At 70.2% G+C, this 458,664-nt stretch carries 387 protein-coding genes, 4 tRNA genes, 1 other RNA gene and 12 pseudogenes (2 of these 404 only partly in view); 195 read left to right on the top strand and 209 right to left on the bottom strand.

Annotation, left to right across the window (positions count from 1 at the left end):
- The 3 genes in view from ACZ55A_RS04315 to ACZ55A_RS04305 are tightly spaced (at most 41 nt apart) and all read right to left on the bottom strand, a layout consistent with a single transcriptional unit that may run on beyond the window.
- Positions 1-728 carry the 5' portion of a metal ABC transporter permease gene (locus ACZ55A_RS04315; RefSeq protein ID WP_468833015.1) on the bottom strand. 169 nt of this gene lie to the left of the window's left edge, so only the first 728 of its 897 coding nucleotides appear in the window; its start codon is at positions 726-728; the stop codon falls past the left edge of the window.
- A gap of 12 nt (positions 729-740) precedes the next feature.
- Positions 741-1,520: a metal ABC transporter ATP-binding protein gene (locus ACZ55A_RS04310; protein ID WP_468833012.1), complete on the bottom strand. Its 780-nt coding sequence runs from the start codon at positions 1,518-1,520 to the stop codon at positions 741-743.
- Positions 1,521-1,561: 41 nt separating this feature from the next.
- Positions 1,562-2,524: a metal ABC transporter substrate-binding protein gene (locus ACZ55A_RS04305; protein WP_468833008.1), complete on the bottom strand. Its 963-nt coding sequence runs from the start codon at positions 2,522-2,524 to the stop codon at positions 1,562-1,564.
- Between the two features lie 209 nt (positions 2,525-2,733).
- Between ACZ55A_RS04305 and ACZ55A_RS04300 the strand changes: the two genes are divergently transcribed.
- Positions 2,734-4,116: a glycine--tRNA ligase gene (locus ACZ55A_RS04300; protein ID WP_468833005.1), complete on the top strand. Its 1,383-nt coding sequence runs from the start codon at positions 2,734-2,736 to the stop codon at positions 4,114-4,116.
- 395 nt (positions 4,117-4,511) lie between these two features.
- Here the strand turns inward: ACZ55A_RS04300 and ACZ55A_RS04295 are convergent, their stop codons facing one another.
- Positions 4,512-4,970, bottom strand: coding sequence for a hypothetical protein (locus tag ACZ55A_RS04295; RefSeq protein ID WP_468833001.1), 459 nt, complete (start codon positions 4,968-4,970; stop codon positions 4,512-4,514).
- Between the two features lie 177 nt (positions 4,971-5,147).
- On the opposite strand from ACZ55A_RS04295, the gene ACZ55A_RS04290 reads away from it, so the two are divergent.
- The 4 genes from ACZ55A_RS04290 to ACZ55A_RS04275 all read left to right on the top strand — a co-directional run bounded on the left by ACZ55A_RS04290 (position 5,148) and on the right by ACZ55A_RS04275 (position 8,642).
- The gene (locus ACZ55A_RS04290) at positions 5,148-6,383 is read left to right on the top strand and encodes a sensor histidine kinase (protein WP_468832997.1); all 1,236 of its coding nucleotides are present in this window, start codon (positions 5,148-5,150) and stop codon (positions 6,381-6,383) included.
- Positions 6,384-6,391: 8 nt separating this feature from the next.
- Positions 6,392-7,030, top strand: a complete 639-nt coding sequence (locus ACZ55A_RS04285; RefSeq protein WP_468834647.1) for a response regulator — start codon at positions 6,392-6,394, stop codon at positions 7,028-7,030.
- A gap of 149 nt (positions 7,031-7,179) precedes the next feature.
- On the top strand, positions 7,180-8,028 hold the full coding sequence (locus tag ACZ55A_RS04280; protein WP_468832992.1) for a D-alanyl-D-alanine carboxypeptidase family protein: 849 nt from the start codon (positions 7,180-7,182) through the stop codon (positions 8,026-8,028).
- Between the two features lie 308 nt (positions 8,029-8,336).
- Positions 8,337-8,642 carry a C2 domain-containing protein gene (locus tag ACZ55A_RS04275; RefSeq protein WP_468832988.1) on the top strand — a complete coding sequence of 102 codons (306 nt, stop codon included), beginning with the start codon at positions 8,337-8,339 and terminating at the stop codon, positions 8,640-8,642.
- An 84-nt stretch (positions 8,643-8,726) separates the two neighbouring features.
- On the opposite strand, the gene ACZ55A_RS04270 is transcribed toward ACZ55A_RS04275, so the two are convergent.
- From ACZ55A_RS04270 to ACZ55A_RS04260, 3 genes are all read right to left on the bottom strand, one after another.
- Positions 8,727-9,308, bottom strand: a complete 582-nt coding sequence (locus ACZ55A_RS04270; RefSeq protein ID WP_468832984.1) for a TetR/AcrR family transcriptional regulator — start codon at positions 9,306-9,308, stop codon at positions 8,727-8,729.
- Positions 9,309-9,601: 293 nt separating this feature from the next.
- The gene (locus ACZ55A_RS04265) at positions 9,602-10,606 is read right to left on the bottom strand and encodes an aldo/keto reductase (RefSeq protein ID WP_468832980.1); all 1,005 of its coding nucleotides are present in this window, start codon (positions 10,604-10,606) and stop codon (positions 9,602-9,604) included.
- A 321-nt stretch (positions 10,607-10,927) separates the two neighbouring features.
- Positions 10,928-12,379, bottom strand: coding sequence for an MFS transporter (locus ACZ55A_RS04260; RefSeq protein ID WP_468832976.1), 1,452 nt, complete (start codon positions 12,377-12,379; stop codon positions 10,928-10,930).
- 101 nt (positions 12,380-12,480) lie between these two features.
- Here ACZ55A_RS04260 and ACZ55A_RS04255 point away from each other — a divergent pair, with 101 nt between their 5' ends.
- The gene (locus ACZ55A_RS04255; RefSeq protein ID WP_468832971.1) at positions 12,481-13,509 is read left to right on the top strand and encodes a helix-turn-helix transcriptional regulator; all 1,029 of its coding nucleotides are present in this window, start codon (positions 12,481-12,483) and stop codon (positions 13,507-13,509) included.
- Between the two features lie 104 nt (positions 13,510-13,613).
- Here the strand turns inward: ACZ55A_RS04255 and ACZ55A_RS04250 are convergent, their stop codons facing one another.
- Positions 13,614-15,068, bottom strand: a complete 1,455-nt coding sequence (locus tag ACZ55A_RS04250; RefSeq protein ID WP_468832967.1) for an MFS transporter — start codon at positions 15,066-15,068, stop codon at positions 13,614-13,616.
- Positions 15,069-15,289: 221 nt separating this feature from the next.
- Between ACZ55A_RS04250 and dusB the strand changes: the two genes are divergently transcribed.
- The 4 genes from dusB to ppdK all read left to right on the top strand — a co-directional run bounded on the left by dusB (position 15,290) and on the right by ppdK (position 21,156).
- Positions 15,290-16,441, top strand: coding sequence for a tRNA dihydrouridine synthase DusB (dusB, locus tag ACZ55A_RS04245; RefSeq protein ID WP_468832962.1), 1,152 nt, complete (start codon positions 15,290-15,292; stop codon positions 16,439-16,441).
- 201 nt (positions 16,442-16,642) lie between these two features.
- Positions 16,643-17,284, top strand: a complete 642-nt coding sequence (locus tag ACZ55A_RS04240) for a MarR family winged helix-turn-helix transcriptional regulator (protein WP_468832957.1) — start codon at positions 16,643-16,645, stop codon at positions 17,282-17,284.
- Positions 17,285-17,361: 77 nt separating this feature from the next.
- Positions 17,362-18,054: a type 1 glutamine amidotransferase gene (locus tag ACZ55A_RS04235; RefSeq protein ID WP_468832953.1), complete on the top strand. Its 693-nt coding sequence runs from the start codon at positions 17,362-17,364 to the stop codon at positions 18,052-18,054.
- Between the two features lie 366 nt (positions 18,055-18,420).
- Positions 18,421-21,156 (top strand): pyruvate, phosphate dikinase, encoded by a 2,736-nt coding sequence (ppdK, locus tag ACZ55A_RS04230; RefSeq protein WP_468832949.1) that lies wholly within the window; start codon positions 18,421-18,423, stop codon positions 21,154-21,156.
- Positions 21,157-21,427: 271 nt separating this feature from the next.
- Here ppdK and ACZ55A_RS04225 read toward each other — a convergent pair.
- Positions 21,428-21,703 (bottom strand): annotated as a pseudogene (locus tag ACZ55A_RS04225) (STAS domain-containing protein); the annotation flags it as partial.
- A gap of 115 nt (positions 21,704-21,818) precedes the next feature.
- Positions 21,819-22,040 carry a hypothetical protein gene (locus ACZ55A_RS04220; RefSeq protein ID WP_468832944.1) on the bottom strand — a complete coding sequence of 74 codons (222 nt, stop codon included), beginning with the start codon at positions 22,038-22,040 and terminating at the stop codon, positions 21,819-21,821.
- A gap of 129 nt (positions 22,041-22,169) precedes the next feature.
- Here ACZ55A_RS04220 and ACZ55A_RS04215 point away from each other — a divergent pair, with 129 nt between their 5' ends.
- Both ACZ55A_RS04215 and ACZ55A_RS04210 read left to right on the top strand, forming a co-directional pair.
- The gene (locus ACZ55A_RS04215) at positions 22,170-24,977 is read left to right on the top strand and encodes a tetratricopeptide repeat protein (RefSeq protein WP_468832940.1); all 2,808 of its coding nucleotides are present in this window, start codon (positions 22,170-22,172) and stop codon (positions 24,975-24,977) included.
- Between the two features lie 510 nt (positions 24,978-25,487).
- Positions 25,488-26,330, top strand: a complete 843-nt coding sequence (locus ACZ55A_RS04210) for an ArsR/SmtB family transcription factor (RefSeq protein ID WP_468832935.1) — start codon at positions 25,488-25,490, stop codon at positions 26,328-26,330.
- Positions 26,331-26,763: 433 nt separating this feature from the next.
- Here ACZ55A_RS04210 and ACZ55A_RS04205 read toward each other — a convergent pair whose 3' ends face one another.
- The 15 genes from ACZ55A_RS04205 to nirB all read right to left on the bottom strand — a co-directional run bounded on the left by ACZ55A_RS04205 (position 26,764) and on the right by nirB (position 49,993).
- Complete coding sequence (locus ACZ55A_RS04205; RefSeq protein ID WP_468832931.1) at positions 26,764-27,630, bottom strand: carbohydrate ABC transporter permease; 867 nt, start codon at positions 27,628-27,630, stop codon at positions 26,764-26,766.
- 5 nt (positions 27,631-27,635) lie between these two features.
- Entirely contained in the window at positions 27,636-28,577 is a 942-nt protein-coding gene (locus ACZ55A_RS04200; protein WP_468832927.1) for a carbohydrate ABC transporter permease, read from the bottom strand.
- Entirely contained in the window at positions 28,574-29,884 is a 1,311-nt protein-coding gene (locus ACZ55A_RS04195) for an ABC transporter substrate-binding protein (protein WP_468832923.1), read from the bottom strand. Before ACZ55A_RS04195 ends, ACZ55A_RS04200 begins: the two co-directional genes overlap by 4 nt.
- Before the next feature lie 169 nt (positions 29,885-30,053).
- A complete protein-coding gene (locus ACZ55A_RS04190) occupies positions 30,054-30,428 on the bottom strand; it encodes a hypothetical protein (RefSeq protein ID WP_468832919.1) in 375 nt (124 codons plus the stop codon).
- A 16-nt stretch (positions 30,429-30,444) separates the two neighbouring features.
- Positions 30,445-30,747, bottom strand: a complete 303-nt coding sequence (locus ACZ55A_RS04185; protein WP_468832915.1) for a hypothetical protein — start codon at positions 30,745-30,747, stop codon at positions 30,445-30,447.
- An 86-nt stretch (positions 30,748-30,833) separates the two neighbouring features.
- The gene (locus ACZ55A_RS04180) at positions 30,834-33,059 is read right to left on the bottom strand and encodes an SUKH-4 family immunity protein (protein ID WP_468832911.1); all 2,226 of its coding nucleotides are present in this window, start codon (positions 33,057-33,059) and stop codon (positions 30,834-30,836) included.
- Positions 33,056-41,530 (bottom strand): toxin glutamine deamidase domain-containing protein, encoded by an 8,475-nt coding sequence (locus tag ACZ55A_RS04175; RefSeq protein ID WP_468834644.1) that lies wholly within the window; start codon positions 41,528-41,530, stop codon positions 33,056-33,058. The genes ACZ55A_RS04180 and ACZ55A_RS04175 overlap by 4 nt, the downstream gene beginning before the upstream one ends.
- 190 nt (positions 41,531-41,720) lie before the next feature.
- Entirely contained in the window at positions 41,721-42,227 is a 507-nt protein-coding gene (locus ACZ55A_RS04170; protein ID WP_468832907.1) for a hypothetical protein, read from the bottom strand.
- 107 nt (positions 42,228-42,334) lie between these two features.
- Positions 42,335-42,712 (bottom strand): hypothetical protein, encoded by a 378-nt coding sequence (locus ACZ55A_RS04165; protein ID WP_468832903.1) that lies wholly within the window; start codon positions 42,710-42,712, stop codon positions 42,335-42,337.
- A 172-nt stretch (positions 42,713-42,884) separates the two neighbouring features.
- Positions 42,885-43,700, bottom strand: coding sequence for a maleylpyruvate isomerase family mycothiol-dependent enzyme (locus ACZ55A_RS04160; protein ID WP_468832899.1), 816 nt, complete (start codon positions 43,698-43,700; stop codon positions 42,885-42,887).
- 39 nt (positions 43,701-43,739) lie between these two features.
- On the bottom strand, positions 43,740-45,659 hold the full coding sequence (locus ACZ55A_RS04155) for an APC family permease (RefSeq protein ID WP_468832894.1): 1,920 nt from the start codon (positions 45,657-45,659) through the stop codon (positions 43,740-43,742).
- 270 nt (positions 45,660-45,929) lie between these two features.
- The gene (locus ACZ55A_RS04150) at positions 45,930-46,235 is read right to left on the bottom strand and encodes an ArsR/SmtB family transcription factor (protein WP_468834641.1); all 306 of its coding nucleotides are present in this window, start codon (positions 46,233-46,235) and stop codon (positions 45,930-45,932) included.
- A gap of 92 nt (positions 46,236-46,327) precedes the next feature.
- Positions 46,328-46,822 carry an SRPBCC family protein gene (locus ACZ55A_RS04145; protein WP_468832890.1) on the bottom strand — a complete coding sequence of 165 codons (495 nt, stop codon included), beginning with the start codon at positions 46,820-46,822 and terminating at the stop codon, positions 46,328-46,330.
- 142 nt (positions 46,823-46,964) lie between these two features.
- Positions 46,965-47,390 (bottom strand): nitrite reductase small subunit NirD, encoded by a 426-nt coding sequence (gene nirD, locus ACZ55A_RS04140; RefSeq protein WP_468832886.1) that lies wholly within the window; start codon positions 47,388-47,390, stop codon positions 46,965-46,967.
- Positions 47,390-49,993 carry a nitrite reductase large subunit NirB gene (gene nirB / locus ACZ55A_RS04135; RefSeq protein ID WP_468832881.1) on the bottom strand — a complete coding sequence of 868 codons (2,604 nt, stop codon included), beginning with the start codon at positions 49,991-49,993 and terminating at the stop codon, positions 47,390-47,392. The genes nirD and nirB overlap by 1 nt, the downstream gene beginning before the upstream one ends.
- Before the next feature lie 129 nt (positions 49,994-50,122).
- Between nirB and ACZ55A_RS04130 the strand changes: the two genes are divergently transcribed.
- Both ACZ55A_RS04130 and ACZ55A_RS04125 read left to right on the top strand, forming a co-directional pair.
- Positions 50,123-51,469: a sensor histidine kinase gene (locus ACZ55A_RS04130; RefSeq protein ID WP_468832878.1), complete on the top strand. Its 1,347-nt coding sequence runs from the start codon at positions 50,123-50,125 to the stop codon at positions 51,467-51,469.
- Between the two features lie 19 nt (positions 51,470-51,488).
- Complete coding sequence (locus ACZ55A_RS04125; protein ID WP_468832874.1) at positions 51,489-52,136, top strand: response regulator transcription factor; 648 nt, start codon at positions 51,489-51,491, stop codon at positions 52,134-52,136.
- On the opposite strand, the gene ACZ55A_RS04120 is transcribed toward ACZ55A_RS04125, so the two are convergent.
- Genes ACZ55A_RS04120 through ACZ55A_RS04110 form a run of 3 tightly spaced genes read right to left on the bottom strand, consistent with a single transcriptional unit; the run spans position 52,118 to position 57,783 of the window.
- Positions 52,118-54,145, bottom strand: a complete 2,028-nt coding sequence (locus tag ACZ55A_RS04120; RefSeq protein WP_468832869.1) for a glycoside hydrolase — start codon at positions 54,143-54,145, stop codon at positions 52,118-52,120. The genes ACZ55A_RS04125 and ACZ55A_RS04120 overlap by 19 nt on opposite strands.
- 35 nt (positions 54,146-54,180) lie before the next feature.
- Entirely contained in the window at positions 54,181-56,646 is a 2,466-nt protein-coding gene (locus ACZ55A_RS04115; protein WP_468832866.1) for a SpoIIE family protein phosphatase, read from the bottom strand.
- Between the two features lie 60 nt (positions 56,647-56,706).
- Complete coding sequence (locus tag ACZ55A_RS04110; protein ID WP_468832861.1) at positions 56,707-57,783, bottom strand: alcohol dehydrogenase catalytic domain-containing protein; 1,077 nt, start codon at positions 57,781-57,783, stop codon at positions 56,707-56,709.
- Between the two features lie 209 nt (positions 57,784-57,992).
- Here ACZ55A_RS04110 and ACZ55A_RS04105 point away from each other — a divergent pair, with 209 nt between their 5' ends.
- Complete coding sequence (locus ACZ55A_RS04105) at positions 57,993-58,580, top strand: hypothetical protein (protein ID WP_468832857.1); 588 nt, start codon at positions 57,993-57,995, stop codon at positions 58,578-58,580.
- Positions 58,581-58,929: 349 nt separating this feature from the next.
- Positions 58,930-59,184, top strand: a complete 255-nt coding sequence (locus ACZ55A_RS04100; RefSeq protein ID WP_468832854.1) for a hypothetical protein — start codon at positions 58,930-58,932, stop codon at positions 59,182-59,184.
- A gap of 113 nt (positions 59,185-59,297) precedes the next feature.
- On the opposite strand, the gene ACZ55A_RS04095 is transcribed toward ACZ55A_RS04100, so the two are convergent.
- From ACZ55A_RS04095 to cseB, 7 genes are all read right to left on the bottom strand, one after another.
- Positions 59,298-59,933, bottom strand: coding sequence for a GNAT family N-acetyltransferase (locus ACZ55A_RS04095; RefSeq protein ID WP_468832850.1), 636 nt, complete (start codon positions 59,931-59,933; stop codon positions 59,298-59,300).
- A 455-nt stretch (positions 59,934-60,388) separates the two neighbouring features.
- Entirely contained in the window at positions 60,389-61,339 is a 951-nt protein-coding gene (locus tag ACZ55A_RS04090; RefSeq protein WP_468832846.1) for an NAD-dependent epimerase/dehydratase family protein, read from the bottom strand.
- Between the two features lie 91 nt (positions 61,340-61,430).
- Positions 61,431-63,992, bottom strand: coding sequence for an ABC transporter permease (locus ACZ55A_RS04085; RefSeq protein WP_468832841.1), 2,562 nt, complete (start codon positions 63,990-63,992; stop codon positions 61,431-61,433).
- Positions 63,993-64,061: 69 nt separating this feature from the next.
- Positions 64,062-64,844 (bottom strand): ABC transporter ATP-binding protein, encoded by a 783-nt coding sequence (locus tag ACZ55A_RS04080; protein WP_468832837.1) that lies wholly within the window; start codon positions 64,842-64,844, stop codon positions 64,062-64,064.
- A 267-nt stretch (positions 64,845-65,111) separates the two neighbouring features.
- Complete coding sequence (locus ACZ55A_RS04075) at positions 65,112-65,429, bottom strand: hypothetical protein (protein WP_468832833.1); 318 nt, start codon at positions 65,427-65,429, stop codon at positions 65,112-65,114.
- 161 nt (positions 65,430-65,590) lie between these two features.
- Positions 65,591-66,862 (bottom strand): ATP-binding protein, encoded by a 1,272-nt coding sequence (locus ACZ55A_RS04070; RefSeq protein ID WP_468832829.1) that lies wholly within the window; start codon positions 66,860-66,862, stop codon positions 65,591-65,593.
- 2 nt (positions 66,863-66,864) lie between these two features.
- Positions 66,865-67,602 carry a two-component system response regulator CseB gene (gene cseB, locus ACZ55A_RS04065; protein ID WP_468832825.1) on the bottom strand — a complete coding sequence of 246 codons (738 nt, stop codon included), beginning with the start codon at positions 67,600-67,602 and terminating at the stop codon, positions 66,865-66,867.
- A 667-nt stretch (positions 67,603-68,269) separates the two neighbouring features.
- Between cseB and ACZ55A_RS04060 the strand changes: the two genes are divergently transcribed.
- Positions 68,270-69,565, top strand: coding sequence for a hemopexin repeat-containing protein (locus tag ACZ55A_RS04060; protein WP_468832821.1), 1,296 nt, complete (start codon positions 68,270-68,272; stop codon positions 69,563-69,565).
- 205 nt (positions 69,566-69,770) lie between these two features.
- On the opposite strand, the gene ACZ55A_RS04055 is transcribed toward ACZ55A_RS04060, so the two are convergent.
- Genes ACZ55A_RS04055 through ACZ55A_RS04045 form a run of 3 tightly spaced genes read right to left on the bottom strand, consistent with a single transcriptional unit; the run spans position 69,771 to position 72,096 of the window.
- Positions 69,771-70,961, bottom strand: a complete 1,191-nt coding sequence (locus tag ACZ55A_RS04055; protein WP_468832820.1) for a M20 metallopeptidase family protein — start codon at positions 70,959-70,961, stop codon at positions 69,771-69,773.
- 14 nt (positions 70,962-70,975) lie between these two features.
- Complete coding sequence (locus ACZ55A_RS04050) at positions 70,976-71,263, bottom strand: DUF397 domain-containing protein (RefSeq protein WP_468832816.1); 288 nt, start codon at positions 71,261-71,263, stop codon at positions 70,976-70,978.
- Positions 71,260-72,096 (bottom strand): helix-turn-helix domain-containing protein, encoded by an 837-nt coding sequence (locus tag ACZ55A_RS04045; RefSeq protein ID WP_468832812.1) that lies wholly within the window; start codon positions 72,094-72,096, stop codon positions 71,260-71,262. Before ACZ55A_RS04045 ends, ACZ55A_RS04050 begins: the two co-directional genes overlap by 4 nt.
- 155 nt (positions 72,097-72,251) lie before the next feature.
- On the opposite strand from ACZ55A_RS04045, the gene ACZ55A_RS04040 reads away from it, so the two are divergent.
- From ACZ55A_RS04040 to ACZ55A_RS04030, 3 genes and pseudogenes are all read left to right on the top strand, one after another.
- The gene (locus ACZ55A_RS04040; RefSeq protein WP_468832808.1) at positions 72,252-72,557 is read left to right on the top strand and encodes a hypothetical protein; all 306 of its coding nucleotides are present in this window, start codon (positions 72,252-72,254) and stop codon (positions 72,555-72,557) included.
- A gap of 199 nt (positions 72,558-72,756) precedes the next feature.
- Positions 72,757-72,966, top strand: a pseudogene (locus ACZ55A_RS04035) (hypothetical protein); the annotation flags it as partial.
- 21 nt (positions 72,967-72,987) lie between these two features.
- Positions 72,988-73,641 carry a class I SAM-dependent DNA methyltransferase gene (locus tag ACZ55A_RS04030; protein WP_468834636.1) on the top strand — a complete coding sequence of 218 codons (654 nt, stop codon included), beginning with the start codon at positions 72,988-72,990 and terminating at the stop codon, positions 73,639-73,641.
- A 59-nt stretch (positions 73,642-73,700) separates the two neighbouring features.
- Here the strand turns inward: ACZ55A_RS04030 and ACZ55A_RS04025 are convergent, their stop codons facing one another.
- Positions 73,701-74,600, bottom strand: a complete 900-nt coding sequence (locus ACZ55A_RS04025; protein ID WP_468832805.1) for an alpha/beta hydrolase — start codon at positions 74,598-74,600, stop codon at positions 73,701-73,703.
- Between the two features lie 298 nt (positions 74,601-74,898).
- Between ACZ55A_RS04025 and ACZ55A_RS04020 the strand changes: the two genes are divergently transcribed.
- Entirely contained in the window at positions 74,899-75,759 is an 861-nt protein-coding gene (locus tag ACZ55A_RS04020) for a helix-turn-helix domain-containing protein (RefSeq protein WP_468832802.1), read from the top strand.
- A gap of 15 nt (positions 75,760-75,774) precedes the next feature.
- On the opposite strand, the gene ACZ55A_RS04015 is transcribed toward ACZ55A_RS04020, so the two are convergent.
- The 3 genes from ACZ55A_RS04015 to ACZ55A_RS04005 all read right to left on the bottom strand — a co-directional run bounded on the left by ACZ55A_RS04015 (position 75,775) and on the right by ACZ55A_RS04005 (position 77,881).
- Positions 75,775-76,629 (bottom strand): hypothetical protein, encoded by an 855-nt coding sequence (locus tag ACZ55A_RS04015; RefSeq protein WP_468832798.1) that lies wholly within the window; start codon positions 76,627-76,629, stop codon positions 75,775-75,777.
- A gap of 188 nt (positions 76,630-76,817) precedes the next feature.
- Positions 76,818-77,366, bottom strand: a complete 549-nt coding sequence (locus ACZ55A_RS04010) for a hypothetical protein (RefSeq protein WP_468832794.1) — start codon at positions 77,364-77,366, stop codon at positions 76,818-76,820.
- A 23-nt stretch (positions 77,367-77,389) separates the two neighbouring features.
- Entirely contained in the window at positions 77,390-77,881 is a 492-nt protein-coding gene (locus tag ACZ55A_RS04005; RefSeq protein ID WP_468832790.1) for a cupin domain-containing protein, read from the bottom strand.
- A gap of 222 nt (positions 77,882-78,103) precedes the next feature.
- On the opposite strand from ACZ55A_RS04005, the gene ACZ55A_RS04000 reads away from it, so the two are divergent.
- On the top strand, positions 78,104-78,892 hold the full coding sequence (locus ACZ55A_RS04000) for a sulfite exporter TauE/SafE family protein (RefSeq protein ID WP_468832786.1): 789 nt from the start codon (positions 78,104-78,106) through the stop codon (positions 78,890-78,892).
- Positions 78,893-78,973: 81 nt separating this feature from the next.
- Here the strand turns inward: ACZ55A_RS04000 and ACZ55A_RS03995 are convergent, their stop codons facing one another.
- A complete protein-coding gene (locus ACZ55A_RS03995; RefSeq protein WP_468834630.1) occupies positions 78,974-79,378 on the bottom strand; it encodes a cupin domain-containing protein in 405 nt (134 codons plus the stop codon).
- Between the two features lie 324 nt (positions 79,379-79,702).
- Between ACZ55A_RS03995 and cutA the strand changes: the two genes are divergently transcribed.
- Positions 79,703-80,068, top strand: a complete 366-nt coding sequence (gene cutA, locus ACZ55A_RS03990; RefSeq protein WP_468832782.1) for a divalent-cation tolerance protein CutA — start codon at positions 79,703-79,705, stop codon at positions 80,066-80,068.
- A gap of 1 nt (position 80,069) precedes the next feature.
- Entirely contained in the window at positions 80,070-81,212 is a 1,143-nt protein-coding gene (locus tag ACZ55A_RS03985; RefSeq protein WP_468832778.1) for a trypsin-like serine peptidase, read from the top strand.
- 37 nt (positions 81,213-81,249) lie between these two features.
- On the opposite strand, the gene ACZ55A_RS03980 is transcribed toward ACZ55A_RS03985, so the two are convergent.
- Positions 81,250-81,945: a SanA/YdcF family protein gene (locus ACZ55A_RS03980; protein ID WP_468832774.1), complete on the bottom strand. Its 696-nt coding sequence runs from the start codon at positions 81,943-81,945 to the stop codon at positions 81,250-81,252.
- Positions 81,946-82,178: 233 nt separating this feature from the next.
- On the opposite strand from ACZ55A_RS03980, the gene ACZ55A_RS03975 reads away from it, so the two are divergent.
- The 8 genes from ACZ55A_RS03975 to ACZ55A_RS03940 all read left to right on the top strand — a co-directional run bounded on the left by ACZ55A_RS03975 (position 82,179) and on the right by ACZ55A_RS03940 (position 92,468).
- On the top strand, positions 82,179-82,721 hold the full coding sequence (locus ACZ55A_RS03975; protein ID WP_468832770.1) for a gamma-glutamylcyclotransferase family protein: 543 nt from the start codon (positions 82,179-82,181) through the stop codon (positions 82,719-82,721).
- A 70-nt stretch (positions 82,722-82,791) separates the two neighbouring features.
- Positions 82,792-83,778, top strand: coding sequence for an adenosine deaminase (locus tag ACZ55A_RS03970; RefSeq protein WP_468834625.1), 987 nt, complete (start codon positions 82,792-82,794; stop codon positions 83,776-83,778).
- 108 nt (positions 83,779-83,886) lie between these two features.
- Complete coding sequence (locus tag ACZ55A_RS03965; RefSeq protein ID WP_468832765.1) at positions 83,887-84,894, top strand: sirohydrochlorin chelatase; 1,008 nt, start codon at positions 83,887-83,889, stop codon at positions 84,892-84,894.
- Positions 84,891-86,204 (top strand): deoxyguanosinetriphosphate triphosphohydrolase, encoded by a 1,314-nt coding sequence (locus ACZ55A_RS03960; RefSeq protein ID WP_468832761.1) that lies wholly within the window; start codon positions 84,891-84,893, stop codon positions 86,202-86,204. The genes ACZ55A_RS03965 and ACZ55A_RS03960 overlap by 4 nt, the downstream gene beginning before the upstream one ends.
- Positions 86,205-86,442: 238 nt before the next feature.
- On the top strand, positions 86,443-87,708 hold the full coding sequence (locus tag ACZ55A_RS03955) for an NAD(P)/FAD-dependent oxidoreductase (protein WP_468832757.1): 1,266 nt from the start codon (positions 86,443-86,445) through the stop codon (positions 87,706-87,708).
- Between the two features lie 9 nt (positions 87,709-87,717).
- Positions 87,718-88,734, top strand: a complete 1,017-nt coding sequence (locus tag ACZ55A_RS03950; protein ID WP_468832752.1) for a pyridoxal-phosphate dependent enzyme — start codon at positions 87,718-87,720, stop codon at positions 88,732-88,734.
- Positions 88,735-88,792: 58 nt separating this feature from the next.
- Complete coding sequence (gene dnaG, locus ACZ55A_RS03945) at positions 88,793-90,715, top strand: DNA primase (protein WP_468832748.1); 1,923 nt, start codon at positions 88,793-88,795, stop codon at positions 90,713-90,715.
- 361 nt (positions 90,716-91,076) lie between these two features.
- Positions 91,077-92,468 carry a sigma-70 family RNA polymerase sigma factor gene (locus tag ACZ55A_RS03940; RefSeq protein WP_468832744.1) on the top strand — a complete coding sequence of 464 codons (1,392 nt, stop codon included), beginning with the start codon at positions 91,077-91,079 and terminating at the stop codon, positions 92,466-92,468.
- A gap of 135 nt (positions 92,469-92,603) precedes the next feature.
- Here ACZ55A_RS03940 and ACZ55A_RS03935 read toward each other — a convergent pair whose 3' ends face one another.
- Together ACZ55A_RS03935 and ACZ55A_RS03930 are read right to left on the bottom strand one after the other, a co-directional pair.
- Positions 92,604-94,085 (bottom strand): FGGY family carbohydrate kinase, encoded by a 1,482-nt coding sequence (locus ACZ55A_RS03935; protein ID WP_468832740.1) that lies wholly within the window; start codon positions 94,083-94,085, stop codon positions 92,604-92,606.
- A 101-nt stretch (positions 94,086-94,186) separates the two neighbouring features.
- Entirely contained in the window at positions 94,187-94,486 is a 300-nt protein-coding gene (locus ACZ55A_RS03930) for a YtxH domain-containing protein (RefSeq protein ID WP_468832736.1), read from the bottom strand.
- A gap of 219 nt (positions 94,487-94,705) precedes the next feature.
- Between ACZ55A_RS03930 and ACZ55A_RS03925 the strand changes: the two genes are divergently transcribed.
- From ACZ55A_RS03925 to ACZ55A_RS03915, 3 genes are all read left to right on the top strand, one after another.
- Positions 94,706-94,778, top strand: a tRNA-Asn gene (locus ACZ55A_RS03925).
- 5 nt (positions 94,779-94,783) lie between these two features.
- Positions 94,784-94,856 (top strand) — tRNA-Asn (locus ACZ55A_RS03920).
- A 181-nt stretch (positions 94,857-95,037) separates the two neighbouring features.
- Positions 95,038-95,114, top strand: a tRNA-Ile gene (locus tag ACZ55A_RS03915).
- Between the two features lie 126 nt (positions 95,115-95,240).
- Here ACZ55A_RS03915 and ACZ55A_RS03910 read toward each other — a convergent pair.
- The 3 genes from ACZ55A_RS03910 to ACZ55A_RS03900 form a co-directional block, all read right to left on the bottom strand.
- Positions 95,241-95,810: a hypothetical protein gene (locus tag ACZ55A_RS03910; protein WP_468832733.1), complete on the bottom strand. Its 570-nt coding sequence runs from the start codon at positions 95,808-95,810 to the stop codon at positions 95,241-95,243.
- A 280-nt stretch (positions 95,811-96,090) separates the two neighbouring features.
- Positions 96,091-96,672: a GNAT family N-acetyltransferase gene (locus tag ACZ55A_RS03905; RefSeq protein ID WP_468832729.1), complete on the bottom strand. Its 582-nt coding sequence runs from the start codon at positions 96,670-96,672 to the stop codon at positions 96,091-96,093.
- Between the two features lie 110 nt (positions 96,673-96,782).
- Complete coding sequence (locus tag ACZ55A_RS03900) at positions 96,783-97,658, bottom strand: glycosyltransferase family 2 protein (RefSeq protein ID WP_468832725.1); 876 nt, start codon at positions 97,656-97,658, stop codon at positions 96,783-96,785.
- A gap of 484 nt (positions 97,659-98,142) precedes the next feature.
- Here ACZ55A_RS03900 and ACZ55A_RS03895 point away from each other — a divergent pair, with 484 nt between their 5' ends.
- From ACZ55A_RS03895 to ACZ55A_RS03885, 3 genes are all read left to right on the top strand, one after another.
- Positions 98,143-98,505, top strand: coding sequence for a cupin domain-containing protein (locus tag ACZ55A_RS03895; protein ID WP_468832722.1), 363 nt, complete (start codon positions 98,143-98,145; stop codon positions 98,503-98,505).
- A 369-nt stretch (positions 98,506-98,874) separates the two neighbouring features.
- Complete coding sequence (gene trxA, locus ACZ55A_RS03890; RefSeq protein ID WP_468832718.1) at positions 98,875-99,270, top strand: thioredoxin; 396 nt, start codon at positions 98,875-98,877, stop codon at positions 99,268-99,270.
- Positions 99,271-99,281: 11 nt separating this feature from the next.
- The gene (locus ACZ55A_RS03885; RefSeq protein ID WP_468832714.1) at positions 99,282-99,878 is read left to right on the top strand and encodes a histidine phosphatase family protein; all 597 of its coding nucleotides are present in this window, start codon (positions 99,282-99,284) and stop codon (positions 99,876-99,878) included.
- Positions 99,879-100,075: 197 nt separating this feature from the next.
- Here the strand turns inward: ACZ55A_RS03885 and ACZ55A_RS03880 are convergent, their stop codons facing one another.
- The 11 genes and pseudogenes from ACZ55A_RS03880 to pgfA all read right to left on the bottom strand — a co-directional run bounded on the left by ACZ55A_RS03880 (position 100,076) and on the right by pgfA (position 115,559).
- Positions 100,076-101,107 carry a rod shape-determining protein gene (locus ACZ55A_RS03880; protein WP_468832710.1) on the bottom strand — a complete coding sequence of 344 codons (1,032 nt, stop codon included), beginning with the start codon at positions 101,105-101,107 and terminating at the stop codon, positions 100,076-100,078.
- A 354-nt stretch (positions 101,108-101,461) separates the two neighbouring features.
- A complete protein-coding gene (locus tag ACZ55A_RS03875) occupies positions 101,462-102,070 on the bottom strand; it encodes a hypothetical protein (RefSeq protein ID WP_468832707.1) in 609 nt (202 codons plus the stop codon).
- Positions 102,054-102,899 carry an FkbM family methyltransferase gene (locus ACZ55A_RS03870; RefSeq protein ID WP_468832702.1) on the bottom strand — a complete coding sequence of 282 codons (846 nt, stop codon included), beginning with the start codon at positions 102,897-102,899 and terminating at the stop codon, positions 102,054-102,056. Before ACZ55A_RS03870 ends, ACZ55A_RS03875 begins: the two co-directional genes overlap by 17 nt.
- The gene (locus ACZ55A_RS03865) at positions 102,896-103,162 is read right to left on the bottom strand and encodes a Trm112 family protein (RefSeq protein ID WP_468832698.1); all 267 of its coding nucleotides are present in this window, start codon (positions 103,160-103,162) and stop codon (positions 102,896-102,898) included. The genes ACZ55A_RS03870 and ACZ55A_RS03865 overlap by 4 nt, the downstream gene beginning before the upstream one ends.
- 462 nt (positions 103,163-103,624) lie before the next feature.
- A pseudogene (locus ACZ55A_RS03860) lies at positions 103,625-104,513 on the bottom strand (DMT family transporter); the annotation flags it as partial.
- A gap of 427 nt (positions 104,514-104,940) precedes the next feature.
- Positions 104,941-105,759, bottom strand: coding sequence for a class I SAM-dependent methyltransferase (locus ACZ55A_RS03855; protein WP_468832694.1), 819 nt, complete (start codon positions 105,757-105,759; stop codon positions 104,941-104,943).
- Positions 105,756-107,411, bottom strand: coding sequence for a condensation protein (locus tag ACZ55A_RS03850; RefSeq protein ID WP_468832690.1), 1,656 nt, complete (start codon positions 107,409-107,411; stop codon positions 105,756-105,758). The genes ACZ55A_RS03855 and ACZ55A_RS03850 overlap by 4 nt, the downstream gene beginning before the upstream one ends.
- Positions 107,408-112,171, bottom strand: coding sequence for an alpha-(1->3)-arabinofuranosyltransferase domain-containing protein (locus ACZ55A_RS03845; protein WP_468832687.1), 4,764 nt, complete (start codon positions 112,169-112,171; stop codon positions 107,408-107,410). The genes ACZ55A_RS03850 and ACZ55A_RS03845 overlap by 4 nt, the downstream gene beginning before the upstream one ends.
- Positions 112,168-112,893 carry a class I SAM-dependent methyltransferase gene (locus ACZ55A_RS03840; RefSeq protein ID WP_468832683.1) on the bottom strand — a complete coding sequence of 242 codons (726 nt, stop codon included), beginning with the start codon at positions 112,891-112,893 and terminating at the stop codon, positions 112,168-112,170. The genes ACZ55A_RS03845 and ACZ55A_RS03840 overlap by 4 nt, the downstream gene beginning before the upstream one ends.
- Positions 112,894-112,900: 7 nt before the next feature.
- On the bottom strand, positions 112,901-114,196 hold the full coding sequence (locus ACZ55A_RS03835; protein ID WP_468832679.1) for a glycosyltransferase family 4 protein: 1,296 nt from the start codon (positions 114,194-114,196) through the stop codon (positions 112,901-112,903).
- Positions 114,197-114,539: 343 nt separating this feature from the next.
- Complete coding sequence (gene pgfA / locus ACZ55A_RS03830; protein ID WP_468832675.1) at positions 114,540-115,559, bottom strand: cell envelope lipid trafficking protein PgfA; 1,020 nt, start codon at positions 115,557-115,559, stop codon at positions 114,540-114,542.
- Positions 115,560-115,862: 303 nt separating this feature from the next.
- Here pgfA and ACZ55A_RS03825 point away from each other — a divergent pair, with 303 nt between their 5' ends.
- On the top strand, positions 115,863-116,009 hold the full coding sequence (locus ACZ55A_RS03825) for a hypothetical protein (protein WP_468832670.1): 147 nt from the start codon (positions 115,863-115,865) through the stop codon (positions 116,007-116,009).
- Between the two features lie 30 nt (positions 116,010-116,039).
- The gene (locus tag ACZ55A_RS03820; RefSeq protein ID WP_468832666.1) at positions 116,040-117,284 is read left to right on the top strand and encodes a PucR-like N-terminal domain-containing protein; all 1,245 of its coding nucleotides are present in this window, start codon (positions 116,040-116,042) and stop codon (positions 117,282-117,284) included.
- A 387-nt stretch (positions 117,285-117,671) separates the two neighbouring features.
- Here the strand turns inward: ACZ55A_RS03820 and ACZ55A_RS03815 are convergent, their stop codons facing one another.
- Positions 117,672-118,712 (bottom strand): helix-turn-helix domain-containing protein, encoded by a 1,041-nt coding sequence (locus ACZ55A_RS03815; protein WP_468832662.1) that lies wholly within the window; start codon positions 118,710-118,712, stop codon positions 117,672-117,674.
- 95 nt (positions 118,713-118,807) lie between these two features.
- Here ACZ55A_RS03815 and ACZ55A_RS03810 point away from each other — a divergent pair, with 95 nt between their 5' ends.
- From ACZ55A_RS03810 to ACZ55A_RS03800, 3 genes are all read left to right on the top strand, one after another.
- Positions 118,808-119,740 (top strand): alpha/beta hydrolase, encoded by a 933-nt coding sequence (locus ACZ55A_RS03810; protein WP_468832658.1) that lies wholly within the window; start codon positions 118,808-118,810, stop codon positions 119,738-119,740.
- 301 nt (positions 119,741-120,041) lie between these two features.
- Positions 120,042-121,139 (top strand): serine hydrolase domain-containing protein, encoded by a 1,098-nt coding sequence (locus ACZ55A_RS03805; RefSeq protein WP_468832655.1) that lies wholly within the window; start codon positions 120,042-120,044, stop codon positions 121,137-121,139.
- 187 nt (positions 121,140-121,326) lie between these two features.
- Positions 121,327-121,716 carry a cupin domain-containing protein gene (locus tag ACZ55A_RS03800; protein ID WP_468832651.1) on the top strand — a complete coding sequence of 130 codons (390 nt, stop codon included), beginning with the start codon at positions 121,327-121,329 and terminating at the stop codon, positions 121,714-121,716.
- Positions 121,717-121,938: 222 nt separating this feature from the next.
- Here the strand turns inward: ACZ55A_RS03800 and ACZ55A_RS03795 are convergent, their stop codons facing one another.
- Positions 121,939-122,958, bottom strand: coding sequence for a TetR/AcrR family transcriptional regulator (locus tag ACZ55A_RS03795; RefSeq protein WP_468832647.1), 1,020 nt, complete (start codon positions 122,956-122,958; stop codon positions 121,939-121,941).
- 167 nt (positions 122,959-123,125) lie between these two features.
- Between ACZ55A_RS03795 and ACZ55A_RS03790 the strand changes: the two genes are divergently transcribed.
- Positions 123,126-124,715 carry an MFS transporter gene (locus ACZ55A_RS03790; RefSeq protein ID WP_468832644.1) on the top strand — a complete coding sequence of 530 codons (1,590 nt, stop codon included), beginning with the start codon at positions 123,126-123,128 and terminating at the stop codon, positions 124,713-124,715.
- Positions 124,716-124,824: 109 nt separating this feature from the next.
- On the opposite strand, the gene ACZ55A_RS03785 is transcribed toward ACZ55A_RS03790, so the two are convergent.
- Both ACZ55A_RS03785 and ACZ55A_RS03780 read right to left on the bottom strand, forming a co-directional pair.
- Complete coding sequence (locus ACZ55A_RS03785) at positions 124,825-125,448, bottom strand: mycothiol-dependent nitroreductase Rv2466c family protein (RefSeq protein ID WP_468832640.1); 624 nt, start codon at positions 125,446-125,448, stop codon at positions 124,825-124,827.
- Positions 125,449-125,581: 133 nt separating this feature from the next.
- Positions 125,582-126,013 carry a MarR family winged helix-turn-helix transcriptional regulator gene (locus ACZ55A_RS03780; RefSeq protein WP_468832637.1) on the bottom strand — a complete coding sequence of 144 codons (432 nt, stop codon included), beginning with the start codon at positions 126,011-126,013 and terminating at the stop codon, positions 125,582-125,584.
- A gap of 90 nt (positions 126,014-126,103) precedes the next feature.
- On the opposite strand from ACZ55A_RS03780, the gene ACZ55A_RS03775 reads away from it, so the two are divergent.
- The 11 genes and pseudogenes from ACZ55A_RS03775 to ACZ55A_RS03725 all read left to right on the top strand — a co-directional run bounded on the left by ACZ55A_RS03775 (position 126,104) and on the right by ACZ55A_RS03725 (position 141,202).
- Positions 126,104-127,126: an NADP-dependent oxidoreductase gene (locus ACZ55A_RS03775; protein WP_468832634.1), complete on the top strand. Its 1,023-nt coding sequence runs from the start codon at positions 126,104-126,106 to the stop codon at positions 127,124-127,126.
- Positions 127,127-127,747: 621 nt separating this feature from the next.
- Positions 127,748-128,179: an organic hydroperoxide resistance protein gene (locus ACZ55A_RS03770; RefSeq protein ID WP_468832629.1), complete on the top strand. Its 432-nt coding sequence runs from the start codon at positions 127,748-127,750 to the stop codon at positions 128,177-128,179.
- A gap of 308 nt (positions 128,180-128,487) precedes the next feature.
- Entirely contained in the window at positions 128,488-128,613 is a 126-nt protein-coding gene (locus ACZ55A_RS03765; RefSeq protein ID WP_468832624.1) for a hypothetical protein, read from the top strand.
- Positions 128,614-128,996: 383 nt separating this feature from the next.
- Complete coding sequence (locus ACZ55A_RS03760; protein ID WP_468832620.1) at positions 128,997-129,998, top strand: LacI family DNA-binding transcriptional regulator; 1,002 nt, start codon at positions 128,997-128,999, stop codon at positions 129,996-129,998.
- 265 nt (positions 129,999-130,263) lie between these two features.
- On the top strand, positions 130,264-132,117 hold the full coding sequence (locus tag ACZ55A_RS03755; RefSeq protein WP_468832617.1) for a sugar ABC transporter ATP-binding protein: 1,854 nt from the start codon (positions 130,264-130,266) through the stop codon (positions 132,115-132,117).
- Positions 132,107-134,055, top strand: a pseudogene (locus ACZ55A_RS03750) (ABC transporter permease/substrate-binding protein). The gene ACZ55A_RS03755 and the pseudogene ACZ55A_RS03750 overlap by 11 nt, the downstream one beginning before the upstream one ends.
- Positions 134,056-134,307: 252 nt before the next feature.
- Complete coding sequence (gene rbsK / locus ACZ55A_RS03745; protein WP_468832613.1) at positions 134,308-135,231, top strand: ribokinase; 924 nt, start codon at positions 134,308-134,310, stop codon at positions 135,229-135,231.
- Positions 135,232-135,406: 175 nt separating this feature from the next.
- Positions 135,407-136,948, top strand: a complete 1,542-nt coding sequence (locus tag ACZ55A_RS03740; RefSeq protein WP_468832610.1) for an integrase — start codon at positions 135,407-135,409, stop codon at positions 136,946-136,948.
- A gap of 74 nt (positions 136,949-137,022) precedes the next feature.
- Positions 137,023-138,678, top strand: coding sequence for a hypothetical protein (locus ACZ55A_RS03735; protein WP_468832608.1), 1,656 nt, complete (start codon positions 137,023-137,025; stop codon positions 138,676-138,678).
- Entirely contained in the window at positions 138,675-140,798 is a 2,124-nt protein-coding gene (locus tag ACZ55A_RS03730) for an integrase (RefSeq protein WP_468832605.1), read from the top strand. The genes ACZ55A_RS03735 and ACZ55A_RS03730 overlap by 4 nt, the downstream gene beginning before the upstream one ends.
- On the top strand, positions 140,795-141,202 hold the full coding sequence (locus tag ACZ55A_RS03725) for a hypothetical protein (protein WP_468832603.1): 408 nt from the start codon (positions 140,795-140,797) through the stop codon (positions 141,200-141,202). The genes ACZ55A_RS03730 and ACZ55A_RS03725 overlap by 4 nt, the downstream gene beginning before the upstream one ends.
- Before the next feature lie 34 nt (positions 141,203-141,236).
- Here the strand turns inward: ACZ55A_RS03725 and ACZ55A_RS03720 are convergent, their stop codons facing one another.
- Genes ACZ55A_RS03720 through ACZ55A_RS03710 form a run of 3 tightly spaced genes read right to left on the bottom strand, consistent with a single transcriptional unit; the run spans position 141,237 to position 145,086 of the window.
- A complete protein-coding gene (locus ACZ55A_RS03720) occupies positions 141,237-142,346 on the bottom strand; it encodes a hypothetical protein (RefSeq protein WP_468832600.1) in 1,110 nt (369 codons plus the stop codon).
- Between the two features lie 53 nt (positions 142,347-142,399).
- The gene (locus ACZ55A_RS03715; protein ID WP_468832597.1) at positions 142,400-143,746 is read right to left on the bottom strand and encodes a nitrilase-related carbon-nitrogen hydrolase; all 1,347 of its coding nucleotides are present in this window, start codon (positions 143,744-143,746) and stop codon (positions 142,400-142,402) included.
- Positions 143,743-145,086: a pyroglutamyl peptidase gene (locus ACZ55A_RS03710; protein ID WP_468832593.1), complete on the bottom strand. Its 1,344-nt coding sequence runs from the start codon at positions 145,084-145,086 to the stop codon at positions 143,743-143,745. The genes ACZ55A_RS03715 and ACZ55A_RS03710 overlap by 4 nt, the downstream gene beginning before the upstream one ends.
- A gap of 231 nt (positions 145,087-145,317) precedes the next feature.
- On the opposite strand from ACZ55A_RS03710, the gene ACZ55A_RS03705 reads away from it, so the two are divergent.
- Positions 145,318-146,094: an LppU/SCO3897 family protein gene (locus ACZ55A_RS03705; protein ID WP_468832590.1), complete on the top strand. Its 777-nt coding sequence runs from the start codon at positions 145,318-145,320 to the stop codon at positions 146,092-146,094.
- Between the two features lie 161 nt (positions 146,095-146,255).
- On the opposite strand, the pseudogene ACZ55A_RS03700 reads toward ACZ55A_RS03705, so the two are convergent.
- Positions 146,256-146,879, bottom strand: a pseudogene (locus ACZ55A_RS03700) (TetR family transcriptional regulator); the annotation flags it as partial.
- Positions 146,880-147,016: 137 nt separating this feature from the next.
- On the opposite strand from ACZ55A_RS03700, the gene ACZ55A_RS03695 reads away from it, so the two are divergent.
- A complete protein-coding gene (locus tag ACZ55A_RS03695) occupies positions 147,017-149,605 on the top strand; it encodes a beta-glucosidase (RefSeq protein WP_468832589.1) in 2,589 nt (862 codons plus the stop codon).
- 90 nt (positions 149,606-149,695) lie between these two features.
- Here the strand turns inward: ACZ55A_RS03695 and ACZ55A_RS03690 are convergent, their stop codons facing one another.
- The 3 genes from ACZ55A_RS03690 to ACZ55A_RS03680 all read right to left on the bottom strand — a co-directional run bounded on the left by ACZ55A_RS03690 (position 149,696) and on the right by ACZ55A_RS03680 (position 152,585).
- Positions 149,696-150,394, bottom strand: a complete 699-nt coding sequence (locus tag ACZ55A_RS03690; RefSeq protein WP_468832588.1) for a DUF4097 family beta strand repeat-containing protein — start codon at positions 150,392-150,394, stop codon at positions 149,696-149,698.
- 147 nt (positions 150,395-150,541) lie between these two features.
- Entirely contained in the window at positions 150,542-151,603 is a 1,062-nt protein-coding gene (locus tag ACZ55A_RS03685) for an aldose epimerase family protein (RefSeq protein ID WP_468832587.1), read from the bottom strand.
- Positions 151,604-151,673: 70 nt separating this feature from the next.
- Complete coding sequence (locus ACZ55A_RS03680; protein ID WP_468832583.1) at positions 151,674-152,585, bottom strand: SGNH/GDSL hydrolase family protein; 912 nt, start codon at positions 152,583-152,585, stop codon at positions 151,674-151,676.
- Positions 152,586-152,907: 322 nt separating this feature from the next.
- Here ACZ55A_RS03680 and ACZ55A_RS03675 point away from each other — a divergent pair, with 322 nt between their 5' ends.
- Together ACZ55A_RS03675 and ACZ55A_RS03670 are read left to right on the top strand one after the other, a co-directional pair.
- Positions 152,908-153,402 (top strand): DUF3145 domain-containing protein, encoded by a 495-nt coding sequence (locus ACZ55A_RS03675; RefSeq protein WP_468832579.1) that lies wholly within the window; start codon positions 152,908-152,910, stop codon positions 153,400-153,402.
- Positions 153,403-153,529: 127 nt separating this feature from the next.
- Positions 153,530-154,420 carry an NAD(P)-dependent oxidoreductase gene (locus ACZ55A_RS03670; protein ID WP_468832575.1) on the top strand — a complete coding sequence of 297 codons (891 nt, stop codon included), beginning with the start codon at positions 153,530-153,532 and terminating at the stop codon, positions 154,418-154,420.
- A 75-nt stretch (positions 154,421-154,495) separates the two neighbouring features.
- Here the strand turns inward: ACZ55A_RS03670 and fabF are convergent, their stop codons facing one another.
- From fabF to ACZ55A_RS03645, 5 genes are all read right to left on the bottom strand, one after another.
- A complete protein-coding gene (gene fabF / locus ACZ55A_RS03665; protein ID WP_468832572.1) occupies positions 154,496-155,758 on the bottom strand; it encodes a beta-ketoacyl-ACP synthase II in 1,263 nt (420 codons plus the stop codon).
- 79 nt (positions 155,759-155,837) lie between these two features.
- A complete protein-coding gene (locus ACZ55A_RS03660; protein WP_030991425.1) occupies positions 155,838-156,086 on the bottom strand; it encodes an acyl carrier protein in 249 nt (82 codons plus the stop codon).
- 106 nt (positions 156,087-156,192) lie between these two features.
- Positions 156,193-157,239: a beta-ketoacyl-ACP synthase 3 gene (locus ACZ55A_RS03655; RefSeq protein WP_468832567.1), complete on the bottom strand. Its 1,047-nt coding sequence runs from the start codon at positions 157,237-157,239 to the stop codon at positions 156,193-156,195.
- A gap of 13 nt (positions 157,240-157,252) precedes the next feature.
- Positions 157,253-158,215 carry an ACP S-malonyltransferase gene (locus ACZ55A_RS03650; protein ID WP_468832564.1) on the bottom strand — a complete coding sequence of 321 codons (963 nt, stop codon included), beginning with the start codon at positions 158,213-158,215 and terminating at the stop codon, positions 157,253-157,255.
- A gap of 89 nt (positions 158,216-158,304) precedes the next feature.
- Positions 158,305-159,489, bottom strand: coding sequence for a PucR family transcriptional regulator (locus tag ACZ55A_RS03645; protein WP_468832562.1), 1,185 nt, complete (start codon positions 159,487-159,489; stop codon positions 158,305-158,307).
- A gap of 57 nt (positions 159,490-159,546) precedes the next feature.
- On the opposite strand from ACZ55A_RS03645, the gene ACZ55A_RS03640 reads away from it, so the two are divergent.
- On the top strand, positions 159,547-160,242 hold the full coding sequence (locus tag ACZ55A_RS03640; RefSeq protein ID WP_468832559.1) for a pirin family protein: 696 nt from the start codon (positions 159,547-159,549) through the stop codon (positions 160,240-160,242).
- A 43-nt stretch (positions 160,243-160,285) separates the two neighbouring features.
- Here the strand turns inward: ACZ55A_RS03640 and ACZ55A_RS03635 are convergent, their stop codons facing one another.
- Positions 160,286-161,107 carry a serine hydrolase domain-containing protein gene (locus tag ACZ55A_RS03635; RefSeq protein WP_468832555.1) on the bottom strand — a complete coding sequence of 274 codons (822 nt, stop codon included), beginning with the start codon at positions 161,105-161,107 and terminating at the stop codon, positions 160,286-160,288.
- A gap of 156 nt (positions 161,108-161,263) precedes the next feature.
- Between ACZ55A_RS03635 and ACZ55A_RS03630 the strand changes: the two genes are divergently transcribed.
- Both ACZ55A_RS03630 and ACZ55A_RS03625 read left to right on the top strand, forming a co-directional pair.
- Positions 161,264-161,743 carry a MerR family transcriptional regulator gene (locus tag ACZ55A_RS03630; protein ID WP_468832551.1) on the top strand — a complete coding sequence of 160 codons (480 nt, stop codon included), beginning with the start codon at positions 161,264-161,266 and terminating at the stop codon, positions 161,741-161,743.
- Positions 161,744-161,750: 7 nt separating this feature from the next.
- Positions 161,751-162,776 carry an aldo/keto reductase gene (locus ACZ55A_RS03625; RefSeq protein ID WP_468832548.1) on the top strand — a complete coding sequence of 342 codons (1,026 nt, stop codon included), beginning with the start codon at positions 161,751-161,753 and terminating at the stop codon, positions 162,774-162,776.
- 127 nt (positions 162,777-162,903) lie between these two features.
- Here the strand turns inward: ACZ55A_RS03625 and ACZ55A_RS03620 are convergent, their stop codons facing one another.
- From ACZ55A_RS03620 to ACZ55A_RS03590, 7 genes are all read right to left on the bottom strand, one after another.
- Complete coding sequence (locus ACZ55A_RS03620; RefSeq protein ID WP_468832546.1) at positions 162,904-164,142, bottom strand: acyltransferase family protein; 1,239 nt, start codon at positions 164,140-164,142, stop codon at positions 162,904-162,906.
- A 77-nt stretch (positions 164,143-164,219) separates the two neighbouring features.
- Entirely contained in the window at positions 164,220-165,386 is a 1,167-nt protein-coding gene (locus tag ACZ55A_RS03615) for an alpha/beta hydrolase (protein ID WP_468832543.1), read from the bottom strand.
- Between the two features lie 191 nt (positions 165,387-165,577).
- The gene (locus ACZ55A_RS03610) at positions 165,578-166,258 is read right to left on the bottom strand and encodes a response regulator (RefSeq protein ID WP_468832539.1); all 681 of its coding nucleotides are present in this window, start codon (positions 166,256-166,258) and stop codon (positions 165,578-165,580) included.
- Positions 166,255-167,631 (bottom strand): sensor histidine kinase, encoded by a 1,377-nt coding sequence (locus ACZ55A_RS03605; RefSeq protein WP_468832535.1) that lies wholly within the window; start codon positions 167,629-167,631, stop codon positions 166,255-166,257. The genes ACZ55A_RS03610 and ACZ55A_RS03605 overlap by 4 nt, the downstream gene beginning before the upstream one ends.
- 108 nt (positions 167,632-167,739) lie before the next feature.
- Complete coding sequence (locus ACZ55A_RS03600; RefSeq protein WP_468832531.1) at positions 167,740-168,618, bottom strand: DUF4429 domain-containing protein; 879 nt, start codon at positions 168,616-168,618, stop codon at positions 167,740-167,742.
- 287 nt (positions 168,619-168,905) lie between these two features.
- Positions 168,906-170,120 carry an alpha/beta hydrolase gene (locus ACZ55A_RS03595; protein WP_468832527.1) on the bottom strand — a complete coding sequence of 405 codons (1,215 nt, stop codon included), beginning with the start codon at positions 170,118-170,120 and terminating at the stop codon, positions 168,906-168,908.
- Between the two features lie 227 nt (positions 170,121-170,347).
- Positions 170,348-171,007 carry a TetR/AcrR family transcriptional regulator gene (locus ACZ55A_RS03590; RefSeq protein WP_468832522.1) on the bottom strand — a complete coding sequence of 220 codons (660 nt, stop codon included), beginning with the start codon at positions 171,005-171,007 and terminating at the stop codon, positions 170,348-170,350.
- A 116-nt stretch (positions 171,008-171,123) separates the two neighbouring features.
- Between ACZ55A_RS03590 and ACZ55A_RS03585 the strand changes: the two genes are divergently transcribed.
- Together ACZ55A_RS03585 and ACZ55A_RS03580 are read left to right on the top strand one after the other, a co-directional pair.
- Positions 171,124-172,725, top strand: coding sequence for an MFS transporter (locus ACZ55A_RS03585; protein WP_468832518.1), 1,602 nt, complete (start codon positions 171,124-171,126; stop codon positions 172,723-172,725).
- 510 nt (positions 172,726-173,235) lie between these two features.
- Entirely contained in the window at positions 173,236-173,652 is a 417-nt protein-coding gene (locus tag ACZ55A_RS03580; protein WP_468832514.1) for a peptidase inhibitor family I36 protein, read from the top strand.
- A 71-nt stretch (positions 173,653-173,723) separates the two neighbouring features.
- On the opposite strand, the gene aceE is transcribed toward ACZ55A_RS03580, so the two are convergent.
- Positions 173,724-176,456, bottom strand: a complete 2,733-nt coding sequence (gene aceE / locus ACZ55A_RS03575) for a pyruvate dehydrogenase (acetyl-transferring), homodimeric type (protein ID WP_468832511.1) — start codon at positions 176,454-176,456, stop codon at positions 173,724-173,726.
- A gap of 517 nt (positions 176,457-176,973) precedes the next feature.
- On the opposite strand from aceE, the gene ACZ55A_RS03570 reads away from it, so the two are divergent.
- The 6 genes from ACZ55A_RS03570 (at position 176,974) to ACZ55A_RS03545 (ending at position 181,581) form a co-directional block, all read left to right on the top strand.
- Positions 176,974-177,405 (top strand): DUF3052 domain-containing protein, encoded by a 432-nt coding sequence (locus ACZ55A_RS03570; protein ID WP_468832508.1) that lies wholly within the window; start codon positions 176,974-176,976, stop codon positions 177,403-177,405.
- A gap of 149 nt (positions 177,406-177,554) precedes the next feature.
- Positions 177,555-178,013 (top strand): peroxiredoxin, encoded by a 459-nt coding sequence (locus ACZ55A_RS03565; protein WP_468832506.1) that lies wholly within the window; start codon positions 177,555-177,557, stop codon positions 178,011-178,013.
- A 182-nt stretch (positions 178,014-178,195) separates the two neighbouring features.
- The gene (locus tag ACZ55A_RS03560; RefSeq protein WP_468832503.1) at positions 178,196-178,771 is read left to right on the top strand and encodes a TerD family protein; all 576 of its coding nucleotides are present in this window, start codon (positions 178,196-178,198) and stop codon (positions 178,769-178,771) included.
- Between the two features lie 190 nt (positions 178,772-178,961).
- On the top strand, positions 178,962-179,537 hold the full coding sequence (locus tag ACZ55A_RS03555) for a TerD family protein (RefSeq protein WP_468832500.1): 576 nt from the start codon (positions 178,962-178,964) through the stop codon (positions 179,535-179,537).
- 52 nt (positions 179,538-179,589) lie between these two features.
- Entirely contained in the window at positions 179,590-180,738 is a 1,149-nt protein-coding gene (locus ACZ55A_RS03550) for a DUF475 domain-containing protein (RefSeq protein WP_468832498.1), read from the top strand.
- Positions 180,739-180,855: 117 nt separating this feature from the next.
- Positions 180,856-181,581, top strand: coding sequence for a TerD family protein (locus tag ACZ55A_RS03545; protein ID WP_468834619.1), 726 nt, complete (start codon positions 180,856-180,858; stop codon positions 181,579-181,581).
- Positions 181,582-181,660: 79 nt separating this feature from the next.
- On the opposite strand, the gene ACZ55A_RS03540 is transcribed toward ACZ55A_RS03545, so the two are convergent.
- Positions 181,661-182,869, bottom strand: coding sequence for a TerD family protein (locus ACZ55A_RS03540; RefSeq protein ID WP_468832495.1), 1,209 nt, complete (start codon positions 182,867-182,869; stop codon positions 181,661-181,663).
- A gap of 218 nt (positions 182,870-183,087) precedes the next feature.
- Here ACZ55A_RS03540 and ACZ55A_RS03535 point away from each other — a divergent pair, with 218 nt between their 5' ends.
- The 4 genes from ACZ55A_RS03535 to ACZ55A_RS03520 all read left to right on the top strand — a co-directional run bounded on the left by ACZ55A_RS03535 (position 183,088) and on the right by ACZ55A_RS03520 (position 188,437).
- The gene (locus ACZ55A_RS03535; RefSeq protein ID WP_468832492.1) at positions 183,088-184,260 is read left to right on the top strand and encodes an HpcH/HpaI aldolase/citrate lyase family protein; all 1,173 of its coding nucleotides are present in this window, start codon (positions 183,088-183,090) and stop codon (positions 184,258-184,260) included.
- Between the two features lie 39 nt (positions 184,261-184,299).
- Positions 184,300-186,852 (top strand): phosphoribosyltransferase, encoded by a 2,553-nt coding sequence (locus ACZ55A_RS03530; protein ID WP_468832489.1) that lies wholly within the window; start codon positions 184,300-184,302, stop codon positions 186,850-186,852.
- Positions 186,852-187,649, top strand: coding sequence for an HAD family hydrolase (locus ACZ55A_RS03525; RefSeq protein WP_468832485.1), 798 nt, complete (start codon positions 186,852-186,854; stop codon positions 187,647-187,649). The genes ACZ55A_RS03530 and ACZ55A_RS03525 overlap by 1 nt, the downstream gene beginning before the upstream one ends.
- A 128-nt stretch (positions 187,650-187,777) precedes the next feature.
- Positions 187,778-188,437, top strand: a complete 660-nt coding sequence (locus ACZ55A_RS03520) for an O-methyltransferase (RefSeq protein WP_468832482.1) — start codon at positions 187,778-187,780, stop codon at positions 188,435-188,437.
- 45 nt (positions 188,438-188,482) lie between these two features.
- Here the strand turns inward: ACZ55A_RS03520 and ACZ55A_RS03515 are convergent, their stop codons facing one another.
- The 7 genes from ACZ55A_RS03515 to ACZ55A_RS03485 all read right to left on the bottom strand — a co-directional run bounded on the left by ACZ55A_RS03515 (position 188,483) and on the right by ACZ55A_RS03485 (position 195,567).
- Positions 188,483-188,701, bottom strand: a complete 219-nt coding sequence (locus ACZ55A_RS03515) for an FmdB family zinc ribbon protein (protein WP_468832479.1) — start codon at positions 188,699-188,701, stop codon at positions 188,483-188,485.
- A gap of 25 nt (positions 188,702-188,726) precedes the next feature.
- Positions 188,727-189,956: a sugar kinase gene (locus ACZ55A_RS03510; protein ID WP_468832476.1), complete on the bottom strand. Its 1,230-nt coding sequence runs from the start codon at positions 189,954-189,956 to the stop codon at positions 188,727-188,729.
- Between the two features lie 67 nt (positions 189,957-190,023).
- On the bottom strand, positions 190,024-190,644 hold the full coding sequence (locus ACZ55A_RS03505) for a bifunctional 4-hydroxy-2-oxoglutarate aldolase/2-dehydro-3-deoxy-phosphogluconate aldolase (RefSeq protein WP_468832473.1): 621 nt from the start codon (positions 190,642-190,644) through the stop codon (positions 190,024-190,026).
- Between the two features lie 180 nt (positions 190,645-190,824).
- A complete protein-coding gene (gene dgoD, locus ACZ55A_RS03500) occupies positions 190,825-191,970 on the bottom strand; it encodes a galactonate dehydratase (protein ID WP_468832470.1) in 1,146 nt (381 codons plus the stop codon).
- Positions 191,971-192,161: 191 nt separating this feature from the next.
- Positions 192,162-192,866, bottom strand: coding sequence for a FadR/GntR family transcriptional regulator (locus ACZ55A_RS03495; RefSeq protein ID WP_468832466.1), 705 nt, complete (start codon positions 192,864-192,866; stop codon positions 192,162-192,164).
- A 289-nt stretch (positions 192,867-193,155) separates the two neighbouring features.
- Positions 193,156-193,920: a DUF4383 domain-containing protein gene (locus ACZ55A_RS03490; RefSeq protein WP_468832462.1), complete on the bottom strand. Its 765-nt coding sequence runs from the start codon at positions 193,918-193,920 to the stop codon at positions 193,156-193,158.
- A gap of 351 nt (positions 193,921-194,271) precedes the next feature.
- Positions 194,272-195,567, bottom strand: coding sequence for a hypothetical protein (locus ACZ55A_RS03485; protein ID WP_468832459.1), 1,296 nt, complete (start codon positions 195,565-195,567; stop codon positions 194,272-194,274).
- Positions 195,568-195,793: 226 nt separating this feature from the next.
- Between ACZ55A_RS03485 and ACZ55A_RS03480 the strand changes: the two genes are divergently transcribed.
- Positions 195,794-195,868, top strand: a tRNA-Val gene (locus tag ACZ55A_RS03480).
- A gap of 68 nt (positions 195,869-195,936) precedes the next feature.
- Here ACZ55A_RS03480 and ACZ55A_RS03475 read toward each other — a convergent pair.
- A pseudogene (locus ACZ55A_RS03475) lies at positions 195,937-196,922 on the bottom strand (tyrosine-type recombinase/integrase); the annotation flags it as partial.
- A gap of 2,231 nt (positions 196,923-199,153) precedes the next feature.
- On the opposite strand from ACZ55A_RS03475, the gene ACZ55A_RS03470 reads away from it, so the two are divergent.
- Complete coding sequence (locus ACZ55A_RS03470; protein ID WP_468832456.1) at positions 199,154-199,399, top strand: hypothetical protein; 246 nt, start codon at positions 199,154-199,156, stop codon at positions 199,397-199,399.
- 510 nt (positions 199,400-199,909) lie between these two features.
- Here the strand turns inward: ACZ55A_RS03470 and ACZ55A_RS03465 are convergent.
- The 4 genes from ACZ55A_RS03465 to ACZ55A_RS03450 all read right to left on the bottom strand — a co-directional run bounded on the left by ACZ55A_RS03465 (position 199,910) and on the right by ACZ55A_RS03450 (position 204,702).
- The gene (locus tag ACZ55A_RS03465; RefSeq protein ID WP_468832453.1) at positions 199,910-201,091 is read right to left on the bottom strand and encodes an acyltransferase family protein; all 1,182 of its coding nucleotides are present in this window, start codon (positions 201,089-201,091) and stop codon (positions 199,910-199,912) included.
- A gap of 812 nt (positions 201,092-201,903) precedes the next feature.
- On the bottom strand, positions 201,904-203,049 hold the full coding sequence (locus tag ACZ55A_RS03460) for an RNA polymerase sigma factor (RefSeq protein ID WP_468834612.1): 1,146 nt from the start codon (positions 203,047-203,049) through the stop codon (positions 201,904-201,906).
- 20 nt (positions 203,050-203,069) lie between these two features.
- A complete protein-coding gene (locus tag ACZ55A_RS03455) occupies positions 203,070-203,477 on the bottom strand; it encodes a YciI family protein (protein WP_468832450.1) in 408 nt (135 codons plus the stop codon).
- A 325-nt stretch (positions 203,478-203,802) separates the two neighbouring features.
- On the bottom strand, positions 203,803-204,702 hold the full coding sequence (locus ACZ55A_RS03450; RefSeq protein WP_468832447.1) for a LysR family transcriptional regulator: 900 nt from the start codon (positions 204,700-204,702) through the stop codon (positions 203,803-203,805).
- A gap of 325 nt (positions 204,703-205,027) precedes the next feature.
- On the opposite strand from ACZ55A_RS03450, the gene ACZ55A_RS03445 reads away from it, so the two are divergent.
- The 6 genes and pseudogenes from ACZ55A_RS03445 (at position 205,028) to ACZ55A_RS03420 (ending at position 209,627) form a co-directional block, all read left to right on the top strand.
- Positions 205,028-205,495 (top strand): ATP-binding protein, encoded by a 468-nt coding sequence (locus tag ACZ55A_RS03445; RefSeq protein ID WP_468834607.1) that lies wholly within the window; start codon positions 205,028-205,030, stop codon positions 205,493-205,495.
- Positions 205,496-205,738: 243 nt separating this feature from the next.
- Positions 205,739-207,028: an MFS transporter gene (locus tag ACZ55A_RS03440; RefSeq protein WP_468832444.1), complete on the top strand. Its 1,290-nt coding sequence runs from the start codon at positions 205,739-205,741 to the stop codon at positions 207,026-207,028.
- Positions 207,029-207,107: 79 nt separating this feature from the next.
- A pseudogene (locus tag ACZ55A_RS03435) lies at positions 207,108-207,242 on the top strand (hypothetical protein); the annotation flags it as partial.
- A gap of 61 nt (positions 207,243-207,303) precedes the next feature.
- Positions 207,304-207,522: a hypothetical protein gene (locus ACZ55A_RS03430; protein WP_468834717.1), complete on the top strand. Its 219-nt coding sequence runs from the start codon at positions 207,304-207,306 to the stop codon at positions 207,520-207,522.
- Between the two features lie 51 nt (positions 207,523-207,573).
- Positions 207,574-208,800 carry a CaiB/BaiF CoA transferase family protein gene (locus ACZ55A_RS03425; RefSeq protein ID WP_468832442.1) on the top strand — a complete coding sequence of 409 codons (1,227 nt, stop codon included), beginning with the start codon at positions 207,574-207,576 and terminating at the stop codon, positions 208,798-208,800.
- Between the two features lie 32 nt (positions 208,801-208,832).
- Entirely contained in the window at positions 208,833-209,627 is a 795-nt protein-coding gene (locus ACZ55A_RS03420; RefSeq protein ID WP_468834605.1) for an enoyl-CoA hydratase/isomerase family protein, read from the top strand.
- A gap of 229 nt (positions 209,628-209,856) precedes the next feature.
- Here the strand turns inward: ACZ55A_RS03420 and ACZ55A_RS03415 are convergent.
- The 3 genes and pseudogenes from ACZ55A_RS03415 to ACZ55A_RS03405 form a co-directional block, all read right to left on the bottom strand.
- Positions 209,857-209,997, bottom strand: a pseudogene (locus ACZ55A_RS03415) (HoxN/HupN/NixA family nickel/cobalt transporter); the annotation flags it as partial.
- A gap of 50 nt (positions 209,998-210,047) precedes the next feature.
- Positions 210,048-210,896 carry an alpha/beta fold hydrolase gene (locus ACZ55A_RS03410; protein ID WP_468832440.1) on the bottom strand — a complete coding sequence of 283 codons (849 nt, stop codon included), beginning with the start codon at positions 210,894-210,896 and terminating at the stop codon, positions 210,048-210,050.
- Complete coding sequence (locus ACZ55A_RS03405) at positions 210,893-211,537, bottom strand: MarR family winged helix-turn-helix transcriptional regulator (RefSeq protein WP_468832437.1); 645 nt, start codon at positions 211,535-211,537, stop codon at positions 210,893-210,895. The genes ACZ55A_RS03410 and ACZ55A_RS03405 overlap by 4 nt, the downstream gene beginning before the upstream one ends.
- 165 nt (positions 211,538-211,702) lie before the next feature.
- Here ACZ55A_RS03405 and ACZ55A_RS03400 point away from each other — a divergent pair, with 165 nt between their 5' ends.
- Positions 211,703-212,143 carry a hypothetical protein gene (locus ACZ55A_RS03400; RefSeq protein ID WP_468832435.1) on the top strand — a complete coding sequence of 147 codons (441 nt, stop codon included), beginning with the start codon at positions 211,703-211,705 and terminating at the stop codon, positions 212,141-212,143.
- A gap of 57 nt (positions 212,144-212,200) precedes the next feature.
- On the opposite strand, the gene ACZ55A_RS03395 is transcribed toward ACZ55A_RS03400, so the two are convergent.
- From ACZ55A_RS03395 to ACZ55A_RS03355, 9 genes are all read right to left on the bottom strand, one after another.
- Complete coding sequence (locus ACZ55A_RS03395; protein WP_468832432.1) at positions 212,201-212,857, bottom strand: nucleoside/nucleotide kinase family protein; 657 nt, start codon at positions 212,855-212,857, stop codon at positions 212,201-212,203.
- A gap of 159 nt (positions 212,858-213,016) precedes the next feature.
- Positions 213,017-214,462, bottom strand: a complete 1,446-nt coding sequence (locus ACZ55A_RS03390; protein WP_468832429.1) for a glyceraldehyde-3-phosphate dehydrogenase — start codon at positions 214,460-214,462, stop codon at positions 213,017-213,019.
- Between the two features lie 259 nt (positions 214,463-214,721).
- Positions 214,722-215,930, bottom strand: a complete 1,209-nt coding sequence (locus ACZ55A_RS03385; RefSeq protein WP_468832425.1) for a methyltransferase — start codon at positions 215,928-215,930, stop codon at positions 214,722-214,724.
- Positions 215,931-216,146: 216 nt separating this feature from the next.
- Positions 216,147-216,602: a GNAT family N-acetyltransferase gene (locus ACZ55A_RS03380; RefSeq protein WP_468834601.1), complete on the bottom strand. Its 456-nt coding sequence runs from the start codon at positions 216,600-216,602 to the stop codon at positions 216,147-216,149.
- Positions 216,603-216,930: 328 nt separating this feature from the next.
- Positions 216,931-217,584, bottom strand: coding sequence for a DedA family protein (locus ACZ55A_RS03375; RefSeq protein ID WP_468832422.1), 654 nt, complete (start codon positions 217,582-217,584; stop codon positions 216,931-216,933).
- A gap of 216 nt (positions 217,585-217,800) precedes the next feature.
- Positions 217,801-218,268, bottom strand: a complete 468-nt coding sequence (locus ACZ55A_RS03370) for a DoxX family protein (protein WP_468832419.1) — start codon at positions 218,266-218,268, stop codon at positions 217,801-217,803.
- A gap of 77 nt (positions 218,269-218,345) precedes the next feature.
- Positions 218,346-220,355, bottom strand: coding sequence for an FAD/NAD(P)-binding protein (locus ACZ55A_RS03365; protein ID WP_468832415.1), 2,010 nt, complete (start codon positions 220,353-220,355; stop codon positions 218,346-218,348).
- A gap of 231 nt (positions 220,356-220,586) precedes the next feature.
- Positions 220,587-222,308, bottom strand: a complete 1,722-nt coding sequence (locus ACZ55A_RS03360) for an alkaline phosphatase D family protein (protein ID WP_468832412.1) — start codon at positions 222,306-222,308, stop codon at positions 220,587-220,589.
- Positions 222,309-222,486: 178 nt separating this feature from the next.
- Positions 222,487-223,143: an HNH endonuclease family protein gene (locus tag ACZ55A_RS03355; RefSeq protein ID WP_468832409.1), complete on the bottom strand. Its 657-nt coding sequence runs from the start codon at positions 223,141-223,143 to the stop codon at positions 222,487-222,489.
- 211 nt (positions 223,144-223,354) lie between these two features.
- Here ACZ55A_RS03355 and ACZ55A_RS03350 point away from each other — a divergent pair, with 211 nt between their 5' ends.
- Together ACZ55A_RS03350 and ACZ55A_RS03345 are read left to right on the top strand one after the other, a co-directional pair.
- Positions 223,355-224,113 carry an ABC transporter permease gene (locus ACZ55A_RS03350; protein ID WP_468832407.1) on the top strand — a complete coding sequence of 253 codons (759 nt, stop codon included), beginning with the start codon at positions 223,355-223,357 and terminating at the stop codon, positions 224,111-224,113.
- A gap of 179 nt (positions 224,114-224,292) precedes the next feature.
- Positions 224,293-224,874, top strand: a complete 582-nt coding sequence (locus ACZ55A_RS03345) for a TMEM165/GDT1 family protein (RefSeq protein ID WP_468832404.1) — start codon at positions 224,293-224,295, stop codon at positions 224,872-224,874.
- A 285-nt stretch (positions 224,875-225,159) separates the two neighbouring features.
- Here ACZ55A_RS03345 and ACZ55A_RS03340 read toward each other — a convergent pair whose 3' ends face one another.
- Both ACZ55A_RS03340 and ACZ55A_RS03335 read right to left on the bottom strand, forming a co-directional pair.
- Positions 225,160-225,837, bottom strand: coding sequence for an HAD-IA family hydrolase (locus ACZ55A_RS03340; protein ID WP_468832401.1), 678 nt, complete (start codon positions 225,835-225,837; stop codon positions 225,160-225,162).
- A gap of 243 nt (positions 225,838-226,080) precedes the next feature.
- Positions 226,081-227,250 carry a peptidoglycan-binding domain-containing protein gene (locus ACZ55A_RS03335; protein WP_468832398.1) on the bottom strand — a complete coding sequence of 390 codons (1,170 nt, stop codon included), beginning with the start codon at positions 227,248-227,250 and terminating at the stop codon, positions 226,081-226,083.
- A 266-nt stretch (positions 227,251-227,516) separates the two neighbouring features.
- On the opposite strand from ACZ55A_RS03335, the gene ACZ55A_RS03330 reads away from it, so the two are divergent.
- A complete protein-coding gene (locus ACZ55A_RS03330; protein ID WP_468832394.1) occupies positions 227,517-229,595 on the top strand; it encodes a DHA2 family efflux MFS transporter permease subunit in 2,079 nt (692 codons plus the stop codon).
- 121 nt (positions 229,596-229,716) lie between these two features.
- Here ACZ55A_RS03330 and ACZ55A_RS03325 read toward each other — a convergent pair whose 3' ends face one another.
- The 6 genes from ACZ55A_RS03325 to ACZ55A_RS03300 all read right to left on the bottom strand — a co-directional run bounded on the left by ACZ55A_RS03325 (position 229,717) and on the right by ACZ55A_RS03300 (position 235,720).
- Positions 229,717-230,409, bottom strand: a complete 693-nt coding sequence (locus ACZ55A_RS03325) for a GNAT family N-acetyltransferase (protein WP_468832390.1) — start codon at positions 230,407-230,409, stop codon at positions 229,717-229,719.
- A 122-nt stretch (positions 230,410-230,531) separates the two neighbouring features.
- A complete protein-coding gene (locus ACZ55A_RS03320) occupies positions 230,532-230,864 on the bottom strand; it encodes an antibiotic biosynthesis monooxygenase family protein (protein ID WP_468832387.1) in 333 nt (110 codons plus the stop codon).
- Between the two features lie 64 nt (positions 230,865-230,928).
- Positions 230,929-232,029 carry a DUF2330 domain-containing protein gene (locus tag ACZ55A_RS03315; RefSeq protein ID WP_468834596.1) on the bottom strand — a complete coding sequence of 367 codons (1,101 nt, stop codon included), beginning with the start codon at positions 232,027-232,029 and terminating at the stop codon, positions 230,929-230,931.
- Between the two features lie 139 nt (positions 232,030-232,168).
- A complete protein-coding gene (gene proP / locus ACZ55A_RS03310) occupies positions 232,169-233,680 on the bottom strand; it encodes a glycine betaine/L-proline transporter ProP (protein ID WP_468832385.1) in 1,512 nt (503 codons plus the stop codon).
- 476 nt (positions 233,681-234,156) lie between these two features.
- Positions 234,157-235,173, bottom strand: coding sequence for a CU044_5270 family protein (locus ACZ55A_RS03305; protein WP_468832382.1), 1,017 nt, complete (start codon positions 235,171-235,173; stop codon positions 234,157-234,159).
- Entirely contained in the window at positions 235,166-235,720 is a 555-nt protein-coding gene (locus ACZ55A_RS03300) for an RNA polymerase sigma factor (protein ID WP_468832379.1), read from the bottom strand. The genes ACZ55A_RS03305 and ACZ55A_RS03300 overlap by 8 nt, the downstream gene beginning before the upstream one ends.
- Positions 235,721-235,847: 127 nt before the next feature.
- On the opposite strand from ACZ55A_RS03300, the gene ctaD reads away from it, so the two are divergent.
- On the top strand, positions 235,848-237,494 hold the full coding sequence (gene ctaD, locus ACZ55A_RS03295) for an aa3-type cytochrome oxidase subunit I (protein WP_468832375.1): 1,647 nt from the start codon (positions 235,848-235,850) through the stop codon (positions 237,492-237,494).
- Entirely contained in the window at positions 237,491-237,874 is a 384-nt protein-coding gene (locus tag ACZ55A_RS03290) for a hypothetical protein (protein WP_468832371.1), read from the top strand. The genes ctaD and ACZ55A_RS03290 overlap by 4 nt, the downstream gene beginning before the upstream one ends.
- Positions 237,875-237,890: 16 nt before the next feature.
- Here ACZ55A_RS03290 and ACZ55A_RS03285 read toward each other — a convergent pair whose 3' ends face one another.
- From ACZ55A_RS03285 to ACZ55A_RS03270, 4 genes are all read right to left on the bottom strand, one after another.
- Positions 237,891-238,601: a hypothetical protein gene (locus ACZ55A_RS03285; protein ID WP_468832367.1), complete on the bottom strand. Its 711-nt coding sequence runs from the start codon at positions 238,599-238,601 to the stop codon at positions 237,891-237,893.
- A 131-nt stretch (positions 238,602-238,732) separates the two neighbouring features.
- Entirely contained in the window at positions 238,733-239,083 is a 351-nt protein-coding gene (locus ACZ55A_RS03280; RefSeq protein ID WP_468832363.1) for a DUF6114 domain-containing protein, read from the bottom strand.
- Positions 239,074-239,694 (bottom strand): DUF6230 family protein, encoded by a 621-nt coding sequence (locus ACZ55A_RS03275; protein WP_468832358.1) that lies wholly within the window; start codon positions 239,692-239,694, stop codon positions 239,074-239,076. Before ACZ55A_RS03275 ends, ACZ55A_RS03280 begins: the two co-directional genes overlap by 10 nt.
- A gap of 369 nt (positions 239,695-240,063) precedes the next feature.
- Positions 240,064-241,296 carry a cytochrome P450 gene (locus ACZ55A_RS03270; RefSeq protein WP_468832356.1) on the bottom strand — a complete coding sequence of 411 codons (1,233 nt, stop codon included), beginning with the start codon at positions 241,294-241,296 and terminating at the stop codon, positions 240,064-240,066.
- Between the two features lie 255 nt (positions 241,297-241,551).
- On the opposite strand from ACZ55A_RS03270, the gene ACZ55A_RS03265 reads away from it, so the two are divergent.
- Positions 241,552-242,721: a steroid 3-ketoacyl-CoA thiolase gene (locus ACZ55A_RS03265; RefSeq protein WP_468832354.1), complete on the top strand. Its 1,170-nt coding sequence runs from the start codon at positions 241,552-241,554 to the stop codon at positions 242,719-242,721.
- Here ACZ55A_RS03265 and ACZ55A_RS03260 read toward each other — a convergent pair.
- From ACZ55A_RS03260 to ACZ55A_RS03235, 6 genes are all read right to left on the bottom strand, one after another.
- Positions 242,705-243,568 carry an ECF transporter S component gene (locus ACZ55A_RS03260; protein ID WP_468832350.1) on the bottom strand — a complete coding sequence of 288 codons (864 nt, stop codon included), beginning with the start codon at positions 243,566-243,568 and terminating at the stop codon, positions 242,705-242,707. The genes ACZ55A_RS03265 and ACZ55A_RS03260 overlap by 17 nt on opposite strands.
- 5 nt (positions 243,569-243,573) lie before the next feature.
- Positions 243,574-245,217, bottom strand: coding sequence for an ABC transporter ATP-binding protein (locus tag ACZ55A_RS03255; RefSeq protein ID WP_468832346.1), 1,644 nt, complete (start codon positions 245,215-245,217; stop codon positions 243,574-243,576).
- Positions 245,214-246,425: a CbiQ family ECF transporter T component gene (locus ACZ55A_RS03250; RefSeq protein WP_468832343.1), complete on the bottom strand. Its 1,212-nt coding sequence runs from the start codon at positions 246,423-246,425 to the stop codon at positions 245,214-245,216. Before ACZ55A_RS03250 ends, ACZ55A_RS03255 begins: the two co-directional genes overlap by 4 nt.
- Positions 246,422-247,117 carry an SCO2322 family protein gene (locus ACZ55A_RS03245; RefSeq protein ID WP_468832340.1) on the bottom strand — a complete coding sequence of 232 codons (696 nt, stop codon included), beginning with the start codon at positions 247,115-247,117 and terminating at the stop codon, positions 246,422-246,424. The genes ACZ55A_RS03250 and ACZ55A_RS03245 overlap by 4 nt, the downstream gene beginning before the upstream one ends.
- An 8-nt stretch (positions 247,118-247,125) precedes the next feature.
- On the bottom strand, positions 247,126-248,436 hold the full coding sequence (locus ACZ55A_RS03240; RefSeq protein WP_468832336.1) for a prenyltransferase/squalene oxidase repeat-containing protein: 1,311 nt from the start codon (positions 248,434-248,436) through the stop codon (positions 247,126-247,128).
- A gap of 466 nt (positions 248,437-248,902) precedes the next feature.
- Complete coding sequence (locus tag ACZ55A_RS03235; protein ID WP_468832333.1) at positions 248,903-249,982, bottom strand: MBL fold metallo-hydrolase; 1,080 nt, start codon at positions 249,980-249,982, stop codon at positions 248,903-248,905.
- A gap of 344 nt (positions 249,983-250,326) precedes the next feature.
- Between ACZ55A_RS03235 and ACZ55A_RS03230 the strand changes: the two genes are divergently transcribed.
- Positions 250,327-251,778, top strand: coding sequence for an aldehyde dehydrogenase (locus ACZ55A_RS03230; protein ID WP_468832329.1), 1,452 nt, complete (start codon positions 250,327-250,329; stop codon positions 251,776-251,778).
- Positions 251,778-252,011: a ferredoxin gene (locus ACZ55A_RS03225; RefSeq protein ID WP_468832326.1), complete on the top strand. Its 234-nt coding sequence runs from the start codon at positions 251,778-251,780 to the stop codon at positions 252,009-252,011. The genes ACZ55A_RS03230 and ACZ55A_RS03225 overlap by 1 nt, the downstream gene beginning before the upstream one ends.
- A 513-nt stretch (positions 252,012-252,524) precedes the next feature.
- Here the strand turns inward: ACZ55A_RS03225 and ACZ55A_RS03220 are convergent.
- On the bottom strand, positions 252,525-252,914 hold the full coding sequence (locus ACZ55A_RS03220; RefSeq protein ID WP_468832323.1) for a recombinase family protein: 390 nt from the start codon (positions 252,912-252,914) through the stop codon (positions 252,525-252,527).
- Complete coding sequence (locus ACZ55A_RS03215; protein WP_468832320.1) at positions 252,911-253,492, bottom strand: DUF6415 family natural product biosynthesis protein; 582 nt, start codon at positions 253,490-253,492, stop codon at positions 252,911-252,913. Before ACZ55A_RS03215 ends, ACZ55A_RS03220 begins: the two co-directional genes overlap by 4 nt.
- A 63-nt stretch (positions 253,493-253,555) precedes the next feature.
- Here ACZ55A_RS03215 and ACZ55A_RS03210 point away from each other — a divergent pair, with 63 nt between their 5' ends.
- Together ACZ55A_RS03210 and ACZ55A_RS03205 are read left to right on the top strand one after the other, a co-directional pair.
- Positions 253,556-254,014, top strand: a complete 459-nt coding sequence (locus ACZ55A_RS03210; protein ID WP_468832316.1) for a DNA-processing protein DprA — start codon at positions 253,556-253,558, stop codon at positions 254,012-254,014.
- 25 nt (positions 254,015-254,039) lie between these two features.
- On the top strand, positions 254,040-255,389 hold the full coding sequence (locus ACZ55A_RS03205) for a hypothetical protein (RefSeq protein ID WP_468832312.1): 1,350 nt from the start codon (positions 254,040-254,042) through the stop codon (positions 255,387-255,389).
- Between the two features lie 128 nt (positions 255,390-255,517).
- Here ACZ55A_RS03205 and ACZ55A_RS03200 read toward each other — a convergent pair whose 3' ends face one another.
- On the bottom strand, positions 255,518-256,162 hold the full coding sequence (locus tag ACZ55A_RS03200) for a TetR family transcriptional regulator (RefSeq protein ID WP_468832307.1): 645 nt from the start codon (positions 256,160-256,162) through the stop codon (positions 255,518-255,520).
- A gap of 239 nt (positions 256,163-256,401) precedes the next feature.
- Between ACZ55A_RS03200 and ACZ55A_RS03195 the strand changes: the two genes are divergently transcribed.
- The 4 genes from ACZ55A_RS03195 (at position 256,402) to ACZ55A_RS03180 (ending at position 260,728) form a co-directional block, all read left to right on the top strand.
- On the top strand, positions 256,402-257,757 hold the full coding sequence (locus ACZ55A_RS03195) for a glycosyltransferase family 4 protein (RefSeq protein WP_468832303.1): 1,356 nt from the start codon (positions 256,402-256,404) through the stop codon (positions 257,755-257,757).
- A 91-nt stretch (positions 257,758-257,848) separates the two neighbouring features.
- Entirely contained in the window at positions 257,849-258,748 is a 900-nt protein-coding gene (locus ACZ55A_RS03190; protein WP_468832299.1) for a class I SAM-dependent methyltransferase, read from the top strand.
- Complete coding sequence (locus ACZ55A_RS03185; RefSeq protein WP_468832295.1) at positions 258,745-259,827, top strand: prenyltransferase/squalene oxidase repeat-containing protein; 1,083 nt, start codon at positions 258,745-258,747, stop codon at positions 259,825-259,827. The genes ACZ55A_RS03190 and ACZ55A_RS03185 overlap by 4 nt, the downstream gene beginning before the upstream one ends.
- A gap of 97 nt (positions 259,828-259,924) precedes the next feature.
- Positions 259,925-260,728, top strand: coding sequence for a maleylpyruvate isomerase family mycothiol-dependent enzyme (locus ACZ55A_RS03180; RefSeq protein WP_468832291.1), 804 nt, complete (start codon positions 259,925-259,927; stop codon positions 260,726-260,728).
- Between the two features lie 15 nt (positions 260,729-260,743).
- On the opposite strand, the gene ACZ55A_RS03175 is transcribed toward ACZ55A_RS03180, so the two are convergent.
- The 6 genes from ACZ55A_RS03175 to ACZ55A_RS03150 form a co-directional block, all read right to left on the bottom strand.
- Complete coding sequence (locus ACZ55A_RS03175; RefSeq protein ID WP_468832287.1) at positions 260,744-261,754, bottom strand: LLM class F420-dependent oxidoreductase; 1,011 nt, start codon at positions 261,752-261,754, stop codon at positions 260,744-260,746.
- 158 nt (positions 261,755-261,912) lie between these two features.
- Entirely contained in the window at positions 261,913-262,788 is an 876-nt protein-coding gene (locus tag ACZ55A_RS03170) for a hypothetical protein (protein WP_468832284.1), read from the bottom strand.
- Between the two features lie 211 nt (positions 262,789-262,999).
- Entirely contained in the window at positions 263,000-263,905 is a 906-nt protein-coding gene (locus tag ACZ55A_RS03165; RefSeq protein WP_468832281.1) for an N-acetylmuramoyl-L-alanine amidase, read from the bottom strand.
- A gap of 27 nt (positions 263,906-263,932) precedes the next feature.
- The gene (locus ACZ55A_RS03160; RefSeq protein ID WP_468832278.1) at positions 263,933-264,592 is read right to left on the bottom strand and encodes a class I SAM-dependent methyltransferase; all 660 of its coding nucleotides are present in this window, start codon (positions 264,590-264,592) and stop codon (positions 263,933-263,935) included.
- Between the two features lie 287 nt (positions 264,593-264,879).
- Entirely contained in the window at positions 264,880-265,314 is a 435-nt protein-coding gene (locus ACZ55A_RS03155; protein WP_468832273.1) for a DUF3995 domain-containing protein, read from the bottom strand.
- 71 nt (positions 265,315-265,385) lie between these two features.
- Positions 265,386-265,742, bottom strand: a complete 357-nt coding sequence (locus ACZ55A_RS03150) for a DUF6191 domain-containing protein (RefSeq protein WP_468832267.1) — start codon at positions 265,740-265,742, stop codon at positions 265,386-265,388.
- 237 nt (positions 265,743-265,979) lie between these two features.
- Between ACZ55A_RS03150 and ACZ55A_RS03145 the strand changes: the two genes are divergently transcribed.
- From ACZ55A_RS03145 to ACZ55A_RS03130, 4 genes are all read left to right on the top strand, one after another.
- The gene (locus ACZ55A_RS03145) at positions 265,980-268,292 is read left to right on the top strand and encodes an acyl-CoA dehydrogenase (RefSeq protein ID WP_468832265.1); all 2,313 of its coding nucleotides are present in this window, start codon (positions 265,980-265,982) and stop codon (positions 268,290-268,292) included.
- Between the two features lie 93 nt (positions 268,293-268,385).
- Positions 268,386-269,603: a lipid-transfer protein gene (locus ACZ55A_RS03140; RefSeq protein ID WP_468832262.1), complete on the top strand. Its 1,218-nt coding sequence runs from the start codon at positions 268,386-268,388 to the stop codon at positions 269,601-269,603.
- A gap of 249 nt (positions 269,604-269,852) precedes the next feature.
- Complete coding sequence (locus ACZ55A_RS03135) at positions 269,853-271,298, top strand: MFS transporter (RefSeq protein ID WP_468832260.1); 1,446 nt, start codon at positions 269,853-269,855, stop codon at positions 271,296-271,298.
- Between the two features lie 167 nt (positions 271,299-271,465).
- Entirely contained in the window at positions 271,466-272,035 is a 570-nt protein-coding gene (locus tag ACZ55A_RS03130; RefSeq protein ID WP_468832256.1) for a DinB family protein, read from the top strand.
- A gap of 41 nt (positions 272,036-272,076) precedes the next feature.
- Here the strand turns inward: ACZ55A_RS03130 and ACZ55A_RS03125 are convergent, their stop codons facing one another.
- The 4 genes from ACZ55A_RS03125 to ACZ55A_RS03110 all read right to left on the bottom strand — a co-directional run bounded on the left by ACZ55A_RS03125 (position 272,077) and on the right by ACZ55A_RS03110 (position 275,815).
- Positions 272,077-272,682: a response regulator gene (locus tag ACZ55A_RS03125; protein ID WP_468832252.1), complete on the bottom strand. Its 606-nt coding sequence runs from the start codon at positions 272,680-272,682 to the stop codon at positions 272,077-272,079.
- Positions 272,679-273,911, bottom strand: coding sequence for a histidine kinase (locus ACZ55A_RS03120; protein WP_468834592.1), 1,233 nt, complete (start codon positions 273,909-273,911; stop codon positions 272,679-272,681). The genes ACZ55A_RS03125 and ACZ55A_RS03120 overlap by 4 nt, the downstream gene beginning before the upstream one ends.
- A gap of 153 nt (positions 273,912-274,064) precedes the next feature.
- Complete coding sequence (locus tag ACZ55A_RS03115) at positions 274,065-274,793, bottom strand: ABC transporter permease (protein WP_468834590.1); 729 nt, start codon at positions 274,791-274,793, stop codon at positions 274,065-274,067.
- Positions 274,793-275,815 carry an ABC transporter ATP-binding protein gene (locus tag ACZ55A_RS03110; protein ID WP_468832249.1) on the bottom strand — a complete coding sequence of 341 codons (1,023 nt, stop codon included), beginning with the start codon at positions 275,813-275,815 and terminating at the stop codon, positions 274,793-274,795. Before ACZ55A_RS03110 ends, ACZ55A_RS03115 begins: the two co-directional genes overlap by 1 nt.
- Positions 275,816-276,232: 417 nt before the next feature.
- Here ACZ55A_RS03110 and ACZ55A_RS03105 point away from each other — a divergent pair, with 417 nt between their 5' ends.
- The 3 genes from ACZ55A_RS03105 (at position 276,233) to ACZ55A_RS03095 (ending at position 279,324) form a co-directional block, all read left to right on the top strand.
- Entirely contained in the window at positions 276,233-277,108 is an 876-nt protein-coding gene (locus ACZ55A_RS03105; protein WP_468832246.1) for a MaoC/PaaZ C-terminal domain-containing protein, read from the top strand.
- 61 nt (positions 277,109-277,169) lie between these two features.
- The gene (locus ACZ55A_RS03100; protein WP_468832242.1) at positions 277,170-278,255 is read left to right on the top strand and encodes a Zn-dependent alcohol dehydrogenase; all 1,086 of its coding nucleotides are present in this window, start codon (positions 277,170-277,172) and stop codon (positions 278,253-278,255) included.
- A gap of 127 nt (positions 278,256-278,382) precedes the next feature.
- Positions 278,383-279,324, top strand: coding sequence for a 3-oxoacyl-ACP reductase (locus ACZ55A_RS03095; RefSeq protein ID WP_468832239.1), 942 nt, complete (start codon positions 278,383-278,385; stop codon positions 279,322-279,324).
- Positions 279,325-279,429: 105 nt separating this feature from the next.
- On the opposite strand, the gene ACZ55A_RS03090 is transcribed toward ACZ55A_RS03095, so the two are convergent.
- Both ACZ55A_RS03090 and ACZ55A_RS03085 read right to left on the bottom strand, forming a co-directional pair.
- Positions 279,430-279,597: a hypothetical protein gene (locus ACZ55A_RS03090; RefSeq protein ID WP_450733698.1), complete on the bottom strand. Its 168-nt coding sequence runs from the start codon at positions 279,595-279,597 to the stop codon at positions 279,430-279,432.
- A gap of 162 nt (positions 279,598-279,759) precedes the next feature.
- A complete protein-coding gene (locus tag ACZ55A_RS03085) occupies positions 279,760-281,370 on the bottom strand; it encodes a hypothetical protein (protein ID WP_468832232.1) in 1,611 nt (536 codons plus the stop codon).
- Positions 281,371-281,667: 297 nt separating this feature from the next.
- Here ACZ55A_RS03085 and ACZ55A_RS03080 point away from each other — a divergent pair, with 297 nt between their 5' ends.
- The 3 genes from ACZ55A_RS03080 to ACZ55A_RS03070 are packed head-to-tail and all read left to right on the top strand — an operon-like array spanning position 281,668 to position 284,489.
- On the top strand, positions 281,668-282,543 hold the full coding sequence (locus tag ACZ55A_RS03080) for a Nif3-like dinuclear metal center hexameric protein (RefSeq protein WP_468832227.1): 876 nt from the start codon (positions 281,668-281,670) through the stop codon (positions 282,541-282,543).
- Positions 282,540-283,283, top strand: a complete 744-nt coding sequence (locus ACZ55A_RS03075; RefSeq protein WP_468834587.1) for a zinc ribbon domain-containing protein — start codon at positions 282,540-282,542, stop codon at positions 283,281-283,283. The genes ACZ55A_RS03080 and ACZ55A_RS03075 overlap by 4 nt, the downstream gene beginning before the upstream one ends.
- A 3-nt stretch (positions 283,284-283,286) precedes the next feature.
- Entirely contained in the window at positions 283,287-284,489 is a 1,203-nt protein-coding gene (locus ACZ55A_RS03070) for a bifunctional RNase H/acid phosphatase (RefSeq protein ID WP_468832224.1), read from the top strand.
- Positions 284,490-284,624: 135 nt separating this feature from the next.
- On the opposite strand, the gene eda is transcribed toward ACZ55A_RS03070, so the two are convergent.
- Together eda and yaaA are read right to left on the bottom strand one after the other, a co-directional pair.
- Entirely contained in the window at positions 284,625-285,284 is a 660-nt protein-coding gene (gene eda / locus ACZ55A_RS03065; RefSeq protein ID WP_468832222.1) for a bifunctional 4-hydroxy-2-oxoglutarate aldolase/2-dehydro-3-deoxy-phosphogluconate aldolase, read from the bottom strand.
- Between the two features lie 193 nt (positions 285,285-285,477).
- Positions 285,478-286,275, bottom strand: a complete 798-nt coding sequence (yaaA, locus tag ACZ55A_RS03060; protein ID WP_468834583.1) for a peroxide stress protein YaaA — start codon at positions 286,273-286,275, stop codon at positions 285,478-285,480.
- 220 nt (positions 286,276-286,495) lie between these two features.
- On the opposite strand from yaaA, the gene ACZ55A_RS03055 reads away from it, so the two are divergent.
- Complete coding sequence (locus ACZ55A_RS03055) at positions 286,496-287,980, top strand: RNB domain-containing ribonuclease (protein ID WP_468832218.1); 1,485 nt, start codon at positions 286,496-286,498, stop codon at positions 287,978-287,980.
- Here ACZ55A_RS03055 and ACZ55A_RS03050 read toward each other — a convergent pair.
- On the bottom strand, positions 287,967-288,743 hold the full coding sequence (locus ACZ55A_RS03050) for a hypothetical protein (RefSeq protein WP_468832215.1): 777 nt from the start codon (positions 288,741-288,743) through the stop codon (positions 287,967-287,969). The genes ACZ55A_RS03055 and ACZ55A_RS03050 overlap by 14 nt on opposite strands.
- Complete coding sequence (locus tag ACZ55A_RS03045; RefSeq protein WP_468832213.1) at positions 288,740-289,561, bottom strand: MerR family transcriptional regulator; 822 nt, start codon at positions 289,559-289,561, stop codon at positions 288,740-288,742. The genes ACZ55A_RS03050 and ACZ55A_RS03045 overlap by 4 nt, the downstream gene beginning before the upstream one ends.
- 96 nt (positions 289,562-289,657) lie before the next feature.
- Here ACZ55A_RS03045 and rnpB point away from each other — a divergent pair.
- Positions 289,658-290,060, top strand: an RNA gene (gene rnpB / locus ACZ55A_RS03040) — RNase P RNA component class A.
- 497 nt (positions 290,061-290,557) lie between these two features.
- On the opposite strand, the gene ACZ55A_RS03035 is transcribed toward rnpB, so the two are convergent.
- Positions 290,558-291,376, bottom strand: a complete 819-nt coding sequence (locus tag ACZ55A_RS03035; RefSeq protein WP_468834579.1) for a zinc finger domain-containing protein — start codon at positions 291,374-291,376, stop codon at positions 290,558-290,560.
- A 266-nt stretch (positions 291,377-291,642) separates the two neighbouring features.
- Complete coding sequence (locus ACZ55A_RS03030) at positions 291,643-292,290, bottom strand: double-stranded RNA binding motif domain-containing protein (protein WP_401853924.1); 648 nt, start codon at positions 292,288-292,290, stop codon at positions 291,643-291,645.
- A 261-nt stretch (positions 292,291-292,551) separates the two neighbouring features.
- Here ACZ55A_RS03030 and ACZ55A_RS03025 point away from each other — a divergent pair, with 261 nt between their 5' ends.
- The 3 genes from ACZ55A_RS03025 to ACZ55A_RS03015 are packed head-to-tail and all read left to right on the top strand — an operon-like array spanning position 292,552 to position 297,457.
- Positions 292,552-296,589, top strand: coding sequence for a DEAD/DEAH box helicase (locus ACZ55A_RS03025; protein WP_468832208.1), 4,038 nt, complete (start codon positions 292,552-292,554; stop codon positions 296,587-296,589).
- 23 nt (positions 296,590-296,612) lie between these two features.
- Positions 296,613-297,245 (top strand): hypothetical protein, encoded by a 633-nt coding sequence (locus tag ACZ55A_RS03020; protein ID WP_468832204.1) that lies wholly within the window; start codon positions 296,613-296,615, stop codon positions 297,243-297,245.
- Between the two features lie 56 nt (positions 297,246-297,301).
- The gene (locus tag ACZ55A_RS03015; protein ID WP_401853929.1) at positions 297,302-297,457 is read left to right on the top strand and encodes a hypothetical protein; all 156 of its coding nucleotides are present in this window, start codon (positions 297,302-297,304) and stop codon (positions 297,455-297,457) included.
- 214 nt (positions 297,458-297,671) lie between these two features.
- Here the strand turns inward: ACZ55A_RS03015 and ACZ55A_RS03010 are convergent, their stop codons facing one another.
- Positions 297,672-298,058 (bottom strand): hypothetical protein, encoded by a 387-nt coding sequence (locus tag ACZ55A_RS03010; RefSeq protein WP_159395126.1) that lies wholly within the window; start codon positions 298,056-298,058, stop codon positions 297,672-297,674.
- A 147-nt stretch (positions 298,059-298,205) separates the two neighbouring features.
- Here ACZ55A_RS03010 and ACZ55A_RS03005 point away from each other — a divergent pair, with 147 nt between their 5' ends.
- From ACZ55A_RS03005 to ACZ55A_RS02980, 6 genes and pseudogenes are all read left to right on the top strand, one after another.
- Positions 298,206-299,756, top strand: coding sequence for a trypsin-like peptidase domain-containing protein (locus ACZ55A_RS03005; protein WP_468832196.1), 1,551 nt, complete (start codon positions 298,206-298,208; stop codon positions 299,754-299,756).
- A gap of 223 nt (positions 299,757-299,979) precedes the next feature.
- Entirely contained in the window at positions 299,980-300,102 is a 123-nt protein-coding gene (locus ACZ55A_RS03000; RefSeq protein WP_256331895.1) for a hypothetical protein, read from the top strand.
- A gap of 123 nt (positions 300,103-300,225) precedes the next feature.
- A pseudogene (locus ACZ55A_RS02995) lies at positions 300,226-300,617 on the top strand (transposase); the annotation flags it as partial.
- 32 nt (positions 300,618-300,649) lie between these two features.
- On the top strand, positions 300,650-301,129 hold the full coding sequence (locus ACZ55A_RS02990; RefSeq protein ID WP_468832191.1) for an erythromycin esterase family protein: 480 nt from the start codon (positions 300,650-300,652) through the stop codon (positions 301,127-301,129).
- A gap of 469 nt (positions 301,130-301,598) precedes the next feature.
- The gene (locus ACZ55A_RS02985; RefSeq protein WP_468832186.1) at positions 301,599-302,453 is read left to right on the top strand and encodes an IS5 family transposase; all 855 of its coding nucleotides are present in this window, start codon (positions 301,599-301,601) and stop codon (positions 302,451-302,453) included.
- On the top strand, positions 302,450-302,848 hold the full coding sequence (locus ACZ55A_RS02980) for a type IV toxin-antitoxin system AbiEi family antitoxin domain-containing protein (RefSeq protein WP_468832183.1): 399 nt from the start codon (positions 302,450-302,452) through the stop codon (positions 302,846-302,848). The genes ACZ55A_RS02985 and ACZ55A_RS02980 overlap by 4 nt, the downstream gene beginning before the upstream one ends.
- Positions 302,849-303,192: 344 nt before the next feature.
- On the opposite strand, the gene ACZ55A_RS02975 is transcribed toward ACZ55A_RS02980, so the two are convergent.
- Together ACZ55A_RS02975 and ACZ55A_RS02970 are read right to left on the bottom strand one after the other, a co-directional pair.
- Positions 303,193-304,071 carry an aminoglycoside phosphotransferase family protein gene (locus tag ACZ55A_RS02975; protein WP_468832182.1) on the bottom strand — a complete coding sequence of 293 codons (879 nt, stop codon included), beginning with the start codon at positions 304,069-304,071 and terminating at the stop codon, positions 303,193-303,195.
- Positions 304,068-305,321: a helix-turn-helix domain-containing protein gene (locus ACZ55A_RS02970; RefSeq protein WP_468832181.1), complete on the bottom strand. Its 1,254-nt coding sequence runs from the start codon at positions 305,319-305,321 to the stop codon at positions 304,068-304,070. Before ACZ55A_RS02970 ends, ACZ55A_RS02975 begins: the two co-directional genes overlap by 4 nt.
- Before the next feature lie 377 nt (positions 305,322-305,698).
- Here ACZ55A_RS02970 and ACZ55A_RS02965 point away from each other — a divergent pair, with 377 nt between their 5' ends.
- The 18 genes from ACZ55A_RS02965 (at position 305,699) to ACZ55A_RS02880 (ending at position 321,922) form a co-directional block, all read left to right on the top strand.
- Complete coding sequence (locus ACZ55A_RS02965; protein WP_468832180.1) at positions 305,699-305,887, top strand: hypothetical protein; 189 nt, start codon at positions 305,699-305,701, stop codon at positions 305,885-305,887.
- A gap of 77 nt (positions 305,888-305,964) precedes the next feature.
- Complete coding sequence (locus ACZ55A_RS02960) at positions 305,965-306,423, top strand: ATP-binding protein (protein WP_468832179.1); 459 nt, start codon at positions 305,965-305,967, stop codon at positions 306,421-306,423.
- Between the two features lie 55 nt (positions 306,424-306,478).
- Positions 306,479-306,943, top strand: coding sequence for a LuxR C-terminal-related transcriptional regulator (locus ACZ55A_RS02955; RefSeq protein ID WP_468832178.1), 465 nt, complete (start codon positions 306,479-306,481; stop codon positions 306,941-306,943).
- Complete coding sequence (locus tag ACZ55A_RS02950; protein WP_468832172.1) at positions 306,943-307,608, top strand: HAD family hydrolase; 666 nt, start codon at positions 306,943-306,945, stop codon at positions 307,606-307,608. Before ACZ55A_RS02955 ends, ACZ55A_RS02950 begins: the two co-directional genes overlap by 1 nt.
- Positions 307,605-309,479 carry a hypothetical protein gene (locus ACZ55A_RS02945; protein WP_468832168.1) on the top strand — a complete coding sequence of 625 codons (1,875 nt, stop codon included), beginning with the start codon at positions 307,605-307,607 and terminating at the stop codon, positions 309,477-309,479. Before ACZ55A_RS02950 ends, ACZ55A_RS02945 begins: the two co-directional genes overlap by 4 nt.
- Positions 309,476-310,432: a thymidylate synthase gene (locus ACZ55A_RS02940; protein ID WP_468832165.1), complete on the top strand. Its 957-nt coding sequence runs from the start codon at positions 309,476-309,478 to the stop codon at positions 310,430-310,432. The genes ACZ55A_RS02945 and ACZ55A_RS02940 overlap by 4 nt, the downstream gene beginning before the upstream one ends.
- An 8-nt stretch (positions 310,433-310,440) precedes the next feature.
- Positions 310,441-312,159 (top strand): carbamoyltransferase family protein, encoded by a 1,719-nt coding sequence (locus tag ACZ55A_RS02935; protein ID WP_468832161.1) that lies wholly within the window; start codon positions 310,441-310,443, stop codon positions 312,157-312,159.
- On the top strand, positions 312,156-313,208 hold the full coding sequence (locus tag ACZ55A_RS02930; protein ID WP_468832158.1) for a glycosyltransferase family protein: 1,053 nt from the start codon (positions 312,156-312,158) through the stop codon (positions 313,206-313,208). Before ACZ55A_RS02935 ends, ACZ55A_RS02930 begins: the two co-directional genes overlap by 4 nt.
- A 96-nt stretch (positions 313,209-313,304) precedes the next feature.
- Positions 313,305-313,817, top strand: coding sequence for a P-loop NTPase family protein (locus tag ACZ55A_RS02925; protein ID WP_468832154.1), 513 nt, complete (start codon positions 313,305-313,307; stop codon positions 313,815-313,817).
- Between the two features lie 31 nt (positions 313,818-313,848).
- Complete coding sequence (locus tag ACZ55A_RS02920; protein WP_468832151.1) at positions 313,849-314,694, top strand: class I SAM-dependent methyltransferase; 846 nt, start codon at positions 313,849-313,851, stop codon at positions 314,692-314,694.
- The gene (locus tag ACZ55A_RS02915) at positions 314,691-315,455 is read left to right on the top strand and encodes a phosphotransferase (protein ID WP_468832147.1); all 765 of its coding nucleotides are present in this window, start codon (positions 314,691-314,693) and stop codon (positions 315,453-315,455) included. Before ACZ55A_RS02920 ends, ACZ55A_RS02915 begins: the two co-directional genes overlap by 4 nt.
- On the top strand, positions 315,452-316,108 hold the full coding sequence (locus ACZ55A_RS02910) for a histidine phosphatase family protein (protein WP_467357193.1): 657 nt from the start codon (positions 315,452-315,454) through the stop codon (positions 316,106-316,108). The genes ACZ55A_RS02915 and ACZ55A_RS02910 overlap by 4 nt, the downstream gene beginning before the upstream one ends.
- The gene (locus ACZ55A_RS02905) at positions 316,105-316,941 is read left to right on the top strand and encodes an aminoglycoside phosphotransferase/kinase family protein (protein ID WP_468832140.1); all 837 of its coding nucleotides are present in this window, start codon (positions 316,105-316,107) and stop codon (positions 316,939-316,941) included. Before ACZ55A_RS02910 ends, ACZ55A_RS02905 begins: the two co-directional genes overlap by 4 nt.
- Before the next feature lie 35 nt (positions 316,942-316,976).
- A complete protein-coding gene (locus ACZ55A_RS02900; RefSeq protein WP_468832136.1) occupies positions 316,977-317,972 on the top strand; it encodes an NAD-dependent epimerase/dehydratase family protein in 996 nt (331 codons plus the stop codon).
- 27 nt (positions 317,973-317,999) lie between these two features.
- On the top strand, positions 318,000-319,121 hold the full coding sequence (locus tag ACZ55A_RS02895) for an adenosylhomocysteinase (protein WP_468832133.1): 1,122 nt from the start codon (positions 318,000-318,002) through the stop codon (positions 319,119-319,121).
- 83 nt (positions 319,122-319,204) lie between these two features.
- A complete protein-coding gene (locus tag ACZ55A_RS02890) occupies positions 319,205-319,693 on the top strand; it encodes an NUDIX hydrolase (RefSeq protein ID WP_238572596.1) in 489 nt (162 codons plus the stop codon).
- A 24-nt stretch (positions 319,694-319,717) separates the two neighbouring features.
- Positions 319,718-320,512, top strand: coding sequence for a 3-deoxy-manno-octulosonate cytidylyltransferase (locus tag ACZ55A_RS02885; RefSeq protein WP_468832127.1), 795 nt, complete (start codon positions 319,718-319,720; stop codon positions 320,510-320,512).
- Positions 320,513-320,815: 303 nt separating this feature from the next.
- Positions 320,816-321,922, top strand: coding sequence for a hypothetical protein (locus ACZ55A_RS02880; protein ID WP_468832124.1), 1,107 nt, complete (start codon positions 320,816-320,818; stop codon positions 321,920-321,922).
- Between the two features lie 98 nt (positions 321,923-322,020).
- Here the strand turns inward: ACZ55A_RS02880 and ACZ55A_RS02875 are convergent.
- Positions 322,021-322,122, bottom strand: a pseudogene (locus ACZ55A_RS02875) (transposase); the annotation flags it as partial.
- Between the two features lie 169 nt (positions 322,123-322,291).
- Positions 322,292-322,705, bottom strand: a complete 414-nt coding sequence (locus tag ACZ55A_RS02870; RefSeq protein WP_468832119.1) for a TIGR03618 family F420-dependent PPOX class oxidoreductase — start codon at positions 322,703-322,705, stop codon at positions 322,292-322,294.
- A 348-nt stretch (positions 322,706-323,053) separates the two neighbouring features.
- On the opposite strand from ACZ55A_RS02870, the pseudogene ACZ55A_RS02865 reads away from it, so the two are divergent.
- The 4 genes and pseudogenes from ACZ55A_RS02865 to ACZ55A_RS02850 all read left to right on the top strand — a co-directional run.
- A pseudogene (locus ACZ55A_RS02865) lies at positions 323,054-323,161 on the top strand (IS5/IS1182 family transposase); the annotation flags it as partial.
- A 120-nt stretch (positions 323,162-323,281) separates the two neighbouring features.
- Positions 323,282-324,085: an alpha/beta fold hydrolase gene (locus ACZ55A_RS02860; protein ID WP_468832115.1), complete on the top strand. Its 804-nt coding sequence runs from the start codon at positions 323,282-323,284 to the stop codon at positions 324,083-324,085.
- Positions 324,086-324,090: 5 nt separating this feature from the next.
- Positions 324,091-324,864 (top strand): MerR family transcriptional regulator, encoded by a 774-nt coding sequence (locus ACZ55A_RS02855; protein WP_468832111.1) that lies wholly within the window; start codon positions 324,091-324,093, stop codon positions 324,862-324,864.
- 564 nt (positions 324,865-325,428) lie between these two features.
- On the top strand, positions 325,429-326,196 hold the full coding sequence (locus ACZ55A_RS02850; RefSeq protein WP_468832107.1) for a hypothetical protein: 768 nt from the start codon (positions 325,429-325,431) through the stop codon (positions 326,194-326,196).
- 164 nt (positions 326,197-326,360) lie between these two features.
- Here ACZ55A_RS02850 and ACZ55A_RS02845 read toward each other — a convergent pair whose 3' ends face one another.
- Positions 326,361-327,734, bottom strand: coding sequence for a helix-turn-helix transcriptional regulator (locus tag ACZ55A_RS02845; protein ID WP_468832103.1), 1,374 nt, complete (start codon positions 327,732-327,734; stop codon positions 326,361-326,363).
- Positions 327,735-327,879: 145 nt separating this feature from the next.
- Here ACZ55A_RS02845 and ACZ55A_RS02840 point away from each other — a divergent pair, with 145 nt between their 5' ends.
- From ACZ55A_RS02840 to ACZ55A_RS02765, 16 genes are all read left to right on the top strand, one after another.
- A complete protein-coding gene (locus ACZ55A_RS02840; RefSeq protein WP_468832099.1) occupies positions 327,880-328,074 on the top strand; it encodes a hypothetical protein in 195 nt (64 codons plus the stop codon).
- Between the two features lie 941 nt (positions 328,075-329,015).
- Complete coding sequence (locus ACZ55A_RS02835) at positions 329,016-329,375, top strand: hypothetical protein (protein WP_466859590.1); 360 nt, start codon at positions 329,016-329,018, stop codon at positions 329,373-329,375.
- A gap of 2 nt (positions 329,376-329,377) precedes the next feature.
- Complete coding sequence (locus ACZ55A_RS02830; RefSeq protein ID WP_148590985.1) at positions 329,378-330,328, top strand: hypothetical protein; 951 nt, start codon at positions 329,378-329,380, stop codon at positions 330,326-330,328.
- A complete protein-coding gene (locus tag ACZ55A_RS02825; RefSeq protein WP_148590983.1) occupies positions 330,328-331,113 on the top strand; it encodes an ATP-binding protein in 786 nt (261 codons plus the stop codon). The genes ACZ55A_RS02830 and ACZ55A_RS02825 overlap by 1 nt, the downstream gene beginning before the upstream one ends.
- A gap of 96 nt (positions 331,114-331,209) precedes the next feature.
- Positions 331,210-331,809 (top strand): WhiB family transcriptional regulator, encoded by a 600-nt coding sequence (locus ACZ55A_RS02820; RefSeq protein ID WP_148590981.1) that lies wholly within the window; start codon positions 331,210-331,212, stop codon positions 331,807-331,809.
- The gene (locus ACZ55A_RS02815; protein WP_468832092.1) at positions 331,806-332,828 is read left to right on the top strand and encodes a DUF2637 domain-containing protein; all 1,023 of its coding nucleotides are present in this window, start codon (positions 331,806-331,808) and stop codon (positions 332,826-332,828) included. The genes ACZ55A_RS02820 and ACZ55A_RS02815 overlap by 4 nt, the downstream gene beginning before the upstream one ends.
- 104 nt (positions 332,829-332,932) lie before the next feature.
- Positions 332,933-333,157: a hypothetical protein gene (locus tag ACZ55A_RS02810; protein ID WP_148590977.1), complete on the top strand. Its 225-nt coding sequence runs from the start codon at positions 332,933-332,935 to the stop codon at positions 333,155-333,157.
- Positions 333,158-333,426: 269 nt separating this feature from the next.
- A complete protein-coding gene (locus ACZ55A_RS02805; RefSeq protein ID WP_238572585.1) occupies positions 333,427-333,777 on the top strand; it encodes a plasmid mobilization protein in 351 nt (116 codons plus the stop codon).
- A 3-nt stretch (positions 333,778-333,780) separates the two neighbouring features.
- Positions 333,781-335,529: a relaxase/mobilization nuclease domain-containing protein gene (locus tag ACZ55A_RS02800; RefSeq protein ID WP_468832083.1), complete on the top strand. Its 1,749-nt coding sequence runs from the start codon at positions 333,781-333,783 to the stop codon at positions 335,527-335,529.
- 663 nt (positions 335,530-336,192) lie between these two features.
- The gene (locus ACZ55A_RS02795; protein ID WP_238572583.1) at positions 336,193-336,651 is read left to right on the top strand and encodes a hypothetical protein; all 459 of its coding nucleotides are present in this window, start codon (positions 336,193-336,195) and stop codon (positions 336,649-336,651) included.
- Between the two features lie 2 nt (positions 336,652-336,653).
- Positions 336,654-338,840, top strand: coding sequence for a hypothetical protein (locus ACZ55A_RS02790; protein WP_468832078.1), 2,187 nt, complete (start codon positions 336,654-336,656; stop codon positions 338,838-338,840).
- Entirely contained in the window at positions 338,840-339,955 is a 1,116-nt protein-coding gene (locus ACZ55A_RS02785) for a hypothetical protein (RefSeq protein WP_468832073.1), read from the top strand. Before ACZ55A_RS02790 ends, ACZ55A_RS02785 begins: the two co-directional genes overlap by 1 nt.
- A gap of 274 nt (positions 339,956-340,229) precedes the next feature.
- Complete coding sequence (locus ACZ55A_RS02780) at positions 340,230-340,538, top strand: hypothetical protein (RefSeq protein ID WP_238572580.1); 309 nt, start codon at positions 340,230-340,232, stop codon at positions 340,536-340,538.
- 1,659 nt (positions 340,539-342,197) lie between these two features.
- On the top strand, positions 342,198-343,418 hold the full coding sequence (mycP, locus tag ACZ55A_RS02775; protein ID WP_466502215.1) for a type VII secretion-associated serine protease mycosin: 1,221 nt from the start codon (positions 342,198-342,200) through the stop codon (positions 343,416-343,418).
- Positions 343,381-347,415 (top strand): type VII secretion protein EccCa, encoded by a 4,035-nt coding sequence (gene eccCa, locus ACZ55A_RS02770; RefSeq protein ID WP_468832064.1) that lies wholly within the window; start codon positions 343,381-343,383, stop codon positions 347,413-347,415. Before mycP ends, eccCa begins: the two co-directional genes overlap by 38 nt.
- Before the next feature lie 898 nt (positions 347,416-348,313).
- A complete protein-coding gene (locus ACZ55A_RS02765) occupies positions 348,314-348,703 on the top strand; it encodes a hypothetical protein (RefSeq protein WP_238572577.1) in 390 nt (129 codons plus the stop codon).
- 158 nt (positions 348,704-348,861) lie between these two features.
- Here the strand turns inward: ACZ55A_RS02765 and ACZ55A_RS02760 are convergent, their stop codons facing one another.
- From ACZ55A_RS02760 to ACZ55A_RS02740, 5 genes are all read right to left on the bottom strand, one after another.
- A complete protein-coding gene (locus ACZ55A_RS02760; protein ID WP_238572576.1) occupies positions 348,862-349,806 on the bottom strand; it encodes a hypothetical protein in 945 nt (314 codons plus the stop codon).
- 375 nt (positions 349,807-350,181) lie between these two features.
- A complete protein-coding gene (locus tag ACZ55A_RS02755; RefSeq protein WP_238572575.1) occupies positions 350,182-350,514 on the bottom strand; it encodes a hypothetical protein in 333 nt (110 codons plus the stop codon).
- Positions 350,515-350,597: 83 nt separating this feature from the next.
- The gene (locus ACZ55A_RS02750) at positions 350,598-350,822 is read right to left on the bottom strand and encodes a hypothetical protein (protein WP_238572574.1); all 225 of its coding nucleotides are present in this window, start codon (positions 350,820-350,822) and stop codon (positions 350,598-350,600) included.
- 409 nt (positions 350,823-351,231) lie between these two features.
- Positions 351,232-351,606 (bottom strand): SPDY domain-containing protein, encoded by a 375-nt coding sequence (locus tag ACZ55A_RS02745; RefSeq protein WP_468832052.1) that lies wholly within the window; start codon positions 351,604-351,606, stop codon positions 351,232-351,234.
- A gap of 234 nt (positions 351,607-351,840) precedes the next feature.
- The gene (locus ACZ55A_RS02740) at positions 351,841-352,221 is read right to left on the bottom strand and encodes a hypothetical protein (protein ID WP_468834576.1); all 381 of its coding nucleotides are present in this window, start codon (positions 352,219-352,221) and stop codon (positions 351,841-351,843) included.
- On the opposite strand from ACZ55A_RS02740, the gene ACZ55A_RS02735 reads away from it, so the two are divergent.
- Positions 352,181-352,507: a hypothetical protein gene (locus tag ACZ55A_RS02735; protein WP_468834715.1), complete on the top strand. Its 327-nt coding sequence runs from the start codon at positions 352,181-352,183 to the stop codon at positions 352,505-352,507. The two genes, ACZ55A_RS02740 and ACZ55A_RS02735, sit on opposite strands and share 41 nt — an antisense overlap.
- 10 nt (positions 352,508-352,517) lie before the next feature.
- On the opposite strand, the gene ACZ55A_RS02730 is transcribed toward ACZ55A_RS02735, so the two are convergent.
- The 25 genes from ACZ55A_RS02730 to ACZ55A_RS02610 form a co-directional block, all read right to left on the bottom strand.
- Positions 352,518-353,378 carry an SPDY domain-containing protein gene (locus ACZ55A_RS02730; RefSeq protein WP_468832048.1) on the bottom strand — a complete coding sequence of 287 codons (861 nt, stop codon included), beginning with the start codon at positions 353,376-353,378 and terminating at the stop codon, positions 352,518-352,520.
- A 102-nt stretch (positions 353,379-353,480) separates the two neighbouring features.
- Positions 353,481-354,263, bottom strand: a complete 783-nt coding sequence (locus ACZ55A_RS02725; protein ID WP_468832044.1) for a winged helix-turn-helix transcriptional regulator — start codon at positions 354,261-354,263, stop codon at positions 353,481-353,483.
- Positions 354,264-354,294: 31 nt separating this feature from the next.
- The gene (locus ACZ55A_RS02720) at positions 354,295-354,822 is read right to left on the bottom strand and encodes a hypothetical protein (protein WP_468832040.1); all 528 of its coding nucleotides are present in this window, start codon (positions 354,820-354,822) and stop codon (positions 354,295-354,297) included.
- A 38-nt stretch (positions 354,823-354,860) separates the two neighbouring features.
- Positions 354,861-355,331 carry a type II toxin-antitoxin system RelE family toxin gene (locus ACZ55A_RS02715; protein WP_238572567.1) on the bottom strand — a complete coding sequence of 157 codons (471 nt, stop codon included), beginning with the start codon at positions 355,329-355,331 and terminating at the stop codon, positions 354,861-354,863.
- On the bottom strand, positions 355,328-356,131 hold the full coding sequence (locus ACZ55A_RS02710; protein WP_468832036.1) for a hypothetical protein: 804 nt from the start codon (positions 356,129-356,131) through the stop codon (positions 355,328-355,330). The genes ACZ55A_RS02715 and ACZ55A_RS02710 overlap by 4 nt, the downstream gene beginning before the upstream one ends.
- A 1-nt stretch (position 356,132) precedes the next feature.
- The gene (locus ACZ55A_RS02705) at positions 356,133-356,744 is read right to left on the bottom strand and encodes a DUF4913 domain-containing protein (protein ID WP_401854026.1); all 612 of its coding nucleotides are present in this window, start codon (positions 356,742-356,744) and stop codon (positions 356,133-356,135) included.
- A 327-nt stretch (positions 356,745-357,071) separates the two neighbouring features.
- Positions 357,072-357,398 (bottom strand): helix-turn-helix domain-containing protein, encoded by a 327-nt coding sequence (locus ACZ55A_RS02700; protein ID WP_468834572.1) that lies wholly within the window; start codon positions 357,396-357,398, stop codon positions 357,072-357,074.
- Between the two features lie 248 nt (positions 357,399-357,646).
- Positions 357,647-359,119: a hypothetical protein gene (locus ACZ55A_RS02695; protein WP_468832031.1), complete on the bottom strand. Its 1,473-nt coding sequence runs from the start codon at positions 359,117-359,119 to the stop codon at positions 357,647-357,649.
- A gap of 60 nt (positions 359,120-359,179) precedes the next feature.
- Complete coding sequence (locus tag ACZ55A_RS02690; RefSeq protein ID WP_468832027.1) at positions 359,180-360,457, bottom strand: hypothetical protein; 1,278 nt, start codon at positions 360,455-360,457, stop codon at positions 359,180-359,182.
- Complete coding sequence (locus ACZ55A_RS02685; protein ID WP_238572562.1) at positions 360,454-360,714, bottom strand: hypothetical protein; 261 nt, start codon at positions 360,712-360,714, stop codon at positions 360,454-360,456. Before ACZ55A_RS02685 ends, ACZ55A_RS02690 begins: the two co-directional genes overlap by 4 nt.
- Positions 360,711-363,362, bottom strand: a complete 2,652-nt coding sequence (locus ACZ55A_RS02680; protein WP_468832021.1) for an SUMF1/EgtB/PvdO family nonheme iron enzyme — start codon at positions 363,360-363,362, stop codon at positions 360,711-360,713. Before ACZ55A_RS02680 ends, ACZ55A_RS02685 begins: the two co-directional genes overlap by 4 nt.
- Entirely contained in the window at positions 363,359-364,135 is a 777-nt protein-coding gene (locus ACZ55A_RS02675; RefSeq protein ID WP_468832016.1) for a class I SAM-dependent methyltransferase, read from the bottom strand. The genes ACZ55A_RS02680 and ACZ55A_RS02675 overlap by 4 nt, the downstream gene beginning before the upstream one ends.
- A 73-nt stretch (positions 364,136-364,208) precedes the next feature.
- Positions 364,209-364,496 carry a hypothetical protein gene (locus tag ACZ55A_RS02670; RefSeq protein ID WP_468832012.1) on the bottom strand — a complete coding sequence of 96 codons (288 nt, stop codon included), beginning with the start codon at positions 364,494-364,496 and terminating at the stop codon, positions 364,209-364,211.
- Positions 364,493-365,680: a DnaB-like helicase N-terminal domain-containing protein gene (locus tag ACZ55A_RS02665; protein ID WP_468832009.1), complete on the bottom strand. Its 1,188-nt coding sequence runs from the start codon at positions 365,678-365,680 to the stop codon at positions 364,493-364,495. The genes ACZ55A_RS02670 and ACZ55A_RS02665 overlap by 4 nt, the downstream gene beginning before the upstream one ends.
- Positions 365,677-365,925, bottom strand: a complete 249-nt coding sequence (locus ACZ55A_RS02660; RefSeq protein WP_235445562.1) for a hypothetical protein — start codon at positions 365,923-365,925, stop codon at positions 365,677-365,679. Before ACZ55A_RS02660 ends, ACZ55A_RS02665 begins: the two co-directional genes overlap by 4 nt.
- A 103-nt stretch (positions 365,926-366,028) precedes the next feature.
- Entirely contained in the window at positions 366,029-367,822 is a 1,794-nt protein-coding gene (locus ACZ55A_RS02655) for a type IV secretory system conjugative DNA transfer family protein (protein ID WP_468832006.1), read from the bottom strand.
- A gap of 218 nt (positions 367,823-368,040) precedes the next feature.
- The gene (locus tag ACZ55A_RS02650; RefSeq protein WP_468832004.1) at positions 368,041-368,811 is read right to left on the bottom strand and encodes a hypothetical protein; all 771 of its coding nucleotides are present in this window, start codon (positions 368,809-368,811) and stop codon (positions 368,041-368,043) included.
- A 27-nt stretch (positions 368,812-368,838) separates the two neighbouring features.
- A complete protein-coding gene (locus ACZ55A_RS02645) occupies positions 368,839-369,555 on the bottom strand; it encodes a hypothetical protein (RefSeq protein WP_468832002.1) in 717 nt (238 codons plus the stop codon).
- Positions 369,556-370,011: 456 nt separating this feature from the next.
- Positions 370,012-371,514 (bottom strand): ATP-binding protein, encoded by a 1,503-nt coding sequence (locus ACZ55A_RS02640; protein ID WP_401854051.1) that lies wholly within the window; start codon positions 371,512-371,514, stop codon positions 370,012-370,014.
- 21 nt (positions 371,515-371,535) lie between these two features.
- Entirely contained in the window at positions 371,536-371,991 is a 456-nt protein-coding gene (locus tag ACZ55A_RS02635) for a DUF6238 family protein (protein WP_238572552.1), read from the bottom strand.
- Between the two features lie 42 nt (positions 371,992-372,033).
- The gene (locus tag ACZ55A_RS02630; protein WP_468831995.1) at positions 372,034-373,503 is read right to left on the bottom strand and encodes an SCO6880 family protein; all 1,470 of its coding nucleotides are present in this window, start codon (positions 373,501-373,503) and stop codon (positions 372,034-372,036) included.
- 93 nt (positions 373,504-373,596) lie between these two features.
- Entirely contained in the window at positions 373,597-374,991 is a 1,395-nt protein-coding gene (locus ACZ55A_RS02625; RefSeq protein ID WP_401854060.1) for an SCO6881 family protein, read from the bottom strand.
- A gap of 31 nt (positions 374,992-375,022) precedes the next feature.
- Positions 375,023-375,712 (bottom strand): hypothetical protein, encoded by a 690-nt coding sequence (locus ACZ55A_RS02620; RefSeq protein WP_468831990.1) that lies wholly within the window; start codon positions 375,710-375,712, stop codon positions 375,023-375,025.
- Positions 375,712-376,020, bottom strand: a complete 309-nt coding sequence (locus ACZ55A_RS02615; RefSeq protein ID WP_046929256.1) for a DUF6112 family protein — start codon at positions 376,018-376,020, stop codon at positions 375,712-375,714. The genes ACZ55A_RS02620 and ACZ55A_RS02615 overlap by 1 nt, the downstream gene beginning before the upstream one ends.
- Positions 376,021-376,091: 71 nt before the next feature.
- Complete coding sequence (locus tag ACZ55A_RS02610; RefSeq protein WP_401854065.1) at positions 376,092-377,213, bottom strand: C40 family peptidase; 1,122 nt, start codon at positions 377,211-377,213, stop codon at positions 376,092-376,094.
- A 606-nt stretch (positions 377,214-377,819) separates the two neighbouring features.
- Here ACZ55A_RS02610 and ACZ55A_RS02605 point away from each other — a divergent pair.
- Positions 377,820-378,569: a DNA-methyltransferase gene (locus ACZ55A_RS02605; RefSeq protein ID WP_401854068.1), complete on the top strand. Its 750-nt coding sequence runs from the start codon at positions 377,820-377,822 to the stop codon at positions 378,567-378,569.
- Positions 378,570-378,662: 93 nt separating this feature from the next.
- On the opposite strand, the gene ACZ55A_RS02600 is transcribed toward ACZ55A_RS02605, so the two are convergent.
- The gene (locus ACZ55A_RS02600) at positions 378,663-379,580 is read right to left on the bottom strand and encodes a DUF5655 domain-containing protein (RefSeq protein ID WP_401854071.1); all 918 of its coding nucleotides are present in this window, start codon (positions 379,578-379,580) and stop codon (positions 378,663-378,665) included.
- A 272-nt stretch (positions 379,581-379,852) separates the two neighbouring features.
- On the opposite strand from ACZ55A_RS02600, the gene ACZ55A_RS02595 reads away from it, so the two are divergent.
- The 3 genes from ACZ55A_RS02595 to ACZ55A_RS02585 are packed head-to-tail and all read left to right on the top strand — an operon-like array spanning position 379,853 to position 385,578.
- Positions 379,853-381,355, top strand: a complete 1,503-nt coding sequence (locus tag ACZ55A_RS02595; RefSeq protein ID WP_238572545.1) for a type I restriction-modification system subunit M — start codon at positions 379,853-379,855, stop codon at positions 381,353-381,355.
- Complete coding sequence (locus ACZ55A_RS02590; protein ID WP_238572544.1) at positions 381,345-382,550, top strand: restriction endonuclease subunit S; 1,206 nt, start codon at positions 381,345-381,347, stop codon at positions 382,548-382,550. Before ACZ55A_RS02595 ends, ACZ55A_RS02590 begins: the two co-directional genes overlap by 11 nt.
- A gap of 10 nt (positions 382,551-382,560) precedes the next feature.
- Positions 382,561-385,578, top strand: coding sequence for a type I restriction endonuclease subunit R (locus ACZ55A_RS02585; protein WP_468831982.1), 3,018 nt, complete (start codon positions 382,561-382,563; stop codon positions 385,576-385,578).
- A 559-nt stretch (positions 385,579-386,137) separates the two neighbouring features.
- Here the strand turns inward: ACZ55A_RS02585 and ACZ55A_RS02580 are convergent.
- Positions 386,138-388,477 (bottom strand): nSTAND3 domain-containing NTPase, encoded by a 2,340-nt coding sequence (locus ACZ55A_RS02580; RefSeq protein WP_468831979.1) that lies wholly within the window; start codon positions 388,475-388,477, stop codon positions 386,138-386,140.
- Between the two features lie 1,024 nt (positions 388,478-389,501).
- Here ACZ55A_RS02580 and ACZ55A_RS02575 point away from each other — a divergent pair.
- Positions 389,502-389,780 carry a helix-turn-helix domain-containing protein gene (locus ACZ55A_RS02575; RefSeq protein ID WP_366047089.1) on the top strand — a complete coding sequence of 93 codons (279 nt, stop codon included), beginning with the start codon at positions 389,502-389,504 and terminating at the stop codon, positions 389,778-389,780.
- A gap of 173 nt (positions 389,781-389,953) precedes the next feature.
- Positions 389,954-391,207, top strand: a complete 1,254-nt coding sequence (locus ACZ55A_RS02570) for a tyrosine-type recombinase/integrase (RefSeq protein WP_468831975.1) — start codon at positions 389,954-389,956, stop codon at positions 391,205-391,207.
- A 338-nt stretch (positions 391,208-391,545) separates the two neighbouring features.
- On the opposite strand, the gene ACZ55A_RS02565 is transcribed toward ACZ55A_RS02570, so the two are convergent.
- Positions 391,546-392,520: a LysR family transcriptional regulator gene (locus ACZ55A_RS02565; protein WP_468831973.1), complete on the bottom strand. Its 975-nt coding sequence runs from the start codon at positions 392,518-392,520 to the stop codon at positions 391,546-391,548.
- Positions 392,521-392,655: 135 nt separating this feature from the next.
- Between ACZ55A_RS02565 and ACZ55A_RS02560 the strand changes: the two genes are divergently transcribed.
- Positions 392,656-393,840, top strand: coding sequence for a M6 family metalloprotease domain-containing protein (locus tag ACZ55A_RS02560; protein ID WP_468831971.1), 1,185 nt, complete (start codon positions 392,656-392,658; stop codon positions 393,838-393,840).
- Positions 393,841-393,951: 111 nt separating this feature from the next.
- Here the strand turns inward: ACZ55A_RS02560 and ACZ55A_RS02555 are convergent, their stop codons facing one another.
- On the bottom strand, positions 393,952-394,944 hold the full coding sequence (locus ACZ55A_RS02555) for a GlxA family transcriptional regulator (RefSeq protein WP_468831969.1): 993 nt from the start codon (positions 394,942-394,944) through the stop codon (positions 393,952-393,954).
- Positions 394,945-394,996: 52 nt separating this feature from the next.
- Here ACZ55A_RS02555 and ACZ55A_RS02550 point away from each other — a divergent pair, with 52 nt between their 5' ends.
- From ACZ55A_RS02550 to ACZ55A_RS02530, 5 genes are all read left to right on the top strand, one after another.
- On the top strand, positions 394,997-395,392 hold the full coding sequence (locus tag ACZ55A_RS02550; protein WP_468831967.1) for a cupin domain-containing protein: 396 nt from the start codon (positions 394,997-394,999) through the stop codon (positions 395,390-395,392).
- 529 nt (positions 395,393-395,921) lie between these two features.
- The gene (locus ACZ55A_RS02545; protein WP_468831965.1) at positions 395,922-396,431 is read left to right on the top strand and encodes a hypothetical protein; all 510 of its coding nucleotides are present in this window, start codon (positions 395,922-395,924) and stop codon (positions 396,429-396,431) included.
- Positions 396,428-397,159 carry a hypothetical protein gene (locus ACZ55A_RS02540; protein ID WP_468831963.1) on the top strand — a complete coding sequence of 244 codons (732 nt, stop codon included), beginning with the start codon at positions 396,428-396,430 and terminating at the stop codon, positions 397,157-397,159. The genes ACZ55A_RS02545 and ACZ55A_RS02540 overlap by 4 nt, the downstream gene beginning before the upstream one ends.
- A gap of 207 nt (positions 397,160-397,366) precedes the next feature.
- Entirely contained in the window at positions 397,367-398,212 is an 846-nt protein-coding gene (locus tag ACZ55A_RS02535; protein WP_468831961.1) for a transporter substrate-binding domain-containing protein, read from the top strand.
- A 106-nt stretch (positions 398,213-398,318) separates the two neighbouring features.
- A complete protein-coding gene (locus ACZ55A_RS02530) occupies positions 398,319-399,878 on the top strand; it encodes a S53 family peptidase (RefSeq protein WP_468831959.1) in 1,560 nt (519 codons plus the stop codon).
- Positions 399,879-399,960: 82 nt separating this feature from the next.
- Here the strand turns inward: ACZ55A_RS02530 and ACZ55A_RS02525 are convergent, their stop codons facing one another.
- From ACZ55A_RS02525 to ACZ55A_RS02515, 3 genes are all read right to left on the bottom strand, one after another.
- Positions 399,961-401,010 (bottom strand): trypsin-like serine peptidase, encoded by a 1,050-nt coding sequence (locus ACZ55A_RS02525; protein ID WP_468831957.1) that lies wholly within the window; start codon positions 401,008-401,010, stop codon positions 399,961-399,963.
- 226 nt (positions 401,011-401,236) lie between these two features.
- Positions 401,237-402,172, bottom strand: coding sequence for an SDR family oxidoreductase (locus tag ACZ55A_RS02520; RefSeq protein ID WP_468831955.1), 936 nt, complete (start codon positions 402,170-402,172; stop codon positions 401,237-401,239).
- 41 nt (positions 402,173-402,213) lie between these two features.
- A complete protein-coding gene (locus ACZ55A_RS02515; RefSeq protein ID WP_468831953.1) occupies positions 402,214-403,164 on the bottom strand; it encodes a DUF4429 domain-containing protein in 951 nt (316 codons plus the stop codon).
- A 175-nt stretch (positions 403,165-403,339) separates the two neighbouring features.
- Between ACZ55A_RS02515 and ACZ55A_RS02510 the strand changes: the two genes are divergently transcribed.
- From ACZ55A_RS02510 to ACZ55A_RS02495, 4 genes are all read left to right on the top strand, one after another.
- Positions 403,340-405,004, top strand: a complete 1,665-nt coding sequence (locus tag ACZ55A_RS02510; RefSeq protein ID WP_468831950.1) for an alkaline phosphatase D family protein — start codon at positions 403,340-403,342, stop codon at positions 405,002-405,004.
- A 104-nt stretch (positions 405,005-405,108) separates the two neighbouring features.
- Positions 405,109-406,431: a multidrug effflux MFS transporter gene (locus ACZ55A_RS02505; protein WP_468831948.1), complete on the top strand. Its 1,323-nt coding sequence runs from the start codon at positions 405,109-405,111 to the stop codon at positions 406,429-406,431.
- A 56-nt stretch (positions 406,432-406,487) separates the two neighbouring features.
- Positions 406,488-407,564, top strand: a complete 1,077-nt coding sequence (locus ACZ55A_RS02500) for a serine hydrolase domain-containing protein (protein ID WP_468831946.1) — start codon at positions 406,488-406,490, stop codon at positions 407,562-407,564.
- Between the two features lie 36 nt (positions 407,565-407,600).
- Positions 407,601-408,557, top strand: a complete 957-nt coding sequence (locus ACZ55A_RS02495; protein ID WP_468831944.1) for a small ribosomal subunit Rsm22 family protein — start codon at positions 407,601-407,603, stop codon at positions 408,555-408,557.
- A gap of 40 nt (positions 408,558-408,597) precedes the next feature.
- Here ACZ55A_RS02495 and ddaH read toward each other — a convergent pair.
- Together ddaH and ACZ55A_RS02485 are read right to left on the bottom strand one after the other, a co-directional pair.
- Positions 408,598-409,488, bottom strand: a pseudogene (gene ddaH, locus ACZ55A_RS02490) (dimethylargininase); the annotation flags it as partial.
- An 89-nt stretch (positions 409,489-409,577) separates the two neighbouring features.
- Positions 409,578-409,754, bottom strand: coding sequence for a DUF6243 family protein (locus ACZ55A_RS02485; protein ID WP_468831942.1), 177 nt, complete (start codon positions 409,752-409,754; stop codon positions 409,578-409,580).
- Positions 409,755-409,874: 120 nt separating this feature from the next.
- Between ACZ55A_RS02485 and ACZ55A_RS02480 the strand changes: the two genes are divergently transcribed.
- Both ACZ55A_RS02480 and ACZ55A_RS02475 read left to right on the top strand, forming a co-directional pair.
- Positions 409,875-410,504: a TetR/AcrR family transcriptional regulator gene (locus ACZ55A_RS02480; protein WP_468831940.1), complete on the top strand. Its 630-nt coding sequence runs from the start codon at positions 409,875-409,877 to the stop codon at positions 410,502-410,504.
- 162 nt (positions 410,505-410,666) lie between these two features.
- On the top strand, positions 410,667-411,419 hold the full coding sequence (locus tag ACZ55A_RS02475; RefSeq protein WP_468831938.1) for a bifunctional DNA primase/polymerase: 753 nt from the start codon (positions 410,667-410,669) through the stop codon (positions 411,417-411,419).
- A gap of 66 nt (positions 411,420-411,485) precedes the next feature.
- On the opposite strand, the gene ACZ55A_RS02470 is transcribed toward ACZ55A_RS02475, so the two are convergent.
- The 4 genes from ACZ55A_RS02470 to efeO all read right to left on the bottom strand — a co-directional run bounded on the left by ACZ55A_RS02470 (position 411,486) and on the right by efeO (position 415,968).
- Positions 411,486-412,415, bottom strand: coding sequence for an SCO2278 family lipoprotein (locus ACZ55A_RS02470; RefSeq protein WP_468831936.1), 930 nt, complete (start codon positions 412,413-412,415; stop codon positions 411,486-411,488).
- A complete protein-coding gene (gene efeU, locus ACZ55A_RS02465; protein WP_468831934.1) occupies positions 412,348-413,340 on the bottom strand; it encodes an iron uptake transporter permease EfeU in 993 nt (330 codons plus the stop codon). Before efeU ends, ACZ55A_RS02470 begins: the two co-directional genes overlap by 68 nt.
- Before the next feature lie 117 nt (positions 413,341-413,457).
- Positions 413,458-414,789 carry an iron uptake transporter deferrochelatase/peroxidase subunit gene (gene efeB, locus ACZ55A_RS02460; RefSeq protein WP_468834566.1) on the bottom strand — a complete coding sequence of 444 codons (1,332 nt, stop codon included), beginning with the start codon at positions 414,787-414,789 and terminating at the stop codon, positions 413,458-413,460.
- 24 nt (positions 414,790-414,813) lie between these two features.
- Positions 414,814-415,968, bottom strand: coding sequence for an iron uptake system protein EfeO (efeO, locus tag ACZ55A_RS02455; protein ID WP_468831931.1), 1,155 nt, complete (start codon positions 415,966-415,968; stop codon positions 414,814-414,816).
- 295 nt (positions 415,969-416,263) lie between these two features.
- Here efeO and ACZ55A_RS02450 point away from each other — a divergent pair, with 295 nt between their 5' ends.
- A complete protein-coding gene (locus ACZ55A_RS02450) occupies positions 416,264-416,929 on the top strand; it encodes a PhzF family phenazine biosynthesis protein (protein ID WP_468831928.1) in 666 nt (221 codons plus the stop codon).
- Between the two features lie 60 nt (positions 416,930-416,989).
- Here the strand turns inward: ACZ55A_RS02450 and ACZ55A_RS02445 are convergent, their stop codons facing one another.
- Together ACZ55A_RS02445 and map are read right to left on the bottom strand one after the other, a co-directional pair.
- The gene (locus tag ACZ55A_RS02445) at positions 416,990-417,646 is read right to left on the bottom strand and encodes a biliverdin-producing heme oxygenase (protein WP_468834562.1); all 657 of its coding nucleotides are present in this window, start codon (positions 417,644-417,646) and stop codon (positions 416,990-416,992) included.
- 240 nt (positions 417,647-417,886) lie between these two features.
- The gene (gene map / locus ACZ55A_RS02440; RefSeq protein ID WP_468831926.1) at positions 417,887-418,744 is read right to left on the bottom strand and encodes a type I methionyl aminopeptidase; all 858 of its coding nucleotides are present in this window, start codon (positions 418,742-418,744) and stop codon (positions 417,887-417,889) included.
- 65 nt (positions 418,745-418,809) lie between these two features.
- On the opposite strand from map, the gene ACZ55A_RS02435 reads away from it, so the two are divergent.
- On the top strand, positions 418,810-419,046 hold the full coding sequence (locus ACZ55A_RS02435; protein WP_468831924.1) for a hypothetical protein: 237 nt from the start codon (positions 418,810-418,812) through the stop codon (positions 419,044-419,046).
- A gap of 88 nt (positions 419,047-419,134) precedes the next feature.
- On the opposite strand, the gene ACZ55A_RS02430 is transcribed toward ACZ55A_RS02435, so the two are convergent.
- The 4 genes from ACZ55A_RS02430 to ACZ55A_RS02415 all read right to left on the bottom strand — a co-directional run bounded on the left by ACZ55A_RS02430 (position 419,135) and on the right by ACZ55A_RS02415 (position 422,337).
- Complete coding sequence (locus tag ACZ55A_RS02430; protein ID WP_468831923.1) at positions 419,135-419,608, bottom strand: cupin domain-containing protein; 474 nt, start codon at positions 419,606-419,608, stop codon at positions 419,135-419,137.
- Between the two features lie 131 nt (positions 419,609-419,739).
- Complete coding sequence (locus ACZ55A_RS02425) at positions 419,740-420,369, bottom strand: hypothetical protein (RefSeq protein WP_468831922.1); 630 nt, start codon at positions 420,367-420,369, stop codon at positions 419,740-419,742.
- A gap of 52 nt (positions 420,370-420,421) precedes the next feature.
- A complete protein-coding gene (locus ACZ55A_RS02420) occupies positions 420,422-421,309 on the bottom strand; it encodes a GNAT family N-acetyltransferase (protein WP_468831920.1) in 888 nt (295 codons plus the stop codon).
- A 77-nt stretch (positions 421,310-421,386) separates the two neighbouring features.
- Complete coding sequence (locus tag ACZ55A_RS02415) at positions 421,387-422,337, bottom strand: dihydrodipicolinate synthase family protein (protein WP_468831918.1); 951 nt, start codon at positions 422,335-422,337, stop codon at positions 421,387-421,389.
- Positions 422,338-422,558: 221 nt separating this feature from the next.
- Between ACZ55A_RS02415 and ACZ55A_RS02410 the strand changes: the two genes are divergently transcribed.
- The 7 genes from ACZ55A_RS02410 to ACZ55A_RS02380 all read left to right on the top strand — a co-directional run bounded on the left by ACZ55A_RS02410 (position 422,559) and on the right by ACZ55A_RS02380 (position 429,074).
- Positions 422,559-423,242 carry a FadR/GntR family transcriptional regulator gene (locus ACZ55A_RS02410; RefSeq protein ID WP_468831916.1) on the top strand — a complete coding sequence of 228 codons (684 nt, stop codon included), beginning with the start codon at positions 422,559-422,561 and terminating at the stop codon, positions 423,240-423,242.
- Between the two features lie 335 nt (positions 423,243-423,577).
- Positions 423,578-424,762, top strand: a complete 1,185-nt coding sequence (locus ACZ55A_RS02405; protein ID WP_468831914.1) for a sialidase family protein — start codon at positions 423,578-423,580, stop codon at positions 424,760-424,762.
- Positions 424,759-426,093, top strand: a complete 1,335-nt coding sequence (locus ACZ55A_RS02400; RefSeq protein WP_468831912.1) for an ABC transporter substrate-binding protein — start codon at positions 424,759-424,761, stop codon at positions 426,091-426,093. The genes ACZ55A_RS02405 and ACZ55A_RS02400 overlap by 4 nt, the downstream gene beginning before the upstream one ends.
- Positions 426,090-427,070: a carbohydrate ABC transporter permease gene (locus ACZ55A_RS02395; RefSeq protein ID WP_468831910.1), complete on the top strand. Its 981-nt coding sequence runs from the start codon at positions 426,090-426,092 to the stop codon at positions 427,068-427,070. Before ACZ55A_RS02400 ends, ACZ55A_RS02395 begins: the two co-directional genes overlap by 4 nt.
- A complete protein-coding gene (locus tag ACZ55A_RS02390; RefSeq protein WP_468831908.1) occupies positions 427,067-427,969 on the top strand; it encodes a carbohydrate ABC transporter permease in 903 nt (300 codons plus the stop codon). Before ACZ55A_RS02395 ends, ACZ55A_RS02390 begins: the two co-directional genes overlap by 4 nt.
- Positions 427,970-428,040: 71 nt before the next feature.
- Entirely contained in the window at positions 428,041-428,772 is a 732-nt protein-coding gene (npdG, locus tag ACZ55A_RS02385) for an NADPH-dependent F420 reductase (RefSeq protein WP_468831906.1), read from the top strand.
- A gap of 110 nt (positions 428,773-428,882) precedes the next feature.
- The gene (locus ACZ55A_RS02380; RefSeq protein WP_468831904.1) at positions 428,883-429,074 is read left to right on the top strand and encodes a hypothetical protein; all 192 of its coding nucleotides are present in this window, start codon (positions 428,883-428,885) and stop codon (positions 429,072-429,074) included.
- A gap of 34 nt (positions 429,075-429,108) precedes the next feature.
- Here ACZ55A_RS02380 and ACZ55A_RS02375 read toward each other — a convergent pair whose 3' ends face one another.
- A complete protein-coding gene (locus ACZ55A_RS02375) occupies positions 429,109-429,915 on the bottom strand; it encodes a site-2 protease family protein (RefSeq protein ID WP_468831902.1) in 807 nt (268 codons plus the stop codon).
- A 208-nt stretch (positions 429,916-430,123) separates the two neighbouring features.
- On the opposite strand from ACZ55A_RS02375, the gene ACZ55A_RS02370 reads away from it, so the two are divergent.
- Entirely contained in the window at positions 430,124-433,609 is a 3,486-nt protein-coding gene (locus ACZ55A_RS02370; RefSeq protein WP_468831900.1) for an AfsR/SARP family transcriptional regulator, read from the top strand.
- A gap of 60 nt (positions 433,610-433,669) precedes the next feature.
- On the opposite strand, the gene ACZ55A_RS02365 is transcribed toward ACZ55A_RS02370, so the two are convergent.
- Together ACZ55A_RS02365 and ACZ55A_RS02360 are read right to left on the bottom strand one after the other, a co-directional pair.
- Positions 433,670-434,500: an ABC transporter permease gene (locus ACZ55A_RS02365; protein WP_468831898.1), complete on the bottom strand. Its 831-nt coding sequence runs from the start codon at positions 434,498-434,500 to the stop codon at positions 433,670-433,672.
- Positions 434,497-435,525, bottom strand: a complete 1,029-nt coding sequence (locus ACZ55A_RS02360; RefSeq protein WP_468831896.1) for an ATP-binding cassette domain-containing protein — start codon at positions 435,523-435,525, stop codon at positions 434,497-434,499. Before ACZ55A_RS02360 ends, ACZ55A_RS02365 begins: the two co-directional genes overlap by 4 nt.
- Before the next feature lie 724 nt (positions 435,526-436,249).
- On the opposite strand from ACZ55A_RS02360, the gene ACZ55A_RS02355 reads away from it, so the two are divergent.
- From ACZ55A_RS02355 to ACZ55A_RS02330, 6 genes are read left to right on the top strand one after another with little or no spacing between them, the layout of a single operon-like run.
- On the top strand, positions 436,250-443,008 hold the full coding sequence (locus ACZ55A_RS02355) for an SDR family oxidoreductase (RefSeq protein ID WP_468834558.1): 6,759 nt from the start codon (positions 436,250-436,252) through the stop codon (positions 443,006-443,008).
- A gap of 1 nt (position 443,009) precedes the next feature.
- Positions 443,010-447,536, top strand: a complete 4,527-nt coding sequence (locus ACZ55A_RS02350) for a beta-ketoacyl synthase N-terminal-like domain-containing protein (protein WP_468831894.1) — start codon at positions 443,010-443,012, stop codon at positions 447,534-447,536.
- Positions 447,533-447,856, top strand: a complete 324-nt coding sequence (locus tag ACZ55A_RS02345; protein WP_468831892.1) for an acyl carrier protein — start codon at positions 447,533-447,535, stop codon at positions 447,854-447,856. The genes ACZ55A_RS02350 and ACZ55A_RS02345 overlap by 4 nt, the downstream gene beginning before the upstream one ends.
- 9 nt (positions 447,857-447,865) lie before the next feature.
- Positions 447,866-448,675, top strand: coding sequence for an alpha/beta fold hydrolase (locus tag ACZ55A_RS02340; RefSeq protein ID WP_468831890.1), 810 nt, complete (start codon positions 447,866-447,868; stop codon positions 448,673-448,675).
- Positions 448,672-449,859 carry a glycosyltransferase gene (locus tag ACZ55A_RS02335; RefSeq protein WP_468831888.1) on the top strand — a complete coding sequence of 396 codons (1,188 nt, stop codon included), beginning with the start codon at positions 448,672-448,674 and terminating at the stop codon, positions 449,857-449,859. Before ACZ55A_RS02340 ends, ACZ55A_RS02335 begins: the two co-directional genes overlap by 4 nt.
- Entirely contained in the window at positions 449,856-450,911 is a 1,056-nt protein-coding gene (locus ACZ55A_RS02330; protein WP_468831886.1) for a class I SAM-dependent methyltransferase, read from the top strand. The genes ACZ55A_RS02335 and ACZ55A_RS02330 overlap by 4 nt, the downstream gene beginning before the upstream one ends.
- 61 nt (positions 450,912-450,972) lie before the next feature.
- Here ACZ55A_RS02330 and panB read toward each other — a convergent pair whose 3' ends face one another.
- Positions 450,973-451,833 carry a 3-methyl-2-oxobutanoate hydroxymethyltransferase gene (gene panB, locus ACZ55A_RS02325; protein ID WP_468831884.1) on the bottom strand — a complete coding sequence of 287 codons (861 nt, stop codon included), beginning with the start codon at positions 451,831-451,833 and terminating at the stop codon, positions 450,973-450,975.
- Between the two features lie 243 nt (positions 451,834-452,076).
- Here panB and ACZ55A_RS02320 point away from each other — a divergent pair, with 243 nt between their 5' ends.
- From ACZ55A_RS02320 to ACZ55A_RS02305, 4 genes are all read left to right on the top strand, one after another.
- Positions 452,077-453,702 (top strand): MFS transporter, encoded by a 1,626-nt coding sequence (locus tag ACZ55A_RS02320; protein ID WP_468831882.1) that lies wholly within the window; start codon positions 452,077-452,079, stop codon positions 453,700-453,702.
- A complete protein-coding gene (locus ACZ55A_RS02315) occupies positions 453,699-454,358 on the top strand; it encodes a TetR/AcrR family transcriptional regulator (RefSeq protein WP_468831880.1) in 660 nt (219 codons plus the stop codon). The genes ACZ55A_RS02320 and ACZ55A_RS02315 overlap by 4 nt, the downstream gene beginning before the upstream one ends.
- Before the next feature lie 266 nt (positions 454,359-454,624).
- Complete coding sequence (locus tag ACZ55A_RS02310; protein ID WP_468834553.1) at positions 454,625-455,629, top strand: endonuclease/exonuclease/phosphatase family protein; 1,005 nt, start codon at positions 454,625-454,627, stop codon at positions 455,627-455,629.
- Between the two features lie 145 nt (positions 455,630-455,774).
- A complete protein-coding gene (locus tag ACZ55A_RS02305) occupies positions 455,775-456,992 on the top strand; it encodes an MFS transporter (protein ID WP_468831878.1) in 1,218 nt (405 codons plus the stop codon).
- 31 nt (positions 456,993-457,023) lie between these two features.
- Here ACZ55A_RS02305 and ACZ55A_RS02300 read toward each other — a convergent pair whose 3' ends face one another.
- On the bottom strand, positions 457,024-458,664 hold the 3' portion of the coding sequence (locus ACZ55A_RS02300) for an NAD+ synthase (protein WP_468831875.1). The gene runs 114 nt beyond the window's last position; 1,641 of the gene's 1,755 nt are visible here — the last part of the coding sequence; its start codon lies off the right edge, out of view; it ends in the stop codon at positions 457,024-457,026.

The raw sequence follows: 458,664 nt of genomic DNA, 5'->3' as shown, positions 1-458,664 counted from the left end.
GGGACGTCCACGTAGTACGACGTGGCGGTGCCCGTAAGGGTGACGGCGACGCCGATGGCGACGGCCACCGTGAAGGTGACCGCGAAGCTGCGGCTGATCTGCTGGGCCGCCGCGACCGGGATCACCATCAGGGCGCTGACCAGCAGCAGGCCGACGACGCGCATGGCGACGGTGACGGTGACCGCGGCGGTGACCGCGATCAGCAGGTTGAGCAGCCGGACCGGCAGGCCGGTCACCCGGGCGAACTCCTCGTCCTGGCAGACCGCGAAGAGCTGGCGGCGCAGCCCGACCGTGATCACCAGCACCAGCGCGGCGAGCACATAGATCGTCGTCATGTCCTGCGGCGAGACGGTGGTGATCGAGCCGAAGAGGTAGGTGCCGAGGTTGGCGTTGGAGCCGGCCTCGGAGAGGTTCATCAGCATCACGCCGCCGGCCATACCGCCGTAGAACAGCATGGCCAGCGCGAGATCGCCGCGGGTCTTGCCGTACCAGCGGATCAGCTCCATGACGACGGAGCCGAGGACGGCGACGGCGGTGGCGATCCACACCGGGCTCTGGTTGAGCAGGAAGCCGAGGCCGACGCCGGTGAGGGCGACATGGCCGATGCCGTCGCCCATCAGGGCCTGGCGGCGCTGGACGAGGTAGATGCCGATGGCGGGCGCGGTGATGCCGACGATCAGCGCGGCGATCAGCGCCCGCTGCATGAAGGCGTAGTTGAGGATTTCCATGAGGTGCGGCCCCTAGCTCAGCAGGCCGGTGCGGAGCGGTTCCGCGGCGGCGTCGGCGTGCGGGTGGACGTGGTCGTGGCCGGGCAGGGCGTGCTGGCCCACGGCCTCGGGCGGCGGACCGTCGTGGACGACGCAGCCGTCGCGCAGCACCACCGCCCGGTCGATCAGCGGCTCCAGCGGGCCCAGTTCGTGCAGCACGAGCAGGACGGTCGTGCCCCGGGCGACCTGCTCGCGCAGGGCGGCGGCCAGCACCTCCTGGCTGGCCAGGTCGACGCCGGCCATCGGCTCGTCCATGATCAGCAGTTCCGGTTCGCCGGCCAGCGCGCGGGCGATCAGCACCCGCTGGTGCTGCCCGCCGGAGAGCGCATTGACGGAGTCCCTGGCCCGGTCGGCCATGCCGACGAGTTCCAGCGCCCGGTGGACGGCGGCGCGGTCGGCCTTGCGCAGGATGCCCAGCTTCGTACGGGCCAGCCGGCCGGCCGTGACGACCTCCCGGACGGTGGCGGGGACCCCGCCGGCCGCGGTGGTGCGCTGCGGGACGTAGCCGATCCGGGCCCAGCCCTTGAAGCGGCGGAACTCCGTACCGAAGAGGGACAGCGCGCCGCCGGTGAGCGGGACCTGGCCGATCACCGAGCGTACGGCCGTGGACTTGCCGGAGCCGTTGGCGCCCAGCAGGGCGACCACCTCGCCGCTGCGCACGGTGAGGTCGACGCCGCGCAGCACGGGGCGGGCGCCCAGCGAGGCGGTGGCGCCGCGCAGGTCTATGACCGACTCGGGGAGCGGCTGGTTCATGGTGACCTCCGTGACGTGCCGGGGTGCGGGACCGGACTGGCTCATTTACTGCCGAGCGCCTTCTTGAGGGCGGCGAGGTTGGCGCGCTGCACGCCGAAGTAGTCCTTGCCGCGGGACGTGCCGGTGATCCCCTCGATCGGGTCGAGCACATCGGTCTTCAGGTGCAGATCGCCGGCCAGGGTCCTGGCGGTGGCCGGGTTGGCGATCGTCTCGAAGAAGACCGTGGAGACGTGGTGGTCCTTGGCGAGGGTGTGCAGTTCCTGGATGCGGTGGGCGCTGGGCTCGGACTCGGGGTCGAGGCCGCTGATGGCCTCTTCGGTCAGGCCGTAGCGCTCGGCGAGGTAGCCGAAGGCGGCGTGGGTGGTGAGGAAGGTGTCCGACGACCGCTTCTTCAGCCCGTCCCGGAACTCCTTGTCCAGCCCGTTCAGCTTCTTCACCAGCGCGTCGGTGTTCTTCTGGAAGTCGGCCTTGTGGTCCGGGTCGGCCTTGGCGAGGGTCTTGTTGACGCCCTTGGCGACCTCGGCGTACTTCACCGGGTCGAGCCAGATGTGCGGGTCCTTGCCGCCCTCGGCCTCCGAGTGGGAGTGGTTGTCGCCGGTGGTGTGGTGGTGGCCGTCGACCTCGGTGCCGTGCCCCTCAAGGGAGGTCAGCGCGGCGGCGTCGGCGACGTTCTTGACGCCGGACTGCTTGATCGCGTCGTCCACGGCGGGCTGAAGGCCCTTGAGGTAGACGACCGCGCCGGACTCGCCGAGCTGGGCGGTCTGCTTCGGGGTCAGCTCAAGATCGTGCGGCTCGACGCCGGGCTTGGTGAGGCCGGTCACCTCGACGTGCTTCCCGCCGATCTGCCCGGCGAGGAATTCCATGGGGTAGAAGGACGCTGTCACCTTCAGCTTGCCGTCGTCCGTGCGGCCGCTGCTGGTGGGGGAGCAGGCGGAGAGCGCCAGGAGGCCGAGGGTGGCGGCCCCGGCGACGGCCGCGGTGGATATGTGACGGCGTATGTTCATGACACTCATTTTCAACAAACGTGGAAACGATTGTCAATAAAGCTGCGGGGCGGTGTGAGCGGGCCGACAGTGGCCGGACCGATTTGGTCCGGGGGGTGCGGCCGCCGGTACCCTGAACTATTCGCCCACCCGCCTGCCGACCAGCACCCCCCATCGAGGCGCTAGGGCGCCGCCCATCCATCGTTCGTCGTCGTAATGAAGAGAGCACCGTGGCCGCCGACAAGATCGATACCATCGTCAGCCTGAGCAAGCGCCGTGGCTTCGTATACCCGTGCAGTGAGATCTACGGCGGCTCCCGGGCTGCCTGGGACTACGGTCCGCTGGGCGTCGAGCTCAAGGAGAACATCAAGCGTCAGTGGTGGCGCGCCATGGTCACCTCGCGCGACGACGTCGTCGGTCTCGACTCGTCGGTGATCCTGGCCCCCGAGGTGTGGCAGGCGTCCGGCCACGTCGCCACCTTCACCGACCCGCTCACCGAGTGCACCTCCTGCCACAAGCGCTTCCGCGCGGACCACCTGGAGGAGGCGTACGAGGCCAAGCACGGCAAGCTCCCCGAGAACGGCCTCGCCGACATCAACTGCCCGCACTGCGGCAACAAGGGCGGCTTCACCGAGCCCAAGCAGTTCTCCGGTCTGCTCTCCACCCACCTCGGCCCGTCCCAGGACACCGCCTCGGTCGCCTACCTGCGCCCCGAGACCGCACAGGGCATCTTCACCAACTTCGCCCAGGTCCAGCAGACCTCCCGCAAGAAGCCGCCGTTCGGCATCGCGCAGATGGGCAAGTCCTTCCGGAACGAGATCACTCCGGGCAACTTCATCTTCCGCACCCGTGAGTTCGAGCAGATGGAGATGGAGTTCTTCGTCAAGCCGGGCGAGGACGAGAAGTGGCACGAGTACTGGATGGAGCAGCGCTGGAACTGGTACCGCGACCTCGGTATCCGCGAGGAGAACATCCGCTGGTACGAGCACCCCGCGGAGAAGCTCTCGCACTACTCCAAGCGCACCGCTGACATCGAGTACCGCTTCAACTTCGGCGGCACCGAGTTCTCCGAGCTGGAGGGCGTGGCCAACCGCACCGACTACGACCTGGCTGCGCACTCCAAGGCGTCCGGCCAGGACCTCTCCTACTTCGACCAGGAGGCCGGCGAGCGCTGGACTCCGTACGTCATCGAGCCGGCGGCCGGTGTGAACCGCGCGATGCTCGCCTTCATGCTCGACGCCTACGTCGAGGACGAGGCGCCCAACGCCAAGGGCAAGATGGAGAAGCGCACGGTCATGCAGCTCGACCCGCGCCTGGCGCCGGTCAAGGTCGCGGTGCTGCCGCTCTCCCGCAACCCGCAGCTCTCCCCGAAGGCCAAGGGCCTCGCGGCCGACCTGCGCAAGAACTGGAACATCGAGTTCGACGACGCCGGCGCCATCGGCCGCCGCTACCGCCGTCAGGACGAGATCGGCACCCCGTTCTGCGTCACCGTCGACTTCGACACCCTCGACGACAATGCGGTCACCGTGCGCGAGCGCGACACGATGAAGCAGGAGCGGGTGTCCCTGGACCAGATCCAGGCGTACCTGGGCGGCCGCCTCCTGGGCTGCTGACGCGGCACCGCCGCACAGCTTGCTGACGCAGCACCGCCTCAGGGCCTGCTGACGCAGCACAACCGGACAGCACTGGTGCCGGGCTCCCCCGAGGGGCCCGGCATCACTGCTGTCGGGGTGGGGGAGGGGTGGGGGCGGGGGCGGCTTGGACCGCCGGAGTGCTGGTTTGGGTGCGTCGCGTTGTGGCTCGTCGGAGTGCTGGTTGGGCGCGCCGTGTTGTGGCCCGTTGAGTGCGGGTTTGGGCCGCGTTGGGTTGTGGCCCGTCGAGTGCGGGTTTGGGGCCCGCCAGGTTGTGGCCCGCCGGGTTGTGGCCCGCCGGAATACCCGCTCCGGCGCGCCGTGTTGTGGCCCCGAGGGGGCGCCGGTGTCCCCTACGGGTTCTGTTCGGCCGTACCCTAGGGCGCCGTTGCCCGCCCCGCGCGTACGGCGAGCGTTGCGCACAGGGCCGCCAGGGGGAGCTCGGCCGCCACGGCCATGGCTACGGCGGTGGCGAACTCCGCGCCGGGGGCGGCGGTGGCGAGGTCGATACAGGCGTCGGCGAGCAGGAGGACCGCGGCGGCGGACGCGGGGGCGCGGTGGCGGGGGTCGGCGCGCAGCAGACGGGTGCCGGCGGCGAGGAGGGCGGCGGCCTCCAGTGCGTCGAGGGTGATCCAGGCGGCGGCCTCGGCCGGGGGCAGGGTGCCGGCGAGGTAGCCGAGCCAGGGGAGCAGGGCGAGCCCGGCGCCGGTGAGGAGAAGGCCCTGCCGGCGGCGGGCCGTGCTCAGCACAAGCGTGCCGCGTCCCCCGCGGGAGGCCCGGCTCGCTTTTGCGTAACTGCCGTGGCTGCCAGGGGAGTTGAAGGCAATGAGGGCCATGGATGGGGTCTCTTCCGGTGTCCGTGAACCCGGCCGTCGGGCTCATGATCAAGAATCCGGATTCCGCCCTCCGCGGTCAGTAACGCCGCTGTCCGACCTGGGGTGGCACCAGCTACACCCCCGTTGCGGACCCTGCCGTGATGGTCGTCGCTGACCTGGGGCTTTACCGTCTTCCCCATGAGAATCCTCGCCGTGCCGAAGCACCTGCTGGTCCAGGTACGACAGCAGACCGCCTTCCTCACCACCGGCGTGCTGCTGCACGGCGCCGCCTTCCTGCTGTGGGTCTGGTTCAGCCTGACGCTCGTCTACGCACGCAGCGCCGCACTCGTTCCGCTGACCCTCGCCGCGGCGGGCGCGATGCCGATGACCTGGCTCCAGCGGCGGAGGTTCGCGGCGTTCGCGGACACCGAGATAGCCATGACACCGCCCGTGCAGGGGCGGCACGAGTTCCAGCGGGCCTGGCGCCGACTGTGCAGCGCGCAGTACTGGCGGCAGCTGGGCTACCACCAGCTGGCCGGTCCGGCGGCGTTGGGCGTCCTGGAGGCCACGGTGCTCGTGCTGTGGGTGGGGAGCGTCGCGGGTATCACCTTCTACGCCTGGTACTGGGTGCTGCCGCGATACTGGGCGTTCTCCCAGTGGGCCGATGTCGACGGCTGGATCCTCGCCGTGCCCGGGCTCATGCTGGTCCCGTTCCTGCCCCGGCTCACCCGCGCGCTGATACGGCTGGAGTCGCTGATCGCCCAGCGCCTGCTGGGCCCCAGCCGGGCCGAGGAACTGGCGCGCCGGGTCGAGGACCTGGCCGGCCGGCGGGCCGAGACGATCGCCGCCGCGGACGCCGAACGCCGCCGTATCGAGCGCGATCTGCACGACGGTGCCCAACAGCGGCTGGTCTCGCTGGCGGTCAACCTGGGCCTGGCCCGGGCAACCCTCACCGCGCTGCCGCCCGAGGCCCGTACGGTCATCGACGAGGCGCACCGCGAGGCCAAGGAGGCCCTGGAAGAGCTCAACCAGCTGGTGCGGGGCCTGCATCCGCACGTACTGGACGACCGGGGGCTGGATGCCGCGCTGTCCGGCATCGCGGCCCGTGCCCCGATTCCGGTACGGGTCACCGTCGACGTGGCCGAGCGGGCCGCGCCCGCGGTGGAGGCGGTGGCCTACTTCGTGGTCTCCGAGGCGCTGGCCAACGTCACCAAGCACGCAGGCGCCGGCCGTGCGGAGGTGGTCGCCGAACGGACCGGTGACACGCTGCGGGTGCGGGTGACCGATGATGGCAAGGGCGGGGCCGACCCGTCCGGGGGGACCGGTCTGACCGGGCTCGCACAGCGCGTGGCCTCGGTGGACGGCACGCTCTCGCTCAGCAGCCCTCCAGGGGGCCCGACCGTCATCACCGTGGAGTTGCCGTGCATGCCGTGAAGCGCGCTGTGATCGCCGAGGATTCCGTCCTGCTCAGGATCGGGGTGGTCAAGGTCCTGGAGGTGGCCGGGTTCGAGGTGGTGGCCGAAGTGGGCGACGCCGAGGACCTGTTGCGGGCGGTCGAGGAGCACCGCCCGGACATCGCGGTGGTCGATGTCCGGATGCCGCCCGGCTTCACCGACGAAGGGGTGCGGGCCGCGCTGGTGATCCGGCGGCAGTGGCCGGACACCGCCGTACTGATGCTGTCCCAGTACGTGGAGGAGCGCTACGCCGCCGAGCTGCTGTCCGCCAACACCAGCGGCATCGGCTATCTGCTCAAGCAACGGGTCGCGGATGTCGAGGAGTTCATCGAGGCGCTGCGCAGGGTGGCGGCCGGCGGCACCGCGCTGGACCCGCAGGTCGTCGCCCAGCTGCTGGTGCGGCGGGCGAGCGATCCGCTGGAGCGGCTGACGGCCCGTGAGCGGGAGGTCCTGGCCCTGATGGCCGAGGGGCGCTCCAATGCGGGGATCGCCGCCCAGCTCGTGGTGAGCGAGAGCGCGGTCGCCAAACACATCAACAACATCCTCGCCAAACTGGACCTGCCGAAGGCGAACGCCGACCACCGCCGGGTGCTCGCGGTACTGCACTTCCTGGGCGTCGGAAACTGACCCCTGCCCGGGCGCATCCATCGGCCTCTCCCACGCGTCTCATGAACGAGCGGGTCTCTCATCCGCTCCGCGCCGTACTGCAGCGGTATTTGGAGTAGTCAATTTTGAAAACCAGCATCAAGGGCATTCGTCGCGTCTCTGCGGTTGTCATGACCGCTGGAGCCGTCCTGGCAGCCGGGGCGTTCGCCGCCCCCGCGCAGGCCGCCTCGCTCCCGACGCCCACGATCACCGCCAAGGGCGGTTTCGTGATGAACAACGGCACGGGCAAGTCCCTGTTCACCAAGGCCGCGGACACCCGTCGTTCCACCGGTTCCACCACCAAGATCATGACGGCCCGGGTGGTCCTCGGGCAGCCGAATCTGAACCTGGATTCCAAGGTCACGGTCCAGAAGGCCTACAGCGACTACATCGTCGACAACAACTATGCCTCGTCGGCCCGGTTGATCGTCGGCGACAAGGTCAGCGTCCGGCAGCTGCTCTACGGGCTGATGCTGCCGTCCGGCTGTGACGCCGCGTACGCGCTGGCCGACAAGTTCGGCACCGGGTCCACCCGGGAGGCCCGGGTGAAGTCGTTCATCGGCAAGATGAACGCCACCGCCAAGAGCCTCGGCCTGACGAACACGCACTTCGACTCGTTCGACGGCATCGGGCACGGCGCCAACTACTCGACGCCGCGCGACCTGACCAAGCTCGCGAGCAACGCGATGAAGTACTCCACGTTCCGTACGGTCGTGGGGACGAAGGCGACCAAGCAGAAGGTCACGACGAAGAGCGGCGGCTACCGCTACATGTCGTGGGAGAACACCAACAACCTGCTCGGCAGCTACGCGGGCACCATCGGTGTGAAGACCGGTTCCGGCCCGGAGGCCAAGTACTGCCTGGTCTTCGCCGCCACCCGGAACGGCAAGACCGTCATCGGCACGGTCCTCGCCTCCTCCTCGGTCAATGACCGCACGGCGGACGCCAAGAAGCTGCTGGACTACGGCTTCAAGAAGTAGCACCCGGGCCACGCCCTGGCGGCCCCGGCTCTGGCCCCGGCCGCGAGGGCGTTGCCACAGCCCGGCCCCCGTAGGGGCGGCGCGCCCTCTTCAACGGCTGGTTCCCCCCCCGTGGAACACCGCCCGCCAGCCCATGCCGTCGCCCGCATCGCCGCGTTCGCCCCGCTCACCTGGGCCCTCTTCCGGCACGGCCGACCCTGGCGCAACGGCCCGAACGCGCTTCCGCCACCGCTGTGTGGTGACCGTTGATGTCCGGCGGGAAGGATCAGCCGTACAGGCGCACCTCGGCGACCACGGAGGGAATGCTCATGGGTGTCGTGAAGTTCGGCCGGCTCGAATGCGTCAGGCAGGAAGACTGGAACGGTAAGGACGACATCTACATCACGATCAACGGCGAGCGGGTCTACTCGACCCGGATCGGCGACGGCGGCACCCGCAACATCAACCAGTCCTTCCACTTCAAGGGCGACGTCGCCAAGGTCCGCATGTACGAGAGCGACAGTGTTGATGAGGACGACCTGCTCGGCGAGCAGATCCCGCTGCTCGGCTACGGCGAGATGAAGTTCCGCGAGGACGGTGCCTACTACACCCTCTCCTACCACCTGTCCTCCTGACGGTGGCCGTGGCCGGTTCGCGGCAGCCCGTACGAGAGGAATCCGGGCTGCGGGCACCGGCAACAGGCGGACCGCTGGGGCGTCTCAGCTGCGCAGGCCGCGCAGGATCAGGTCGCGGACGGCTTCGAAGTCGGTGGTGATTTCCGGGCGGGACCACTCGGCGGCGTAACACGGGTCGTGGAAGCGGCCGGTGGCGTCGAAGACGGCGCGGGCGGTGGTGGCGGGGGAGGGGGTGTGGAAGGCCCCCTGGCTGACGCCGGCCTCGATGATGGCGGTGAGCTGGGCCTCCAGGTCGGTGATGTGCCGGTCGACCGCACCGCCGCTCTCGCCGATCAAGGTCATGTATGTGGCGAACAGTTCGGGGTCGTCGCCGGCCTTGTGCCGCTTGGCCTCGAAGAGGGCGGTCAGCCAGCGGTCCAGACGCTCGGCGGCCGGGCCCTCCTCCGCCACGATGGCGGACAGTTCCTGGCTCGTACGCTCCAGCCAGCGCTGGGTCACCGCCTCGCGCAGCGCCGCCTTCGTGCGGAAGTGGCGGTAGACGCTGCCATGGCTGACGCCCAGGGCACGCGCCACGTCCACGACCGTGGCCTTGGCGGGGCCGTAGCGACGCAGCACCTCCTCGGTGGCTTCGAGGATGCGCTCGGGGGTCAACGTCTCGGGGGGCATGGGGCGGGCGGCCTTTCGAGGAGAGCGGGCGGGGCGGAGGACGGCGGTGGCAGCGCTCCGGGCGTCACCACTGGTACGTGCCGGCGCCGGGGCATTCAGCAGGACCGTACGCCGATACGCCGGGCACTCGGGGTGTTCAGCAGGACCGTACGCCGGGCACTCGGGGCGTACACCAGGACCGTACGCCCGTACCTACGGACGGTACCTGGCCGTCCCCCTCGCCCCGTCCCCCGTCTTCCCCCCGGCCCCCGCCCCCTCCCATCCCCCGTCCGACGCCATGGTCAGCGCTCGCTTCAGCGCTCGCTGTCGAGGTGGGCCATCTGTGCCTCCGGGTAGCGGTCGCCGGCGGCGGCGCCGGCCGGGACCGCTTGCTCGATCGCGGCCAGGTCGTCCGCGTCCAGGGTGACGTCCACAGCGCCCAGGGCCTCGGAGAGCCGGTCGCGGCGGCGGGCCCCGACCAGCGGGATGATGTCCTCACCGCGGGAGAGCACCCAGGCGATGGCTGTCTGGGCCACCGAAACGCCTTTCTGCTCGGCCGTCTTGCGCAGTGCGTCCACCAGGTCGAGATTGCGCGCGAGGTTCTCGCCCTGGAAGCGCGGGCTCATACCGCGGAAGTCGTTCGCGGCGAGCTGGCGGTCCCGGCTGAAGTGGCCGCTGATCAGGCCGCGGGACAGCACGCCGTACGCGGTGATGCCGATGCCCAGTTCGCGGGCGGCGGGCAGGATCGCCTCCTCGATGCCGCGGGATATCAGCGAGTACTCGATCTGGAGGTCGGAGATCGGGGCGACGGTCGCCGCCCGGCGCAGGGTCTCCGCACCCACCTCGGAGAGGCCGATGTGCCGCACATGCCCGGCCTCCACCAGCTCGGCCATGGCGCCGACGGTTTCCTCGATCGGGACGTCCGGGTCGAGGCGGGCGATGCGGTAGATGTCGATGTGGTCGGTGCCCAGGCGCTGGAGGGAGTAGGCGGCGAAGTTCTTCACCGCGTTGGGTCTGCCGTCGTAGCCGGTGAAGCCGCCCTCGACGGTGCGCAGGGCACCGAACTTCACGCTGATCTGCGCCTTTTCGCGGGCCGCCGCCGGGGCGGTGTGCAGCGCCTCGTTGATCAGCAGTTCGTTGTGGCCCATGCCGTAGAAGTCGCCGGTGTCGAGCAGGGTGACGCCGGCGTCGAGGGCGGCATGGATGGTGGCGATGGACTCGCTGCGGTCGCTGTCGCCGTAGAGGGCGGACATGCCCATGCAGCCGAGGCCGAGGGCGGAGGTCTGCGGGCCGGTGGTGCCCAGGGTGCGGGTCTGCACGGTGTGCTCCTGGATCAGAGAGATGAGTGAGATGAGTGAGATGAGTGAGGGGTGTCGGAGGGGTGGGAGGGGGCTTCGGCGAACGCGGCAGACGCTCGCTGTCGGTAGGAACCGCCGAGGATCCTTCGGCAGGAACCAGCGACAGGGGCCTTCGGCAGGGACCTTCGGCAGGAACCGTCATCGCTGCCGGAAGGGGCCGGCTGCCTTCGGGAGCCTTCGTGCATCAACCATGACATGACGGCTGACAGATTTCAATATCTGTCAGCCGTCATATGTGACTCCTGTCCCGCCCTCACACCCCTGGGTCCGCCTTTCCGCAGGTCAGCGCACAGATCGGGGTAGCCGCAGGGCGAGGAGCGTCGTCCCCGCGACGATCGCCAGCTGGGTCAGCAAGGCCGCGAGCAGCGCATCGCGGATGCCGACGGTCGGCAGCAGGGCGAGGAAGAGCGTGCCGAGGGTCGCCACGCCCAGGGCGAGGCCGGACTGCTGGGTGGTGACCATCGCCCCGCCGCCCACGCCCGCCTGCGCCACCGGCAGTTCGCTCAGCACGATGCGCATCAGGACCGGCATCACCATGCCCTGGCCGAGGCCCAGCACCGCCATGCTCGGCGCCAGCCCGGCCACCGAGGTGCCGGGCCAGCTCGCGTACACGGTCAGTGCCAGGGCGAGCAGTCCGGTGCCCTGGATCAGCGAACCGGCGAGCACCACCCGCCGCCCGAAGCGCCCCACCAGCCGCGGCCCGGCGAGCGAGGCGAGGAAGAAGGTGGCGCAGAGCGGCACCAGCGACAGTCCGGCCGCGAGCGGGCCGTAGCGCAGACCGTTCTGGAGCGCGACGGCCACCACGAACATGAAGCCGCCGAAGCCCACCGAGAACGGGATGAGCATGGAAAGGCCGCTGTTCACGGACGGGATGCGCAGAAGCGAGGGCGGCACCAGCGGCGTACGGCCGGCGCGTTCGGCCCGGCGCTCGACGACGACGAACGCGGTCCCGACGAAGGGGAAGACGGCCAGCAGGATCCACGACCACAGGGGCCATCCGGCCGCCCGGCCCTCGGTCAGCGGCAGCAGCAGGGTGATCAGTGCGGTGGCGAGGAGAGCGGTGCCGGGCCCGTCGACCCGGGTCGGGTGCGGGGAGCGGGTCTCGGGGACCTTACGGGCGGCCAGCAGCCAGGCCGCCGCGGCGATCGGCACGTTCACCAGGAAGACCGCACGCCAGCCGGTGCCCGCCAGGTTGAGGGAGACCAGCAGTCCGCCGAGCACCTGGCCGAGGGCGCTGGAGATACCTGCGGTGCCGCCGTAGAGGCTGACGGCCTTGGCGCGTCGCCTGCCGGTGGTCGTGGCCTGGATGGTGGCCAGGACCTGCGGCAGCAGCAGTGCGGACGCGGCGCCCTGGGCGACCCGCGCGGCCACCAGCGTGGCGGCGTCCGGGGCGAGGCCGCAGGCAAGCGACGTCAGGCCGAAGGTGGCCAGCCCCCAGAGGAACAGCCGGCGGCGGCCGGCCATGTCGCCGAGCCGGCCGCCGAGGACCAGCAGCGTGGCGTACGCGACGCCGTAGCCGGCCACCACCATCTCCAGCATCGCGGGGCCCGCGTTCAGATCGTGGTCGATGGTCGGCAGCGCGACATTGACGATAAAGAAGTCGATCATGGGCAGGGCGGCGCCCATGAGGACGGTCAGCAGACCGAGAGGGGTCAGTAAGGGCGTGGCGGCGGGCTGTTGTGGGGCGCCTGCCGCGGCTTCAAGAGGGGTGGTCTGTGCTTGGGTATCGCTCACCTGGTCGACGATCGTCGACCGCTCAGACGGGTACCAGAGTGTTCTTATCCTGGTACCAGCGCTACCTGGCAACCGGCTGAGGCCTACGGCACGCTGGGGGCATGACCGTCGACGCGACCATGACGCAGGCTGCCACACCGCGCGGTGCGGCCGCGGCACCGCCGTCCGATGCCGCCTTGCGCCAGGGTTCGGCACCGCCGTCCGGTGCTGCCCCGCGCCAGGGTTCGGCGGCTGTGCGCGAAGAGGCCGCCCCACGGCAGGGCACCGCCCCGCGGCAGGGCATCGCGCCGCGCGAAGGTGCCGCCCGCCGGGCCGAGCTGGCCGCCTTCCTCCGCAGCCGGCGCGAGCGGATCACCCCCGAGCAGGTCGGGCTGCCGCGCGGCGCCCGCAGGCGTACGCCCGGGCTGCGCCGCGAGGAGGTCGCGCAGCTGGGAGCGGTCGGCGTCACCTGGTACACCTGGCTCGAACAGGCCCGGGACATCCATGTGTCACCGCAGGTCCTGGACGCGGTGGCGCGCGCACTGCTGCTCGACCGCGCCGAGCGCAGTCACCTCTTCGCGCTCGCCGGGGAGATCGATCCGCTGCCGGGCAAGGAGTGCACGGGCGTTCCGCGCGCGCTGCGGCAGATCCTGGAGCAGCTGACGCCGTTCCCCGCGGTCGTCCAGAACAGCCGGTTCGACATCCTCGCCTACAACAGCACCTACGGGCGGCTGATGTGCGATCTCGACGCCCTGCCCGAAGAGGACCGCAACTGCATGTGGCTGGCGTTCACCCACCCCGAGTGGCGGGCGAGCGTGGTCGATCTGGACGCCACGATGCGGGTGATGGCCGCCAAGTTCCGGGCGTCGATGGCCGAGCACGTCGCAGAGCCGGCCTGGAAGGCCCTGGTGGCGCGGCTGATGGAGGCCTCGCCCGAATTCCGGGAGATCTGGCCGCAGCACGAGGTCGTCCGCCCGGTGAGCGCGGTGAAGCTCTTCCGGCACTCCCAGGTGGGCGTGCTCCAGCTGACCGCCACCAGCCTGTGGACCGGCCCCAACCCCGGCCCCAAGCTGGTGTCCTACGCCCCCGTGGACGACACGACCCACGAGCGGCTGCGGCAGCTGGAGGAGCTGGCACGCGCCGCGGTCTGACGCCCCGTAAGCGCCCGGGCGGTTACGTCCGCGGGCCCGGCCATGACGCCTGCGAGCCCGGCCGTACCTCCGCGTGCCCGCCATGACACCCGCGTGCCCCCCCGCTACGACCGTGCGTCCGCCGGACACTGACCCCGTCGCTCCTCCTCGAACAGGGCCGCGGTGTGCCGGGCGGTCTCCTTGGCCCACCGGCCCGTCGTCAGGGCGCCGAGCAGCAGGACGGCCGCGCCGCAGCCGGCGATGATCCACCAGGCCGGGCGGGCGGCGGCGAGGAACTCGTCCGCGGTGGCGGCGACATGCGCCCCGCTCGCCAGGACGGCGCCGATCACCGCGACCCCCAGGGTCTGCCCCACCTGCCGGCTGGTGGACGCCACGGCGGCCGCCACCCCGGCCTGTGCGCGCGGCATACCGGACACCGCGGTATTGGTGACCGGCGCGTTGACCAGGCCGAAGCCGATGCCGAAGAGGACATAGCCGGGGAACAGCAGGGCGTTGGCGGACTGCGCGTCGAACGCCGCGAAGAGCAGCCCGCTGGCGCCCATCGCCGTACCGGCGAGCAGCAGCGGGAGCCGTGGTCCGCGGCTGCCGACCAGCCGGCCCGACAGCGGTGCGAAGAACAGCGTCATCCCGGCCATCGGCAGCATGTAGAGCCCGGCCGCCAGGGCGGAGAGCCCGCGGATGTTCTGTAGGTACAGCGTGTTGACGAAGAGGAAGCCGCCGAGCGCGGCGAAGGCGCTGACCGCCACGACGGTGGCGCCGCTGAACGGGGCGCTGTGGAAGAACCGCAGATCGATCAGCGGCTCCGCACGGCGTCGCTCGTAGGCGATCAGCGCCGCCAGCGAGACCAGCGCCACCAGCGCGAACGCCAGGATCTCCGGGGAGGCCCAGCCGGCGTCCGGTGCCTCGATGATCGCGTACGTCAGTGAGCCGAGCAGGGCGATCACCAGCAGCTGGCCCACCGGGTCGACCCGGCGCGGCCTGGGGGCGCGCGATTCGGGGACGTACCGGAGGGTGAGGAAGAGCGCGAGGGCGCCGATCGGGACGTTGATCCAGAAGATCGAGCGCCAGCCGACGCTCTGCACCAGCAGCCCGCCGATCACCGGCCCGGCCGCCATGCTGATGCCGACCACCCCGCCCCACACCCCGATGGCGCGGGCCCGCTCCCTGGGGTCGGTGAAGGTGTTGGTGATGATCGACATCGCGACCGGGTTGAGCATCGAGCCGCCGACCGCCTGCACCATCCGGAAGATCACCAGCCACTGGAGCCCGGGCGCCAGGCTGCACAGCAGCGAGCCGAGCGCGAAGACCACCAGTCCGACCAGGAAGATCCGCCGGCGGCCGAGCCGGTCGGCGGTCGAACCGGCCAGCATCAGCAGCGACGCCAGCACCAGGGTGTAGGCGTCGATGGTCCACTGCATCCCGGCCACCGAGGCGTGCAGCTCACGCTGCATCGACGGCAGGGCCACGTTGAGGACGGTGTTGTCGAGGCTGACGATCAGCAGACTCATACAGCAGATCGCCAGGACGAGCAGTCGTCGCCGGCGGCTCGGTTCAGGCATCCTTGAACGCTACAACGATCCGCCCGGTCCGGCCCCGGCACGGCCACTCGCGCGGTGCGGGACAATAGGAGGTCGCAGCGGCCGGCCCACCCGTACGGCCGCGGTCGGCCCGCCCCGCCGAAGGATTCCGCAGGACTCCGCAGAACGAGGACTCCGAGGGAACGGACTCCGAGGAAAGCGGGCTCCGAAGGCAGTCGAAGGAAGTCGAGGAAAACAGCCCCATGGCTCTGCTCCAGATCGGTCCGCACGCGGTGTCGCCGCCCGTGGTCCTCGCGCCGATGGCCGGGATCACCAATGCCCCGTTCCGGACGCTGTGCCGGGAGTTCTCGGGCGGCAAGGGCCTGTTCGTCAGCGAGATGATCACGACGCGGGCGCTGGTCGAGCGCAATGAGAAGACCATGCAGCTGATCCACTTCGACGAGACCGAGAAGCCCCGCTCGATCCAGCTGTACGGCGTCGACCCGGACACCGTCGGCAAGGCCGCCCGCATGATCGCGGAAGAGGACCTGGCCGACCACATCGATCTGAACTTCGGCTGCCCGGTCCCCAAGGTGACCCGTAAGGGCGGCGGCTCGGCGCTGCCGTACAAGCGCCACCTGCTGCGCTCCATCCTGCGCGAGGCGGTGGCGAACGCGGGCGCGCTGCCGGTGACCATGAAGATGCGCAAGGGCATCGACGACGATCACCTCACCTATCTGGACGCCGGGCGGATCGCGGCCGAGGAGGGCATCACCGCGATCGCGCTGCACGGGCGGACCGCGTCCCAGCACTACGGCGGCACCGCCGACTGGGATGCCATCGCGCGCCTCAAGGAGCACGTCCCCGAGATCCCGGTGCTCGGCAACGGCGACATCTGGTCGGCCGACGACGCCCTGCGGATGATGCGGGAGACCGGCTGCGACGGGGTGGTCGTCGGGCGCGGCTGCCTCGGGCGGCCATGGCTCTTCGGCGATCTGGTGGCCGCCTTCGAGGGCACGGGACCCCAGGCCGGAGGCCGTGATGTCGCTTTCGCGCAGCCGACGCTCAAGGAGGTCGCGGCCGTGATGCTGCGGCACGCCACCCTGCTCGGCGAGTGGATCGGCGACGAGACGCGCGGCGTGATCGACTTCCGTAAGCATGTCGCCTGGTACACCAAGGGGTTCTCGATCGGCTCCGAGATGCGCCGCAGCCTCGCGGTGACCTCCTCGCTCGACGAACTGGACGCCCTGCTGTCGGAGCTGGACCTGGACCAGCCGTGGCCGGCCGGCGCGGACGGCCCGCGCGGCCGCACCTCGGGCCGCAACCGTGTGGTCCTCCCGGACGGCTGGCTGGACGACCCGTACGACTGCCGGGGCGTGGACGCGGACGCGGAGCTGGACACGTCCGGCGGCTGAGCCGGCCCGCCCCGGTTCGGCGGGCCGGGCAGCGAGCGGCACCGGCCCGGCTGCGGGGAGCGGGCGCCCGGGATGCCCGGCGCTTCCGGGCCCGGCGTACGGACGACGGGCGGGGCGGCGGACTCCGCGCTACCGTTCGAGTCCGTACGGGATACGGGCCGAGGGAGAGCTGTGGAGAACGGAGACCCTTCCGCCGGAGCCATGGGAGCCGCCGGAGCCACGGGAGTCACCGGAGCAACGGAAGGCATCAGGGGCCTCGGTGACACCGAGAAGGCCGTACAGGCCAAGGTTGGCGACACCCCGCTCCGCCATGAGCAGCGGGCCGCGGTGGCGCACCTCTACCGCGCCGCGGCCGCCGTGCGCCAGCACTTCGAGAACTCCGTGCTGCGCGGTGCCGAGCTGACCTGGACCTCGTTCGTCGTGCTGTGGGTGGTGTGGGTCGGGGGCGAGCGGGAGACCCGCCGGGTCGCCGAGGAGGCCGGTATCTCCAAGGGCACGCTCACCGGCGTCGCCCGTACCCTCCAGAGCCGGGGCCTGCTGGAACGCAAGGGGCACCCGGCCGACGGACGGCTCGCCCTGCTCTCCCTCACCCCCGAGGGCGAGCGGCTGATGGCCCGGATCGTCCCGGAGTTCAATGCCGAAGAGGTCTTCGTCACCGCGGCGTTGAGCGACGACGAGGCGCTGGACCTGGCGGAGCTGCTGCGCCGGGTCGTGGTGCAGGTCGAGACCCGCGGCGAGGAACGGCGGCTGGAGCTGCTGGACGGCCAGGACCCGCGGCCGCGCCGCAGCGGCCGCCGGGCGGCCCACCACACCGATGGCCCAACTCTTGTCGAGAACAGCTGACTTGAAGCGTGCGCCGGGCCCCGGCCCGCGTCGCGGAGTACCGGAGCGGCTTCCTGGCGCACGGGAGGGGATCACATATGCGCGCACTGGTCATTGCCCACGATCATCTGTCCACGGCGGGCCACGTGGGTGAGCGGCTGGCCCAGCGGGGCCATGAACTCGACGAACTGCTCGTTGTGCCGGCCGACCGGTATACGAACCCGGACGTTGAGGTGGCCTTCCCGCCGGCCGGGAACTATGGCCTGATCCTGACGCTCGGTGCCCCGTGGTCGGTGGCGCGGAAGAACGCCTGGATCGAGGCCGAACTGGCGCTGCTGCGCTCGGCGCACCAGGCCGGCATACCCGTGCTCGGCATCTGTTTCGGCGGGCAGGCGCTGGCCGCGGCGCTCGGCGGGGAGGTCGAGGCCGCGCCGCGCTTCGAGCTGGGCTGGAGCCGTATCACCACCGATGCGCCGGAACTGATCGGGCCCGGCCCGTGGTTCCAGTTCCACGGTGACCGCTGGCTGCTGCCGCCGGGCGCCCGGGAGCTGGCGCGCAATGACACCGCCTCACAGGCCTTCGTCTGCGGCCGTTCGATGGGGGTGCAGTTCCATCCGGAGCTGACGCCGGAGGTGCTCCAGGCCTGGTTCGACCACGGCGGGGCGGAGATCGCGGCCGAGGTGGGCGCCGATCCGGAGCGGCTGGTGGCCGAATTGTGCGCAGATCTGCCGTCCGTACGGGAGCGGGCGCACGCTCTGGTCGATGCATTCCTTGATCACGTAGCCCGATAGGGGGTCCAAATGATGGGACCGGGTCACACATGAGCGCGTGATTCTCGCCACCCCTGATAGGGGTTGCGCTCAGATGAGCGTTAATAGGTGGGCTCCACCTCTCCAATAGTGGCACCGGGTGCCACGCTTCATGTGTTCGACTGATCAACTCGTTCGTCGCAGTGCGTAGCACAATCCGCCTCATCCGGATGCGTAGCGGAGTGATGCATTCAGGTAATGAATGGTCGCCTGATCGCGTGATCACTTTCGATCTGCTGGCGGACGGTTGGTTACGCACGTATGTCGACCAAGTGGACGTACCCATGCGCCTTCGATCTGGGTATGTTCCTCGCCGTCAGGGCAGCCCGTCGGCGAGGAGTCAGTGCCGTGCCGGAAACACAAGATCCCCACGTAACCCAGCCTTCGTCCGTGAAGTTCGTGTACGACTTCACCGAGGGCAACAAGGAGCTCAAGGACCTCCTCGGTGGCAAGGGCGCGAACCTCGCCGAGATGACCAACCTGGGGCTTCCCGTCCCTCCGGGCTTCACGATCACCACCGAGGCCTGCAAGGTCTACCTGGAGAGCGGCAGCGAGCCGGCGGCACTGCGTGCCGAGGTCTCCGAGCACCTCGACGCCCTTGAGCAGAAGATGGGCAAGAAGCTCGGCCAGGCCGACGACCCCCTGCTCGTATCGGTGCGTTCCGGGGCGAAGTTCTCCATGCCCGGCATGATGGACACCGTCCTCAACATCGGCCTCTCCGATGCATCGGTTTCCGGCCTCGCCGCGCAGGCCGGTGACGAGCGGTTCGCCTGGGACTCGTACCGCCGGCTGATCCAGATGTTCGGCAAGACCGTGCTGGGCGTCGACGGCGAGCTCTTCGAAGAGGCGCTGGAGGAGGCCAAGCAGGCCAAGGGCGTCCGCGTCGACGTCGAGCTGGACGCCGCCGACCTCAAGAGCCTGGTCGCGCACTTCAAGGACATCGTCGCCAAGGAGACCGGCCGGGACTTCCCGCAGGACCCGCGCGAGCAGATGGACCTCGCCGTGCGCGCGGTCTTCGACTCGTGGAACACCGACCGCGCCAAGCTCTACCGCCGCCAGGAGCGCATCCCCGGCGACCTCGGCACGGCCGTCAACGTCTGCTCCATGGTCTTCGGCAACCTCGGCCCGGACTCCGGCACCGGCGTCGCCTTCACCCGCGACCCCGCCAGCGGCCACCAGGGCGTCTACGGCGACTACCTCCAGAACGCGCAGGGCGAGGACGTCGTCGCCGGTATCCGCAACACGGTCCCGCTCGCGGACCTGGAGCAGATCGACAAGGCGTCGTACGACGAGCTGATGCAGATCATGGAGACGCTCGAAACGCACTACAAGGACCTGTGCGACATCGAGTTCACCATCGAGCGCGGCAAGCTGTGGATGCTCCAGACCCGGGTCGGCAAGCGCACCGCCGGTGCCGCCTTCCGGATCGCCACCCAGCTCGTCGACCAGGGCCTGATCGACGAGGCCGAGGCCCTCCAGCGGGTCAACGGCGCGCAGCTGGCGCAGCTGATGTTCCCCCGCTTCGACCTCGGCGCGAAGTCCGAGCTGATCGGCCGCGGTATCGCCGCCTCCCCGGGCGCGGCGGTCGGCAAGGCCGTCTTCGACTCGTACACCGCCGTCAAGTGGTCGCGCTCCGGCGAGAAGGTCATCCTGATCCGCCGTGAGACCAACCCCGACGACCTCAACGGCATGATCGCCGCCGAGGGCATCCTCACCTCCCGCGGCGGCAAGACCTCGCACGCCGCCGTCGTCGCCCGCGGCATGGGCAAGACCTGTGTCTGCGGCGCCGAGGAGCTGGAGGTCGACACCAAGTCCCGCAGGATGACGACCCAGGACGGGACCGTCATCGAGGAGGGCGACGTCGTCTCCATCGACGGCTCCACCGGCAAGGTCTACGCCGGTGAGGTGCCGGTCGTGCCGTCCCCGGTCGTGGAGTACTTCGAGGGCCGGATGCACGCCGGCGCCGACGACGCGGACGAGCTGGTCAAGGCCGTCCACCGGATCATGGCGTACGCGGACCGGGTGCGCCGGCTGCGCGTACGGGCCAACGCCGACAACGCCGAGGACGCCGCCCGCGCCCGCCGGTTCGGCGCCCAGGGCATCGGCCTGTGCCGCACCGAGCACATGTTCCTCGGTGAGCGCCGGGAGATGGTCGAGCGCCTGATCCTCGCCGACACCGACGCCGACCGGGAGGCCGCGCTCTCCGAGCTGCTGCCGCTCCAGAAGGCCGACTTCCTCGAGCTGTTCGAGTCGATGGACGGGCTGCCGGTGACCGTACGGCTGCTGGACCCGCCGCTGCACGAGTTCCTGCCCGACATCACCGACCTGTCGGTGCGGGTCGCGCTGGCCGAGGCCCGCCACGAGAAGCACGAGAACGACCTGCGGCTCCTCCAGGCCGTGCACAAGCTGCACGAGCAGAACCCGATGCTGGGTCTGCGCGGTGTACGCCTCGGCCTGGTCATCCCCGGTCTGTTCGCGATGCAGGTGCGGGCGATCGCCGAGGCGGCCGCCGAGCGCAAGAACGCCAAGGGCGACCCGCGTGCGGAGATCATGATTCCGCTGGTGGGCACCGTCCAGGAGCTGGAGATCGTCCGCGAGGAGGCCGAGCGGGTCATCGCCGAGGTCGAGAAGGCCTACGACGTCAGCCTCAAGCTCACCCTCGGCACGATGATCGAGCTGCCCCGCGCCGCCCTCACGGCCGGACAGATCGCCGAGTCCGCCGACTTCTTCTCCTTCGGTACCAACGACCTCACGCAGACCGTCTGGGGCTTCTCCCGCGACGACGTCGAGGCCAGCTTCTTCACCGCGTACCTGGAGAAGGGCATCTTCGGCGTCAGCCCGTTCGAGACCATCGACAAGGACGGTGTGGGCTCGCTGGTCCGCAACGCCGCCGCGGCCGGCCGGGCCACCCGTCCGGACCTCAAGCTGGGCGTCTGCGGTGAGCACGGCGGTGACCCCGAGTCCGTCCACTTCTTCCATGAGGTGGGCCTGGACTACGTCTCCTGCTCCCCGTTCCGCATCCCGGTCGCACGGCTGGAGGCGGGCCGCGCGGCGGCCGAGTCGAAGGGCAGCGACAGCCGCTGACCCATGAAGGCACCGCGGGCGCCGAGCGCGTCCGCGGTGCCCCGAGAACCACCGGAACCCGGCGGTAGGGCACCCCAAAAACCCTCACCGGCCCGGCCGTCGGCTCCGGAACCCCAACGAGGGCGGCACCTGTGCGGAGGTGCCGCCCTCGGTCGTGTGACTCCCTACATGCCCTCGGACACCCTCAGGCGATCTGCCGGGCGGGGGTGGCGTCACCGCCTCGTTGGTTGAGGGCGGCGATGACCCGAGGCAGGAGTTCCTCCCCCTGGGCGACGGAGCTGTACACCGGGAACATCTTGGCCAGCTCGGCAATCCGGAGCCATCTCAGGTGGCGCTGAGGATTGACGATGCCGACCAGGCCTCCGACGGCCCAGGTCCGTTTCAGGGCGCCGACCAGGACACCGATCCCCGTGCTGTCGACGAAGTCCACCTCGCTCACGTCGAGGAGCAGCTGGACGTGCCCGTGGTTGATGAGCTCCACGAGGGCCTCCCGCAGCACCGGGGCCGTATAGACGTCGACCTCGCCGACGACCGTGACCACGGTCATGACGTCGGAGAGGTGCTCGTGGGTGATGCTCCGCCCACCCCGGTCCACGATCGGTTCCATGTATCCCCCGCTTCCTCCCGCTCGGCGCGCGTTCCCGTACCTCAGCGTACGCCGCCTACGCCCTGCCCCGTGCGGCCAACGACCGTGTCCAGGTGATCAGTTGGCGGACGATGCGGTCGGCGCGGCGGCTGCCGTCCGGCAGGAACGGCAGCACCACGAGGGCCGGCACGCTGGCGAGCGTGACCAGCAGGAGGGGGAGGACGAGGAGGGCCGCCGTCAGGGTCCGGTACAGGGCGTTGGCCGTGCCTCGTGTGATGAGGGTGGAGAAGGGGTTCAACTGTGCCTCCGGAGTGAGGAGTTACGCGTCGCCCGCTGGACGCGTTGTCGTCGTCGGGATCAGGATGGCGACGGGCGGAAGGTCGCCGACGGATGGCGACGGGATGCGCCGGAGAGCGGGGGAAGTGCGATGGGAAGCGTCGAAAGCCGTGCTCCGGGGCGCAGGCCGCGGCCGCTGGCCCCGCCGCGGTTGCCGCCGGGGGCGCTGCGGGAGTTCAAGCGCTTTCTGTACCGCCTCTACCTCGCCGCCGGCACCCCCTCCCTGGAGGCGATCGTGGAAGCGATCGGCGAGGACGACGGCCTGCCCGGCGCGCCCGGCAAGGACACCGTCAACCGGATCCTGGGCGGCGCGAAACTGCCCGGGCTGCATGACGCGGAGTCGGTGGCCGCCGTGCTGGCGCGGTCGGGAGGGGCCGGGGACCCGGAGCATGTGGTGGTGCGGACCAAGCAGTTGTGGATCGCGGCCCAGGAGAACCCGGGGCCGCCCCCGCGCACGGCCGAGGACTGGGGCGCCTTTCCGCTCGGGGTGCACCGCGCGGTCGCCGTCGACGGCAGCGGCGTCGACGACCTCACTCCGTATATCGCGCGCAAGCACGACGAGCTGCTGCGCGACCGGCTGCGGCATGCGTCCGAGGGCCGGCAGTCCGTCTTCGCGCTCTTGGTCGGGCAGTCGTCGACCGGCAAGTCACGCGCCGCCTTCGAGGCCGTACGGAGCGAACTCCCGGCCTGGCCCGTGCTGGTGCCGGGCGGCCCGCACGAGCTCGTCGAGTGGGTCTCGACGGACTCCGTCGACGCGCACACCGTCGTCTGGCTGGGCGAGGCGCAGCGTCATCTGACCGAGCCCGCCGGGGAGGAGGCGGCCCGTGCCCTCGCCGAACTCCTCGCCCGTGTCACGCCGGTGGCCGTGATCGGCACCATGTGGCCGGAGTACGCACGGAAGGTGGCGTCGCGCGCGCTGGAGACGGCCGACCGGTACGCCCATGCGCGCGCCCTTCTGGAGACGTACCGGGCCGAGATCCATGTCCCGGACGGTCTGGGGGACTTGCGGCAGGCCAGGAAGATCGCCGCCCGGGATCCTCGGATGCGGGCGGCCGTCGCGGCGGCGCAGTGGTCGGGCGACGGTGAACGGGCCCGGGTGATCCAGCAGCTGACGGGTGGGCCGGAGCTGGTCCGGCGGTACGAGACGGGCCCGGGCAACGCCTTCTCCCAGATCGAGCACGCGGTCGTCACGGCCGCCGTCGACGCGCGGCGCCTCGGTCACGGCAGCGCCCTGCCGGGTGAGCTGCTGGCCGAGGCCGTGGCCGGATATCTGCCGACGACCGCCCGGGTCACGCACGACAGCGGCTGGTTCGCCACCGCCGTGCGGGGTCTGTGCGCCGAGCAGTCCGGGTCGCTGTCCGCCCTGGTGCCGGACCGGGTGGCGCCGGGCCTCGGGGCGGCCGACGGGTACCACCCCGCCGACTATCTGGACCAGGGCGTACGGCGGCTGCGCGCGCACCTGGCCCCGCCCGAGCAGCTGTGGGAGGCAGCGGCGGCCCATGCGCGGACCGTCGACGATCTGTACGCGATGGGGCAGGCGGCGCAGGACCGCCGCCGCCACGACCATGCCGTACGGCTGTACCGGTGTGCGGTGGAGCGGGGCGGTGATGTGGCGCGTCCGGCTCTCGCGCAGCTCCTGGAAGAGGCGGGGGACCGGGAGGGTGCGGAGAGCGCCGCGGCGGACAGTGCGCGCGCCTGGGCCGTGTTGGGGGCGGCGCGCGAAAGCAGCGGGGACAGCGCCGGTGCGTGCCGTGCCTACGGGAAGGCGGCCGGTGCGGGGGAGCGGCAGGCGTGGTCGGCCCTCTGCCGTATCCGGGAAGCGGCCGGGGACCGGGAGGGCGCCGACGAGACCGCTACCAGGGCGGCGGAGGCGGGCTGCCCCCAGGCGTGGCTGACGCTCGCCCGGCTGCGGGAGCGCGCCGGCGACACCGGGGGCGCCGGTGCGGCGTACGCGCGGGCGGCCGGTGCGGGCGACCCCTGGGGGCTGATGGGGCAGGCACGGCTGTCCGAGCGGGCGGGTGAGCGGGCCGCGGCGGAGAGCGCCTATGCCGCGGCCGGCGCCGCCGGGGTCATGACGGCCTTCGTCCACCTGGTGCAGCTGCGCTGGGCCGGTCAGGACGAGGAGGGGGCGGAGCGCGCGGCCGCGCAGGCCGATGAGCGCCAGGACGCGGAGGCCTGGAGCGTGTTGGCCCGGCTCCGCCGGGAGCGGGGCGACACCGAGGGGGCGGCGCACGCCTGGACGAGGGCCGTCGCCGCCGGGTCGGTGGGTGCGCAGGCCCAACTGGCCCGGCTCTGTGAGGAGAACGGCGACCGCGCGGGCGCCGAGCGCGCCGCCCGCAAGGCCGCGTGGCAGGGCGACGCCGAGGCATGGGTGGCTCTCGCCCGGCTGCGGGAGGAGACGGGCGACCAGGCGGCGGCGGACGCCGCGGCCGGAGCGGCCGCCATGGAGGGGGACACCGACGCCTGCACGATGCTCGCCCGGCTCAGAGAGACAGCGGGCGACCGGGCGGGCGCCGAGCGGGCCGCGAACGACGCCGCCGAGAACGGCGACGCGGAAGCCTGGGCCGCGCTCTCCCGCATCCGGGAGCGGGCCGGTGACCGGGACGGCTCGGAGGCGGCGGTGGCCCAGGCGAGGGAGGCCGGCGCCACCGGGGCGTGGACGGCCCTGGGGCGGGTGCGCGAGCAGCGCGGCGACCTCGACGGGGCCGAACGCGCGTATCTCACGGCGACCGTCCTGGGAGACGTGGCCGCGTGGGGTGCGCTCGCCCAGCTCTCCGAGGAGAGAGGCGATCTGCGCCGTGCGGCGGAGCTTTACGGGACGGCGGTGGACGCCGGGGACACCGAGGCGTGGGAGGGGCTGCTGCGGGTGCGCGGCCACGGCGTGCCGCGCGGACGATGACGGCACGGGGCCCGGGTCCGGCCATACAGCCGAACGAGGGCGGCACCTGTGCGGAGGTGCCGCCCTCGCCTTTCTCCGGACTCCCCCCTCGGGAGTTGCCGCCACCCCGGTCGGCGCGGGAAGGCGGCCTTCGGCGGGGCTGTCGAGCGGCCGGTTGTTTGCCCATCACCCCCCACGGGATCGAGCAGTCCGGGCCGGTCGTGCCGCCGTCGAATTGAGTACAAGCATTCCTCTCGCCCGCCGGGTCGCGCGACCACTTTCAAGTCTGGCCAAAAGGGCATGGTGACCGCGCGTGTTGGCGTGCATACTCAGGCGTGCCGGGGGCCGACTGAGGAAACCAGGGGTGGGGGTTCGGTGTTACGCGTCCATTTCAGTGGACTCGATCTGGCCCGTGTGCGCATTGCGGCACGCCCGGACGCACTGTGGGAGACGGTCTTAAGCTTTCACCGGCTGCGCGACCGCCGGGACGATTCGGCGTTCGGCAAATGGCGATCGGAAACGCGCGGAAGGTTGAATGGCGAAGCGCGTCTGCTGGCGCCGCTGGTGCCCACGCGCGGCTATTTCCCCGATTTCCTGACGCCCGCCGAAGGGCTCCTCGGGATGTCCGACGCGCTCGCCGCGCTGCGCGAGACGCCCGCCGCCCGGCTGCACGACGAGCTCTCCCGGCTGTCCTCCGCCACCCGCCCGCTGCCGTCCTGGATACGGGCGATGGCCGACGGCGACAGCCGCGCCCTCGGCCGCCTCGCCGGCATCCTCCAGCGCTACTACGAGGCGGCTGTCGCTCCTTACTGGTCCCGCGTCCAGGGCCGTATCGAGGCAGACCGGGCGGCCCGCGGCCGGGCCCTGCTCGACGGCGGCGCGGACCGGCTGCTCGCCTCGCTGCCACCGATGCTGCGCTGGCGCGCGCCGGTCCTGGAGGCCGATTACCCGGTGGACCGTGACCTCCATCTGAACGGCCGGGGCCTGCTCCTCCTGCCGTCGTACTTCTGCCGCCGCACCCCGGTGACCTTCCACAACCCGGACCTGACGCCCGTCCTGGTCTACCCCGTGGAACACCAGGCACCGAAGCTCACGCCCCATGTGGCGCCGGAACGTTCCCTCGGCCGGCTCGTCGGCCAGACCCGCTCCGCGATACTCCACGGCATCGGCGTCGGCTGCACCACCAGCGAACTCGCCCGCCGTGCCGATGTCTCACTGGCCTCCGCCAGCCAGCACGCCACCGTGCTGCGCGATGCCGGGCTGCTGAACACCCTGCGGCAGGGCAACGCGGTGCTGCACACCCTCACCCCGCTGGGCGCGGCCCTGCTGCGCGGCGCGCGCCCTGCGGAGGAGGCGTACGGGCGCCCGGCGTGACATGATCGGCAAGAACTGCCCCTGGAATGGCGCCAGTTGGGCTTCGAAGGGGCAGCGCGCGAAGCCCGGGGGATAGTCGTGCACCGCCCGCGCCCCCTCGGTCGACGCCCTGATTTTCGAAGGCAAATTGTCGTATGCCGCCGCCATATCGGCCCCCTCGCCTCCCCGCCCGCGGCCGGCAGCTCGCGCAGCCGCAACACCGCACCGAGTGCCGGACGTTCCGGAACGTGACATTCGTGTGTCATACGTTGTCGAACGTGGCGGCCCCACCGGAGGCCTTGTCGAAGCGGAGGACATCCTTCGAATCACCCCGCGCCGACAACGGATTGGTCTCCCGCGCGCCGCAATTACCCGCGAATTCGTGTGGTGACCCGGAAGTAAGAAGCGGCCCGCGGAAGAACAACACCTTCCACTCCCGCACCGCACCCCTCCCTCAGTCATCGATGCCACTGCGCTCCACGCCCGCCACGATGTACCGCTGGAGCACCAGGAAGACGACCACCAGCGGCGCGATCGACACCGCCGCGGCCACGAACAGCTCGTGCAGATTGAGGTTCTGCGCCGTGGTGAACGTGGACAGCGCCACCTGCACCGTCCATGTCTCCTGGTCCTGACCGATCACCAGCGGCCACAGGAACGCGTTCCAGGCCCCGATGAAGACGATGGTGCCGACGGCGGCGAACACCGGCCGGGCGTTCGGGACGACGATGCGCCAGTACGTCCGCCAGTGGCCCAGCCCGTCGACCCGCGCCGCGTCCTCCAGCTCCCTGGGGAAGCCCAGGAAGTACTGCCGGAAGACGAAGCAGGCGAAGGCGCTGAACAGCGTCGGGATGATCAGCCCCCGCAGCGTCGAGATCCACCCCAGCGTCGACACCAGAACGAAGCTCGGCACGAACGTCACGGCCGCCGGCACCATCAGCGTCCCCAGGACCGCGTAGAAGACGGCGTTGGCGTGCCGGTACGGGATCCGGGCCAGTCCGTACCCCGCGAGCGAGGCCGGCACGACCGTGCCGGCCGTCGTCGCCACCGCGATCAGCGTGGAGTTGAGCAGCGCCCGCCCCAGCGGGAGGTTCGGGTCCCGGAAGACCTCGGCCAGATTCGACCACCGGAGCTCGTGCGGGAAGAACGTCCAGTCCGGCGCCGTGATGTCCTGCTCGCTCGCCAGCCCGTTCCGCACCAGCAGATAGAAGGGCACCAGGAAGAGCAGCGCGAGCGAGATCAGCAGCACCACCCGCAGCGCCCGCCCGGCCCTCGTCAGCGCATCCTGCGTCTGCCTCCGCCCCTGGCTTCGGGTATGCATCCCGATCAGTCCTCTCCCTTGCGGCCGAGGCCGAACCACCGGGCCTGCACCACCGTCGCCACCGCGATGATCAGCGCCAGGATCACCGCACCCGCACTCCCCAGCCCGAGGTTCTGATCCCGCCCCAGCGCCGTGTAGTAGAGGTAGACCAACGGCGGCCGGGCATACGGCGGATAGCCGCGCGCATCGCTCAGCAGGTTGTAGAACTCGTCGAACGCCTGGAACGCATTGATCACCAACAGCAGCACCACGGCGACCGAGGTGGCCCGCAACTGCGGAAAGGTGAGGTACCGGAACGTCTGCCAGCCGGGCCGCGCCCCGTCCACCGCGGCCGCCTCGTACAGCTGCGGCGAGATCCGCTGGAGCCCGGCGAGGAACAGGATCATGTAGAACCCGGCCTGGAGCCACAGCCGTACGGTCACGATGACCAGCCAGTACCAGGGCGGATCGGTGGTCGACAGCCAGGCGGTCTGCTCCGCGCCGAACCACCCCAGCACGGTGTTGGCCAGCCCGAACCGCACCCCGTTGAAGATCGACAGCTTCCAGATCAGCGCCGCGACGACATACGAGCAGGCCGTCGGCAGGAAGAACACCGACCGGAAGAACGCCTGGGCGACGCGGAGCCGGTTGACCATCAGCGCCAGCGCGAGGGAGAGCGCGTAGGTGGCGGGCACGATGAAGGCGGTGAACAGCAGGAACGTCCCCAGGCTGCCGAGAAACGCCTCATCGCCCAGCATCGCGCCGTAGTTGCCCAGCCCGACGAAGTCCGACCCCTTCGGGCTCACCGTGTTGTGCGCATCGAAGAAGCTGAGGTAGACGCTCCACACCAACGGCACATAGGTGAACAGCCCCAGCCCAACCGCGAACGGCCCGACGAACACCCAGAACCACAGATTCCGCCGCTGCGGCCCCAGCAGCCTGGCCCCGAACGTCGCAGCTCTGGTCACTTCTTCTTGACCCGCTGAAGCTCGGCGTTCACCTTCCGCACCACGCCCCTCAGCTCGCTCTCCGGGTTGGCGCCGTCCTTGATGATCCGGCTCAGCGCGTCCTGATAGGCCGTACGGTCCGCCGACGTCCACAACAGCGGCTCCGCGTACCCGTACTCCGTCGCGTACCGCACCGCGTCCGCCGCCGCCCCCTCGCGCAGCTCCTCGGCCTTCTTCGCCAACGAGATCCGGGCCGGGATGTGGAACCCGTACGACAGCGCGAAGTCCTGCTGGAAGTCGGTCCGTTCCACCCACAGCCACGTGGCGAACGCCTTCGCCTCCGCCTTGCGCCCGCTGCGTGCGCTCACCGCGGAGGCATACGCGCCCACGGGAACGGAGGGCCGGCCGCCGGAGCCGTCCTGGGGGAACGGCAGCACCCCGAAGTCGTCCCCCAGCGCCTTCTTGATCTGCGGCAGGGCCCACAGCCCCGACCACTGCATCGCGGTCAGCCCCTGGATGAGCGCGGCCGGATCGGACCAGTCCGTAGGAGCCCCCAGCAGCAGCGACTTGTCCGCGTACAACTGCCGGATCTTCCCCAGCGCCCGGGCGGCGGCCGGATCATCGAACCCGACCTTCCCGTCCTCACCGATCAGACTCAGCCCCGCAGCGAACAACGGCGTCCCACCGAGCACCCCCACCCCACCGTCATTGCCCAGAAACAGCCCCTTGGCCTGCTTCTTCTTCCCGCTGACCGCCTTCGCCGCATCCACCAGCTCGTCCAGCGTCCGCGGCGGTTCCACCCCGGCGTCCCGCAGCGCGCTCTTGCGGTAGTAGAGCATCTGCATATCGATGACCTGCGGAATGCCCCAGACCTTCCCCTGCCAGATCTTCGGTGCCAGCACCGCCTGGTTGAAGTCGTCCTTCACCGGCTCGATCTCGGCCGTCAGATCGACGACCTGCCCGCCCTGGATCTGGTCCAGTAACGGCCCGTTGACCTCGAACACATCCGGCCCCGCGTCGGTGAGCAGCGCCGCCGCCGTCTGCCGGTCGTAGTCCCCCGGCCGCCACTCCACCGTGACCTCGGCCTTCTCGTACGCCGCGGCATACCGCTTCACGGCCCGCTCGGTCCCCGGCTCCCCGTACTGGTGGTACCACTGACTGATCCCGGAACCCGAACTCCCGCCCCCACGCCCCGTGTTGGACCCACAGCCGGTTACCAACGCCGCAGCGAGGGCAACCCCACCCCCGGCCGCCAGCACCCGCCGCCTGCCGACGCCCCCGCCCTTGCTGCCGCCTTTGCTCCCGCTCCCGTATCCGCTTCCGCCCATGCGTATGTGCCCCCAGCCGTGTGCGTAGCCCGACGTCTCATCCTTCCCGCTGGCCGTCGGTCACCACACGTACGACTGACGCTCGGGCACCCGCACCCTCACGTCGCACAAGCCCGTTGACTTCATGGGCGGATCGACGACCGATCGATTCCGGCCATCGCCGCCGACGTCACACGGTGCGGGGTGACTGGGGTGGCTTCGCCGTCGGGCCGTGCATCAGGTCCGGCCGGTAGAACCTGCGATAGAGCGCCATCGCGTCCACCGGCGGACGCATCGGCACCCGGCACACCCGCCCGCTCTCCTTGCACACCACCACGCACGTCCCCCCGGGACTCCTCATCCGCGGCCGCCGACGTCCACCCTCCACCGGGGGTACCGGGAGGGGCGGAAGTTTCGCGAACACCAGGTAGCCGATGTCGAATTCCCGCACCCGCAGCGGCGCCGGAGTCCCATCGGGCCACACAGGTGCGTACTGCCGCCGCGCCAGCTCCACGGCGTGCTCGGCGCTCGTGGGTATCTCCGGCCCGCCGCCCTCTCCCGTCACCGCATCCCTCCAGGCCTCAGGGGTTGGGGTGATGGCGCTTGCGGTAGAGGGAGATCGCCGACTTCGGCGGGAAGTTGGGAACGAAGGTCAGCGCCCCGTCCACCTTGGAGATGACGAGATGACTGCCGCCGAACGAACGGGGCTCGGTCGGCGGGAATGTGGCATAGACGAGGTAGCCGATGTCGAACTCTTCGACGTGTACGGATGCCGGTGTGCCATCGTGGCAGAGCGGTTTGAAATTGGTGCTAGCGATTTCCAGCGCTTCTTCGACGGATGACGGCACCCGGTTTCCCGATTCCGGCGGATCGATCTCCGGCACGTGTTTCTCCTTGTTCGCTCGGGCTCGCTGAGGGCCGACGGAGCATGCGCTTGGGCTCCGGTGAACGGCCGCTGTCTGTTCGCCAGTTAGGGACCGTGGAAGGCGTATGCCCAGGCGGGGGCCTCTGCGCCCACCGGGTCGATGCGTTTGTGGGCGTCGAGCACGTAACCGGGCAAGAGGGCGGCCTCGTCATCACCTTCGACGAGCCCCTTGGTGAGGTGGCCGGTGACCCAGAGCGCGACCATGGTGAGGAAGTTCTCCAGGCTGTGCGCGGCGGGCAGGCCCGCGAGGTGCTCCTCGCCCGGCTCCGTCGGTACGCGCAAAACGTGTCCCGTAGGGCCGTCGACGACGAGTTCGCCACCCATCCAGAATCCGATCTGGAAGAACGGGCCGGCTTCCTCGACGGGGGCGATGTCCGACGGCCAGCTGACTTCGTCGAAGACGCTCATGCGGTGATCGCCAAGCGGATAGATGCCCAGCCCGTCTTCGTTCTTCAATTCGGGCAGGCCGAATTCGATGAGAGTACGGCGCGTTGGCTCGTCCGTCAGTCCGTCCGGCAGTGTGGGCGCCGGGAAGGCGTGGATGTGATGTGCTCCGTACAGCTCGATCAAATCTGCCAGGCCGGGCGGCGGAGAATTGAAGGGGGTGATGGCGGTGGTGAAGGCGTAACGTCCAGAGAGGGGTTTCACATTGGGGGAGTTGAGGCCCGAGAAGGGTTCTTCTGCTGTGGGCTCGATGGCGAAAAGCCCACCCGATCCGGCAAGGATCACCTGATTTCCGAGGCGGAGCGGGGGACTGCCGAGCAGAAGCTCGTGAGGGCTTTCCTCGTCGGACATGGCGTCCTCAAGGTCCTCGAATGTCTCCGGACCGGGAAGGTCCTCACCGGACATACCCTCTTCGGACTCTGATTCAGGTGGCCAGGAAAGGTCACAGTGATGCTCTTCCGGGATCTCTTCGTGCCAGGGGCCGCCCAGGTGCTCACCGGTGGCCGCGTCCCAGACATCCACGCGAGAAGTCCCTGTGAAGAGGGCGGCAACGGCGGTGCGCCCTTGCCAGCGCACTTCGGTCAGCCCGTCGACAGGCCCTGGCTCGAGGAATCGCCAGTGGCAGCCGCCCGGTGGGCGCCAGCGTGTCCAATTCGCCTTCCAGGGCAGGTGCACACTGGAGTCGGCGACGGCGGCGGCGAGGCCCCGGTCGCCACGGGCGGTGGCCATGAGCTGCAGCCATGCTGCCCATTCCGGCTGACTGGCCGGGATCACGCCGTAGGACCAGAGCTGGACCGCGGAGCCCGCCGCGGTGTTCCCCGGGACATCACCGGCGAACGCGCAGTCCGCGGCATCCATCAGAGTCGTCTGCGGGATATTGGCGAGCGCGCCGCCGTCGTGAAGCAGATCCTCGAAGAGGGTGCGGTGTTCACCGGCGTCGGCTGATACCGATGCGGCGAAGTCGGCTTGTGCGGCGTGCATGGCAAGCCCCGTGGCGGCGTACAGCCCCTCAGGCCCCGATTTCGCCCATCCTTCCGGATGGCGGAACTCGGGAGAGATGCGCCTCAGCCACTCAACCATGTGTCGGTCGACCCGGTCGATCTCGTCGTTCGCGGTGCCTCGGCGCAACTCTTCCGCCAGGCCCTCATCGGAGAACATCACACCCTGATCGCCGGACACCAGGTGAGCGGAGAATTCCTCCAGCAGACTGTGCAGCCCAGTTTCGGTGATGGATTCCGGGCCGAGTGCTGCAGTGAGTTCGGCCCATACGCGCAAGGGGACGATGCGTGGCTGAGCCAGCGCCAGTGCGCGCAGAGGTGCCGGCCAGTCCGCCTCGGTGGTGTCCCGCTCCGGGAGCTTGAAGACGACCTCGGAGAGGGGGAGCAGTTCGTCAGGGGTGAGGTGGACGAGCATGCCGACCTGGCCTCCGCTGAGGCGGTCGATGGCCCGGGTGAGCAGATGATCCGTCTCGGACGAGCTTCGGGTACGGCCGGCCCGATGAGCGTTCATGATGAGGACGAGCCGATTCCCGCCCAGTCGATCGAGCTTGGAGTGCCAGTCCCATCGTCCGGCCGGGGCAACATCAACCCCGAGCTGCTGCAGCGCCTCAGCCTGTACTTCCTCGGCTGTGCGCCCAGCAGCATCGACAAGGATGCTGCCCTCGATCTGCTGGTGCAGTTGCTTCAGGACGGCAGCGCCGGCGCTGCCAGAGGGATCGACGAGATGAGCCCAGTTGCCGCCCGCGCGCCAGCTGCTCCACCACTCCGACAGCAGAGAAACCGTCTCGTGGTCAGGGGTGTTCGCTGCTGTCCGGTCGCGCTCCGTCATGTCGTTCCCTTTGTTTGCTGCTCTCGCTCGATCCTGATCATATGGGCCCTCGTCTTGCCCCACAGCTCGCCCACCACCGTCAGGTGACGGATAAGTTCCGCGTCGTTCTTTTCCTTGTTGCGATCTTTTCGTTGCTGAACCCGGTCGTTGATGTCCTTGTCGGTCAGCTTGGCCTTCTTCAGTGCGTCCTGCTGCTGATCAGGCGTCAAGTTGCTGATTTGGGACATCAACTCGTTGCGTTTCTTATTGAGGTCCTCTTTGAGGCGAACGGAGTCGTCTCGATATGTGGTGCTGTAGTACACAGGGATCCCCTTCCCGAGGGAGTCCCTGAGTGTCTGGGAGCAGTCGGCATTTCCTGGGTTTGTCGTACGGAGGCCGCAGGGCTCTCGCTCAGTGTAGAGGCCGGCGATGGTGAGCTGGTCATCGGCGCCCCTGGACTTGTTGAGGTGCTTCACCCAGTCCAGGAGGTGTTTTTCGGAGTGTCGTGGGCTGACGCCGTCGGTACCCATCGGAGGGACGGATGAGTCGACGATATAGCTGCTGTTGCCATCCTTGTCGACCAATTCCACTACAGCGTAATTCTTGTCCGTGAAGTCTGGAATATTGGGGAATGACCGTTCGAGTATCGCTTTGATGGTTGCCTTTTGTCCGCTCTGGCGGGACTCGTCCTGAACCTGTTTGAACGCGGCTGCTGAGGGGCTGCCTGCGGGGCGGAACTTGGGCGGGAACTTCGGTTGTGCCTCTGCGCGCCGCCTGGCACCTACCGAATCGTGTTGGTCTTCCGCGGGGTCCCGTTGACCACTGGCCGTCTTGGAGCCCGTATAGGGGCTCTCGCCGTTGGGGGTACGTGTGGGACTGTTGCCGACGGCGTTGTCTGCGTGGAAGGCCATACTCATTCGGGCCACGGTCGCTATCACCACATGACGTTCGCCATCGTTCATGGCGGCGAAATTCTCGCCAAGAATCTGCCTGAGTTCGCTCTCCGTGAAGGCGGTCGGCGGGATCTGATCAATCTTGTCCCTGAGGGCTTCGCTGGCTGCCTTGTGGTTCTGCTCGGCCTTGGCGAATTCTGCCTGGGCATTTTTGACGGCATCCTGCTGGGCCTTGGTCGCCTTGTCTCCGGCGTCGTCAAGGGCCTTCTGAGCCGCGTTCAGCTTCTGCCGGGCCCCGTCAAGGGCCTTTCTGGTCTTGTTGGCAGGCTCGGTGATCGCCTCGGATTCGGCTCGTCGCTCAGCAGCTATCCTCAGCAGCTGTGCCAGCGGCGGCTCAAGGCTGTTGCCGTCCTTGTCCTGGAGCGGATTGCCCTCGTCGTCCGTGGGCGGTTCGCACCACTCCCGGAGCCGGTCGTAGACAGGGGCGAGGGGGTCGATCCGGTAGACCGGCTGGCCGTCGCCCTCCGCGTCGCGCACTGCCTCCTGGGAGGCGTCCGGGGGGATGCTGTTGAGCTCGTGGTCCTTGGGCTCAGGGGTAGGAAGCGTCTCGTTGCGGTGCTCGCGCGTGGCATCGGCTCGCTCGTCCGGCGTGTGCTCGGCATCGGGCATCTCCACGTCCGAGGAATCGTCGGACGCGGGCGGGTCCTGCTTGGTTTTCTTCTTGTCTCCTCCGTCGATGTCCATGTCATCGGGGGACAGCTCGTGCTTCTTCCCGCTGCCGCTGCCGCTGCCGCTGCCGGTCGGTTGCGCGGCCGGGCGCCGGGTGCCCCCGATGTTGCGGTCGGTCCCGCCGGGGCTGGTGGGAATGGGGCGGCGGTTGGGGTCGAGAGGAATGGCGAACACGCCGTGGTCGCCGCTGTGAAGGGGCTTGTCGCTCCGCTGGCCGGTTTGCGGGTCGACGTACGTGATCTTGCCGTTGTGGTTGACCACGTTCCAGGCGTGGGCTCGCCCGTTGGAGTCCTGGGTCACGATGACGGCCTGGGAGCCATGACCGTTGTCGAGAAGGGTCGTCTCCAGGCGGCGGAAGGCGTCCGGGCCGTTGCCGTGATCGGTGAATCGAGCGCCGAGGGTGCTCTCCATCCGGTCACGGCCGTCGCTCTCGCCGCGGTCGGAAGGGGTGCCGTCGGCGTCGTAGTCCGGGGTACGGGCCGCTGCGACTGTTGGGTGCCCGGAGTAGGTGTCGGCGAAGGAGAGCGCTGCATCAGGGCAGTTATTGGTACGGCCGGGCTCGCCGTGGTCCTGTCCGTTGACGTCGTTCACCCAGGAGCCCTCGTTGGGGTCCGGATGGCGCTGCGGAGCACCGTTCTCGCCACGGGGGACGTTGTTTTCCAGGGCTTGCTGGTCGGCCGCGTCCGGACGCACCAGGCCACCCGGATCCCGGTCGTACGGGCGAGTGTCCGAGGCGGGGAAGGTGGGCTCCGTGGGCTCCGTGTGCTCCGGGTCCTGGTGAGAATCGGCCTCTTGTGCGGGGTCGCGGTCTGCCGGTGCGTCCTTGTCCGTGTCCGTATCTGGGCCCGTGTCCGCGTCCGTGTCTGAGGCCGTGGACGAGTCCGAGTCCGACTCCGGGGCATTGTTCGCGCCGGTGTCGTGGTCCGAGTCCGCGCGGTCGCCCGTGTCCGGCTTGGAGTCCGTCTCGGAGTCCGGATCGGTGGCAGAGCGCTGGGGAGTGGTGTCCGGACCGTCCGGGCTCCCCGTCAGGCCCGAGGGGTCGGCCTGCCCTTCGGAGGTCGGCGCGTCGCTCGGATCGGCGTTGTCCTCGGGCTGGTCGTCGTACGACTCGTCGGATCCGTCGGACTCCGACCCCCACGGGAAGATCGGATTGCGATCGGCATCCAGCGGGATGGCTACGACGGAATCGGCATCCAGGTGGAGGGGAGTGTCACTGACCTCACCGGTCTGGCTGTCCACCCAGATGATGTTGCCGTGGTGGTTGACGGCGTTGAACGCGTGGCCGCCGCCTTCGGGCCAGTAGACACCTACCACCGCCGCAGAACCGTGGCCGGCCTGCTCCAGTTCCCAGGCAATCCGGTCGTAGGGGTGGGGAAGGTCATTACCGCAATCGATGAACGGGGCGCCCGCCCAACGCTCCAGATTCCACTCGGAGTCGTTCTCCGGTGACCAGTTGTCGGGTGTGCCGTCGGGGTTGGTGTCCAGGGTGCGGGGGGCCGATACCTGCGGGTTCCCGTACCAGCTCTCCAGGAAGGAACGGGAGCAGTCGGCACAGTTGTTGGACCGCCCCGGCTGTTCGTGGCCACCGTCGTTCTGGAGCTGGCCCCAGGACGCGAAGGGATCGGCAAAACGCTGGGGATTGCCGTCGGGATCGCGCGGGTGCGCCTCCTCGAGCGCCTGCTGGTCGCTGGGGTCGGGCGCGCGCAGACCACCGGGCTCGTGGTCCAGGCTGTCGCGAATGGCGTCGAGGCTCTCGGCCGCGGGCTGCGCTTCCTGGTCGGGCGTCTGCTGCTCGGCGCCGTCCTCCGGAGATGCCTGGTCCTCGGCAACGTCGGATTCATGGGAATCCGAATGCTGCGGGGTGTCCGCATGCGGCATGCCGAAGTCGCCACGAGGCCGGGCGTCGGGCCGCTGGTCCTGCTGAGGGCGGGCGGCGTCCGATCCCGGGGTGCGCGGGGGGCGTTCCGGGGACGGCGAGCTGCCGGCGGTGCCGGGTGCCCCTGCCGGGTGCTGCGGGTTCTGCTGCGGGAAGTGCGGGGCCTGCTGCTGGTAGGGGTTGTGGGGCTGGGGCTGCTGGTAGGGCTGCTGTGGCTGGGCATACGGGCCCGGCTGCTGCTGGGCGTACGGGCCCGGCTGCTGTTGTTGCGGCTGGGTGTACGGGCCCGGCTGCTGCTGTTGGTGGGGTTGCTGGGTGTACGGACCTGGCTGTTGCTGTTGCTGGGGCTGTTGGTACGGCCCGGGCTGCTGCGCGTACGGGTTCGGCTGCTGGTGCGGCTGCTGGGTGTACGGACCCGGCTGCTGCTGCTGTTGTTGCTGCTGCTGGGCGTACGGGTTGGGCTGCTGCTGGGCGTACGGGTTGGGCTGCTGCTGGTGCGGCTGCTGCTGGGCGTACGGCCCCGGCTGTTGGTGTTGTGGCTGGGTGTACGGATTGTGCTGGTTGTGCGGCTGCTGTTGCTGCGGCTGGGCGTAGGGGCCCGGCTGCTGCTGGTGCGGCTGGGCATACGGGTTGGCCTGCTGCTGTGCCTGCGCTTGGGCCTGGGCCTGTTGCTGTGCCTGCTGTTGCGCGTGAGCCTGAGCTTGGGCTTGCTGTTGCGCGTGCGCTTGAGCCTGTGCCTGCTGCTGTGCGTGTGCCTGCGCTTGAGCCTGCTGCTGGGCGTGGGCTTGCGCCTGTTGCTGAGCTTGTTGCTGCGCTTGTGCCTGAGCTTGCTGCTGTGCCTGGGCCTGGGTTTGCTGTTGCGCGTGGGCTTGGGCCTGTTGCTGTGCCTGGGCCTGGGTCTGCTGTTGCGCGTGAGCCTGCTGTTGGGTCTGGGCGTTGTTCTGCTGTTGGGCCTGGGCCTGCTGTTGGGTCTGGGCCTGTTGCTGTGCCTGCTGCTGGCTCTGGTTTTGCTGGGGCTGGTTCTGGGAGGTCTGGTTCTGGCCCTGGTTCTGGGTGGTTTGGGGCTGGTTGGTGGGGTCGAAAGGCTGGCGGTTGGCGTCGGTGACGAGGTGCCAGACGTTCTTGGCCTGGGTGTTGATGGGCTGGTCGCTGATCGTTCCGGTCTGGCTGTCGACCCAGACGACCTTGCCGTTGTGGTTGACCGCGTTGAAGACGTGGGCGCCGCCGTTGGGCCAGGTGACCAGTACCGCGGCCGCTGCGCCGGGGCCGGCCTGGCGGAGGTCGTCGGCGATCTGGGCGTAGCCGTCCTTGGCGTTCTGGCCGGAGCTGCGGAACTTGGCGCCGGTGTACTGCTCGATGTTGGCGGTGCCGTTGTTCTCGCCCGACGCGCGGTCGATGCCGCCCTTGCCGTCCGGGTCGTAGGTGCGTGGCGCGGACACCTGCGGGTTGCCGTACCAGGACTCCATGAAGGAGCGGGTGCAGTCGGCGCAGTTGTTGGAGCGGCCGAGGACGGTGGGGCCGCCGTCGTTCTGGAGCTGGGCCCACGGCTGGAACGGGTCGTTGAACGCCCGCGGGGTGCCGTCCGGGTTCCGCGGGAAGCTGTTCAGCAGTGCTTGCTGGTCGTGCGGGAACGGCGAGTACAGGCCACCGGGCTGGACGTTGAGGCCGAGGCGTACGTCGTTGTGGCTGCGGAGGTTCTGGGGCTGTGCGACCGGTGGCTGGTGCGGTGCTCCCTGCTGTTGGTGCGGGGTGGGCTGGGTCTGCTGAGGGTTCTGGTTTTGCTGGTGCGGCGCGGGCTGCTGGTGGGGGGCCGGCTGTTGGACGTACGGGCCCGGCTGTTGTTGTTGGGGCTGTTGCTGCGGGGTCTGTTGCTGGGGCGTCTGCTGCTGGTGCTGCGGCTGCTGGGTGTACGGGCCCGGCTGCTGGGGCTGCTGCTGCGGGGCCGGCTGCTGGGGAGTTTGCTGCTGGGTGGGGGTGTGGCTCTGGAGGGTGGGTTGCTGCTGGTTTTGCTGCTGCTGCGTCGGCTGTGGCTGGTGCTGTTGCGGCGTCGGCTGCTGTTGTGGCGTGGGCTGCTGTTGTGGCGGCGAAGGCTGCTGGTTCTGGTGCGGGACGTTCGGGTTCGGCGTGTTGGGGGTCGGGGCGCCGGGGCGTGTGGGGGCCTGGGCGGCGGGCTGCGACGGGGCCTGGGCAGGGGCGTCGGTCTGCGGCCGGTCCGTACGGGTGGGGGTGGGCTGGGGCGTGCCGTCGGGACGTGCTGCGTCGGGGCGGGCGCCGTCGGGGCGGGTCGCGTCGGGACGTGTTGCGTCAGGGCGTGCCGTGTCGGGCCGGGTGCTGTCGGGGCGGGTCGCATCCGGTCGAGTGCCGTCGGGCCGCGTGCCGTCGGGCCGGGTGCCGTCCGGACGGGTGTTGTCGGGACGCGTGCCGTCGGGGCGGGTGCCGTCCGGGCGTGGGGTGGAGGCGTCCTGTTGTGGCTGCTGACGGTTGTCCGGGCGGGTGTTGTCCGGGCGGGTGTTGTCGGGCCCGGAGTCGTCGTTGCGTGCGGGGCCGTCGAGGCGGGGGTTGTGCGGGGGGCGCTCGGGGGTCGGCTGTTGGGTGTGGTCCTGGACGATCTGGGAGCCGTCCGCGCGGCGGTTGTTGCCGGGAGGTGTGGTGGGGGTGTCGCGGCGGGGGCCGTCCAGGCGCGGGTTGTAGGCGGGGCGTTCGGGCTGACGTTGCTGGGTGACGTCGCGGATCGCCTGGGAGCCGTCGGGGCGGCGGTTGGTGTCCGGGGACGGGTTGGTGTTGGTGGGGGCGCTGCTGCGGGGCGGGGCGGCGTTCGGGGTTGCGGTGCTGCCGCCCTGGGGTGGTACGGCGCCCATCATCATGGGGCCGTTGGCCTGGGGGTTGTTGGGCTGCTGGGGTGTGGGGGTGGAGGGGGTGCCGGGGGTGTTCGCGGTGGGGTCGGTGGTGGGTTGGGTGGGTGGGGGGAGGGTGGCGGTGCCGGCGGACTGGGTGGAGACGGTGGTGTCGTCGGGGTCGTCCACCGTGGGCATGGGGTCGCCCGGGGCGGGGTCGCGCTGCTGGATGGGCTGACCGGACGACGGCGAGTGCTGGACGGGGGCGCCTTGGGGCGGTGTGCCGACGTGCGGCACGGAGGCGCGGCCGCCACCGCTGCCGTTGTTGGAGTTGTCGCCGTTGCCGCTGCTGTTGCCGTCGTGGGAGTTGTCGTTGTACGAGGGCGGGTTGCCGGCTACCGGGTCCGGGATCGGTGAGGGTGCGGGCTGCGGTGCGTCAGCGCGTGGGGAGCCGCCCTCGTGGGGTGTGGAGTCGGGTGCGGGCTGGGTGCTGACGGGGTCCGGCGTGGGGGTGGGGCGGGCTGCGTCGGGGGTGGTGTCCGGTGCGGGCTGGGTGCTGATCGGGTCCGCGTCCGGGCGATCCGGGCGTGCGAAGTCCGGGGCGTTGTCCCGGGTGGGCTGGGTGCTGATCGGGTCGGCATCGGGGCGGGCCGAGTCCGGGGTGTTGTCCGGTGCCGGTTGGGTGCTGATGGGGTCCGCGTCGGGGCGGGCGGCATCCGGGGTGTTGTCCGGCGCGGGCTGGGTGCTGATCGGGTCCGTGCCCGGGGTGCGGTCGGAGCCGGGGGTGTTGCCCGAGTCCGGGGTGGGGCCGGAGTCGGGGGTGGGGGAGGTGCTGTAGGGGCTGTCGTTGCCGCCTCGGTAGCCCTCGTCGAAGGGGGAGCGCTGGTCCGGGGGCGGCAGGGGCTGGGCGTCGGGGACGTTGCGGGGAGGGGTGGAGCCGGAGTCGTTGGAGGGGGTGTTGGAGGACGGGTTGGTGCCCGTGCCGCCGGAGTTGGCCCCGTCGCGGTCACTGCCACCGGTCGCGCCGGCATTGTCCGAAGCCCGGGGGGTGTGGCTGGTGGAGCCGCCGCCGTCGGAGCCGCTGCGGTTGCCACCGCCCGAGCCGCTGTCGCTGCTGCTGGAGCCGCTGGAGGAGCCGCCGGAACCAGAACCCGAGCCCGAGTCAGAGCCGGAGCCGGAGCCGGAGCCCGAATCCGAACCGGAGCTGGAACCAGAACCAGAACCAGAACCCGAGCCGGAACCGCCGTCGGAGCCGTTCCCCGACCCACTGCCGGAGCCAGAGCCCGAGCCCGAGCCGGACCCACTTCCCGACCCCGACCCCGACCCCGAGTTCGACCCGCTCCCCGAGCCGCTGTCCGACCCGCTGGAGCCCCCGCCGTCGCCGGAGCCACCGCCGTCGCCGCCGTCCCCGCCGTCGCTGCCGTGCCCGGCGGCGCTGTCGAGACCGTGCCGGGCACGTCGGCCCGCCCGGCTGCCGGCACCGTCACGCAGGCCCTCACCGAGGGACTCGCCCATGTTGTCGACGGCGTCCTTGGCGGCCTTCTTGCCCTCCTTGACCGTCCGGTCCAGGTTGTAGCCGTTCTGGGCGCCGAAGTTCTGGTTGACGGTCTGGGCTATGAGGTCGGAGGCCATGGCCTCCAACGCGGAGATCACCGGCTCCTTGGCGGCCTCCATGATCGCGTCCAGGAGCTGCTTGGCCACCTCCTTCAGGATGCGGCGGACCATCTCCCGCGTGGCCAACGTCGCGGCCGCACCGCCGATTTCGGACAGGCCGAGGGTGAAGGGGGCCGCGGCCTGCGCAGCGATGATCTCGGCGGCCAGGATCGCCAGCTGGACGATCACCGCGACCTTCATGCCGATGACCAGCGTGGCCGCGGCCTCCAGCGTGAAGGCGATGACCTCGGCCGCCTGCGCGGCGTCGTTGAAGTAGCCGGAGCCGCCGGAGAACTTCTCCCAGGCCTTGTTGAAGCCCTCGATCCCGTCGCCGGAGTTCTCACCGAGCACATTGCTCGCGTACGTGTTGCCCTGGGCCGCGTGCCCCTGGACCTCCGCCGCGAACGTACGCCACACCTGGGCGCACTCGATCAGCTTGTCTTCATCTGCGTGCGGCCAGTTGAAGCCGAGCATGTCCAGGACCCACTCAAGAGGATCCGGCAGCATGATGGACAAGGTGGAGCTCCCCCGTGAAAAGAATGCGTTCTCGCGTACGACAGACCGGGGCCCTGTGGCAAGGCCCCACGTCAAGTGATCAAGAGATCAAGGGATCGAAACCAGCCGGCCAGCCGCCAGTCGACCGACCAACCAGTCGACCAATCAGCCGACCGACCAACCAGCCCGTTGACCGACCGGCTCAGTGGCTGGGGGATCTGACGAAGTACCCGTGGGCCTGCCCGGACCCCTGCTTCGTCGGGTCCTGCCAGGCCTGCTCGTTGGGGACGTGCTGCTTGATCAGCGCGTCGTTGAAGTCCTCGTTCTCCGCGTGGTTCTTGGACATCGACGTCAGCGCCCTGCCGATTTCCTGGAGCTTCGAGGAGAGGTGGCCCATCGACTCGTACATGCCGTCGCGGACGCCCTCATAGACGACGCCGAACTTCTCGCCGATCTCGTCGTCCCCCCACGGAGGGGCGTCGGCCTTGCTCGCGAACGTCGTCAGACCGCTCATGAACTGCTCGCCGAACGACTTCTTCTCCGGCGGCGGCCCCTCGTCCCCGTTGCTCGGCGGACCCGCCCCCAAGGCGTGCAGACCGTCCATCAGCCGCGCCACCGACGAATAGAAGTCCTGACCGAGGTTGGTGAAGTTCGTGCCCTCGGCCTTGAGGCCTTCCACATTGGTCTGGAACCCACCAGCGCCAGCCACAACGTCCCCCGTGTTCGTAATGGTTACCCAATGAGCTTTTCAAGCCAAAGCTTAACCGGCCGCACTGACGGCTCACCAGACCCCGCCCGGCGCGCAAGACCGCGTGCTCAGGCCTCGCTTGGGCGGTAGAAGCGGTGGTAGAGCTCCACTGCCGACTCCGGAGGGAAATTGGGCAGGAATGTCACATCACCGTTGGATTTGTTGATGGCGACCTGACTCCCACCGGGCTCGGCCGGCACAGCGGTGGGGTCCTCGGGCTGCGGCCAGCTGGCGTACACCAGGTAACCGAGGTCGAATTCGTGGACGAACAGGTCGGTGGGGCCGCCCGGTGAGCCGACCTCGGGGAAGTGCTGCCGACCGATCTCCAGCGCCTCGTCCTCGCTCGTCGGCACGGGCCGGGGTCCGGCGTCCGTCGGCTGCGGAGGCGGCGGGGGAGGGGTGGGCGGCAGGCCGGGAGTGCTGCCTGTCTGGTCGGATTCGGTCATGGTGCTCTCTCCCTGGCGTTCGACTCGGTGGGTGGTGCTCAACCTAACTCACGCTGTGGCGGCCCGATTGGTTCACGTCCGGTGCGGGCAGGGGGCGGCCGCCGGACCGGGCGCAGGTGCGGAGCGGCTGCACCTGGGGTCACCACCGTCCGGTGTGCCCAGGTGCCGGCACTTACCCGAACAGCACCCGTGCCAGCCAGAACTCCAGCAGGTCCGCGTCCCCCGTGACCTCGACGGTTTCGGTGTCGGTCGGGTAGCGGCCGTAGATGAGCAGCAGGAGGTCGGTCAGCGGGGCGCTGACGGAGACGGTGGCCGGTTCGGCGGAGCGGCGCCAGGCGAGGGTGTGGCCGGTGAGGTCGACGAGCCAGTCGGCGGAGGCGTCCGGCGGGGTGTCAGTGGCGTGGAAGTGGAGGGTGCGGCCGGGGCCGAGGAGTTCGCGCCGGTCGGGGTGGTGGTCGAACATCTCGGGGAGCGAGCCCAACTCCATCCACTCGTCGAGGGCGTCGATGGCGACCCGCTGCTCGACGGTGAAGGGCGTGCCGAGGGTCAGGGTCGCGTCGGCACGGTGGATGACCGTTTCGTGGGCCATACGACGGGCGAAGAAGGCGGGGGTGCCGGACGGGAGCGGGGTCCAGATCCGGGCGTCGGGGCCGGCGGTACGCAGGGTGCGGGCGAGGCGTTCGGCGCCTTCGGTGAGCCAGCCGGCGAACTCCTCCGGGACGTGGGCGGGTTCGCGCGGCAGGACGCGGAGCGCGGTGTCGGGCGGGGGCTCGGCCGCCCGGGTCCGGACGATCTCCTCGACCCAGCGATGGGTCTCGCCCAGATGCCGGAGCAGCTGGGCGAGGTTCCAGTCGGGGCAGGAGGGCACGGACGTGGTCAGATCCGTGCCGGCGTCGAGACAGGAGCTCAGCAGTCCGGCCTGAGCGACGATCTCGGCGCAGTGCCCGTCGTAATCCATGGGGGCGTCGTCACCCGTCGTGGCGTCCATGACCTCACGGTAGGGCGCGCCACCGGCAAACAGCCGCTTCTACGTGCGGGGCGCCGCCTCCAGACGGAACCGCAGCCGGCAGATCACCGCGTCCGTGTCCCGGCGGACCGCGTGGGCGACCACCGCACCGCGCTGGTTCTGGAGCAGCCGCTGCCACAGGTGGGCGGGTTCGGCCTCCGGGATCAGGACGGTGATACGGGTCCCGGGGCGGCGGGTGGCCAGCTCGCGTACGTATGCGGCGATCGGGCGGCCGAGGGAGCGGGTCGCGGAGGGGAGTTCGAGGAGTTCCACGCCGGGGTTCCACAGCTCCCAGTCACGGCGCAGGGCCTCGGTGGCCGTCCGGTCCTCGGGGGCGCCATGGGTGACGGTGACCGCCACCACCTCATTGCCCAGGGACACCGCCGCGTTCAGCGCCTCGCAGGTCAGCCGGGACAGATGCGAGACGGGGACGATGACGAGGGAGGGGGCGGGGCGCGGGGCCTCGGGCATCCGGCCCAGGTCCAGGCGCTCGCCGATCCGGCCGTAGGCGCGGTGCACGGCTTCGAAGGTGAGGACCAGCAGCGGCAGCGCGATGACGATGAGCCAGGCGCCCTCGGTGAACTTGGTGGCGGTGACGACGACGGCCGAGACGCCGGTGAGCAGTGCGCCGGAACCGTTCAGCAGGGCCTTGCCGCGCCAGCCCCGCGAGCGTTCCAGGCGCCAGTGCCGGACCATGCCGGTCTGACAGATCGTGAAGCCGACGAAGACACCGATGGCGAAGAGCGGCACGAGGGTGTTGACGTCGCCTCCGGAGAGGACGAGGAGGGCCGCGGCGACGGCGGCGAGGGCCAGCACCCCGTGCCGGTGCACCTGGCGGTCCGCCTTCAGGCCGAAGACGTGCGGCAGGTAGTTGTCCCGGGCGAGCAGGCCCATCAGGACGGGCAGCCCGCCGAAGGAGGTGTTGGCGGCCAGCGCAAGGAGCGTCATGGTGGCGAACTGGACGACGTAGAAAGCCCAGTTGTGGCCGAGTGAGGCGTCCGCCAGCTGGGCGAGGACGGTGACGCCCGCCACCGGCTGGAGGTGGAAGCGGCCGATGAGGACGGACAGTCCGATCAGCATCACCCCGAGGAGCGCGCCGAGCGCCACCTCCGTCCGCTGGGCGCGCCGGGCGGCCGGGGCCCGGAAGGCGGGCACCGCGTTGGCGACCGCCTCGACACCGGTCAGCGCCGAACAGCCGGACGCGAACGCCTTGAGCAGCAGCAGGGCGCCGACGGAGGTGGCGTTGTGGGCGAGGACGGAGGGATGCCCGTCCGCGGTGACGGTGGAGGCGGGGGCGTCGCGGAGGAGGCCGACGACGACCATCGCCAGGATGGCGCCGAGGAAGACCGCGGTGGGGACGATGAAGGCCCTCGCCGAGTCGACGATCCCGCGCAGGTTGAGGGCGGTGATCAGGGCCAGGACCGCGAGGCAGATCCCCGTGCGGTCGTCGTAGAGGCCGGGGAAGGCGGAGGTCAGCGCCGCTACGCCGGCTGTCACCGAGACGGCGACATTGAGGACGTAGTCGAGGAGGAGGGAGGCCGCGGCGACCAGGGCGGTGCGCCGGCCGAGGTGGGTCCTGGCGACCGCGTACGAGCCGCCGCCGTCGGGGAAGACGGCGATCACCTGGCGGTACGAGGCGACCAGGACGGTGAGCAGCGCGGCGATGGCGAGGGTGACGGGGAGCGTGAAGCCGAGGCCGTAGCTGCCGGCGGCGGCCAGGACCAGCACGATCGACTCGGGGCCGTAGGCGACGGAGGCCATGGCGTCCAGGGAGAGGGCGGCCAGGCCTTGGAGGGCGGTGAGCCGGTGCCGGGCGTCGGCCTCCGGGGCGGGCGCGCTCCCGGGGGCGGCGGCGGTTCCGGTGGCGGTATCCGGTGGCTCCTCGGGCCGGCCGTCGTGTCGGGCGCTGGGCCGGCCGTCGGGCTGGGACACCGTCGACATCGTGCGTCGTACCTCCGTACCGCCTTGTGCTGCTGCGCTGGACCAGCCCAGGGTGCGGGGCGCAGCGGCCGCCGGAGGTGGGCCTTGGCGGCCTCTTGGCGGGCGAAGGGGCGTTCTTCACGCGTTGTTGACGGGGTGTGACCTGTGTGACCGGTGTGACCGATCCGCGGCCGGGGCGCCGGTGGGGACGCTGGTGCGCGCGGGGGCGTGGGCGGGGCGTGGGCGCGCACGGGACTGAGCCGAGTTCGGCCTCACTCCCCTTATCGGCCTCTACTCCCCTTCCGCGAGGCGCTTGATGGCCGACAGGCGGCTGTCCCAGGCCGCGGCCACCCGGTCCATCCACCGGGCCGTGACCCCCAGCCGCTCCGGTATGACCCGGTAGCGCGCCTCCCGGCCCTCCCGGTGGCCGGCGACCAGGCCGGCCCGGTCCAGGACGCCCAGGTGTTTGACGATGGCCTGGCGGCTGACCGGGAGTTCGGCCGCCAGGACCGTGGCGGTCGCCTCGCCGTGGGCGGCGAGGGCATCGAGTATGCGGCGGCGGGTCGGGTCGGCCAGCGCGGTGAACACCTCCGCCACGGCGTCCGCGCCCGAGCCCGGGCCCGCCCCGGAGTCCGGTCCCGGTGCCCGGTCGCCCGGTCCCGCCGCTGCCCCCGCCCCTGCGTTCGTCGTCATCCCGCCTGCTGCTCCGTGTACTGCTTGAGCTTCTCCGTCATTTCGGACCAGCCGCCGGAGTGGCTCTCGTATCCGGCGAACTTCTCCCGCTCCTCCGGGATGGCGATCTCCTCGAACCCGGTCTCCACGACGCGCAGCCGGGTGCCGTCGCCCTCCGGAGTGAGGGTGAACTCGACGAGGGTGGAGTTGCCCTCGTCCGCCACCTCGCCGGGGTACGCGCTGGCCCAGCGGTACGAGAAGTGGTGCGGCGGGTCGACCTTCACGATCGTGGTGGGGAACTGGCCGTACTGGCCGTGGTCGAGGTGCATGATGCCGCCCGGCCGCAGGTCGACCGGTGTCGGTTCGCCCTGGCCGAACCAGGAGCCGACGTGCTCGGGCTCGGTCAGCACCGCCCAGACCCGTTCCACGGGCGCGGCGATGCTGATCTCCCGCTCGACGCGGTTGCGGTCCTCACCGCTTCCGCCGGTGCCGCTGGCGCTGTGTGTGCTCATGGGTTGCTCCTCCTGCCGAATGTGCCCCCTTACGTGCTACCCAATGGTTGCACGTAGCGGCAGGAGGTGCAACCCATGGGTTGCACTTAGCGGGGTGTCGGCAGTGGACTCGGCGTCCGCCTGCCCCTTCGCGGCGGTCGACTCAGTGCGCGCCCGCCCCTTCGTGGGCCCGTACCCGCACGCCGTACGTCGGCACCGACACCTCCGGATCGTCCAGGCAGCCCCCCGTCGCCAGGTCGAACCGCTGCTTGAGCAGCGGTGACGCCACGAACGGGCGGCCGTCGGCGGAGCCGGTCAGGCCGCGGGAGAGGACCTGGGCGCCGGTGAACGGGTCGCGGTTGTCGATCGCGTGGAGCTCGCCGGCGCGGTTCAGGAAGAGCGCGGCCTGGGTGCCGTCCGGGAGGAGTGCGGCGACCCCGCGGCCGGGGATCAGCTCCTCCAGTGCGCAGACCGTGAGCCAGCCGCTCTCGGGGCAGCGGACCTCGACCGTGGCGGCCGTACGCGGGGTGGCCGGAGCGACGGCGGCGTCGGTGGCGGAAACAGCGGCAGGGGCAGTGGCGGTGGTCATCAGACGGAAGTCCCTTCCAGGGTGCGAACGGGCAGGGTCGGCCCGGCCAGCAGCGTCAGATCCGGCTTGACCTGGTCGCGCTCCGGTACGAAGCGGACGGACGGATCCGGGGCGTCGGGCGCATTGACGAAGGAGACGAAGCGGGCCAGCCGCTCGGGGTCGGCGAGGGTTTCGGCCCACTCGTCGCGGTAGTGGGTGACATGGGCGGCCATCAGGGACTCCAGCTCGTCGCAGAGTCCGAGGGAGTCATGGACGACGACATCGCGTACGTGGTCGAGCCCGCCCTCGATCCGCTCCAGCCAGGCCGAGGTGCGCTCCAGGCGGTCGGCGGTGCGGATGTAGAACATCAGGAAGCGGTCGATCAGCCGGATCAGTTCGGCGTCGCTCAGGTCCTGGGCGAGCAGATCGGCGTGGCGCGGGGTGGCGCCGCCGTTGCCGCCGATGTAGAGGTTCCAGCCGTTCGCGGTGGCGATCACCCCGAAGTCCTTGGACTGGGCCTCCGCGCATTCGCGCGCACAGCCGGACACCGCGGACTTCAGCTTGTGCGGGGCGCGCAGGCCCCGGTAGCGCAGCTCCAGTTCGATCGCCATACGGACCGAGTCCTGTACGCCGTAGCGGCACCAGGTCTCACCGACGCACGACTTCACGGTCCGCAGTGCCTTGCCGTACGCATGGCCGGACTCGAAGCCGGCGTCCACCAACCGCGACCAGATGACCGGCAGTTGATCGACGCGGGCACCGAAGAGGTCGATCCGCTGACCGCCGGTGATCTTGGTGTAGAGGCCGAAGTCCCTGGCCACCTCGCCGATCACGATCAGCTTCTCCGGGGTGATCTCGCCGCCCGGGATGCGCGGGACGATCGAGTACGAGCCGTTCTTCTGGAGGTTGGCGAGGAAGTGGTCGTTGGTGTCCTGGAGCGCCGCCTGCTCGCCCTGGAGGACATAGCCGTCGGCGCCGACCGCGGGGGCGAGCGAGGCGATCACCGAGCCGATCGCCGGCTTGCAGATCTCGCAGCCCTCGCCGCCGCGCGCCTCCTCCCGGCCGTGCGTGTCGAGCAGCTGGGCGTAGGAGGCGATCCGGCGGACCCGGACGATCTCGTACAGCTCGGCGCGGGTGTGCGGGAAACAGGCGCACAGGCTCTGGTCACCGCTGTCGGGCAGCAGCTTGCCGATCAGCTTGACGCAACTGCCGCAGCCGGTACCGGCCTTGGTGCACTGCTTCACCTCGGGAAGTGTCTCGCAGGCCTGGATGGCGTCCTTGGTGACGTTGTGGCAGCTACAGATCACCGCGTCGCCGGGCAGCGCCTCGGGGCCGAGCGCGGCCGGCGCGCCCGCTCCGGCGGGCAGCACCAGCTGCTCGGGCGCCAGCGGCGGGACGCTGCCGGTCAGCGGCCGCAGCATGCCGTACGACTCTGCGTCGCCGACCAGCACCCCGCCCAGCAGCTCACCGCCGGCGCCGATCACCAGCTTCTTGTAGACACCGCTGCGGGCGTCGGAGTACACCACGTCCATGCAGCCGTCGGTGGCGCCCTGTGCATCGCCGAAGGAGGCCACGTCCACGCCGAGCAGCTTGAGCTTGGTGGACAGATCGGCGCCGGTGAAGCCGTCCGTCGTGCCCTCGCCGTCCTCGCCGAGCCGGGCGACGAGATCACCGGCGGCCACCCGGGCCATGTCGTAGCCCGGTGCGACCAGGCCGTAGACCCGGCCGTCGGCGGCCAGCGCGCACTCGCCGATCGCATACACCGCGGGGTCGTCGGTGCGGCACTGCTCGTCGACGATGATGCCGCCGCGCTCGCCGACCGGCAGCCCGCAGTCCCGGGCGAGCTGATCGCGGGGGCGGACCCCGGCCGAGAAGACGACCAGGTCGGTGTCGATCCGGGAGTCGTCGGAGAGCCCCATGGCGGTCACCGCCCCGGCCTCGTCCGCGACGATCTCCTTGCCGCCGACGCCGGTGTGCACCTCCAGGCCCATCTCCTCGACCGTGCGGCGCAGCGCACGGCCGCCGCCCTCGTCGACCTGGAGCGCCATCAGCCGCGGCGCGAACTCCACGATGTGGGTGCGCAGCCCCAGCCCCTTGAGCGCACCGGCCGCCTCCAGGCCGAGCAGCCCGCCCCCGACCACCACGCCGGTACGCGCGTGCTTGGCGTACTCCTCGATGGCCAGCAGGTCCTCGATGGTGCGGTAGACGAAGCAGCCCGCGCTGTCCTTGCCGGGCACCGGCGGGACGAACGGATACGAGCCGGTGGCCAGCACCAGCGTGTCGTAGCGGACGGTGAGCCCGGAGCGGGCGGTGACCGTACGGGTGGTGCGGTCGATGGCGGTGGCCGGGTCGCCGAGGTGCAGTTCGATACCGTGCCGGGCCATGAAGTCCGGATCGACGAGGCTCAGCTCGTCCGGGGTGCGGCCGGCGAAGTACGAGGTCAGCTGGACCCGGTCATAGGCCGGGCGGGGCTCCTCACACAGGACGACCACCCGTGCCCGCTCGGTGACGCCGCGGTCGGCCAGCTCTTCCAGGAAGCGCTGGCCGACCATGCCGTGGCCTACGAGAGCGATGGTCGGGGTGGTGCCTGCTGCGGCGTCGGGGTGCGGGTGTGTGGTGGTCATGGTCGTCAGCGTGCGACCCGGCTGTTACCCGCCCGCATCTGCTCTGTTTCCCGGGCGGAACGCTGCCCTCAGTGCGCGTGCGGCCACCGTGTGAGGGCGGGACGCGCCGGTCATGTCTATGTTGGCCTCATGCCCCTTACCCACCGGCCGGTGTCCTTACGGGCCGCCGTGGCGGCCCCCTTCGCGCCCCGCAGCCTCGCCGCCGCACTGCATGCGCTGCTCGCCGCTCCGCTCGCGCTGGCCGGGCTGGTGCTGGTGCCGACGGGCCTGGCGGTGGGCGCGGTGCTGTCGTGGACGGCGCTCGGGCCCTGGCTGATCGCGGTGACCGTACGCGGCGCCCTGGCCCTCGGCGGCCTCCAACTCACCCTGGTCCGCGCCCTGTTGGGCGAGGCGATCGAGCCCGCGGAGCGGCGCGCCGGGGCGGGTGCGTTCGGCTGGCGGCGGGCGGTGCTCAGCGACCCGGCCGGCTGGCGGGCGGTCGCCGCCGCCCTGCTCGCGCCGCTGACCGCCGTGCTCCCCCTGTGCGCCGTCCTCGTCTGCTATGTCTACGGCCTGCTGGCGCTCGGCCACCCCGTACTGAAGCGCTGGAACTACCTCACCCTGCGCGGCCCGAACGGCTCGGTACGCCATGTATCGCTCCAGATCCACGGTGTGGAGTTCGACAGCTGGCCGCGCTGGACCGTGGTGGTCGCCGCCGGGGCGCTGCTCGTCCTGCTCGCGCCGTGGCTGCTGCGCCGGGCGGGCGCACCGCACCGGCTGCTGCTGCGCCGGCTGCTCGGCCCGAGCGCCGCGGAGGCCCGGATCCGCACCCTGGAGGAGACCCGCGCCCACGCCGTCGACGACGCGGCCGCCACCCTCCGCCGGATCGAACGCGATCTGCACGACGGCACCCAGGCCCGCCTGGTCGGCCTCGGGATGCACCTCACCCTCATCCGCGAACTGATCGACCAGGACGCCGCCCCGGACCGGCTGCGCGCGGTCGTGGAGACCGCACAGGGCAACGCCACCCAGGCGGTCTCCGACCTGCGCCACCTCGTCCGCGGGATCCACCCGCCCGTACTGGACCAGGGCCTGGACACCGCGCTGGCCGGCCTCGCCGCGGACGTCCCGCTGCCGGTCACCCTCCACGCGCGGATCGACCCGCGCCCCACCCCGGCGCTGGAATCCCTCGCGTACTTCTGCGCCGCCGAGCTGCTCGCCAACGCCGTCAAGCACAGCGGTGCCGGGCAGGTGACGGTCGAGGTGCGCACCGAGGACGGCGACGGCCCCGCGGGCGCGGTCCTGGCGCTGTCGGTACGGGACGACGGGCGCGGCGGCGCGGTGGTCGGCGCGGGCAGCGGACTGACCGGGCTGCTGGGCCGGATCCGTACCGTCGACGGCACGCTGACCTGCGACAGTCCGGAGGGAGGCCCTACCGTGGTCGCGGTCCGGCTCCCGTACCCGGCCCTGCCCGCACCCCGCCCACGACACCGTTGAACGCCCGGAGGCACCCACCATGCGCGTCGTCATCGCCGAGGACTCCGCGATCCTGCGCGAAGGCCTCGTCCAGCTCCTGGAGCTGCGCGGGGTGAAGGTCGCGGCAGCCGTGACGAACGCCGAGGCGCTGCTCACCGCCGTCGCCGAACACCGGCCGGACGCCGCCGTGGTCGACATCCGCCTGCCGCCCGGCCACACCGACGAGGGCCTGCGGGCCGCGGTCACCCTCCGCCGGGACCACCCCGACACCGGCGTCCTGATCTTCTCCCAGTACGTGGAGACCGCCTACGCGGACCGGTTGTTCGGGGCGGGCTTCGCGGGCGTCGGCTACCTCCTCAAGGAACGGGTGGTGGACATCGGGGAGTTCGTCGACGCCCTGGAGCGGATCGCGGCCGGCGGCACCGCGCTCGACCCGGACGTGGTGTCCCGGCTGTTCGGCGCGAGCCGCCGGACCAGTGCCCTGGACTCACTCACCCCGCGCGAGCGCGAAGTGCTGTCCCTGATGGCCCAGGGCCGCACCAACCACTCCATCGCCGCCGCCCTGACCGTCTCCGAGCGGGCGGTGGAGAAGCACATCGCCCATATCTTCGCCAAGTTGGGCCTGCCGCCCTCGGAGACGGACCACCGCCGGGTGCTGGCGGTGCTGCGCTACCTGGAAGCCGGCTGACCGGGGCACAGGCGGCGGGGCTGGCTGTCGGTGCGGAGCTTGGCGTCGACACAGCCGGCCGGCAGGCCCTCGTAGGCCCGGGTGCCGAAGTTGGCGGTGACGGTGAGGGTGCCGTTGCCGAACACCGTGCGCTGGACGGTGCGGTCCTCGGTCAGCCGGCGGAACGAGGTCATCTGCTCGGTACCGGCCGCGCGGTGCAGCGGCGAGAAGTACTTCTGGAGCGTGGCGAGTTCGGGCCCGTTCTTGGTGAGGGACTGGCCATCGAGGGCGTAGTTGAGCGGGGTGTTGTAGAGCATCGCGAGCAGCGCCCGGGTGGTCTTCTGCGCCGGCAGCTTCTCGTACGCCAGCTCCCAGCGCTCGACGTTGACGAGCGAGCCGTGCAGCGCCGTCTCGTACAGCGGTGCGCGGTACTTCGGGTCGTACATCGCGGTGGCCAGCTCGGCGGGCAGCCGGACCGGCTTGAAGAACGCCGTCGGGGCGTTCTCCGGGAAGTAGCCGCCCCAGTTCTTCTTGTCGCGCTCCAGCTTCCACAGGCCGCCCGCGACCGGGGTGCCCGAGCCGTGGTTGAAGGCCAGCACCTCATTGGCCCAGGGCTGGGCGGACTCCGACCCGAGGACCAGGCCCTTCGACAGCCGCTCCATACGGGCGAGCCGGTTCCTGCGGTCACCGGCCTTCGTCATCTGATGGCCCGCGCCGTGGTCGCGGAACACCTCGCCGGTCGCATCGACATCGAGGAAGTAGCTGTCCGCGCCGTTGGCCACCATCGAGCGGGTGCGGTCGGCGAGGTAGTGCTTGGCCGGTTCGGCCTTCTCGAAGGCGCGCGAGCTGAGGTAGCAGCCGCGTCCGCCGAAGCCGGTCTCCGGGGTGCCGTCCGGCTTCCGTACGCAGAAGTCGGGGTAGACCCGGCCGGGCCACGCCGAGGTGGGGCTGTCGGCGGTCTTGGGGTCCTGCCCGTTGGCGAAGGTGTCGTACGGGCCGACGAGGTAGCCCGCCTTCTTGGCGGCCCGCACCGCGGCGGCGTTCATCGGGCCCGGTCCGGCGTCGTAGCCGAGCCACATCCGGTCCACACCGAGCCGCTTGAGCTTGTCGACCCCGGCGGCGGTACGGGCCTCGCCCCACCCGTAGGCGTGGAAGGCGCCGAGCAGCTTGGCGCTGGCCGGGTTCTTCCGGATCTTGGTGCGCAGGCTGCCGAGCCGGCCGTGCTGGGAGAGGTAGGAGCGGTAGTCGGCGGCCGGGGCGACCGGGTTGCCGTCGGTGAGGGCGAACAGGACGTCGTAGGTGCGGGTGCCCTCATCGGCGTCGAAGGCGTGCCCGGCGGTGGCGCGCAGCGCGCCGCCGGTGGAGGTGAAGCGCAGCGTCGTGCCGATGTCGGTGGGGGTGAGGTAGCTGACGCCGTGTCCGCGGCCGGAGCCGCCCGGCCGGTCCAGGGAGTAGCCCCACAGCGGCAGCGACAGTTCGCCGCCCACATCGACGGTGCTGCCTGCCAGTCCGCCCTTCCCGGAGTTCCAGAACGTGTCCCGTACGGGGATGTCCAGGCCCTCACCGCGCGGCAGCTGAACGGCGGAGGCGGCGCGGTCGGTGCCGGTCACCGGCCAGCTGACCTTGCCGTCGCGGTCGGACCGCAGCTTGATCCGCAGCCGGCCGTGCTCCGAACGGGCGCTCACATTCAGCCCCTTGGCGGGGTAGCTCCAGCGCGCCCCGTCGGCCGTACGGGTCACCGGGCCGGGCTTGCCGAGCCCGTCCGCGGCCGCCTCGGACAGCACCAGCTTCCGTCCGTCGTCCGTGTGCGCGGTCACCGCGAGAGAGCTGGTGTCGACGACGGCGGTACCACCGGCGACGGGCAGTTCGAGACGGCTGCCTTCGAGGGTGCCGGCCGCGGCGCTGTCGCATCCGGTGACACCGAGGGTGGTCGCGGTGAGCGCGAGGGACGCGGCGAGGGCGCGGGTGACGGTCCGTCGACGTCCGCTGCTGCGGGGTGAGTTGGGGTTGGGGGTGATCTCGGGGGTCATGGGGACTGGATATCGGGACGGGATAAGAGCCCTTCTCATACCAGCGGGAGCTCGGCCCAGATGGTCTTCCCCTCGTGCCCGTAGCGGGTGCCCCAGCGCTCGGTGAGCCGGGCCACCAGCAGCAGCCCCCGGCCGCCCTCGTCGGTGTGGCGGGCCCGGCGCAGATGCGGGGACGTACTGCTGGTGTCCGAGACCTCGCAGATGAGACTGCGGTCGCGGATGAGCCGCAGGGTGATCTGCCCGCCGGCGTACCGGAAGGCGTTGGTGACCAGCTCGCTCACGACCAGCTCAGCGGTGAAGGCCACCTCCTCCAGTCCCCATGCGGCCAGCTGGTCCATCGTCAGCGAGCGGCCCCGCGCGGCGGCTTCCGGCTCGGTCTCCAGCTGCCAGGTGGCCACCTGCTCCGGCGCCAGTACCCGGGTACGGGCGATGAGCAGCGCGACGTCATCGGCGGGCCGGGCGGGGAGCAAGGCGTCCTCCACGGCCTTGCACGCCTCCTCCACCGAGCCGTTCACGGTGGTCAGTTCGTCGAGCAGGAGCGCCAGCCCCTCGTCGGGGTTCTTTCCGCCGGCCTCGATGAGCCCGTTGGTGTACAGGGCCAGCAGGCTGCCTTCGGCGAGTTCCACCTCGGTGGTCTCGAACGGCAGCCCGCCCAGGCCCAGCGGGGGGCCCGCGCTCAGTTCGAGCACGTTCGCCTGCCCGTCCGGGGTCACCACCGCCGGCGGTGGGTGGCCCGCGCGCGCGAAGGTGCAGTGGCGGGACGCCGGGTCGTACACCGCGTAGAGGCAGGTCGCGCCGACGATCTGCGGGGAGTGCTCGGTGACCGGCTCCTGCTCCGCGGCCAGCCGGTCCACCAGGTCGTCGAGGTTGCACAGCACTTCGTCCGGGGTGAGATCGAGGTTGGCCAGGGTGTGCACCGCGGCGCGCAGCCGCCCCATGGTGGCCGCGGCGTGGATGCCGTGGCCGACCACATCGCCGACCACGAGGGCCACGCGCAGCCCGGAGAGCCCGATGACGTCGAACCAGTCGCCGCCCACTCCGGTGGTGGCATCGGCCGGCAGGTAGCGGTGGGCGACCTCGACCGCCGGGTACTCCGGTACCTCGCGGGGCAGCAGGCTGTGCTGCAAGGTGAGCGCCGCCTGATGCTGCTGGGTGTAGCGGCGTGCGTTGTCGATGGAGAGGGCGGCCCGGGCGGCAAGTTCCTCGGCGAGGGTCAGATCGTCCGCTTCGAAGGGCTCAGGCCGCTGGGCCCGCCACAGACTCAGCAGCCCCAGTACGAGACCGCGCGCGGTGAGCGGCACGGTCATCAGCGAGTGGGCCCCGGGCCCCGGGATGCCCGCCGCCCCGGTCCCGGGCGCGGACCACTCGGCCGAATCCCCGGCGTCCGCTGGGTCTCCGTGGTCCTCCGGCTCCTGGCTCCCCGGCTCCGCCAGGCGCACCCGCAGCGGGCGGACCTCCGCCAGACACCGTGCCTGCACCGTCCCCGGCGCGAAGCGCAGCGTTTCACCCACCCCGGGCACCGACCGCAGCGCCTCCGGCGAGACGCTGCGCGCGGCGGTCCTGCGCACCGCTCCGAGCGCACCGGTGGAAGGCTCCTTGCCGCGGATCACCGGCTCCAGCAGGTCCACGAAGACCCCGTCCGCGAGGTCGGGAACCGCCACATCCGCCAGCTCCCGCGCCGTCTTCGCCACATCCAGCGTCGTCCCGACGGTGGAGCCCGCCTGGTTGAGCAGCGCCAGCCGCCGTTGTGAGCGATAACGGTCGGTGACGTCCTCCACCGTCTGCGTCACTCCGAGGACCCGGCCGGCCGGATCCACCATCCGGAACGCCGAGGCCGACACCCACAGCTCCCGGCCGGGATCACGCCGCAGCCGGCAGGGCTGTTCGCTGAAGACCGCGGACTTGCCCGTCCTGAGCACTTCCCGCAGTTGGGCCTCCGACATCCGGGCGTCCGGAGTGATCAGGAAGTCGCCGGTGCGCCGGCCCCGGTGGTCCTCGACCGGAATGCCGCTGAACCGTGCGATGGCCCGGTTCACCCGCAGGATGCTGAGGTCCGGGGCGTGGACCGAGAGCCCGATCGGGGACCGGCTGAACAGCCCGTCCAGCACCGAACGGTCCGTCTCCCACTGAACGACGTCCGCGGCCGGCGCGGCCACGACGTACCACTCGACGCCCCGGCCGGCGCGTACGACCGCCCGTACCCGGCACCCCAGCTCGACCCGCTGCCCGGTGCGGGTCCGTACGGGCACCACCCCGAACCACCCGCTGGCCTCCCGGCAGACGGTCACCGCGTCCATGACGAGGTCACGGTCCTCGGGGTCGATGAGGACCTCGGCCGCCGCCCGGCCCAGGACCTCTCCCGACGGGTATCCCAACAGCCCCTCGGCCCGCGCGCTCCAGCCGACGATCCGCCCGCGGCCGTCCAGCACCGCCGAGACCGAGCGACGCACCGCGAAGGGGTCCTCCGGCGCTTCGCTGAAGGTCATCGCCGAAACGTCCATCGTTTCCACTCTCGCACCAGCCGAGGGCCGCTGCCAGGCGGTGCCCGGGCACACCCGGCGTCACTGCCGCGCGCCGTCCGCGCCGAAGTGGATCAGCGGCTTGATGATTCCCCCTTCCTTCGACGCCATCATCCAAAAGGCCCGTTCGATCTCGTCGAAGCCGAATTCATGCGTGGTCATCGGCGTGGGATCGACCTTCCCGTTCTCCATCAACCGGAAGATCCGCCGGAGCCACCCGCGGCCTCCGCGGTTGAACCCGGCGTAGACCTGCTTGTCGGACATGCCGTATCCGAACGGCTCCAGGGGGATCCTCAGCGGCTCGGACACCTCCCCGTGGTACCCGACGTTGGAGATCCGCCCTCCTGGCTTCGTGACCCGGAAGGTCGCCTCCCAGGTCCCAGGGCTGCCGAGCGCTTCGATGGCCGCGTCGACGCCCTGGCCGTCCGTCAGCTCCAGGATCCGCTCGACCGGATCGCACCGGGTGTGGTCGACGATCAGATCGGCCCCGAAGCGGCGGGCGAGTTCCTGACGGGCGGGAACCGACTCGACGGCGATGATGAGGCCCGCGCCGCGCAGCCGGCAGCCGATCGTCGCCGACAGGCCCACCGCGCCCTGGGCGAAGACCGCGACGGTCTCGCCGAGTTCGAGCTCCGCGTGTTCGGCGGCGACGAACCCGGTGGAGAGCATGTCGGTCGCGTACAGCGCCCGGTGGTCGCAGAGCCCTTCGGGAATCGGCGCGAGGTTGGCCTGGGCGTTGTTGACGAGGAAGTACTCGGCCAGGTTCCCGTCCCGGTGGGTGGTGAACCGGGCGCCTCCCAGCATCTGCCCGCGGCACTGCGAGGAGAACCCGCGCTGGCAGGAATCGCACTGGAAGCAGGGCGTGATCCCGGCCGCCGCGACGCGCTGGCCTTCGGCCAGGCCCTCGACGGCCGAGCCGAGCGCATGGACGACGCCGACCGCCTCATGGCCCAGCGTCACATCCGGAGCGACCGGCATCGCACCCCGCATGGTGTGCACATCGGTGGTGCACACCATGGCCGCGGTGGTGCGCACGACCGCGTCGTTGGGGCCGGGTTCGGGGACCGGCTTCTCGATGACGCCGACCTCACCGACCTTCCGGAGAACAAAAGCTCTCACGCTTGATCACCTGCTGTTTCGATGCGGGGCACCGCGTACCCGTGCGGCGGAGTCCGGTGGGTGACTCATGCCCTCGCCTTCCCGCGGAGGGGGCCCGGCGACGGTGGCCGCGTCATCTTCCGCCCGTTCGGCCGACGCGACGTCCCTGACACCGCCTGCGTTTACCATGTCCCGGTAAAAGATCAGAGTGGGGGAACGGGGGAGAGCAGATGGCTTTCTTCGCCCTCTCGGCAGCCGATGCACCGTCACATCCGGACGGGCGGCTCGGCTCGAAGCCACAACTGCAAAAGGACGTCATGCGTTTCCAACGAATACTTGCCACGGCCGGCACCCTCGTCGCCCTGGCATCGGTTTCCGCCTGCGGCAGTCTGCCCTCCGGTGGCTCCCCCCAGGGGACCGGAGAGCTTCTCCAGGCGACGCTCCAGTGCGAGAGCATCGACATCGCCACGCCCCCAGAGGTGGCGAAGGTTGAGGCCATGGGCATGAAGGGCATCAACGGCGGCGGCGAGTGCGACGAACCGGCCGGCGACGGCGGTGACGCCGACTTCCTCACCATCGAGGACATGGAGGCGTTCCAGACCGCCGTCAAGGCGGACGAGGACGAGCAGGACGACCTCATGATCGGCGACGACTTCGCCGTCGACCCGGGCAGCGACGACCAGCGGCGCAAGCTCCTCGACGCCGGCCTGCTGTTCCTCAACTGCACCCCGGGCTTCCACGCACCCGAGGGCAAGACCGCCGAGGACGGCGAGGTGGACGGCTGCGCCACCACCGACTACTCGGACGATCTCGACTGACGCCCCGCGTACGGATCCGCGCGGCTCACGGCTGCGCGGATCCGTCGTGTCGGGACCCGTCGTGTCGTCGTGCCCGTCGTGCCGATCGCTTCCTCGGCGAGGGTCTCAGAGCTGATACCGACGGGCACTGACAGTCCGAGCCGGCGGCGGGAGACTGACGGCAACGCCCCATCATCCCAAGGGGATTGAGCGAGTCGCCTGCGTCATCCCAGGTCAAATTCCCCCTGACGTGGCATCGAGCGCAAGAGCGCAAGATCATTTCGCGTACACTTACCTACAAGTAACCACCGTTTTTGACCAGGGGGACCCTATGCGTCGACGCATTTCCGCTTTCGCCGTCACAGCCGCAATGGCCGGAGGTGTACTGTTCGCGGCCCTGCCCGCACACGCCGCCACGACCACCGGCTCGCACGCCGCGGTGGCCCGGGCCGGCGGCATCCACGTCAACATCGACGAGCTGCGCCAGCAGTCCGCCGACCTGAAGGCCAAGGCCAACCGCCTTGACCAGGACGGCGAGCACGAGGCGGCGGACCGCGCCCGCGCTGAGGCAAACGAAATCGACAACCGGATCCAGGCGTACCTCGACTCCGAGAACAACGTCTGATCGCTCCGACAGACAGTTGACGCCCGCCTCGACACCATCGGGGCGGGCGTTGTCGTGCGGCCGTCATCCGGGCCGTAAGCCCTCGGACGGGTCCGGAGCTTCCGCGGGCAGGGCTAGGCGCCGGCCGGGCGGCGCGGCTCGCGCCACATCGCCCACAGCGTCGGCCCGCCGCCCGGCAGCCGTACCTCGTCCCGCACGGTGAACCCGAAGTGCTCGTAGAACGGCAGATTGGCCGGCTTCGACGACTCCAGATAAGCGGGCATCCCCGCCGCATCGGCCTTGGCCAGCCCCGAGCGCAGCAGGGCGGCCCCGTGCCCCTGGCCCTGGGCGGCGGGGTCGGCGCCGATCACCGCCAGGAACCAGTGCGGTTCCTGCGGTGTGTGCTCGGCCGCCGTTTCGACGGCGTCCCGGAACAGCGCAGCCCGGTCGCCGAGTATGTCCTGGAGCTCCTGGATGGTCTCCGCGTCGGGAACGGCCTTGGCCAGTCCCTCCGGCGCCACCCAGAAGGCGGCCGCCGCCTCGGTGCGCTCGCACACCCCGTGCCGGGCGTACTGCCGGGTGAAGAGCGTGGTGAAGTAACGGCCCAGTCCTGCCCGGCGGGAGGCGTCATCGGGGAAGAACCAGCGCATCATCGGGTCGTCGTCGAAGGCGCCGGCGAGGGTGCGGCTGACGACCGGAGCGTCCTCGATCGCTGCCGTCTTCGGGGTGTTTGTGGGGTTGTTCCCGTGCGTTATCGGCATACGGGTCATTCTGCACGTTCGATGATCTTCGGTCGCTACCGGGGCGGTACGGCTTCATGCTTTTCGTGCCGTGCGTCGAGGTGCGGGGCCGCCGATGGGTGCCGGCCGTGTGCCTGCCCGGCAACTGCCGGACAGGCACCCCTCGGACGGAGCCCGGACAACGGGAGTTGGGCGAGGCGGCGACACCTGCGCAGGCCAGCAGGAAGGCCACCAGGAGGGATACTGTCGAGCGTAATCGCCGGGTCCCGCCCCGTTGCCGTCGGTGCCATCGTGTCGGATGACGCGATGAGGACGCATCAACTCGCCTTCCTCTAGAGGCATTTGAGCGATTGAGCCGACTCTTCCCTCTCAGGCATTCAAGATCATCGCGCGGCGGGTCCCTGGCGTACCGATAGCGCCGCGGCACTGTCGGCGCGGCAGCACGGCGTGCGCCGCCGACTCGGCACATGGGGAGCCGTGGGGTTCTACCGCCCGGCCAGCCGGGCCAGCTCCTCCTCAGGGGTGAAGCCCGCCTGGAGCGGCGGCAAGCCGCGCGCACGGTCCCACGCCAGCACATCGGCCGCGGTCACCGCCAGCGGTGTCGCGGGCAGCCCCGCGGCCCGGGCGCGGGCCGGACTGCGCTGCTGGGTGGGCCAGTTGGGCCGCAGCAGCGGGAAGATCGGCGACAGGCCGTCGTCCGGCACCCGCACCAGCTCGACGTCCGTCCCCGCCACCCGCGCACAGGTCTCGATCAGCCCGCCGAGCGTCGTCGGCTCGGCCGGCCCCACCGCGTGGAACGCGCCAGGGCGGTCATCGGCGAGCAACTGGACCACCAGACGCGCCAGATCACGCGAGTCGATGATCTGCACCGGCTGCGCGGGATCGGCGGGCAGCGCCACCCGTCCGCCGCGCGCGGCCCGCCGCACCCAGTACGTGAAGGTGTCCGACGGGTCGTGCGGGCCGGCCACCTTTCCGGGCCGTACGAGCGTCGCCCGCGCGCCGTACCGGGCCAGCACATCGTCCTCGCAGGCCACCTTGCACGGCCCGTACGTCTCGTTGGTCAGCACCTCGGTGTCCCGGACGGGCGGCCGGCGCGGGGTGTCCTCGTCCGAACCCGGTGCCACCCCCGTCTGCCGGTACACCGCATGGCTGGAAATGAACAGATAGCGGCCGACCCGGTCGCCGAGCGCGTCCATCGCCTGCCCGACGTGCCGCGGGACGTACCCGCTGACATCGACGACCGCGTCCCAGCGGCCGCCGGCCAGCGCGCCGTAGTCACCGGTGTCCCGGTCGCCGATCAGCCGGGTCACCCCGGGGAACAGCTCGGTGCCGGTCTTCCCGCGACCGAATAAGGTCACGTCCGCCCCGGTGCGCAGGGCGTCTTCCACGATGGCGCGGCCCACGAAGGAGGTGCCGCCGAGAATGAGAATGCGCATGGTCACCGACCTTAGACGTCGATTCATTTGGTGAGGCGGCGGTGACAGAAGACGGCTGCGGCCATGCGACGAACGGTTCCAAGCTGGTGCGTTACGCCTCCGCCACGGCCTCCAGCGGGCTCAGGGCGGCGGCCCGGCGGGCCGGGACCGCGGCGGCCAGCGCGCCGATCGCGAGAGAGAGCAGGCACACGAGGAGCAGCGTCCCCCAGGGCGGCGCAAGGGAGTACTGCGGTATCGCGCCGTTGGCCAGCGAGCCGACCGCCCAGGCGCCGAACAGGCCGCCCGCCAGGCCGAGGAGCGTGCCGAACGCGGCGACGGTCACGGCCTCCAGGCGGATCATCCGCCGGATGCCGGAGCGGTCCATGCCGACGGCCCGCAGGGCGCCGATCTCTCGGGTGCGTTCGGCGACCGACATGGCCAGGGTGTTCATGATGCCGAGCGCGCCGATGACGATGCCGATGGCGAGCATCCCGTACAGCAGGGTCAGCAGGTTGCCCATGGTGCCGGCGGCCTCGTGGACGAACTGCTCCCGGTCCTGCACCTTCAGCAGCGGGTTGTTGCCCACGGCGGTGCGCAGCCGGTCCTCGGTGGTCTTCGAGACGGCACCGCCGTCGGTGCGGACGAGGATGCGCTGGACGGAGCCGGGCAGGTAGCTGGCGTGCGCCACCTCGGTACGGGCGCCGAGCGCGTCGTGGGCGACGGGGTTGTTCTTGTACACGCCCACCACGGTGTACTTCCTGAACTGCTGGTTCCGGCCGAGGCAGGCGTTGAGGCGGTCGCCCGTGGTCACGCCGTTTCGCCGGGCGATGGTGCTGGAGACGGCAATCCGGCCCGGCCCGAGATCCTTGGCGGAGCCGCTGACGAAGTCGAGCTTCATGACGTCGTTCACGGTGTGGGGGTCGACACCGGAGATCTCCCCGACACGGCCGCCGGTGATCAGGGTGGAGTCCGTGACGGGGCTCGCGGTCTGCACCCCGGAGGTGTCGGCCACCCGCCGTACGGCGGCCGGGTCGACGCCGGTCGTGGAGGTGCGGGAGCCGACCACGTAGTCGGCGCCGAGGCCGGCCGCGGCCTGGCGGTCGAGGGCATCCCTGGTGGAGTTGCCGATGACGGCGAGTCCGGCGACCAGTGCGGTGCTGATCAGCAGGGTGGCGGCGGTGGCGGCGGTGCGCCTCGCGTCGCGGAGCGCGTTCTGCTGTGCGAGATGGCCGGTGATCCCGAAGCGGCCGGTCAGCCGTCCGGTCAGCCGGATCATCGGGGAGGCGAGGATCGGCGCGAGGACGATCAGGGCGGCGACCAGGAGGGCGCAGCCGAACATCGCGAGTTGCAGGTTCTTCTCCGAGGCGTCCTTCGCCCCCGACAGCGACACCAGCACACCGGCGCCGAGGACGAGGAGAGCAAGGCCCGCCACGCCGCGGATCCGGGACCGCTTGGCGGAGGGCGGTTGTTCCGTCGTGCGCATCGCCTCGACGGGTGCGACCTTCGCGGCCCTGCGGGACGGCAGCCACGCGGCGAGCACGGTGACGCCCACGCCCACGCCGAGCGCCGCCACGACCGAGCGCGGGCCGATCACCAGAGGGCCTTGGGGCAGTGTGTTCTCGTCGGTGCCCAGGATGTCGGGCAGCACCGAGGCGATGCCGAGACCGAGCACGAAGCCGGCCGCCGATGCGACGAGGCCGACCAGAAGGGCCTCCAGGAGCACGGAGCGGGACACCTGGCGGCGCGTGGCGCCGATCGCCCGCAGCAGCGCGATCTCACGGGTGCGCCGCGACACGAGCATGGTGAAGGTGTTGATGATGAGGAAGGAGCCGATGAACAGCGAGACCCCGGCGAAGACCAGCGGCAGCTTCTGGTAGCCCCGGGTCAGGGTGTCGACGAGGACAGCCTGCTGGGCGGCCTGGGCAGCGCCGGTGGTGGCCTCGGCCCGGTCGGCCGGGAGCACGCCGGTGACCCGGCGGGAGAGCGCGAACTGGTCGGTGCCGGGGGCGGCGGACAGATCGATCCCGGTGTAGTGGCCCGGGGACGCGAACAGCTTCTGGGCGGTCGCCTTGTCGAACAGGGCGAGGGTGCCGCCGGTGGTCACCCGGGTGTCCTCGGTGGTGACGATGCCGACGAGCCGCTTGGTCATGACGGGGCCGTCGGTGGCCAGCGTGATCGTGTCGCCGAGGCGGAAGTGGCCGGCGGCGACGGTGCCGCGGTCCACGGCGATTTCACCGCTGTTCTTCGGGGCGCGGCCCTCGGCCAGCGGGTAACGGCTGTCCTTGCCGTCCTTGCCCGGTACGTAGCCGGCGGCTGGATTCGCCCCCTGATTGACCCGCAGCGGGGTGCCGTCCGCCGCGTTCAGGGCGGCCGAGCCTTCGGCCGACGGGTGCACGGCGGCGACACCGGGTACGGCGGCCAGTTTCCGTGCGAGCGCGTCGTCGAGCGCGCTGGTCTGCTGGTGTGCGGCGGCCCCCGGCGGGGGTTCCTTCGCGGTCACGGTGACCGCGATGTCGGCAAAGCTCTTCAACGCGGCGGCGCGGTGGGCCTCGGCGGTGGAGTCTGCGAAGACGAGGGTGCCGCTGACGAACGCGACACCCAGACAGACCGCGAGGACGGTCATGAGCTGACGGGCCTTGTGTGCCAGGAAGTTGCGCAGGGCTGTTTTGAGCATGGGGAGCTTTCGAGGCGTGGGCTCGGCGGATGCGAGCGGTCGGCGGGTTCGGTCCTGGGCGAGGCGGGTCTAGCTGGTGTGTGAGAGGGCGCCCAGGCTCTTCATCAGGTCCAGGACCCGGTCCGGGGTGACGTGTGTCATTTCGTCGACCAGACGGCCGTCGGAGAGGAAGACCACGCGGTCGGCGTAGCCGGCGGCGACCGGGTCGTGGGTGACCATCACCACGGTCTGGCCCAGCTCGCGTACGGAGTCGCGCAGGAAGCCGAGGACTTCGGCCCCGGCGCGGGAGTCGAGGTTGCCGGTCGGCTCGTCGCCGAAGACGATCGCGGGCCGCGAGGCCAGGGCGCGGGCGACCGCGACGCGCTGCTGCTGCCCGCCGGACAGCTGTGCGGGCCGGTGACCGAGGCGCTGGGAGAGCCCGACCATGGCGACCACGCGGTCCAGCCACTGCTGGTCGGGGCGGCGTCCGGCGATGGTCAGTGGCAGCGTGATGTTCTCCAGCGCGGTCAGCGTCGGCAGCAGGTTGAACGCCTGAAAGATGAAGCCGATCCGGTCCCGGCGCAGCGCGGTGAGCTGCCGGTCGCCCAGCGTGCTCAGTTCGGTGGTGCCGACGCGCACGGAGCCGGAGCTGGGCGAGTCGAGCCCGGCGGCACAGTGCATCAGCGTGGACTTGCCGCAGCCGGAAGGACCCATGATCGCGGTGAACTCCCCCTCCCGGAAGTCGATGCTGACATGGTCCAGGGCTACGACACGGGTGTCGCCGCTGCCGTAGACCTTCGACAGGTCGAAGGTGGCGGCTGCGATCCCGGGCGCCGCGTGCTGCGCGCGCGGGACGAAGGAGGGAATGGACATCGAGGACTCCTCTTCGGGTGCGGAAGGGTGCACTTCGAAGGGTGTCCGGGGAACGTATCGGGGCCTGAGCTGCTGTGTATCGTCGACCGCGCCGCTTTGTAGCAGTTCTGTAGGGCGTGGCCGGCCGGGCGGAGACGTGCACCACATGACAGGACCTCTCGGTGCGCCTGTGCACGGACAACACAGTTGCTGCCGAGAGGTCCTGGCCCGTCGAGTACGTCTCCCACTTCCCCCCGACCGCTGAGCGATCAGTTCCTTCACGGGCTCCTATCGGTGCTCCGACTTCGCCACGACGAATCGGGCCAGCAAACCGACGATCAAGAGCGTCCCGCCGAAGCACAACGCGATCAGTGCGAGCAGGGCGGCGGGTTGCCCCGTCTCACCCGCCATCGGGTTCGCGGCGAAGGCACCGATGATCAGCAGCACGGCTGTGATGACGGCGAGTGCGCCGACGGCCCACACGCCCCGGAACATGACGATCTGCGCGCGGGACGCGACGCCGCTCCGGCGCGAGGGAACAGGGGATGCGTTGCCAGACATGTTCACGGTTCTCTCCTCAAGATCCGGGTGGACTGCCTCGGTCATGGACAGAGGTGACCGGCCGGCCACAGGGGTTCTCCTTCAGGTGCGGAAAGGCACGCTTCGAAGGATGCCGCGGGAACGTATCGGGGCCTGAGCCGCCGCGTATCGACGTCCCCGCCGCCTCGTAGCAGTTCTGTAGCAGCAGGTCTGTGGGCGCCGGGCCGTCATGCCGACGTGGCGGTTCCGCGGGAGCCGGATGGCGGGAGCGGCAGGCGCAGGGTGGCGACGGCGCCGCCGTCCGGGGCGTTTTCCAGACGCAGCTCGGCGCCGAGGAGCCGGGCCTGGCCCAGGACGATGGTCAGGCCCAGGCCGTGGCCCGTGCCGCGCTCCGTCGCACCCGTCTGGAACCGGCGGGGACCGTGGAGCAGCAAGTCTGCCGGGAAGCCGGGGCCGTGGTCGCGCACGACGACCGTAGGGCCCTCGACGGTGACCTCCACCGGGGGCCCTCCGTGCCGGTGGGCGTTGACGACGAGGTTGCTGACGATCCGCTCCAGGCGGCGCGGGTCGGTCTCCACGGTCTGAGCGGCTTCCGCCTCGGCGACGGTGACGTCGACGCGGAGACCGGTGCGTGCCACGGCCTCGGAGACGACGGCGCCGAGCGGCACCCGGGCGCGGACCGGCCGCTCGGCCCCGGCGTCCAGCCGGGAGATCTCCAGCAGGTCCTCAACCAGGCCGCGCAGATCCCGTACCCGGGCCCGCAGCAGATCCTCCGTCTCACCGGCCGGCAGCAGGTCGACGGCGGCCAGCAGACCGCCGACGGGGGTGCGCAGCTCATGGGCCACGTCCGCGGTGAACTGCCGCTCGGTGCGTAGCAGTTGGCCGAGACTGTCGGCCATACCGTCGACGGTGGCGGCGATCTCGGCCACCTCGTCGCGGCCCTTGGTGGGCCCGGTGCGGGCGTCCAGATCCCCGGCGGAGATCCGGCCTGCGGTCTCGGAGACCTGCCGCAGCCTGCGGGCGAGCAACCCGGCCCCGTAGACCGCCAGTGGCACGGCCGCTGCGAGCGCGACCAGCGAGGCCACCGCCATGGTCATGTCGAGTTGGCGCAGATTGTGTAGCTCCGTGCCCATTTGGTAGTTGACGGCCAGCACCGGGCTGCCCGGACCGCCGGTCCGTTGGGCGGCCCAGCAGACCGGGATGTCGTAGGCCGTGTGCGAGTCGCCGTCGTTCGGGTGGCGCAGGGTGGCGGGCAGGTCGGACGGATCGAGCTCGGCACCCTCGACCAGCGTGCCGGTACGCCGGTAGACGTCCATGGCCGAGTGGAGGCTGTCGGAGGCCTGCGCGTCGGCCCGGTCGCGGATGGCGTCCGCGGTCCACAAGTGCACCAGCACACCCACCGTCGCCACGACCAGGCAGGCCGTGACCGCGGCCAGCGCGGCGATCTTCCAGCGCAGGGACGACAGGTCCGGCCGCAGCCGCCGGAGCACACGCACCACCCTCAGCGCCTGAACTTGTAGCCGAAACCGCGGACCGTTTCGATCCGCTCCCGCCCCAGCTTCCGGCGCAGCCGCTGCACACACAGATCCACCACCCGGCTGTCGCCGTCCCAGCCGTACTCCCAGACATTGCGCAGCAGCGTGTGCCGCTCCAGCACGACGCCCGGGTGGGCGGCGAACTCCAGGAGCAGCTTCAGTTCGGTCGGGGTCAGCGCCACCGGGCTTCCGGAGACGAACACCTCCATGCCTGCGGTGTCGATGCTCAGGTCCCCGAACACCAGCACCTTCCCCTCGGACGGCGGCCCCTCGTCCGCGGGCCGCTCGGCTTCCGGGGCGGGCGCGTAGGTCGCCCGCCGCAGCAGCGAGCGGATGCGCGCCACCAGCACGTACGTGTCCACGGGCTTGACCACGTAGTCGTCCGCCCCGGCCTCCAGACCGGCGACGACATCGAGCCCGTCGCCGCGCGCGGACATCATCAAAACGGGCACCAAGCTGGTCTCCCGGACCCTGCGGCACAGGCCGATCCCGTCCAGACCGGGCAGCATCACGTCCAGGATCAGCAGGTCGAAGCTTTCGTCGCGGAAGAGCTCAAGGCCCGTAAGACCGTCGGCCGCGGCCTTCATCTCGTAGCCGTAACGCTCCAAGGCGAGAGTGAAGGACCGTCGCATCAGGTCGTCGTCCTCCACCAGCAACACACGGACAGGTCGCGAAGAGGCCCCGGTCGGGGCGGACGAGGACATGAGTGGCTAACTCCTGTTCGGACGATTCAGGTGAGGCATCAGTCCGGTATGTACGCGCGCGCAGCCGATGTACGCGCGCAGCCGATGACCTGAAAGAAACGATAAGGCAGACACCGGACGGCTGAGGCCGGGTCCTCCGTGGTGCGAGCGGAAGCGTCTGCAACAGCAGAGGGCGGCTGCCAGTCCGGACAGGCCGGATAGTTGGGCCCGGGCGCCCGCACGCGACCAGATGACAAACCGGCGAGGCACGGTCGGCGTCGGCGCCCCGGAACACGGAGGCAAGGCCGGCACACCGTCCACTCCCCGTGCCCAGGACAGCTGGCAACTGGCCGGGTGGACACGGTCTGCGAGGTCCGCCGACCGGCACTGCCCGACTCGTGGTCGCCCAACCCGGTCTCGTGGTTACCACAGTTTATCTCTGTGAATACCGAAGTGTTTACTGCATGCCGTTGCGATGGGCGTTATTGCATGGCGAAACTTGCCGAACCCTCGATGCGTAACCCTCGATGCGTTGACTCTTCCTGCGGGGTCATCAGTTCATCAGGAGTCCGAATGCGGCTCCCCACCCTGGCTGATTCCAAAGATCGACATCAGGCGACCGCGGCGAGTGCCCCATTGCCGGACTGCTGCGACTCCATGCCATTTTTTCAGAGTGCCAGGCAAACGTATGGGGAACGACGAAAGGAACACGAGGTACATGCGCCCATATCCGAGACGCCTCCGGAGCATAATGCTCGGGCTTGTCGCTCTCATGATCGCGGTTGGCTCACTGGTGGGAACAGCCGAAACTGCTGTTTCGGTCAATGGTTTCCAGCCCGCCCGTACGCTCACAACTGAGGAAGTAAATGAGATGGCCGACCTTGCGGCCGGACACTCGTACCCCAAGCACGTCCACGATCAGAATGAGTGCCAGAACGTCCTTGGACGGCAGTGCAACTTCGATCAGTGGCGGGACATGATACGTGACACCATCAGGAATCCCACGGACTCCTTCGCTCGCCGTAACGGCGGAGACGTCTACTGGCGCACCACCGGCGAGAGCCAGCTCGACGGCATGATCGTGATCCTCAACCCTGCCCACAACGACAGATCCACCGCATTCCTGACGTCCTATGCCTACTACCAGAACCAAGCCACCCAGGGCGGACTGGCCACTGGCGCGGCGGCATGCGGCGTATCTGGCCCAGTGGGCAAACGCAGCGCGGACCCGGCCGGTTCTGCCAGTTCCACATCATCGAACTCGACCTGCCCGGGGATCGATGCCGCGTTCCGGTCGAGCCGCAAGGATGAGGTGTATCTCTTCAGGGGCAACCAGTACGCACTGGTGAAGTCTGCTCCGGGTACCACCGACGACAAGATCATCAACGGCCCCAAGTCCATCGCGGAGGGCTGGCCTTCTCTCAAGGGAAGCGTATTCGAGAGCGGAATCGACGCCGCGTTCCAGTCCCCTGCCAACACGGAAGAGGTATATCTCTTCAAGGGCGACCAGTATGCGCTGGTGAACTATGCTCCCGGGACCACTGGCGACAAGATCATCAATGGACCCAAGTCCATCGCAGAAGGCTGGCCGTCTCTCAAGGGGACCGTATTCGAGAAGGGGATCGACGCCGCATTGCGGTCGAGCCGCAAGGATGAGGTGTATCTCTTCAAGGGCGACCAGTACGCACTGGTGAAGTCTGCTCCGGGTACCACGGATGACAAGATCATCAACGGTCCCAAGTCCATCACGGAGGGCTGGCCGTCCCTCAAGGGGACCGCATTCGAGAGCGGAATCGACGCCGCCGTCCAGTCCCCCGCCAACACGGAAGAGGTGTATCTCTTCTCGGAGGACCAGTACGCACTGGTGAACTACGCTCCGGGTACCACGGATGACAAGATCATCAACGGCCCCAAGGCCATTACAGAGGGCTGGCCATCCCTCAAGGGAACCGTATTCGCAGGCGAATCGGGAAAGAAGGGGTAGAGCTCATCACGTGATCACGCGGTTGGACTCTTCAGCCGTCGTCAGCGGATGAGTTCCCAGCGATTCGGCGGCCGGGGCCCTTTTTGCGGGCCCCGGCCGCATGATGTGAGCGGCCCGATCATGCAGTCCATCGAAACGGCTCGGACCGGCCCGTTCTCGGAGAGCCCCAGACGGCGTTGCGACCACCGCCGTTACCGAGGACCGCTTACGCCGCGCCCAGCCGCCGCGCCGCCAGCTCCGCGTACACCGCCGCACCGTCCGCCAGCACCGCATCGTCGAACTCCGCCAGCGGCGAGTGGTTGTTGGGACTGCGCTCGGGATCAGCCCCGGCCGGCGGCGCACCGAGGAAGAGCATCGCGCCGGGGACCTCGGCCAGTACGCGGGAGAAGTCCTCCGAGCCCTGCAACGGCTGCGGCTGCGGCACAAAACGCTCCTCGCCCAGCACCTCGCGGACCGCGCCCGCCGCGAAGTCCGCCTCCGCGTGGTCATTGACGGTGACCGGATACATCTCCACGAAGTCCGCTTCCACGCCCACCCCGTACGCCGCCGCGATGCCCCGGCACACCTCCACCGTGCCGTCCTTGACCCGCGCCTGGGCGGCGTCCGAGAAGCTGCGGACGGTCGCCTCGAAGACGGCGGTCTCCGGGATGACGTTCTGCTGGGTGCCGGCATGGAAGGTGCCCACCGTCAGAACCACCGGGTCGAAGACGTCGAAGGTGCGGGTGATCCAGGCTTGCAGGGCCGTCACCATCGCGCACGCCGCCTGCACGGGGTCCTTGGCCCGGTGCGGCATCGAACCGTGCCCGCCCTCACCGCGCACCGTCACCCGCAGCACATTGGACGCCGCCATCGCCGTACCGCCACGCGTCCGGAAGGCCCCACCGGCCAGCCCGGCCGACAGCACATGGATCGCATACGCCGCCACGGGACGCTGCCCGGCCACCTCCAGCAGCCCCTCGTCCAGCATGTGACGCGCCCCGTCATGTCCCTCTTCACCCGGCTGGAACATGAACAGCACCTCGCCCGCCAGTTGGTCACGGTGGGCGCAGAGCAGCTTGGCGGCGCCGGTGAGCATGGTGGTGTGCAGATCGTGTCCACAGGCGTGCATCCGCCCGTTGTCGGCGGCGAAGTCCAGCCCGGTGCGCTCGGCGACCGGCAATGCGTCCATGTCGCCGCGCAGCAGCACGGCCGGACCGGGCCGCGCGCCGCGCAACACGGCCGTCACGGAGCTGAGCCCCTGGCCGGTCCTGACCTCCAGCGGCAGCCCGTCCAGTTCGGCCAGCACGGCCTCCTGAGTACGGGGCAGGTCGAGCCCGGTCTCGGGGATACGGTGGAGCGAGCGGCGCATCCGCACGAGATCGTCGGCCAGGGCATGGGCATCGTCGCGCAGATTCATCGGACTCCTCGGATTCAGATGGTGAACTGCCCTTGCTTGACTGCCGAGATGAACGCGGACCAGCCGCCCGCGGGGAAGATGAGCGCCGGGCCGTCCGGGTCCTTGCTGTCACGGACGGGGACGAGGCCGTGGGGGTGGGTGAGGGCGCGGGAGAACTCGATGCACTGCCCGCCGTTGGCGTCGCTGTAGGAGGACTTCACCCAGGCGAAGTCGCGGGTGAACTCGACGCATTCCCCGCCGTTGGCGTCGCTGTAGGACGACTTGACCCACGTGGCGGTGGCGAGTTCCAAGTCGGGGCTCATGCTCGGTACTCCTTAAGCAGAGTCTTGATCAGCGTCAGTGAACCATCCGGGGACAACGCATGCGCCCTGAGCAGATCATAGTCGTCCAGGGCTGCGTCGACCGTTTGTTCGGCGTCGTGCATCTTGCCTCCTACCCGAGTTTCTGTGTAGAGCACCGTGGGGGCGTCCGTGAAGCGCAGCACAGTGAAGGGCTTCGTGGACGCCGCAGGAGCACCCGCAGAGAACGGCATGATCTGAAGCTTGATGTGGGGTGACGCCGCCGCAGTCAGGAGGTACTCAAGCTGCCCGGCCATGACCTCGGCGTTACCTACGGCAGTTCGCAGGCACGCCTCATTGAGGATGGCCCACAGGAGGGGTGGAGTCTCCCTCTCGAACACCTCGCGACGTCGTAGGCGTGCGGCAACTTTGCCCTCGATCGCTTCCGCTTCCTCCAGGGAGAAGTACGCGCGGAAGATGGCCTGCGCATAGTCCTCCGTCTGGAGAAGTCCCATCACGAGGTTCGCCGAGTAGTCCAGGATCCGCGACGCTTTCCGCTCCAAGTTGAGGTACGGAACGAACCAGCTCGGGTGATCCCCCTCCTCGATCCTCTTCAGCAGCCCGGCGAACAACTCACCCGTCCCGAACACCGTGTCGCAGCCCTTGGCGAATTTCTCGCTGGGCCGGGGCAGCAGCGTCCCGGACTCGACCTTGCTGACGTAGCCATCGGTGTAGCCCGTCGCCTTGGCCAGGTGCTTCTGTGTGAGCTTGCGGGCCAGCCGTACCTGTCTGATGTCGCGGCCGAAGCGCTGGAGCGGATTCAAGTGCTCGGGTGGGGTCGTCTCGTCCAACGCCATGACCTCTCGACATGTGTGCGTAGGGCGGCATCCTGGCAGGCCACAGCATTGAATGCCGCCGGTTCAACCACCTCCATTCTATTGCCGGTTGCGTTGCCTCGGTGACCGAATGGCTACATCCGGTTACCCGAGAAGACCCCAAGGAGGTTGACGACATGACAGACGCAACGGACGCCGACGTCGACACCCACACCGGCACCCGAACCGCCCGGCTCCTGCCCTGGACGAGCCCGGACGGCAAGCCGTGCTTCCTGGCGGGCGACGGGACCGGATACGTATCCCGCGTCGCCGACGACATCGAGGCGGCGCAGCTCGGTCTGGCCGCCGATCTGCTCGATGAAGCGCGGCGCGTGCTCCGCGGGCGGAGGTGGACGAGCGGGCAACTGCACCTGCTCACCGTCGAGTTGGCCGAATCACTCGCCGACGTGCACCGGATCGCGTTGAGTCGGGGCGCCCGATGACGCCGCCGCCCGCATCCACCGAGGGAGAGCCGGGCCCCGGCGCCCCCGAGACGCCCCTGCTCGCTCAGCCGTCACCCTCCGTGGTCCGCGTGCCCCCGGGTGCCGCCATAGCGCCGTGCCCGTTCCCGTGCCGGATCTGCCGGCGGGCGGGGCGGCAGGCGGCGCGGGGCCCCGATGACGCCGCTGAAGCGGATGGGGCTTAACAGGTGGCCGTGGGGATACCTGCCGGGCCTTCCCGGGCAAGCGCTACCTCGACTGGAAGCTCGACGACCTGGCCGGCCAAGGCGTTGACGCCGTCCGGCCGGTCCGAGAGGGGATCAGGACGCCGCGGTCGCCCCGCGACGCCCCGGCGGGCAGCCGACAGAAGGGGAGGGCGAGTTGGAGATCACCTCAGTCGGGTGTTGGGTAGCCTGCGGTCGTGGCAAGCGGACTGAACACCGACGGCTGGTTGGAAGACACTCGGACCTCCTACGACACCGTCGCCGCGAGCTATGCGGACCAGGTGCGCAACCTCCTGGACGAAACACCCGAAGAGCGCGCGGTCCTGGCGGTGTTCGCCGATCTGGTGCACACCAGCGGCGGAGGGCCGGTTGCGGACGTGGGATGCGGGCCGGGGAGGATCTCGGCCCACTTGCGTGAACTGGGCGTGGACGCGTTCGGGATCGACCTGTCGCCCGGGATGATCGAGGTGGCTCGGCGTGACCACCCCGGCCTGCGGTTCGACGTCGGCTCCATGACGGACCTCGGTCTCGCCGACGGCTCGATGGCCGGCCTGGTCGCCTGGTACTCCCTGATCCACATCCCCGACGACGAGATCGGCCCGGTCCTCACGCACTTCCAGCGAGTGCTGCGGCCCGGTGCCCCGCTGCTGCTCGGCTTCCACGTCGGCGATGAGTCACACCTGAAGACCCAGGGCTACGGTGGCCACCCGATGAAGGTCTACGTCCATCGCCGCCGGCCCGGCGCAATGATCGCCTTGCTCAACGATGCCGGCTTCACCGTCGAGGCACACAGGACCCTCAGCTCGGCCGAGAGCACGCTCGGGGGAATCCTTCTCGCGCACCGCCGGCCTGATACCCAGTAGGGGCCCTCAGGGCCCTCAACTGGTAAATGGCCGGAAGCGGTTGATACTGCCGATCAGGATCAGGCAGCCAGAAGGGCGCCGAAGAACTCGTACAGCTTCGTGACGGCCCGGGTGACGTACTCGTCCTTGTCGTACAGGTCCACGTGGGTCGCGCCCTTGATGTCGAAGAGCTCCGCCGTCCGGCCGGCCTTGGCGACTGCCTGCTCGCTGAACGGGCGGGTGGCGGCCTCGGTGCCCGCGATCATCAGGAGCGGGCGCGGTGCGATCTTGTCGACCCGGGCGAAGGAGTCGTACTGGTCGAGCTGGTCCGCGCTGCGCGCCACCCACAGATTCGTGGCACGCGGGTGCCGACCGCGCGGTGTCTTGTAGTACTCGACGGACTCCCGGACGAGCGCCGGGGTCGACGCATCGATGTCGTCCACCTCCGGCAGCACACTGACCACAGCGGGCGCCTCGCCGGCCGCCTCCTCGCTGCGTCGGCGGCCGGCCTCCTCGACCATCGTCGCGAAGCCCGCCGGGTCGCCGCTCTTGAAGAAGCCCGCCAGGTCCATGGCGCTGACGGTGGCGACCGCCTTCATACGGTGGTCGGTCTGCGCCGCAAAGGCCACGTACCCGCCGGAGGAGCAGATACCGAGCACGCCGATCCGCTCCGGGGCGACGTCGTCAAGGGTGGTCAGGTAGGAGACCGCGTTGCGGAAGTCGTCCGCCCGCTGGAACGGGTTCTCCAGCCCATGGGGCTCGCCCTCGCTCTCGCCCTGGTAGGCGGCGTCGAAGGTCAGGACAACGAAACCCCGCGCCGCGAGACGCTCGGCGTAGACCGCCGCGGTCTGCTCCTTCACACCGGTGGCCGGGTGTCCGACAACGACGGCAGGCGAGGGACCGGCCGACGGGGTGTCCGGGGTGTACAGGTGTCCGGCGAGAGTGAGGCCGTTGCTGGGGAAGGTGACGTTCGTCTTCATCTACTTTGCTTTCTTTTACGCGCGGTGGGAATAGCGTTACGCACCGAAGAAGCCGAGCGATTCGCCGAGCGATTCGCCGAGCGATCTGCCAAGCGATTCAAGGCATCCGACGAATCCATGCGACGTGTTCACCTTGTGTAACGGCTTGACTTCGGCGGCCGGGTCGCTGCCGGGCCTGGTCATGGAGCCTGGCACCGCGCCACGATCCAGCAAAGAGGAGAATTGCATCCTGGGAGGGAGTTATCCGGGGACAAACTCATCCCCCCATCCAGGTCGCGTCAGCTGCCACACTGGATGTATGAGCACCAGCGCGCAGCGCAACGAGTTGGGCGAATTCCTCAAGGCCCGCCGGGCCGAACTCAGTCCCCGCGCAGTGGGCCTGCCCGACAGCGGGGCCCCGCGACGGGTCAAGGGCCTGCGCCGCGAGGAAGTCGCCCAGCTCGCGGCCATCAGCACCGACTACTACACCCGCCTCGAACAGGGCCGCATGCAGGCATCGGTTTCGGTTCTGGGCGTCCTGGCGCGTGTTCTGCACCTGGATGACGACCAGCGCGACTACCTGTATGAACTCGCCGGCAAGGACCACGCCCGCCCGCGCCGCCGCGCGCGCCAGCGGGTCCAGCCGCAGGTGCAGCGTTTGCTGGACGACCTCACCTCGACGCCCGCGATGGTCCTGGGCCGCCGGGGGGACATTCTTGCCTGGAACGCGCTGGCAGCGGCTCTCGTCACGGACTTCGCGGCCATTCCCGAGAAGCGACGCAATTACGTCAGGCTCATCTTCACCGACCCGGCGATGAAGCAACTCTATGCGGACTGGGAAACCGTCGCCCGTACCTGCGTCGCACAGCTGCGCATGGAAGCGGCGAAGCACCCCGGCGATCCCCGTCTGGCCGAATTGGTCAACGAACTGTCGGTCCAGAACCAGCAGTTCCGCCAGTGGTGGGGCGAGCGCCACGTCGCTACCCGCAGCCTCGGTACCAAAACATTCCATCATCCCGTCGCCGGTGACCTCACCCTTGACTGGGACACCCTCACCGTCAGCACCGACCCCGACCAGCAACTGGTCATCTGGACCGCAGCGGCAGGCACTGCCAGCCACGACGGACTCCGCGTCCTCGCCTCCTTGGCCACCGATCAGTCGGGCAGTGCCCTGAACTAGGTTCGTGAGGGGACGCTACTGCGAGTGCTGGAAGTAGTAGTCGACCTCGCCATGAGAGCCGCTGTTGTCGACCACCTTCATGCCGCCCACCGGATCCCAGTTGATCGACGACGGCGTGAGGTATCCCGGTTGCTTCTTGAGGTTGATCTGCGTGAAGTCAACCCTCTGGTCGGGCGGCTGGGCCGAGGCGTCCGCGGTGTCGAAGTACGGCTCGTAGCACAGGATGACGCCGTCCGCCGGGCCTTGTGCGGGCGGGCGTACGACCGTGAAATCGGCATCGGGGAAGCCGACGAATCCCAGCGTGTACTTATAGCCCGAGCTGATCTGCGAACGGAATTGGATGGCGCCGGTGAGGGGCGTTCCCGGGTCGACATAGAGATGGGAACCGTGCACGTATTTCCCGGCAATATAGGCCCAGTTCGCGATGCCGTAGCTCGCTTCACCGGAGGTGTTGTTGTGCCAGTCCAGCACCGGTTGCAGCGCGCCGCCGGACAGGCCGTTCCAGAGGAAGAAGACGTGCGGACTGGACGGGTTCCTGGGCTTGGACGGCACGGTCCACGTTGTCCGGAACGACTGGATGTCCGTCTGGGAGGTGTCCAACGCCAGGTGCTCGTCCCCCTTTTGTCCGTCGACGGATTTCCGCGCCGCGGGCGACGGGGCGCCCCGAAGACGTGCGGCGTAGGCGTACGGATCGGCGGTCAGCGCCTCGTCCGCCACCGGGCCCAGGTCGTCCAGCAGGTTGTCGGTATGGACGTCGAATTTCTTCAGGCGCCCCTCGACCACTTTGACGGTCTCTTCCCGGTTGATCTGCATCACTTCGGAGCGAGGAACGAGACCGTAGGGTGTCTGCACGAGGTCATCCGTACTCATGACTTCTCCTCTCGCGCTGTGCACCCCCCCGCGAGGCATGAAGGAATTCGCGGTAAGCCCCTGGGGTCCGCGAATCTGCACATTTATCCCAAGTAGAGCACCGCCACTGGAATGGCGCATCCCGGCATGTCCATGGGGCCGGAGCCCAAGGGCTGTCCCGTAAGTGTTCGCGGGTGCGGGCCGGGCGGTCAGGCCCTCTCCATCAGTGTCGAGTAGGCCCGCTCGATGCCCTGCGTGAAGCCGGTCCCCAACTCGACGTAGACGTGCCCGCTGGCCGCACACGCTTCACGCAGGGCAGTGCTCTGCTCCCTGACCCACGCGGCGATCTCCCGGTAGGTGGTGTCGTCGGCTCCTTCGAGCCAGTCCGGGGCTATCCGCAGGTGTTCGGGGGTCAGCTTCGTATTTCCAAGGAAGACAGAGGTCAGTGGTATCCCGAGACCAGCGGCGGCCGTGGCCGTCGCCGGTGTGACGATGTCCCCCTCGATCGCGTAGCCGTCCTCGGGATCGGAGTCATCGAGAGCCTCCGCAGATGCACGGATGAACTCGATGAGGAACGGCTGGGCGAGCACTGCCTTGTCCGGATGCGTACCGTGCCGCACACCGTGCTCGGGTGCAGCGCGCTGAAGCATCGACACCAGGGCGTCGGTCGGGCATCCCGGGATGCCCTCTCTTTCCAGCAGCATCCACGCGAGGGTGCTCTTGCCCACCCGTGGCGGGCCGCCTATCAGGTAGATCACGTCCAGGCTTTACGGGACAGCCCTTAGCCCTGCGACTCCGTAGGAGTGCGGTAGGAGCTGGTCCGGTAGCGGCTGCGGAATTCGGCCAGCAGCTCCTCGGTCGCCTCGGTGCCGGCGCTGACGGCGGCATGGACGTCGCGGAAGTAGTTTTCGTAGCCGGCGGGGGTGTAGAGGCACAGGGCGCGTGCGGTGGTCGGGCCGGCGTTGCGGAAGCCGTGCGGGGTGCCGCGGGTGGCGGCGAGCAGATGCCCGGGGCCGGCCGTCACCTCGCCGTCCCCGTTGTGGAGCGTCAGCTCGCCCTCAAGGACGTAGAAGTACTCGTCGTGTCCGTCGTGCACATGTGGTCTGGCGCCTATGGTGCCGGGCGCGAGGCGGAACTCCTCGAAGGCGAAGCGCCCGCCGGTGTGCTCGGCCGTGAGCCGGAAGAAGTGCTCGACGCCGGCGACGTCGATGAGCTCGCCGTCCTGGGGGGCGCGGAACAGGGCGCGGGCGGGGGTGGATGCTTGTTCGGTCATGACGGCATTGTGGCCCGAGTGTCCCGTGTGACGGGGCGGCGATGCGTCAGTACACCACCAGTGAGGGCGAGTTGACGGCCAAAACGGGTGCGAGGGCGGTCGTCGGGTCGGGTCGTCACCCCGTGGGACGCGGCGCATCCGGACTCGGCCGTGCGCTGACCGCTCACGCCGCGGCACGGTAAAACCGAAGCCTGGTCCGGGCACGGTTCATAAGATCAACCGGTGCCCCCTGACATATCGCTCTTCGCCCTGACCCTGCTCTGCCTGGCCGCACTCGCCGCGGGCTGGATCGATGCCGTGGTGGGCGGCGGCGGACTGCTGCTGCTCCCCGCGCTGCTGGTCGGCCTGCCGCACACCCCCGCCGCCTACGTCCTCGGCACCAACAAGTCCACCGCCATCGTGGGGACCACCGCGGCCGCCGTCACCTACGTCCGCAAGGCCCCGATCGATGTCCGCACCGCACTGCGGATCGGGCTCGCCGCGGTCGCCGGTTCGCTGGCCGGGGCGTTCTTCGCGGCCGGTATCAACAGCGAGGTGCTCCGCCCGCTGATCATGGCCGTGCTGCTGGCGGTGCTCGCGTTCATCCTCTTCCGCCCGGCCTTCGGCACCGCCCCCGCACCCTCGGGCCCGGTTTCCCGGCAGCGGGTGCTGGCGGCCATCCTGGTCGCGGGCCTGGGCATCGGCTTCTACGACGGCCTGATCGGGCCCGGAACCGGTGCGTTCCTGGTCATCGCGCTCGCCGCGGTGCTGCACATGGACCTGGTCACCTCGTCCGCCACCGCCAAGGTCGTCAACGTCTGCACCAACGTCGGTGCGCTGACGATGTTCGCGATCCAGGGCACCGTGCTGTGGCAACTGGGCGCCCTGCTCGCGCTGTTCAACCTCGTCGGCGGGATGGTCGGCGCCAGGATGGCGCTCAAGCGCGGTGCCGGGTTCGTCCGCGGGGTGCTGGTGGTCGTGGTGATCGCGCTGCTGTGCAAGCTGGCGTACGACCAGTGGCTGGCGGCCTGAGCGCCTGTACGGGCTCGGGACCTGCTCCGAAGCCGTACGGAGCCGGTCCCGAGCCCGTAGGGACGCGAAGCTATGCAACTTTCAGAAATGCATGAAGCCCGCTGACGTCCTCCGCGTTACCCGGGCGACCGCCGCCACCAGCTTCCTCTTCGGGCGCACCAGCGCTGTCACCTCCGTGACGGCCGTCAGCAGCACTGCCGAGTCCTCGACGGCCTCCAGTCCGTGCCGTTCGCCCGGCATCATGGCGACCTGACCAGCCGTCAGCTCTTGGCCACCACCGGCCCCGGTCAGCCGGACCCGGCCGTGCAGCACCTGGAGGCTCGCCGCCAGCGGCGCATTGTGTTCGTCCAGTGAGGCGCCCGCGACCAGTGCGATCACGGTCTGCCGCAGCGGGCCGTTGTGCAGAAAGAGGTGGGCGCTGCGCCCGTGGGCGGCGGTCCTGGCCTCGTCGAGCTGGTGGCGGGTGAGCGCGATGAGATCGTCCATGATGCTGGCCTTTCGCATGCGGGACCGGCTGCGGGCTCCCTTTCCATCGTTGCCGTTGCCCGGGCGGACGCAACCGGGGCATCGTCCCCGGGCTCCGGATCCCGGACGCCGGACCCCGGACCCCGTGCGCCGGGGAGGTACGGCGGTCCGCGGCTCGGCGGGGCGGGGCGGAGCTGGGCGGGCCCGGCGTCCGGGTGCTAACCGTTCCCGAGCGGGCCCGTCACTTACGCGATGATCATCTCGGTCCGTACGATGCGGCCCGGGCCGATCCGAGCGAGAAGCCCCAGCGTCCCCTGTCCCCCCCCACACGAAGGATGCGCAACAGTGGCCGACCCCACAGCCCTGAGCGAACAGCCCGGACCGGCCGGGCAGCCGGGCGGGTTTCTGACCGTCATGACGACCACCGACAGCGAGGAGAAGGCCGAGCGGCTGGCGCGCGGTGCGATCGAGGGCAGGCTCGCCGCCTGTGCACAGATCAGCGCGCCGGTGACCTCGGTCTACCGCTGGGACGGTGCGGTGGAGACCACACGGGAGTGGCAGGTGCTGTTCAAGACGGCACAGGCGCGCTACCCGGAGCTGGAGAGCTATCTCCTCCAGGCACACGACTACGACACCCCCGAGATCATCGCCACCCCGGTCACCAAGGGCGGCGCCGGTTATCTGTCGTGGGTCGCAGAGGAGACGAGCTGATATGCAGCGGGATTCCATGCAGCCGGACTCCACGCAGTCGGCCTCCATGCAGCCGGCCTCCGTGCAACGGACCGGCTCGCCGCGGCACGCCCGGCCGCAGCCGCGCCGGCGCCGCGCGGTGACGGCCGTGCTCGGCATGGCGATGTGCCTGGCCACCGCGCCCGCCGGTCATGCGGCCGAGGGCTCCCGGAGCGGCACATCGGGCGCCGGCCGGCCGAGCACCGCCCCGGACGCCTCCTGGACCAGCCAGGACGCCGCCGCCTACTGGACTGCCGAGCGGATGGCGGCCGCCGCACCGGCCGGTGACGAGCCCCCGGCCCCGTCCGCCTCGCCCAGCGGCGCGGCTTCCTCACCCACGGGCGCGTCCGCCTCGCCCACCGCCGCGGCTGCCTCGCCGGCCGCCACCTCCGCCTCGCCGAGCGCCACTCCGGCCAAACCCACCGGCGCCGCGGCCAAAGTCCCCGACACCGCACAGCACTTCGACGGCGTCCCGTCCGTCGGTGTGCTCTTCTCCGTCGACGGGGACGCCCGCGCGCACCACTGCACCGCGAGCGTGGTGCACAGCCCGCACCGCAACCTGATCCTCACCGCCGGGCACTGCAACCCGGGCGCCCGGGCCGCGTTCGTCCCGCAGTACCGTTCCGGCGCCACCACCCAGCCGCACGGGGTGTGGGCGATCGAGAAGTCCTTCGCCTACCCCGACCGCGGCACGACCGGTGACAAGGCCGACCTCGACTTCGCGTTCGCCACCGTCGCCGACGACGACCGCGGCCGCTCCCTCGAAGACGTCACCGGCGGCAACCTCCTGACGCCCACGCCCGGTTACGCCAACGACGTCACCGTCATCGGCTACCCCAAGGTCCGCAACGACCCTGAGGACCGGGCGGTCCGCTGCGCCACCCACACGGCCCGACTGGCCGATACCCACCAAATGCGCCTGGACTGCGCCGGGTTCTACGGCGGCACCTCGGGCAGCCCCTGGCTGACGGACTTCGACGAGGAGGCCGGCACCGGCCGGGTCATCGGCCTGATCGGCGGGCTCAACGGCGGTGGCCCCAAGGGGCCGGACGCCGACCGGACCTCCTACAGCCCGTACTTCGGGGGGAAGGTCCTCAGCCTGTACTCCCGCGCGGCCCAGGCCTGACGGACCCGCGGGACTGACGGAGGGGTGGCGGGGAGCGCTAGCGCAGCGCCTCCGTCACCCCCTTCTCGTGCGGCCCGAGGAAGTGCGGATCGGGCCGCAGCGCCGCCTCCAACGCCGCCTTGCCGGCCGCGAAGATCTCCCGCACGCCGCCGTACGCCCAGGTCACATCGTGCCGGGCGGCGACCCCGACACCGTGCGCCTCCACACCGGCCGCCTCACACAGCGCCAGCGCGCGCCGGATGTGGAACCCCTGGCTGACCAGCACCGCCCGCTCCACACCGAAGATCCGGCGGGCCCGGCTGCACGAGTCCCAGGTGTCGAAGCCCGCATAGTCGCTGACGATCTTCCGGGCCGGGACGCCGTGCCGCACCAGATAGGAACGCATCGCGTCCGGCTCGTCGTAGTCGTGCCGGCTGTTGTCGCCGGTGACCAGGACCGCGCGGACCTTGCCCCGGTCGTAGAGCGCGGCCGCCGCGTCCAGCCGGTGGGCGAGGTACGGGGACGGCTCGCCGTTCCACAGGCCCGCGCCGAAGACGATGGCGACCGGGGCCGAGGGCGCGTCGGCGACGGTGTGCACCCGCGGGCCCGCGGTGGCGTTCATCCAGGTCGCGGGCGCGAGGGCGAGCACCGTCGCGGCCACCACGGCCTGGTAGGCGCGGCGCTGCCCGCGCCGGGTACGGGGCAGCCGTACGCGGCGCACCCCGCTCCACATCCGCTGTATGAGCCCTGGCATCCTCAGCCCCGTCCCTGTCACATCCGGTCATGCCGCCAGCGATCGACAGCGATCGACAGCAATCGGCAGCGACCGACTGCGGTTGATTGCGATCGACTGCGGTTGACGGCGATCGATCTCGTAGCAAGCGACGCCCGGCGGCCGATGATGGTTGCAGGGGCATCCGGCCTCGCGCCCGGCGAGGCACGCGCCCAAGGCCCCCGCCCTGCCGCCCCGGAGAGGAACGCACCAGCATGACCACCGAGCCCGAGCGGCTGCCGTTCTTCGTCTACGGAACGCTGCGCCCCGGTGAGGCGAACCACGCCTGGGCCCTGCGCGGCCGGACCGCGCGCGAGGAGCCGGCCCGGATCGGCGGTGCGCTGCTCTACGACGGCCCCGGATATCCGTACGCCGTCGCCGGGCCCGCGGATGCGGTGGTGCACGGCGCCCTCGTGTGGCCCCGCGAGGCCGACTACGACGAGGTCCTGGCCGCGCTGGACCGGCTGGAGGGCTACACGCCCGGCGACCGCGCGAACCTCTACGAGCGGAGGGTCACCGAGGCCGAGTGCGCGGACGGCGGGACGGACGGCAGCGCGGACGGCAGGACGGTCGCCCGGCCAGGCGGCAGGACCGTACGGGCCTGGGTCTACCTGGCGGCCGAACCGCTCGCCGCCCGGCTGCGGGCCACTGCCACGCCCATCGTGGGCGGCGACTGGCGCGGGGCCCGCGCGGCTAATCTGGATGATCCTTCCCGTGCCGCGGAAGGCGACCCCTCCCGTACCGCAGAACAGGTGTGACCGCGTGGCTCCCTCTCCCGCAGACCCCGCAGACCCGTCCGGCCCCTCCGCCCGCACCGCGCCCCGGCCGCTGCCGAAGGCGGAGCTGCATCTGCACATCGAGGGCACCCTGGAGCCCGGTCTCGCCTTCGCGCTCGCCGCGCGCAACGGCGTCACGCTGCCCTACGCCACCGAGGAGGAGCTGCGCCGTGCCTACTCCTTCACGGATCTCCAGTCGTTCCTGAACCTCTACTACGCGCTGATGGCCGTACTGCGCACCGAGGACGACTTCGCCGACCTCACCCACGCCTATCTGGCCCGCGCCAAGGAGCAGGGCGTACGGCACGCCGAGATCTTCTTCGACCCGCAGGCGCACACCGCGCGCGGCGTCCCGATCGGCACCGTCATCAACGGCCTGGCCCGGGCGCTCGACGCCGCCGAGGAGACCTACGGCATCAGCACCCGCCTGATCATGTCCTTCCTGCGCGACGAGAGCGCCGCATCGGCCCTGGAGACCTTCGAGGCGGCCCGCCCGTACCTCGGCCGGATCACCGCCGTCGGTCTGGACTCGGCCGAGGTCGGGCACCCGCCGTCGAAGTTCCAGGAGGTCTTCGCACGGGCCCGGGAGGCCGGGCTCAAGTGCGTCGCGCACGCGGGGGAGGAGGGCCCCGCCGCGTATGTGTGGGAGGCCCTGGACGTCCTCGGTGTGGACCGGATCGACCACGGCGTGCGCTGCATGGAGGACGAGCGGCTGGTCGCCCGCCTGGTGGCCGAGCAGGTGCCGCTGACTGTCTGCCCGCTGTCGAACGTCCGGCTGCGGGTCATCGACGACCTGGCCGACCACCCGCTGCCCGCGATGCTCGATGCCGGGCTGCTGGTGACCGTCAACTCCGACGACCCGGCGTATTTCGGCGGCTACGTAGAGGACAACTTCACCGCGGTACGCGATGCCCTCGGCCTCGACGCGCCGACGCTGCGCACCCTGGCCCGTAACTCCTTCCGCGCGTCCTTCCTGGATGAGGCGGTGCGCGCCACGTACCTCAAGGAGATCGACGCCCACGAGGCGGACACCCCCTAGCCGGGCGGCCCTGACGCACAGCGCGGGCAGCCGGGGCGGCAGCCGGCCGGAACACGGATTTCGCGGCGGGGAAACGGCACCGCAACGCCCGGCTGCCACGCTCACGTCATGACGGCGCCGATACCGCACCCCCCTTCCTGCCCGGGGCACGACCACCCGTCGCCCGCCCACCCGGGGTCCGCCCGTACGGGGTCCACCCGCACGGGGGCCGACCACCCGTCGCTCCCGCACGCGTCCCTGTCGCACGCCTCGCACCCGCCGCTCGCCCCGCACGCCGCACCCCTCGGCACGGGGGACCTCGCCGCCGAGATCACCGCCCAGCTGAGCACCCAGCTCTGCCAGGTCCGGCTGCACGGCTTCCGCCAGCCGGGGCCCACTGCCCCCACCCTCGTCGCCGTGGCCCACGGCAGCCGCGATCCGCGCGCCCTGCCCACGATCCGCGCGCTCCTCGACCGGGTCCGTGCGCTCCGCCCCGGACTGCCCGTACGGCTCGGACACATCGAGCTCAACCAGCCGCTGCTCGCCGACACCCTCGAAGGGCTGCACGGCGAGGCCGTCCTCGTACCGCTGCTTTTCGGCCATGGGTACCACGTCACCCACGACCTGCCCGCCGCACTGGCCGCCGCACCCCATCTGACCGGCCGGATCGCCGCCCCGCTCGGCCCGCACCCGCTCCTCGCCGAGGCGCTGCACGGCCGGCTGCTGGAGGCCGGCGCCGCCTCCGGACGGGGCTGCACGGCGGTCGTCCTGGCCGCCGCCGGCTCCCGCGCCGCCCGCTCCGCCCAGGACACCGAGCGCACCGCCCGGCTCCTCTCCGACCGGCTCGGCGGCCTCCCCGTCCTGCCCGCCTACGCGTCGGCCGCCGCACCCACCGTCCCCGAAGCCGTCCGGGAGCTGACCGCCCGCGGCCACGAACGGATCGCCGTCGCCTCCTGCTTCACCGCACCCGGCCGCTTCGCCACCCAGTGCGCCGACGCCGCCCCGCAGACCGCCGCCGCACCCCTGGGCGACCACCCGGCACTGGCCCGTCTGGTCCTGCACCGCTACGACCAGGCGCTCCTCGCGCGCACCGGATCCGACTCCGAGAGCTCCAGGGCGGCTACCGTCGCTGTATGACGGGCACACCACCGACCCTCCCCGGTTACACCGCGGCCGACACCGAGCGCTGGGTCCCCGAACCCGACAAACGGCCCGGCCGCACCGCCTTCCAGCGCGACCGCGCCCGGGTGCTGCACTCCGCCGCGCTGCGCAGGCTGGCCGGAAAGACCCAGGTCGTCGCCCCCGGCGCGCTCACCTACGCCTGGGACGCCAGCCCGCGCACCCGGCTGACCCACTCCCTGGAGTGCGCCCAGGTCGGCCGGGAGCTCGGCGCCGCCCTCGGCTGCGACCCGGACCTGGTCGAGACCGCCTGTCTGGCGCACGACCTCGGCCACCCGCCCTTCGGGCACAACGGCGAGCAGGCCCTCAACGAAGTCGCCGCGCCCTGCGGCGGCTTCGAGGGCAACGCCCAGTCGCTGCGGCTGCTGGCCCGTCTGGAGCCCAAACGGTTCGTGCCCGCCCCGGACGGCTCGGCGCACAGCGTCGGCCTCAACCTCTCCCGCGCCGCCCTCGACGCCGCCACCAAGTACCCCTGGCCGCGCGGCGCGCACCCCAGCGACCCGGGCTCCAGGAAGTTCGGGGTCTACGCGGACGACCTGCCGGTGTTCGACTGGTTCCGGCAGGGCACGCCCGACGGGGCGCAGAGCTTCGAGGCACAGGTCATGGACTGGTCCGACGACGTCGCGTACTCGGTGCACGACGTCGAGGACGGACTGCACGCCGGGCACCTCGACCCCAACCTCCTGCTCGCCGACGCCGAACGCGCCGAGATCTTCACGGTCGCCGCCGCACGCTATGCGCCGGGCGCCGGCCCCGAAGAGCTGGCCGCCGCGCTGGACCGCCTCCTGGAACAGGAGTGGTGGCCGCACGGCTACGACGGCTCCGCACTCGCCCAGGCCCGCCTCAAGGACGCCACCAGCCAGTTGATCGGCCGCTTCTGCCTGGCCGCGGAGGGCGCGACCCGCGCGCAGTGGGGGAGCGGGCGGCTCACCCGCTACGGAGCGCAGCTGGTGGTTCCGGACGAAACCCGGCTGGAATGCGCCGTTTTGAAGGCCGTCGCCGACCGCTACGTCATGCAGCGCCCCGACCAGGAAGCGCTCCGCGCCGACCAGCGCATCGTCATCGCCGAACTGGCCGAGGCGTTGCTCGCCCGCGCCCCCGACGGCCTTGATCCGCAGTTCCGTTCACTCTTCGACGCGGCCCCCGACGACACCGCGCGGATGCGCGCCGTCATCGACCAGATCGCGGCCCTGACCGACCTCTCGGCCCGCTCGCTGCATGCCCGTCTCACCCGACGCCCTGGTAACACAGAGCGCAACCGAGGGTGACCCTAGGGGGAAGTCCCTCTTCCCCCCTCACGCTGCGTGCGGGACGCTCAGAGCCGACCGGATGCCAACGGGGCCCCCGCGCACACCGAACGGGAACCCCGACGGCGCCGCACACATCTACCGGAAAAGCACCCGGGGAAACACCGGGGGCACACCAGGGGCACATCGGGGGGAGCACACCGGGGGGCGTCAACGGACGCCGACGCGGACGTACGGCACCGCAACGAGGAGGAAGCAAGTGGTCGACGCACACCAGACGTTCGTCATCGTCGGGGGTGGCCTGGCCGGAGCGAAGGCCGCGGAGACGCTCCGCTCGGAGGGCTTCACCGGACGGGTGATCCTCATCTGCGACGAGCGCGACCACCCCTACGAGCGCCCCCCGCTGTCCAAGGGGTACCTGCTCGGCAAGGAAGAGCGCGACAGCGTCTTCATCCACGAACCCGCCTGGTACGCCAAGGCACAGATCGAGCTCCACCTCGGCCAGCCCGCCGTCCACCTGGACCCCACGGCCAAGACCGTACGCCTCGGGGACGGCACCCTGATCGTCTACGACAAGCTGCTGCTGGCCACCGGCGCCGAACCCCGCCGCCTGAACATCCCCGGCACCGGCCTGGCCGGCGTCCACCACCTGCGCCGCCTCGCCCACGCCGAACGGCTGCGCGGCGTCCTGGCCTCCCTCGGCCGCGAGAACGGGCAGCTGGTCATCGCCGGCGCCGGCTGGATCGGCCTGGAGGTCGCCGCCGCCGCCCGCACCTACGGCGCCGAAGTCACCGTCGTGGAACCGGCCCCCACCCCCCTGCACGGCATCCTCGGCCCCGAACTCGGCGGCCTCTTCACCGAGCTGCACCGCGAACACGGCGTCCGCTTCCACTTCGGCGCCCGCTTCACCGAGATCATCGGCCAGGACGGCATGGTGCTCGCGGTGCGCACCGACGACGGCGAGGAACACCCCGCCCACGACGTGCTCGCCGCGATCGGCGCCGCCCCGCGCACCGCCCTCGCCGAACAGGCCGGACTGGACCTCGTCGACCGCGACGCCGGCGGCGGCATCGCGGTGGACGCCGCGCTGCGCACCTCCGACCCGTACATCTACGCCGCCGGCGACGTCGCCGCCGCCGACCACCCCCTCCTGGACACCCGCCTGCGCGTCGAACACTGGGCCAACGCCCTCAACGGCGGCCCCGCCGCCGCCCGCGCCATGCTCGGCCAGGACATCAGCTACGACCGCATCCCGTACTTCTTCTCCGACCAGTACGACGTCGGCATGGAGTACTCCGGCTACGCCCCGCCCGGCTCCTACGCGCAGGTCGTCTGCCGCGGCGACGTCGCCAAGCGGGAGTTCATCGCCTTCTGGCTCGCCGCCGACGGCCGGCTGCTCGCCGGGATGAACGTCAACGTCTGGGACGTCGCCGAGACCATCCAGCGCCTCATCCGCTCCGGCCGGCCCCTCGACCCCGCCACCCTGGCCGATCCTGAGGTTCCGCTCGCATCACTGCTCCCGTAGCGTGCGCGTATGACGAGCCCCAGCGGAACAGGTGGACCCGGCAGCCCCACCCGACCCGCCGGCCCCGCCCCGGACGCCGTCACCTTCGACGACGTCCGGGACGCCGCCCGGCGGCTGGCGGGCGTGGCCCACCGCACGCCCGTGCTCCGCTCCCGCACCCTCGACGCACTGACCGGCGCCGAGATCCACCTCAAGTGCGAGAACTTCCAGCGCGTCGGCGCCTTCAAGTTCCGCGGCGCCTACAACGCCCTCTCCCGGCTCACGTCCGAGCAGCTGGCCCGCGGCGTCGCCGCGTACTCCTCGGGCAACCACGCCCAGGCCGTCGCCCTGGCAGCACGCGAGCTCGGCAGCCACGCCGTCCTCGTGATGCCCGAGGACTCCCCGCAGTCCAAGCTCGACGCCACCGCCGGATACGGCGCCGAGATCGTCCGCTACGACCGCTACACCGCCGACCGCGCCGCCCTCGCCCACCAGCTCGCCGAAGAACGCGGCCTGACCCTCATCCCGCCCTACGAGCATCCGCACATCATCGCCGGCCAGGGCACCGCCGCCCTCGAACTGCTGGCGGACACCGGCCCGCTCGACGCGCTGCTCGCGCCCCTCGGCGGCGGCGGGCTGATGGCCGGCTCGGCCACCGCCGCCACCGCCCTCGCCCCGGGCATCCGCATGATCGGCGTCGAGCCCGAGACCGGCGACGACACCCTGCGCTCCCTCGCCGCAGGCCACCCCGTCACCATCCCCGTGCCGCACACCATCGCCGACGGCCAGGCCGTCGACACCCCCGGCACCCTCACCTTCTCGATCAACCGGCGGCTGCTCGACTCCGTCGTCCTGGTCAGCGACGACGAGATCCGCGCCGCCATGAAATTCGCCTTCGAACGCCTCAAGATCGTGACCGAACCCAGCGGAGCCAGCGCCCTGGCCGCCCTCCTCACCGGCCGCCTCGCCCCGCTCCCGCCCCGCATCGGCGTGATCATCTCCGGTGGCAACATCGGCCTGGACCGCTTCACGGAACTGATGGCCTGACCCCCGCCGGCACGCCTCGGCGGCCAGGAGTGTCCGACCCCCACCGTAGAATTCACGCGTGGCAGGCAGGATCAACGATGACGATGTGAAGGCGGTACGGGACGCGGTCCCGATCGACGCCGTCGTGTCCGAGTACCTCCAGCTCCGCAACGCCGGCGGCGGCAACCTCAAGGGTCTGTGCCCCTTCCACGACGAGAAGTCCCCGTCCTTCCACGTCAGCCCCGCCAAGGGCCTGTACCACTGCTTCGGCTGCCAGGAGGGCGGCGACACCGTCGACTTCATCATGAAGATCGACCACCTCTCCTTCGCCGAGACCATCGAGCGGCTCGCCTCCCAGGCCGGCATCACCCTGCGCTACGAAGAGGGCGGCTACACCCCCGGCCGCCAGCAGGGCGAGCGCACCCGCCTGGTGGAGGCCCACAAAGCCGCCGCCCAGTTCTACGTCGAGCAGCTGGGCAGCCCCGAGGCCGAGATCGCCCGTAAGTTCCTCGCCGAGCGCGGCTTCGACCAGGCCGCCGCCCAGCACTTCGGCGTCGGCTACAGCCCGGCCGGCTGGGACCACCTCACCCGCTTCCTGCGCGGCCGCGGCTTCAGCGACAAGGAACTGGTCCTCTGCGGCCTCGCCCAGGAGGGCCGCCGCGGCCCCATCGACCGCTTCCGCGGCCGCCTGATGTGGCCCATCCGCGATATCGCCGGCGAGGTCGTCGGCTTCGGCGCCCGCAAGCTCCGCGACGACGACAACGGCCCCAAGTACCTCAACACCCCCGAAACCCCCCTCTACCGCAAGTCCCAGGTCCTCTACGGCATCGACCTCGCCAAGAAGGAGATCGCCAGGACCAACCGCGCCGTCGTCGTCGAGGGCTACACGGACGTCATGGCCTGCCATCTGGCCGGCGTCACCACCGCCATCGCCACCTGCGGCACCTCCTTCGGCGAGGGCCACATCAAGATCCTCCGCCGGCTGCTGATGGACAACTCAGGCTCCGAGGTCGTCTTCACCTTCGACGGCGACGCCGCAGGCCAGAAGGCCGCCCTACGCGCCTTCGAGGACGACCAGAAGTTCGCCGCCGAGACCTCCATCGCCATCACCCCCGGCGGTATGGACCCCTGCGACCTGCGCCTCGCCAAGGGCGATCAGGCCGTCGCCGACCTCGTCGAGTCCCGCACCCCGCTCTTCGAGTTCGCCCTCCGCCACGTCGTCTCGCGCCACAACCTCGACACCACCGTGGGCCGCGCCGCCGCCCTCGACGAAGCGGCGCCCATCGTCGCCCACATCAAGAACAGCTCCATCCAGCACGAATCCGCCGTCCAGCTCGCCGGCATGCTCGGCATCCTGGACACCCAGTTCGTCGTCCGCCGGGTCAGCCAGCTCGCCCGCTGGGCCCGCGAACGCGGCCGCGACGGCGGACCCGACCAGGGCCGCCGACAGCACCGCGGCCCGGCCCCCGCCCCCGAACAGGCCCGCCCCGCCCCCGGCCCCGGCCCCAGCGGCCCGGCCCTCAACCTCCGCAGCCCCGCCCACCGGGTCGAACGCGAACTGCTCAAGCTCGCCCTACAGCGCCCCGACCTGGTCTCCCCGGCCTTCGACGCCTACGGCGCCGATGAGTTCACCGCCCCGCCCTACGCCGTCGTCCGCCAGTGCATCGAGGACGCCGGCGGCGCAGCGGCCGGCGCCGCCGACAACACCTACGTCCCCCGGGTCCGCGACGCCGCCCCCGACGACACGGTCCGCGCCATGGTCACCGAGCTCGCCGTGGAGCCCCTGCACACCCGCCGCGACCCCGACGAGGCCTACGCCGGCGTCCAGTTGGTCGCCGTCCGCCTCGCCGCCGTCAACCGCCGCGTCACGGAGATCCGCGGCACCCTCCAGCGCCTCGGCCCACGCGCCGACCCCGAGCACCTGACCGCCGTACAGAACGAACTCTGGGTCCTCCAGCAGTACGGCCAGTCCCTGCGCGAACGGGGCTACGCCGCGCTGTAGGAGGCGTATCCCGATCAGCGGTACACGCGTAGGACGTGGTTCCCCGATCAGCGATACACGCGGCAGGAAGTGTCTCCCTTCTCCCCGATCGGCCTCGATCAGCGATGCACCACCTGCGGCCCCCGCTGGAGCAACCCCCTGCTGGAGCAACCCTCCTGCTGGAGAACCCCCGCTGGAATAACCCCCGCCCCACCCCTGTTGTGGCCCCGCAGGGGGCCCTCGTGTCCCCTACGGGATCTGTTCCCCCTCCCCCTAGGCCCCGGGAAGCACCCCCCGGTAGCCGTCCGGTCACGGACCGGACTCAAAAAGTGCTCGCACGCCCCTCGTGGCAGGCCTGTGTCGTACTCCACACTGAGAAGCGGTGCCTGAGTCCTCGGAGCGCGGCGGGCCCGGGCGTACGCCCCCGGAAACCCCCGCGGTACCCCTCTTGACGTACGGGACGGACGGCGGCTCGGCCGCATCCGTACCCGGCCTTTCTGCCGCTTCCGCAGCGATCACCCTGGAGGTCGCCCCCGTGCAGACCCAGACCCTCGCCGACGCGCCGGCCCCCGCGGAACCCGCCACACAGCCGGCCGCCGAACCCGTCCCGTCGCTCCTCGACCCGGCCGCCGAGCCCGTCACCGTGCCGCAGCAGCCCGAACCGCCCGCCGCCGAAAGGCTCCTGGACGTCTCCCTGGACCCCGGACCCGCGCCGGACCCCGAGGCGGAACCCGGGCCGGCAACGGAACCGGCACCAGAAACGGAACTGGAACCAGAAACGGAACTGGTACTGGAACCGGCGCTGGAACCGGCGTCGGAACCGGAACCGGAATCCGCCCCGGCCCCCCGCCCCGAGACCGCCGGCCCCTCCTCCGACCTCTTCCGCCAGTACCTCCGCGAGATCGGCCGGATCCCGCTGCTCACCGCCGTCGAGGAGGTCGAACTCGCCCGCCGCGTCGAGGCCGGTCTCTTCGCCGAGGAAAAGCTCACCAACACCCCCGACCTCTCCTCCCAACTCGCCTACGACCTCGACAAGTTGGTCGTCCTCGGCCGGATGGCCAAGCGTCGCCTCATCGAGGCCAACCTGCGCCTGGTGGTCTCCGTCGCCAAGCGCTACGTCGGCCGCGGCCTGACCATGCTCGACCTCGTCCAGGAGGGGAACCTCGGACTGATCCGCGCCGTCGAGAAATTCGACTACGCCCGCGGCTACAAGTTCTCCACGTACGCGACCTGGTGGATCCGGCAGGCGATGTCCCGCGCGCTGGCCGACCAGGCCAGAACCATCCGCGTCCCGGTCCACGTCGTCGAGCTGATCAACCGCGTCGTACGCGTCCAGCGCCGGATGCTCCAGGAACGCGGCTACGAACCGCCCCCCGAGGAGGTCGCCGCCCACCTCGACCTCACCGCGGAACGCGTCACCGAGGTACTGCGGCTCGCCCAGGAGCCGGTCTCGCTGCACGCCCCCGTCGGCGAGGAGGAGGACGTCGCCCTCGGCGACCTCATCGAGGACGGCGACGCCGCCTCACCCGTCGAATCCGCCGCGTTCCTGCTGCTGCGCGAACACCTCGACGCGGTCCTGTCCACCCTCGGCGAACGCGAACGCAAAGTCGTCCAGCTCCGCTACGGCCTGGCCGACGGCCGCCCCCGCACCCTGGAGGAGATAGGCCGGATCTTCGGCGTCACCCGCGAACGCATCCGCCAGATCGAGTCCAAGACCCTCGGCAAACTCCGCGACCACGCCTTCGCCGACCAGCTCCGCGGCTACCTCGACTGAGCGCCGTACGGCCTGCCGGCCACCGGCCGGACGACCGCCGGGCAACCGCCGGTACGACCCACTGGGCCATCGGGTCATCGGGCAATGGCCATCGGGCTACCGGCTCACCGTCCCACGGCCCCCCGGCCCCGTACGTCACGCCTCCCGCTGGAACGCCCCCGGATGGGCCTCATCCCGCACCGCCGCGTACTGCTGCCGCACGGCCTGCCCCACCGGTGCCTCCTCGCCCGGCTCGAAGACCTGGCTCGCGGCGGCCGGCCACTGCGGCGGATCGACCCAGGCAGCCGCGCCGCCCGGACCGGCCGGGACACCGGCGGCCGTGGGGAGCGTGCCATGCGCCACCCCCCACGCCCAGGCCGCCTGCCGCGCCGCGCCCAGCGCCGCGTAATCGGCCGGCTGCGGCACCACCACCGGCACCCCGAACAGCCCCGGCGCAACCGTCTGCACCGCACCCAGCTCCGCCGCCGCACCCAGCAGGAACACCCGGCGCACCGCCACGCCGCGCCCGCGCAGCACATCCAGCGCATCCGCGAGCCCGCAGAGCATGCCCTCCACGGCCGCCCGCGCCAGATGCTCCGGCTTCATGCTCTCGCGCCGCATCCCGTGCAACGACCCGGCGGTGTGCGGCAGATAAGGCGTCCGCTCGCCCTCCAGATAGGGCAGCAGCACCATGCCGTACGCACCGGGCGACGACTTCAGCGCCAGCTCGGACAGCCCCTCCAGATCCGTCCCCAGCATCTCCGCGGTGCCGCGCAGCACCCGCACCGCATTGCTGAGGTGCACCACCGGCAGATGCCGCCCGGTGGCGTCCGCGAACGAGGTGATCGTGCCGCTCGGATCGACCAGCGCCTCATGGTGGATCCCGAACACCGACCCCGAGGCGCCCAGCGACACCACCGCGTCGCCCTCCCCGACCCCGAGCCCGAAGGCGGCCGCCATCGTCTCGCCCGTACCGGCGGAGATCAGCAGCCCCTCCGGCGTGAATCCGGCGGTCCCGGACGGCCCCAGCACCTCCGGCAGCCGCACCTGATGGCCCAGCGCCAGCTCGATCAGGTCCGGCCGGTACGACTCGGTCGCCGCCGACCAGAAACCGGTCGCCGAGGCCCCGCCCCGGTCCGTGGTCCGCCGCGCCGGCCGCCCCAGCAGCTGCCAGCCCAGCCAGGCGTGCGGCGACATGACCTCCGCCACCCGGGCCGCGTTCGCCGGCTCCGTACGGGCCAGCCAGCGCAGCTTGGTCACCGCATGCGCGGCCTGCGGCACCGCCCCCACGGCCTGCGCCCAGGCGGCACGTCCGCCCAGCGCATCGATCAGATCCGCCGCCGCGCTCTGCGCCCGCTTGTCATTGCCCAGCAGCGCGGGCCGTACGGGATTGCCCTCGACGTCCAGCGCCAGCAGCCCGTGCTGCTGCGCCGAGACCCCGATGGCCTGCACACCCTCCAGCAGCCCGCCGCCGGCCGCCTCACCGAGTGAGATCAGCCACGCCTGCGGATCGACCTCCGGCCCCTTCTCGACGGGGTGCGGCGCATACCCGTGCCTGATGACGGCGCCCGTCTCCGCATCGCAGACGACGATCCGTGTGCTGTCGGACGAACTGTCCAATCCGGCGACTATCCCCATGCCCAGATGATGCCCTATGCGACGCATAGGGGCAGTCTCAGGGTTTGCCCCGACACTGCCCCACCCCGAACGCCGGAGCCGATGTCCGGCCCGCCCACCCCTCAGGTATTGCTCGTGCCCCACTCGTCCTCGTCGGCGGCGCGCTGCTCCCGCAGCGACCGGACCCGGCCGCTCACCGAGCCCGGCAGCCGCTCCCCGACCGTGTGCGACACCTTCCCGAACGCCTTCGACGCCGCGTCCCGCCCCGTCAGCGCCACGGACTCGGCACTGTTACGGACCGCCGGATTCTGCGAGACCCGCTGGGCGGCCTTGCGGAGCTGCTCGTACCGCTCCCGGCCGGCCCGTGCGCCGAGCACGTACCCCGTGGCCAGTCCCGCGATGAACGTGAGCCGGTAGCGCATCACTCCACCCTTCCCTCGGTTCGGTCCCGTCGGTGCCACTGTGCACCGGAATGCCGGGCTGTGCCGCGCGCCTACCCTCCGGGGCCGGAGATCACCCGAGGTGACCTGAGGCGATACCGATTGGCGGAGCACCCCCCTGCTTGCGCTAATGTATGTGTCGCAGCGAGCGCGCGCCGTCCGGAGCCCCGGACAGCGGTGCATTCGAGGCACACAGAGCAATCCCCTGTAGCTCAATTGGCAGAGCAGCCGGCTGTTAACCGGCAGGTTACTGGTTCGAGTCCAGTCGGGGGAGCTCGGTCCCCTGTAGCTCAATTGGCAGAGCATTCGGCTGTTAACCGGAGGGTTACTGGTTCGAGTCCAGTCGGGGGAGCAGACAGAGGAAGGGCCCCGAGAGGGGTCCTTTTTCGTGCGCCGTGGAACCGAACCCCCGGTGATCGAAGTCCTCTTGGGCGTGCAAGGTCGCCAGACGGCGGCCCTCACGGGCAGCAGATCGTATGAGCGGCTATGCTGCGGCAGACGGCGCGCACAAATGTGCGCGACGCGCCGTGGAGGGGGCGGTAGCTCAGCCGGTTAGAGCAGCGGACTCATAATCCGTCGGCCGTGGGTTCGAGTCCCACCCGCCCCACCACAGCCTGAGTGAGCGGAAACGATCACCGGGCGAGGCACGGCAGAAGAGCCCTCACAAGATCCGTGGATCCGTGAGGGCCTTTCTGCTTCTGCTGCTGCTTCCGCCTCTGCTTCTTCCTCTGCGTGGCTACGCGTTCCGTGCGCGGGTGCGGTGCCGTCGGTGGTAGGAGACGGTGACGCTCGCCAGCAGCGGTCCCCAGGCCATCAGGGGCAGGTAGCAGGCCCGCATGAGCCAGAGCCAGCCGCCGTGCAGGTTCCGGTCGGCGCCGTTCAGAAGGATCAGCTGGGCGATCGGCAGCACGGTGAAGAGCAGGCAGAGCAGGGTCGCGCCGGTCGCGGCGGTGGCCACCGCGGCCTTCGGGACGACCGGGCGCCCGCCCAGGACGGGCAGCCACCGCGGCATGACCTCACCCCAGGGGCGGACGAGTCCCAGGGTGAGGAAGGCGAGCGCTTCGGAGAGCAGGCTGAGGACGATCATGTAGACCGTGCCCCAGCCGGGGGAGTGGAGGTCGTGGCGCAGGGTCTCCGCGCTGTAGCCGAGCGGGACACCCAGAGCCAGCGCGAGACGCCAGAGGCTGGAGGGCAGCACACAGGCAACGGCCAGATGTGCGGCGCGCACCGCTCCTCGCCCGGGCGGCGGCGCGGCCGGGGCGGCGGGGGCTGCTGGGGCGGCAGTTGTCGGCTCGTCAGTGGTCACAGTGGCATGGTCGCCGGGGAGGGCGGGCCGCCGCATCGTTCTGGAGAGCTATCTCTAATATCCGCGAGGATGACTTCCGTCGGCGTGATGCGCGCCCTGGGGCTGAGGGGCCCTCGGTGAACGCGGCATGCTGGGAAGGGACTTGCTGCTTGCCGCCCTGATGGGCGGGTGCGGAGCACAGTCACGCTCGTTACGGGCACTCGTTATTAAGGCCGGCCACCAAGGCCGGCCACCAAGCCCGTCACTAAGGCCCGTCACAAAGGCCCGCCACAAAGGTCCGTCACCAGAGCTTGTCGATCTCGCCGGGGTAGAGCTCGAGGCGGGTGTGCTCGAACGAGGTGCGGGCCTGCCGAGCCGCGGGGGAGAAGAAGTCCGCCACGGTGACCTTGTCGAAGCCGGGCCCGTCGCTGGGGAAGGGCGCCTGCGGGGTCCCTCCGACGAGCACCGTTCCGGGAAGCAGGTGCCAGCCGGCGCTCTCGTAGAAGCCCTGGAGCGGCCGGTCGCAGGTGAACACCCCGAAGTCCAGATCCGACGTGGCCATGGCCTCATGAGCAGCGGTCACCAGGCGACGGCCGTGCCCCTGACCGCGGACGGCCTGCCGCGTCACGACGGTGCTCAGTCCGCCGGCCCGATAGCGGCGGCCGGCGTGCACAAGCGTCTTGGACAGGATGTCCAGGGAGGCCAGCACCGTGCCGTTGTCGACGAGCAGCATCGACAGCGGATGCAGCTCGGGGTCGTGGCGGGGTGAATTCCTCGCCCGGGCCTCGGCATCGGCCGGGGACCATGCCTCGTGATGGAGCTCCCCTACCTGTATGCGGAGCTCGGGCGGGGTCGCGGCTTCGGGAAAGGTGAGCAGCTGCATGCGGCGATTGTGCACATCCGTCCGGCGTGTGACCACCGGGATTCGTGGGATTCACGGGATTCGTGGGATGTGAGGCGACCCGGGTGTTTCGTCGGAGCCTGAGGCCGCCGCTAGATGATCGGTGGGCGCCCCAGCCGCGTCATCTGCCAGACCGTGCGCCAGCGCATCGGCCGGCGCCGGCCGCAGGGCGTCCGAACCCCTTCGGCGAAGCCGGCGGCCCAGGCCCGCATGCCTGCCACGGACCGGCTGCGCACGGCGGTCAGCAGTGCCCATACGCCCAGGTAGAGCGGCACCAGAACCGCGGGCAGATGCCGCTTCGCCAGCCAGACGCGGTTTCTGGCGACCATCCGGTGGTAGACCGCATGCCGGGTCGGCGACGTATAAGGGTGCTGGAGCACGAGGTCCGGTTCGTAGCGGACGCGCCAGCCGTCGTCCAAGGCCCGCCAGGCCAGGTCGGTTTCCTCGTGCGCGTAGAAGAAGTCGTCGGGCCAGTCGCCGATCCGGTCCAGCATCGGCATGTACAGCGAGTGCCCGCCGCCGAGAAACGTCGTCACCAGGCCACCGCGCCGTGGGTCACCGACCCGCAGGCGAGGGACGTGCCGGCGCTGGGTACGGCCCAGCTCGTCCGCGATGCGGAAGCTCACGATGCCCAACTTCGGGTCCTGCTCGTGCAGTTCAACGATCCGGCGGAACACGTCCGGGCTGATCAGCAGGCCGTCGTCGTCCAGATCGACCACCACGTCCACGTCCCCGAGCTTGCGCAGCTCGTCGAGGGCGACGTTTCTTCCGCCGGAGACGCCCAGGTTCTCGCTCAGCTCAACTCCCTTTGCGCCATGGGGAAGTGAGGGCAGCGGGGAACCGTTGCCGACGACCACGATGTGGGACGGCTGGAGGTCCTGCTCGGCGACCGAATCCAGCAGCGCCTGGAGCTCGGCGGGACGGTTTCCCATGGTCAAGATGGCGACGCCTACGCGCAGATGAGGCACAGAAGAATGCTCCGTTCTCGGCGGGGCCAGGTGAGCCATGCGGGCCGGGCCGTCCCGGCGGTCCGGGGCGGCCGTGGGTTTACGGTTCGGGGCGGCCGTGGGTCTGGCGGTCTTTTCGGGATGCTAGCTCCCGGGATGCGCGGCTGCGCGCTACGGCACCCACCCGGCTACGTCCCTGTCGCACCCACCTGGCTATGTCCCTGTCGCACCCTCCCGGCTACGCCCATGCCGCGCGTGCCTGTCGTACCTCCTTGTCACCTGTGCTGGCGTACGTCCTCGTCGTCCGGCCTTGTCGTCTGTCCTGTCGTACGTCCCCGTCGCATCCCTGCCGGGTGTCGCTGGCGTACGCGCCGGTAGGGCCGTTTTGGCAGGTCCCTACCGGTGGCCGTCGTCCACGCAGCGAAGGTGGGGTCCACGGGCGCACCATGGAAGAACCGGGGGTATGGCAAGAACGACCGGCGGGGGGTGATGGGAGGAAGCCCTCATGATGGAGGTCAAAACGATCGACAAGCCGGACGAGCGGCGCGATTTTCCCCAGGGTCACCTCGAGGCCCTGCACCTGACCGGGCTGGACTTCGCCGTCGCCACCTTCGAGCCCGGCTGGCGCTGGTCGCAGTCGGTCGGCCCGATCGCCGGGACCGACAGCTGCGAGGTCCACCACAACTGCTTCATGGTCCAGGGACGGATGCGCATACGGATGAACGACGGCGCGGAGTCCGAGGTGGGCCCCGGCGACGTCTTCGTCTGCCCGCCCGGCCACGACGCCTGGGTCGTCGGCGACGAGCAGGTCGTCCTCTACGACTTCGCGGGCGGCATGGCGACCGATTACGCGAAGGCGCAGAAGTAGCCGAGGGCGACGAGGAGTACGCAACTACGCAAGACGTCGTAACGGCACGGCACAGCAGGCCCCAGTCCCCAGGTCCCGGGATCCGCTCCTGGGCCTAGGCCTGGGGCCTGGTGACGTAGGGGCGACGTACGGGGCACGTACAGGCGGCGTACGGGCCGCGTACTGGTCACGTACGAGACGGCTCAAGGGTGACGTATGGCACGCGGGGATTCGGGGGATCGGGATGTCTAGGAATGCGCTCGGTGGGCAGGGGAGCGGGACGGTCCGGCACGCGGGAACGGAATACGTCACGGATTGATGCCGTTGCCGCAGCCGGGGACCACACGGACAGCAGGACATCCTCGACAGACCGGAAGCAGGCACATACGCATGAGCACCATTGAGCTCACCAAGGAAAACTTCGACGAAATCGTCTCCGGCAACGATTTCGTACTGATCGACTTCTGGGCCGAGTGGTGCGGTCCCTGCAAGCAGTTCGGCCCGGTCTTCGAGCGCTCGTCCGAAAAGCACGACGACCTGGTCTTCGCCAAGGTGGACACGGAGGCGCAGCCCGAGCTGGCGCAGGCGTTGCAGATCCAGTCCATCCCCACGGTGATGATCGTCCGGGAGAACATCGCGGTGTTCGCCCAGCCGGGTGCGCTGCCGGAGGAGGCCCTGGAGGACGTCATCGGCCAGGCCCGCGCACTGGACATGGACGAGGTCCGGGCGTCGGTCGCCGAGGCCCAGCAGAGCGAGCAGAAGGCGGCGGGCGAGCAGGGCCAGTAGGCTCAGGGCTCGTGAGCGAGCTACTTCTGGTCCGGCACGGCGAGACCGAGTGGAGCCGGGACGGCCGGCACACCAGTTGGACCGATCTGCCGCTGACCGCCAACGGCGAGGAGCAGGCCCGCGCACTGCGGCCGCTGCTGTCGGGCCGGAAGATCGCGCAGGTGTACGCCAGCCCGCTGCTGCGGGCACTGCGCACCGCGGAGCTGGCGGGGCTCGCCCGCCCACAGATCGACCCTGACCTGCGGGAATGGGACTACGGCGGTTACGAGGGCGTCACCACCGCCGAGATCCACCGCAAGCGGCCCGGCTGGTATCTGTTCTCCGACGGCGTCACCCCCGGACCCGACGGGCATCCGGGGGAGTCGCCCGAACAGGCCGGGGCGCGCGCCGACCGCGTACTGGCCCGGATCGCGCCACAGCTCGCGGCCGCGGACGGCGATGTGGCACTCGTCGCGCATGCGCACTTCCTGCGGGTGCTGGCCGCCCGCAGGCTCGGACTGCCGGCCGCCGCGGGTGGACTGTTCACGTTCGAGACCGGGGCGATCGGCGTCCTGGGGACCGAACACGACCGGCCCGCGGTGGTGGCCTGGAACAGCCGGAGCCTGTAGTCGGCTGCCGGGGATGGTGGCCCGGAACGCCGGCCCGTGGAGCCCTGCTGCCGGAACGTGTAAGCCAGCAACCAGTACGTGTAACCCGGCTACCGGGATCGTGTGGAGTCGGCAGCCGTCCCGCGCGCGCCGCGCAGGCACCCCCGCCGCGCACCCCCTACGGCGCCATCAGGCCGCGCACCCCCTAGGACGACCCCCTAGGGCGCCATCGGGTCCAGATGCAGCGGCTGCACCTTGCCCTCGATCATCGCGCCGAGCCCCATGACCGCACACGTATCGGGGCGGTCCGCGGTGTGCACCGGCATGCTGGTGGCCTGATGGATCATCGGCTCCAGACCGGGGATCAGCGCACTGCCGCCCGCGAGCATGATGCCGCGCTCCCCGAGGTCGGCCACCAGATCGGGCGGGCAGCGACGCAGTACGGACCCGATGCCGTCGAGGATCGCGGTCAACGGCGTGGTGATGGCATCCCGTACCCGCTCGGTGTCCACATGCACCGAGCGCGCCATCCCGCTGACCACATCCCGGCCGTGCACCTCCGTGGAGCCCGGCGTGAGCCCGTCCGCACCGGAGAGAATCGCCTGCAACGGCCGTACCGCCTGGCCCGCCAGCATCAGCTCGTGGTGCAGCCGCAGATGCTGGATGACGGCGTGATCGATGGCGTTCCCACCCACCGGCACGGTCTCCGCCGCCACGATCGACCCCAGGGAGAGCACCGCCACCTGCGTGGTCCCCGCACCACACACCACGATCATGGTCGCCTCCGGCTGCTCCACCGGGAGCCCACAGCCGATCGCGGCGGCCACCAGGGTGTCCACCAGCTCGACCCGGCGCGCACCGAGCCCGGTGAGCGTCTCCACCGCCGCCCGCTGCGCCAGCGGCTCACTTCCGTACGGGAGACACACCGCGGCCCGCATCGTCGGCCGGCGCCGCCAGGTCTTGCGCAACTTGTCGCCCACCAGAGTGCGCAGCAGCCGCTGAGCCATATCGATGTCGACGACGGTGCCGCCGGAGACCGGGCGGACCACCCGGATGTAGTCGGGGGTACGGCCGTCCATCACCTCGGCCTGGGCACCGACGGCCAGCAGCGCCCCGGTACGGGTATTGACGGCGGCGACGGTCGGTTCGTCGACCACCAGCCCCTGGTTCTTCACATACACCCTGGTCCGGGCCGCGCCGAGGTCGACGGCGGCTGAGCAGCGCCGCAATTGGGCGAGGCTGATGGTCATGGGTGATTCCTCCCCGATGGGCCGATACGGACGGAGCGCTCGCGCGGCCTGCCTGCACGGACCGCTCGTGCGCCATCCTCTGGGCGCGCCCAGAGGCCCGCCTGTTGGGAGCGTCCGCTCGGGGGACGGGTAGCGGGCGGTTACGGCGATCGGGTGGCGCTCCGGTGGCGAACCTGCGCGGAGGGCACTTAGAACGCGGCATTCGGAGCCGTATCCCTCGGACCGCGTGCTGCCGCAATTCCCTCCGTAGCAACAGCCCACCCGGCGCATCAACCCACCGGGAGCATCAGTTCACCCCGACCATCGGTCCACCCGCCGCATCAGTCCACCCAACGCGTCAGTCCACCCAACGCATCAGTCCACCCGCCGCTGATACAGCCCCCAGGTGAACTCCGCGACAAGGTCCTCCACTGCGCCGTCCGGGCCGGGAGCCGTGCAGGCGAGGCGCCAGCGGGTGGGGGCGCTGCCCTCCATCGGCCGGGCCGGGGCGAATGCGTGGGCCACCTCGTCGACGGTGCAGGACCAAGGAAGCAGATCCGCCGTGGTCCGCAACTCGGGGGCGGCAGCGCCCGGCGCCCGGACGAGCCAGGCGTTCCAGACGGTGCCCCGGGCGGCGGTGAGCACCTCGAACCGCAGATCCGGCCAGAGCGGAACCGGCCAGGTCAGAGCCTCGCAGGTCAGATCGCCGATACGGCGGGCGGTGACGGACTCGGGGGCGCCCAGCAGCGCCCGGTACGGCTGGACGCCGCCCGCCCGCGGGGCGTGCATCCGTGCCTGCCAGCGGCGGTTCGCCTCCCGCATCTGCACGCGCGAGGCACCCAGTTCGCGCAGGGCGTCCTCGACCAGGCCGGGGTGGTGATCGGCCATCCGGCGCAGCAGTACGAGCTGGAACGCGAGCGGTCCTGGCAGGTCGGAGGGGGTGCCGGGGCCGGTGGGCGGGTCATTGTCAGTGGTGGGGTTCATGATGGACATGGTCGTGGACGGCGGGGTCGGCGGACCGGCGGGGGCTGGCGACGGCCGGGGCTCGGGCGGGTCCGGGGCGGTCGCCGTCGGGGAGGAAAAGTACGGAGTTGACGTAGCGGCGGCGGTGCGGTGCGAGGGAGCGCCGCAGCAGACCATATTCGGCGACATGGGAGGTGCGGGACTGATGGGCGGACAGATCGAAGTCGTCCAGCGGCAGCCAGCGGTCGTGCGGCAGGACCCAGCCGCGATAGCCACGCGCCGCCGTCCAGTCGAGCACGGGCGCCAGCGGCTGGATACGACTCTCCAACTCGACGAAGAGTGCCGGTAGTTCACGCTCCACGGTCCGCTCGGCGCCACGCAGAACCGCCAGCTCCGCTCCGTCCACGTCGATCTTGACGAGGGTGACGGACGTCAGCCCGAGCGCGTCCAGGGGGAGGCAGGGCACGTCCAGTGCGGCGGAGTGCAGCTCGCGGCGTACGAGCGACGAGACTCCGCGGTCGCCGCGGCCGTCCGGCGGCAGCCAGAGGGTGGCCGAACCCACGTGGTCGGTGGCCGCGGCGGAGACCACCTCGACATGCGACGGGGTGACGGAGGCCAGCAGCTGGGCCAGATGAGGGACCGGCTCGATGGTGACGACCCGGTCGGCGCGCCGGGCCAGCCGTCGGGTCCACGGCCCGTACCACCCGCCGACATCGATGGCTGTGCCGCCCGGCGGACAGAAGTCGCCGAGCCGCCGCAACTCCGGTTCAAAGCGCGGATAGAGCCCGGCCGCCAACGCCGACACCAGCCGTGCGGGCAACCGTGGCCCCAGCCGCGCGGCCAGTGTCACGACCGCGGTTCCTGAGCCGCGAGGGTCCGCAACAGCCGATCGTGCTCGGCATCACTGACCTGCTCACCGGAGGAGGGCAACAACTGGGGAATGCCATCAAGGATCGGATAACGCCGCCGCAACCGGGGGTTGTACAGCGCACCATCGACACCACCATCACCACCACCCTCACTACGATCCCCATCATCGCCAACGAGCAGCGACAACGGCCCCTTGTCCAAAGGACAGGCCAGGATCTCCAACAGCGGATCATCACGCTTCATGACTCAACTCAACTCCCTTGCTGTGACGACGTTTCCCGAGATCGAATGACGTCCCGCACTCCGAAGACGACTTCCCCACTCCGCCAATGCATCTGTCCCTCCGACAACTCGACTCGCGCACCGCCACTACTCCGGCAACTTCTCCACCACTCACTCCATTTGCGGGTGCCCTTCCGCATGCCCTCTCGCATGTCCACTCGCATGTCCGTTCGTATGTCCCTCACGTGTCTCTCGGCGTGCCCCTTGGTGTGTCCACAATTCCTGCGATGGTTTGCCGGCAACTGTCATTCCTCGCCAGCAATTTCGATGCCTCGGTGCTTCCTGATGGACGGCGGTGGTGGCGGGCGATGGGTGGTGCCACCCCACCGGCCCTCTCGTCCTGCTCGGCCTTCTCGTCTTGTTCAGCCTTTTCATCACGTCCGGCTTCTCCGGCTTCTCCGGCCTCTCCGACTTGTCCGGCTGCGGCAGCGGGGGCGTCATGCCGAGGAAGCGCGAGAAGGACGGACACCGCGACGGCTGTACCGCCGAGCCGCAGGGCAAGCCGCAGCGGCTCGGTGGGCAGCGGTTCACCGAACGCCACGGTGCCGCAGGCGACGGTGAAGACGCAGGTCACGGTGGTGCATACGGGAACGATCACCGACGCCCGGCAGCGCTGAAGCGCGGTCTGGGACAGGACCAGCCCGGTGGCCCCTGTGAAGAGCAGCAGGTAAGGGTAGGGCGAGCGGAACAACTGCGCTGCGGCGGCTGGAATGTCATGGGTGGTGAGCAGCCCGGAGACGCCCTTGATCGCGAGTGAGCTCACCCCGTAGAGCAGGCCGACGGCTACCCCGTACGGGACGCCGGCGGTCGGCAGGCGGTGCCGTCGCCGGGCGCGCCGCTCTGCCGAGCCGTACAGCAACAGTCCGGCGGTCAGAGACGGTATGGCGATGGCGAGCAGCGTCCCGGGTGGCGCGGTACGGGCGATGGCCCGCGCATCGTCGCCCCGGAGGGATGCCACGACGAGCCCGAGCGCGAGCAGGATCGCCAGAATGCTCTGCCGCTCCCGGCCGCTGGTCCGCTCGCCCAGTACGACCGAGGAGAGAAGCAGCAGCAGAACGAGCCCCGAGACGAAGATGCCCTGGGCGGCGGCGATCGGCAGGGTGCGGTAGACGGCCAGCTGGGCGGCGAACCCGGCGGCCAGTGCGAACGAGCCGCCGAGCCACAGCGGACTGGAGAGAAGGTGTCCGATGACCCGGGCGGGCTGTCTGGCGCTCAGTGCGGGCAGCCCGGCCAGTGCGCGCTTCTCGAGCACGAAGCCGGTGCTGTACAGGACGTTGGCGAGCAACGCGGACGCCACGCCCCACCACAGCATCGCGCCCCTCCCTTCATCGCGGTTGTCCCATGTGCCTTCTTCGGGGTTGTCCCACGTGTTCTTCTGGGTTCTTTGCTGTTGTCCTGTGCTCTTCGTTCTTCGCGTCGGGGCATGCGGCGGTCCGTCTTGGGGTTTCGATGCGGCGCTGGGTGTTGGGCCGCTGGGCCGTTGGGTGCTGGTGTTGGGTGCTGGGCGTTTGGATCTTGGTGCTTGGTTGTGGTGCTTGGGCGTGGGGCTTGGGTTGGTCTTTGGCTTCTGTCTTGGGTGTGTGGTGTGTCTGCTGGCTTCTCGCTGGGTTGGTTTCTCCTTTGGGTGGGGGTGGGTTTGGGGTGTGTGCGGGGGTTGGGCTCGCGGGGGCGGGGTGGGGGCTTGTGGGCTGGGTGGCTTGCTGGCCTGCTTGCTGCCTCCTTCCTTGTTTCGGCAACGATTACGGAGAGTAGTTGGTTCCCGGGATTGTTTTACGTTGGGTGATGGGGGTCGGGGTTGGGGTGCGGTGGGCGTGGGCCAGGAGGATGGAGGAGAGGGAGGGGATGTGGCAGGCGGCTTGGTCCAGGGGGCGTAGGGGGCGGGGGACGTCGTGGTAGGGGGCGCCGGCGATGCGTATGACGGTGAAGCCGGCGGCGGTGAGGAAGCTGCGTAGGGCGCGGGCGGTGTAGAGGCGCAGATGGCCGACGACTTGGGTGCCGGGGCGGCCGTGGATATGGCGCAGGCTCACCTCCGAGAAGACGGGCTGGACTCCGGCGAGCAGCAGGCCGCGGTTGTACCAGGCGGCGAGGTTGGGGGTGGAGAGCATGAGGTGGCCGCCGGGGCGTAGGACTCGGTGGAGTTCGTCCAGTGCGGCGTCGGGGTCGACGAGATGCTCGATGACCTCGCTGAAGAGGACGGCGTCGGCCGAGCCGGTGGCGAACGGCAGCCCGCCGTCGGTCAGTTCGCCCCGGACGACGGAGGGGAGGCGGAGGTGGGCGCGTCGGAGGGCGTCCTGTGACCAGTCGACGCCGATGAGGCGGTGGCCGGCGAGGATCTTTGCCGCGGCAGCGGCTGCTGAGCCGTCGCCGCAGCCGATGTCCAGGACGGTGGCGGCCGGTGCTCCGGGACGCGGGGGGCCCAGGGCGCGGGCCAGTAGCTGTGCCTGGCGTCGGCTACGGGCGGCGCCGGATGCCACCGGCACGGCGGGGTTCTCGTAGAAGTCCCGCAGGTCGGCCCCGGGTGCGCCGGTGGTGGGGGTGGGGGCGGCGGGCCGGGTCACGGGAGGGTTCCTTCGGTGGTGGGAGTGGTGGGGGCGATGGGGGTGGTGAGGGTGGAGGGGTTTTGGGGGGTGGGCCAGGCGGTGGCTGCCAGGGCGGAGCGGAAGAGGTCGCCGAGACGGGCGCCGGAACGGTCGTCCAGGAGGGCATGGGACCAGCGCAGTGCGAGCTGGATGCGGCCGCCGACGGAGACGGTGGTGACGGTGATGCCGCGTGGCATACGGGCCGGGGCGGAGAACCAGACCGCGGTGGGGCGGCCGGCATCGCCGAAGTCCAGCGGGTAGGGGATGCGGCCGATGTTGGAGAGGAGCGCGCTGGAGGTCCAGGGTGCGGCGGCGCTGCGGAGCGTACGGGTGAGGGCGCCGCGTAGGCCGATGGGCAGTACGGGGGCGGTCAGGAGAGTTGCGGAGCGGCCGAGTTGGGGGCCGGGGGGCGCCGCTTTGAGGGCGCGGGTACGGGCCGCGGTACGTCGTAGCAGCCGGGCCACCGCGTCCGGGTCGGGCGGGTCGGCGGTGAGCGGTTCGGCGTCCCGGTGCTCCTCGGGGCCGAATCCGACGGAGACCAGCCGGGTGCCGTTGCCGATGGGCATCTCGGTGCCGCGCGGTCGGTCGTCGACGGGCATGGTGACGGTGACGGGAGCGGTGCGGGCGTCGTGCAGGCGGTTCCAGCGGGCGGCCATCAGGCAGGTGGCGACGAGGAGTTGATCGTTGACGGTGTACGGTGCCCGGCCGTCGGCCCGTGGTGGGCGTGCCGGGATCGGCAGTTCGGTGATGAGCATGCCGTTGCTGCCGGACGGTGTGCTGATGACGGAGGCCGTGGTGGTGCGGGAGGCCGTGGTGGCGTCGGAGGCCGTGCTGAGGTTGGAGGGGGCGCTGCTGCCCGAGCTCGGGCCGCCTTGAACGTCGGGGGCGAGTCGGGCCGGACGGGCGAAGTGGGAGAGGGAGGGGAGGGAGGAGCGGTGGGAGGGGTGGGGGTGGGGTTTGGTGGGGTTGGGGTTGGTGGTGGCGTGGGGTGGGTGGTGTGTGGGGGTGCTGGTGGTCCTTAGGGGGGCGGGGCCTGGGGAGTTGTCGACTCCGCCGTAGAGTTCGGCGGCGGTTGCCAGTACCCGTAGGCAGGCCGGGCCGTCCAGGGCGGTGTGGTTGAGGGTGAGCAGCAGTACGGTGCCGTCCGCCGTCCCGGGTTGTTCGATGACCTCCAGCCGTACGGGAGGTGAGGTGTCCAGTGGCGGGCAGTCGGTGAGTGCGCGCTGTCGGGCGCGGACGAGGGCGTCGGGTGCCGGTGGCGGGAAGGTGACCGGGTCGGTGTCGGGGGCGCCGGTGAGCTGCCATGTGTAGCGGCGGTGCCACCAGCGGGCCGGCGCCTGGCGCATCAGGATGCGCGGATGGCGGGTGAGCGCCTGGTGGAACGCGGTGCGCAGTCGCGCATGATCGAACCGGCCGGGGAGGTGCACCTCGATGTGTACGGTCTCCGGCTCGTCGTCGGCCAGGCAGTGCCGGGAGATCTCGTCGACGAGTGGGAACGGGACGTGGGCGAGGGTGGGTTGGCGTTGGGGTTGGCGTTGGTGTTGGCGGGTCGGGGCGCTGGAAGGGGGCGAGGAGGGCGGTGGTCCGGCTGCGTTTCCGTCTGAGGAGGCGGCTGGTTGCAGTGCGGTCATGGTGCGGTGTCCTCCCCGTGGGCATGTGGTGGTGCAGGTGGTGACGGTGGTGCGGGTGGTGACGGTGGTGCGGACGATGTGGGTGGCGTGGGGGGTGGGTTCGGTGGGCGGTGGTCGGCCCAGTTGGGGCCGTCGCCCCGGGTTCGTCCGCGGGCCACTATCGGGCGGCCGACAGCATGCGCGCCGGGCCCGGCCGCGCGGCGGCTTCGCGGCCGTCGGGGGAGTGGGGGCGGGGGCGTGGCAGGCGGTCCCTCCGGATCGGTGAGAGCCGTAGTGGTCGTCGTGCTCGCCGGGCGCGACGGCACCGTCACCACGGCCGCCGCGAGCGCCAGTAGCGCCAACGCCTGCGCCGGGCCGCTGAATGCGCCCGCCCCCTCGGCGACGGGCCGGCCGGCGGCGAGCGCCGCGATGACGCCGGCGCCCGCCATCGCCAGCAGCGCCAGCGGGACGAGCAACTGCGGCCGGAAGCGGGCCAGGAGGGCCAGGGCCGGCACGATCAGTGCGTATGGGCCGGCGGCCAGGGCCACCACCGCGGTCAGTGCCACGACGCCCAGCACCCACGACGGGTCGGGCGGCGAGGGCGCGGCAGAGACTGTGGGCGGGACGGACGCCCCGGGCGGGACGGACGCCCCGGGCGGGACGGATGCCCCTGGCGCGGCGGACGTCGCGGGCACGACGGACGGTGACGCTTCAGCACGTGGCGCGGCACGTGGCGCGGTCCGTTGCGCGGTCCGGGGCGTGGTCGGTGTCGCGGTCGGTGGCGCGGCCCGTGGCGTACGGCGGATCAGGGCGGAGGCGATGAGCAGTACGACTCCCAGTGCGCCGCCGAGCAGGCCGAGTTCGTAGGCGGTGGCCGGGGCGTAGGAGAGTTCGATGGTGCCGCCCGCCCCGGCCGGTACGAGGAAGGCCTGCTGCCAGCCGTCCACCCGTAGGGGAGTCAGCCGGCGCCCGTCGAGGGTTGCGTGCCAGCCGTCGTTGGCGTTCTCGTACATCTGGAGGTAGACGGCCTGGCCGGCGTCGATGGAGACGGTGCGGTGGTCTCCCGACCAGTCCTTCGCGGTGACCTTGCGGGCCTGACCAGCCGACTCCGTACTTGTCCCAGCCCCAGCCCCAGCCCCAGCCCCAGGCCCAGCCTCAACGCCCGCGCCAGCCCCCGCATCCCCCCTGCTCAGCGTGACATCCGTCAGTGCCAGCGGGCCCTGGTCCCCGGCCTCCACCCGGTGGCGGCCCTGCGGCAGTTCCAGGCGTTCGTCCCGGGCCTCGCCGGCGCACAACTGGACGTCGACCGGCCGGCGTTCGGTCAGATCGCGGAGGTGGCCGGAGGCCTTGGTGGCGTGCAGTACGCCGTCGACGGCGAGCATCGGGCCCTGTCCGCAGCCGACCGAGAAGCGCTTTCCGGCGGCGGGGCGTGGGGTGCGGTAGCTGTCCAGCGCCGGGAGGTAGATCTCGCTGAGGCCGACCGGGAGTTGCAGGGCCTGGCCGGCGACCGGGTTGTGGAGGGTGAGTTCCTTGACCTTGCTGATGGTGATGTCGAGCCGGTCGGTGGTGATCGGGTCGAAGCGGGCCTGGCCGTTCTCGTCGACGCCCGCGGTGGCCGCCCCGAACGGTGAGTTGATCAGGATCTGCTCCGGGCGGGTTGAGATACCGCCGGCCGCGGCCAGCACCATCTGGTCGATCTTCTTCTTGCCGGGCCAGCGCAGATGCAGGGTGGGTTTGTCGCCGGCGATCCAGGCGGTGGTCAGATCGCCGTCGACGAGGTTGCGGGGGCTGAGCGACTGCCCGAAGCCGAAGCTGGTGGAGTCGGCGGTGGCGATGATCCGGTCCTTCTGCTCCGGCGCGATCCGTTCGAGCAGCCGGTCGAGTTCGGTGCCGGGGACGGCCAGCGCGGTGCCGGAGATCTTGTACGAGGCGCTGCGGCCGGTGTGGAACTGGCGGTGCAGTCCGACCTCCGCGGAGACCGGCGACAGTCCGCCCGGGTCGCTGCCGCGGTGCAGGGAGACCGTCTCGGCGGGCGCGTCCGACTGCCGGGCGTCGGTGGGGAGTTGCAGCAGCCGGGTGACCTGGACGCCGGGGACGGAGATCTCGCGGAAGCCGGCGCCGGAGAGTCCGGCGCGTGGGGTCTGGGAGCCCAGGATCGTCACGGTCAGCCATTTCGCCGTCCCGGCGGGGGCCTTGACCTGCTGTGGTGTCCCGTCGGGGCGCAGGGGGCTGTCGGTGCTGCCGCGGTCGGTGGTGATCCGTACGGCGGTGGGGGCGGCGCGCAGTCCGTCGCCGGGCAGCGGGGTGAGGGAGAGGGCGGACGGGACGGCGGTCGGCCGGGTGAAGGTGATCTTGATCCATTGGCCGACGGGGTCGCCGGCGCTGCCCTCCGCCCAGGCGGTGTCCGGGTTGCCGTCGAAGGCGTTGACCGGGTCGTACTGGGGCAGCTGGAAGAGCCAGTTGCCGCTGGTGGAGGCGGTGACCGAGGCCGCGCCGCGGAGTTGGGCGGTGGTCTGGTGGACGATGCCGGTGGTGGGGAGGATCTGCCGGGGCGGGCGGCCGGGGTCCTGGACGCTGTCGGGGTGGTTGGTCTCCTCGGCGGTGTACGTATAGGACGTGTTGCTGTTGACCAGCCCGAAGCGGGTGTCGGCGCGGCGCAGTCCGTCGGCGGTCAGCTGGAGCGGCGGGGTGCCGAGGCCGGGGTGGCGGTCGCCGGTCAGGACGGTGGGGCGGTGGCGCAGGGCGGGGTCGGCGGACAGTTGGAGGAGGGCCTCGGGGCCGCCGCTGAGCTGTGCGGTGTCCGCGACGGGCTTCGCGGTGACCCGGCCGGGTGCGGGGGTGTCCTTGGGGCGGTAGATCTCGACGGCGCGCTGACGTGGGTAGAGGCCCTGGATCTGGAGCGGTGCCCCGGTGGGGATCCGGCCGCCGGTGGTCAGCGGGCCGAAGGCGGCCGCCTTGCGGTAGCCGGAGGCTTCCAGGGTGCGTTTGACGGTCTGCGGGGGGACGTAGCCGATCTGGTCCGGGTCGAGGTCGTTGCGTACGACGACGTCGTGCAGGCCGGCCCGGCCCAAGTAGTCGCGCAGTCCGGGGACTTGGGCGCCGGTGAGCAGGGCCTGCTCGACGGCGTCCAGGGCGCGGCGGGCGCCGGGGGTGCCGAACGGGACGAAGTCGCGCTGCGCCCAGGGGGAGTCGGCGAGGACATCGAGGGGGTCGTCGATGGGGGAGCCCCAGGTGTAGATGCCGTGCGCGGTGGCGGGGACGACCAGGGCGCGGCTGTGCGGGGAGTGCTGCGTGAGCCAGCGGGCGGTCTGTTCCCAGGAGGTGGGCAGTTTGGTGAAGGCTCCTGGTTGGAGGACGGTGCCGGTCAGGAAGGGCAGGGTGAGGGCGGGCAGGACGAGGACCGCGGTCAGGAGGGGGAGGGCGCGGCGGGCCGGGATCCGCCGGGCTGTGCGGCGTTCCAGCGGCAACGGCCACCGCAGCGGTGATGGCGAGGGCGACGGTGATGGCGACGGGGATGGCGAGGGCGAGGGCAACGGGTGCGCGCCGCGCCGGGCGGCGACCCGTTGGCCGGCGCCGGCGACCGTGAGCAGATGTGCCAGGCCGAGGGTGAGCGCCAGTGCAAGTCCGGGGGTGAACTTGTAGATGTTGCGGAACGGCCGCAGCCAGCCGTTCAGCCAGTCCTGCCACAGTCCGTGTGCGGGCCCGCCGAGCGCACCGCCGTATCCGGCCAGCGCGATGAGCGCCACGGTGAGTACGGTCAGCAGCAGCCAGCGCCGCTCGGGCAGATCGCGGCGGGCCAGCCCCGCCAGGCCGAGCGCCGCGGCCAGCGCCGAGCCGAGCACCGCGAAGGCGTTGGCGGTCAGGGTCCAGCCGGCCGGCAGCCAGGGTTTGCCGAAGTTGAGGTAGCCGACCCAGTTGCCGGCGCCGCGCAGCAGTTCGGTGGCGGACATGGTGCCGGTGGTGGTGTCGGCCTGTTCGATGAACGGCATGAAGTTCTCGCCGTGGATGCCCAGCAGGAGGAGCGGCACCACCCACCAGGCGGTGGCCAGCACGACGCCGGGCAGCCACCAGGCGAGCAGCCGGGTCCGGCGGGGCCCCGTACGGGAGAGCAGATACAGGCCGGCGGGCAGCAGCGAGGCCAGCGTCGAGGCCGCGTTGACGCCGCCCATGAAGGGGATCAGCAGTGCCGAGCGGGTGGCCGCGATACGGGCGCTGAGCTGCGGGTCGGTCAGCGGCAGCAGCACCCAGGGCAGCAGCGCGCCGGGCAGTGCGGCGGCGGAGGTGGAGCCGATGACGAGGGTGAAGGTGGGCCACAGGGCGTAGCAGGCGGCGGCGAGGAGCCGGGCCGGCGGGGTGCCGCAGCGTAGCCGTTCGGCGAGCCGCAGGGCGCCCCAGAAGGCGGTGGTGACGATCAGCGACATCCACAGCCGTTCGGCCAGCCACACCGGCAGGTGGGCGAGGTCGGCCAGGCCGTAGTAGGGGAGGGTGGGGAAGGCGTAGCCGATGTACTGGTCGGCGATGCCGCCGAAGCCCGCCCGGTCGTGCCACAGCTGCCCGAGGTCGCCGAGGAACTTCCAGGGGTCGTAGGTGACGCCCAGTTTGGTCTCGAACGTCATCTTGCCCGGTGCGGGGGCGAGGAAGCCGGCCAGGGCGAGCGCCCAGAACGCGGCCAGCCAGCGCCGGCTGCGGGGTGCGCCGGGCGGTGGGGCGGGGGAGGGTGTCGGCCGGCCGCCGGCGTGGGGCGCGCCCGGGGGCGGGGAGGGCCGCAGGGTCTGGGTCATGGCAACCGCCGGAGGATGAGGAGGAGGTTCCAGGTGGCGACCTCCCGGACTCCCGGGAGGCGGGGGATGGCCTCGGCGAGGAACGGCGCATAGCGGGAGCGCGCGGTGAGGATCGTGACGTCGTCGCGGGCCCGTACCTGCCGCAGGGTGCGGCCGATGTGGACGGCGAAGAGGTTGACGCCCAGGGTGTGTTTGGCCGGTTTGCCGGTGCGCCGCCGGTAGCGGTGGCGGGCCCGTTCGGCGCCCAGGTAGTGCCAGGGCGCGGTCTCATGGCCGCCCCAGGGGGAGAGCCAGTTGGTGAAGGCGACGTAGATCAGCCCGCCGGGGCGGGTGACCCGGACCAGCTCGCTGAGGAAGGTCTCCGGGTCCGCGACGTGCTCCAGCACATTGGAGGAGAAGCAGATGTCGGCGGCGCCGTCGGCGAGCGGCAGCAGATAGCCGTCGGCGACCACCGCGCCCTCGGGGAGCCGGCCGCGGGCGGTCAGCTCCGCCGTATCGGGCTCGAAGAGGTAGCCGTGCGCGCCGCGGCGCCGGAACTCCTCGGTGAAGTGGCCGGCCCCGCCGCCGACATCGGCGACCACCGCGCCCTTCAGCGGCGTATGCCGTTCGATCTGGTCGGCGGCGTCGCGGGCGAGCAGCCGGTAGCAGTGCTCGGGTTCGTCCTGCTCCCGCAGGAAGGCGCGGAAAAGGGCGTAGGACCTGCGCAGCGAGGGGTCGCGCACCGGGGCCTCACCGCCCGGGGAGGGGGTCGGCGAACGCCTCGGCGGCGACCGCGCGGAAGCTGCGGACGGTGTGGCTCCACCGGAAGCGGGCGGCGCGCTCCTCGGCCGCGAGGCCCAGTGCGGTACGGCGCCGGGCGCTGAGCGCGAGGGTGCACCAGTGCGCGGCGAACGCGCTCTCACCGCGGGCCAGCAGCCCGGTGACGCCGTCCTCGACGGAGTCCCGCAGGCCGGGGATGTCGAAGCCGACGGCGGGGGTGCGGCGGGCGGCGGCCTCCATGACCACCAGGCCCCACCCCTCGACCAATGAGGGGTGCAGCAACAGCCAGGCGGAGCAGAGCAGTTCGTGCTTGCACTGCTCGGAGACATGGCCGGTGAAGGTGACATCGGGCCCGGCCATCGCGGTTAGCCGGGCGCGCTCCGGGCCGTCACCGACGATCACCAAGTGGCCGCCGGTCACCGGCCGTACGCGCTCCCACAGGCGCAGCAGCAGATCGATCCGCTTGTACTCGACGAGCCGCCCCATGGCCAGGAACAGCGGCTCGGGCGCCTTGGGGACCAGCGGCCCCGGCTCCTCCACGCCGTTGTGCACCAGACGGATCCGGCGCGGGTCGACGCCGAGGCCGCGCAGCGCGGACGCGGTCGAGCCGGAGACCGCGACCATCAGGTTGCGGCGGTGGCTGCCGGCCAGCGCCCAGTGCTCCAGCCGGCGGCCGAGCCGGGCGGCCGGGCCCGGGTAGCGCAGCTGCCACAGATCCGTGTGGACGTGGTTGACCAGGCACATCGTGGGGCCGCTGTGCCACAGCGGGGCGAGGTAGGGCATGCCGTTGCAGACCTCGACCAGCAGGTCGCAGCCGCCGACCCGACGGGAGAGCTGGCGCGGGATGCGCAGGAAGTGGCCGGCGTCGCCGCCCGCGGACACCACCCGGTAGTCCCGCTCGGCCGCGGGCCCGCCGCACAGCAGGGTGACCTCGTGGCCCTGCGCGGTGAGACCTTCGGCGATCCGGTCCACCAGCAGTTCGGAGCCGCCGGCGGCCGGGTTGCCGAGATCGCGGCGGGCGAGGAAGACGATCCGGCGGGGGGACGGGGGTGGGGGACCGGGGGCGGGGGGACCAAAGGCGCCGGGGGGACGGGAGACCCCGGGCGGACGGGAAGGCGCGGGTGTACGGGGAGCCGCGGAGGCGACTGAGGCCGCGGGGCCGGCAGCGGACGCGGGGCCGGCCGATGCCGCGGGTTCGGGTGGAGCGGGCGGTGCTGCTGGGGCGGGTGGTGCCAGGGGCGGGGAGGGGCGTACGTGCTGGGGCATGTGCGATCCAACTCGTCTCAGGGTGCGGTACCAGCGGTGGGGGACGTACTGCGTACTGAGTCGTGCGGGGCCGTGCTGCGCCGTGGGGTGGATAGTTTTCGCCCCTGCGTTCGCGGCGGCTACTCACCGGGGTGACAAAATCCGGGGCGAACACAGCTGACGGTTCATCACTTCGTGTCGGACCGGCCAACCGCCCGCACAATCCGGCCGTGGGCGGGCGCGCACGGCCGCGGATACGCACTTCCGCACCCGAACCCGGCCCCGAACCCGTATCTGATCCCGAACCCGAGCCCGACCCCGTACCCGAACCCGAGCCCGACCCCGTACCCGTACCCGAGCCCGCTCACCGTCGCGGCCGGCGGCCGCGGGCCACCCACCCCAGCCCCACCGGCGCCAGCACCCCGCCCGCCACCGTGGCCCCCACCGGCAGGGCCGTGCCCACCAGCGCCAGCCGGTCGCTGTCCGCCTTCGCCAGCCGGACCTGCGCCCGCTGCGTGGCGGGCGTGAACCGCAGCCGCTCACCGCGCAGCAGGGTCACCGCCGTACTCCGCGCGCCAGGTGCCCGTAGCGTCTTGAGCGGCGAGATCGCGGCGTCGATGATCCGGCCGGTGCGCCGCTCGACGACCAGCTCGATACCGGAGTTGGCGTACCACTCCTCGGCCTGGATCTGCCCCTGCCGCGGCCGTCCGACCAGCCTTCCGGGCACCTGCCGGCTGCCCGTCCTGGTGGGCGGCACGGTTCCGGTGAAGCGGTAGCCCTCGTACTCCTGGACCCGCCGCGTACCGGCGAAGCGGAGCGGAACGGCCGCGCCCAGGGTGTTGTCCCACCAGCGGTAGCTCCTCTTGTGCACATCGAAGGGGAACTTGAGGTAGGCGTCACCGTCGAAGCGGGTCGGGGCCTCCGCGCAGCAGTGCACCGGCGCGTTGCTGCGCCGGTCGGTGACCCAGCGCTCGGTGGTCCACTGGAAGGCCCGGCGCGGGTCCTTCAGGGCCAGCGTCTGCGGGGTGTCGACCGTGGTGGAGACGTCCCACACCGCCCGCCCGCTCTGCTCGCTCGCCGCGACATCGCCCAGCACATGCCGGGTGATGGTGATCTTCTGCCGGTCCCTGGTCCGCAGCGCCGCGGTGTCGAAGTAGCTGCCGGAGCCGGTGAAGACGGTGGTGACATCGACATCGATGGGGGTGACCTTGGCCCGCGGCTCGACGTACCAGGCCAGCAGCGGGGCCAGGACCAGCAGAAAGACGCCGAGTCCCAGCACGGCCAGGGCGGCCGGCGGGGCGGTGCGGGCGCCGGCCGCGGCCGCGCCCGAGGGGGGCGCGGGCGTGCCGGCATCCGGCGGAAGGGAAGGCGTACGAGCAGGCATACGGGCACTCCTGGAGGCGGTGGGGGTCACGCTCTGGTGCACGTGCGGGGCGCCGGGCTTCGGTCCGGCACAAGCGGGCCGGACGGCGCGGGGCGCCTTGGGCCGGGAACGTAAGCGAACTCTTGACAGGGCGTCAATGCCCTTCCACACTCGGCAGTCACCACGACCGAGGTGGTGCCGCGCTGTGGGACGCGGCGCCGAGCCCGGCCCCCGATCCGTACGCACCGGGGCCGCGCCGTGTGCCGTACCAGCCTCGACGGGGACCGGTCAGGGTCCCCGGCATCGACGAAGGGCCGCCGCGCCATGCACCGAATGCTTGCCGCCGCACTGACCGCGCTGGCCGCCGCCGCTCTGGCCGTCGGCGTCGCGCTCGGCATCGTCGCGGCGCTGGACGCCACCCCGGAGCAGCCGAATGTGCCGCTGGTGACCTTCGGCCGGACCGGCGAGTAGGCGGGCGGCCGTGCGAAGGAGGTCCGGTTCATGGTGACCGCCGTCCGCTCGGCCTGGCGGGAGGTCCCGCCCTACCAGGTGCGGCGGTTCGCCGCGCTGGCACTGGAGGAGGTGCCCCGGCTCGCCCAGGACATCCTGCGTGAGATCCGCCGCGAGTATCCCCAACTACCGCTTGTGCCCGATGAGTTCGGCGAGCCCCGGGCGCTCGTCGGCATCCGTGAGTCACTGGAACACTTCGTCGCCCATATGGCGGCCGGGCTCGACCGACCGCACATCCACCCACAGGTTTTCCAGGAGTTCGGCCGCGGCGAGGGCATCCAGGGCCGCAGCCTCGACGCCCTCCAGGCCATCTACCGGCTCGGCGTACGGCTGGCCTGGCGGCGGCTCGCCGAGATCGGCCAGCAGGTCGCCATCCCGGCGCCCGCCATGTACGAACTCGCGGAGTCCGGCTTCGAATACCTCGACGGGCTGGTCGCCGAATCCCTGCGCGGCTATGCCGAGGCCGCCGCCCGGCAGGCCGGAGAGCGGCTGCGGCTGCAACGCCGCCTGATGGAGCAGTTGTTCGCGGCCCCCGGCAGAAGGCGGCGCGGGACCGGGACCGGCACTGGACCGGGCGGGGCGCTGTCGGCGCTTGCCGAGCGCGCGGCCCGGATCGGCTGGCCGCTGCCCGAACGCGTCGCGGTCGCGGTCCTGCTGCGCCCGGCCCGCGAGGCGGTGGCGCCCGCCGTCGGTCCGGAGGTGCTGCTGGACATGGAGTGCGAAAGGCCGCGGATGGTGGTGCCGGAGCCGGACGCCCCCGGGCGGCGCGAACTGCTGGGACGCGCGGCGGCCGGCTGGTCGGGCGCGATCGGCCCCGCCGTACCGCTGCTGGACGCCGCGAAGTCGCTGCGCTGGGCCGGGGCCGCGGTCGACCTGATGGAGCGCGGACTGCTGCCCGGCGGGGAGCTGTTGCAGTGCACCGAACACACCGAGGCGCTGGTTCTGCTGCCGCCCGAGGAGCTGATCGAGGACCTGACCCGCCGCCGTCTCGCCCCCCTGGACAGCTGCGGGCCCACCCACGGGCGGCGGCTCGCCGAGACCCTGCTGGCCTGGCTGGAGACCCGCGGCGGCGCCCCCGAGATCGCCACCCGGCTCGGCGTCCACCCCCAGACCGTGCGCTACCGGCTGCGCCAGATACGGGAGTTATGGGGCACGGAGATCGACGACCCGGACCGCCGCTTCGAACTGGAACTGGTCTTACGGGCGCGACGGCTTCGGGGGGAGTTGGGTGGGTGAGGGGATGAGGGGTGAGGGGTGGAGGGTGAGGGGTGGAGGGTGAAGGGTGGGGGAGTGGGGCCCGGGGGGACTGGGGGCCGGGAGCATATCCGGCCACGGGAATAGCGCGGCGCCCCGGCTGCGTTGAGGCCCCGTAGGGGGCGCGCCCACCCCCTACGGGATCTGTTCGCCTGCGCCCTAGGTGTTCCCCCCGGCCCACCCCTGCCCGCGCCCTGGACGTACCCACCCCTGCTCCCCGCCGCACCCTGTACGTACCTGCCCGCGCCCCCACCGCGACAAGGGCCAGTGGATCGGCAGCATGTGGATCGGCAGCAATGGGGATCGCCGAAGCCGTGGAATGCCGAAGCCGTGGAATGCCGATGACGCGCGTGGTGAAGCGGATCGTCCTCAGTCGTTGAGCAGCCGCCATGCGGTGAGGGCGAGCCTGGCCCGTACCAGTCCGGTGGGCTCGGTGAGGTCGATGCCCAGCGCCTTTCCGATCTGTTCGAGCCGGCGGGCGACGCTGCTGTGGTGCAGGTGGAGGAGGTCGGCGGCCCGGCGCAGGGAGCCGGTGGCGCAGTAGGCGTCCAGAGTCTCCAGATCTTCTGGGGTGCCGGCGATCCGGGCGATCGCGGCCACGTCGGCGTTGTCACGTGCGGTGTCCTGGGGCACCTGCGCGAGCAGCGCCAACGCTCCCAGGCCGGCGTAGTCGACGACCGGCTGGCGTGCGGTGGTGAAGCGGAGGGCGGTGCGGGCTTCCCGCCAGGACCGGTCGGGGCTGTCGGCGGCGCCGATGCCCGCGCGTACGCCTGCCGGAAACCGAGCCTGATCCACGGTGGTGGCCAGGATGACGCCCACGTCGCCGAGCGGTGCCGCCTTCACCGGGCGGGCCGGGCAGACCAGGCCGCCGACCTGGTCGAGCGGAAGCTGCGACCGTACGGCGACGACGTGGACCGGCAGGTCGGCGGCGAATCCCAGGAGCCGCAACGCCCGGGCTCGGGCCGCCTCCTCGCTGTCGGCGCTGATGACCAGTTCGACGAGGGCGGGGTCGGCCATGGTGGTGCGGGCCGGGCCGTACCGCTCGACGACCGCGGCGGCGGCGATGGCGAGCCGGTCCAGCAACAGCTCATCGAGGTCGAACGCGCCGGTCGCACCGGGGCGTTCCAGCCATACCGTGCCGATCTCCTCCTCGTCGAGGGTGATCGGCGTCGTGGCGGACGCGGGTAGTGGCGGGGCGGGCGTTTCCCTGCCGTCGGGCGAGACGCGGATCGCCCGCCCTGTGCTGTGGAGCCGGATCCCGGCCACGCACTCGGCCAGGCCCGCCGAGGCCCGGGCGAGTGCCGGGAGATCCACCCGTCGGCGCATCAGGGTGTCGTAGAACATGATGACGCGGATCGCGCCGTCGGCGTGCGAATCCAGTTGGGACAGCCGTGCGGCCAGTGCCTCCATGACAGGAGCATAGGCGCCGATCGGTGCGTGATCCGGGCGGGATGCCCGACAGTTGGCGGATGATCTCAGGGGTCCCGGCCGTGAGGATGGCCGACATGGATCCCGAACTCGAAGCATTCATACCGTTGTTCCCCCGGGCCGACCTGACCGACCCGGTCGCCGAGCGCAAGAACCTCGCCGCCCTGGCCGCCGCGGTGCCGCCACCGGACACCACGGGACTGGAGGTCGAGGACCGTACGGTGCCCTTCCCCAAGCTCTCAACTTCGTTCGAGCAGGGGAGACCCCATTCCCCGGACGTGGCGGTGCGGATCTACCGCCCGCACCAGGCGCAGGGCGCCCTCGTCTGGCTGCACGGCGGCGGATTCGTCATGGGTGACCTGGACACCGAGCACCCGTGGGCCGCCCGGATCGCAGACCTCGCCGGCGCGGTGGTGATCTCGGTGGGCTACCGGCTGGCTCCCGAGGACCGGTTCCCGGCCGCCCTGGACGACGCCTACGCCGTGCTGACCTGGACGGCCGAGCACGCCGCCGAACTCGGCATCGACCCGGAGCGGATCGCGGTCGGAGGTCACAGCGCCGGCGGGGGGATCGCCGCCGCGGTGGCGTTGCGGGCGCGTGACGAGCAGGGGCCGCCGATCCGCTTCCAGCTGCTCAACCAGCCCGGACTCGACGACCGGCAACAGACCTGGTCGGCACGGCACTTCACCGACACCCCCTGGTTCAACCGCGACAAGGTCACCGCATCGTGGCGGCACTACCTCGGCTCCGCGCCCGCCACGCCGTACGCCGCCCCCGCGCGGGCCACCGACCTGTCCGGCCTGCCATCCGCCTACGTCGCCACCGCGGAGCTCTGCCCGAACCGCGACGAAGACATCGACTACGCGCAGCGCCTGCTCCAGGCCGGTGTCCCGGTCGAACTGCACCAGTGGGCCGGGACGTTCCACGGGTCGCAGGCGATCTTGTCCGCCGAGGTGTCGCAGCGACAGATCACCGAACTCGCCGCAGCCCTGCGCCGCGCCCTGGCCTAGTGAGCCGTGGCCCAGTGTGCCGTGGATGCGAAGAGCACGCCGAAGCGCGTGCCGAAGAGCACGGGAAGAGCCCCGTTGCCCTTATCGATCACGAGAGGACAGCTCATGAGAGGACACGTGTCGTGAAGATCCGACGGGCGATATGCGCAAGTGTGGCCGCGCTGAGCGTGGGTGCGGGCACGGCGGCGGCGGTTCCCGCCCCCGTAGAGACGGGGGCTGTGCCGGCCGGCAGTACGAGCGCGTCGACCGGCTTCCGTCCTGCGGAGCTGAAGTCCGCCTGGACGGTGTCCACCGCGCGGGGATGCCGGGTGTGTACGCCGAGGTGCGCGACGCCGGCCAGGTATGGCGCGGCGCTTCCGGGGTCGCCGATCTCAGGACCAGCCGTCCCGTCAGGCCCGACATGCGGCAGCGCGTCGGCAGCATCACCAAGACCTTCACCGCCGCCGCAGTCCTCCAGCAGGTCGAGACGGGCCGGATCCGACTCGACGCGCCGATCGGCCGCTATCTGCCGCGGCTGGTGCCGGGAGAGCGCGGCAAGAAGATCACGGTTCGGATGCTGCTCAACCACACCAGCGGCATCACCGATTTCATCCCCTATGCGTTCCCGTCCCTCCAGGGCCCGGATATCTCGCCCAAGAGCCTGGACGACAACCGGTTCCGGCAGTTCCGCCCGGCCGAGCTGATCAAGCTGGGGCTCACCGCGCCTCCCGCCGACAAGCCCGGAGCCCCCAACGGGGTGTACTCCAACACCAATTACCTGCTCCTCGGCCAACTCCTGGAGCGGGTGACCGGTACCCCGGCCGAGAAGTACATCACCCGGAATGTCATCGAGCGCGCCGGGCTCCGGCACACCGAGTTCCCGGCCGGGCCGCATATCAAGGGACCGCACTCGCGGATGTACGAGGCGCTGCACGGCTTGATCGACCCGCCGCGCGACTACAGCGTCTACAACATGTCCTGGGTGAGCACAGGGGCCGCCCTGGTATCGACCATGGAGGATCTCAACCGCTTCTACGGCAGGCTGCTCGGCGGGAAGATCGTCAACCGGTCCTCGTTGGCGCAGATGCAGCGCACGGTCCCGGTCCGCGCCCTGGACGGGAAGATGATCGACTACGGCCTCGGGCTGCACAAGGTCAGGATCCCGGGGTGCGGCACCTTCTGGGGCCACGACGGCACGGTCTGGGGGGCCGAAACGCTTTCCCTGACCCGTGCCGACGGCCGGCGTCAGATGTCCGTCGCGATGAACCTCGTGCGGTGGAACAAGCTGGACTCCTCGGGGAAGCCGCAGCACCACCCCCTCGACGGCGCGCTGTTGGCCCTGTACCGGCAAGCGCTGTGCGGCAACGGAAACGCCGCCCAGGCCAAGAATGCCGCGCAGGTCCCGGCGTTCGACTCGTAGCCGGAGCGCCGCACGCTCACTGACCAAGGGCGCCGGACGCATCGCGCCGAACCCCTAGCGCCGAACCCCTCGCCCACCCGCACTGCGGCGTGCCTTGCCGCATGAGGCCGTTGCGCCCAGCCGGTCCGGCTCACCGCCATGCCACAACCCACCAGATGAAAGATCACTGTAGGAAGGACATCTCGCCATGACTCTCACCCCGATCGATCTCTTCGCCTCCTTCATCCACCTTCGCCAGGACGGCCAGGTGCACGCCGAGCAGCCGGTGTTCGACGCCGAGCGGGACGGCTGGCAGCTGATGGCCTTCCATGTGGAGACCGACGCCGACCTCCACGCCGACCATTGGGAGATCCACCCCGACGCGGACGAAGTCGTCTCCTGCCTCACCGGCGGAATACGCCTCCACCTCCGCCCGGAGCAGCCGGGAGACGAGGACGAGGAAATCAAGCTGACGGCCGGCACCGTAGCCATCGTGCCGCGCGGGCGATGGCACCGCCTCGCACTGGATGCCCCCGGCGACATCATGTCCCTCACCCTGCCGCGGGGCAGCCGCCTGGAGAAGCGGACCGACGCCTAAGCAGGCGGCACGAACTGGTTCATACAAGCAGGCGGGCAGGCGGCAAGAGCCGGTTCAACAAGCAGGCGGCACAAGCCGGTTCACACAAGTCGGTTGGCCCGCTATGGCGCCCCGGCCCACCGCATCACTCTCCTCCACCACGCCACCACGCCACCTCGGTCCTGGGCGGTTACCCACCGCCCAGGACCCAACGAGGCCTTGAGAGTGACGAGGCCCTGAGCGTTACGAGCACTTGCGCTCGACCAGCACCTCCATCCCGTCCAGCACACGCGCCAGCCCGAACTCGAAGAGCGTCTCCACGTTCACCACGTCCTCCGCGGTCCCGTTGACCCCCGCGTACATCGGGTACGCACCGGACTTGAGGATGCCCTCGAACACCGGCTCCATCGACGCCATCCAGGCGTGCTGGTCCATCCCGGTCTCCTGCTCGGCCTCCAGTTCGTCCTCCAGGCCGGCGGCGGTGGACAGTACGAAGCCCAGCAGTGTCAGCGCCATATGGATCAGCGTCACCGGGTCCACCCCCTCGACGCGTCCCATGGTCCACTCGACCAGCGCCATCGCCCGCGGCATGGGCTGTGGGCGGGTGATCGACAGATACTGCGCAAGCCACGGATGCCGGTGGTAGAGCTCCCATTGCAGCCGTGCGCCGGTCTCCATCCGCTCGCGCCAGCCGTCCGGCGCCGGCTCGGGCAGCTCGACGTCCGCGAACGCGGCGTCCGCCATCATCAGCACCAGCTCGTCCTTGTTGGCCACATGGCGGTAGAGCGCCATCGAGGACACCCCGAACTCGGCGGCGACCCGGCGCATCGACAGCGCCCGCAGTCCCTCGGCATCGGCGACCTTGATCGCGGCCCGTACGACGCCCTCGCGGCTCAGCCCGCGCTCCGTCTCGCCCGGCCGTCGCTCGCGCGCGGAGGCACCGCGAGGGGGCCGCGGAGTACGGGGTTCGGTGTCTGCCGGGGGGTGGGCCGGGCGATGGGCCGGGGGGTGGGCCGGAGGGTGCGGCGGTGGTCCGGGCTGCGGCTCGGTGACCACCGTCCCCACGCCCGGTACGGCCCGTACCAGCCCCTCCTGACGCAGCGTCGTCAGCACCTTGGTGGCGGTCGCCATCGCCACCCCCCACTCCTGGGTGATCCGCCGGGTCGATGGCACCCGGTCGCCCGCCGTCAGCTCTCCGGCGTCGATGCGGCGCCGGATCTCCTCGACGATCCGGCGGTAGGGCGGCGGGGACGACTGCTCCACGGCAACCTCCGTACTAGTGCACCAGGGGGTCCAGCCGCCGACGAGCGTAGCAGCGCGCGCCCCACCAGCGCCTTGTGTGGCCGGGGTGCACTAGTGTGATGCACCTCCAACTGCCTTATCAGGCCTGTTGTTTGCACCGTAAGCGCAACCTGCTTACGGTGTCAGCCATGTCGTTTACTTCGTACACACCCAAGCAGTCGGCCGGCCGCCGTGAGTGGACCGCACTGGCGGTCCTCATGCTGCCCTGCCTCCTGGTCTCCATGGACGTCTCGGTGCTCTACTTCGCGGTGCCGTTCCTCACCGCCGAACTGGAGCCCAGCAGTGTCCAGCAACTGTGGATCCTGGACGTCTACGGCTTCGTACTGGCCGGCCTGCTGATCACCATGGGCGCGCTGGGCGACCGCATCGGCCGCCGCCGGCTGCTGCTCTCCGGCGCCCTCCTCTTCGGACTCGCCTCCGGGCTCGCCGCCTACGCCCAGAGCGCCGAAATGCTCATCGCCGCACGCGCGTTGCTCGGCGTCGGCGGGGCGACCCTGATGCCCTCGACTCTCGCCCTGATCCGCAACCTCTTTCACGACGCCAAACAGCGCGGCAAGGCGGTCGCGATCTGGTCGGCGGCCATGATGGGCGGTATCGCGGTCGGGCCGGTGCTCAGCGGGGTGCTGCTGGAGCACTTCTGGTGGGGCTCGGTTTTCTTGATCAACGCACCGGCGATGGTGCTGCTGCTGGTTTGCGGCCCGCTGCTGCTGCCGGAGTTCAAGAATCCGGCGGCCGGGCGCTTCGATCTGCCCGGCTCGCTGCTGTCCCTGATGGCCATGCTGCCGATCGTCTATGGCATCAAGGAGATCGCCCGCAACGGCCTTGCCGTGCCGCCCGTCATCGCCCTGGTGGTCGGCCTGCTGGCCGCCGCGGCCTTTGTCCACCGCCAGCGCACCGCCCGCCACCCCATGCTCGACCTCGAGCTGTTCCGGCACCGCGGGTTCAGCGGCTCGGTGCTGATGAACCTGCTGGCGATGTTCGCGGTCGTCGGCTGTGCGGTCTTCTTCACCCAGTACTTGCAGTCCGTACGAGGCATGAGCCCCCTGGAAGCGGCGATGTGGAACCTGCTGCCGACCCTCGCGGTGGGCGGTATGGCGGCGGTGGCCACCGCGCTCGCCCAGCGGATGGACCGGGCGTACGTCATCGCCCTGGGGTTCACCGTCGCGGCCGGCGGCTTCGTCTGGCTGTCCTGGCTGGAGCCGAGCTCTGCCCTCTGGTACGTACTGGTCGCCTCGTCGGTCTACGCCTCGGGTCTGGTGATGGTGATGTCGCTGGGGAACGAACTGGCCATCGGTGTCGCCCCTCCGGAGCGGGCCGGCTCCGCCTCGGCCGTACTGGAGTCCGGCACCGAGCTGGGCGGTGCACTGGGCATGGCGATCCTGGGCAGTATCGGGAGCGCCGTTTACCGCGGGCGTATGGAGGACGCATTGCCCGCCCCGCTTCCCTCCGGGGCGGCCGATGCGGCACGCGAGACCCTGGCCGGCGCCGCCGCGGTGGCCGGCCAACTTCCCGGCCGGGCGGGCGAGGCGCTGCTGACCGCCGCCCGGACCGCCTTCACCGACGGGCTCCAGACGGCGGTGCTGGGCGCGGCGGGCATGATGCTCTGCGCCGCAGTGCTGGCGGTGGCGCTGCTGCGGGGCCTGCGCGCCAACGGAGCCGAGGGGGAGGCGACGGCGGAAACTCAGGACGCGCGGGCGGTGGCAAGCGAGGCGCGGTAACCGGGGCGGGAACCGAGGCCGCCCCCGAACCCGGCCCCCGGGTTCGCCTCCGCCCCGGCCCGGTTCCGCCTCCGAACCCGGCCCCCGGCTCTGCCTCCACCCCAGACCGTCAGCTGAAGTCGAACTCGCCGGTGCGGGTCCGCTTCAGCTCGAAGAACTTGTCGTATCCGGCGAGGAGCCGGGCGCCGTCGAAGACCCGCACCGCGTCCTCGCCGCGCGGGATCGCCATCAGGACCGGGCCGAAGAACGCCACCCCGTCGATATGGATGGTCGGCGTGCCGACGTCCTCGCCGACCGGGTCCATGCCCTCGTGGTGGCTCTTGCGCAGCACATCGTCGTACGCCTGGCTGTCGGCCGCGCGGGCCAGCCCGGCCGGCAGCCCGACCTCGGCCAGCGCCTCCTCGATGACGGTGGCGGTGTCCTCGCGGCCCTCGTTGTGGATACGGGTGCCCAGCGCGGTGTACAGATCACGCAGTACGTCCTCGCCGTGTTCCTGGGCGGCCGCGATACACACCCGTACGGGGCCCCAGCCCGTGTCCAGCAGCTCGCGGTACTTCTCGGGAAGGTCCTCGCGGCCCTCGTTGAGCACGGACAGGCTCATCACCCGGAACCGCAGATCGAGGTCGCGGTGCTGCTCGACCTCCAGGATCCAGCGGGAGGAGATCCAGGCGAACGGGCAGATGGGGTCGAAGTAGAAGTCGACGGAGTGGCGGGTGCTGCTCGGGTTGGTCATATGGCCGAGATTAGAGCCCACCGGCCCAGCCCGCCCGGTCCACCCGCCCACCATGATCGTGGGCCAATTCCCCGACCCCCTCCCCTCTCCGCCCCTCTCCCCTCCCCCCCCGCCGCTCCTCTCCGCGGCCGGCTCACTCGGGCGCGACGCCCAGCATCCGCTGAAGCAGCTCCTTCAGCAGCGTGCGCTCGGCGACCGTCAGCTTGCCCAGGGGCTCGCGCGCGAAATTCAGCGACGTACGCAGCGCCCCGGCTGTACGCGCGCCCTCGGCCGTCGGGGCGGCGAGCTTGACGCGCCGGTCGGCCGGATCGGGGCGGCGCTCGACCAGCCCGCGGGACTCCAGGCGGTCCACGATGCCGGTGATATTGGACGGCTCGCACTTCAGACGCTGGGCGACCTTGCGCATCGGCAGCGGCTCGACGCAGAGCAGGCTGAGCACCCGGGCCTGTGCGCCGGTGAGGGCGTGCTCGGCCGCGGCGTGCTCGTACTCCTCGTAGTAACGGGCGACGACGGTGCCGATGAGATCGACCACCTCGACGGTCAAGGGGTCTGCGCGCGATGTCATGCACAGCAGGATAACCAATTGCTTGACAACATGAAATATCGAGGAGCATCATTGTTTCAGTACCTGAAGCATTAGTAGGAGGATCGCGCTATGTCCGCACTGCCCACCACCGGCCGCGAATGGCACCTCATCGCCCGCCCCCACGGCTGGCCCACCCCTGAGGACTTCGCGCTGCGCGAGGCCGCGGTGCCCGAGATCGGCGACGGCCAGATCCTCGTCCGCAACCTGCACTTCTCCGTCGACCCGTACATGCGTGGCCGGATGAACGACGTGAAGTCCTACGTCCCGCCCTTCCAGCTGGACCAGCCGATGGACGGCGGCGCGGTCGGCGAGGTCATAGCCTCCCGCTCCGACTCCCTGGCCGTCGGCGACCACGTCCTGCACGGCCTCGGCTGGCGCGAGTACGCGGTCCTGGACGCCAAGCGCGCCGCCAAGATCGACCCGTCCCTCGCCCCGCTCACGGCCTACGTCGGCGTGCTGGGCATGCCGGGCCTGACCGCGTACGCGGGTCTGCTGGAGGTGGCGTCCTTCAAGGAGGGCGACGCCGTCTTCGTATCCGGCGCGGCCGGCGCGGTGGGCAGCGAGGTCGGTCAGATGGCCAAGCTCAAGGGCGCCTCCCGGGTTATCGGCTCGGCCGGCTCCGACGAGAAGGTCAAGCTCCTGGTCGAGGAGTACGGCTTCGACGCCGCCTTCAACTACAAGAACGGCGATGTCACCAAGCAGCTCAAGGAGGCTGCGCCGGACGGCATCGACGTCTACTTCGACAACGTCGGCGGTGACCACCTCGAGGCGGCCATCTCTGCCCTCAACGTCCACGGCCGGGTCGCCATATGCGGCATGATCTCGATGTACAACGCCACCGAGCCGAGCCCCGCACCGCGCAACCTCGCCATGGTGATCGGCAAGCGCCTGCGCCTCCAGGGCCTCCTGGTCAGCGACCACTCAGCCCTCCAGTCGCAGTTCGTCGAGGAGGTCTCCGCCTGGATCCGCTCCGGCGAGCTCAAGTACAGCGAGACCAAGGTCCCCGGCATCGAGAACGGCGTCGAGGCCTTCCTGGGCATGCTGCGCGGCGAGAACACCGGAAAGATGATCGTGAGCCTCACAAACGACTGACAACAGCAACAAGGGACTGATGCCAAGTCGGATCTGACACAAACTCGGAACTGGCATCAACTCAGAGCTGATACCCGCCCAGAAGCGACCCGGCGCCGCAAACTCCCGAGCAAGCGGCACCAGCCCTGCCCCTCGCCACCGCTCCGCCCCTTTTGTTGCCATGCCCCACCAGGCGGGGATGGGGGATGGGGGCGGGGTGAGGGCGGGGCGCTGGCCAGAGGGGGCGGCCCCTGTCACTCTGCACGCTTCGTTCCGCGCCACGGGGGGCCGTGGGCGAAGCGGACCGAGTCTCCCTCGGCCAACGGCCAGCGCTGCTGGGGTCCCTCCGGGCCACAGCGCGAAGGCGCTGCGCGAGATCTTTGGTCGGGGCCGGCGCCGGGGGCGGGGGCGGGGCCAGGGGGTCGGAGATCCTTCGGGGGGCCCGTAGTCGGCGCGAAAGGTCCGGCTGGAATCGGTGGCGGGGGAGGGGCGGGAAGGGTGGGGAGGGAGGGGGAGCGGTGTGGGGGTGGGGGGTGTGGGGGTGAGCCTCGTCGATGGGCTCTTGCGTGTGCCCGTTAGGCTCGGCGGCAAGCCGTCGCGATGAGTGGGCGCGAGTCGCGGCGAACCACAGGAGGATTTGGCATGTCCATCCAGACCGTCGATGTCGTCTACACCGCCGTCGCCACCGCGGAGAACGGCCGTGACGGCCGGGTCGCCAGTGATGACGGCAAGCTCGACGTCGTCGTCAACCCGCCCAAGGAGCAGGGCGGCAGCGGCGCCGGCACCAACCCCGAGCAGCTTTTCGCGGCCGGTTACAGCGCCTGCTTCCAGGGTGCGCTCAGCGTCGTCGCCCGCCGGGAGAACGTCGATGTCTCCGGCTCCCGGGTGACCGCCAAGGTCGGCATCGGCAAGACCCCGGACGGCGGTTTCGGCCTCACGGTCGAGATCTCCGCCTCGATCCCTCAGGTCGACGCGGCCACCGCCAAGGATCTGGTGGAGAAGGCGCACCAGGTGTGCCCGTACTCGAACGCCACCCGCGGCAACATCGACGTCAAGCTCACCGTCGCCGCCTGATCCACCGCTGACCCGGCCGGCCCACCGGATCGCCTGAAACGCCGCTGACGCGGCCGACTGCGACTGATGCGGCTGATGCGGCGAGTCAGCTGGGTCATGGGGCGACACCAGGGGTCGTATCCCGTCATGGGGTGCGGCCCCTGGCTGCGTTCGTGATCGATGTCCGGCGTCCGAAAAACCTCAACCCATGGCTCAACTCGCGCTAATCTTGGGGTGCTTCACCGCGTTCCTCCCCACAGCTCCGTCGGCGCGGCCTGCCGGCGGGGGCCCCGGCCTCTGGGGCCTGTCCGGAGGAGCGAGGAGGAGCAATGGACGATCAGAACACGGAGCAGGAGAGCGACCGGTGGGCCCCGCCTGATAGGTGGCAGGTCGTGATCGGCGTGCTGGGCCTGTTTGTGGCGATCGTCGCTTGTGTGGGTCAGTTCGCCCGGTAGCCATCGGGCGCGGCCCAAGGTCCGGACACGGCCGGTGCCCGCCATCTGGGCGGGGCGGTCAACGGGGGAGTGCCCGGGCTTGTCCAGGCGGTGCCAGCCTCGGTATGTGGACCCGATTGGTATGTGGAGCTCGAACCGTGTGGTTCGCGTTCCGTGTCGTGGGCATCAGGCCGCACGCCGTGCCCCGGGCGCGGGCGTGACGTAGGTAACTAACGTTCGCGGCGCCTTGACGCACCCACCGTGTAATCGATTTCGTAGCCCTCACGAACTCCTCACGTAATCGATTACATCCCTCCGGTGGAGTGGCCGGATGGCACGTACAGGCGTGCAGACAGACGACGTGCAGACGTGCAGACGGACAGCGACGCAACGGCGGCGGTGCTATGGCGAACATCAAAGATGTGGCTGAGCGGGCGGGGGTCTCCGTCGCGACGGTCTCCCGGGTGCTCAACGGGCACAGCCCGGTCGCCGAGACCCGTGAGCGGGTGCTCGCCGCCGTACGGGAGCTGGGCTACCGCCCCAACAACGTCGCCCGGGCACTGCGTACCGCACGTACCGGCGCGCTCGGGCTGATCATCAGCGATCTCACCAACCCCTTCTTCACCGAGCTGGCCGACGCCGTCGAGGACGCCGCCCGCAGCCTCGGATACAGCCTGGTCATCGGCAATGCCGGCGAGCGCCCCGAGCAGCAGGACGACTACATCCGCACCCTGCTCGACCGCCGGATCGACGGCTTGCTGGTCAGCTCGGCCGGCACCGGCTCGGCGATGCTCAGCGAGGTCGTCGCCTCCGGCACCCCGCTGGTGCTGCTGGACCGCACCGTGCCCGGCGTCGATGCCCCCTGCGTACGCGCCGACGGCCGCGCCGCGCTCACCGCTCTCGCCGCCCATCTCGCGGCCCTCGGCCGACGCCGCCCCGCGATCATCGTCGCCCCCGCCGGCACCCCCACCGGCGACGAGCGTCTCGCCCTCTTCCGCACGGCACTCGCCGAGCACGGCATCGCACTCCCCGACGAACGGGTCGGTGCCACCCCCGACCTCCAGCCCACCGGCGGCCGCCGGGTGATGAGCGGCTTCCTCGACCTCCCCGAGCCGCCGGACGCGGTGCTGGCCACCGACAACCTGATGGCGCTGGGAGCGATGGACGAACTCCGTGCGCGAGGGCTGCGGGTCCCTGACGATATGGCGCTGGTGGTCTACGACGACGTGCCGTGGTTCGCCCACACCGATCCGCCGCTGACCGCCATCGCCCAGCCCACCCGCGAACTGGGCCAGGCCGCCGTACGCACCCTGCTGGAACGGATCGAGGGCCGGCCCGCCGCATCGGTGCTGCTGCCGGCCCGGCTCCTCACCCGGCGCTCCTGCGGCGAACCGTCCGCCCCCTGAGAAGGCCGTCTGGAGCCGACGGGCCGCCCGGAGAACCGACCGGCCAGCCGACGACGGGCCAGCCGACTCGACAGCCGTTCCGACAGCCGGGCACGGCACTCCCCGACCACATCCACGACCACGTCCCCGACCACCTCCCCAACCACGTCCCCGACCACATCCACGATCACCTCCCTCACCACGTCCCCGACCACATCCCCAACCGCAACCCCGACCACGTCACCGAGAAGACCCGAGCACGTCACCGAGAAGAGAGGGGCAGCGCATGACCGGCGTCAACGACGACGTACCGGGCAGCAGCCGCGAACTGCTGTGCGTGGAGGGGGTGACGAAGTCATTCCCGGGCGTCCGCGCCCTCGACGGGGTCGATCTGAGTCTGCGCTCCGGCGAGGTGCACGTCCTGCTCGGCGAGAACGGCGCGGGCAAGAGCACCCTGGTCAAGATGCTCTCCGGCGCCCACCGCCCCGACAGCGGTCGCCTCCTCGTCAGTGGCGGAGACGGCACGCACCGCGGCCTGCGCGAGGTGCAGATCCGTTCCGCGCAGGACGCCGAGCGCCTCGGAATCGCCACCATCTACCAGGAGTTCAACCTCGTCCCCGGGCTGACCGTCGCCGAGAACATCTTCCTCGGCCGTCAGCCCCGTAACGCCCTGGGCCTCGTCGACAGGAAGACGATGCGCGCCCGTGCCGCGGAGCTGCTGGCGCGGGTACGTCTCGATGTCTCGCCCACCACCCCGGTCGCCGAACTGGGCATCGCCCGCCTCCAGATGGTCGAGATCGCCAAGGCGCTAAGCCTCGACGCACGCATCCTGATCATGGACGAGCCGACCGCGGTGCTCACGTCCGAGGAGGTCGACACCCTCTTCGCGATCGTCCGCGAGCTGCGGGACGCCGGCGTCGGCATCGTCTTCATCACCCACCACCTGGAGGAGATCGGCGCGCTCGGCGACCGGGTCACGGTTCTGTGCGACGGCCGCTCCGTCGCGGAGGTACCGGCCTCGACGGAGGAGGACGAGCTGATCCGCCTCATGGTCGGCCGGGACATCGCGGAGCAGTACCCGCGGCAGCGCCCCGAGGGTCTGGGTGCGCCTCTGCTGCGCGTGCGCGGTCTGACCCGCCACGGCGCGCGGGCCGGCAAGCGAACGAAGAGCGCGAGCGGGACGAAGAGCGGGAACGGGCCGAAGGACGGGAGCGCGACGAGGCAGGGAAGCGGGACGAAGGACGGGAACGGACCGAAGAACGGGAGCGCGACGAGGCAGGGAAGCCGGACGAAGGGCGGGAGCGGGGCCTTGCTCGGTCCGGTCTTCGAGGGCATCGACTTCGAGGTGCGGGCCGGTGAAGTCGTGGGACTGGCCGGGCTGGTCGGTGCCGGCCGTACCGAGGTCGTCCGGGCGATCTTCGGTGTGGACCGCTATGACGCCGGTACGGTCGAGATCGACGGCGAGCAGCTGGCCCGCGGCGATGTACGCGCTGCGATGCGCGCCGGGCTCGGCCTCGTACCGGAGGACCGTAAGGGGCAGGGCCTGGTCCTGAACGCGTCCCTCCAGGACAACCTCACCCTCGCACGACTCGACCGTGACGCCCGTGGCGGCCTGGTGGACCGGGGTGCCCAGCGGCGCGAAGCGGCCGCCGTCGCCGCGCAGTTGAAGGTACGGATGAGCCGACTGGGGCAGCCCGCCCGTACGCTCTCCGGCGGCAATCAGCAGAAGATCGTCATCGGCAAGTGGCTGCTGGCGGACACCAGGCTGCTGATCCTCGACGAGCCCACGCGCGGTATCGACGTCGGCGCCAAGGTCGAGATCTACCGGCTCATCAATGAACTGACGGCTTCCGGCCGGGCGGTGCTCATGATCTCCAGTGATCTGCCCGAGGTGCTCGGCATGAGCGACCGGGTGCTGGTGATGTCCCATGGCCGGCTGGCCGGTGAGCTGTCGGCCGAAGAGGCCACCCAGGACGCCGTGATGGAGCTCGCGCTCCAGCCCCCGGACGGAATCCCCGACGCCGACCCCCACGGAAACCCTGATGCCGGCCCCCACGACGACCCCGATGCCGGCCCCGACGCCGACCCCAAGAGCAATGGCACACACGAGAGCGCGATGGAGGGCTCCGATGTCCGCTGAGGTGAAGACGGGAGCCGCCGCCGAGACGGTGGTACGGGCTCCGGACCGGGACGGCCCCGGACAGTGGTTCTCCCGGGCGGTTCTCAGGAACGGCCCGCTCGGCGGCCTGATCGCCCTGGTCGTCGTGATGGCGGTGCTGTCCAAGGACTTCCTCAACGGGCAGAACCTCCTGAACGTCGGTATCCAGGCGTCGGTCACCGCGATCCTCGCCTTCGGCGTCACCTTTGTGATCGTCTCGGCCGGGATCGATCTGTCGGTCGGCTCGGTCGCGGGGCTCGCCGCCATCGTCGTCGCCTGGGCGGCCACCGACCAGGGGCTGCCGGTGTGGATCGCGGTACTGCTCGGCCTGACGGTCGGTGTGGCGGCCGGGCTGGTCTCCGGCGCACTGGTCGCATACGGCAAACTGCCCGCCTTCATCGCGACGTTGGCGATGCTGTCCGTAGGCCGCGGGCTGGCGCTGGTCATCTCCGGCGGTACGCCGATCGCCTTCCCCACGTCGGTCGGCCGGCTCGGTGACACCCTCGGCGGCTGGCTGCCGGTGCCTGTTCTCGTCATGATCGTGATGGGGCTGCTCGCCGCACTGATCCTGGCCCGTACGTACGCCGGACGCGCCATGTTCGCGATCGGCGGCAACGAGGAGGCGGCCCGGCTCTCCGGCATCCACGTCAAGCGCCGCAAGCTGGTCATCTATGCGCTGTCCGGCCTGTTCGCGGCGGTTGCCGGCATCGTGCTCGCGGCCCGGCTCACATCCGCCCAGCCGCAGGCCGCCATTGGATACGAGCTGGATGCGATCGCGGCCGTGGTGATCGGCGGGGCCAGTCTCTCCGGCGGCTCCGGCAAGGCGTCCGGCACTCTGATCGGCGCGCTGATCCTCGCCGTACTGCGCAATGGCCTCAATCTGCTGAGCGTCTCGGCGTTCTGGCAGCAGGTGGCCACCGGCCTGGTCATCGCGCTGGCGGTGCTCCTGGACACGCTGCGCCGCCGGAGCGCGCGATGAGCGCCCGGGGCCGTATGCCCGCCCGGCTCAAGGCATCGTTCGCTGCCGGGCTGGCCGCGACCGTCGCTCTTGGACTGGCGGGCTGTGACCGCGGCGGCAACACCGATCTGGGCCTCGCGCTGTCCACGATGAACAACCCGTTCTTCGTCGGCATCAAGAAAGGCGCACAGGCCGAGGCGGACGCCCGCGGACTGCGCCTCAACATCACCGACGCCCAGAACGACCCCACCCAGCAGATCAACCAGATGGAGACGTTCACCAGCCAGAACGTCAAGGCCGCCATCATCAACCCGGTCGACTCCGACGCCGCCGTCCCGGCCGTCGGCGTCGCCAACCGGGCGGATGTGCCGGTCATCTCCATCGACCGCGGCGTCAACGGCGGAAAGGTCGGCTCGACCATCGCCTCCGACAATGTCGCGGGCGGCCGGCTCGCCGCGAAGACGCTGGCCACCTCGCTCGGCGGCAAGGGCAAGGTGGTCTTCCTGGAGGGCCAGCCCGGTACCTCCGCCGCCCGCGAACGCGGCCAGGGCTTCGAAGAGGGCATCAAGAGGTACCCCGGTATCCAGGTCGTGGCTCGCCAGCCCGCGGACTTCGACCGCACCAAGGGCATGGACGTGATGTCCAACATGCTCCAGGCGCACCGCGATATCGCCGGGGTGTTCGCCGCCAATGACGAGATGGCGCTCGGCGCCTCCAAGGCGCTGGGCGGCCGCTCGGGCAAGGACGTCAAGGTGGTGGCTTTCGACGGCACACCGGACGGTGTCAAGGCGGTCCGCAGCGGCACGTTGACCGCAACCGTCGCCCAGCAGCCGGAACTCCTCGGCAAGCAGGCCGTGGACTGGGCGCTGAAGGCCTCCCGCGGTGAGAAGCTGCCGCGGTCGGTCAAGGTGCCGGTGGTGCTGGTGACGGCGGAGAACGCCGCGAAGTTCGACGGCGGATAAGACGGCGGACAAGACGCAGACAAGGCGACGCAGACAAGACCCACAAGACCCACAAGAACGCAGACAGGACCGCGGACACGACGCGGACAAGAACGCAGACACGACGCAGACGAGACCGCGGACAAGACTGCGGTCTCGTCCGCAGACAAGTCGGCGAACGAGTCGGCGGACAAGACCGGATGAGCAGAAGAAACGGCAGGGCGGCGGCGCACGGATACCGTGCCGCAACGCCCGGATATGGGAGAACGGCGCATGTATGACGTCCTGGTGGTCGGCTCGGCCAACGCGGATCTGACGGTACGGGTCGAGCGGCGGCCCGGCGCGGGGGAGACCGTGCGCGGTACGGACCTGGTCGAGTCGGCCGGCGGTAAAGGCGCCAACCAGGCCGCTGCCGCTGCCCGGATCGGCGGGCGCACCGCGCTGCTGGCGCGGGTCGGTGGGGATGCCTTCGGCGAACTGCTGCTGAGCGCGCAGCGCGAGGCGGGCACCGATGTCACTCCGGTCATCGTGGACGAGGCGGCCCGCACCGGCACCGCGATGATCATCGTTGACCCGGACGGCGACAACAGCATCGTGGTCTCGCCCGGCGCCAATGCCGCCCTCACTCCGCAGGACGTGGCCGCGGCGAAGGAGGTCATCGCCGCCTCATCGGTGGTCTCCCTCCAGCTGGAGATCCCCATGGAGTCCGTACGGGCCGCCGCCGGGGCGGCCGAGCGGGCCGGCACCCGCGTCGTCCTCAACCCCTCGCCGGCCCCCGAGGCCGCGCTGGCACCCGAACTCCTCGCCGTGGCAGACCCGTTGGTGGTCAACGAGCATGAGGCGCGGCAGCTCTCCGGGCGCGCCGACGGCACGCCCGCCGAGTGGGCGCAGGCGCTCCGCGACCAGGGTGCCCGCTCCGTCGTGGTCACCCTCGGCGGCGACGGCGCGCTGGTCCTGGACGCCTCCGGAACGGGCCAGGTCCCCGGCGTGCGGGTCAAGGCCGTGGACACCACCGGTGCCGGCGATGCCTTCACCGGCGCCCTCGCCACCCGCTTGGCGCGCGGCGACTCGCTGCCCGAGGCGGCCCGCTTCGCCGTACGGGTCGGCGCCGCGGCCGTCACCAAGCCGGGTGCCCAGCCCTCGTACCCGACGCGCGCGGAGTTGGAGCTGCTGGCCCCGGAGGCCCCTCAGGACTGAGGCCCCGTGCTACGCGGGCGTCATCGCTCCTCCCGCTCCTTGCTCCTCCCACTCCTTCGGGCCGTACAGAGCATGGTCAGCGCCGGTTGCCAGCGCCCAGTAGCGGTCGCCGTAGGACCAGTGCCACCACTTCCCTGATGATTGGATGTGTTCAAGCATCAGGGGAGGAGCGAGTGTGAGTGAGTGGCATGTGGTGTGGGTGCCCGACCCGGGCCGGTGGGGGACGCTTCCTGAAGCGGGAGTGCTGGGGGTCGAGGACTTGCCGACGGCGGTCGAGCGGATCGGCTTGCTGCCGGGTGATCCTGTCTTCATCGCTCCAGATTTCACCATCGACCCCGACTTGTTGGAGTTCGTCCTCTCGAAGCACTTCCGCTTCCTTGCGCGGGAGACGAAGCGGAACTACGCCACAGACATTCGGATCCTCCTGACATTCCTGTCCTCGCGTGGGATCGACTGGCGCCGGTCCTCCGAGCAGGACTTGCTGAACTACAGGACCTGGCGCTGTGATGCTCCGCAGAATCCCGAGCGGATCAGCGGGTCGAAATGGAACCGTGAGGCCGCCGCTTTCACCCGCCTGTTCAAGTGGGCGAGGGTGAGCCCGCGGCCGGTGGACGCGTCCCGGCGGGAGGACCGTGCGGCTGACTCGGTCAGTGCCCGGGTGTCGTGGCTGACACCGCGTACGTGGAGTTTGTGGTCGGACGTCGGCCTGCGCGGTCACGGCCGCGACGGGGTGCCGAGTTGGGGATGGGATGCGCGGACCGAGGCCCGTAACACCTCGTTCGTCCAGTTCACCTTGAGCTCGGGGCTTCGACGACAGGAAGGCGGATCGCTGTTGACGTTCGAGCTGCCCGCTCAGCGGTTGCAGCACGGGCGCTACCAGCACGGCCAGCTCGCCGGGGCGGTGACCCGATCGAAGAACGGCCGTACCTTCTACACCTCGTTGGACGCCCTGGGGCAGGTCGAGACCTACGTGCAGTCGGAGCGCGCTTGGGCCGTGAAACGCGCTCAGCAGATGGGCCGTTACGAGCGGGTTGCGCAGATGCGCCTGATCACGAAAGTGACCCATGGCCGGGCACCGCGAGTCTTCTGGGTGGACCGAGACGGTGTCGAGGGCCATCAGTACTTGACCTATCTGGGCTGGCGGGAACGGCAGTGGCTGTTCCTCGAAGGCCCGGAGGGGCCGGAACCTGCGTGGCTGTGGCTGACCGAGCAGGGCTTGCCGATGCTTCCCGACCGTTGGAACACGGTGTTCACCACGGCGAACCTGCGCTGCGAAGAGGTCCTGTTGACCCCCGCCGAGCGGGAAGTGGGCCGGAACCTCCGAGCCGCAGAAATCCGGGGCCGGACTCCGTACGCGACCCCGCACTCCACGCGTCACTCCTTCGCGCTGTACATGCTCATCGTGCTGAACCAGCTGATGGAGGCCCGCTTCGGATTGACCGCGCAGGACCGCCGGGATTTCGCGATGCTGTTTGGTGATCCCTGGTGGCTGGTCAAGACCCTCCTCGGGCACGCGGACGTCGAGACGACCAAGCGTCATTACCTGGCTCCGGTCGCACATCTGCAGCTCGAATCGATCCTGGCGACAGCCGAGGACGACGAACCCGACCGTAAAGTCGAAAACGTCGACGGCGTGTTCGCGCGGCTCGCAAAGGAGTCGGCCGGGATCCAGGACATCGACGTCATCGTCGACCGGCTGCCGGTGGCCGGTCGATGAGCCGCCGCGGCCGTCGGGCGGTCCTGCCGCCGACCGACTTCACTGCGGAGCCACCGCTTGCCGCAAACGGCCTGGTGGTCACCATCGTCAACAAGGCCGGCCACGGGAAGGACTTCGCCTTCTCCGACCTGCCGGTCCCGGAGCCGATGCAGCGCTCCCTGGCAACGGTGTTCGCTTCCCAGCAGGGGAGGTGGACCAGCCATTACAGCGCCACAGCCGCCTGGAACAGGCTGAAGGTGTTCGCCGACTTCGTCTCCGGTCTCGAGACCCTTCCCGACGATTTGACCGGACTGGACGCGGCGGCGCTCAAGCGCTGGCGGCTTCAGAACATCAGCACCAACACCGGCCGCACCACGCTGCGGGTGGTGCATCGGATGCTCCGCGACGATCCGCGGTTGAGCGAGGGGTCGGTCGCGGAGGAGCTGGCCCGCCGCGTTCCCGCACCGAAGCCCGTCAGGAAGTCCTACGACGAGGAGGAACGCGAGCACGTGCTGCTGGCAGCAGGCCGTCAGTTCCGGGCTGCCTTGCTCAGGATCCGGGAGAACAGTGAACTGCTGGAGAGGTGGCGGGCGGGAGCCCTGGATGAGGGCAGCCATGACTGGCGGCTCGGGGAAGCGCTGGACCATGTGGCTCGTGTCGGGGACGTGCCCCGTACGCATCTTCCGAGTGGTCGGCAAGCCATCACCAACCGCGGATTGCTGGGCGGCCGCGACATCGAGCACACGTGGGGCCGACTGTTCCTGACCCCGTCGGAGCTGACAGCCCTGGCCGTACTGCTGACCGATCGCTTCGGCTGGAACCTCTCCGTCTATGACCGTATGCCGGCCCCGACCAGGGCCCCGTCGGTCGCGGAGAGCACGAACGTGACCTACCACGTGAAGGTCGAGAAGCGTCGGGCCGGGAACGGCCGCTGGTTCTCCACGGAGAACATCACCGACTTCGGGGCCGGCTCGCCAGGGCGATTGATCACGCATGCACTGCAGGCCACGCTCCACGGTCGACTCCTGGCTGCGCAAATGGTTCCAGGCACAGACCTGTTGATGACAGCCCGCGTGGTTCGGCAGAAGGGCGGACGCAGGGACATGGACCGTCCGCCGGCAGTGGGCCCGCTCGTCTTCGGTGTCTCGGGTGTCGACGGAAAGTCCTGGGCGATCGAACACAAGCTGAGCGGCTCGCCGTTCCGCCAGATCCGACGCACAACGGTGACTCGGGAGGGTAAGCCTCTCCAGCACACGCAGGGGACGCACGAGAGCGTCTACGTGCTGCCCGACCAGAAAGTCCGGCAAGCCTCGCAGCAGATCTTCGAGGACGGCGCGCTCGAAGCTCTCGACCAGGCGCAGAAGATCTTCTTTGGCGGCCACCTTGCTCAAGGTCCGGACCTGGCCCACGGGCAGACCGCTACCGCGGACTGCGCGGACGAGACCACCACCCCATGGCCTGCCCAGGACGGCGGCTGCGGAGCCGACTTCCTGCTCTGCCTCGCCTGCCCTAACGCACACGTCCACCCAGGTCACCACCCCCGCCTCGCCCTCCTTCACGAACATATCCAGGGCCTGCGGTCGGCGATGCCTGAACACAGATGGCACCAGCGCTGGTACGAGCACTGGCAGCGGCTCGACGACCTGGCGGACAAGGTCGGCCGCCCGTCCTGGGCCGCCGCTCGGGTACGGGCCAGCGACACCGACCGCACCCTGGTCGATCTCCTGCTGAAGGGACAACTTGCCTCATGAGCCTCCCTCTTGCCTCGGAGAGCGACCCCTATCTGCTGCCGATCCCCACCCCGGACAGCCCGGTCGTCCTTCCTCGGTGGATCAGCCCCGGTAACGCAAACCCCAACGGTCTTTACCAGGAGCCGGTCTGGCTGCTCGGGCCGCTCATCGACCGTCCCGGCGCCAGCCTGATCAAGATCCACTGGAGGAACTGCCCTGATCCGATGACGGGGCAGATCAAGCAGGTGACCTGGATTCTGTTGAACGGCCAGCTGCGACCCACCTACCTCCAGAGCCGAGGGATTCGGTCCCGTGCCAGAGGCTCCGCCAATGAGATGCGGGAAACCTGCTACGAGTGGATGCGGCTCGGCCGCTGGCTGTACACCGCTGGTGTCAAAGATCTGCGTGGCTGCACCGACGACCACTGGATTGCTTACGTCACGGACCGCTTCCGCACCAATCCGACCCGGCACCACGCCGAGGTAACTCTGAGTCGTCTCACTGATCTGTGGGCATTCGACCAGCTCTGCACTCAGCCGATCGGCGTCGAGCAGCCACCTTGGGAACGGGAAGGCGTCGACGATTATCTGCCATCCGCCGCCCCGCAGGACACCGGCGAGAACACGACTGAGCCGCTGGATCCGAGCGTGGTGAGCCCGCTACTGATGTGGGCGATCCGCATGGTCGCCGACCTCTCGGACGACATCCTGGCCGCCTGGGTGGAACGGCGCCGCATGCAGCAGTTGGCCGCCACCAACCCGAGCTCGCCCGCAGGACTGGCCGCGCTTGATGACTACCTCTTGCCGCGACTCGCCGCGGGCACGGGCCTGCCGACCACTGAGTGGCGCGGCAAGACTGTCCTGGCCGGCACATTCATCGCGGCCACCGTCGGTTGCAGCGTCAACCAGGTCAGTGGCTTTCGACAACGCCATGAGCTCAGCACGCTGCAGCCAGGGCCCTGCCCGCTCCCGGTTCCGGTGACCGGGCAGATCAACGGCAGGCCCTGGCGCGCGCACCTCGATTTCAACGAGGTCACGCCCTTGATGCGTCAATTGGCCACCGCCGCGATGATCGTCTGCCTCTACCTGACCGGCATGCGGCCGCAGGAAGTACAAGGTCTCCGGTCCGGATGCTGCCCCGATCCTGAGGACGGCGGCCGCCACCTCATCCGCAGTCACCACTACAAGAACGTCGCCGACGACGACGGCCAGCACGTCTCGGCCGGTGAGGAACGGGAGGTCCCCTGGGTCGCCATCACACCGGTCGTCCGCGCGATCCGAGTCCTTGAACGCATGGTCCCCGAGGGCGAACTGCTCTTCAGTTCCGCCCATCACGACTTTGCCCGCGGCCGCCAGCGCGGCGGCGCCTTGAAGAACAGCAGTATGAACCAGCGGATCGAGGACTTCATCGCCTGGATCAACCGGGAGACCGAATTCCATGGACTGCAGGACCAGGGCGTTCCTCAAGACCCTCACGGCGCCATCGGGCTCGGGCGGTTCCGCCGGACCCTGGCGTGGCACATCGCCCGCAGACCCGGCGGACTCATCGCGCTCGCGATCCAGTACGGCCACATGCGCACCGTCCTCGACGCCCGTACGTCCAGCGGGTACGGCAGCCGAAGCCGCCGCGGCATCCACAGTGTCCTCGATGTCGAGACCGCCCTGGCCGCCGCTGACACTGCCGTGCGGCTGCGGGACCGCCTCGCCGCCGGCGAGAAGATCTCCGGGCCCGCCGCCCGACGAGCCCTCACTGCCGCGGTCCAGGCGCCACGATTCGAGGGCCGTACCGTCACCCAGAAGTTCGCCAAGCAGGCCGCCGACTACCTGGCCCGCGACGGCCTGGTCCTCTTCGACAACCCGGACGCTTCGCTGATCTGCGTCTTCAAACGCGACAACGCGCTCTGCGAACCAGGCCCCGACGCAACCGCCCCGAACCAGTTCGACTGCCGCCCCGGCTGCGGGAACGCCGTCCGCCTTGACAGCCACGCGACCGAACTGCTGGAGGAGAGCGTCCGCATCAACAAACTCGCGGCCCTCTCCCCTCAGCCGCTGGCCAGGCGCCTCCGCATCGCCGCCGAGCAGTACCGCGCCAACGCCGACACTCACCACGCCACCGCCCAACCCGCCGAGGACCTGTCATGACCGAGCAATCCACCGACGAACGCACGCGCATCCGGGCCGCTATCGATCGGCTCCTCGCTGGCCAGCCCACGGCCTCCGACGGCGCGCTGACCGTCGTTGCCCTCGCGGCCGAGGCCGGTGTTCACCGCATGGCTCTTCAGAAGCGCCATGCCGACCTGAAGCACGAGTTCTACGAGCGCGTCCGCATCGAGACGAAGCAACTCCCCGAATCGGAAAAGCGGCTCCGCAAGACTGTGTCCGACTTGAAGGAAACCATTACCGCGCAGAAGGCCGAGATCACGGCACTCCGACATCAAGTCACTCAACTCGCGCTTGCCAACGCCGTCCTCACCCTTCAGGGCAAGGAGAGACACACGGGGGAGACTGCGGACAATGTGGTCCCCCTCCATCCGAAGGAAGGGTGACTTCCGGACCTGACTCCAGATCGTTTGGGAGCCGTCACCCGTCGAAGTGCCGCCAGGGGATATCGAGCCGGTTGAGAGCCTGCAGGGAGCTGCGGTGTTGGGCGCCGATCCAGATGTCAACCTTCCCGTTGTCCCAGCTGGGGCCGACTCTGGCGACGAGGCCAGGGGCGACGAGGAAGTCCGTCGGTGCGTCGGCGGGCGACAAGAACGGCCGCAGGGGCACGCGCTGTAGGCAGTTCTCGAGTGCGGGAAGGAGGCGCCTGGGAAGGTTGTCGCAACTGGCCTGGTAGACGGCCGAGAGCGTGGCCTCCTCAAGGGCGAACTGGAGGAGGAATCGGCTCAGGGGTTCCTCCTCGGGCACAGGGTGGCTGTCCTCGAACCAGACGGTGGGATCGGTGTCGCTGCCGCCGGGTTCCCAGGGGATCGACCACGTCCAGCCGCCCTGGCACTCGACGCCGAAGACCAGGTGCTCCGCGCTGCTGTCTGGATGGACCTTGTTGATCGGCTTGATGCGGTTGTGGCTACCGAGAATGGCCGGTCGACGTGCGGCCAGTCGATAGAAGTCTGCCAGTGCCCACGGTATGGAACGGGGTATGTCGGCGGCCGGCTCCTGCGTGCTGGTCGCCGGGTACCAACCAGTGACGAAGCGCTCAAGGGCCCGACCCGGGTCCGTGTGGACGTCACCGAGCCAGTCCAGAGCGGGGAGAAGCGGTGGCGTGGTCGGTGGCCGGACACAGTCAAGGCTTGCGCGGCTCAGCGGCGGGCTGATTCGCAAGCGGCAGCGGATGAGTACGCCCTCGCTGGCCTCGCACATCGCGACCCGCACTACGCCAAGGTGGATACATCCGTCGTCGAGCCGGACGAAGAGGTGAACGAGCGGCTCCGGTGGGGTCCCCGTAGTCGTGAACGGCATGGGCCCCATGAGACCTGACACGACTGGGGCGGGTGCCGGGCCGACAAGGCGGAACTCCTGAGCGTTCCACACCCCGCTGACCTCTGGGTCATCACCCGGGTTGGCGATGATCACCGTTGAGGAGTTGCCGACTACAACGATCGCACCGGGCACCGGGAAGACTTCGGCGTCCGGACCGGCAAGGTTGAGAGCCGCATCCGTGTCGATGAGGTTCAGGGAGGTCCGCTGCACGCTGGAAGGATATGCGGGAAGCAATCAGCCAGAGTGGGTCGAGCGAAGGACCTCTACGCGCTCAGAAGCTGAACACAAGAACTTGACTGGGAACACCACTCGGTCGGGTAGTTGACCAGGCCGGCCGCGGTCAGCGCGGCGCTCAGTATCCGGCGGTTGGCGCGGGCGGTGGGCGTCAGATCGGGGGCGGCGGTGTAGCAGGCGCCATCACTTTCCTCCGGTGAGGCGTTGATCGGGGTCCCCATGTCGACATATCCGCCGTCCGCGGTGACGAGTGTGAGGTCCACCGCGGCGCCCGCGCTGTGCGGTGCGATGTCGGGCGGCGACACATAGCGGCTGGCGGCCTCGTGGATCAGCGAGGCCTCCAGGCCGGGGTGCGCGGCGTGCAGTGTGTCGGCGTACTCCTCGAAGTAGCGGCGTTGCAGCGCCGGCGGCCGGTAGCCCTCGACGAACTGGAGCCGCAACCCGTCCGGCAGCGACTCCTGTGCCGTCTGAAGGCGCCGCAGCACCCCCTCCCGCAGCTGCGCAAAGGCGCCGGTCGGTTCGTGCCGGTCCGTGGCCACCAGCAGGGCGGGCGTGGCGGACCGTACGTCCAGCAGCGGTTCACCGCACTCCTTGACCGGGACCGCCGCCACCGCCGGGTCGGACATCAGCGTGATCCGGTCGCGGACATCGCTCAGCACCAGCTCCGCACCGCCGCCCGGCACCGCCTCGCGCCACTCGGCGGCCGCCGCCACCCGCTCCCCGGACGGCAGCCAGGCCCCGCTCAGCCCGCACGCCGGGCCGGGACTGCCGACCTCCGTGCCGTTGGCGAGCAGTACGTGCAGGCCGTTCTCCCGCGCCAGTTCCGCATAGCGCGCCATCCGCTCCGGCGCATCGTGGAAGGCGCTGGAGAGATACACCCGGCAGCCGTCCGCCGCGGCCCGCGCCGGCACGTCGGGGAAGGAGTTGTCGAAGCACGTCGCCAGCGCGAAGCGGATCCCGCCCAGGGTGAAGCGGCCGTCGGCGGCGCCCGGCGCGAAGACCTTGCTCTCCTCCTCGGTCACATGGATCTTGTCGTAACGGGTGAGCAGGGCGCCGTCCGGCCCGTACACGAAGGACGTGATGGTCGGCGTGCTCCGGCCGTCGGCGGCGCGGGCCGCCGCGTTCACCACCGCCGCGGTTCCGGTCGCCCGGCACGCCTCCCGGACGGGTGCCAGCCGGGCGTCGTCCTCCGTGACCGTCATGCCCACCGGGTCGGCCGCTATCAGTCGCAGGTCGTAGTGCGTCAGCGCGAGTTCGGAGAAGACCACCAGAGCCGCACCGCGCCCGGCGGCCTCGGTGATGAGGGCGGCCATCCGCGCGGCGTTGGCGTCGATGTCGCCCGGTGCGGAGCTGAACTGTGCGGCAGTAATGATCATTCGCCCATGATGCCCGGATCTCCCGCGCCGCGTGCGGGCCTGTGGATAACCGCCTTGTGGACAACCTCACCGGCCGCCACCGTCACGATCGCCCGTACCTGCCCGGTGATCGCGACCCGGTTCCGTACGAAGACGGGGTCGGTGATCCGGCCGTTCTCCGGGTCGGTGTTGTCGGGGCCGAACTCCAGGACCGGCGTGTGCAGATGGCCGCCCGGGAGCGCCGGCCGCCGCACCGCGTCCCGTAGGAGCGTGGCCCGGTAGGCGATCTCGTTGGACAGATAGTCCCCGCCGCCCCCGGCCCGCGCCGTCGACCCCGGTGTCGGGCCGTCCGGCCGCTCGACCGGTTCGGTGCCGCCCGCCGGGATCTCGGTGACGGCGGTGTGGTCGACCACCTGGTACGGCCCGGTGCCGGCCGCCACGATCCGTGCGTACGGCAGGCTGGTGGTCGTCCACTGCGGCTGCGGCGTCACGGTCGGTACCCCCGCAGGTATCGGCACGACCTCGGTGCGGGACTCCTGTGCGTTGTCGGGGTAGCCGCCCCGCCAGGCCCCGTTGGTCCGCTCGACGTCGAACCGCCCCGGCCGCCCCTGGCTGATCGTCGTGAACAGATCCACCTGCCGCGGGCCCGTACGGAAGTGCGGCAGCAGCGTGCGCTCCACGGTGCCCGCCGCGAAGTCGGCCCACCGTACGGGGAAGACCGCCGCCTCGATCCGGGCCGGCCGCCCCGAAGCGGTCCGTACCGTCGTCCCGTCCAGCGCCAGCGCCGCCGCCCCGGACGGATTGCTCCGCCGCGGATCGGCGTCCAGCTGGAAGGGGTCGAAGCCGGTCACCACGATCCGCAGGGTTCGCTTCCCTGAGGGCAGCTCGATCGAGTCCTGTCCGCGCGAGGAACGCTCCAAAGAGCCGAGGAGGGCGTTGCGCTGGGCGGGGGTGAGCCCGAAGTCCGGCTGCCACTGCCGCAGTTCCTTCGTCATCCCCAGCCGGGCCCAGTACAGCGGTCGGTCGTCGTCCCGGCTCAGATCACCGCCGGTGGGCCCGCGGCCCTGCGCCCGGTCCACCGCCCGCCGCCACAGTGCCCGCCCCTCGCCCATCACATAGCGCCGGGCCTCCGGGTACGTGGTCACCCGCGTCAGCCCGCGCCCGAACTCCGGTGCCCGGTCGTCGAATCCACTGCGCCGCAGGATCTCCTGGGGCGCGGCCTGCGTCAGCCGCCCCTCCTCGACCGTGACATCCGGCGTCGCGGGCGTGGCGGCGGCGGTGGCCGGAGTCGTCAGGGCCAGCGGGACGGCGGTGATCAGCGCCAGCGCGAGGGCGGCCGGTTTGGCGGATATACGAGTCATGGGGGGAGTAAAGCGGTGTGGCGCGTGGGGCGGTAGAGGGTGCAGCGAAGGCTGTCCGGGTCCACGGCTAGGGTGGCTGGTTCGGTGCGCCGTCGCGCCCGGCACTTTCCAGGAAACTCGGGGGGAATTCCTGTGGCCACTCCGCCACCCACACAAGGCCCTTACCCGTACGCCCCGCCGTACGGCCAGCCGTACGCTCCGCCGCCCGCCCAGCCTTCTGCGCAACCGCCCGTGGGGCCGTACGCCCAGCAGCCGGCCGGCCCGTACGCCCCCGTACAGGGGCACCCGGGCGCGGCGCCGGCCCCTGCCCCGGGCCCGTACGCCTACGCCCAGCAGCCGCACCCCCAGCTCCACCCGGCCGCCCCCGGCTGCCAGTTGTGCGGCGCCCAGCCCGCCGTACAGGCGACCGTGCGCGGGCACCAGGGCATCCTCATCATGATGCGGTTCCTCAGCAGGAGCGGACTGTTCTGCCGCTCCTGCGGACTGGCCACCTATCGCGAGATGTCCGCGAGGACCCTGTGGCAGGGCTGGTGGAGCCCGCTGTCCGTGGCCATCACCCCGCTCACCCTGCTGCTGAACCTCGGCCCCCGGTCCCGCTTCCGCAAACTGGCCGCCCCGGTGGGCGGCTTCCGGCCCTCGCTCGACCCGGGCAGGTCGCTGCTGCGCCGCCCCGAGGCCCTGCTGTTCCTGATCCCGATGGCGCTCGTGGCGCTGGCGCTGCCCGTTCTGCTCGTCATCGGCCTGCTGGTGGGCGATCAGAAGGCCGGCGGCTCCGGCCTCGACATCGAGAAGGCCTCGCCGCTCGCCGTCGGTGACTGCGTGCGCAACGACGGCGACTGGGCCGACCAGGACCTGGAGACCGTGGACTGTGGAGCGGCCGACGCCGAGTTCAAGGTGACCCTCAGGCTCGACACGTCGAAGATGCACTGTGCGGACGGCGATCGGCTCGCCGCCACCAAGTACAGCCCGGACGGGATGACGGCGTCCTGCCTCTCGCCCCTCCGGTAGGGCGGGCGGGGTCAGTCCTCGCCCGGCTCGTCCGCCCGGGCCTCGTCCCGGGCTTCGTCCGGGGTACGCGCTCCGTCCGGTCCCCCGTACCGCTCCCCGGAGCGTTCTGCCTCCCGTTCGCCGGAGCGTTCCTCGTCCCGTCCGCCGGCTCGTTCCTCGCCGTCGCCCAGCAGCGTCAGGAAGTCCCGGAACGCCGCGGGCATGGCCACGTTCTGCGGGTCCAGCAGCCACTGGAGTTGCAGCCCGTCCATCACCGCGACCAGCAGCGGCGCCGCACGCTCCGGAGTCAGGCCGCCGGGCAGCCGTTCGCCGTATTCGGCCCGCAGCGCCGCGGCCATCGAGGCGCGTACGGAGCGGAAGCGGGACTCGAAGAACGCGCGGGCGGGGTGGTCCTCGGTGACGCTGTCGGCGGACAGCACGGTGTAGGTCTGCACGATGCCGGGACGGGTGGCGTTGTACTCGACGAGATCGGCGAGGGTGTCGGTACGCCGGGCCCCGGACGTCGCGACGGCCGAGGCCAGATCCCAGCGGTCGCGGGCCTCCAGAACGCCGACCAGCAGCAGCTCCTTCGTCGGGAAGTGGTGCAGCAGCCCCTGCTGGGTCAGCCCGGCGCGCTCGGCGACCGCCGCGAGCGAGGTACGGCGGTAGCCCCGCTCGGAGATGAGCTCCATGGCGGCCTCCAGGATGGCCTCCCGCCGCTCGGCGCGCTGGACCTGCCGTCCGCCACCGCCGCGCCGCGGTCCCGGCCGTCTGCCGCCGGGTGCGTCCTGGTCTCGTGCAGTCACCGGGCGAGCGTAACCCCGAGTGGAGATCCCGTACGGCTGGTGTATCGGAAACGTAACGACGCCTACCGGCCGGGAGGCGGAGGGCGAGAATCCGGATCGGGGGCCCGTATGACCACGCAGGGAGCACCGGAGAGCGTATGACCGACGATCAGCCCCACGACCCCACCCGCGACGCATACGGGCGCCAAGGGCCCCACCGCGCCGGCGGCCAGGCCTGTCGGTTCGGCCCGCCCGGACCGGCCGGCCCCGACCGCGCGGACGACCGTGCGCACGACCACTCCGTGGCGGTCGAGCGGGCGCTTGCCGCACTCGATCTCGACACCAAGGCCCGGCTGTTGTCCGGCCAGGACATGTGGACGCTGCCGGCCGTCTCCGGGATCGGACTGCGCTCACTGGTGATGTCGGACGGCCCGGTAGGCGTCAGGGGCCAGGAGTGGAGCGCAGCGGACCCCTCGGTCGTACTGCCCAGCCCCACGGCGCTGGCAGCGACCTGGGACCCCGAACTGGCGCGCAGGGCCGGTCATCTCCTCGCCCAGGAAGCCCGCCGCAAGGGCGTACATGTCCTCCTCGCGCCGACCGTCAATCTGCACCGCTCACCGCTGGGCGGCCGCCACTTCGAGTGCTATGCCGAAGATCCGCTGCTCACCGGCGTGATCGGCGCCGGATATGTACGCGGCGTCCAGGAGGGCGGCGTCGGCGCCACCGTCAAGCACTTCGTCGGCAATGACGCGGAGACCGAACGGTTCACCGTCGACAACCGCATCGCCCCCCGCCCGCTGCGCGAGCTGTATCTGGCGCCCTTCGAGCACATCGTCCACCACGCCCGCCCCTGGGCCGTCATGACCGCCTACAACCAGGTCAACGGCACGACGATGACCGAGCATCACCCGCTCGTCAACGAGGTCCTGCGCGGCGAATGGGGCTTCGACGGCTGCAATGTCTCCGACTGGACGGCGGCCCGTGACACCGTGCGCGCACTGCGCGGCGGCCTGGATCTCGCGATGCCCGGGCCCCGAACGGTCTATGGCGCGCCGCTCGCCGAGGCCGTCCGCGCGGGCGCGGTGTCCGAGGCCGAGGTGGACGACGCGGTGCGCAGGGTGCTGCTGCTCGCGGCCCGTACGGGATGCCTGGCGGGGGTGCCGGCCGCCGTTGACCCGGCCGAGGTCCCCGGGGGGATCGACGGGCGGGCGGTGGCCCGTGAGATCGCCCGGCGGTCCTTCGTCCTGCTGCGCAACGAGCCTGTCGGTGATGCGCGGCGGGCGCTGCCCCTCGACGCCACGGCTCTGCGCCGTATCGCCGTCATCGGGGCGAGCGCACGCGACGCACGGGCCCTCGGCGGCGGGTCCGCCACCGCTTTCCCCGACACCCTCGTCTCCCCTCTGGAGGGTCTGCGCGCCGCGCTGCCCGAGGACATCGAGGTCACCTTCGCGGCGGGTGCCGATCCGCGCACCCGGATCCCGTACGCCCGCGAAGGCTTCGCCCTGCGCGCCCGCTATCTCGCCGCGGACGGTCAACTGCTCGCCGAGAAACCGCAGTTCGACGGTGAGGTGCGGGTGATGGGCGGCTTTCCTGCGGGCGTCACCCGGCAGAACCTCGCCGCCGTCGAGCTGACCGGCAGTTACACCCCGCGGACCACCGGCAGCCACACCTTCGCCGTCGCCGGCACCGGCGAGCTGTGGCTGACCGTCGGCGGTGCGGTCCTCTTCGAGGACAGCTGCACGCCGGACGGCAACGACCCCTTCGAGGCCTTGCTGCACCCCGCCGAGCGGCGGGTGACGGCGGAGCTGACGGCGGGGGAGAGCGTCGAAGTACGGCTGCGGTGCGTCCCGTTCGGCCGCAGCCCCGGGACGGCACCGCAGGCGCTGTACTTCACCCTCGGCCACAGCGAGCCGCAGCCCGACCCCACTGCCGGGATCGAGGAGGCGGTCCGCGCCGCGGCCGCCGCCGATGTCGCGATCGTCGTCGTCGGCACCACCGAGGAGGTCGAGTCCGAGGGCTTCGACCGCAGCGACCTGCGGCTGCCCGGCCGCCAGGACGAGCTGGTGACCCGGGTCGCCGAGGCCAATCCGTACACCGTCGTGGTCGTCAACTCCGGCTCGCCGGTGGAGCTGCCGTGGCGCGCGCAGGTCCCGGCCGTCATGCTGAGTTGGTTCCCCGGCCAGGAGGGCGGGGCGGCGCTGGCGGACGTCCTGCTCGGTGTGCACGAACCGGGCGGCCGGCTCCCCACCACCTGGCCGGCCCGCATCGAGGACGCCCCGGTCACCACCGTCACCCCGACCGACGGCCAACTCCCCTACGCCGAGGGCGTGTTCATCGGCTACCGCGGCTGGCCGGACGCGGCGGCCCCCGCGTACCCCTTCGGCCACGGCCTGGGCTACACCGACTGGGAGTACGAGTCGCTGGACACCACCCCCGACTCGGTGCGGGTCCGGGTGCGCAATGCGGGGGAGCGGCCCGGCCGGGAGGTCATCCAGATCTATCTGGCGCCGACGCCGGACGCCGCCCCGGATGCACCTGAGCGGCCGGCCCGCTGGCTGGCCGGCTTCGCCGTCGTCGAGGCCGGGCCCGGTGAGAGCGCCGAGGCCGAGATCCCGCTCCCGGACCGCGCGTTCGCGGTCTGGGAAGAGGAGGACGGCGGCTGGCGCCGGATCAAGGGTGTCTACACCGTCGAGGCGGCGCACAGCCTCGCCGATCGCAGGCTGACCGCGGAGCTCACCGTCGGCTGACGTGCCCGGGCGCGCTCCCGTCCGGGCGCGCCCCCGCAGCCCCCGCACCCCCTTCATGACAAGCCCACCCCCGTCATGAGGTCACTGCCGTCATGAGGTCACCACCGACACATTCCCGCCGCTCGTCCGCGCCGTCACCTTGTGCGGGGACTGCGGGTCCCTCGGCACGGAGACCTTGCTGGTGCCGCCGCTCGTCGAGGCATCCACCGCGTAGGAGCCCTTCGGCAGACGGATGGTGACATTGCCTCCGCTGGTCCGCCCCGAGACCTCGTCCGGCGCCGAGGTCAGCGCGACATCCACATCCCCGCCGCTGGTCTTCACCTTCGTCGCACGGGCCGTGGAGTCCGTGACGGTGATGTCGCCGCCGCTGGTCTCGGCGGTGATCCGGCCCGCGGTGCCACGGATCGTGACGTCCCCGCCGCTGGTGTGCAGATCGACCGAGGCATCACGCGGCAGCAGCACCCGGTAGTCCACCTCGCACTTGCGCCCCATACCGCAGTCCTCGGCCTTGAGCGTCAGCCGGCCGTCCTTGAGTCCGTGCGCGGGAGTGGGCTTGCGGTCGTTGTATCTGTACTTCTCCCGCACCTTGACCGATCCACCGGCGTCGACCGGCACCACTTCGATGTTGCCGCCGTGCGTCGTCGCCGACAGCGCGGTCACCTTGCCGTCGACCGTGTACGTACGCTCCGCCTCCTTCGTCGGGCCGAATCCGGACAGCGAGCAGCCGGTCACCAGCACGGTCAACACCGCACAGGACAGAGCGAGATGAGGAGCGCGGAGGCGGGCCATGGCGATTTTTCTCCCGGGGCAGGCAACGAGTCGGAGCGGAACGAACCGATCACGACCATCTTCGGCCTCCGGCGCCGCCCGGTCGTCGCCGCAGGGGATGACCTTGTCGTCACCGCACGGTATGACTCGCCCCTAAGGGGCTCGTACTCAGGCGCCCGCCGCACTCCGGGGCCGGACCGAGAATCCGTACACGGTCGTGGAGCGGTAGCGCTCGCCAGGCCGCAGTGTCGTGCCGGGAAATTCCGGGCGGTGCGGGGAGTCCGGGAAGTGCTGCGTCTCCAGGGCGAGACCGGCCGCCGGTCCGTAGGGGACCCCTGAGAGGCCGGTCAGCGAGCCATCGAGGTGGTCCGCGGTGTACAGCTGTAGACCGGGCTCGGTGGTGGCCAGCTTCAGCACCCGGCCGGAGCGCGGATCGGACACCTCCGCGACCACCCGCGGCTCCTCGGTCACCCCGCCGTCGAGCGCGAAGTTGTGGTCGTAGCCACCGCCCACCGCACGCGCCGCCCGGAAGTCGAACCGGGTACCGGCGACCTCGACGGGCCCGCCCGGCACCGGAATGCCGGTCGCGTCGAAGGGCGTGTAGCGGGACGCCGCCAGCCGCAGCCGGTGCCCGGTGGCGCTGCCGCTGCCGTCCCCGCCCAGGTTGAGATAGGTGTGGTTGGTGAGGTTGACGACCGTCGGGGCGTCGGTCCGCGCCCGGTAGTCGATCCGCAGTGCTCCACCGTCAGGAAGGGCCGCCAGCGTGTACGTCACCTGGACGTCCAGATTGCCGGGGAAGCCCTCCTCACCGTCCGGGCTGACCCGGTGCAGCGTCACCCCGCCCGCCACCGGCCGGGCGTCCCACACCATCCGGGAGAAGCCGCGCGGCCCGCCGTGCAGGCTGTTGCGTCCGTCATTGGGCGTCAGCGCATACGTCCTGCCGTCGAGGGCGAAGGACGCCCCGGCGATCCGGTTGGCGTACCGCCCGACGAGCGCACCGAAGTACGACCCGCCGTGCGCGGCGTACGACGCGACATCGGCGAAGCCCAGCGCCAGTTGCGCCGGCGTCCCGTCCCGGTCGGGGGCCTCGATGCTCTGGACGATCCCGCCGTAGGTCAGGATCCGGACCCGTAGGGCGCCCGGCCCCGGGCCGGTCTCCAGGGTCCAGCGGTCGATCCGGCTGCCGTCGTCCAGCGTGCCGAAGGGTTCCCTGCTGACCTGCGTGTTCATGACCGCGACCCTATGCCCGCGGCCGTGCCGCCCACCGTCCGGACCCCGCGCCCGGCTACCGGCCCGTTTCCTACGACTCCTTACGGGTGATGGTGCGGAACGCCAGCTCCGCCAGCTCCTTCTGGCCGCCGGCGCCCGGATGGAACCAGTCCCAGGTGCTCAACTGCCGTCCGGTGAAGCGGTAGTCGAAGACCGAGCCGTCGAACCGGCACAGCGGGTCCTTGCCGCACTCCTGCGCCAGCGCCGCGTTGTACGCCATGACCCGGTCGCGTACCGCTGCCCGGCGGTCCTGCGCCGACTTCGTCAGATCGTCCGGATCGCGCAGCATCGACCCGCAGATCCCCAGCTTCCAGACTTCCTTGCCGAGCGGGTTCTTGCGCCCTTCGGACCACAGCCGCAGCAGGTCGGGCACCGCCGCGACATACACCTGGGTGTGCGGCAGGGCGCGCCGCAGAGACTTCAGGGACCGTGCGAAGTCGGCGCGGAAGGCGGCCTTCAGGGTCATCGCGGCCACGTTGGGCCGGCAGGCGTCATTGGCGCCGATCAGCACCGTGACCAGCTCGGGCTTCTGCGCGACGGCGGAGGCGACCTGGTCGGGCAGATCGCTGATCAGGGCGCCGGTCTTGGCGAAGTTCCAGCTGTGTGTGGCAGGGCTTTTGACCAGCCGTCGGGCGAGGCTGTCGACCTTGGGGTCGGTGCCGGTGGCCCAGGAGACCGCGGGGCACTCGGAGAGGACCTTGCAGGCGTCGAAGCCGACGGTGATCGAATCGCCGAGCGCCGCGATCGAGCCGGGGTCGGTGCGCCAGACGGGGCCCTGTTTGGCGTGCCGCTTGGCCGACGCGCCGGAGTGCGGGCCGGCTGTACCGTCCGCACTACAGGCAGTGAGGGCGATCAGCAGCGCGGTAGCGGCGGTGACGGTGCGTGAGAATCGGTGGCCGAAGCGGCCGTTCGGGAGCCGAAAGGGCCGATCGATCTGCGTCATCCCCTGTCCCCTCCGGCGTGCGAGTGATATCTCTTCGGGTACCGACGGTACGTCACCCCCTGACCGTCACCGCGGGGTAGCTTTGCCCCGTGCCTGGCGGACGGTAACCCAAAGTGACAAGTGCAGTCGGCACAGACAAATTACATCACGTCATTTCCTGTCCCTTTTGCGGCAAATTCCGCCTAATGGTGTTTACTGTAGGTCACCTCGCATGCTGGTGCCGAAGTGATCACTGGGGCAGAATGACAACTGTCCCGGCCGCAACCGGAACGGGCACGAGGCCGCTGGGGAAGGCGAACCTCGAACCGCACTGGAGGTCCCGGTGACGACACGTGGAGTTCTGTACGTCCACTCCGCTCCGCGCGCGCTGTGCCCGCACGTCGAATGGGCCGTGGCGGGCGTCCTCGGCGTGCGCGTCAATCTCGACTGGATCCGCCAGCCGGCGGCGCCGGGCACCTGGAGAGCCGAGTTCTCCTGGCAGGGCGAGGCCGGTACCGCCTCCAAGCTCGCCTCCGCGCTGCGCGGCTGGCACCTGCTGCGCTTCGAGGTGACCGCGGAACCCTGCTCCACCGCCGAGGGCGAGCGCTACAGCTCCACCCCCGACCTGGGCATCTTCCACGCCGTCACGGGCATCCACGGCGACATCCTCATCCCCGAGGACCGGCTGCGCGCCGCCGTCGCCCGCTCCGCGCGCGGCGAGACCGAACTGGCCGCCGAGGTCGCCAAGCTCCTCGGCAAGCCCTGGGACGACGAACTGGAGCCCTTCCGGTACGCCGGCGAGGGCGCCCCCGTGCGCTGGCTCCACCAGGTCGTATGAGGAGTGAAGCGCCCGTGCGCTGGCTCCACCAGGTCGTATGAGGAGTGAGGCGCCCGTGTGCGACAGCCCGTCGGCGACACGCGGCAGCCGTTGCTCTGGAGCGCGCTCCAGCGCCTAGCGTGCCGCCATGGCCGACAACAACACTCCTGGTGCCCTCTCCGTAGCGGTGCTGGGCACCGGAATCATGGGCGCGGCGATGGCCCGCAACCTCGCCAGGGCCGGTCTGGACGTCCGCGCCTGGAACCGTACGCGTGCCAGGGCCGAGCCGCTGGCCGCCGACGGGGTGCGGGTCACCGGCACCCCCGCCGAGGCGGTGGACGGCGCAGAGGTGGTCCTCACGATGCTGCTCGACGCGGACGCCGTCCTCGGGGCGATGCAGCAGGCTGCCCCGTCGCTCGCGGCCGGCGCCGTCTGGCTCCAGATGAGCACGGTGGGGACCGAAGGGCTCACCCCGCTGGTCCGCTTCGCCGACGAGTACCGGCTGCGGTTCGTCGACTGTCCCGTCCTGGGTACCAAGGCGCCCGCCGAAAAGGGCGAGTTGACGATCCTGGCGGCCGGTCCGCAGGACGTACGGGAGCGCGCCGGGCAGGTCTTCGGTGTCATCGGGAGCCGCACCCGGTGGGTCGGTGAGCACGGCGCGAGCGGGGCTGCCAGCCGCCTCAAGCTCGTCGTCAACACCTGGGTGCTGACGCTCATCAGCGGTACGGGTGAGAGTCTCGCGCTCGCCAAGGGGCTCGGGGTCGACCCGCGCGACTTCCTCGCGGCGGTCGCCGGCGGGCCGCTCGACACGCCGTATCTGCGGCTGAAATCCGAGCTGATCCTGTCCGAGAACTACCCGGCGAGCTTCACGGTGTCCGCGGCGCGCAAGGACGCCCGCCTCATCACGGAGGCCGCCAGGGACGCCGGCGTACGGATGGACCTGGCGGAGGCCGCCGCCGAGCGCTTCCGGCGCGCCGAGCGGCAGGGCTACGGCGAAGAGGACGGCGCGGCCGCGTACTTCGCGAGCTTCGCGGACTGAGAGCGAGCTTCGCGGACCGGGACATGCCGAGGGCCCGCCCGGTGAGTGTCACCGGACGGGCCCTCAGTGCGTGTGTCAGACCGTACGGAAGGCGAGCACCACGTTGTGGCCGCCGAAGCCGAACGAGTCGTTCAGGGCCGCGATCCGGCCCTCGGGCAGCGGGCGCGGCTCGCCGCGCACGATGTCCGCCTGCGCCTCGGGGTCGAGGTTGTCGATGTTGATCGTCGGCGGGGCGAGGCGGTTCTTGAGCGCGAGGACCGTGGCCACCGTCTCGATACCGCCGGCGCCGCCCAGGAGGTGACCGGTCATCGACTTCGTGCTGGTGATCGCCATGTGGTCGACGTCGTCACCGAAGGCCTTGCGCAGCGCCTTGAGCTCGCCGACGTCACCGGCCGGCGTCGAGGTCGCGTGCGCGTTGACGTGCACGATCTCGGCGGGCTTGAGGTCGGTGTTGTCGAGCAGGTTCTGCAACGCCGCCGCGATGCCGTTGCCGGACGGCTCGGGCTGCGTGATGTGGTGGGCGTCGGAGGAGATGCCCTGGCCGACGGCCTCCGCGTAGATCTTGGCGCCGCGGGCCTTGGCGTGCTCCTCGGACTCCAGGACGATCACGCCCGCGCCCTCGCCGAGGACGAAGCCGTTGCGGTCGACGTCCCAGGGGCGGGAGGCGCCCTGCGGGTCGTCGTTGTTCTTGGACATCGCCATCATGTTGCCGAACGCGACGATCGGCAGCGGGTGGATGGCGGCCTCCGTGCCGCCCGCGACGACGATGTCGGCGCGGCCCGAGCGGATCATCTCGATCGCGTAGCCGATGGCCTCCGCGCCCGAGGCGCACGCCGAGACCGGCGTGTGCACACCGGCGCGGGCGTTGAACTCGATGCCGACGTTGGCGGACGGCGAGTTGGGCATCAGCATCGGCACGGTGTGCGGGGAGACGCGGCGTACGCCCTTCTCCTTGAGCACGTCGTACTGGTCGAGCAGGGTCGTCACGCCGCCGATGCCGGACGCGATGACCGCGCCGAGCCGGTCGGGGTTGACCGACGCGTCCTCGCCCGCCTTGGCGGTGAAGCCCGCGTCCTTCCAGGCCTCCTGGGCCGCGACGAGCGCGAACTGCGCCGAGCGGTCGAGCTTGCGGGCCTGCGGGCGCGGCAGGATCTCACTGGGTTCTACGGCGATCTGTCCGGCGATGCGGACGGGCAGATCGGCCGCCCAGTCCTGCTCCAGGACGCTCACACCGGAGCGTCCGGCGAGCAGGGCCTCCCAGGTCGAAGCGCTGTCGCCACCCAGCGGTGTGGTTGCGCCGATACCGGTGACGACCACGGTGCGATTGGTCGCGTTCACGGGAATTCTTACTCCACGGGTAGAGGGGTCTGAATCGACGGCGCCACCGCGGGGTGGCGACATGCGCGGGAGAGCTGGATCAGCTCTGGTGCTTCAGGATGTACTCGGTCGCGTCGCCGACCGTCTTGAGGTTCTTGACGTCGTCGTCCGGGATCTTCACGTCGAAGCGCTCTTCGGCGGCGACGACGACCTCGACCATGGACAGCGAGTCGACGTCCAGGTCGTCGGTGAAGGACTTGTCCACCTGGACGTCCTCGGTGGGGATACCGGCGATCTCGTTCACGATCTCGGCGAGACCGGCGACGATCTCTTCCTGAGTGGCGGCCATGATGGCGCTCCTTCGGTCATTTTAGGGGGAAACTGCGTTACTTGTGGTGAAGATCCGTGCGGCGGCCGACACATCCGAAGACGTACGGCACTGCGCAGATCTTGCCCTACGGGAGGGTAACGACCGTCGCGGCGTAGACGAGACCCGCCCCGAAGCCGATGACCAGGGCGGTGTCGCCGCTCTTGGCCTGACCGGTCGCCAACAGCCGCTCCATGGCGAGCGGAATGGAGGCGGCCGAGGTGTTGCCGGTGGTCTCCACATCGCGGGCGACCGTCACGCTCTCCGGCAGCTTCAGAGTCTTCACCATCGAGTCGATGATCCGCATGTTGGCCTGGTGCGGGATGAAGACGTCCAGGTCGTCCGGGCTGACTCCGGCCGCGTCCAGCGCCTGCTGGGCGACCTTCGCCATCTCGAACACCGCCCACCGGAAGACCGCTTGGCCCTCTTGGGTGATGGCGGGGTATCGGATCTCCTCCGGAGCCGGCCGCGCTTCGGGGCCGTCCCCTCCGGGGAGAGGGGTGGAGCGGTAGACGTCCCAGCCGAGGGTCTGCTTGATGGTCTCGGACTTGTCGCCCTCCGAGCCCCAGACCGTCGGGCCGATGGCCGGCTCCTTGGCGGGGCCGACGATCACCGCGCCGGCGCCGTCACCGAAGAGGAAGGCCGTCGCACGGTCCTCCAGATCGGTGAGGTCCGACAGCCGCTCGACGCCGATGACCAGGACGTACTCCGCGCTGCCCTCGATCACCAGGCCCTTGGCCAGGGTCAGTCCGTAACCGAAGCCCGCGCAGCCCGCCGAGATGTCGAACGCGGCCGGCTTGCCGGCACCGATGCGGTGCGCGATCTCGGTCGCGATGGCCGGGGTCTGCTTGAAGTGCGAGACGGTGGAGACGACCACGGCGCCGATCTGCTCGGGCGTGATGCCGGCATCGGCGATCGCCTTGCCGGCCGCCTCGACCGACATGGTCGCGACGGTCTCCTCTGGGCCGGCCCAGTGGCGGGTCGCGATACCGGACCGCGACCGGATCCACTCGTCGGACGAGTCGATGTGCTTGAGGATCTCCTCGTTGGGCACCACACGGGTCGGCCGGTAGCCGCCGACACCCATGATCCGCGCGTACGGGGCGCCCTTCGAGGGCTTGATCTTCGAGGTCATGCGCTTCGGACTCCTATTCGGCCGGTGCAGAGCCTGCGGTGACGGCTGAGGGCACGTCGGCGAGCAGCGTGCGGGCCGCGTCGAGGTCCTCGGGCGTCTTGAGGGCGAGGGTCTGCACACCGGGCAGCGCACGCTTGGCCAGGCCGGTGAGCGTACCGCCGGGAGCGGCCTCGATGAGCGTGGTGACGCCGAGCTCCTTGAAGGTCTCCATGCACAGGTCCCAGCGCACCGGGTTGGCCACCTGGCCCACCAGCCGCTGCACCAGTTCCTGACCGGAGGAGACCAGCTGCCCGTCCTTGTTGGAGACGTAACGGGTGTGCGGATCGGCCACCGACAGCTGGGTGGTCGCGGATTCCAGGGCCGAGACGGCGGGTGCCATGTGGTGAGTATGGAACGCGCCGGCCACCTTCAGCGGTACGACCCGGCGAGTGCCTTCCGGCTTGTTCTCGACCAGCGCGGCGATCTGCTCGGCGGTGCCCGCGGCGACGATCTGGCCGGCGCCGTTCACATTCGCCGGGGTCAGGCCCAGCCGCTCCAGATGGGGGAGCACGACGGCCTCGTCGCCACCCAGGAGGGCGGCCATACCGGTCTCGGTGACGGCGGCGGCCTCGGCCATCGCCTGGCCGCGCCGGCGCACCAGCTTCATCGCGGCCTCGTCGGAGACCGCACCGGTCAGCGCGGCGGCGGCGAGCTCACCGACGCTGTGGCCGGCGGCGGCGCCGACCCGCGCGGTGAAGTCTTCGTCGGTCGCGAAGAGCTGGCGGGCGGAGATCAGGGCGGAGGCGACCAGCAGCGGCTGCGCCACCGCGGTGTCACGGATCTCCTCCTCGTCGGCCTTTGTGCCGTAGTGGACCAGGTCCAGGTCGATGGCGGCCGACCACGCACGGAGCCGGTCTTCGACACCGGGGAGGTCGAGCCAGGGGGTCAGGAAGCCGGGCGTCTGAGCGCCTTGGCCGGGAGCGACGAGTACGAGCACCCTCACACTCTCTCTTGTGGGTGGTTCCGCCCGCCCGTGGGGACAAGGACGAAGAACCATCGGGGGAATTGTTGGTCTCCGACAAAAGTCTAGGGTTGTCCCTCACCGTCAGCCAGACGCCCCAGAATCAGTGCGATACGGAGGGTGAACGCCGAGCGCACATCGGAGGGTGACCAGCCGGTGACGTCCGTCACACGTCGGAGCCGATAGCGCACGGTGTTGGGGTGCACGAACAGCATCCGGGCAGCGCCCTCCAGACTGCTCGCCTGCTCCAGATAGACGCTCAGCGTCTCCAGAAGAGCCGACCCCGCTTCCTCCAGCGGTCTGTAGATCTCCTCCACCAACTGCTCCCGCGCGACCGGGTCCGAGGCCATCGCGCGCTCCGGCAGCAGATCGTCCGCGAGCACCGGACGGGGGGCGTCCGGCCAGGCGGCGCACGCCCGCAGTCCGGCGGCCGCTGCCTGCGCGGAGCGGGTCGCCGCCAGCAGGTCGGAGACCACGGGGCCGGCCACCACGGGACCGGCCGCGTACGGGCCGATCAGCGCCTTCGCGGCCTTGAGCGGATTGTCCGAGCCGCCCGCGATCACCACCAGGCGGGAGCCCAGGACGCCGGTGAGCACCTGAAGCTTGGCGTGCCGGGCGGCCCGCCGGATCGCCTCGACGGTCAGTTCACTGTCCCCGTCGGGCGCGGTGCCCAGAACCACGCACACATGCTCGGGGGAGTTCCAGCCCAGCGCCGCCGCCCGGGAGACCGCGCCCTCGTCGGCCTCTCCCGAGAGGACCGCGTTGACCACCAGGGACTCCAGCCGGGCGTCCCACGCACCGCGCGCCTCGGCGGCCTGCGCGTACACCTGGGCGGTGGCGAAGGCGATCTCCCGGGCGTAGACCAGCAGCGCCTCACGCAGTACGGACTCGTCACCGGGGGCCGCGACCTCGTCGATCGCCGCCTCCATGACCTCGATGGTCGTCCGGACCATCTCCACGGTCTGGCGCAGGGTGATCGCCCGGGTCAGCTCGCGCGGTGCGGTACCGAAGACATCGGTGCTGATCGCCTGTGGGGTCTCCGGATGCCGGAACCATTCGGTGAAGGCGGCGATACCGGCCTGTGCCACCAGGCCGATCCAGGAACGGTTCTCCGGGGGCATCGCGCGGTACCACGGCAGCGTGGCGTCCATACGGGCGATGGCTGCGGCGGCCAGTTTGCCGGACGAATTCTCCAGGCGGCGGAGGGTCGCGGAGTGCGGGTGCGCGTCGCGCGATGCGGGTTCAGACACGGGACAAGCCTGCACTATCGGGGCGAGGGGGTGAGGGGGCGGGGCTACGGTGGGCCAATGATTCAGGTGCGCAGGGGCGTGGAACGCTATCGGGGCGGCGATCCGGACGCCGGGATCGAGTCACTGCACGCGTTCTCCTTCGGGCCCCACTTCGACCCGGACAATCTGCGTTTCGGCGCACTCATCGCCTGCAACGAGGAGCGGCTGGCGGCCGGCGCCGGCTTTGACGAGCATCCACACCGCGACATCGAGATCGTGACCTGGGTGGTCGAGGGTGAGCTGACCCACCGCGACACCACCGGCCACGAGACCACGGTACGCCCGGGCGATCTCCAGCGGCTCAGCGCGGCGGGCGGCGTACGGCATGTGGAGCGCAATGCGGGCACCGGGCCGCTGCGCTTTGTGCAGATGTGGCTGGCGCAGGCGGCCGGCGGCGACAGCGGCTCAGGTGACTTCGGCGATGAGCCGTCGTACGAGGTGGTGCGCGGTATCGCCGACGGCACGCCGTACGCGGTTCCGCGGGCCGGTGCCCTGCTGCATCTGCGCCGGCTGGGCGACGGTGAGCGCACCGCGTTGCCGGACGCCGCGCGCGGCTATGTGCATGTGGTGCGCGGCGCCGTCCGGATCGGCGAGCAGCGGCTGGAGGCGGGCGACGCGGCGCGGATCACCGACGGGGCGGGCCTGGAGATGACGGGGCTGGGGACGGCGGAGTGCCTGGTGTGGGAGATGGGGGAGGAGCCGGCGTACGGGTGAGGCGGCGGGCCCGGACGGCGGGCCCGCCCCGGTGGTCCCGCCGTCAGGCCGGCCGCGCCAGTTCGGCCAGCACCGCGTCCGTCAGCTGCGGCCAGACCTCGATCGCCCACGGCCCGAAGGCCCGGTCGGTCAGCGCCACACAGGCGGCCCGGGCGTCCGGGTCCACCCATAGGAACGTCCCGGACTGTCCGAAGTGTCCGAAGGTCCGGGGCGAGGATCCGGCGCCCATCCAGTGCGGCGACTTGCCGTCGCGGATCTCGAAGCCCAGCCCCCAGTCGTTGGGCTTCTGGTGGCCGTAGCCGGGCAGTACGCCGGTGAGGCCGGGGTGGACGACCCGGGTCGCCTCGGCGAGCGTCTGCGGCGAGAGCAGCCGCGGCGCCTGAAGCTCGGCGGCGAAGCGGATCAGGTCGGCGACCGTGGAGACCGCGTCCTTGGCGGGGGAGCCCGGCAGTTCGGTCGCGGTCATGCCGAGCGGTTCGAGCACCGCCTCGTGCAGATACTGCGCGAAGGGGATGTCGGTGGCCTTGGCGAGGTGGTCGCCCAGCGCCTCGAAGCCGGCGTTGGAGTAGATCCTTCGGGTGCCTGGCGCGGCCATCACGCGCGGTTCGTCGAAGGCGAGCCCCGAGGTGTGCGCGAGCAGATGACGCACCGTGGACCCCTCGGGCCCGGCCGGCTCGTCCAGCTCGACCGCGCCCTCCTCGACGGCCAGCAGCACGGCGTACGCGGCCAGCGGCTTGGTCACCGACGCCAGCGGAAACCGGTGCTCCAGGGGCCCGTACGCTCCGGCCACCACCCCATCGGCACGTATGACGGCGGCCGCGGCCGTGGGCACCGGCCAGTTCTCGATCATCCGGAGGCTCTGCATGCCACGAGCCTAACGTCCCAAATTCCGGTCAAGTCTGCGCGGGATCCGCGCTTGCTTGGAGTGCACTCCAAGTCTCTAGCGTTGAGGACGTCGAGGGACATCCGGCGCAACGGCCGGCAGACAACCGGCGGAACAGCGGAACAGGGGAGACGGGGCATGACGGTAACGCAGAGCGAGCCGGTCGCGAGGAGCGCGGCCGCGCCCGGTGGACTGCCGGCCAAGTGCGACACCACGTCACCGCACCCGCGGCCCACCGGCCGGGACCGCTACACCATCAGCGAGGTGGCGGAGCACACCGGCCTGAGCGCACACACCCTGCGCTGGTACGAGCGGATAGGCCTGATGCCGCACGTGGACCGTACGCATACCGGCCAGCGCCGCTTCACCAACCGCGATCTGGACTGGCTGAGCCTGGTCACCAAGCTGCGGCTGACCGGAATGCCGGTCGCGGACATGGTCCGCTACGCCGAGCTGGTGCGGGAGGGCGAGAGCACCTTCGCCGAGCGTGAGCGGCTGCTGACCGCGCACCGCGAGGACGTACGGCAGCGGATAGCGGAGCTGCGGAGCACGCTGGACGTACTCGACTACAAGATCAACATCTATGCCGATGCCCGGCGGGCGTCCGAGAGGTTCTGAGATCACCATGAGCAGCAAGAAGATCGATGTGGTCGAGCTGGGCACCGGCGGCCCCCGGGTCGGGGTGCAGGGCCTCGGCTGTATGGGCATGAGCTTCGCCTACGGTCCGACGGACGCGGACGAGGCGCGGGCGACACTGGAGCGGGCGCTGGAGCTGGGCGTCACGCTCTACGACACCGCCGATATGTACGGCAGGGGCGAGAACGAGAAGTTCCTCGCCCCGTTCCTCCAGGCGCACCGTGACGAGGTCGTGCTCGCCACCAAGTTCGCGATAGCCCCGGACCCGGACGCCCCGGACGACATGACCCGCCGCGTCATCCGCAACGACCGGCCGTACATCCGCCAGGCCGTCGAGGGCAGCCTCAAGCGCCTGGGCGTCGACGCGATCGACCTGTACTACATGCACCGGCGGAACCCGGACATCCCCGTCGAGGAGTCGGTCGGTGCGATGGCCGAGCTGGTCGCCGAGGGCAAGGTCAAGCACCTCGGGCTGAGCGAGGTCACCGCCGCCGAACTGCGCGCGGCCCAGGCCGTCCACCCGATCGCCGCGGTGCAGTCGGAGTGGTCGCTGTTCAGCCGGGACATCGAGCAGCATGTGGTGCCGGCAGCGGCCGAGCTCGGCGTCGCCCTGGTCCCGTACTCGCCGCTCGGCCGCGGCTTCCTGACCGGTGCGTTCGTCCACGCCGACCAGGAGCTGGGCGCGGACGACTTCCGCCGTATGCAGCCCCGCTTCACGGGCGACAACGCGGCCGCCAACGCCGCGCTGCTGGAGCCGGTCCGCACGGTCGCCGAGGCGCATGGCGCCACGCTCGGCCAGGTCGCGCTGGCCTGGGTGCAGCAGCGGGCCGCGGTGCACGGTCTGCCCGTCGTACCGATCCCCGGTACCCGCAAGCGCACCCGCGTCGAGGAGAACACCGCCGCGGCCGGTATCCGGCTGACCGAGCAGGACCTGGCGCTGCTGGAGCCGATCGCCGGCAAGGTGGCGGGAGCGCGCTACGCCGACATGTCGTCGACTTCGGCGGGTCGGGAGTAGGGGGCGATCGCCTCGGGGTACGGGTCTCGCTCAGGGCCCGTACCCCGGTGGGGAGTTGAGGTCCGCCGTCCGCCGTCCGCCGTCCGCCGTCCGCTGGTCTGCCGGTCTGCCCGTCCGCCCGGCTGCGCTACGCCAGGCCCAGCGCGAACGCCCCGAATCCGGCGGCCAGTACCGCCGTCACGGTCCGGCGGACCCGGGTGACACCGGTCCAGGGCGCCTCGAAGCGGCGGGTGGTACGGCCGATCAGCAGGAGCAGGGCGGCGAACAGCGGTATCCAGGCCAGCCGGGCGAGGAGCCAGCCGAGCGTGTCGGGCGCCAGGGTCAGCCCGGGCACCGCACCCACGAGGGAGGCCGGCACGGCTGCCGTGAGCAGCGCCGTCTGGTGCCAGCACAGAATCGTCATCGCCGAAAGATTGATGATCACGACCGGCACCCACAGCGCGGGCCGGCGCAGGATCCGCGCGAGCCGGTCGCGCAGCAGGATCGCGGCACCGGACTGGGCCGCGGCCAGCGCCAGGACCAGCAGCGACGGCGGATGGGAGTTCGTCCGGTCCTGACCGGGAACGCCGACCATGCTCGTCGGATAGTGGAAGAACACCAGCAGCGCGGCGAACAGCGCGGCCCCGCCCAGGAGCAGCACCCAGGCGGCCCGTCTGCCCAGCCGCCGCTCGCCCCAGGAGACGCCGAGCTGATAGGCGAACATCCAGCCGGGGAGCAGATTCAGCAGGCTCAGCCACCCGGGCATGGCGGACGCGAGCGGCCCGTAGCGCAGCAGGTCCACCGCGGCCACGGCCGCCATCAGCGGGGCCGCCGCCCAGGCGCCCATCCGCCGCGCCGCGCGGACGCAGTACGGCGTCAGCGCGGTGACCACCGCATAGATGCCGACGAACCACAGCGGCTGGATCACCAGCGTCGCCCCGGTGCGCAGCGTCACCTCCGGCACGCCCAGGAGGGACAGCAGCGGCAGCAGCAGCGCCCATACGGCCGTCACCCCGAGCACCGGGCGTCCCAGCCGGATGAGCCGGCCGCGCAGCCAGCGGCCGGCCGGCTCGCCCCGCCCGGCGGCCCGCCGGAAGGACAGCACCGAGGCATGGCCGCCGACCAGGAAGAAGATGCCGAGCATCTGGAGCACCCAACTGGCGGGCGCAAGAAGGCCGAAGGCGGTCAGCGGGCTGGCGTTGTGCAGCGCGCCGCCGGTGTCGAGGGTGAACCCGCCGAGCAGCCAGTGGCCGGTGGGTACGGCGAGCAGCGCGAGGGCGCGCAGCCCGTCGATCGCCCGGTCGCGGTCCGCGGGGGTACGGTCCTCGATCGCGCGGACCGTGGTGCGGGCCGCGCCGCCGAGGCGGGTGAGGAGTGCGGTGTCCATGAGGCGTCCTTGAGTCCGGAACCGGTGGGGTGAACAGCGGCGGGGCGACAGCGGCGACCCGTCGGGGCGGGCGCGGGTCAGCGCACCTCGTCGTAGCGGCCCAGCACGATGGCCGCGAAGTTGCGGCGGGAGTCCGTACCGGGTGCGAGGTAGCCGGTGTGGCCCTCGGCCCGCTCGGCGGGGATCCGGCGGGCGCCGAATGCGGGGGAGACGGGGTCCGCACCGTGCCCCAGGCCCAGCAACTCGACGTGCGGGACGTCCGCTATCCAGTCGGAGGCGTCCCGCGCCGCCCAGACCCGGGCGGCGGTGGGCAGCTCCGCCACGCTCTCCCTGCGCATCCCGGGAGAGCCGAAGACGATCAGATCGGCGACCCGGCCGCGGCCCAGCCGTGGCACCGCCAGCCCGCAGACCACCGAGCCGTAGCTGTGGCACAGCACCGTCGGCGCCGGGACGCCGGTGGCGGCCAGCCCGGACAGCAGCCGGGCCAGCCGAGGCGCACCGGCCTCGGCGAGCCGCCCGGTCGCCGCGTCCGGACCGATACCGACCGGGGTGGTGTACCCGGCCCAGGCGATGACCGCGGTACGGGTCCCGCGTGCGTCGGCGGCCAGTTGAGCCCGCAGCGCCCTGGCCATACCGGTCGGTGTGCCGTACGGGTCGGTCGTGCGGTCGAACGAGCCGAGGTCGATGTCCGAGCCCGGCACGATCACGGCGGTGTGCTCAGCGGTCGTCAAGTCGCCGTAGACCTCGGCCACTTGGCCGCGTCCGCGGGGGTCGAAGGCGAGGATCCTGCGGCCCGGTGCCAGCAGTGCGGCGCAGCGCCCGGCCGCCTTCCTGGCCTGCCGGTGGTCCTGGAGGGTGCCGGCCGGGTCCGTGGCGCGGGCGAGCTGGCGGGCCCGTTCCGCCTTGAGGGCAAGGGAGTTGGCCTCGTAGCGGAGGGCCGGGGGCGCGCCGTCGAGGTTGCCGACGGTGAGCGGATGCCGGGCCGCGAGGGTATGCCGCTGGGCGTCGGTCAGGGTGGCGAAGAAACGGGCGACGGCGGCGGGCCGGGCGCGTGCCGGGTCCGGCAGCCGGACGCCGAGGGAGCGGTCGGCGCGCCAAGCGGCGGCGCCGGGCGCGGGGCCGGTGACGGCGGTCTGCGCGGAACCTGCGGCCCAGCCGCCGGTCCCGGCGACCAGCAGCGCGGCGAGCACGGCCCCGACGAGCGCGCGCCTGCTGCGGCGGGCGGCGGTGCGCAGCACGGGCATGGTGGTGTCTCCCTCTTCCGTTGGTGTGGCGGAGGGAAACGTAGGAAGAAGATCTCTGACACGGCATCACACCGCGGAGCCAACTCCCGGGTGATACCGGGGTAGGGGGTGCCGGCCGCCCTCGTCCTCAGGAAGGAAGGGCATCCCTGAGGGCACCCCCGAGGGCACCCCTGAGGGCGTGACGCGCGGCCCTAGCGCTCGCCGGGCGTCACCAGTCCCGACTCGTACGCGAAGATCACGGCCTGCGCCCGGTCCCGCAGCTCCAACTTGGCGAGCACCCGCCCGATATGGCTCTTCACGGTCTGCTCGGCCAGCACCAGCGCCTCGGCGATCTCCTGGTTCGACAGCCCCCGGGCGATCAGCTCCAGCACCTCCGTCTCCCGCGGGGTGAGGCCGTTCAGCCGGAGCGCGCCGCGGTCCTTGCGCGGCGCCGGCCGCCGGCGGGCGAAATCGGCGATCAGCCGCCGGGTCACGGACGGTGCGAGCAGCGCCTCACCGGCCGCCACCACCCGCACCGCGGAGATCAGATCGGCCGGCGGCGCGTCCTTCAGAAGGAACCCGGAGGCCCCCGCGCGCAGCGCTTCGTAGACATAGTCGTCGACGTCGAAGGTGGTCAGCATCAGCACCTTCGGCCGGTGGGTGACGCCGACCGGCGGATCGAGCAGCTGCCGGGCGGCCTCCAGCCCGTCCATCTCCGGCATCCGGACGTCCATCAGCACCACATCGGGGTGCGTACGGCGGCTCAGCGCCACCCCCTGCGCCCCGTCCGGCGCATCGCCCACCACATCGATGTCGCTCTGCGCGGCGAGCAGCGCGGCGAACCCCGCACGCACCATGGCCTGGTCGTCGACGATGATCACGCGGGTGGTCATACCGAGCCGGAATCCTTCGCTGAGAGGGGAGTTGCCGGGGAGCCCGGCGGGGAGAGCGGGAGCTGTGCGGCGACCCGGAAGCCGCCGTCGGGCAGCGGCCCGGTGTCGAGTGTGCCGTCCACCAGCCGCACCCGCTCGCGCATACCGATCAGACCATGGCCGGTGCCGGTGGTCTCCAGCGGTTCGGAGGGCGCGGGCGGCGCGGAGTTGACGACCAGGACGGTCATCCGGGAGCTGTCCGCCGCCGCCGTCACCGACACCCGGGTCCGGGCGCCCGGGGCGTGCCGCACCACATTGGCCAGCGCCTCCTGGACGATCCGGTACGCCGACAGATCCACCGCCGGTTCGAGCGCCCCGAACTCCCCGGGCAGCGTCAACTCGACCGGCACACCGGCCCGTACGGTCCCCTCAACCAGTTTCGGCAGCATGCCGATGCCGGGCTGCGGGGCCTTCTCCGGACCGCCGTGACGCTCGGTCTCCTCGCTGCGCAGCACCCCGAGCAGCCGGCGCATCTCGGCCAGCGACTCCCGGGCGGTCGCCGCGATCGACCCGAACTCCTCGGCCGCCTCCTCGGGAAGCCCGCTGAGGCGGTACGGGGCGCTGTCCGCCTGGACCGTGATCACCGACATGTGATGGGCGACGACATCGTGCAGCTCACGGGCTATCCGGGTGCGCTCCTCCAGCAGCGTACGGCGGGCCCGCTCGGCCTCGCTGATGGTCTCCTGCTCGATCAACTTCCGCTGGGCGTCGCCCCGTTCCCGCAGCGTGGCGCCCATCAGCAGCATCACCCCGGCGAGGACGAACAGCAGCACCCAGGTGCTCTCGCCTTGCTGGGGGCTGATCATCTCCGACAGGACGCCCGCCACACCGGTCGTCAGCCAGACGGCGATCAGGGTGCGGCGGCGCTCCCGCAGGGACAGCGCCAGCATCAGCGCCAGATAGCCGACGATCGCCGTCGGCGGCCAGGGCCAGGCGCGGCCCGCGACGCCGTCGGTGCCGGTCAGCGCCAGAGCGGCGACGACATCCGCCGCGAAGATCACCCACCACGCCTGAAGGGGACGGGAGACCGCGAGCAGCAGCGGCGCGCTCTGCGCGGTGGCCAGCGCGCCCGCGAGCCCGCCGGTCATGCCGTAGTCGTTGCCGAGGACATTGACGGTCGTCGGCAGCAGGGACACCGCGAACGCGAAGGCGACCAGGTACGGCACGCCGCGCAGCCAGCGGCTCTGGACGCCGGCGAAGAGCGGGGTGCCGGGCTCGGTCGGGGTGCCGAGTTCGGCGGCGAGGAGGCGCAGCGCGTGCCGTGCGGCACGCAGCGCCCTGGTGCGGGCCTGCTCGTGGGGCGCGCGTGCGGGGGTGGGAGAAGATCCGTTCATCGCGACGTCAATGTATGCGCGGCACCCGCGCCGGGGCGTCATACCAGGGGTTGGCCTTGGCCCCCGTACCACGGTATGAGTCCCCGGCCGGCGCCACCGCCGTACCCGTCAGAGCTCCGCCAGCAGTTCGGCCTTCTTCGTGCTGAACTCGTCGTCCGTCAGCAGCCCCGCTCCGTGCAGCTCGCCGAGGTGCCGTATCCGGTCCGCGATGTCCGCCGGGTCCCGGCCGGCGTCCCCGGCCCGGCGGCGCACCGGCTCGCCGTCCGGGGCCTCCGCCCGCTCCGCGGCGCGTACGGCCTGCAGCACCGAGGCCGCGAACGGCAGCGACTCGTGCACCGGTCCGTAGCCCAGCCCGAACACCACGGCGGCCGGGTCCTGGTCCGCCTCGCCCGCGCCGGGCTCGCGGGCCCCGCGCTCCAGCAGCCGCAGATAGCCGTTGAAGATCTCCGGCGAGCGCCACTCCACCCCGGCCAGCTCACCGACCGTGAAGCTCTGGTCGCCGCACTTCCACTTCGCCGACGACGCGCCCGTCCAGAACCAGCGGAAGGCCACCGAGCGGCCGTCGAAGGACGCCTTGCCGTCGTACGCCTTGAAGTGCAGCGGAGGCTCCGGCGCGGCGACGAGATGGCGGTCGGCGGGCTCCTTGGCGGCGGGCCCGAGCACCGTGCGCAGCTCTTCGGCGTAGTACGCGGCCAGCGTCTCGCGCTCGGTCGGCAGCACCAGGCGGTACGGGTCGGCCTCCTCCTTGAGCTGTCCGTCCGCCGCCTCCATCAGGGGGTCGGCGCCCGCCCGGGGCACGGCGCGCAGCACCACCGTGCCGCGTCTGCCCTCGGTCAGCTCGACGGAGCTCAGCGCCTCGTACGGAATGCGTCGCTCGCCGAGCACCTGGAACAGCTTCGGCCTGCGGATCCCCCGTTCGAAGCGGATGAGTACGGAGTCCGTGTCGAACTCCCAGACGGCGTGAAAACCGGCCAGCACATCACCCATGTGGCTCATCGTATGCGGGCGGTTGCCCGCCCGTCCCCCTTCCGGACACCTGGAAGGCGCCTGCCGGAGCCACCCGCGTCACACGGCTCCCCGACGCCCGCTCCGTCCCTTGCCCCGTTGACGCGCGCTCCACCGGGTGCGGTTCCCGGGGACCTTCCGAAGGCACTCCGCGGGCACTTCCGGAGGCCTCCACAGGCCCGGCCCGTCCCCGGGCGCCGGGCCGGACCTGCGGCCGCCGGTCGTGCGGTCGTGCGGTCCTACGCGTGCGGTCCTGTGGCCGTCCGGCCTCAGACCAGGTTCCTGCTGCACTGCGGATCGGCGGACGCGCACTCCACCGAGTCGGTCGCCCCGACCCCGACCAGCGCGAAATTGCGCAGGCTGCGGGTGCCGGGAGAGAAGTAGCCTGCGTGCCCGACGGCGCCGTCGGCGGACAGGACCCGGGAGCCGAAGGACGGGTCGACCGGGTCGGCACCGTGGCCGAGCCCGCCGACCTCCAGGTTCGGCACGTCCTGGATCCAGTCGTCGGCGTCCCGCATCGCCCAGACCCGGGCGCGGGTGCCGAGGGCGGCGCGGCTGTCGGCGCGCATACCGGGGCTGCCCGCCACCGCGATGTCCTCGACATTGGACGGCAGGTCACGGGCGGCGACGCCGCACACCACGGACCCGTAGCTGTGGCAGAACAGCGAGACGGAGTCGTCGGACGGCAGCGAGTTGATCAGGCCCCGCAGCCGGACCGCGCCGGCCTCGGCGAGCTGCCCGGTGGCGGCCTGGACGCCCAGCCCGGCCGGCGAGGTGTAGTCGGCCCAGGCGATCACGGCCGTCCGGGCGCCCGGGCGGGCTCCCCGTTCTGCGTCGTAGAGGGACTGGGCCATGCCGACGGGAGCGGTGGTCGCTCGCGCGGTGCGCTCGAAGGTCGTGAGGTTGGTGTCCACACCGGGCACCACGACCGAGACCCGGTCCGCCGCCGGAAGGTTGCCGAAGACCTCCGCGGCCCGGCCGCCACCGGCCGGGTCGAAGGCCAGGATCTGCCTACCGGGGCTCATCATCGACTCGAGGCGGTGCATCAGCCGGCCCGCCTCCTGGCGGCCGACGGGCGTGAGCCGGTGGTCGGTCATCCGCCGCTTCGCGATGAGACGGGCGTCGTCGATCGCCATCCGGTTGGCGCGGTAACGGAGTTGGACGGGAGCGCCGCCCATGTTGCCGACGACCAGCGGATAACGGGTCGCGAGCTGCTGCTTCTCGGCCCGGCTGAGCGCGCCGAAGAAGGTCCGCACCGCGGCCGGCCCGGCATTGGGGTCGGGCAGCGACCGGCCGAGGAAAGTGGCGTGCTTCCAGGCCACCTTGGCGGTGGCCAGGGGGTTGGCGTCCTCCTTGGTGCCTCTGATGGCGGTCCACCCGGTCATGGCAAGCATCACGAACACCACCACCAGGGCAAGTGCCGCGCGCCAGGCGGTGGACTGAAGGAAGCCGGAGGAGGGGCCGAGGCCCGGGAAGGAAGTCACCGCGAGCCACCCTAGGAGACGCGGCAGGGTGGCTGCTGCGGCCGTGAGTGATCTCACGTTTCGCACTGGGTATTTCGACCAAAACGGACACCCCTCGTCGATATCCGGTGCTCAGGCGTGCAGAAGCCGTCTCATGAGGGGATTAATCGGTTGCACAGTGACCGGTGGCCGCTACGGGAGGCGACCGGCGGCCGACGGCGAAGGTGAGCGGTGGCTGCGGGGCGGTCTCAGCGGTGCGCCCGCCAGTCGTCGTGCATCGCCGGTGCGATGTGGTCCAGATAGGACCGGGTCATCTCGCGGATGGCCGTCACGGAGTAGTCCTGGCCCTCGCCCCAGACCTTGCCCGCCACCCGCATCACCCCGCAGAACGCGGCGACCAGTACCCGCGGCCGGGGGTCGGCGTCGACGTCCAGCCCCTCGCGCCGGGCGATCAGCCGCGCGATCTCCTCCTCCAGCTCGGAGGACCGCCGCAGGTGCACGGCGACCAACGCCGGTGTGGACTCGATCATTTGGTAGGTGCGCATATGCAGCTCCACCGGGATGACCGACTCGATGGCGCTGCCGATGTCGTCCCAGGCGACCATCACCGCACTGCGCAGCGCGGTCAGCGGGGCCTCCGACGCGGGCCGTGCGACCAGCTCTTCGAGGAAGCGGGCCTCGACCATCTCCTGGACGGCGAAGGCGACGTCCTCCTTGTTGGCGAAGTACCGGAAGTACGTCCGCTGGGAGACGTCCACCGCCTCCGCGATCTCGTCGACCGTCGTGGCCTCGTACCCCTGCTCCGTGAACAGTTCGAGCGCGGCGCGGATCAGAGCATCGCGGGTGCGCTGTTTCTTGCGTTCGCGCAGGCCACCTGCGATGGCCGTCTGCGGCGTGGGGTTCGCCATCCTGCGCCGCCTTTCCGTGGTGTTTCTCGCTGCTCAGATTACCTGTGAGCGAGATGACAGTTACCGACTCATGAAATGCTTTGTCAATTGTCAGAGGCTGACATTAGCCTCGTCGTATGAGTTCCCAGACCCCGGTCGCCCATGCCGCGCCGGAACTTCCCGTACCGGAGCCTCCCAAGGGGCTGCGGGGCCATCCGTGGCTGACCCTCTTCTCCGTGGCCATCGGCGTCATGATGGTCGCGCTGGACGGCACGATCGTCGCCATCGCCAACCCGGCCATCAAGCAGGACCTCGGCGCCTCGCTCGCCGATGTGCAGTGGATCACCAACGGCTACATGCTCGCCCTGGCCGTCTCGCTGATCACGGCGGGCAAGCTCGGTGACCGCTTCGGCCACCGCCAGACCTTCCTCATCGGCATCCTCGGCTTCGCCGCGGCCTCCGGGGCCATCGGGTTCTCCCACGAGGTCGCGCTGGTCATCGTCTTCCGTGTGCTGCAAGGCCTGTTCGGCGCGCTGCTGATGCCCGCCGCACTGGGGCTGCTGCGCGCCACCTTCCCCGCCGAGAAGCTGAACATGGCCATCGGCATCTGGGGCATGGTCATCGGTGCCTCCACCGCCGGCGGCCCGATAGTCGGCGGACTGCTGGTCGAGCACGTCAGCTGGCAGTCCGTGTTCTTCATCAACGTGCCGGTGGGCGTGCTGGCGCTGGTCCTGGGCCTGGTGATCCTCAAGGACCACCGCGCGGAGAACGCGCCCCGCTCCTTCGACGTCCCGGGCATCGTGCTGCTCTCCGGCGCGATGTTCTGCCTCATCTGGCCGCTGATCAAGGCGTCGGAGTGGGGCTGGGGCGACATGAAGACCTGGGGCTTCCTGATCGGCTCCGTCGTCCTCTTCGCACTGTTCGCCGTCCTGGAGACCAAGGTCCGCGAACCGCTCATCCCGCTGCGGATGTTCCGCTCGCTGCCGCTGACCGCCGGCACGGTCCTGATGGTGCTGATGGCCTTCGCCTTCATGGGCGGCCTGTTCTTCGTGACGTTCTACCTCCAGAACGTGCACGGCATGACCCCCGTCGACAGTGGTCTGCACCTCCTCCCGCTCACCGGCATGATGATCGTCGGCTCCCCGCTCGCCGGGGCCCTGATCACCAAGTTCGGCCCGCGGATCCCGCTGGTCGGCGGCATGGTCCTGACCGCCGTCGCCATGTACGGCATGTCCGGCCTGGACACCGACAGTGGCACCGGCCCGATGTCCGTCTGGTTCGCGCTGCTCGGCCTCGGCCTCGCGCCCGTCATGGTCGGCGCCACCGAAGTCATCGTCGGCAATGCCCCGTTGGAGCTCTCCGGTGTCGCCGGTGGTCTTCAGCAGGCCGCGATGCAGGTCGGCGGCAGCCTCGGTACGGCCGTGCTCGGTGCGGTGATGGCCTCCCGCGTCGACAACGAACTCCCCGGCAACTGGCGGTCGGCAGGCCTCCCGCCGGTCCCGCCGGCGAAGGCCTCCCAGCTGTCCGACGAGGTCTCGGCCGGTATCGCACCGGTTCCGAAGGGCACCCCGCCGGAGTTCGCCCAGAAGATCACCTCCGTCGCCCATGACACCTTTGTGTCCGGCATGGGGCTGGCCTTCACGGTCGCCTGCGGCGTGGCGATCGTCGCGGCCGTCGTCGCGGTCTTCACCAAGCGCGGCGCCAACGCCGAGGCGGGCGCCGGCGTCGGCCACATCTGACGGGCGCCCCGCCCCGCACGCCGTACGATCCGGCGCCATTCTGTGCAGCACCCCGGCGCGCGGCCGGCCCGAGGACCCTCTCGGCCGGCCGCGCGCCGTCGCGTTTCCCCGTCAACCGGCCGCTGCGGGCCGTCGAAGGGTCCATCTGTCGTATCCCAGGCGGCAGTTGGCCCGTGCCGGAGCGCGGAATCCCTCATCCGGATGAGGGGTCACGGGAACCGATCGCGGTGTGCCCGCCCTCCAGAACGCCACCCACGTACGCACTCCCCGGCAGCGCCGGGAGGAACGGTTCCTGCAACGCGCCGACGCCCTCCCTCCCGCGTCAACACCGTGCACCGGCGCCCCCCTTCACCCGGTTTTCGTTGTCCACATACCTGATCCGGGTGGCACCTCCGCCACGGCCTTGGCAACCGCCGCGCCCCCTCGCGAAGCTCGGAATCGAAACACCCGCCGCGGGCAGCCGGCCCGCCGCGGGACGTCATCGTCGTACTTCACGGGGGAGAGATTCCTATGCGTCTGCGTCCGCGTACGTCCCACACCACCGCGCTCCTGACCGGCCTCGCCGCACTCGCCGCGGCCCTCGCCGTCCCGCCCGTCTTCGGCAGCCCAGCCGCGCACGCGGCCACCGGCGGCCGTACCGCCGCCTCGGGAGAGTGCGCGGCGGGCCAGCTCTGCCTGTGGCCGAAGGCGGACTTCGCCGGCGCCCGGCGGACCCATGAGCTGTCCGACACCGACATCGAGAGCTGCGTCCCGCTGCCCAGGGGCACCAGCGCCGTCTCGTTCGTCAACCGCACGGGCCGGCCTGTCACCACCTACCAGAGCGCCGAGTGCGCCGAGACCGCCGAGTTCGACACCTATCCGGGCGGTGGCAGCTGGGTGCCCCGGTCCCCGTACCAGGTACGGGCGTTCAAGGTCTGGGAGCGTTGAGGCGGGATACACATCGCCCCCGACAGCGGGGAGCCGTCGGGGGCGATGATCACCTGTGTGCGGGCTGCGCGTTACGCGTCGCCGCCGGCCTCACCCGCATCGGCGGCCGCAACGTCCAGGAGCTGGTAACGGTCGATCGCCTGCTTCAGCAGCGAACGGTCGATCTTGCCCTCCTTGGCGAGCTCGGTGAGCACGCCCAGGACGATGGACTGCGCGTCGATGTGGAAGAAGCGACGGGCCGCGCCACGGGTGTCCGCGAAGCCGAAGCCGTCGGCGCCCAGCGACTGGTACGTGCCGGGGACCCAGCGCGAGATCTGGTCCGGGACCGAACGCATCCAGTCCGACACCGCGACCTTCGGGCCCTCGGCGCCCTGGAGCTTCTGCGTCACGTACGGGACGCGCTGCTCCTCCTCCGGGTGCAGGAGGTTGTGCTCCTCGGCCTCGACCGCGTCGCGGCGCAGCTCGTTCCAGGAGGTCGCCGACCAGACATCGGCCTTGACGTTCCACTCGTCCGCGAGGATCTGCTGGGCCTCGACCGCCCACGGCACCGCGACACCCGAGGCGAGGATCTGGGCGGTGTGCTCGCCCTTCTCGCCGGGCTTCACACGGTGCAGACCCTTGAGGATGCCCTCGACATCGGCGTCGGCCGGCTCGGCGGGGTGCAGGATCGGCTCGTTGTAGACGGTCAGGTAGTAGAAGACGTCCTCGGCGTTCTCGCCGTACATCCTCCGCAGACCGTCCTTGACGATGTGCGCGATCTCGTAGCCGTAGGCCGGGTCGTAGGCGACACAGGCCGGGTTCGTCGAGGCCAGCAGCTGGGAGTGGCCGTCGGCGTGCTGGAGACCCTCACCGGTCAGCGTCGTACGGCCGGCGGTCGCGCCGAGCACAAAGCCGCGCGCGAGCTGGTCGGCCATCTGCCAGAACTGGTCACCGGTGCGCTGGAACCCGAACATCGAGTAGAAGACGTAGACCGGGATCAGCGGCTCACCGTGCGTGGCGTACGAGGAGCCCGCCGCGATCAGCGAGGCGGTGCAGCCCGCCTCGGTGATGCCGTCGTGCAGCATCTGGCCGGTCGGCGACTCCTTGTAGGCCAGGAGCAGTTCGCGGTCGACCGACTCGTACTGCTGGCCCAGCGGGTTGTAGATCTTGGCCGACGGGAAGAACGCGTCCATACCGAAGGTGCGGTACTCGTCGGGCGCGATCGGCACGAAGCGCTTGCCGATCTCCTTGTCCCGCATGAGGTCCTTCAGGATCCGGACGAACGCCATGGTCGTGGCGATCTTCTGCTGCCCCGAGCCCTTCTTGGCGCCCGCGTAGGCCTTGTCGTCCGGCAGCGCCAGCGGCTTGGCGCGCACGACACGGGTGGGCACATAGCCGCCCAGCCCCTTGCGGCGGTCGTGCATGTACTGGATCTCTTCGGAGTCCCGGCCCGGGTGGTAGTACGGCGGCAGGCCGTCCTCCAGGTCCTTGTCCGGGATCGGCAGGTGCAGCCGGTCGCGGAAGCCCTTGAGGTCCTCGACCGTCAGCTTCTTCATCTGGTGGGTCGCATTGCGGCCCTCGAAGTTCGGGCCGAGCGTCCAGCCCTTGACGGTCTGCGCGAGGATCACCGTCGGCTGGCCCTTGTGGGCCTTGGCCGCCGCGTACGCCGCGTAGATCTTCTTGTGGTCGTGACCGCCGCGGCCCAGGTGCAGGATCTGGTCGTCGGTCATGTTCGCGACCATCGCGCGCAGGCGGTGGTCGTCACCGAAGAAGTGCTCGCGGATGTAGGCACCGGTCTCGGTGGCGTACGTCTGGAACTGACCGTCCGGGGTGCTGTTGAGCTTGTTGACCAGGATGCCGTCGCGGTCCTGCGCGAGCAGCGGGTCCCAGCTGCGGTCCCACACCAGCTTGATGACGTTCCAGCCGGCACCGCGGAACTGCGACTCCAGCTCCTGCATGATCTTGCCGTTGCCGCGGACCGGGCCGTCCAGACGCTGGAGGTTGCAGTTGACGACGAAGGTCAGGTTGTCCAGGCCCTCACGCGCGGCGATGGACAGCTGGCCGAGCGACTCGGGCTCGTCCATCTCGCCGTCGCCGAGGTAGGCCCATACGTGCGACTTGGAGGTGTCGGCGATGCCGCGCGCCTCCATGTAGCGGTTCATCCGGGCCTGGTAGATCGCGCCGAGCGGGCCGAGGCCCATCGAGACGGTCGGGAACTCCCAGAAGTCCGGCATCAGCCGCGGGTGCGGATAGCTGGACAGACCGTTGGGGAACTTGGACTTCTCCTGACGGAAGGCGTCCAGCTGGTTCTCGCTCAGCCGGTCCAGGAGGAACGCACGGGCGTAGACACCGGGCGAGGCGTGGCCCTGGAAGAAGATCTGGTCGCCGCCGTCGCCCTCGTCCTTGCCCCGGAAGAAGTGGTTGAAGCCCACGTCGTAGAGGGAGGCGGAGGAGGCGAAGGTGGCGATGTGGCCGCCGACGCCGATGCCCGGGCGCTGGGCGCGGGAGACCATGACCGCGGCATTCCACCGGGTCGCGTTGAGGATCTTGCGCTCGATCTCCTCGTTGCCGGGGAAGAACGGCTCATCCTTGGTCGCGATGGTGTTGACGTAGTCCGTGCTGCGCATCTCGGGCACGGCCACACGCTTCGCGCGGGCCCGCTCGATCAGCCGGAGCATGAGGTAGCGAGCACGTTCCCGGCCTCGCTCGTCAACGGCCGCGTCGAGCGAGTCGAGCCATTCCTGGGTCTCTTCAGGATCGAAGTCCGGGACCTGGCTGGGAAGGCCGCCAATGATGATCGGGTTTCGATCGGATCCGGAAGCCACGCTGTTCCTTCGTGTTCGGGTCGTGTCGTGCTCTGCACGCCTTTGATGCTGCGCACGGAACGAATGGTGTGTCTGCCTTGGTGTCGCGCCGTCTTCCATCGTGTACCGAGCCACAGGGCTACGTCACCTCTACCGATGGGTAACCATCCGCTGAGAGATGGCGCTGAAAAGGCCGATTTCTCAGGTCGGCCAAATCGCAACCATACGCCCATGTCGAAAGTGCTCCGCGTACGGCCGTGCGGCGCCCGAAATCAGATCCGTAACGGACCCGCCCGCCCCCCGAAGGGACCAGTCGCGCGCGGCTACCCCATAAACCCGGCAGAATGCTGTGGTGTGAATCACTCCACCCTGGCCCGTCGGGGTCGCGGTTGCGGCGAGACGCCTCCAAACGTCACCGTTTCGGCGGTCTGGACCGCCGGGTACTTGCGCGATCCGCCCGGCCCGTGTGGACTACGCCCAATGCTCCGCGCACGCGCGGAGTCCCCGAGCATTCCCGAAACATGACAGGAGGCAATCCGTGAGCGCGACCGCGGACCACGCGGAGGAGCGGACCAACCCTGCCGCCAGGCTGGGGTTCGAGCCCGGACAGGTGGTCCAGGAGATCGGTTACGACGACGACGTCGATCAGGATCTCCGCGAAGGCATTGAGACCGTGATCGGCCAGGATCTCGTCGACGAGGACTATGACGACGTGGCCGACGTCGTGCTGCTCTGGTTCCGCGATGAAGACGGCGACCTCACGGACGCGCTGGTGGATGCCATCGGTCTGATCGACGAGGGCGGCCAGATCTGGCTGATGACGCCCAAGACCGGCCGTGACGGTTACATCGAGCCCAGTGACATCAATGAGGCCGCGCAGACCGCGGGCCTGTCGCAGACCCGGAGCATCAACGCCGGCAAGGACTGGACCGGTAGCCGCCTGGTCACCCCGAAGTCCGGCAAGCGCTGAGCCGTCCCGCCCCCGGCATGCGCCACTGAGCCCCCTCCGCCCTGTTCCGGAGGGGGCTCGGCCCTGTTCCCGACGGGTTCCCCCCTCGTCCACCCCGGCGCGTAGGGTTGGTCGCGTTCTGTTGAGCGTGAGTGGAAGGGAAGCACCCCATGGCGATCGAGGTCGGCACGAAGGCTCCGGATTTCGAGCTGAAGAACCAGCACGGCGAGCTGGTCAAGCTCTCCGACTTCCGGGGCGAGAAGGCCGTCGTCCTCCTCTTCTACCCCTTCGCCTTCACCGGTGTGTGCACCGGTGAGCTGTGCGCGCTCCGCGACGAGCTGCCCAAGTTCGTCAACGACGACGTCCAGCTGCTGGCCGTCTCCAACGACTCCCCGTTCTCGCTGCGGATCTTCGCCGAGCAGGAGGGCCTGGAGTACCCGCTGCTGTCCGACTTCTGGCCGCACGGCGAGGCCTCGCGGGCGTATGGCGTCTTCGATGAGGAGAAGGGCTGCGCGGTGCGCGGCACCTTCATCATCGACAAGGAGGGCGTGGTGCGCTGGACGGTCGTCAACGGCCTGCCCGACGCCCGCGACCTGAACGACTACGTCAAGGCCCTCGACACCCTCTGAGCCGGCCGGCTCCGGCTGCCCCGGGCCCGGCGACGCCGCGGCCGCATGGCCGACATCCGCACGGATCAGGTGCGACAACTGCAATCGGTGGGAACCGGTCACTAGGATCAATTCGTTGATCCGATGCCATGCACGATGGGGGCGCAAATCTTTACGTACCCCTCGAATCTATGGGAGGACTCGTGGGAGTCAGCCTCAGCAAGGGCGGCAACGTCTCGCTGACGAAGGAAGCCCCCAATCTGACAGCCGTCATCGTCGGTCTGGGCTGGGACGCGCGTACCACCACCGGTACGGACTTCGACCTGGACGCCAGCGCCCTGCTGACGAACGACCAGGGCAAGGTGGCCAACGACCAGAACTTCGTGTTCTTCAACAACCTGAAGAGCCCGGACGGTTCGGTCGAGCACACCGGCGACAACATCACCGGTGAGGGCGAGGGCGACGACGAGCAGATCAAGGTGAACCTGGCCGGCGTACCGGCCGATGTCGCCAAGATCGTCTTCCCGGTGTCGATCTACGACGCCGAGACCCGTCAGCAGAGCTTCGGCCAGGTCCGCAACGCCTTCATCCGCGTGGTCAACCAGGCCGACAACCAGGAGCTGGCGCGCTACGACCTGAGCGAGGACGCCTCGACCGAGACCGCCATGGTCTTCGGCGAGCTGTACCGCAACGGCGCCGAGTGGAAGTTCCGGGCCATCGGCCAGGGCTACGCCTCGGGTCTGCGCGGCATCGCCCAGGACTTCGGCGTCAACGTCTGAGCGACCGGATCCGGAGCCGGATCCGTCGTCGGCATCCGACCGGGCGGCGCCGCCACCGCGCCTGCCCGCGCCGCGCAGTGACCGCTTCCGGCGCCGTACGCCCCGCAGGGGCAGTGCGGCGCCGGACGCGCTTGAAGGGAGGCGGGCCGCGCCGGGCACGGCCCGTACGACACCGGGGAGGAAGCGAACGATGACCGTCACACTCGCCAAGGGGGGCAATGTCTCCCTGTCCAAGGCCGCGCCGAACCTCAGCCAGATCATGGTGGGCCTGGGCTGGGACGCGCGGTCCACGACCGGAGCGCCTTTCGATCTCGACGCCAGCGCGCTGCTGTGCCAGTCGGGCCGGGTGCTGGGAGACGAGTACTTCGTCTTCTACAACAACCTCAAAAGCCCCGACGGCTCCGTCGAGCACACCGGGGACAATCTCACGGGCGAGGGGGAGGGCGACGACGAATCGCTCCTGGTCGATCTCTCTCAGGTGCCCGAGCAGGTCGACAAGATCGTTTTTCCGGTCTCCATCCATGAGGCCGATGTGCGCGGCCAGAGCTTCGGCCAGGTCAGCAATGCCTTCATCCGGATCGTCAATCAGGCCGACGGCAGCGAGCTCGCCCGTTACGACCTCAGCGAGGACGCCTCCAGCGAGACCGCGATGATCTTCGGTGAGGTGTACCGCTACAACGGCGAATGGAAGTTCCGAGCCGTAGGCCAGGGGTACGCGTCGGGCCTCAGGGGCATCGCTCTAGACTTCGGGGTCAACGTTTCGTAAAGCGCCGCGCGCTGCGCGCGGGGGACCCACACAGCGAGGGATTGGGTAGGCAGTGCTCCTGAAAACCTTTGGCTGGTCGTTCGCCATCACGGTGCTCGGTCTTGCCTTGGCAGGCGTGCTCTGGGGGTGGCAGGGGCTCGCGATTGTCGGGATCCTGTCAGTTCTGGAGATCTCGCTCTCGTTCGACAACTCCGTCATCAACGCGGGCATCCTGCGCAAGATGAACGCGTTCTGGCAGAAGATCTTCCTGACCGTCGGCATTCTCGTCGCGGTATTCGGCATGCGACTGGTCTTCCCGGTCGTCATCGTCGCGATCACCGCGAAACTGGGGCCGATCGAGGCGGTCAAACTCGCCATCAACGACAAGCCGCATTACCAGGAACTCGTCACCAGCGCCCACCCGGCCATTGCGGCCTTCGGCGGGATGTTCCTTTTGATGATCTTCCTCGACTTCATCTTCGAGGAGCGCGACTACAAGTGGCTGTCGTGGATCGAGAAGCCGATGGCCAAGATCGGCAAGCTCGACACGCTGTCGGTCATCATCTCGCTGGTCGTCCTGATGGTGACCGCGATGACCGTGGCCACCAATGTGGCGCACGGCGGCGGTGACAAGAGCGCCACGGTCCTGCTGTCCGGCGTCGCGGGCCTGATCACCTACCTGGTTGTCGGCGGGATCTCCGGGTACTTCGAGGCAAAGCTGGAGGAGGACGCGGACGACGAGGACGCGGACGGCGAGGAGGCCGGCCAGGCCGCCGCGGCGCCCGCGACGAACGGCTCCGCCTCGGTGGTGGGCCTGGCGGGCAAGGCCGCGTTCTTCCTGTTCCTCTACCTCGAGGTCATCGACGCGTCCTTCTCCTTCGACGGGGTCATCGGCGCCTTCGCCATCACCAACGACATCTTCATGATGGCGCTGGGCCTGGGCATCGGTGCGATGTACATCCGGTCGCTGACCGTCTTCCTGGTCCGCAAGGGCACCTTGGACGACTACGTCTACCTGGAGCACGGCGCGCACTACGCCATCGGCGCGCTGGCCGTCATCCTGCTGATCACGATCAAGTACGAGATCCACGAGGTCGTCACCGGCCTGGTCGGCATCGTGCTGATCGGCCTCTCCTTCGCCTCGTCCGTGATCCGGAACCGGCGCGAGGGCAGGCCGGGCGATCCGGCGGGCGAGAAGCCGGAAGTCGCGTCCGGAGTGTGACGCGGCGCTGATTGAGGAACGCTCTCTGCGGGGCGGCCCTGAGGTCCAGACCTCCGGGCCGCCCCGCGGTAATTGGGGCCGAGCGATGGGGTGGGCAAGGTGTCGTTCCTGGGGAAGATGTGGCGCGGTGGCGCCCAGAAATTCGACTTCGACAGCGGCGGAGCGTCGTACGTCGTCGAGCTGACAAAACGCAATCCGGCCATCTCCCTGACCAAGCAGGGAGCGGCCAGTGGGCATCTGCGGGTCAATCTGCACTGGCAGATGCGGACCTCCGACTTCCATGAGCGGGGCGGACAGGGCCGGGGCGGGCTGCTGCGGCATCCGGGCAAGCTGTTCAAGCCCGAGATCGTCCAGGCGCAGGGACCGGCCGTGGTCAATGTCGACCTGGACCTGGCCTGTCTGTACGAGCTGAAGGACGGCACCAAGGGCGTCACGCAGCCGCTGGGCAACTTCCTCGGCGAGCTCAACGGGCCGCCCTTCGTCCAGCTCAGTGGTGACGACCGCTTCGGTTCGGGGTCCGGGGAGACGCTGTACATCAACCTGGACCACCGCGACGAGATCAAGCGGATGCTGATCTTCGTCTACATCTACGACGGCACACCGGCGTTCGACCGCACCCATGCCGTCGTGACGCTCTATCCGAGCAGCGGTCCGCGGGTGGAGGTCAAGCTGGACGAACGGGCGCCACAGGCCCGTTCCTGCGCCGTCTTCATGCTGGAGAACGTCAAGGGCGAGCTGACGGTGCGCCGCGAGGTGAAGTACGTCTACGGCTTCCAGGCAGAGCTCGACCGGCTCTACGGCTGGGGACTTCAGTGGGGCCGCGGGTACAAGTCAAAGGTCTGAGCGGCCGGGGCGCGCGGCGTGTGCCGGCGCCCCGGCACACCCGGAGCCGCCCGCGGGGGCTTCTCGGCCGCGACCGTCCCTACCGGCGCTGGAACTGCGGCCCCTGGGGCGGCAGCACGAAGGACGGGTCCGGTACGAACGCCGGCGGCTGCTGCACCGGATAGCCGTACGTCGCGGCCGGATGCGGCTGTTGCTGCGGCGGCTGCGGATAGCCGTACGCGGACGGCGGGGGCTGGTACTGGGGCGGCGGCCCCGGATAGCCGTAGGCGGGCTGGCCCGGGGGCTGCGTGGGGGGCGGCGGAACGTTCTGCGGGTAGCCGTAGCCGCCGGTCGTGGGTGGGGGGCCCGCGGGCGCGGCGGCCGAGGGCAGCGGCGCGGCGGAGAACGGCTCCGGCATCGCGTCGGGCACATGCTGGGTGACCGCGGCGGGATCCGACGCCGGAGAGCCCTGCGGAGGTACCGCGGACGGCGGGCCCGAGGCCTCCTCGGGCCAGGTGCTCGGCGGCGGGGTCGTGGGGCAGGCCGGGCCCGAAGCGGAGGGGGCGGGGCCGCCGTCCGCGGGCGCGTCCGGGGACGCGGGGGAGGGGGCCCCGCTCTGCGGGGGTACGGGGAGGGCTTCCGTCGGCTCCGACCCGGCCGGCGCCGGTGCGGGCTCCTCCGTGGCCGCGGCCGACGGGGTGCTGCTCGCGCCATCGGCACCGGCGGCGCCGTCCGCGCCCTCCGCACCGTCCCCGCCGCCGGTGTCGTGGTCCTCCACCGAGATCCCGAACTCGGTCGCCAGCCCGACCAGACCGCTGGCGTACCCCTGTCCCAGGGCGCGGAACTTCCAGCCCTCGCCGCGGCGGTACAACTCCCCGCAGATCAGCGCCGTCTCATCGCCGGTCTCCGGCTCCACGTCGAAGACCGCAACCGGCTCGCCGTCGCTCTCCGCCGCGTCGTAGATCAGGACCCGCAGATCCGTGACGCCCGCGAAGGCACCGCCGTCCGACGAAGCGGCCAGCACGACCCGTTCGACCGACGGCTCCAGCGCCGAGAGATCCGCCTCGATGGTGTCGGTCAGATGCTCGGCCAGCCCGGTCTTGGGCCGGTGCCGCACCAGGCCGCTGGGGTGCCGGGGCTGGTTGTAGAAGACGAAGTCCTCATCGGAACGCACGTGTCCCTCTGGCCCCACCAGCAGGGCCGAGGCGTCGACATCCGGAACACCGGCCCCGGGTGTCCACCGCAGGACGGCCCGGACGGCCGTGGCGTCGAGGGGTACGTTCGACCCTTTCAACATCGCGTGCGTCATGCCGCAATCCTGCCTTCCCGGAGGTAGCAGGGACAACGCGGGGCCCGTGAGCCGATGCAAGCGGCGCGGTCCCGGACACCTCAAAGCCTCATGGGGGTTACGTGATTTTCACGCGCGCGGGAACCAACCACACCCCCACGCACGTACGATTACCGGCTGGATCCAGACAGCGAGACGCAGCGGGGGTGCCCGGGTCCCGCATGTACACGGGGAGTTATATGCGTCATTTTGGGCACCTTCCGCCCGACATCCGGAAGCAACTGTTCCACCAGGAGCCCGCGGAGTTCACCGCCGACTCCCCGCCCCGCACGCTCGCGGTGGCCCTTGGCGCGACGCTCTACAGCCCCGCCACCCGCCCGCAGCTCGCCACCGACGTCCTGAAACAGGCAGGACGTGGCGTGATGTCGATGGTGCTGTGCCTTGAGGACTCCATAGGGGACGGCGACGTCGAGGCCGGCGAGGAGAACCTCGTCCGCCAGCTCGCCCTCCTCGACGAGGCGGCCGAGCAGGGTGCGGAACTGCCGCTGCTCTTCATCCGCGTCCGTGCCCCGGGCCAAATACCGGACCTCGTCCGCCGCATGGGCCGGACGGTGCACAGACTGTCTGGATTTGTACTTCCGAAGTTCACCGAGGAGCGCGGCCTCCCGTTCCTCGAAGCGCTGACCGCGGCCGAGTCGGCCGTCGACCGACGGCTGTTCGCCATGCCGGTCCTGGAGTCCCCGCAGCTGCTCCATCTGGAGAGCCGCGCCGAGACCCTTCAGGGCATCGCCCGGACCGTCGACAAGTACCGGGACCGGGTCCTCGCCCTGCGGCTCGGCGTCACGGACTTCTGCTCCGCGTACGGCCTGCGAAGAGCGCCCGACATGACGGCGTACGACGTGCAGATCGTCGCCTCCGTGATCGCCGACGTGGTGAACGTCCTGGGCCGGGCGGACGGTACCGGCTTCACGGTCACCGGCCCGGTCTGGGAGTACTTCCGGCTGCACGAGCGGATGTTCAAGCCACAGTTGCGGCGCAGCCCGTTCCTCGGACGCGCCGAGGAATTGCGTACAGCGCTGATCGAGCACGACATGGACGGTTTGCTGCGCGAGATCGAACTCGACCGCGCCAACGGCCTCCAGGGCAAGACCTGCATCCACCCCACCCATGTGGCCCCGGTGCACGCCCTCTCGGTCGTCAGCCACGAGGAGTTCAGCGACGCGGTGGACATCCTGCGGCCGGAACGCTGCGACGGCGGGGTTCTGCGCTCCGCCTATACGAACAAGATGAACGAGGTGAAGCCGCACCGCGCCTGGGCCGAACGGACCCTGCTGCGCGCCGAGGCCTTCGGCGTCGCCCGGGAGGGCATCGGCTTCGTGGAGCTGCTGACGGCAAGCCTGCCCGGGACCTGAGGGACGGCGGACGGTGCGGCAAGAGATGCGGCGGACGGTATGAACGGTACGACGGAGGAGACGGAACGCGTGGTGTGGACGGGAGAATGGGTCGCCGGCCGGCTCGGGGTCTCGCTGAGCGGCGGGGACGAGCTGCCGGACCTGCTGGGGCTCGCGCTGCGGCGCAACCCCAAGCGGGCCCATCTGCTCGTGTCGAACGTGCTGGGCAAGCACGTGCCACAGCGGCCCGGGGTGGTCCACGGCGCCGGCGTGGGGCTGGGGCGCCGAGTGCGCGAGCTGCTGGGTGACGAAGCCGCCGCCCGCTCCGTGGTCCTGGGCTACGCCGAGACCGCCACCGGCCTGGGCCACTCGGTGGCCGACGGGCTGGCGCTCGCGCCGTATCTGCACTCCACCCGGCGGCCGGTGGACGGTGTGGCACAGGTGGGCGGCTTCGAAGAGGAGCACAGCCACGCCACCTCGCATCTGCTGCTCCCCGAGGACCCCGGCCTCCTCGCCGGCGACGGGCCACTGGTCCTCGTCGACGACGAGTTCTCCACCGGGAAGACCGTCCTGAACACCATCAAGGCGCTGCATGCCCGCTTCCCGCGCGAGTGGTACGTCGTCGTCGCGCTGGTCGATATGCGCTCCGACGCGGACCGCGGCCGTCTGGAGGAGTTCGCGGCGGAACTGGGCGCCCGCGTCGATCTCGTGGCGCTGGCCGCCGGCGGCGTAGGGCTGCCCGAGGACGTCCTGCGGCGCGGCCAGGAACTCGTGGCCGCGCACGAGGCCCGTGCGGCAGAGGGGACGTCGGCCGCACCGGAAACCGCGTCCGTGCCCGCCGCCCGCCGCGGCACGGACGCCGTACGGATCGACCTGGACTGGCCCGCCGGGCTGCCGGACGGCGGGCGGCACGGCTTCACCCCGGCTCACCGCGCACGGCTGGCGGCCGGACTGCCGGACATGGCGGCCCGGATCGCGCGGCATCTGCACGGCGCACGGCGCATCCTCGTCCTCGGCAACGAGGAGCTGATGTACGCCCCGCTGCGGCTCGCCGAGGCCCTGGACGCGCTGGTGTCGGAGGCGGAGCGGACGAACGGCACGGACGGCGGCGACGCACCGCGCACCGCCCGGCCGTCCGCCCCCGCCGCGGGCCCCGGCGTCCACTTCTCCACCACCACCCGGTCGCCCGTGCTCGCCGTGGACGACCCCGGTTACGCGATCCGGACCCGGCTGTCCTTCCCCGCCCACGACCGGCCGGCCGACGGACCGGGGGAGCGGTACGCCTACAACGTCGCGGCCGGCGCCGACCCGGCACGGCGCTTCGACGCCATCGTCGCCGTCGTCGACTCGCACGGCGACACCCCCGAACTGCACGCCCCCGACGGGCTGCTGGCCCGCCTCGCCGCACACACCGACCGGCTGCTGCTCGCCGTCGTCCCCTCCTACACCCCCCGACCCCAGGCGCCGACCATGTCCCTCCCCGAGCCGCTGCGCGGCCCCGTCTTCTCCTCCTACGCCCCCGACGAGGTCGGCTGGCTGCTCCAGGATCTGTCCGGCGTCACCCTGGAGGCCCCCACGGAGGAACGCGAGGAGGCGATCCAGCGCGGCGGCGCCCACTACGCCGAGTCGCTGCCGGTCGAATACCAGCCGAGCGAGCAGTACCAGGCGCTCTTCCACAGCGCACTCCAGGCCTCCGCGGGCCGGATCGCCCGCGCCGTCGGTACCGTCACCGAGACCGTGCTCGCCGAACGCAGCCCCCGCCCCGTACTGGTCTCGCTGGCCCGGGCCGGTACCCCTGTCGGGGTGCTGATGCGCCGCTGGGCGCGGCACGCACACGGCCTGGACCTGCCGCACTACGCGGTCTCGATCGTCCGCGGCCGGGGGATCGACACCACGGCGCTGCGCTGGCTGGCCGACCGTCATGACCCGGCGGACGTCGTCTTCGTCGACGGCTGGACCGGCAAGGGCGCCATCACCCGCGAACTCGCCCAGGCCCTGGCGGACTTCCCGGGCTTCGACCCGCGGATCGCGGTACTCGCCGACCCCGGAGGCTGCGTCGACACCTACGGCACCCGCGACGACTTCCTGATCCCGTCCGCCTGCCTCAACTCGACCGTTTCCGGCCTGATATCGCGCACGGTGCTGCGCGACGACCTGGTGGGCCCGGACGACTTCCACGGCGCCAAGTTCTACCGCGAGCTGGCCGCGACCGATGTGTCGCGCGCGTTCCTGGACGCGGTCAGTGAGCGCTTCGACGAGGTCGCCGAGGACGTCGCCGCGGAGGTGAAGGAGCTGGCCGCCGAAGACCGGGCCCCCACCTGGGCCGGCTGGGCGGCCGTCGAGCGGATCAGCGAGGAGTACGGCATCCACGACGTCAACCTCGTGAAGCCCGGTGTCGGCGAGACCACGCGCGTACTGCTGCGCCGGGTCCCCTGGAAGATCCTGGCCCGCCAGGACGCCGGGGCCGATCTCGCTCATGTGCGCCTCCTGGCCGAACAGCGGGGCGTACCCGTCGAAGAGGTCGACGCACTGCCCTACACCTGCGTCGGGTTGATCCACCCCCGGTTCACCTGCGGGGCGACGGGCGCCGACGGCAAGGCGGTGGCCTCCTGATGAGCACCATCGTCGCCAGCGATCTCGACCGCACCCTGATCTATTCGGCCGCCGCACTGGGCCTGACCATGCCCGACGCCGAGGCCCCGCGGCTGCTCTGCGTCGAGACCTATCAGCACAAGCCGCTGTCCTACCTGACCGAGACGGCCGCCGGCCTGCTCGCCGAACTGGCCGGCGGCACCACCTTCGTACCGACCACCACCCGCACCCGCGAACAGTACGGACGCATCCATCTCCCCGGCCCGCCACCGGAGTTCGCGATCTGCGCCAACGGCGGCCATCTGCTGGTACGCGGCGAGTCGGACCCGGACTGGCAGCGCACCGTCGCCGAGCGGCTCGCCGCACAGTGCGCGCCCCTGGACGAGATCCGTACCCACCTCGTCCGCACCGCCGACCCGGCCTGGCTGCTCAAGGAACGGGCCGCGGAGGACCTCTTCGCCTATCTGGTCGTGGAGCGGGCGCTGCTGCCCGACACCTGGGTCAAGGACCTCGCCGCCTGGGCGGAGGAACGCGGCTGGACCGTCTCCCTCCAGGGCCGCAAGATCTACGCCGTACCGCAGCCGCTGACCAAGAGTGCCGCGGTGGCGGAGGTGGCCCGGCGCACCGGGGCCACCAGGATCCTCGCGGCGGGCGACTCCCTGCTCGACGCCGATCTGCTGCTCGCCGCGCACCGCGGCTGGCGCCCGGGCCACGGCGAACTGGCGGACTCCGGCTGGCACGCCCCCCATGTCACGGCGCTCGACGAACGGGGCGTCGCCGCGGGTGAGGAGATTCTGCGGGCCTTCCTCCGCGGCTGACCCCGGCCGGGGGCGTCAAGGCCGGGAACAGCCCTGGCGGCCACGGAGCTCGGCTAGTCTCGCCGAGGCGGTCGGCTGCACCGTCCGGTGACCGGCCGGGACCGCGATCCTTGATCAAAGGAGAGCCAGTGGCAGAAACCAAGAGCACGCCGATCACACCGGAGCTGTACGACTACCTCCTCGCCCACAACCCGCCGTTGAATGCGGCACAGCGGGAGATCGTGGAGCTCACCCGCGAGCGGTTCCCCGAGGCGGCGATGATGCAGTCGGCGGAGGAGCAGGGGCCGCTGCTCGCCTTCCTCGTGCGGCTGACCGGCGCCCGGCACATCGTCGAGGTGGGGACGTTCACCGGGTACTCGACCCTGTCCATGGCCCAGGCGCTGCCCGCGAACGGCACGCTGATCGCCTGCGACGTCTCCGAGGAGTGGACCGCGTACGGCCAGGAGGCCTGGGCGAAGGCCGGTGTCGCGGACCGTATCGAGCTGCGCATCGCGCCCGCGCTGGAAACCCTGCGGGCGATGCCGGCCGAGCCGCATATCGATCTCGCCTACGTCGACGCGGACAAGGGCGGCTACATCGCCTACTGGGAAGAGCTGGTGCCGCGCATGAGGCCCGGCGGCCTGATCATCGCGGACAACGTCCTGTACAGCGGCCAGGTCGTCGACCCGGCCGCGACCGGATCGGCCCTGGCGATCAGGGCGTTCAACGACCATGTGCAGGCGGACCGGCGCATGGAAGCGGTGATGCTCACCGTGGCGGACGGCCTGACGCTGGCCCGCAAGCGGTAGCACCGACGGACCGGGCCCGCGCGGGCCCGGCCTCGGAGACGCGTCCTAGCCGCAGCAGCCGCCTCCGCAGCAGCCGCCGCCGCTCGGGGCGGCGGAAGGAGCGGCGGGGGCGGTCGAGGAGCCGCCGACGGCGACCGTGGAGAGCAGCTTCACGGTGTCCTCGTGGCCTTCGGGGCAGACGGCCGGGGCGGAGGACTCGGCCATCGGCCGGCTGAGCTCGAAGGTGGAGCCACAGGGGCGGCACCGGTATTCATAACGAGGCATGGCCACAGATTAGCCGCGGCGCTGCTCAGCGCACGACGGTACCGGGCGGCGCGCCCAGCATGCCCAGCTCCGCACGGGTCGGCGCGCCCTCCCAGTCGCCGTGGGAGGCGACCGCGAACGCCCCGGTGGTGACGGCCCGCTCAAGGCGCCCGGCCGGCCCCGCACCGTCCAGCAGCGCCGAGAGGTACCCGGCCACAAAGGCATCGCCGGCGCCCACGGCGTCCACGGCCCGCACCGGCCTGGCGGGCCGGTGCAGCCGCCCTTCGCCGGTGAAGACCGTCGCTCCGTCCGCACCGAGCTTGACCACGACCTCGCCGACGCCCAGCTCCAGCAGGAGCTTGGCCTGGGCGGCCGCTCGGGTGGCGGTCGGGGTGTCAGCGGCGTCAGGGGCGAGGGCGGCGGGAGTGGCCGTATGTGCGGCGGCGTCGGCAGTGGCCGTACGTGCGGCAGCGTCGGCCGTGGTGCCCGTGGCCCCTGTGGTGCCGGTGACGGCAGTGGTGCCGATGTCCGCCGCCTCAGCCACCGGGCCCGCACCCCCGGGGAGGCAGAGCGGAAGCTCATCGTCCGAGGCGATCAGCACGTCGACGTACGGCATCCACGCGCCGAGGACCGCCGCAGCCTCCTCGGCGGGCCACAGCCGGGCGCGGAAGTTGACATCGACGCAGACCAACGCACCGTATCTGCGGGCCAGTTCGAGGCACCGGCCGGCCGCCGAACGAGCCGTGGCACTCAGGGACGGGGTGATGCCCGTCAGATGCAGCACGCGGGGCGGCGCGGCGGAGAAGGCGCCTTCGACGGCGTCCGCCGTGAGCCGCGAGCCGGCCGACCCCGCGCGGTAGTAGTGCACCCGCGTGACGTCGGGCAGCCGCGGCTCGAAGAGCACCAGTCCGGTCGGCGCGCCGGGGTCGGTGACGGCGCCGGACACCTCGACGCCCTCGGCCCGCAGTGTACGGAGCACCAGCTCCCCGGCCTCGTCGTCGCCCACCGCGCCTGCCCAGCGGACGGTGTGCCCCAGCCGGGCCAGGCCGATCGCGACATTGCTCTCCGCGCCGGCGATGGAGACCTGCATCGCGCCGCCGAGCCTCAGCGGGCCACTGCCGCGCAGCGCGACCATGGTCTCGCCGAAGGTGAAGACGTCCGGGCGGCCCCCCGGCCCAGGGAGCGGAGGACCCCCGTGCGCTGCCCCCGGCTCCCTGACCTCACCGCCCCGCGGCGTAGGCCCGTCCCCCGCGCCCTGCACCATCCGTCCGGTCACCGTCCGCCCCTCACCGCGCGCCCGTCACCGTCCATCCCTCACACCGTGCGTCCGTCACCCTCCGCCCTCACTGTGCGCACACCGCCTTGAACTCCGCCGCGCGCTTGCGCAGCTCCTCCAGATCGCCGCCGTCCGCAGCGTCCCCGACCAGCGGGGTGCCGACGCCCACAGCCACCGCCCCGGCATCGAAGTACGCCGGTGCCACAGCCGCGTCCACCCCGCCGACCGGTACGAACGGCACCTCGGGGAAGGGACCGCGGAGCGCCTGGAGGTACCCGGGACCGCCGGCCGACGCCGGGAACAGCATCAGCGCCGACACCCCCAGCGCCTCGGCCGCGATCACCTCGGACGGAGTCATCACCCCGGCGAGCGTCGGCAGCCCCTGCCGTACGGACTCCTCCAGTCCGGCCCCCAGCCCGGGGGTGACGATCAGATTCGCCCCGGCCTCGGCGGCGCGCCGGGCGTCATTGCCGGTCAGGACGGCGCCCGCGCCGAGCCAGGCCGCATCGCCGAGCTCGGCCCGCGCCCGCCGGATGACCTTGAGCGCGTCCTTGCCGCTGAGGGAGACCTCGATCAGCGGAACATCTGCCTCCGCGAGTGCCATGACCGTACGGAAGGAAGCCTCCGCATCACTGCCCCTGATGAGGGCGACCAGCCGCTCGCTCCGGAGCGCTTCGCTGAAGTCCATGGCGATTCCTACTTTCTCCGCTCCCCGGCGTATACGTACTGCGCGTCGGGGTCGTTCGGGCGCGCGGGTGGTGTCTTCGATTATTCCGGGGCGGGGCAGATCGGCGGGCCGTTTGTCAGACTGGGCCAAGTGGCCAAGTGGCCAAGTGGCCGGGTGGGGGCGCGGCGGGCCGGGGCAGGCTCACCACTCGGCGAACGCCCCGTCCTCATAGCGCCACACAGGGTTCCGCCAGGCGTGCCCCCGCTCGTCGGCCGCCCGTACGGCGGCCTCGTCCACCTCCACCCCCAGTCCAGGACGCTCGGTCCGCAGCAGCGACCCGTCGTGGAAACGGAACGGCTCCGGATCCACCACATAGTCCAGCAGCTCCGCGCCCTGGTGGTAGTGGATGCCGATGGACTGCTCCTGGATGAGGAAGTTCGGTGTGGTGAAGGCGACTTGGAGGCTCGCGGCCAGCGCGACCGGGCCGAGCGGACAGTGCGGGGCGAGCTGTGCGCCGTATGCCTCCGCGAGTGCGGCGATCCGGCGCACCTCGGAGATGCCGCCCGCATGCGAGATATCGGGCTGAAGGATCGCGACGCCCGCTTGCAGCGGAGCCAGGAACTCTCGCCGGGTGAAGAGACGTTCACCGAGTGCGAGGGGGATGGTGGAGGCGTTGACGAGATCAGGGAGGGCTTGAAGGTAATCGGGGAGGACCGGTTCCTCGACGAACATCGGCGCATGCTCGGCCAGCAGGGGAAGGAGCCTGCGGGCGTTGGCGGGGGAGACCCGGCCGTGGAAGTCGAGACCGAAGTCCCGTTCCTCACCCAGGACTTCACGTGCGGTCTCGGCGCGGAGCAGACATGCGCGCACTTCGGCGCGGGTCGCCACCGGGCTCATCCGGCCGCAGCCGTTCATCTTGACGGCCGTGAAGCCCGCTTCGACCTGTGCGGTGACCGCGTCACGGATGGCCTCCGGCTCATCGCCGCCGACCCACGCATAGGCGCGGATCCGCTCCCGCACCGGCCCGCCCAGCAGCTGGTGGACGGGGACTCCGTACGCCTTCCCTTTGATGTCCCACAGCGCCTGGTCCAGGCCGGCGACGGCCGACGACAGGACCGGCCCGCCCCGGTAGAAGCCGCCCTTGGTCATGACCTGCCAGTGGTCCTCGATCCGCGCCGGATCCTGGCCCAGCAGATACTCGGCCAGCACCTCGACGGCCGCCCGGACCGGCTCCGCCCGCCCCTCGACCACCGGCTCACCCCATCCGACCAGCCCCTCATCGGTCTCCACCCGTACGAACATCCAGCGCGGCGGCGCCAGAAACGTCTCGATGCGGCTGATCTCCATGGACCGGACCGTCCTTTCGGCACGTACGAGGCGCGGTTCCGGCGTTCTGCCCGTAAGGGGCGGCGGCGTAACGGGTGGGTGGGGCGGTTGAGCACAGGCGGGCCCGCAGGGCGGGGGGTGACCCGCCCTCCCGCGGGTGACCGGCCCTCCCGGGGCGTCCCCTACAAGGCAGCCCTACCGTCGGTGGCCGCTCACGGATGCTCCCGCGCCGAGATGTCAAGCAGCTCAAGCATCGCCATGTACGCGCCGTCGACGTCCTGGTTCCGTACCGCCTCGACGACCGCGGCGTGTGCCGCATGCGGGTTCTGAACGGCGCCGTTGGCGGCGAGCACCGCCCGGTCGCGCTCGACGAGCACCGGCACGATCAGCCGGTGCATCTGGGCGTAGAAGCGATTGTTCGAGGCGACCAGCATCGCCGTGTGGAACGCGGCATCGGCGCGTACGAGCTGTGCCGGGTCGTCATCGGTCGCGGCCATCGCATGCAGCGCGGCATCCAGGGCCGCCAGATCATCATCGGTACGGCGCTCGGCGGCGAGCGCGGCCGCGGCGGGTTCGATGGAACGCCGCAGTTCGAGCACATCGGCGAAGAAATCGGAGGACACCCCTGCCGCCAGCTTCCAGCGCAGCACCTCCGCGTCCAGGAGATTCCACTCCTCGCGCGGACTGACGAACGTGCCACGGTCCTGGTGGGTGTCCAGTAGCCCCTTCGTGGTCAGCACCTTGATCGCCTCGCGCAGTACGGTCTGGCTGACGTCCAGTTCAGCCATCAGCTCCGGCACGACCAGGGTTTCGCCCTCGCCGTAGATGCCTTTGAAGATCCGCTGGGCGAGCGCTTCGGCTGTCGCGTACTGCACCCCGTGCCCCGCGGTGGAGGCGGGGCGCCCCGACCGACTCATGCTTCCCTGCTCCCTGCTCCCTGCTCAACTGCTCAACTGCTCCCGTTCGGTGGCGTGCACCGCAGATCCCGTTCCGTTCCGTTCCGTTCCGTGCACCGCGCACCCCACACCCGTCGCCAGGGCGTACCGAGCACCCCAATCCCACCTCGGTACGCCCTGACGCCCCTTCTCCCGCCTTCCTGCTGAGGACTTCCCGCGTACGGAACCCGGCTTACGGAGGAACCCCGCTCACCTACCCCGCTTACCCAGGCGCCGGAGCCGACTCGGGGCGCCCCGGCTCATGCCTCCCTCACGCCTGCTTGCCACCGGAGGCACCGGAGGCACCGGAGCCACCGGATCCGGCGCCCCCGCTCCTCTCCCGACTCCTGCTCATACGGCTGCCTGTGCCACTGGTACCGGGGCCGAGCGAACCGAGACCCGCGTGCGGGGCGCCTTGGATCTTTTCGCGCCACGACATCCGTCCGGCCGTCATGCCGGGCACCGGATGCAACTCGCCGCGGTCGAAGCGCTCCGCCTCCTCAGGGTGCCGGGCGCGCCAGTACGGGTTGTCGTGCGGGAGGCCGCCGCTGACCCGTCCGTACATCCCGAAGACCAGCAGCATCAGCCCGACCACGAAGCTGAACAGGACGTTCTGGATCCGGAAGGCGAGGAAGTTCGCGTCGGTGTCCAGCAGTGCCAGGTTCACGAATCCGCTGAGCAGGAAGAGGGCGCCGAGGACGATGTTGAGCGTCGAGGCGAAGTTCCCGCCGATCACCATGCCGGCGAAGAGGATCGCTCCGACGACGATCGACAGCACGCTCAGCGAGCCGTTGGTGTTCAGGCCGGCAACGGTGTCGCCGCCGGTGTCGAAGAAGCCGATGTGGTGCATCAAACCGAGGATGCCGAAGGCGATCAGTACCAGGCCCATCAGCCCGGCGCCGATGCGGTAGACCTTGCTGAGCGCGTGGTCCACGGGCAGGTGCTCGTCGAGCCGGGTATGGGCGCGGTGCCGCTTACCCCGGTGGAACCGCCCCATGGGCCCGTGCAGGGTCTGGCCAGTAGCCCCAGTAGCCATATCCGGCCTCCTTCGCGCAGATGTGCCGCCTGGGCCGTGCTCAAACACCAGGATCCGCCCCCGGGTCGCTTCACGCCATCGCTCCGAAAGATCACTTTCAAACGACCGCCCGGCCCGCCGCGCCCACCAGCCTCGCCCCACAGGCCGGCCGACAGGCCAGAGCCCCACGCCCACAGCCCTCCGCCACAGCCGTACCGGCCCCGACCCCAGCCGCCCGCTCCCGCTCCCGGCCCCGACCCAGCCCCCTCGGCGTCAGCCCCCGCGCGCCCGCATCACCGGCCCTGGCCCGCGTCAGCCACCCTGGCCCGCCCGCGTAAACCCCCGCTCACACGCCTGTGTCAGCCCCGCTGCTCACGCGCCCGCGCCGCCCCGCTCCTCCCGGATCTCCTGCACCACCCGGGCCGCCGTCTCCCGCACCGCTTCCGTCTCCGTCAGGAAGTGCCACCAGTCCGGATGCCGCCCCTCCAGGCCCGCGACGGCACGGTCCAGCCGTGCCACCGCGTCGTCCAGGGGGCGGGCATGCCGTGGATCAGGGGTGCTGCGGCCGGTCATCGCCAGCCGCTGGGCGTCCCGGATCGCGAAGCGCGTCCGCTCGACCTCCTGCTGACGGTCGAAGGACACCGCATCGAGCCGCTGTAGCCGGTCACCGGCCGCCGACACCGCCTCGTCGGTGCTGTCCAGCAGCGCCCGTACGGTCGCCAGCCGGCTGGTGGCATCCGCCCAGCGCTGCTCGTCCCGGGCCTGCTGTGCCTCCCGTAGCTTGGCCTCGGCCTGCTGGACGGACTGTGCAGCCTGCTCCGGTACGTGCTGGAGGTCCTGCCAGCACGCCGCGCTGTAGCGCCGCCGCAGCTCGCTGAGGACCGGGTCCACCTTCCCCGCGCGGGTGGTGATCGCCTGTGCCCGGGTCCGCAGCGACACCAGCCGTTTGTCGATCTCCGCCGCCCTCGCCGGCAGCCGCTCGGCCTCGGCCCTTATGCCCTCGGCGCTGCGCAGCACCGTGTCGGCACGCCGAATCGTCTCCTGTACGCCATGCTGTCCGGCGCCCTGATTGAGCTTGGTCAGCTCCGGGCCGAGCGACGCCAGCCGGGCGGCGAGATCATCCGCGCGCAGACCCTGCGCCCGCACCGCATCCAGTGCGGTGCTCGCCGCCAGCAGCGCCTGCCGCGCCTGCTCCACGGCCGGGGCCAGCCGCGCCAGCTGCGTCTCGGCGGTCTGGAGCAGAGGACCCAGACCCTGCGCGAAGCGGTCGAGCTCCGCCTTGACCCGGTCCAGCTCGTCCTTGGCCCGCGTCAGATCGGCCCGTGCCCGCGCAATGGCGGCACCGTCGAGATCATCGCGGTCCAGATCGTGTGAGTCGACGGCGGTGATGTACCCGTGACTCACCTCGTCGATCCGCCGCCCGAAGCCCTCGTAGTCCGCCGCTGCGCGCCGCGCCTGCGGCGAACTGTCCACGGCAGTGATCGTCTCTATCGAGATCCGCAGGTCCCGGTGCGCGGTGTCCAGCTCGTAGAACGCCGCCGCGGCGGCATCCTTCGCGGCCTGCGCATCGGCCCGCTGACCCTCCCCCCGCCCGAACCAGCGCCGGGTCCCGCCCCCCGCGAACGCCATGGGCGCCAACGCCACCAGCAACGGCACCGGCAGCAACATGAGCGCCACCGCATCCCGGACCGGGCCCCCACGCGCACGACGGCGTTCTCGCTGCTCAAGCGGCTGCGTGTATGTCGCCGTCACTTCCCTCTCCCGATCGGATCGCCCCAGAACCGGCTGTCATTCTCCCACTCACCGGAAACGAACACACCGGCCGGTAAGTTCGCCCTTCGAGCACTGGTTTGCAGTTCAGCCCCACCGGCAAGGTAGTCTGTCGGCTCGGCCAGGGCGCATAGCTCAGCGGTAGAGCGCTGCTCTTACAAAGCAGATGTCGGCGGTTCAAATCCGTCTGTGCCCACCAGTCAAAAGACCCCCTACTGATCATCGTAGGGGGTCTTTGACATCTGGATTTGACATCAACGGCAGTGGTCACCCGGAGGCGGGCCGCCGCTTCAGTAGCCGGTCCATGTGGCTCACGGCCTCACGCTGCGTGTCCTGCACGACGTGCGTGTAGGTGTTCATCGTGATGGCGATCTGACTGTGTCCCAAGATCTCCATCACTACCCGGGGAGCCACCCCGGCCGCGGTGAGGATTGTGGCGCAGCCGTGCCGGGCGTCATGCAAGCGGATCACCCGAAGCTCCGCGTTCTTCGCTACGCGAGTGAACGAGCGGTACAGATTCCGCGGCTCGATCGGCCGACCCGTGCGCGTCGTGAATACATAACCCGTCTCGGCCCAGCTCTCCCCGGCACGCTCGCGCAAGCTGGCCTGCCGCATTCGCTGCCACCGAAGCGGCGCTAGGCACATGACCGGCAGGGGAGAGTCTGACGACGCCGGCGGCCTTTGGGATCGTCGTCGTACGCTTCGCCGCCAACCCGCTGCCATTGTTTCCGCACCCGAATCTCCCGCTTATCAAGATCCACATCCGTCCAGCGGAGACCGACGATCTCACCCCGACGGAACCCGAGCGCAATGGCGAGCACGAAGGCCGCATACAGCGGGTCTCGTCGGGAGGCAGAGAGGAACGTCAACGTCTCTTCCAGCGACCAGGGGGATAGGTCGCGAGACTCCGGGGATGGCGGTTCCACGAGCGTGGTGACGTTCCGGGTGATCAGTTCTTCCCGGCAGGCCGCCATGAGCGCCGTACGCAGTACCCGGTGAGATTCCTTGGCGGTGGCGGCCGACTTCTTCCGTTCCACCTGGCGCAGGAACCGCCGCACGTCGCCGACACTGAGCGATTCGAGACGCTTGGTGCCGAGCATCGGCACCAGGTAAAGCCGCACGTGGACTTCGTATTTTGCGTACGTCGTGCGCTTGCGACGCGGCTTGATGATGTTCTCAAGCCAGTACGGCAGCCATTCGGCGAGCTTGGCGGAGCGGGTGGGGACGGGGACGCCCTGGTCGACCTTGTCAAGTCACCCGGCTGCGCTCCGCTCCGCCGGGCGCGCTTCCCGGCTCCGCTCCGCGCGACGCTCCTGCCTTCGGCCCGCTCCGCGCGCGCTGCGCCGACGCGCGCCCAAGCAGGTAGGCCCGAGGGCATGAGTCGAGACCCGCACAAACCATGCCTCCGGCGGGGGCGCTCAGGCTCCGGGATGGCGGGGGCTCCGTCCGCGAGTGCCGGTACGTCGTGGCGTTGCGTGGTGACTCCCATCCCGTCCACCGTCGACCCAGGCAGAGCCGAGCAGACGCGGCCCATGGCGTCCAGGTCGTTCGTACAGTTGCGCGCTCCACCTGGACGCCATGGACCACGCCCGCTCCACGGTGTGTGGGTCGACGGCGGACGGGATGGGAGCAGGGGTAGGTGGTGGTGAAGGGCAAAGTGCATCTGCGGGTACCACCCAAGAGGCCCACTGCGAGACTGGACAGTCGCTCGTTGAGTTGTCGTGATCGCGAAGGATGAACATGGGCAAGCCATCGCGCGATGCGGATACGTCGAAGGTGACGATGGATGCCCGTACCGGGCCGTCGACCCCCTTGCAGACATCAGGCTGTGCCGGTACCACCTGTTTCAGGCTCGGTGCGAGGTCAAAAATCAGGAAGCGGTAGGTCAGCCCGTTCATTGGACCACGATGAACCCTGACCCACTTCCTGCGGGATGCGTGGCGAAGCCAGGTGACCTGGCCCGTGAGATCCCGGCGACCTTCTCAGGCTGACCGTGCTGTACAGCAGTGAAGTACAGCAACCAGCCCGACCGCTTCCGCCTCCAGCCCCCCGGGAGCAGCCGTCCAGACAGCGGCGCAGCCCTCACCGACCGCCCCGCCGGTAGTTCGCAATGAGGAGGTCGATCGGCATGTGGCCCGTGAACGGCTGTCGAAACCTGTCTTCACTTACTCAAGCACCCGTCGTCGCTTCACTCCTCCGGGCGGGCGCGGGCGGGCCGGCGGCGCCCGCCCAAGAGGCAGGCAACAGGGCATGAGGTCAGAACAGGTTGTGGCTGGGGCGGTCGGCTCCACGACTTTAGGCAGTCACTTTGGGGCGAGCCTCGAAGATCATGACCCAACGTCGTGCTTTAACGGGCAGGTCCACAGGCTGCCCGACTCGCCAGCAGCTTAATGGGCCATGATCACTCGCCCCAAAGCAGCTCCAGCCCAAAGTCGTTCCGCCGACCTAGCTGAGCCGCACAAAGGAGCGTGGGATCAGATGTTCGACAATTCCGGGGGGTCCCATTGGGGACTTCCCTGTTTGCAGTCTCCTTTGGTGACCTTTATTGGTAAAACGTTACGCCTCTGCACCCTCCTTTCATTTCATGTGAAGTACTGCGACGCTCTTGATGTCCCCATCCGGGGAAGATTCACCGCCAAGGGCATATGGCTCGACGTGCCCTTGCCTTCAACTCAGGGGGAAAGATGGGTGGCGGCAAGCGATTGACCAGGGTGATCGTCGCACTTGCCCTCACAGGGCTGATGTTGGGCTCTGTGGGCACTGCTTCGGCGCATCCAGCTAAACCGCAATCGGTAGCGGCAAGTACGCAGGCCGTTCCGCTCTCGAACGCGGGCCTCACGGGAACCCTGGAAGCGGGTAAGTGGAAGAAGGTGCTTTGGGGCTGGGGGTGGTACAGCATTGCCTATGCGGCCAGCATCAGCTCTCCGGGAGGCAAGGTGGACTGCTACTCGGCTCCTAACCCTTGGCCTACGTCGTACAGGACGCCCGCGACCATTTGGCACTCAGTCACCGGCTACGGCGACTGCTGGCTCTACTCCCCGGTCAAGGCGACTTACACGCTGAAGCCAGTCTGGGGCTGAGTTGCCTAACAACTCACTGGCGAGCTACAAGGCAGCCAGGTACAGCAAGCCTCGCGGGCCAGCCCTGACAGCCGCAAGCTGTTCGAAACGACACCCCCGCTCGGGCCGTCCCTGGGCCGCGCGGGGGCGTTCAACGACGACCAACGCTGACAACCACCGACAGCTAAGTCGCAGGTCGCAGCGTTGATCGATTGCACGGCCGCAGGTCAGAGACCCGGTCCTTCACTACTTCGGCTATTGATCAGAGTCGCCAGCCTGCAACTGGGGCGCGAGGGCATCGACGCCAATATCAAGCCCCCCGTTGGTGGGGCCTTCCATGTTCCGTCTCCATATGCCTATCGAGATGGGGAAGTTGATGGTTTGATTACTCGTCCCGAAGGAGCCTAAGACTTGTGGGGGGTCGCATGGCTACGCAAAAGATCATGACGGTGACGCTTGAGTTCGAGATGGGTGACCGCGTCATCCGCGGGCAGCGCATCACGGCCGCGTACGAATCTGCCGTTAATGCCGCAGTGGAAGCTGCGAAGGCAGAGTTGTCGAAGGGGAGCGTAAGTACTGTGCGGAGTCGCATGACCTGGGACTATCGATGGGCTGAGCTGTCCGCGCAGTACAGCGACGTCGAGGATGAGGGCGAGGAGCCGGTTCAGTGACCGGCCGCCTTCGGGGCGTTCCAGGTCCTCGGTAGCGGCCAACGGTGATCGCCCGGCTGACATCTATCGCTGACAACAACGGTGACGAACGACGGGAGACGCTAGCGGCGCATAGTGGTCTTCGCGCACCGCGGCGCCGTCCACTCTGAAGCCGCTTGATCGAACTTACAAAGCAGATGTCGGCGGTTCAAATCCGTCTGTGCCCACTCATCCCGCCAGCACGAATGGCGACGAAAGCCCAGGTCAGAGATTCTCTGCCTGGGCTTTTCCCTGTGGTTTCCCGTTCTACGCACGGTCTCCCACGTTCTCGGCACGGGGTGAACCCGCCTCCCGTCTCCCAACTGTCTCCCACCGGCCGCCGGAGCGAAGACGCGGCGGCGGAAGTGGTTCGCGCGCAGGGCGCAGGCGCTCCATAGGGCGAGCGGCCTGGGGGCCGGCGCTCGGGGCGCCGATGCACCACGTTCGCCGGTCCGCAATCGCTACCGGCTAAGGGAGTAGCAGCTGTCGCTGTCAGGGCACACGGTGCCCGGGCTGCGCGACCGACGCCTGAGGCGGGGGCGCGATCCGCCGAGGGCGGGACCAGCGGCGCATCACCGGCTGCTCGACCAGGACGTGCAGGAGCCAGGCAGCGGCCAAAGCCAGAGCGGCGGATAGCCCGACCAACGCCACAGCCGCGGCTGGACTCCACAGCTTGCCCGATCCCGCGGCGAGCGGCCCGTGTCGGAGGACCAGCAGATGCACCATGTAGAACGCGAAAGAGAGCTCTCCCAACCGCACCATCGTGCGGCCTCCCAGCCATGATCGGCCGGTGAGGTCGGCGCTCGCGCTCGCCATCACCACCAGGGCCAAGGGGATCGCCGTCGGCCACACCATGCCGTAGGTGTCCGGCAGTGCCACCATCACGGCGTACCCGGGTATGAGCAGCAGCGCCGCCGTTCCCGGGCGGAGCGGGGGCTGCTTTCCCAGCGCGACAACCCGGGACATGACCATGCCCAGCAAGAATTCCGGCAGCCGGCTGACCGGCACGATGTAGACGAACCAGTAGTGCCACCAGGACATCCCCTCACAGGCACTGACCTTGCAGGACGGCCCTTGGTAATAGGTCATCAGTGGCTGCGCAGGAAGCAGTTGCGCCACCACCGGGATGAGGGCGATCACCAGGACGAGCACCCCGGCAACCTTCCACAGCCGGCCGGCCGGGATCCGGTTGACCAGCGGCAGCAGCCAAGGGCAGAGCAGATAGAACACCAGCTCCGCGCACAGGGACCAACTGGGGTCATTGGGGCCGAAGGTGACATCGGGGATCGGGAACCATGCCTGGATCAGCCCGAGGGAGGGCAACACCCCGAACACGGTGACGGTGCCGGCCGTGGCCAGGAACACCGTTCCGGCGACCCAGGTCACCAGGTGGTTGGGGTACACCTTCGTAAGCCGCCGGCGGATGAAGCGACGCGGAGTGTCCCCGGCGCGGGCAGTCCAGGTCAGCACGAATCCACTGAGGATGAAGAAGAAGGACACCCCTACCCAGCCGAGCTGGGCGGCGTTCTCGGCGAGAGACCGATTGAGGCCGGGCGCGTCTACGAGCTGCGATGTCGCCACATGGCACATAAAGACGAGCAGGGCCGCCAGGAATCTCATCCCGGTCAGCGAAGGCAGCCGCGCGCTCGGCGGGCTGGGCGGAATTACAGTCACGTGAGCACGCTCCGGTGTGGGTCAAGTAGCGGCTGCGCCGCTGGAAGCTTCGGATATGAGGTAATGACGTATTCCTGGGGCACGGTGAGATATGGCACCGATCCGCACAGTGGCAAATGGGTCAAAGCGGTCGCCGGAGACTCCGGTCGGCGATCTCTTCTATTCGCCTGACTTTGCGGCATGCGGAAGCCCGCGGAGCGACCATCAAAAAGGCGCTCGCTGAATTAATTCGATGGGTAGTGAAAATCAACAGATGCTTGGCGCGGGCATGCCTCGGAGGGCCTCGCCTGGGGCGTACCGTGCGCGATGGTGCGATGGCTCAGGTGATGCTTGAGTGCTGGTCAGCAGGGGTTGCGGCGCTTCTCAGTGGGACGGTGATCACCCAAAGCGTAGGTCGCAAGTACGCGTCCCCTGGTCGAATGGCGCGCAATCTGGGACTTCTCTGTCTCTCCTCCATTTTTGTCAAGATTCGTAGGTGGTAGTAGGCCTTCTTGAATTCTGTGCAGGGCTACCTGCGGGAGGCGTATTCGCGCTGCGGCGCAAAATAGATTTCCTGGATGTGAACAAGGCTACAAGCCTGAAAGGCTTCGCAGTAACCGTGATCAACGTTACGTTTAAGGCCTAACTTAAGTCGCATGGCGGGATGCGTGATCATTTCGCCAGGGTGTGAGTAAAGCGGAATCTAGCCTTCTGGGCGGTTTCTGTGGGTATCCCAGTTTTCCTGGCGCAAAATACCGTCGTGGTGCATGCTTTTGCGTCATCCGGGATCTGCTTCGATACACCGGCTTGGTCCGAGAGATCCCGGGCGACCGTCAGCGGCACCCGCGGGCGTTGAGCCGGGCGGCCTGGCGCGTCAGGTGGTCGCGTTCGGCGAGGTTGGGTGCCTTTTGGGCTGCCTCGGCGTACAGCCGTGCCGCTGTCGCCAGGTCGCCGTCGCGCTCGTGGAGGTACGCCGCCACCGCGGTGTGGCGGGGCAGTGAGTCGTCCAGCGCCGCGAGCGCCGCCAGGCCGGCGCGCGGTCCGTCGGCCTCGCCAACGGCCACCGCGCGGTTGAGCCGGACGACCGGGCTGTCGGTCAGGCGCACGAGCTCGTCGTACCACTCGACGATCTGCACCCAGTCGGTCTCCTCGGCGGTGGGCGCGTCGGCGTGGAGCGCGGCGATGGCGGCCTGGGCCTGGTACTCGCCGAGCCGGTCGCGGGCGAGGGCCGTCTGGAGGATCTCGATGCCCTCGGCGATCAGTTCCGTGTCCCACCGGCCGCGGTCCTGCTCGGCGAGCGGCACCAGGCTGCCGTCGGGCGCGGTCCGGGCGGCGCGCCGGGCGTGGTGGAGCAGCATGAGGGCGAGCAGCCCCGCCACCTCGGGGTGGTCGATCGCGGCCGCGAGCTGCCGGGTGAGCCGGATGGCCTCGGCGGCGAGGTCGACGTCGCCGGAGTAGCCCTCGTTGAAGACCAGGTAGAGGACGCGCAGCACGGTGGCGACGTCGCCGGGCTGGTCGAATTGCACGCCGGAGACGGTGCGCTTGGCGCGGCTGATGCGCTGGGCCATGGTCGCCTCGGGGACGAGGTAGGCCTCGGCGATCTGGCGGGTGGTGAGGCCGCCGACGGCGCGCAGCGTGAGCGCGACCGCGGACGACGGCGTCAGCGACGGGTGGGCGCACAGGAAGTAGAGCTGGAGCGTGTCGTCCACCGCGGGCGCGGGCCCGGGCGCCGGCTCCTCGTCGACGCGGTCCTCACGCCGGCGGCGGGCGGCGTCGGCGCGGGTCGCGTCGAGGAACCGGCGCCAGGCCACGGTGACCAGCCAGCCCTTCGGATCCCGCGGAGGGTCGGCCGGCCAGACGCGGACGGCCTCGACCAGCGCGTCCTGTACGGCGTCCTCGGCCGCCGCGAAGTCGGCTCCGCGGCGGACGAGGATGGCCAGCACGCTCGGTGTGAGGCTGCGGAGCAGGGCCTCGTCCATCGATGAGGTCATCGATGAGGTCACTCCGTGATGGTGGGCGACACACCGTAGAACGGGCGCAGCTCGAGCCACTCGTGGATGGGCTTCCCGCCCGCGCCGGGTGCGGCCGACAGCTCCCCGGCCAGCTCTACGGCGCGCTCGTAGCTGTCGACGTCGATCACCATCCAGCCGGCGATGAGGTCCTTGGTCTCGGCGAACGGGCCGTCGGTGACCGGCGGGCGCCCCTCGCCGTCGTACCGGACCCACGTCCCCTCGGGGGCGAGCGCCTGACCGTCGACGAACTCACCGGTCTTCTCGAGCCGGGCCGCGAAGTCGTTCATGTACTGCACGTGCGCCGAGATCTCCTCCGGCGTCCACTGGTCCATGGGCACGTCGTTGACCGGAGCCGGGGCGCCGCGGTAGTGCTTGAGCAGCAAGTACTTGGCCATCGTGGTTCTCCTCGGTGCTGGTGCGACCCATTGTGGTCGCGTTCACCCCAGGGACGGAGCCAGTCACGGGTTCTCGACATCGCCGTCCGATTTTTTTGGGCTCTCGTGGGTGAGCCTGGGCGAGCCGTCTCGCGGTGTCCGGGTGCACCACGTACGGGTCCCTCGATTGCCGGTATGGCGCCGCGCAGCCGGTCCAAGTGGCTCACTGCCTCACGCTGCGTGTCCCGCACGTGTCCCGTACGACGTGCGTGCATTCCCCCCGCCAACCGCGGGCCCTTCGAGGGGTATCTGGCATCAGTGGCTGACGTCGGGGTGTGGGTCGGGACTAGACCTCGATCTCTGACAGGCGGTGGATCAGGTGGTCGGCGAATTCGGTGACGACTGCGGGGAGTTGGCGGCCGACCATGGCCTGGATCTGGAGGGTGCGCAGGTGCATTTCCGGGTTGAGGATGGTGAGGGCCTTCAGGCCCTCCCTGCGTAGGCGTTCGTGCACGGTGATGTGGCCGATCAGGGAGACCGCGTTGGCCTCTTTGACGAAGGTCGACAGGGCGCTGGAGCTGGAACTGACCAGTGTGGGTTCGAAGGTGATGCCCTCGATCGAGCAGCAGAGGTCGAAGAGGCGTCGGTTCGTCGTGCCTTCTTCGGTGAGGGCGACGGGGTAGGGGAGGAGGTCCTGGATGTGGATTTCGTCCCGGTCGGCGAGGGGGTGGTCGGATCTGACCATGGCTTGGATCGGGGCTCGCTGGGCGTGGATGACGCGGACGTCGGGGGTGGGTGCGAGGCTGAACGTGACGGCCAGGTCGACCGAGCCGTCCTGGACCATTTGGGTGGCCAATGACGGGGCTACCACGGGGAGTTGGAAGATGGTGCCCGGATGGTCCTCACGGAATGCTGCCATTTCGTGGGGAAGGAATTCCTGTGAGGCGCCCTGGGAACTGGCTACCCGGACGAGGGTGCCCAGTCGGCCGCGACTGCGGATTTCCGTGAGTACCTGATCGGTTTCCAAGGAGGCGCGGCGTGCATAGGCGGCCAGGAGGGCGCCGGCCTCGCTCGGTACCATTCCGCGCGGTCGGCGCTCGAACAGTGCCACACCGATTTCCTGCTCGAGTTTGCCGATCTGCCGGCTGATGGCCGAACCGGCGACCAGGAGTCGCCGGGAGGCCTCGTTGACCGAGCCGGTGCGCACCACTTCGAGGAAGTACTCAAGAGCCGGACTGTTCAGCATGCCGTCAGCATAGGGAGGCGATGCCTTTTCGGCAATGATTTGTTCTATAAATTGCGATTGCGTGAATGGTGTGGGCCTGTCTACCTTCGTTGTGTGCCCGTGGAGGTTTGGCCGACCGGGTGGCCGTACGGCGAAAGGGTGCCTCGGTTTCCTTTCAGGCGGAAGGCGTCGTCGGTGTCGGTTTCGGTGTCGGGGTCGTTGGTGTTGGTGTCGGCGGTCTCGTCTTCGATTTCGTCGAGCAGCGGGCGGCTTCCGGACTCTCAGGGCCTCTTCACCGTTTGGGTGTGTATATCCCGGAAGCCAGTCGAGGCAGGGAAGACGAATGATGAACGCGACAGCCCCCAGCGAAGACATCGGCGCTCATGCGACGTCGCGACCGGACGTGGATTTCCACTGTCCGCTGCCGCATATCCCGGAGGCGGTCGGCCTGGTGCGCCGCCGTGCGCACACGGTTCTGACCGGCTGGAATCTGCCGGCCGCGACGATCGAGGACGCGGTCCTGGTGATCTCGGAACTGGTCACCAATGCGGTGGTTCATGCCCTGCCGCCGGCCGTGCTGCGGCTGTCCCGGACGGGAGCCGAGGGGCGTTGTGCGCTGCGTATCGAGGTCGGCGATGCCGGTCCCGCGCGGTCCGTTCCGCGCCCCGCCGACGGCCGCCGGGCGGAGCGGTACGGCGGCGCGGCGGAGGAGCACGGACGGGGGAGCGGCATCGTCGGTGCGCTGGCCGTCCGGCACGGCACCCGTGTTCATCCCGGTGGGACGACGTGGTGGGCGGAGCTGCCCGCGGTGTGATGGCGAAGGCGCTGACGGCGGTGTAGTGGCGGCTCACCGGGGCGTTGCCGTTCGGGCAATGAGGTGTTCTAGAAGTTGCGATTGTTTGAACGGCTCGGCGGCTCTAACGTCATCGCTCAACGAGTTCACGGATCCATCTCTTCCGCTGCGGACTCACCCATCGGTGGTTCCACCCTGCGCGGCAGTTCGCCTGGTCGATTCGAGGGAGTGACACTCATGACGACCGCTGGAGAGACGTGTCAGATGGATACCGAGAAGCAGCCAGGCGAGCCGGCCCGTAAAAGCGGCGTGCGGCGTGCCGTGCTCGCGGCGACGGCCGGGAACACGCTCGAATGGTACGACCTGATCACCTACGGCTTTTTCGCCGTTCCGATCTCCAAGGCGTTCTTTCCGGCTGGCGACCCGACCGTCTCCCTGATGCTCACTTTCGGTACGTTCGGGGTCGCGTATCTGGTCAGGCCGCTGGGTGCACTCGTCCTGGGGACGTATGCGGACCGCACCGGACGCAAGGCCGCGCTGCTGCTGACCATTCGGCTGATGATGACCGGCACATTGCTGATCGCGGTGATGCCCACCTACGCGTCCATCGGAATTGCGGCGCCGGTCCTGATTCTGGTGGCGCGGCTGATCCAAGGGTTCTCGGCGGGCGGTGAGTTCGGCAGTGCGACCGCGTTCCTGGCCGAACAGGCGCCTGGCCGGCGTGGCTTCATGGCGAGCTGGCAATTCGCCTCGCAAGGACTGGCGACATTGCTGGCCGCCACCTTCGGCACCGTACTGAGTATGTGGCTGTCCGGTTCACAACTGGATGCCTGGGGCTGGCGTATTCCGTTCCTGATCGGGCTGCTGATCGGGCCGGTGGGATATGTGATCCGTCGTCAGGTGTCGGAAACCACTGAATTCGTCAACGCCGCCGAAGCGGGTGAGGTGGTGAAAACCCCGATCGGACAGGTGCTACGGGAGCAGAAGCTGCGGGTGCTCCTCATGATCGGCGCGCTGGTGATGTCCACCGCGGTGACGTACGTGATCGTCTATATGCCGACCTACGCACAGAAGGTCCTCGGTCTGCCGCCCTCCGCGGGCTTCATCGGAGCAGCCGCGTCCGGGGTGGCGCTGACGACCGTGACACCACTGATCGGCCACCTCTCGGACAGGTTCGGCCGCACCACGGTCATGCTCATTGCCGGGATCGCCATGACCGCCAGCATCTACCCGCTGTTCCTGCTGCTGTCGGGCAGCCCGTCGCTGCTGGTCGTGGGTCTGGTGATGTTCACCGTCGGCCTCTTGAAGGCCTGCTACTTCGGTGCGCTGCCCGCCCTGATGGCCGACGCCTTCCCGACCGCGACCCGCAGCACCGGTATGTCCCTGAGCTACAACATCGGTGTGATGTCCTTCGGCGGCTCCGCCCCCGTGATCATCACCTGGTTGATCGCCACCACGGGCAACGACCTCTCGCCCGGCTTCTACATCATGGCGACCGGCGCCCTGAGCATCGCCGCCCTTCTGGCCACCCGCCGCTTCCTCGGCTTGCGCTGAGACGTATCCGGTCCTCACCCCACGCGCCGCATCCGACGGCCCGCAAGCCCGCCGGCTCCACGAAAGAACGAGGTCGACGATGACCGACGCTGCCACGCTTCGCGCCCAACTCCCCTCAACGCCAAGCGAACTCGCGTTCGCACCGGTCCTGCGGGACGGGCGGATCTGGGGCCGCGGCACCGGTGACACCAGGGGGCAGCACGCTGCGCACCTTCAGGCGCTGCGCCTGTTGGAGGAGCAGACCGGCGCGCTCCCCTGCCCGGTCACCGTGCTGGGTGACCGGGCGCGATCCGCTGCTGGTCCCCGCGTACGGCGGCACCCTTCCCGACTGGATCTTCACGGGTGTCCTCGGACTGCCGAGACTGCCGAGCATCGGTCTGCCGCCGGCCAACACCGCCCCGGCCAACCACGCGCCCAACGAGAACCTTCGCGTCGGCCACTTCTTCGACGCCACCGCCCTCTGCATGGAGCTGCCGCTCGAACTGGGCGACTGACGGGTGCCCCCAGCAATGACCGATCAACAGGAACTGAGGCGTGACACCGCAATGTCCCACACACCACCTCCCCCGCCCTGGCTCGTCCATGACGGTGTACTCACCGGTCTGAAGGTGCTCGATCTGTCCCGCATCCTGTCCGGGCCGTTCTGCACCATGATGCTCGCCGACCTCGGCGCCGATGTGATCAAGGTCGAGGACACCGTCTCCGGCGATGACACCCGCGCCTGGGGCCCGCCCTTCCAGGGCGAGGACGCGGCGTACTTCCACAGCGTCAACCGCAACAAACGCGGTATCGCGGTCGACCTCAAGGACCCCGACTGTCTGCGTCTGATAGGCGAGTTGGCCGCCACCGCCGATGTGGTCGTGGAGAACTTCCGGCCCGGCACCGCGGCCCGCCTCGGGCTGGGCTACCACGACGTGCGGGCCGGCAATCCGGGCGTCGTGTACGCCTCGATCAGCGGCTATGGCCAGACCGGGCCGTACCGGAACGAACCGGGCTATGACGCGATAGCCCAAGCGGTCAGCGGCGTCATGAGCGTGACCGGCGAACCCACCGGGCCGCCGGTGCGGTTCGGGGTGTCCCCGGCCGATCTCGCCGCCGGAATGTGGGCCGCCATCGGCGTCCTCGGTGCACTCCGCAACCGCGAGCGCACCGGAAAGGGTGAGTGGGTCGACGTTTCACTGCTGGACGGCCAGGTGGCCTGGCTGAGTTACGTCGCCGGCGGGTACTTCGCCTCCGGAGCGGTCCCGCAGCGCTACGGTTCGGCCCACCCGACGATCGTGCCCTACCAGGCCTTCCCCACCGCCGACGGGCACCTCATGGTGGCCGCAGGGAACGACGGGCTGTGGCGCCGTTTCGCCACCGCGATCGGCCTCGCCGCACTCGCCGACGATCCGCGGTTCGCGACCAACCCGGACCGGGTCCGCCATCGCGAGGAGCTGCTGCCGCTCATCGAACGTGCGCTGAGTGCCCGCGGCGCCAAGGAGTGGGCGGCGCTGCTCACCGAGGCGGAGGTGCCGGTCGGCCCGATCAACACCGTCGACGAGGCCTTGCGGCACCCCCAGGTCGTCGCCCGCGGCATGGTCGCCGAACTGGAGCACCCCAGCGCCGGTGCCCTGCGTACGATCGCCTCGCCCATCAAACTGAGCGACCACCCGGCGGCCGTACGCACACCGCCGCCCCGGCACGGCGAGCACACCGCGGCCGTACTCGCCGCCCTCGGGGTCGGCGCGGATCAGTTGGCGGGGCTGCGCGCGCGAAGGGCCGCGAAGTGAGACCCGTACCTGAGGTGATGCCGGTGTCCGACATGGCAGCCGTGTCCGAACCGGAGGCGGCGCCCCTTCCTCAACCGGCCGTGACGGTCTCCCGGTCCGGGGCGGTCGCCGAGATCCATATCGGTGACGGCGGCCGTCGCAACGCACTCCCCGCCCGGGCCTGGGAATGCCTGGCCGACCGGGTCACGGAGCTCGGCGCGAGCCGGTCGCTGCGGGTGCTGGTGATCCGCGGTCAGGGCGCGATGTTCTGCGCCGGCTCCGACATGAGCGACTGGGTGGAGGCGGACACCGGGTACGTCGAAGAGTCCTTTGTGCATATGGAGGAGGCGTTCACCGCGATCGAGGACTGTCCGGTCCCGGTGATCGCCGAGGTCCGCGGGGTCGCCGCCGGTGCCGGGTGCCAACTCGCCCTCGCCTGCGATCTGCGGCTCATGGCGGACACCGCACGGATCGGTATGCCGATCGCCCGGCTCGGCATCCTCGCCAGCCCGGCCTTCGCCGCCCGCATGGTGGCGCTGGCCGGCCCCTCCGCGGCACGGGAGTTGCTGTACACCGGGCAGCTGGTCGACGCCCGGACCGCGGTGGCGCTGGGACTGGCCGACCACCAGGTACCCGAGGCGCAGCTTGCCGCCCGTACCGCCCGGCTCGCCGCCGCTGTCGCCGAGCAGCCGCCGGCGGCGGTCCGCGCCGCCAAACTGGCGGTCGCCGCCGCGCTGGACCCGCAGCGCCGGGCCGTCGGCACCCATCCTCCGCCGACGGTGACCCGTCCCCACTTCGACCGGGCGATCGCCGCGTTCCTCGGGCGGCCCTCGGCCGGAGGGGGATGAGGTAGGGGCGGGGCAGGGCGGTGTCCTCGGGTGTGCCCACGCGCTGTTGTTCGCCGTGGGGAGGGGGCCGCGCCCGGTCCCGGTGCCTCTCAGGCGTCCGGCGTCGGGTGCTCCGCCAACTCCGCTTCGTCGGACGGCGGTTGCGTCGGCGCGGCGCGCTGGGCCCGCTGTGTCCAGCGCCGTTCGACGCCGGCCAGTCGCCCGTACGCCGGCGGCCGCGCCCCACACCACCGGCCGCGGCGCCGCTGCCGGCCATCACCCTCAGGGTCCCCTCGGTCGCGGTGTCGAAGCCGATCCCGAAGGGAAGGCCGAGCGGGAACATCTGGCCGGGGCGGGAGACCGAGCGGGTGAACCGTCCCAGGAAACGGCTCGGGGCGGGGCGCCCGCGCGGGGGAGCGGCCCGTGGTCCGGGGCAGCGGGTCAGTAGTCCAAGGACGAGAGGAAGGTGTGCAGTTCGCCGTCGAAGAGCGCGGTGTTCTCCAGGTTGACCATATGGGCCGCCCCCGGTATGCGGACTCTTCGGGCGCCGGGGACGGCCAGCGCTATCGCATGGGCGTTGGCGGAGATGTCCGCACTGTCGAGATCGCCGTCGAACACGACCGTCGGCACCCGGATCTCACCCAGCCGGTCCGCGGCCCCGACTTCGAGGGGCATACCGGCGCCCAGCCCGTCGGCATGCACCTCCACATTGGCCGCCGCCGAAGCGCGCATCCGCTCACGGAACCCCGGGTGCACGGCGGAGGGTTCGCGGTGCGGTCCGTCCACCCACATCCGCAGAAAGTGCTCGACATAGCGCTCCGCTCCGTCCGGTGCGCCGATCGCCGCCACCTGCTCCTTGATGTGCGCCAGGATGAACGGATCGGTGAACGGGCGGCCGCTGATCCCGGGGGAGGCGAGGGCGAGGGCCGTCACCCGGTCCGGGTGGGCGATGGCGGTGTCGAGCGCCACCCGCGCACCGTGTGAGAGGCCGACGAGGACGGCGCGGGGGACTTCAAGCGCGTCGAGCAGGGCGCACAGGTCGTCGTGGTTGGCGTAGTCACCGGCCACGGTGGAGGAGAGGCCGTGGCCGCGCGCGTCGTAGCGGATCGCGCGCAGACCGGAGTTCACCAGCCAGGCGAACTGCTCGTCCCACATGTGCTGGTCGAGCATGCCGCCGTGCAGCAGCACCACCGCGGGACCCGATCCGGCCGTCTCGTAGAACAGCTCGCCGTCGTCGATCGGCACAAGGCCGTTGTCGATCTCGGACCAGGCGGTGATTGCGCGGGTCATTCTCCGGACCGTCCTTCGTGTGTGCGCTGCGGTGGGGCGCCGGGCGGGATGTCGCTGCCGTCGCGATTGTCGCTACCAGGACGAGTATCGCAATTGCCGTGACTGTCGGTTTCCTCCGGTGGTACGGGTGAGCCGTTCGCCAGGTGCCGGAACTCCTCGCCGAGTCGGTCGAGTACATGGAGCGCGGTGCGGACGTCTTCGGCGGGCAGGTCGGCCAGTCGCCGACGCAGCTCCGTCGCCTCGAACTCCTGGATCCCGCGTATCGCTGCCGAGCCCTCGGCGGTGAGCTCGATCAGGGACGAGCGGCGGTGTGCGGGATTGGGGGCGGTCACGACCAGGCCCAGTTCCATGGCGTGGTTCACCCAGCGCTGCACCGGCTGCCGGTCCAGCCCCATCGACCGCGCCAACTGCGGTACGGTCCGGGGGCCTTCGGCGCGCAGTGCGTCCAGCAGCGCATGTTCGCCGGCGGTCATGCCGGTGTCCTTCAGCTCGCGCTCCACCGCGCGGACGACCGTGCGGTGCAGCGGCCACAGTCGCCGGATGACCTCGTACAGCAGGTCGCTGGAGTCCGCTTCGGCGCTGCTCATGCTGCTGCTCGTGCCGGTGCTCATGCCGGCGGTCGTACCCGTCATGCCTGTCATGCCCGACATGCTTTCCCCTTCGATTCCCCCTCGATGACACTCATGATGTCATGATGACATCGCTGATGTCGTTTGAGAAGGGGCTTGGCGCGGAAAGGAGTTGAGGAGTCCGGCGGGTGTGCCGGGCCGGTGTGGTCGAGGAGCGAGCGAAAGGCGGGACGGCGGATGAAGGCCGGGCTGTTGCGTACGGTCGGTGTGGCCACGGCGGTGTACGGCGCGGCGGTGACGGCGGTGCCCGACCTGCTGGCGCGGCCTTCGGGGCTGGCCGACGAGGAGGGGCGGACCGCGCGGGCGACCCGGACCTCGCTGCGTCCGCTGGCGTGGCGGGACGCGGTGAGCGGGCTGGTGCTGGCGCTGGCGCCCGAGGGGCCGGCGCTGCGTACCGCCGCCTGTGTGCGGATCGCGGCGGACTTCGGGGACGCCGTACTCCTCGGTGCGACGCTGCCGCGGGACCGGAGGTGCAAGGCGGTGGCGGTGTCCCTGGGGTGGGGCGCGCTGTCGGTGGTGGGCCTGCTGGCCGGCGGAGGACGGAAGGGGGAGGAGGGAGGGGGAAGCGACAGGGGTAAGGCGGCAGGGGTAAAGCGACGGGGGAAGGCGGCAGGGTAGCGGAGAGCGGAGAGCGGAGAGCGGAGAGCGGAGGGAACGGCGCGCCAGGAGCGTCGGTTATGCGTCCTGCGGGGGTGGCGCCTCTTCGGGGGTGAAGGTGATGACGAGGTTGGCGCGGGCGCGAGTCGCCGCCACGACACGGGCGTTGGCCTCGTCCGAGGCGTGGACGAACCGCTCGGCTTCGGGGCGCGGACGCCCGAAGCGCTCATGGCGGTCGACCAGGCGCCGGATCCGTTCCGGGGCGTCCAGCTCCACGTACCAGATCTCGTCGAGCAGCCCGCGCAGCCGTGACCAGGGGGCGGAGTCGAGAAGGAGGTAGTTGCCCTCGGTGATGACGAGCGGGATGTGGGGTGCCACGGCGATGCTGCCGGCGACCGGCTCCTCGATACGGCGGTCGAAGGCCGGGGCGTAGACGGCGGTGTCCGCTTCGGGAGCGCGCAGGCGGGCCAGCAGTGCCGCGTACCCGGCGGGGTCGAAGGTGTCCGGTGCGCCCTTGCGCTCCGTGCGGCCGAGGCGGCGCAACTCCGCCTCGGCGAGGTGGAATCCGTCCATCGGTACGAGCGCTGCCTGCCCGGTCAGCTCCGCGACCAGGTGGGCGGCGAGCGTGGACTTACCGGCGCCGGGCGGGCCGGTGATGCCGAGCAGCCGGCGCCGCGTGGGGGTGGCGGTGGCGGCGAGCCGACGGGCGCGGGAGAGGAGGTGCCGGGGATCCATGGTGCGTCCATCGTGCCTGATCGGCGACGGGACGGCGGCCGCCTCCGAGGGTGCGGACCGGTGCGGCGGTGCCATTCCGACGGCGGCAGGCCGGGTGGCGGTGGGAGAGCCACCACCACCCGGCCTGCCGGGACAGCCGGATCGGACGGTCCGCCGAGATCAGACCACCGGGGCCGGGTAGGTGGGGTACTCCACCCCGGAGACGTGCTGGACGACGCGGACGACCTGGCAGGAGTAGCCGAACTCGTTGTCGTACCAGAGGTAGAGGATCGCGTTGTCGCCCTCGACCTTGGTGGCGCCGGCGTCCACGATCGAGGCGTGGCGCGAGCCGATGAAGTCGCTGGAGACCGCGTCGGGGGCGCTGATGAAGTCGATCTGGCGCTTGAGCGGCGAGGCCAGCGAGACATCGCGGAGGTAGTCGAGGACCTCCTCGCGGTTCGTCTCGCGCGCCAGCTGGAGGTTGAGGATCGCGATCGAGACGTCCGGCACCGGGACGCGGATCGAGCTGCCGGTGATCTTCGCGTCGAGGTCGGGCAGCGCCTTGGCGACCGCGGAGGCGGCACCGGTCTCGGTGATGACCATGTTGAGCGGCGCCGAGCGGCCACGGCGGTCGGAATTGTGGTAATTGTCCAGCAGGTTCTGGTCGTTGGTGAACGAGTGGACGGTCTCCACGTGGCCGCGCAGGACGCCGTACTCGTCCGCCATCGCCTTCAGCGGCGGGACGATCGCGTTGGTGGTGCAGGACGCGCAGGACAGGATCTGCTCGTCCGGCTTGATCATGTCGTGGTTGACGCCGTGCACAATGTTGGGGACGTCGCCCTTGCCCGGCGCGGTCAGGACGACCTTGTCGACGCCGGGGCGCAGGTGCTTCGACAGGCCCTCGCGGTCGCGCCACTTGCCGGTGTTGTCGATGAGGATGGCGTTCTTGATGCCGTACGCCGTGTAGTCGACCTCTGACGGGTTGTTGGCGTAGATCACCTTGATCTCGTTGCCGTTGGCGACGATCGTGCTGTTCGCCTCGTCGACGGTGATCGTGCCCTGGAACTGGCCGTGGATGGAGTCGCGGCGCAGCAGGGAGGCGCGCTTGACGATGTCCTGGTCGCCGCCCTGGCGGACGACGATGGCGCGCAGGCGCAGGCCGTTGCCGGAGCCGGCCTTCTCGATGAGCAGGCGGGCGACGAGGCGGCCGATGCGGCCGAAGCCGTAGAGGACGACGTCGCGCGGCTCGCGGCGCTCGATCTTGTTCTCGCCCATGGCGCCTGCGACGGCCTCGGCGGTGAACTCCTCCACCGACAGACCGCGGTCGTCGCTCTTGTGCGTCGCGGCGAGCATGCCGATGTCGATCTGGGACGGACCGAGATCGAGCGTGGTGAGGGCCTGAAGGAACGGCAGCGTCTCGGTGACCGAAAGTTCCTCACCGGCGATCTGCCGGGCGAACCGGTGGGTCTTGAGGATGCTGACCACCGACTTGTTCACCAAGGAGCGGCTGTGGAGGAGGACGGTGACGTCCCGCTCCCGGTGCAGCTTCCCGATGATCGGGATCATCGACTCCGCGATCTCTTCGCGGTTCTTCCAGTTGGTGAACGAGTCGTCGTTGACAGTCACAGGTTTATCTTTCGAGCTAGGCGGCGCTCATATGCTAACCCGTCCGTCGGTTTGCTCATTCATGGGGGCAAGGTGAGGGGAGTGCGGTGGTCCGGCCGCGCGGCCGCACCAGGGCAGGGGAAGTCGCCATGGGGTGCGAGATGCCCGGATTTGCTGGCATTTGACCGCCGTTGGTTCTGGTTCTGACTCAGCTCTGACTGCCCTGACTACGCTGACTCTGGTTCTGGAGCTGGTTGTGAGGCTGGGGGTGTGGGCGCTGCTAGCGGTCGGCGATGCCCAGGCGCCACAGGGAGGTGACCTCGGCTGCGCGGGCCACATGGAGGGGGTCGGAGGTGTCGCGGGCGCGCGGATGGCGCGGGGTGATGTCGAGCCGGCCCAGGACCGTGAGGCCGGACGTGGCGAAGGCGTCGAGGAGTTCGGTGTGCGGGCGCAGGCCGAGGTGCTCCGCGAGGTCGGAGAGGATCAGCCAGCCCTCGCCGTCCGGGGTGAGATGGTCCGCGAGGCCCTTCAGGAAGCCGTACAGCATGCGGTTGCCCGGGTCGTAGACCGCGCGCTCCACCGGGGAGGTCGGTTTCGCGGGCACCCACGGGGGATTGCACACGACCAGCGGGGCGCGGCCGGCCGGGAACAGATCGGCCTCGACCACCTCCACCTGCCCGGCCACACCCAGCCGTTCGGTGTTCTCCCGGGCGCAGGCCAGCGCGCGCGGGTCCTGGTCGGTGGCCACCACCCTGCGTACCCCGCGCCGGGCGAGCACCGAGGCCAGTACGCCGGTGCCGGTGCCGATGTCGAACGCGAGCTCCTGGGAGGGCAGCGGCGCCTCGGCGACCAGGTCGACATACTCGCCGCGGGCCGGTGAGAAGACGCCGTAGTGGGGATGGATGCGGTCGCCGCCGAGCGCCGGGATCTCCACGCCCTTCTTGCGCCATTCGTTGGCGCCGATGAGCGCGAGGAGTTCACGCAGCGAGACGAGGGTGGCGGCCGGGGCGGCGTCCTCGCCGGCACCGGGGGCCTCGCCGGCGTTCTCGGCGTCGCGAGGGGCCTCCACCGGGGCGGTCTCCGCGGGTCCGTACGCCCTGGTGCAGGCCTCGCGGACGTCGGGGGCGCGATGCAGCGGGACGCCGTAGTCCGCATCGAGCGGGACCAGCAGCATGCCCAGGATGCGGGCGCGTTGGTTCTGCGCGGCGCGGTGCAGATGGAACGCCTGGGTCACGTCGGCCGGCAGCGCCTTACGGGGGCGGCGGTCGATCCGGCGGGCCATGGCCGTCAGCAGCTGGCGGGCGTTGTGGAAGTCGCCGCGCCACAGCAGCGCGGTGCCCTCGCAGGCGAGTTTGTACGCCTCGTCGGCCCGCATCCGGTCGTCCGCGATGACGAGGCGCCGCGGTGGCGGAGAGCCGTTCTCGGAGCGCCAGCGGGCGGAGCGGGGCCGGTCGGCCTCGGTCCATTCGACGACCGGGGGTGGGTTCACCGAAAAGTGCCTCGCGTCTGTGGTTCGGGCCCTTCCGTGGACGCCGCTGGGCCGCGGCGCCCGGCCGGCCCCGCGGTGCGCGGCGGTGCGCGCGGGGGTGGCGGCGGGCGGGGTGTGGGACCGTCGACTTTACTCCGTAGCGGCATCGCGGCTGGTCGGGCCCGCGCGGTCGAGCGGCGGGACCGGGCCGACGGGGCCGGCGGCTGCCGGAACGGGTCAGGCGATGCCGAACGCCTCGGCGTAGCGCACCGTGCCGCGCGGGGGCAGGGAGCCGTCCAGGGAGAGCGCCAGGAAAGCCTCGTCCGGCCAGGGCTGCGGGGGCCGGATGCCGAAGCGGGAGGCGGCGGGTTCGAATCCGAAGCGTGGGTAATACGGCGGATGGCCGAGCACGATCGCGGTCCGCTCACCGGCCGACCGGGCCGCCTCCAGGAGCGCACGGATCACCGCACCGCCCGCGCCCGACTTCTGATGCCCGGGCAGCACCGCGCACGGGGCGAGCGCCACCGCGGGGACCTCGTCGATATGACAGCGCGTCAGCAGTGCATGGGCGGCCGTGGTGCCGTCCGGTGCGTCGGCGACATACGACAGCCCGGGCAGCCAGGCCGCCGGGTCGCGGCGCAGGGCGTCGACGAGATCCGCCTCTTCGGCCGTGGGGAAGGCGGCGAGGTGGATCCGGCGGACGGCCGCCGTGTCATCGGCGGTTTCGGGGCGGGCGTGCCAGGTGCCGGGGGCGGTGGACCGGGTTGCCGGGGTGCGTGCCGGGCCGGCGCCGGTGGCCCCCGTCCCGGCGGACCCGTCCGCGCCGCCGGTTTCGCTCGTACCGCCGTTCTCACTCGTACCGCCGGTTTCGTGCGCGCCGCCGTTGCCGCTCGTGCCGCTCATGCGCGTCATCGTTGCAGCCGGGTCTGACAGTCGGCCACGGGTTTTCGCCCGGCCCCGTCAGCGGTCCGGCCCTCAGCGGTCCGGCCCTCAGCGGTCCGGCCCTCAGCGGTCCGTGCCGTCAGTGCGCCGTACGCCGTTCCGGCCGCCGCATCAGGAACGCCGCGGCCGATCCCGCGGCGAAGAGGGCGAGCACGGAGAGCGCGGTGCTCAGCCAGGACGTGCCGAGCCAGTGGCCGCCGAAGTAGCCGAGGCTCACGCTGTAGGCGGCCCAGGCGAGGCCGGCCAGGGCGGACCAGGGAAGGAACTCGCGGACCGTACGGTGCGCGACGCCGGCGCCCAGGCTGACCACCGACCGCCCGGCGGGCGCGAAGCGGGCGAGGACGACGATGCCGCCACCGCCGCGCTTCAGGGCCGTGCCGAGTCGCCGCTGCGCCGCGGCCAGACGGCGGGAGCGGCCGATGGCCCGGTCGAAGCGGTCGCCGCCCCGCCAGGCGAGCCGGTAGGCGACCATGTCTCCCAGCACCGAGGCGGTGGCCGCGCACAGCACCAGGGAGAGCATCTGCGCCAGGTGGGCACCGCCGTGGACGGACGCGGTGGCACCGACGCGGCCGACCGCATCGGCCGCGGTGCTGGTGCCGGCGGCCGTGGTGGCCGCGGCGATCACCAGGACCCCGCTGGGCAGGATCGGGACGAACACATCGAGAACGATCGAGAGACTGACGATCACATACACCCAAGGGGTGCCGCTGAGGGACCCCAGGCTCTCCAGCAACGTCCTTCTCCCCGTCCGGACCCGCCGCGACGTCGCTCGGTGCGGCAGGGGCGGCTCTACAGCCATACAGCGTACGCCTGGCCCTGCGGCGGGGTGGCCCGGGGTGGGAAATATCCGGTTGCTCCGGTCCCGCCGTCTGTCGCCCGCCGCCCGCGGATACGCCACGGCCCGTACGGCAGAGGTGCCGTACGGGCCGTGCCCTGCGCCGGAGTTCGGTCAGACGGCGGACGGCTCCCGCGCGGCGGCCGGGGCGGCCGCGTCCTGCTCGTCCCCGCCGAAGAAGACGCGGTCGAGGGCCCAGGCGCCGGGGCCGGTGAAGAAGAGCAGCAGGAAGGCCCAGCAGAACAACACGGAGGCCTCGCCGCCGTTCTGGATCGGCCACAGCGCCGTGCCCTGGTGGACGGAGAAGTACGCGTACGCCATCGAGCCGGAGCTGACCAGCGCCGCGGCGCGGGTGCCGAGGCCGAGGAGGACGAGGAGGCCGCCGGCCAGCTGGATCACCGCGGCGTACCAGCCGGGCCAGGCGCCGGTGGGCAAAGTGCCGCCCTGTCCCATCGCGCCGCCCAGCACGCCGAAGAGCGAGGAGGCGCCGTGGCAGGCGAAGAGCAGTCCGATGACCACGCGGAAGAGCGCCAGCGCGTGCGGGGTCGCTCGCTGGGTGAACGAGTTCAAGGATGCCGACATGTGGGGACTCCTACGGCTACTGGGGACGTTATGACCGTGGAGGCATAGGTTAGGGACACCTAACAATACTTGCAAGTTCAAGCTTTGCTCATATGGGGTCTTTGGTCCGAACCAGCAGCGCCCGACGTCACCGCGCCCGGACCCACCACACTCAGCCACTCCGGGCCGCCCGTTGCCGCGGCTCCCACCGCCGCCCGCAGCGCCGCCCGCGCCACCGCATCCGTATCGGCCAAGGTGACCGACCCCACGCCAGGGCGCGCCCCCGCCGCCGTCACCCAGTGCACGCCCTCCGTCGGCACCCCGACCGCGAACCGCCGCGGGTGGCGCCGCCCGTCGGCCTCGACGAGGTGGTACGGGCTCGGCGACACATCGAGCCCGCCGGTCTCATAGCCGTCCACCACATGCGGCCGACAGCCGCCCTCGGCCAGCAGCCCGGCCAGCAACGCGTCCCCGGTGCGGCGCAGATCCGGCTCCGGCAGCCGCGCCTCGATCAGCGCGTCGGCCGTCACCTCCGATCCCGGCACGTCGGGGGAGTACGCGGTGAAACCTGGCCCGTGGCCGTCGCCGGCGCCGGTACGGACCGTCATCCGGGGCCCGACCACCTCCAGCACGCCCGCCTCGATCAGCGCCGCCATCTCCGCTGTGCGGCGCCGCGGCGGGCCGATGGAGAGAAAGGCGTTCAACGGGGTGTACCAGCGGTCCAGATGGTCCCGGCGGGAGGCACCCGCCAGCCCGCCGTGATCGACGATCTGCCGCAGTTCGTTGCGCAGATCCCGCAGCACGTCGAGGGCCGCCTTCACCGGCCCGGACACATTGCCCTGCCGGGCGTGCGCGATGTCCTGGCGCAGATGGTCAAGCAGCCACTCCCGGAAGGCGGTGCGGCCGCTGAACGAGCGTCCCGTGTGCGGCCGGGAGACCCGGTCCCAGTCCCAGCGTTCGGCGGGCGCGATTCCGAACGCGTCCAGGGCGGCCGCCTCTTCAGGGCTGCGGTGCGCGCTCCCCAGGAAGCGCTCCCGGAAGCGGTCACGGAACGAGTCGCCCAGCGCCGGGTCGCTCCAGTCGCCGCCCGCCTCCCGCCGCACCAGCAGCGCCTCGTAATAGACCGTCTCCACTTCCTTGGCCACCAGGGGCCAGACCTCCGTCAGGAAGTCGGGCAGATCGCCGGAGTCGGCACGCTTGCGGAAGGCGGCTATCACATCCGGGGTGAGCAGCAGCGGCAGATGCCGGCCGTGCGCGCCCTTCGCGTTGTCGCCCCGCGCGTGGTACGGGATGCCGCGCCGGGAGCCCGCGTACAGCCGCGGCTCACGCCCGGACGGCAGATACTTCAGCCCGCCGTCCGCACCGCGGACGAACCGGCCGCCGCGGGCCTCGGTCAGCAGCGCCATGTGATCGAAGAAGTTGAGGCCGAGACCGCGCAGAAGGACGGGCCGGCCCGGGGCCAGCTCCGCCAGTTCGGCGGTCAGGTCCGCGGGGTTGGCCGGCGGCAGATAGTGCAGACCGTGCCCGGCGGCGTACGCGGCCAGGCGCCGTTGCTCGGCCCCAGGAGCGGCCGGCAGATGGCCCTGGGCAAGGACCACCGCCCCCAGGCCGGTCAGCGTCCGCCCGTCGTCGAGGGTGAGCGCCTGGGTGCCGTCGGGCGCCTCGGTCAGCCGTACCGCGCGGGCGGCGTGCGGGACGACGGTCACCTCCTCGGGGGCGGTGCGCACGGTGCGGCGGAACACCCACTCCAGATAGCGGCCGTACAGCGCGCGCCCCGGATAGTCGTCCGGTCCGACGTCGCTCCCCTCCCAGGCGTACAGGCTCGGCCCGGTACGTATCGGCCCTGCGCACTCGACGCTCTCGTCGGTGAACAGCGTGACCTGCGACGCCACGGTGTTCATCAGCAACTCGGGCGGCTGGGCGGTGCGCCACACCTGGCCGGCGCCGGGCGGGGCGGGGTCGATGACATGGACGGTCAGGCGGGCGCCGGGGGCCAGTTCGGGGGCCGAGGCGCAGATCCGCTCCAGCACGCTCGTTCCGCGCGGCCCCGCGCCGACGACGGCGATGGCGGGGCGGGGGTGGCGGGCGGCGATGTGGTCGGCGGCCAAGTGGGGCTCTCCCTGAGGCGGCGGACGGCCGGCGCGCCCAGGCGCGCGGTCGCCCGAAAGGGGGGACGAGGGGCAAACGTGCGCCCCATCATCACCGCCGAACCCGCCTCAACAGCACCCGAGTGGGCAAAGACATACGCCACATCCACAGGCCCGCCGCAGACCCGCCGCAGGCCGGTCACCGGACGGCAGCGGGCCGCACCGCCGCCTGCCTGCGCCGAAGCGTCCGCCTCATCCCCGCTTCGGCCGGTCGGTCCCCGGGACAGACGCGTGCGGACCACCGGATTCCGTGGCAATCCGCGCACCGGTCGCCCCATCCCGCCAGACCGTGACGAGCCGGACGTCGCCCCGTTCGTCCCGACGGGCCTGATCGAGGGCGATCCGTGCCGTACGGCCCGCCAGCGTCAGCGTCATCAGCTGATTGCCGAACCAAGGGCCGCCCGTACGCCGCCACTTCACCGACGGCCGGCGGAGCCGCCCGTGCCGGGCCAGCAGCGTCCCCAGCCGCCGGCCGGTCCGGCTCCAGCCGAACCGGAAGCCGGCCTGGAGCGGGCCGGGGATGCTGTTGTGGACGGGGGAGCAGGTCAGCTGGAGCACCCGGCTCGTGGGCCGCGCTCCGGGGTCGCGCCAGTGCGGCTCCGCCACGTACGCATGGTGGACGTCCCCGGACAGCACACAGACCGTCGCCGGGGCACCGGATCCGGAGCCCGCCTCGGCGATCAGATCGGTGAGCGCGGCGAACGAAGCGGGGAACGCCGCCCAGTGCTCCAGATCGGCCCGCTGGCGGAGGGATTCGCCGATCCGCGCCCAGCGGGGGCCGCGCTCACCGGCGCACAGCGCGGCGTTCCAGCCCTCCGCGGCATGGATGAGCTGCGGCATCAGCCAGGGCAGCGAACTGCCGAGCAGCAGGTGGTCGTAGCCGTCCCGCTCCTCCAGTACGGCCTGCCGCAGCCATTCGCCCGTGGTCTTGTCGAGCATCGCGCGACTGCCCTCGTCCAGGACGCGGGTGGTGCGGGTGTCGATCATGACCAGGCGCACCCGGCCGAAGTCGCGGCGGTAGCTCCAGCGCGCAACCGCCGGATCGGCGTTCGCACCGGCCGCGAACTCCCGCACCAGGTCCGTGCCGTCGGCCGCCGCCCGCACCCGGGCGTACAGCTCGTCGGCGGCCAGTGCGGCGGGCGAGAGATTGCCCAGGTGCTGGTGGACCCAGTACGACATCAGGCCGCCCAGTATCCGCTCGTGCCACCAGGGGGCCGCGCGCATCCGGGCCAGCCAGGCGGCGGAGGTGTTCCAGTCGTCGATCACATCGTGGTCGTCGAAGATCATGCAGCTGGGGACCGTGGACAGCAGCCAGCGGACCTCCGGATCGAGCCAGGATTCGTAGTAGAGGTGGGTGTACTCCTCGTAGTCGGCGACCTGCTTCCACGGCGGCTCGTCGAGGTCGCGGCGGCCGGCCAGCACCCGTACGGTCGCCTCGGAGGTCTGGTCGGCGTAGACCTGGTCACCCAGCAGGAGCAGGACGTCCGGGCGTGGGCGGGCGGGATCGGCGGCCAGCGCGGTGGCGAGGGCGTCCAGCGCGTCCGGGCCGACCGGGTCATGGGCGGCCTTCGAGGGCTTCGCGGACCAGCGGCAGGAGCCGAAGGCGATGCTCAGCGGGTCCTCTCCGGAGGCGGGGAGGGTACGGATGGTGCTCTCCGGGAAGTGCCCTTCGGGCAGCGGCCAGACCTGCTGTTCGTCCAGCAGGACCTGGTAGGGCGTCTCGCTCCCGGGCGTCAGGCCGGTCACCGGGACCAGCGCGTAGTGGTGCCCGGCCACCTGCCAGGTGCGGTCCGTGCCGCCCGCCCCGTCCGCGCAGCGGATCCGCACCGTACAGGGCCGGTCGGTCTCCACCCATACCGTCGCGCTCTCCGCGTCGACGTACCGCAGCAGCGGTCCCAAGCGCAGTCCGGCCATCGGCGCCTCCCGTTGTCGTGCGTCAGAGGATAGGAGCACAACGGGAGCGGAGGGGGGCCGGGTGGGGCGGCGCGCCCGCCGGCCGGTGGTTTCCGGTCGACGGGCGCGCGGGTCCGTCAGTGCGCGGACGCGCGTGTCCGGTGGCCGGGGCCCGCGCATCCGTGGGCCCGGCCGGGGATCAGCACCCGTCCAGGATCTTCTTCAGTGCGGCCTTCTCCGCGGAGTCCGCGGTCATGCCGTACTCGTGCTTGACCCACACCCACATCCGGGCGTACTCGCAGTGGTACGAGGCCTTCGGCGGCAGCCACTTGGCCGGGTCCTGGTCGCCCTTCTCCTGATTGACGTTGTCGGTGACGGCGATCAGCTGGGAGTGCGTCAGGTCGTTGGCGAGCTCCTGACGGCGCTCGGTGGTCCACTGCGCGGCGCCCGACTTCCAGGCCTCCGACAGCGGTATGACGTGGTCGATGTCGACATCGGCGGGATTTGTCCAGGTCGCGTCGTCGTAGGGCGAGACCCAGGTGCCGCTGACCGCCGCACAGGAGCCGCCCTGCTGGACGTCCTTGCCGTCGCGCTTGAGCACCACCTCGCGGGTGTTGCAGCCGTCCCCCTGGTCGATCCAGTGCGGGAACTTGTCGCGGCTGTAGCCGTCCTGCGGGCCCTCGGGCTGCTCCTTGATCTCGGTGAGGTACGTCCGGGCGGTGGCGACGTCCGGCGGGCTGGGCGGCGCCGCCTGGGCGGACTGGCTGCTCAGCACCAGCGTGCAGAACAGGGCCGCGGCCGAACCCGCGGCGATGGAAACTCGACGCGCGTAGACCTTTGACCTGGTCTTTGCCATCGGAACTCCCTTGAAGTGGGGGGAAGTTGACGTTCGGTGCCGGGCCCATGGTGACGCTGTGGGGTTTCCATGGAGTGGGCACCAGGTAACAGGGTGACGACATGCCCACGTCAGTTTCAAGGGTTTGAGGGAGTGTCATAAGTGCACAACGGCACTCCGGTTGCTGCGCACCGGCGCATGCGCCGGGGGTTCATCGCCCTACAGTGAGCGCGTGCTGCTGCCGGTCAACGCCACCCTCGGGGTCGTCCTCGCCGTCCTGCTGGTCGCCGCCGTGGCCGTCGCCGCACTGGCGCGCCTCGGCCATGCCCGGGCCATCGCCGTCGCCGGACTGCGCGCGGCCGCCCAACTCGCCGCCGTCTCCTACCTCATCGGCTGGGTGGTGCACGCCCTCCCCCGGCTGCTCTGTTTCCTCCTGCTGATGTTCGCGGTGGCAGTACGGACCGCCGGCCGCCGGATCACCCAGAACCGCACCTGGTGGTGGGCCGCCGCGCCGATCGCCACAGGGGTCGCCCCGGTCGTCGGTCTGCTGCTGGCGACCGGCCTGGTACCTCCGCGCGGAATCACCCTGATCCCCGTCACCGGCATCCTCATCGGCGGCGCGCTGACCGCCACCGTGCTGGGCGGGCGACGGGCACTGGACGAGCTGGAGACCAGGCGCGGCGAGTTCGAGGCGGGTCTCGCCCTCGGGCTGCTGGACCGCGACGCCCGGATGGAGGTCGCCCGCCCGGCCGCGTCCGACGCGCTGCTGCCCGGGCTCGACCAGACCCGGACCGTGGGACTCGTCACCCTGCCCGGAGCCTTCGTCGGCATGCTGCTGGGCGGCGCCTCGCCCGTACAGGCAGGAGCGGTGCAGCTGTTCGTGCTGGTCGCGCTGCTTGCGGTGCAGGCGGTGGCGTGCGCGGTGGTACTGGAGCTGGTCGCGCGCGGCCGACTGCACCGCGTACCCTTGACGACAGCAGAAGGGGAGTAGCTCTCTGCCGGACCGTCGACATACTGCCCTCCCTCGCGGGGGCCGGCGCCCGGAGCGCGTTACGGAGACGTACCGCGCCAGCGAGACCTTCGGCCGCAGTGTTCGACGCTGCCGTGCCGAAGCGACCCCTTTCCCGGGCCCCTTTTGGTGCGGCCCGACCGATCGAGGTATGCCACCCCGTGTTCAGTTTCACCGTCGCCGCCGTCGTGTTCGGCGTCATCTTCCTTGCCGAACTGCCCGACAAGACCGCTCTGGCCGGTCTGATGCTCGGCACCCGCTACCGCGCCTCGTACGTCTTCGCCGGGGTCGCGGCCGCCTTCCTCGTCCATGTCGCGCTCGCGATCGCCGCGGGCAGCGTGCTGACGCTGCTTCCGCACCGCGTCGTCCAGGGCGTGGTCGGAGTGCTCTTCCTGGTGGGCGCCGCCGTCCTGCTGTTCAGGAAGGACGAGGACGAGGAGGAGGTCAAGAGCCCCGCCGACCAGAGCTTCTGGAAGGTCGCCGGTGCGGGCTTCACGATGATCCTGGTCGCCGAGTTCGGCGATCTCACCCAGATCATGACCGCCAACCTCGCCGCCCGTTACGACGACCCCCTCTCGGTCGCGGCCGGCGCCGTACTGGCCCTGTGGGCGGTGGCCGGCCTGGGCATCCTGGGCGGCCGCACCCTGATGAAGCACGTCCCCCTCCGCCTCATCACCAAGATCGCGGCGGGCGTGATGGCCTTGCTGGGAGGGTTCAGCCTCTTTGAGGCTTTGGGGGGTTGAGGCGTTTTTCCTGCCGTCCGGAAGTTTTCCTGCCGTCCTGGTTTTTCCTGCCGTCCTGGTTTTTCCCCGCCGCCCACCCCCCTTCGGGGGGTGGGCGGGTGTAGTGGAGCGGTTGCGTGAAGCGGAGCGGCGGAGCGGCGGGGGGACAGGGGTTCAGGGCTACGGTGCGTGGCAGTCGGCCCGTGGAGGGGGCGGGGGCGGGGCGCACGGCACCGCCTTCCCGGTCTTACGCGGCAGGCCCGGCCCCGCCTGGTCGCGGTCCGGGCGCGGCTGCTCCGGCTTGGGTCAGGCGGGCTCGGGTGCGCTGTCGATGTGCACCGCGATCGTGCCGTCCGCCTGTGCCTCGACCCGTATCTGGGTGAGATCGCGCACCTGGGCCGTGGGTGCGAACGCCGCCGCGCGGTCGCCGACGCCGACCACCCGCATTCCGGCCGCCCGGCCCGCCTCGATGCCCGCCTCGGAGTCCTCGAAGACCAGGCAGTCCTCAGGGGAGAAGCCCAGCTCGGCGGCGCCCTTGAGGAAGCCCTCCGGGTCCGGCTTGCTGGCGCTCACATTCTCCGCGGTGATCCGTATTGCGGGCATGGGCAGTCCGGCGGCGTCCATCCGTGCGTCGGAGAGCGGTACGTCGGCGGAGGTCACCAGGGCGTGCGGCAGCCCGGCGAGGGCGGCCATGAAGGCGGGGGCGCCGGGGACCGGCACCACGCCGTCCGTGTCGGCGGTCTCCTGCTCCAGCATCCGGCGGTTGTCGGCCAGATTGAGCTCCATCGGGCGGTCCGGCAGCAGCGCGGCCATCGTGGCCCAGCCCTGCCGGCCGTGTACGACCTTGAGGACCTCGTCCGCGTCCAGCCCCTGATCGGCCGCCCAGCGGCGCCAGCAGCGCTCGACGACGGCCTCCGAGTTCACGATCGTGCTGTCCATGTCCAGCAGCAGGGCGCGGGCGGTGAGCGTGGTGGTTGCCGTCATCGGCGGGGCTCCTGGGCGCTATGGGCGAACGGACGGGCGGACCCACGTCGGCGGGCGTGGTGGACGACCGGCAACGACCGGCAAAAGCCGACCAGCAAGAAGACAAGCGGCTCCGCCCGCCGGTCAGGGAGTGCGGGCGGAACCACTTTGTTTCTTCACGATACAAAACTTTCCCGGGTCTCGACAACCGGGCCTGGTCAGCGGCGCCCCGAGCCCCCGTCCTACGGGGCTCCTGCCCGTCTCCTACGCCCCCTCGGTACGCGACTCCAGCGACGCCCGGGTCCAGGTGCCGTAGACGCCGTCCGGGTCGCCCGTGACGCCGTAGGCCTGCTGGTAGCGCGCTACGGCGCTCCGTACGTCCGCGTCGTACCGGCCGTCCGCCGCACCCGGATAGAGCGCCAGCTGCCGCAGCCGCCCCTGTAGTTCCACCACCTCGGGGCCGCTGGAGCCCTCACGCAGCACGGTCGGCCCGGTGGGTGCGGTGCTGGGGTCGTGGCCACCGGGGGAGGCGGTGACGGTGCCGGAAACCTGGGTGGGGGCGGGCGGACGAGGCTTCGGGGTCCGGTAGAGCCTGACGGTCGCCTTGGGGGTGCCGAGGCCGGTCGCGGTGGGGGAGGGGGAGGGAGAAGCGGCCGTGGGGGTGGGGGTCGTGGAGGGGGACGAAGGGGTGTGGCTCGGCGCGGGGGAGGGGGTGTCGGTGTCGGGGGAGGTGGCGGTGGGGGAGGCGGCGCCGCCGTCGGGGGGAGCCGCCCGGTCCTGTTTTCCCCCGGACAGCAGATCGGTGCTGATCATGACCGCGGTGACGGCCGCTGCGGCTCCGGCGGCCGCCAGTACGGCGGGCAGTGCCCGCTTGCGGCGAGGAGTGGCGGGGGCGGCGGCGGAGGCCGTGGAGGGGGCTGCGGCCCTGGTGGGCGGCGCCGAGGGGGCTGCGGCCCTGGTGGAGGGCGTGGAGGGGGCGGCGGCCCCGGCGGAGGTGCGGGGCGTCGGCTCCTCGGGGTCCGAGCGGAAGGTCCGCGAGGTCGGGCCGAGGTGGCGGCGTACCCGGGGCGCCAAGGGCTGGGGTTCGGCGGCGTCGGCCGGCCCGGCCGGCAGCGGGCCGGCGGCGGACGGCGCGGAGACGGCCCCGTAGGCCGCCGCATCCATCCCGGTCTCGTACGACCCCGCATCCATCCCGGCCCCGTACCCCGCCGCATCCACCCCGGCCAAGTCCTCATCCCCGTCCCGGCCCCACTCCCACTGCCCCTCCCACTGCCCCTTCCCGTCCCCTTCCCCGTCCCCGTCCGGCAGTGACACGTACGGCCGTATGTGCAGCGGCTCGAAGTCCTCCGCGTCGAGGGCCGCGCACAGACAGGTCGGCCGGCCGTCGCCGCGTACCGGGGCGAAGCAGTGCGGGCAGGTCCGTAAAGCCGTCACGAGTGGTCCCCTCTCTGGAGGTCGCGAACAGTCGGCGGCTGTACAGGGGCGGATTATCCAGAGGTGCTGCCCGGTCGCGCAGGCGTTCGGAGGCATCGGCCCGGCGTACCCCGGGTGTCTTCCGCGCGACGGGGGATGTCGATCGGTGCTCGGCGGGCCATATCCGGCGGAACCGCCCAGGATGGAATAAGCCCGATGGCCCGGATGGTGGTACGCAACCCGTACGGGCAAACCCAGGAACAGGAGTGGAACAGGAGGAGACGCACATGGCGCAGGACACCAGCGCTCCTGCCGTCCCCGGCGAGGACCGGTCCCAGCGGACGGTCCTCGTCGCGATCGGCGCGCTGCTGCTCGGCCTGCTCATCGCGGCGCTCGACCAGACCATCGTCGCCACCGCGCTGCCCACGATCGTCAGCGACCTCGGCGGCCTGAACCACCTCTCCTGGGTGGTCACCGCCTACCTGCTGGCCGCGACGGCCGCGACGCCCCTCTGGGGCAAGCTCGGTGACCAGTACGGCCGCAAGAAGCTCTTCCAGACCGCCATCGTGATCTTCCTGATCGGCTCGGTGCTCTGCGGTATCGCGCAGAACATGGGCGAGCTGATCGCCTTCCGTGCCCTCCAGGGGCTGGGCGGCGGTGGCCTGATCGTGCTGTCGATGGCGATCGTCGGCGACATCGTGCCGCCCCGTGAACGGGGTAAGTACCAGGGCCTGTTCGGTGCCGTCTTCGGCGGTACGAGCGTGCTCGGCCCGCTGCTCGGCGGGCTGTTCGTGGACCACCTCAGCTGGCGCTGGGTGTTCTACATCAACGTCCCCGTCGGCATCGTCGCCCTCGCCGTGATCGCCGCCGTGCTGCACATCCCGCGCCGCCGCACCCCGCACCGGATCGACTACCTGGGCACCGGCGTGATCGCCGCGGTCGCCGCCTGCTTCGTCCTGATGACCTCGCTCGGCGGCGTCACCTACCCCTGGGGCTCCTGGCAGACCATCGGCTTCGGTGTGCTCGGCGTCGTCCTGCTCGGGGCGTTCGTCCTCATCGAGCGCCGGGCAGCGGAGCCCGTCATTCCGCTGCGGCTGTTCCGATTGCGCACCTTTACGCTCAGCGCCGTCATCGGGTTCATCGTCGGCTTCGCAATGTTCGGCTCGATGACGTACCTGCCGACGTTCCTCCAGGTCGTACAGGGCGTGACGCCGACCATGTCCGGTGTGCACATGCTGCCGATGGTGCTCGGCATGCTGGTGGCCTCCACCGGCTCCGGGCAGATCGTCAGCCGCACCGGCCACTACAAGGTCTTCCCGATCGCCGGCACCGGCATCGTGGCGGTCGGCCTGCTGCTTCTGCACCGGCTCGACCCGGCCAGCAGCGTCGCCGAGATGAGCACCTGCTTCTTCGTCTTCGGTTTCGGGCTCGGCCTGGTCATGCAGGTGCTGGTGCTCATCGTGCAGAACGCCGTGGCCTATCAGGACCTCGGCGTCGCCACCTCCGGCGCCACGTTCTTCCGCTCCATCGGCGCCTCGTTCGGCGTCTCCATCTTCGGCACGCTCTTCGCCAACCAGCTCGGCCCACGGATCGCGGATGCGCTCGCCGGGCAGCAACTGCCGCCGGGCGTCGCCCCGTCGAAGATCGCCGAGGATCCGCGGACCGTCGCCCAGCTGCCGGCCCGCCAGGCCGCCGGTGTCCTCAACGCCTACTCCGTGTCGATCACCGATGTCTTCCTCTACGCCGTCCCGGTCGTCCTGGTGGCGTTCGTGCTGGCCTGGTACCTCCGGGAGGAGCCACTGCGCAGCAGCGTGACCGCGCCCGACACCAGCGAGGTGCTCTCCTCCAACCCCGTCGAGCGGTCCTCGCGCGAGGAGTGCGCTCGCGCGCTGTCCAAACTCGGCAGCATGGAGGGCCGTAAGCACATCTACGAGAAGATCACCGCACGGGCCGGCCTGGACCTCAAACCGGCTGCCAGTTGGCTGCTTCTGCGCATCCATCGCTACGGCTTGGTGGAACCGGCGCTGCTCGCCGAACGCAGCACGGTGCCGCTCGGTGTGATCGCCGAGAGCGTCCGCCAGGTCGAGGAGCGCGGACTGGCCGCCCGCGACGGGCTGATGCTGCTGCTCACCGACCGCGGCCGGGAGGTCGCGGAGCGGCTCTCGGCGGCCCGCCAGCAGTCGCTCGCCCAGATGCTCGGCGACTGGTGGACCGAGGACCGGCCCACCGACCTCACCGAACTCGTCCAGGAGCTGACGGCGGAGCTGTGCGGTTCGGACGCGGAGGAGCCGCACAACGGTGACGCCCGCCCACACGTCCCGCGCACGCCTCCGCGCACTCCGCGGCCGCCGGACCTCGCCAAGTAGGCGCGTCCGTCGGGCCGTTCGGGGTACGACGGACTGCGATGGAACGCCGTAGAACGCCGCAGAACGCGGCAGAACACGGCGGAGCGCGGCGGAATACGAGGGAGTGCGACGGCAGGAGTGTCTATGCGGGCAGCGGGCCCGAGGGGTCCCCGTCCAGCCGCTTCTCGAAGAAGATCTCCGCGTACTTGTCCTGGTGGTACGGGGCGATCTCGCGGAAGCCGTGCCGCCGGTAGAGCGCGATGGCCTCCACGAGGTCCAGGCGGGTGTCCAGCCGGATCCGCTCGGCGCCCAGCTGCGCCGCGACCCGTTCGGCGGCGGTCAGCAGCCCGCCCGCCGCGCCCAGACCGCGCAGTCCGGACCGTACGAACATCTGCTTCAGCTCGGCGGTACGGGCGTCCAGCAGCCGCACGCCGACACACCCCGCCACGTCCTCGTCCCGCCGGATACCGTCCCGTTGGCCACTGCCCGGTCGGCCACCACCCGCTCGCTCACTGCCCGGTTGGCCACCACCCGCTCGCTCACTGCCCGGTTGGCCACCGCCCGCTCGCTCACCGTCCGGTTGGCCACCACCCGCTGGTTCACCGTCCCGACGGGCCACCAGCAGTACGCCGTTGGGCGGCATCAGATCGGCGCTGGGGTACTCCGCCAGCCCCTCGTCGATCTCCTCGGGAGTCGAGCCGCGGCCCTCGTACAGCGCGAAGTAGCGGTCCGCCACTTCGGTGTAGTACTCCCGGAGCAGCGCTCTCGCGTCCGGAGAGTCGACCGGCTCGGGGGCGACGGCCCAGGGGAGCCGAAGGGCGGCGGCATCACTCATGGGCGCCTATGGTGCGGGCGGGGCGGTCCACGGTGCAACGGAATTGAGCGATGCCGCCAATAGGGGCCAGTAGCGGCCAGTAGGGGCCACTAGGGGCCGGCAGGGCGGGGGAGACGGAGTGGTCAGGCCTGCTTGGGGCCCGCCTGCTGGACCACCTCGAAGGACCACAGCGTGGAGCCGGACGCGGCGGGCTTGGGCCGCTCCCCGCCCTCGGCACCGCCGCCGCCCTGGTGTGCGGCCTTCATCGGGCCCTCCATCCAGGCCTGGAAGGCCGCCTCGTCCCGCCAGCGGGTGTAGACGAGGTACTGGTCGGTGCCCTCGACCGGGCGCAGCAGTTCGAACCACTCGAAGCCGTCCGAGGAGTCCACCGTGCCCGCGCGGGACGCGAAGCGCTTCTCCAGGACCTCGCGCTGCTCGGTGGGGACGGTCAGAACGTTGATCTTCACGATGCTCATGGCGCCTATCGTGCCGTACGGGAGAAAAGGCGCCCAGGCCGAGGGGTGTGACGGAGCCGTGGCGTCAGAGCGGGGGCGTGCCGTCGGGCGTCTGGCTGAACGCCGGCGGGACCTTGCGGCCGCGGGCCCGGACCGCGAGCACCGTGGCCGCCGTCGCCAGGAGCAGCAGCGCTGCGCCGACCGTCAGCAGCCAGGCAGGGACGCCGCCCACCATGAGCAGCGCATACGTGTACCTGACCCGCTTGAAGGGCGTGTCGTGGGGCGTACGGACGAGTTCGTGATCGCCGGTGATGCGGTGTGGCTGTGGGAAGTTCTGCTCGATGGCGGTCAGAAACGTAGGGCCGGTGCCGCCCTTGTTTCCGGCGCCCCCGGTGCTGCTGAGGTCGCTTAGCGCACCCTTGGGGGCGATCCGGCCCGCGAAGGAGACGTCGGGCCGCGCCCCGCCGATCGCGCCGCGTGGCTCCATCCGGTGCGGCGCGAGGATGTAAAGCCCCAGTGACTGCGGTGTCTTGGCGAGACGGGAGAGCCGCATGGGGTAGACAAGCCGGTCGCTGGCGAAGGTCAGGCGCAGCGGGTCGAGGGTGCCGGTCAGCTGTTGTCCCTCGGCCGGCGCGAGCCGGATCGCCACGTACTCCCAGCGCTGTGCCACGTACGGCCGGAGCTCGGTGGCCAGTGAGGCGGGCAGCCGGAAGCCCTGGGACTTCAGCCAGTGGCGCAGTGCGCCGGGGTCGGTCGCGGTCAGCCGGGCGACGTCGAAGGGGCCCAGGCGCTCGCGCCCGACCACCCCGACCCCTGGGCCGCGCTCACCGGGCATCGCTGCCCCGGCGCCGTCGGCAAGGCCCCCGAAGGGCCAGTCGCTGCTCCGGGGCCAGAAGTAGTGGCGCTGCCGGACGGCCGGTTCGGTCAGGGTGGCGAGCTGGTCGAAGAGGGCGGGGTTGCCCAGCTTGACCGTGGCGCGGTGCGGTACCGGCATGATCCATGCGGCGTCGGGGGCGGTGCCGCGCACCGTCAGACTCATCACGATCTGCTCGGTCTTCCCGTCCCAGCGCACTGCCGAGGTCTCCCGGTTCACCGCCATGGTGGTCTGCGGGGTGTGCACCATCGCCCCGCAGCCACAGGCGTACGCCGGCCGGGCCAGCGATACCAGCTGCATGGCCAGCAGCATCAGCACCACCAGCAACGCCCGCCGCCGCCCGATCGTCACGCTCGTCACACCAGTCACCTGTCCCCCGTTGCGCTCGCCGCTCGATGTGAGCGGCAGCGACTCAGACGGCGAGGGTGGTACGGGCGGTTCCCGGTTGCGGTCAGGCCGCCGTGCCCCCCGTGGCCGGGGTGTTGGCCGTCCGTACGACCTCCCGGGCCTCCGCCTCGGTCTCGACGGCCGGCGGGGAGCCGGGCAGCGGCCTGCGGGCGGTCTCGGACATCAGCAGGACGGCGATCCCGCCGATCACGGCCGCCGCCATCATGTAGTAGGCGGGCATCATCGTGTTGCCGGTCGCACCGATCAGGGCGGTGACCACCAGCGGCGTCGTACCGCCGAAGAGCGATACGGAGACGTTGAAGCCGATCGACAGGGAGCCGTAGCGCACCCTGGTCGGGAACAGCGCGGGCAGCGCGGCCGGCATCGTCGAGGTGAAGGCGACCAGCAGCAGGCCGAGTGCGGCCATGCCCAGCGCGATGGCGAGCAGCGACCCCTGCCGGATCAGCAGCAGGGCCGGCACGGACAGCACCAGGAAGCCGAGGCAGCCCGCGCCGAGGACCGGACGGCGGCCGAAGCGGTCGCTGAGCCGGCCGGCGAACGGCTGGACGCACATCATCAGGACCATCACCGCGAGCACGACCAGCAGCCCGTGCGTCTCGTCGTACTTCAGCTCCGAGGTCAGATAACTCGGCATGTACGACAGCAGCATGTAGTCGGTGACGTTGAAGACCAGGACCAGCCCGACGCACAGCAGCATCGCCCGCCACTGACCGAGGACCATCTCGCGGATGCCGATCCGCTTCTCGGCCTCGCGGCGCGCCCTCTCCTTCGTCCGCGCCTCCTTCTCCAACTGGGCGAAGGCCGGGGTCTCTTCGAGCCGCATCCGCAGGTAGAGGCCGATGATGCCCATCGGTCCGGCGATCAGGAACGGGATGCGCCAGCCCCAGGAGTTCAGGTCCTCGGTGGACAGCAGCGCGGTCATCAGGGTGACCAGGCCGGCACCGCCGACGTAACCGGCCAGGGTGCCGAACTCCAGCCAGCTGCCGAGGAATCCGCGCTTCTTGTCGGGCGCGTACTCGGCGATGAAGGTGGAGGCGCCCCCGTATTCGCCGCCGGTGGAGAAGCCCTGTACGAGGCGGGCGGCGAGCAGCAGGAGGGGCGCGCCGACGCCGATGGAGGCGTACGACGGGATCAGGCCGATGGCGAAGGTGCCCACGGCCATCATGATCATGGTGATCGCGAGGACCTTCTGCCGGCCGATCCGGTCACCGAGCGGTCCGAAGACCATGCCGCCGATGGGGCGCACGAGGAATGCCGCGGCGAATGCGCCGAACGTCGACAGCAGCTGCGCGGTCGCATTCCCGGACGGGAAGAAGACATGCCCGAGGGTGACCGCGATATAGCTGTAGACGCCGAAGTCGAACCACTCCATCGCATTGCCCAGGGCGGCTGCCGACACCGCGCGCTTGACCATCGCGGGGTCGACGACGGTCACCTCGCCCGAGGTCGGCTCTTCCGGGCCCGGCGTTCTTTCCTGCTGCGGGCCGGTTACCGCGTCGGCACGGCCGCCGACGGGGTTGTGGGGTCCTGGTGCGACGGGGGACTGCGTCGGCACGTGTTCGCTCGCCTGCGCTCTCTGGGACGACTACCTGACACCACCCGCCGTGGAACAGCGGGACAGAGCCCGCCATGGGGTGACGGGCAAAGGTCGACCATAGGGGCAGAGCGGATCATTACGGACAGTGTGCGGATGATCGCGCAGTGGGCCGCATACCCGCTTCTTGCAGGGGAAACTCGCTTTTGCAAAGCAATTCACGGGATGCGGGACTGTGATCCATATCGCGAAGATCCACTGCAACCATTGGCGCATTGTGACGTGGGTCACGCACAGTCGCGCGGGTGGGCATGGAAGCAGTCGCGACCACGAAAAACGGCGCGGCGGCGCAGTGCACCGCCGCGCCGACAGGGATCGTCGCGTTCTTTCAAGGATCGGCCAAACCGTGCCGTCACGCCACTCGGGCGCCTTGGGCCGGCCGCGACGCCGAAGGGCATCCGCGCCGCACGGCCGCCGTGCCGCACCGTCGAGCGGCCTCACGGCATCCATGCCTCGTACGACATCACCTCGCCCGCCTTGATCCTGAAGTCGGGCTGGTCCTTGGTGAAGGTGACTTCCAGGCCCAGGAGTTCGCCGCTGCGGGGATCGAGGATCACCATCTGGCGCGTCGCGTTCGAGGCGCCGTCGGGACCGTCGTAGACATACGCCTCACCGCGCCGGCCCAGCCGGTCGGTGACCGTGCCCGCCGCCCGCAGCCCGTCCGCATCGGCCAGCATCCGGACGATCGCGGCGGTCTCCCGCGGTCCCGGCGTCCACTCCTGGCGGAACGAGGAGAGCGCCAGCAGGAGTTGGGGTGTCGTACGGGTGCCGTCCGCTCCGCCGTACAGCAGCGCCAGATGTTCGCGCAGTGCTACCGGGTCGGTCGGCGGCTTCGTACGGGCCGCCAGTCCGCTGTGCCGGGCGGCGGAGCCTGCCGGATAGGTCTTGCGGTGCAGGACCTTGCCGTCGCTGACGGTCTGCCAGCGGCCGTCGGCGTCATGGATCACCGGGCGGCCCGGGTGCCGCGGATCGGTGGCCACGACCAGTTCGGAGCCGCTGCCGTCGGCGTTCCACCGGGTGATGCGTTCCTCGGGCACGGTAACGGGCGGCGCGGCGTCCGGGCCCGCTTGCATGCTCAGGTACCAGCTCTGAAGATGGCTGCCCCGGCGCGGCCCGTCCGCGGCACCGGCCGTGCGGGCCCGCGCCTCCGTCCGGCGGGCGAGCTCCGCCAGCGGTACGGGGCGTGCGTCGCCGTGCAGCCGGAGCGCCACGGGCGCGGCGGTCGCCGGGACGCTGCCGGCGTCGGAGAAGGTGAAGGCGAGCACGGCGACGAGCGCGAGCACCGCTGCCTCGGCACGCAGGACCAGGCGCCGCCCCGCCCGCCGGGTGTGCTTGCTGTGCAGCAGACGGTTGAGGGCCCGTTCGGCGCGGGCGTCCAGCGGGCGGTCCCGCCACGGCCCTGTCCCGGCCGGTACGGGGTTGGCCGCGCGCAGCAGGTCCAGTTCGTCAGTCATTGCGGTCGCCTCCTGCTCGTACGGCCACGGTCATCCGCGTACGGTCGATCTCCGCGCGAAGGCGGCGGCGCGCGCGGTGCAGCCGCATGGCCGCCGCGCTCTGCCCGCATCCGAGGGTCACCGCCAGTTCCTCGATGGTCAGTTCCTCCCAGGTGGTCAGCCGCAGCACCTCCTGGTCGGCGGGGGAGAGACGGGCCAGCGCCTCGTGCACCCAGGAGCCGGGCCGCTCCGCGTCGGGGCTCTCGACGGTCTGCCGCTGGTGTGCCACCTCGTGGTTGCCCAGGCGGCGCAGCAGCCGCCGGTAGCGGCTCAGCCCGCGCACCGTATTGGCCAGGCAGTTGCGGGCCACCCCGTACAGCCAGGGCAGGGGAGTGTCGGGGAGCTCGGTGCGGCGTCTCCAGGCTATGGAGAAGACCTCCGCCACCACTTCCTCGACCTCGTGCGCCGGCCCGTCCAGCCGACGCGCCACAAAGCGGCTGACCGCCCAGTAGTGCGCGCGATAGGCCTCGGCGAAGGCGTCATCGGCGAAGGCGTCGTCCGTGCTCATGAACCGTTGGTGTCCGGCATGGCCCCGATCTTCACACCCTCCTTGAGTGAGACATCACACCCGGCCGCGACGGCCCTCGGCACCTGTAGGCGGTGAGGTTTCCGGCGGCCCCGGACACCTACGGGGCATGAAGCTCCCCGTGAAGTGGCTGACGACCACCGACCACAAGACGATCGGCACGCTGTATCTGGTCACCGCCTTCTCCTTCTTCTGCGTCGGTGGCCTGCTGGCGCTGCTGATGCGTGCCGAACTGGCCCGTCCGGGCCACCAGATCATGTCGAACGAGCAGTTCAACCAGGCGTTCACGATGCACGGCACGGTAATGCTGCTGATGTTCGCGACGCCGCTGTTCGCCGGCTTCGCGAACTGGATCATGCCGCTCCAGATCGGCGCGCCCGATGTCGCCTTTCCCCGGCTCAACATGTTCGCCTACTGGCTGTACCTCTTCGGCTCGCTGATCGCGGTCGGTGGATTCCTCACCCCTCAAGGGGCCGCCGATTTCGGTTGGTTCGCCTATGCGCCGCTCTCCGATGCGGTGCATTCCCCCGGTATCGGCGGCGATATGTGGATCATGGGTCTGGCCTTCTCCGGCTTCGGCACGATCCTCGGTGCGGTCAACTTCATCACGACGATCCTGTGTATGCGGGCGCCCGGCATGACGATGTTCCGGATGCCGATCTTCACCTGGAACGTGCTGCTGACCGGTGTGCTGGTCCTGCTGGCCTTCCCGGTGCTGGCGGCGGCGCTGTTCGCGCTGGAGGCGGACCGGAAATTCGGTGCGCATGTCTTTGATGCCGCCAATGGCGGTGCCTTGCTCTGGCAGCACCTCTTCTGGTTCTTCGGTCACCCCGAGGTGTACATCATCGCCTTGCCGTTCTTCGGCATCATTTCCGAGGTCATTCCGGTCTTCTCCCGGAAGCCGATGTTCGGTTACATCGGTCTGATCGCGGCGACGGTTTCGATTGCCGGTCTTTCGGTCACGGTGTGGGCGCACCACATGTATGTGACGGGCGGCGTGCTGTTGCCGTTCTTCTCCTTCATGACGTTCCTGATCGCGGTGCCGACCGGTGTGAAGTTCTTCAACTGGATCGGCACGATGTGGAAGGGCTCGCTGTCCTTCGAGACACCGATGCTGTGGTCGATCGGCTTTCTGATCACGTTTATGTTCGGTGGTCTGACCGGTGTCATCCTGGCCTCGCCGCCGATGGACTTCCACATCTCCGACTCGTACTTCGTCGTGGCCCACTTCCACTACGTGGTCTTCGGCACGGTGGTCTTCGCGATGTTCGCCGGCTTCCACTTCTGGTGGCCGAAGTTCACCGGGAAGATGCTGGACGAGCGGCTCGGCAAGATCACCTTCTGGACGCTGTTCGTGGGCTTCCACGGCACCTTCCTCGTCCAGCACTGGCTCGGTGCGGAAGGCATGCTGCGCCGTATCCCCGACTATCTCGCCGCCGACGGCTTCACCACCCTGAACACCGTCTCCAGCATCTTCTCCTTCCTCCTCGGACTCTCCCTCCTGCCGTTCCTCTACAACGTCTGGAAGACGGCGAAGTACGGTGAGAAGACGGAGGTCGACGACCCGTGGGGCTACGGCCGTTCGCTGGAGTGGGCGACGTCCTGCCCGCCACCGCGGCACAACTTCCTCACCCTGCCGCGTATTCGCTCCGAATCCCCGGCGTTCGACCTGCACCACCCGGAGATCGCCCGCGAGTCCGAGGCCCTGGCGGACGTGGAGCAGACGCGTGGCGCTGAAATCGGGGCCGGCGCATGAAGAAGAGCATTCCCGCGGACGGGGGCTTCCCCATGGACGACGGCATCTCCATGGCACAGGCCCTCAACGAGATCGAGGGCTTTCTCCTCTGGGAGGCGGAGAAGGACCGGGCCCGCACCCGCGCGGACGCCTTCTGCGCCGGACTGCCCTGGCTCACCGAATCCCAGCGGCAGGAAGTGGAGTTGCGCTATTGCGAGGACCAGCGCGACGCCGCACGCGCCTATCTGGAGCGTATTGCGGTCCGCAGCGCCACACTGCGGACCGAATACGAGGGGGTCTACCGGGCGCTCCGGCGGCGCCTGATCACCGCTTTCCTCAGCGGCACGCTGGCCGTGACGGCGCTGGTGGCCGTCACGGTCGCCGGACTGACCGCACGCTGAGGGGAATTGTGCTCCCTCAGTCGGTGACGGTGATCTGGGATGCGGGGTCCGTGGTGTCGCTGACCGTGTAGGTGGCGCTGAACGTCGAGCTGGTCGCACTGGTCGGACAGCCGAAACCGCCCGCCACCTTCACCGGCACCGCGGCACGGGTGAAGGTCAGGGTGGCGGGCGCGCCGTTGGTCCAGGTGCCGTTCACCGTCGCCGGCGAGGCGGGGGCCGCGGTCACCGTGCAGGACGCCAGCCCGCTGGTCCTGAGGACGACCCCGCCGGAGGGAAAGGTCAGCGCGGCGGTCACCGGCGTCCCGTTCTGCATGGCCACGCCCCAGGTGCCGGACGTGCTGACGGTCGCGCTGACGCCGGGCATGCTCGTCGTACACGACCCGTAGGTCGCCGGGGTGAGGGAACTGCTCACCGGGCCGGCCGCGTTCCGGTTGTCGGGCGCGGCCGGCACCTGCCCGGCGGAGGCCGAGGTCGTACAGGTGACGGTCACCGAGCCTGCGGTGAAGGTGGCCTTGCCGCTGAGGGTGGCGGCAAAGCTGTGACCTGCGGGGCTGACGGTGGTGGAGGCCTCGGCGGGTGCCCCGGCAGGCTGCGCCGCAGCGCTGCCCGGTACGGCGACGGCGGTCCCGAGCACCGCGGCGATGCCCGTGCAGAGGGCCGCCAGAAGGCGCCTGTCGGGGGCACGGTGCGTGGTGGGTACGGGGTGCGGGGGGTGGGTCCTTCTCATGCGGGTTCCTTCCCGAGGGGCAGGGATACGGGGGAGTGGGGACGGAGACAGAGGGGTGGGGAGGGGGCGTACGGGTAGGTGCCTGTCGGGTGTTGCGTACCGGGGCGACACCCTTGCCAACCGGGCAGCGGTCAGGGCTCGTTGACCACCGGCTGCCAGGCGAAGATCATCGAACCGCCGAGGATCCCGAGGACCGTGCCGATCAGAAAGCCACCGAGGTTGGACATCACCAGCGCGGCCGCCGCGCACAGGACGGTCAGCACCCCTGCGAGGCCCCGGTAGTGCGGCGCGAACCACGCCGAGAGCCCCATCACGATCATCACCAGCCCCATCAGCACCGAGGGGATACCGGCGATGCCCTGATGCAGCATGACCTCCAGGGGAGCCAAGGGAAGGGCGCAGATCTCGGCGCCGGCGAGGACGGCCACCAGTCCGCCCCAGAAGGGGCGTCCCGTCCGCCAGCGCCGCCAGCTCAGAAGCATTCCTTCGTGCCCTTGGAGATCTTCATGCTCAGCCCGGAGAGCTTGAAGGTCCCCGCGTTGGTGGCCCAGGCGGTCTGCCGCAGCGTGCTGATCCGGACGTCGTCGGCCTGTTGGGCGAAGAGGTCCTGCATCCCCTGGGCGTCGGCAGGACCCTTGTCCAGGGTGGAGGCGTCCCGGCCGATCTCGATGTGGTGGAAGGACGCATGGCCGGAGAGCTGGGTGGCGTCCACGAAGAGGTTGGCCGCCTCGACGGGCTTGCTGCCCGTCCCCGCACGGAGGTTGAGCGAGATATCGCCGATGACCGGCAGATGAGTGACCACCGACTGACAGAGGTTGTTCAGCTGCGCCGATCTGATGGCAGTGACCGCCACCGGGAGCAGGTCTCCCCTGGCGTTGGTGTCGACGCTCCCGTACTGGGCGAATCCCTCGCCCGTCAGGCTGTCCGCGGACACCTTGAACTGCTGCCCCGATACGGCGAATGACGCCGCCAGCGCCCCGTTGGCCAGGGCGATGCCGAGGGCCGCGGTGCCGGCGAGGGCCGGGACGGACAGTACGGCGAACTTCCGCCGGCTGATGCGTCCCGTGACAGGTCTGCCGTGTGCGTCCTTCATGGTGTGGGTCCCCTTCGAAGAGCGTGGAGCGCGCTGTCGAAATGCGTGGGGGGAGAGGTGCGTGGAAGCAGCCGTGAGGTGTGTCGCGAGGTGTGTGTGATGCCTGGAGGGCACGCGGGGGAGCGGAGCCGGGCGGGTGTGCATGGGGGGTGTGCGGCCCCGACCCCTCTGGTGCCGCTGCTGCCGCGGTCGTGCGGAATGCGGCGAACTCACCGGTGTTACTGACGAGTTGTCGAGTCGATTCGAATGTAAGTCCGCCCCTGGCAGCTGGCAAGGTTGAGAGACGAACCGCTTTCGGACATACCAAGTGGTGCCCGGCAGCCGTTGCCGGCCACCCGGGCACCACGGACAGTCCGGCTACGTCAGCCGTCAGCCGTAGCGGACCTGAAGCTCCTTCACCCCGTTGAGCCACGCCGAACGCAGCCGCCGGGGCTCGCCGGTCAGCGAGATGTCGGGCATGGCGTCCGCGATGGCGTTGAAGATGAGGTTGATCTCCAGGACCGCCAGGGACTTGCCGAGGCAGAAGTGGGGTCCGCCGCCCCCGAACCCCAGATGCGGATTGGGGTCGCGGGTGATGTCGAAGACCTCCGGACGGTCGAAGACCTCGGGGTCGTTGTTGGCGGAGGCGTAGAAGATCCCCACCCGCTGGCCCTCCTTGATCTCCGCGCCACCCAGTTCGGTGTCCTGGGTGGCGGTGCGCTGGAAGGAGACCACCGGCGTCGCCCAGCGCACGATCTCCTCGGCGGCCGTCGCGGGGCGCTCGCGTTTGTAGAGCTCCCACTGGTCGGGGTGGGTGAGGAAGGCGTGCATCCCGTGCGTGATGGCATTGCGCGTGGTTTCGTTTCCGGCCACCGCCAACAGGAGGACGAAGAAGCCGAATTCGTCCGAGCCGAGGTTGCCCTCGTGCTCGGCCGCCACCAGTTGGCTGACGATGTCCTTGGCCGGGCATTCCTTGCGCGCCGTGGCGAGGTTCATCGCGTACGAGATCAGCTCCATCGCCGCATTGCTGCCGACCTCTTCGGTGATGGCGAGCTCCGGGTCGTCGTACGCGATCATCTTGTTCGACCAGTCGAAGATGCGGGCCCGGTCGTCCTGGGGGATGCCGATGAGTTCGGCGATGGCCTGGAGGGGGAGTTCGCAGGCGACGTCGGTGACGAAGTCCCCGGAACCGCGCTCGCGTGCCTCGGCGACGATCCGCGTGGCCCGGTCACGCAGCGCCTCCTCCAGGGCGCGGATGGAGCGCGGGGTGAAGCCCCGCTGGACGATCTGGCGGACCCTGGTGTGCTCCGGCGGGTCCATGTTCAGCATGATCAGCTTCTGTACGTCGATCTGTTCGCGGGTCATGGACGCGTTGAAGCGGATGATCGCGGTGTTGACGTTGGCGGAGAAGATCTCCGGCTTGGTGGAGACCTCCTTGACGTCCTGGTGGCGGGTGACGACCCAGTAGCCGTCGTCGCCGAAGCCGGCGATGCCGTGCGGCTGGGCGTTCCACCACACCGGCGCGGTCTGCCGCAGCTGCGCGAACTCGGGGAGCGGGACGCGGGAACGGTAGACGTCGGGGTCGGTGAAGTCGAACCCCTCGGGCAGCGCTGGGCAGGTCATCGGCGACTCCTGGTCCATGGTTCTTCCCGACTTCTGACTTCTGACGGCTCATCAGCTATGGGGTCGCGGTGAAGGTAGTAACGGGTTCTACAAGTGGCAAGGGTCATGGCGACTCCAGTTGCGGACAAGAGGCTTGCATGCCCCTTGCGCCCCGGCGGGCGGCTCATAAGACTGCTTGTCGAACTAGAACGCGTACTAGTTCTTCTTCCGTGGGTGCCGGGACGCCCGCGGACGCGAGGAGAGGACGAGTCAGTCATGGCCGCGGAACCCGTCATCGTCGAAGCAGTACGCACCCCCATCGGCAAGCGTCAGGGCGCGCTCGCAAACCTCCACCCCGCCTACCTCCTGGGCGAGACCTACCGTGAACTCCTCGCCCGTACCGGCATCCAGCCCGACTGCATCGAACAGATCGTCGGCGGCACCGTCACCCACGCCGGCGAACAGTCCATGAACCCGGCACGCAACGCCTGGCTGGCGATGGGCCTCCCGTACGAGACCGCCGCCACCACCGTGGACTGTCAGTGCGGCTCCTCCCAGCAGGCCAACCACATGGTCGCCAACATGATCGCAGGCGGCGTCATCGACGTCGGTATCGGCTGCGGTGTCGAGGCGATGTCCCGGGTGCCGCTCGGCAGCGGCTCCAAGCACGGCCCCGGCAAGCCCTGGCCCGACGAGTGGAGTGTCGATCTGCCCAATCAGTTCGAGGCGGCCGAACGCATCGCCCGCAACCGGGGACTGACCCGCGAGAACGTCGACTCGCTCGGCCTGATCTCGCAGGAGCGGGCGGCCGCGGCCTGGGCCGAGGAGCGGTTCAAACGGGAGACCTTCGCCGTCCAGGTCCCCACCACCGAGGAGGAACAGGCCGCGGGGCAGGGCATGTGGCGGCTGGTCGACCGCGACGAGGGGCTGCGCGACACCAGTATGGAGGCGCTGGGCGGCCTCAAACCCGTCATGCCGACGGCCGTGCACACGGCGGGCAACTCCTCACAGATCTCCGACGGCGCGGCCGCGGTGATGTGGGCCTCCAAGCGCATGGCGCGCGCCCTCAAACTCAAGCCACGGGCCCGCATCGTGGCCCAGGCGCTGGTCGGCGCCGATCCGCACTTCCATCTGGACGGACCCGTAGACGCCACCCGCGCGGTGCTCGGCAAGGCCGGGATGTCCCTCAAGGACATCGATCTGGTCGAGATCAACGAGGCCTTCGCCTCCGTCGTCCTGTCCTGGGCGCAGGTCTTCGAACAGGACCTGGAGAAGGTGAACGTGAACGGGGGCGCCATCGCCCTGGGCCACCCGGTCGGCGCCACCGGCGCGCGGCTGATCACCACCGCACTCCACGAACTCGAACGCAGGGACAAGGAGTTCGCCCTGATCACGATGTGCGCGGGCGGGGCACTGGCGACCGGGACGATCATTCAGCGGTTGTAGCGGACGGGGCGGAGCCGGAAGCGGAGGCGAAGGAGACCGGGGCGTCGAAGGCGGCGCGGCGGGTGGCGCGCCGCAGGGCCCTGAGGACCGTACCGCCCAGCGTGACGGTGAGGACCACGGTGACCAGGGCCCGGGGGAGATCCCAGCCGAGGGACGTGGCCAGGCAGTAGGCGACGTAACGGGCGAGGTTCTCGGCCGGCGGATCACCGGGGACGAACGAGACCCCCGAGGCCATTCCGCTGATGTAGGGCCAGCCCTGAAGGTTCATGACCAGGCCGTAGAGGACCGCGGAGACGGCACCGTAGGTGGCGAGCACGGCCAGCTCGCCGCGCCCGCGCAGCCGGTCGGCCGCCGGCAGCAGCCCGGCGCCCATCGCCACCCACCCCATGGCCAGCATCTGGAACGGCATCCAGGGGCCGACCCCGCCGGTCAGCAGCGCCGACGCGAACATCGCCACCGAACCCAGCACGAAGCCGAAGCCCGGCCCGAGCACCCGCCCCGACAACACCATCAGAAAGAACATCGGCTCGATACCGGCCGTCCCCGCGCCCAGCGGACGCAACGCGGCCCCGGCAGCGGCCAGTACGCCGAGCATGGCGATGGCCTTCGCATCCAGCCCGGTATCGGCGATGGTCGCCACCACGACGGCGAGCAGCATCGGCAGCAGCGCCGCGAACAGCCAGGGAGCGTCCTGGGAATGGGCGAGCCCGGAGGCCGAATCGGCCAGCAGCGGCCAGCCGAACGCCATCACACCGATGGCCGAGATCAGGGCCAGCGCGACGACGGAGCGCGGGCCGAGCCGGACGGCCCGGACCCGGCGGCCCGGCCCTCGGGGGTGCGTACTCATCGGGCTCATCCGGACGCCGCCTCCAGGGCGCGGGCCACCTGGGGAACGGTCAGCCAGGGAAGCGGCGCGAGCACCTTGGCGACCTGCGGGGCGAAGGAGGGCGAGGAGACGACGATCTCCTCGGTGGGGCCGTCGGCGACGACCTCACCGTCGGCGAGGATCACCACGCGGTGCGCCAGTTCGGCGGCGAGTTCCACATCGTGGGTGGCCAGGACGAGGGCGTGCCCCTCGGCGGCGAGCGCGCGCAGCACCTCGATCAGCCGGGACTTGGCGGCGTAGTCCAGGCCGCGGGTGGGCTCGTCGAGCAGGAGCAGCGGCGGACGCGCGGTCAGCACGATCGCCAGGGCGAGGGCCAGCCGTTGGCCCTCGGAGAGATCACGGGGGTGCGCGGAGTCCGGCACACCGGGCAGCAGCCGGGTCACCAGGGCCCGGCAACTGCCGTCGGGGGCACCCGCGTCCTGGTCCGCCGCGGTGCACTCGGCGGCGACGGTGTCCGCGTAGAGCAGATCACGCGGTTCCTGGGGCACCAGACCGACGTGCCGCAGCAGGGCGCGGGGACCGGTGCGGTGCGGGGTGACACCGCCTACCCGCACCGTGCCGGACGACGGCTGGTGCACCCCGACGAGGGAGTTGAGGAGGGTGGACTTCCCCGCGCCGTTACGCCCCATCAGAGCGACGGTCTCGCCGGCGCGGACGCTCAGGTCCACCCCGTACAGCGCCTCGATCCGCCCCCGCCGCACGCCGAGCCCACGGACCTCCGCCGCGGGACCGTCCGGCAACCCCGGCCCGGCAGCGGCCCCTGCACCGGCCCGGGAGCCCCCCGGCGGGGTGACACCCGCCAGGCGTTCCCGCAGGGGCGCGGCCTTGCGGCGGGCATCGCGGACGGTGAGCGGGAGCGGCGACCAGCCCGCCAGGCGGCCGAGGGCCACCACCGGGGGGTGGACGGGGGAGACGGCCATGACGTCGGAGGGGCTGCCCATGACCGGGGGTGCGCCCGGCGACGGAAGGAGGATGACCTGGTCGGCGTACTGGATGACGCGCTCCAGCCGGTGTTCGGCCAGCAGGACCGTGGTGCCGAGGTCATGGACCAGCCGCTGGAGCACGGACAGCACCTCTTCGGCGGCGGCCGGGTCGAGGGCCGAGGTCGGCTCGTCGAGGACCAGCACCTTCGGGTGGGTGGTGAGGACCGAGCCGATCGCCACCCGCTGCATCTGCCCGCCCGAGAGCGTGGTCAGCGCGCGGTCCCGCAGGCCGGCCAGGCCCAGCAGGTCCAGGGTCTCCTCGACGCGGCGGCGCATCACGTCGGGGGCGAGACCGAGGGACTCCATCCCGTAGGCGAGTTCGTCCTCGACGGTGTCGGTGACGAAGTGCGCCACCGGGTCCTGGCCCACGGTGCCGACGACATCGGCGAGTTCACGCGGCTTGTGGGTGCGGGTGTCCCGGCCGTCGACGGTGACGCGGCCGTGCAGGGTGCCGCCGGTGAAGTGGGGGACGAGCCCGCAGACGGCGTTCAGGACGGTGGACTTGCCGACGCCGGAAGGCCCGGCCAGCAGACACAGTTCGCCCTCGGGGACGGTCAGGTCGATGCCCTGGACGACGGGCTCCGCGGCGTCGCCGTAGACGACCGAGACCTGCTCGAACCGGATCACTGCGTCGGCTCCTTCGCGTGCTGAGGGGGGAGAGGCGGCGCGCCGGCGCCGCGGGTGCGAGCGGCGCGGGCGGGCGCACCGGTGCGGTCGGTGGCCGTGGCCCGGCCCGCGGACCGCTCCCGCTCCGGGGCACGGGGCACCGGTGCCACCAGCGCCGGCAGCAGTCCGACAAGAAGGGACGCGGCCGGCCAGAGCGGCAGTACGGGGGAGGTGAGCGGAACGGCCGGGGGGTGGAGGGCCGCCGGGGCGTAGTCGCCGGCCCAGATCATCAGGGCCGCCACGGCGATGCCGGAGCCCGATACCAGCCAGGCGCGGGCGCCCCAGCGCTCCGGGCGGTAGCGGGTGCGGACCGAGCGGCGGCCGCCGAGCTGGAGTCCGGCCAGCGCGGCGGCCAGACCGGCCAGGAGCAGCGGCAGACCGTAACCGGCCCCGGCGTCACCGAGCAGCCCGTAGGTGCCCGCGCAGATGCCGAGCAGACCGCCGAGGGTGAGGGCGGAGGTGGTGTGCCGTACGGCGCGCGGCACGTGGGCGGTGCGGCCGTATCCGCGTGCGTCCATGGCGGCGGCCAGCGCCACCGAGCGTTCCAACGCGCCCTCCAGGACCGGCAGTCCGACCTGGAGGAGCGCCGTGACACCGCGGTCGGGGCGGCCGCGCAGCCGGCGGGCGGCGCGCAGCCGCTGGACGTCGGCGACCAGATTCGGGGCGAACGTCATGGCGACCACCACCGCGACGCCCGCCTCGTAGAGCGCGCCGGGCAGGGACTTCAGCAACCGGGAGGGGTTGGCGAGGGCGTTGGCGGCCCCGACGCAGATGAGGAGGGTGGCCAGCTTCAGTCCGTCGTAGAGCGCGAAGAGCATGCCCTCCGCCGTGACCCGGCCGCCGATCCGGACGCCCTTCGCCCAGTCCGGCAGCGGCACTTCGGGCAGCGTGAGGAGGGTGTGGGTACCGGGGATCGGGGAGCCGAGGAAGAACGCGAAGACCAGCCGGACGGCGATCACCACCAGGCCGAGCTTGACGAACGCCCCGTACGCGCGAGCCCAGGGCGCCTCCGTACGGCGGGCCGCGACGACATAGCCGGCCACCCCCACCAGCAGCCCCAGCAGCAGCGGGTTGGTGGTGCGGGAGGCCGCGGTGGCCAGGCCGAGCGCCCACAGCCACCAGGCGCCGGCGTGCAGCGCGGTGGTACGGGTCGCCTGCGGGGCGCTCATCCGCGCCGGCGGCGTGCCTGCCAGAGGGCCGCCGCGCCCAGGACGACGACGGCCGCCACACCGCCGAGCAGGCCGGCGGACGGCCCGGACCGATCGGACGAACCGGACTGACCGGCTTGCGCCGAACCCGCCGAACCCGCCGAACCCTTCGCGCCCTTCGAGCCCTCCGCCCCGGCGGCGCCGGACCCGTCCACCTGCTCCGCGCAACCCGCCTTCGGGTAACCGGCGATGCCGCACAGCAGCGCATGGGAGTCATAACGCAACGGCCGGGCGACCGCCGCCAGCGCCTCGCCCGCCGACGCGTCCTCGGACACCTGGGCGCACTCCGTCCGTGCCCGCGGCGGCCGTTCACCACCGGGCGACTCCGCCGCGGTGCCGAAGTCGATGACGATGCCGATCCGCTTGCGGCCGTCCTTGGCGGGCGTGGCCCGGCAGATCGCGTCGAAGTCGGCGGCCGCACGCGGCTTCCCGGCCGCGGCGGAGTCGGCGCTGACCGTGAAGCGGAAGCCCTCGACCGCGCCGTCGGCCGGCCGTAGGGTGGCCGGCCCCTGGGTGGCGTACGCCCAGGAGCCGCCGTCCTTGCCGTCCCAGAAGGACCAGTAGCGGTACTCCTGTGCCTGGGCCGGTCCGGCGACGGCCAGACCGGTCACCGCGCCGGCCAGGAGCGCGCCGACGAGCCTGCTGCGCCGCATCACCCGCATCAGAGCTCGTTCTTCTTCTTACGGCCGCTCAGCAGGAAGCCGATGCCGGCGCCGAGGGCGAGTCCGACGCCGATGACCCACCACACATTGATGCCGCCGCCGGCCTCCTCGGCGTCCTTGGAGTCCTGGGCGTCCTTGCCGGCTGCGGCGGTGCCGGCCGGCTCGGGGCCGGTCGCGTTGAGCGCGGCCACCAGGTCGGTGCCGCCGAAGGCCCGCGGATCGGTGCCGGTGGCGTGCGCCGCGAGCACCAACTGCCCGTAGGCGGCCGGGCCGTTCTGCTCGGCCCAGGACGAGGCGTTCTTCTCCAGCCACTTCAGCGGCTTCTGCGCCGCGCCCCGGTGCCCGCCGGCCGCGAGCGCCACCACGGCATCGGCGGTGTTGCCGACATCGGGCTGCTTCTCCTGGCCCGGCATCGCGGAGGGCAGATGCTGCCCGTTCTTGTCCAGCTGTGCGACGAGGTAGGCCGCGCCGCCGGCCGCCGCCGACGCCGCACCGGCCTTCTCCTGCTCACCGTCCTTGCAGCTCAGCGGCTTGACCGGGGTGTCGGCGCGGCCGGCCGCCGGTGCGACGGCAAAGCCCTTGCCCAGCGCTCCGGTCGCGGCGGCCGCGGTGGCATCCGCGTTCGGGGCGGCACCCTTGAGCTGGAAGGTGAAGGCGCCGCGCTCGCCCTCCTTGGCGTCACAGCCCAGCAGGAAGGTGAGCAGCCCGTCGTAGGGGGTCTTGCCGCCCTTCTTCGACGTGACCGACTCCGGCTTCTCACCCGCCGCCGCGAGGGCGCCGATGACCACGGAGGTGGAGTTGGCGTCGCTGGGCGAGCCGGCCATCGAACTCCAGCCGCCGTCGTCGTTCTGCACCGACTTCAGCCACTGCACGGCCTTGCGCACGGCCTTGTCGTGCCCGCCGAGCGCGGCCAGCGCCTGCACCGCGGCGGCCGTCTGGTTCGTGTCCCGCATCGTCTTGGCGTCACAGGGCTTGCCCGGCTCGGCGCGGAATGCGGTGAACGAGCCGTCGGCGCACTGCTGCCCGGCCAGCCAGCGCACGGCCGAGGCCGCCGGCCGTATGCCCACTGTGTCCTGCGCCAGCAGGGCCAGCGACTGCCGCCAGACCCCGTCGTACTGCGGGTCCTTGGTGCCGTACAGCCCCTCGGGCAGCTTCTTGGGGGCGCCCGGGGCGGCGTCCGCGAAGGCGGCAGGGGCCGCTGCCGCGCCCAGCACCGCCGCGGCCGCCAGCGCCATGGCGGCGCGGCGCGCCAGGAAGGCGACGCGGTGCGTCGAAGGGGCCTGGGGTGCCATGGAAGCCATGGGGGCCATCGGATCGGTGCCTCTCGGGTCGGGTCGCGGCATGCTACGCAGCCGCGCTCGGCCGGCTGCCGCCCGCCGATCCTGTGCATCGGGTGCGGTGGCACCGGGCTCGGCTCCGTATACCTCGACGGTGCCGCGCACCGGTCCGTCCGTGCGGGCGGCGGTTCCGGTGGCGCGAGCCTTGGCCGTGCCTCATCGGGTGCTCCGGCTCGCACGGCCGGCTGCGCGGTCGCGCGGACGGCCGCCCTCACGGATGGGGGTGCCCCCGGGCTCGAACGAAGCCGAGAGCTTGGGGGAGGGGCAGCGCCGGATTTCCACCGGCTTCCCCCGATCAGGTACGGATGAAGTTGTCCCGCACACCTTAACCGGCACTCCTGCGGCACTCGCCCGCGCGTACGAGCCGAAGACGGCAGCCGGCCGGCGGGCGGGCGTGGCCGTACGCAGGGCCCCGTGCCCCGCCTCGGCGCTCCCCGTCTCACACCGCCCGGTACGTCGCCGGACCGGAGCCCGGCACCCGCTCCGCGTACCCCTGCTTCACCAGATGACGCAGATGTGCCTCGGCCTCCGATACGGCGATGTTCCGGGAGCCGTAAGGGATCTGTTCCCAGGGGCGGTTCCACTCCATGGCGACGGCGAGCTGCCAGGGGGTGCGTGGTTCGCGGAGCAGTGCTCTCAGTCCGGACAGCCGCTCTTCATGGTGAGCGATGAGCGCGCGCACCCGCCCCTCGGCATCGGCGAAGGCGTACTGGTGGGCGGGCAGCACCTCGGCGGGGGCGAGCCGTCCGATGCGTTCGAGGGAGTCGAGGTAGTCGCCAAGGGGATCGGTGACCGTGGTGTCGTCCGGGTCCTCGTACAGGCCGATGTGCGGGGTGATGTCCGGCAGGAGATGGTCGCCGGAGAAGAGCCGGCCGAGGCCACGGGCCGGCTGCCCCGCCACCGGGGCCCCCGCCACCGAGCCCCCCGCCGCCGGGTGCCGCTCCTCCAGATGCAGACACACATGCCCCGGTGTGTGCCCCGGTGTCCAGATGGCGCGCATCCGGCGCCCCGGCAGGTCGAGCAGCTCGCCGGGCTCGATCCCGCGGTCCGGCAGCGCGGCGCGTTGGCCGGGCAGTCTCCGCCCGCCCCCCTTGGCGCGCGCCTCCCGCAGCGGTGCCAGGTGATCGTCCGGCGCGCCCGCCGCCGTGAGCTTGGCGATCAGGTAGTCGAGCCACCGGTCCGGCGCCGCCTCACGGGTGCGGCGGACCACGGCGGTGTCCGCGGCATGCATCGCGATCCAGGCACCGGACGCCTCCCGCACCTTGGCGGAGAGGCCGTGGTGATCGGGGTGATGGTGGGTGATCAGGACACCGTGGAGGTCGCCGAGGGCGAAGCCGCAGGCGGTGATGCCCGCGACGAGCGTGTCCCAGGAATCCGGGTCGTCCCAGCCGGTGTCGATGAGCACCGGTCCGTGGTCGGTCTCCAGGAGGTGGACGAGGGTGTGGCCGAGCGGGTTGTCCGGGATGGGAACGGCGATGCTCCACACCCCGCCTCGGTGGTCGGTCACCTGCGTGGTCATCCGGTCCCCTCTCGGCGTGAACGCACCCGACCGCACGTCTCGGTGCGCATCCAACTCCGCGCACCCACAGTGCACTTGCCGTCCTGCGCCTACTGCACACACCCGCACCACCCTCACTATAACTAGAACGAGTTTCAAGACGACCGGAACTGATACCCGCGGGGAGACGGGTGCGCCCCGGCGTGACGCCCGGATTGCCCTTCACCCCATCGTAGGGATTCGGCCTGCGCCGTGGACTCCTCCCACTGGAACTGGTATCAGTTCGAGGCAGCAACATTCCTGATGCAGCGTCAGAAAAGAACGGCAGGATGGCCGGTCGGTCGGAATTCCGGGAGGCGACAGCGATGAGCGACCTCGTCGAGCACGGAAAGCTCTATATAGGCGGTGAGTTGGTCGATCCGGCCGGCCGGGACACGATCGAGGTCGTCTCCCCGCACACCGAACAGGTCATCGGCCGCGTCCCGCACGCCTCACGGGCCGATGTCGACCGTGCGGTGGCAGCGGCCCGTACGTCCTTCGCGTCCGGGGTGTGGGCGAACGCCCCGCTGGCGGACCGGATCGCGGTGGTGACCCGCATCAAGGACGCCTTCGCGGCGCGCAGCGAGGAGATCGCCAAGGTCATCAGCTCCGAGAACGGCACCCCGTACACCTCGGGCGTCATGGTGCAGTCGCTCGCCTCGGTGCTCGCATGGGACGCGGCGCTGACCGTCGCCCGCGACTTCCCCTTCGAGGAGCGGCGCTCCGGTGTGCTGGGTCCGCTCCTCGTACGGCGGGAGCCGGCCGGTGTGGTCGCGGCGGTGGTGCCGTGGAACGTCCCGCAGTTCACCGCCGCCGCCAAGCTCGCGCCCGCGCTGCTGGCCGGCTGCTCGGTGGTGCTCAAGGTGTCGCCGGAGACCCCGCTGGACGCCTATCTCCTGGCCGAGATCGCGACCGAGGCCGGACTGCCGGAGGGCGTGCTGTCGATCCTGCCGGCGGACCGGGAGGTGAGCGAGTACCTGGTCGGGCACCCGGGCGTGGACAAGGTCTCGTTCACCGGCTCGGTGGCGGCGGGCAAACGGGTCATGGAGGTCGCGGCCCGCAACCTCAGCCGGGTCACCCTGGAGCTGGGCGGCAAGTCCGCCGCGGTGATCCTGCCGGACGCGGACCTGGACGCGGCGGTGGCCGGCATCGTCCCGTTCGCCTGGATGATCAACGGCCAGGCCTGTGTGGCCCAGACCCGGATCCTGGCACCCCGCAGCCACTACGACGAGATCGCCGAGCGGTTCACCGCGGCGGCCGCCGCGCTCACCGTCGGTGACCCGCTGGATCCGGCCACCGAGGTCGGCCCGCTGGTCGCCCGCCGTCAGCAGCAGCGTTCGCTGGACTACATCGCGCTCGGACAGCGGGAAGGCGCCAAGGTGCTCACCGGCGGCGGCCGGCCCAAGGAGCAGACCACGGGCTGGTACGTCGAGCCGACCCTCTTCGGCGACGTCACCAACGCCATGCGGATCGCCCGCGAGGAGATCTTCGGCCCGGTCATCTGTCTGCTGCCGTACGAGGACGAGGCGGAGGCGGTACGGATCGCCAACGACTCCGACTACGGACTCTCCGGCTCGGTTTGGACGGCCGACGTCGACCACGGCATCGATATCGCGCGGCAGGTGCGCACCGGTACGTACTCCGTCAACACCTTCAGCATCGACATGCTCGGCCCGTTCGGCGGCTACAAGAACTCCGGCATCGGGCGGGAGTTCGGCCCCGAGGGCTTCGGTGAATACCTGGAGCACAAGATGATCCATCTGCCGGCGGGTGTCTGATGGCGGACCGCTGGCGGGTGGAGGTGGACCGGAACGTGTGCATCGGGTCGGGGATGTGCGTCGGTGCGGCGCCGGACGGCTTCCGGCTGGACACGGCCCGGCAGTCGCACCCCGTGGCGCCGGAGGCGGAGGCCGACGAGAGCGTGCTCGCGGCGGCCGAGGGGTGCCCGGTGGAGGCGATCACCCTCACCGACGCCGGCAGCGGTGCGGCGGTGTTCCCTCCGGAGGAGTGAGGCGGGACTGCCGGCGGGGCCCGGCCGGGGCTTACCTCAGCCAGGCCGGCTCCAGTGCACGCATCTCGTCCCGGTGTGCTGAGACGCTCGCGAAAAATCCCGCTGGATCACGCTCGAACAGGCCCGACAGCTCCGCGTACAAGGTGTACGCCTCATCGGACATCTCGTACGGGCAGTTGTCCGCCGAGCACTGCCACCAGTCGGGTACAGAGCTGATCAGATCACGGGCGCACTGTGGGCAGGGCCGCGGTGTTAGTGCGGCTTGCTGGTCCCGCACGGGTAGCAGATCGCCCAACCGTCCTGAGTGTTCGTCATCGGCTGCCCGCACTTGTCGCACGTCGCACGCGTCTCGTACAGATCCTTGTCGCACTGCACCGGTCCTCCACCGGGGATCGTGATTGTGCCATTGACCAATCGGTAACGGCAGGTGGCACCCGCAGAACGTCTTGACGATGCACGGCCCGGTAGCGGAATCGAGGACGACGACCCGTAGGTCGATACCACTGCCGCTCACTACGACGCCCTCCCCGCCAGCGCCGCACGGCTACGCCGGTCCGCCTCGCCGAACGTGGTGATCGTCCACCCACCGGCTTCAACGATGCGCTGCTGGAGCACCAGGCGGTGTGTGGGGTCGGTCGCCAGCCGGCCCCAGCTGTGGATCAGGCACACCACCTCGCGGCGCGCAGCCTCGGCCCGCATCAGGTCGAGCATCGCGGCCAGTTGGGGCCGCTGCGAGGTCAGTGCATCCGCGCCGCGGTCGAGCCACGGGCCACCACCTGACAGGACCCACCCCATGCCGTCCGCGTACGCGTGGCAGCCCGTCAGCCGCATGTCGAGCTCGCGACGGTTGCGGCTCGCGCACCGGTCGTAGACAAACACCAACGGGGCCATCTCGTCAGTCATCGACGGCCCTCCGCGGCGTGCCGGGCCCGCAGCCACTGACAGTCCCGGGCGAGCTGGTGCACCTGCACATGCGCCGACAGCGGCCCAGGCCCGAGGCCCTGCCGGGTCTGCCGCTCAATGCCGTCGAGCCGGGCCGTCAGCCGGTGCGCCTCGATGCTGCCTGCCCACAGCCGGCCGGCCGACTCCCGCGCCAGGGGCAGCAGGAGCGCAATGTGCCCGCGCAACTCCTCGGCCAGGTCGGCCATTGCATCGAGGTCCACCGGGCCGGATCTGAGTACGAGCGCCCGTCGGATCGTGTCGCTGATCGTCTCCGCGTCGACCGGGTGCGGCTCGGAGAGCGGCCCGGCACCTACGAGAAGGCCGACACAGTGGGCGGTTGCCTGCTCGTCTCCGTACTGTCCGACCCCGTACCCGTAGGCGGTGACGTATCGGCCATCGCCAGCGGTAACGTCCTCGCGAACAGCAGAATTCAGCGGGTTTGACACGGTGACGGCGGCGGCGTCGGTGCAGGCGACAGTGACCCCGTGCTCTCGGAGGTGCTCGGCCAGAATGGCGGCCGTGTCAGTTCTCGCGTCCATGCCTCCAGTGCACTGCGGCGCGAGCATGTGCGGTATCTGACAACCTATGACACGGACTTGATCATGGCTCTGAACATTGCAATTACCGGAACCCGGTCAACTGGGCATCACGAACTCACCTGGTATGCGGCTCTCTTCGAGCGCTACCTCGGCCCGTTCGCCACCAACGCGGCCAGCTTCCACATTGGTGGCGCAAAGGGCATTGACTCGCTCTCACTGTTGTGGCTCGCAGGGCATTCGAAAGCGTCAATCACCATCGTCGTGCCGGGCACCGTCGATCAGCAGCCTGTCGAAGCGCGGCAGGCGATCAGCCGCAGCCGGGACCGGATCACCCAGGTCATTGAACTGCAAGCCCCTGAGCTGGGGACGCCCGCCTACCACACCCGCAACAGGTACATGGTCGACCAGTCCGACATGGTGATCGGGTTCCCCCTCGACGCAGGCGAGAGCACATCCGGTACGTGGCAGACCATCAACTACGCCGCGGAGAAGCAGAAACCTCGCCTCATCGTCCCCGTGTGACCAACCGCACAGGCATCATGGGCACATGAGAGACCATGGCCGCCACCTCGGCGCAGCCACACTCAAACGGCTGCGCCGCAGCCGCGGCATGTCCCTGGCCGACACGGCCCGTGCCCTGGTCGACGTAGCCGCCCGCCTCGGACAGCCGCTCGACAGCAGTATCTCCAGCGTCCAACGGTCCGTCGCCCGGTGGGAGAGCGCCACACCCATCCTGCCGAGCACGCGGTACCAACTCCTGCTCGCCCACCTGTACGCCACCGCGCCCGACGGCGAGACATGCCTCGGCCCCGGGTCAGATTTTGCTGAGCTGCTCGACGCCTTCATGCATCTCGGCGAGAGCGAGCAGGCTGTGGACGAACTCCACCGTCTGCTGGTGCGGACCTCCACGGACGCCGGCCGAGACCTGCTCGCACTGCTGGGCCCGCAGGCGCGCACAACCCTCGCCGGGGCTCTCGCCGATCCGCGCCGGATGGACGAGGCGCTGCTCGACGCGCTGACCATCGCCATCAACGACGTGAACCGCGAGGTCGGCAGCCTGCCATTCGTGCGGCTTCAGCTGCTGCTGGCACCCGTTGTCGAGTCGTGCCGACGGCTGCTTGACAGCGAGGGGCCCGAGCCACTGCTACCAGGGTTACGGGCCGTTGCCACACAGGCATACACCCTTGCCGGTCGCCTCGCTTTCGAGACGCGCGATGACGCCGCCTCGCACAGCCTCTACGCCGCAGCCACAGACGTAGCCGGCCAGATCGGCATGCCGTGGCGCCGGGCCGTGGTGCACATGAGCCATGCGCTTGTGACCCTGTACTTGATGCCCGGCCTTGATACGGCTCGCCGCCTTGTCGATGCTGCGGTTCGCGATGCCCGCGCCGGGCAGAGCGTCACTGTCCGGGCCCGCGCGCACGCCCTTCAGGCTGAGATCACTGCCCGGGCCGGCGGGGAGCACGCGGAGCGGCAGGCACGCTCAGCTTTGGCCCTCGCCTGGTACGACCTCGACGGTGACCGCGCCGGCGACCCTTCTACGTCCTCGTTCACCCCCGCTCATCTGCGGGGATTCGAGGGAGTCGCGTCCCTGTACGCGGGGGACGCCGCTGCCGCGCATGACGAATTCGCGCGGTCGGCGGCGGCTCTCACCCGGCCACGTGAGCAGGTGCAACGGGCGATCGTCACCTCTGACCAGGCGCTCGCCTGTGTCCGTCTCGACGACCCGCAGTCAGCGGCGACCCTGCTGCATGACTGCGTCGATGCCGCGTCGGCGACCGGGGGACGAGTCGCCACGATCCGGCTACGGCGGGCCCGCCGAGAACTGCGACCTTGGCGCCGCGAAGACTGGGTGGCAGACCTCGACGATCACATCGTCGAGTCTCTGGGAGCTTAGATGTCCGACCCGGGCTCATTGCCAGAGCCCGCTCGTACGATGCGGTCCCGTAGGGGGCCGGAAGGCCCCTTGCGGGCCAACTGCCCGAGGAAGGGCGGGGGTTAACGCCTAACGCCTACGGCTGACGCTCAACGCTTCGGGGAACGTCCCGTGTCCGGCGCCGTGAGGTCGATCAGGCGGCACACCGTTTCGATGTCGATCTTGACCTGGGCGATCGAGGCGCGGCCCGACAGCCAGGTGATCAGGGCCGAGTGCCAGGTGTGCTCGATGACCCGGACCGCGGACAGCTGCTCCGGGGTGGGCGGGCCGTCCAGCCTCATGGCGTCGAGGATGATCGCCGTCGTCAGCCGGGAGACGGTGTCCACCTCCGGGCTCACCGAACGGTCGGCGAAGGTCAGCGCGCGCACCATCGCATCCGCGAGATGCGGTTCGCGCTGGAGGGCGCGGAACGCCCGCATCAGGGTCTGGGCGACCCGGGCGCCCGGGTCCTCTTCCGACGGCGGACGCTTGCGCAGCGTCTCGTGCATGTGCTGGAGCTGGTCCTGCATGGTGGCGACCAGCAGATGCACCTTGGAGGGGAAGTAGCGGTAGAGGGTGCCCAGCGCGACGCCCGAGGACTCGGCGACCTCGCGCATCTGCACGGCGTCGAAGCCGCCACGGGACGCCAGCTTGGCGCTGGTGTGCAGGATGCGGCGACGCCGGGCCTCCTGACGCTCCGTCAGGGGAGGACTCGCGGGAAGTGCCGGCTTGGCCGCCTTGGATTCCGTAGTCATATTTCCCATTCCGTGGCATTCCGTCCGCGATGCGATGAGTGCCGGTGGTGTGATCGGCACAGCATGGCAGGGGGGCGGGTGGTGGCGCGAATCACCTGGTGCGGCTCTTTTCGCATCTGTCCTGGCCGGTACATTCGAGGCTCGGTGAACTGATCAGTAGCCCAGCAGTTCTGAAACTTGTTCTAGATTACCGCCAGCGGTTACGCTCCGGCGAAAGTCCAGTGAGAAGGGGGCCGAGCGTGACCGCAGAGGCCGTCCAGGCAGCCGCGCCTCGCCTCGCAGAGGCCTCCTCGGCCGCCGCCCCGACGAACGGTGAGGGCCCCCTGAGCATCGCGATGCTCACGTATAAGGGAAACCCGTTCTGCGGCGGTCAGGGCGTCTATGTACGCCACCTCTCACGCGAACTGGCCCGCCTCGGCCACACCGTCGAGGTCATCGGCGCCCAGCCCTACCCCGTCCTCGACGAGGGCGTGACCCTCACCGAGCTGCCCAGCCTGGACCTCTACCGCCAGCCGGACCCGTTCCGTACGCCGAAGCGCGGTGAGTACCGCGACTGGATCGACGCCCTGGAGGTCGCCACGATGTGGACCGGCGGCTTCCCCGAGCCGCTGACCTTCTCGCTGCGCGCCCGGCGCCATCTCGCCGCCCACCGCGGCCGGTTCGACGTCGTCCACGACAACCAGACCCTCGGCTACGGCCTGCTCGGCGGCCCCGGCGCGCTCGGCGCCGCGCTGGTCACCACGATCCACCACCCCATCACCGTCGACCGCCGGCTCGACCTGGCCGCCGCGCACGACTGGAAGCGCCGCGCCTCGGTCCGCCGCTGGTACGGCTTCACACGGATGCAGAAGCGGGTCGCCCGCCGGCTGCCCTCCGTACTGACCGTCTCCGGCTCCTCCCGCCAGGAGATCGTCGACGACCTCGGCGTGCACCCCGGCCGGGTCCATGTCGTCCCCATCGGCGCCGACACCGACCTCTTCTCGCCGGATCCCTCGGTCCCCGAGGTCCCGGGCCGGATCGTCACCACCTCCAGCGCCGACGTACCGCTCAAGGGCCTGATCCACCTCGTCGAGGCGCTCGCCAAGGTACGCACCGAGAACCCCGACGCCCATCTGGTGGTCGTCGGCAAGCGCGCCGACGACGGGCCGGTCGCCGCCGCCATCGACCGGCTCGGGCTGGCCGGCGCCATCGAGTTCGTCAAGGGCATCAGCGACCCCGAACTCGTCGACCTGGTCCGCAGCGCCCAGATCGCCTGCGTCCCCTCCCTCTACGAGGGCTTCTCGCTGCCCGCCGCCGAGGCGATGGCCACCGGCACCCCGCTGCTGGCCACCACCGGCGGCGCGATCCCCGAGGTCGCGGGCCCGGACGGCGAGACCTGTCTCGCGGTGCCGCCGGGCGACGCCGGTGCGCTGGCGGGCGGACTGCTCCGGCTCCTGGGCGACGAGGCGCTGCGCCGCCGGCTCGGCGCGGCCGGCCGGGAGCGCGTGCTGGCCCGCTTCACCTGGCGGCAGGCCGCCCTCGGCACCGCCGAGCGCTACCGCGAGGCGATCGCCCTCCAGGGCGCCCGGACCGCCGCCCGCACCCTGCGCACCTAGCCTCCCCCCCCCGCCCACCGCGCTGCGCAGCCACCACTGCCCCCGCCACTGCCACCACCGCCACCACACCGCCGGACGAAAGCAGAACCCCGTGCTGACCGTCGACTTTTCCCGTTTCCCGCTCGCCCCGGGCGATCGCGTGCTCGACCTGGGCTGCGGCGCCGGCCGGCACGCCTTCGAGTGCTACCGGCGCGGCGCGCAGGTCGTCGCCCTCGACCAGAACGGCGAGGAGATCCGCGAGGTCGCCAAGTGGTTCGCCGCGATGGAGGAGGCAGGTGAGGCCCCGGCGGGCGCCTCCGCCACCGCCATGGAGGGCGATGCGCTCAACCTGCCGTTCCCCGACGACAGCTTCGACGTCGTGATCATCTCCGAGGTGATGGAGCACATCCCGGACGACAAGGGCGTGCTCGCCGAGATGGTGCGGGTGCTGCGCCCCGGCGGCCGGATCGCCGTCACGGTGCCCCGTTACGGCCCCGAGAAGATCTGCTGGGCGCTCAGCGACGCCTACCACGAGGTCGAGGGCGGCCATATCCGCATCTACCGCGGTGACGAACTGCTCGGCAAGATGCGGGAGGCCGGCCTGGAGCCGTACGGCACGCACCATGCGCACGGGCTGCACAGCCCCTACTGGTGGCTCAAGTGCGCCTTCGGGGTGGGCAGGGACGGTAAAGACGCCGCGCTGCCGGTGCAGGCGTACCACAAGCTGCTGGTCTGGGACATCATGAAGAAGCCGCTGGCCACCCGGCTCGCCGAGCGGGCGCTCAACCCCGTGATCGGCAAGAGCTTCGTCGTCTACGCGACCAAGCCGCATCTGCCGGGGGCCCCGGCCGCCGACGAGGCGAGCGCGCCCGCCGAGGCCGCGAAGCCGGCGGCCGAGCCCGCCGCCCGGGCCCGGAAGGCCGCCAAGCCCGCCGCCGCCAAGTCCGGTGCCGCCAAGGCCTCTTCCGCCAAGACCTCTTCCGCGAAGACCTCTGCCGGGGCCGCCAAGTGACGAGTCCCGGGCGTACCGAACGGCTCGTCCTGCCAGGGGTGCTCACCGCCGAACAGGCGGCCCGTACGGTCGCCGGCATCCTGGCGACCCAGCGCGAGGACGGCGCGATCCCCTGGTTCCGCGGTCACCACCTCGACCCGTGGGACCACACCGAGGCCGCCATGGCCCTGGACGCGGCCGGCGAACACGAGCGTGCGGAGGCCGCGTACGACTGGCTGGTGCGGCATCAGAACCCGGACGGGTCCTGGTACGCGGCCTACGCCGACGGTGACGCCGAGGCGCCCACCGACCGCGGCCGGGAGACCAACTTCTGCGCCTACATCGCGGTCGGCGTCTGGCACCACTACCTGTCCACCGGCGACGAGGCCTTCCTCGACCGGATGTGGCCGGCGGTCTACGCGGCCATCGAGTACGTCCTGGAGCTCCAGCAGCCCGGCGGCGAGATCGGCTGGAAGCGCGAGGACGACGGCACCCCCGTCAACGACGCGCTGCTGACCGGCTCGTCCTCCATCTACCAGGCGCTGCGCTGTGCGCTCGCCCTCGCCGACCAGCGCGAGGAGCCGCAGCCGGACTGGGAGCTGGCCGTCGGCCGCCTCGGCCACGCCATACGCAGCCACCCCGAGCGGTTCCTGGACAAGTCCCGCTACTCCATGGACTGGTACTACCCGGTCCTGGGCGGCGCGGTCCGTGGCGCGGCGGCCAGGGAGCGCATCGACGCCGAGTGGGAGCAGTTCGTGGTGCCCGGCCTGGGGGTGCGCTGTGTGCTGCCCAACCCGTGGGTCACCGGCGGTGAGAGCGCCGAACTGGCCCTCGCGCTGTGGGCGATGGGGGAGTCCGAGCGGGCCGTACAGATCCTCAAGTGGATGCAGCATCTGCGCGCCGAGGACGGCATGTACTGGACCGGCTACGTCTTCGACGACGACGCCGTCTGGCCCCGCGAACTCACCTCCTGGACGGCCGGTTCGCTGCTGCTGGCGGTCGCGGCGGTGGGCGGCGACGAGGCCACCACGTCTGTCTTCGGCGGCGAGCGGCTGCCGAGCGGGCTGGCCCCGGACTGCTGCCGGCAGGCGGGCCTGTAGGGGGCCAGGGGCCGGCCCGGCAGGCGGGCCGGCCGGGGCGGGCCGCGGGCCCGGAAATGGGAGGACGGGCCGGGGAGGGCGCATTACTGTGCGCCGCATGACACTCCAAGGCTCCCTCACCCATGAGGAATACTGCGCTCAGCTGCTCGCCGAGACCGGCAAGCTCCGGGAGATCGTGCGGACGGCCGATCTCTCGGCGACCGTGCCGACCTGCCCCGACTGGACGCTGGCCGAACTCGCCCGGCATGTAGGGGGTGCGCACCGCTGGGTCGGCACGATCGTCACCACCCGCGCTTCGAAGAACATCGACCCCGCGGACATCCCTGAGGCGGCCGGGCCCGACGGCGAGGACGCGGCGGCGCTGGACGCGTGGCTGGCGGCGGGCGTCGAGCAGACCGTGGCGGCCCTGCGGGAGGCCGGCCCCGATACGGAGGTGTGGAGCTGGACGACGGCGCACAACACCGGGTTCTGGGCCCGCCGGATGACCCACGAGACGGTCATCCACCGGGCCGATGCCGCGCTCACCGCCGGCGTTCCCTTCGACGTCCCGGCGCCGGTCGCCGCGGACTGTCTGGAGGAGTGGCTACAGATCTGCGAACTGCCCATGGTGGCGGCCCGCTTCGCGGACCGCAGGGGAGAGCTGTTCGGCCCCGGCCGTACGATCCATGTCCACGCCACCGACGCCCCGCCCGGTGTCGACGCGGAGTGGCTGCTCGACCTGACGGGGGAGACGCTCACCCACCGCCGCACCCACGAGAAGGCGGCGGTCGCACTGCGCGGCCCCCTCACCGACGTGCTCCGGGTCCTCTACCGCAGGCTGCCCACCGACAGCGACCGGGTCGAGGTGCTGGGCGAGGGTGCGCTGCTCGACCAGTGGCTGACGTGGGCGTCCTTCGGGTGAGCGGCCGCGTCCCGCTCAGGAGTTGAGTGCGGCCAGTACGCGTAGCGTGTGCGGGTCCGGTGCGGTGACCAGGAGGTCGGTGACCGGGCCCGCACGCCACAACTCCAGCCGTTCGGCGATCCGTTCGCGCGGCCCGACCAAGGAGATCTCATCGGCGAAGGCGTCCGGCACGGCGCGCACCGCCTCGTCCTTACGGCCTTCGAGGAAGAGCCGCTGCACCCGCCGGGCCTCCTCCGCGAACCCCATCCGCGCCATCAGATCGGCATGGAAGTTCTTGGCCGCAGGGCCCATCCCGCCGATGTAGAAGCCGAGCATCGCCTTGACCGGCAGCAGGCCCTCGGCGACGTCGTCGCAGACCATGGCGCGTGCCATGGGGGCGACCAGAAAGCCGTCGGGGGCGTCCGCCAGCGACGCCCGGTAGACATCGGTGCGCCGCGGTGACCAGTACAGCGGCAGCCAGCCGTCCGCGATCCTGGTGGTCTGGGCGATGTTCTTGGGGCCCTCGGCGCCCAGGAGGACGGGCAGACCGGCCCGCAGGGGATGGGTGATGGGCTTGAGCGGTTTGCCGAGCCCGGTGCCGTCCGCGCCGCGGTAGGGGTGCCGATGGAACTGCCCGTCCACCTCCACCGGGCCCTCACGCCGCAGCACTTGGCGGATGACCTCCACGTACTCGCGGGTGGCGGTCAGCGGGCTCCTGGGGAACGGCCGCCCGTACCACCCCTCGACGACCTGCGGCCCGGACAGCCCCAGGCCCAGCAGCACCCGGCCCCCGGAGAGATGGTCGAGGGTGAGGGCGTGCATTGCGGTGGCGGTGGGTGTACGGGCGGCCATCTGCGCGATGCCGGTGCCGAGCCTGATACGGGAGGTGTGCGCGGCGATCCAGGTGAGCGTGGTGAAGGCGTCCGATCCCCAGGCCTCCGCGGTCCACACCGAGTCATAGCCCAGGCGCTCTGCCTCACGGACGAGTTCGAGGTGCCGGGGATCGGGGCCGCGCCCCCAGTAGCCCAGCGCCAGACCGAGTCGCATACGGATCGCCTCCGCCTCCGCGTGATTCTGACGGTACGTCAGCTACGCTGCTCGCGCGCACTGTACTGACCGCCTCCCGGGCAGCGCAACGGCCCCCCGCCCGCAAGGGGCGAGGGGCCGCGAAAGGGACCGCGGTGCGTCCGGCCGGTGCGCGCGGGTCAGCCGCGCTGGATACCGGTGGTGTCCTGAAGGACGCCGCGCCGGCCGTCCTGGGTCTGCGCGATCAGGGCCTGACCGCGCTGCTCCACCGCCAGGTACCAGGTGCCGGGCGCCAGTTCGGCGATCGGCGACGGCGAGCCGTCCTCGCCGTACAGCGGGCGCGCGACCGGTACCGCGAACCAGAACGGCGCGAAGTCCGACGCGGTCCCGGCTGCCGGGGTGGCACCCGCGGGGGCGGCGCCCGCCTGCCCGCCGGCCGTGGCGTCGGCCGGGGCCTGCTGACCGTACGTCTGGCCGGCCTGCGGCTGCTGCTGTCCGCCCGGGTAGCCGTAACCCTGGCCGGCCTGCTGCTGCTGGGCGCCCGGGTAGCCGTAACCCGGGGTGGGGCCGGCCCCGTACGGGGCGGCGGCCTGCGGCTTGGGGGCGCCGATCAGTTCGGCCTTGAGCGCCGGGACGAGCGGCCCGGCGACCGCGCCGCCGGCCAGGAGCAGCGCGGCGATCAGACCGAGGATCAGGCCCGCGCCGGCGTTGTTGGAGTCGATGATGGTCCAGAACGCCGTCCACGCCGCGAAGACGGTGAGGGCGACGCCGAACTGGCCGAGGTCGAGACCGGCGACCTTGCGGGGCTGCGGCAGCGCACGGCTGATGATGATGACCGCCGCGCCGATCACACCGGCCAGGTACATGCTCATCAGCGTGCGCAGCGCGTCCCAGGCGTTGATGCTGCTGTAGTCCTGGGCCTGGGCCTCGCAGTACTTGGCGTACGGGCCGGAGCAGTCAGGGCCGCCGGCGAGGCCGAGGAACGAGGCGATGAACAGCAACACCGCTGCTCCGATCACCACGCCGTCGCCTCGAGTGAGGGAGCGGATGTTCACGTAAGGGTCCTTTGTCTCTTTCGCAGGTCTGGTCGTCGCTGTCGCGGTGCGCGCGGTGCGAGGCACGGCGGTGGCCACCCATCGTAAAGGGGAACCTATCGCCGAATCCGGCGGGCCGTCCTGTTCGTTTCCGCGCGCTATCGGACGTCGTATCGGATCCGTATCGGATCCGGTATCCGAGAGGTGCCGGCGCGGGTGCCGGTGGTCGTGGTCAGCGCGTCAAGAAGTCCGTAATGCCCGCGCTGATCCCGCGGGCCGCCTTTTCCCGCCATGCGGCGTCGGTCAAATGCGCGGCGTCCTTCGCATCGCGCATATTGCCGCACTCGATGAACACCTTCGGCACCGTCGAGAGGTTGAGGCCGCCGAGATCGGCGCGTACGTCGAGCCCGGTGCCGCCGCCGATGTAATTGGACCGCGGGCTGCCGGTCGCCGCGACGAACCGGCGGACCAGCCGCTCGCCCAACTGCCGCGAGGGCCCGGCGATCGCCGAGGTGTCGGCCTGCCCGGCCGTCACGCGCGCCGGCAGGATCACATGGAAGCCGCGGTTGCCCGCCCCGGAGCCGTCGGCGTGGACGGACACCGCGGCATCGGCGTGCGCCTTGTTCCCGATGGTCGCGCGCTCGTCCACACAGGGCCCGTACGGGCGGTCGCCGTCCTGGGTGAAGACCACCCTGGCGCCCTGGCGCTGGAGCAGCGTACGGGCACGGCGGGCGACGTCCAGGGTGAACGACGCCTCGGAGTAACCGTCGTTGGTGGCGGTGCCGGTGGTGTCGCACTCCTTGCGCTCGTTGCCGATGTCCACGAGACGGGCGATCTCCCGGCCGTGATCACGGTTGTTCGGATTGTGACCGGGGTCGATCACCACGGTCTTCCCCTTGAGGCTGCCACGCGGACCGGCCGTACCGGGGGCGTCGGGACCGGTGGTGCCGCCGGCCTCAGCTCCCGAGGACCGGTCCGGTGTGCCCTGCCCGGCTCTGGGGGGCGCGCCGCCGCCGTCGCCGTGCAACGTCCGCCAGGCCAGCCACCCCCCGACGCCGGCGGCCACCACGGCCGCCAGCACGAGGAGCAGGGTGCCGCGCAGGCGGCGGTGCGGAGGGAAAGTGCTGCCGTTCGACACGTTCGCGATCGTAGCCTCCGTGGCTGTTCAGATACCGGGACCGGTGCGCCGCAGGACGTGCAGCGACCGGTGCGCCGAGATCTCGGTGAAGGCGCCGGACTCCAGGGCCCTGCGGTAGATGCGGTACGGGGCCTGGCCACCGTCCGCCGGGTCCGCGAAGACATCGTGGATGACCAGCAGCCCGTCGGGCGCGACATGCGGCGCCCAGCCCTCGTAGTCGGCGGTGGCGTGCTCATCGGTGTGCCCGCCGTCGATGAAGACCAGGCCCACCGGCGCCCGCCACAGGGCCGCGATCTGCGGTGAGCGGCCCACCAGGGCGATCACCTGCTCCTCCAGGCCCGCGGCGTGCAGGGTACGGCGGAAGGCGGGCAGGGTGTCCATCCGGCCGACCTCGGGGTCGACGACGGTCGGGTCGTGGTACTCCCAGCCGGGCTGCTGCTCCTCACTGCCCCGGTGGTGGTCGACGGTCACCGCCATCACCCCGGCACCGCGCGCGGCGTCCGCGAGCAGGATCGTGGACCGGCCGCAGTAGGTGCCGACCTCCACCAGCGGCAGCCCCAGCGTCGCCGCCTCGGCCGCCGCCGCATACAGGGCGAGCCCTTCGTCCACGGGCATAAAGCCCTTCGCCGCCTCGAACGCGGCGAGAATCTCCGGCTGCGGAGCGGGCGGAGCCGTGGGAGCGGACATGGGCTTCCTCCTGGTGGTGCGGTGGGATGGCTCATGGTGCCAGAACGCGGGTTCGCATTTCGTTCCGCTCTTTCCGCGCTTTCCGCTCCTTCCGCCCGATTGGCGACCGTTCCCCTCGATTCCTCGACGGCCGTTTCACCGAGGCCCGAAAGCGCGGAATTCGTGTGCGGGAGCCCACGGCGCCGGGAATGGCGAGGGCGGTACGCACCGGAATTCACCGGACCGTTTCCCGTTCGCATCCGAACCGTTCCCTTGCGGGGCGGGCGGCAACGGGGCGCATCCGGCAACTAGCGTCTGGGCGCGGGTGGCGGTGCTGCGGCGGTATGCCTGCCGGACCGAAGGGCGGCGAGGCCGAAGGCCAGTCCTCCGGCGATGAACCAGGGGTTCCAGAGGGCCAGCGTCCAGGCCCGCTGCCCGGCGCTCACGGAGGCGTCCAGGCCCGTCGCGTTGGTCAGCAGCAGCACCTCGATACCGATGCCACGGGCCAGTAGCAGGGCACTGACGCCCCACCCCAGCCACCTCGCCAGCAGGGCGGGAACGCCCCGGAGCCTGGGCCGGGCAAGCAGCCATGCCAGCACGGCGCCGAGGAGGCAGAGCGCACCCACACCCCACAAACCGGCTATGACGAACCACAGCGGGCGCTCGGTGGCCAGCGGGCCGGCGGAGGTACTCAGCCCCACATCACCGCCGACGGCCCAGTAGAAGTGCAACCCGGCGAACACGGCCGCCCACCAGCATGCGAGACACCCCCACAGCGTGGACGGTTCTGCGCCCGTTCCCTCCGGTGCGCGCTTCACCGCCGGCCCTCAAGGGCATCGCGCCTGTCAGCACACGGGCCGTCCGATTCCTGTGGCACCACGATGAACGCGGTGCCCTTGGTCAGGTCGATGCTGGAGCGGGGCGGCGCACCGTCGCTCTCGTCGTCCCGTTGCAGCAGCTCCACCCGCCGCTGCTCCAGCTCTGCCGTCTTGTTTCCGTTCACGACCGCCGTGAATTCATCGAAGGCCGTGTTCGACAACGACCGCCCCGTGCGCCTGCGCAGCCACGGGAACAAACCCAGCCCCGTGAGCCACCGCCACGCGCTCTCCACCAAGGCGAACAAGGCCAGTAGACACACCAACGCCGGGAACGACATGGCCCATACCGCCACAGTTGGCCCCCCTCATCCTCACCACAGTTGACGGTCGGGGAACGACGAAGGGGTCGGTGTCGTTCCCATCGGACGTGCGGACCGGGAGAACTCGGGATTGCGGACGGGGAGAACCCGGGACGCCGGCCATCGGCCCGCGCGTGGAACGGTTCCTATGGGCCCGAGTACTCCCGGCCACGCCCGCCCGGGGCACTTCCTGACCTTCCGTCAGATTGAAACCTGTTCTAGTCTGCCCGCATGGGCATCGGAATCACGCAAGAGCAAGGTGACCTGGCCGAGGCGGTGGCCGGCTGGGCCGCGCGGACCGTGCCGCCCGAAGAGGTGCGCAAGCTGCTCGACACCGCCCCCGGGCGGCATGGACGCCCCACGTACTGGGACGGCCTCGCCGCACAGGGCCTGCTCGGGCTCCACCTCCCCGAGGCCGACGGCGGGGGCGGCGGCGAACTGCTCGACCTCGCCGTGGTGTTGGAGGAGCTGGGCCGGGCGGCGCTCCCCGGCCCCTTTCTGCCCACCACCCTCGCCGCCGCCCTGCTGCACCGCGCCGGCGCCCGGAGCCTCGTACCGGCCCTCGCCACCGGCGAACTCCTCGGCGCCGTCGCGCTCGGACCGGGCTCGCTCACCGCCGTCGAGGCCCCCGGCGGCTACGTCCTGGACGGCACCGCGCCCCCGGTGCTCGCCGGCGCCGACGCGGAGGTGATCGTGCTGGCCGCCAAGCTGCCCGCCGCTACGGACACCGACGCGACCGGCCGCACGGGCACGCGCACCGTCTGGTTCGCCGTCGACGCGCACGCGGACGCGCTGACCGTACGCGCCCAGGAGAGCGCCGACCCGACCCGGCCGACCGCCGAGGTCACCGCGGACGGTGTCCTGGTCCCCGCCGAACGGCTGCTGGCCCTCGACAGCGACCTCGTCCGCGACCTGGCCGGGGTGCTGTTCGCCGCGGAAGCCTGCGGCACGGCCGCCTGGGCCCTGCACACCGCGGCCGAACACGCCGCCGTACGCGAACAGTTCGGCCGCCCCATCGGCCAGTTCCAGGCTGTCAAACACCTCTGCGCCGACATGCTCGTACGCTGCGAGCAGGCGCGCGCCCTGGTCTGGGACGCGGCCCGGGCGCTGCACGAGCCGCCCGGCCCCGGCGCGTCTCCCGAGGCATCCGAGGCATCCGAGGCGGGTACGGCGCCCGAGGCGCGTGAGACGGGTACGGCGCCCGAGGCGCCGCAGGCGCGTGCCATGGTCGCCGCCCTCGCCACGGCCACCGCCCTGGACGCCGCGTTCAGCTGCACCAAGGACTGCATCCAGATCCTCGGCGGCATCGGCTTCACCTGGGAACACGACGCCCATCTGCATCTGCGCCGGGCGACCGTGGCCCGCCAGCTGCTCGGCAGCGGTGACACCCACCGACAGCGCGCCGCCCGCCACGCCGCCGACGGCGCCCGGCGCGCACTGCGCCTCGAACTCCCCGCAGAGGCCGAGGAACACCGCGCCCGGGCCCGTACCGTCATCGACGGCGTACGCGGCCTGGACCCCGCCGCGGTACGCCGCGCACTCGCCCCCACCGGCTATGCCGCGCCCCACCTCCCCACGCCCTACGGGCTGGGTGCGGGCCCTGTCCAGCAGCTGGCGATCCAGCAGGAGCTGGACGCAGCCGGGGTCCGGATCAGCGACCTGGGCATCGCCACCTGGGTCATCCCCTCGCTGATCGCCCATGGCACCCGGGAGCAGCAGGAGCGCTATCTGCTTCCGACGTTGCGCGGCGATCTGCTGTGGTGCCAGCTGTTCTCCGAGCCCGAGGCCGGCTCCGACCTGGCGTCGCTGCGCACCCGCGCCGAGCGGACGGACGGCGGCTGGCGGATCAACGGCCAGAAGGTGTGGACCTCGGCCGCCCAGTGGTCGAGCCACGGCATCCTGCTCGCCCGCACCAACCCGGAGGCGCCCAAGCACAAGGGGCTGACGTTCTTCCTTGTCGACATGGCGACTCCGGGCATCGACATCCGCCCGCTGAAGGAGATCACCGGCGACTCGCTCTTCAACGAGGTCTACTTCGACGAGGTCCTGCTGCCCGCCGACGCGGTGGTCGGCGAGGTGGACAACGGCTGGAAGGTGGCCCGCACCACCCTGGACAACGAACGCGTCCACATGGCCGACCAGTTGACCTTCGACACCGGACTGGAGGCGCTGCTCGACCGCGCCGCCCAACTGGACGGAGCGGTGCGCGCGAGGGTGGGCGCGCTGGCCGCCGAGGCGCACGCCCTGGGCTGCATCGGGCTGCGCACCACGCTTCAGCAGGTGTCGGGGCTGGAGCCGGGCGCCGGTGCCAGCATCCGCAAGCTGGTGCAGACCCCGCACCAGCAGAAGGTCGCCGAGCTGGCCATGGAGCTGCTGGGACCGGACGGTGCGGTGCGCGAAGGGGCCGGTGAACGGGCGCTGCACGGCTTCTTGATGTCGCGCTGCCTGACCATCGCCGGCGGCACCACCCAGGTGCAGCTGAACGTCGTCGCGGAGCGGCTGCTCGGCCTGCCCCGCGACCCGGAACCCCGCCCGCTGATCTGACCGATCTGACCGATCTGACCGGTGCGGTGGCGACCTGCCGGGTGATCCGACCGTCCCGTCCGGTGACGTGACTGCTCCTCCAGGAGGACCTGCATGGCTGGCAAGGCGTACATCGTCGGCGTGGGCATGACCGCGTTCGAGAAGCCCGAGACCCGTGAGTGGCAGTACTGGGACATGGCGAAGGAGGCGGGCGGCAAGGCGCTCGCGGACGCCGGCATCGGCTACGAGGCGGTCGAGCAGGTGCCGGTCGGCTACTGCTACCAGCCCTCCACCGCCGGTCAGCGCGCCGCGTACGAACTGGGCCTGACCGGCATCCCCGTCTACAACGTCAACAACAACTGTGCGACGGGCGCGACGGCGCTGATGATGGCGCGTCAATTCGTCGAGGCGGGCCTCAACGACTGTGTGCTGGCGCTGGGCTTCGAGAAGATGAAGCGCGGTGCGCTGGGCGGCGGTGCGGACGGCGGTGACCGTGGCGGGGCCGGCGGGGCCGGGGGCGCGACCTCTCCGGTCGCCCGGCACTACGGCGTGATGGCCGCCGCCCACGGCTTCGAGATGTCCCCGCCCACCGCCCAGATCTTCGGCAATGCCGCGCGCGAGCACATGGAGCGCTACGGCACCAGCGCCGAACAACTCGCCGCGGTCGGCGCCAAGAACCACCGGCACTCCGCGCACAACCCCTACGCCCAGTTCCAGGACGTCTACACGGTCGAGGAGGTCCTCGCCGCCAGGACCATCCACCGGCCGCTGACCAAGCTCCAGTGCTCGCCGACCTCCGACGGCGCGGCCGCGGCGGTCGTCGCCTCCGAACGGTTCGTCCGCGAACACGGTCTGGGTGACCGGGCGGTGGAGATCGTCGCCCAGGCCATGACGACCGACACCGAGGAGAGTTTCGCGTCCGGCTCCTGCATCGATGTCGTCGGCAAGCCGATGTCGCGGGCCGCCGCCCGGCAGGCGTACGCGGCAAGCGGCCTCGGCATCGAGGACGTCGACGTCATCGAGCTGCACGACTGCTTCTCCATCAATGAGCTGCTGACGTACGAGGCGCTGGGCATGTGCGGGGACGGCGAGTCGGGAAAACTGGTCGCCGAGGGCGCCACGACCTACGGGGGCCGCTGGGTGGTCAACCCGTCCGGCGGCCTGATCTCCAAGGGGCACCCGTTGGGCGCCACCGGCCTGGCCCAGGCCGCCGAACTGGTCTGGCAACTACGCGGCACAGCAGGCCCACGCCAGGTCCCCGAAGCCCGGGTCGCCCTCGCCCACAACATCGGCCTGGGCGGGGCGGCGGTGGTGACATTGCTGAGGAGGTGAGTGCTGACGTGAGTGGTGACTCTGCCGGTGTACTCGCGTTAACTTCCGCCTGTGTCTGGGTAGTTGGCCCGCAAGGGGGCCTCGCACCCCCTACGGGTCCGCCACCCCCACCCCCTACGGGCACCCTCCCCCCCACCCCGCGAACCGTCCCCACCCCAACCCCCCCGCCTCCGCCCAACGACCTAGGACTCCGGTCAGGTGGCCCATGCACCGATATCCCGATGCGGGGCACAAGCCGCCGATGCGAGCATGGTCCGCATGCCCCCGATAGCCGCCTCCGCCACCCTGTCCGGAACTCCGCGCCGCACGGCCGCCCCGGCCTGGCTGGTGATGCTGCTGGTCTGCGCCGGGCAGTTCCTGGTCATCCTGGACGTCTCCGTCGTGAACGTGGCGCTGCCCGCCGTACGCACCGGACTGGGCCTGAGCGAGCTGGGCCTTCAGTGGATCGTCAACGCCTACGTCATCACCTTCGCCGGCTTCATGCTGCTCGGTGGCCGGGCCGCCGATCTCTTCGGCCGTAAGCGGATCTTCGTCCTCGGGCTGGCACTGTTCACCCTCGCAAGCCTGGGTGGCGGGCTGGCGCAGCAGCCCTGGCAGCTGATCGCGGCCCGTACGGTCCAGGGCGTCGGCGCCGCCGTACTCTCCCCGGCCACCCTCACCATCCTGACCACGTCGTTCCCGGCCGGCCCGGCCCGTACCCGCGCCATCGCCACATGGACGGCGGTCGGCGCCGGCGGCGGCGCGGTGGGCGGTCTGGTGGGCGGGGTGCTCACCGAGTATCTGTCCTGGCGTTGGGTGCTGCTGATCAATGTGCCGGTCGGGGCGGTGGTGTTGATCGGCGCCGTGCTGTGGCTCAGCGAGAGCCGGCAGGACATCGGGCGGCGGCTCGATGTGCCCGGCGCGCTGCTGGTGACCGGCGGTCTGGCGCTGGTGGCGTACGGGATCGTGCAGACCGAGACGGACGGCTGGACGGCGGCGTCCGCGCTGCTGCCGCTGGCCGCCGGGCTGGTCGTCCTCGGCGCGTTCATCGCCGTCGAGGCGCGCGCCAAGGCGCCGCTGATGCCGCTGGGGCTGTTCCGGCTGCGCTCGGTCTCGTCGGCGAACGGGGCGATGATGCTGGCGGGCGCCGCGATGTTCTCGATGTGGTACTTCCTGTCGCTCTACGTCCAGAACGTGCTCGGCTACAAGCCGCTGCAAGCCGGCCTCTCCTTCATCCCGCACTCGCTGTGCATCGTCCTGGGCTCCAAAATCGGCCCGCGGCTGATGAACCGGCTGGGCGCCAAGACCCTGGCCATCACAGGTGCGGTGATCTCCGCGTCCGGCATGGCCTGGCAGGGCACGATGGATGTCGACGGAACCTACCTCGGCACGATCCTCGGCCCCGGCATCCTGATGGCGCTGGGCGCGGGTCTGACCGCGACACCGGTTGCCTCCATCGCCACGTCCGGTGCCGACCCCGCAGACCAGGGTCTGGTCTCCGGCCTGATCAACACCTCCCGCCAAATGGGCGGCGCACTGGGCCTGTCGGTCCTGTCCACCATCGCCGCCTCCCGCATCGAGGCGGGGCATGGCCCGAAAGCCCTGGCTGACGGCTATGGCCTGGCATTCCAGGTCGGCTCGGTGGTGCTGCTGGGCAGCATCGTGCTGATGGCCGTCGCACTGCCGAGGCGCCGGACGGACGCCGCCCACGGCTAGCGAGCAACGCGAGGTGTCCACCGGCCGGACCAGGGGCAACTGTACGGCCACCGCACAACGCCCGTACGGTCACTGCACAACGGCCGTTACGGCCACCGCACAACGTCCGTTACGTCCACCGCACAACGAGAAAACTCAGTAGCGACCTTGGGCCGTCACGGACGACCATGCGACGCATGAGCGATCAACCCGCGCGATGGAGCCCTGCAACCGTCTACCCCGACATGTGGGCCGATCCGGACGACGACCCCCGTAACAAAGATGGGGACAGCCCCGAGGGCGAGCTGGCGACGCTCCAGGACGTCCTGACGGACTACCGCCTGACCTTGCGGATGAAGTGCGAGGGCCTGGATGCGGAGCAGCTGGCCCGTCGGTCGGTTCCGCCGTCGACGATGTCGCTGCTCGGTCTGGTTCGGCACCTCGCCGAGGTGGAACGGGACTGGCGCAACTGGATCAGCGACGGTGACCCGCTGCCGAAGCTGTACGGCGAGAAGGACGCAGACTTCCACGGAGCGGTCGCCGAGCAGGCCGTGGTCGATGCGGCGTTCTCCGATCTGGAGCGCGAGCAGGCCGCGACCGATGCCGCGCTGGCCGAGCACCCGGACCTGGGCGAGCGCGTGGGGAAGGACAAGATCGCAGTTCGGGAGCTGATGGTGCACCAGATCGACGAGTACGCCCGTCACAGCGGGCACGCCGACCTGTTGCGCGAGTGCATCGACGGAAGGGTGGGCCAGTAACGAGGGCCGGGGTTCACACCCGCCCGACCTGGACCGCGGCGTTACAACCACCCGTTCTGCCGCGCCGCCCGTACCGCCTCCATGCGGTTACGGGTGCCGGTCTTGCCGATGGCCGCCGAGAGGTAGTTGCGGACGGTGGCCTGGGAGAGGTGGAGCTTGCCGGCGATATCGGCGACCGTGGCGCCGTCCACCGCCGCCGTGAGGACATCACGCTCGCGCTGGGTCAGCGGGTTGGGCCCGGCGCTCAGCGCCGCCGCGGCCAGGCCGGGGTCGATCACCCGCTCCCCGGCGAGCACCCGGCGGATCGCCGCCGCCAGATCCTCCACCGGCCCGTCCTTCACCAGGAAGCCGGAGGCCCCGGCCTCCATGGCGCGGCGCAGATAGCCGGGGCGGCCGAAGGTCGTGACGATCAGGATCTTGCACGACGGCAGCTGTTCGCGCAGATCGGCGGCGGCGTCCAGTCCGCTGCGGCCGGGGAGTTCGATGTCCAGCAGGGCGATGTCGGGACGGGCATCCAGGGCGGCGGCGACGATCTGATCGCCCGCCGGGACCTGCGCCACGACCTGCATGTCCTCCTCCAGGTCGAGCAGCAGCGCCAGCGCGCCCCGCATCATTCCCTGGTCCTCCGCCAGCAGGACCTTGATCACCTGGTCAACTCCTCCGTGTCCGCCATCTCGCCCGTGCCGACCGGCAGTTCGGCCGTGACGCGGAACCCGCGCCGGCCGTCGGGGCCGCTGCGCAGTGTGCCGCCTGCCGCGGACAGCCGTTCGGCCAGCCCCTTCAGGCCGGTGCCGCCGATCGGGCCCAGGGCCCCGGGCCGCGTCGCGGGGTGCGTACCTTCCGCATCCGCGCCGCCGCCCGTATCGCTCGCCCCGGCTCCGCCGGCTGCCTCGCTGCCGTTCCCGGGGACGCGGTCGCGGAGCCAGGCCAGGCCGGATGCCGTGGCAGCACCGGAGCTTACGGGACCGCGGCCGTCATCGGTGATCGTCAGCCGCACCCGCTCCTCGTCGGCGTGCACGTCGATCTCGCAGCGGGTGGCGCCGCTGTGCCGGACGGTGTTGGTGATGCCCTCACGGACCACCCAGCCCAGCAGCGCACCGGCCTGCGGGGGCAGCGGCGGCCCGGCCTGTCGCACGACGGGTTCGATGCCGGCCGCCTCCAGCACCGAACGGGCCCGGTCCAGTTCGGTGGTCAGGCTGCCCTCGCGATAGCCGGTGACCGCCTCGCGTATCTCGGTCAGCGCCTGCCGGCCGACCGCCTCGATGTCGGCGGCCTGGGCGAGCGCCGCGTCCAGGTTGCGCGGCGCGAGCCGGCGGACCGCTTCGGCCTTGACGACCACGACGGACAGGGTGTGGCCCAGCAGGTCGTGCAGATCGCGGGAGAAGCGCAGCCGCTCCTTCTCCACGGCGCTGCGCGCCAGTTCCTGGCGGGTGGTCTTGAGCTCCTGCACGGTGTCGAAGAGGCTGAGGACCGTGGCCGTGACCATGCCGGACAGGAACGTGCCGTAGCCGATGCCGAAGGCGCCTCCGGGACCGCTGCCTTCGTGCCAGCCGGAGAAGTACCCGGCGGCGCCGCTGAGCGCGATCAGCCAGACGGCGAGCTTCTTGCCGCGCAGCGCGCGCACCGTGCCGGAGGCCAGCGACAGCAGGGGGAAGAACAGGAACCAGCTGTCACGGAACCCGAGTGCGATGGCGAAGGTGACTGCGGTCAGCAGCCCCAGGGCGATCAGCGGACGCCGGGAGTCGCGCAGCCGGGGGTTGAACGACGCCCAGACGACGCTGATGTAGAGGGAGTTGAAGGCGAGCAGGCCCAGGCCAGCCAGCCAGGGGTTGCCTGTCTTTCCCTGGATGAGGTTGGAGAACGCGCCCAGGCCCATCAGCAGCCAGGGCAGGAAGGCGTACTTGGTGGGGCCTTTGTCGGGTCCCTTGCCCCGCCTCTTGCCCGGCCCCTTGTCCGGTTTCTTGCACGCTCTCGGTTCCTGCTGCTCTGTGTACTGCACTGTTGCTTCCCAGGTCTGCGCCATCGTCGGTCACACCGTGCGTGCGGCCCGCCGGTACGCGTACACCGCGTAACCGCCGAAGAGTGCCAGCCAGACCGCGAGTACTGCCACTGTCCCGAGGCCCGGTGCGCCGCCCTGGGTGACGCTATGGCCGAGTTCGGCGAAGCGGTTGCCGGGGGTCCAGGAGGAGAGCGAGCGCAGCCAGCCGGGGAACAGCTGGGCCGGGAACCACAGACCGCCGATGATCGAGAACAGCAGCATGCAGCCGGTGTTGACGATGCCGGTGGACTGCGAGGAGAGGCGGTAGCCGTTGCCGAGCCCGAGGAGGGTGAAGGGGGCGGTGCCGATCCACAGCAGTCCGGCCAGTGCGGCCCACTGCCAGGCCGGCATCCGCACCCCGTTGGCCAGCGCGCCCACCAGGAGCACGGCGGTGATCGCCGGCAGGACCGTCACCGACCCCGTCAGCCCGCGGCCCACCACGACCCGTATCGGACTCAGCGGGGTGATCCGCAGCTGTCGCAGCCAGCCCAGCTGCTTGTCCTCGGCGACGCCGGTGCCCGTGCCGATCGCCGCACCCAGTGCGCCGTACGCGGCCATTCCGACCATCGAGCCGATCTTCCACTCCATGCCGGCACCGCCGGGACCCGCGCCGATGTTGGTCATCAGCAGATACATCAGCACCGGCATGCCGATACCGAAGATGACGAAGCTCCGGTCGCGCAGCGTGCGGCGGACCTCGAGACGGACGTAGTCGAGCATCATGCGATCTCCTTTGCGGACCGGGTGCCGGTGGCGGCCTGCGCCGGCTCAGGGGCGGCGCTGGTGGAGGTGAGGGTGAGGAAGGCGTCCTCAAGGCTGGCGGGGGCGACCTGTAGGCCCTGGATGAGACCGAGTCCGGCGAGCGCAACGACCGTCGCATCGGAGTCCGTCGTACGTAGCAGGGCGCGGTCGCCCCGTATCTCCATGGCGCTCACACCGGGCAGTCCGGGCAGCGGGGCGGTCGCCGCGCCCCTGAGGTCGATGGAGACCAGCGAGCCGCCGGCCCGTCGCCTGATCGCCTCGCCGCTGCCGTCGGCGACCACCCGGCCGCCGTCGATCACCACGATCCGGTCGGCGTTGTCGTCCGCCTCCTCCAGATAGTGGGTGGAGAACAGGATGGTGTTGCCGCGGCGGGCGTAGGCGCGCATGGAGCGCCAGAAGGTCCGGCGCGCCTCGACGTCCAGCGCCGCGGTCGGTTCGTCCAGTACCAGAAGCTCAGGATTGCCGGCCAGCGCCACGGCGAAGCGCACCCGCTGGGCCTGTCCGCCGGACAGCCGGTCGACCCGCCGCCCGCCGAACTCGCCCAGGCCCGCGAGCTCCAGGGCCTCGGTGACGTCCATGGGGCGGGGGTAGGTGGCGGCGACGAAGGTGATCAGTTCGCGCACGGTGACCCGTGGGATGGCCTTGCCGTCCTGAAGCATCGCGCCGACCCGGCCCGCCCGTCCGGCGCTCTCCGGCGTGCCGCCGAACAGCTGCACCGTTCCCGCGCTCGGCGGCAGCAGGCCCAGCAGCATGCTGAGGGTGGTGGACTTGCCGGCGCCGTTGCGGCCGAGCAGTGCCACCGTCTCGCCTGCGGCGATCTCCAGATCGATACCGTCCACGGCACGGACCGCTCCATAACTCCGCGTGACGCCGGAGAACGCGACGGCCGTACCGCCACCTCCCTCCTGCGCCGCCTCGCCGACTCCCCTCTCTGCCGTGCTCACCAGCCCAGTTGCCCGTGTCGTACCCGTCGTCGTCATGCCCGCCCCTCCGGTCCTTCCGGTCGTTTCCTGCTCTCGATGTTACGGAGAGTTGCCAGCCTGCGACAGATGCGAATGTCCGCGCTGTGCCCTGATAAATGTGGGCGAGGACCCCTGACGAATGTCGGGTGGGACCCCTGACAAATGTCAGGGGTCGGCGCCGCTGCCTGCCGCGGAGGCGGCCCGGCAAGGAATCTGACAGAACGTCAGGGGTCTTCCGGGTGTGGGGCGGATCGGCTATACATGAGCCCATCGGCTAGAACGCGTTCTAGAAGCATGCCAGGTGCCCGGCACCCCTCGCGGGTGCCGCAGCGCTGCCGGAACGCGGCCGCGCCGACCAGATACGACCCCGGCACGGTCGACGGTGCGGACGGCCGGGCCGGGGTCTTCACACCGTGGTGAAGGAGCAACCGCCCCATGCCCATCGACGCCGCCAAGGCCACCTCCGCCGAGCCGCGGACCACCGAACTCGCCTGGGACCACAAGGACGTCCAGCTCTACCACCTCGGCATCGGCGCCGGCGCGGCCACCCCGGAGAAGCCGCACCCGGCCACCGACCCGGACGAACTGCGCTACACCCTGGAGAGCGCGCTGCACGTCCTGCCGAGCTTCGCGACCGTCGCGGGCGGCGGCATGGCGGTGGCCGGCGGGCTCGCCGCCCCGGGGATCGACGTCGACCTCGCGGCCGTCCTGCACGGCGGCCAGACCGTCACCGTGCACCGCGCCCTCCCGGTGCGCGGCCGGGCCACCCAGACCTCGTCCGTCCCCGCCGTGTACGACAAGGGCAAGGCCGCCGTCATCGTGCTGCGCTCGGAAGTCGCCGATGAGGACGGCCCGTTGTGGACCTGCGACACCCAGATCTTCGTCCGCGGCGAGGGCGGCTTCGGCGGCGACCGCGGTCCCTCTGCCCGCCTCGAACTCCCCGAGCGCGCCCCCGACCTGAGCACCGAGCGGCACATCCGTGAGGACCAGGCGCTGCTCTACCGCCTCTCCGGGGACTGGAATCCGCTGCACGCCGACCCCGAGTTCGCCAAGCTCGCCGGCTTCGAACGGCCGATCCTGCACGGGCTGTGCACGTACGGGGTGGCGCTCAAGGCGGTCGTCGACACGATGCTCGGTGGCGATGTGTCGCGGGTGCGGTCCTACACGACGCGGTTCGCCGGCGTGGTCTACCCCGGCGAGACGCTGCGGATCCGGCTGTGGCGGGAGCCCGGCCGGGTCCAGATGTCGGTCACAGCGCCCGGGCGCGACGAAGCGCCGGTCCTGGCGGACACCGTCGTCGAGCACGACTAGGCCCCCAGCCGCAGCCGGCCAGCCAGCCACCATCCAGCCGTCGTTCGAGAGGAGCCGTGGGATGCGCGCAGCCGTACAGCACGAGACGGGGCAGGACAAGCTCGAAGTGCTCGATGACGTCGAGGCGGTGGGGTTCGGCCCCGGGAAGGTCAGGATCCGCATCCGGGCCACCGGGCTGTGCCACTCCGACCTCTCGGCGATGAACGGCGTGCTGCCGCAGCCCGCGCCCTTCGTCCCCGGCCATGAGGGCGCCGGGGAGATCCTCGACGTCGGTGACGGCGTCACCGGCATGAACCAGGGCGATCGCGTCCTGATGTGCTGGCTGCCCGCCTGCGGCAGCTGTCCGGCCTGCAAACGCGGCCAGACGCATCTGTGCCTGGCCGGCTTCATGAACGCCGGTACGCCCAACTTCCGGCGCGCCGGCGGCACCCCTTCCGACGTATTCGGCTTCGCCGGCACCGGGACGTTCGCCGAGGAGGTCGTGGTCGCCGCCAACTGCGCGGTCCCGATCCCGGACGACGTCCCGTACGAGATCGCCGCGCTGATCGGCTGCGGTGTCACCACGGGGCTCGGTGCGGCCCTCAACACCGCCAAGGTGGCGGCCGCTTCCTCGGTCGCGGTGATCGGGTGCGGCGGTGTGGGGATCTCCGTCATCCAGGGCGCGAAGGTCTGCGGGGCGGCCCAGATAGTGGCCGTCGACCCGGTGGCCGCCCGTCGGGAGGCCGCACTGCGCTTCGGCGCCACCGAAGCCGTGGCGCCCGAGGAGTTCGCCGACACCAAGGCGCGGATCACCTCGGGGGAGGGCTTCGACTACGTCTTCGAGGTGGTCGGCAAGTCCGCCACGGCCCGTACGGCCTACGAGATGACCCGGCGCGGCGGCACGCTGTGCGTGGTCGGCGCGGGCGCCATGGACGACACCTTCCAGGTCAACATGTTCGAGCTGTTCTTCGACGAGAAGCGGATCCTGCCGTCCCTGTACGGCGGCGCGGACGTGCTGCGCTCCTACGAGCGGGCCATCGCCCTCTGGCGGGCCGGCCGGATCGACCTCGAAGGCCTGATCACCCACCGCGTCCAGCTCGCCGAGATCAATGACGCGCTCGACCAGATGCGCTCGGGGACCGCGCTGCGTACCTGCATAGAGATCTGACCGGCACGGGGCGCGCCGGCCGGGAGGGACAGGCCGGCCGGGAGGGGCAGGCTTCAGCTGCCGCCCTTCCGGGACTTCGAGCTCCGATCGAGTGCAGACAGATCCGATCGAGAGGACAGGGACAGGAATGGCACAGCCACTTGAGGGCCTGACCGCGATCGTCACCGGTGCCGGGCGCGGCCTGGGCCGCGCCGAAGCCGTTGAACTCGCCCGCCTCGGCGCCCGCGTCGTGGTCAACGACTACGGTCAGCCTGGCCGCGACGGCTCGGGCGAGGCCTCCGCGGAGCCCGCCGAGGACGTCGCCAACGAGATCCGCGCGGCGGGCGGCCAGGCGGTCGCCCACCTCGGTGACGTCGCCGACCACGAACAGGCCCTGGCACTCGTCCAACTGGCGATCGACACCTACGGCCGACTGGACATCCTGGTCAACAACGCGGGCATTCTGCGGGACCGGATGGTGTTCTCGATGACCGAGGACGAGTGGGACTCGGTCATCCGCGTCCACCTCAAGGGCCACTTCAACACCACCCGCTTCGCTGCCGCCCATTGGCGCGAACGCGCCAAGGCGGCCGGCGGCCCCGTACACGGCCGGATCATCAACACCTCCTCGGAGGCGTTCCTCGCGGGCTCGGCGGGCCAGCCCAACTACGCGGCGGCCAAGGGCGGCATCGTCGGCCTGACGACCTCCACGGCGCTGGCACTGGCCAAATACGGGGTGACCGCCAATGCGATCTGCCCGCGCGCCCGCACCCGTATGACCGAGGACGTCTTCGCCGGCTTCGAGGAGCCAGCGGCCGGCCGGCTCGACCCGCTGTCACCCGCGCATGTCGCGCCGCTCGTCGGCTATCTGGCCTCGCCTGCCGCGGCCGGGGTCAACGGTCAGCTGCTGGTCGTCCACAGTGGCATGGTCGCGATCGCGGAACGCCCCCGGATCGCCGCCAAGTTCGACACGGCCAAGGAGGTCTTGAGCTACGAGGAGCTGGACGAGCTGCTGACGCCGTACTACGCGCAACGCCCGCCGAACGAGACCTTCGCGGCGGCCGAGGTACTGGGCCTCAAACACGGCTGAGGTGCCGGTACCGAGTACGGCCGGGGGCCGCCGGGCCCGCGTACAACGGCAGCGGCCGCCGTCCGCCCGGAGGCGGTGCGGCGGCCACGGCCGTTGCGTGCGGCCCTATGCGTCCTGCGGCTGCTTGTCGCGCCGGTGCCGGCCGTGCGCGGCGGAGTCGGACTCCTCCGTGGCGGCCGGACCACGGTGCCTGCCGGAGCTTGCGGCCTCGGCGGCCTGGGCGGATGCCTCCTGAGGGCGCGCCTGGGTCGTGTCGGTTCGGGCTTCGGACATGAAAAGAGTCACTCCGTCAGATCGCTTACGGCTTTACGCGTCGGGACCTCGCCCGACGGCCGCCAAGGTTGACCCCGAGCGGCACGATCGGTGGCCGGTCAACCGGCTGCGTAGCCCCCGCCCAAAAATTCTAACGGGGCAGGAAATCACGCTCCACCGGGTCTACCGAGCCGCAAGAGGCGCCTGTTGCAGGGGAACTGGCCTGCACATTCGAGGATGCGCGGGGGTGCGCTGCGGTTCCAGGGCCGGGGCCTTTGGATGTGCAGATGCTGTGGAGCGGTTGTCGGCATCCGCTGCATCCGGGACAATCCCCCCGCCGCGCAGGGCGCGGTCCGTGGGCCGTTCGCCGGCCGGACTGGTGGGTCCCGTGGATGGCATGGGTGGCATGGGTGCCGTGAGGTCCGCGGGTCCCGGGGGGTCTGTGGGGCTCGTGGGTCCTGCGGGTCTCGGCGCCGGCGCCGGCGTCGGTCTCAGCGCCCGCGTCAGCCTCGGAGTCTGCGCCGGCCCCTCCGGTTCCGCAGCCCCCGTCGGCCCCTCCGGTTCCGCCGCTCCCACCGGCCCCCTCAGCCCGGCCAGCCTCTTCACCCCCGCCAGCCTCTTGAGCCTTTCCGGCCTGTCTGGCCTTTCCGGCCTAACAGGTTCCTCCGGCTCCTCCGGACCCCTCCGTGCCTCCGCACCCCTCCGTGCCTCCAGTTCCGCAAGCTTCGGCGTGCCCCCCCGCCCCGCCGTCTCGACCGGCTCCAGCGGTATGGCCATCCGTGCCACCCCGCACGGTTCCGCATCCGTCGCGTACGGCAGCAGCAGTTCGCCGCCCGCCGTCCACAGCCCGGCGCCCGTCAGCCACCCTTCCGGTACGGGGAGTTGCCGTAGCTGTCGCCCCAGGGGCCGCCAGATCCCCAGCCATGTACCGCTCGCCGCGTCCATCCGGAAGGCCACCGCGCAGCTCTCCGGCGCCAGCATCTGCCCCGGTTGGACGGCGAACGGTGTGACGGCGACATCGGCGGGCCGCAGGCACTCCGGGAAGCGCACCGGTCGGCTGCTGCCCAGTACGCCCCAGCCCAGCCGGTCGTACCCGGGGGCGTCCGACCGTACGAGCAGCAGCCCGCTGTCCGGATCGGCGAGCAGCAGCCGGTCGTTGCTCTCCTCGGTGATCTGGAGCAGCGGGCCGGTCTCGCCGTCGCGCTCCAGATCGACCACCACCGTCTTCGTCGGGCCGTCCAACTCCCGGTCCAGAGCCAGCAGTCGGCCGCTGCGGTCCAGCCAGACGCCGCCCGTACAGCGCCCAGGGATCTCGGCGATCCGCTCGGGGCCGTCCGTGCCGCCGTGCACCAGCCACAGCCCGGTGCGGTGCGTCCCTGGTGCCAGGGCGTAGCTGCGCGTGCCACCGGGGCAGGGCGGCAGCAGGGTCAGCTCGGGCGCCTCCACGGCGCCCAGCAGGAGTTCGCCGGTCCCGGGCTCCGTCGGGTAGATCAGGGAGAGGGCGAAGCGGTCGGCGACGCGGCGCAGGATCAGCACCCGGCCGTCCGTGAGGGGCAGCAGTTCGCAGTCCGGCTCCTCGGGCTGGCTGCCCGGCAGCGGTACGGCGTACGGTTCGGGCCCGCTCAGTGTCCAGCGCTCCGGAAACCAGCTCCCGGCGGCGTCGTCGTGACGGGCGAGCCGGGCGGCGTACGAGCCGTCGGCGGCGATGGTCAGCGCCGTGCGGTACCGGCCGGCCGGCGCCGTGCGGTACGGGTCGGCCGGCGCCGTGACGCCCTCAGTGGCACAGATCGTCATCGAGTGGTCACCTCCAGTTGGCACCGAAGCTAGTTTTCGCACTTCCGGCCGATCGCCGCGAGTTGCGGCACTTCACGCATAAGGGTGGCGGTTGTCCGGTTCTGCGGTGGTGGGCCGGGCGGTTGTGCTTCGGGTTTCCACGGCGGTTGCGTCCGGTGGGCCCGAGCCGGCCGGGGGAGAGGTGGAGGAGGCGCCGAGGCCCCGAAGTGCCCGGGGAGGCGCGCCGCGTCCGCGCCCCATGCCTGTCCCGCGCCACGACCCCACCCGCTGTCACACCCGGGAGGTAACCTTCCACCCGTGCCCGTACTGTCTGAAGTCCTCGCCGCGCTCGACGCACTCTGGCCCCCCGAGCGGGCCGAAGGGTGGGATGCCGTCGGGACGGTCTGCGGGGACCCCGATGCCGAGGTCCGCCGTGTGCTGTTCGCCGTCGACCCGGTCCAGGAAATCGTCGACGAGGCGGTGCGGCTCGGCGCCGACCTCCTCGTGACGCACCACCCGCTCTATCTGCGCGGTACGACGACGGTCGCGGCCTCGACCTTCAAGGGCAAGGTCGTGCACACGCTCATCAAGCACGACATCGCCCTGCATGTCGCGCACACCAACGCCGACACCGCCGACCCCGGCGTCTCCGATGCCCTGGCCGGTGCCCTGGACCTGCGGATCCTCGGCCCGCTGGTGCCGGACCCGACCGATCCGGAAGGCCGTCGCGGCCTCGGCCGGATCTGCGAGCTGCCGCATCCGATGTCGCTGGCCGAGTTCGCCTCGTACGCGGCCGCGCATCTGCCGGCCACCGCGCAGGGCATCCGGGCCGCCGGCGACCCGGAGCGTGAGATCCGCACCGTCGCGGTCTCCGGCGGCTCCGGTGACAGCCTCTTCGACGACGTACGGGCCGCCGGTGTGGATGCCTTCCTCACCGCCGACCTCCGTCACCACCCGGCGTCCGAGGCCACCCAGAACACCCGCAACGGCCCGCTGGCGCTGCTCGACGCCGCCCACTGGGCCACCGAATGGCCGTGGTGCGAACAGGCCGCGGCCCAGCTGGACGCGGTCTCCGACCGGCACGACTGGGGACTGCGCACGCATGTCTCCCGTACGGTCACCGACCCCTGGACCGCCCACGCGGCGTCCACCCCCTTCTTCACCCCGACGAACACCACAGGAGCCCCACGCTGAACGCCGCGCCCGCCGACCAGATCCGCCTCCTCGAGGTCCAGGACCTCGACATCAGGCTCGCCCAGCTCGCGCACCGGCGGAGGAACCTCCCCGAGCTCGCCGAGTTGCAGACCCTGGAGGCCGACCTCACCCAGCAGCGCGACCTGCTCGTCGCCGCGCAGACCGAGGAGAGCGACACCAGCCGCGAGCAGACCAAGGCCGAACAGGACGTGGACCAGGTGCGCCAGCGCGCCGCCCGCGACCAGAAGCGCCTCGACTCCGGCGCCGTCACCTCGCCCAAGGACCTGGAGAACCTCCAGCACGAAATCGCCTCGCTGGCCAAGCGCCAGGGCGATCTGGAGGACGTCGTCCTGGAGGTCATGGAGCGCCGCGAGGCCGCCCAGGAGCGCGTCGCCGAACTGACCGCCCGGGTGGAGGCCATCCAGGCCAAGGTCGATGACGCCGTCGCCCGCCGCAACGCCGCGAGCAGCGAGATCGACGCCGAGGTCGCCACGGTCACCAAGGAGCGCGAGCTGACCGTCGCCGACATCCCGGCCGATCTGCTCAAGCTCTACGACCGCATCCGCACCAAGGAGGGCGGCGTCGGCGCGGCCCGCCTCTACCAGCGCCGCTGCGAGGGCTGCCGCCTGGAACTGAACATCACCGAGGTCAACGACGTACGGGCGGCCGCCCCTGACACCGTCCTGCGCTGCGAGAACTGCGGCCGGATCCTGGTCCGGACGCCCGACTCGGGCCTGTAGGCCATGCCGCGCACGCTGATCGTCGAGGCGGACGGCGGGTCCCGGGGCAACCCGGGGCCGGCCGGCTACGGCGCGGTCGTCCTCGACCCCGAGACGGGCGAGGCGCTGGCCGAGGCCGCCGAGTTCATCGGCACCGCGACCAACAACGTCGCGGAGTACAAGGGCTTGGTGGCCGGCCTGCGGGCGGCGCGTGCGCTGGATCCGGAGGCCCGCATCCAGGTGCGGATGGACTCCAAGCTGGTCGTCGAGCAGATGTCCGGGCGCTGGCAGATCAAGCACCCGGACATGAAGCCGCTGGCCGCCGAGGCCAGGGCGGTCTTCCCGGCCGAGCGGGTTTCGTACGAGTGGATCCCGCGCGCGAAGAACAAGCACGCCGACCGGCTCGCCAACGAGGCGATGGACGCCGGGAAGCTCGGCAGGCAGTGGGAGCCGCAGGACTCCAGGGCGGCGCTGGCCACGGCTGCGACGCCCGCGGCGCCGGCCCGCAGCGCCGCCGCCCTCGCCGCCGACGAGGCCGCGGAGGCCGCCGAGGCGCCGGAGGCGGTCGCCGCCCCGCCGGTCGGCTGGGGCGCCCCCGACCTCGGGGTGCCCGCCACCTTCGTCCTGCTGCGCCACGGCGAGACGGCCCTCACGCCCCAGAAACGGTTCTCCGGCAGCGGCGGCACCGACCCCGAACTCTCCGCCGTCGGACACCGCCAGGCCGAGGCGACCGCCGCCGCGCTCGCCGCCCGCGGCACGATCCAGACCGTCGTCAGCTCACCGCTGCGCCGCTGCCGGGAGACCGCACAGGTGGTCGCGGGCCGGCTCGGCCTGGAGGTCCGTGTCGAAGAGGGCCTGCGCGAGACCGACTTCGGGGCCTGGGAGGGGCTGACCTTCGCCGAGGTGCGCGAGCGCTTCCCCGACGACCTCGACGCCTGGCTCCGCTCGGCCAAGGCGGCGCCCTCCGGCGGTGGCGAGTCCTTCGCGACGGTCGCCCGTCGGGTGGCCGTCACCCGTGACAAGCTCCTGGCCCGCTACGCCGGCCGGACCGTGCTGCTGGTCTCGCACGTCACACCGATCAAGACGCTGGTCCGGCTGGCGCTGGGCGCCCCACCGGAGTCGCTGTACCGCATGGAGCTCTCCGCGGCCTCGCTGTCCGCGGTCGCCTACTACTCGGACGGCAATGCCTCGCTGCGGCTGCTGAACGACACTTCGCATTTGCGGTAGGCGGTAGGCGGCGGGACGGGGGTGGCCGGGGCCGGGGGGGCCTGTGGAACTGACGGGCTGTCAGGAATATGCGGACCGTCGTCAGGGCCTGTCAGGCCGTCAGACCGCCGCCCCGGCGTCAGGCCTGTCAGGCCGTCAGACCGCCAACATCGCCGCCTCCTGGGCGAGCCGGCGGACCCGGCCCCAGTCCTTGGCGGCCAGGGCATCGGCGGGCACCATCCATGTGCCGCCCACACAGCCGACGTTCGGCAGCGCCAGATACGACGGCGCGGACGCCAGGGTGATCCCGCCCGTCGCGCAGAACCGGGCCCGGGGCAGCGGCGCGGCCAGCGACTTCAGATAGGCCGTGCCGCCCGCCGCCTCGGCGGGGAAGAACTTCAGCTCGGTGACGCCTTCGTCCAGCAGCGTCACCACCTCCGAGGCCGTCGAGACACCCGGCAGGAACGGGATGCCGGAGTCCCGCATCGCGCGCAGCAGCCGCGGTGACCAGCCGGGGCTCACCAGGAACTGCGCGCCGACCGCCCCGGCCGCGGCGACATGTTCGGGGGTGAGCAAGGTGCCGGCGCCGACCACCGCCTCGGGGACCTGGCCGGCGATCGCCCGGATGGCGTCCAGCGCGGCGGGCGTCCGCAGCGTCACCTCGATCGCGGGCAGCCCGCCGGTGACCAGGGCACGGGCCAGCGGTACGGCGTCGGCAGCGTCGTCCAGCGTGACGACCGGGAGGACGGGGGTGAGGCCCAGGACCGACCGGGCGGCGGGCACGGGGGCGGAGGTGGCGCTGGTCACGTGGCCCATGGTGCGCCGATGGACCACGCTCCGCAACGAATGTTGCGCATGTTGCAACTGCTTCCGCCTGGCCGAGGCCGGATGGCTGGTTGGACAGCGCCGATGCCCGATGCCCGGTGCCCGATGGCCAGGACAGCGGACAGCGGACAGTGGCTGGTGGCTGGTGGGCGGCGGGCGGTGGACGGTGGCCGGTGGGCAGCCCCTAGAGCTCCGTCACGATCACATCAATGGCCCATGCCTTGCCGCTCTTCGCCGGAGCCTGTGCCTCGACGGCGTAACCCAGCTCCCGCAGCGCCTCGACGAGCTCCGCAGGACCCGCCGGGGTGAGGCCCGCCGACAGCAGATCCCGTACCAGCCGGCCCTTGGTCGCCTTGTTGAAGTGGCTGACCACCGACCGCTTCTCCACACCGGCCACGATCTTCGACTGGAGCACCCGCACCGTCGCGGTCCGCCCGGCCACCTCGCCCTTGGGCTTCCACGCCGTCGCATACGCCGCCGAGCGCAGGTCCAGCACCAGACCGTCCCCGGCCGCCTCCGGCAGCACCTCTGCCATCGGCGCCCGCCAGTACGCGCCCAGCGCGCCGAGCGCCGGCAGCTTCACCCCCATCGAGCAGCGGTACGACGGAATCCGGTCGCCGATCCGTACGGCGCCCCACAGCCCCGAGAAGACGAGCAGCGACCGCTCGGCCAGCTTGCGCGCCCGCGCGTCCAGGGAGGCCAGTCCGAGCGCGTCGTAGAGGACACCGGTGTAGATCTCGCCGGCCGGCCGCGTCCCGGCCGTCCGCAGCCCCGCGTTCTTGGCGATCTCGCCCCTGAGGCCGTCGCTGAGCCCGAGGACCTCCTGGGCCTTGGTCTCGTCCGCCGCGCACAGCTCGACCAGCTCCTCGAACACCGCCCGGCGCGCTGCGGTCAGCCCCGGCAGCGACAGCGCCCCGATCTCCAGCGGCGCCCCGGCACCTCCTGCGGCCTTCCCTTCGGACGGCGGCAACAGCACGAGCACGGTGTTCTCCTTCACGGCGGTACGGGCGGGGGTGCGGCCCCGGAAAAGCGTATGGCCTGCCGCCCGCAACCGAGGAACCCACCACCCGCCCGCCCCCCTCGCGACGGACCGCCCGGTAGTGCCAGGTCCGCCCCGTACGGCGCGCCACCAGCGCCCGCTGCGCACCAGGCCCGCCCCCTACGGCGCGCCACCTGCGCCCACCCGCCATACGCTCGATTTCATGCCCCGTCTCCATATGCATGTGATCGACGCAGCCGATGCCCCGCTGCGTGCCGCGCTGCATGAGCTGCGCGGAAAGCTGGAGATCCCGTACCACTTCCCGCCCACGGCACAGGCCGAGGCGGAGAGCGCCGCCCGGGCGCCGCGGATCCCGGCCGCCGATGGCGCGGTGTCGACCGAGCACACCCTGGAGGACGCCACCGACCTCCCGCTCTTCACGATCGACCCGCCCGGCTCGCTCGACCTCGACCAGGCGCTGTTCCTGTCCCGGCGGCCCGGCGGGGGCTTCCGCATCCACTACGCCATCGCCGATATCGCCTCCTTCGTGACGCCCGGTGGCGCCCTGGACGCCGAGGCGCACCACCGCGTGACGACCCTCTACTTCCCCGACGAGCGGGTCCCGCTGCACCCGTACGTGCTCAGCGAGGGCGCCGCCAGCCTGCTGCCCGACCGGGACCGCCCGGCCGTTCTGTGGCAGCTGGATCTCGACCCGGAGGGCGCTCTGACCAGCACTTCCGTACGGCGTGCCCTGGTCCGCTCGCGCGCCAAGCTCGACTACGCCGGTGTCCAGCGGGTCATCGACGACGGGACCGCCGAGGAGCCGCTCGCCCTGCTGCGTGAGATCGGGCTGCTGCGCGAGGAGCTGGAGGTCGCCCGGGGCGCGATCTCGCTCCACGTCCCCGAGCAGGAGATCGTCGAGCACAACGGCCGCTACACGCTCGAATACCGCGCCCCGCTCCCGGCCTACGCCTGGAACGCACAGATCTCCCTGCTCACCGGTATGGCCGCGGCCGAGCTGATGCTGGCCTCCGGCACCGGCATCCTCCGTACGCTGCCCACCGCCCCGGACGGCTCGGTCGCCCGGCTGCGGCTGACCGCCCGCGCGCTCGGCGTCGACTGGCCGCACCACACCTCGTACTCCGCGCTGATCCGCACCCTCGACCCGCGCCGCGCCGCGCACGCCGCGTTCCTCCAGGAGTGCACCGCCCTGCTGCGCGGCGCCGGCTACACCGCCTTCGACGGCGCCCCGCCCAAGGCCTCCGAGGCGATGCACGCCGCCGTTGCGGCCCCGTACGCGCACGCCACCGCGCCGCTGCGCCGGCTCGTCGACCGCTACACCTCCGAGCTGTGCCTGGCCGCCTCGGCCGGCGCGGAACCGCCCGCCTGGGTCCGCAGCGCGCTGCCCGCCCTGCCCCGGGAGATGGAGCATGGCGCTCAGCGCGCCAACCAGGTCGAGCGGGCCTGCGTCGACCTCGTCGAGGCGGCGCTGCTGCGCGACCGGGTCGGCGAGATCTTCGAGGCCATGGTCGTCGACATCCAGGAGCAGGACCCCACCCACGGCATCGTCCACCTCTACGACCCGGCCGTCATCGGCCCGGTCGAAGCCACCCCCGGAGGCCCCGCGCTGCCCCTCGGCCACCACATCCAGGTCCGCCTCACCGAGGCCGAACCGGGCCGCGACCCGGTCCGCTTCACCCCCGCCTGACCACACCCCGCGACGGGGCAGCCCCGGGTGCCTCGCCCGGTGCCCGCCCCGGTGCTCGGCCCGATTCCTGGCCCGTCACCCCCGCCATCTCCGCCCGTACCGCCGCCACTGCCGCCCTCTCCGCCCGTACGGCCGCCACCGCGCCCCGTGCGTCATCGGCATGGAACCGCACCGTACGCACCTGCTCCCGCCGCCCCAACATCCGTACCGCCTCCACCGGTTCGACCAGCTCGACGGTCACCGATGTCTGCCCGCCGACCGCCAGCTCCACCACCCCGCCCTTCGGCTGCTGCTCCTTGGCGGTCTCTTCGGTGGCCTGCTTGGTGAACCGCAGGTCGTAGTGCACGGAGGCGATCCGCTCCACCGGTATCCGCAGCTCCCTACGGGCCCCGTCCCGCAGCCACAGCACGCCCGCCTCCAGCACATGCGGCCGGGTGACCGCCGCCGCCTGGAAGCCCAGCATCATCAGCACCGTGTAGACATCGACGACGAGCATCACCGCCTGTGCCGCCGGAACGCGGCCGAGCAGCACATGCAGCCCGGCCGTCTCCACCACACACACGAACGTCAGCCCGTACACGATCGCCGCCTGCGCCGCCGCATACGGCATGGCCCGGCCGCCGGGCGCCACCCCGATCCGGCGCCGCGCCACCCAGTAGCCCAGGCTCACCAGCCACCGGCCCTCATGGGCAGCCAGCCGTCGCAGCGTCCCCTCCCGTCGCAGCGTCCCGTCCCGGCGCTGCATTCCGCCCCGCCGGCTCACCGCGCACGCTCCGCGACCAGCCGGATCGCCCGCCGTACGGCCTCGGCCTGCGCGGGCGCGAAGTGCCCGTAGTACGCCGCCATGAAGCCGCCGTCCGCGCCCGCGGCCGGCCCGGCCGCCCGCTCCCAGTTCTCCACGCCGACCGCGGCGAGCACCGCGTCCGGTATGCAGTCGGCGAGCGCCTGCGCGGTCCGCGCCACCCGGGGGTCGTCCGTCGCGGCCTCCGCCAGTGCATCGAGCAGCCCGTACACCTCGTACGTCTGCTCCATCGCCCCCGGTGCCGCGGTGACCTCTCCGAGCAACTCCACCACCCGCTTGCCCGCTCCCGCCCCGCCGGCCCCGCCCGCCGACTCCAGCAGCGCCAGCACCTCCCGCTCCTTCGCCGCCATCGCGGGCTCCGGGCCGGGCCGCGCGGCCGAGGTGCGGGCCATCTCCCGGAAGACCGCGGCCAGTTCGTCCGATACGGGGCCCTCGGCGGGCAGCCCGCCGTCCTCCTCGGCCTGCTGCCGCAGCGCGGCCAGCCGGGACCTTCGCGCCCGGATCTCCGCCTCCTGGCGGGCCAGGTCCGCGTCCAGCTCGGCCAGCACCTCGTGCAGCTCACGCCCCGAGTCGTCGGCCAGCACGTCCCGCACCTCGTCCAGCCCGAGCCCCAGCTCCGTCAGCCGCCGCAGCCGCGCGAGCGCCACCGCGTCCCGCAGCCCGTACTCCCGGTAGCCGTTGGCCCGGCGTTCGGGCTCGGGCAGCAGTCCGAGGTGGTGGTAGTGGCGTACGGCGCGGGTGCTCACGCCGACCAGTCCTGCGAGCTCACCGATTCTCATGCGGCCAGTAGAAACGTTGCCGCTGCGACAAGGTCAAGGCCCGCACCGCCGCGCGGCCCCGGCTCCCGCGGCAGGTAGCATGGGCGGCACGGCGGACGAGCCGGCCGGGCGGCCGCGTGGGGATCTTGACGATCCTCCCGAGGAACGTCCGGGCTCCACAGGGCAGGGTGGTGGGTAACGCCCACCCGGGGTGACCCGCGGGACAGTGCCACAGAAAGCAAACCGCCGGAGGCTTCGGTCTCCGGTAAGGGTGAAACGGTGGTGTAAGAGACCACCAGCCTCCGAGGTGACTCGGAGGGCTAGGTAAACCCCACCCGGAGCAAGGTCAAGAGGGGGCATCGGCTGATGCCCCTGCGCGGACGACCGAGGGCTGCCCGCCCGAGTCCGCGGGTAGACCGCACGAGGCTGCCGGCAACGGCAGCCCTAGATGGATGGCCGTCTCCCCTCGGCCCGCAAGGCCCGAGGGTGACAGAACCCGGCGTACAGGCCGACTCGTCCGCCGCTACCTGGGACTTAGCCCCGGAAAGGGCCTCTGACCTGCGTCGGAGGCCCTTTCCGGTCTTTCGGAGGCTTGCCTGTTTAGGCGGCGAAAAGTCCCCGGAAAGTCCCCCTGACAGACCAGAAAGTCCCCGAAAAGTCCCCGGGATGGGCTGCCTGCCGAGCCCTCTGAACAGGCGATTCGACGTATGGCTCCACGAGGGAAGGCGCTGTTCGCCGAGAGGCTGGATAACCGGACGGCTGCCGGTCACGTCGCACGTCACATGCCGTGGGACACAGACGAACACCGGTTGACGAACCGGCGTGCACCGGAACACCGAAACCGCGAGGAGGAGGTGCTCGCCTGTCAGGACGCTGGCCGGCGGCACGACGTACCTGAAGCGCTGACTGGAGCCGCTGCCCGGCAGCGAATGGTGGGCTCCGGCCGACGTGGCCGGGCGCCTGACTCCACCGTTGTCCGGGGTTCGGCAAGTGGAGATTTCACTGTGGCTGCGCTGTCTACTCCTTGGCCAGATCGGTGTCCGTGGTGTCTGCTTTCATGGCGGCATCGACGCGCTCGGTGTGGGGCTGCCAGCCGCGTCCCCGTCCGTGGGCGGTGCATGGTGTGTGGGGTGCTGCGCCGCATGCGGGACACATTTGTGCGCTGACGGCGTCCCTACGTGGGGCTGAGGCCAGCCACAGCTCACGTCGAGCCCGGCGTAGCTTTCGTTCTGCCGCTTGCTGTTGTTCCCGCGCATAGCGCGGCTCGGCCTGTGCGGTCTTGTCCGGAAGGGGGTGGTCCAGGATCTCCCGGGGGTCCTCGTCCAGCGGAGGATCCGGAGCCTTTCTGCCTGAGTGGAAGGAGTACTCCTCGAGAACGAACTCCTTGGGCCACAGAATGCCCGCGAGTGCGCGTCGTGCTTGGTGCAATGGCCGGACGGGGACGCCCTTCGGGCTTCGGCACAAGGCGGCCGCGGCTGCGCCGCAGTGAGGGCAGGCAACGGAGAGGATCTCGATGAGGTTCTCGCGCCGTTCGGCGTTGGCCCGCTGCCGTCGCTGTTCTTCCTCTTTACGCCGCTCGGCCTCAGCGGCTTCCCTGGCACGCTGTTGCTCCCGCTCCTGCGGGCTCAGGTGAGCACGGCACGGTTCCCGGGTGATGTCCCACTGGCAGGGCAGGCCATTCTTCTTGGGCTGGCCGCACACGCGTGGGTCGTCGAGATGCACAGCCTGGCCGAACCGCCAAGGCCCCTGGTAGGGAGCGGCGCAGTGTGCGCACCGAGGCATGCTGTCGGCGGCGACAGGCACGGCCTCGTAGAGGAAGCCGTCCACCTCAACCATGAAGGCCGGCCGGGTGCACGCGCAGGCGCTGGTGGCGTTCGTGCAGGAATCGTTGGGGGGCACGCTGTACTAACGCGTCGGAGTCTCAGAGTGGTCCACGGCGCCCTTCATTCTCACCCGCACGTGGGTACTGCAGGATCGACAGACTCTCACCACTGGAAGGGTTCGTGACGGGACGGCCCAGCCGTGGGACGGCGAGTTGCCGGCGTTCGCCCGCCGCGAGGCTGACTGCGGTCCGGAGCACCTCCGCCGGCGCGGGCGCCCCATCAGGACAGTGCGGCGGCGAGTTGTTGGACAAGGTCCTCGGCGGCGGACGTCCGAGCGGCCGCTTTGGTTGTCGATCGTCCTTCGGCGCGCAGGGTGCTGCCATCGTCTGCGCGGGTGGCCGTGAGGGAGAACGTGAACAGCGGTTTGTGGGCTCGTCCGGTGCGGCTGTCCTCCCAATCGATGTCGCGGAGGATCTGTTTCTGGGCCAGTTCGTTGACGACACTGATGGGGCTCCTGCCCTGCCGGAGGCTGCGGAGCTGTCCAGCGCTCAGTGGGGGCGGCTGCCGTGTGTCAGCCCCGGTTCCGCTGTAGCGGTCGTCGGCTCCGATGCTGATGCTCGCGGTCTCCAGCCAGCCTCGAAGTGTCTTCGTGGGGATGCCGTGCTTGTCCCCGACCTCGCGGACGGTCATGCCCTCATTCAAGTCGCCCAGGGCTCGCTCGAGGAGGTCTGCGTAGTGCTGGATGTCGTCTGCGGGAAGTCTCAGCCGCCCAGCGTGAATTGAGGCGCATTCCTCAAGACGCCTCTGGTTGCGCATCAGGCAGGGCAGGGAGCAGTAGAGGCCGAGGCGCAGGTGCTTTTCACTCCTTCCGGTGGACCTCTGAAGGGCGTACCAGCCAGAGGGCACGTACTGCCCGTGGGTGGCCATGCCGCATCCTGCGCGGCACACGTAGCCGCGGACGGGGCGCTCTGACGTGGTCCTCGGAGAGGGCACAGCCAAGATCGGATCGGACTCGGACCGGTGGGGGGAGGCCAGCGGGTCAGAATGCATACAACTACCCATTTCTCACTCTTGGTTGATATTTCGCTTCTATGCGGAGCATAAGGTACTCGTCGTGAGGGATTCGCATGCTTTTATCCGAAGTCCTGGGGTGCGTAGTGATGTTGACGGTGCTCTGGGGGAAGTCCGGTGAGCGGGGCGGAGGTTCCGCCGTGGCTGGCGTCCGTGGCCCGGCAGGGCGTGCTTGATGCGAGTGCGGCGAGGGAGGTTCGTGAGCGCTTGGCGCGGGACGGGCTGACGCACGCCGATGTTCGCTTTCTGTTGTGCTCGGAGTTGACGGGCGAGCTCGTGCAACCAGTGCGTGTGGAGGTGATCGCCCTCCTGGCGCGTCATCCGTACTGGGCGACGAGCGTTCTGAACATGAACACGGCGATGCTGCGGTCTCAGGGCGTGCGTACACAGATGCTGCGGGTAGGCGAGTCGCCCCACGAGGTGTTCTCGGCCCGCAGCAGCGTGGCACTGGCTGGTCAGGAGTATGTCGGCCGGTGGAGCAGGGGCCGGACGAAGAAGATGGCGGAGCAGCGGTCACATGTGAGCCTCTTGGCGGCGATCGCCGACTGTCCGCAGCCGTTCGCTGAGGAGTCCAGTGATGAGGGGCGTGCCTCCGTGCCGGGGGAGGGACAGCCTCTGTGGACCACCCCGCGTACCCGCTCGCCGATCACTGTCCTGGAGGAAATGGGACGTCAGGGGGAGATCGAAGGGTTGGAGTTCACGTCGTCCGCGGGGCCGCCGTTCACTGTTCGGGTGGTGTGCACCCGCCACGGGCAGCGTGTGTCTTCCAGGGGGCAGGGCGTCAAGCTTCAGCTGGCCCGGGGCGAGGCCGCGGCAGGTCTGCTGCAGGAGCTGGGGCGGGTGTGGTCGGACGGCCAGGCCGACGGCGCCACTCAGGATCCGGCGCCTCAAGAGGACCTGCCTCGCCGTGAGGGTCCTTCTCACGAGCAGCCCTCACGCGCTGCCTGGTCTGTGCTGGGCAGCCAAGCCGCTGCGGACAGCGGCAGTCAGCGCGACGGGGCGCCGACCACCCACGTTCCAGGGCCGCGCAGCGCCGGCTCTGACGGAGCCGAAGATGCGCGGGCCCCCCATCCGCCCAGCGGGGGCAATGAGGCGAAGGAGGCGGAGCCCAGGAGCGGACCCGAGCGACTGGCGCGACAGCGGGAGGTTCTACAGGAAACAGCTGATCTCCTACCAGCGCAGCCGTCGTTGGAATACGAGGCTGTGTGGCGTGCGGTTGCCCGCGGGGCAGAGGTGGTGTTCGACAGCACGGATCCGGGCGGTGGATCCTGCTTCCTGTGCTGCGTCCTGCCGTCTGGGTCCACGTCCGCTCAGGACGGCCCGTCCGGTGCCCTGGTGACAAGGGAACTACTCCTGAGCGGTGGCGAAGTGGTCGTGACCGCCTGCGGCCGTGTGGACTTCGTCGATGTGCTCCACGTGCTTGCCGACGGCAGGACGGAGGTGCGGCAAGGATGGTCGGCAAGCGCGCGGCTGTGGTCACAGGTGGCGCGGTTGGTCCTGGAGCTCGTGCGAGAGGGTCGGCTACGGCCGGACGTGGCCGCAGGACTCTCCCTGGGTGTGCGCAGACCGCTCTGGCGGCCCATCCTTGGACCCGAGCACGTGCAGCTCGTCAACGAGGCCGCGCGCGAACTTGCCCGCCTTCCCCGGGTACTCGGCGACGGCGAGGGTGGCAGCACCCGTCGCCTACCGCTCGACGCCGGGGCGTGCGTGCGCTCCGCCGTTGACCTGCTGGTCGAGAGGTTCGTCCCTGCGCCAGGACACCGCTTCCTTCTGGGGCATGTGCCTTTCGCCGCGCAGATCCAGCTCCCAGGGCCAGCCCTGGCCCTGCAGGAATGGGCTGATGACCTGGCCGACGAGCTGGGCAACGCTGACGAGCAGGGCGTTGTCGGTGAAGCGGTGCCGCCAAGCGGTCCAGATGTGCAGTCGGCAGAGGCCATGCCGATGCTCGTCCTGTGCATTGGTGAGCCGCCGGTCCCTGGCCACGGGGCCGGCGAAGGCGATGTCCCTCAGGGACAGCTGCGTGCGGAACTCCGGCTCCAGCGAACGCGGACCGCCGACGTCAGTTCCGGAGACCGCGGGTCGGTGGGCGCCGACGAGGTGTGGGAAGGGCACCCGGACTTCAGCACCCCAGGCCTGCCGGACCGGGTGGGCCGCACGCTGCGTCGCGCAGGCCGTGAATTTGCTCCGCTGCTCCAGCTGGGGCTGCAGCTGCGGCCACACAAGCTTCTGCTGTCACTGAAGGATGCAGCCCTGCTCCGTGGTGAACTTGCAGTTCGGCTGCGTCAGGCCGGCGTGGAGATCGAGTGGGACAAGGAGTGGGCGGCAGACCTCCGCATCGAGGCGGTCGTGGGAACCGGATCCTCTCCTGTGGATGACGGAGGACCGATCGGACTCGGCGAGGCGCTGGACCGCCGGTGGCAGCTGACGCTGGACGGTGAACCTCTCAGCGCACGGGAGCTGGCACTCCTGACGGAGACGGCGATGCCGTGCGTGCGGCTGCGCAACCGCTGGGTGCTGATCGACGACAGCACGCGCGAGCAGGCAAGCCGGCCCCTGCCTTCCGTTCCGGCCCGGCGGGCCCTGCTGGAAGCCCTGTACGGGCAGATCACTCTCGACGGAGTCACCTACGCCTGTCGGCCCGCCGACGGGCTGCGTGAACTCCTCGGTCACCTGCAGGGAACCATCCCCCAGGCTCCCTTGACCGCTCCGCCCGGACTGGTGGGTCTGAGACTGCACCCATACCAAGAAGAAGCTCTGCGCTGGCTCGTTCAGGTGACGACGGTGGGTTTCGGCCCCATGCTGGGCCACGAGATGGGACTGGGAAAGACCGTGATGGCCATCGCCTTCCACCTGTGGTGGAGAGCGAACCACACGTCCCGTCCCACGCTCGTCCTGTGCCCGAAAAGCCTGATCACCACGTGGAAACGTGCCCTGAGCGCCCACGCTCCCGGAGTGCCCATCACCGTCTACGACGGCCCCCGGCGGTCTCTGGCCAAGGTCGGCGAGGACCACGTCGTACTCACCACCTATCCGATTCTGCGGCAGGACTTTGCCCACCTCGGTGCGCGCACCTGGGGGCTGGTCATCGCGGACGAGGCGCAGAAGCTGAAGAACCCCGCCACCCGCACAGCGCGCCTCGCGCAGTCCCTCAAGAGCACGACCCGCCTGGCGCTGACCGGCACACCCATGGAGAACTGCCCGGAGGAACTCTGGGCGCTCCTGGACTGGGCAAACCCCCAGCTCTTCGGATCATGTTCGGACTTCACCCGCCGCTACGTCCGACCAACGAGTTCTGGGCCCCCGCAACAGGCCCGGGAAGCCGTCGAGAGGCTGCACCAGTTGCTCGCGCCATTCCTCCTGCGCCGCCTCAAGAGCGATCCGGCTCTGGGCCTGAACTTGCCGCCCAAGCGAAAGATCATCCACTACGTGCCCCTGTCCTCGGAACAGATCGGCCTGTGCGAGGCACTCTCCCGTGACACCTTCCGGCAGATCCACACCTGCCCCGACCAGGGGCGCCGGGGACTGCTGACCCTAGCGCTGATCAAGGACCTCAAGCAGATCTGTATCAGCCCCGCCCTGTACGCGAAAGACCCTTCCGAAACCGCCGCAGCCGACCCCGTCGAGGCGGCCACCCGGGCTCCGAAGCTAGCTCTCCTGCACAACATCTTGCAGCCGGTACGCGACGCCGGTGAGGCAGCACTCGTGTTCACCACGTACCGCGAATCCATCTCCTTGATCATTCACTACCTCAAGGCCCGCGGCTTTAGAGCCCTTCAGTACCACGGAGGTATGAGCGCCGCACAGCGCACCCGCGCCGTCGACGACTTCGCGGCCGGTGACGCTACCGCGCTCGTCCTCACTCCGCAGAGCGGTGGTATCGGCTTGGATCTCACCCGCGCGAACCACGTCCTACACATCGACCGGCTGTGGAACCCCGCTCACGAGGCCCAGGCCAACGACCGTGCGCACCGGCCTGGCCAAACCCGGCCTGTCACCGTGCACCACCTGATTGCCAAGGGAAGCATCGAAGACCGCATCCGCGCGCTGCTGGAGCGCAAACAGGAACTGACCGACCTCTTCCTTCCTGACGGCAGCCTCGACCTCAGCCGGGTCACCGCCGACGAACTCATCGCCCTGTGCGGCGCCCCACTGTGAACACCGAACAGCGAGGAGACCGCGTGGCCACGACGCCTGCGCCCGACACCACAACAGCGCCGCCCTTCTGGGACCGTCTCATCCCCTCTCCGCCCCAGGGCCTCCCCATAGGTGACGAGCTGGCCGCCATCGCCTCTGACGCGGCACACCGCGCCAGTAAACTGCTTCGCATGCACGAAAGTGCTGACCACGCACAGGCCAGCCGGTCAGACGAGCCCGCACCCGGACCCCTCGACCCGGTCACCGACCTTGTCCGCCTGCTGCGTCACACTTCCGACAAGGGCACCGTCGAGACTGCTGCCGCCCGCGCAGGACTGCGCACCGGGCAACTGCGCACCCTGCGCGCGGCATTCGCCTTCCACGGCGAAGCCGGCGTGCGTGCAGTCCTTCACTGTGCCGAGGTAGATCCCAGTACCCTGGAACACGCCGCTCGACAGCTCGCCAGTGTCCGCTCGCACACCCGCACACCACTCCACTGCAGGCACAACCGGATCACCGACCTGGACGCAGGCATCCAGCTCCGCCTGGTGGACGACACGTGGTACCCCTTCACCAGAACGCCACAGAACGGCTGGGCACCCGCCCGGGGAGCCGCCCAGCTTCCCACCGCCGCCTACTCGGCGGCACGCCTGGCAACCCGTTCACGCGGCGCATAGCCGGACGCACTGGGCTCTGTTCCTCACAGATCGGTCAGCGGGTTCGCCAAGGAGTCTTGATCATCGGGCATGCCGAGACAGTCGAGCGAGCGATCGCCAACAATCGCGCTCTCCGGCGCAACACCGCCATGACCCATCGCATCACCGACGCTCAGCCGACCGTGCCGGTATCACGACGGAATACAGCCACCGGCCAGCTCGCCTGGGACTGAATGCCACCGAGGAAGCCCTCGGAATAGCCCAAGCACCGAAGATCGCCGAACTCCCTCGGTGCTCCGCCGAGGGGCGAGTGGCGCGTCCGCGCATCCGCACCACGATCGGTTCGCACTTGGAGACCCGGGCCGAGCGGGCTGGTACCTAGATCGGAAACTCTCCTCGCCGGACTGTGGCTATGAAGTCCAACCATGCTTCCGCTCTGAGAGGACGTTAAGTCCGCTTCTGGTAGCGGCCTCGTCCGGGCTGGGTGAGGAAGCCTTGGCGGGTGAGGCGTCCGAGGCGGCTGCGGGTGATGTTGACGAATGTCTTGTCGGTGGGCATGCCGAGGAGTTCGTGCAGCTCACGAGCCCTGAACACCTGGCCGGGGTACTGGTTGAAGGCGTCCACGATGGCCTGGTAGGCGGTGCCTGTCTCGGGCGGGCCGGGTGCGGGGCGTTCAACCTGCTCCGCGACCAGCCGCGGCGCCGCATCCACAAGGGCATGGACCGATCCCCGCAGGCTGTCGCGATCGTCATCGACTCCTGGTCGAGCCGCGCCGCCGAAACCGTCGGCCGCGACAGGGTCACCCCCGCCGGCGGCAGCGCCCACCTCCGTCATATCACTCTATGTTACTGACCGAAAACACACAGTCGCCATGGCGGCGTGCGGGGCGTTCTGCCACAGTCGGCGCGCATCATTCGCCGATCGTGAAGAGGGAGTGCCGTGAAGGGCACCACTTGTAGGGCTGGCGCCACGCGCGCCAAAATGCCCGGTGCGCGCCTGCGTGCCGGGCTGGCTGCCTGTGTTGGCGGGGCGGTTGCCGCCGGGCTGCTGTGGGCGGCACCGGTGTACGCGGCAGGGCCGGCCGGGCGGCATGCGGCACCGCTGATCGATGCCGGTTCCGGTGCGGGGCACAAGTTCCGTTCCTCGGGCCGGCTCCTCGCGGGCCCAGGCGGCGGGACGGCGTGCACCGCGACGGTCATCGCGGCCTCCGCCGAGCCTGCTCCGGCACAGAAGGCGCTGGTCCTGACCAACGGCCACTGCGTGAGGGACACCTTGGGCACGAACGAGGTGGTCGCCGACCAGCCCGCGCCCGAGGGATGGTCGTTCACCCCCGCGTTCTTCCACGACAACACCGCCGAGCACAAGACGTTCGGGGTCGAGCGCGTCGAGTACGCGACGATGAAGGACACCGACGTCGCGGTGCTGCGGCTGTCCGTCACCTACGGCGACCTCGCGCAGCTGGATGTCACCCCGCGCACCCTGTCGCCCACCGGCACTCCCGCGCGGGGCACGCGCCTGGAGGCGGCGCACGCTCCCATCATCGGCGTCCCGGATGACGAGCGGTTCCTGCGCCTGTCCAGCTGCCAGGTCACCGGCTCGGACGTGTCCGTGCACGAGTACACCTGGCTGTGGAAGGGCTTCGCCCGCACCGACTGCCGGGGCGTCAGCGGCGGCTCGTCCGGAGGCCCGGTGACCACGGCCACGGACAACCGGCTGGTCGGCCTGATCAACACTGTTGCCACGCCCGGCTATCTGGGCTGCGGCCTGGGCCGCCCCTGCGAGGGCAGCGCACACGGACTTGTCGTCCCGGCCGACGACTCCGTCTACGTCACGCCCGTCGACGCGGTCGCCTCCTGCCTGGACAGGACGGGCCTGCGCCTCCACCGCAACGGCTGCCGTTTGGACCCCGGCATCCAGGTCAACGTCCAGTTCAGCGGCACGGAGACGCAGAGCCACACGCCCGAGGGACCGGCCCGCTGGGACGCCCATATCACCGCAGGCGGGGGCGGCCACCAGTCCTACGTCGCTTTCAAGACAGGCCCGTTCGGCGCGACCGACTGCACGAACCCGCAGGGCTACGGCCGTCCGCAGCGGCTCGGCAAGGGCGGCGCCGACTATGCCCGGCTCCTGCCGACCCAGGACAACCTGTACGTGCTGTGCGCGGCGGGCGGCCCGGATGCCACCTTCCAGGGCGCGGACTGGACCGCCTCCCTGACCCACCCCAGCTACGCGTACGCGCGCATCGACAACACCCCTCCGACCGTGGAGCCCTCCCTCGACATCCAGAAATTCGGTGAAGGCAGTGATGCCGATTACCGGGTCCGCCCGGTCTTCGACCTCTGGGAGCTGACCGCCTTCGAGATCAAGTACGGCCCGGCCGCCACCACCGACTGCGCTGACCTCTCGGGCTACCACCCCTACCGGCGTGTCCCGGTCACCCTCAGCGCGTCCGAAGGCCCGTGGACGTACTGCGCCGTCGGCTACGACAACGCCGGCAACCAGACGCCGCCGAAGGCGTTCCGAATCGAGTAACTCGCCCACCGAGCACGAAGGTGGTGCGGGCCGCGCGCCGGAGTGGACCGGTGCGCGCGGCCCGCCGCTCGATCCAGGCGGCGTGCGACCGCCCCGTCCCCTGGGCCCGGACAAGCGCCGTCACCAACAAGAAGGGGACACAGGAGTGAAACCCGCCGGAGCTGACCCTGGCAGAGCCCCGGTCGCGGCGACGGAAGAAGACGGATAAGGAAGGGGACCCGTCGTGAAGATCCACGATAGTGATGACGTGCCGTTCCTGCTGGAGAGGTCGGCGCGCGAAGTCATCGAGCTGTTCGACGGCAGCCGCATCACCCGCACCGCGCGCCTGAGCGACCACCACGACTGAGAGCCGGCCACCCCCGGCCAGCCCCACCATCAGTGGGCGATAAGTCTGATCCTTCTCGGTTCGTGATCGCTCGATCGTGTTACTGATCGTGGTACGACTTCGGGTGGGCATGCCCATGTGGAGATGCGGGGTGTGAAGAGAGGGCCGTACACCAGCGACTTATCGGATGCGCAGTGGGCGTTGATCGAGCCGATGATCACGGCCTGGAAGAAGGACCGGGGGCGCGGTCAGCGACGGGCGACCCAGGCTCCTGCGACCTGCGGGAGGTCGTGAACGCGCTCTTCTATCAGAACCGGACGGGCTGCCAGTGGCGGTACCTGCCGCACGATCTACCGGTCTGGTCCGCGGTGTTCTACTACTTCGGCCCGTGGCGCGAGGACGGGCTCGACCAGCGGATCCAGGAGCTCCTGCGCTGCCAGGTGGGGGAGAGAACCCGGCGATTAGCGGACCCGTCCCTCGTGGTCCTCGACACCCAGTCCATCCGCGCGGCCGCTGGTGTTCCCGGGACCACGACGCCGGCGGGGCGCTACGGCCTGCCCTGGAGCCGGTGGCCGACTACTTGCGCGAGGTGGACCCCGACGCACTCCGCCTCGTCGATACGGTCCTGGAAGTGAGCGACCGGTTCCTCAAGGGCTGCGCCTCCGGCGCTGCGGCCGGGCCTGCGTGGGCCGTCCTTCCGGCCGCAGAGCAGAACGAACTGACTGCCCTACTGGTGTCCGGCCGGGGCCTGACAGCGGACCTGTCGGTACGCGAGATCTACATGGCCGAATCCGTACGCTGGCACCTGGACCACGCCGAACCGGGGACCCGGATCGTGCTCGCGGCACACAACAACCACATCCACAAGACGGCGTTTTCTTTGGAGTTCGCCGGCGGACTCACCACGCTCCCGATGGGCCAGCACCTGCAGCGGATGCTCGGCCAGGACTACCGCACCGTGGCCCTCGTCCACACCGCGGACCATGTGCCGGAGATGTACCCCGACCAGAGCGCCGCGGTCGTTCACCCTCGCCGAAGCTCACCTTGAGCCTGCCGAGCCCGGCAGCATCGAGGCCGCCCTCACCGACGCCGGACTCGCCGACCGGATCACCTTGACCGACCTGCGCCACACACCGCGCGACGCCCAGGGAGCACCACTGCTCAACGGGATTCGGTTCCAGAGCTCCCAACTGAGCACCCCGGTACCTGATGCGTTCGACGCCGTAATCGCCGTCCCGACGGTCACCCGGGACCGCACAGTGCGCTTCTGACCGGCCTGAACACGAGCAGGCGGGGCCTCCGGACCAAGGCTCCGCCTGCCTACGGCCCAAAGCGGCGGGCTCGGCGCTGCCCATACCGAACGCGGGATACGCAACCCGCGACGAAGCCAACCGGGCCCACCAAGTCTTCCCTGAGGGGCGTTAAGTCCGTTCCTGAATGGTCTGGCGTCGCCCGTTCGTGGGTACGGAAATCCTTCGGCCCAACTCCCGTGTCGTGTGCATGATGGGGTCACGGACATGGAACGGATGCCGTACTCAACCGACTTGTCCGACGAGCAGTGGGCGTTGATCGGGCCGCTTGTCACCGCGTGGAAGCAGGAGCGGGTGGCCCGGTCGGCGACCGGGGACCCGGGCTCCTGCGACCTGCGTGAGGTCGTGAACGCGTTGCTGTATCAGAACCGGACGGGCTGTCAGTGGCGGCTCCTGCCGCACGACCTGCCGTCCTGGTCGGCGGTGTTCTACTACTTCACCCTGTGGCGCGAGGACGGCCTCGACCAGCGGATCCAGGAGATCCTGCGCTGCCAGGTGAGGGAGCGGGCCAGACGATTAGAAGACCCGTCCCTGGTGATCATCGACACCCAGTCCGTCCGCGTGGCGGCCGGGGTGCCGAAGGCGGCGACGGGACTGGACGCGAACAAGAAGACGCCCGGCCGCAAGCGCGGGCTCGCCGTGGACGTCATGGGCCTAATCATCGGTGTGGTGGTCCTGGCGGCCAGTACGCACGACAACGAGGCCGGCAAGGCCCTTCTGGACCAGGCAGCCGAACGGTGCGGGATGCGCCTGGAGAAGGCCCTGGTCGACCAGGGCTTCAAGGACGCCGTGATCATCCACGGGGCGGTGAAGGACATCACCGTCGAGGTGGTCCGCCGCAACCCCGACGACCAGGGCAAAGGCTTCGCTCCGCAACCGAAGCGGTGGGTGGTCGAGCAGGTCAACGGCACCCTCATGCTCCACCGCCGCCTCGCCCGTGACTACGACCACCGGCCCGACAACGCCGCCTCCCGCGTCTACTGGGCCTCCACCGCCGGCATGCTCCGCCGCCTCACCGCCCCCAGCCCCGCCTGGCGCGACGAGGTGGAGCTGGCCGCATGAATGTCTCCGAACTCCTGCGGCTGCTGCAGGCCGAGCACGACGAGACCGCTGCACGAGCCGACAACCTGCGAGAGCAGATCGAGCAGCTCACCACCGCCCTCGCCGAGACCGAGGCCCGCCTGGCCGAACTGGTAGCCACCCGCAAGGTCATCGGCGGCCTCGCCCGGCCCGACCACGAACCGGCCCCCGCGGAGTCAGCCACCGTCTACCAGCGCATCGTGACTGCCTTCAACGAGCATCCCGGGCAGGTATTCCGCGTCCGTGACCTGCACGAACACCTCGGCCTGCCCACCGACGAGCCCTCGATTAACGTCACCCGCTCCCGCCTGGGACGACTCGTTCGTCAGGGGCTCCTCGACCAACCCGGACGCGGCCGCTATCAGAAACGGACTTAACGCCCTCTGAAAACGATCACTGAGTCGTCAGGGTCTTTGGAGTCCCGGACAGGGGTGAGCTGACCAGTGCGGAACGCGAGGAGCTGACACGGCTGCGCAGGCAGAACCTTGACCAGCATAAGACGAGCGAGATCCTGAAAAAAGCCGCAGCGCTCTGTGCTTACCGTGGCATTGCGGGAGCTTTCGGGGTGGCCGGATGCCTTTGGACAGTGCAGCACGGCATACCCGGGCTGAGCATGGTGCATGCGTTCTGATCAGGAGCGATGCCACCCGGCACCACGGGCCTCACCAGACGGCATGAGAAGTAGGGCGAGTGAGCTGTGCTGGCCCTGGTCGGCGCGTGGTCAGTGGATGGCCCAGCTCTTTGTGCGGTCGCCGCGTTTCAGAGTGTCCAGGCGGAAGGTGAGCTGGGTAGCCGCCTCAAGGTCGCCCAGGTCGGCGCGCCGGATGAAGGAGCCGAGGGTGTGGAGGTCCCGTAGCTCGGTGAGTACCGAGAGCCCTGGCCAGTCGGTGATGTCGTAGCCGTATGCGTCGGAGAAGGCACGCAGCTGAGCGGTGGTGCGACCGAAGCGGACGCCCTGGAAGGTGTTGGCGAGGTCGGTCTCCCGGGGGCCTATCGCTGCTTCGTCCCAGTCGCCGAGCCTGGCGGCGGTGCCGTGCCAGAGGGTGTTGCCCGGGTAGGCGTCACCGTGGATCAAGCCCTGGCCGAGGGGGAAGTCTAGGTGCGCGTAGGCGTCAAGGAGCTCGTCGGAGCGGCCGAGTATCCACTCGCGATCGCTGGGCGCAAGGGCGGTGCTGGACTCGGCGACAGGGCGCAGAGCCAGATGGGGGCGATAGGCGGGCAGCTCGATGGGGGGCTCGGGGAGCCGGTGCAACTGGCTGAGCAGATGGCCGAGGTGCTCCGGGCTGGGGGACGGACCATCAGGCTGCGGGTAGTGCCGCCACAGGGTGATCACGTATCCGGGAACGTCCAAGGGCTGTGATACGTCGAGGGGCTCGGTGACCTCAAGTCCCTGGCCAACTAGCCAGCGTGTGAGGGCGATGGCTCGTTGAATCGAGGCGCGCTGTTCGTCCCGGCTGACTCGGACAACGGCGTCGACATGGGGCAGGAGATAGACGGAGGTGGCATGGGAGCGCAGGGGCGAGATGCCGCGTGCCGGAAGCCCCCAGACCTCGCAGGCCCGTTGAGCGGCGCCCTGGGGCGTAAGAGATGTCGTGGTCATCGCTCCGACCGTAGCGCGGCCGTGCCGTCGATGACTCGGTAGCCCTGAATGAGGTCCATCAGTTGCCCGATGGTCTGGTTGCCCTTGAGGTCGGTTCGGCGCATGAGGCTGCCGAGGCGATCCATGGCGCTGCCGAGCTGGCGGATGCGCATCTGCGGGGGCAGGTCCAGGACATGTTGGAGGGCGGTTGTCGCTCCGGCCGGGTCTCCCTGGAGGATGGCGGCGGTGATCAGGTCGATATGGGCCAGGGCCTCATCCCCGTACGAGCGCTCTTCCCTTGGACCGCTGCGGTACGCGGTGATGGCGGCGGTGGCATGCCGGTGGGCCTCCTCGTGTTTCCCGAGCAGCGTGTAGGTGCCGCCGAGGTAGTAATCCTGCTTCGCGAGGGGGAAGGTCAGCAGGCCACCGAACTGCTCGACCTCGTCGTGGAGCGGAGTTTCCTCCCTGGCCTGCCGCATCCGGTCGAGCGCGGCCAGGGACAGCTCGTGATCGCCGATTCGGGCCGCCACGCGAGCCTCGATCGCGGCGATGCGGATACGGGCCTCGCCGGCCGGGGCGAGCTGGGCAGCGTGTTCCGTCAGCTTCAGTGCCATCCGGTTCTGTGGTGACCATTCGGTGATGAGCGCGGCCGTGCCCGCAGCCCATGCCCGCAGCCCGGTGTGATCCGCCTGCTCGGCGCACAGGCGCGCGGCACGGATCTGTGCCATCGCGGACGCTTGCTCGCCGAGGTTCTGTGAGGCGTGCGCGAGCAGCAGGCACGCCGTCCCGGCGAGCATGAACAGATCGCGGCTCTGCTGGGGGCGCTGGCGGCCCTGCAGGCGGTCGAAGAGCTCATCCCGTACCGCGACGAGCTCGGTGAACAACGGGAGCAGCGGTGCGTGGACGTAATCGGTGGCGATGCGGGCGAGAGTGAATCCGAACTGCTCAAGCTCGTCTGTGCTGACGTTGCTGGACGACATGAATGCGGCGAACGCGCTGGAGGACTGCGCCGCTTCTGTGGCGAGCGAGCGCAAGTGATCGGCTTCCTCACGCTCGGGCTCCGGTGCCTCGCGTGCAGGCGCGCTACCGGGAGCGAGCGGGCGGAGTTCGGCCGGCACATCCAAAGCGTCCAGGAACGCCTGGGTCTTGTCGAGACGAGTGAGACGCCGGGCTCCGGATTCGAGCTGGGAGAGGTAGCCCTGGCTGAGGCCGGCGAGGCGAGCGAGGTCGTCTTGCCGTAATCCGGCGTGCTGCCGCAGCAGACGGCTCATCTTCCCGAAGTCCATTACCCGGAGGGCTTCTTGGATCCCGGGATCCGACCAGACACGATCAGGGATGGAGGGCGGTTCGGGCTCTGTTGAGGTCGGGGCGCCTCGCGCGCAGGCCCCGCACAGTTCCCGGTCGTCCGGGTTGTAGCGGCTGAGGCGGCACCCGCACTCCAGGCAACGACGCTCCCCGCTCACTGCCCCTCCCGACCTCGGCCGACTGATGCTGATGCTCATGCTGGCATTGCGGTTGCCATATTGCAGCCCAACTCTCTTATCACTCTGGCGATATGCGATCTCCCATGCCCAGTGGCAGCGTGATCCGTAAGCCGTTGCCGAGACGAATTGTCCTCGGCGTGGCAGGGACCTTGGGAGGTATGTCCATGACGGCGAACCACCAGATCGTGTTCCACATTGTCCGCCGGGAACCGTCGCTTGTTGATGCCCGGCATTGCGTAGGCGTGGATTCGCTGAACGCGACCATGCGTCAGCAGCACCCCTTCGCCCAGGCCCGCCACTTCGCAGATCGGGCTGCCGCTCTGTTGCCGGTGTTGATGGAGACGACCCAATGATCGGCCGGAGATGCCCGGCCGGCATGGCGGCCGCCGCCCCCTCGATGAACTCCGGTGGATGGCCTGCGGGGGGCGGCATGAACAGCGCCCTGGCCATGGAAGCTGTTATCGAGCACGCCGAGCTGCATTCGAGCGTCACATTGGCCTCGGACGACTTGGCTCCCCGTCGGGCCCGGGCATTCACCCGGACCAAGCTCACCGAGTGGGGCCTGGGCGCTCTCGCCGATCGCGTACTGCTCATCGTCAGCGAACTCGTCACGAACGCATGCCGCCACGGCAGAACCAAGTCCGAGGGCACTTCGGAGGAGATCACCCTGACGATCTCCTACCAGAACGCCGTCGTGGGGATCGAGCTGGAGGACAACTCTCGCCAGCTCCCCGTTCCGCGTAAGGGACCGATCAGTGCGCTCGATGGCCGGGGCCTGTGCCTCGTAGCCGCCGAAGCGGACGCCTGGACCTCGCGCCTCAATCCGGACGGCACCGGCAAGCGGGTCCTTGCCTTCCTGCGCTGGCCGTCGACGCCGCCGGCCGTCTGACCGCAACCCGTCCTCACCACTCCACGCGTCCGATCAGATCCTGGAGCTGTTTGTCATGCCCGCACATTCACCGCCTGCCCTGCTGTCCCTCCTGACACCGAGGGAAGCCGAGATCCTGGGCCTTGTAGCTGATGGCCTGGGGAACAGCGAGATCGCGGCGCGCATCGGCTTGGCCGAGGACACCGTCAAGGGCTACCTGCGCAGTATCCGGACCAAGCTGGACACGAGCCGCCGCCCGGTGCTCGCCGACATGGCGTGCCGAGCAGGTCATGCGGCCCGGCCCAAGGGTGCGGAGGCTGTGCGGCCGGAGATCTCCGATAAGGAGAGGACCACGCTCAGGCTGCTCGCCCAGGGGGCGGGTGCAAGAGAAGTCGCGAAATCGCAGCTCATGTCGCACCACACCGCCAAGAAGCACATCCGGCGGTTGCTGGACAAGATGGGTGCCTCCGACGCCGTGCACGGAGTCAGCCTCGCCTGGAGCTGGCACCTCCTCAACGCCGACGAAGGAGCGCGATCCTGATGACGGCGTCCAGACTCAGGCGCGCGCTCGTCCTCGACCTCGACGGCGTTCTGCTCGATACGCGCCCGGTTATGCGGCAAGCGTGGCGAGAGGTACGCGAACGCCACGGCATCAACGTGCCGTTCGAGGCGTACGAGCAGCACCTCGGCCGCCCCTTCGCCGACATCATGGAAATCCTGGGCCTCACCGAGGCTGATCGTCTCCACGAGACGTATGCGCAGGCATCTCAGCGAGCCTGCGAGCTGGCCAGCCCGTTCGCCGGCGTGGAGGAAGTGCTCCACGCATTCGCTGCCGCCGACTGGCTGCTTGGCGTCGTCACATCCAAGCCGTTGGACCGCGCCGCTCCACTGCTGGCCCGGCTCGGGTGCCCCTTTGGTGCGGTCCGGACCCCCGGCGGCCCTGGACGGGGTAAGCCGGCCCCCGATCCGCTGATGCTCGCGCTCGTTGATCTCGCCACTGATCCCGCGTCCGCGATGTTCGTGGGCGATATGGCTGTTGACCGCGAGTGCGCCCGGCGGGCCGGTGTGCCGTACGTGCATGCCGCCTGGGGCTACGGCGAGCCCGGCAGCCCGACACCTGAGATCGCGCGTGACCCGCAGGACCTCCTCCGGGTACTCGACACGACCTGCGAGTCGGGCCCCTTTGTCGCAGGGAGCCTGCTGTGAGCATTTCGAAGAGGAGCGCACTCGGCCTCGTCCGGACTTCAGCGGGGGAGCAGACCGTCTGGGCGCTCGTTGGGGAAGCGTCCCTTCGGCACATGACGGCTGCCTGCATCACCACACTGGATCTTGAGGCTTTGCCGGTCGATCGAACAGAGGTGGATCGGCACGTCGCCGACGTCATGTCCGCCTTGGAGACGTACAGCTCGCGGCACGCCGAGACGCCGGGTGGTGCCTCGTGGTTGTACGTGCAGCACGTTCCCGTACGGCGTCTGATCGCGCAGCTGGTGCGGAAGCTCCTGGCGCTGAGCGCGTGGCCCGAGTTCGCCGCGGCCCCCGGGCCCGTGACCCTTGCCCCGTACGAAGGGCTGCTCGGGCTGCGGGAGAACAGTTCCCGCGAGTACCGCGCCTATACCGTCACCTGGTCGGGCGTCGCGTATGCCCTCGGTGCGCCGGCGCCGTACAACCCGGAGCGCTCCGCCCCGCTGCGAAAGCTCACAACTCTCCGTCCCGACAACGGTCTCGCAGGCACTCCGACACCTTCCGCCGTGCCCGTGTCTGAGGTGGTGGCGCTTTCCTGGTCATCCCGTCACGCGCAGACCCTGCTGCCGGTACTGGAGGAACTTGCCGGTCAAGGCCGATCCAGCGTGCTGGTCGATCTCGCCACGGACCCGGTGGAGTGCTGTCCCACCCCCGCGCACAGTTTCATCACCCTGCACCCAGGGCCCTCCGAAGCCCTGACCGCTTCCGGAACGGTGCACGGATTGCGTCGGGATCCCGAAGCACCCGCTGGAACCGATGGTGTGGTCCAAGTCGATGCTCATACCGTTCGGTTGGATCGGCTGGAACGCCTCGCTGCAGCCCTGCTGGAAGGGAGCGGCGGCGGGTGTACCCAGCCGTCCTGGCGAGCCGTAGTGCGAGTGGAGGAGTGGCTCCAGGAGCTGCTCGACGCGGTACGCCCGCACACCGTGCTGCTGAGCAACGACACCAGCCCGCTCGGAGCGCTCGCCGCCCATGCCGCGGAGCGGCATGGTGCCACCACCGTGAACGTCCAGCACGGGGCGTGGATACCGGAGTCGGTCGCCTGGCCCGCCCTCCACAGCCGTCACATCGTGGTGATGGGTGACCGCGACGTTGCCCCGGCGAGGTCATGGGTTCGGCACCCCAAGGCGGAGATCCATGTCCTGGGGCAGCCGCGCTTCGATGCGCTCGCCAGCCTCGGGCGCGAAGCACAGCGTCGCTATCTCCAGAAGCTGCTCGGCGCCGACAGCGAGCGCGGTCCGGTGCGGATCGCGGTGTGGGCCTGCCAGCCGTTCGGCCCTGAGCGCCTCCAAGCTCAGGCGGACATCATCCTCGACGGTCTGAAGGCGGCCCAGGGGCACTGGGGGCTCGTCATTGCCCCGCACCCAGCCCAAGGGGGCCACGTCTTCGACCGCCTGCTGCGAGGGGACGGAAAACCACCTGTGGCCGTGGCCGACCCGCGCGTCGGAGCGCGCGGCTGCCTGGCGGGTGCGGACGCCGTGGTGAGCGTGTCCTCCACATGCGGCATCGAAGCCGTACTCCTCGACGTGCCCGTCCTCGAACTGGACCGCCCCGGTGACCGCACGCTTGGTCTCGCAGGGCACGCCGTCGCGCACCGGTGCCGAACGGCTGCCGATGTCACGGACGCGCTCGACCTCGTGAGCCGGGGGAGCGCCCGAGTACCGCGAGAAGTGCGCGATGTGGTGTGCCGCTGGCGAGGCCACAGCGCTGCCGACATCGCCCAGCTCATCATTCGCCAGGCCGAAGCCGGCATCTCGCACACCGACCCAATCGAACACCACCCCGCGGGCGCCGAGTCCGGCCTGCCCCGGGGCGAGGGAGCCACCATCCGATGACGAACCTGACCGCCGACACCGTCGCCGAACTCTTCACCGGGGCCGTTACGTTGGCCAAGAGCGGGGAGAAGATCAGCCCGCGCGGGATGGCCACTCGTGAGGTCCTCGACCTCACCATGCGCCTGACCCAGCCCCGGGCACGACTCCTGTACGCGCCGCCCGCCCGCATTGTGAACCCCGCCTTCGCGGTGGCCGAGACCGTCTGGCACCTTTCCGGCTCCGACGCCCCGTGGATCTTCGACTACAACGCGCGGCTGCGGCAGTACGCCGACGACGGCATCCTCCGCGGTGCGTATGGGCCCAGGATGCGGAACTGGGCCGGGAGGGTCGACCAGCTCCACCGCGTCGTCGAGATCCTCAAGGACGATCCCGACTCCCGGCGGGCGACCATTCAGCTCTACGACCCGGCTCGCGACACCGCCGGCCACAAAGACGTCCCCTGCACCCTCGGCTTCCGCTTCCACCTGCGTGGCGGACGACTGCACATGTCGACCACGATGCGCGGCCAGGACGTGTGGATCGGCATGCCGTACGACCTGTTCTTCTTCACCACGCTCCACGAGCTCGTCGCCGGCTGGCTGGACGTCGACCTGGGGGAGTACCACCACCACGTCGACTCCCTCCACATCTACGAGCGCGACATCGAGAAGGCCGACGCGTTGACCGATGTGGCAGCGAGTCCGGTGATGCCTGAACTGTCCACGCCGTGGGAGGGGTTCGAGAAGCTACTCGACCGGGTTGAAGCCGGCGGCGAGACGGGGCACCCGGGCTGGGATGCCATGGCTGAGACGATGCGCAGCTACCGGCTGTGGAAGAGCGGAGAGCGCGAGCAGGCGTGGCGCATGGCTGACGCCATCGAGGGGCCGCTCGGCGAGGCCCTGACCGGCTGGTACGGCGAGCTGAATCGTCGCGTTGGCGGCACGCCGGCTTCCGCACCGGTGGGGACGAGGTGACGACCGCCGTGGACCACGTTCCGTCCGTCGTCCTGGGTGTGTGCTCCTTCACCCACGACTCCGCCGCGGCTCTCCTCATCGACGGCGAGCTGGTGGGCTTTGTCGAAGAGGAGCGCTTGTCCCAGCAGAAACACACCCGTGAGTACCCGCGTCAGGCCATCGGGTGGCTGCTGGGGGAGGCCGGCATCACGCCGGGTGACGTCGATGCAGTCGCGTACAACTTCCAGCCCATCCGCTACCTCGCCGAGACTCCTGCTGCCCTGCGGATGGCTCTGTCGGGCACGACCCGCTCACGGGCCATACCGCGTGCGGCAGGGTTCGCCAAGGTCGCCGTGCGTACCCGGCGTCGCCTGCGGCTCCTCGCTCAGGACTTCCCCGACGCCCGTGTTACCCCCGTACTGCACCACCGCGCGCATCAACTGGCCGCGTTCACCGCGTCGGGCTGGGAGGAGGCGGCTGTTCTCGTCGTCGACAGCCTCGGCGAGCGGCAGACCACCACCATCGCCCACGCTCACCAGAGCGCCCGTCCCCGGGTGCGCATGCTGGAGGGGCTCACGGACCCGGCTTCGCTGGGCTATGTGTATGGGGCGGTTACCGAGCACCTCGGCTGGCGGCGCGGCGACGAAGAAGGCACCGTGATGGCCCTCGCGGCGCTCGGCGACCCCGCCCGATTCCGGCACGTCTTCACCCGCGCAGTCCGCACCACAGCCACCGGCTTCGCTGTGGACCCGGCGTACTTCCCGCCCCGCGTGCTCACCTCCGGCTATCCACGCACTTCCCCTCGGTTCGGCGCCGAGACCTGCCTGCCCCGGCAACCGGACGAGCCGGTCCAGGAGATTCACCAGGACCTGGCCGCCGCCCTCCAGGAGCGCACCGAGCAGATCATGATCCACCTCGCGCGCCGAGCCCGCTTGGTGAGTGGCTCGCGCAGGCTGTGCGTGGGCGGTGGCGTGGCCACCAACTGCGTCAGCATCGGACGGACCATCGACGCCGGCATCTTCGACGAGGTCTTCGTCCCGCCGGCTCCCGGCGACGCAGGCACGGCGATCGGTGCCGCGGTCGCCGTGCACACCGACAGCAGCAGCCAACGGCCCCTGTCCGGGATCGCCCGTACCTGCTACCTCGGCCCGTCCTTCCCGGAGCCGGAGCTGGACCTCACCTCGTGGCCCGGACTGAAGCAGAAGCCCCTCGGGATGGACGCCGCGGAGTTTCTCGCGGACCAGTTGGCCCACGGGATGATCGTGGGGTTGTTCCAGGGCCGCGTCGAGGCCGGCCCCCGTGCCCTGGGGAACCGCTCGATCCTCGCCTCGCCCCTCGAAGCCGGGGTGGTCGAGCGCCTGAACGCAACGGTGAAGTTCCGCGAGCCCTTCCGCCCGTTCGCCCCGATGGTCACCGCCGTCCGCGCGCGTGAGTTCTTCACCCTCGGCCAGGACGCCCCGTACATGTCCATGGCCTCCCAGGTGACCGACGCTGCCCGCGAGCGCATCCCCGCGATCGTCCACGCCAACGGCACCGCCCGCCTCCAGACGGTCACCGCGCCACAGAACCCGTTCATGCACCAGGTCCTGGAGGCGTTCGCCCGCCGTACAGGGGTGCCTGTCCTGATCAACACCTCGCTCAACGTCAAGGGAAAGCCCATCTGCGGCACCCCGGAGATGGCACTGGACTGCCTCGCGAACTCCGGGCTCGACGCCCTGCTGCTCGAAGGGCGGTGGATCACCAAATGAAGATCGGATACAGCTTCTGGGGCTTCCTCGGAAACGGGGTCACCGACACCCCCGACGGAGGCCGCAGCCACCGCCGGCCGCTGATCGACGCGCTCCTCGGGCGCGGCCACGACATCGTGTTTCTACAGGCCGACCGCGATCGCCTCGAAGCCGGAGACGACCTCGGCGGCGCGTACACCTTCGACGCCGGCATCCCGGACATCGACGTGCTGTTCCTCGAATGGCGCTGGCCCATCGAAGGACGCAACACCACCGCCTGCGGCACCCAAGGACACACCTGTGATCTTCACCGCCAAGCGGAGCTGCTCCAGCACTACACCGTTCGCCGTCGTACCCCCACCGTGATCTGGGACAAGGACCGGCAACTGCGCGAGGACAGCATCTGGCGGCGAATCCGGAACGTCGAGGTGTGCGAGGCCGCCCTCACGCCCACCCCCGGTGCCCACCGCCTCCTCTTCCCCGTCGACGATGCGCTCCTGGACGGTGCCGACCCGATCGCCCTGGCCAGCGAGGACCGGACGACGGCGCTCGGTTACGTCGGCAACCAGTACGACCGCGACGACGAGTTCGACTGCTTCTTCGCTCCGGCCGCCGCTCGCTTTGAGCACCAGGTTGGCGGCAAATGGACCGATACCGCGCGCTGGCCACACATCACCTTCCTCGGCCGAATCCCCTTCAACGCCGTCTCCCGGCTCTACAGCAGTACCTTGGCCACGATCCTGCTCCTGCCCGAGCGGTACGCCGCGGCCGGACAGATGACGCAGCGGATCTTCGAGGCCGTCCTCGCCGGCTGCCTGCCGCTGGCGCCGGCCGGTATCCGCCACGTCGAGCGGTTTGTGCCCGAGGACCTGGTGGTCAGGACCGGCGGCCACGTGATCCGGCGGATCGCGGACCTCCAGAGGATCGCTGGCAGCCAGCAGCACGCCGAACTGATCTCGGAGTGCCTCGGCCGGCTGGGGCTCTTCCGGCTCAGCCACCAGGTCGATGCACTGGAGACCGTGCTGGACGTGGCCACCGCCGCCGCGTCGCCAAGGCGGGGGGCCGCGTGATGAACCGCCTCGCACGGGCCAGCAGGCCGCGATCATCCGTATGTGTTCCGGCGGCCGAGCCGTCCGGGCACCCGAGCACCTCTAGGCTGGAGCACCATGAAGAAGGTCGCCATCGTCGGCTGCGGAGGCAGCGGCAAGTCGGATCTTGCCCGCAAGCTGGCCAAGATCCTGGATGCTCCAGTGACGCACCTGGATGCCGCGTTCTACGACGACGAGTGGAACGCCTTGCCCATGGAGAAGTTCGCCGAGGTGCAGCGCGGCCTGGTCGCGCAGCCGACGTGGATCATCGACGGCAACTACAACTCCACCCTGCAGATCCGGCTCGAAGCCTGCGACACCGTGGTGCTGATGGACGTCTCGACGCCGGCCGCACTGTGGGGGATCTTTTCCCGACAGATCCGCCACGGCGCCGGACACAAGGGCAATGGGGTGCACAACCGCATCACCTGGGGCGTGATCAAGTACGTCGCGACGTACCGGCGCAAGATGCGACCGCGGGTCATGACCAAGATCGAGGAGTTCGCCGCCGGGCACGCCGAAGTGGTGCTCCTCACCAGCCGCCGGCACACGCGACGCTGGCTGCAGCAGGTCGCCGCACAGCGCACCTGAGGGCGCCGCGCCCCGAGCGGGGGTGCGGTTCGTGATCACCAACCCGTTTCTCGACCCCGACCGGCAGGGTGAGCTGTACGGCAACACCGCCCGGCTGGCCCGCCGCTCAAGCGCACTGATGCGGGCCAAGACCACAGGACGTCCCGTCCCAGAGACGATCGTCCAGCTGGCCCAGGCACACCGAACCGAGGGCGATCGCCGTCCCACTCTGGTAGCGGACATCGGATGCGGCCGCGGAACCAGCAGCCGCGTCCTGGCCGAGCAGCTGAAGCCGCAGCGGCTCGTGGGTATCGACGCCTCTCCCGCCCTGGTGACCGCCGCTCGAAGTCGCGTCAGCCACCACCCCGGAACGCAAGTGGCGTTTCTCCAAGGGGACTTCCACCATCTACCCCTGCCCGATGACTCTTGTGAGCTGGCTGTTGCGGCGTTCTGCCTCTACCACTCACCCGACCCCAGGCGAGCCATCGCGGAAATCGCCCGCTCCCTGGCCCCCGGTGGGCTCGCCGTGCTGGTCACGAAGGCACTCGACAGCTACAGCGACATGGACGCCCTCATCGCCGCCGCCGGTCTCGACCCGCGCGCCGAGCGGCACGAGAGCCTCTACGCCACCGCGCACGGAGGCAACCTCGCCGAGCTGGCCCAGTCGGCCATGGACGTTGTGGCGGTCGAGCACGAGGAGCACCGCTTCGAGTTCTCCGGCCTCGACCACGCCGCCGAGTACCTCGCCACCAACCCCAAGTACGACCTGGCACCCGGTCTGTACGGCAACCCGGGCGCCCTGGCCGCCGCGCTCCACGAGTGGCACCCGGACAAACCGATCACCACCACCTCGGTCATCACCTATGTCGTGGCTCGGTCAGCAGGAGGCCGGACGTGACGCCCTTCCACTTCACCAAGCACTACGAGACCCCGGCGAAGGCCGCTGCCGCCGCCCACCACTATGGGTGGCTCGCCGCCCATGCGAAGCCGCTACGGCAGCCGGCGCTGATTGTGATCGGGCCGGCCAGCCTGACCTTCGAGCACATCGACGGTCGTCATGCGCAGAAGGAGGACCTGCTGTCCCTGGCCGCGCTCCTGGGCGATGCGCATGGTGCTGCCTGGACAAGCGGCCTGGACGCAGCACAGCTGGGCATACCGCACGAACTCCGGGAGGGCAGCCTTCTCGCGGCTTTCCGCTCCTGTCGGGAAGTAGCGCTGCGCAACCGGTTGGAGAAGGGTTTTCTGCCCGACACCGCCGCCCTGCACGCGATGCTGACGCTGCTGGAGCGCTCCGCCGATGGGCCTGCCGCCTTCTACAAGGACAGCAACCCGCGGAATTTCCTGATCACCGAGAACGGCACGGTCTTCAGCGTCGACACGGACGACCTCACCCTCGCGCCCTTCGGGTACGACCTGGCCAAGCTGATCACGACGCTGATCATGACGCACGGCCCGATCGACCCGCCCGATATCGAAGCGGCCCTGAACAACTACAACCACGCCGCTGCCCGGCACGACGCCCAGCTAGGGGCGACAAGCCGAGAGCGCCTCGGCGACTTCCTCGCACTGCACGCCGTACTGACCGCACCGTACGCCGGGCGCCACGGCTACCGCTACGGCTGGCTGCATCAGCGCCAACAAACCCAAGGCACCTCATGATCACCACAGAACTCGTCTTCGTCCGCCACGGCGAGGCACGCTGCAACGTCGACGGCCGCGTCGGCGGACCCGCAACCTGCACAGGGCTCACCCACCGCGGGTACCTCCAGGTCCAGAGGGCCGCAGCCCAGCTGGCCGCCGAGCACCGAGCCCAGCCCTTCACCGCGCTCTACGCCGGCCCCCGACTGCGCCTGCAGCAGAGCGGGCAGATCCTCGGGCAAGCCCTCGGCCTGGAGCCCCTCGTTGAACCCGGCCTCGATGGACCCGTTCACGGAGAGGCCGACGGCAAGCCCTGGCACTACGTGAAGACCGCAGCCAACGGCGGACCGCATGCCCACCCAGACCAACCTTGGGCCGCGGGATCCGACACGTGGAACGGCTACCTCCAGCGAGCCGAGGCGTTTCTCGACGACCTCATCGCCCGTCACGACGGGGGCCGAGTCCTGTTCGCTGCCCACGGCGAAACGATCCTCGCCGCACACGCCCTCCTGCTCGGACTCGGGCCGATGACGGAAGCCGGCTTCACCGTCTCCCACGCCTCCGTCACCCGCTGGCAGCACCACCACAACCGGCTCGGCCAGCGCCGCTGGATGCTCGACCGTCACAACGACACCGCCCACCTCGCCGCATTAGCAGCCGGAGCGACGCCATGAGCACGGCTCACGCCGACCCGCGTATCCAACTCGCGCGCCAGACGGTCGGAGCTGTCAGCATCGTCGCCGACCCGACGCTCCCGCCCCACCTCCTGCAGCTCATCGACACCCGCGGCAACACCTACTTCGCAAAGCACCACAGAAGCCAGGCCCGATACGTCCAAGAGACGCACGCCTACCTGACGTGGAGGCGCCATCTCCAAGACCACGCACCTGAGCTAGTCGACCGCCAGGACTCGACGCACATCCTCCTGCTCACCGCGGTGCCCGGTCGGAGCGGTGACGCACTCCTGCCTGGTTCGGACGAGGAGGAGCGGGCGCACCACGACGCCGGTGCTGCACTTGGAGCCCTTCATCACGCGACGAACCGTCGTAGCGCCGGGGACATGGGAGACGAGCTGGCAGATCGTCTCCGAAGCTGGGTTGCCAGGGCCGACCTCGCGGACCTCCTATCGGGCAGCGAGCGGGACCTCCTCCTGCAGACCGCGGACGAACTGGCCGGCACCTGCATGGACAGCGCCATCTGCCACCTCGACTACCAGCCCAGGAACTGGCGCATCGGAGAAGGCTTCTGGGCCTTCGACTTCGAGCACATGCGACGCGACGCCCGCCTCAGGGACTTCGCCCGACTCGAATTCCGCCACTGGCAGGCGGCCCCTCAACTGCGCGAGGCGTTCTTCACCGGATATGGCAATCGCCTCACGGACACCGAACAACGGCTCCTGGAGCGCTTCGGCGCCATCGAAGCCGTCACTGCAATCGTCCGCGGCCACCACCAGGGCGACCTGGCTCTGAGCGCCCACGGTCGCACCGTCCTGTCCCAACTGGGCTGACCACCCCACCCGCCAACCCACCTCTGGAGAGTTCCGTGTCAGACAGTCACTCCGCCGTAACCGCATCGAGCCCCCGGCGCGCGCTGGTGACCGGCGCGGCCGGCTTCATCGGATCCCACCTCGCCCACGCCCTGCTCCAGACAGGAACCACCGTCATCGGCCTCGACCGCCGCGACCCCGCAAGAGATCAGACGGCCGCCGCCAACATGGCCGCACTGCACGGCCTTCCTGGCTACATGCACATCACCGCGGACCTCCTCACCTGCGCGATCGACCCGCTCCTCATCGACGCAGACGTGATCTTCCACCTGGCCGGCATCCCTGGCGTACGACCCTCATGGGGACCGCAGTTCAGCGAGTACGTCAACTCCAACATCCTCGCCACCCAGCGGCTCATGGACGCTGCCACCCGCATGCACGTCCCCCGGCTCGTCGTAGCCTCCTCCTCCAGCGTCTACGGCCCCACCAACGGCGGCCCCAGCGTCGAAGGTGATCACCCTCGCCCGGCCTCCCCGTACGCAGTCACCAAGCTCGCCGAGGAACAGCTCTGCCTCGCCCACGCCTCCCGAGCCGACTGCCCCACCAGCGTCATCGCCCTGCGGTACTTCACGGTCTACGGCCCCCGCCAGCGTCCCGACATGTTCACCCACCGCGCCCTCCGTGCCGCGATGACCGGGGAGCCACTGCGGCTGTACGGAGACGGCCACCAGCGCCGCGACTTCACGTACATCGACGACGCCGTCGCCGCCACCATCTCCGCTGCGCGGGCCCCCATCGACACGGGCATCGTCAACGTCGGCGGCGGAGCCAATGCCTCCTTGCTCGACGTGATCAACATCGCCAACAACCTCGCCAGCCGAGAAATCCAGATCCACGCCGACAACGCCCGCAACGGAGACGTATTGACCACCCGCGCTGACCCCCGCCGCGCCCAGTCCGTACTCGGCTGGCAGCCGACAGTCGACCTGCCCACCGGCATGCGCGCACAGATGCAGGCCCTGGCCCATCCCGCGTACCGAACGGCAGCCTGACCACCTGGCGACGAGAGAGGAGATGCTGTGGAGAGCCCAGAAAAAGCCCGGCTGGACGCCTTCTTTCGACGCATCACCGCACGATTCCCCGCCGCCGATCAGGCCACCTCGCTGATCATTACGCACCTGCTCCCCGAACGCCCGGCGTTCCTACGCGCGATGGCCCGCACGACCACCGTCGCCGCCGTACTCCCCAAGCCCAAGTCCGTGACCAAAGAGGCCCTGGCAGAGGTCCGCCGTACCTACGCCGTCCGCGCCCTCACCCGTGAACTCTTCGCCGATCCGACCAGCGCCCTGGAATACCTCGAAGACACCGCGCCCGGTCGCGACGTCATCCTCCTCGACATCGGCGGCTACTACGCCCCCAGCCTCAACACCCTGGTCGACAAGTTCTCCGGCCGCATCCTGGGAGTCGTCGAGGACACCGAAAATGGCCATCAGCGATACGAGGCGCTCGACCAACTTCCCTGCCCCGTGTTCTCGGTGGCGCGCTCCCCATTGAAGGACTGCGAGGACCACCTCGTCGGCCGGTCCATCGTCTTCTCCACGGAAGCCCTGGTCCGCACCCGGGGCGACATCCTCACCAGTCGCGACGCCTGCGTCATCGGATTCGGCAAAGTCGGCCGCAGCATCGCCCAGACCCTGCGAGCCCACGACCTGCGCGTCGTCGTCTACGACAACGACCCGATCAAGCAGGTGCAAGCCCACGCCCAGGGCTTCCGCACCACCGCCACCTGCACGGATGCGATCCGCGATGCCGGTCTCGTGCTGTGCGCCACCGGCAACCTGGCCCTGCGGCAGAGCGACTTCGCAGCCCTGCACAACGGCGCGTACGTCGCCTCGGTCACCTCTTCCGAGGACGAACTCGAACTCGACGCGCTCGACGACCTCTACCGGCGCACCCCAGCCGGGGATCAGCTGACTCGCTACGACGTGACCGGTCACTACTTCTACGTGCTCGCCAACGGCAACGCCGTCAACTTCCTGCACGGTGCGGCCGTAGGCACATACATCCACCTCGTCCAGGCCGAGATACTCGCCGCCACATCCGCGCTCAGCCGGGGCACGCACGACCCGAGTCTCCACGAGATGTCCGCAGACGACCGCCAGGCCATCGCCAGCGCCTGGCTCGACCACTTCGCCAGGTGATTCACATGCCCCCGTCCGGCAGCCACATCCACCACACGATCGAGGCATACCTCGGGCGCTACCCCGACGAGCGGGGAGCACTCATGCCTCTTCTGGACGCTTTGACGCGCTCGGAGGACCCGACCAGCCGCAAGACCTACCCCGGCCACATCACCTGCAGTGCCGTCGTGATCGACCGCCACGATCAAGTGCTGCACATCCGCCACAAGATTTTCGACAAGGACCTCACGCCCGGTGGGCACATCGAGCCTGCCGACACCACTCTCCCCAGTGCCGCACTGCGCGAACTCCAGGAGGAGGCCGGCATCCCGCCCAGCGCCGTGGTGCCGCTGATGGGCTACGAAGGCATCCCGCTCGACATCGATGTACACGACATCGCAGCCAACCCTGACAAAGGCGAACCGGCGCACCAGCACTACGACTTCCGGTTCGCTTTCCGACTTCTCGGCGAGCGGAAGATCCACCTCCAAGTCGAGGAAGTCACGGACTACCGGTGGCTGCCCTTCGCCAAGGTCCCTGCACCGACCATCGCTGCCAAGCTCGCTCTCCTGCCCAGCTCCACCAGTCCCTGACCCGCCTATCGACCGGAGATCACCGTGGCCGTCACCACAACGAAGTCGAAGCACACCTCGCGCCGGCACGTAGCGGTGATCCCATGCCGCTGGGGCGCCTCACGCTTCCCAGGAAAGCCCCTGGCCATGCTCGGCGACAAGCCGCTGCTGTGGCACGTCCACCAGCGATGCCAGGAGGCCACGCGGCTCGATGATGCCATCGTCGCGACCGACGACCCTCGCATCGAGGAGACGTGCAGGAAGCTCGGCATTCGCTGCGTGATGACTGGCGAGCACGCCACAGGCACCGACCGCGTCGCCGAATGCGCCCAGCACCTCGACGCCGACGCGTACATCAACGTCCAGGGCGACGAGCCGTTCATCGACCCGGCAGCGATCGACGCCGTCTCGGAAGCAGTGGCTCACCTCGACACAACCACCCTGGCGGTCAACGCCTACACGCGCGTGACTCACGTGGCAGCGGCCATCGACCACAACGTCGTCAAGGTCGTCGTCAGCGCGGACAACAATGCCCTGATGTTCTCCCGCCAGCCGATCCCGTACCCGCGGGGTCACTACCTTGCCTACCTCCGTCAGCTTGGGCTGTACGCGTTCACGGCCGAAGGGCTGGAGATATTCCGCAAGCTGAGCCAGGGGCCGCTCGAACGCGCCGAGGGCGTCGAGATGCTGCGTTTCATCGAGCATTCGCGCAACGTGCGGATGCTGCCCGTGGCCGATGCCGGCCTTGCAGTGGACACCCCCGAGGACCTCGTCCGCGCGGGCATCCTTCTGGAACAGGCACAGGCCAGCTCCGGTTCTCCTGAGAGGGGCGGGGGCTGACCTTAGGTTCTGTCCGTCCGATCATGTTCGGATCCAGACTGACTTCGGTGTGGTCCCGTACCGGCCATCGGGACGCACGGCTGTGCCCGGGTCGTGGTCCCGGGCGCGCCAGGACCAGCACTTTGTGGTGCACATCGCTCGTTCGGGTGGTTGATGCGCGGAGGAGATCTGCGGGGCTCGCACTTGGCTGTTGACTGGCTGGACTGGAGTGAACTGGCCTACGGAACGAGGTAGTTGGTCGTGATTCGTCATGTGCTTCGAACCTTGCTCGTCGCGCCCTTGGTGGCGGGCAGCCTGTGCACAGTGTCGCCGCCCGCTCAGGCGGACGGCACGACGTGCGGGGAGAAGACCTGCCGTGCGGAGTTCACAAACGACTGGGGGTACCACGAGTTCACCGTGCCGGCCGGTGTCAAGTCCATCACCATGTACGTGTGGGGTGCGGGCGCCGGTGGCGCCGGTGGATCCACCGGCGGTGGTGGCGGTGGTGGCGGCGGCACCGAGGTGAGCCTCGCCCCCAACGCCCGGCATCCCGGTGGCGGTGGCGGTGGCGGGGGCGGCGGCGGTGCGGGCGGCAACGGCGGCTCCAGCGGCGGCTACGCCGTCGGCCGGGTCAAGGTGCACCCCGGGCAGAAGCTGAAGGTGGCTGTTGGCACGGGCGGAGAGGCCGGCACCGCCGCCCGGGTGGGCAGCCATGGCGGGGCGGGCTCCGAGGACAACAACGGGACGGCCGGGCAGGACGCCTACCGCCCCGGCGCGGGCGGCATCGGCGGCGGCTCCCAGATCACCGACATCGAGTCCCGCCGCTGGCTGCTCTCCGTCGACGGCAGCTCCGCCGGCCATCCCGGCGCCGGCGGACACGGCGGCAAGGGCGGCTGCGCCGGCCATACCTTGCGCAACTGCGTCTGGGAGCCCCCCTACCGCTACCGCGGTGGTGACGCCGGTGCGCCCGGCGGTGGCGGCGAAGCCCAGCCCGCAGATGGCGGAGCGGCCTGCGGGACCGTCGGCGAGGGAGTCACGGGCGCCTGCTACGACTCCAGGGTCGGCGGTCAGGGCCAGAACGGCAGCCAGGGCACGGTCGGCACACACGGCGGCGACGGCAGCATCGGCCTGCAGGGCCAGCCGGGCGGAGAGGCCGGTGAACCCGGCAAGGGTGCCGCCGGCGGCACGGGCGGCCAGGGCGGCAAGCCTCAATACACCGACATCGCACCCCCGGAGAACGTGGGCCTGGGCGGCGCCGGTGGTATGGGTGGTACGGGCGGCGACGGCGGCAAGGGTGGGCGCGGCGGGGTCGGGATCAACCGCCGCCCCGAGGGCAGTGGGCAGGCCGGGCATGGCGGACTGTTCGGCACAGACGGGCAGCGCGGTGGCAATGGCTATGTCCTGATCGTCTGGGACAAGCCCGCTTCCTGACGCAGCAGGTTCTCTCGGCCTGCTGCCTGCATTCCGGGATGCCGCGGGTGACGGCCTCGACTCCCTGTGGCGTCGGGGCCGTCACCGCCAGACGGTCCCACTCTGCGGTGGCTCTTCCAACGCCCTCCCCTTCCTACGCTCTTCGGCAGGTGCGGCTCCAGACGCGCCCACTCCTGCTCCGACAGATCTCCCCGGCCCACACCGGCCGCAACGACGTGATCACCTTCCCGTCACGCGACCCGTCGGACACTGCCTAGTCGGGCTCATTGGCTGGCTCGGCGGAGTTGCACTCGGAGCGTGGCGCCGGCGATAGGACAGGGGAATGCCGCGGTCTGCGGCGGGTTGCCAGGACTTCGGTGGATGTAGAGGTCACCAGCCCGGTGGTTTCGCCGTGCCCATGGCCTTGGTGACCCTGATCTCGATGACTACGCGTTCAGGGTTGGGCCGTGGCTGCTTGTACCGCTGGGCGTAGCGCGCTTCGGCGTCTGTGACCGATTGCGGGTCGTCTTTGATGACTGCGGCTCCCTCCAGCGTCGACCAGCGACGTCCCTCGGCCTGGCTGACCGCGACGATGACGTCCGGCCCAGCGGCGAGAACGTTGCGAACCTTTTTGCTGGTGCGGCTGCTGATGACGCGGGCGATGCGAGTCTCCGCGTCGTACGTCACTCCGACCGGGACGAGGTGAGAGGTGCCGTCGGGCCGCGGAGTGCTGAGGAAGCAGATGCGGCGTTCCTGCCAGAAATCCAGCTCGGTGTCGGACTGTGAAGGAGGTGGTGCTGCCATACAGCCATCTTGCCTGGCAGCGCCCACGCGGTTGACCAACGGGCAGTGTGCGGGGCTTCCTGTGGCGCGGCTCGGTGCGATCGACGCCGTCGCGAGCAGGATGAAGAAGGCACTGGTCAGGTATTTGAGAGGCGTGCTGCCTTGTCGTGTGCCACACCGGACCTAAGCCTCATGGCCATCGATTTACCAACGCCAGCTCGTTCACCGGAGCCGTAGTGAACCTCCTCAACGGCCTCGCGGGACACGGCTGACGGCGGACAGTCGAAATCCCCCAGTCGTGGACAACTGTGTCGGACAAGTTTGCTCCCCATCTCGGGACAGTGACCACGCTGAGTGTCGCCTTCCTGCAACGACGTCACCGAGCTCCTGCCCTTGCTGGATGCTGTCCCGCCGGTGCGGATGACGGTGTCGCTGCCGAGGCTCCAGCTGCGCGCTCCTTCAGGAGTTGACCGAGGCACTGGTGGGCCACCGTCAGGGGCGGGCCTCGTCCTTGCGCACCGTGGTGCCGGGGTTCTCGGAACCGCGGCTTGATCTTGACCTTTACCTTGACCTTAGGGCAGGGTCGACGCTCGTGGCATGACGAACTCACACGCGACTTACGCGGCCTGGAGTGGCATGTTGCCGGTGGAAGACACCGCGCTGGCCGTGACCGATACAGGCGGGACTGGTACCCCCGTGGTCTACCTGAACGGTTCCTATGCCAGCCGGCGGCACTGGCGGCCCGTCATCAACGCCCTGGGGCCGGGGTGGCGGCACATCACCTACGACGAGCGGGCCCGGGGCCATTCGAACCAGTCGGCGGACTACTCCTTCGAAGCGTGCATCCGGGACCTCGACGCCATACTCAAAGCCGGAAAGGTGGAGCGGCCGCTTCTGGTGGGCTGGTCCTACGGCGCGTTGCTCGGGGTGCACTGGGCAGCCCGGAATCCGGACCGCGTCGCCGGCGTGGTCGGGGTTGACGGCCCTTATCCGTACGGCTGGACCGACGAGGCCGACCTCGAATACATCCGGCGGCTGTCCCGTAGGTTCGGATGGGCATTGCCGATGGGGCGCCTCGTCGGCAACGCCGCGCGGATGAGTGCCGACCAGCATGCCGACATCGCCATCGAGGGCCACAAACTCCACGCCGCCCTCGAACCGGTCCTCGACGGCCTGACCGTCCCGGTCCGCTACGTGGTCGCCTCAGGGGAGGCCCTGGGAAGCAAGAACAATTGGCAAGAACACATGCGCACTACCCTCAACCCTGTGCTCGCCCGCAACCCGAACCTCAAGATCAGTGCGAAGGTCGCCAGCAACCACGGCACGATCGTGCGCAAGGATTTCCACGCCATCGCCCAGGCCACACGCGAACTCGCCGCCCTCACCCGCGAAAGTCGCTGACGACCATGACCAACGGCGTCACCATCGGCCAGGCGGCGGCCTTCGCCGGAGTCACGATCAAGACCATCCGCCACTACCACCGGCTCGGCCTGGTCGACGAACCGCACCGTGACGGCTCCGGCTACCGCCGCTACGGGTCGTCCGACCTGCTACGGCTGGTCCAGGTCCGGACGCTGGCCGAGTCCGGCGTACCACTGTCCGAGATCGGCGCCCTCCTCGTCGCCGATCCACAGCAGTTCGCCGCCGGCCTGGCTGAGGTCAAACGGCGGCTGACCGAGCGGATCGAGGAGCTGACCGCGCGCCGCAACTCGCTGGACCGGCTGGCAGGCGGTGACCGGGCCCTGTTGCCCGACCGGGCCTGCGCGCTGCTGGACCGGGCCGCCGACCTCGGCTTCACCCCGGACGAGGTGGCGGCCTACCGCGAGGGCATGGTGCTGGCCAAGGCCCTGGTCCCCGACGGCTTCGACGACAACCTCACCGCAGCCGAGCACGCCCTCGACGACACCCGGTTCGTCGCCTTGAACAAGCAATGCTGGGCCGCCAAGGACTGGGACCCCGACGACCCCCGCATCGACGAACTCGCGACCGCCGTGGCCGACCGCTTCCTCGCCAACCCCGTGCTGCTCGCGTTCTCGAACGACCTCCAGGCCCGCACCGACGCCACCCGATACGGCCTGCTCAACCACCATGGCGAAGACCAGGCACCGGCCATGGCCCGGCTGACCACGCTGGTCGAGACAAAACTGCGCTCCGCCGGCGTGGACATCCCACACCAGTAATCGCAGCCCCCAAGTCACCGCAGCCGGATCCGAATCGCAGCTCACGGTCTGTAATCCCACATGGCCACCGATCGGGAACCAAAGTGTCCGCGAGCGGGGAACAGTTGTCCACCAGTGGGGAGATCCTACTGGCCGCCGTCACACGGCTACCGAAGTGTCTGCGTGGTCGGCGTCGCGAGGCCCGAGACCTGATCCCTCGGGCTGCAGGAGCTGACCCCGGGGAGGTGGACGTCAAGCTCTCCTGGTGGCCCATGTGCGAAGCGCTCGATGCAACAGTTGAAGGCTGTTTCCCCTGCCCGCACGACCGTTGGCGGCTGTTCTCGCAACCAGCCATCCCGCAGCGTCCATGCCCCATTGAGCGGGCTTCGGATGCAGCTCGACCTCGCACCCATCGTCGACAGGAACGCCACCGCGTGCCAAATGTAACTTTTCGTGCAAAGTGGATGTATGGGTGCGTCAGGCGTCAGGGAAGCGGGCGACATAGCAGAGCGCCTGCACCGGCGACCTGCGGAAAGTGACTTCAGGCGCCTGCCGATCACTGTGCGTGAATACCGAGCTGGATCGATGACATCGGCGCAGCGCACCGATGCCGCTCGCGCGGTCCTGGAAGCGGTGGTTGGCCGTATAGGTCCGCCGACGCTGTACGGCGGAGACGCCTATGGGCCAAACATTCGCTGGCGGACGGATGAGCGGACGCTACTGCTGGACCATGGAGTGGAAGGCCTGCAGTTGTCCGTGCGTCGTACGGCGGAGTTGGAGCAGGAGGAGCTCGCCCGCTTCGAGCGCGGAGTGGGAGAAGGCGCTGAGCAGGTGTCGTATGCCAGCAGCCTGCCGTATCTGTGGCAGCTCTACCGCTCCGGCCCTGGCAGCCCTCCGAAGGTCTTCCCCGCGGGCTACGTAGCTCCGGACTGGGAGCGACTGGAGGAGGCGCTGGAGAGCCTGCTGCGCGCGTGGGGCGAACAGCTGCCGGCACAGGTCGGGGACGACGCGGCCGCGTTCAATATCGTCAACCGGGCCAACAACGACCGCGCTGTGGGGCTCCTCTGTGGACGTATGGACGGTCTGACGGTGCTCGTCGACGACCGTGGCGTGCCCGACGGCGGCACTCCTCCAGAAGAGATGGAGGCTCGGGGCTGGCAGGTGCCTCTCATGGGGTGGTGGGAAGCGAATTTTGCAGAGCCAGGGTGGGGGAGTGCCGCGGCAGCGGCACGGATGGCGGTCGCAGAGTTGCGCTTGCGCGGAGCGCGCTCCCCCAGAGACCTCGGCCTGGACGATGTCAGCTGTGCGGACCGAGGACTGCTGACCCTGCCTGGGTTGGGCATAGGCGGCTGAGGCGGCCGCCGGCCGACACCGGCCGAGGCCTTTGAGGTCACGTACGGCAGCCAGCTGTCGCTCCCCAGGCCTGGAGGATTCTCAGGCATTGCCCGGCTCGTGCGGCCGGTCTCCTCGCCACTCCCCCCACTGCGGGTCGTCCATCAAGTTCGCGGCGTCCGTTACTAGATTTCGTCGACCGGGTGCCATGTGTAGGGAACCTGGTCGCGGTTGGCTTCCCACTCGTCGCGGTGGACCTCTTCCAGCACCTCGATGCGCCGGCGCAGCTGCGCGGTCATCTCCTGGATGCGCTGCACCGCGTCGTTGGAGTCGATGGGTAGCAGAGCGCGAGTGAGCAGCTTGTACTCCTCGGAGGCGCCCTTGACGTGGATTGCCTGCGGCATGCGGACGATGACGGTGTACGGGTTGACCTCGGCGACGTCCCAGCGGCCGTCGTCCTGCCGCGTGGCCCAGATGACGGTGCGGGTCGAAGGGCCGTAGGTCAGCCGGCAGCCGTGCCCCATCAGTTCGCTGAGGATGGGCAGGGCGACGCCCCCCTCGCCGGCGTACGTCGCGGCTTCGGCGGCCGTGGCGACGCTGATCTGTCCGGGGAGCTGACCGTTCGATCGGCGTGCCAGTTCCCCGCTCTCCGGGGCCCGGCCGGACGCCTCTGCGGCCTGCCTCTTGGAGTTGTCGGCGTGCAGCCAGGTCATGATGACCATGCGGCAGTCCGGCAAGGCCGCTGGGAAGAGCGTCTGAGACTCCAGCTCGACGATCTCGAAATTGTGGGCCGGCAGGGACACCCGGTAGTAGAAGGCCTCCCGCGCCTCGGTGACGTCGCAGCGCTCTTCCCACAGCTGCCGAAGGTAGGCGTCTCCGTTGATGATCTCGGAGACGAGGGCACCGATTTCGGCATCCTGCGGGTGCTGGAGTACGGAGAAGCGCAGCATCGCCAGCCATTCGATGGCGTGCTTGTTCCAGTCCACGAAGACCGTTTTCGCCTCGTCGCTGAGCAGCGACCACCGCATCAGGTTGGCGCCGGGATCCAAGACCCACGGGCACCAGGTCTTCATCGGGTCGTTGTACCCGACGATGTTCCACTTCGAGTCGAGCAGCCAGGCCGGATTCGTCTGTTGGTCGAGCAGGGCCTGTACTGCACGGCGGGTTGGCGTATCGAACGCCGGCGCGGGACCAGCGGCGACTGCGCCTCCCATGCTGTAGAGGAGCAGGGCCTGAAGCTCGTCGCGCCCGAGGGTGAACAGCTTTCCGATGGCCTCGCACTGCTCGCGGCTCAATCGCGTCGTGGCGCCGGTTTCCAGATCGCGGTACCAGCGCACAGAGCGTGCACACGCGTCGGCGACGTCTTGCTGAGTGATCTGTCGGCCGAGCCGTTCACTGGCCACGGCTCTCCAGGCCCGCAGAAGACCGGCGAGACCCATCAGCTGTGCTGGGGTGAGCGGTCGGGTGTCTTCCCAGCCGGCCTGTTTTCCATCCTGTTTACCGGAGAGCGGCTCGTCGCCGCCCCGCTTGGGTCCGCTCTCAGCGGTTCCCCCGCCCATCGCATCCTCCGTGCTTTGTTGCCTGCACCAGGGCCACCGCTTCCCTCTTCGGGACATGGAAAAGGGGGAGGCCATCGGCCGCCCCCTCCCCTGGGTTCCGTACATCAACAATACGGGAACTCGAATTCGATCTTGCCTGCCTTTCATGATCGATGGGATCGGAATTGTGGGCCAAGCCACACCTGAAATGGAAGATCATTTCGATGTTCCACCTTGTGGCCCTGGGCAAGGCGGTATCTACGGTCGCGATTCGGGCATAGTGGGCGGCAATTTTCTGCCGCTCGTCATTAGCGGCAGAAAATTGCCGCTCGCCTTTTATTCCGCTCGTCGGCAGGTGTAGGCAAGAGGGGATTGGCGTGTCATGTCGTAGAGATGGTCCGTCATGTGTGTGGCCAGTATGGCCAGTTGGTGTTGTCGCGCCTCTCTACCAAGCCCATTGATTTTCCTGGTCTACGCGCATCAACTCGGGCTTATGGATGCTTTGACTGGGGGCTTAGGTCCCGCTTAAATCACCGCATGGATCGGTTCGGCAATCAGTTGGTCCGGGCTTTCGCTGGGGGAGGAGTATGCGTTGCAGTCATTCGCAATGAAGCGGGCGGCCCGCAGCCCCTGTTTACGGCGGGGCGACGTCGCGCAACTCTCTGCGCTGTGACGGAAGCCTCATTCCTGCTCTGCCCCCACCGGCAGGTCATTACGCCGTATCGGCAGAGGCTGAGTCATCTATGGATCTTGGGACCCCGTCCTGCATTTGTTGCTGATCGCTCCGCAGTCGGCAAGCCGAGCGGACCACCACGGAAGAGGAGGGCGTGAGAGGTCGCCGATCCATTGCCTGCTTGAGCCTGAGGGCAGCGTGAGGAACGCCCGTCGCAAATGGCACTCCGCCCCGGCGATGGCGCGAGATCACCCACCAACACTGCGCCGGCCCCTTCTGGAGGCCGCACCGAAGCGCCCTCGCTTCATCGAGGAGTGTCATATGTCGAGTTGGCGTCGAAGTGATACAGCGCCCGCTGGGCGCTGGAGTGTTGGCAGTCCTACGCATATGTTGCTGCTCCCTCGGCGAAAACGCCGGATGGGAGCGCACATGAGGAGGGGAGTCAGAAGTAACGCCAAGCGCCAAGTCCCCAACGTTCAGGGGGAAATGAAGTAGGCGCCCAGAAGCCAGAAGCTTCCGGGCGCCGACCCCGCCGCCCCGAAGGGTGCGGATTCATAACCGGGATGAGTCGGCTGACCTTTTCGACGAGAACGGCCGTCCCACCCCACCTACGAGTGAGGAATTCTTGCATGCCCAAGTCCCGAGGCGGAAGGGCGCCCGCTGTCCAGTCCGCCAAGGCCGTTGAACTCACTGCCGAAACCCGCCAACACCGCTTGGCTGCCCTCATCGCGGACATGGTCCCCGGCGCCCGCACCCTCCGCGTCTCGCAGCGCGAGCCCGGCCGGAGCTGGCCGAGCCCCTACGCCCGCGCGTACGACGCGCAGGGCCAGCACGTAGCGCTCAACCGAGCCCAGGGCATGACGGCCGCACGCTGGGTGATCCGAGCCCACCCCGAGGTGATCTGGGACGAGGCGTACGACCTCGACCTGACCACGGGGGCCCTGCGCCCCGCCGCCGACGCATACGCCGCAACGGGCGGGGGCCGCTGACCGTGGCCAGGATCCGCACCATCAAACCCGAAGCCTTCGCTTCCGAGTCGCTCGCCGCCGTCTCCCTCACCGCCGAGCGGACCTTCTTCGGGCTACTCACCCAGGCCGACGACCACGGCCGCTTCCGCGACCAGCCCGCCGTCATCACCGGACTGCTCTGGTCCCTGCGTCCTGAGCACAGCCCTGTGGACGTCGAGGACGATCTGACCCAGCTCGCCGGCGCCAACCTGATATGCCGCTACGAAGGCGACGACGGCAAGCGGTACCTGCACATCGTCACCTGGCGCCAGCACCAGAAGATCAACCGCCCGAGCGGCATTCGTCACCCGCCCTGCCCGCAGCATGACGGAGAGCGGGCCGCTCCCGGCGCATCGCAGGCTCACGGAGCCGTCACTGAGTCCTCCGCGAAGTCTCACGGAACCATCAGTGAGTCCTCAGTGAAGGCTCACGGAGCACTCACTGAGCCCTCCAGGAACCACAACACCGCAGGTCAAGACACATTCCGTGAGCCCTCACTGAGCCCTCACGGAGAACTCAGTGAGCCCTCCGTGAGTCCTCACGGTCCGGATCTAGGACCTAGGAACTTGGATCTAGGAACTACTACTTCGGGGGGCGCAAGCGCCCCCGCACCGGAGACCGTCTCGACCAAGCAGCTCATGGACGAGTACGCCGCCGCCTGCGCACATCGCCCTCCCAGCGGCGTACTTGGCCACCTCGGGCGCGAGACCGCCAAGCTCCTCGCCGAAGGCATCGCCCCCACCCACATCCGCGCCGGACTGGCCCGCCATCGCGCCAAGGGACTGCACCCGAGCACCCTGCCGAGCCTCGTCCACGAAGCCATGAACGCCACCCCCGCTGGTTTGGTGCGGACGGAATCGCGGCCTAACCTGCCCGGTCACCGGGCCTGGGCCAATCCCGCCGACCCTGCCGCCGCCTACGCCGAGGAGCTGTGATGCGCGACCACGACGCCCAGCCCGTCGGCGGCATCGCCCGCCGCCTGGCTCACATCCTCACCGCCCGGGGCATCGACCCGGCCGCCAAGCTCACCGAGGCGGCTGAGCCCATCCCCGCCCTGCAGGCGGCCGAGGCTCGCATCCCGGCCCGTTACCAGGCCGCCGTCGCCGACCACCCGGCCGTCGTCGCCTGGGTCCGCGAGGTCGCCCAGGCCGGACGCCCCGGGCCCAAGGGTGCTCCGGGTATCGCCCAGGGCCGCTCGCTGCTCATCGTCGGCACCACCGGGACGGGCAAGACCCACCAGGCGTACGGCGCGGTCCGGTCCCTGCTCCTCGCTGGCGTCCGGTTGCGCTGGAAGGCGATCACCGCCGCTGACCTGTACGCGGAGCTGCGGCCCCGCCCCGGCCACGATGGCGAGCGGGAACTGATGGACCTCGCCCGATGCCCGCTGTTGATCATCGACGACCTCGGCGCGGCCAAGAGCAGCGAGTGGACCGAGGAGATCACGATGCGGCTGATCAACCGCCGCTACAACGAGATGCTCCCGACCCTGGTCACCACCAACCTCGGCATGGCCGACCTGCGCCAGCACATCGGGGACCGCGTCGCCTCCCGCCTGACCGAGATGACCGACAAGGTCATCCTCGACGGCCCCGACCGCAGACGAGCCCTCGCAGCCGCGCGTCGCAGCAACGTTGCAGTCGCCACGCCACCGGCAGGCACCGAACTTGCCGGGTCAGCGCCTCCCACGGCCGTATCCGCTGCTCGCCGCCACGGCCGCTAGCGACCTTTCGCGACCGCCGTCCCCGGTCGCCTCCTTCACGACCAATCCCCGGGGCGCGCCTGCCCAAACGGGCCCCGGGGGCCACGGAGACATCCCATGCACAGCAACGAGAACCAGACGCCGCGCACCCTCGGCGACCTCACCTGGCACGACCACGCCGCGTGCGGCTCCACCGCCCACCACCAAGTCGATCCGGAAATCTTCTTCCCCGAGCCGGATGAGATGGATCGCATCCGCGCCGCCAAAGCACTGTGCGCACAGTGCCCCGTCCTCAACACCTGCCTCGACGCCGCCCTCGAAGGCGGCGACCGCGACGGCATCCGCGGCGGTATGACCGAAGAGGAGCGAGCGCCGCTGCACCGCAAGTTCCAGCACCGCCTCAACTTCGCCCGCGTGAACGCCGTCCTGGCCGGTCGCGACGTCCACCTCACCCAGGCCGAGCGCGAGGCTGTCGTCCGGGCTGCCTACCAGGCCGGTACCCCGGCTGAACAGCTCGCCCGGCTGCTCAAGGTCAGCAAGGAACACGCCCAGAAGCTCTACCGGGAAACCCGCCGCCAGATCCGCAACCGCGCGGTCGACCAGCAGAAGACGGCGAGCAAGAGGAACAAGGGCAAGAAGGAGCCCAAGAGCCAGACCACGGTGCTCAAGGAATCCAGGACGAACACCTCCCGCGACGACCTCGGGACGGCCGCGTGAAGCACATCGCGCCGCTACCAGCGCGGATCACTGGCTGGGACCGGGCCGCCATAGTCGCCCTCGGCGGCGCCGGATGCGCCCTCTCCTACGACGCCCTGCAGCAGATGGCCGTCGCCATTCACATCCGCGGGTTCCTCACCTACGTCTTCCCCCTGGTGATCGACGGCTTCATCGCCTACGGCGTGCGCGCCCTGCTGGTCCTGCGCAGCGCATCGCTCGCCGCCCGCTGCTACGTCTGGATGTTGTTCGGCACCGCGACGGCCGCGAGCATCTGGGCGAACTCCCTGCACGCCGTGCGCCTCAACCAACAGCAGCCGCAAGGCTCGGGGCTTCGACTCGGCGACGTCACCGTCGGCATCCTGTCCACCCTCGCCCCGCTCGCCTTGGCGGGAGCCGTCCACCTGTACATCCTCATCGCCCGGCGGGTCACCAAACCCGCCCTCCCCGGACAGCCGGACACCTCCAGCGTCCGAACTGACCGGGTCACCGCTGACCGCCGGGACACCCCCGTCGGCCAGGCCGAGCACCGGCCGGCCCCGGTCACCTCCGGACACCCAGCAGCGCTGTCCGCCCCGGAGACCAACCGCCCGGCGGTCACCGTCAGCCATGACACCCGGGAGACCGCTGCCCGGGCCGAGGTGTCCGGACAGCAGGAGGACCTGGCCGAGCCGGAGTCTGAGCACGATGGCCGAACCGCTGACCTGGGCGGACAACCGGCCACCAGACACGCCTCGGTCACCCGCCTCCACCCGGCCGGCACGCCCGCCGCAGAGCCGGAGGCTCATCCGGTCACTGCTCCGGAGACCTCGGACAACGGCACCCCGGACACCGATCCGGTGACCGACAACCTCCTGCTGATCGCCCGCCAGGCAGTCACCGAGGCGGGGAAGGCCACCCGCCAGGTTGTCGCGGACGCCATCCGCGGACAGAACCTCCCGCTCGCCAACGACCGACTGACCGACCTGATGCAACTGCTCCGCGCCGAGGCCAACGAGGGCTCGGCCACCAGGACGGGCTGACCGAACGAGCCACGCCGAGCGGGTGACCCGGCCGACCTGCACCGCCGGGTCACCCGCTCCCACGCACCACACCATCGACCTCTCCACACAGCGGAGGCACCACGATGCGCACCACATCGGCTACCCACGCCGAGGCTGACGCCTGGATCACCGTCCTTCGCGACCACGGACACCTCCACCGCGCCGAACCAGGGCCCAACGGGAGCTGGACCGTCCAGCGAACGCCGGCAAGCACACCCCGAACCCTCCACCACCCGGTCCTCGCGCTCGACTACGTCGCTGAGGTCCTCCGCGACGTACGCGGCCACACCGCGGAGAAGCCCCGATGACCCCCTCCGAACCGTCCGGCACCACCCCTGAACTGCAGCAATTCCACTGCCCGGCACGATGCCGAGCAAGCTGTACCTTGCGAAACTCCTCCGCAGCCACGGGCAGCGGAGGAGTTTCGCAAGGGCATGCCACCGCCTCCCAAGAGGCGGGGGAGGTCCGGCACCAGGGGGTGCCGGACCCAGAGGCTGCGACCGAGGGCGGATCGCAGCCAGGAGCGGAAGAACCGCCGCCCGCCGCGACGCGTACGCGCCCTCGCCTCCGTCAGAGCGTGCACCGCGACCAAGTCCGCAGCGTCCGCCTGACCCAAGACGAACTCGACACCGTCAAGCGCGCCGCCGAAGCCGTCGGTCTGAAGACCGCCGGGTTCCTCGCTGACGCCGCGGTCGCGGTCGCCCAGGCCCAAGGCGGTCCGAAGACATGGCTGTTGGACCAGCGCGGCCGGGTGGAAGAACTGATGGCCGCCAGCGCACAGCTCGCCCGCGCCGGCAACAACCTCAACCAGGTTGCCCGCGTGCTCAACTCCGGCGGTCAGGCTGATTACGCGGACGAGGCGGTCGCCCGAGTCCTGCGTGCCGCCGCCCGCATCGAAGCCGCCGCCATCGAGATGGCGAGGCGCTGAGGCGTGGTCCCCGACATCTCCACCGGCAGCCGCACGTACGGACTACTCAACTACCTCTACGGGCCCGGCCGCAGGGACGAACACACCGACCCACACCTCGTCGCGTCCTGGATGCCGGGTCTCGCCCCCGACCCCGGGCGAGACCCGGCCGCCACCCTCAAACAGCTCACCGACCGGCTCGACCTCCCCGTCCTCGCTCTCTCGAAGAACCGCCGCCCGGCCCAGCACGTCTGGCACTGCCCCGTACGAACCGCCCCCGGCGACCGCCGCCTCACCGACCCCGAATGGGCGGAAGTCGCCCGCCGCATCGTCCACGCCACCGGCATAGCCGAAGACGGCGACGAGAAGGCATGCCGCTGGGTCGCCGTACGCCACGCAGACGACCACATCCACCTCGTCGCCACCCTCGTCCGCGTAGACGGCCGACGACCCCGCCGCCACCAGGACGGCATCCGCGCCCAGGCCGAATGCCGAAAGATCGAAGCCGAGTTCGGCCTGCAGATTCTCAACGCCGGTGACCGCACAGCAGCCCAGCGCCCCACCAGCGCCGAACGCTCAAAGGCCGAACGAACCGGGCGTACCGAAACACCCCGCGAAACCCTGCGCGAATCCGTACGCCAGGCCCTGGCCGGAGCCTCCGACGAGGACGAGTTCTTCCGCCGCCTCGCCGAGACCGGCCTCCGGGTCGACAAGCGCATCGCCCCCTCCGGCGACACCATCGGATACAAGGTCGCCCTCCCCGGCGACCGCAACCGCGACGGCGAACCGGTCTGGTTCTCCGGCTCCAAGCTCGCCTCGGATCTCTCCCTGCCCAAGATCCGGCAACGCCTCGACGCCGGGCCCATCGACGACGAGCCCGCTCGCGACCGCCAGCCCGAGGAACGCGGCGGCCGACCAGCCCGTGCACGCCGCGACGCAACCCACGTCGCCGAGCGCGCCGCATCCGCACTCAGCGGGGACGACGGCGAAGACGCTGCCGCGCAGCTGGTCGGCGTCGGCGAGCTGCTCGACGCGGTAGCGCAAACCGCACCGGCCTCCACCCGCAAGGAGCTGGGCGAGGCAGCCCGCGCCTTCGAGCGCGCGACCCGATCCCATATCCGTGCCGAGCGCGTCGACAACCGCGCCATCCGCTCCGCCGCGCACGGCATCATCCGCGCTGGCAACGCGCTTGGCAGGGGCGAGGACGGTGGCGCCACGGCAATGCTCCTGTCCACCATGGTCCTGGTGACCATCGCCGCAGTTCGTTGGCACTCCGCCCGCGGTCACGCTCAGCAGGCCGCCGCTGCCCAGCAAGCCGCCCAACATCTCCGGGCCGCCTACCGAACCGCTGCGACCGTCCCCATGAATGCCATGCGTGAGCAGGGCCGACGTCTGCCTGCACCCGTACGAAACCGGTACGCCGACACCGTCGCAGCCACGCTCCCCGACCAGGCCGACCATGTGCTCCGCGAGCCGGGCTGGGATGCCCTCGCTGCCACTCTGGACCAGGCCGAGCGAGCCGGCCACGACCCCGCCGCCCTCCTCAAAGAGGCGATCGAGTGGCGAGAGCTGGACACCGCCGACAACGTCACCGACGTACTCGTCTGGCGGCTGCGACGCCTCGGCAATCTGCCAGCGACCGTGACCCCACCCCGCGCGCGTGACGGCCGAAAGGCGCCTCCGACTGAAGCCCGCGCGGTGCGGCCAACGCCGAGCGCGCCTCCATCTCACGCAGCGCAGCTCGATCCGCGTATGCGTTCGCCGAGGCGCTGACCTGCACAGCAAAGGGGGGAGGCCGGACACATGACACCAGCCTCTGTTAGCGCTGATCGGAGAGACAAGAAGGAGACGATGCGGATGCTGAGCGAGGACGCCCCCTCCGATGACCCGCTGGTGCGTCTCCAAGCCGAGACACAGCCGCCCTGCCACGTGCACCTCTGTTGCGTCACGCACCCAGAGGAATCCGGCGGCGGTTTACCCCAGAACCATGGTGCAGGTCCCGATCTCGTCGAGCTATGAGGGGCGTTGGGGTTTGGGGCCAACTCGGTTGCTGAGTTCATTGACGGTGCTGTCGGCGATATCGCGTCACTACGACGCACCAGACGCAGCCATACGCTCAACGGCACGTCGATGCTCAGGAACTGCTCGATGGAAGCCCATGAATCCGCTGACGTCCAGCATCTGCTGCGGCCGCAACTGCCACTGGTAAGCCTCACGTTCCCAACCACCAGCTTCTCGGCTGTCGCCCGTCTCTCGGGCGAATTGGAGGCTCTTCGTCGGTTGCTCCCCGTATGCTCCCAGTCGACATTTGGCCAGGCCAGACCCGTGATGAAACAGACCGCTCAGCTAATTGTTCCGGCCCACTTGACGCCCTAAGCTCTTTCTGCTGTGCGTCCACAGTGATCATTGGCCTGCACCACCACCGGGGGGAAGCGCATGACCTACGACCAGGATTGGGACCGTCGGCTCAATCCGTTCCGCTACAACGAGGACGGATCGCTCACTGATGCCGCCAAGCGGCAGAACGTGACGATGGAGCTCAACTCCGCTGGGGGCAACGGAGGCGGAGGCGCAGGGAGTGGGGGCCGACAGACATCGGTCCATACGGCCGCACTGACCAAGGCCGCCAAGGCGGTGGAGGAACTGCGGGGTGATACCGACAAGGTGGATCAGCACGCCCTGTCAGCTACCGACGTCGCGTCAAGTGGGCTGCACGGCTGGCAGACCGACGACGGGTTGTTCAGGATGCACAGGCGCTGGGCGGGGGAGGCCGTTCACCTCAGCACGATGCTGTCCGAGGCATACATGAAGCTGCACAACACCAGCGTGTCGTATGAGCAGACTGATCACGCCGAGAAGTCCAGGATGGACGCGCTCGACGGTGGGAGGAGCTGATCATGGTCACTTTCTCCGACCTCCTCCATGCCGACCTCGGGAAGCTCCAGGCAGCGGCGGACGAGTGGAAGCTGCTACCGAAGAAATACCAGGGACTGCAAGAGCACTTCGAGGCCCGTGTCACCAAGCCCCTGAAGTCCGATTGGCAAGGGCATGCCGCCGACCAGGCGCAAGAGTCGCTTACCAAGATCAAGAAGCAGTACGGTGCCGCAGCAGAAGAGGCACAAGCCATTGCGACGCTGTTGCTCGACGCCCATTCGGAGTTCAGCGCGGCACAGAAGAAGCTTCGCCGGATCATGGATGAGGATGCGCCGGCTGAGAAGCTCGAAGTGTTGGATAACGGCACGGTCATCGATGTTGATCTCGATAACCAAGGCACCACCGAGGCATATCGTGATGCCTTCCTCCCGGAACGCAAGGCCGCGGTCGATGCGATGCAGAAGCGTATCGAGAAGGTCTTGAGGGAGGCTACCGCTGCGGACGAAGCTGCGGACTGGGCGCTACGCCAGGACTCCAACGGTAAGAATAGCGACTCGTTTAACAAGAACATCTATACTTCGTTGGACTCGGCGCGGGACGCCAAGAAGGATATGACCGAGGCGCTCAGGCTCACCAAAAAAGGCGAAGACCTGACCAACGATGAGCTGGGCCGGTTGGGGAAGCTTCTTTCAAAGCGCAAGAATGACATGGTCTTTGCGGAGAAGTTCGCTCTCTCGATGGGTCCGAAGGGTGCGCTCGAATTCTGGCGTGAGGCGTCAGGGCCGAACTCCGGAGAGCGAGGTGGCGAGCGTAACGCGGCTCTCAAGCAGTTGCAGGCCGGCCTCGGCTCCACACTCGGCATCGCCACACAGAGCGAAAGTGCGGCGATGGACGGTTGGAAGGAGAAGATGCGGGCGCTCGGGCCGCAGATGATCGATCCGGGAGGGATCGGCGGGCCGAGTGCCAAGGGCTACCAGTTGATGAGCAGCCTCATGCGAAGCGGTAGCTACGACAGCGATTTCCTCCATGACTACGGCCGAGACCTCCTGAGCTACGAGAAGACCAGAAGCCCATCGACTCCAAGGGAGTTGTGGGCTCCGGACTCCACCATGCCGAGGATCGACTACTCGGGAGACGGGCCGGGCGCCGACCCCATGACGGGCTACATGGATGCACTGAGCAAGAATCCCGAAGCCGCAACCGGGTTCTTGGACCCCGGCGAGCCGCGCGAGAACGGCAATCTCAAGTATCTCGTGGATGACCGAGAGTGGGTAGAGGACGGCTTCGACAAGAAGACCGGCCAGGGTTCGCTGGCACTGGCAATCGAAGCCGGCTCCACCGGGCATCAGCCGGGGCAGGAAGACGAGGTGCGCGAGCACACTGCATCGCAAGCCAGGATCATGCGTGACAGTATCAACATGCTCGACGGTGGCTCGAAGGACGAGAAGCTACCTGACGGCATGCATCGTCCGATCGCCAATGCCCTGGGCGACTACGTCTCCGACACGCAGGACGTGCTTTCGAACGTCAACGATGGATCAGCGCATCACGATGGAGAGAAAGCATCGGGGGTGTGGGCGGACAAGGAGACCGGACAAATGCGTATGGCCGTTGATCGGAATTCGTTGATCCGGGTCATGCGTGGGGTGTCGGACGATCCTGTGGCGTATCGTGCGCTCCAGGAGGCGCAAACCACCCATACGGCATACCAGTTGGCTGATATTCCTGCTGGAACTGGCGCGGACGAAGCCAAGAAAATGATGTCTGATGCCACTAAAGCAACGGGCGCCATCGATGCTATCCAAGGTGATGTCATCCTCGACCACCGCGACGAGGGACGCTCTGACCATAAGTGGTGGATAGCGAAGGCTGGATATCATGGGCTAGCCGAGGGAGCTAGCAAAATCCCTGTCGTTGGCTCCATCGCGGTGCGCCTCACTGATGTGGGTGCTGCCGCCTGGCAAGAGAAGATGGATGCCGATACCGATGCGCGCTCGGCCGAAGAGATCGCGGAGAACACACTCAACGGAAGCGCGGGCATGGGGGGGAAAGCCAGCATCAACGCGATGGTTGGCGAATTGTACGAGACGCGAGGAATTGGCGCTGATACGTCGGACGCAAACTTCGTCCAGCATGAACTGCAGGGCTTTTACGAGGATGGTCGTACCGATGTGCAAGATGTTCTTGGCCGAGGGAAGAACAACAACTGATGACCGCTGACGCAACGGAGGATCGCCGTATTGGTGACCCCGATCCTCGAGTAGTCCGCCGCGAGCGCAAGCGGTGGCTGATCGCCGTGGTCATCATCGTCGTGGTGGCGGTGCCCAGCATCTTCTATTTCAGCGGGGCGTATGACCGTTGGCAAGACGGTCGGAGCCTGGCCGACTCTTGCAGAGGCAGTGTTGACACCTCAGAGGTCAGGGAACTGCTAGGTGTTGACCGTTTGCGCGCGCACGATGTTGAAGTAGAGCAGGGAGCTATCCCGAGCTCAGGTCAGCTTCACAAGTGCTCCGTGCGTGACCCCGATGCCGGCGGATGGCTATCAGTGGGACTGGACTGGAGTTCCGGTGCGGCGGGGGCGCTTCACGACTTTAATGAATTCGTTCCGTACGGTGACGTGGGGATGGCGATTCCGCTCGGCCACGGATGGCAAGGCGTGATGGATGAGGGGCACGCGGGTCAAGATCTCGTTGCCACAGTCAACATGCCCTGCACAAATCACCGTAGCGATCCAAAGCGTTCCTCCCTGATCGTCACGGTGAAGGGGATGGCTATGCGATCAGTGGACGGAGCCACCCAGCGCGCGCGGTTCGCCCGCACGACGGTGAAGACGGCGCAGAACGCAGCCAAGGCATGGGGATGTACTACTGTTCCTGGGGGCGCCATCGATCGGGTGCCGGACAACACTGCGCACTCGATCATATCGGGTAAGGCTCGCGGGACTTGTGCGGGCATCGAAGAGGCTGTCCGCGAGAGCGTCACAGATTCGAAATCTCCGATCGAGAATTGCTATTACGTCGCGGAATCAAGTTCTGTCCACAATCGCGTCAGCGCCTTCTACGGTCCCTTTGCTCCGGCGCTGCGGGAACAGCTCGGCTATGATGATGAATACGATCCGTGGAAGCCTGCCGGCCGTAAGGGCGATGCATTCTGGGCTTCGGCGCAGTGTCCTTCCGGTAGTCGGGCGTTGTACATCACGACCCGACCGGTAGACCACAATAACTACGACTCGGACCCAAGCGAGAAGGTAGAAAGGGCCGCACTGAAGGAGTTCGCTACCCGGTCCGCTAAGCGCCACGGCTGCACTGATCTCAAATTGCCGTGAAGAGGGCCACCAGGCGCGGTGTCACCACGCAGGGCGGAGATTGAGTGGTTGTCTCTGCGTCAATGTGCGAACACGTCACTCTGGCGCACAACGGGCGGACACGACATGCCGCCGTAGCCAAGTCGGCCAGATCCGGGTCGCTTTTAGGACAGATGCGCGATGCCTTCGTCCTTGCCAGGGCCACGGTTGACTGGGCGGTCTGACGGAGGGTTACATGAGTTCGCTATGGCGCGAGCGCCAGGCAGAGATCTAGCACGAGGCCGGGGGGATTTGGATGGCCGAGGGATATCGCGTCGATTTGAGCGCACTACAACAAGTCATTACGCGACTCAACTCGCTTGTGGACACCATGGATGGGGTCGGTGTCACGGCGGAGTACAAGACGGAGCTGCCCGAGGGATACCTGGGGCAGGGGTTCGCCGAGGAAGCTGGGCTCCGGGGTGCGCACGGCGAGCTGAAGCGGGACATCGCGGACATGGTCGCTGAGCTGAAGCGCATGATCGCCGCAGCTGGCAAGAATTCGGCGGCGGTGCACGACGGCTACGAGAGTCGTGAGCAAGAGGTCCGCGAATCAATGCGCTAAGTCGGAGCCACCGCTGGCTCGCGCATGTGGGCCGGCGCAGCGGGGAGGAATTGAGATGGGTAGCGGGGGCGGGCACAGCACCGACTTTTCAAGTATGACGCTTGAAAAGTTGAAGGCCATGGTGCGGGACGCGCAGCCGGACAAGGTCGATGAGATCGCCGACCACTGGATGCACGTGCATGACCAGATGGCCGGCGATGCTCCGGACGGAAGTGTGCGGGACCTGTTGGACAAGGCCGTGGCGGATGTCCTTGAGTACTGGCACGGAACCGCTGCGGACGCCTTTGCCGCGCGGGCCAGGATCTTGAGCAAGAGCCTCAAGAACGGCTCCCTGTACGCGAAGAACACGGCGCACACCCTGAAGGCCGCGGCAATCGACCTTCGAGAGGCTAAGCGGGCTGTCACCGAACTACAAGACACCGAGAGTGAGGTCAAAGACGGAAACGTGATCACGGCGGGAATCTCGTTCGTGAAAGATGGTGTGGACAAGGTAGGCGATGCCATGAGCCGTGACGACAGCGGACTGAAACACGACGTTTCCAAGGGCATGAACGCTGGCGACGCGCTGTCTAAGCATGCAGACACGCTCTCGCGCGGGCGGGAGATCGCCTTGCAGGCAGCCGCCCACATGGAGAAGCTCGGAGCCTCGTACAACCTTAAGGCAAAGAACCTGCAGGGCCCGCGGAAGATCGATCCGGGTGAGCCTGTCGCTGCGCCGGACTCGACGGTGCCCCCGCCAGATGTGGCAGCTGCCGTGGTTCCCGTTGTGGCCAGTCCCCGGAGAGCCGGACCGAGTTCGGGAGGCTGGAGGGCAGCCGGCGGTTCGTCGTCTGCGGGTGGTGGAGTTACTTCCCCGCGCCCTGGGCGGTCGGGCGGCGCTGCGGAGGATTCTGCCGGACCTGGAGCGCGTCCTTCCGCGCCGAAGGCACCGCTTCCTGGTACGGCGTTGGACGGGGTGCGTGGCGGTGTGCCCAACCCCACCAATTCTCCCAGCGCAGGCCCTGGCGGCGCGGTAATTGGCAGGAATCCCGGCGAATTCGGTCCGGGCCCTGGTGGGCCAGTTATGCCTCCTGGTGGTCAGCCACCGATTGGTGGCCGTGGTGCGCTGGGTGGCAGAGCGCCGCGTCCCGGCACGCCGGGCGTTCCGGGCAGTCGCGCAGGTTCGGGAAAATCCGCAGTGCCAGGCACCCCCGGCCAACCGGGCCAGGCAGGTCGACCGCCACTCGGCGGCGCCGGTGGTCCGGGTGCGTCTGGCAAGGGAGGAGGGCGCGGCCGTCAGGGAGGCTTCGCCCGACGACCTGGCGGTGTCGTCGGAGAGCCAAGCAAGCCAGCAGTGCCGGGGCGGGGCGTGCAAGGCGGCTCCGGTCTGCATCGCAGCCGCGGTGGCGCTCTGAACCGCGGTCCGGAAGGAGCATCTCGCGCTCGGGGGCCGATGGCCGTGCCGCCGCCTGGCGGGAGATCGGCCCGCGATGAACGGGAGAAGCGGGGGTCGTCGCGTCCCGACTACTTGGTCGAGGATGAGGACACCTGGGTTTCGCAGCGCGACGTTGTGCCCGGAGTTGTCGGTGTGTCGGCGTCTCAGGAGAACGACGACGCTGAGGTGCCAGAACAGCGAAGCCCCGAGACGGGGCCGGACAGTTCGGAAGGAAGCAGCAAGGCGTGACGCTCAAGCGATGGATGAGATCGGCAGGTGGGACGGCGCTGCTGTGCGTGGTCAGCCTCGCGCAGGTAGCGCCCCCAGCGGCCGCGGATTCCATTCGCGATCGTCAATGGACCTTGCCATCATTCGATGCGGATGGCATTGGGAAGGTTTCCACAGGTGGAGGAGTGACCGTCGCCGTCATCGACACCGGCGTCGACGGCACCCATCCCGATCTTGCGGGGAATGTGCTACCCGGCAAGGACTTTCTCAAGGGCGGTCGTGCGGACGGTGAGAAGGATAGCTCGCATGGCACCGGCATGGCCTCTCTGATCGCAGGGCATGGCCATGGGCCGGGAGGCACTGCGGGCATCAAGGGACTGGCCCCTGCGGCAAAGATCCTGCCTCTGCGCGCCATCACGGATAGCGAACTGCAAATGGGCACCGGCAAACCGGTCTCGCAGGCGATCCGCTACGCCGTTGATCACGGTGCATCGGTGATCAACCTGTCATTGGCGGATGACTTCAAGGACCCAGACATGGCCACCTCTGTCAGATATGCGCGGCAGAAGGACGCAGTCATCGTCGCCGGGGCCGGGAACGACGGAGTTGCCACGCCGGAATACCCCGCGAGCTTCCCAGGGGTCATCTCGGTGGGCGCCGTCGACTCCTCAGGGAATATCTGGGACAAGTCAAATTACGGGTCGAACAACATGCTCGCAGCGCCAGGCGTGGACATCCTTGGCGCGGGTCTGGACCACGAATACCGGAACGGCACAGGAACCTCCGACGCCACCGCCTACGTATCGGCCGCCGCCGCACTCCTCCGCTCGAAGTTCCCGGACCTCACAGCTGGCCAAATCGTCAACCGTCTCGTGAAGACAGCCAAGTTGCCGAAGTCCATGAAGGGAACGAGGCTCCCGGACAAGCACTACGGGTATGGCTTCATTCGCCCGTACAGTGCCCTGACCGAGGACATTCCCGTCGGTTCGAAGAACGGGCCGCTGCCCGCTCCGTCATCTTCCGCGCCCGACGCGGCAGCTGATCCTCCGGCCCCGGCCGATCCAGGCGCGTCTGCCAGCAAGGACAGGTCGGCGTACGTCATCTGGGGTGTCGTCGGCGTAGTGGTGCTCGGGCTCCTGGCCGTTGTGGCAGTTGTTGTTGTCAGGCGCCGGCGTCCTGTCGTGCCGCCGCCTTCGCCGTATGGCCAGCAGCAGCCTGGCCCGCCTTTCCAGCAGTAACCAGGCCCCGTTGGCAACCGTCACCATCAAGCGCCCTCCGCGCGCGACGCCTCCTGACTATCCCAAGGGCGACCTCCAACTGAAGGCGCCGCCCGTGCTGCCTGAGCACAAAGGGGAGCCTGTTGCGCTGATGCTGTTGCCGACGATGGCAATGGGCAGCAGTGCGGTCTATTTCTTCCTGCCTGGCTCTCCGCCGTTCATGAAGATCATGGGCGCCATCATGGCCGTCTCCGCCGTGGCCATGGGGATGACGCAGATTGTGCGTGCTCGCCGCGGCTCATCGTCGAGCGTGCGTGCGGCACGTCAGGACTATCTGAAGTATCTGGTCCGGACCCGTGAGGAGGTGCGGGATACCGCACGCGGTCAGCGGCTGGCTGAGTGCCGCACTTTCCCGGAGCCAGGCCAGCTGTGGGCTGTGATCGCCGACCGTAAGAGACTGTGGGAGCGGCGGCCCGAGGACGATGACTTCGGTCAGGTGCGGGTGGGGGTGGGCCCTCAGATGCTGGCGACCCGGCTCGTCGTGCCGCAGGCCGGGCCGGCAGAGGAGTGGGAGCCGCTGGCCGCGCATGCGCTGCAACGGTTCGTGAAGGCGTATGAGCAACTCGATGAACTGCCCATGGCGCTGTCCCTGCGTGCCTTGCCGTGGCTGACGATCCGGGGCCATGCCGACACAGTCCAGGGGGTCGCCCGTGCTGTGATCTGCCAATTGGCCGCTCTGCATGCGCCGGACGACCTGTGGCTAGCGGTGGTCGCAGCGCCGGGTGCAGTCCCGGAGTGGGACTGGATCAAGTGGTTGCCGCACGCACGTCCGGCCGAGCACGGCAATGGCGTTGGACGGCGCGGCCCCGGCCTGCTGATGTTTCCTTCGTTCGATGCCCTTGAGGAGGGGCTCGCTGAGCAGTTGGCTGCGCGCCATGAATGGTCGCCGGATGCCCAGCCGCTCCTGGACCGGCCGCACTTGGTGATTCTGCTGGACGTTGGGGCCACGGCGGGATCGCCGCTGACTACCGACCGAGACAGGTTCCAGGGCGTGACCGTCATTGAACTCGAATCGGCAGCTGGTGCCGAGCAGCAGCATCGGACGCGCGGAAGCAGATCCCGCGGAATCGATCGTCGACCGGGTCTGGCTGTCGAACCGAACACCCTCAGCCTCGTCTCCAGTGCCGGCTCCGTCTACACCGGCATTCCTGATGTCCTGACCGCGGTCGAAGCCACCGCGCTCGCTCGTGCCCTGGCACCCTTGCGCACCAGCGACGACGAGGACGAGGACCCGCTCCTGGGCAATCTGGGATTCACCGATCTGATGGGCATCGACGACCCCACAACCTTCGACCCACCCTCGACACAGCGGACCCCGCACGAGCGGCTGCGCGTGCCGCTCGGAGTCGACGGGGACGGCAACCCCGTCGTCCTCGATCTCAAGGAAGCCTCTCAAGGAGGCATGGGGCCGCACGGACTGTGCGTCGGCGCCACTGGATCGGGCAAGTCTGAGCTGCTGCGCACTTTGGTCCTTGGGCTCGCCACGACTCATAGTTCCGAGACCTTGAATTTCATTCTGGCGGACTTCAAGGGCGGAGCGACCTTCGCCGGCCTGGCTGACCTGCCGCACACAGCCGCCTTCATCAGCAATCTCGCCGAGGACCTCACCCTCGTCGACCGGATGCAGGACGCCCTCGCCGGCGAACTACTCCGCCGTCAGGAACTCCTGCGCGCCAGCGGCAACTTCGCCAATATCGGAGCCTATGAGAGAGCACGGATGGCGGGGGCACCGCTTCAGCCGTTGCCCACCCTGCTGATCATCCTGGATGAGTTCAGTGAACTGCTGACCGCCAGGCCCGAATTCATCGACATGTTCCTGCAGATCGGACGCATCGGCCGCTCTCTCGGCGTGCATCTATTGCTTGCCTCGCAACGTGTGGAGGAGGGCCGGCTACGCGGCTTGGACACCTACCTGTCCTACCGTCTGGTGATGCGGACCTTCTCGGCCGAAGAATCCCGGATCGCGCTCGGCGCACCGGACGCCTTCCACCTGCCCGCAGTCCCCGGTGCCGGAATTCTGAGCTGCGGCACAGAAGCCCCAATGCAATTCAAGGCCGCATACGTCTCCGGTCCGTACCGTCCCCGGCGCACGACGGCCTCCGGGCGTCGGGAAGACCTTTCACCGATGCTGTTCACTGCCGAGTCCGCCCTCGCCATTCCCGACTCATCTGTCCCTGGACAAGAGGAAGCCCCGCAAGACGGTGACGATACCGGCCCTTCCGTACTGGACGTTCTGGTGGGGCGCCTCCAGGATGAGGGGCCGCCGGCACCACAGGTCTGGCTTCCCCCGCTGGAAGATTCTCCTCTCCTCGGCGATCTGTTCCCCCCTCTCACCAGCACATCCGAACGGGGCCTGCACCCCGCCGAATGGCGGGAGATGTCACTGGTCGTCCCACTCGGCATCGCCGACATGCCATTCGAGCAACGCCGCGAAGTCCTCAAGCAGGACTTTTCCGGTCCGCAGGGCCACGCCGTGGTCATCGGCGGCCCGCGTTCGGGGAAGTCCACCTTGCTGCGCACCCTGGTCACAGCCTTCGCCCTGACGCACACACCACGCGAAGTGCAGTTCTACTGCCTGGACTTCGGGGGCGGCAGTCTGTCGTCCCTCGCTGATCTCCCGCACGTCGGGGGTGTGGCATCTCGGCTGGACGCGGCCAAGGCGCGACGGACCATCGCCGAGATACGGGAGATCCTCGACGAGCGGGAGGAGTTCTTCCGCAACCACCACATCGACTCCATCCGGACCTACCGCGGGCGGCGGGCCGTGGGTCATTACCCCGACCATCTGTGGGGCGATGTCTTCCTCGTCATCGATGGCTGGGGCACCTTCAAACGCGAGCACGAGCAGCTGATCCCCGACGTCGAGGCAATGGCCATTCGGGGCCTTGCCTTCGGCGTCCACCTCGTCCTTACCGCTGGCCGATACAACGAGATCCGCCCTGCCCTCAAGGACCAACTCAGCACCCGGCTGGAACTTCGGATGGCCGATCCCCTGGATTCCGAGCACGACCGCAAACGTGCCCGTAACGTGCCCGCATCCCGTCCCGGGCACGGCCTCGCCCGGGGCGGACTGCATTACGTCGCCGCCCTCCCGCAAGCCGCTGGCCTCGGTGCCACACAAGACCAGACAGACGGTGCCGCAAGCTCGGCCGATCTGATCGAGGCCATCGCAGCCAACTGGTCCGGCCAGGTGTGCCCGCCTGTGCGCATGCTCCCGGATTGCCTGCACGGCGACGCGCTTCCCAAAGCCAGCGAAACGCCTGACCTGGGCTTCGCTGTGGGCTTCGACGAAGTGGCCTTGGCCCCGGCCTATGTCGCCTTCGACAATGACCCGCTCCTCGTCATCTATGGCGAAAGCGAGTCCGGGAAGACCGCGCTTCTTCGTCTGCTCACCCGGCGTCTCGCCGAACGGCATCAGCCCCATGAAGCTCTGGCGATCGTCGGCGACTACCGACGCGCTCTGCATGGCCAACTCCCTCAGGACCATGTGCTGCACTACGCTCCTGCGTCGGCATCCCTCGAAGACGGCCTCAAGCGCCTCGTCCCGCTGCTGCAAGCTCGGATGCCATCCGCGGAGGTAACCGCCGAGCAGATGCGTGCCCGCAGTTGGTGGCACGGCCCTGAGATCTTCGTCGTCATTGACGACTACGACCTCGTCGCACTCCCGTCCGGCAATCCCCTCGAAGCGCTGGCCGAATATCTTCCCTATGCCCGAGACATCGGCCTCCGCGTGATCGTCGCCCGCAGCACCGCCGGCGCAGCCCGCACCTCCTTCGACCCGGTCACCAGACGCCTCAAGGAGCTCGGAGCAGCGGGCATCATCCTGTCCGGAGACCCCGACGAAGGACCACTGATCGGTAATTCCAAGGCCGTGGCCATGCCACCCGGACGGGCCCAGCTCATCACTCCCCGGCAGCGACCCCGCATCGTCCAAATCGGCTGGTACGCCCCCAGCTGAGGCAGTGGAGGCAGCCAGGCCCTCGATGTTCTGGTGGAGCTGTATGGGTCAGGCATACGCCAGACCGTCGGCGAGGTGTAGCACGTCGGTCGATACGGAGAGGGCAGCGTGAAAGCTGATGACCTCGCACACGGTGGGATGTATGGTCCTCCAGTTGAGCGTGACCGGCCTGTTGGGTCCCAACGCCGGTGCCCAGGGAGGCCAGTTGACGGGGGAGTCTAAGGGCGCGAGCTCCGCGCCCTCGGCAAAGGCGCGAGGACGGTGGCGCCATTGCCATGCTCCTGTCCACGATGGTGCTCGTCACCTGCGCCGCCGCTGGCACTCTGTCCGCGGTCACGCACAGCCGGCCGCCGCCGCTGCCCGGCAGACTGCTCAACATCTGTGTAGCGCCTACCGATCCGCTGGCGCTGCCTCTATGAATGCGATGCGTGAGCAAGGCCGTCGCCTTCCCGGACCCGTATGAGAGCGGTACGCAGGCGCCCTCGAAGCCACCCTGCCCCAGCACGTAGACCACGTACTGCGCGAACTCGGCTGGGACGCACTCGCCGCCACCCTGGACCAGGCCGAGCGAGCCGGACATAACTCGACGCCCTGCTCCAGCAAGCCATCGAATGGCGCGAACTGGACACCGCCGACAGCATCGTCGACGTACTCGTCTGGCGACTGAGGCGGTTGGGCAAACTCACCGCCACTGTGGACCAGCCCCGTGCACGTACGAACCCGCGCGTACCTCAGCAGCAACCCCAGCCCTCGAAGCCGCAGACGCCCGCGCCTGCCGCCCGGCCCAACCTCAACGACCCCCGTCAACGTGGCGCGAGGCGCTGCAGCACAACAAACAGATAGACACTGGCCGCCAATCCTGTTAGTGCTGGTCAATAGAGACAAGGAGACGATGCGGATGCTCAGCGAAGACCTCCAGACCCCGAGAACTTCTCTGCCGGGGACGGCCTCTGGCAACGACCCGCTGCTGCGGCTTCAGGAGGAGATGCAGCCCGCCGGCGGGAACATCGGTCTCCGCGCGACTACGCACCCCGAGGAAATCCGGATCACCGGCATCGCCGTCATGTGCCCGCAGTGCGGCGCCCGGCGGGACTGGATGGTGATCTGCGACCGCAACGAGATCAGCATCCGTTGCCGCTGCTCGCACCAGTGGGTCGAGCGCGAACTGACCCGCGTGGACTACCAGACCATGATCGGAGAAGGTATCGGCCAGGACTTCCCGAGCCTGGAGGCCGCGGCACAGGCTGCGGGGTATGACGGCACGCTGGCCGGTACCTACCTGGCCTGATCAGCCCCGGGGCCGAGTCCCGGGGCTCGGCCCCGCATTCCTAATTCGGACACCTTCCGTGTCCACAATCACGGGCACTGCCCTCCCTGCTGTGTGCTTCCCTGCATTGGCTCCGCCGACGGCTCGCAGGATGGCGCTTTATCGCTGCGCACTCGATCTCAGTCGGTCGACCGCGTAACGTCCCGCGCGGCGGCCTGGCCTTGGTCGCCATTGAGAGTGACGGGCGGGGGCGTGTCGAGGTACGCGCGGGCTGCCTCGGCGAAGCGTCCGCGGGCGTCGTCAAGCTGTTCTACGGCGTGGGCCCTCCTTAGCGCGTTGTTCTGGTTAGGGCTGAATGTCTCCAGGACGAACACGTACGCCTGCCAGGGGCTCAGGATGCCACGAGCCTCGAAGCTGCGCGCGAGGCCGATCACATCGTCATGGAACTCGAATGCAGACCTGCGGGGACGTCGGCGCATGAGGTCGCGGGCCTCGGTCTCAGCGACTTGTGCGGCCTCGGCTACGGGCGCGGCCACTGGCAGCAGTTCGGGATCGAGACCCTGGGGCCCGGTGTTTCCGTGGGTCGGTGGAACACGGAGGTACTCACGGACCGGCGACATATGGTCAACACGGAGGGTGAGGGTATCGAGGAGCTCGGCGAGGAGCTCGGGCGTGATGTTCTCGGCGAGGTCAGCGAGGGCCCGTGTCAGTGGTGCGACCGGTCCGGTTGTGGCCCGGACGGCGGCAGCGCAGCAGCGGTCGACCCGCTGGGCGAGCGGGCGCAGACTGCTGGGGCCCTCAAGGTCGACCAGGGCAAGGGCGTCGTTGACCTCGCGCAGCGCTGCCGCTATGGCGTCAGCGTCGGAGTTCTTGCGCTCGACGGCGTGAGCGACGCGGGCGGCAGCGCGCATGAGGTCCCCATATGCGGCGCGTTGCTGAGTGCGTCTCCACTCAGTGTGTGTTGCGGCTGTCTGCGCATCGGCGGCAGAGCGAGCGGCGTCCGCCTGGGCGTGCGCTCCGTGGGCTTGTATCCGGGCTGCGCCGAGAGTGCCGACGATTCCGAGGATCACGCCAACGAGGGCACCGCCTCCACCGATGTACGCGGCTATGACTTCGGGTTGCATGAGGCAGATCATGTCGTACGCCCTGGTGGCCCTGCCGGACACTCGGCGAGCTGTCCGCCTGGCGAGTTGCAGTGCGCCGCCATCCTGGCCGCAGTTTCGGTTGCCGGGTCGCGTGGAGTGGCGCAAGTGGCCGACTCGCTCCGACACGCCATGCATGAGCTGAAGGTGGTCGGGATGAAGTGGCTCGGTGCCGCGCGGCGCGCAGGACACGGTCGCCATGACGACTGGGATCAGCGCTTGAAGCGGGCAGCCGAGGCGAAGCGAGAACCGGATAGGACCTCCAGAGCAGTGCGAGAGGTCCTTGGCTCCGAGACCCCATAAGCCGAGAGGGCTGCCCCAGTGCGGGCAGCCCTCGGTGGTCTGAATGAACGGCCGTCAGGCAGAGGCCAGGTGGTTTGCGAGATGCAGGGCGTCGACGGCCACAGACAACGCGGCGTGAAGGCTGATGACCTCGAACAGCGTGGGACGAACGATGGGGGTCCAGTCGCCGCGGAGGCCCGGCCAGGTGGCGAGGACGACCTCCGCTGTGGCCAGGCCGAGGCGAGCCGTGACGTCCATTCTGCCGTCGAGACTCGGCGCCCAGTCCAGCAGGATGGAGCCAGGGCGGAGTCGGTTGGGATTCTGGGCGGGCGCCCAGGCTGCGCGGATCGGTTCGGTGGGCAGCAGCGGTACAGAGCGGAGGATGGCGCCGCGTGCGGACTTGGGCATGGGCCGACGGACGAGATCACTCAGGATCAGATACGGGGCCGTGAGGCTGATCGGCTCCGCCGAGGGGCGCGAGCGGGCGCGGCTCACGCAACCGCCCAGTTCAGCTGGTTACGGACCGCGGGTGGCAGCACGCCCTCCTGGCCGTTCTCGGCTATGTAGACAGCACCGTTCGCTCCCGAGATCTCGATGACGCGGCCAATGCGGTGGGCATGGGGCCAGTCCGGGTTGATGGCGAAGTACGCGGGCAGGTCGGGGTCGACGGTCTGGAGCTGGTGGATCAACTGGCGGACGGTGATCTGGTACGGCAAGGCGGCCTCCTGGACGAAGGGGAAGTGCGGATCGGGAGGATTGCAGCGTCTGGGCGTCCGGTTCAGACGTCTGCGTCGAATCGCAGTAGCTCGCGCAGCACGGCAGGGTCCTTCGACGGCGCTGCGGATTTCGCCGGGATGTGGGCGGCGCGATGCCGTCTGCCCTGCTCGGCGGCGTAGGACTTCGTGGACGATGGTTGGCTTGTCCATTCCTTGCAGCTGCACGTCGCGAGGAATCGGGCCCGTCCGGTGCATGCCTCGGTGAGCGGTGTACGGCCCGTGGGGTGCCGATGTTCTGAGGGGCAGATGGTGTCGTCCGCGTGATACGCGGTCACGGTGATCGAGTGGCGGGGCATGAGGCGGCCTCCTGGTCAGATGGGAAGGGGATTCGGCGTTCGCCGGGCAGGCGTCAGATGGAGGAGCAATAGCGGCTGGGGAAGGCGATGAGAGCCGCGAGGAATCCGGCGACGGCATGTGCGGGGACTTCCGGCCCGAAGGTCTGGTGCCAGGCCGTTGTGCCGTCCGTTCCCTTGATGTTGATGTGCCACAGCTCGCCGCGCGCCGCTGCGGGGCTCTCGGCGAGGAATCCCACGTATACGCGTTGGTCGGGGCTGGAGCAGTGGACGTTGCCGTCCAGGTCGGAGACGACGTCCCAGCCCTGGTTCTTGAGGAGGTCGGTGACGGGGCTCGCGGAGTGGCAGTCGAGCAGCCACTCACGCTCGCGGAGGGCGGCGAACGGAAGCCCAGCGGGAGCCTGGAACGGGGCGGTGGCGGTGAGTGTCACGAGCAGCGAACCCTTCGTTGACCTGCGGGTTTTCCCGACTTCCGTACGTTGACATGGTCTGCGGCGGGGTCTCCAGTCCTGTCCCGCGGTGTGCGTCTGCCGTGGGCGAACTGGCAACGGGGACAACCGCTGTTGTCCAGGCAAGGGGGAATGAATCGGTCTCCCCAGAGGCTGTCCCGGGGGCGACCCGATCGCGGTGGAAGGGACCGACTTGGAGAGCGAAGAGATCCGTACCTACGACGAGGCCGTCGATGACGCGGAGGCCGCGTCCCTGGGCCGGGCCCGCATGGCCGACGGCAGACGAATCGAGCTGAGCGTGGAGGACCTGGCGCAGCTGGTCGGCGCCGAAGCCGAGGGCAAGCGCGACTCGGGCCAGCACGGGCCGACCGGCACCGTTTGACGACGCGCCGACGCCAGTCCGTCGGGCGCGACCGAGACGCTGAGGTACGGCCCTTTGTCGGTGCGCCAGCCGGCCCCGATGAGCGGCTGGAAGCCTTGGTCCCTGCCGGTGCCGCCGTAGAGGTACGTGTCGTGGCCCTGCGCGTAACCGTGGGCGAGGGCGGTGGTGCAGGCGGTGACGAGTTCCGTGGGGGTGTTGTTGTCGAAGGTGGCCAGCCAGCCAGCCAGCCAGCCAGCGGGCCGGGCCGAACGGGTCGGAGTGGACCGCGATCTTCCACAGGTCGGTGACTTCGCCTTCGGGGAGGTAGCCGAGCCGGATGTGCTGTTCGGGCGAGGTGGCGAAGACGTTCGCCAGTTCGTCGTGTTGGAGGCGGAACCCCTGGTCGAGGAGCGGCTGGAGTGCGGGGTCACCGGTGAAGGTGTTGCCGGCGAGGTAGACCGGGGAAACGTAGAAGTCCCCGTCAGAGCGTGGGCGGGCATGGGGGATCGGATCTTCGGGTGAGGTGCGGGTGTCAGCGTTGACGGCGCGAGCCAGCGTTGACGGGCGTGACGGGAGCGGATGCGGCTGGTGCAGGCTGGACTTGGTGCATCGCGTTGGTGCGCGAACTGCGGGCCAGCGCAGCCGTGCTGCGCGAAGTCGCCTGGTCGGGGCGCAGGGGCTGGGTCTCGACCAGGGAGCGGTGGCGGTCGGGAATGAGGAATGCAGCGCGGACGACGGGCCTTGGGTCGGTCAGGGCGTCGGCCGTGGCGGTCATGAGGTGCTCGGGGGTGCCCCGGCTGAAGTACGCCTGCCAGCTCGGCGCGGAGACGGGGTCAGGGCCGGCGGACATGCGCCAGGTCGACTTCTCCGGGTCAAGTAGCTCGTCGTACTCGTGGAGCCAGCCGCCGCGTATCCGGTAGGCGGCGTGACCGTCGGGCGAAACCATCCGGAACGGCCGCGTGCCGCGGACGGCCTCCCACTGATGACTGGAGAACACGGTGGCGGGCGTATGCCCGGTGTGGTGCTCGCCGCCGCTGAGGTAGTCGGCGAAATTGTTCGGCAGCCCGGCGACGAGCGTGTCCGCGAACGCCGCCACGATCTCTCGGGGGGTGTCGCGGTCGAAGGTGGTAATCCAGTCCGGTACGCCGAGCGGGTCCTCGGCATACGCGAACGTCCAGCCGCCGTAGTGGCTGTCCATGACATTGGCGATGCGCACGCGCTGGCACGGGCTGGTGTAGTACGTGTCCTCGCCGAAAGCCATGACCTTGGTCCAGTCTGTCGCAGAGTCAAGGGTGTTGAAGATGGCGTCATCAGTGCCGGGACCGGCGAGGTAAGCGGGGGTGATGAAGACATCGGCGGCGGGGTCGAGGGCGTGAGGGTCGGTGGTGGGCATGAGAACAACTCCGAAGGGGTGGTGCACGGGCGCCCGCGCGGCTCGCACTGGAACGTGCGCGGGCGCCGTTGTGGCTGCGGGGTCTGACTGCGGGCATGTGGATCACCTGGTCCGGGATGGGCGGGAGAGCGCCGAGACGTGGACCGGGACGCGCGGCTGTGGCTCTGGGGCGTGAGAGAACAACCCCGGGAAAGCCGAGGGGGTCCGCCGTACAGCAGCGTTGGCCCTCGCCATGCCGGCCGTCGGCCGAGTTGTGGGGTTGTGTCGCACAGTGGTGCGTGAGGCCATCGACTCGAAGGCAGCCAGCTCCACGTACACGGGCCCGAGTGCCTGAGCGGCTGGCGTCAGGTCGTACGCGCGGTTGGAGGGGCCGGTGCGGGTGAGGAGCTGATCCTCCTGGAGCTGCTGGACGCGGTAATGGAAGGAGCCTGTGGCGAGTCCCGCCGCTTCGCGCAATTCGCCGTTCGGAAGTGGGCCGTGCTGCGAGAGGGCGTGGAGGACGTCGACCGCGCCCTTGCCGCGCAGCCGGCGCAGGGCATCCTCCGTCCGCTCCGCCTTGGCGAGCACCGGGCCGCTCTCGGCGAAGTGCGCGCGATGCCAGGAAGCAAGCGCGCGATGGGCGTTGTGTGCGTGGCGGCCGAGCGGGGCGACCTCGTAGAGCCCGAGCTGCGGTCGTTCCAGGAAGCCGTCCGTGAGCATGCGTCGCAGAACCCACTGCGTGTTCTGGGTTCCGATCCACGGCAGCGCTGAGGCGATCTCTGTGAAGCGCATCTGGCCGTGCTGCTGGATGGTCTGCAGTGTCCAGGTGGTCCAGCGAGGGGCGAGGCGGCCGATCGCGTGGCGGACGTCCTGGGTGGGGTCTTTCGCCGATGTGTGGTCGTACATGTCCAGTTCTCTGAGTATCGGTCGTGCGCCGTCAGCGGGAGCGCACGGGGCGTTCTGCGGGCGCGGGTGAGGTGACGGCGGGGGATATCGGGGCAGCGGGGACAGGCGGTGCCGCAGCCGTGCGCAGGGCTGCGGCCCGTACCGGGGAAGCCGGGGTCGATGTGGCCTGTGCGCGGGACGCGGAGCGGCGTCGCTCCGTGGCCGGTGAGTCCTCGGCTTGAGGTACCGAGCGCCTGTATGCGCCGGTCAGAGCCTTCAGATGATCGGCGCTCTGGCCGCGGCGTTCGGCGAGGATGGTGATGTCCGCGCCGATCGTGCCGAGGACCGTGCTGCCGACGCCTTGCTCGATCGCCTGCAGCTCTCGGTAGGCGGACCGGGAAGCCTGGACGATCTTGTGGTCGAGGTCGTCGACCTTCCAGGCGGCATCCACGATGAGGGCAGCCATCTGGCCGTGCGGGCTGAGGAAGTTGTACCGGGCCAGCAAGTCGGTGGGGCGGTCGACTCCAAGGGCGTCGGCGACGAGCCGTGTACCGAGTCCCGGCGGGGTGGAGGGAGACATGAACATCCTTCGTGCGGTGCTGTGCGAAGAGCTGGGGATCACGAGCGGGTGCGTCGGGCCCGTGGCTGCGCGGTGGGAGCCGCAGGTGCCTGCGGATGGGCGTTGGCCTGGCTGCGGCCGTGTGGGGAGCGGGCCCTGGCTGCCTGGGCGCGACGCCCGAGAGGTGGCGTACTGGCGGATGCCTCCCGCTCGCGCTCCAGTCGGCGCGCTGCGGTTCGGTAGGCGGCATGGTCCTGACGCTCGCCGACGGCCAGGAGGTAGATCTCCCGTTTGTGCTGGGAGGAGGTCGGAGCGTCCCGGTACTGGATGACGAGCCGCCATCGGGTTTCCGGATCTACGTAGACCTTGTGGCAGCCCGCCAGTTCGCGTTGCAGGGCGGCTCCGCGTTCGTTGCCGTGGACCAGGTGTTGCAGTTCCAGCAGGGCCAGGTCGCGGATGTCCTCTGGGACGGATCGCAGGTCGGCGAGGGCTTCGGGGTGTGCCGCGAAGGCGTACCGGGCCCGGTTCACGGCGCGCTCCGACGCGGAGGTGCCGGCGCAGCCGCCGTAGACCGAGGTGGTGCGACGGGAGGCGGGGCTACGGCGAGGCTGCCGGCCTTGACCGTTGAGCAGGCGCGAGCAGCTTCTGCCCGGAGGCCGACCGTGCCTTGGGGTGCCGGTGCCAGGGGGAGCGGAGTGGACTGCTCCATTGCCCAGGTATCTGCTGCTTCGGCGGTGGCGAAGGCTCCCTCCCGCACCGTGTAGGAGCGAAAGTCCTTGGTGGTCTCTTCGAGGAAGAGGCGGTACGGAGCGCTTGCGGAGTCGGGGTGGCTGTCGTAGACGAGCGTCCGCACCTCGATGCCGAAGTCGAAGGAAGACGGGTTGTGGGTGTAGTGGTCGATGACCTTGTACCGGTCGTCCGGGTTGGCCCTGAGCAGATCATCAAGGCGGGCTGTGAGCGCGTCGGCGGGCCGGGGCCCGTGGTTATTGGACAGCTTCGCCGATTCGGCCGGGCAGCCCTGGCGGATAAGCCAGTTCTGTGCCAGCGGAATGACAGGGTGGCTCTCGTACTCGAAGTCGAATGTTCGCTGCTCAACGTCCCGGGTGATGTGCAGTGAGACGTACTCCGCCATGCCGGGGATGCCCCAGATCGCAGCGCGGTCGTACAGCAGCAGATATGTGTCGCGGCCGTCAGGGCTGTGGTGCTCGGCAAGGGGCACGAACATGTCGTCCGAGAGCGTGAGCGAGAGGAAGCCCTCCTCGATCCGCTCTGTGGCGGCTTCGAAGCCCTCGATCCGGTAGTCCGGCACCGGGGCGTAGGTGTTCGCCATGTCAGACTCCGGCAGGCTCGGGCGAGGCCAGGAGCCGGTGGTTGGGGCGGGCCGGGCTGGTGGTGCACGCGCCGAAGGGCCCGTCCGGCGTGCGGAGTTGGAGCAGCGCTGGGTCGAGGTGGTCGCGGTGCCATGTCGAGGGGCCGGTGAGGCCGGTCTCGACGTCGGTGAGCTGCTGCCAGGCGAGCCAGAGGGCGTGCAGCCGGGCGACGGCTTCGGGGTGTTCTTGCCACTGTTGGCACCATGGGCGGCCGGTGGTGATCTCCCTGCCGTAGACCGGCAGGAGCAGGTGATGCACCCAGCTGGTCAGCGCGGCGAGTTCCTCGGCGTATGCCTTGCCGTCGAGCGCCAGGATGAAGACGGACGAAGGGCCGTCGAGCTGCGAGTCCTGCGTGTCCGCGCTCCGGCCGCTGACCGGCACCGCGCCGGGCTCGACGGTGCGGTCCGCAGGCTCGTCAGCCTCTGTGAGCGGCGGGTCGTCGGTGAGCCGGGCGAGCGTTTCGCTCTGCTTGCGACTCTCCGCGACCAGCCGCGCGACTGTGGACACGAGGTCGTCCAGGTCGTGATCAGGTATGCGCACAGACTTGTCGCCATCGTGGGTGGGTCCGGACATCACTACCCCTCCGCAAGATCGGGTGGTTGGGGTGTCGAGGGTCCGGAAAACCCCAGGTTTGGCCTGGCCGGAAAACTGGTGTAGACGCACCGCTCAGAGTGCTAGGCGATGCGGGCAGCCCTGCGACGAAACCGGCACACATGGGCGCCGGCCGGGAGTGGCTTGCGGTCGGGGCTGTCGGCGGTGGTACTGCCGTTGTTCCGCTTCATCGTGGTGGCACGCGGACGAGATCACGGTGTGGCTGATGTTGATCCGCGGCTCCGACGAAGGGTGCCCCTCGCGGCTGCTTGCCAAGTGCAGGTGTGCGCTTAGGTGGCTCGCAGAGAATCAACATGCCGTCTTGATCAGGGCGAGGAAGGCGGTCACATCAGTGGGGGTGCGGAACCTGATGGCGTCGGGCCCGATGGCGTGGCCCCGCTCGGCCAGTAAGGGTTGGACTTGGTGAACCGCCCGGGTGAGGGTGCTGCCGTTGACGCCGAAGAGCTGGGCTGGCAGGTATCGGGCGCCAAGTTTGCGCAGGTAGAGCACGGTGGCCAGGACTCGGTCGGCCGTGGTCAGTTTGTCCTTGGCGCCTGCTCCGGGAGCACGGCGTCGCTCACCCCCGCGTTGACGGAGCCGTTCACGCTCACGCAACCCGGCCAGATCAGGCTCCATTTCGTCGACGAGGCGGTTCAGTTCCACTTCGGGCATGCCGGTCAGCTCCGAGCTGCGCAGTAATGCAGCCGCAGGCCGCAGTGGTGCCTTTGCCGGTCAGACGATCGGGGCTGCGTTGTCCGCGCTCGGGGTGCCGGGGTGGTCGGGGCAGGAGGGTGTAGTTCCCGTCCCCGTGGAATCGATGCTGGGTCATGGCGAGGGCATCGATTTGGGCATCCGCATCCTCGACGGCACGTGGAGCATGGAGCTCACTCGGCCGTCCCGCAAGACGAGTCGAGGTGGGGCACCACCCTGATGCGGGCATCCTCAAGGCGGAGGCTTGCCTTTTGTCGGGCGCTGGGGATCCAGAGCTCGATGCGGTCGCCTGTCTGGCCGAAGGAGATGACGGGGCGATCGGTCGGCGGGCGGACGCCGTAGTACGGGGTGTCACCGGAGGGCAGCGCCACACAGACATAGTCGGCGCTAAGGCCGAAGTACTCGGGGATGTCCTTGCCCTGAGCCGCCAGCCGTCGGTCTGCTACGCCGCTCTGGCCCGCGCCGAGCAGAACGACCAGGGAGAAGGCGATTGCCAGGCCGGTGCCGACGCTCAGCATGAAGGTCCACGACGTCCAGGAACCCCGCGCGTCCACCGACGAGTTCAGAAATCGGATCCAGCCGAGATAGGCGATGAAAAGGAACAACGTGCCGAGGAACACGGACAATACCCAAGTGCCGGCGAGGACGCTTCCGACCCCTTCCTTCCCTGGCGGCAATTCCAACTCGAACGGCGACAGATAGGCGCGCTGGACCAGCGTCCCGAGCCACGGGACCAGCGGCACGGCCAGCGGTGCAGCCAGGGGAAGAAGCCATGGGACGGCCCGATGGGTTGCCGTATCGCGAAGGGCCAGTACCGTGCCCACCAGCACGTAGGTAACCATCAGCAACAGGACGGGAGCGCCGACGCGCGGATCGTCGAGACCCATCGCCGACCACAGACCGGCGCCGAACAGGATCAGCATCGCCGCCACGAAGAGCAGGCCCAGCATGGCGGCCGTCTGCCACGCCACACGGGTCTTGGGCATCGTCAGCACGTGCCGATCGGCGTCCAACTCACGCCCCGGCAGCGGATGCCGGGAGAGTTCGGTACGCGCGGAACGACGGCTGCGGGCCAACCGGCGAAGACGCGGCTCGTCAAGCGAGGTGGGGATGCGTACGAGGCGCACGGTGCCAGCGGCCTGATCGTGGCCAGCGGTCCTCGTCAGCAGATGTGCTGAGTGTCGCAGGTGCCGAGTGGGTGACTGGCGCCTGCCGCGCAAATGCCATTCGATGAGGGGCCGGTGCACCGGCTCCACCAGCGTGGCGTCTCGGCAATTCGCGGATATGTCGGCGTCCTGGGCAAGCGTGTCGAACGTGGCCACCGCCTGTTGCACCGCCCCGTCGCGCACGCTGCGTATACGCGCTTCGACGATCCTGACGGTCCAGTCGCCCTGCGGCGCCAGTGACGTCTCCTGGGCGAGCGGCAGCCGTACGGGCCAACCCAATGACTCGCACAACTGAGTCAGAAGATCGATTTCCTCGGGGCGGTCTATGACCTCGATCACCATGTAGACGCGACGATTGAAGGGCACCTTGCCGCCCATCGCGACGGCAGGGAGCACAGCATCTGTCGCGCCCGGCGATGACGGCCGGGAACCACCGGAGGCCGAGTCGCCGGCGGAGGCACCGGAATCAGGGGTGAACATGCTGGTGATTCTGCGCCGGGCACGTCACCCGCGTCCCACAGTTTGATGATCTGCACGCCCTTAGCCGGGCGGCTCAGGGCCAGCACCACCCCGGAGGGAGGAAACGACGAGGCGTCCGTACCGTGTGGTGAGGGCAGCGGCGGTGGCGACGATCGACAGGCCGAGGGCGACGAGCAGGTGGGCGGTGGACTGGTCGCCGAGGACCTGGAGGACGCTGAGAGCCGTACCGAGGGGGAGGCCGAGGATGGTGAGGACTCCGAGAGCGCCGCTGATCTGCTGGCTTTCCTGGTTTTGGACCAGTCGGCTGTAGTCCGCGGCTTCGGCCAGTATCTCTGCGAAACGCTCGGGCAATCGGTACTGAGCCTGGAAGGCAAGAAGTAGTTCGTTCGCCGGGCCGTGGGCGGTGAGGTGCTGGCGCCAGTAAGTGCTGCGGAAGAGCGCGATGTTCCTTTCCAGCGAGCCGACTTGGGCGGATAGGTGCGGGCCGTCGAACACTCCGGAGAGTTCGTCGGTGAGTTGGTCGATGTGGTCGCGCTGGAGTGTGCCCAGGAGGAGTGCGTCGAGGTAGACCGTGCGGGCGTGCAAGGCCGCGAAGTCGTAGAAGTCGCCCTCGCCGGCGTCGGCGCGATGACCGAGGAATGCGGCGCTATGCCGCAGCACGAGAGCACTCCAGTCGGCGGAGATGCGCACAGCTTGATCGAATTCGTCCGCTGCCGTTTCCGGAGCGAGGGGGAAGTCGCGTGGTGTGGAACGGGATGCAAGCTGCCACAGCCAGGAGTCGGCGGTAGCCGGCAGTTCTGCCGTGGGCTCAGGCCGAAGCGCGGGCGTGTGGTGGGCGTCAGGCGTGAGGAGGGCGATGGTGTAAGGGCGGGCGATCGCTAACGCGTCAGTGTCGTCTCGAACTTCGGCCACCGGCCCGAAGAGCTGCTGCGGCGCGAATGGACCGGTGAGTGGGTCGCGGTCGGCGTAGGGCCGGTGGCCGATCGCTCGCAGTACCGGAAGCAGTGGTCTGTCCACGGTGAAGTGCAACACCGCCAGACCGTGCCCGTGGCTTCGTCCCGCGGCGGTACGCAGCAGCTCCAAGCCCTGCAGCTGCAGCCCATCGTGGACGATTGAGATCATCCGATGCCAGCGACAGGGACGATCCGACGACCCGTACAGCACTCTGGCGGAGGCGGGTGCGAAATAGGTCGCGCGGGTGGCTGCATCCGTCCGTCTGCTGCCGACCTCGAACGGGAAGGGCCCCTCCGCCCAGTCCGGAGTGCGCAGCAACCGTACTGGGAGCACAACCACGAGGATCTGCCGCGCCCCGGCAATCGCCTCTAAATCAATGGTCATCGGTAGTACTCGGCCGGGTCTGGCTGGTCGAGCCTGACCACGAACTCCGCGCCACCGGGGCGGTCTGTGGCCGCATGGAACCGTACGCGTTCGCCCGTACGGATGGTGCGGAAGCCTTCGGTGACGATCTGCGTGTAGTCGAAGGTGTAGTAACGACCGTCCGCCTCGTCCTGGACGATGAAGGCGCCCACCGTTCCGGTCTGTCCTCCGCCGGTGGGCCGGCGGTCGACGATGATGCCGTGCCGCGCCTCGCTCATGAGATGGCTGCCTCTGGGTCGGTGATGTCCTGTACACAACGGAAACCGACCGCGTTACTGCAGCCACGCTTCCGGTAGATGCCCTTGCTGCTCGCTTGCACGGCGCGCAGCGGATTGTCGTAGCTGCCACCGCAGATGACCGCTTCGCCGGCGTCATCCAGGCTGGTGGAGGTCCATTCCCAGACGTTCCCTGCCATATCGGTGATGCCGTACTGGGAGCGGTTCGTGGCCCTGTCGCCGACGGGGGTGACCCAGGCTCGGCGAAGTGCCTCGTGGGCGAACTCCTGCTGCCAGGCGTGGAAGGTCACCACGGGGTGACCGACCCAGGTGTCAGCGCAGTTGACTGGCGCGCCGTCCGGTTCGTCGCCCCAGGGAAAGAGACGGCCGTCCGTGCCGCGAGCGGCGGCTTCCCATTCCAGTGCGGTGGGCAGGCGCTTGCCTTCGAAAGCTGAGAACGCGAAGGCGCTCCACCAGCTGACGCAAATGGCTGGGTAGTCGTCGTAGCGGGCATTGCGGTAGTAATCCGCTTCGCGGAGCCGGTCGGTCCAGGGGGTGTGGGTGATGTTGTCTGGCTGGTCAGGGTGGTCCCAGGGAGAGGTGCCGTCGGGCCGTAGGGCATAGAGGAAGCGGCGGTAGCGGGCGACCGTGACGGCGTGGCGGTCGAAGCGGATCGCGTGTCGTACGCGGCGTAACAAGAGCCGTTCGGCCGGGCCTACGAGGTGAACCCCAGGGGGAAGGACGCAATTGTCGGTAGGAACAACCGCCGGTATGCGGGCGAGGAAGGCTCGCACCTGCTCGGTGATGAAGGCACCGCCAGGCAGGTCTGCCGCCTCTTCACGACCGCTTGGGGTGGCGAGGAATCGGGCAGCTAGCAGCTCCTGGTAGGCGGTGTGGACGAAGGCGACCTGGTACGGACCGGCCGGCCGCAGCAGGGGAGCGAGCACGCAGTTGTCGAGTTCGAGACGGCCGTCGATGAAGGCGCCAGGGCCAAGGTCGCGGTGCAGGTCGAGGAGGGAGAAGACCGTTTGATCGGTGAGGAAGGCCCTGCCGAAGACTGCCGGCAGCCGCGCTTCGGTATCGACCTGCCCCTGGTCTGCGAGGGTCTTTGTGATGTGTGTGCCGAGCAATGCGTCGAGAGGCTGGGGCGAGGCAGGTTGGAGGAGGGCGGTCAGTCGCTTCTCCAGGAACGTGGCATCTGGGTCGGCGAGCCGTAGGAGGTGGAAGTGCGGTACTCGGGCCGGGTCGACTCCGTTCGCGTACATCTGCTCAACCAGCTGTTCGGACCGGGCGGCTCCGCTGTCCAAGAGCTGACGGACTTGGGGGGAGTCGGCGAGGAACGACACCCGCGAGCTCATGACCACCGTGGACTCAGCGGAGAGCACCGGGGCCAGATCCGCGAAGAGTCGCAGGAAGCCGGCGGGGCTGGCCTCGTCCACGCCTTCGTCAACCGCATCCAGGACGCACAACGCAGAGCCGGACCGGATCAGGTAGAGGAACAGGTCGTACGCACGGGAGCGGTCCGCGGTCATGCACGGGGACAGCAGGCGTGCGGCGTATTCGGGGAAGGTCTCGTCCCTCGGTTTGAGGCTGAGGTCGAAGTAGAAGCGAAACCGCCGCGCGTCGGGGTCCGCGGCCAGCGTTCGGAGCAGTGTGCTTTTACCGCTGCCGGGACGACCGGTGATCAGAACGTTGGCTTGGCCATGGGCAAGGCGGCCGAGGAGGGTGGCTGCGTCCTCGGCTGTGTGGATGAGGGACTCTCCCGTGTGGGCGTCGGTTGACAGCACGGTGGCGGTGACAGCCTTGCGTGGCTCGGCACGGTCCGCGGGGGTCACGTCGGCAAGGTGGGCGGCAAGGTCGACGTGCCTGTCGATGAAGCTGTCGTAGCGCACCAGCCGGTAGTCGCGGCCGAGCAGTTCGCGGACAGGCCCGGGCAACTCTTCGTCGTCACTGGCCTCGTCGAGGATGACGAATCGGGTGAGCTTGGGCAGGCGGGTACGTAGCAGCTCACCGTCATTGGAGGTGAGTACGGCGCGCAGGTCGTCCACGTCCTGCGAGACCATCAGCTCGACGTACTCCAGGCGCATGCCCGATTCACGGCAGAAGAGCTGGTAGACCGTGTCGGAGGTAAGGACGAATCGCTTGGCTTGACGGTAGCCGAGAGTGATGTATAGCCCGGCGAGGAACTCGCAGCGACGGGCGACCTCGGGATCCATGTGTGGCTCTCCGCCCAGCAGGGCGGAGCTGCTGGTACTTGTGAACCAGACCAGAACGTCGACGAGTCGGCGTACCGCGAGCAGCCCGTCCTCGTCGGAGATGTCGTAGCCGTCGTGCGTGGACCGGTTGCGCAGACGGCGGATGTCATCCAGCGCGTTCAGGACGGTACTGCTGCGGATATGCGGCTGGCACCGCTTGACCAGGTCATTAAGGGCTCGGCCCGATGGGTCGCCTTCGATGCCATGGTGCCGCCACAGTTCCTTGAGAAGCTTCTCCGTCAGCTTGCCGACGAGGGAGATTGCGTTCTCCGGGTAGCCGTCATTGAGGCTGCGTAAGGGACGTTCGAGATCAAGACCGAGACGGTCGGCGACACGGGAGTGGTCATCGAGCTCGCTGCGGAGCCGTTGTAGTCGTTCGTCCACCACCATGCTCATCGCCCACCACCCGGTTTCACGCCCAGTACGAAGGCGAAGCGGTCGGGAAAGGTGAGCACCGGCTCCGGATGCGCGGCTCTCATCTCATCGATTCCCTTCTCGATCTCGCTGTCATTGAACGTGGAGAGCACGGACATGTAGCGGGCCCGCACCATGCCGATGTACTTGTCGCGATCGAGACGTAACTCGTACGTCATATAGCGGATTTGGGGTTGCAAACCGGCCGCCCGCAGGTGGTCGAGGACGAGTTCGGGGTCCGGCTGGAGTTCTGTGAAGCGGGAGCGCGCCGCCTGGAACAGTGGGTACTCGATGCTGGTCGGCAGCATGACCACGAGTAGGCGACCGCCGGGGGCAAGCCGACCGGCCAGGCTATGCAGGGTGGTGGCGGGTTCGGCGACATGATGCACCGATTCCTTCAGCCAGATGGCGTCCAGTTGCTCGTACGGTAACTGGACGCTTCCAGCAGCGAAGTCTTCTGCCGAGGCTGCGATCGGCGTCAGGCCGGCGGGTGGTGGCGTACCGATCTGGTGCAGCATCGCCAGTGATGGGTCCACGCAGAGGATGGCCTGCTGCGGGTTGATGATCCGGGCCACCTCGCGTGCGAACACCCCTGTGCCGCAGCCGATGTCGGCGATTCGGTCAGCGGAAGACAGATGCAGGCTCTCGACTATGCGTGCAGACATCCAGGTGACGTGGTGCGGCCCATATGCCCAATGTTCGTCGTAGTCGGCAGCAAGCCGCTCGTAATGTCCCTGAACATCCCGCCGCTCCACAGTCCCCCCGCCCGGGTATACGGCTCTGCTGACCTGCCGTCAGGCTACTCCTCCCGTAACTCCATGGAGCCGATCAGCCACGGTTTCTGGCCAGAGTGGGCGCCGCCGCCGAGGTGTACCCGTGGATAACCAGCCCGAGATCGAGTTCGGGGTCATCAGCCACGGCACGGAAGAGGACCTCGTCCGACAGATCCTCGACCAGTCTCGTCAGCGTGGCGAGCTGCTTGGACGCGGTCGCGACGTCGGGAAGATCACGCGGTGCCGCAGGAACGCCGATGTCGGCATGCAGGCCGTCGAAATCTTCAGCAATGGCGTGCAGCCCGCTGTGTTCCAGGGCTGCGCGCCCAGTGTGATTGGTCATGACGGACTCCGGCGGTGGAGGCGGCCTGCGACAGCGGGACGCGAGGCCGCGGTGGGTGCCGTGGCAGGGGCTGTGCCAGTGAGGTGAGGGCGGCTGCGGAATCGGGCCGCTTCGATGCGGGCAGCCGGCGGGGCAGCGCCCGGTTGGTCGGCAGCGCGAGGGGGCTCGGACTCGGCGCCGGTGGCGATGCGCCAGCGGCGGCGGACGTGATCCAGTGGCCCAAGCGCGTGGAGGGCGTAGCCGATCAGCCGACCAGGTGCCAGCGACTCGTCGTCGGCCAGCGCGCGCACCTGCCGCGCCGCGACGGCGGCCGCCCGCATGAGCGAGGCTCGGACGACCTGCTCGCCGACGTACTCCGCCGACCCCGCGAACGCCGACGGGTCACAGATCCGCAGCACACGTTCCGTGTCCAGGGTCCGGTCGGCCAGCGCGCCTCGGCGCTGGGTCTCCCACAGCACGGTGAGTTGGTCGATGGGCTCGCCCCGATGGTGGAGCGCGCCCAGGGACCGGTAGATCTGCTGATGGCCGGCATCGGCGAAATCGCTGGGGTGGAGCCAGCCCACCACCTCGTCCAGCTTCTGAGGACGCGCACTGAGACACCCGAGGAGGAACTCCTCGTCGGCCAGGAGCTGTGCATCCACCGGCTGTGGATGAGCGGCAGGGGATGGGGCTGACGCCGGGGGTGCTACGGGCCGGGGCTCGCCTCCCCAGCGGCGCGCGAGATCGGCCAGCACGTCAGACAGGACCTCGGCGTGATGCACTGTTTCCTCGATGCCGACGCGGATGGCGTCGGCGTGGGCGGCCTGGTGCAGTCGTGTGGCGTGCTGGGCGACACTGCGGTGGATGGCACCTTCCAGCACCATCCGTCCGTAGACCACCGCATGCTCGGGGCGAGGACAGGCCGATACCAGGGAGTGCGCGTAGGAGGCGGTGAGTCCCCGGGCGTGCTTGCTTGCCTCGGCGACCGTGTCGGTCACCCAGGACCTCGGTACGGGACCTGCGTCCTGTTCCTTCGAAGCTGGGTGGCCGTCGGCCCGGAGCTTGAGCATCGCGGCGTAGATCGCAGTGTGCGCGGGACGGGAGAAGTGCTCCGGTCGCAGCCAGGGCGAGAGCCGGTCAAGCTGGCCGGGGGCTAGAAAGACCGCACCCAGGACCGCCTGCTCGGCATGGACGAGCGGAGTCATCGCCAAGCCTCCCGCGCGGGATTGCGTGCTGCCTTGTGCCCGGCGTGCAGCTCGCCGACGGCACGGTTTGCGGCGGCAAAATCGGCTGCGTAATTGTCCAGTTCGGCGGCGAAGGCGTGGTCCGAGGCGAGCATGGCTCCGGCGGGGGAGACGAGCCACCAGTGACCGCCGCGCCGTATGGCGGGAGTGCCGGCAAGCCGCTCGGACCGGCGGACGGACGCCCAGGACGGTGGGGGTTGGGTCATGGGAGCACCTCACGAGACGGGGAATCAGGGGAGAGGATCGGATGACGGGGCGTGGGGCGCGGAAGGCACCCCGGCGGCCGGGTGCGGGGGTGGTGGAGGCGGTTCATGCCGCCGGGCCGAAGTCGTCCTGGCGTAGCGCCTTGGCGGCTGCGCGCTCGGTGATGGCCGCGGTGGCCTTGTCGGACGCGGTGCCCAGCCGCTTGGCGTCGCGGCCCTTGTACCAGGGCTTGAGGTCGATGAGGGCCAGGCGGATGCCGGTGGCCATCAGGCAGGCCGTGCCCTTGGGCATGGCGCGCAGCACGTCGGGTGGGAGCACGCGCTCCTGGCGCATCGAGACCGAGGTGGACTTGCCAGACTCGCCGGTGGAGACCGAGACCGTACGCACGTCATGGTCGCCGGCCAGGCGCGAGATCTTGTCGGCGAAGTCGGCGTCGTCCATACCGGAGCCGATCAACTTGATCGTTGACGCGGAGAGCAGTGCGTCCATGCCAGCCTGGCCCCAGACGCGGACGCCCTGCTGGTAGGACTGCAGGATCGTCATAGGGATGACGCCGCGGGACCCGAGGTGCGAGTACAGGTCCGGCAGGTCGGAGATCTTGCAGACGTTGGCGGCCTCGTCCAGGATCGCCAGCAGCGGAGCATCGAGACGTCCGCCGTCGCGCTCGGCCTGCATGACCGCGGCGCGCATCACCACGTCGGCGGCTGCGGCGATGATCGCCGAGGCGGAACCGCCGCCGTCCTTCGACAGCAGATACAAGGTGTCCGTGCCGGTCGCGAACTCCTCCGGCTTGAACTCCCGTACGTTCTCAAGTTCGTTGGGCGGGGTGACCCAGGCGGCGATGTCCGGGTCAAGCAGGCAGCTGGCGTACTGCCGGGCGGTTTCGAAGATGCCGTCGCGAGTCTCGACGGCCCCGGCCACGGTGCCCTGGAGCTGGGCGGCGACCGCGTCGAACCCGGCGTCCTGGAGCAGATCGATCGCCGTACGGTCGGCCGGTGAGGCGAGCCAGGCCAGCACATCTGTGATCGGACGTCGCGCGTGGGCGGCGGCCAGGAAGAAGGCGGTCAGGGTGTTGGCGGCGGCCGTGGACCAGAAATCCCCGGCACTGGACTCGTCGACGGAGGCGGTCACGAAGTGCCCGGCGAGTCGCCGAGCCCCGGCGAGATCACGGGCGTCGGCAAGAATGTCCCACCACATGGTCCGGGGCGTATGTGCGATCTGCTGCGGATCCAGCGTCCACACGGTCCCGACCTTGGCACGGGCGTCGATGGTTGCGGTGTACGCGTCGCGCGCCGCCTTGTTCGAGGTCAGCAGCACAGGGCCGGGGGCGCGCAGGATGGCGGGGATAGCAAGTCCGGAGGTTTTGCCGGACCGGGGGGCCATGATCGCCAGGATCACGTCCTCCCAGGAGGAGCGGACCTCCGCCTTGCCCGGCTTGAGGGCGCCCAGCAGGACGCCGCGGTCGTCGGGATCGATGTCCTTGGGCTTGGTGCCTTTCAGGCTGGGACGCAGGTCGATGGCCTTTGCGGCGATCTGCCGGGGCAGCAGGGGGGCCAGCTCGCGCCGGGTGGCCAGCCCCGACGGGCTGCTGCGGAAGCGCAGCCACACCTTCGCAGCTACGACGGCGGTGGCCAGGAGGACGAGGGCGGGCAGGACGTAGCAGCCAGTGATCACGGCGGGCTGCGGCAGATGAGGCCAGACCCGCTCCGGATGAAGAAGCGTCTCTTCAGGTCGGTAGGCGGCCCACGGATCGGATCCGACAACGGCGTTGGCGAGATTGCCGAACAACCAGGCCAGCGAACCTCCTCCCATGCCGAGCCCGGCGAGGGCGATGAGGAGGTGGAAGAGGACGTCGGTGCCGGTGGTGGTCGAGGGCGTGGTGGTGCGTGGCGTTGACAAGGTGAGTTCCAGGGGTGCGCGGCGCGAAGAGAGGGGAGGACGGGGCGGCGCGTTCTTCTGGTGATCACGGCATGGCTCCTGGAGGCTGTTGAAGTTGAAAGAGGGGGACTAAGGACGGGGGGATGCGGCGGTCTGCGTGCTCGCCGCCGTGTGCGTGTCGGCGGACGGGTTGATCGGCCAGCCGGGGTGATCAGGCCGCCGCTCCTCGAAGTGGGCGGTCAGCGTGTACGGCGGGGGCTGGGTGGCGCGGCCGGGGAGCAGGCCGCCTCTTCCGGTGCCGCAGGGAGGCCGGCTGGGTGGTTTGGTGAGGACGCCACAGCCGCGCGAGCACGGGTGGTGTGTGTCACGGAGGGGACCTTGTGCCGCGACGGGAGCGGCAGCTCGGCCAGAGGCGGGGCATCCTGCGGCGTCGCGTCCGGCAAGGCCGATAGATCGAGCTGCGCGTCGGCCAACCGGTCGCCGAGGAAGGCGACATGGTGCGCAATCGAGCGCAGATGCTGGCCCAGTTCCCGGCCGTTGGGGGTGTCGAGTCGCTCGCACCAAGCAGCGGCAGTGTCGATGAACTCCTCCAGATCGCCTACGGCACCGTGGTGCTCATCGAGGACCTGCTCCAGAACCTCGGCGACGTCGGCCGAGCGACGCAGCTCGTGCAGCTCGCCGGTTAGCGCGGTCAACGACTGCCCAGGCTGGATCGTGCGTGCGGTCACGCCCTCCGGTGCAGGGATGGGGGGCGGCAGCATGATGCGAGGGTCGGCGGCAACGGTGAGGCCGGCGTCCTGGAATTCGCGGGTGGCGGCGGCCACTGTCCGCACTGCGGTGTTGTGCGGGGTGCCCTCCGGCAGGAGATAGACGTCCAGGTCCTGGCTGTAGCGGAAGTGGTGCTTGCGCAGGACCTCATCCAGGTGCGGCTGGTTATCCGCGACGGCGGCGGCCACACCGAGATCGGGGTGGACTCCGAAGGCCACGTCGGGCTCGTAGGGCAGTTTCATCGCGAAGACTCCTTCGAGTCGGAGGCGTTAGCGGGCGCGGACCGGCTGCTGGGTGGCGGAAGCCCCGCGGTATGTGGCGGCGACGGCCGGTCGTTGTGGCAGTGCGACGCCTGCACGGGCCGGGGAGATGGCGATGGCGGCCTGAGCGCGGCGCTGCATCATCGACAACCTCGGATCACGACGCCCGTTGCCGGGCATCGCGTAGAAGACGTCGAACGCGCGACCGGTGTGCTCCAGCCGGGCCTCGACGTACCGCAGATCGCCTTCACCGTGGAGCAGCAGTCCCTCGCGGGTACGTACGTCGGTGCCGACGGCCCGCAGCGTTCCCTCGGGATCGCGTACCTGGTCGTGCACGACGATCCGGGCAGCTCGGATATCGGCATCGAGCACACGGGCGGAAGCGAAGGCCGCCTCCCCGGCATTGGGCACCTGCGCGGCGGAACGGTTCTCCGGCCGGCTGAGGAGACCTCGGTCGGTGTGGAGCGGGGTGCGGGGATTGAGGTCGTACGCGGCGTCGGACGTGACGGTGTACTGCGCGGCCCGCAGGGACTGGACCGCCCGTTGCCCTCGGCGGGTCGGGTCGCGGGCCGGCTCGGTGAGGGCGTAGAGGTCGCTGCCGGGCAGCCGCTCGAAGCCGACCCGCCGCAGCATGTGGTCGGCGACGTGGTTGTCGTGCGAAACCGCTGCCACGACGCCGTAGCGGTCGTGGTGGCTGACGGTGATGTGCGGACGTGTTTCCGCCACGAGAAGTGCACCTCGCAGAGGTTGGGGCCGTGCGGACGACGAGGATGCGGCCCGAAGACGGGTTTGGTGATGCCGGGAATTTGCGCTAGCGCAAGCGAGGCCAGCGGCTCTGGCCCTGGGCGATCGGTGCGCTTGACCGGGGCGTGGAGCTGGGGCGCGCCGCTTCAGCCATGACGGGTCCCGGTGCGTCCCGAGGTGCTACCTGGTGACCACCAGCCGTGCGGCGAGTTTCATCAAGGGCACCGAAGGGGCCTGTGGCCAAAGGGATGTGGCCCTGGGCGGCGTTGGCCTTCGCCGCGTCGATGTACAGCTGGACGAGCCGACGTGCGGCACGGCGGATTGTGTTCTTCAGAGGCATGGGAATGGATTCCTTCAGATGCTTAAGGAAGGGGAGGCGGAGGGAGCCGAAGTGCGGCTCGGCTCCCTCCGAGGCATGAGCACGGCGAAAGGCGCTGCTCAGGCATGCATCCGGGCGTCTGTGTCGAACAGCTCGCGTTCGCGTGGGTGGAGGAGGTGTTGAGTAATGAACGACCTGCCCGCGACCTTCCACAGACCACGCCCCTTGGTGAGGGCGGACACTGCCTGGGTCTCCACGCCTGTCAGCCCCAACAGGGCGGCGGCGGAGGTGAGTTGGTCGGCTTCCTGACGGTAGATGATCCGGGTCGAACAGTCGGTGAGCAGACCCTCCGCCAACGCCCGGCCCCGGGAGCCGGCATCGCCCGCAGTCAGCAGATCGCTCAGGCGGTGAATCACCATGAGGTTCGCGATGCCAAGACCACGCGAGAGCTTCCACTGGCTCTGCATGCGCTCCAGCAGCGCGACGTGCCGCATCACGCGCCATGCCTCGTCGTAGATCACCCAGCGCCGCCCGCCGGTGGGGTCGGCGAGCGCGGACTCCATCCACGCCGAGGCACACGTCATGGCCAGGACGAGGGCGGTGTCGTCGCCGGCCCCGCCCAGCCGCGAGAGATCGATGGACAGCATCGGCGCACTCGGGTCGAAGGCGACGGTGCTGGGGGCGTCAAACATCCCGGCCAGGTCACCGTGCACGAGTCGCCGCACTGCGTGGGCGAGGTCTTCGGCCGCGTGTCCGAGGCGGCCGGTCAGTTCGCCGAGCGCGGAGTCGAGCCGCTCGGGGGAACCAAGTACGTGCGCGACGTCGCCCAGCAACGGGGTGGTGCCGTGTGCTGCGGCGTGGGCGACGGCCTGATCGAGCGCCACATCGAGAGCGGTGTGCTCCATCGGGTGAAGTTCTCGTCGCAGGACCGTCTTTGCGAGCGACCCGAGGAGGAGAAGACGCCGCTTGCGGACCTCATTGCCCCAGTCCTCCTCGCCGACGCCGTGCGGCCGCGCAGGCGCGTCCAGAGGATTCAATCGCCCCGGCAGGCCGGGGCCGAGGGCGATGGTCTGGCCGCCCAGCTCCTGGGCAACGACGGTCCACTCGCCCTTCGGATCGCAGGGCACGTAGATCCGGTAGCCGAAGGCCACGGCCCGCAGAGCGAGGGACTTGGCCAGGGCGGACTTGCCCATGCCGATGATCCCGGCGAGCAGGATGTTCGGATTGGTGAAGCCATCGAGGCGCCCGTACAGAGCGAACGGATCGTACGTAAACGCCGCCTCGGCGTGTACGTCACGGCCTATGTAGATGCCCTGGGCGCCGAGGCCGCCCTCGGCGAGGAAGGGATACGCGCCGGATGCGGTGGCAGTCGTCATGCGGTGGGCGGGGAGCTTGAGACGGCCGCCGCGGGCGCCGGCCGGACCGGGTCGGCCGGCGGCCGGGTAGGTGGCCCGCAGCTCGGGGTCGATGCCCGGTTCGGTGCGGCGTGCTTGGGGGCGTGAGGCGTCGCGGGCCTGGTCGCGGGCAGCGGCGAACTGGTCGCGGGCGGCGCGGGCAGCGCGGCGGTCGCTTTTGCGAGGGACGAACAGCGGACTGGCGCTGGCACGGGTGCGGGTGGACATAGTGGTGGTGCTCCAGAGCGGTCAGTGGCGGATCAGGCCGGTGAAGGGGGCGCGCAGATCGGCCGGGGTGTGGTCAAGGCGGACTTGGGCGGAGGTGGCCAGGTGGCGTTGGCACACGGTGAGTTCCGGCGCACCCTCGGGGAGACGGGCCCGGCACGCCTCCCGGGTGAGGAGGCGGCCGGTGCCGGGGTGTGGGGCTGCGTGGTAGGCGTCGTGGAGGTGCTCGGCGGCTTGCCACAGCCGGATCCGGCAGGCCCTCAGGTGATCGCCCTCGGCCTCAGCTACCGGGGTGGTGCGGCTGGTGTGGGCGTCGAGGAGGCCGTACAGGGCGGTGAGGTGGGCGTGGAGGGCGTCCAGCTCGGTGCGGTGTGCGGCCACGGGCCCGGCGGGGAGGTTGATTGCTCGGTGGAAGTCGAGCGCCGCGGTGGCGAACGGGACGAAGTCCTCAGCCAGGTCGGGCAAGGGGGCGGTCGGCATGAAAGGGGCCCTTCGGTTGAGCGCGGTGGTGCAGCTGGGGCGCTAGGGGCGGGCCAGCGGGAGGGTGGCGTTGGTGAAGGCTTCGGCCTGCTGCCAGGTCAGCAGCCGCAGATCGAGGAGGGCGGATATCGCGGCCGTCTCGATCGCCGCGCAGGCGGCGTTGAGCTGCTCGTCGGTGTCGGCGCTGACGGTGAGCAGGCCGGTGAGGGCGACATCGGCGTGGCCGGCGATCAGCTGGCGCTCGCGCTGCTTGATGTCGGCGTACTCGACCGAGTCCTCTTCAGAGTCGACCTGGCCCTTGCGCTGCCGCTCGGCGGCATCCGCGATCACCGTGGCCTTCTTGCGCTGCACATCCTTGAGCGCGGCATCCAGCCCCTTGGGCGCGTAAGTCAGCGACAGCGTGCGGCGCACCCCCGATGTGAAGAGGAGCTGGTGCAGGAAACCGGGGGAGGTCTCGATGCGGGGCCAGTTCTCGACCCAGTACGTGGCGTGGCGGGCCGAGTCGGTCTGGATCCGGTCGGCCTTCTCCACCAGAACGACCGGGCCGGCAGCCGCCGGGTCGGCCTGCGGACGGCCGGCCTCCGACCACTGATCCAGGGCCGCGGACGCCTTCGGGTCGTAGGCGGTGCGGATCACAGCGGCGATCTCACTTGCCCCCAGCCATCCACTGGGCATGAGGCCGGAGTTGCGGGCGGCCTGGTCGAAGATGGAGGTGAGCTGGGACAGGACGGCGAAGGCACCGGTGAGTCCGCCCCCGGCCTGGTTGATCAGACGTCGGGCAGCCTTGAGATCGAGCGCGATCGCGACGTACGCCTCGTGCGGGGCTGCTGCGGGACCGGCGGCGGCCAGCAGTTCGCTGTAGATGGGTCCGGCCATGTGGGCGTCGGCGTTGCCGTGCTCGCTCCAGTAGCGGTTGAGCGCGTCGCCGGAGTCGGGAACGGTCCGCTCCAGCACCTGGACGCGGGCGATGTGACCGGTACGGGAGAGGGCGGCCAAGGTGCGGCCCCAGCCCGCGACATTGCTGGCCTGGGTTGCCGGATCCAGCAGGGCGAAGGCGCGGGAGGACACCTTCACCACAGCGGTCAGGGTGCCGTGGTGCGGGTCGTGCACCGCGCCGAACTGACCGTCGGGCGAGGTGGTCACCCGCAGGGAGGCGGCAGTGCCGGGCAGGTGGAGCAGGCCCTCGCGCCGGGGTCGGCGGGAGGGGCGGGCGAGCCAGATGAGCTGGCCCTTGAAACGCCGCAGCGCGTAACGCAGGGCGATGGGTGCCCAGTCGGCGAGGGACCGTCCGCGGTGGCGGATGAAGACCGCCGACAAGATGACCACCCACAGCGGGATGAGCTTGAGAGCCCCGGCGACGCCGGCGCGCATCAGCACCCCGAGCAGGGCCAGGCCGGTGAGGGTGACGACGATGAGCTGGGCGACCGAGAGGCCGAGCAGGATACCGCGGCGTGAGCGATGAGGGAACTTCACGGTGGCCGGGCCGTCAGGCTGAGGAGTGTCGGGATGCATGGCAAAGCCGTCCTTGGACGTGGTGAGAAAAGAAGTGGGAAGGGGGGCGGGCGGGCCGAGCGCGGCCAGGCGCCCGCCCCCGTCAGGTGAGGGCTACGAGCCTGAGCCACCCGGTGGCTTGGGGTAGATCCACCGCTGCGGCGTGGTACCGCCCTGCGGAGGAGGCCCACTTGCCGGTGGCGGCCCGCTGGGCCGTGGCGCAGGCGGGTCCATCCGCGTACCCGCTGCGGCCGAGGCGCCCTGGGGCACGGGCCCGGAGGAGACCGGTGCCGAGGCTGCCGCTGTGCCCGAGGTGGTCCCCTGGTCGTGGCGCTGGATCAGGGGCTGGCCGCGGTCGCCGTCCGTGGGAGGCCGCTGGATCAGCGACCGGCCCTTGTCGCCCGTGGCGTTGGGGTCCTCGCCGTAGCGGAAACGGGTCTGCTTCGGCTTACTGCCACCGCTCGAACCGCCGGTCGGATCAATGCCGGAGGCGACACCATCCGTGCCCTGGCCCGGCACCTTCGGCGGCCCCTGCGGAGCAGGCGTCCCCGTGCCCGCCTGCATGGCGAGCTGGCCTGCGGTCTTGGCCGCACCCGCCGCCACCGCCATGCCGGCGACGCCGGTGCGGTGCAGGTCATCGTGGCCCCCACCATCAGCGGCCCAGTGGATGAACTTGTAGGTGGCGTAGGGGCAGAGCATCACCAAGACCATCACGACGATGCCCGCGATCGCATCCGACAGGGCAGCGAGCCCACCGTGCGAGTCGGACTTGCCCATGGCCGAGACGCCCAGCAAGAACACGATCGTCATCAGCAGTTTGCTGACGACCAGGGTTGCCGTGGCCTCGACCCAGCCGCGGCGCCAGCGCCTGGCCACCTCCCAGCCCCCGCCGGCACCAGCGAAGACCGCCAGCGTGACCAAGACCAGGATGCCGACCTTGCGGGCAACCATCACAGCCCAGTACAAGAACGCCCCGATGGCGCAGCCGAGCGCGATGATCGAGGGGACACCCCAGCCCAGGCCATACATCGCCCCCAGCTCATTGACCTTGATCATGCGGCGAACCGCATCATCAACAGAACTGTTGGCCGCCTTGAACAGACCGGCACTGAGCGCGTCGACCACAGTGATGGCGACGGTGGTACAGGCGATGGCAGCGAAGGCGAAGAAAACGCCCACCATGGTCCCGAACGCAGCCTGGGCAAGGGCACGTTCATCCCTACGCCAGGCAGCACGAGTGAGCTGCAGGCAGAACGTGCCCACCGTCAGGATCAACCCGATCGGCAACAGCAGCTCGTAGTTGTTGCGGAACCACTCGGCATTCAGATCGATAGCGGTGGTCTGATCGACCGCCTTGGACGCGAGGTCGGCCGCGGACTGGGCCACCTCGCCCATCGACTTGGCGATCCAAGCACCGATGCCATCGGTGACCGCCTCGCCGGTGGAGCTGACGACGCCGCCGACGGCGTCGCAGACCGTATTCATCAGAGGAAGGTCGCAGGCTCCCATCAGGGCACCTCCTTATCCGGGTTGAGGGCGGTCATGGCGCGGCGTTGGGCAGGACGGCTGCCAGCGCGCAGTTCTGGTGCGGGCGGCACTGGACGGCGAGGGTCATCGAACGGGCCTCGGCCCCGGCTCCTGACCCCTTCCAGGCGAGGGTCTGGTTGCCGGTGACCGTGACGGCGTAGACGTACGCCTCGGTGATCGCACCGGGATTCTGCGCCAAGGCGGTCTTGAACGCCTGCGGGAAGTGACCCTCGCCAACCGTGGCGCTCGCGTGCTGGCGGTTGTCATGCAGCCGCGACCACAGCACCGGGCTGGGCACCTGGTTGGTGACGGACTTCCAGTCGGCGTACTTCTTCTCGCCGGTCATCCACCGCTTCAGCCCGGCCAGATGCTCGGCCTGGGAGAACGAGCGAGTGTCGTACGTCCACAGGACCTTCGTGGCCGCCTTGGCGAACACGATCGGATCGCTCGTCTTCGGCGGCGCCGCGACAGCCACCCCCTTGCTGTCAGTCGCCTCGGGAGAGGGCGACGACTCCGGAGCGGACGCCGGCGGCGGAGAGGGCTTCGCCGAGGCTGGGCTGTCCGTACGGTTCAGATACGCGACGAGACCGGCGACGGCCAGCAGCACCGCGAAGATGATGCCGCCGATCAGCGAGCGCCGCAGCACCGAGGTCGGTTCTCCGTACGTGCGCTCCTCGGGAATGCGGAGACGTTTCTTCGGCATCAGTGGACCTGCGTTCCCATCGCGGAGAAGAACGCAACGATGCCGTTGGCCGCGCCCAGCAGCAGGGCGCAACCCGCGGCAACCGCCGTGCCCTTCTTGCCGTTGGCCTCCGCCTGGTGGCCGCCGCTGTGGTGGCCCCAGGCCCAGACGACCGCGGAGATAACCAGGGCGCCGACCGCGGCGATGATGCCGAACAGGTTGATACTGCCCATCACGTTCTTCAGGACATCGAGACCGGGAAGCCCGCCCTGCTTCGGCGTGACGCCGGGGTTGTAAGCCAGGTACTGGGCGTGCTGCATGAGTTTCATGGGAACTCCAGTGCGAATTAGGGCATGCGAAGGCCCGAAAGAGAGGAAGAGGAGAGGGGGAGAGAGGTCGGTCAGACGATGCGGCGGGCGGCGAGGACATCCGGCCGCCAGGAGGCGAGAGTCGAGATCTTGACCACGTCACCGGTCTTGGGAGCCTGGAGGATCAGCCCCTGGCCGATGAAGATCCCGACGTGTTCCGGCGCGGCTGCTGTGCCGCGGGTGAAGAGCAGATCGCCAGGCTTGAGGTCATCGACGCTGACCGCCTTACCCTCCTTCACCTGCGTGTACGTGGTCCGGGAGATCGAGACCCCGCCGGCCTTGTACGACGCCTGCATCAACGACGAGCAGTCACAGTGGCCCATCGGGTCCTGGCCGTGCGCATCGGTGCAGTGGCCACCCCACTGGTACGGGGTGCCGAGCTGACCCAGGCCCCAACGGATCGCCGTGCGAACCGACTTGGGCGCATCAGTCGGAATCTTGTAACCCTCGGGAACGGCCCCGGCAGGGATCGGGCCGAACCCGCTCCCGTCGCCTCCCGTACTGCACCCACCATCAGGGGCATCCGGCGTGGCGCCCTTATCGGAACCGTCCTTGGCCGGGAGGTTCTTGGCGATGGCCTTCTGAAGGGCCGTGGCCAGCGGTTCCCACTTGGCGTACGCATCGGGGAACCCGCTCGCCTGGACCGCCTGCGCGGCCTGGGCGACGGTCATCGACTGCCAGCCCGAGACCTTCAGCAGCGCCTCGTAGAACTTCGTCGAGGCGTGCACCGGATCCCGGACCTGCTGCGCGGTGCCCCAGCCCTGGCTGGGACGCTGCTGGAACAGACCGAGAGAATCCCGGTCGCCGTAGTCCAAGTTCCGCAGCCCCGACTCCTGCAAAGCAGTCGCCAGTGCAGCGATCTGCCCCCGCGCAGGCACCTTCATCGCGAGGCCGGTGGCCAGGATGGTCTTGGCGTTCGGTATCTGCTCCTTGGCGTTGTCCAGCCCCGCAACGGACACCGAACCCTTGCCACTGCCCTTGAGGATCGACTCCACCTGCTTGGCCACGGCCTTGGCGTCCACCGCACCGGCACCACCGGCTTCACCGCAGGCGGCCTGGGCGTTGCTGGCGCCGGCCAAGGCGACGGCGATGGGCGCGATCAACAGCACCGGGGCGAGGACAACGCCCCCGGCTATCGCAGCGACCTTCTTCACAGCCAGCCACCGGACGCTTGGCGTATCCGGAGATCCGGCTCGGGCGAGGGGCGCGCCTGGGCATGCTGCATCAGCAGCTCCTTACTCGTAGGCAGCGTGGCGCCGGCGTTCTCGTCGAAAAGGCCACCGGCACCACGCCGGTTAAACATTCGAAAGTCCCCGAAGGGAGGGCCGTGCTTCGAAGCTGCTAACTCCGAAGTGCCGGACCCTTTATCGCAACGCGGCAGCCAGCCGCGCCCGTAATCTCAGACGCCACATGATGCATTCCTCTCCCTCACATCCGTCAGGGTTTTCACGGGTGCCGAGCGGGCCGCCGATTGGACGAGGCAACACGCATCAGCACAGCCCAACAGGGCTGGGAACAGTCCCCGTCCTGCGAACACGCCGAGACTGTAGAGACAAAATCCGGCCGCCCCAAACGAGACGCGATCATGAAAGGAACGACCAAGATCACGTCATTGGGTGCGGCCGAAAAAAGGCGCTAACCTCCGGCCCACTGCTCACCCCAGGAACCGCCCATGCGGTTGTCCCGAGCAGCACTGGCACGCAAATCCCGTTCCAAGGGTGCGTGCATGAGGCCGTCTTCCGGAAAGAGAGATCCGCCGAATGTCGTCGTACACCCTGCACCGAGGCGATGCGCTTACCGTCCTGAAGTCCCTCCCGGACGAGAGCGTCGACAGCGTCATCACCGACCCGCCGTACAACTCCGGCGGGCGCACCAGCTCCGACCGCACCGCCCGCACCGCACGGGCGAAGTACACCAGCGGCGACGCCCGCCACGACCTGGCCAACTTCCCCGGGGAGAACCGCGACCAGCGCTCCTACCGCGCATGGCTGAGCGAACTGCTCACCGAGGCCTACCGCGTCAGCCGCGAACACGCCGTCGTCATGGTCTTCTCCGACTGGAGGCAGGACCCGACGACCTCGGACGCCCTGCAGATGGCCGGCTGGACCTGGTCCGGCACCATCCCGTGGATCAAGCCAGCCTCACGACCTCGCAAGGGCGGCCCGAAGCAGGACTCCGAGTTCATCCTCTGGGGCGTCAAGGGAAGCCTCGACAACACCCGCGACCTCTACCTGCCCGGCCACTACATCGCCTCCCAGCCCCGCAAGGACCGCGTCCACATCACCCAAAAGCCGGTCGAGGTCATGCAGCAGCTCGTCCAGGTCTGCCCGCCCGGCGGCACCGTCCTCGACCCCTTCACCGGCTCCGGCTCCACCGGCATCGCCGCACTGAAGGAAGGCCGCAACTTCATCGGCGTCGAACTCTCCGACCACTACGCAGGCATCGCTGAAACGCGCCTCCGCAGTGTCCTGACCCAGGACGACTTCGAACTCGCCGGACCCGAAGAGTGAGAGCCAGACACCCCAGCCGACCGGGCCAGAAGCAGAAAGGGCGGTTGCGGCATCGAAACCCGATGACGCAACCGCCCTTGACCGTCTCTGGAGTCACCCCATGTCGACACTCTGCCGGATCAGTTCACCGGCCCGAGCGAGATCATCACGCGATCTGATGCGCACCTCGACACCGTCCTTGATCCCCAGGCACCCCAGCCCGCGGACGTCCCTAGAGAAACCCTCCTCCAGCTCCACGGTGCCCGGGTCCAGCTTCAGGTTGACCACCAGCATCCGGTTGCGCGGCTGGACGCGCACCGTGGCGACATTCTTGATCCGCCGGTACGCGATGTAGTGCAACTGGGGCTCCTTCTGCACATCCCCATGGGACAGGAGCACCTCATCGAGCTCCGCGTACAGATCCTGAAGATCCTTCGGCGATTCGTCGAGGTACTGCTGAACCGACTTCGGCGAAATCGCACTGGAGACTCGGGACGCGGCGGGCGCCTTTCCTCGAGCCCGGGCTGCGGCGCCGGCAACGGAGGCGACCAGCTGCAGCGTAAGCACATCATCGAAGACCCGGTAGCTCACCAAGTCGATGCGACGGCCGATCATCTCGATGGCCACCGTGTCATGGTGCGTGAAGTTCCCGGCGATGCAGACGAGTCGGGGATTGCTCCAGTCGATCGCATCGGCCGCCTCGGTGCCGAGCTTCTCCTTGACCAGGCTCTCGAACTCGTGGTGGTGGTCGTGGAGCCACGACAGGTACGACAGTGCCTGATTCGTCACGTTCTGATCGAGGGAGCGCTTGTACTCCACGATGACCGGAGTCCCGTTCTCGTCCAGGCCCAAAGAGTCGATCCGGCCCCGGTGCCGACCCGTTGTGTACTCGCTGGCCAGGAAGCGGATGCCGAGCATCGCCTCCATGTTGGCCTCGATCAGCGACTGCAACTCGCGCTCCACACCCACGGACGCCCCGGGGATCTCGGTGGCTCGCCCGCCCCTCACCCTGAAGACCTTCAGGTTACTCACGTGCCTCCCGCCCTGGCTTGATCATTGCGAACGAACAATCGGCGACGGCGGTGGTTTATTCCGGCTGATGACCTGACTGCATCGTCACGAAGCTGCGCAACACCCCAGGGCGAGAGTTGCGTGAGGGCCCTGCTGTGCCGGGGTCGATACGATCGGTGGCTGGGCAGGACAGCAACGTCTTACGTGCTGGACGTTCGCAGTCTGGGCTCGGCTGTCCGTGGTGGCCGGTAGCCTGTTTCCACCCCTCGAGCATGACCTAGAAGGAGCGCAGAGTGACCGTGACCCTGCCGGAGCTTGAATCACGGCTGTGGGCTGCGGCCAACAGCCTCCGCGGACCTGTTGAGCATGCGGACTTCAAAGCCTATGTCTTCCCGGTGCTCTTCTTCAAACGCATCTCCGACACTTGGGACTACGAGCACCGGCGAGCACTTATTGATTTTGGTAACGACGAAACTCTAGCACTGCACCCCGATAACTATCGTTTCCAGGTGCCGGATGAGTGCCACTGGCGAGATATCCGCCGGAAACACAAGAATGTTGGTGTTCACCTTCAGACGGCGCTGGACCTGATTCAGCAGGCTAACCCGACTACTCTCGGGGGCATCTTTGGTGACGTGGCCTGGGGAAATACCGACCGTCTCCCCGAGCACGCGCTGAACAACTTGCTCAAGAGCTTTGATGAAATCAACCTTGATCCGGGTTCCGTCTCAGGAGACATGCTCGGTGCTGCTTACGAGTATCTTCTACGAGAGTTCGCTGAAGCTTCGGGAAAGAAGGCTGGCGAGTTCTTCACGCCGCCGCCAATTGTGCAGCTGCTCACGCACCTGTTGGATCCCCAGCCCGGCGAATCAATCTATGACCCGGCATGCGGTTCTGCAGGAATACTTGTAGAAGCGGTCAATGAGGTTCGGGATGCTGGCGGGGATACCCGCACGCTCCGACTGTACGGTCAGGAGGTAAACCTCACGACCGCAGCCATCGCGCGGATGAATCTCTACATCCACGATATCGAGGACTTTGATATCAAGCGTGGCGATACGCTCCGAACCCCTAAGTTTCATGATTCCCGCAATCAGTTGGCGCGATTCGATGTCGTGATCGCCAATCCTCCGTTCTCCCTAAAAAACTGGGGAGGTGAGGCGTGGCAGAACGACCCTTGGAAGCGATCATCCTGGGGAACGCCGCCCAAAGGTAATGGAGACTATGCATGGATTCAGCACATGGTCTCCTCTATGCATCCAAAGAAAGGGCGTGTCGGTGTAGTAATGCCGCACGGTGCCCTGTTTCGTGCTGCTGAAAGCGAGATTCGCGCCGGTCTGATCAACGAAAACCTGCTGGAGGCAGTGATTGGCCTGCCGCAGAATCTCTTCTACTCGACGTCCATCCCTGCTTGCATCATGATCTTCCGTGCGGTTAATTCTCGGATTCGGGAGAATAGGAAGGAGGAAGGGATTCTATTCATCGATGGATCGCAACGCTATGTCCGAGGGCGGACGCGAAACACGATGGATGCCTCGGACCTTAAGGCCATCATCGATAGCTACCGATCCGGCGAAGATGCCTTGGATGGCTCCGTAACAACCTACTGGGCCCCTCGTGCCGAGATCAAAAAGAATGGCTGGGACCTCAATCTTGGTCGGTATCTCAAGTCTGCCGTAGTTGAATCCGTAGACGTGCACTCAGCTCTGAAACACTTCCGTCAAGCTCAGGATTCTCTGCGTGAGGCGGAGAGTCGCTTCGATGCGAGACTGAAGGCGGCAGGCTATGAGCAGTAATTGGGAGACGCTCCCCCTTGGTGAAATCGCTAAGTTGGAGATCGAAACGATCGCCGTTGAGCCGGGCTCGAAGTTTGACTATGCGGGTGTTTACAATGAGGGGCGCGGTGTATTTAACCGCGGGGTGCTGAAAGATACTGAGACGAGCTATCCGAAGCTACATGTCCTGCGTCCCAATCGCATCGTCATGCGTAAGCTGACAGCTTGGGAAGGGCCTATTGCTGTCGTACCGGAGGAGTTCGATGGGTTTGTGGTGTCGCCCGAATTCCCCACCTTTCTTTTGGATTCGACTAGGATCACTCCAGAGTTTGCATCACTGATCTGCCAGAGGTCATCTTTCTGGGGGAAGATGGCAGAGAGAGCGACCGGCTCCGTCCAGCGTCGAAAGCGCGTCTCTCCGAGCCAGCTTCTCGCGATTGAGGTGTCCATTCCTTCAATCGCCGAGCAGTGGCGAATCGTCGATCTCATTTCATCTGCAGACTCTATGGTGTCGGCCTGCGAGCGTGCACTCCGCGCCGCTGTAGTTACCTCGGGGAGAGTGCGTGAGAATGAAATCTCGTCTCTCCCGAAGACGCCACTCCGCTCGCTAATTGAAAGGATCGAGGCCGGCAAGAGCTTCCAGGCCGAGCGTCGGCCCCCCAGCGCAGATGAGCGAGGCGTGCTGAAGGTATCTGCTATTCAGCAGGCTGGCTTTGTAGCAGAGGAGAGCAAGGCGGTGACTTCGGGTATCTTCCTGGACCCCCGGTGGGAGGTGCAGGAGGGCGATGTCCTGATGACTCGCGCAAACTCTCCCGAGAGAGTGGGGATGGTCTGCCGTGTGCATAAAGTTCGCCCAGGGTTGTTCCTCTGCGACAAGACGCTCAGACTCGTGAGCGATCCGGAGGTCGTTGATCCCGACTTTCTCGCATACGCAATGCAGACCGACGAGGTGCGCAGTCGCCTTACGGCCGCCGCCACCGGAACCAGCGCGTCGATGGTGAACGTTAGCCAGCAGAAGATCATGAGTCTGGAAGTGGCGTTTCCGGAACTTCCGCAACAGCAGAGAATTGCGGATCTGCTTCGTGCACAGGGGGAGACGGTGTCTGCGCTGGAGCGAAAGCTGGGATCTGCGAAGGATCTGCGAAATGCGCTTCTTGAAGATCTTCTCTCTGGGCGCCATCTGATTCCTGATAGTTATGACCACTTGTTGAACTGAGGAGGGCTTTATGGGGGGCATGTCGGAGGCATCGACGGTTCAAGCTGCGCTCATCGCGCGGCTGGTCGAGCCCGACATGGGATGGACACACGTCCCGGGGAGGGACCTGGCCAGGCTGCCGACATCACCGATGGTGGAAGGTGAGGTCCGTGAAGCTCTGATCCGTCTCAACCCGGCCATTGCCAAGAAACCGTCCCGCGTGGACGAGGTGCTTCCGAAGCTGAGGGCTCTGTTTCTGGCAGTGAGCGACGACGGTTTGTTTGCAACGAACCGGCAAATGCTCGAATGGCTGCGCGGGCAGGTCACGCACCGATTCGTTGGCACCCGGCGCGATGTCCCGGTTCACCTGATCGACTACTCCGCCCCCCACAAGAATTCCCTGATCGTCTCGAACGAGGTCGTGTTCGTAGGTGCTGACACCCGTCGATACGACATTGTCTTGTGGGTGAACGGCCTTCCGCTCGTTATCGGGGAAACAAAGACCCCAGTCGACAGCTCCGTTTCTTGGTTTGATGGGGCCAATGACGTTCACTCCATATATGAGACACGGACGCCTAGCTTCTTCGTCCCAAATGTTTTCTCCTTCGCTACGGAAGGTAAGGAGTTGCGTTATGGCGCGATTGGGCAGCCAGCCGAGCACTGGCTGCCGTGGGCCTCGACAGCGGACCCCATCCGCATGCCGTCACTCCAAGCCATACTCCGATCTGCGGAACTGCTGCTACGTCCCGAGCTGATCCTGGAGATCATCAACACCTACACCTTCTTTACGTATCAGGCCTCAGCCACTGGCACGGTGGCCAAGAAGGTGATTCCGCGCTATCCCCAGGTAGAAGCGGTCGAAGGCATTGTCACGCGAGCGCGCGATCCTTTGCGGGACCAGGGTTTGGTGTGGCACCATCAAGGCTCGGGGAAGACCCTGCTCATGGCCTTTGCAGCGGCCAAACTTCGCCAGGAGTCGACAGCGCTTGATGCGCCCACGATCGTAGTCGTTCTCGACCGGCTTGATCTCTTCGAACAGCTGGCCTCCGAGTTTCGGGCCGTCGGTGTGATGGACACAGCCCTTGCGGAGAGCGCCCCTGAGCTTCGGAAGATGCTCACGAAGGGACGGAGGGGCGTGATTGTTACCACAGTCTTCCGATTTGCGAACGCGGGTGTGCTGAGTAGGCGTAGCAACATCATCGTGCTGGTCGATGAGGCGCACCGAACTCAAGATGGGCGCCTGGGGCGGGACTTGCGCGCGGCGCTCCCCAAGGCGACCAGGGTCGGGTTAACAGGTACTCCCATCTCAATCGGTCCCCGCGACACCTGGGACAACTTCGGCCACCCCGATGACCCTGGGCACGTCCTCAGCCACTACTCGGTAGAGCGCTCCATTGCAGATGGAGCCACCCTGCCGGTTCACGTGGAGACTCGTCTCGTCGACTTCCACATCGATGCCGCCAACTTGAATCAAGCGTTCGCGGAGCTAGCGGCAGAGGAGGGGATCAGTGATGAACAACAGTCGCTGATTACCCGGAAGGCTGGCACCGTCGCATCGATCATGGCGTCACCGAATCGCATCGCCGCCGTGGCTGCCGACATCGTGCGTCACTACCGAGCCAAGATCGCCCCGCTTGGATTGAAGGCACAGGTCGTCGCATACGACCGCGCTATGTGCGTGGCATACCAAAATGCCATCAGCGAGCTCCTCGGTGAGGACGAGGAGTGCACGGTGGTGATGACTTGCCGGACAGGAAAGGACGATCCCGATCCTGAAGAGTGGTGGGTCTACGACCGCGACCGAGCAGCAGAGGCGAAGGTCAAGCAGCGTTTTCGTGACCCGGAGGATCCCCTCAAGATCCTGATCGTAACGGCCAAGCTACTCACAGGATTTGATGCACCGGCAGAGGGCGTCATCTACCTGGACAAGCCCCTTCGAGCGCACACGTTGTTTCAGGCGATCACCCGGCCGAATCGGCGATGGACCAATCCAGTCACTGGACAAGAGAAGTTGCATGGTCTCGTCGTGGACTATGTCGGTCTCGGCAAGGAGTTGGCCGCGGCTCTGAAGGTTGGGTATACCGGCCGGAAGAAGCCACTGATCGATGTTGAGGACTTGTACAGCGAACTGGCGCATGTCATCGCTACCGCTCTCGCACGCTTCGATGGCATCGACCGAACCGATGCCGGGTTCGCGACTCTGCAAAAGGCACAGGAGCGCCTCGCGACGACCAAGCCGCGCGAGGGTTTCGCCAAGGAATTCATCATGGCGCAGGGCCTGTTCGAGTTCCTTTGGCCGGCACCTGAACTGCGCACTTACGAGCCGGACTACCGTTGGCTTGCGAAGATCTATGCCTCGATCCAGCCGTCGCAGCTTTCAGACAAACTGCTATGGATGCGGCTTGGGGCCAAGACGCAGAACCTTATCGCCAGGCACATTGGCGACGTTCGCATCGATGCAAGCGGTCTGGAGGAAGTCGTACTTGACGCGGGGATGGTCCAGGTCATCCAGCAGCTCGATCTTGGCTTTGATGATCCAGATGATGAGAGGCCCATTACCGCGGCCGAGGTCTTGGACAGCATCGCGAAGCGTCTCGCACGCAAGCTCGCCGGCATCACGGTTCACCCCCTCTACGAGAGCTTGGCCGAGCGCCTGGAACAGCTCCGACAGACGAAAATTATCGATGCGACACAGAGCGTCGAGTATCTGAAGCGCATCCTCGAACTTGCCCGGGACGTTGCGAGGGCCGATCGCGCCGAGCGCGAGGGCCGACTCGGTGAAGTAGCGATCTTGCCCGATCCCCGGCTAGGCGCGCTCACCCAGATCTTCTTGGAGTATCAGCCCGACTTCACTCCCCGAATCCTGGAGAGCGTCATCGAGAAGATCGATGCCCTAGTTCTTCAGACCCGGTACACCGGCTGGCAGGCCAGTCAACCTGGGGATCGAGAAGTTCGCCGCCAGCTTCGGGTCATCCTGAAGGAGTACGGTCTGCCGCCGACGGGAGCTCTGTTTGACCGGGCCTACGCATACATCGCTGCGAACTACTGACCTGACGAGACGGGTTTGTGGAGACGCTCCAGCGTCCGCCTCTACGTCGGCGACCCTGGCAGATCCGGTGGACATCCTCCCGTGCAAGACCCTTGTGATGCAGGCGAGCGCCGCGCTCCCGGATTGTTGAAGCTGGACCGGAGCATCTAGTGGTCTGGGGAGACGGCGTTCATACCGCCTCGACCGCTGGGCGCTTTGGCCTCGGGGCCAGAGACCTCCGAGGAATACCTGCGCGTCGGCGGTACCTTGACGATCTCCCGAGTCTTTGCCGAAGACTGCGGCTGATCACCACTCTCGGATCAGGGATCTCTCCGATTCGCTGGCCCACCGTTCCCCGAACGGAATCGGGCGGCCATGGCGCCGCCCATTCCCCGAAGGGGCACTGCGCGACGGTCGGACCATGGTCCTCTTCTATCTGCCCGTAGCCACAAAGGTCGCACGGCCGGTTCTTCCGGGCAGTGCGGCGCTACGGATGTTGCTGGATGGGTGTTGCAACAACCTAACCAGCGTCAGCCGCGGGGTCCTGCGGAGGCTGAATGCGTGCTAAGGGGGAGGGATGTCAGGTGTCGATGTCGTCGAAAATACTCCGGTTGCACGAGGACAAGCGTGGTGTCGCATGACCGTCGGATGCGAAGTTCGACGGTACGTGATCGTAGCCTTCATATGCGATCTCGATCATCTTCTCAATCTGTTCCAGCGCGTGGTCCAGAGCTGTTGCCGCTCGGTGGTCGGCATCGAATGCCTCCCGAAACGTCCGGAGCTCTGTCTTCAGGGTCTGGTAGTAGTCCGACGGATCAACGCTGGGGTCCTGGTTGTCGTACCAGTCGTCAAGTGTGGATTCCAGGTTGGGTATGAGTGCGGCTCGTACCTCTTTGAGTAGATGATCCCGGTCAGTGTCGGTGAGCAGGACTTGCCACTCGGGGAGCCGCAGCCACCCAGCATCGGGTGCCTCCACGGCGACTTCAGTGACTCGTTGCAGGATGCGCCCGCGCTCGTCTGGTCCGAGGAGACCAGCTTGATGCAGGCGGGCAAGAACCTTGGCCTCATGGGTGGCATCAAGACTGGTGTACAGAAATGACCGTTCGTCCATCAGGCGTGACAGGAACTGTGGGTCGGTTTCGGTGTAGACCTTCAAGAACGCATCGGAACAGCGTGTAGCGAAGAAGGCGTGCCACAGGGATCGATCTCCCCACTGCCCTCGTGTTTCAGGTTCGATGTCATGTAGGCGCTGGGCAACCGTGGGGTAAAGGGAAGCCGGGACGCGCAGGAGCGTGCCGTGCTGTCCTTGCGTGCCGCAGTCAATGCGGTTCAGCAATGTGCGCCAGTTCGAGCCGGCGATGAAGACGCCCAGGAGATTGGGGTCATCCGCCATGAGTTCGGCGAAGCCTTCGTGCAGTGTGGGGTGCCGGAACGACCATGCTTTGGCGGTGCCGCTGCCGGGCGGATGGGAGAGCCGCAGGAAGGTGCCGTTCAGTGCGTGAAGTGCGCGGCTGACGCCAGCAGGAGTGCTGCCAAGCCGGGTGATCACCTCGCTCTGTGGGCCGTCCAGGCTGAGGGGTGCCGGTAGTTGTTCGCCTGCTTGGTAGGTGAGGGCGAGGGCGGCTTTCTCGTCGGGGCCAAGTTCTGTGTAGACGTCGCGGAGGAACGTGGTTGGGCGAGCCATGAAGCGAGTGATACCGTCCGCGGTCAGCTCAAGGTGGCGGGTGAATGCCTGCTTGCCTAGGCGTCGAGCCACCTCAGGGTGGAAGGGCTCTGCGGCGGCTGCGGCATCCAGATGCGGCTTCATGGCCGCTCGGATCTCGCGCGGTTGGTCGCCGCGCTTGACGTGGTTGTAGAGGATCTGGCGGCGTTCTGCCATGGGGAGTTGAGCAACGTCGACGACCACCTGCTGTTCGTGAAGCAGAGGGTAGGCGTATTCCTTGAGGTAAGGGCGGGCGTCGCGATAGATGTAGTCGCGGGATGTGAGTACGACTTTTGCTCCACCGTGGACGGCGGCCATGACTTTGCGCATGTGCCGTGACCAGCTGTCGGTGAGCTGCTGCTCGTGGCGCACTGAACCAAAGGCGTCGTCGATCCAGAAGAACTGGTTCGGCTCGTGTGGGTTCCAGTGCTGCACGAGTGCGGCGGCGTCGTGGGCGTTCACGGTCAGGCAGCCCCACGCGTCGAGAGCTGTCATGGCCAAGGTCGAAGCGATAACCGACTTACCGGCAGCGGGCTCTCCGAGCAAGAGGACGAAGCCGTGTTCTTGTACGGCTCTCAAGGCTCGCTGGTAGGCGGTGGTGACTACGAAGGTTGACAACTCCTCGCGGAGGTAGCCACCGAGGAGCGACTGCGCTTGAACGTACGCGCGTTCGTCGAGGACCTGCGAGAGGTCGCCCAGTCCGTAGACCCGGGGCGCGAACATGCGCAGCTGTTGGTGGGTGGCAATGGTGTCGCACACCCACTGGCCGTCAAGAACCAGGGGGTGGATGACTCCGGCTCTACGTAGCCGAGCGCAGATGGTGGCTTCTGAGGTTCCGCTGACTCGCGCGTTGGTCAGAAGGACGTAGCTGTGGCAGATCCCATGCCTGACAAGCGACTTGACCTTTGCGAACTCCTCATCGAGATCGGAGGGGGCAAGGGTACTGTCTGACTTCTTGGTGTGCTTGCACTGCAGCACGAATGGGCCGGCGGGTAAGTCCTGGATCCCCGTGGAGGCGGCTGGCTGCTGCCATGAGCCATAAAAGGCACCGTCACGGCCCCCATCGTTCGAGTCGGCGAAGGCATGAACGGACTGCCCCCATACGTGCCGCAGGACCGCCGCACACAGGTCTTGAAAGGCACGCCACCCCAGGGTATGGAGGGCGAAGGCGGGAGAGCCGGGTGCGGCGACTGCGCCCGGGCGCGGCAGGGGTGGCATGCCTTCTCGTCGTCTCCGTCCATGTGGCACCTGTCCCCGCAGCGCAAACTCGGCCGTCACGCTGGTAACTTCGGTTTGCGCCGTGCAAGGTATTGAGTTTAAAGATCCATGTCGCTGCTGGTTCAGGTGGCGTGATCGAGCAGTGTGAGCACTAGTTGTGATACCCGGCTACCTTAAGTTTACTGGCGTGATGAGCGAAGCGGAGCGACCGTCGGTGGGGACGCCGCGCCAGAGACGAGGCCCTCGTAATGCTCGCCTTGCTCAGGTTGCTGGGGACCGGGACGGCTTGGTTGCCAGTGGTTCTGTCGGGTGAGCGTGGGTGATCCGGCCGTTCCGTGTGTGTCACCTTCATGCCGAGCGGTCACGATCTGCGCCTGAGGGGGCACCTCCAGGTGATAGCCGACTTCGTCGGCCTGGGCGGAGCGCACACGCGGCTGCACAGCGCGACGACGCCGTCGTGGGTGCGAGCTCCGGAGGCCCGCCCATTGCTCAGGGAGCAGCCACCGGAAGCGGGCGCACGCCGCCGGCAGATACCCGCGCGTTCACGAATCTTGATCGGCTATATCGCTCGGCGGGACACCATCCGCTTCACACCCTGGGACGGCCTCAAGGACTTTCATGCCTGTCCCAGGGAGAGGTTTGAGGGACTTTCCACCGCGTAAGCAGGGAAGGCTCTGACAGCGCTGAAAGATACAAACGTGCTGTTCAGGACCTGCGACCTTGTCATTCGATGATGTCGACCGCCAGCCCGCCGCGCGGTCTCCTTGTACTTGGCATTCACGTCGGCGGCCTGCATCCCCCCGATGCTCTGATGGGCATATCGGCATACGTAGTGCCCGCCGGACCGATCAGGTGGCCTGCTGGTAGAGCGGCTGTCTAGCACTTAATCGCGGCCGGTCCAAACCGGCTTTTCTCCGGACGCTGGTCTCTGCCTACCAGGAGCAGCCCGCACATCGTTGCTGCGCTGCTGGTGGGAGACCGGCGCGGATGCCGGTACGGCGAAGTTCTCACCCGGAGATATCCAATGAGTCATCAGAAGCAGCCTTTCGTCGAGACAGCGTTCCTGAACGTGGAGAACGCTGCTACATACCTCGGTATCTCGACGAACACCTTGTACGTCTGGCGTCACCGGCGGCAGGGGCCGCCCAGCTTCCGTATGGGCCCTGGCGGGCGGGTCATGTATCGCCGGGACTTGCTCGATGCATGGCTGGCGGAACAACAGGAAGCCGATTCGCGCTCGAACCCGGCCCTTAGCCCGATGAACAGGGCACCGCAGCGGCGTTCGCCGCGCACGGTCGCCTGATGCGGAAGGTCCATCTTGCCGTCGTACCGGTCGGGGCGGGTTGAGGCATCAGAGGCCACGAGTTGAAGTCGTGGACGATACCCGGAATTTCGTGCAGGCCGAGGTCGTCTTTGTGCTGAGCAAGGTGCGGGATGTGCCTTGTGAATTGACTGTCCGACCTTAAGGGGCTTCATATGGCGGGATACATAGAGGACAGGTGGCTCAAGAAGCGGCCGAATAAGGAGACCGGCAAGCGGGAGCGCACCGAACTCTGGGGGAAGCGCACCCGCTACCGGGTGAAGGGGATCCCGGACGTTCAAGATCGCTCGTTCGACACGGTCGCGGACGCTAAGGCGTGGCTCGCCGAGGCGCAGACCGACTCGCGCCGCGGCGAGTTCGTAGACGCCCGCGACGGTGAGATCACCTTCCGCGAGTATGTCGAGAAGCACTGGTGGCCGTCGCAGGTCCACCCCGCGCAGACGCGGGAGAGCATGCACTATCGGATCTGGGGATACGTACTGCCATACCTGGGCGAGACCGCGCTGCGGGACATCGGCGCCGCAGAACTCCGTAAATGGTCCGCCGACGTGCAGCGCGCGGTCGGAGCCGGCACGGCGCACGTCGCCTGGATCTACCTGAAGGCGATCATGCAGGCCGCGGTCGAGGACAAGCGCATCTTCCGTAACCCCTGCAAGGGCAACAGCAGCATCAAGCCGCCGAAGAAGCCGGAACGGAAAGCCCGTTCCTGGGAGCAGTCGCGGGTGGACGCCGTTCGTCGGGGGCTCCCGGACCGATACCAGGTGGCGCTCGACCTCGGCGTCGGGTGCGGCCTCCGACAGGGGGAGGCGTTCGCGTTCAGCCCCGGAGACATCCACGGAGACTCGGTGCACATCGAGCGGCAAATCCTGCGGCACCGGTCACAGCTCTACTTCGGCCCGCCGAAGGGCGGCAAGGAGCGCGACGTCCCCCTGTCGGCCACCCTTGCCAAGCGGCTGTTGACGCACCAGGAGCGGCTGAAGCCCGTTCTGGTCACCCTGCCATGGCTCGACCCGGAAGAGCCGGACCTTCCCCGCGAGAAGCGGCGTACGGTCACGATCCCGCTCCTGGTCAGTACGACACGAGGCGGCGCGATCAACCGCACCACCTGGAACACCAAGACCTGGAAGCCGGCGCTCGCCAAGGCCGGGGTGATCCCGCCCCTCGCGAAGTCGAAGCCGGGGGAGAAGGCCACCCGAGTCTGGGAGCCGAGCCGGGAGCATGGATTCCACGTCCTGAGGCACACCTTTGCCTCGGTGATGCTTGAGGCGGGCGAGTCGATCGTCTCGCTGGCGCAGTGGCTCGGTCACTCCGACCCGGCCTTCACTCTCCGCACCTACACTCACTTCATGCCGCAGGCCGGCGCCCGAGGAGTCTCCGCCATCGAGGCGTGGTTCACCGATCTCGACTGAAAGTCCCCGAGAAGTCCCCGCGGGCCCAAAATCCCGAAAAGATCATGCAAACATGCAGGTCAAGGGCAAGATCCTCTCCGCGGTGGACAGAACCCGGCGTACAGGCCGACTCGTCCGCCGCCTGTAGCCCTTGAACAGGCCGAACACCCTGGCCAGGTTGTCAGGCGCCCCCGTTGCGCCTCCCTCCCCTGCCTGCGGTTCCCCGGGAGTTCCCGCGCGGAAGTGCACCCCGTTGTGCACGCATGTGGCGGGCCGTCAGGGGGCGGACGCGTCGGCTGAGGGGGCCGCCGACGACGCCCGGCTTCGGCCACGGGCACCGGGAAGGCACGATCTCCGGTTCAGGACCCGACCGCCACCGGTCGTGCCGTATGCGGGTTCCGCTCCCGCCACCGCGCGTATGCGGGGCTGTCAGCGCAGGCGGCCAGATAGCCGTCGGCGACTCGGCGCAGGATCTCCGTGCCGCAGGCCGCGAGCGGGCCGTCGTAGTGCCAGGCCAGAAGATGCCGGTACCACAAGGGGTTTTCGGCCAGGGGGCGGACCACGACGCCGGAAACCTCGATGAACGTGGCCTGGCAGAGGCTGACGGCCAGACCCGCCCGCACGATCTCGATCAGCTGCCGTCCCTCCGCTTCGTAAGGGGCGAACGGAGCGCGGTCGGTCAGGGCGCAGACGGAAGCCCAGTATTCGCGGGTCCGGTCGCCGTCGGGCCGGGGCACCGCCCAGTCCTCTTCCAGCAGGTCATGCAGTGCGACCTCGTTCCGCGCGGCGAGCGGGTGGGTCGCCGGCAGGAGGGCGAAGACCGGTTCGGTGACGAGCGTGTGGAGCACCACGCCCGCACGCTGCGGCAGCTCCTGGTCGGGGTGGTCGCCGAGTACCGCCGCCTCCAGCCGGCCCGCGGCAAGGTCGTCGAGCAGAGCGGCGGGGGAGTACTGGCAGCGGCACGTGAGGTCGGCTTCGGGCAGCAACGCCTGGACGGCCAGCAGGAGATGACCGAGGAGCGGGGCGCCGACCGAACCGACACGGATCCGGTCCACGGCCGTCATGCGGCGGGCGGCGCGGGCCGTGTCGGAGAGCAGCCCGTCGAAGCCCGGCAGGATCGCGCGGGCCCGTCCGATGACCAGCTCACCGAAGGGCGTGGGGACGGTGCCCGCCTGTCGCCGGTCGAACAGGGTCCCGCCCAGCGCGGTCTCGATACGCCGTAGTTGGGCGCTGAGTCCTGGTTGCGTCATACGGAGCACGGCGGCGGCGCGGGTGAGGCTCCCCGCCTCGGCGATCGCGCACACCACCCGCAGATGCCGTATCTCCAAGTCCATGGCGCGAATGTTATGGACCGACGACAGCTTTCGGACAGGGGCGTGCATCCGCAGTCTTATGTGAAATGTCACACGCCATTCAGGAAAGGCAGTGATCACGTGAAACGGCCATATCTCTTGCCGGGTAACGGGCTCGTGCCGAGCGCACGGCCGGCGCTGCTGCCGCTGCTGCTCGCCGTCCTGCTCCCTCTGCTGCTCGTCGGCGCCCCGCCCGCCCGTGCCGCCACGGCCGCGGACAGTGCGTCCGCCTGTGCGCTGCGCGGCACCACCGGCTGGACGGACGAAGGACACGACACGGACTACTCCGTGTTCCAGCGCCCGACGGGCACCATCAAGGTCGCCATGATCTTCGTGGACTTCCCGGACGCCCCCGCCACGGAGACCCCGGCCGATGACGCGGCGCAGCTCACGCCCGGCGCGGACTGGCTGTGGAACGCCTCGTACGGCAAGGCATGGCTCGGCATCACCCAGCACCGGAGCTGGGTGCGGATGCCGCACAACTCCACCGACTACGGATACGCGCGCGGACTGTCGCACGAGCAGCACGAGGCGTACGTCAAGGACGCGGTCACGGCGGCCGACCCGAACGTGGACTTCTCGCAGTACGACATGGTCTATGTCGTGCCGACGAAGAACGCGTCGGCGATCTCCTTCACCCCCACGTATGTGTACGAGCCGGGATCGGCGGGTGTCGTCGCTGACGGCAGCCGGATCAAGTGGGCGGTCACCTTCGGCCAGGACATGTGGCACTGGGGGAAGAAGCTGCTGGGCCACGAGACCGCCCACACCTTCGGGCTGCCCGACCTGTACGCCTTCGATGCGGGCAGCGACGCCCACCGCTTCGTGGGCGGATGGGACGTGATGGGCCTGATAGGAGGGGCCGGGCCGCAGTACTTCGCCTGGCAGTCCTGGAAGCTCGGCTGGACCGATGACAGCCAGGTCGTGTGCCGGGCCACGGCGGGCAGCGACACCGTGCACCTCACCGCCGTCGAGTACGGTTCCGGCACCAAGATGGCGGTGATACCCACCGGCCCCACCACCGCGTACGTCGTCGAGTCGCGACGCGCCGTCCAGGCGGACACCGGCCTCTGCTCGACCGGTGCGCTGGTCTACAAGGTCGACACCTCCGTGAAGACCGGTGAAGGACCGATCCGGGTCATGGACGCCAAGCCGAGTGCCACCCCGGCGTCGGGCTGTCGCCCGCTGGACGACGCCCCGTACTGGGCCGACGAGACGTTCACCGACTCCGCGGCAGGGGTCCGCATCGAGGTGCTGAGCGCCGACGGGTACGGCGAGACCGTGCGCGTCACCAAGTCGTAGGTCATGCACACGGTGGTGCCCCGGCCCCGGCGCATTCCAGGAGCCGGGCCACCACCGTGAGCCGGGCCACCAGCGTGCTCGTCGCGTCGGGCTCTGCCGCCTGGAGCCCGGTCAACTCACCTCGGGCCCGAACCGGTGCTTGTATGCCGACGGGGTGATGCCGGTCTCGCGGCGCATCAGCCTGCGCAGGTTGGCAGCAGTGCCCAGACCGCTGCGTCGGGCGACCAGCTCGAAGCGTGACTCGCCCCGCTCGATCAAACGGCATGCCAGGGCGAGTCGTTCCCCGGTGAGCCAGGTCAGCGGCGTGGTGCCCAGCTGGGCCTGGAAGCGGCGGTGCAGCGTTGCCGGGCTGACGGCTGCGCGTACCGCAAGGTCCGACACTGTGAGGGGTTCGTCCAGTCGCTCCTGGGCCCAGGTCAGGACGGGTGCCAGGGACTGGTCCGGCAGGTCGGGGACGGGGCGTTCCACGAACTGCCGTTGCCCGCCGTCCCGGTGTGCCGCGAAGACCAGTCGCCGGCTCACCGCGTTGGCGATCTCCGCGCCGTGGTCGCGGCGGACCACATGCAGTCCAAGGTCGAGCGCGGCCGCGCTCCCGGCGGCGGTGAGGATGTCGCCGTCATCCACGAACAGCACGTCTGGTGCGAGCCGGACGGACGGGAAGCGGGCCCGGAAGGTATCCGCCCACTGCCAGTGCGCGGTGGCCCGGCGTCCGTCGAGGACTCCGGCCTCGGCCAGGGTGAATGCGCCGCTGCAGAAGCCGACCAGGCGTGCACCGCGTGCGTGGGCCCGTCGGACGGCATCGAGCACGGCAGGGCGGCGGGGCACCTCGACGTCGGGGCGGTTGGGGACGATCAGGGTGTCCGCGGTGTCGGCCGCTTCCAGACCGGCGACTCCCGTGAGCGTGAAGAATCCGTCCCGCATCAGGGTGTGGGGCGAGGGGGAGCAGAGCCTGAAGTCGTAGAGATCACGGCCGATTTCGGGTCTGCGGAGACCGAAGACCTCGGTCGCGCAGCCGAGCTCGAAGGGGTTCGAGTTCTCGTCCACGATCACGACGACGCGGTGGATGCCCGCTGAGCGCACCGCGTGCGAGGATTCTTTCGGCATATGCAATTCCTAGCACTCACGCCGGCCGTACGAAACGGCGAAGGATGAGCGCATGAGCAAGGAACCCATCTCCCTCAGCAAGGCTCTGGCCTCCTTCGATGCCCTGTGGAGCCCACGCATCGTCACGCGCGTCAACGACTATGACGTCCGCATCGCCAAGGTCGAGGGCGAGCACATCTGGCACGTCCACGACGACACCGACGAGTTCTTCCTCGTGCTCGACGGAGAGCTGCACATCTCCTTGAGAGAACCCGCCGGGGAGCGCACGGTCCTGCTCCCGCAGGGTGCCGTCTTCACCGTCCCGCGGGGCACGGAGCACAAGCCGTACGCTCCGTCCGGTGCCGCCATCCTGGTGTTCGAGCCCACCGGGACACCGACGGTGGGCGATCGTCACGACGAGATCCCGGACCATGTCGATGCGACAACCGGGCACGCACTCGAGACCTGACAGGCCTCCCCCCCCCCCGACGAGCCCGGTCGCCCTGCCGCAGGCCGGGCTCGCTGCGTGTGTGCGGCGTGGCCCCGACCGGGTCCTTTCGAGGGTGGGCGTTCTACTGGAAGAACTGCCCCACGGTAGCGATGATCGATGCGAGCAGCCCCAGCATTCCGATGCCGACCTGCCATCTGCCGGGGTCGGCCCACTTCTTGCCGGGTTTACTCATGCCTGACATCGCCCCACCTCCTTCCTCTCCTCGGTCAAGCCGGAGCCCGGAATTCCGGGGCGGCGCGCCGAACGCTGCACAGAATCCGGCGAGTTGGGGGTGAGGCGAGGGGAGAGCGGGTGGTGCAGCGACAGTTTACTGTGCAACGACAGGGTGTCCTTGCCCGTTTCGTGGGAGGTCCTGGGGGAGACGGCGAAAAACCGACTCGAAACCCCACATTGGTGTGGGTGTGGTTCAGTCTCCACATGGGTAACACGCCTTTCCCGTAGGGGCGTTGTGGCGTGGTGCCCGGCGCAGGATCAGGGGGAGATCTGGATGTCCGACCTCGCGACCGTATCTGCCGAGATCGCGCCCTATCTGGCCCTGGCCGCGAACAGTCTGGGCGTCTCCGTGGTCACCGCAGCGCAGCAGCGGATCGCCGAGCGCACCGTGACGGCCGGCGAGGGCTTCTTCCGCCGGCTGCTGCGCCACGGCGACGGTGCCGATCGGGACCTCGTCGGCGGTGCGGACCGGGACCTCGCCGGCAGCGCCGACCGGCCGGTCCTCGACCACGGCCGCGCGGACGCCCTCGACGCACTGCTCGCGGCCCTCACCGACCAGGAGCGCCATCTGCTCTTCGCCGCGGTGACCGCCTGGCTGCGGGATCCCGTCGACCGGCGCGACGCCTCCCGCCTGCTGGACCACGTCACCCGGCTCGCCTCGTTCGCGGGCGGGCAGATCGTCCACAACACCCCGACCGCGACCGGCCAGGGCTCCATCGCGGCCGTCGAGATCCATGGCGATATCCACATGGGAGGCAGTGCAGGTCCCCGGGACGGCTCATGAGTCACCGCGGCGGACGGGGCGGCGACGTCCACAACAGCCCGACGGCGCACGGCGATCACTCCATCGCGGCCAATGACATCAAGAACGTGATCATCCGGTGGGTGATGCACCCCAGCGCGCGCTGGCTGCCCCTGTTGCTGGCCTGCGCCGCGGTGGTGGTGGCCGGCGCGGAGTGGCCGGACGGTCCGGCCCGCCAGTACACCCTGTGGGGCGTGTTCGCCGGTCTGTCGCTGCTCGCCGCCGCCGCCCGGGTCCTCGACCGAAGGCCCCGCGACGCGCGGGTGGTCGGTGTCCTCTCCCTGGTCTCCGTCCTGGCAACGGTCGGTGGCTGGCTGGCGTTCCGGCACGTTCTGACGCACGGTGAGATCGATGTGACCGGGCAGGTCCGTGCGGACGGCGGACAGCCGCTGGACGGCGACGCCCACCGCGGCCTCACCCTGCGCCTGGACGCGCCCGCCCTGGAGGAGCCGCGCAACGCCCTGCGGCTGACCCTGGACATCGCCGATCACAACCCGGCCGGCCCGACCTGTCTGCCGGACACCCACGCCACGCTCTCGCTGCTCACCTCGGGCGCCGCCGGCCAGCGGCAGGACGTCCGCCCCGGCGGTACCGCGGACTTCGTCCTGGGCGCGGGGGCCCGCACCGTACGCATCGATGTGCGGCTGCACACCGCCCGTGGCTGCCGGATGGACGTCCGGACGACGGGCGCGGTGCTGTACGACGAGTAGGCGGATGCGCGGCCGTGGAGGCCTGAAGCAGACGGAGTGGCAGCACGGAGCGGCAGCGCGGAGCAGCGGTGTGAGTGGCGCGGATACGCGGGCGGGGCAGGTAGCGGGAAACCGTGGGGGAGAAGGGGGAGAGGGATGGGGTCGTGGGCAGGGTGGGGGGCGGCGGGGCGTCGTCGGCGGGGGCGGCGGCGGTACCGTGCGCTTCGTGTGGCGGCGCTGTTCGCGGTCGGTGCGCTGAGCGCGACCGCGACCGCCTGTAGTGAGGCGGAGCCGCCGTCGCTCTTCGCCTCCGGCAAGGTCTCGGTCGGTGCGAAGAACGACCAGCCGGGCACCGGGGTGGTGCACTCCTACAAGTTCTCCGGGTTCGACATCACCGTCGCCCAGCAGGTCCTCAAGTCCGTCGGTGCCGAGCCGGACTTCGGGATCGTGCCGTCCGAGGACCGGACCGCCGTGCTCACCGGGAAGAAGAAGGACCTGGTCGTCGCGACGTTCTCGATCACCGTCGACCGGATGAAGGAGCTGGACTTCGCCGGCCCGTACGCCTCGACGTACCAGGGCATCATGGTGCGCAAGAACGATCACCGGATCCGTAAGCCCGACGACCTCTTCGGCAAGCGCGTCTGCACCTGGCCGGGGACCACCTCCGTCACCACCCTGGAGGGCCCGCAGTACAGCCGGATCGCGGTCTACGAGCGGCCGGACGCCTCCAGTTGCATCACTGACCTCAAGGTGAAGAAGGTTGCCGACGCGGTCTCGACCGACCAGATGATCCTTTACGGCTTCACCCAGGAGAACCCGGACCTGAGGGTCGTCCCCGACCTCACCTACGGCTCCGCCAACCACTACGGCATCGCCATGAACAAGGGCCACCGCCAGGACTGCCTCCGGCTGCGCGATGCGCTGCGGGAGTACGTCGGCAGCAACGACTGGAGCCACGACTTCGCGACGTCGCTGTGGGCCGTACGGAAGGCCGACCCCACCTGGGAGACCGCCTACAAGCCGCGGGTCGAGACGATCGACGCCCTCTCCTGCCGGGACCGGCCCAGGACCTGAGGGCGGTAGGAGGGGCGAGCGCGGGATCCCCGCCCGGCTGCGCCTTCAGCGCCCGGTCCCCTGCTCGACATGCGGGCGGAGGGTAGCCGGGTCGATACTTTGTGCTATGACTGAATATGTCCCGATTCCTGGTAGTGAACGCTCGGCCGCGCCCAGAGCGCGCTCCGCAGGGCCCCTCGATGCGGCGGCACCGGTCGAGGTCACGGTCATGCTGCGGCGCCGGGCGGAGGTCCCGCACGAGCTGGTCGTGGGGCCCGAGACGATCTCGCAGACCGAGCTGGCGCAGCGATACGGTGCCGATCAGGCCGACGCCGACCTCGTGCGCGAGGTGCTGGGCCGCCATGGTGTGCAGGTGACCGGCGTCGACCTGGCGGCCCGCCGGGTCACGGTGTCGGGAACCGTGGAGCAGATGGCCGCGGCGTTCCGTACGGAGCTGTCCCGGGCGGCCAGCCCGGACCCGGCCACCGGTGCGCCCGTCGAGCACCGCCACCGCGAGGGGCCGCTGGAGGTGCCCGCCGCGCTGGACGGTGTGGTCGTGGCGGTGCTCGGCCTGGACGACCGGCCGCAGGCCCGTCCTCATCTGCGGCATGCGCACACGGAGGCCCGCCGGATCTCCTACAAGCCGACGGAGCTCGCCAATGTGTACCGCTTCCCGCCCGGGACCGACGGCAGCGGCCAGGTGCTGGCGCTGATCGAACTCGGTGGCGGTTTCAAGCCGGCGGAGTTGAAGACCTACTTCCAGTCCCTGGGGCTGCGGGCGCCGAAGGTGACCGCGGTGAGCGTCGGCACTGCCCGTAATCACCCCGGTGAGGAGGCCGACGACGAGGTGCTGCTGGACATCGAGGTCGCGGGCGCGCTGGCACCCGGTGCCGAGCAGAAGGTGTACTTCGCCCACAACACCGACCAGGGCTTCGTCGCCGCGGTGAGCCAGGCCGTGCATGCGACGCCGACGCCGGCGGCGCTGAGCATCAGCTGGGGCGCCCCGGAGGTCTTCTGGACCGAGCAGGCCCGCCTGGTGTTCGACGAGGCGCTGGCCGATGCCGCGGCGCTCGGTGTGACGGTGTGTGTCGCGGCCGGTGACAACGGCAGCGGTGACGGGGTCGAGGACGGCCTGCCGCACACCGACTTCCCGGCGGCCAGCCCGCACGCCCTGGCCTGCGGTGGCACCCGTCTGGACGCCGACCCCGCGACCGGCAAGGTGCGCAGCGAACGGGTGTGGGGCGGCGACGGGGACGGTGCCACCGGCGGCGGTGTCAGCGAGGCCTTCCGCCTTCCGGTGTGGCAGGGCACGGCCGGTGTGCCGCACAACGGGAGCGCTCCGGGCCGTGGTGTACCGGACGTCTCCGGTGTCGCCGACCCGGCCACCGGTTACGAGGTGCTGGTCAACGGCCGCCGCTCGGTCATCGGCGGCACCAGCGCCGTCGCTCCCCTCTGGGCGGCCCTCACCTGCCGCATGGTCGAAGCGCTGGGCCGTCCGCTCGGCATGCTCCAGCCGCTGCTGTACGCCGGTGTCACGCCCGGTCACACCTCCCGGGGCTTCCGCGAGATCATCAAGGGCAGCAACGGCGCCTTCCGGGCCGGCCGCGGCTGGAACGCCTGCACCGGCCTGGGTGTCCCCGACGGTCAGGAACTGCTGGAGTCGCTGCGGGAGTTGACGCTTCACTGAGGAGGCGGCGGGGTGCGCCCGCGCCATGAGCGCGAGGGCCGTACGGCGGCTGGTTCCCGGTGCCGTACGGCCCCCGCGGGCGTCAGGTCGCCTGTGCCTTGGTGTAGAGGTTCTTGGCGTCATCGCCGAAGTACGGGCCGAACATGGTGTCCGGCAGGAACTGGTAGCCGAAGCTGTTCACCGAGGACTGCAACCCGGTGCCGGTCTTCTCGTCGAACGAGGTGAACCAGGGGCCGCCGCTGGAGCCGCCGGTCATGTTGCAGGACAGGCCGTGGTCCTTGGTCAGCAGCGGGTCCTTGATGGTGGTGCCGCTGCAATAGATCAGCTTGCTGCCGTCGTACGGCGCGGCCGCAGGGTAGCCGAAGGCGTACATCGTCTTGTTGTAGCCGGAGTTGAAGGACAGGCCCTGGCCGCCGACGACATCGGTGAGCTTCTTGCCGTCGAGCGGGGCGACGACCGCCGCGCCCACGTCGTAGTTCATGTCCTCGCTCGCCGTCCACTGCGGGGTGGAGAGCGTCTTGGCGGCCGCCCATTTGCCGTACGGGGCCTGGCCGTCGTGGTAGCCGGGGACGAAGACCCAGTTGGTGTGCCAGGCGCCCTTCAGCTTCACACAGTGCCCGGCGGTGATCACCGTGCTCTTGTTGCTGCTGGTCACCGCGTCGCCGGAGCAGGAGGCGTTGCGGCCCTGGTAGGTGAAGAACACCCGTCCGGTGGTCTTGGTGACCGCGCCGCCGCCCGTCCAGGGACCGCCGGCCTGGCGGGGGGCTCCGGGCAGCAGCGAGGCGGGCGAGGGTGCCTTCGGGAGCCGGGGGAGGGTGGGCGCCACCTTCAGCGGGGCGCTGTGCGGGACTTCGGCGGCCCGGTGCGCGGCGGTTGCCTGCGCCGGGGTGAGGTCGAGCGGGGCGGCGGAGCGCATCCGGTCCGCGGTCCAGAAGGCGTCGAGGGTGGTCTGCGGGGTGGGGGAGCGGTGGGAGTTCTGCGGGGTGGTGGCGGCGGCCGGACCGGTGGGGAGCAGCAGGGCGAGCAGCGTACCGGCGGCCGTCAGGGTGCCGAGGGCGGCCCGGGAGCCGCCCGCGGGGCGCGCTGCCGGTATGCCGTGAACTGTCGCAGTGCCACGATCGGTTCGTCTCACGCGTAACTCCTTCTGCGGGGGCCGCGCACGGCACAGCGCGCGCGGCCGGGGGAGGGGGCCGCGCGGTGCGGCCCCGGCAGATGAGTGGTGCGGATCCGAGGTAAGGGTGCCACCGGAAACGGCGGGAGGGCAGGGGTCGTGCCGTGATCGGTCGCCGGAGAATTCCGGTGCGGGGCGGGGGACCCGACCGGTGCCGGGGGATCGGCCCCGGCCGCAGCCCTGGGGCTCAACCCCGCCCGATATAAGGCATGTTGGTCGCCAGGACCGTCGCGAACTGCACATTGGCCTCCAGCGGCAGCGACGCCATATGGACGACCGTACGGGCGACATCGGCGGCGTCCATCACCGGCTCGACCGCCAGCTGGCCGTTCGCCTGGAGGATCCCGGTCTGCATCCGGCCGGTCATCTCGGTCGCCGCATTGCCGATGTCGAGCTGGCCGCAGGCGATCCGGTACGGACGGCCGTCCAGGGACAGCGACTTGGTCAGCCCGGTCATCGCATGCTTGGTGGCGGTGTACGCGATGGAGTGCGGCCGCGGCGCATGGGCGGAGACCGAACCGTTGTTGATGATCCGTCCGCCCTGCGGGTCCTGCGCCTTCATGGCACGGAACGCGGCCTGGGCACACAGGAAGGCACCGGTGAGATTGGTGTCCACGACCGCGCGCCAGTCGTCATGGCTCAGCTCGTCCAGCGGTACCGCCCTGCCGAAGGTGCCGGCGTTGTTGAAGAGCAGGTCGAGCCGGCCGAAGCGGTCGCGTACCGCGGTGAAGAGGGCGTCGACCTGCTCAGGACGGGTGACATCGGTGGGCACCGTCAGGACCGCCGGGCTGTCGGGGGTGGTGAGCCCCACCAGACGGGCGGTCTCCGCCAGCGCCTCGGCGCGCCGCCCGGCCAGCACCACCGTCCAGTCGGCATCGGCCAGCGCATGGGCGACCGCCTGCCCGATACCGGATCCGGCGCCGGTGACCACGGCCACCTTCCGGGGCGTCGCCCCGCCCTGCCGTGCTTCCTGGGGCACCGGTGCCGTTTTCGCGCTCTGCCCGGCCCGCGAGGAGGGCGCCGGCAGCGTGGGCCGGGGCGCGGTCGCCACCCCGCCCACCTGCCCGGCCCGTGCCGTCGGCGTCGCCTGTGCTTCCCCTGCCCGCTGTGTGTTCTGTGCCATGGCGGCAGCGTAAACGCCGTACCGGGAGCGGGCCGGGCGACTCAGCCGCCGCTCCGGAAGCGCTGGAGTACGGCCGCCTTCGTGGCGGTGAACTCCTCCTCGGTCAGGATGCCCTCGCGGCGCAGCTCGCCGAGTTCGCGCAGCCGGCGCAGCAGGGCGTCATGGTCCTCGGCGGGGGCGCTCGGCCCGGGCACGGAGGGGGCGGCGGCCGGGGCCGCCGCGGTCAGGGCGCCCGCGGGCTGTCCGCTGCCGAGGGGCTTCCGGCTGCCGGTGGTCCGCCCGCCGCCCGCCGACGGATGCGGCAGCCGCACCGCGACCGCGGCCGCCAGCAGCGCCGTTGTGCCGCTCTCCTTCTTGAAGCCCCACAGCTCGATGGAGTGCGGGTCGTGCTCGGGCTTGATCCGCTCCGTCGCCTCGTGCGGGCGGAAGCGGAGATAGCCGGACTCCAGGCCCGCGGCGGCCCGCCACTCCACCGCCGCCAGATCGGCCAGCGCATAGTCCCTGGGGCCCGACTGCCGCTTGGTCTCGCTGGTGTTCCAGCGCCACTCCAGTTGCACCCGCTCACCGTCGAAGGTGGCGATGCCGTCCACCCCGGCGGCCGTGAGCGGTACGGCGGGGCCGGGCAGCAGGTAGCGGTCGCAGGGCCCGTCCGGTATCTGCTCCAGCATCAGGGCCTGCCGGACCGTGTCCACGAAGTACTCGGCGACCTCCACCCTCCCGGCGTCCACCGCGATCTGATACGGATTCGCATCGTCCGGCAGACTGCCGCCGGTGACCTGCAACAACGGATCGGCGCCGACGCGCAGCCGCAGACGCACCCGGCCGCCCTTGCGGGCCGGTTCGTAGGCGATACCGGCCAGCGCGGCCAGCGGCACCGTGAACTCGCCGAGATCCTGGCGCAGTTTGTGTATCCCGCGCTCGCGCCCCGGCACGATGCGGACCTCCGTACCGTCGAAGCTCCAGGTGCCGTCGCGCACCATCAGTTCTGCCATGCGCCGAATCCTACGGATCCCCACGGACAGCCGTCGGATGCCGTGATTGTCCGACGGCGTCCCTTGCGGGCCCAAGCATCATCCAGCGGTCATACCTGCGTCGTACCCGGGACAGCGCCGCGCCGTCCCGCGGCCCTCCAATGCTTACGGACAACCGCCGTCAGGGGAGGGCCAGATGACGCACACCGCAGCGTACGAGCAGGAGATCCGGGCCGCCGCACACGTGGGCCGGCGCCGCTTCCTCACCGTCACCGGGGCCGCCGCCGCGCTCGCCTTCACGACCAACCTCCCGGGCACGGGCGCCGCCCACGCCGCCGAGGTCGACGCGCGCAAGATCACCGAGAATCCGTTCACCCTCGGCGTCGCCTCCGGCGACCCGCAGCCGGGCTCCGTCGTGCTGTGGACCCGGCTCGCGCCGCGCCCGTACGAACCGGGATGGGGGTCCCCCCGCTCGAACGTAGTTGAGAGTGGGGGAGGTATGCCCAATGCCAGAGTCACCGTCCGCTGGGAAGTCGCCTACGACGAGCACTTCAAGCGGCTGGCCGGCCGGGGCCGCGCCGAGGCGCACCCGGAGTTCAACCATTCCGTGCACATCGAGCCCACCGGCCTCGCGCCGGACCGCGTCTACTGGTACCGCTTCCGCGCCGGCAGCTGGATCAGCCCGGTCGGCCGCACCCGCACCGCACCCGCCCGCGCCGCCCGGCTCTCGCAGCTGAAGCTCGCCGCGGTCTCCTGCCAGGCCTACCACGACGGCTACTTCACGGCCTACAAGCACCTGGCGCAGGAGGACCTGGACGTCGTCTTCCACCTCGGCGACTACCTCTACGAGTACCCGGTCGGCGCGGCCGGCGGCGCCCGCAACTACAGCGACCGCACGCTGCCCGCACGCTTCGACCGGGAGACGGTCACCCTGGAGGACTACCGGCTGCGCTACGCCCTCTACAAGTCCGACCCGGACCTCCAGGCCGCGCACGCCGCCCACCCGTTCATCGTCACCTGGGACGACCACGAGGTGGAGAACAACTACGCCTCCGACATCAGCGAGGACGCCCTCCCGCCGGCCGAGTTCCTCATCCGCCGGGCCGCCGCCTACCGCGCGTACTGGGAGAACCAGCCGCTGCGCCGCCCGCAGCGGCCGAACGGCCCCGACGCCCGGCTCTACCGCCGCCTCCAGTACGGGCAGCTCGCCCAGTTCGACATCCTCGACACCCGCCAGTACCGCTCCGACCAGGCCTACGGCGACGGCTGGCACACCCCGGGCCCCGAGTCCGAGGACCCGAAGCGCACCCTGACCGGCGCCACCCAGGAGCGCTGGCTGATCGACGGCTGGCGGCAGTCCACCGCCCGCTGGAACGTGCTGCCGCAGCAGGTGACCTTCTCCGAACGGCGCAACGCCACCGGTCCCGGCTACAAGGTGAGCATGGACGCCTGGGACGGCTATACGGCCTCCCGCGAGCGGGTGCTGGCGGGTGCGGAGTCGGCGGGTGTGGACAACCTCGTCGTGCTCACCGGCGATGTGCACGTCCACTACGCCTTCGACATCAAGAAGGACTTCAAGGACCCCGGCTCGCGCACCGCGGGGGTGGAGTTCGTCACCACCTCGATCGCCAGTGGCAAGGACGGCGCGGAGAAGCCCGCCAACTGGGCCACGTACATGGCCGCCAACCCGCACCTGAAGTTCTACAACGGCCGGCGCGGCTACCTCACCGTCACCCTGGACCGCGACACCGCCCGCGCCGACTACCGCACGGTGTCCGCGGTGACCACCCCCGGCGCGCCGGTGCAGACCGCCGCCTCCTTCGTCTCGGAGGCGGGCGATCCGGGCCTCAAGCCCGCCTGACCGCGACCGGGGACCTAGGTCCAATGGCGCACCCCGTAAGGGGCCCATCCCTGCCCTGGGCATGACACCATGGATCAGCCTTCACCGACCCATGGAGACCGAATATGACGGAGCCCGGCCCCGGCACGGCCGAATCCCAGGACTCACCACCGATAGCCGGGCGGGGCGCGGCAGCAGCACCGGCCGCGTCCCGCCGCACCAGCCTCCTTGTCACCCTCGTCCTCGGCGGACTCACGGCGGTCCCGCCGCTCTCCATGGACATGTATCTGCCGGCCCTGCCGCAGGTCACCGCCGCTCTGCACAGCCCGGCCGCCACCGTCCAGCTCACCCTCACCACCTGCCTGACCGGCATGGCGCTGGGCCAGATGATCGTCGGCCCGATGAGCGACAAGTGGGGGCGCCGCCGTCCCCTGCTGGCCGGCATGGTGCTCTACGTCCTGGCGACCGCCCTGTGCGCGGTCGCCACCGGCGCCGAGATGCTCATCGCCTTCCGTCTGCTCCAGGGCCTGGCGGGCGCGGCAGGCATCGTCATTGCCCGGGCGGTGGTCCGCGACCTCTACGACGGTGTCGCGATGGCCCGCTTCTTCTCCACGCTGCTGCTGATCTCCGGGGTGGCGCCGGTCGTCGCCCCGCTCATCGGCGGCCAGATCCTCCAGGTCACCGACTGGCGCGGGGTCTTCGTCGTCCTCACCGGCGTCGGCCTGGCGCTCACCCTCCTGGTGTGGCGCAAGCTGCACGAGACCCTGCCGCCCGGGCGCCGGCACACCGGAGGTCTGGGCGAGGCCCTGCGCACCATGCGTGATCTCCTCGCCGACCGGGTCTTCTCCGGCTACCTCCTGGCCGGCGCGTTCGCCTTCGCCGCCCTCTTCGCGTACATCTCGGCCTCGCCGTTCGTCGTCCAGGAGATCTACGGCGCCTCCCCGCAGGTCTTCAGCCTGCTCTTCGGCATCAACTCCGTCGGCCTGGTCGCGGTCGGCCAGCTCAACGGAAAGCTCCTGGTCGGCCGGGTGAGCCTGGACAAGGTGCTGGGCACCGGCGTGACCCTGACCGTCCTGGCGGCGGCCGCCCTGCTCCTGATGTCCTCAGGACGCTTCGGCCACGTCGGGCTGGTGCCCATGGCTGCCGGGCTCTTCGTCCTGATGGCCTCCATGGGGCTGATCCTGCCCAGTGCCAACACCCTGGCGCTGGTGCGCACCCCGCACGCGGCCGGCTCCGCCTCCGCGCTGCTGGGCACCTCGACCTTCCTCCTCGGGTCGGTGGTCTCGCCCCTGGTGGGTATCGCGGGGGAGCGGACCGCCGTGCCGATGGCCCTGGTACAGCTGTCGTGTGCCGTGATGGCGCTCGTCAGCTTCCTGGGAATGTGCCGCCCGTGGCAGCGTAGGAAGGAGAGCACCACGGGCAGTGCGGGCGGAAGGACCGGACTCTGAGCGCACCGAGACTCACCTACGGCACACCGGCCCAGGCGGGCCTGGACCCCGCCTGGGTGGAGCGGCTGGTCCGTGGTGTGCGGGCGCTGCCCGAGGGCCGCCCGCCGTGGTGCCCGGGCGTCGTGGTGCTGGCCGGCCGGGGCCGGATCGTGGTCGCCGAGGCCGCCGCCGGCTGGGCGCACCGCTACCGGGCGTACGACCCCGAGCAGGACCGCGGCCTGGATCTGCCCCGCGACCTGTGGGAGCCGATGCGGGCCGGCACCGTCTTCGACCTCGCCTCGCTCAGCAAGCTCTTCACCGCGATCGTCGCGATGCAGCAGGTCGAACGCGGGCGCCTGGTCCTCAACGACCAGGTCAGGGCCCACCTCCCGGCCTTCGCCCCGGGCATCACCGTCCGCCGGCTGCTCACCCACACCTCCGGCCTCGCCCCGGAGCTGCCCTTCTACGAGCACCGGGAGCGGGCGGACCAGCTGGCGCTGCTGTGGCAAGAGGCGGCCGCCCCCACCGGCCGCCCCGACACCAGCTACCTCTACTCCGACCTCAATCTGATCTCCCTCCAGCTGATCCTGGAGCAGCTGACCGGGCGGCGCCTGGACGCCCTGGTCCGTGAGGGCATCACCGGCCCGCTGGGCATGTCCAGCACCTGCTACGGCCCACTGTCCCCGCACGGTGTGGCGGCGACCGAGGACCAGCGACGCCCCTGGGCCAAGGCGGACCGCGGCATGATCAGGGGCGAGGTGCACGACGAGAACGCCTGGGCGCTGGGCGGGGTGGCCGGTCATGCGGGCCTGTTCTCCACCGCCCAGGACCTGGCCGTGCTGTGCCGCACCCTGCTCAACGGCGGCGCCTACGGCAACGCCCGGATCCTCGGCGCCGGTGCGGTGGCCGCCCTGCTCGATCCGCCCGGTCTCGGCTTCGGCATCGACCAGCCGTACTTCATGGGCGAGTTGGCGGGCCACGGCGCGGCCGGGCACACCGGCTTCACGGGCACCAGCCTGGTCCTCGACCGCGCCACCGACACCTTTCTGATCCTGCTCGCCAACACCGTCCACCCCCGCCGCCGGATCAGCGGCAGCGCCCCGCGCGCCGCGGCCGCCACCCGCCTGGCCAGAGCGGTGGTCCGGGCAGACTAGGGGGGTGTCTCTCCCGGCCGCCGTAGAATGCCTCCGATGCACGAGGAACTGCGCGCCGCACTGGCCGGCCTGCTCGATGGCCTGCCGCCCAAGCAGGCCGCGCAGGCGGTCGACCGGCTGATCACCAACTACCGGGGCCGCACCCCCACCGACGCCCCGGTCCTGCGGGACCGCGCGGACGTGGCCGCGTACGCCGCCTACCGCATGCCGGCCACCTTCGAAGCCGTACGGGCCGCGCTGGCCGCCTTCGCCGCCCGGGTCCCGGACTGGTCCCCGGCCACCCATATCGACATCGGCGGCGGCACCGGCGCCGCCACCTGGGCCACCGCCGCCACCTGGCACGGCCACCACAGCACGGTCTGGGACTGGGCGCAGCCCGCCCTCGACCTCGGCCGTGAGCTGGCCGACGGCCTGCTCCCCGACACCGCCTGGCAGCGGCAGACCATCGGGGCGGGCCTGACCCTGCCCTCCGGCACCGACCTGGTCACCGTCTCCTACGTGCTGGGCGAACTCCGGCCCGAGGACCGCCGTGCCGTGGTCGCCGCGGCCGCCGCGGCCAAGGCCGTCGTCCTCATCGAACCGGGCACCCCCGACGGCTACCTCCGTATCCGCGAGGCCCGCACCCAGCTCATCGAGGCCGGCCTGCGGATCGTCGCGCCCTGCCCGCACAGCGACACCTGCCCGATCGTCCCCGGGGAGGACTGGTGCCACTTCGCCGCCCGGGTCAGCCGCTCCTCGCTGCACCGCCAGGTCAAGGGCGGCTCCCTGCCGTACGAGGACGAGAAGTTCAGCTACGTGGCCGCCACCACGCTCCCCGCCGACCCGGCCCCCTCCCGGATCGTCCGTAAGCCCCAACTCCGCAAGGGCCAGGTCCTGCTGGACCTGTGCACCACGGACGAGGGCCTTCAGCGGACCACGGTCACCAAGCGGCACGGCACCGCGTACAAGGCGGCCCGCGACGCCTCCTGGGGCGACGACTGGCCGCCCGCCTGACCCGCGGGTCCGCGGCCGGCCGGGCCGTGCGCGGGGGACCTCACCGCACCTCCGCGGTCAGGCACTTCACGCTCCCGCCCCCCTTGAGCAGCTCGCTCACATCCATCCCGAGCGGTTCGAAGCCCCGCTCCCGCAGGGGCCCGAACAGGCCCACCGCGGCGGCCGGCAGCAGCACATGGCGGCCGTCGGACACCGCGTTCAGCCCGAACGCCGCCGCATCGGCCGCGGAGGCGATCAGCGCATCGGGGTACAGCCGGGCCAGCACCGCCCGGCTCCCGGCGGAGAACGCGCCCGGGTAGTACATGATCTCCGCCTTGGCGCCCGGCTCCCCGCTGCCCCCGTCCAGGACGCACAGCGCCGTATCGAGGTGGTAGTACCGCGGGTCGACCAGATCGAGCCCGATCACCGGCCGCCCGAAGTACTCCTGTGCCTCCGCGTGCGAGAGCGGGCTGCTGCGGAAGCCGCGGCCGGCCAGCAGCCAGCAGGCGGTGACCGCGAAGTCGCCCTCGCCCTCGTTGATGTGCCGCGGCTCCCGCACCTCGGTGAAGCCATGGGCGCGGTACCACGCGGCGTGCACCGCGGCCTCGCCGCTCCGCTCCGCGAAGGCGAACCGGGCGCCGAGCACCCGCCCGTCCACGACGGTGGCACCGTTCGCCGCGAAGACCATGTCGGGGAGTGCGGGGCGCGGTGCCAGCTCTTCGACGGTGTGGCCGAGCGCGCGGTAGCGGTCGCGCAGGTCCTCCCACTGGGTCTGCGCCAGCGCGAGATCGACGGGCTTGCCGGGGTCCATCCAGGGGTTGATGGAGTAGCTGACCTGGAAGTACGTCGGCGGGCACATCAGATAGCGGCGGGGGGTGGCGGTGCGCCGGGCAGTACGCAAGGAGGGCTCCTCACGGTGGGATGACGCCGAGCGGGTACGGGGGCTGGTCCGCCTCGGCCGCCCCGTCCGCGCTCAGCAGCATGGTCCACCGTGCGGAGCCCGCCTGCCGTGAGGCGTGCACCGTTCGGGTGGCGCACGGCTCAGTCCCGCTGCCCCCGCTCCTGGAACTTGCGCAGCAGTTCACGGCGCTGCGCCTGGGCCTCGGCGCGCCCCTGGCCGGCCCGGCCCGCGCCTCCGCCGCCGCGCAGTGCGCCCCGCGACAGCTTGCTGCGGGTCCCGCCGACTCCGAGCATTCCGTCCGCATGTCCCTTGCTCATGGAAGTCCCCTCTCCTCATCGAACGAGACGGATCGTCTCGCCGTCTGGTCCCTACTATGCGCGAGACGCGCCGTCTCGTCAAGACGATACGTCTCGCCTCTCCTCGCTAGACTCCGCTCCATGGCCAACAAAGCAGCCCCCGACTCTCCCCCTGGCTCCGCCGGGGGGACCCCCACCCGCCGCAGAAGCGAGCGCTCCCGCCGCGCGATCTTCGATGCCGCCCTCGCGCTCGTCGGCGAGGTCGGCTACGACAAGCTCACGATCGAAGGCATCGCCTCCCGGGCGGGGGTCGGCAAGCAGACGATCTACCGCTGGTGGCCCTCCAAGGCCGCCGTCCTCCTGGACGCGTTCACCGCCGGTGTCGACGAGGACTACGAAAAGGGCCTCCCGGACACCGGTGATCTCGCCGCGGACCTGAAGTTCGTGCTGCGCGCGACCGCCGACGAGTTCAACGACCCGGCGTTCCAAGCCCCCTATCGCGCCCTCGCGGCCGCCGGTGCCAACGACGAAGAGCTCTCCCGTACCTTCGTCGGCCGGCTGATGGAGCCCGGCATCCGCGTCTACACCGACCGACTGCGGGCGGCCCAGGAAGCGGGCGAGGTGGCGGACGACATCGATGTGCGGGTGGCCGCCGAGATGGTGCTGAGTCCCTTCTCACAGCGCTGGCTGATGCGCACCGGTGAATTGAGCTACGAGTTCGTCGACACCCTTGTCGACCAGGCACTGCGCGGTCTGCGTCCCCGCGGCTGAATCCGCCGTACGGGCGGCGCACGAGGCGACACCCTGTCGCCGATGAGGTGAATTGCCGGTATTGGCCGGTCCTTCGTTCACCCCGGATCCCCACACCGGTCACCCGGAGCGCAGGATGGTGGCAGCATTGATCCCAGACCACCGCTCGAAGTGAGGGGATAGATGGAACGCAAGAGCAGGTTCTCCCAGTGGCTGCGCCGGCCGAAGAGCGGAACGGACGGGCGCGAGACGGACACGGGATCAGCGGCCGCGCGCGGCCGTGAGGACCTGCTGCTGGCCGCGGCCGGAGCGGGCTTCCCCATCGCCCCGGCAGCACACCCCTCCGGCTACGGCTGTTCCTGTGAACGCATCGGCTGTCCCACCCCCGGCCGGCACCCCATCTCCTTCGGCTGGCAGACCGTCGCCACCACCGACCGCGACAAGGTCGCCGCCTGGGTCCGCACCCTCCCGCAGGCCAACTTCATCACCGCCACCGGCATCGCCCACGACGTGCTCGACGTCCCCGTCGAGGCGGGCCGCAGCGCCCTGGGACGGCTGGACGCGGCGGGCATCGAGGTCGGCCCGATCACCCTCAGCGGCGCCGGCTTCGGCGACGGCCGGATGCTGTTCTTCACCGCCACCCGCGGCACCCCGGACGACGAGGACGAGTGGTGGCCCTGCGAGCTGGACTGCCACCCCGAGACCCTGGACGAGCACCCGGGGCTGCGCTGGCACTGCCGCGGCAGCTACGTACTCCTGCCGCCCTCGACCCTCCCCGGCGAGCAGCCCGCGGTGACCTGGCTGCGCGGCCCCGAGCTGCCGCTGCCCGACCCGCTGACGCTGCTGGAGTCGCTGACCGACGCCTGCGCCGAGTTCAACGACCGCACCGACCGCGAGTCCTACCACGAGACGGCGGCCTGGCCGATCGGCCGCTGAGCCCCTGCGTACGCCGAAGGGGCCGCCGGGATCACCCCGACGGCCCCTTCGGCGTCTTCCGAGGTGCTACAGCGGCTTGACCTCGGTCTTGGCCTCCCGCCGGTTCAAGATCGTGACCTTGCCCCCGGCGTCCTTGGCCGGCACCGTGACCACCTGGGCGGAGACGGTGGTGAACGCCATCCGGTTGGTCTTCTTCTGCGGCCCGTCGATCAGGCCCCGCAGCCCCGCCGGCACCGTGATCACCGAGCCCTCGGAGACCGTCTTCTGCTGGTGGTACAGGGTCGAGAAGAACACCAGCGCACCGCCGTCGGCCGTCCGCAGCGCCACCGGCGGATAGTTCGCCGCGCTGTCCTCCCACAGGATCCGTGCGCCGGGCTGGTTGGCGTCCCTGGCGCGCTGGGCCCGCCAGCCGTCGGTGTTCGGACCGGGGGCGAAGGCGCTGCCCTTGCCGGTGTTGAGGTAGTCGGCGTACGTACTGCTCAGCTTGCCGGGGTCCACCGTCAGACCGGACTTCGCGCCCGCGGGCACCGCCTCGGCGAACCCGTCCTGGCCGGTCTTCAGCTCCGGCGCCTTGTTGGCGGGGAACACCGCCAGATACGCCGCACGCCACTTCTCCTCGATGCCGTTGCGGGTGAACACCAGGAACCACCGGCTGAACGAGCCGTCCGCGGTCTTGCGGTTGGTGACCGCGTCCGCGATGAAGTACTTCGGCCAGCCCGCCTGCTTGGGCACCGTGAAGTGCGCGTCCTTGAACGTCAGGTCCGGGAAGGCCGGGTTGCCCTGCGGCCGCAGCGCATGCGCCGCCTTTATCCCCGCCTGGTCGATGGCGAGCAGCGCGCCGGTCTCGAAGGAGGGGTTCAGCTGCGGATCGAGCCGGCGGTTGGCCTTGTTGAAGCCGTCGGCGAAGTGCTGGAGCGCCTTGGCGCCGTCAGCTTCCTTCACCGCCGGCAGCATCTCCCTCTCGCCGTGCACCGTCATGCACCCGCTCAGTATCACCAGCGCCGCCGCTGCCGACGTCAGCGTTGCGGGCACCCGGAACGGCGACCTGCGTGTCATGGGGTTCGGGCTCCTTCGAGGCGACCGGGGCGGACGGGGAGGCCGCCGGGGTGGCGGAATTCGGCGCCACCCTACCCGGGGCGAAGAAGAACAACAGCGTGGGGACCAGATACAGAGCCCACACCGTGACCTGGAGGACGGTCGGGTCCGGCTGGAAGTTGAACACGCCCTTCAGCAGCGTCCCGTACCAGCTGTCGGCCGGGATCTGCGCGCTGACGTCGAACGCCTGCGAGGACAGCCCCGGCAGGATGTCGGCCTCCTGAAGGTCGTGGAAGCCGTACGCCAGCACGCCCGCCGCGACCACCACCAGCATCGCGCCGGTCCAGGTGAAGAACTTCGCCAGGTTGATCCGCACCGCGCCGCGGTAGAACAGCCAGCCCAGCAGTACGGCCGTCAGCAGGCCCAGCAGCGCCCCGACCAGCGGCCGTACACCGTCGTTCGCGGACTGCGCGGCGGTCCAGATGAACAGCGCGGTCTCCAGGCCTTCGCGGCCCACCGACAGAAACGCCGTCACCACCAGCGCCACGGTGCCCATCTGGAGCGCCGCGTCCAGCTTGCCGTGCAGCTCCTTCTTCAGATGCCGCGCGGTGCGCCGCATCCAGAAGACCATCCACGTCACCAGGCCGACCGCGATGATCGACAGCGAACCGCCCAGCGCCTCCTGCGCCTTGAACGTCAGGGTCTCGGACCCGAACTGGAGCGCCGCACCGAACGCGAACGACAGCACCACGGCCAGCGTGATCCCGAGCCAGACCGGGCGCAGCGCCTCCCGCCTCCCGGTCTTGACCAGATAGGCGATCAGGATGCACACGACGAGGCTGGCTTCCAGGCCCTCGCGCAGACCGATCAGGTAGTTGCCGAACACGTCGGTCCCTTCTCTTCCTTCATACAGCGACTTTCATGGACGCCGGTCTTCTCTCCGGCATCGGCTTCCGGTATGTCCGGAGCCGTTCTCCGGTGCCGGGTTCCGGCGTCGGTGGCGTCAGGCGAACAGGCCCCGGCCCCACCAGTCGTCCGCGTTCCGGACGCCCGGCGGCACCGCGAAGACCGCCGAACCGACGTGCTGGATGTACTCGTTGAGATCGTCGTTGGCCGCCAGGTTCCGCTGGAGGGGGACGAAGCCCTCACGGACGTCCCGCTGGTAGGCGAGGAAGAACAGCCCCGCGTCCAGCCGCCCCAGGCCGTCCGTACCGTCGGTGAAGGAGTAGCCGCGGCGGAGGATGCGCGCCCCGTTGTTGGAGTCCGGGTGCGCGAGGCGGACGTGCGCGGTCGGCAGCATCGCCTTCAGATGCGGCTCGTCCCGCTCGTTCTTCCGGCCGACCGGGGCGCCCTCGCCCTTGTTACGGCCGAAGATGTCCTCCTGCTCCTTGAGCGAGGTGCGGTCCCAGGTCTCGATGTGCATCCGGATCCGGCGCGCGACGAGGTAGGAACCGCCCGCCATCCAGCCGGACTTGCCCTTTTCGTCCTTCTCGCCGACCCATACGTGCTTGTCCAGCGCCGCGGTGTCGGTGCCCGCGATGTTCCGGGTGCCGTCCTTGAAACCCATCATGTTGCGCGGCGTCTGGGCGTCCGGTGTCGTCGAGGACGTCTTGCCGAAGCCCAGCTGCGACCAGCGGATGGCGATCTTGCCGAAGCCGATCCGGGCGAGGTTGCGGATCGCATGCACCGCGACCTGCGGGTCGTCCGCGCACGCCTGGACGCACAGATCGCCGCCGCTGCGCGCCTTGTCGAGGTTGTCGCCGGGGAACTGCGGCAGATCGATCAGGGCCTCCGGCCGCCGGTCCTTGAGGCCGAACCGGTCCTTGCCGTCCTTCTCGAACAGCGTCGGCCCGACACCGAAGGTGAGGGTGAGCCGGGACGGCGGCAGGCCCAGCGCCTCGCCGGTGTCGTCCGGCGGCGCCTCCGCCAGCCCGCCGACCGCGCCGTCGCCGACCGCGTCGCCGGACGTCATCCGCGCCGCCGCCTTCGTCCACTCCTTGAGCAGCGCGATCAGCTCGTCGCGGTCGTCGGTGGTGACATCGAACGCGGCGAAGTGCAGCCGGTCCTGGACGGCGGTGGCGATACCCGCCTGGTGCTTGCCGTGGAAGGCGATCGCGGCACCCGCGGTGGCGTCCGCGGCGGCCGGCTGGGCGTCGCTGCCGGTGCGCAGCGCCACCGCCGTACCGCCTGCCGCGACCGCGCCGAGTGCCAGTCCGGCCCCGCCCCACCCGATCAGCGAACGCCGGGAGGGCGCCCGCCCTTCGGTGGCCGGTGCGGTCTGCGTGTCCTCTGCGGTCTTCTCGGCCTCGGCGCTCAGGCCGTCGTCGTGCGTCATCATGACCCCTTGGCTGGCGGCGGACTACTTGGTGGCGACGGCGGCGGCCAGCTTGGACAGCGGCTCGGCCAGCGCGTTGACGGCGTCGGAGAGCTCCTTGCGCTCGCCCTTGCCGACCGTGTCGTACGCGGCGAAGCCGTCGGCGGCCTTGTCGTCGCGGTGCTTGTCGAGCTCGGTGTGGATCGCCTTGAACTGCTTGTCGAGCTCCTTGACCAGCGCCGGCTCGTTCTTGGCGGCGACCGGCTTCAGCAGCTCGTACGCCTTCTCGGCACCCTCGACATTGCCCTGGAAGTCGATCAGGTCGGTGTGGCTGTAGCGCTCTTCCTCACCGGTCACCTTGCCGGTGGCCACCTCGTCGAGCAGCTCCTTGGCGCCGTTGGCCATGCTGGTTGGGGTGATCTCGGCGGTGCCGACCCGCTTCTGCCAGTCCTTCAGGTCCTTCATCAGCTGGTCGGCGAGCTTCTTGTCGTCCCCGGAGATCTTCTTCTCCTCCCACAGGGACTTCTCCAGCTTGTGCCAGCCGGTCCACTTCTGGCCCTTGTCCACGCCGTCCTCGCGCACATCGACCTTGGGGTCGATGTCACCGAAGGACTCGGCGACCGGCTCGGTGCGCTCCCAGCCGACCCGCGAGAGGGCGTAGGCCTCCTGGGCCGCCTTCAGGTCACCGGACTTGACCGCGTCGGCGAACTTCTGCGCCTTCGGGATGGTCTGGTCGGCCTGCTCCTGGACGTACTTGCGGTACGCCGCGACCGCGGCGTCCAGCTTCGGGTCGCGCTTGGCGGCGCTCGTGCCCTTACCGGTGGCGGTCACCTTCTGCCGGATGCCATTGCCCTTCATGCCCGGCTTGCAGGCGATTTCGTACGAACCGGGCTTGATCTCGGCGGTGATCTCCGTCTTGGTGCCGGGCCCGATGTTCTCCCGCTCGGTCACGATCCGGTCGCCCGGCGCGTAGACATAGACCTCGGTGACCTTGGAGCCCTTGTTCTGCACCGCGAACCGGACATGCCCGGCCGGGAACTCCTTGGCGGAGAGTTCACAGCTGGAGTCGGTCGCGGTCACCTCGATGGTCCCCTTGCCGCCGCCCCCTTTGCCGTCGCTCTTCGCGGCGCAGCCGGCGACGGCGGTAACGGCCGTGGCCGCGGCTATGGCGGCAACGGCGGAGGGGCGAAGGGCTCGCATAACGGGGCTCCAAGCGGGCTCGGGTGTACGGAAACGACGTACCGAACGATAGACACAGGACAGGGTCGCCACTAAGGCGGCCCTAACTTATCTGAGGCTTACCTAGTTCTGCCCACCCTGTCCAGTGATCCCGCTCTCATGCACAACGACCCGATCACGGATCGACCCGCCCCGGGTCACGGAACCGTCACACGCCGGTCAAGGTAAGGGCCCCGCCCGGTGACGGGGTGTGACCCGCGGACGTGCCGCCTGCCCGCCCGAACTGCGCCGCCCGCCGGTGCGGTTCACTGTCCCGATGACCGAAGTGGACGTACTCAGGGTGTTCTGCGGGCCGGACGGGGCCGGGGGCAATGCACTGGGCGTGGTGCGCGACGGCCCGGCGGTCCCGGACGCTGCCCGGCGTACCGCCCTCGCCGCGGAACTCGGCTTCAGCGAGACCGTCTTCCTCGACGACGCCGCGCACGGCACCGTCGACATCCACACCCCGAGCGTGCCCCTCCCGTTCGCCGGCCACCCGCTGGTCGGCCTCGCCTGGCTGCTGCGGAGCCTCGGCCGCCCGCCGCGTACCCTGCGCCCGCCGGCCGGCGAGGTGGCAGTCGCATTCGAGGGGGACATCACCTGGGTGCGCGGCCGCGCGGAGTGGGTACCCCCGCGCCGGACCGCCCGCCATGCCTCGGCCGCCGAGGTCGACGCACAGCCCGCCCCGCCGCCGGGGGAGGGCTGGCTCTACGCCTGGGCCTGGCAGGACGAGTCCGCGGGGGTGGTCCGCGCCCGGGGCTTCCCGCGGCGCGGCGACGGCATCGTCGAGGACGAGGCGACCGGCGCCGCCGCGATGCTGCTCACCCAGGAACTCGGCCGCCCCCTGGACATCCGCCAGGGCGCCGGCTCGCAGATCCTCACCCGTACCTTCCCTGACGGCACCATCGCGGTCGGCGGCCGGGTGCGCCGCGCTGCGCGGTAGCACCGCCGTGGGTTCGTCCGGTGCGGCGGTCCGGGGGTGTCCCCGGGGTGTTCCCGGGCGCTACGCACTCAACGGGAACTCTTCGCCCAGCTCGCGGAAGACCGCACTGTTCAGCCGGAATGCGCGCTTGCACTCGTCGACCACCCGCTGCTTCTCCAGATCGTCGACCGGCAGCGCGTCGAGCAGTGCCCGGTAGGTGCGCTTGAAGGCGGCGGGGTTGGCTATGTCCTCGAAGACGTAGAACCGCACCCCGTCGCCCTTGCGCGCGAAGCCCCAGGTCTTCTCGGCGGTGCCGCGGATGATCTGGCCGCCGGAGAGGTCGCCGAGGTAGCGGGTGTAGTGGTGGGCGACATAGCCCGCCGGCCACCCGCGGGCGCAGACCGCGACCCGCTCGGCGTAGGCGGCGGTGGCCGGCAGCGGCTCCAGCCCGTCGCGCCAGGAGGGGCCGCCGAGATGGCTGAGGTCGCGTTCCAGCGCGGCGGTGCGGGCCAGCTCCGGGCGGAGGAAGGGGCCCGCCACCGGATCCTCGGCGAGTGCGCCGGAGGTGTCCTCCAGGGCGCGGTAGATGAACCACAGCTGTTCGGTGTAGCGCCGGTAGGCCCGCACGCCGAGCCTGCCGCCGAGCAGGTCGCTCATGAACGAGGAGTTCTCGGCCTCCGTGTGCTGCTCGTGCGACGCCGTACGGATGACCGTCGAGAACGGCTCGACGGGTGCCACCGGAGCGGACGGAGTGGCTGGGGTCGGGGTCGGGGTCGGGCCGGTCGAGCTGGTCGGGCTGGACGCTGCCAAGGCGGACCTCCGGGGGCCGAGGGGAGCGGCCGGGAACAGGGGCTGAAGGGGCTCCGCCACCCGGACCCGGCGTCCTTTCGGTCACCAGCCTAGCCCTGTTCCCGACACGCTGTCGGTAAAACTTTCCCCACGCCCGAACGGCCCTGGTCAGAGCCGGGTCGGCCCCGGTCAGGGAAGGGTCAGGATCTCCGCACCGCTCTCCGTGACCACCAGGGTGTGCTCGAACTGCGCGGTCCGCTTGCGGTCCTTGGTCACCACCGTCCAGCCGTCCTCCCACATGTCGTACTCGTGGGTGCCCAGCGTCAGCATCGGCTCGATGGTGAACGTCATACCGGGCTTGATGTCGGTGGTGTGGTGGGGGCTGTCGTAGTGCGGAACGATCAGACCGGAGTGGAAGGAGGAGTTGATGCCGTGACCCGTGAAGTCACGCACCACTCCGTAGCCGAAGCGCTTGGCGTACGACTCGATGACCCGGCCGATGATGTTGATCTGGCGGCCCGGCCTGACCGCCTTGATCGCCCGGTTGAGCGCCTCCCGCGTCCGCTCCACCAGCAGCTTCGACTCCTCGTCCACGTCACCGCACAGGTACGTGGCGTTGTTGTCCCCGTGCACACCGTGGATGTACGCGGTGACGTCCAGGTTCACGATGTCGCCGTCCTTGAGGACGGTCGAGTCCGGGATGCCGTGGCAGATGACCTCGTTGAGCGAGGAGCACAGGGACTTGGGGAAGCCGCGGTAGCCGAGCGTGGAGGGGTAGGCGCCGTGGTCGCACATGAACTCGTGGGCGACCCGGTCCAGTTCGTCGGTCGTGACACCGGGCTCGATCAGCTTCGCGGCCTCCGCCATCGCCTGCGCGGCGATCCGGCCGGCGATCCGCATCCGCTCGATCGTTTCGGCGTCCTGCACCTCCGGCCCGGTGTAGGGCGTGGGCGCGTCCTTCCCGACGTACTCGGGGCGCGGGATCGAGGCGGGGACGGGGCGGGTGGGGGAGATCTTCCCCGGGACAAGAAGCGACTGGCCAGACATGCCAGCGAGTGTATCCGCGGCCCGTCGGGCAGGATGGTGGCACAGAACACCCACAGGAGGCGGCAATGGCGCTGTTCAAGAGGCGGACGGTCGGGAATCCGGGCGAGTGGTACTACTGCCTCGAGCACAAGACGGTCGAAGAGGGCCCCGAGTGCCGCGCCGCCGACCGCTTCGGTCCGTACCGCACCCGCGAGGAGGCCTCCCACGCCATGGACACCGCCCGCGAGCGGAACGTGGAGTGGGAGACCGACCCGAGGTGGCAGGACACGGGCCCGGGCAAGCGCGCCGAGGGCGACGACTAGGGCGCTTCTTCCGGATCATCGTGCTGACCGGATGAGGATGCCTGCGAGGTGGCTCTCATCTGGCCTGGGGGGAGACACCCCCTAGGCCCTAGGCCGGGTGCATGGGCCGCATGTCGATGCCGTGCCGCCGGCCGATCTCCACCATGCGCTCGACGTCCGGCGCCGTGTCCGACGGCGGTGGCAGCTCGCGCCGCTGGGCCGGTTCACCGGCTTCGGCGAAGAACTTGTCGATACCGCCCGGGGTGTAGGTGATCACCATTCGGACCGTGCTCGTGGGTTCGAATCGCTCCAGCGTCCCCGCGGGGATGTGGAAGAACGATCCGGGGCCGCCTTCGAACGTCTCCTTGCCGATGTGGTAGCGCAGGGTTCCCTCGACGACGTAGACACTCTCGGTTCCGGGGTGGATGTGTGGCGGTGGGCCGCCTCCCTCCGGAATGGTCATCTCCATGACGGTCATCTCGCCGTCGGTCTCATCACCGGACGCCTTGACCTCGTAGAGGCCGTTCAACAGCCAGAATGCGTCGCCGTCGCCCTTCTGGCGTACGACGGAGTTCTTCGCCATCAGTCGCTCCTTGCCTCGTAGCTTCCACACGTGTTCCCGCGAGTGACCCGGCAAAAGGCCGCCGTCCGGGTAGACCGGCAGGCCGGAAGGGGCAAGTGCCGGCGCTGCGGGCCGGCGCCGAGGGCGTACGGTTACCAGCGCGGCGGTGGTGGTGCGGTCAGTGCGTCGGCGAGGCGGGCCAGGCGGTCGCGGAAGCGGTGGCGCCGGCGGGGTGCGGGCAGGCTGTTCTCGCCGGCGGCCGCGCTCACCAGATGCTGGACGGTGTCGAGGTCGAGGTCGGCCGATGTTCCGGTGCCGCCGTCGGTCCGGTCCGGGGGTGCGGTGAGCGCGTCATGGGCCAGGGCGTGCAGATCGCGGTCGCCGCCGTCCAGGGCGAGCACCGTCGCGCCGTTGCGGCGGGCGTCGTGCACCCGCTCCAGCAGCCCGGCGCCCGGCTGCCCGGGCGCGACGACCAGCAGCGTCTCACCGCGCCCGGCCGCCGCCAAGCGGCCCAGCCCCACCGCCAGATGGGCCGGTGCGCCCCCGGGGACGCGATGGCGCACCAGCGTGGGTGACAGCTCCGGCAGGCCCGACCAGGCGGCCTCGTCGTCCAGATGGGCGGCCAGATGCCAGGGCTCGTACGCCGCGCTGCCGACCAGCAGCAGCCCGCCGCCGTGCGGGGCGACCGCGGCCCGCAGCGACCCGGCGAAGCGGCGGGTGGCCTGGATCCACTCGGTTCCGGCGAGCGCCTCTCGCAGCAGCGCGACCCGTACGGCATCCATGCCCCGCATCCTGCCGCAGCGCGACGTGCCCTGATTGCCGTTTCAACGACAGTCACCCGTACGGGAATTGGGACGGCGGCTGCGCGTAGGTGTGGGTGCGGGTGTACGGGGTGAATCCCATGGACTCGTAGAGCCGCTTGGGGGCCGGATAGTCGGCGTCACCGCGCGCGTAGACGACGGCGCGGTGACCCCCGGCCTGGGCGAACGCGTGCAGGACCGCCGTGCACACGGCGCGGGCCAGGCCGAGGCGGCGGTGCTCGGGACGGGTGCCGACCGGCTCGAAGGCGCCGACCCCGTTGACCTGGTCGTACCAGCCTTGGCAGTAGGCGACGACGTCGCCTGCGGGAGAAGCCACGACGAGGTCGAGTTCGGGGCGGTAGGGGCACACCTCCCTCATACGGGAGTGGCGTTCGGTGGTGATCCGGGTCGAGCCGAACGCGGCGCGGTGCGCCGCGGCCCGGCCGGCCACATCGGCCCGGCTCCGCTGCGCGCGGATCGTGTAGCCGTCGGGCAGGGGCGGAACATCGGGCAGTCCGGTGAGCGGGCGGCCGAGACACACCATGAAGGGGCCCTCGGCGGCTCGTGTGTAGCCGCGTCGCTCCAGTGCGGCGGCCAGGTGCGGCTCGGTCTCCGCGACATCGACGTTCAGCGGACCGCTCGTTGACTGCTCGGCCCACCCGAGGACGTCGTCGGCCAGTTCCGGGTGGTCCGTGTCGACCTGGAGCGTCAGACCGTCCGGCAGTTCGAGCCGGCCCCAGGCCAGCGTCCGGTTCTGCTCCGTCCAGACCGCCGTCGGGATCTCGCCGGGGCGGTCGAGGGACAGGCACCAGTCCCAGGCGAGGTCACCGATGTGCCGGAAACCGGTGACCGGAAAGCTTCGGGTGGCGAGGTCCTGCATGGCGCGCAGGGCCGTGGGCCCGGCGTACTCGTGGCGTCGCATACCCGCCATCGTTCCGAATCTGATCTCGGTCGGGCAAAGGAATTTGTCCCGTGCTCACGGCGTCGGAGCCGTCCGGATCACCGCAGGCCCGCTTCGGTCAGCCGACGTCCTACCTCCCGTACTGCCTCCTCGCTCAGGGGAAGCTGGGGAAAGGCGGTGGCGCCCCGTTCGGTGATGCCGAGCAGGTACAGGGCCGCCTTGAAGGAGCCCAGGGCGGAGGAGCTGCGGCCCATGTCGGACTCCGGGCCGACGTCGGTGATCGCGAACAGGGTCACCAGGCGCTCCTGTTCGGCGGCCGCGCGCTCCCAGTCGCCGGCCCGCGCGGCGTCGTAGAGACGTACATAGCCCGCCGGGTCGACGTTGCCGAGGCCCGGCACTACGCCGTCGGCGCCCGCCAGCAGGGCGGCGTCCACGGTCAGTTCGGAGCCGGTGAGGAGGGAGAAGCCGGGGGCCGGACCGGTGCGGCGGCCGGTGCGGCCGCCGAGGGCCACGAGCAGCCGGCGCAGCGAGCCCTCGTCTCCGCTGCTGTCCTTGAGCCCGGCCAGGGTGCCGTCCGCGGCCAGCTCCTGGACCAGGGAGGGGGGCAGCTTGCTGTGGACGGCCATGGGGATGTCGTAGGCGAAGAGGGGGAGTTCCACGGCCGAGCGGAGGCGGCGGAAGTGGGCGGCGATCTCCCGGGGGTGGGTGCGGGTGTAGAAGGGCGCGGTGGCGACCAGGGCGTCGGCGCCGAGGCCGGCCGCGGTGCGGGCGTGGGCGAGCGCGCGGGGCGTGGTGGTGTCGATGGCGCCGGCCAGCACCGGGACCCGGCCGTCCGCGGCCTCGACGACGGTTTCCAGGGCCGTCGCGCGCTGGCCGTCGGTGAGGTACGCGACCTCGCTGGTGGAGCCGAGCGCGAACAGCCCGTGCACCCCGCTGTCGACGAGGTGGTTGACCAGGCGGATCAGCGAGCCGGTGTCGACCTCGCCCCGCGGGTCGAGCGGGGTGCAGACCGGTGGGATGACGCCGTGGAGGGGGGTGGGCAGTGCCATGGGGGGCTCCGGGGTCTCCGATGTCGGACGTGAAGGTCGGGCGTCGTGGAAGGCGAGGCCGTCGTCTGACATGGGACATGGGATGTCCTATGTCAGAGCACAATAGACCTGTTCACAGCCGGTCGGTCAAGGATGTGCGGTCCCCTGCGGGCGGGTTCCGGACGGGGTGGGGCGCGTCGGGCTGACGGCACGGCAGATGCGGGTGCGGAGAGGGAGTTTCCATGGCGCGAGGGACGATGTCCGAGGATGTGCAGGCACAGATCAAGCAGTTGATCCTCCAGGGCGGACTGGTGCCGGGCGACCCGCTGCCCACCGAGGCCGAGCTGGTCGAACTGCTCGACGTGAGCCGCAACTCGGTGCGTGAGGCGCTCAAGGCCCTCCAGGCCATGCGCATCGTCGAGATCCGCCACGGCTTCGGCACCTACGTCGGCCCGCTCACGCTGGAGCCGTTCGTCGAGGGCGTCGCCTTCCGCGCCGCGGTCCGGCACCACCAGGGCGAGCCGAGCCTGTACGAGCTGATGGAGGTCCGCGAGGCGCTGGAGGCAGGCCTGATCGGCAGCGTCGCACGCAATCTGCCCGCCGCGGACCTCACCGTCCTCAAGGGGCTGGTGCAGCGGATGGCGGAGGAGGCGCGCGGCGGCATGGTGCAGAGCGACACCGACCGGGCCTTCCACCTCGCGCTCTACCGCTCCCTGGGCAACCACCTCCTCAGCGAGGTGCTGGACGCGTTCTGGGCGGCGCTGCGCAGGGTGCGTGAGGACCTTTCCGACGACCGCCCCGACCCTGAGCTGACCTACCGTCAGCACAAGGAGATCGTGGACGCCCTGGAGGCCGGTGACGGCGACCGCGCCGTGAAGGCGATACATCGGCACTTCGAGGGCATCCGGCGCCGGCTGGCGGATTAGGGCGTGTCGTTTGGGTCATGGCGGGCTCGCGGGGTCTGGCACGCACGCTCGCCGCGTTGTCGTCACTCGCCGACGCTCCGCGTCGACTCCCTCCTCCGCCTTGCGATCGCACGCACCAGACCCCGCTCCCTGATCCGCCCTGATCCAAACGACACGCCCTAGCGGCGCCGTGCGCGCCGGGTATGTCCCGTTCACCGGAATTTTACCCGGTGTCGGTGGTGTCGTTGCCGACACGGAAAGGCTCCATGTGCGGTGCCTTGACGGCCAGTTGGGCACTCCCTATGGTCGCCGCAGGACAAGGGACATCCTACGTCCTTGCCCATTGGGGGTGACCCATGGCGTACGAGAGCTCAGTGCCGTACCGGGCCGGGACCGAGGGGTACACGAGCTTCCGGATCCCCGCCGTGGTCCGGGCGCGCTCCGGGGCGGTGCTCGCCTTCGCCGAGGGCCGGGTCTCCTCGGCCGCCGACTGGGGCGCCATCGACCTCGTGCTCAAGCGTTCCCTGGACGGCGGCCGCAGCTGGGGCCCGCTCCAGGTTGTCGCCCGTAACGGCAACGGCACCGCCGGCAACCCCGCCCCGGTCGTGCTCGCCGGCGGCCGGATGCTGCTCCTCCAGGTCCACAGCGCCGCCGACGCCACCGAGGACCGCATCCGCCGCGGCCAGGTCCCACCCGCCGACGCCCGCCGGGTCTGGCTCCAGCACAGCGATGACGACGGCGCGAGCTGGAGCGCGCCCCGCGAGATCACCGACCAGGCCAAGCTGCCGCAGTGGCGGTGGTACGCGACCGGGCCCGGGCATGCGTTACGGCTGCGCCGGGGCCCGTACGCCGGGCGGTTGCTGGTCCCCGCCAACCACTCCACCCCGCCCACCGACCCCGCGGACTCCGGTATCGAGCCCCGCTACAACGGCGGCCACGCCCTGCTCAGCGACGACGACGGCGCGACCTGGCGGATCGGCTACACCGGCGGCGACACCGACCGCACCGTCGCCCCGAACGAGACCACCGCCGCGGAACTCCCCGACGGCCGCGTCTATCTGAACGCCCGTAACGAAGCCGCCGCGGCCTGGCACCGCGCCGACGCGCTCTCGGCCGACGGCGGCGACAGCCTGCTGACCCCCTTCCGCCCGCAGGCCGGGCTCGCCGGCCCGGTCTGCCAGGGCAGCACCCTGCACCTGGACGACCACGACCACGATTACGAGCAAGGCCACGATCAAGACCACGGCCAGGACCACGATGACGGCCATGACCGCGCCGGCGGAGCGTGCGGGGGCACCGGCGGCACCCTGCTCTTCGCCGGTCCCTCCCACCCGGCCGCCCGCGCCCTGCTCGCCGTCCGCGCCAGCCGGGACGGCGGTCTGACCTGGCGCACCGCGCACACCGTCAGCGGGCTCCCGGCCGGCTACTCCGACCTCGTACGCCTGGGCCGCGACAGCGTCGGACTGCTCTACGAGACGGGCGACTTCAGCGCGTATTCGACGATCACCTTCCGCCGCATCCCCGTGGAGGAGCCGAGATGACCAGCAACCCCATGCACCGCAGAACGGTCCTGGGCGGGGCGGCCGCCCTCGCCGCCGGCTTGGCCCTCGCCGGCTGCGGCGACGGCGGGGACGGCGAAGGACCGGCGCCCAAGGAGCGCAAGAAGGGGCAGCGGATCCACCTGACCTTCTGGTCCTGGGTGCCGGGTATCGACAAGCCCGTCGACCTGTGGAACCGCAAGAACCCCGAGGTGCAGGTCAAGGTCGAGAAGGTGTCGGCGGTCAACGGCGAGCAGTACGCGAAGATGCACGCCGCCATCAAGGCCGGCAACCCGCCCGACCTCGGCCAGATCGAATTCCCGGTCGTCCCCAGCTTTCTGCTCGACAACGGCCTGCTCGACCTCGCCCCGCTCGGCGCCGCCCGCCACAAGGGCAAGTTCTTCGGCTGGCAGTGGCAGCAGTCCGTCTTCGGCAAGGGCATCTACGCCATCCCGCAGGCGTCCGGGCCGATGGGTCTGTTCGTCCGTCAGGACCTCTTCGACAGATGGGGGGTGAAGACACCTGGGACGTGGGACGAGTACGAGGCCGCGGCCAAGGCCATCCGTAAGAAGGGCGCCTGGATCGAGACCTTCGCCCCCACCAACGGCAACCGCTTCTCCGGCCTCGCCTGGCAGGCCGGCGCCAAGTGGTACGCGACCAACGGGGACACCTGGGTCATCTCCATCGACGACGAGCCCACCCGCAAGGTCGCCGACTACTGGGAAAGCCTCGTCAGACAGAAGCTCGTCAAGACCATCCCGGACCGCCAGAACGCCTGGTACAAGGACCTCCAGACCGGCGCCATCGCCGCCTGGGTGGGCGCCAGTTGGGGCGATGCGCTGCTGGTCGGCAATGCGCCGGGCACCAAGGGCAAGTGGCGGGCCGCACCGCTGCCCCAGTGGAAGGCCGGTGCGCAGACCTTCGCCAACTGGGGCGGCTCGACCACCGCGGTCTTCGCCAAGGCGAGCTACCCCAAGGACGCGCTGGAGTTCGCGGTCTGGCTCAACACCGCCCCCGAGTCGATCGCGCTGCTGATCGACGGCGGCTACGGCTTCCCCAGCGCCAAGAAGGGCTATGCCACCGCCGACCTCGACGTCGACAAGCCCTTCTTCGGAGGTCAGGCGTACAGCAAGATCTTCGCGGACGCCGGCGCCCACGTCGACACCAGCTGGCGGTGGGGTCCCGGCGTGGACACCCTCTACCAGCGGCTCGGCGACGCCTTCACCGACGCGCTCGCCGACGGCAGCTCCTTCCGCTCCGTGCTGAAGAAGGTGCAGGGCCAGACCCTCGCGGACCTCAAGGGCAAGGGCCTGAAGGTGGAGAGCGGCGGGTGAGCCGGGACACCCTGAGCCGGCCGGAGCCGGTCACCGAGCGGCGGCGCACCCCGCAGCGCCGCCCGCGCCGGATCTCGCGCACCGAGGCCCGTAACGCCCGTGCCGCGGCCGTCTTCGTCCTGCCCTTCCTCACCGTCTTCGGCCTCTGCTTCGTCGCCCCGATCGTCTACGCCGTCCACCAGAGCCTGCACCGGACCGAACGCACCGGCCCGCTCGGCCTCGGCGGCCATGAGCACGAGGCGTTCGCGGGGCTGGACAACTACGCCCATGCGCTCTCCGACGACCGGTTCCTGACCGGCTTCGGCCGGGTGCTGCTCTTCGGCGCCGTACAGATCCCGCTGATGATCGTGCTCGCCACCGTCCTCGCGCTGCTCCTGGAGAGCGCGAGCGCGCGCGGCATCACCTTCTTCCGCAGCGCCTTCTTCCTGCCGTACGGCGTGCCCGGCGTGATCGCCTCGATCCTGTGGGGGTTCCTCTACGTCCCCGGCATCAGCCCGCTGGTGAAGATCGCCGACGCGGTCGGCTGGGACGTGGACTTCCTCTCCCGCGGCACCGTGCTGTGGGCCATCGCCAACATCGTCACCTGGCAGTTCACCGGCTACAACATGCTGGTGCTGATCGCCCAGCTCAAGGCCGTGCCGGGCGAGCTGTACGAGGCGGCGCGGATCGACGGCGCGAGCGCCTGGCAGGTGGCCCGGCACATCAAGCTCCCGCTCATCCGGCCCGCGCTCGTCCTCACCACCGTCTTCAGCATCATCGGCACCCTCCAGCTGTTCGCCGAGCCGATGGTGCTGCGCCCGCTCGCCTCCTCCATCGACTCCGGTTTCACCCCCAACCTGCACGCCTACAGCGAGGCGTTCGTCGGCAACAACCAGCATGTGGCGGCGGCCGAGGCGGTGCTGCTCGCGCTGGTGGCGTGTGTGCTGTCCTTCGGCTTTCTGCGGCTGGTCGGCGGGCGCGCGAAGGAGCGCCGATGACCCGGCCCCCGGTCCGCGCCCGGACGAGACGGCCCCCGGCGCGGGCCCGTACCACCCTGCCGCCGGTCCGCTACCGGATCATCACCGCCTCGCTGCTGGCCGTCGCCGCGCTCTACTTCCTGGTGCCCGTCTACTGGCTGCTCGTCTCCGCCACCAAGAACAGCGCCGACCTCTTCGGCACCTTCGGCTTCTGGTTCTCCGACCATCCGCACCTCCTCGACCACCTCGCCGACGTCCTCCGCCACGACCACGGCATCTACGCCCGCTGGTTCGCCAACTCCCTGCTCTACGCGGGCATCGGCGCGGTCTGCGCCACCCTGCTGTCCGCCGCTGCCGGGTATGCGCTGGCCAAATTCCCGTTCCGCGGGCGGGAGGCGCTCTTCAACGTCGTCCTCGCCGGCGTACTGATCCCGGGCACCGCGCTCGCCCTCCCGCTCTACTTCCTCTTCAGCTCGATGGGCCTGTCCAACACGTACGCGGCGGTGCTGATCCCCAGCGTGGTCAGCCCCTTCGGCGTCTACCTCTGCCGGATCTACGCGGCCGCCGCCGTGCCCGACTCACTCCTGGAGGCGGCCCGGATCGACGGTGCGGGCGAGGCCCGGATCTTCGGCGCGCTCGGGCTGCGGCTGATGACCCCCGCGCTGGTCACCGTCTTTCTGTTCCAGTTCGTCCACATCTGGAACAACTACTTCCTGCCGCTGGTGATGCTCTCGGACTCCGACCTCTACCCGATCCAGCTGGGCCTGACGTCCTGGACCGGCTACGCGGACCGCCAGCCGGTGCTGTACCAGTACACGGTGGGCGGCGCGTTCCTGTCGGTGGTGCCGCTGATGGTGCTGATGACCGTGCTCCAGCGCTACTGGCGGACCGGCCTGACGGAGGGCAGCGTCAAGTCCTGACCGGCACGGAGGCCTAGCGGTGCGGGTGACCGCCACGTGCTGCGCCGTACCGGCGTGACAGGATCGCTGTCATGACTACTTCCGACGATGCGCAGTCCCCGAACGCCGCGACCCGTGCGAAGGCCGCCCTCCAGCGCGACCCCTGGGACCTCCCGGACGTCACCGGCCTGGTGGTCGGCGTCCTCGGCGGCACCGGCGACCAGGGCCGCGGCCTGGCTTACCGGCTCGCCAAGGCAGGCCAGAAGGTGATCATCGGCTCCCGGGCCGAGGAGCGCGCCCGGACCGCCGCCGCCGAGCTCGGCCTGGGCATCGAGGGCGCCGAGAACGCCGCATGCGCCCGGCGCAGCGATGTGGTGATCGTGGCCGTGCCCTGGGACGGTCACGCCAAGACGCTGGAGGCGCTGCGCGAGCCGCTGGCCGGCAAGCTCGTCATCGACTGCGTCAACCCGCTCGGCTTCGACAGGAAGGGCGCCTACGCGCTGAAGCCGGAGGAGGGCAGCGCCGCCGAGCAGGCCGCCGCCCTGCTGCCGGAGTCCCGGGTCACCGCCGCCTTCCACCATCTGTCCGCGGTACTGCTCCAGGACCCCGCGATCGAGCAGATCGACACCGATGTGATGGTGCTGGGCGAGTCCCGCGCCGACACCGATCTGGTGCAGGCGCTGGCCGCCCGGATCCCTGGGATGCGCGGTGTCTTCGCGGGCCGGCTGCGCAATGCCCACCAGGTCGAGTCGCTGGTCGCCAACCTGATCTCGGTCAACCGGCGCTACAAGGCGCACGCCGGCCTGCGGGTCACGGACGTCTGACGGTTCCCCGCGCGGTGCCGCCTTGCCGGGCGGGTGGGGCGTGCCGTCGTCGCCGGGGCATGGGGGACACTGGGAGGGATTGCCCGATCCCTCACCCAGGAGCCGACCCCATGCCCCGACTCGCTCTGATGGCCCTTGCCCTGTGCGTCCTCGCCGTTGCCGCCGCCGTTGTCTCGTTCGTGGAGGGCAGCTTCGTCGGGATCGTCTGGGTCCTGATGGCGGGCATCTCCAGCAACATGGCGTGGTTCTACGTGCGCAAGGCCAAGGTGGAGCGGGCACAGCGCGCCGGGGCGGCCGGCTGACCGGGCCGGGCCGCTCACCGGCCCGGCCCGCTGACTAGATCAGCCCGCCGATCTGGGGGACCTGCGGCTCGCCCTGCCAGAAGCGGAAGAATTCCTGGCCGAAGTAGGTGTCGAACGCGGAGACGCCGAGCCCGCGCAGGATCGTCTGGACCAGGTCGAAGAAGACCTGGTTGATCTCGGGCACCCACAGCAGCCCGAAGACCGCCAGCAGTCCGAACGGCGCGAACGGCTCCACCTGCCGCCGCAGCTTCAGCGACAGCCACGGCTCGATCACGCCGTAGCCGTCGAGTCCCGGCACCGGGACGAAGTTCAGGATGGCGGCGGTCACCTGGAGCAGCGCGAGGAACGCCAGCGCGAAGCGGAAGGTCTGCGGTACGCCCGCCAGCCCGTCCAGCCAGAACGGCGCCGTGCACACCGCCGCGAAGACGATGTTCGTCAGCGGCCCGGCCGCCGAGATCAGACTGTGCCGCCAGCGGCCCTGGATCCGGCCCCGCTCGATGAACACCGCACCGCCCGGCAGCCCGATCCCGCCCAGGATCACAAAGATCACCGGCAGCACGATGCTGAGCAGGGCGTGGGTGTACTTGAGCGGGTTCAGGGTGAGGTAGCCCTTGGCCTCCACCGAGATGTCGCCGCTGTGCAGTGCGGTGCGGGCGTGCGCGTACTCGTGCAGACACAGCGAGACCACCCAGCCGGACACCACGAACAGGAACACCGCGAAGCCGGTGCCGGCCGCGAGCGTCCCGCTCCATACGGCCCACCCGGACACCGCCAGGACGGCGACGAGCGCGAGGAAGACCGGGCTGATACGGCGGTCGGCGCGCCGGATTGCTGTGGTCATGGTGCGGGGCTCCCGGGGGTGCTCGTGGTGGGTAGGTGTCGTGGGTACCCGGAGGTGTTCTCGGCGGGCGGTCTCGTCGGGTGTGCTGCTGATGGGGCTCGGGTGGGGCAGCCACGACCGTAACCGCGCCGGGCCGGCCCGCGCACGGGTGCCCCCGAAACCGGAACTCGGTGGCGAACGGGTGCTCCCTTTCCAGGACAATGGGCCGGTGCGCTACGGAATTCTCGGCACCACCCAGGCCGGCCGGGCCGACGGCACCCCCATCGCCCTCGGCGGCGCGCGCCTGCGCGCGCTGCTCACCGCCCTGGCGCTGCGCCCTGGCCGGGCGCAGCCCGCGGAGGTGCTGATCGCCGAGGTCTGGGGCATGGACCCGCCCGCCGACGCGGCCGGTGCGCTGCAAGCGCTGGTCGGCCGGCTGCGGCGGGCCCTGGGCCATGCCGCGATCGCCTCGGCCGACGGCGGCTACCGGCTGTGCGCCGCACCCGAGGCCGTCGATCTGCACCGCTTCGAGCGGCTTGCGGCGGACGGCGGCCGGGCGCTGGCCGACGCCGATCCGGCCGGCGCCGCCCTGCTGCTCGACGAGGCGCTGGCGCTCTGGCGCGGTCCGGCGCTCGCCGACCTCCCGGACGCGCGGGTGGAGGCGGCCCGCGCCGAGAGCCGCCGGCTGGACGCCCAGCGCACCCGCTTCGCCGCCGACCTCGCCCTCGGCCGGCCCGACCGGGCGCTGCCGGCCCTCCTCGCGCTGTGCCAGGTCCACCCCCTCGACGAACCCCTCCAGGCCCTCCGCCTACGGGCGTTGCGTGCCGCGGGGCGTACGGCGGAGGCGCTGGCGGCGTACGAGGAGATACGCACCGGCCTCGCCGACCGCCTCGGCGCCGACCCCGGCCCGGAACTGCGCGCCCTGCACACGGAGTTGCTACGTCCGGACCAGCCCCACGTGCCCCGGCAACCGCAACACCTGCATCACCAACCACAACACCTGCCGCAGCAACCGCAATACCTGCCCGAGCAACCGCAACTGCCGCAGCAACGGCCGCCCTTCGGCACCCCGTACCCGACCTCGTACGGCCCCGGCACCCCGTACGGGACCTCGTACGGCACCGGCACCGCCTACCGCCCCGACGGCACCACCCTCGCCCCCGCCCGGCGCGGCAACCTCCGCGCCCGGCTCACCTCCTTCGTCGGGCGGGAGAACGAACTGGCGGCGATCCGCGCCGATGTGGCCGAGCACCGGCTGGTGACGCTGCTGGGCCCCGGCGGCGCCGGGAAGACCCGGCTGTCGCAGGAGGGCGCGGAGAGCGCCGCGGCCGCCCTCCCCGACGCCTGGCCGCACGGCGTATGGCTGGCCGAACTGGCGCCGGTGGACGATCCGCAGACCGTGCCCGAGGCGGTGCTGACCGCACTGGGCGCCCGCGAGACCGTGGTCCGCGGTACCACCGCCGACGGACTGCGGGCCGCCGCCGACCCCACCGCACTGGACCCGCTCGCCCGGCTCGCCGAGCACTGCGCGGGGCGCCGGATGCTGCTGGTCCTCGACAACTGCGAGCATGTGATCGGCGCCGCCGCCGAGCTCGCCGAGCGGCTGCTGGCCGACTGCCCCGGTGTGACGGTGCTGGCCACCAGCCGGGAGCCGCTGGCCGTACCGGGCGAGGTGCTGCGGCCGGTCGAGCCGCTGCCCGACCCCGTTGCGCTGCGGCTGCTCGCCGACCGCGGGGCCGCCGCCCGCCCCGGCTTCCGGGTCGAGGCCGACGAGGAGACCGCAGCGGCCTGCACCGAGATCTGCCGCCGGCTGGACGGGCTGCCGCTCGCCATCGAACTCGCCGCCGCCCGGCTGCGGTTGCTCTCCCCACGGCAGCTGGCCGACCGCCTCGACGACCGCTTCCGGCTGCTGACCAGCGGCAGCCGCACCGTGCTGCCCCGCCAGCAGACGCTGCGCGCGGTGGTCGACTGGTCCTGGGACCTGACCGACGAGCCCGAACGGGCGGTACTGCGGCGGCTGTCCGTCTTCGCGGGCGGCTGCGATCTGGCCGCCGCGGAAGAGGTGTGCGCGGGCGACGGTGTCGACGGGCGCGAGGTGGCCGGGCTGCTCGGCTCGCTGATCGACAAGTCGCTGGTGGTGGCGGCCCCGGCGCCGGACGGGCAGATGCGCTACCGGCTGCTGGAGACGGTGGGGGAGTACGCCGGCGAGCGGCTGGACGAGGCGGGGGAGCGGGCCGGCACCGAGCGCCGCCATCTCGTCGCCTACCGCGAACTGGCCCGTACCACCGACCCGTTGCTGCGCGGCCCCGGCCAGCGCAGGGGCATGGAGCGGCTGGAGCTGGAGCACGACAATCTGCGCACCGCGCTGCGCCGCGCCGTCACCGCCGGGGACGAGCATGAGGGGCTCTGCCTGGTGCTGTCGTTGCAGTGGTTCTGGTCGCTGCGCGACCACCGCAGCGATGCCCGGCACTGGGCCGCCGCGGTCGCGGCGCTCGGCCCCAACCCCTTTCTGACACCGGTCGAACCGGCCCCCGAGCTGCACGAGCGGCCCATCGACCGGCCGCCGCCGCTGGCCGACGAGCAGCTGGCGGAGGCCCGCCGCGAGGTCCGACTGGTGGCGCTCTCCAGCATGGACAGCGACATCGAGGCGCTGCGCCACCCGGACATGCAGGAGGAACTGGCCGGCATCCTCGCCGCGTACCACCCCGGCATGCCGCAGACCTGCAAGGTGCCCGGGGCCATGTGGTACTACGCGGTGCTGCTCACCGGGCAGTTCGACGAGCTGGCGGAGCTGATCGACGGCGCGGTGCGCGCCTGCCGCGACTTCGGCTACGACTGGGAGCTGGCGTACATCCTGCAACTGCGCTCCAAGGTCCTCAACGACCGTGCCGGCGGGCTCGCGCAGGCGGCCCGTGACGCCGATGAGGCGCTGCGGATCTTCCTCCGGCTCGGTGACGCCTGGGGCGCGGCCGAGGCACTGGCGGGGCGCGGCGAAGCCCATGAGAAGCGCGGGGCGTATGAGCTCGCGGCCGCCGACTACCGGGCGGCGATGGTGCACGCCGAGCAGCTGGGCGCGCACGGCCAGACCCTGCTGCTGCGCTGCCGGCTGGGCGCCGTGCTGATCGAGGACGGCCAGGGGGAGGCCGGCGAGCGGATGCTGCGCGAGGTCCTGGCCGAGTCCGCGAAGGGCAACAGCGGCCGGGACACCGAGCCGTTCGCCCGGATGACCCTCGCCGTCCGGCTGTTGATGACGGGCCGCCTGGACGAGGCCCGCGGCGAACTGCATGCCGTACGGGAGCTGTTCACCTCGCGTGCCCCCGATATGTACGTGGGGCTGCTGGAGTCCGCGCTGGTCTCCGTGGACCTGGAGGAGGGCCGCAGCGAGGGGCTGCTGCCGAGGTTCCGGGCGTCCCTGGAGCTGTTGCAGGACTCGCTCACCCAGATGATCGCCCCTGACCTTCCGGTGATCCAACTCCTCACCGGCGCCCGGGTGTTGGTGGCCGAACGCGGTGCGGCGGCAGGCCGGGACCCGGCGCGCCTGGTGGGCGCGTACGACGCCCTGCGGGTCACCACCCACGTCCCGACGCTGATCGTGCGTGACGACCGGGCCCGTGCGGAGGCGGCGGTGCGGGAGCTGCTGGGCGATGCCGCCTTCGAAGCGGGCTACGCCGAAGGCGGTGGCCTCTCCCTGGAGGAGGCCACCGCCCTCATCTGACGCGAGCCGGGCGAAGGCCGTCCTGCGGGGAAGGCCCCCGTAGGACGCGCGTCAGGTCTGTCAGGCCTTCTTGCGGAACTTCGACACCGCGAGCGGCATCGTGACGGCCGTGATGGCGACCGCCCAGCCGAGAGTGACCAGCGTCGGATGGGCCACCGCGCCATGGCCCTTGATCAGCGCGCGGGACGCGTCCGCCAGATTGGAGAGCGGGTTGACATTGGCGAAGCCCTCCAGCCAGCCGGGCATCGTCCTCGTCGGGGCGAAGATCGACGAGCCGAACTCGAGCGGCATCATCACCAGCATCGCGATGCCCTGCACGGCCTGAGGGGTCTTCATGGCGAGCCCCAGCAGGATGAAGATCCACATCAGTGCGGTGCTGAAGAGTGTGCACAGCAGGACCGCGCCGAAGAACTCCGGAATGCTGCCGCGGACCTCCATGCCGAGCAGGAAGCCCATGCCGAGCAGGATCGCGGTGGCGATCAGCATCCGGCCGAGTTCGACGGTGATCTTGGCTATCAGGACCGAGGACCGGGCGATGGGCATCGTCCGGAACCGGTCCATCACGCCCTTGCGGAAGTCCTCGTTGACGCCCGTGCCCACCGCCATGGAGATGTTCATCGCCAGCATCGCCATCATGCCGGGCACCAGGTCCTGGACGTAGTCGTCCTGCCGGCCCTTGCCTGCGATCGCGCCGCCGAAGACGTACACGAACAGCAGGGTGAAGATGATCGGCATCAGCAGGACGTCGAACATCGACTCCGGGTCCTGCTTGATCTGGAGGGCGTTGCGCCGCACCAGTGCGCCGATGTGCCGCAGGTTGGCGCGCAGGCCGATCCGGCCCTCGTCCGCACCGGGTTTGACGAGCGGCGCCGTCATCGTCGCGGAACTCATGCCGATACCTCCGCGTACTGCTGGTCCATGTCGTCCTCGGATGTGTCGGCCTCGGAGGTCTTCTGGCCGGTGATGGCCAGGAACACCTCGTCCAGACTGGGCAGATGGGTGCTGATCCCGGCGAGCGCAAAGCCCTGGCCGCCGAGTACACCGACCACCGCGGTCAGCTGCTCATCGCTGATGATCGGTACGTTGACCACACCCCCGTCGTGGTCAGCGGTGGCCCCCGCGATGCCGTCCAGTCCGGCCTGCGCGATGGCGTCGGCCATCCGGCCCAGCTCGCCGGGGTCCGAAGGACGGATCTGGAGCGTCCGCCCGCCGACCTTGGCCTTCAGCTCGTCGACCCGGCCCTCGGCGATCACCCGGCCGCGGTCGATCACCGTCAGCTCGTTCGCCAACTGCTCGGCCTCTTCCATGTACTGGGTCGTCAGCAGCACCGTCGCGCCCTCGCGCACCATCCGCTGCACCTCCTCCCACACCTCGTTGCGGGTGCGGGGGTCCAGGCCCGTGGTCGGCTCGTCCAGATAGAGCACGGCCGGCCGGCCGATCATCGAGGCGGCGAGGTCCAGCCGGCGGCGCATACCGCCGGAGTACTTGGCCGCGGGGCGCTTGGCGGCCTCGGTCAGCGAGAACCGCTCCAGCATCTCGTCCGCCCGGCCGCGGGCCTCCTTGCGGGACAGATCGAGCAGCCGCCCGATCATGTAGAGGTTCTCCCAGCCGGAGAGCTTTTCGTCGACCGAGGCGTACTGCCCGGTCAGGCCGATCGTGCGGCGCAGTGCGCGGGGCTGGCGCACCACGTCGTAGCCGGCCACCACGGCGCGGCCGGCGTCCGGCACCAGGAGGGTGGACAGGCAGCGTACGAGCGTCGTCTTGCCGGCTCCGTTGGGGCCGAGCACACCGAGTACGGTGCCTTCCTTCACGTCCAGGTCCACCCCGTCGACGGCCTTGACGTCGCCGAAGTGCTTGACCAGACCGCGCACCTCCACGGCGTTGCCGCCCTTGGTGGTTATCGTCTGTCGCGTCATGCCCTCAAAGGTGCCAGCCGCCACCGACAAGGCACCGACAGGCCACCGACAGCGCGACCGATACGGGCCGACAGCGGACCGACACCGACCCACCTCACCGACTGCCGTGTCCCCATGGGCTCTTGGGGAGCAGACAGGACGAAGCGACCGAAACGGTCCGCTCGTTGAGGAGCGCTCCATTCCGTGGCTCTTACACGCACAGGCGGCCACAGGGCGCAAGGTAAAGAGGTGTTCCGTTCCGGAATGGGGGGTTCCTGCCGGCACCGATCCCGGCCGACCTGCCCCGGAAGGCCGGAGCGCCTCGACAGCGGGGGCGTCGCACAGCCACAGGTCTCGTGGTCGTCCGCGGCCTAATTCTCGTGGCTACCGCAACGCGGACCGCCGCGCACCACAGTCTTCGCCAGTGATCGTTGACGCCATGTCGCTCCCCGATGAGGCTGACTGCCACCGAGTCGCACGCGTGTGGGTTCGCCCACGCCATCAAGCGTGCGCCTTCGTAACCCCCCACTGAGCGAACGATTTCTTCGGAGTACCTGTGATAACTGCACCAGTGACTGAACCTGTCCTGGGCATCAGTCCGTTCGGTGAACCCGATCCGAGAATCGTCGCAGCGGTCTGCCGGGCAGGCGGGCTGGGTGTGCTCGACCTCGGGGCGGGAGACAGCCGGGCCAGGGAAGCACTGGCGCTGGTCCGGCGGTGGGTGCCGGGGCCGTTCGGGGTGCGGATGGCCGCCGGGTGCGCCCTCACCGGAGCCGACCTGGTGGAGGGCGGGGGCGTGCACACGGTGCTGCTCGGCGCGGACTCGCCCTTGCAGCCGGGCGATCTGCCGGCGGACGCCCGGGTTCTGGTCGAGGTCACCAGCCGGGAGGAGGCGCTCAGGGCCGCCCGTGCCGGCGCCCACGGCCTGGTCGCCCGCGGTCAGGAGAGCGGCGGGCGGATCGGTGACCTGAGTACGTTCGTACTGCTCCAGCAACTGGTGGCGGAGGCCGAGTTGGCCCTGCCCCTATGGGCCTGCGGCGGAATCGGGCCGCGCACCGCTGCCGCCGCCGTGGTCGGTGGGGCGGCGGGAGTCGTACTGGACACCCAGTTGGCGCTGCTCGAAGAGTCCGCGCTGCCGGAGGATGTGGCCGCGGCGGTACGGACCATGGACGGTTCGGAGACGGTCGTGGCGGCCGGGTACCGGGTGCTGCGTCGCCGGGGGCCGGATGTGCCGCCGCTCCCGGACGATGCGGCGGACGTGGCCGGCCTGCTCGGGGTCAGGGACCTGCGGGTCCAGCTGCTCCCCGTCGGGCAGGACGGCTTCCTGGCCTCCCATTTCGCGGAGCAGTGGGGCGACGTCGGCGGGGCGGTCCGCGCGGTCACCGAAGCCGTCCTCGATGCAGTGCGCGACGACGCGCCGTCGCACGCGCTACGCCCTGAATCGCCGATGAGCAGGGCACTGGGGACCCCTCTGCCCGTCGCGCAGGGGCCGATGACGAGGGTCAGTGACCAGGCGCAGTTCGCCGCGGCGGTCGCCGAGGGCGGCGGGTTGCCGTTCGTGGCGCTGGCGCTCGCCGGTCCGGAGCAGACGCGGACCCTGCTGGACCGGACCCGCTCCGCGCTGGACGGCCGGCCGTGGGGTGTCGGTGTGCTCGGCTTCGCTCCCGAGGACACCAAGGCGGCACAGCTCGAGATCATCCGGGAGTTCCAGCCGCCCTGGGCCATCATCGCCGGCGGCCGGCCCTCGCAGGCGTCGGCGCTCGAGGAAGCCGGCATCGAGACGTTTCTGCATGTGCCCTCGCCCGGCCTGCTCAAGCAGTTCCTGGGCGCCGGTGCCCGCAAGTTCGTCTTCGAGGGCTCCGAGTGCGGCGGCCACGTCGGGCCGAGGAGCAGCTTCGTGCTGTGGGAGGCCCAGATCGCGGTCCTCACCGAGTTCCTCGACACGACCGAGGGCGCCGATCCCGGTCAGCTCAGGGTGCTGTTCGCCGGGGGCATCCACGATGCGCGGTCCTCGGCGATGGTCGCCGCGCTCGCCGCTCCGCTGACCGCCCGTGGAGTCGCCGTCGGTGTGCTGATGGGCACCGCGTACCTGTTCACCGAGGAGGCGGTGAGCTGCGGGGCGGTGCAGCCCCTCTTCCAGCGGCAGGTCCTGGCAGCGCGGCACACCGAACTGCTGGAGACCGCGCCCGGACACGCGACGCGCTGTGTCTCCAGCCCCTTCACCGAGAGCTACCTGGCCATCAAGGAAGAGCTGCGGTCCCGCGGGGTACCCGACCGGCAGGCGTGGGAGGAGCTGGAACGGCTCAATGTCGGCCGGCTGAGGATCGCCAGCAAAGGCGTCGAACGGACCGGTGCGGACCTGGTCGACGTCGATGAGGACCGACAGCTCGCCGAGGGCATGTTCATGGCCGGCGATGTGGCCGCGCTACGGTCCCAGGTCACCACGATCCCCGCGCTGCACGCGTCGGTGAGCACCACCGCCGCCGGCTTCTTCACCGAGCGCGCCGAGCGGGTGCGCGACCGGCTCGGGATCACCCCGCCCGGTGACCATGCCGAGCCCCCGGCTCCCCTGGACATCGCCGTGGTCGGGATGTCCTGCATGTTCCCGGACGCCCCGGACCTGGCGAGCTACTGGGCGAACGTGGTCGCGGGAGTCGACGCCGTCACCGAAGTGCCCACCGAGCGGTGGGACCCGGCGGTCTACTACGCGCCCGAGGCGGACGACGCGCACACGGAGTCGAAGTGGGGCGGCTTCCTGCCGGACATCCCCTTCGACCCGCTGCGCTACGGGATCCCGCCGTCCTCGCTGGGCAGCATCGAGCCCGTGCAGCTGCTGGCACTTGAGGCCGCCCGGCAGGCACTGGAGGACGCCGGCTACGACGGCGGTGCCTCCGCCGCAGGCAGGGGGCGGACGTTCGACCGCTCCAGGGCCTCGGTCGTCTTCGGGGCCGAGGCGGGCAGCGACCTGTCCAACGCGGCCACCCTGCGCACCCTTCTGCCGGCCTACCTTGGAGAGCTGCCGCCCGAGCTGGACGCACAGCTGCCCAGGCTCACCGAGGACTCCTTCCCCGGGATGCTGGCCAACGTCATCTCCGGCCGGATCGCCAACCGGCTCGACCTGCGGGGCGCGAACTACACCGTGGACGCGGCCTGCGCCTCGTCACTGGCCGCGGTGGACGTGGCGTGCAAGGAACTGTCCGGCGGCACCAGCGACCTCGTCGTGTGCGGCGGCGCCGACCTGCACAACGGGATCAACGACTATCTCCTCTTCTCCTCGGTGCACGCGCTGTCGCCGACCGGCCGCTCCCGCACCTTCGACAGTGCCGCGGACGGCATAGCCCTCGGCGAGGGGGTCGCCTGCGTCGTGCTCAAGCGGCTGACCGACGCGCAGCGGGACGGCGACCGGATCTACGCCGTGATCAAGGGCGTCGGCACCGCCAGCGACGGCAAGGGCCTCGGCCTGACCGCACCCCGCCCGGAGGGACAACGCGCCGCGCTGGAACGCGCGTACCGCAACGCGGGGATATCGCCCGCGGAGGTCGGCCTGGTGGAGGCCCACGGCACCGGGACCGTGATCGGTGACCGCACCGAACTGGGCGCCCTCACCGAACTGTTCACCGAGGCCGGAGCCGCACCGGGCAGCTGTGCGCTCGGGTCGGTGAAGTCGCAGATCGGGCACACCAAGTGCGCTGCCGGGCTGGCCGGTCTGATCAAGACCGCCATGGCGCTGCACACCGGGGTCAAACCGCCCACGGCCCACCTGGAGCGGCCCAACCCGGCCTGGCAGGAGGGCACCAGCCCGTTCGTGTTCCACACCTCGGCGCGGCCCTGGGCGGCACCGCCGGCCGAACGGGTCGCCGGGGTCAGCGCCTTCGGCTTCGGCGGCACCAACTTCCACGTCGTGCTGCGCGCCCACGACGGGGCCCCGCCGCCGGTGCACGGCCTCGACGCATGGCCGGCGGAGCTGTTCGTCTTCCGCGGCGCCGACCGCGAGGACGCCAACCGGGCGATCGAGCAGTTGCTGAAGCTGCTCGGGACGAACGACGACCACGGCAGGCCCTGGCGGCTGCGCGACTTCGCGATGACCGCAGCCCGCCGCAGCGACACCTCCGAACAACCCGCGCAGTCGGCCGTCGTGGCCGCTGACCTGGACGAGCTCGCCGGGCTGCTGCGGCGGGCGCTCGCGGGCGAGCACGATCCGTCGGCGGGGGTCTTCGCCGCCGGAGCGGACGGCCAGGCCGACGGCCCCGGGGCCGGAGCGAACGTGGCGTTCCTCTTCCCCGGTCAGGGAAGTCAACGGCCGGACATGCTCGCTGAGTTGTTCGTGGCCTTCCCCGACGCCCAGCAGTACCTTCAGCTCGGCCGGGAGTGGGCCGACGTCCTCTACCCGCCGACCGCCTTCGACCCCGCCGTTGCGGCCGAACAGCGGGCCCGGATCACCGACACCAGGGTCGCCCAGCCCGCGCTGGGCATCGTCGAACTGGCCGTGCACCGGATGCTCCTCCGGTCCGGAGTGACCCCGGACATGGTGGCCGGGCACAGCTACGGCGAACTGGTCGCGCTGTGCGCCGCGGGGGCGTTCGACCCCGCGACCCTGCTGGAGCTGAGTGCCGCGCGGGCGGAGGCGATCCTGTCCGCCGCCGGTGAGGATCCGGGTGCCATGGCCGCTGTCTCGGCCGGCGCCGAACAGGTCGCCGCGCAGTTGCGCACCGCCGGCCTGGCGGACCACGTCGTCCTCGCGAACCACAACGCGCCCGAACAGACCGTCATCTCCGGGCCCTCCGAGGCCGTCGGGACCGCGGTGCAGCGGCTGCGCGAGAACGGCTACAGCGCCAAGGCGATCCCGGTGGCCTGCGCCTTCCACAGCCCGGTCGTCGCCGACGCCGGTGAGCGGTTCGCCGAGGCGCTCGCGGACCGCCCGGTGCGCGAGCCGGAGGTGCCGGTCTGGTCCAACCGCAGGGCCGCCGTCTATGCGGGACGACCCGAGGACGTGCGCGCCGAGCTGGCCGCCCAGATCGGCGCGCCGGTGCGGTTCGTCGAGCAGATCGAGGAGATGTACCGGGCGGGCGCCCGCCTCTTCGTCGCCGTCGGCCCCGGCTCGGTGCTCACCTCTCTGGTGTCCGCGATCCTCGGCGACCGCCCGCACTCCACGGTGACCTGCGAGACACCGAACAGCCAAGGGCTGCGCGGTTTTCTCGCTGCGCTCGCCCAACTCGCCGTCGCCGGTGTGCGGGTGCGCACCGGCTGGATGTTCCAGGGGCGCGACGCCACCGACCTGAGCCAGGCGACCGCACCCCAACGACCTCGCTGGACCGTCAACGGGCAGCTGGTGCGCACCACCGACGGCAGTCCGCTGCCCGGTTCACTCACCCCGGCCCGACGCATACGGGAGATATCTGTGACCAAGGCAGACCACGGCGACGCCGTCGCCCACCGGGACCGGATGGTCTCCGAATTCCTGCGCACCAGCCGGGAGATCGTCGCCGCGCAGCGCGATGTGCTGCTCACCTACTTCGGGGCCGCACCGGGCCTGCCGGCCGCCGCGGTCCCGTCCGCGCCCGCCGAACTCCTTTCTGCTGAGCCCGTGGCCACGCCTCCGTCACCGGAAGACGCGCAGACGGCCGACGCGCCAGAAGCGGCCACCGAGGCGGATGTGCTGCGGACCGTCCTGGACATCGTCAGCGAACGGACCGGCTACCCGGTGGACATGATCGAACCCGATCTCGACCTGGAGGCCGACCTCAGCATCGACTCGATCAAGCGGATCGAGATCGTCGGTGAGCTGGCCGCGCGCCTCTGCGGCGGTGCCCAGGACGGGTCGGGCACCCCCCAGCTCGACGACGCGGAGCTGGATGTGCTGTCCCAGGCCCGCACCGCCGCCGGCATCACGGACCTGCTGACCGCGCGGCTCCGCGGCCCCGGCCAGGGCAGCCGCGACGAGGAACGCCCTGAGCAGCAGGGCCCGGAGCCCGCGCGCCCCTCGGCACCGGTCGAGCGTCCGGCCCCCGTGTCCGTGACCGGCGAGGCGCCCACCCGGCTGGTGCTGCAGAAGACCGCCCTTCCGGAGCCGACGGGAAGTGGCACCGCTCTGGCGGGACGGAGGATCGCACTGCTCGGTGGCCACAGCCCTGTGGCCGAGAGCTTGTCCGAGCAGCTCGCTGCACACGGCGCGGAGCCGGTCGTCCGCGACCCGGGGCATCTGCTCACCGATGAGGACGGGCCGTGGGACGGCGTCGTTCATCTGGAGGCGCTGGCCGAGGCCGAGGGTTCGCTCCTGCCCGAGGGCTTCCCGGTGTTCCAGGCCGCCTTGGCCCGCGGCCTCCGGTGGCTGATCGCAGCCGCCCCGGCCGCCTCCGTCAGCGGTGCCCCCTCGTCCGAAGGGCGCGCGGACGGACTGCGCGGCATGTTCCGGACCATCGCCCGGGAGTACCCGGACACGGTCGCCAGGGTGGTCGAGACCGACCCGGACGCCCCGGCGACGGACACGGCGACCGCGCTGGTCGGCGAGCTGCTGTCGTCCGACCACGCCCCGGTCGTGCTCCGGTCGTCCGGTGAGCGGTACGGCCTCGACATGGTCGCCACCGGCCTGGGCGCGCTGGGCGGCAGGGGCGCCGGACCGGCCGGCGACGGCGCGGCCGAGGCCGAGGCGATCGGACTGGACCGCGACGCGGTGGTGCTGCTGGTGGGCGGGGCGCGGGGCATCACCGCGCGGTTCGCCGCGACACTGGCGGCGGCCGGCCGCTGCCGGATCGAGCTGGCCGGCCGGACCGTCCTGCCCAGCGGCCCGGAGGACCCGGCCACGCGTTCGGCGACCGACCGCGCGGCCCTGACGGCTGCCCTCGCCGCGCAGGGCACCCGCTCCCCGGCCGAGATCGAGCGCACCGTCACGCAGATCCTGGCGCAGCGGGAGGTCAGGGCCACGATCGAGCAACTGCGCGGTCTCGGCAGTACGGTGCGGTACCACTCCGTGGACATGCGGGACGCCGAAGCGGTGCACCGGCTGGTGAAGGAGGTCCACGCGGAGCACAACCGGCTGGACGGCATCGTCTACGCCGCCGGGGTGATCGAGGACCGGATCCTGGCCGAGAAGGACATCACGTCCTTCCGGCGGGTGTTCAACACCAAGGTCGACGGGGCCCGCTTCCTGCTGGAGGCGGTGGAGGACCTGCCCAACGGGCCCGGGTTCACCGTGCTCTTCGGCAGCATCTCGGCCGCCCTGGGGAACCGGGGACAGGTGGACTACGCGGCAGCGAACGACGCTCTCCAGAGCCTGGGCAGCCGGTGGGCCGCACGGTCCGGCCGCCGGGCACTGACGGTCCACTGGGGACCCTGGGCGCCCACCGGTGAGCACAACGGAATGGTGACCCCGGAGCTCGCCCGGGAGTACGCCCGCCGGGGCGTCAGGCTGATCGACCCCGAGGAGGGCACGCTCTGCCTGCTGCGGGAACTCGCCTGGGGCGAGGAATCGGCTGATGCCGTGATCTACACGGCATCGGGTTGGTGAGATGGCTGCCAACGGACACGGCTCGTACCCCCCGGTCGCCATCGTCGGCATGGCGGTCCTGCTGCCAGGGGCGGCAGACCTCCAGTCGTACTGGCGGAACCTGGCCGCCGGGGTGGACGCGATCAGCGACGTGCCCGCCGGACGGTGGGACGCCAGCTTCTACGACCCGCAGGCGGTTGGCCGCTCGGACCGGGTCTACTGCCGCCGGGGCGGGTTCGTCGACGACCTCGCCCAGGTCGAGGTGACACGGTTCGGCATCATGCCCAACTCGGTGGCGGGCACCGAGCCGGACCAGCTCCTCGCGCTGAAGGTCGCCGCGGACGCGATCGCGGACGCCGGCGGCGAGGACCGGCTGCCCACCCGCGAGCGGGTCGGCGTGATCCTCGGTCGCGGTGGGTATCTGACGCCCGGCCTTTCCCGCGGATCCCAGCGGGTACGGACCGCCAACCAGCTCGTCCACACGCTCGGCGAGCTGCTGCCCGCCCTCGGCGCCGGCCAACTGGAGCAGGTGCGGCAGGCGTTCACCCGGCAGCTCGGTCCTGACGAACCCGAGCAGGCGATCGGCCTGGTGCCCAACCTCACCGCCTCGCGGGTGGCCAACCGGCTCGACCTGCGCGGTCCCGCGTACACGGTCGACGCTGCCTGCGCGTCCTCACTGGTCGCGGTCGACCAGGCCGTGGGTGAACTGGCGAGCGGGCGCTGCGACGTGGTGCTCGCGGGCGGTGTGCACCACTGCCACGACATCACGCTGTGGAGCGTGTTCGCCCAGCTCCGCGCGCTGTCCCCGAGCCAGCGGATCCGCCCCTTCGACCGGGCCGCGGACGGCCTGCTGATCGGTGAGGGCACCGGCGTCGTGGTGCTCAAGCGGCTCGCCGACGCACAACGCGACGGAGACCGGATCTACGCCGTCATACGGGGCGCCGGGGTGGCGAGCGACGGCCGCAGCGGCAGCCTCGTCAACCCGGACCCCGCGGGCCAGGTGAGGGCGGTGCGGCAGGCATGGCGGATGGCCGGTCTCGACCCCGCCGAGCCGGGGTCGGTCGGGCTGCTGGAGGCGCACGGGACCGCCACGCCTTCGGGCGACGCCGCCGAGCTGGCGACCCTCGCCGAGGTGTTCGGTCCGGTACGCGGCGATGACCGGGCGGTGATCGGGTCGGTGAAGTCGATGATCGGCCACACCATGCCGGCCGCGGGCGTGGCCAGCCTCGTCAAGGCAGCGCTCGCGGTGCACCACGCCGTGCTGCCGCCGACGTTGCACTGCCAGGACCCGCACCCCGCCCTGGCACCCACCCGGTTCCGCCCGATCGCCTCGGCGGAGGGATGGGAGCCCGGTGCGGGACAGAAAATCCGGCGGGCCGGTGTGAACGCCTTCGGCTTCGGCGGGATCAACGCACATGTGGTGCTCGAAGCGGCGCCCGACGCCGCGGTCGGCAGGCGGAACCGGTCCGCGGCCGTGGTGCGGGAGAAGGAACGGGTGCTGCGGCTCGTCGCCGACAGCCCGGAGCAGCTGGCCGCGCTGTTGGACGCCGATGACTCGGACGTGCTCGCGGCAGGCCTCGACGACCGGGCCGCCGGCCACGGACGCAGCCGGCTCGGCATCGTCGACCCGACCGGTAAACGCCTCGCGCTGGCCAGGAGGGCCGTCGCCAAGGGCCGCGCCTGGCGGGGCCGCGGCGATGTGTGGTTCACCCCCGAGCCGCTGCTCGGCCCGGACGGCGGCGGCCGGGTGGCCTTCGTCTTCCCGGGTCTCGAAGCCGAGTTCCAGCCCCATGTCTCCGATGTCGCCGAGCGCTTCGGGCTGTCCGCCCTGCTCCCCGGGAGCCGCACCGAGCAGCCGACGCAGGTGGCGGACGTCGGCCGGCACGGTGCCGAGGTGGTGGGCGTGGGACGGGTGCTGGACGCCGCCCTGCGCCGTATCGGGGTCGTGCCGGACGCCGTCGCGGGCCACAGCGTGGGCGAGTGGACCGCGATGATCGCCGGGGGGCTGTTCGCCGGCCCCGAGGTGGACGAGTTCGTGGCGTCCTTCGACCCGGACGACGTCCGGGTGCCTGCCCTGGCCTTCGCGGTCCTGGGCGCTCCGGCCGACCGGGTCACGGCCGCCCTTGAGCACCACCCCGAGATCGTGCTGTCCCACGACAACGCGCCGGACCAGGCCATCGTGTGCGGTCCGCCCGGCCCGGTGGACGCACTGGTGCGCTGGTTCCGCGCGCGGAACGTCCTCGGCCAGGTCCTGCCGTTCCGGTCCGGCTTCCACACCCCCATGCTCGCCCCCTACCTCGAACCGATTCGCCAGGCCACCGGCCGGTTCGCGCTGTATCCGCCCACCGTCCCCGTGTGGTCGGCGACCACCGCGGCGGTCTATCCCCGCACCGAGGCGGAGGTACGCGAGCTGTTCATCCGTCATCTGCTGGAGCCCGTACGCTTCCGTCCGCTGGTCGAGGCGATGTACGCGGCCGGCTTCCGGGTGTTCGTACAGGCGGGACCGGGCCAGGTCGGCGCACTGATCGGCAACACGCTGCACGGCCGGCCGCACCTCGCGGTGGCCGCCAGCTCCCCGCACCGCGGCGGACTGGCACAGCTTCACCATGTCGCCACGGCCCTGTGGGTGGACGGCGGGGAACCGGATCTCGGGCCGCTGGGAGCCGGCCGCGGCGCACCAGCGCGGCGCCCGGCGGTCCGGCTGGACCTCGGCGGGCCGCTGATATCCCTCGACGACACGACGTTGCGCACCCTCCGCCCGGTGCTCGCCGGCGGGCACACCGCCGCCGACGGGGACCTGTCCCGCCTCACGCACCTGGCCGGCCGCTTCCCCCTGGCGGGCGAACTGGGCGCGCTGCTCAAGGACACCGCGGACACCGTCACGACGGTGATCGAAACGGCGCAGCAGGCCCGCCCGCACTCCCCGGCGGCACCGGCGCTCCCGGCACCGCCCCCCTCGGCGCCGGACAGCTCGCCGGCGTCGTCCGGACGCCAACTCGACACCGTGCTGCGGGTGTCCACGGCCACCATGCCGTACCTGCTGGACCACTGCCTCTTCGCACAGCGCCCCGACTGGCCCGACGAGGAGGACCGCTGGCCGGTGGTCCCGGGCACCACGGTGATCCAGCACATGGCGGAGTTCGCCGAGCAGGCGGCGCCCGGCACCAAGGCCGTCGCGCTGCACGGGGTGCATCTGAAGCGGTGGGTCACGGCCAGCCCAGCCATGGACGTGCCCGTCGCGGTGGCACCGCAGGGGCCCGAGCGGGTCAGTGTGGACTTCGGCCAGTTCGCCCGGGCCGAGGTCGAACTGGCGGCGCGCCATCCCGATGACCCACCCCGCCCGTGGGTGTGGGACCCCGAGGACGAGCGGCGTCCGGACCTCACGGCCGAGGAACTGTACGCCGAGCGCTGGATGTTCCACGGCCCCCGGTTCCAGGGCATCACCGAACTCACCGCGATCGGTGACGCGCATGTGCGCGGAGTGCTCACCACACCGCCCGCCCCCGGCGCCCTGCTGGACAACGTGGGCCAGCTCCTCGGCTACTGGATCATCACCACCCTGACCGAGCGGACCGTGGTGTTCCCGGTGCGGATGAAGCGGATGCGCTTCTTCGGCCCGCACCCCGCGCCCGGCACCAGGCTGGAGTGCCTCATCAAGATCACATCGGTCGCCGACTCCGCGGTGGAGGCCGATATGCAGCTGGTCGCCGAAGGCCGGGTGTGGGCGCAGATCAACGGCTGGCAGGACCGCCGCTTCGACAACCGCCTGGAGACCAGGGTTCAGGAACGGTTCCCCGAGCGGCACACGCTCTCCGTCGCACAGCAGGGCGGCTGGTGCCTCGTCCACGACCGGTGGCCGGACCTCGCCTCGCGCGACCTCGTCATGCGGAACCATCTGAGCGGCGCCGAACGCGCCGACTACGAGCGCTGTCCGCCACGAGGCCGCCGCCAGTGGCTGCTGGGCCGTATCGCGGTCAAGGACGCGGTCCGCCAGTGGCTGTGGGAGAACGGAGAGGGCCCGGTCTTCCCCGCCGAGATCCGCGTCAGCAACGACGACAACGGACGGCCGCGGGTCGCCGGACTGCACGGCCGGGTCCTTCCCGAGCTGGACGTCACGCTCGCGCACTGCGCGGAGACCGGCGTGGCCCTCGTACGGCCCCGCACCGCGCACGGGGACGGCGGGGTCGGCATCGACATCGAGGAGATCACCGACCGGCCCGTGGAGACCCAGAGGGTGGCCCTCGGCCAGGCCGAGCGCGAGCTCCTGCTCGCGAAGTGCGCCGAGACACAGGAGCCGGAAGCCGTGTGGTTCACCCGGTTCTGGGCGGCGAAGGAGGCCGCGTCAAAGGCGGAGGGCACCGGCCTGCGGGGGCGGCCGAGGGATTTCACGGTGGTCACCGCGCGGCCGGACGCATTGGTGGTGGATTCCGGGAGCCGTGTGCACCGGGTGCACTGCCGCCGGATCAGCAACATGGCCGACCTGCCGGACAGGGACTACGTCGTCGCCTGGACGACGGAACCGGCCGACGAACGGAAGAGGAAGCTTTGAACAGCAGTCAGGCGCAGGCACCGCTCGTTGCCGACGAGACCGTGGTGTTCGGCGAGATCGTCGGGATACTCCACTCCGTGCTCGAGGAGTACGGAGAGCAGGAGATCGAGATCACCATGGACACCAAGTTCCATGACGACCTGGATCTGGAGAGCATCGATCTGGTCACTCTCGGCGGCCAGTTGGCGGCGCGGTACGGCGAGCGGGTGAACTTCGCCGAGTTCCTGGCCGGCCTCGAACTCGAAGAGATCATCTACCTCACGATCGGTCAGCTCGTCACGTACGTGGTGGGATGCCTGCGGGAAACCGGGGGGCGCTGACCCGTGGCCATGATCAACGCCAATGGCGTCGCACTGCATGTGGAGCGCATGCCCGCCCGGAACACCACCGGCACCGCGCCACCGCCCACCGTGGTGTTCGTCCACGGAATGCTCGTGGACAGCCTCGTGAGCTACTACTTCACCCTGGCCCCGGTGTTCGCCGCCGCGGGGATGGACGTGATCATGTACGACCTGCGCGGCCACGGGCGCAGCGAGCGGCGGGCGAACGGATATCTGCTGGAGGATTTCGTCGGCGACCTCGACGGTCTGCTCGACCAGCTGGACGTGACGGGGCCGGTCCACCTGGTCGGCAACTCCTACGGCGGCACCATCGCGTTCAGCTACGCGGCACGCCGGCCGGACCGGGTGGCCAGCATCTCGATGATCGAATCGGAGCCGGCGACCGACGCCTGGTCCCGCAAGATGGCCGCCAACCTTGAGCGCGCGGCGACGGAGTTCGCCAGGGTGGACCTCCATGAGCAGTTGGCGGAGGAACACGGGCCGCACGTCACCCGACGGGTGAAGTCGGCGTCGCGGCTGCTGCACTCCAGCACCATGGCCCGGGACGTCCCTGCCAGCCAGGTGATGGACGAGGACCAGATCAGCTCGTTGCGCTGTCCGGTCCTGGCCATCTACGGCAGCGAGTCGGAACTCGCGGCTCAGGAACCGTGGTTGAAGTCGCTGCTCCCCGACTGCCGGACCGACGTGGTGCCGGACCAGGAGCACTGGGTCCTGATGGGTGCCACCCAGCGGGTGAGCGACCTGATCTCGGAGTGGGTCCGCGAGAACGACCGGAGGGAAGAGGTCAGCAGCCCGTGAGCAGGTTCCTCTTCGTGGTGCCGCCCCTGGTCGGCCACATCAACCCCACCCTCGGGGTCGCGGCGCGGCTGGTCCAGCGCGGTCATCAGGTGGCCTGGGCGGGACTGCCGGCCGTCGTGGGACCGCTCGTGGGCGAGCGGGCCGCGGTGTTCCCCTGCGCCGCGCCGCCGCTCGACGACCCTGCCTTGCTCCGGCCGCCCTCACTCCGGGGCCCGGCGGCGCTGAAATTCCTCTGGGAGAAGTTCCTCGTGCCGCTGGCGGAGGCCATGGCACCCGGTGTCCGCGCCGCGGTCGGGGAGTTCCGTCCGGACGTCCTGGTCGCCGATCAGCAGGCGGTCGCCGGCGGGCTGGTGGCCGAGCGGCTCGGTGTGCGCTGGGCCACCTCCGCGACCACCTCGGCCGGGTTCACCGCGTTCGCGGGCATTCCGAAGGTGGAGTCGTGGGTTGCCGGGCTGATCCATGACCTGCGGCAGCGGATCGGCGATCCGGGCAGTGACGTGGATCCGCGGATGTCCGACCGCCTCGTGCTGACGTTCAGCACCGAGGCACTGGTGGGGCCCGCGGAGTCCTTCGGTGAGCAGGTGCGGTTCGTCGGTCCGTCGCTCGCTCCCCGCCCGTCGCCGGGCGACTTTCCCTGGGAGTGGCTGGACTCCGGGCGCGCCACCGTACTGATCACCCTCGGCACGGCCAACAGCGAGGCCGGGGCGCGGTTCCTCACCGAGTGCGCCGAGGCGGTGCGGGCGCGGTCGGACCGGCTGCAAGCAGTGGTCGTCGACCCGTCGGGCACGCTGCGCGAGACGCATGACCAGATACTCGTCCGCCCGAACGTGCCCCAACTGGCGCTCCTGGAACGGTGCGACGCCGTGGTCTGCCACGGCGGGCACAACACCGTCTGCGAGGCGCTGTGGCACGGTCTGCCGCTCGTCGTCGCACCGATCAGGGACGATCAGCCCACCATCGCCGCCCAGGTGGCCGACGCCGGTGCGGGGCTGCGGGTCCGGTTCAACCGGGCGACCGCCGGCCAACTCGGCACGGCGCTCGACGCCGTTCTCCACGAGCCGGGCTACCGGGCCGCCGCCGAGCGGGTGCGCGGATCCTTCCGCGCCGCCGGAGGCGCGGACGCCGCGGCGGCCCACCTCGAACACCTCGTCGCCCACGCCGCCGCAGAGAGGCTTCGACCATGAACAGGGCCGATCAGGTCGCCGCGCTCCGCCCCCGCTACCAGGACGACCTCGCACAGGGGGTGGCGCGGTTCTTCCGGCCGCGGCGCACCGACTGCCCCTGGTGCGGGTCGGGGCGGCTGAAGGTCCGGGTACGGACCCCTGATCTGTTGCAGCACAAACCCGGCCGGTTCGTCCTGGAGCAGTGCCGGGACTGCCGCCACACGTTCCAGAACCCGCAACTCAACGACGAAGGGCTGGAGTTCTACTACCGCGACTTCTACGACGGCCTGGGCGAGGAGAACCTCGCGACGCTGTTCCGGGGTCACGACAAGGCCTACCGGCTCAGGGCGGAGGCCGTGCTGCCCTTCGCCGAACCGGAGACCTGGCTCGATGTGGGCACCGGGCACGGGCACTTCTGCGACGCGGCGCGCGCCGTACTGCCCCATACCGTCTTCGACGGGCTGGACATCGGCGCGGGCGTCACATCGGCCCAGCAGCGGGGCTGGGTACGGCGCGGCTACCGGGGCAACTTCGTCGAGCGGGCCGGGGAACTGGCCGGGAACTACGACGTGGTCAGCATGTTCCACTACCTGGAGCACAGTGCGGATCCCGAGCGTGAGCTGGCAGCGGCGTACCAGGCCCTCCGCCCCGGCGGGCACCTGCTGATCGAGGTACCGGACCCGCAGTGCCGCTTCGGCCGGCTCCTCGGCCGCTGGTGGCTGCCCTGGCTCCAGCCGCAGCATCTGCATTTCATCCCGGCGGGGAACCTGAGCAAGAGGCTGACCGACCTCGGGTTCACGGTGGTCGCCCAGGAGCACGCCGAGCCGCACGACCCCGTGGATCTGGTCGTCGCCGCATGGCTCGCCGTGAACAGCCTGGCCCCCCGGCGGGACGAACCGTGGCTCCCCGAGGCGCCCGGCAGGGTCCGCCGTGTGCTGCGCGGCACCGTGCTCGCCGCAGGCATCCCGCTCACCACGGCCGGCTGGCTGCTCGACCGGATCGTCAAACCCGTCGCCCACCGAGCCGGTCTCTCCAACGCCTACCGCCTGCTGGTCCGCCGCGACGACCAGTAGGACGCCGACAGGCGGCACCGCATCCGGTGCCGCCTGTCGGACCTGATCAGTCGCATACGCCCTAGTGGAAGGTGTGCTCCTCGCCCGGGAAGCCGCCGCCGACGACGTCCTCGGCGAACGCCTTGGCCGCGCCGCCCAGCAGCTCCCGCATCTCCAGGTACTTCTTGACGAACTTCGGCACCCGGCCGGCCGTCATCCCGGCCATGTCCGTCCACACCAGCACCTGGGCGTCGCAGTCCAGGCCCGCGCCGATGCCGACGGTCGGGATGTACAGCGAACGGGTGACCTCGGCGGCCAGCTCGGCCGGTACGGCCTCCAGGACGACGGCGAACGCGCCGGCGTCCTGCACCGCCTTGGCGTCCCGCAGCAGCTGCTGGGCGGCCTCCTCGCCGCGGCCCTGTACGGGGTAGCCGCCGTAGGCGTTGACCGACTGCGGGGTGAGCCCGACATGCGCCATCACCGGAATGCCGGACGAGACCAGCAGCTCCACCTGGTCGGCGGAGCGCTCACCGCCCTCCAGCTTGACGGCCCCGACCCCGGCCTCCTTCACCAGCCGGGTGGCGTTGCGCAGCGCCTGCACCGGCCCTTCCTGGTACGAGCCGAACGGCAGGTCGCCGACGACGAGTGCGCGCTTGGTGCCCCGGACGACCGCAGCGGACAGGATCGTGATCTCGTCCAGGGTGACCGGAACGGTGGATTCGTAGCCGAGGTGGCAGTTGCCCATCGAGTCGCCGACGAGCAGGACGGGGATACCGGCCTCGTCGAAGACGGAGGCGGTCATCGCGTCGTACGCGGTGAGCATCGGCCACTTCTCGCCGCGCTCCTTGGCGGAGGCGATGTCGCGGACGGTGATGCGGCGCGAGCCGGTGCCCCCGTACAGCGACGTGGGGACCGGCTTCCGGGCAGGCGAAGACTGCGTCATGGTGACGGCTCCTGTTCGTCATCTCGAGGCACCCTGACGGTGTCCCCGGACTCCCCACCATGCTGGCACGGTCCGCGCTCGGAGGAAAAGGGGAGCCCCGTGCGGGCGGCTGTGACGCCCGTCCCGGTTTACGCCGCGCCCGGTAGCGAAAGGTTCCGTTCCAGCCACCGAAGAGTTCCGTTCCGGCCACCGAATCTTTCCAATACGGAACGGATCCGTATCGAAAAAGCGTAGGGTGTCGCCATGGCCTCCTCCGCAACGCCACCCGCACCGGGCGCACCGCCCGCCCGGCAGGTCCCCGACCGCATCCACCGCCGCCGCTGGGCGATCCTGAACACGCTGATGCTCAGCCTGCTGATCGTGGTGCTGGACAACTCCATCCTCAACGTGGCGATGAAGACGATCGCCACGCCGGCCCCCACGGGCCTGGGCGCCACCCAGAGCGAGCTGGAGTGGGCGATCAACTCCTACACGCTGGTCTTCGCCGGGCTGCTGTTCACCTCGGGTCTGCTCGGCGACCGCCTCGGCCGCAAGAAGATGCTGCTCTTCGGCCTGGCGGTCTTCGGCGCCGGCTCGGTGCTCGCCGCGTTCGCCGGTTCGCCCACCCAGCTGATCACCTTCCGCGCCGTGATGGGCCTGGGCGGCGCCTTCGTCATGCCGGCCACCCTCGCCATCCTGATGAACGTCTTCGAGCGCGAGGAGCAGCCCAAGGCGATCGGCATCTGGGCGGGCGGGGTGGGCCTGGCCATCGCGATCGGCCCGATCGCCGGCGGTCTGCTGCTGGACCGCTTCTGGTGGGGTTCGGTCTTCCTGGTCAACGTCCCCATCGTGCTGATCGCGCTGGCCGCGATGCTGATCCTGGTGCCGGACTCCAAGGACCCCAGCCCCGGCCGGCTGGATCCGGCCGGAGTGCTGCTGTCCGTCGTCGGCCTGCTGCTGCTGGTCTACGGGATCATCAAGGGCGGCCAGCTCGCCGACTTCACCGACCCGCAGGTGGTCGGCACGATCGCCGGCGGTCTGGCGGTGCTCGCCGGCTTCGTGGTGCACCAGAAGCGCAGCGACCACCCGTCGATCGACATCGGCTACTTCCGCAACCCCGCGTTCTCCGCCGCGATCGCGGCGGTCGCCCTGGTCTTCTTCGCGCTGATGGGCGTCACGTTCTTCATCGTCTTCTACGTCCAGAGCGTGCGCGGCTACACCCCGCTTCAGGCCGGTCTGCTGATCCTTCCGCTGGCCGCGGCGCAGATGATCTTCGCGCCGCGGGCCCGGCTGGCCGTGGACCGCTACGGCGCCCGCGCGGTGTGCACCTTCAGCATGTTCGTGGTGGCCGACACCATGGTGGGCCTGCTGCTGCTGGACACCGACACCCCGATCTGGATCATGGAGGCGCTGTTCTTCCTCCAGGGCGCCGGCATGGCGCACATCATGCCGCCGGTCACGGTCACGATCATGCAGTCGCTGCCCCGGGAGAAGGCCGGCTCCGGCTCGGCGCTCAACAACGTCTTCCGGCAGGTCGGCGGCACCCTCGGCGTCGCGGTCCTCGGCTCGCTGCTGTCCACGTCCTACCGCGACGGCATCCAGGGCAAGCTCGATGCGCTGCCCGGCGTACCGGCCGCGGCCAAGCACGCCGCCGGCGAGTCCATCGAGGCCACCCTCGGCCTCGCCGAACGGATGGGCCCGGCCGGCCGGTCGCTGGTCGACTCCGCCAACGCCGCCTTCATCCACGCCATACACGTCACCGCCCTCGGCTCGGCCGCGGTCTCGCTGATCGGTGCCGTGGTGGTGCTGGCCTTCCTGCCGGGCAAAATGGGACCGGCGCCGCAGTCGGCGGAGCCGCACGACGAGCGGAAGGCGGACGCAGCGCGATGAGCCGGGCGGCGGAGGACTCCAGCGCGGCGGCCGGAGCGCGGCCCGGTCCGGTGGGCCCCGGGCGCCGTGGCCGGCCGCGCAGCGCCGCGGCCGACTCCGCCATCATCGAGGCCGTACTGCGCCTGATCGAGGACGGGGTCTCCATAGGCGAGCTGTCCATGGAGCGGATCGCCCGCGAGGCCGGCGTCGGCAAGGCCACGGTCTACCGCCGCTGGCCCGGCAAGAGCGCCCTGATGCTCGACGTCATGCGGTCGCTGGACGCCCAGAGCCCGCACCTGGACGGCGCCTCGGTACGCGACGACCTGATCTCGCTGCTGGAGTTCCTGCGCCGCCGGGGACTGGCCAAGCGCAGCTCCGCGCTGCTCCGTACGGTCGTCAGCCACGTCCAGGCCCAGCCCGAGCTGTGGGCCGAGTACCACGACACGGTCGTACGGGCCCGCCACGAGGCGCTGCTCGGCGTGCTGCGGCGCGGCGTGGCCAACGGCGAGATCCGCACCGACCACGACCTGGAGACCATCGCCGACCTCTTCGTCGGCCCGATGCTGGCCCGCGCCGTCCTCCACGAGTGGAAGGAGCTCCCCGAGGGGCTGGCGGAGGACATCGTCGACATGGTCCTGGAGGGCGTACGGCCCAGGCCGCAGGCCGCGGCGGGCTGACCGCCGCGAGCCGGATCCGGCGGCCGCCGCGGCCGGTTGACCGCGCACCTCACCGCGGACCGTATGACCGGATCATGCCCGTTCTGTCACAGCGGCTGTCACGAACGCCAGGCCCGGAACCCCGACCCGTCACCGCGCCGTCCTCACTCCCAAGAAGGCGCACCACGAATCTAAGAAAGCCCATCAGGGCCATCGCCTAGGGTCGTGGATCACAGGCGAGGCGCACGGAGCAAGGCAGTGAGGACAGCTACATGGCGCAGGCATACATGACGGATCCGGGACAGGGACAGGGGTCCGAGCGGGCCGGTTCCCGGGCCGAACGCCTGCGGAACTGGTGGCGCCCGGACGGCATGTGGCGGCGCGGCATCGTGCTCGCGGTGCTCGCCGTGGTGCTGGGCCTGCTGATGCTTCTGCACCGCCAGATCCCCAACGACCTGGGAAACCTGGGCAGTCTGCTGGAGACCTTCCTGCCGTGGTTCGGGCTGGGCATCCCGCTGCTGCTCGCCGCCGCGATACTGCGTCGTTCGACCACCGCGCTCGTCGCCCTCGTCCTGCCGGTCTTCGCCTGGTTCAACCTCTTCGGCGGCCAGATCACCGACAAGGCCGGAACCGGCGGCAACCTCACCGTCCTGACCCACAACGTCAACGCCGACAACCCCGACCCGGCGGCCACCGCCCGCGACCTCGTGGCCTCCGGCGCCGATGTGGTCGCCCTGGAGGAGCTGTCCGGCGACGCGATGAACACCTACCGCCAGGGCCTGGCGAAGACGTACCCGTACCACACGATCCAGGGCACGGTCGGCCTGTGGAGCAAGCGCCCGCTGTCCGACGCCCGGCCGGTGGACATCAAGATGGGCTGGACCCGCGCACTGCGCGCCACCGTCACCGCCGCCGACGGACAGCAGGTCGCCTTCTATGTCGCCCATCTGCCGTCGGTACGGGTCAAGGTCGAGGCGGGCTTCACCGCCAATCAGCGCGACGGCAGTGCCAAGGCGCTGGGCGAGGCGATCGCCGCCGATCCGGTCAAGAAGGCCGTGCTGCTCGGCGACCTCAACGGCACCATGAACGACCGCTCGCTGGCCCCCGTCACCTCGCAGATGCGCTCCGCCCAGGGCGCGGCCGGTGACGGCTTCGGCTTCAGCTGGCCGGCCGGGTTCCCGATGGCCCGGATCGACCAGATCATGATGAAGGGGATGGACCCGGTCAAGGCCTGGGTGCTGCCGGCGACCGGCAGTGACCATCTGCCGGTCGCGGCCTCGGTCAAGATCTGACCGTCGTTCGACGAAGCCGGCGGGGGAACGTACGCGGGCTTGTAACGCCCCGTTCCCCCGCCGGAATACTGGGCCTGAGAGACTTTGTTCCGTAGAAGAACATATTGAGTCCTCGTACGGAACCCTCTGAAAGGTCCAGATCTTCATGCCCTTGGCTCTGCTCGCGCTCGCGATCTCGGCCTTCGGTATCGGCACCACGGAATTCGTGATGATGGGGCTGCTGCCCAATGTCGCGGATGATCTCGGCACCTCCGTGCCCACCGCCGGCTACCTCGTCTCCGCCTACGCCCTCGGCGTCGTCATCGGCGCCCCGCTCCTGACCGCCCTGGGATCCCGCATCCCCCGCAGGCGCATGCTCGTCCTGCTCATGGCGCTCTTCACGGCCGGCAACCTCGCCTCCGCACTGGCGCCCACCTTCGGTCTGCTGATCGCCGGCCGGCTGCTGGCCGGCCTCCCGCACGGCGCGTTCTTCGGCGTCGGTGCGGTGGTCGCCGCCCGGCTGGTACGCGAAGGCCGGCAGGCCCGCGCGGTCGCCACCATGTTCCTCGGCCTGACCATCGCCAACATCGTCGGTGTCCCCGCCGCGACCCTGCTGGGCCAGCAGCTCGGCTGGCGCGCCACCTTCCTCGTCGTGGCCGCCATCGGCCTGGCCGCAATGGCCTCCCTGGCCCGGCTGATCCCGCCGCTGCCGGCCGAGGAGCGCACCGGTCTCGCCCACGAACTGCGCGCCCTGGCCGGCCGTCAGGTACTCCTCGGGCTGCTGACCACCGTCTTCGGCTTCGCCGGCATCTTCGCCGTCTACAGCTACCTCGCCTCGATGATGACCGAGGTCACCGGCTTCGCCGAGGGCTCGGTCCCGCTGGTCCTCGCCCTCTTCGGCATCGGCATGACCCTCGGCGCGCTGGCCGCGGGCCCGCTCACCGACCGCGCCCTGCGCCCCACCCTCTACGGCTCCCTGGGCGCGCTCGCCCTCCTCCTCACGGCCTTCCACTTCACCGCCGAGGTGAAGGCGGCCGCCCTGGTCACCGTCGTCCTCATCGGCGCGGTCGGCTTCCTGACCACCACGCCCCTGCAGATGCTGGTTATGAACAAGGCCCAGCAGGCCCCCACCCTGGCCGCCGCCTCCAACCAGTCCGCCTTCAACCTGGCCAACGCCGGCGGTGCCTGGGCCGGCGGCGCCGCGCTGGCGGCCGGCTGGGGCTGGACCTCCCCGACCCTGGTCGGCGCGGTCCTGGCGGCCCTCGGCCTGGCCGTCGCCGTGGTGGCCGGACTGCTGGACCGGGGGACGCACGACACCTCCCGCGTCATCGCCCGCAGTACGGAAACGCCTGTCCCCACGGCCGTGGAGGAACCCGCCGGCTGACCCGGCGCCCGCCGGACAGACACCCCGGGCGTCAGTCGCCCTCCCGCCAGTGGTTGGTGATCGGCAGGCGGCGGTCCTTGCCGAAGCCCTTGGCGGAGATCTTGGGGCCCGGCGGGTACTGGCGGCGCTTGTACTCGGCGCGGTCGACCAGTTGCAGGACGCGGGTGACCAGGGGCGCGTCGAAGCCCTGGGCGATGATGTCCTCGCGGCCGCGGTCATGGTCGACGTAGAGGGCCAGGATGCGGTCGAGGATGGCGTAGTCGGGCAGCGAGTCGGTGTCGACCTGGCCCGGGCGGAGTTCCGCGCTCGGGGGCTTGGTGAGGGTGTTCTCCGGGATCGGCGGGGTCTGGCCGCGGTCGGCCGCGGCCTCGTTGCGCCAGCGGGCGAGCTGGAAGACCACCGACTTGTAGACGTCCTTGATGGGGCCGTAGCCGCCCACCGAATCGCCGTAGAGCGTCGAATAGCCGCAGGCCAGCTCGGACTTGTTGCCCGGGGCGAGGACCAGGTGGCCCTCCTGGTTGGAGATGGCCATCAGGGTCGTACCGCGCAGCCGCGACTGAAGGTTCTCCTCGGCGAGGCCGGTCAGCGCGAGGGACCCCATGTACGCGTCGAACATCGGCCCGATCGGGACCGTACGGAAGGACAGGCCCGTACGGCGGGCGAGTTCGGCGGCGTCCGTGAGGGAGTGCTCGGAGGAGTAGCGCGAGGGCATCGCCACGGCGTGGACATGCGCCGCGCCCAGTGCGTCGCAGGCGAGGGCGGCGACCAGCGCCGAGTCGATCCCGCCGGAGAGACCCAGCACCACACTGCGGAAGCCGTTCTTGGCGACGTAGGCGCGCAGCCCGACCACCAGCGCGGTGTAGATCTCCTCCAGATCGCCGAGGCGTTCGGCCTGGCCACCGACGGTTTCGGGGGTGTACGGCGGCAACGGCTCGGCGGAGAGGGTGACATGGTCGACGCGCAGACCGTCGTCCAGGACACCGGCCGGCGGCTCGGCCGCGGCGGCGGGCAGGTCGAGATCGACCAGGACACAGCCCTCCGCGAACTGCGGGGCCCGTGCGATCACCCCGCCGTCCTTGTCGACGACGATCGAGTCGCCGTCGAAGACCAGCTCGTCCTGCCCGCCGATCATCGCGAGGTAGGCCGTGGTGCAGCCGGCCTCCTGGGCCCGCTTGCGGACCAGCTCCAGCCGGGTGTCGTCCTTGTCCCGCTCGTACGGCGAGGCGTTGATGGACACCAGCAGCCCGGCCCCGGCCGTCCGCGTGGCGGGGACCCGGCCGCCGTCCTGCCACAGGTCCTCGCAGATCGCCAGCGCCACATCGACGCCGTGCACCCGTACGACGGGGAGCGTGTCGCCGGGCACGAAGTAGCGGAACTCGTCGAAGACGCCGTAGTTGGGAAGGTGGTGCTTGGCGAAGGACAGCGCGATATCGCCGCGGTACAGGACGGCGGCGGCGTTCTGCGGCGCACCGGCCGGACGCCCGTAGCGCGGTCCGGCCTGCTCACCGCGGTCGAGGTAGCCGACGATCACGGGCAGGTCGCCCAGCCCCTCGGCGTCCAGCCGCCCGGCCAGCTCCCGCAGCGCGACCCGGCTCGCCTCGACGAACGACGGACGCAGCGCCAGGTCCTCGACGGGGTAGCCGGTCAGCGCCATCTCGGGGAACGCGACGAG

The organism is Streptomyces sp. NPDC034111 (assembly GCF_055575375.1).
Note: the sequence above shows the minus strand (reverse complement) of the source record. Positions and strands in the feature narration are given on the sequence as shown.

Excerpts from the sequence above, each read along its gene's own strand:
- ACZ55A_RS04310 (WP_468833012.1), bottom strand. The coding sequence starts at position 1,520 with ATGAACCAGCCGCTCCCCGAGTCGGTCATAGACCTGCGCGGCGCCACC.
- ACZ55A_RS04305 (WP_468833008.1), bottom strand. The coding sequence starts at position 2,524 with ATGAACATACGCCGTCACATATCCACCGCGGCCGTCGCCGGGGCCGCC.
- ACZ55A_RS04295 (WP_468833001.1), bottom strand. The coding sequence starts at position 4,970 with ATGGCCCTCATTGCCTTCAACTCCCCTGGCAGCCACGGCAGTTACGCA.
- ACZ55A_RS04290 (WP_468832997.1), top strand. The coding sequence starts at position 5,148 with ATGAGAATCCTCGCCGTGCCGAAGCACCTGCTGGTCCAGGTACGACAG.
- ACZ55A_RS04280 (WP_468832992.1), top strand. The coding sequence starts at position 7,180 with ATGACCGCTGGAGCCGTCCTGGCAGCCGGGGCGTTCGCCGCCCCCGCG.
- ACZ55A_RS04275 (WP_468832988.1), top strand. The coding sequence starts at position 8,337 with ATGGGTGTCGTGAAGTTCGGCCGGCTCGAATGCGTCAGGCAGGAAGAC.
- ACZ55A_RS04270 (WP_468832984.1), bottom strand. The coding sequence starts at position 9,308 with ATGCCCCCCGAGACGTTGACCCCCGAGCGCATCCTCGAAGCCACCGAG.
- ACZ55A_RS04255 (WP_468832971.1), top strand. The coding sequence starts at position 12,481 with ATGACCGTCGACGCGACCATGACGCAGGCTGCCACACCGCGCGGTGCG.
- ACZ55A_RS04250 (WP_468832967.1), bottom strand. The coding sequence starts at position 15,068 with ATGCCTGAACCGAGCCGCCGGCGACGACTGCTCGTCCTGGCGATCTGC.
- dusB (WP_468832962.1), top strand. The coding sequence starts at position 15,290 with ATGGCTCTGCTCCAGATCGGTCCGCACGCGGTGTCGCCGCCCGTGGTC.
- ACZ55A_RS04240 (WP_468832957.1), top strand. The coding sequence starts at position 16,643 with ATGGGAGCCGCCGGAGCCACGGGAGTCACCGGAGCAACGGAAGGCATC.
- ACZ55A_RS04235 (WP_468832953.1), top strand. The coding sequence starts at position 17,362 with ATGCGCGCACTGGTCATTGCCCACGATCATCTGTCCACGGCGGGCCAC.
- ACZ55A_RS04215 (WP_468832940.1), top strand. The coding sequence starts at position 22,170 with ATGGGAAGCGTCGAAAGCCGTGCTCCGGGGCGCAGGCCGCGGCCGCTG.
- ACZ55A_RS04205 (WP_468832931.1), bottom strand. The coding sequence starts at position 27,630 with ATGCATACCCGAAGCCAGGGGCGGAGGCAGACGCAGGATGCGCTGACG.
- ACZ55A_RS04195 (WP_468832923.1), bottom strand. The coding sequence starts at position 29,884 with ATGGGCGGAAGCGGATACGGGAGCGGGAGCAAAGGCGGCAGCAAGGGC.
- ACZ55A_RS04180 (WP_468832911.1), bottom strand. The coding sequence starts at position 33,059 with ATGACGGAGCGCGACCGGACAGCAGCGAACACCCCTGACCACGAGACG.
- ACZ55A_RS04175 (WP_468834644.1), bottom strand. The coding sequence starts at position 41,530 with ATGCTGCCGGATCCTCTTGAGTGGGTCCTGGACATGCTCGGCTTCAAC.
- ACZ55A_RS04165 (WP_468832903.1), bottom strand. The coding sequence starts at position 42,712 with ATGACCGAATCCGACCAGACAGGCAGCACTCCCGGCCTGCCGCCCACC.
- ACZ55A_RS04160 (WP_468832899.1), bottom strand. The coding sequence starts at position 43,700 with ATGGACGCCACGACGGGTGACGACGCCCCCATGGATTACGACGGGCAC.
- ACZ55A_RS04155 (WP_468832894.1), bottom strand. The coding sequence starts at position 45,659 with ATGTCGACGGTGTCCCAGCCCGACGGCCGGCCCAGCGCCCGACACGAC.
- ACZ55A_RS04145 (WP_468832890.1), bottom strand. The coding sequence starts at position 46,822 with ATGAGCACACACAGCGCCAGCGGCACCGGCGGAAGCGGTGAGGACCGC.
- nirD (WP_468832886.1), bottom strand. The coding sequence starts at position 47,390 with ATGACCACCGCCACTGCCCCTGCCGCTGTTTCCGCCACCGACGCCGCC.
- nirB (WP_468832881.1), bottom strand. The coding sequence starts at position 49,993 with ATGACCACCACACACCCGCACCCCGACGCCGCAGCAGGCACCACCCCG.
- ACZ55A_RS04130 (WP_468832878.1), top strand. The coding sequence starts at position 50,123 with ATGCCCCTTACCCACCGGCCGGTGTCCTTACGGGCCGCCGTGGCGGCC.
- ACZ55A_RS04125 (WP_468832874.1), top strand. The coding sequence starts at position 51,489 with ATGCGCGTCGTCATCGCCGAGGACTCCGCGATCCTGCGCGAAGGCCTC.
- ACZ55A_RS04120 (WP_468832869.1), bottom strand. The coding sequence starts at position 54,145 with ATGACCCCCGAGATCACCCCCAACCCCAACTCACCCCGCAGCAGCGGA.
- ACZ55A_RS04115 (WP_468832866.1), bottom strand. The coding sequence starts at position 56,646 with ATGGACGTTTCGGCGATGACCTTCAGCGAAGCGCCGGAGGACCCCTTC.
- ACZ55A_RS04105 (WP_468832857.1), top strand. The coding sequence starts at position 57,993 with ATGGCTTTCTTCGCCCTCTCGGCAGCCGATGCACCGTCACATCCGGAC.
- ACZ55A_RS04100 (WP_468832854.1), top strand. The coding sequence starts at position 58,930 with ATGGCCGGAGGTGTACTGTTCGCGGCCCTGCCCGCACACGCCGCCACG.
- ACZ55A_RS04095 (WP_468832850.1), bottom strand. The coding sequence starts at position 59,933 with ATGACCCGTATGCCGATAACGCACGGGAACAACCCCACAAACACCCCG.
- ACZ55A_RS04090 (WP_468832846.1), bottom strand. The coding sequence starts at position 61,339 with ATGCGCATTCTCATTCTCGGCGGCACCTCCTTCGTGGGCCGCGCCATC.
- ACZ55A_RS04085 (WP_468832841.1), bottom strand. The coding sequence starts at position 63,992 with ATGCTCAAAACAGCCCTGCGCAACTTCCTGGCACACAAGGCCCGTCAG.
- ACZ55A_RS04080 (WP_468832837.1), bottom strand. The coding sequence starts at position 64,844 with ATGTCCATTCCCTCCTTCGTCCCGCGCGCGCAGCACGCGGCGCCCGGG.
- ACZ55A_RS04075 (WP_468832833.1), bottom strand. The coding sequence starts at position 65,429 with ATGACCGAGGCAGTCCACCCGGATCTTGAGGAGAGAACCGTGAACATG.
- cseB (WP_468832825.1), bottom strand. The coding sequence starts at position 67,602 with ATGTCCTCGTCCGCCCCGACCGGGGCCTCTTCGCGACCTGTCCGTGTG.
- ACZ55A_RS04060 (WP_468832821.1), top strand. The coding sequence starts at position 68,270 with ATGGGGAACGACGAAAGGAACACGAGGTACATGCGCCCATATCCGAGA.
- ACZ55A_RS04055 (WP_468832820.1), bottom strand. The coding sequence starts at position 70,961 with ATGAATCTGCGCGACGATGCCCATGCCCTGGCCGACGATCTCGTGCGG.
- ACZ55A_RS04050 (WP_468832816.1), bottom strand. The coding sequence starts at position 71,263 with ATGAGCCCCGACTTGGAACTCGCCACCGCCACGTGGGTCAAGTCGTCC.
- ACZ55A_RS04045 (WP_468832812.1), bottom strand. The coding sequence starts at position 72,096 with ATGGCGTTGGACGAGACGACCCCACCCGAGCACTTGAATCCGCTCCAG.
- ACZ55A_RS04040 (WP_468832808.1), top strand. The coding sequence starts at position 72,252 with ATGACAGACGCAACGGACGCCGACGTCGACACCCACACCGGCACCCGA.
- ACZ55A_RS04025 (WP_468832805.1), bottom strand. The coding sequence starts at position 74,600 with ATGAAGACGAACGTCACCTTCCCCAGCAACGGCCTCACTCTCGCCGGA.
- ACZ55A_RS04020 (WP_468832802.1), top strand. The coding sequence starts at position 74,899 with ATGAGCACCAGCGCGCAGCGCAACGAGTTGGGCGAATTCCTCAAGGCC.
- ACZ55A_RS04015 (WP_468832798.1), bottom strand. The coding sequence starts at position 76,629 with ATGAGTACGGATGACCTCGTGCAGACACCCTACGGTCTCGTTCCTCGC.
- ACZ55A_RS04005 (WP_468832790.1), bottom strand. The coding sequence starts at position 77,881 with ATGACCGAACAAGCATCCACCCCCGCCCGCGCCCTGTTCCGCGCCCCC.
- ACZ55A_RS03995 (WP_468834630.1), bottom strand. The coding sequence starts at position 79,378 with ATGGACGATCTCATCGCGCTCACCCGCCACCAGCTCGACGAGGCCAGG.
- ACZ55A_RS03985 (WP_468832778.1), top strand. The coding sequence starts at position 80,070 with ATGCAGCGGGATTCCATGCAGCCGGACTCCACGCAGTCGGCCTCCATG.
- ACZ55A_RS03980 (WP_468832774.1), bottom strand. The coding sequence starts at position 81,945 with ATGCCAGGGCTCATACAGCGGATGTGGAGCGGGGTGCGCCGCGTACGG.
- ACZ55A_RS03975 (WP_468832770.1), top strand. The coding sequence starts at position 82,179 with ATGACCACCGAGCCCGAGCGGCTGCCGTTCTTCGTCTACGGAACGCTG.
- ACZ55A_RS03965 (WP_468832765.1), top strand. The coding sequence starts at position 83,887 with ATGACGGCGCCGATACCGCACCCCCCTTCCTGCCCGGGGCACGACCAC.
- ACZ55A_RS03960 (WP_468832761.1), top strand. The coding sequence starts at position 84,891 with ATGACGGGCACACCACCGACCCTCCCCGGTTACACCGCGGCCGACACC.
- ACZ55A_RS03950 (WP_468832752.1), top strand. The coding sequence starts at position 87,718 with ATGACGAGCCCCAGCGGAACAGGTGGACCCGGCAGCCCCACCCGACCC.
- ACZ55A_RS03935 (WP_468832740.1), bottom strand. The coding sequence starts at position 94,085 with ATGGGGATAGTCGCCGGATTGGACAGTTCGTCCGACAGCACACGGATC.
- ACZ55A_RS03930 (WP_468832736.1), bottom strand. The coding sequence starts at position 94,486 with ATGCGCTACCGGCTCACGTTCATCGCGGGACTGGCCACGGGGTACGTG.
- ACZ55A_RS03905 (WP_468832729.1), bottom strand. The coding sequence starts at position 96,672 with ATGCAGCTGCTCACCTTTCCCGAAGCCGCGACCCCGCCCGAGCTCCGC.
- ACZ55A_RS03895 (WP_468832722.1), top strand. The coding sequence starts at position 98,143 with ATGATGGAGGTCAAAACGATCGACAAGCCGGACGAGCGGCGCGATTTT.
- trxA (WP_468832718.1), top strand. The coding sequence starts at position 98,875 with ATGAGCACCATTGAGCTCACCAAGGAAAACTTCGACGAAATCGTCTCC.
- ACZ55A_RS03880 (WP_468832710.1), bottom strand. The coding sequence starts at position 101,107 with ATGACCATCAGCCTCGCCCAATTGCGGCGCTGCTCAGCCGCCGTCGAC.
- ACZ55A_RS03875 (WP_468832707.1), bottom strand. The coding sequence starts at position 102,070 with ATGAACCCCACCACTGACAATGACCCGCCCACCGGCCCCGGCACCCCC.
- ACZ55A_RS03865 (WP_468832698.1), bottom strand. The coding sequence starts at position 103,162 with ATGAAGCGTGATGATCCGCTGTTGGAGATCCTGGCCTGTCCTTTGGAC.
- ACZ55A_RS03850 (WP_468832690.1), bottom strand. The coding sequence starts at position 107,411 with ATGACCGCACTGCAACCAGCCGCCTCCTCAGACGGAAACGCAGCCGGA.
- ACZ55A_RS03845 (WP_468832687.1), bottom strand. The coding sequence starts at position 112,171 with ATGACCCAGACCCTGCGGCCCTCCCCGCCCCCGGGCGCGCCCCACGCC.
- ACZ55A_RS03835 (WP_468832679.1), bottom strand. The coding sequence starts at position 114,196 with ATGCCCCAGCACGTACGCCCCTCCCCGCCCCTGGCACCACCCGCCCCA.
- pgfA (WP_468832675.1), bottom strand. The coding sequence starts at position 115,559 with ATGCCTGCTCGTACGCCTTCCCTTCCGCCGGATGCCGGCACGCCCGCG.
- ACZ55A_RS03825 (WP_468832670.1), top strand. The coding sequence starts at position 115,863 with ATGCACCGAATGCTTGCCGCCGCACTGACCGCGCTGGCCGCCGCCGCT.
- ACZ55A_RS03820 (WP_468832666.1), top strand. The coding sequence starts at position 116,040 with ATGGTGACCGCCGTCCGCTCGGCCTGGCGGGAGGTCCCGCCCTACCAG.
- ACZ55A_RS03815 (WP_468832662.1), bottom strand. The coding sequence starts at position 118,712 with ATGGAGGCACTGGCCGCACGGCTGTCCCAACTGGATTCGCACGCCGAC.
- ACZ55A_RS03810 (WP_468832658.1), top strand. The coding sequence starts at position 118,808 with ATGGATCCCGAACTCGAAGCATTCATACCGTTGTTCCCCCGGGCCGAC.
- ACZ55A_RS03805 (WP_468832655.1), top strand. The coding sequence starts at position 120,042 with ATGCCGGGTGTGTACGCCGAGGTGCGCGACGCCGGCCAGGTATGGCGC.
- ACZ55A_RS03800 (WP_468832651.1), top strand. The coding sequence starts at position 121,327 with ATGACTCTCACCCCGATCGATCTCTTCGCCTCCTTCATCCACCTTCGC.
- ACZ55A_RS03790 (WP_468832644.1), top strand. The coding sequence starts at position 123,126 with ATGTCGTTTACTTCGTACACACCCAAGCAGTCGGCCGGCCGCCGTGAG.
- ACZ55A_RS03785 (WP_468832640.1), bottom strand. The coding sequence starts at position 125,448 with ATGACCAACCCGAGCAGCACCCGCCACTCCGTCGACTTCTACTTCGAC.
- ACZ55A_RS03780 (WP_468832637.1), bottom strand. The coding sequence starts at position 126,013 with ATGACATCGCGCGCAGACCCCTTGACCGTCGAGGTGGTCGATCTCATC.
- ACZ55A_RS03775 (WP_468832634.1), top strand. The coding sequence starts at position 126,104 with ATGTCCGCACTGCCCACCACCGGCCGCGAATGGCACCTCATCGCCCGC.
- ACZ55A_RS03770 (WP_468832629.1), top strand. The coding sequence starts at position 127,748 with ATGTCCATCCAGACCGTCGATGTCGTCTACACCGCCGTCGCCACCGCG.
- ACZ55A_RS03765 (WP_468832624.1), top strand. The coding sequence starts at position 128,488 with ATGGACGATCAGAACACGGAGCAGGAGAGCGACCGGTGGGCCCCGCCT.
- ACZ55A_RS03760 (WP_468832620.1), top strand. The coding sequence starts at position 128,997 with ATGGCGAACATCAAAGATGTGGCTGAGCGGGCGGGGGTCTCCGTCGCG.
- ACZ55A_RS03755 (WP_468832617.1), top strand. The coding sequence starts at position 130,264 with ATGACCGGCGTCAACGACGACGTACCGGGCAGCAGCCGCGAACTGCTG.
- rbsK (WP_468832613.1), top strand. The coding sequence starts at position 134,308 with ATGTATGACGTCCTGGTGGTCGGCTCGGCCAACGCGGATCTGACGGTA.
- ACZ55A_RS03730 (WP_468832605.1), top strand. The coding sequence starts at position 138,675 with ATGAGCCTCCCTCTTGCCTCGGAGAGCGACCCCTATCTGCTGCCGATC.
- ACZ55A_RS03725 (WP_468832603.1), top strand. The coding sequence starts at position 140,795 with ATGACCGAGCAATCCACCGACGAACGCACGCGCATCCGGGCCGCTATC.
- ACZ55A_RS03715 (WP_468832597.1), bottom strand. The coding sequence starts at position 143,746 with ATGATCATTACTGCCGCACAGTTCAGCTCCGCACCGGGCGACATCGAC.
- ACZ55A_RS03710 (WP_468832593.1), bottom strand. The coding sequence starts at position 145,086 with ATGACTCGTATATCCGCCAAACCGGCCGCCCTCGCGCTGGCGCTGATC.
- ACZ55A_RS03695 (WP_468832589.1), top strand. The coding sequence starts at position 147,017 with ATGACCGACGATCAGCCCCACGACCCCACCCGCGACGCATACGGGCGC.
- ACZ55A_RS03690 (WP_468832588.1), bottom strand. The coding sequence starts at position 150,394 with ATGGCCCGCCTCCGCGCTCCTCATCTCGCTCTGTCCTGTGCGGTGTTG.
- ACZ55A_RS03685 (WP_468832587.1), bottom strand. The coding sequence starts at position 151,603 with ATGAACACGCAGGTCAGCAGGGAACCCTTCGGCACGCTGGACGACGGC.
- ACZ55A_RS03680 (WP_468832583.1), bottom strand. The coding sequence starts at position 152,585 with ATGACGCAGATCGATCGGCCCTTTCGGCTCCCGAACGGCCGCTTCGGC.
- ACZ55A_RS03670 (WP_468832575.1), top strand. The coding sequence starts at position 153,530 with ATGGCCGACAACAACACTCCTGGTGCCCTCTCCGTAGCGGTGCTGGGC.
- ACZ55A_RS03660 (WP_030991425.1), bottom strand. The coding sequence starts at position 156,086 with ATGGCCGCCACTCAGGAAGAGATCGTCGCCGGTCTCGCCGAGATCGTG.
- ACZ55A_RS03655 (WP_468832567.1), bottom strand. The coding sequence starts at position 157,239 with ATGACCTCGAAGATCAAGCCCTCGAAGGGCGCCCCGTACGCGCGGATC.
- ACZ55A_RS03640 (WP_468832559.1), top strand. The coding sequence starts at position 159,547 with ATGATTCAGGTGCGCAGGGGCGTGGAACGCTATCGGGGCGGCGATCCG.
- ACZ55A_RS03635 (WP_468832555.1), bottom strand. The coding sequence starts at position 161,107 with ATGCAGAGCCTCCGGATGATCGAGAACTGGCCGGTGCCCACGGCCGCG.
- ACZ55A_RS03630 (WP_468832551.1), top strand. The coding sequence starts at position 161,264 with ATGACGGTAACGCAGAGCGAGCCGGTCGCGAGGAGCGCGGCCGCGCCC.
- ACZ55A_RS03625 (WP_468832548.1), top strand. The coding sequence starts at position 161,751 with ATGAGCAGCAAGAAGATCGATGTGGTCGAGCTGGGCACCGGCGGCCCC.
- ACZ55A_RS03620 (WP_468832546.1), bottom strand. The coding sequence starts at position 164,142 with ATGGACACCGCACTCCTCACCCGCCTCGGCGGCGCGGCCCGCACCACG.
- ACZ55A_RS03615 (WP_468832543.1), bottom strand. The coding sequence starts at position 165,386 with ATGCCCGTGCTGCGCACCGCCGCCCGCCGCAGCAGGCGCGCGCTCGTC.
- ACZ55A_RS03610 (WP_468832539.1), bottom strand. The coding sequence starts at position 166,258 with ATGACCACCCGCGTGATCATCGTCGACGACCAGGCCATGGTGCGTGCG.
- ACZ55A_RS03605 (WP_468832535.1), bottom strand. The coding sequence starts at position 167,631 with ATGAACGGATCTTCTCCCACCCCCGCACGCGCGCCCCACGAGCAGGCC.
- ACZ55A_RS03600 (WP_468832531.1), bottom strand. The coding sequence starts at position 168,618 with ATGGGTGATGTGCTGGCCGGTTTTCACGCCGTCTGGGAGTTCGACACG.
- ACZ55A_RS03590 (WP_468832522.1), bottom strand. The coding sequence starts at position 171,007 with ATGGCGAACCCCACGCCGCAGACGGCCATCGCAGGTGGCCTGCGCGAA.
- ACZ55A_RS03585 (WP_468832518.1), top strand. The coding sequence starts at position 171,124 with ATGAGTTCCCAGACCCCGGTCGCCCATGCCGCGCCGGAACTTCCCGTA.
- ACZ55A_RS03580 (WP_468832514.1), top strand. The coding sequence starts at position 173,236 with ATGCGTCTGCGTCCGCGTACGTCCCACACCACCGCGCTCCTGACCGGC.
- ACZ55A_RS03565 (WP_468832506.1), top strand. The coding sequence starts at position 177,555 with ATGGCGATCGAGGTCGGCACGAAGGCTCCGGATTTCGAGCTGAAGAAC.
- ACZ55A_RS03555 (WP_468832500.1), top strand. The coding sequence starts at position 178,962 with ATGACCGTCACACTCGCCAAGGGGGGCAATGTCTCCCTGTCCAAGGCC.
- ACZ55A_RS03545 (WP_468834619.1), top strand. The coding sequence starts at position 180,856 with ATGTGGCGCGGTGGCGCCCAGAAATTCGACTTCGACAGCGGCGGAGCG.
- ACZ55A_RS03540 (WP_468832495.1), bottom strand. The coding sequence starts at position 182,869 with ATGACGCACGCGATGTTGAAAGGGTCGAACGTACCCCTCGACGCCACG.
- ACZ55A_RS03535 (WP_468832492.1), top strand. The coding sequence starts at position 183,088 with ATGCGTCATTTTGGGCACCTTCCGCCCGACATCCGGAAGCAACTGTTC.
- ACZ55A_RS03530 (WP_468832489.1), top strand. The coding sequence starts at position 184,300 with ATGAACGGTACGACGGAGGAGACGGAACGCGTGGTGTGGACGGGAGAA.
- ACZ55A_RS03525 (WP_468832485.1), top strand. The coding sequence starts at position 186,852 with ATGAGCACCATCGTCGCCAGCGATCTCGACCGCACCCTGATCTATTCG.
- ACZ55A_RS03515 (WP_468832479.1), bottom strand. The coding sequence starts at position 188,701 with ATGCCTCGTTATGAATACCGGTGCCGCCCCTGTGGCTCCACCTTCGAG.
- ACZ55A_RS03505 (WP_468832473.1), bottom strand. The coding sequence starts at position 190,644 with ATGGACTTCAGCGAAGCGCTCCGGAGCGAGCGGCTGGTCGCCCTCATC.
- dgoD (WP_468832470.1), bottom strand. The coding sequence starts at position 191,970 with ATGGAGATCAGCCGCATCGAGACGTTTCTGGCGCCGCCGCGCTGGATG.
- ACZ55A_RS03495 (WP_468832466.1), bottom strand. The coding sequence starts at position 192,866 with ATGAGTCGGTCGGGGCGCCCCGCCTCCACCGCGGGGCACGGGGTGCAG.
- ACZ55A_RS03490 (WP_468832462.1), bottom strand. The coding sequence starts at position 193,920 with ATGGCTACTGGGGCTACTGGCCAGACCCTGCACGGGCCCATGGGGCGG.
- ACZ55A_RS03485 (WP_468832459.1), bottom strand. The coding sequence starts at position 195,567 with ATGTTGCTGCCGGTGCCGTTGCTGGTGGCGTTGGCGCCCATGGCGTTC.
- ACZ55A_RS03470 (WP_468832456.1), top strand. The coding sequence starts at position 199,154 with ATGGCTACGCAAAAGATCATGACGGTGACGCTTGAGTTCGAGATGGGT.
- ACZ55A_RS03460 (WP_468834612.1), bottom strand. The coding sequence starts at position 203,049 with ATGGACGAGGCCCTGCTCCGCAGCCTCACACCGAGCGTGCTGGCCATC.
- ACZ55A_RS03455 (WP_468832450.1), bottom strand. The coding sequence starts at position 203,477 with ATGGCCAAGTACTTGCTGCTCAAGCACTACCGCGGCGCCCCGGCTCCG.
- ACZ55A_RS03450 (WP_468832447.1), bottom strand. The coding sequence starts at position 204,702 with ATGCTGAACAGTCCGGCTCTTGAGTACTTCCTCGAAGTGGTGCGCACC.
- ACZ55A_RS03445 (WP_468834607.1), top strand. The coding sequence starts at position 205,028 with ATGAACGCGACAGCCCCCAGCGAAGACATCGGCGCTCATGCGACGTCG.
- ACZ55A_RS03440 (WP_468832444.1), top strand. The coding sequence starts at position 205,739 with ATGGATACCGAGAAGCAGCCAGGCGAGCCGGCCCGTAAAAGCGGCGTG.
- ACZ55A_RS03425 (WP_468832442.1), top strand. The coding sequence starts at position 207,574 with ATGTCCCACACACCACCTCCCCCGCCCTGGCTCGTCCATGACGGTGTA.
- ACZ55A_RS03420 (WP_468834605.1), top strand. The coding sequence starts at position 208,833 with ATGGCAGCCGTGTCCGAACCGGAGGCGGCGCCCCTTCCTCAACCGGCC.
- ACZ55A_RS03410 (WP_468832440.1), bottom strand. The coding sequence starts at position 210,896 with ATGACCCGCGCAATCACCGCCTGGTCCGAGATCGACAACGGCCTTGTG.
- ACZ55A_RS03405 (WP_468832437.1), bottom strand. The coding sequence starts at position 211,537 with ATGACAGGCATGACGGGTACGACCGCCGGCATGAGCACCGGCACGAGC.
- ACZ55A_RS03400 (WP_468832435.1), top strand. The coding sequence starts at position 211,703 with ATGAAGGCCGGGCTGTTGCGTACGGTCGGTGTGGCCACGGCGGTGTAC.
- ACZ55A_RS03395 (WP_468832432.1), bottom strand. The coding sequence starts at position 212,857 with ATGGATCCCCGGCACCTCCTCTCCCGCGCCCGTCGGCTCGCCGCCACC.
- ACZ55A_RS03370 (WP_468832419.1), bottom strand. The coding sequence starts at position 218,268 with ATGTCGGCATCCTTGAACTCGTTCACCCAGCGAGCGACCCCGCACGCG.
- ACZ55A_RS03360 (WP_468832412.1), bottom strand. The coding sequence starts at position 222,308 with ATGGCCGGACTGCGCTTGGGACCGCTGCTGCGGTACGTCGACGCGGAG.
- ACZ55A_RS03355 (WP_468832409.1), bottom strand. The coding sequence starts at position 223,143 with ATGGCAAAGACCAGGTCAAAGGTCTACGCGCGTCGAGTTTCCATCGCC.
- ACZ55A_RS03340 (WP_468832401.1), bottom strand. The coding sequence starts at position 225,837 with ATGACGGCAACCACCACGCTCACCGCCCGCGCCCTGCTGCTGGACATG.
- ACZ55A_RS03330 (WP_468832394.1), top strand. The coding sequence starts at position 227,517 with ATGGCGCAGGACACCAGCGCTCCTGCCGTCCCCGGCGAGGACCGGTCC.
- ACZ55A_RS03325 (WP_468832390.1), bottom strand. The coding sequence starts at position 230,409 with ATGAGTGATGCCGCCGCCCTTCGGCTCCCCTGGGCCGTCGCCCCCGAG.
- ACZ55A_RS03320 (WP_468832387.1), bottom strand. The coding sequence starts at position 230,864 with ATGAGCATCGTGAAGATCAACGTTCTGACCGTCCCCACCGAGCAGCGC.
- ACZ55A_RS03315 (WP_468834596.1), bottom strand. The coding sequence starts at position 232,029 with ATGCTGCTGGCCATGCAGCTGGTATCGCTGGCCCGGCCGGCGTACGCC.
- ACZ55A_RS03305 (WP_468832382.1), bottom strand. The coding sequence starts at position 235,173 with ATGACTGACGAACTGGACCTGCTGCGCGCGGCCAACCCCGTACCGGCC.
- ACZ55A_RS03300 (WP_468832379.1), bottom strand. The coding sequence starts at position 235,720 with ATGAGCACGGACGACGCCTTCGCCGATGACGCCTTCGCCGAGGCCTAT.
- ctaD (WP_468832375.1), top strand. The coding sequence starts at position 235,848 with ATGAAGCTCCCCGTGAAGTGGCTGACGACCACCGACCACAAGACGATC.
- ACZ55A_RS03290 (WP_468832371.1), top strand. The coding sequence starts at position 237,491 with ATGAAGAAGAGCATTCCCGCGGACGGGGGCTTCCCCATGGACGACGGC.
- ACZ55A_RS03285 (WP_468832367.1), bottom strand. The coding sequence starts at position 238,601 with ATGAGAAGGACCCACCCCCCGCACCCCGTACCCACCACGCACCGTGCC.
- ACZ55A_RS03280 (WP_468832363.1), bottom strand. The coding sequence starts at position 239,083 with ATGCTTCTGAGCTGGCGGCGCTGGCGGACGGGACGCCCCTTCTGGGGC.
- ACZ55A_RS03275 (WP_468832358.1), bottom strand. The coding sequence starts at position 239,694 with ATGAAGGACGCACACGGCAGACCTGTCACGGGACGCATCAGCCGGCGG.
- ACZ55A_RS03270 (WP_468832356.1), bottom strand. The coding sequence starts at position 241,296 with ATGACCTGCCCAGCGCTGCCCGAGGGGTTCGACTTCACCGACCCCGAC.
- ACZ55A_RS03265 (WP_468832354.1), top strand. The coding sequence starts at position 241,552 with ATGGCCGCGGAACCCGTCATCGTCGAAGCAGTACGCACCCCCATCGGC.
- ACZ55A_RS03260 (WP_468832350.1), bottom strand. The coding sequence starts at position 243,568 with ATGAGTACGCACCCCCGAGGGCCGGGCCGCCGGGTCCGGGCCGTCCGG.
- ACZ55A_RS03250 (WP_468832343.1), bottom strand. The coding sequence starts at position 246,425 with ATGAGCGCCCCGCAGGCGACCCGTACCACCGCGCTGCACGCCGGCGCC.
- ACZ55A_RS03245 (WP_468832340.1), bottom strand. The coding sequence starts at position 247,117 with ATGCGGCGCAGCAGGCTCGTCGGCGCGCTCCTGGCCGGCGCGGTGACC.
- ACZ55A_RS03240 (WP_468832336.1), bottom strand. The coding sequence starts at position 248,436 with ATGGCCCCCATGGCTTCCATGGCACCCCAGGCCCCTTCGACGCACCGC.
- ACZ55A_RS03235 (WP_468832333.1), bottom strand. The coding sequence starts at position 249,982 with ATGACCACGCAGGTGACCGACCACCGAGGCGGGGTGTGGAGCATCGCC.
- ACZ55A_RS03230 (WP_468832329.1), top strand. The coding sequence starts at position 250,327 with ATGAGCGACCTCGTCGAGCACGGAAAGCTCTATATAGGCGGTGAGTTG.
- ACZ55A_RS03225 (WP_468832326.1), top strand. The coding sequence starts at position 251,778 with ATGGCGGACCGCTGGCGGGTGGAGGTGGACCGGAACGTGTGCATCGGG.
- ACZ55A_RS03220 (WP_468832323.1), bottom strand. The coding sequence starts at position 252,914 with ATGACTGACGAGATGGCCCCGTTGGTGTTTGTCTACGACCGGTGCGCG.
- ACZ55A_RS03215 (WP_468832320.1), bottom strand. The coding sequence starts at position 253,492 with ATGGACGCGAGAACTGACACGGCCGCCATTCTGGCCGAGCACCTCCGA.
- ACZ55A_RS03210 (WP_468832316.1), top strand. The coding sequence starts at position 253,556 with ATGGCTCTGAACATTGCAATTACCGGAACCCGGTCAACTGGGCATCAC.
- ACZ55A_RS03205 (WP_468832312.1), top strand. The coding sequence starts at position 254,040 with ATGAGAGACCATGGCCGCCACCTCGGCGCAGCCACACTCAAACGGCTG.
- ACZ55A_RS03200 (WP_468832307.1), bottom strand. The coding sequence starts at position 256,162 with ATGACTACGGAATCCAAGGCGGCCAAGCCGGCACTTCCCGCGAGTCCT.
- ACZ55A_RS03180 (WP_468832291.1), top strand. The coding sequence starts at position 259,925 with ATGACACTCCAAGGCTCCCTCACCCATGAGGAATACTGCGCTCAGCTG.
- ACZ55A_RS03175 (WP_468832287.1), bottom strand. The coding sequence starts at position 261,754 with ATGCGACTCGGTCTGGCGCTGGGCTACTGGGGGCGCGGCCCCGATCCC.
- ACZ55A_RS03160 (WP_468832278.1), bottom strand. The coding sequence starts at position 264,592 with ATGTCCGCTCCCACGGCTCCGCCCGCTCCGCAGCCGGAGATTCTCGCC.
- ACZ55A_RS03145 (WP_468832265.1), top strand. The coding sequence starts at position 265,980 with ATGGGCATCGGAATCACGCAAGAGCAAGGTGACCTGGCCGAGGCGGTG.
- ACZ55A_RS03140 (WP_468832262.1), top strand. The coding sequence starts at position 268,386 with ATGGCTGGCAAGGCGTACATCGTCGGCGTGGGCATGACCGCGTTCGAG.
- ACZ55A_RS03135 (WP_468832260.1), top strand. The coding sequence starts at position 269,853 with ATGGTCCGCATGCCCCCGATAGCCGCCTCCGCCACCCTGTCCGGAACT.
- ACZ55A_RS03130 (WP_468832256.1), top strand. The coding sequence starts at position 271,466 with ATGCGACGCATGAGCGATCAACCCGCGCGATGGAGCCCTGCAACCGTC.
- ACZ55A_RS03120 (WP_468834592.1), bottom strand. The coding sequence starts at position 273,911 with ATGGGCCTGGGCGCGTTCTCCAACCTCATCCAGGGAAAGACAGGCAAC.
- ACZ55A_RS03115 (WP_468834590.1), bottom strand. The coding sequence starts at position 274,793 with ATGCTCGACTACGTCCGTCTCGAGGTCCGCCGCACGCTGCGCGACCGG.
- ACZ55A_RS03110 (WP_468832249.1), bottom strand. The coding sequence starts at position 275,815 with ATGACGACGACGGGTACGACACGGGCAACTGGGCTGGTGAGCACGGCA.
- ACZ55A_RS03105 (WP_468832246.1), top strand. The coding sequence starts at position 276,233 with ATGCCCATCGACGCCGCCAAGGCCACCTCCGCCGAGCCGCGGACCACC.
- ACZ55A_RS03100 (WP_468832242.1), top strand. The coding sequence starts at position 277,170 with ATGCGCGCAGCCGTACAGCACGAGACGGGGCAGGACAAGCTCGAAGTG.
- ACZ55A_RS03095 (WP_468832239.1), top strand. The coding sequence starts at position 278,383 with ATGGCACAGCCACTTGAGGGCCTGACCGCGATCGTCACCGGTGCCGGG.
- ACZ55A_RS03090 (WP_450733698.1), bottom strand. The coding sequence starts at position 279,597 with ATGTCCGAAGCCCGAACCGACACGACCCAGGCGCGCCCTCAGGAGGCA.
- ACZ55A_RS03085 (WP_468832232.1), bottom strand. The coding sequence starts at position 281,370 with ATGACGATCTGTGCCACTGAGGGCGTCACGGCGCCGGCCGACCCGTAC.
- ACZ55A_RS03070 (WP_468832224.1), top strand. The coding sequence starts at position 283,287 with ATGCCGCGCACGCTGATCGTCGAGGCGGACGGCGGGTCCCGGGGCAAC.
- eda (WP_468832222.1), bottom strand. The coding sequence starts at position 285,284 with ATGGGCCACGTGACCAGCGCCACCTCCGCCCCCGTGCCCGCCGCCCGG.
- ACZ55A_RS03055 (WP_468832218.1), top strand. The coding sequence starts at position 286,496 with ATGCCCCGTCTCCATATGCATGTGATCGACGCAGCCGATGCCCCGCTG.
- ACZ55A_RS03045 (WP_468832213.1), bottom strand. The coding sequence starts at position 289,561 with ATGAGAATCGGTGAGCTCGCAGGACTGGTCGGCGTGAGCACCCGCGCC.
- ACZ55A_RS03035 (WP_468834579.1), bottom strand. The coding sequence starts at position 291,376 with ATGGTTGAGGTGGACGGCTTCCTCTACGAGGCCGTGCCTGTCGCCGCC.
- ACZ55A_RS03030 (WP_401853924.1), bottom strand. The coding sequence starts at position 292,290 with ATGGCCACCCACGGGCAGTACGTGCCCTCTGGCTGGTACGCCCTTCAG.
- ACZ55A_RS03010 (WP_159395126.1), bottom strand. The coding sequence starts at position 298,058 with ATGACGGAGGTGGGCGCTGCCGCCGGCGGGGGTGACCCTGTCGCGGCC.
- ACZ55A_RS03005 (WP_468832196.1), top strand. The coding sequence starts at position 298,206 with ATGCCCGGTGCGCGCCTGCGTGCCGGGCTGGCTGCCTGTGTTGGCGGG.
- ACZ55A_RS02985 (WP_468832186.1), top strand. The coding sequence starts at position 301,599 with ATGGAACGGATGCCGTACTCAACCGACTTGTCCGACGAGCAGTGGGCG.
- ACZ55A_RS02980 (WP_468832183.1), top strand. The coding sequence starts at position 302,450 with ATGAATGTCTCCGAACTCCTGCGGCTGCTGCAGGCCGAGCACGACGAG.
- ACZ55A_RS02975 (WP_468832182.1), bottom strand. The coding sequence starts at position 304,071 with ATGACCACGACATCTCTTACGCCCCAGGGCGCCGCTCAACGGGCCTGC.
- ACZ55A_RS02970 (WP_468832181.1), bottom strand. The coding sequence starts at position 305,321 with ATGAGCCGTCTGCTGCGGCAGCACGCCGGATTACGGCAAGACGACCTC.
- ACZ55A_RS02965 (WP_468832180.1), top strand. The coding sequence starts at position 305,699 with ATGACGGCGAACCACCAGATCGTGTTCCACATTGTCCGCCGGGAACCG.
- ACZ55A_RS02960 (WP_468832179.1), top strand. The coding sequence starts at position 305,965 with ATGAACAGCGCCCTGGCCATGGAAGCTGTTATCGAGCACGCCGAGCTG.
- ACZ55A_RS02955 (WP_468832178.1), top strand. The coding sequence starts at position 306,479 with ATGCCCGCACATTCACCGCCTGCCCTGCTGTCCCTCCTGACACCGAGG.
- ACZ55A_RS02950 (WP_468832172.1), top strand. The coding sequence starts at position 306,943 with ATGACGGCGTCCAGACTCAGGCGCGCGCTCGTCCTCGACCTCGACGGC.
- ACZ55A_RS02940 (WP_468832165.1), top strand. The coding sequence starts at position 309,476 with ATGACGAACCTGACCGCCGACACCGTCGCCGAACTCTTCACCGGGGCC.
- ACZ55A_RS02930 (WP_468832158.1), top strand. The coding sequence starts at position 312,156 with ATGAAGATCGGATACAGCTTCTGGGGCTTCCTCGGAAACGGGGTCACC.
- ACZ55A_RS02925 (WP_468832154.1), top strand. The coding sequence starts at position 313,305 with ATGAAGAAGGTCGCCATCGTCGGCTGCGGAGGCAGCGGCAAGTCGGAT.
- ACZ55A_RS02910 (WP_467357193.1), top strand. The coding sequence starts at position 315,452 with ATGATCACCACAGAACTCGTCTTCGTCCGCCACGGCGAGGCACGCTGC.
- ACZ55A_RS02905 (WP_468832140.1), top strand. The coding sequence starts at position 316,105 with ATGAGCACGGCTCACGCCGACCCGCGTATCCAACTCGCGCGCCAGACG.
- ACZ55A_RS02890 (WP_238572596.1), top strand. The coding sequence starts at position 319,205 with ATGCCTCTTCTGGACGCTTTGACGCGCTCGGAGGACCCGACCAGCCGC.
- ACZ55A_RS02870 (WP_468832119.1), bottom strand. The coding sequence starts at position 322,705 with ATGGCAGCACCACCTCCTTCACAGTCCGACACCGAGCTGGATTTCTGG.
- ACZ55A_RS02860 (WP_468832115.1), top strand. The coding sequence starts at position 323,282 with ATGACGAACTCACACGCGACTTACGCGGCCTGGAGTGGCATGTTGCCG.
- ACZ55A_RS02855 (WP_468832111.1), top strand. The coding sequence starts at position 324,091 with ATGACCAACGGCGTCACCATCGGCCAGGCGGCGGCCTTCGCCGGAGTC.
- ACZ55A_RS02850 (WP_468832107.1), top strand. The coding sequence starts at position 325,429 with ATGACATCGGCGCAGCGCACCGATGCCGCTCGCGCGGTCCTGGAAGCG.
- ACZ55A_RS02845 (WP_468832103.1), bottom strand. The coding sequence starts at position 327,734 with ATGGGCGGGGGAACCGCTGAGAGCGGACCCAAGCGGGGCGGCGACGAG.
- ACZ55A_RS02840 (WP_468832099.1), top strand. The coding sequence starts at position 327,880 with ATGATCGATGGGATCGGAATTGTGGGCCAAGCCACACCTGAAATGGAA.
- ACZ55A_RS02835 (WP_466859590.1), top strand. The coding sequence starts at position 329,016 with ATGCCCAAGTCCCGAGGCGGAAGGGCGCCCGCTGTCCAGTCCGCCAAG.
- ACZ55A_RS02825 (WP_148590983.1), top strand. The coding sequence starts at position 330,328 with ATGCGCGACCACGACGCCCAGCCCGTCGGCGGCATCGCCCGCCGCCTG.
- ACZ55A_RS02820 (WP_148590981.1), top strand. The coding sequence starts at position 331,210 with ATGCACAGCAACGAGAACCAGACGCCGCGCACCCTCGGCGACCTCACC.
- ACZ55A_RS02810 (WP_148590977.1), top strand. The coding sequence starts at position 332,933 with ATGCGCACCACATCGGCTACCCACGCCGAGGCTGACGCCTGGATCACC.
- ACZ55A_RS02795 (WP_238572583.1), top strand. The coding sequence starts at position 336,193 with ATGACCTACGACCAGGATTGGGACCGTCGGCTCAATCCGTTCCGCTAC.
- ACZ55A_RS02790 (WP_468832078.1), top strand. The coding sequence starts at position 336,654 with ATGGTCACTTTCTCCGACCTCCTCCATGCCGACCTCGGGAAGCTCCAG.
- ACZ55A_RS02785 (WP_468832073.1), top strand. The coding sequence starts at position 338,840 with ATGACCGCTGACGCAACGGAGGATCGCCGTATTGGTGACCCCGATCCT.
- ACZ55A_RS02780 (WP_238572580.1), top strand. The coding sequence starts at position 340,230 with ATGGCCGAGGGATATCGCGTCGATTTGAGCGCACTACAACAAGTCATT.
- eccCa (WP_468832064.1), top strand. The coding sequence starts at position 343,381 with ATGGCCAGCAGCAGCCTGGCCCGCCTTTCCAGCAGTAACCAGGCCCCG.
- ACZ55A_RS02765 (WP_238572577.1), top strand. The coding sequence starts at position 348,314 with ATGCTCAGCGAAGACCTCCAGACCCCGAGAACTTCTCTGCCGGGGACG.
- ACZ55A_RS02760 (WP_238572576.1), bottom strand. The coding sequence starts at position 349,806 with ATGCAACCCGAAGTCATAGCCGCGTACATCGGTGGAGGCGGTGCCCTC.
- ACZ55A_RS02755 (WP_238572575.1), bottom strand. The coding sequence starts at position 350,514 with ATGCCCAAGTCCGCACGCGGCGCCATCCTCCGCTCTGTACCGCTGCTG.
- ACZ55A_RS02730 (WP_468832048.1), bottom strand. The coding sequence starts at position 353,378 with ATGCCCACCACCGACCCTCACGCCCTCGACCCCGCCGCCGATGTCTTC.
- ACZ55A_RS02725 (WP_468832044.1), bottom strand. The coding sequence starts at position 354,263 with ATGTACGACCACACATCGGCGAAAGACCCCACCCAGGACGTCCGCCAC.
- ACZ55A_RS02720 (WP_468832040.1), bottom strand. The coding sequence starts at position 354,822 with ATGTCTCCCTCCACCCCGCCGGGACTCGGTACACGGCTCGTCGCCGAC.
- ACZ55A_RS02710 (WP_468832036.1), bottom strand. The coding sequence starts at position 356,131 with ATGGCGAACACCTACGCCCCGGTGCCGGACTACCGGATCGAGGGCTTC.
- ACZ55A_RS02705 (WP_401854026.1), bottom strand. The coding sequence starts at position 356,744 with ATGTCCGGACCCACCCACGATGGCGACAAGTCTGTGCGCATACCTGAT.
- ACZ55A_RS02700 (WP_468834572.1), bottom strand. The coding sequence starts at position 357,398 with ATGGAGCCTGATCTGGCCGGGTTGCGTGAGCGTGAACGGCTCCGTCAA.
- ACZ55A_RS02695 (WP_468832031.1), bottom strand. The coding sequence starts at position 359,119 with ATGTTCACCCCTGATTCCGGTGCCTCCGCCGGCGACTCGGCCTCCGGT.
- ACZ55A_RS02690 (WP_468832027.1), bottom strand. The coding sequence starts at position 360,457 with ATGACCATTGATTTAGAGGCGATTGCCGGGGCGCGGCAGATCCTCGTG.
- ACZ55A_RS02685 (WP_238572562.1), bottom strand. The coding sequence starts at position 360,714 with ATGAGCGAGGCGCGGCACGGCATCATCGTCGACCGCCGGCCCACCGGC.
- ACZ55A_RS02680 (WP_468832021.1), bottom strand. The coding sequence starts at position 363,362 with ATGAGCATGGTGGTGGACGAACGACTACAACGGCTCCGCAGCGAGCTC.
- ACZ55A_RS02670 (WP_468832012.1), bottom strand. The coding sequence starts at position 364,496 with ATGACCAATCACACTGGGCGCGCAGCCCTGGAACACAGCGGGCTGCAC.
- ACZ55A_RS02665 (WP_468832009.1), bottom strand. The coding sequence starts at position 365,680 with ATGACTCCGCTCGTCCATGCCGAGCAGGCGGTCCTGGGTGCGGTCTTT.
- ACZ55A_RS02660 (WP_235445562.1), bottom strand. The coding sequence starts at position 365,925 with ATGACCCAACCCCCACCGTCCTGGGCGTCCGTCCGCCGGTCCGAGCGG.
- ACZ55A_RS02650 (WP_468832004.1), bottom strand. The coding sequence starts at position 368,811 with ATGAAACTGCCCTACGAGCCCGACGTGGCCTTCGGAGTCCACCCCGAT.
- ACZ55A_RS02640 (WP_401854051.1), bottom strand. The coding sequence starts at position 371,514 with ATGTCCACCCGCACCCGTGCCAGCGCCAGTCCGCTGTTCGTCCCTCGC.
- ACZ55A_RS02635 (WP_238572552.1), bottom strand. The coding sequence starts at position 371,991 with ATGCCGACCGCCCCCTTGCCCGACCTGGCTGAGGACTTCGTCCCGTTC.
- ACZ55A_RS02630 (WP_468831995.1), bottom strand. The coding sequence starts at position 373,503 with ATGCATCCCGACACTCCTCAGCCTGACGGCCCGGCCACCGTGAAGTTC.
- ACZ55A_RS02625 (WP_401854060.1), bottom strand. The coding sequence starts at position 374,991 with ATGGGAGCCTGCGACCTTCCTCTGATGAATACGGTCTGCGACGCCGTC.
- ACZ55A_RS02620 (WP_468831990.1), bottom strand. The coding sequence starts at position 375,712 with ATGCCGAAGAAACGTCTCCGCATTCCCGAGGAGCGCACGTACGGAGAA.
- ACZ55A_RS02615 (WP_046929256.1), bottom strand. The coding sequence starts at position 376,020 with ATGAAACTCATGCAGCACGCCCAGTACCTGGCTTACAACCCCGGCGTC.
- ACZ55A_RS02605 (WP_401854068.1), top strand. The coding sequence starts at position 377,820 with ATGTCGTCGTACACCCTGCACCGAGGCGATGCGCTTACCGTCCTGAAG.
- ACZ55A_RS02590 (WP_238572544.1), top strand. The coding sequence starts at position 381,345 with ATGAGCAGTAATTGGGAGACGCTCCCCCTTGGTGAAATCGCTAAGTTG.
- ACZ55A_RS02585 (WP_468831982.1), top strand. The coding sequence starts at position 382,561 with ATGGGGGGCATGTCGGAGGCATCGACGGTTCAAGCTGCGCTCATCGCG.
- ACZ55A_RS02580 (WP_468831979.1), bottom strand. The coding sequence starts at position 388,477 with ATGCCACCCCTGCCGCGCCCGGGCGCAGTCGCCGCACCCGGCTCTCCC.
- ACZ55A_RS02575 (WP_366047089.1), top strand. The coding sequence starts at position 389,502 with ATGAGTCATCAGAAGCAGCCTTTCGTCGAGACAGCGTTCCTGAACGTG.
- ACZ55A_RS02570 (WP_468831975.1), top strand. The coding sequence starts at position 389,954 with ATGGCGGGATACATAGAGGACAGGTGGCTCAAGAAGCGGCCGAATAAG.
- ACZ55A_RS02565 (WP_468831973.1), bottom strand. The coding sequence starts at position 392,520 with ATGGACTTGGAGATACGGCATCTGCGGGTGGTGTGCGCGATCGCCGAG.
- ACZ55A_RS02555 (WP_468831969.1), bottom strand. The coding sequence starts at position 394,944 with ATGCCGAAAGAATCCTCGCACGCGGTGCGCTCAGCGGGCATCCACCGC.
- ACZ55A_RS02550 (WP_468831967.1), top strand. The coding sequence starts at position 394,997 with ATGAGCAAGGAACCCATCTCCCTCAGCAAGGCTCTGGCCTCCTTCGAT.
- ACZ55A_RS02545 (WP_468831965.1), top strand. The coding sequence starts at position 395,922 with ATGTCCGACCTCGCGACCGTATCTGCCGAGATCGCGCCCTATCTGGCC.
- ACZ55A_RS02540 (WP_468831963.1), top strand. The coding sequence starts at position 396,428 with ATGAGTCACCGCGGCGGACGGGGCGGCGACGTCCACAACAGCCCGACG.
- ACZ55A_RS02530 (WP_468831959.1), top strand. The coding sequence starts at position 398,319 with ATGACTGAATATGTCCCGATTCCTGGTAGTGAACGCTCGGCCGCGCCC.
- ACZ55A_RS02520 (WP_468831955.1), bottom strand. The coding sequence starts at position 402,172 with ATGGCACAGAACACACAGCGGGCAGGGGAAGCACAGGCGACGCCGACG.
- ACZ55A_RS02515 (WP_468831953.1), bottom strand. The coding sequence starts at position 403,164 with ATGGCAGAACTGATGGTGCGCGACGGCACCTGGAGCTTCGACGGTACG.
- ACZ55A_RS02510 (WP_468831950.1), top strand. The coding sequence starts at position 403,340 with ATGACGCACACCGCAGCGTACGAGCAGGAGATCCGGGCCGCCGCACAC.
- ACZ55A_RS02505 (WP_468831948.1), top strand. The coding sequence starts at position 405,109 with ATGACGGAGCCCGGCCCCGGCACGGCCGAATCCCAGGACTCACCACCG.
- ACZ55A_RS02495 (WP_468831944.1), top strand. The coding sequence starts at position 407,601 with ATGCACGAGGAACTGCGCGCCGCACTGGCCGGCCTGCTCGATGGCCTG.
- ACZ55A_RS02485 (WP_468831942.1), bottom strand. The coding sequence starts at position 409,754 with ATGAGCAAGGGACATGCGGACGGAATGCTCGGAGTCGGCGGGACCCGC.
- ACZ55A_RS02480 (WP_468831940.1), top strand. The coding sequence starts at position 409,875 with ATGGCCAACAAAGCAGCCCCCGACTCTCCCCCTGGCTCCGCCGGGGGG.
- ACZ55A_RS02475 (WP_468831938.1), top strand. The coding sequence starts at position 410,667 with ATGGAACGCAAGAGCAGGTTCTCCCAGTGGCTGCGCCGGCCGAAGAGC.
- efeB (WP_468834566.1), bottom strand. The coding sequence starts at position 414,789 with ATGACGCACGACGACGGCCTGAGCGCCGAGGCCGAGAAGACCGCAGAG.
- efeO (WP_468831931.1), bottom strand. The coding sequence starts at position 415,968 with ATGCGAGCCCTTCGCCCCTCCGCCGTTGCCGCCATAGCCGCGGCCACG.
- ACZ55A_RS02450 (WP_468831928.1), top strand. The coding sequence starts at position 416,264 with ATGACCGAAGTGGACGTACTCAGGGTGTTCTGCGGGCCGGACGGGGCC.
- map (WP_468831926.1), bottom strand. The coding sequence starts at position 418,744 with ATGTCTGGCCAGTCGCTTCTTGTCCCGGGGAAGATCTCCCCCACCCGC.
- ACZ55A_RS02435 (WP_468831924.1), top strand. The coding sequence starts at position 418,810 with ATGGCGCTGTTCAAGAGGCGGACGGTCGGGAATCCGGGCGAGTGGTAC.
- ACZ55A_RS02430 (WP_468831923.1), bottom strand. The coding sequence starts at position 419,608 with ATGGCGAAGAACTCCGTCGTACGCCAGAAGGGCGACGGCGACGCATTC.
- ACZ55A_RS02425 (WP_468831922.1), bottom strand. The coding sequence starts at position 420,369 with ATGGATGCCGTACGGGTCGCGCTGCTGCGAGAGGCGCTCGCCGGAACC.
- ACZ55A_RS02420 (WP_468831920.1), bottom strand. The coding sequence starts at position 421,309 with ATGCGACGCCACGAGTACGCCGGGCCCACGGCCCTGCGCGCCATGCAG.
- ACZ55A_RS02415 (WP_468831918.1), bottom strand. The coding sequence starts at position 422,337 with ATGGCACTGCCCACCCCCCTCCACGGCGTCATCCCACCGGTCTGCACC.
- ACZ55A_RS02410 (WP_468831916.1), top strand. The coding sequence starts at position 422,559 with ATGGCGCGAGGGACGATGTCCGAGGATGTGCAGGCACAGATCAAGCAG.
- ACZ55A_RS02405 (WP_468831914.1), top strand. The coding sequence starts at position 423,578 with ATGGCGTACGAGAGCTCAGTGCCGTACCGGGCCGGGACCGAGGGGTAC.
- ACZ55A_RS02400 (WP_468831912.1), top strand. The coding sequence starts at position 424,759 with ATGACCAGCAACCCCATGCACCGCAGAACGGTCCTGGGCGGGGCGGCC.
- ACZ55A_RS02390 (WP_468831908.1), top strand. The coding sequence starts at position 427,067 with ATGACCCGGCCCCCGGTCCGCGCCCGGACGAGACGGCCCCCGGCGCGG.
- npdG (WP_468831906.1), top strand. The coding sequence starts at position 428,041 with ATGACTACTTCCGACGATGCGCAGTCCCCGAACGCCGCGACCCGTGCG.
- ACZ55A_RS02380 (WP_468831904.1), top strand. The coding sequence starts at position 428,883 with ATGCCCCGACTCGCTCTGATGGCCCTTGCCCTGTGCGTCCTCGCCGTT.
- ACZ55A_RS02375 (WP_468831902.1), bottom strand. The coding sequence starts at position 429,915 with ATGACCACAGCAATCCGGCGCGCCGACCGCCGTATCAGCCCGGTCTTC.
- ACZ55A_RS02365 (WP_468831898.1), bottom strand. The coding sequence starts at position 434,500 with ATGAGTTCCGCGACGATGACGGCGCCGCTCGTCAAACCCGGTGCGGAC.
- ACZ55A_RS02360 (WP_468831896.1), bottom strand. The coding sequence starts at position 435,525 with ATGACGCGACAGACGATAACCACCAAGGGCGGCAACGCCGTGGAGGTG.
- ACZ55A_RS02355 (WP_468834558.1), top strand. The coding sequence starts at position 436,250 with ATGGCCGCCGGGTGCGCCCTCACCGGAGCCGACCTGGTGGAGGGCGGG.
- ACZ55A_RS02350 (WP_468831894.1), top strand. The coding sequence starts at position 443,010 with ATGGCTGCCAACGGACACGGCTCGTACCCCCCGGTCGCCATCGTCGGC.
- ACZ55A_RS02340 (WP_468831890.1), top strand. The coding sequence starts at position 447,866 with ATGATCAACGCCAATGGCGTCGCACTGCATGTGGAGCGCATGCCCGCC.
- ACZ55A_RS02330 (WP_468831886.1), top strand. The coding sequence starts at position 449,856 with ATGAACAGGGCCGATCAGGTCGCCGCGCTCCGCCCCCGCTACCAGGAC.
- panB (WP_468831884.1), bottom strand. The coding sequence starts at position 451,833 with ATGACGCAGTCTTCGCCTGCCCGGAAGCCGGTCCCCACGTCGCTGTAC.
- ACZ55A_RS02320 (WP_468831882.1), top strand. The coding sequence starts at position 452,077 with ATGGCCTCCTCCGCAACGCCACCCGCACCGGGCGCACCGCCCGCCCGG.
- ACZ55A_RS02315 (WP_468831880.1), top strand. The coding sequence starts at position 453,699 with ATGAGCCGGGCGGCGGAGGACTCCAGCGCGGCGGCCGGAGCGCGGCCC.
- ACZ55A_RS02310 (WP_468834553.1), top strand. The coding sequence starts at position 454,625 with ATGACGGATCCGGGACAGGGACAGGGGTCCGAGCGGGCCGGTTCCCGG.
- ACZ55A_RS02305 (WP_468831878.1), top strand. The coding sequence starts at position 455,775 with ATGCCCTTGGCTCTGCTCGCGCTCGCGATCTCGGCCTTCGGTATCGGC.